The 344,652-nt window shown below is 47.3% G+C and carries 311 protein-coding genes, 2 tRNA genes, 4 pseudogenes and 1 riboswitch; of the genes and pseudogenes, 143 read left to right on the plus strand and 174 right to left on the minus strand.

Features of this window, described 5'->3' with window-relative positions; translation table 11 throughout:
• Window positions 1–804: IS110 family transposase (locus MHM93_RS00005; protein ID WP_239447479.1), on the minus strand; the 804-nt coding region annotated here is incomplete at its 3' end.
• A 336-nt stretch (window positions 805–1,140) separates the two neighbouring features.
• Here MHM93_RS00005 and MHM93_RS00010 point away from each other — a divergent pair.
• The 5 genes from MHM93_RS00010 (at window position 1,141) to MHM93_RS00030 (ending at window position 5,297) form a co-directional block, all read left to right on the plus strand.
• Window positions 1,141–1,440, plus strand: a complete 300-nt coding sequence (locus MHM93_RS00010; RefSeq protein ID WP_045980649.1) for a hypothetical protein — start codon at window positions 1,141–1,143, stop codon at window positions 1,438–1,440.
• A gap of 122 nt (window positions 1,441–1,562) precedes the next feature.
• Complete coding sequence (locus MHM93_RS00015; protein ID WP_239447480.1) at window positions 1,563–2,216, plus strand: hypothetical protein; 654 nt, start codon at window positions 1,563–1,565, stop codon at window positions 2,214–2,216.
• Between the two features lie 83 nt (window positions 2,217–2,299).
• Window positions 2,300–2,602, plus strand: coding sequence for a hypothetical protein (locus MHM93_RS00020; RefSeq protein WP_239447481.1), 303 nt, complete (start codon window positions 2,300–2,302; stop codon window positions 2,600–2,602).
• A gap of 643 nt (window positions 2,603–3,245) precedes the next feature.
• The gene (locus MHM93_RS00025) at window positions 3,246–3,803 is read left to right on the plus strand and encodes a GNAT family N-acetyltransferase (protein ID WP_239447482.1); all 558 of its coding nucleotides are present in this window, start codon (window positions 3,246–3,248) and stop codon (window positions 3,801–3,803) included.
• 1,104 nt (window positions 3,804–4,907) lie between these two features.
• Window positions 4,908–5,297, plus strand: coding sequence for a hypothetical protein (locus MHM93_RS00030; RefSeq protein ID WP_239447483.1), 390 nt, complete (start codon window positions 4,908–4,910; stop codon window positions 5,295–5,297).
• Between the two features lie 232 nt (window positions 5,298–5,529).
• Here MHM93_RS00030 and ald read toward each other — a convergent pair whose 3' ends face one another.
• Window positions 5,530–6,651: an alanine dehydrogenase gene (gene ald / locus MHM93_RS00035; protein ID WP_022944180.1), complete on the minus strand. Its 1,122-nt coding sequence runs from the start codon at window positions 6,649–6,651 to the stop codon at window positions 5,530–5,532.
• 141 nt (window positions 6,652–6,792) lie between these two features.
• On the opposite strand from ald, the gene lrp reads away from it, so the two are divergent.
• The 10 genes from lrp (at window position 6,793) to MHM93_RS00085 (ending at window position 16,301) form a co-directional block, all read left to right on the plus strand.
• Window positions 6,793–7,272 (plus strand): leucine-responsive transcriptional regulator Lrp, encoded by a 480-nt coding sequence (lrp, locus tag MHM93_RS00040; RefSeq protein WP_022944181.1) that lies wholly within the window; start codon window positions 6,793–6,795, stop codon window positions 7,270–7,272.
• A 124-nt stretch (window positions 7,273–7,396) separates the two neighbouring features.
• Window positions 7,397–10,024 (plus strand): DNA translocase FtsK, encoded by a 2,628-nt coding sequence (locus MHM93_RS00045; protein WP_239447484.1) that lies wholly within the window; start codon window positions 7,397–7,399, stop codon window positions 10,022–10,024.
• Between the two features lie 9 nt (window positions 10,025–10,033).
• The gene (gene lolA, locus MHM93_RS00050; protein ID WP_239447485.1) at window positions 10,034–10,678 is read left to right on the plus strand and encodes an outer membrane lipoprotein chaperone LolA; all 645 of its coding nucleotides are present in this window, start codon (window positions 10,034–10,036) and stop codon (window positions 10,676–10,678) included.
• A gap of 46 nt (window positions 10,679–10,724) precedes the next feature.
• A complete protein-coding gene (locus tag MHM93_RS00055; RefSeq protein ID WP_239447676.1) occupies window positions 10,725–12,008 on the plus strand; it encodes a replication-associated recombination protein A in 1,284 nt (427 codons plus the stop codon).
• The gene (gene crcB / locus MHM93_RS00060; protein ID WP_022944185.1) at window positions 11,995–12,378 is read left to right on the plus strand and encodes a fluoride efflux transporter CrcB; all 384 of its coding nucleotides are present in this window, start codon (window positions 11,995–11,997) and stop codon (window positions 12,376–12,378) included. Before MHM93_RS00055 ends, crcB begins: the two co-directional genes overlap by 14 nt.
• A gap of 8 nt (window positions 12,379–12,386) precedes the next feature.
• Window positions 12,387–13,682: a serine--tRNA ligase gene (serS, locus tag MHM93_RS00065; RefSeq protein WP_239447486.1), complete on the plus strand. Its 1,296-nt coding sequence runs from the start codon at window positions 12,387–12,389 to the stop codon at window positions 13,680–13,682.
• Window positions 13,683–13,784: 102 nt separating this feature from the next.
• Window positions 13,785–14,204, plus strand: coding sequence for an MAPEG family protein (locus MHM93_RS00070; RefSeq protein ID WP_239447487.1), 420 nt, complete (start codon window positions 13,785–13,787; stop codon window positions 14,202–14,204).
• A gap of 567 nt (window positions 14,205–14,771) precedes the next feature.
• The gene (locus tag MHM93_RS00075) at window positions 14,772–15,011 is read left to right on the plus strand and encodes a hypothetical protein (RefSeq protein WP_239447488.1); all 240 of its coding nucleotides are present in this window, start codon (window positions 14,772–14,774) and stop codon (window positions 15,009–15,011) included.
• Window positions 15,012–15,168: 157 nt separating this feature from the next.
• Window positions 15,169–15,552, plus strand: coding sequence for a hypothetical protein (locus MHM93_RS00080; protein ID WP_239447489.1), 384 nt, complete (start codon window positions 15,169–15,171; stop codon window positions 15,550–15,552).
• Window positions 15,553–15,833: 281 nt separating this feature from the next.
• Entirely contained in the window at window positions 15,834–16,301 is a 468-nt protein-coding gene (locus MHM93_RS00085) for a hypothetical protein (protein WP_239447490.1), read from the plus strand.
• 65 nt (window positions 16,302–16,366) lie between these two features.
• Here the strand turns inward: MHM93_RS00085 and MHM93_RS00090 are convergent, their stop codons facing one another.
• The 3 genes from MHM93_RS00090 to MHM93_RS00100 all read right to left on the minus strand — a co-directional run bounded on the left by MHM93_RS00090 (window position 16,367) and on the right by MHM93_RS00100 (window position 20,659).
• On the minus strand, window positions 16,367–18,211 hold the full coding sequence (locus MHM93_RS00090; protein ID WP_239447491.1) for an ABC transporter ATP-binding protein: 1,845 nt from the start codon (window positions 18,209–18,211) through the stop codon (window positions 16,367–16,369).
• Between the two features lie 115 nt (window positions 18,212–18,326).
• A complete protein-coding gene (locus MHM93_RS00095; RefSeq protein ID WP_239447492.1) occupies window positions 18,327–19,997 on the minus strand; it encodes an AMP-binding protein in 1,671 nt (556 codons plus the stop codon).
• Between the two features lie 221 nt (window positions 19,998–20,218).
• Window positions 20,219–20,659, minus strand: coding sequence for a PA2169 family four-helix-bundle protein (locus tag MHM93_RS00100; protein ID WP_022944192.1), 441 nt, complete (start codon window positions 20,657–20,659; stop codon window positions 20,219–20,221).
• 287 nt (window positions 20,660–20,946) lie between these two features.
• On the opposite strand from MHM93_RS00100, the gene MHM93_RS00105 reads away from it, so the two are divergent.
• On the plus strand, window positions 20,947–21,969 hold the full coding sequence (locus MHM93_RS00105; RefSeq protein WP_239447493.1) for a DNA topoisomerase IB: 1,023 nt from the start codon (window positions 20,947–20,949) through the stop codon (window positions 21,967–21,969).
• Between the two features lie 40 nt (window positions 21,970–22,009).
• Here the strand turns inward: MHM93_RS00105 and MHM93_RS00110 are convergent, their stop codons facing one another.
• Window positions 22,010–22,450, minus strand: coding sequence for a DUF3010 family protein (locus MHM93_RS00110; protein WP_022944194.1), 441 nt, complete (start codon window positions 22,448–22,450; stop codon window positions 22,010–22,012).
• Window positions 22,451–22,696: 246 nt separating this feature from the next.
• Between MHM93_RS00110 and thrS the strand changes: the two genes are divergently transcribed.
• The 4 genes from thrS to rplT all read left to right on the plus strand — a co-directional run bounded on the left by thrS (window position 22,697) and on the right by rplT (window position 26,012).
• Window positions 22,697–24,607 (plus strand): threonine--tRNA ligase, encoded by a 1,911-nt coding sequence (gene thrS / locus MHM93_RS00115; RefSeq protein ID WP_022944195.1) that lies wholly within the window; start codon window positions 22,697–22,699, stop codon window positions 24,605–24,607.
• A 60-nt stretch (window positions 24,608–24,667) separates the two neighbouring features.
• Window positions 24,668–25,228, plus strand: a complete 561-nt coding sequence (infC, locus tag MHM93_RS00120; protein ID WP_022944196.1) for a translation initiation factor IF-3 — start codon at window positions 24,668–24,670, stop codon at window positions 25,226–25,228.
• A 208-nt stretch (window positions 25,229–25,436) separates the two neighbouring features.
• Entirely contained in the window at window positions 25,437–25,637 is a 201-nt protein-coding gene (rpmI, locus tag MHM93_RS00125; RefSeq protein WP_022944197.1) for a 50S ribosomal protein L35, read from the plus strand.
• Window positions 25,638–25,652: 15 nt separating this feature from the next.
• On the plus strand, window positions 25,653–26,012 hold the full coding sequence (rplT, locus tag MHM93_RS00130; protein WP_022944198.1) for a 50S ribosomal protein L20: 360 nt from the start codon (window positions 25,653–25,655) through the stop codon (window positions 26,010–26,012).
• A gap of 72 nt (window positions 26,013–26,084) precedes the next feature.
• On the opposite strand, the gene MHM93_RS00135 is transcribed toward rplT, so the two are convergent.
• Window positions 26,085–26,912, minus strand: a complete 828-nt coding sequence (locus MHM93_RS00135; RefSeq protein WP_239447494.1) for an SDR family oxidoreductase — start codon at window positions 26,910–26,912, stop codon at window positions 26,085–26,087.
• Between the two features lie 119 nt (window positions 26,913–27,031).
• Here MHM93_RS00135 and MHM93_RS00140 point away from each other — a divergent pair, with 119 nt between their 5' ends.
• The 6 genes from MHM93_RS00140 (at window position 27,032) to MHM93_RS00165 (ending at window position 32,997) form a co-directional block, all read left to right on the plus strand.
• Window positions 27,032–28,801, plus strand: a complete 1,770-nt coding sequence (locus tag MHM93_RS00140) for a M14 family metallopeptidase (RefSeq protein ID WP_239447495.1) — start codon at window positions 27,032–27,034, stop codon at window positions 28,799–28,801.
• Between the two features lie 3 nt (window positions 28,802–28,804).
• Window positions 28,805–29,446, plus strand: coding sequence for an MBL fold metallo-hydrolase (locus MHM93_RS00145; protein ID WP_239447496.1), 642 nt, complete (start codon window positions 28,805–28,807; stop codon window positions 29,444–29,446).
• A gap of 68 nt (window positions 29,447–29,514) precedes the next feature.
• On the plus strand, window positions 29,515–29,973 hold the full coding sequence (locus tag MHM93_RS00150) for an Lrp/AsnC family transcriptional regulator (RefSeq protein ID WP_022944202.1): 459 nt from the start codon (window positions 29,515–29,517) through the stop codon (window positions 29,971–29,973).
• Window positions 29,974–30,083: 110 nt separating this feature from the next.
• The gene (locus MHM93_RS00155; protein WP_239447497.1) at window positions 30,084–31,640 is read left to right on the plus strand and encodes a SulP family inorganic anion transporter; all 1,557 of its coding nucleotides are present in this window, start codon (window positions 30,084–30,086) and stop codon (window positions 31,638–31,640) included.
• Window positions 31,641–31,739: 99 nt separating this feature from the next.
• Window positions 31,740–32,453, plus strand: a complete 714-nt coding sequence (locus MHM93_RS00160; RefSeq protein WP_239447498.1) for an SIMPL domain-containing protein — start codon at window positions 31,740–31,742, stop codon at window positions 32,451–32,453.
• A gap of 151 nt (window positions 32,454–32,604) precedes the next feature.
• Window positions 32,605–32,997 (plus strand): MAPEG family protein, encoded by a 393-nt coding sequence (locus MHM93_RS00165; RefSeq protein WP_239447499.1) that lies wholly within the window; start codon window positions 32,605–32,607, stop codon window positions 32,995–32,997.
• A gap of 39 nt (window positions 32,998–33,036) precedes the next feature.
• Here MHM93_RS00165 and MHM93_RS00170 read toward each other — a convergent pair whose 3' ends face one another.
• Window positions 33,037–33,270, minus strand: coding sequence for a hypothetical protein (locus tag MHM93_RS00170; protein WP_239447500.1), 234 nt, complete (start codon window positions 33,268–33,270; stop codon window positions 33,037–33,039).
• A gap of 248 nt (window positions 33,271–33,518) precedes the next feature.
• Between MHM93_RS00170 and MHM93_RS00175 the strand changes: the two are divergent.
• From MHM93_RS00175 to MHM93_RS00205, 7 genes and pseudogenes are all read left to right on the plus strand, one after another.
• Window positions 33,519–33,656, plus strand: a pseudogene (locus MHM93_RS00175) (excalibur calcium-binding domain-containing protein); the annotation flags it as partial.
• Window positions 33,657–34,068: 412 nt separating this feature from the next.
• On the plus strand, window positions 34,069–34,449 hold the full coding sequence (locus MHM93_RS00180) for a response regulator (protein WP_022944208.1): 381 nt from the start codon (window positions 34,069–34,071) through the stop codon (window positions 34,447–34,449).
• Window positions 34,450–34,460: 11 nt separating this feature from the next.
• Entirely contained in the window at window positions 34,461–35,369 is a 909-nt protein-coding gene (locus MHM93_RS00185) for a MoxR family ATPase (RefSeq protein ID WP_045978794.1), read from the plus strand.
• A gap of 1 nt (window position 35,370) precedes the next feature.
• Window positions 35,371–36,348, plus strand: coding sequence for a DUF58 domain-containing protein (locus MHM93_RS00190; protein WP_239447501.1), 978 nt, complete (start codon window positions 35,371–35,373; stop codon window positions 36,346–36,348).
• On the plus strand, window positions 36,348–38,294 hold the full coding sequence (locus tag MHM93_RS00195) for a DUF3488 and transglutaminase-like domain-containing protein (RefSeq protein ID WP_239447502.1): 1,947 nt from the start codon (window positions 36,348–36,350) through the stop codon (window positions 38,292–38,294). The genes MHM93_RS00190 and MHM93_RS00195 overlap by 1 nt, the downstream gene beginning before the upstream one ends.
• Before the next feature lie 3 nt (window positions 38,295–38,297).
• On the plus strand, window positions 38,298–39,617 hold the full coding sequence (locus MHM93_RS00200; protein ID WP_239447503.1) for a Na+/H+ antiporter family protein: 1,320 nt from the start codon (window positions 38,298–38,300) through the stop codon (window positions 39,615–39,617).
• A gap of 44 nt (window positions 39,618–39,661) precedes the next feature.
• Window positions 39,662–40,744 carry a hypothetical protein gene (locus MHM93_RS00205; protein ID WP_239447504.1) on the plus strand — a complete coding sequence of 361 codons (1,083 nt, stop codon included), beginning with the start codon at window positions 39,662–39,664 and terminating at the stop codon, window positions 40,742–40,744.
• Between the two features lie 90 nt (window positions 40,745–40,834).
• Here MHM93_RS00205 and MHM93_RS00210 read toward each other — a convergent pair whose 3' ends face one another.
• The 3 genes from MHM93_RS00210 to MHM93_RS00220 are packed head-to-tail and all read right to left on the minus strand — an operon-like array spanning window position 40,835 to window position 42,975.
• Window positions 40,835–41,269 (minus strand): acyl-CoA thioesterase, encoded by a 435-nt coding sequence (locus MHM93_RS00210; RefSeq protein ID WP_022944214.1) that lies wholly within the window; start codon window positions 41,267–41,269, stop codon window positions 40,835–40,837.
• On the minus strand, window positions 41,259–42,119 hold the full coding sequence (locus MHM93_RS00215) for a M23 family metallopeptidase (RefSeq protein WP_239447505.1): 861 nt from the start codon (window positions 42,117–42,119) through the stop codon (window positions 41,259–41,261). The genes MHM93_RS00210 and MHM93_RS00215 overlap by 11 nt, the downstream gene beginning before the upstream one ends.
• Window positions 42,112–42,975 carry a 6-carboxytetrahydropterin synthase gene (locus MHM93_RS00220; RefSeq protein ID WP_239447506.1) on the minus strand — a complete coding sequence of 288 codons (864 nt, stop codon included), beginning with the start codon at window positions 42,973–42,975 and terminating at the stop codon, window positions 42,112–42,114. Before MHM93_RS00220 ends, MHM93_RS00215 begins: the two co-directional genes overlap by 8 nt.
• A 238-nt stretch (window positions 42,976–43,213) precedes the next feature.
• Between MHM93_RS00220 and fabA the strand changes: the two genes are divergently transcribed.
• Window positions 43,214–43,729 (plus strand): bifunctional 3-hydroxydecanoyl-ACP dehydratase/trans-2-decenoyl-ACP isomerase, encoded by a 516-nt coding sequence (fabA, locus tag MHM93_RS00225; RefSeq protein WP_026111005.1) that lies wholly within the window; start codon window positions 43,214–43,216, stop codon window positions 43,727–43,729.
• 61 nt (window positions 43,730–43,790) lie between these two features.
• Here the strand turns inward: fabA and rmf are convergent, their stop codons facing one another.
• Window positions 43,791–43,961 carry a ribosome modulation factor gene (rmf, locus tag MHM93_RS00230; protein ID WP_026111006.1) on the minus strand — a complete coding sequence of 57 codons (171 nt, stop codon included), beginning with the start codon at window positions 43,959–43,961 and terminating at the stop codon, window positions 43,791–43,793.
• A 455-nt stretch (window positions 43,962–44,416) separates the two neighbouring features.
• Complete coding sequence (locus MHM93_RS00235; protein ID WP_239447507.1) at window positions 44,417–46,234, minus strand: protein kinase; 1,818 nt, start codon at window positions 46,232–46,234, stop codon at window positions 44,417–44,419.
• 160 nt (window positions 46,235–46,394) lie between these two features.
• On the opposite strand from MHM93_RS00235, the gene MHM93_RS00240 reads away from it, so the two are divergent.
• A complete protein-coding gene (locus MHM93_RS00240) occupies window positions 46,395–48,128 on the plus strand; it encodes a hypothetical protein (protein WP_239447508.1) in 1,734 nt (577 codons plus the stop codon).
• A 51-nt stretch (window positions 48,129–48,179) separates the two neighbouring features.
• Here the strand turns inward: MHM93_RS00240 and MHM93_RS00245 are convergent, their stop codons facing one another.
• Genes MHM93_RS00245 through MHM93_RS00275 form a run of 7 tightly spaced genes read right to left on the minus strand, consistent with a single transcriptional unit; the run spans window position 48,180 to window position 55,728 of the window.
• The gene (locus MHM93_RS00245) at window positions 48,180–48,953 is read right to left on the minus strand and encodes an SDR family oxidoreductase (protein ID WP_022944548.1); all 774 of its coding nucleotides are present in this window, start codon (window positions 48,951–48,953) and stop codon (window positions 48,180–48,182) included.
• A 2-nt stretch (window positions 48,954–48,955) separates the two neighbouring features.
• Window positions 48,956–49,843 (minus strand): 3-hydroxyisobutyrate dehydrogenase, encoded by an 888-nt coding sequence (mmsB, locus tag MHM93_RS00250; protein WP_239447509.1) that lies wholly within the window; start codon window positions 49,841–49,843, stop codon window positions 48,956–48,958.
• A gap of 8 nt (window positions 49,844–49,851) precedes the next feature.
• Window positions 49,852–50,985 carry an enoyl-CoA hydratase/isomerase family protein gene (locus MHM93_RS00255; protein ID WP_022944550.1) on the minus strand — a complete coding sequence of 378 codons (1,134 nt, stop codon included), beginning with the start codon at window positions 50,983–50,985 and terminating at the stop codon, window positions 49,852–49,854.
• A complete protein-coding gene (locus MHM93_RS00260) occupies window positions 50,985–51,764 on the minus strand; it encodes an enoyl-CoA hydratase (RefSeq protein ID WP_022944551.1) in 780 nt (259 codons plus the stop codon). Before MHM93_RS00260 ends, MHM93_RS00255 begins: the two co-directional genes overlap by 1 nt.
• 9 nt (window positions 51,765–51,773) lie before the next feature.
• Window positions 51,774–52,931, minus strand: coding sequence for an acyl-CoA dehydrogenase family protein (locus MHM93_RS00265; RefSeq protein WP_239447510.1), 1,158 nt, complete (start codon window positions 52,929–52,931; stop codon window positions 51,774–51,776).
• Window positions 52,932–52,984: 53 nt separating this feature from the next.
• Window positions 52,985–54,475 (minus strand): CoA-acylating methylmalonate-semialdehyde dehydrogenase, encoded by a 1,491-nt coding sequence (locus MHM93_RS00270; RefSeq protein WP_239447511.1) that lies wholly within the window; start codon window positions 54,473–54,475, stop codon window positions 52,985–52,987.
• Between the two features lie 59 nt (window positions 54,476–54,534).
• Complete coding sequence (locus tag MHM93_RS00275) at window positions 54,535–55,728, minus strand: acetyl-CoA C-acyltransferase (RefSeq protein WP_045978804.1); 1,194 nt, start codon at window positions 55,726–55,728, stop codon at window positions 54,535–54,537.
• Window positions 55,729–56,021: 293 nt separating this feature from the next.
• Here MHM93_RS00275 and MHM93_RS00280 point away from each other — a divergent pair, with 293 nt between their 5' ends.
• The 14 genes from MHM93_RS00280 (at window position 56,022) to MHM93_RS00345 (ending at window position 71,424) form a co-directional block, all read left to right on the plus strand.
• Entirely contained in the window at window positions 56,022–56,429 is a 408-nt protein-coding gene (locus MHM93_RS00280) for a MerR family DNA-binding transcriptional regulator (RefSeq protein WP_239447512.1), read from the plus strand.
• A gap of 5 nt (window positions 56,430–56,434) precedes the next feature.
• Window positions 56,435–57,610, plus strand: a complete 1,176-nt coding sequence (locus tag MHM93_RS00285) for an isovaleryl-CoA dehydrogenase (RefSeq protein ID WP_022944556.1) — start codon at window positions 56,435–56,437, stop codon at window positions 57,608–57,610.
• An 8-nt stretch (window positions 57,611–57,618) separates the two neighbouring features.
• Entirely contained in the window at window positions 57,619–59,226 is a 1,608-nt protein-coding gene (locus MHM93_RS00290) for a carboxyl transferase domain-containing protein (protein ID WP_239447513.1), read from the plus strand.
• A gap of 9 nt (window positions 59,227–59,235) precedes the next feature.
• The gene (locus tag MHM93_RS00295; protein ID WP_239447514.1) at window positions 59,236–60,012 is read left to right on the plus strand and encodes an enoyl-CoA hydratase-related protein; all 777 of its coding nucleotides are present in this window, start codon (window positions 59,236–59,238) and stop codon (window positions 60,010–60,012) included.
• 3 nt (window positions 60,013–60,015) lie between these two features.
• Entirely contained in the window at window positions 60,016–61,968 is a 1,953-nt protein-coding gene (locus MHM93_RS00300; RefSeq protein WP_239447515.1) for an acetyl-CoA carboxylase biotin carboxylase subunit, read from the plus strand.
• Entirely contained in the window at window positions 61,968–62,873 is a 906-nt protein-coding gene (locus MHM93_RS00305) for a hydroxymethylglutaryl-CoA lyase (protein WP_239447516.1), read from the plus strand. The genes MHM93_RS00300 and MHM93_RS00305 overlap by 1 nt, the downstream gene beginning before the upstream one ends.
• 23 nt (window positions 62,874–62,896) lie before the next feature.
• Window positions 62,897–63,598 (plus strand): CoA transferase subunit A, encoded by a 702-nt coding sequence (locus MHM93_RS00310; protein WP_053911611.1) that lies wholly within the window; start codon window positions 62,897–62,899, stop codon window positions 63,596–63,598.
• Window positions 63,599–63,610: 12 nt separating this feature from the next.
• Window positions 63,611–64,270, plus strand: coding sequence for a CoA transferase subunit B (locus MHM93_RS00315; RefSeq protein WP_045978812.1), 660 nt, complete (start codon window positions 63,611–63,613; stop codon window positions 64,268–64,270).
• 214 nt (window positions 64,271–64,484) lie between these two features.
• On the plus strand, window positions 64,485–67,274 hold the full coding sequence (locus tag MHM93_RS00320) for a pitrilysin family protein (RefSeq protein ID WP_239447517.1): 2,790 nt from the start codon (window positions 64,485–64,487) through the stop codon (window positions 67,272–67,274).
• Window positions 67,275–67,394: 120 nt separating this feature from the next.
• Window positions 67,395–67,730 carry a zinc ribbon domain-containing protein YjdM gene (locus tag MHM93_RS00325; RefSeq protein ID WP_239447518.1) on the plus strand — a complete coding sequence of 112 codons (336 nt, stop codon included), beginning with the start codon at window positions 67,395–67,397 and terminating at the stop codon, window positions 67,728–67,730.
• Window positions 67,731–67,858: 128 nt separating this feature from the next.
• Window positions 67,859–68,782 (plus strand): GyrI-like domain-containing protein, encoded by a 924-nt coding sequence (locus tag MHM93_RS00330; RefSeq protein ID WP_239447519.1) that lies wholly within the window; start codon window positions 67,859–67,861, stop codon window positions 68,780–68,782.
• Window positions 68,783–69,298: 516 nt separating this feature from the next.
• Entirely contained in the window at window positions 69,299–70,084 is a 786-nt protein-coding gene (locus MHM93_RS00335; RefSeq protein WP_239447520.1) for an NERD domain-containing protein, read from the plus strand.
• Window positions 70,085–70,361: 277 nt separating this feature from the next.
• Window positions 70,362–70,694 (plus strand): zinc ribbon domain-containing protein, encoded by a 333-nt coding sequence (locus MHM93_RS00340; RefSeq protein WP_239447521.1) that lies wholly within the window; start codon window positions 70,362–70,364, stop codon window positions 70,692–70,694.
• A gap of 235 nt (window positions 70,695–70,929) precedes the next feature.
• Complete coding sequence (locus tag MHM93_RS00345; protein ID WP_239447522.1) at window positions 70,930–71,424, plus strand: hypothetical protein; 495 nt, start codon at window positions 70,930–70,932, stop codon at window positions 71,422–71,424.
• Between the two features lie 384 nt (window positions 71,425–71,808).
• On the opposite strand, the gene MHM93_RS00350 is transcribed toward MHM93_RS00345, so the two are convergent.
• The 5 genes from MHM93_RS00350 to MHM93_RS00370 all read right to left on the minus strand — a co-directional run bounded on the left by MHM93_RS00350 (window position 71,809) and on the right by MHM93_RS00370 (window position 74,792).
• Entirely contained in the window at window positions 71,809–72,519 is a 711-nt protein-coding gene (locus tag MHM93_RS00350) for a polysaccharide deacetylase family protein (protein WP_239447523.1), read from the minus strand.
• Between the two features lie 113 nt (window positions 72,520–72,632).
• Window positions 72,633–73,091 (minus strand): hypothetical protein, encoded by a 459-nt coding sequence (locus MHM93_RS00355; RefSeq protein WP_239447524.1) that lies wholly within the window; start codon window positions 73,089–73,091, stop codon window positions 72,633–72,635.
• A 21-nt stretch (window positions 73,092–73,112) separates the two neighbouring features.
• Complete coding sequence (locus MHM93_RS00360; protein ID WP_239447525.1) at window positions 73,113–73,850, minus strand: hypothetical protein; 738 nt, start codon at window positions 73,848–73,850, stop codon at window positions 73,113–73,115.
• A 68-nt stretch (window positions 73,851–73,918) separates the two neighbouring features.
• The gene (locus MHM93_RS00365; RefSeq protein ID WP_239447526.1) at window positions 73,919–74,353 is read right to left on the minus strand and encodes a hypothetical protein; all 435 of its coding nucleotides are present in this window, start codon (window positions 74,351–74,353) and stop codon (window positions 73,919–73,921) included.
• Window positions 74,354–74,483: 130 nt separating this feature from the next.
• Window positions 74,484–74,792, minus strand: a complete 309-nt coding sequence (locus MHM93_RS00370) for a hypothetical protein (RefSeq protein WP_239447527.1) — start codon at window positions 74,790–74,792, stop codon at window positions 74,484–74,486.
• A 418-nt stretch (window positions 74,793–75,210) separates the two neighbouring features.
• Between MHM93_RS00370 and MHM93_RS00375 the strand changes: the two genes are divergently transcribed.
• A complete protein-coding gene (locus MHM93_RS00375; protein ID WP_343224132.1) occupies window positions 75,211–75,552 on the plus strand; it encodes a site-specific integrase in 342 nt (113 codons plus the stop codon).
• A gap of 118 nt (window positions 75,553–75,670) precedes the next feature.
• Here MHM93_RS00375 and MHM93_RS00380 read toward each other — a convergent pair whose 3' ends face one another.
• Window positions 75,671–77,725: a TonB-dependent receptor gene (locus tag MHM93_RS00380; protein WP_239447528.1), complete on the minus strand. Its 2,055-nt coding sequence runs from the start codon at window positions 77,723–77,725 to the stop codon at window positions 75,671–75,673.
• Between the two features lie 404 nt (window positions 77,726–78,129).
• Between MHM93_RS00380 and MHM93_RS00385 the strand changes: the two genes are divergently transcribed.
• The 8 genes from MHM93_RS00385 to MHM93_RS00420 all read left to right on the plus strand — a co-directional run bounded on the left by MHM93_RS00385 (window position 78,130) and on the right by MHM93_RS00420 (window position 84,962).
• A complete protein-coding gene (locus MHM93_RS00385; protein WP_022946105.1) occupies window positions 78,130–78,420 on the plus strand; it encodes a hypothetical protein in 291 nt (96 codons plus the stop codon).
• Window positions 78,417–79,988 (plus strand): PepSY-associated TM helix domain-containing protein, encoded by a 1,572-nt coding sequence (locus MHM93_RS00390; RefSeq protein WP_239447529.1) that lies wholly within the window; start codon window positions 78,417–78,419, stop codon window positions 79,986–79,988. The genes MHM93_RS00385 and MHM93_RS00390 overlap by 4 nt, the downstream gene beginning before the upstream one ends.
• 612 nt (window positions 79,989–80,600) lie before the next feature.
• Window positions 80,601–82,169, plus strand: coding sequence for an ATP-binding cassette domain-containing protein (locus tag MHM93_RS00395; protein ID WP_239447530.1), 1,569 nt, complete (start codon window positions 80,601–80,603; stop codon window positions 82,167–82,169).
• Window positions 82,170–82,486: 317 nt separating this feature from the next.
• Complete coding sequence (locus MHM93_RS00400) at window positions 82,487–83,008, plus strand: hypothetical protein (protein ID WP_239447531.1); 522 nt, start codon at window positions 82,487–82,489, stop codon at window positions 83,006–83,008.
• 124 nt (window positions 83,009–83,132) lie between these two features.
• A complete protein-coding gene (locus MHM93_RS00405) occupies window positions 83,133–83,558 on the plus strand; it encodes a hypothetical protein (protein ID WP_151172500.1) in 426 nt (141 codons plus the stop codon).
• A gap of 116 nt (window positions 83,559–83,674) precedes the next feature.
• Window positions 83,675–84,223 carry a hypothetical protein gene (locus MHM93_RS00410; protein ID WP_239447532.1) on the plus strand — a complete coding sequence of 183 codons (549 nt, stop codon included), beginning with the start codon at window positions 83,675–83,677 and terminating at the stop codon, window positions 84,221–84,223.
• Between the two features lie 101 nt (window positions 84,224–84,324).
• Window positions 84,325–84,696 carry a hypothetical protein gene (locus MHM93_RS00415; RefSeq protein ID WP_239447533.1) on the plus strand — a complete coding sequence of 124 codons (372 nt, stop codon included), beginning with the start codon at window positions 84,325–84,327 and terminating at the stop codon, window positions 84,694–84,696.
• A gap of 14 nt (window positions 84,697–84,710) precedes the next feature.
• Complete coding sequence (locus MHM93_RS00420; protein ID WP_239447534.1) at window positions 84,711–84,962, plus strand: SRPBCC domain-containing protein; 252 nt, start codon at window positions 84,711–84,713, stop codon at window positions 84,960–84,962.
• A 153-nt stretch (window positions 84,963–85,115) separates the two neighbouring features.
• Here MHM93_RS00420 and MHM93_RS00425 read toward each other — a convergent pair whose 3' ends face one another.
• The 9 genes from MHM93_RS00425 to sdhC all read right to left on the minus strand — a co-directional run bounded on the left by MHM93_RS00425 (window position 85,116) and on the right by sdhC (window position 96,805).
• Window positions 85,116–86,543: a DEAD/DEAH box helicase gene (locus tag MHM93_RS00425; RefSeq protein WP_239447678.1), complete on the minus strand. Its 1,428-nt coding sequence runs from the start codon at window positions 86,541–86,543 to the stop codon at window positions 85,116–85,118.
• Window positions 86,544–86,903: 360 nt separating this feature from the next.
• Window positions 86,904–87,776 carry a succinate--CoA ligase subunit alpha gene (gene sucD, locus MHM93_RS00430; RefSeq protein ID WP_045978833.1) on the minus strand — a complete coding sequence of 291 codons (873 nt, stop codon included), beginning with the start codon at window positions 87,774–87,776 and terminating at the stop codon, window positions 86,904–86,906.
• On the minus strand, window positions 87,776–88,942 hold the full coding sequence (sucC, locus tag MHM93_RS00435) for an ADP-forming succinate--CoA ligase subunit beta (RefSeq protein WP_022946096.1): 1,167 nt from the start codon (window positions 88,940–88,942) through the stop codon (window positions 87,776–87,778). The genes sucD and sucC overlap by 1 nt, the downstream gene beginning before the upstream one ends.
• 180 nt (window positions 88,943–89,122) lie before the next feature.
• Window positions 89,123–90,649 (minus strand): 2-oxoglutarate dehydrogenase complex dihydrolipoyllysine-residue succinyltransferase, encoded by a 1,527-nt coding sequence (odhB, locus tag MHM93_RS00440; RefSeq protein WP_130147848.1) that lies wholly within the window; start codon window positions 90,647–90,649, stop codon window positions 89,123–89,125.
• A gap of 10 nt (window positions 90,650–90,659) precedes the next feature.
• The gene (locus MHM93_RS00445) at window positions 90,660–93,473 is read right to left on the minus strand and encodes a 2-oxoglutarate dehydrogenase E1 component (RefSeq protein ID WP_239447535.1); all 2,814 of its coding nucleotides are present in this window, start codon (window positions 93,471–93,473) and stop codon (window positions 90,660–90,662) included.
• 115 nt (window positions 93,474–93,588) lie between these two features.
• Window positions 93,589–94,305 carry a succinate dehydrogenase iron-sulfur subunit gene (locus MHM93_RS00450; protein WP_022946093.1) on the minus strand — a complete coding sequence of 239 codons (717 nt, stop codon included), beginning with the start codon at window positions 94,303–94,305 and terminating at the stop codon, window positions 93,589–93,591.
• An 11-nt stretch (window positions 94,306–94,316) separates the two neighbouring features.
• Window positions 94,317–96,089: a succinate dehydrogenase flavoprotein subunit gene (sdhA, locus tag MHM93_RS00455; RefSeq protein ID WP_045978836.1), complete on the minus strand. Its 1,773-nt coding sequence runs from the start codon at window positions 96,087–96,089 to the stop codon at window positions 94,317–94,319.
• A complete protein-coding gene (gene sdhD, locus MHM93_RS00460) occupies window positions 96,090–96,437 on the minus strand; it encodes a succinate dehydrogenase, hydrophobic membrane anchor protein (RefSeq protein WP_022944506.1) in 348 nt (115 codons plus the stop codon).
• A complete protein-coding gene (gene sdhC / locus MHM93_RS00465; protein ID WP_051034453.1) occupies window positions 96,428–96,805 on the minus strand; it encodes a succinate dehydrogenase, cytochrome b556 subunit in 378 nt (125 codons plus the stop codon). The genes sdhD and sdhC overlap by 10 nt, the downstream gene beginning before the upstream one ends.
• A gap of 428 nt (window positions 96,806–97,233) precedes the next feature.
• On the opposite strand from sdhC, the gene MHM93_RS00470 reads away from it, so the two are divergent.
• The 3 genes from MHM93_RS00470 (at window position 97,234) to MHM93_RS00480 (ending at window position 100,256) form a co-directional block, all read left to right on the plus strand.
• Window positions 97,234–98,520 (plus strand): citrate synthase, encoded by a 1,287-nt coding sequence (locus tag MHM93_RS00470; RefSeq protein WP_045978838.1) that lies wholly within the window; start codon window positions 97,234–97,236, stop codon window positions 98,518–98,520.
• Window positions 98,521–98,595: 75 nt separating this feature from the next.
• On the plus strand, window positions 98,596–99,843 hold the full coding sequence (locus tag MHM93_RS00475; protein ID WP_239447536.1) for a cysteine desulfurase: 1,248 nt from the start codon (window positions 98,596–98,598) through the stop codon (window positions 99,841–99,843).
• Window positions 99,840–100,256, plus strand: a complete 417-nt coding sequence (locus MHM93_RS00480; RefSeq protein ID WP_053910499.1) for a SufE family protein — start codon at window positions 99,840–99,842, stop codon at window positions 100,254–100,256. The genes MHM93_RS00475 and MHM93_RS00480 overlap by 4 nt, the downstream gene beginning before the upstream one ends.
• Here the strand turns inward: MHM93_RS00480 and tcdA are convergent.
• The 7 genes from tcdA to MHM93_RS00515 are packed head-to-tail and all read right to left on the minus strand — an operon-like array spanning window position 100,253 to window position 107,594.
• Complete coding sequence (gene tcdA, locus MHM93_RS00485) at window positions 100,253–101,062, minus strand: tRNA cyclic N6-threonylcarbamoyladenosine(37) synthase TcdA (RefSeq protein WP_239447537.1); 810 nt, start codon at window positions 101,060–101,062, stop codon at window positions 100,253–100,255. The genes MHM93_RS00480 and tcdA overlap by 4 nt on opposite strands.
• Before the next feature lie 5 nt (window positions 101,063–101,067).
• The gene (locus tag MHM93_RS00490) at window positions 101,068–101,733 is read right to left on the minus strand and encodes a TIGR01621 family pseudouridine synthase (protein WP_239447538.1); all 666 of its coding nucleotides are present in this window, start codon (window positions 101,731–101,733) and stop codon (window positions 101,068–101,070) included.
• Window positions 101,730–102,479: a 3-deoxy-manno-octulosonate cytidylyltransferase gene (kdsB, locus tag MHM93_RS00495; RefSeq protein WP_022944512.1), complete on the minus strand. Its 750-nt coding sequence runs from the start codon at window positions 102,477–102,479 to the stop codon at window positions 101,730–101,732. The genes MHM93_RS00490 and kdsB overlap by 4 nt, the downstream gene beginning before the upstream one ends.
• Window positions 102,467–102,664, minus strand: coding sequence for a Trm112 family protein (locus MHM93_RS00500; protein ID WP_045978843.1), 198 nt, complete (start codon window positions 102,662–102,664; stop codon window positions 102,467–102,469). Before MHM93_RS00500 ends, kdsB begins: the two co-directional genes overlap by 13 nt.
• Window positions 102,665–103,663 (minus strand): tetraacyldisaccharide 4'-kinase, encoded by a 999-nt coding sequence (gene lpxK / locus MHM93_RS00505; protein ID WP_239447539.1) that lies wholly within the window; start codon window positions 103,661–103,663, stop codon window positions 102,665–102,667.
• Window positions 103,660–105,405 (minus strand): lipid A export permease/ATP-binding protein MsbA, encoded by a 1,746-nt coding sequence (gene msbA / locus MHM93_RS00510; RefSeq protein WP_239407952.1) that lies wholly within the window; start codon window positions 105,403–105,405, stop codon window positions 103,660–103,662. Before msbA ends, lpxK begins: the two co-directional genes overlap by 4 nt.
• Window positions 105,406–105,464: 59 nt before the next feature.
• Window positions 105,465–107,594, minus strand: coding sequence for a DNA internalization-related competence protein ComEC/Rec2 (locus MHM93_RS00515; RefSeq protein WP_239447540.1), 2,130 nt, complete (start codon window positions 107,592–107,594; stop codon window positions 105,465–105,467).
• A 108-nt stretch (window positions 107,595–107,702) separates the two neighbouring features.
• Here MHM93_RS00515 and MHM93_RS00520 point away from each other — a divergent pair, with 108 nt between their 5' ends.
• Entirely contained in the window at window positions 107,703–108,221 is a 519-nt protein-coding gene (locus tag MHM93_RS00520) for a DUF2062 domain-containing protein (protein WP_053910494.1), read from the plus strand.
• Between the two features lie 52 nt (window positions 108,222–108,273).
• On the opposite strand, the gene MHM93_RS00525 is transcribed toward MHM93_RS00520, so the two are convergent.
• From MHM93_RS00525 to MHM93_RS00555, 7 genes are all read right to left on the minus strand, one after another.
• Complete coding sequence (locus MHM93_RS00525) at window positions 108,274–108,891, minus strand: FKBP-type peptidyl-prolyl cis-trans isomerase (protein WP_239447541.1); 618 nt, start codon at window positions 108,889–108,891, stop codon at window positions 108,274–108,276.
• Between the two features lie 81 nt (window positions 108,892–108,972).
• Entirely contained in the window at window positions 108,973–109,347 is a 375-nt protein-coding gene (locus tag MHM93_RS00530; protein WP_022946608.1) for a hypothetical protein, read from the minus strand.
• 90 nt (window positions 109,348–109,437) lie between these two features.
• A tRNA-Ser gene (locus MHM93_RS00535) sits at window positions 109,438–109,528 on the minus strand.
• Between the two features lie 56 nt (window positions 109,529–109,584).
• The gene (locus MHM93_RS00540) at window positions 109,585–109,962 is read right to left on the minus strand and encodes a hypothetical protein (protein ID WP_022946607.1); all 378 of its coding nucleotides are present in this window, start codon (window positions 109,960–109,962) and stop codon (window positions 109,585–109,587) included.
• A gap of 229 nt (window positions 109,963–110,191) precedes the next feature.
• A complete protein-coding gene (locus tag MHM93_RS00545) occupies window positions 110,192–110,743 on the minus strand; it encodes an NAD(P)H nitroreductase (protein ID WP_239447542.1) in 552 nt (183 codons plus the stop codon).
• Between the two features lie 118 nt (window positions 110,744–110,861).
• Complete coding sequence (locus tag MHM93_RS00550) at window positions 110,862–111,545, minus strand: DoxX family protein (RefSeq protein WP_239447543.1); 684 nt, start codon at window positions 111,543–111,545, stop codon at window positions 110,862–110,864.
• Window positions 111,546–111,656: 111 nt separating this feature from the next.
• Window positions 111,657–113,624: an NADPH-dependent 2,4-dienoyl-CoA reductase gene (locus MHM93_RS00555; protein WP_239447544.1), complete on the minus strand. Its 1,968-nt coding sequence runs from the start codon at window positions 113,622–113,624 to the stop codon at window positions 111,657–111,659.
• Between the two features lie 198 nt (window positions 113,625–113,822).
• Here MHM93_RS00555 and sppA point away from each other — a divergent pair, with 198 nt between their 5' ends.
• Window positions 113,823–115,688, plus strand: coding sequence for a signal peptide peptidase SppA (gene sppA, locus MHM93_RS00560; protein ID WP_239447545.1), 1,866 nt, complete (start codon window positions 113,823–113,825; stop codon window positions 115,686–115,688).
• Window positions 115,689–115,742: 54 nt separating this feature from the next.
• The gene (gene ansA, locus MHM93_RS00565) at window positions 115,743–116,753 is read left to right on the plus strand and encodes an asparaginase (protein WP_022946602.1); all 1,011 of its coding nucleotides are present in this window, start codon (window positions 115,743–115,745) and stop codon (window positions 116,751–116,753) included.
• Window positions 116,754–116,876: 123 nt separating this feature from the next.
• Here the strand turns inward: ansA and MHM93_RS00570 are convergent, their stop codons facing one another.
• Together MHM93_RS00570 and gndA are read right to left on the minus strand one after the other, a co-directional pair.
• Window positions 116,877–118,610 carry an amidohydrolase gene (locus MHM93_RS00570; protein ID WP_239447546.1) on the minus strand — a complete coding sequence of 578 codons (1,734 nt, stop codon included), beginning with the start codon at window positions 118,608–118,610 and terminating at the stop codon, window positions 116,877–116,879.
• A gap of 99 nt (window positions 118,611–118,709) precedes the next feature.
• On the minus strand, window positions 118,710–120,083 hold the full coding sequence (gene gndA, locus MHM93_RS00575; protein ID WP_239447679.1) for an NADP-dependent phosphogluconate dehydrogenase: 1,374 nt from the start codon (window positions 120,081–120,083) through the stop codon (window positions 118,710–118,712).
• 276 nt (window positions 120,084–120,359) lie between these two features.
• Here gndA and pyk point away from each other — a divergent pair, with 276 nt between their 5' ends.
• Entirely contained in the window at window positions 120,360–121,796 is a 1,437-nt protein-coding gene (pyk, locus tag MHM93_RS00580; protein WP_239447547.1) for a pyruvate kinase, read from the plus strand.
• Window positions 121,797–121,833: 37 nt separating this feature from the next.
• Window positions 121,834–122,823, plus strand: a complete 990-nt coding sequence (locus MHM93_RS00585; RefSeq protein WP_239447548.1) for an ATP-dependent 6-phosphofructokinase — start codon at window positions 121,834–121,836, stop codon at window positions 122,821–122,823.
• Here MHM93_RS00585 and MHM93_RS00590 read toward each other — a convergent pair.
• The 4 genes from MHM93_RS00590 to ggt all read right to left on the minus strand — a co-directional run bounded on the left by MHM93_RS00590 (window position 122,820) and on the right by ggt (window position 128,547).
• Window positions 122,820–123,647 carry a LytTR family DNA-binding domain-containing protein gene (locus tag MHM93_RS00590; RefSeq protein ID WP_022946597.1) on the minus strand — a complete coding sequence of 276 codons (828 nt, stop codon included), beginning with the start codon at window positions 123,645–123,647 and terminating at the stop codon, window positions 122,820–122,822. The two genes, MHM93_RS00585 and MHM93_RS00590, sit on opposite strands and share 4 nt — an antisense overlap.
• Window positions 123,644–124,717, minus strand: coding sequence for a histidine kinase (locus MHM93_RS00595; protein WP_045978310.1), 1,074 nt, complete (start codon window positions 124,715–124,717; stop codon window positions 123,644–123,646). Before MHM93_RS00595 ends, MHM93_RS00590 begins: the two co-directional genes overlap by 4 nt.
• A gap of 169 nt (window positions 124,718–124,886) precedes the next feature.
• Entirely contained in the window at window positions 124,887–126,605 is a 1,719-nt protein-coding gene (locus MHM93_RS00600) for an NAD-dependent malic enzyme (RefSeq protein ID WP_239447549.1), read from the minus strand.
• A gap of 184 nt (window positions 126,606–126,789) precedes the next feature.
• A complete protein-coding gene (gene ggt / locus MHM93_RS00605) occupies window positions 126,790–128,547 on the minus strand; it encodes a gamma-glutamyltransferase (RefSeq protein ID WP_239447550.1) in 1,758 nt (585 codons plus the stop codon).
• 89 nt (window positions 128,548–128,636) lie between these two features.
• Between ggt and rrtA the strand changes: the two genes are divergently transcribed.
• Window positions 128,637–129,227, plus strand: a complete 591-nt coding sequence (rrtA, locus tag MHM93_RS00610) for a rhombosortase (RefSeq protein ID WP_239447551.1) — start codon at window positions 128,637–128,639, stop codon at window positions 129,225–129,227.
• Between the two features lie 21 nt (window positions 129,228–129,248).
• On the opposite strand, the gene MHM93_RS00615 is transcribed toward rrtA, so the two are convergent.
• The 5 genes from MHM93_RS00615 to MHM93_RS00635 form a co-directional block, all read right to left on the minus strand.
• Window positions 129,249–131,735 carry a prolyl oligopeptidase family serine peptidase gene (locus MHM93_RS00615; protein ID WP_239447552.1) on the minus strand — a complete coding sequence of 829 codons (2,487 nt, stop codon included), beginning with the start codon at window positions 131,733–131,735 and terminating at the stop codon, window positions 129,249–129,251.
• A gap of 198 nt (window positions 131,736–131,933) precedes the next feature.
• Entirely contained in the window at window positions 131,934–133,127 is a 1,194-nt protein-coding gene (locus MHM93_RS00620; RefSeq protein ID WP_239447553.1) for an endonuclease/exonuclease/phosphatase family protein, read from the minus strand.
• Window positions 133,128–133,286: 159 nt separating this feature from the next.
• Window positions 133,287–134,426 (minus strand): 5-(carboxyamino)imidazole ribonucleotide synthase, encoded by a 1,140-nt coding sequence (locus tag MHM93_RS00625; RefSeq protein ID WP_239447554.1) that lies wholly within the window; start codon window positions 134,424–134,426, stop codon window positions 133,287–133,289.
• 11 nt (window positions 134,427–134,437) lie between these two features.
• A complete protein-coding gene (gene purE / locus MHM93_RS00630; RefSeq protein ID WP_022946589.1) occupies window positions 134,438–134,920 on the minus strand; it encodes a 5-(carboxyamino)imidazole ribonucleotide mutase in 483 nt (160 codons plus the stop codon).
• A 173-nt stretch (window positions 134,921–135,093) separates the two neighbouring features.
• Window positions 135,094–135,282 carry a hypothetical protein gene (locus MHM93_RS00635; RefSeq protein WP_239447555.1) on the minus strand — a complete coding sequence of 63 codons (189 nt, stop codon included), beginning with the start codon at window positions 135,280–135,282 and terminating at the stop codon, window positions 135,094–135,096.
• An 82-nt stretch (window positions 135,283–135,364) separates the two neighbouring features.
• Between MHM93_RS00635 and MHM93_RS00640 the strand changes: the two genes are divergently transcribed.
• Window positions 135,365–135,901 carry a TetR/AcrR family transcriptional regulator gene (locus tag MHM93_RS00640; RefSeq protein ID WP_239447556.1) on the plus strand — a complete coding sequence of 179 codons (537 nt, stop codon included), beginning with the start codon at window positions 135,365–135,367 and terminating at the stop codon, window positions 135,899–135,901.
• A 6-nt stretch (window positions 135,902–135,907) separates the two neighbouring features.
• Here the strand turns inward: MHM93_RS00640 and MHM93_RS00645 are convergent, their stop codons facing one another.
• Complete coding sequence (locus MHM93_RS00645; RefSeq protein WP_275444075.1) at window positions 135,908–136,426, minus strand: GNAT family N-acetyltransferase; 519 nt, start codon at window positions 136,424–136,426, stop codon at window positions 135,908–135,910.
• An 85-nt stretch (window positions 136,427–136,511) separates the two neighbouring features.
• Here MHM93_RS00645 and MHM93_RS00650 point away from each other — a divergent pair, with 85 nt between their 5' ends.
• A complete protein-coding gene (locus tag MHM93_RS00650) occupies window positions 136,512–136,715 on the plus strand; it encodes a hypothetical protein (RefSeq protein WP_022946585.1) in 204 nt (67 codons plus the stop codon).
• 26 nt (window positions 136,716–136,741) lie between these two features.
• Here the strand turns inward: MHM93_RS00650 and htpX are convergent, their stop codons facing one another.
• From htpX to bioB, 5 genes are all read right to left on the minus strand, one after another.
• Window positions 136,742–137,611: a protease HtpX gene (gene htpX / locus MHM93_RS00655; protein WP_239447558.1), complete on the minus strand. Its 870-nt coding sequence runs from the start codon at window positions 137,609–137,611 to the stop codon at window positions 136,742–136,744.
• A gap of 157 nt (window positions 137,612–137,768) precedes the next feature.
• Window positions 137,769–138,449, minus strand: a complete 681-nt coding sequence (gene bioD, locus MHM93_RS00660; RefSeq protein WP_239447559.1) for a dethiobiotin synthase — start codon at window positions 138,447–138,449, stop codon at window positions 137,769–137,771.
• Entirely contained in the window at window positions 138,446–139,201 is a 756-nt protein-coding gene (locus MHM93_RS00665; protein ID WP_239447560.1) for a methyltransferase domain-containing protein, read from the minus strand. Before MHM93_RS00665 ends, bioD begins: the two co-directional genes overlap by 4 nt.
• Window positions 139,198–140,319, minus strand: coding sequence for an 8-amino-7-oxononanoate synthase (locus MHM93_RS00670; RefSeq protein WP_239447561.1), 1,122 nt, complete (start codon window positions 140,317–140,319; stop codon window positions 139,198–139,200). Before MHM93_RS00670 ends, MHM93_RS00665 begins: the two co-directional genes overlap by 4 nt.
• A complete protein-coding gene (gene bioB, locus MHM93_RS00675; protein ID WP_053910476.1) occupies window positions 140,319–141,362 on the minus strand; it encodes a biotin synthase BioB in 1,044 nt (347 codons plus the stop codon). Before bioB ends, MHM93_RS00670 begins: the two co-directional genes overlap by 1 nt.
• Window positions 141,363–141,459: 97 nt before the next feature.
• On the opposite strand from bioB, the gene bioA reads away from it, so the two are divergent.
• The gene (bioA, locus tag MHM93_RS00680; RefSeq protein ID WP_239447562.1) at window positions 141,460–142,752 is read left to right on the plus strand and encodes an adenosylmethionine--8-amino-7-oxononanoate transaminase; all 1,293 of its coding nucleotides are present in this window, start codon (window positions 141,460–141,462) and stop codon (window positions 142,750–142,752) included.
• Window positions 142,753–142,991: 239 nt separating this feature from the next.
• A complete protein-coding gene (locus tag MHM93_RS00685; RefSeq protein ID WP_022946578.1) occupies window positions 142,992–144,329 on the plus strand; it encodes a lysine 2,3-aminomutase in 1,338 nt (445 codons plus the stop codon).
• 43 nt (window positions 144,330–144,372) lie between these two features.
• Here MHM93_RS00685 and MHM93_RS00690 read toward each other — a convergent pair whose 3' ends face one another.
• The gene (locus MHM93_RS00690; protein ID WP_239447563.1) at window positions 144,373–144,879 is read right to left on the minus strand and encodes a phosphate-starvation-inducible PsiE family protein; all 507 of its coding nucleotides are present in this window, start codon (window positions 144,877–144,879) and stop codon (window positions 144,373–144,375) included.
• Window positions 144,880–144,901: 22 nt separating this feature from the next.
• Window positions 144,902–145,333 (minus strand): ATP-binding protein, encoded by a 432-nt coding sequence (locus tag MHM93_RS00695; protein ID WP_022946577.1) that lies wholly within the window; start codon window positions 145,331–145,333, stop codon window positions 144,902–144,904.
• Between the two features lie 549 nt (window positions 145,334–145,882).
• On the opposite strand from MHM93_RS00695, the gene asnS reads away from it, so the two are divergent.
• Window positions 145,883–147,280, plus strand: coding sequence for an asparagine--tRNA ligase (gene asnS, locus MHM93_RS00700; protein ID WP_053910472.1), 1,398 nt, complete (start codon window positions 145,883–145,885; stop codon window positions 147,278–147,280).
• A gap of 139 nt (window positions 147,281–147,419) precedes the next feature.
• Here asnS and MHM93_RS00705 read toward each other — a convergent pair whose 3' ends face one another.
• Complete coding sequence (locus tag MHM93_RS00705; RefSeq protein ID WP_239447564.1) at window positions 147,420–148,346, minus strand: FAD-binding protein; 927 nt, start codon at window positions 148,344–148,346, stop codon at window positions 147,420–147,422.
• Window positions 148,343–149,095 carry an electron transfer flavoprotein subunit beta/FixA family protein gene (locus tag MHM93_RS00710; RefSeq protein ID WP_239447565.1) on the minus strand — a complete coding sequence of 251 codons (753 nt, stop codon included), beginning with the start codon at window positions 149,093–149,095 and terminating at the stop codon, window positions 148,343–148,345. Before MHM93_RS00710 ends, MHM93_RS00705 begins: the two co-directional genes overlap by 4 nt.
• Before the next feature lie 231 nt (window positions 149,096–149,326).
• On the opposite strand from MHM93_RS00710, the gene MHM93_RS00715 reads away from it, so the two are divergent.
• The 5 genes from MHM93_RS00715 to MHM93_RS00735 all read left to right on the plus strand — a co-directional run bounded on the left by MHM93_RS00715 (window position 149,327) and on the right by MHM93_RS00735 (window position 155,007).
• A complete protein-coding gene (locus MHM93_RS00715; RefSeq protein WP_239447566.1) occupies window positions 149,327–150,973 on the plus strand; it encodes an electron transfer flavoprotein-ubiquinone oxidoreductase in 1,647 nt (548 codons plus the stop codon).
• 105 nt (window positions 150,974–151,078) lie between these two features.
• A complete protein-coding gene (locus tag MHM93_RS00720) occupies window positions 151,079–151,546 on the plus strand; it encodes an acyl-CoA thioesterase (RefSeq protein ID WP_022946572.1) in 468 nt (155 codons plus the stop codon).
• Window positions 151,547–151,795: 249 nt separating this feature from the next.
• A complete protein-coding gene (locus tag MHM93_RS00725; RefSeq protein ID WP_239447567.1) occupies window positions 151,796–152,392 on the plus strand; it encodes an outer membrane beta-barrel protein in 597 nt (198 codons plus the stop codon).
• Window positions 152,393–152,496: 104 nt separating this feature from the next.
• A complete protein-coding gene (tsaA, locus tag MHM93_RS00730; protein ID WP_053910469.1) occupies window positions 152,497–153,204 on the plus strand; it encodes a tRNA (N6-threonylcarbamoyladenosine(37)-N6)-methyltransferase TrmO in 708 nt (235 codons plus the stop codon).
• Window positions 153,205–153,279: 75 nt separating this feature from the next.
• On the plus strand, window positions 153,280–155,007 hold the full coding sequence (locus tag MHM93_RS00735; RefSeq protein ID WP_239447568.1) for a proline--tRNA ligase: 1,728 nt from the start codon (window positions 153,280–153,282) through the stop codon (window positions 155,005–155,007).
• A gap of 34 nt (window positions 155,008–155,041) precedes the next feature.
• On the opposite strand, the gene MHM93_RS00740 is transcribed toward MHM93_RS00735, so the two are convergent.
• Window positions 155,042–155,278: a DUF333 domain-containing protein gene (locus MHM93_RS00740; RefSeq protein ID WP_053910467.1), complete on the minus strand. Its 237-nt coding sequence runs from the start codon at window positions 155,276–155,278 to the stop codon at window positions 155,042–155,044.
• Between the two features lie 327 nt (window positions 155,279–155,605).
• Here MHM93_RS00740 and MHM93_RS00745 point away from each other — a divergent pair, with 327 nt between their 5' ends.
• The 3 genes from MHM93_RS00745 to MHM93_RS00755 all read left to right on the plus strand — a co-directional run bounded on the left by MHM93_RS00745 (window position 155,606) and on the right by MHM93_RS00755 (window position 159,627).
• Window positions 155,606–156,406 carry a UDP-2,3-diacylglucosamine diphosphatase gene (locus tag MHM93_RS00745; protein ID WP_022946567.1) on the plus strand — a complete coding sequence of 267 codons (801 nt, stop codon included), beginning with the start codon at window positions 155,606–155,608 and terminating at the stop codon, window positions 156,404–156,406.
• 177 nt (window positions 156,407–156,583) lie between these two features.
• Window positions 156,584–158,161, plus strand: a complete 1,578-nt coding sequence (locus MHM93_RS00750; RefSeq protein ID WP_239447569.1) for a peptide MFS transporter — start codon at window positions 156,584–156,586, stop codon at window positions 158,159–158,161.
• A 209-nt stretch (window positions 158,162–158,370) separates the two neighbouring features.
• Entirely contained in the window at window positions 158,371–159,627 is a 1,257-nt protein-coding gene (locus MHM93_RS00755; protein ID WP_239447570.1) for an aromatic amino acid transport family protein, read from the plus strand.
• 79 nt (window positions 159,628–159,706) lie between these two features.
• Here MHM93_RS00755 and MHM93_RS00760 read toward each other — a convergent pair whose 3' ends face one another.
• From MHM93_RS00760 to MHM93_RS00795, 8 genes are all read right to left on the minus strand, one after another.
• On the minus strand, window positions 159,707–159,892 hold the full coding sequence (locus tag MHM93_RS00760; protein ID WP_239447571.1) for a hypothetical protein: 186 nt from the start codon (window positions 159,890–159,892) through the stop codon (window positions 159,707–159,709).
• Window positions 159,893–159,972: 80 nt separating this feature from the next.
• On the minus strand, window positions 159,973–160,512 hold the full coding sequence (locus tag MHM93_RS00765; RefSeq protein ID WP_239447572.1) for a tetratricopeptide repeat protein: 540 nt from the start codon (window positions 160,510–160,512) through the stop codon (window positions 159,973–159,975).
• 12 nt (window positions 160,513–160,524) lie between these two features.
• Window positions 160,525–161,664: a hypothetical protein gene (locus tag MHM93_RS00770; RefSeq protein WP_239447573.1), complete on the minus strand. Its 1,140-nt coding sequence runs from the start codon at window positions 161,662–161,664 to the stop codon at window positions 160,525–160,527.
• Window positions 161,665–161,714: 50 nt separating this feature from the next.
• A complete protein-coding gene (locus tag MHM93_RS00775; RefSeq protein ID WP_239447574.1) occupies window positions 161,715–162,464 on the minus strand; it encodes a hypothetical protein in 750 nt (249 codons plus the stop codon).
• Window positions 162,465–162,571: 107 nt separating this feature from the next.
• Window positions 162,572–163,846: a hypothetical protein gene (locus MHM93_RS00780; RefSeq protein WP_239447575.1), complete on the minus strand. Its 1,275-nt coding sequence runs from the start codon at window positions 163,844–163,846 to the stop codon at window positions 162,572–162,574.
• Window positions 163,847–163,946: 100 nt separating this feature from the next.
• Window positions 163,947–165,155, minus strand: a complete 1,209-nt coding sequence (locus MHM93_RS00785; RefSeq protein WP_239447576.1) for an ABC transporter permease — start codon at window positions 165,153–165,155, stop codon at window positions 163,947–163,949.
• A complete protein-coding gene (locus tag MHM93_RS00790; RefSeq protein WP_045978335.1) occupies window positions 165,148–165,939 on the minus strand; it encodes an ATP-binding cassette domain-containing protein in 792 nt (263 codons plus the stop codon). Before MHM93_RS00790 ends, MHM93_RS00785 begins: the two co-directional genes overlap by 8 nt.
• Window positions 165,939–166,748 (minus strand): DUF3025 domain-containing protein, encoded by an 810-nt coding sequence (locus MHM93_RS00795; RefSeq protein WP_239447577.1) that lies wholly within the window; start codon window positions 166,746–166,748, stop codon window positions 165,939–165,941. The genes MHM93_RS00790 and MHM93_RS00795 overlap by 1 nt, the downstream gene beginning before the upstream one ends.
• A 108-nt stretch (window positions 166,749–166,856) precedes the next feature.
• Between MHM93_RS00795 and MHM93_RS00800 the strand changes: the two genes are divergently transcribed.
• Both MHM93_RS00800 and MHM93_RS00805 read left to right on the plus strand, forming a co-directional pair.
• Window positions 166,857–168,485 (plus strand): M28 family metallopeptidase, encoded by a 1,629-nt coding sequence (locus MHM93_RS00800; protein WP_045978337.1) that lies wholly within the window; start codon window positions 166,857–166,859, stop codon window positions 168,483–168,485.
• A gap of 61 nt (window positions 168,486–168,546) precedes the next feature.
• Window positions 168,547–169,722 (plus strand): putative manganese transporter, encoded by a 1,176-nt coding sequence (locus MHM93_RS00805; RefSeq protein ID WP_239447578.1) that lies wholly within the window; start codon window positions 168,547–168,549, stop codon window positions 169,720–169,722.
• Window positions 169,723–169,764: 42 nt separating this feature from the next.
• Here the strand turns inward: MHM93_RS00805 and MHM93_RS00810 are convergent, their stop codons facing one another.
• The 7 genes from MHM93_RS00810 to seqA all read right to left on the minus strand — a co-directional run bounded on the left by MHM93_RS00810 (window position 169,765) and on the right by seqA (window position 177,697).
• Window positions 169,765–170,130 carry a DUF805 domain-containing protein gene (locus tag MHM93_RS00810; protein WP_022946553.1) on the minus strand — a complete coding sequence of 122 codons (366 nt, stop codon included), beginning with the start codon at window positions 170,128–170,130 and terminating at the stop codon, window positions 169,765–169,767.
• A gap of 166 nt (window positions 170,131–170,296) precedes the next feature.
• Entirely contained in the window at window positions 170,297–171,874 is a 1,578-nt protein-coding gene (locus MHM93_RS00815; protein WP_239447579.1) for a dihydrolipoyllysine-residue acetyltransferase, read from the minus strand.
• Between the two features lie 10 nt (window positions 171,875–171,884).
• On the minus strand, window positions 171,885–172,862 hold the full coding sequence (locus tag MHM93_RS00820; protein ID WP_022946551.1) for a transketolase C-terminal domain-containing protein: 978 nt from the start codon (window positions 172,860–172,862) through the stop codon (window positions 171,885–171,887).
• The gene (locus MHM93_RS00825; RefSeq protein WP_239447580.1) at window positions 172,862–174,079 is read right to left on the minus strand and encodes a thiamine pyrophosphate-dependent dehydrogenase E1 component subunit alpha; all 1,218 of its coding nucleotides are present in this window, start codon (window positions 174,077–174,079) and stop codon (window positions 172,862–172,864) included. The genes MHM93_RS00820 and MHM93_RS00825 overlap by 1 nt, the downstream gene beginning before the upstream one ends.
• A 291-nt stretch (window positions 174,080–174,370) precedes the next feature.
• Window positions 174,371–175,405, minus strand: a complete 1,035-nt coding sequence (astE, locus tag MHM93_RS00830; RefSeq protein WP_239447581.1) for a succinylglutamate desuccinylase — start codon at window positions 175,403–175,405, stop codon at window positions 174,371–174,373.
• 95 nt (window positions 175,406–175,500) lie between these two features.
• Window positions 175,501–177,141 (minus strand): phosphoglucomutase (alpha-D-glucose-1,6-bisphosphate-dependent), encoded by a 1,641-nt coding sequence (gene pgm, locus MHM93_RS00835; protein ID WP_045978341.1) that lies wholly within the window; start codon window positions 177,139–177,141, stop codon window positions 175,501–175,503.
• Window positions 177,142–177,151: 10 nt separating this feature from the next.
• On the minus strand, window positions 177,152–177,697 hold the full coding sequence (seqA, locus tag MHM93_RS00840; protein ID WP_152440808.1) for a replication initiation negative regulator SeqA: 546 nt from the start codon (window positions 177,695–177,697) through the stop codon (window positions 177,152–177,154).
• 182 nt (window positions 177,698–177,879) lie between these two features.
• Between seqA and MHM93_RS00845 the strand changes: the two genes are divergently transcribed.
• From MHM93_RS00845 to fur, 5 genes are all read left to right on the plus strand, one after another.
• A complete protein-coding gene (locus MHM93_RS00845; protein ID WP_239447582.1) occupies window positions 177,880–178,656 on the plus strand; it encodes an alpha/beta fold hydrolase in 777 nt (258 codons plus the stop codon).
• 125 nt (window positions 178,657–178,781) lie between these two features.
• Window positions 178,782–179,003, plus strand: a complete 222-nt coding sequence (locus MHM93_RS00850; RefSeq protein WP_022946545.1) for a DUF2788 domain-containing protein — start codon at window positions 178,782–178,784, stop codon at window positions 179,001–179,003.
• Between the two features lie 2 nt (window positions 179,004–179,005).
• Window positions 179,006–179,284 (plus strand): LexA regulated protein, encoded by a 279-nt coding sequence (gene ybfE / locus MHM93_RS00855; RefSeq protein WP_022946544.1) that lies wholly within the window; start codon window positions 179,006–179,008, stop codon window positions 179,282–179,284.
• Between the two features lie 14 nt (window positions 179,285–179,298).
• Window positions 179,299–179,826 carry a flavodoxin FldA gene (fldA, locus tag MHM93_RS00860; protein WP_022946543.1) on the plus strand — a complete coding sequence of 176 codons (528 nt, stop codon included), beginning with the start codon at window positions 179,299–179,301 and terminating at the stop codon, window positions 179,824–179,826.
• Between the two features lie 137 nt (window positions 179,827–179,963).
• Entirely contained in the window at window positions 179,964–180,410 is a 447-nt protein-coding gene (fur, locus tag MHM93_RS00865; protein WP_022946542.1) for a ferric iron uptake transcriptional regulator, read from the plus strand.
• 53 nt (window positions 180,411–180,463) lie between these two features.
• Here the strand turns inward: fur and MHM93_RS00870 are convergent, their stop codons facing one another.
• On the minus strand, window positions 180,464–183,268 hold the full coding sequence (locus MHM93_RS00870) for a collagenase (RefSeq protein ID WP_239447583.1): 2,805 nt from the start codon (window positions 183,266–183,268) through the stop codon (window positions 180,464–180,466).
• A gap of 313 nt (window positions 183,269–183,581) precedes the next feature.
• On the opposite strand from MHM93_RS00870, the gene MHM93_RS00875 reads away from it, so the two are divergent.
• Window positions 183,582–184,616, plus strand: a complete 1,035-nt coding sequence (locus MHM93_RS00875; protein WP_138588071.1) for a GGDEF domain-containing protein — start codon at window positions 183,582–183,584, stop codon at window positions 184,614–184,616.
• A gap of 38 nt (window positions 184,617–184,654) precedes the next feature.
• Here MHM93_RS00875 and MHM93_RS00880 read toward each other — a convergent pair whose 3' ends face one another.
• From MHM93_RS00880 to MHM93_RS00935, 12 genes and pseudogenes are all read right to left on the minus strand, one after another.
• A complete protein-coding gene (locus tag MHM93_RS00880) occupies window positions 184,655–186,172 on the minus strand; it encodes a glycogen/starch synthase (protein ID WP_239447584.1) in 1,518 nt (505 codons plus the stop codon).
• Window positions 186,173–186,174: 2 nt separating this feature from the next.
• On the minus strand, window positions 186,175–187,467 hold the full coding sequence (glgC, locus tag MHM93_RS00885) for a glucose-1-phosphate adenylyltransferase (RefSeq protein ID WP_239447585.1): 1,293 nt from the start codon (window positions 187,465–187,467) through the stop codon (window positions 186,175–186,177).
• A gap of 2 nt (window positions 187,468–187,469) precedes the next feature.
• Complete coding sequence (locus tag MHM93_RS00890) at window positions 187,470–189,965, minus strand: glycogen/starch/alpha-glucan phosphorylase (RefSeq protein WP_239447586.1); 2,496 nt, start codon at window positions 189,963–189,965, stop codon at window positions 187,470–187,472.
• Complete coding sequence (gene glgX / locus MHM93_RS00895; protein ID WP_239447587.1) at window positions 189,962–192,037, minus strand: glycogen debranching protein GlgX; 2,076 nt, start codon at window positions 192,035–192,037, stop codon at window positions 189,962–189,964. Before glgX ends, MHM93_RS00890 begins: the two co-directional genes overlap by 4 nt.
• A complete protein-coding gene (gene glgB / locus MHM93_RS00900) occupies window positions 192,030–194,321 on the minus strand; it encodes a 1,4-alpha-glucan branching protein GlgB (RefSeq protein WP_239447588.1) in 2,292 nt (763 codons plus the stop codon). Before glgB ends, glgX begins: the two co-directional genes overlap by 8 nt.
• The gene (malQ, locus tag MHM93_RS00905) at window positions 194,302–196,305 is read right to left on the minus strand and encodes a 4-alpha-glucanotransferase (RefSeq protein ID WP_239447589.1); all 2,004 of its coding nucleotides are present in this window, start codon (window positions 196,303–196,305) and stop codon (window positions 194,302–194,304) included. Before malQ ends, glgB begins: the two co-directional genes overlap by 20 nt.
• A gap of 2 nt (window positions 196,306–196,307) precedes the next feature.
• Complete coding sequence (locus MHM93_RS00910) at window positions 196,308–196,610, minus strand: isoamylase early set domain-containing protein (protein WP_022946533.1); 303 nt, start codon at window positions 196,608–196,610, stop codon at window positions 196,308–196,310.
• Between the two features lie 670 nt (window positions 196,611–197,280).
• Complete coding sequence (locus MHM93_RS00915) at window positions 197,281–198,369, minus strand: hypothetical protein (RefSeq protein ID WP_239447590.1); 1,089 nt, start codon at window positions 198,367–198,369, stop codon at window positions 197,281–197,283.
• A 12-nt stretch (window positions 198,370–198,381) separates the two neighbouring features.
• On the minus strand, window positions 198,382–198,948 hold the full coding sequence (locus MHM93_RS00920) for an ATP-binding cassette domain-containing protein (RefSeq protein WP_239447591.1): 567 nt from the start codon (window positions 198,946–198,948) through the stop codon (window positions 198,382–198,384).
• Window positions 198,945–199,469 (minus strand): ABC transporter transmembrane domain-containing protein, encoded by a 525-nt coding sequence (locus MHM93_RS00925; RefSeq protein WP_275444076.1) that lies wholly within the window; start codon window positions 199,467–199,469, stop codon window positions 198,945–198,947. The genes MHM93_RS00920 and MHM93_RS00925 overlap by 4 nt, the downstream gene beginning before the upstream one ends.
• Window positions 199,470–199,493: 24 nt before the next feature.
• Window positions 199,494–199,679 (minus strand): annotated as a pseudogene (locus MHM93_RS00930) (IS30 family transposase); the annotation flags it as partial.
• A gap of 562 nt (window positions 199,680–200,241) precedes the next feature.
• On the minus strand, window positions 200,242–200,802 hold the full coding sequence (locus MHM93_RS00935) for a type 1 glutamine amidotransferase domain-containing protein (protein ID WP_022946524.1): 561 nt from the start codon (window positions 200,800–200,802) through the stop codon (window positions 200,242–200,244).
• Between the two features lie 439 nt (window positions 200,803–201,241).
• On the opposite strand from MHM93_RS00935, the gene MHM93_RS00940 reads away from it, so the two are divergent.
• The 4 genes from MHM93_RS00940 to MHM93_RS00955 all read left to right on the plus strand — a co-directional run bounded on the left by MHM93_RS00940 (window position 201,242) and on the right by MHM93_RS00955 (window position 204,262).
• On the plus strand, window positions 201,242–201,457 hold the full coding sequence (locus MHM93_RS00940; protein ID WP_022946522.1) for a hypothetical protein: 216 nt from the start codon (window positions 201,242–201,244) through the stop codon (window positions 201,455–201,457).
• Between the two features lie 45 nt (window positions 201,458–201,502).
• A complete protein-coding gene (gene astB / locus MHM93_RS00945; RefSeq protein ID WP_239447593.1) occupies window positions 201,503–202,855 on the plus strand; it encodes an N-succinylarginine dihydrolase in 1,353 nt (450 codons plus the stop codon).
• A 100-nt stretch (window positions 202,856–202,955) separates the two neighbouring features.
• Window positions 202,956–203,630, plus strand: coding sequence for a lytic transglycosylase domain-containing protein (locus MHM93_RS00950; RefSeq protein ID WP_239447594.1), 675 nt, complete (start codon window positions 202,956–202,958; stop codon window positions 203,628–203,630).
• A 92-nt stretch (window positions 203,631–203,722) separates the two neighbouring features.
• Window positions 203,723–204,262: a DUF2937 family protein gene (locus MHM93_RS00955; RefSeq protein WP_022946519.1), complete on the plus strand. Its 540-nt coding sequence runs from the start codon at window positions 203,723–203,725 to the stop codon at window positions 204,260–204,262.
• Here MHM93_RS00955 and MHM93_RS00960 read toward each other — a convergent pair.
• Window positions 204,234–205,115 carry a LysR family transcriptional regulator gene (locus MHM93_RS00960; RefSeq protein WP_239447595.1) on the minus strand — a complete coding sequence of 294 codons (882 nt, stop codon included), beginning with the start codon at window positions 205,113–205,115 and terminating at the stop codon, window positions 204,234–204,236. The two genes, MHM93_RS00955 and MHM93_RS00960, sit on opposite strands and share 29 nt — an antisense overlap.
• Window positions 205,116–205,257: 142 nt before the next feature.
• Here MHM93_RS00960 and MHM93_RS00965 point away from each other — a divergent pair, with 142 nt between their 5' ends.
• A complete protein-coding gene (locus tag MHM93_RS00965) occupies window positions 205,258–205,950 on the plus strand; it encodes a haloacid dehalogenase type II (RefSeq protein WP_239447680.1) in 693 nt (230 codons plus the stop codon).
• A 3-nt stretch (window positions 205,951–205,953) separates the two neighbouring features.
• Here MHM93_RS00965 and MHM93_RS00970 read toward each other — a convergent pair whose 3' ends face one another.
• A complete protein-coding gene (locus MHM93_RS00970) occupies window positions 205,954–206,523 on the minus strand; it encodes a DUF922 domain-containing protein (protein WP_022946516.1) in 570 nt (189 codons plus the stop codon).
• Between the two features lie 223 nt (window positions 206,524–206,746).
• On the opposite strand from MHM93_RS00970, the gene MHM93_RS00975 reads away from it, so the two are divergent.
• Window positions 206,747–207,490, plus strand: coding sequence for an EAL domain-containing protein (locus MHM93_RS00975; RefSeq protein ID WP_239447596.1), 744 nt, complete (start codon window positions 206,747–206,749; stop codon window positions 207,488–207,490).
• A 17-nt stretch (window positions 207,491–207,507) separates the two neighbouring features.
• Here the strand turns inward: MHM93_RS00975 and MHM93_RS00980 are convergent, their stop codons facing one another.
• Complete coding sequence (locus MHM93_RS00980; protein WP_239447597.1) at window positions 207,508–208,821, minus strand: PAS domain-containing methyl-accepting chemotaxis protein; 1,314 nt, start codon at window positions 208,819–208,821, stop codon at window positions 207,508–207,510.
• 616 nt (window positions 208,822–209,437) lie between these two features.
• On the opposite strand from MHM93_RS00980, the gene MHM93_RS00985 reads away from it, so the two are divergent.
• The 5 genes from MHM93_RS00985 to sbcB all read left to right on the plus strand — a co-directional run bounded on the left by MHM93_RS00985 (window position 209,438) and on the right by sbcB (window position 213,034).
• Window positions 209,438–209,944 (plus strand): PAS domain-containing protein, encoded by a 507-nt coding sequence (locus MHM93_RS00985; protein ID WP_239447598.1) that lies wholly within the window; start codon window positions 209,438–209,440, stop codon window positions 209,942–209,944.
• Between the two features lie 25 nt (window positions 209,945–209,969).
• The gene (locus tag MHM93_RS00990) at window positions 209,970–210,281 is read left to right on the plus strand and encodes an HD domain-containing phosphohydrolase (RefSeq protein WP_239447681.1); all 312 of its coding nucleotides are present in this window, start codon (window positions 209,970–209,972) and stop codon (window positions 210,279–210,281) included.
• 132 nt (window positions 210,282–210,413) lie between these two features.
• Window positions 210,414–210,695 carry a PepSY domain-containing protein gene (locus MHM93_RS00995; protein WP_022946512.1) on the plus strand — a complete coding sequence of 94 codons (282 nt, stop codon included), beginning with the start codon at window positions 210,414–210,416 and terminating at the stop codon, window positions 210,693–210,695.
• Entirely contained in the window at window positions 210,695–211,222 is a 528-nt protein-coding gene (locus tag MHM93_RS01000; RefSeq protein ID WP_239447599.1) for a cytochrome b/b6 domain-containing protein, read from the plus strand. The genes MHM93_RS00995 and MHM93_RS01000 overlap by 1 nt, the downstream gene beginning before the upstream one ends.
• A 360-nt stretch (window positions 211,223–211,582) precedes the next feature.
• A complete protein-coding gene (gene sbcB, locus MHM93_RS01005; protein WP_053910428.1) occupies window positions 211,583–213,034 on the plus strand; it encodes an exodeoxyribonuclease I in 1,452 nt (483 codons plus the stop codon).
• A gap of 17 nt (window positions 213,035–213,051) precedes the next feature.
• Here sbcB and MHM93_RS01010 read toward each other — a convergent pair whose 3' ends face one another.
• Window positions 213,052–213,936 (minus strand): NAD(P)-dependent oxidoreductase, encoded by an 885-nt coding sequence (locus MHM93_RS01010; RefSeq protein ID WP_239447600.1) that lies wholly within the window; start codon window positions 213,934–213,936, stop codon window positions 213,052–213,054.
• 97 nt (window positions 213,937–214,033) lie between these two features.
• Between MHM93_RS01010 and MHM93_RS01015 the strand changes: the two genes are divergently transcribed.
• Complete coding sequence (locus MHM93_RS01015; RefSeq protein ID WP_022945131.1) at window positions 214,034–214,546, plus strand: glutathione peroxidase; 513 nt, start codon at window positions 214,034–214,036, stop codon at window positions 214,544–214,546.
• Window positions 214,512–215,492, plus strand: a complete 981-nt coding sequence (locus MHM93_RS01020; protein ID WP_239447601.1) for a 2-hydroxyacid dehydrogenase — start codon at window positions 214,512–214,514, stop codon at window positions 215,490–215,492. Before MHM93_RS01015 ends, MHM93_RS01020 begins: the two co-directional genes overlap by 35 nt.
• An 18-nt stretch (window positions 215,493–215,510) precedes the next feature.
• Here the strand turns inward: MHM93_RS01020 and MHM93_RS01025 are convergent, their stop codons facing one another.
• Window positions 215,511–216,833, minus strand: coding sequence for a sodium-dependent transporter (locus MHM93_RS01025; RefSeq protein ID WP_239447602.1), 1,323 nt, complete (start codon window positions 216,831–216,833; stop codon window positions 215,511–215,513).
• Window positions 216,834–216,923: 90 nt separating this feature from the next.
• Here MHM93_RS01025 and MHM93_RS01030 point away from each other — a divergent pair, with 90 nt between their 5' ends.
• The gene (locus tag MHM93_RS01030) at window positions 216,924–217,637 is read left to right on the plus strand and encodes a 4'-phosphopantetheinyl transferase superfamily protein (protein ID WP_239447603.1); all 714 of its coding nucleotides are present in this window, start codon (window positions 216,924–216,926) and stop codon (window positions 217,635–217,637) included.
• On the opposite strand, the gene lysC is transcribed toward MHM93_RS01030, so the two are convergent.
• Window positions 217,609–218,958: a lysine-sensitive aspartokinase 3 gene (gene lysC / locus MHM93_RS01035; protein WP_239447604.1), complete on the minus strand. Its 1,350-nt coding sequence runs from the start codon at window positions 218,956–218,958 to the stop codon at window positions 217,609–217,611. The two genes, MHM93_RS01030 and lysC, sit on opposite strands and share 29 nt — an antisense overlap.
• A gap of 79 nt (window positions 218,959–219,037) precedes the next feature.
• Window positions 219,038–219,210: riboswitch (Lysine riboswitch) on the minus strand.
• Window positions 219,211–219,539: 329 nt separating this feature from the next.
• Between lysC and MHM93_RS01040 the strand changes: the two genes are divergently transcribed.
• Window positions 219,540–220,615 (plus strand): IS3 family transposase gene (locus MHM93_RS01040; protein ID WP_239447605.1). Its coding sequence is split into 2 segments (ribosomal slippage): window positions 219,540–219,789 and window positions 219,789–220,615, totalling 1,077 coding nucleotides; the frame shifts between segments, so codons are not numbered across the junction.
• Window positions 220,616–220,626: 11 nt separating this feature from the next.
• Here the strand turns inward: MHM93_RS01040 and MHM93_RS01045 are convergent.
• The 3 genes from MHM93_RS01045 to MHM93_RS01055 all read right to left on the minus strand — a co-directional run bounded on the left by MHM93_RS01045 (window position 220,627) and on the right by MHM93_RS01055 (window position 223,028).
• Window positions 220,627–220,863 (minus strand): hypothetical protein, encoded by a 237-nt coding sequence (locus MHM93_RS01045; protein WP_239447606.1) that lies wholly within the window; start codon window positions 220,861–220,863, stop codon window positions 220,627–220,629.
• Window positions 220,864–221,071: 208 nt separating this feature from the next.
• Window positions 221,072–221,482, minus strand: coding sequence for a hypothetical protein (locus MHM93_RS01050; RefSeq protein ID WP_239447607.1), 411 nt, complete (start codon window positions 221,480–221,482; stop codon window positions 221,072–221,074).
• Window positions 221,483–221,492: 10 nt separating this feature from the next.
• A complete protein-coding gene (locus MHM93_RS01055; RefSeq protein WP_239447608.1) occupies window positions 221,493–223,028 on the minus strand; it encodes an RHS repeat-associated core domain-containing protein in 1,536 nt (511 codons plus the stop codon).
• Between the two features lie 440 nt (window positions 223,029–223,468).
• On the opposite strand from MHM93_RS01055, the gene MHM93_RS01060 reads away from it, so the two are divergent.
• Window positions 223,469–224,179, plus strand: coding sequence for an IS5 family transposase (locus MHM93_RS01060; protein ID WP_239447609.1), 711 nt, complete (start codon window positions 223,469–223,471; stop codon window positions 224,177–224,179).
• 159 nt (window positions 224,180–224,338) lie between these two features.
• Here the strand turns inward: MHM93_RS01060 and MHM93_RS01065 are convergent.
• The 6 genes and pseudogenes from MHM93_RS01065 to nhaD form a co-directional block, all read right to left on the minus strand.
• Window positions 224,339–225,489 (minus strand): annotated as a pseudogene (locus MHM93_RS01065) (IS3 family transposase).
• Between the two features lie 198 nt (window positions 225,490–225,687).
• Window positions 225,688–226,035 (minus strand): hypothetical protein, encoded by a 348-nt coding sequence (locus MHM93_RS01070; protein WP_239447610.1) that lies wholly within the window; start codon window positions 226,033–226,035, stop codon window positions 225,688–225,690.
• Between the two features lie 31 nt (window positions 226,036–226,066).
• The gene (locus MHM93_RS01075) at window positions 226,067–226,411 is read right to left on the minus strand and encodes a hypothetical protein (RefSeq protein ID WP_239447611.1); all 345 of its coding nucleotides are present in this window, start codon (window positions 226,409–226,411) and stop codon (window positions 226,067–226,069) included.
• An 11-nt stretch (window positions 226,412–226,422) separates the two neighbouring features.
• Window positions 226,423–226,914, minus strand: a complete 492-nt coding sequence (locus MHM93_RS01080; protein WP_239447612.1) for a M23 family metallopeptidase — start codon at window positions 226,912–226,914, stop codon at window positions 226,423–226,425.
• Between the two features lie 37 nt (window positions 226,915–226,951).
• Window positions 226,952–227,371 (minus strand): GNAT family N-acetyltransferase, encoded by a 420-nt coding sequence (locus MHM93_RS01085; protein ID WP_138547428.1) that lies wholly within the window; start codon window positions 227,369–227,371, stop codon window positions 226,952–226,954.
• 247 nt (window positions 227,372–227,618) lie between these two features.
• Window positions 227,619–228,866 (minus strand): sodium:proton antiporter NhaD, encoded by a 1,248-nt coding sequence (nhaD, locus tag MHM93_RS01090; RefSeq protein WP_239447613.1) that lies wholly within the window; start codon window positions 228,864–228,866, stop codon window positions 227,619–227,621.
• A gap of 314 nt (window positions 228,867–229,180) precedes the next feature.
• On the opposite strand from nhaD, the gene MHM93_RS01095 reads away from it, so the two are divergent.
• The 5 genes from MHM93_RS01095 to MHM93_RS01115 all read left to right on the plus strand — a co-directional run bounded on the left by MHM93_RS01095 (window position 229,181) and on the right by MHM93_RS01115 (window position 234,984).
• Window positions 229,181–230,455: a hypothetical protein gene (locus MHM93_RS01095; RefSeq protein ID WP_239447614.1), complete on the plus strand. Its 1,275-nt coding sequence runs from the start codon at window positions 229,181–229,183 to the stop codon at window positions 230,453–230,455.
• A complete protein-coding gene (locus MHM93_RS01100) occupies window positions 230,452–231,000 on the plus strand; it encodes a hypothetical protein (RefSeq protein WP_239447615.1) in 549 nt (182 codons plus the stop codon). Before MHM93_RS01095 ends, MHM93_RS01100 begins: the two co-directional genes overlap by 4 nt.
• Window positions 231,001–233,787: an ATPase gene (locus MHM93_RS01105; RefSeq protein WP_239447616.1), complete on the plus strand. Its 2,787-nt coding sequence runs from the start codon at window positions 231,001–231,003 to the stop codon at window positions 233,785–233,787.
• A gap of 68 nt (window positions 233,788–233,855) precedes the next feature.
• Window positions 233,856–234,329: a hypothetical protein gene (locus MHM93_RS01110; RefSeq protein WP_239447617.1), complete on the plus strand. Its 474-nt coding sequence runs from the start codon at window positions 233,856–233,858 to the stop codon at window positions 234,327–234,329.
• A 58-nt stretch (window positions 234,330–234,387) separates the two neighbouring features.
• Entirely contained in the window at window positions 234,388–234,984 is a 597-nt protein-coding gene (locus MHM93_RS01115; protein ID WP_239447618.1) for a DUF998 domain-containing protein, read from the plus strand.
• 17 nt (window positions 234,985–235,001) lie between these two features.
• On the opposite strand, the gene MHM93_RS01120 is transcribed toward MHM93_RS01115, so the two are convergent.
• The 11 genes from MHM93_RS01120 to glk all read right to left on the minus strand — a co-directional run bounded on the left by MHM93_RS01120 (window position 235,002) and on the right by glk (window position 247,052).
• Complete coding sequence (locus MHM93_RS01120) at window positions 235,002–235,694, minus strand: aspartate/glutamate racemase family protein (protein WP_239447619.1); 693 nt, start codon at window positions 235,692–235,694, stop codon at window positions 235,002–235,004.
• A gap of 3 nt (window positions 235,695–235,697) precedes the next feature.
• On the minus strand, window positions 235,698–236,384 hold the full coding sequence (lepB, locus tag MHM93_RS01125; protein WP_239447620.1) for a signal peptidase I: 687 nt from the start codon (window positions 236,382–236,384) through the stop codon (window positions 235,698–235,700).
• A gap of 159 nt (window positions 236,385–236,543) precedes the next feature.
• Entirely contained in the window at window positions 236,544–237,737 is a 1,194-nt protein-coding gene (gene arsJ, locus MHM93_RS01130; protein WP_239447621.1) for an organoarsenical effux MFS transporter ArsJ, read from the minus strand.
• A 9-nt stretch (window positions 237,738–237,746) separates the two neighbouring features.
• Complete coding sequence (locus tag MHM93_RS01135; RefSeq protein WP_239447622.1) at window positions 237,747–238,751, minus strand: ArsJ-associated glyceraldehyde-3-phosphate dehydrogenase; 1,005 nt, start codon at window positions 238,749–238,751, stop codon at window positions 237,747–237,749.
• 11 nt (window positions 238,752–238,762) lie between these two features.
• Window positions 238,763–239,095, minus strand: coding sequence for a metalloregulator ArsR/SmtB family transcription factor (locus tag MHM93_RS01140; RefSeq protein ID WP_045978378.1), 333 nt, complete (start codon window positions 239,093–239,095; stop codon window positions 238,763–238,765).
• 91 nt (window positions 239,096–239,186) lie between these two features.
• Window positions 239,187–240,980, minus strand: coding sequence for a HAMP domain-containing sensor histidine kinase (locus MHM93_RS01145; RefSeq protein WP_239447623.1), 1,794 nt, complete (start codon window positions 240,978–240,980; stop codon window positions 239,187–239,189).
• A 113-nt stretch (window positions 240,981–241,093) separates the two neighbouring features.
• The gene (gene gap / locus MHM93_RS01150) at window positions 241,094–242,098 is read right to left on the minus strand and encodes a type I glyceraldehyde-3-phosphate dehydrogenase (protein ID WP_022945108.1); all 1,005 of its coding nucleotides are present in this window, start codon (window positions 242,096–242,098) and stop codon (window positions 241,094–241,096) included.
• A gap of 16 nt (window positions 242,099–242,114) precedes the next feature.
• Window positions 242,115–242,735 (minus strand): bifunctional 4-hydroxy-2-oxoglutarate aldolase/2-dehydro-3-deoxy-phosphogluconate aldolase, encoded by a 621-nt coding sequence (locus tag MHM93_RS01155; protein ID WP_022945107.1) that lies wholly within the window; start codon window positions 242,733–242,735, stop codon window positions 242,115–242,117.
• 24 nt (window positions 242,736–242,759) lie between these two features.
• A complete protein-coding gene (edd, locus tag MHM93_RS01160) occupies window positions 242,760–244,622 on the minus strand; it encodes a phosphogluconate dehydratase (RefSeq protein ID WP_239447624.1) in 1,863 nt (620 codons plus the stop codon).
• Window positions 244,623–244,982: 360 nt separating this feature from the next.
• On the minus strand, window positions 244,983–246,023 hold the full coding sequence (locus tag MHM93_RS01165; protein ID WP_022945105.1) for a LacI family DNA-binding transcriptional regulator: 1,041 nt from the start codon (window positions 246,021–246,023) through the stop codon (window positions 244,983–244,985).
• Window positions 246,024–246,035: 12 nt separating this feature from the next.
• Entirely contained in the window at window positions 246,036–247,052 is a 1,017-nt protein-coding gene (gene glk / locus MHM93_RS01170) for a glucokinase (RefSeq protein ID WP_022945104.1), read from the minus strand.
• Between the two features lie 347 nt (window positions 247,053–247,399).
• Between glk and MHM93_RS01175 the strand changes: the two genes are divergently transcribed.
• Window positions 247,400–248,425: a LacI family DNA-binding transcriptional regulator gene (locus MHM93_RS01175; protein WP_130147659.1), complete on the plus strand. Its 1,026-nt coding sequence runs from the start codon at window positions 247,400–247,402 to the stop codon at window positions 248,423–248,425.
• 87 nt (window positions 248,426–248,512) lie between these two features.
• On the opposite strand, the gene MHM93_RS01180 is transcribed toward MHM93_RS01175, so the two are convergent.
• The 6 genes from MHM93_RS01180 to MHM93_RS01205 all read right to left on the minus strand — a co-directional run bounded on the left by MHM93_RS01180 (window position 248,513) and on the right by MHM93_RS01205 (window position 260,513).
• Window positions 248,513–250,867, minus strand: a complete 2,355-nt coding sequence (locus MHM93_RS01180; protein WP_239447683.1) for a glucan 1,4-alpha-glucosidase — start codon at window positions 250,865–250,867, stop codon at window positions 248,513–248,515.
• A gap of 45 nt (window positions 250,868–250,912) precedes the next feature.
• A complete protein-coding gene (locus tag MHM93_RS01185) occupies window positions 250,913–252,400 on the minus strand; it encodes an MFS transporter (protein WP_239447625.1) in 1,488 nt (495 codons plus the stop codon).
• Window positions 252,400–254,232 carry an alpha-amylase family glycosyl hydrolase gene (locus tag MHM93_RS01190; protein ID WP_239447626.1) on the minus strand — a complete coding sequence of 611 codons (1,833 nt, stop codon included), beginning with the start codon at window positions 254,230–254,232 and terminating at the stop codon, window positions 252,400–252,402. Before MHM93_RS01190 ends, MHM93_RS01185 begins: the two co-directional genes overlap by 1 nt.
• Before the next feature lie 82 nt (window positions 254,233–254,314).
• A complete protein-coding gene (locus tag MHM93_RS01195; protein WP_239447627.1) occupies window positions 254,315–256,129 on the minus strand; it encodes a glycoside hydrolase family 13 protein in 1,815 nt (604 codons plus the stop codon).
• Entirely contained in the window at window positions 256,129–257,622 is a 1,494-nt protein-coding gene (locus tag MHM93_RS01200; RefSeq protein WP_239447628.1) for a tryptophan halogenase family protein, read from the minus strand. Before MHM93_RS01200 ends, MHM93_RS01195 begins: the two co-directional genes overlap by 1 nt.
• An 86-nt stretch (window positions 257,623–257,708) precedes the next feature.
• Complete coding sequence (locus MHM93_RS01205; RefSeq protein ID WP_239447629.1) at window positions 257,709–260,513, minus strand: TonB-dependent receptor; 2,805 nt, start codon at window positions 260,511–260,513, stop codon at window positions 257,709–257,711.
• Between the two features lie 653 nt (window positions 260,514–261,166).
• On the opposite strand from MHM93_RS01205, the gene MHM93_RS01210 reads away from it, so the two are divergent.
• Together MHM93_RS01210 and MHM93_RS01215 are read left to right on the plus strand one after the other, a co-directional pair.
• On the plus strand, window positions 261,167–262,786 hold the full coding sequence (locus MHM93_RS01210) for an alpha-glucosidase family protein (RefSeq protein ID WP_239447630.1): 1,620 nt from the start codon (window positions 261,167–261,169) through the stop codon (window positions 262,784–262,786).
• Window positions 262,787–262,973: 187 nt separating this feature from the next.
• Window positions 262,974–263,210 carry a hypothetical protein gene (locus MHM93_RS01215; protein ID WP_138547447.1) on the plus strand — a complete coding sequence of 79 codons (237 nt, stop codon included), beginning with the start codon at window positions 262,974–262,976 and terminating at the stop codon, window positions 263,208–263,210.
• A gap of 77 nt (window positions 263,211–263,287) precedes the next feature.
• On the opposite strand, the gene topA is transcribed toward MHM93_RS01215, so the two are convergent.
• From topA to MHM93_RS01230, 3 genes and pseudogenes are all read right to left on the minus strand, one after another.
• Window positions 263,288–265,933 (minus strand): type I DNA topoisomerase, encoded by a 2,646-nt coding sequence (topA, locus tag MHM93_RS01220; RefSeq protein ID WP_239447631.1) that lies wholly within the window; start codon window positions 265,931–265,933, stop codon window positions 263,288–263,290.
• Between the two features lie 293 nt (window positions 265,934–266,226).
• Window positions 266,227–266,645, minus strand: a pseudogene (gene tnpA / locus MHM93_RS01225) (IS200/IS605 family transposase).
• 167 nt (window positions 266,646–266,812) lie between these two features.
• The gene (locus MHM93_RS01230) at window positions 266,813–269,683 is read right to left on the minus strand and encodes an Ig-like domain-containing protein (protein WP_239447632.1); all 2,871 of its coding nucleotides are present in this window, start codon (window positions 269,681–269,683) and stop codon (window positions 266,813–266,815) included.
• 165 nt (window positions 269,684–269,848) lie between these two features.
• Between MHM93_RS01230 and MHM93_RS01235 the strand changes: the two genes are divergently transcribed.
• Entirely contained in the window at window positions 269,849–271,183 is a 1,335-nt protein-coding gene (locus MHM93_RS01235; RefSeq protein WP_045978389.1) for a dicarboxylate/amino acid:cation symporter, read from the plus strand.
• 59 nt (window positions 271,184–271,242) lie between these two features.
• On the opposite strand, the gene MHM93_RS01240 is transcribed toward MHM93_RS01235, so the two are convergent.
• The 3 genes from MHM93_RS01240 to MHM93_RS01250 form a co-directional block, all read right to left on the minus strand.
• On the minus strand, window positions 271,243–272,556 hold the full coding sequence (locus tag MHM93_RS01240) for an IS4 family transposase (RefSeq protein ID WP_239447633.1): 1,314 nt from the start codon (window positions 272,554–272,556) through the stop codon (window positions 271,243–271,245).
• 122 nt (window positions 272,557–272,678) lie between these two features.
• Window positions 272,679–273,695 carry a protease SohB gene (sohB, locus tag MHM93_RS01245; RefSeq protein WP_239447634.1) on the minus strand — a complete coding sequence of 339 codons (1,017 nt, stop codon included), beginning with the start codon at window positions 273,693–273,695 and terminating at the stop codon, window positions 272,679–272,681.
• Window positions 273,696–273,795: 100 nt separating this feature from the next.
• Window positions 273,796–276,201 (minus strand): VolA/Pla-1 family phospholipase, encoded by a 2,406-nt coding sequence (locus MHM93_RS01250; RefSeq protein WP_239447635.1) that lies wholly within the window; start codon window positions 276,199–276,201, stop codon window positions 273,796–273,798.
• Between the two features lie 198 nt (window positions 276,202–276,399).
• Between MHM93_RS01250 and MHM93_RS01255 the strand changes: the two genes are divergently transcribed.
• Complete coding sequence (locus MHM93_RS01255; protein ID WP_239447636.1) at window positions 276,400–277,149, plus strand: YciK family oxidoreductase; 750 nt, start codon at window positions 276,400–276,402, stop codon at window positions 277,147–277,149.
• A 58-nt stretch (window positions 277,150–277,207) separates the two neighbouring features.
• On the opposite strand, the gene rluB is transcribed toward MHM93_RS01255, so the two are convergent.
• Genes rluB through MHM93_RS01280 form a run of 5 tightly spaced genes read right to left on the minus strand, consistent with a single transcriptional unit; the run spans window position 277,208 to window position 281,014 of the window.
• Window positions 277,208–278,071: a 23S rRNA pseudouridine(2605) synthase RluB gene (gene rluB, locus MHM93_RS01260; protein WP_138507858.1), complete on the minus strand. Its 864-nt coding sequence runs from the start codon at window positions 278,069–278,071 to the stop codon at window positions 277,208–277,210.
• Complete coding sequence (scpB, locus tag MHM93_RS01265) at window positions 278,068–278,658, minus strand: SMC-Scp complex subunit ScpB (protein ID WP_138587630.1); 591 nt, start codon at window positions 278,656–278,658, stop codon at window positions 278,068–278,070. Before scpB ends, rluB begins: the two co-directional genes overlap by 4 nt.
• Before the next feature lie 58 nt (window positions 278,659–278,716).
• Complete coding sequence (locus MHM93_RS01270; RefSeq protein WP_130147633.1) at window positions 278,717–279,535, minus strand: ScpA family protein; 819 nt, start codon at window positions 279,533–279,535, stop codon at window positions 278,717–278,719.
• Complete coding sequence (locus MHM93_RS01275) at window positions 279,535–280,155, minus strand: L-threonylcarbamoyladenylate synthase (protein ID WP_022943563.1); 621 nt, start codon at window positions 280,153–280,155, stop codon at window positions 279,535–279,537. Before MHM93_RS01275 ends, MHM93_RS01270 begins: the two co-directional genes overlap by 1 nt.
• Window positions 280,156–280,180: 25 nt before the next feature.
• Window positions 280,181–281,014 carry a PHP domain-containing protein gene (locus MHM93_RS01280; RefSeq protein ID WP_239447637.1) on the minus strand — a complete coding sequence of 278 codons (834 nt, stop codon included), beginning with the start codon at window positions 281,012–281,014 and terminating at the stop codon, window positions 280,181–280,183.
• 482 nt (window positions 281,015–281,496) lie between these two features.
• Between MHM93_RS01280 and MHM93_RS01285 the strand changes: the two genes are divergently transcribed.
• Genes MHM93_RS01285 through trpA form a run of 6 tightly spaced genes read left to right on the plus strand, consistent with a single transcriptional unit; the run spans window position 281,497 to window position 288,024 of the window.
• Window positions 281,497–283,074 carry an anthranilate synthase component 1 gene (locus MHM93_RS01285; RefSeq protein WP_138547453.1) on the plus strand — a complete coding sequence of 526 codons (1,578 nt, stop codon included), beginning with the start codon at window positions 281,497–281,499 and terminating at the stop codon, window positions 283,072–283,074.
• Window positions 283,071–283,661, plus strand: a complete 591-nt coding sequence (locus tag MHM93_RS01290) for an aminodeoxychorismate/anthranilate synthase component II (RefSeq protein WP_151172604.1) — start codon at window positions 283,071–283,073, stop codon at window positions 283,659–283,661. The genes MHM93_RS01285 and MHM93_RS01290 overlap by 4 nt, the downstream gene beginning before the upstream one ends.
• 3 nt (window positions 283,662–283,664) lie before the next feature.
• On the plus strand, window positions 283,665–284,669 hold the full coding sequence (gene trpD, locus MHM93_RS01295; protein ID WP_239447638.1) for an anthranilate phosphoribosyltransferase: 1,005 nt from the start codon (window positions 283,665–283,667) through the stop codon (window positions 284,667–284,669).
• Window positions 284,662–286,026 carry a bifunctional indole-3-glycerol-phosphate synthase TrpC/phosphoribosylanthranilate isomerase TrpF gene (gene trpCF / locus MHM93_RS01300; protein ID WP_239447639.1) on the plus strand — a complete coding sequence of 455 codons (1,365 nt, stop codon included), beginning with the start codon at window positions 284,662–284,664 and terminating at the stop codon, window positions 286,024–286,026. The genes trpD and trpCF overlap by 8 nt, the downstream gene beginning before the upstream one ends.
• 7 nt (window positions 286,027–286,033) lie before the next feature.
• Entirely contained in the window at window positions 286,034–287,221 is a 1,188-nt protein-coding gene (gene trpB / locus MHM93_RS01305) for a tryptophan synthase subunit beta (protein ID WP_239447640.1), read from the plus strand.
• Window positions 287,218–288,024, plus strand: a complete 807-nt coding sequence (trpA, locus tag MHM93_RS01310; RefSeq protein ID WP_239447641.1) for a tryptophan synthase subunit alpha — start codon at window positions 287,218–287,220, stop codon at window positions 288,022–288,024. The genes trpB and trpA overlap by 4 nt, the downstream gene beginning before the upstream one ends.
• On the opposite strand, the gene MHM93_RS01315 is transcribed toward trpA, so the two are convergent.
• Window positions 288,021–288,299 carry an HU family DNA-binding protein gene (locus tag MHM93_RS01315; protein WP_239447642.1) on the minus strand — a complete coding sequence of 93 codons (279 nt, stop codon included), beginning with the start codon at window positions 288,297–288,299 and terminating at the stop codon, window positions 288,021–288,023. The genes trpA and MHM93_RS01315 overlap by 4 nt on opposite strands.
• 133 nt (window positions 288,300–288,432) lie before the next feature.
• Here MHM93_RS01315 and MHM93_RS01320 point away from each other — a divergent pair, with 133 nt between their 5' ends.
• Together MHM93_RS01320 and MHM93_RS01325 are read left to right on the plus strand one after the other, a co-directional pair.
• Entirely contained in the window at window positions 288,433–289,014 is a 582-nt protein-coding gene (locus MHM93_RS01320; protein WP_053910389.1) for an inner membrane-spanning protein YciB, read from the plus strand.
• A 59-nt stretch (window positions 289,015–289,073) separates the two neighbouring features.
• A complete protein-coding gene (locus MHM93_RS01325; RefSeq protein ID WP_022943799.1) occupies window positions 289,074–289,712 on the plus strand; it encodes a CPBP family intramembrane glutamic endopeptidase in 639 nt (212 codons plus the stop codon).
• 20 nt (window positions 289,713–289,732) lie between these two features.
• Here the strand turns inward: MHM93_RS01325 and MHM93_RS01330 are convergent, their stop codons facing one another.
• The gene (locus MHM93_RS01330; protein WP_239447643.1) at window positions 289,733–291,157 is read right to left on the minus strand and encodes a sodium-dependent transporter; all 1,425 of its coding nucleotides are present in this window, start codon (window positions 291,155–291,157) and stop codon (window positions 289,733–289,735) included.
• 171 nt (window positions 291,158–291,328) lie between these two features.
• Here MHM93_RS01330 and MHM93_RS01335 point away from each other — a divergent pair, with 171 nt between their 5' ends.
• The 5 genes from MHM93_RS01335 (at window position 291,329) to MHM93_RS01355 (ending at window position 294,409) form a co-directional block, all read left to right on the plus strand.
• Window positions 291,329–291,631, plus strand: coding sequence for a YciI family protein (locus tag MHM93_RS01335; RefSeq protein WP_239447644.1), 303 nt, complete (start codon window positions 291,329–291,331; stop codon window positions 291,629–291,631).
• 100 nt (window positions 291,632–291,731) lie between these two features.
• Window positions 291,732–291,986, plus strand: coding sequence for a PepSY domain-containing protein (locus MHM93_RS01340; RefSeq protein ID WP_130147617.1), 255 nt, complete (start codon window positions 291,732–291,734; stop codon window positions 291,984–291,986).
• Complete coding sequence (locus MHM93_RS01345; RefSeq protein ID WP_022943803.1) at window positions 291,986–292,660, plus strand: response regulator transcription factor; 675 nt, start codon at window positions 291,986–291,988, stop codon at window positions 292,658–292,660. The genes MHM93_RS01340 and MHM93_RS01345 overlap by 1 nt, the downstream gene beginning before the upstream one ends.
• The gene (locus MHM93_RS01350) at window positions 292,654–293,991 is read left to right on the plus strand and encodes an ATP-binding protein (protein ID WP_026110951.1); all 1,338 of its coding nucleotides are present in this window, start codon (window positions 292,654–292,656) and stop codon (window positions 293,989–293,991) included. The genes MHM93_RS01345 and MHM93_RS01350 overlap by 7 nt, the downstream gene beginning before the upstream one ends.
• A 7-nt stretch (window positions 293,992–293,998) precedes the next feature.
• Window positions 293,999–294,409, plus strand: coding sequence for a hypothetical protein (locus MHM93_RS01355; RefSeq protein ID WP_239447645.1), 411 nt, complete (start codon window positions 293,999–294,001; stop codon window positions 294,407–294,409).
• On the opposite strand, the gene MHM93_RS01360 is transcribed toward MHM93_RS01355, so the two are convergent.
• A complete protein-coding gene (locus tag MHM93_RS01360; protein ID WP_045978403.1) occupies window positions 294,406–295,452 on the minus strand; it encodes an AI-2E family transporter in 1,047 nt (348 codons plus the stop codon). The two genes, MHM93_RS01355 and MHM93_RS01360, sit on opposite strands and share 4 nt — an antisense overlap.
• A gap of 157 nt (window positions 295,453–295,609) precedes the next feature.
• On the opposite strand from MHM93_RS01360, the gene MHM93_RS01365 reads away from it, so the two are divergent.
• Entirely contained in the window at window positions 295,610–296,500 is an 891-nt protein-coding gene (locus tag MHM93_RS01365; protein WP_239447685.1) for a TIGR01777 family oxidoreductase, read from the plus strand.
• A 30-nt stretch (window positions 296,501–296,530) separates the two neighbouring features.
• On the opposite strand, the gene MHM93_RS01370 is transcribed toward MHM93_RS01365, so the two are convergent.
• Both MHM93_RS01370 and MHM93_RS01375 read right to left on the minus strand, forming a co-directional pair.
• Window positions 296,531–299,032: an FtsX-like permease family protein gene (locus MHM93_RS01370; protein ID WP_239447646.1), complete on the minus strand. Its 2,502-nt coding sequence runs from the start codon at window positions 299,030–299,032 to the stop codon at window positions 296,531–296,533.
• Window positions 299,022–299,738 (minus strand): ABC transporter ATP-binding protein, encoded by a 717-nt coding sequence (locus MHM93_RS01375; protein WP_239447647.1) that lies wholly within the window; start codon window positions 299,736–299,738, stop codon window positions 299,022–299,024. The genes MHM93_RS01370 and MHM93_RS01375 overlap by 11 nt, the downstream gene beginning before the upstream one ends.
• Here MHM93_RS01375 and MHM93_RS01380 point away from each other — a divergent pair, their 5' ends adjacent.
• The 5 genes from MHM93_RS01380 to MHM93_RS01400 all read left to right on the plus strand — a co-directional run bounded on the left by MHM93_RS01380 (window position 299,739) and on the right by MHM93_RS01400 (window position 305,614).
• Window positions 299,739–300,359 carry an arylesterase gene (locus MHM93_RS01380; RefSeq protein WP_239447648.1) on the plus strand — a complete coding sequence of 207 codons (621 nt, stop codon included), beginning with the start codon at window positions 299,739–299,741 and terminating at the stop codon, window positions 300,357–300,359.
• Between the two features lie 153 nt (window positions 300,360–300,512).
• Window positions 300,513–300,589: transfer RNA gene (locus tag MHM93_RS01385), tRNA-Pro, on the plus strand.
• Between the two features lie 688 nt (window positions 300,590–301,277).
• On the plus strand, window positions 301,278–301,877 hold the full coding sequence (locus MHM93_RS01390) for a hypothetical protein (protein WP_239447649.1): 600 nt from the start codon (window positions 301,278–301,280) through the stop codon (window positions 301,875–301,877).
• Between the two features lie 536 nt (window positions 301,878–302,413).
• Window positions 302,414–304,432 carry a KAP family NTPase gene (locus MHM93_RS01395; protein ID WP_239447650.1) on the plus strand — a complete coding sequence of 673 codons (2,019 nt, stop codon included), beginning with the start codon at window positions 302,414–302,416 and terminating at the stop codon, window positions 304,430–304,432.
• A gap of 696 nt (window positions 304,433–305,128) precedes the next feature.
• Complete coding sequence (locus MHM93_RS01400) at window positions 305,129–305,614, plus strand: acyltransferase (RefSeq protein WP_343224137.1); 486 nt, start codon at window positions 305,129–305,131, stop codon at window positions 305,612–305,614.
• 29 nt (window positions 305,615–305,643) lie between these two features.
• Here MHM93_RS01400 and MHM93_RS01405 read toward each other — a convergent pair whose 3' ends face one another.
• Window positions 305,644–305,916 carry a hypothetical protein gene (locus MHM93_RS01405; RefSeq protein WP_239447651.1) on the minus strand — a complete coding sequence of 91 codons (273 nt, stop codon included), beginning with the start codon at window positions 305,914–305,916 and terminating at the stop codon, window positions 305,644–305,646.
• A 38-nt stretch (window positions 305,917–305,954) separates the two neighbouring features.
• Window positions 305,955–307,259 (minus strand): AarF/ABC1/UbiB kinase family protein, encoded by a 1,305-nt coding sequence (locus MHM93_RS01410; RefSeq protein ID WP_239447652.1) that lies wholly within the window; start codon window positions 307,257–307,259, stop codon window positions 305,955–305,957.
• 249 nt (window positions 307,260–307,508) lie between these two features.
• Here MHM93_RS01410 and MHM93_RS01415 point away from each other — a divergent pair, with 249 nt between their 5' ends.
• From MHM93_RS01415 to MHM93_RS01430, 4 genes are all read left to right on the plus strand, one after another.
• Window positions 307,509–307,997, plus strand: coding sequence for a helix-turn-helix domain-containing protein (locus MHM93_RS01415; protein WP_239447653.1), 489 nt, complete (start codon window positions 307,509–307,511; stop codon window positions 307,995–307,997).
• Window positions 307,998–308,051: 54 nt separating this feature from the next.
• On the plus strand, window positions 308,052–308,468 hold the full coding sequence (locus tag MHM93_RS01420) for a hypothetical protein (RefSeq protein WP_239447654.1): 417 nt from the start codon (window positions 308,052–308,054) through the stop codon (window positions 308,466–308,468).
• Window positions 308,469–308,621: 153 nt separating this feature from the next.
• Window positions 308,622–309,656: a CNNM domain-containing protein gene (locus MHM93_RS01425; RefSeq protein WP_239447655.1), complete on the plus strand. Its 1,035-nt coding sequence runs from the start codon at window positions 308,622–308,624 to the stop codon at window positions 309,654–309,656.
• Window positions 309,657–309,749: 93 nt separating this feature from the next.
• The gene (locus tag MHM93_RS01430; RefSeq protein ID WP_239447656.1) at window positions 309,750–311,261 is read left to right on the plus strand and encodes a leucyl aminopeptidase; all 1,512 of its coding nucleotides are present in this window, start codon (window positions 309,750–309,752) and stop codon (window positions 311,259–311,261) included.
• Window positions 311,262–311,365: 104 nt separating this feature from the next.
• On the opposite strand, the gene MHM93_RS01435 is transcribed toward MHM93_RS01430, so the two are convergent.
• A complete protein-coding gene (locus tag MHM93_RS01435; RefSeq protein WP_239447657.1) occupies window positions 311,366–312,886 on the minus strand; it encodes an aldehyde dehydrogenase family protein in 1,521 nt (506 codons plus the stop codon).
• A 138-nt stretch (window positions 312,887–313,024) separates the two neighbouring features.
• Here MHM93_RS01435 and MHM93_RS01440 point away from each other — a divergent pair, with 138 nt between their 5' ends.
• Window positions 313,025–313,927 carry an AraC family transcriptional regulator gene (locus tag MHM93_RS01440; RefSeq protein ID WP_239447658.1) on the plus strand — a complete coding sequence of 301 codons (903 nt, stop codon included), beginning with the start codon at window positions 313,025–313,027 and terminating at the stop codon, window positions 313,925–313,927.
• Between the two features lie 49 nt (window positions 313,928–313,976).
• On the opposite strand, the gene azu is transcribed toward MHM93_RS01440, so the two are convergent.
• From azu to MHM93_RS01470, 6 genes are all read right to left on the minus strand, one after another.
• A complete protein-coding gene (gene azu, locus MHM93_RS01445; RefSeq protein WP_022943820.1) occupies window positions 313,977–314,417 on the minus strand; it encodes an azurin in 441 nt (146 codons plus the stop codon).
• A gap of 192 nt (window positions 314,418–314,609) precedes the next feature.
• Entirely contained in the window at window positions 314,610–315,779 is a 1,170-nt protein-coding gene (gene prpF, locus MHM93_RS01450) for a 2-methylaconitate cis-trans isomerase PrpF (protein WP_239447659.1), read from the minus strand.
• 43 nt (window positions 315,780–315,822) lie between these two features.
• Window positions 315,823–318,411: a Fe/S-dependent 2-methylisocitrate dehydratase AcnD gene (gene acnD, locus MHM93_RS01455; RefSeq protein WP_239447660.1), complete on the minus strand. Its 2,589-nt coding sequence runs from the start codon at window positions 318,409–318,411 to the stop codon at window positions 315,823–315,825.
• Window positions 318,412–318,468: 57 nt separating this feature from the next.
• The gene (gene prpC, locus MHM93_RS01460) at window positions 318,469–319,593 is read right to left on the minus strand and encodes a 2-methylcitrate synthase (RefSeq protein ID WP_239447661.1); all 1,125 of its coding nucleotides are present in this window, start codon (window positions 319,591–319,593) and stop codon (window positions 318,469–318,471) included.
• Window positions 319,594–319,635: 42 nt separating this feature from the next.
• Entirely contained in the window at window positions 319,636–320,514 is an 879-nt protein-coding gene (gene prpB / locus MHM93_RS01465) for a methylisocitrate lyase (protein WP_053910898.1), read from the minus strand.
• 24 nt (window positions 320,515–320,538) lie between these two features.
• Window positions 320,539–321,225, minus strand: coding sequence for a GntR family transcriptional regulator (locus MHM93_RS01470; RefSeq protein WP_239447662.1), 687 nt, complete (start codon window positions 321,223–321,225; stop codon window positions 320,539–320,541).
• 229 nt (window positions 321,226–321,454) lie between these two features.
• Here MHM93_RS01470 and rsmF point away from each other — a divergent pair, with 229 nt between their 5' ends.
• Together rsmF and MHM93_RS01480 are read left to right on the plus strand one after the other, a co-directional pair.
• Complete coding sequence (gene rsmF / locus MHM93_RS01475) at window positions 321,455–322,897, plus strand: 16S rRNA (cytosine(1407)-C(5))-methyltransferase RsmF (RefSeq protein ID WP_239447663.1); 1,443 nt, start codon at window positions 321,455–321,457, stop codon at window positions 322,895–322,897.
• A gap of 538 nt (window positions 322,898–323,435) precedes the next feature.
• Window positions 323,436–324,245: a polysaccharide deacetylase family protein gene (locus MHM93_RS01480; protein ID WP_239447664.1), complete on the plus strand. Its 810-nt coding sequence runs from the start codon at window positions 323,436–323,438 to the stop codon at window positions 324,243–324,245.
• Window positions 324,246–324,392: 147 nt separating this feature from the next.
• Here MHM93_RS01480 and MHM93_RS01485 read toward each other — a convergent pair whose 3' ends face one another.
• Window positions 324,393–324,725, minus strand: a complete 333-nt coding sequence (locus tag MHM93_RS01485) for a hypothetical protein (RefSeq protein ID WP_239447665.1) — start codon at window positions 324,723–324,725, stop codon at window positions 324,393–324,395.
• A gap of 200 nt (window positions 324,726–324,925) precedes the next feature.
• Window positions 324,926–325,825 (minus strand): redoxin, encoded by a 900-nt coding sequence (locus MHM93_RS01490; RefSeq protein ID WP_239447666.1) that lies wholly within the window; start codon window positions 325,823–325,825, stop codon window positions 324,926–324,928.
• Window positions 325,826–326,304: 479 nt separating this feature from the next.
• On the opposite strand from MHM93_RS01490, the gene MHM93_RS01495 reads away from it, so the two are divergent.
• Window positions 326,305–326,622, plus strand: a complete 318-nt coding sequence (locus tag MHM93_RS01495; RefSeq protein WP_239447667.1) for a hypothetical protein — start codon at window positions 326,305–326,307, stop codon at window positions 326,620–326,622.
• 3 nt (window positions 326,623–326,625) lie between these two features.
• Here MHM93_RS01495 and MHM93_RS01500 read toward each other — a convergent pair whose 3' ends face one another.
• The 14 genes from MHM93_RS01500 to yceD all read right to left on the minus strand — a co-directional run bounded on the left by MHM93_RS01500 (window position 326,626) and on the right by yceD (window position 338,350).
• Window positions 326,626–328,461, minus strand: a complete 1,836-nt coding sequence (locus MHM93_RS01500) for a metallophosphatase (RefSeq protein ID WP_239447668.1) — start codon at window positions 328,459–328,461, stop codon at window positions 326,626–326,628.
• Between the two features lie 19 nt (window positions 328,462–328,480).
• Window positions 328,481–329,260, minus strand: coding sequence for a YchF/TatD family DNA exonuclease (locus MHM93_RS01505; protein ID WP_045978422.1), 780 nt, complete (start codon window positions 329,258–329,260; stop codon window positions 328,481–328,483).
• A 34-nt stretch (window positions 329,261–329,294) separates the two neighbouring features.
• Entirely contained in the window at window positions 329,295–329,621 is a 327-nt protein-coding gene (locus MHM93_RS01510) for a PilZ domain-containing protein (RefSeq protein WP_022945950.1), read from the minus strand.
• A 13-nt stretch (window positions 329,622–329,634) separates the two neighbouring features.
• Complete coding sequence (holB, locus tag MHM93_RS01515) at window positions 329,635–330,534, minus strand: DNA polymerase III subunit delta' (RefSeq protein ID WP_239447669.1); 900 nt, start codon at window positions 330,532–330,534, stop codon at window positions 329,635–329,637.
• A complete protein-coding gene (tmk, locus tag MHM93_RS01520; protein ID WP_239447670.1) occupies window positions 330,534–331,157 on the minus strand; it encodes a dTMP kinase in 624 nt (207 codons plus the stop codon). The genes holB and tmk overlap by 1 nt, the downstream gene beginning before the upstream one ends.
• Entirely contained in the window at window positions 331,147–332,136 is a 990-nt protein-coding gene (mltG, locus tag MHM93_RS01525) for an endolytic transglycosylase MltG (RefSeq protein ID WP_239447671.1), read from the minus strand. Before mltG ends, tmk begins: the two co-directional genes overlap by 11 nt.
• Complete coding sequence (gene pabC, locus MHM93_RS01530) at window positions 332,136–332,948, minus strand: aminodeoxychorismate lyase (RefSeq protein ID WP_239447672.1); 813 nt, start codon at window positions 332,946–332,948, stop codon at window positions 332,136–332,138. The genes mltG and pabC overlap by 1 nt, the downstream gene beginning before the upstream one ends.
• Window positions 332,949–333,027: 79 nt before the next feature.
• Entirely contained in the window at window positions 333,028–334,266 is a 1,239-nt protein-coding gene (fabF, locus tag MHM93_RS01535) for a beta-ketoacyl-ACP synthase II (RefSeq protein ID WP_239447673.1), read from the minus strand.
• A gap of 85 nt (window positions 334,267–334,351) precedes the next feature.
• Window positions 334,352–334,588 carry an acyl carrier protein gene (gene acpP / locus MHM93_RS01540; protein ID WP_022945956.1) on the minus strand — a complete coding sequence of 79 codons (237 nt, stop codon included), beginning with the start codon at window positions 334,586–334,588 and terminating at the stop codon, window positions 334,352–334,354.
• A gap of 242 nt (window positions 334,589–334,830) precedes the next feature.
• On the minus strand, window positions 334,831–335,577 hold the full coding sequence (gene fabG / locus MHM93_RS01545) for a 3-oxoacyl-ACP reductase FabG (RefSeq protein ID WP_022945957.1): 747 nt from the start codon (window positions 335,575–335,577) through the stop codon (window positions 334,831–334,833).
• Window positions 335,578–335,589: 12 nt separating this feature from the next.
• Window positions 335,590–336,519, minus strand: a complete 930-nt coding sequence (gene fabD / locus MHM93_RS01550; protein WP_022945958.1) for an ACP S-malonyltransferase — start codon at window positions 336,517–336,519, stop codon at window positions 335,590–335,592.
• Between the two features lie 79 nt (window positions 336,520–336,598).
• Window positions 336,599–337,633, minus strand: a complete 1,035-nt coding sequence (plsX, locus tag MHM93_RS01555) for a phosphate acyltransferase PlsX (protein ID WP_022945959.1) — start codon at window positions 337,631–337,633, stop codon at window positions 336,599–336,601.
• An 11-nt stretch (window positions 337,634–337,644) separates the two neighbouring features.
• Window positions 337,645–337,815, minus strand: a complete 171-nt coding sequence (gene rpmF, locus MHM93_RS01560) for a 50S ribosomal protein L32 (protein ID WP_045978428.1) — start codon at window positions 337,813–337,815, stop codon at window positions 337,645–337,647.
• 10 nt (window positions 337,816–337,825) lie between these two features.
• The gene (gene yceD, locus MHM93_RS01565; RefSeq protein WP_239447674.1) at window positions 337,826–338,350 is read right to left on the minus strand and encodes a 23S rRNA accumulation protein YceD; all 525 of its coding nucleotides are present in this window, start codon (window positions 338,348–338,350) and stop codon (window positions 337,826–337,828) included.
• Between the two features lie 120 nt (window positions 338,351–338,470).
• Between yceD and MHM93_RS01570 the strand changes: the two genes are divergently transcribed.
• Window positions 338,471–339,058 carry a Maf family protein gene (locus MHM93_RS01570; RefSeq protein ID WP_045978429.1) on the plus strand — a complete coding sequence of 196 codons (588 nt, stop codon included), beginning with the start codon at window positions 338,471–338,473 and terminating at the stop codon, window positions 339,056–339,058.
• On the opposite strand, the gene MHM93_RS01575 is transcribed toward MHM93_RS01570, so the two are convergent.
• Window positions 339,047–339,697, minus strand: a complete 651-nt coding sequence (locus MHM93_RS01575; RefSeq protein WP_343224139.1) for an HAD-IA family hydrolase — start codon at window positions 339,695–339,697, stop codon at window positions 339,047–339,049. The two genes, MHM93_RS01570 and MHM93_RS01575, sit on opposite strands and share 12 nt — an antisense overlap.
• On the minus strand, window positions 339,690–340,646 hold the full coding sequence (gene rluC, locus MHM93_RS01580) for a 23S rRNA pseudouridine(955/2504/2580) synthase RluC (RefSeq protein ID WP_045978430.1): 957 nt from the start codon (window positions 340,644–340,646) through the stop codon (window positions 339,690–339,692). The genes MHM93_RS01575 and rluC overlap by 8 nt, the downstream gene beginning before the upstream one ends.
• A 637-nt stretch (window positions 340,647–341,283) precedes the next feature.
• On the opposite strand from rluC, the gene rne reads away from it, so the two are divergent.
• Window positions 341,284–344,541 carry a ribonuclease E gene (gene rne, locus MHM93_RS01585; protein ID WP_239447675.1) on the plus strand — a complete coding sequence of 1,086 codons (3,258 nt, stop codon included), beginning with the start codon at window positions 341,284–341,286 and terminating at the stop codon, window positions 344,539–344,541.
• Window positions 344,542–344,652 lie beyond the last annotated feature (111 nt).

A 344,652-nucleotide genomic window follows, 5' to 3' on the forward strand; every position in this document is an offset into this window, starting at 1 on the left:
ACACTGCATCGCAGACATCATTGCCATGTACAGCACAGTCCTCACCTGGGGTCTGCCGCCCTGGATGGTTCTGAGGCCCTTATAGCGACCGCTTTCCCGGTTCATGGGTGCAACACCGACCAGAGATGCGGCCTGTTTGTTGTTAATGTAACCGAGTTCAGGCAGGTTACTTATGATGGACGCAGCAGCGATTTTACCTATGCCGGGCATGCTCTGTAAAATGTCGCTTTTTGCCTGATAGTCAGGACAGCTTGTGATCAGCGCGGCAATTTTATTTTCTATTTTTTCAATCTGATTTTTAAACGCTGTCAGGATAGGTTTGATGGTCATCGCCAGATATTTAGGCATGATGCTCAGGCGGTTCTTTTCCATCGTTTGCATGGTCAGTAGTTGGTTTCGCCGTGTCACCAAGTCACTCATAGCCTGCATGGTCTCTGGCTTGAGTGCTGACAAATTGGGTTGAATGGTTTCGCCGTAATGGGCAATCAACTTGGCATCGAGCTTGTCGGTTTTAGCGCGTTGGCCGATGGCACCGGCAAAGCGTTTTACATGAATCGGGTTGGCGACAACGAAGGGTAAATCAGCCTTCGCGCAGGCAACTATGAAGTTGAACTCAAGTCGTCCTGTGGCCTCAATCACGATACGAACAGGGTTAAATTTCTTCAGTTTGATGATGGCCTCGCGGATCCCTTTACCGTCATTTGAAACGGTAAAATAGATATCCAGCGGGCGAATATAGATGTCGAGTTGGGATTTACCAGTATCGACACCGACGTTTATGTTTTGATCCGTTTTAGTATTCATAATAAGCTAACTCTTGCTTGCACAATGCGGGCTCGAGACCCAGTAGACTATTCGAGTGTGGTGCTTGGAGTCCTATGCGGCGTTCGTTCTTGTTATCGGTCTCTCAACTGAGGAGCCAGCGCTCAATCGAACTGCCGCATGTAAAGCTTAAGTTGCAGCTTAAGCCTGGGTCTCACATTACCCTAAACTGGTTTAAAAGAATAAAAATATGGAGTTATTATCCATACAAGCTGTTCAAGACGGGACTGCTAAAGTTTGGCTCAGTTTCGCTTCGCTACACATTTTAGCCAAACATTATCAGCCCCTTAACAGGGCGTTAGGTGTGAGGAGGTTTCAGTGAAAGTTAGCACCTGGTATGGCTCTGGAATATATGGGGTCAGAGTAGGGTCTAAAAATAGAGAAAACTATTTTGACCCTGCATGGGAAACAATAATCGTAGTTTTAGATGGTCAAGAATATACATTTAAACTAACTGATGGGTTTTGGAATGAGTGCCCAGAATTTAGGGAAAGTAAAGATGAGCCAGTGATTAAAAACTGGCTTTTGAAGTATAGAACATTGAATTGGCCAAATCGCCAGACACCTAAAATGGAGCTAATTCCTATAGAGCCCAAAAAGTTCAAATTAGTGCCGTAATTTCACCTAACAAACGTTTTAACCAAAGGACGCAAAACAGCAGGCTTGCGCTCCTTCGTCGCTAATTTTAGCCTGCTATTTTACGCCGGTTAAGCTAGGCGTTAGGCAGTCAAGGAGGAGTCATGCAAGTCCCGTATCAAGTCGTAGCATATTTCTCGGTTGAACTAGATTCATACAAGTTATTTATAGAAATGTCTGAGCGCAATTGGCTTGAAGAGTTAGAGCGATATACATCATCAATACTTGAAGATCACGAACCAACACTTCATCGGTTTAACTATCGTAATGACTTAAGCGCAAAGTTAAGCGATGATTTTCCTCAATACCAACGAAAATCGTATTTAATTATGTTGGTGTCTATATTTGAGGATTTTATGAATCAATTATGTAGAAGTGTTGAAGCAGATTTAAATATTAAGGCTTCTTTTACTGATTTTACTGGCACAGGTATTGAAAGAGCAAAGCAATACTTATCAAAATTAAGCTCGCTTTCTCTTCCTGTTAGTGGAACAGAATGGAAGCAAATAAAGGATGCTCAAGCCATACGTAATGTTATTGCTCATGCAGCGGGACATATTGATAAAAAGGCTCACTCAAAACAGTTAAATATAATTGATTGTAATGATAATCTAGAGGCAGAACATTATGCCCGTACACATTTAAATATCGACAAAAAATACGTGTTCAACCTTGTTGACGCTATGAAATTATTCACAGATAAGTTACTGGTAGAGTGTGAAAAACTGCCTAACAAGAAAATCAACAAGGACACGTAACAGTTGGCTACGTTTCGCTTCGCTACACATTTTAGCCAACCATTACTTAGCCTGTTATTTAGGCGTTAGTTACTAAGGAAAGTATGAAGTCACTATTAACTCTTATTTTAGGAATTGTAATTGGAGCAATATCTGTTTTTGCTTATTTGCTTTTCTCAAATGACTCTGCGGAAGTATGGGAGTCAAACAGGCACCTTAGCACTCAATCAGGCATAAACTTTCCGGCTGGCACCAAATTTTTTGTTTCAGGATATATGCCCGAAGGTTTCGTTGCACTGACTTTAACCGTAAACGTTGAGGGGCAAGAACTTAGCTCTTTTGAAAAAACAGTTGTGAGTAACTCAAAAAACTTACGTATTCCTGTTTGGGTTCAAAACAGCAACTAACAAGTGCCTAAACCAAGGACGCAAAACAGCAGGCTTGCGCTCCTTCGTCGCTAATTTTAGCCTGCTATTTCGCGCCGATTAGGCAAGCGTTAGCTGCACATGGAGTCCCGAGGTGTTTTTTAAGAAAAAGAGCAAAGAGCAAAGAGCAAAGAGCAAGCTAAAGATCTACAGCCTCTAGGCAAGAAAGCAATATTTTGGGGAGCTAGTGACAGAATGGTTTGTTGCGAGGGCATTGATTGTGAGGTGAACGAGTTTAATGTCACTTCTAACCCTAAACTAAGTGAAATAGGCTACGTTTGCACTCTGGAGATTAGTGCGCCTAATGAATCTCAAGGAGTTCTCATTCATTGCTTTTACAGTGGTCATTGGTCCTTCGCAGTTAGCCCTTCGGACGAAGATTCTGAGGAATTGCCTGCATGGCATATAGAACGTACTTGGGGTAAAACAAACTCTCATTCTGAAACACTTGAAATTTACTGCCCAAACAATTCAAGAGTTGAGGTCATTAGCAGAATAGAGTAAGCGCAGCTAACAAGGCCGTTAAACAAAGGACACAAAACAGCAGGCTGTGCTCCTTCGTCGCAAATTTTAGTCTGCTATTTTGTGCCGTTTACGGCAAGCGTTATATTTCACGGAGGATTTAGTGCAATTCCCAGAACTTGAAACATCGCGTTTAAAGTTATCAGCTTTAAACGATAGTGATGGCAAAGCAGTATTTGAGTTATTTTCTGACCCATTAGTTACTCATTATTATGATCTAGAACCGTTTAGTGAGTTATCACAAGCACTAAAGCTGATCGAGTTTTTTCAATCACGGTTTGAGGAAGGTTCAGGTATCCGCTGGGCAATCCGCTTAAGAGAAACCAACCAACTGATAGGGACTTGCGGCTTTAATTCGTGGAACCCTAGAATGAAAAATGCAGTGCTTGGTTATGACTTGATGCCTAACTTTTGGGGTAATGGTTATACAACTGAGGCTGTCCATAAAATTATCAATGCTGCATTTTCTGGAAAGCTTGCATGTGGTGAGCTTAACCGTATTCAAGGTGATACCGTCCCTGGAAATGATGCTTCAGAATCTGTTTTAAGAAAAATAGGCTTTAAAGAAGAAGGTCTACGACGTCAAAGTGGTTACTGGAAAAATCAGTTTCACGACCTTAAATGCTTTGGGCTTATAAGATCAGAGTTCAGTGAAATATAACAAACGCATCAAAATGGACGTCTAACAGTTGGCTGGCGCTCATTTTTCGCTAATTTTAGCCAACTGTTATCCGCACTTTATGCGGGCGTTATATACCTAGAGGACCGGGTGACTAAGTCAATTTTTGTGATTATTTTAAGCATCTTTTCCTGTTTAGTTTTTGGCGATGCTAGGTATGAAAGTGAATCAAAAAAATTAGCATCGGTTTGGGTAGAAGCAAAGGGTTATGAACCCTCAAGCTTTGTAATAAAATCGAATTGTGATCTAAAAAGTTGCGAAATTTTAGTTTACCCAAAGCAGTTGGATTCAGAAAAGTACAGGTCTTTTAGAGGTTGTCCTATACAGATATGCGTAACATTAACGTACGACATATCGAGCCAAACCATTATAGATATTGTTCACTGGAAGTAGCGGTATATAACAAGCGCATTAATGAATGGACGTCTTAAGCTTGGCTGGCGCTCGTTCCTCGCTAATTTTAGCCAAGCATTTATGCGCCCATTAGTAAGGCGTTATATCCTGGGAGGAAAAGATGCCACGGAAGATGTCTAGAGAAAAAGAATTAGAATTTGAGGAGCTATCTTCATTCTTAGAATTCTATTCAACAAATGTATCTGGCATTCAGAGGGAAGATCCCATCCATCCTTCAAATTGTTTGGTTGAAATCGTCGATAAATTTGGGAAATCAAAAGCTCTCCAAGGCCTCAAATAGGCCATCAACGATACGCTTGAAGAAACTGCTAGCTGGGACTCAAATACTGTAAGTAAATTAGATGAACAATTGCGAGACAACGGTACAATCACTTTATCAACGCTAAGAATCAGATATTGGTCAAAGTACAAATCTATCTTAAAGCGCGGCAAAATAAAAAATGAGACAGAATATTATCTAATCCGAGGGCTTGAATGTGAATTAGATAATGGTATTCCTCAAGAGCAACGGACTTTATTAGCTGATTTGGTAAGGGATTTTGAAGAACGGGTATAACAAACAACTGTAGTCGTTCGCTGGCGCTCACTGGGACAATAACACGTAGGCTCAGTCGCTTCGCTCCAATTTTAACCTGCGTGTTATTGCCCCTAAGTTGGGCGTTAGGTAAATAAATGAGATTCTCGCAACTGATTACACTCGTATTTGCATTAATTATTTCTGAGCAATTAAACGCAACAGAAAACAATACTTTATTCGGTAGCGTCGAGTGCTCTCAATATAATAAAAAGAAAAATGAACCCAATTGGCAATATGGCTATAAAAATTGGTGGGCTGGATACTTAACAGGAACGGGTGTTGTTTTTAAACAAGGTAAGTCACCTGACAAAATGCCAGAAGGTCAAAATTTTATTTTGAGCACCGGTTCATATTGTAACACTAACCCAAGCAGCAATTTAAAAAATGCTATAGATAAGTACATAGCAGACCAAGTTAAAGCTGGGCATGCAACCTTACCTAACAATCAAATGCAGCCGACGCCAAACAACGGCTCGGCCGAGTAGGGCGTTACCTAATAAATACTCTAATGTGTTTTTGTCCAAAATCGAGTGTGTCCGACCGTCTCATCTTTTTCTTCATTAACAGTCACTGAGTATAGAGCTTTATGATTAATGGCTTACAAGCTTCGCGTTATTCGGGGTAGGGTCGTAGATAATCGGGAACAGTTGTTAATCGGCAATAAAAAAGGGCAGATAGTGTATCTGCCCTTTATATTTAGTTACTTATAACTAGTCGTTATAGGCTCTCAACCGCAGTGCGTGGGTCAAGGTATTCCATATCAAATGCTTCAGCGACTTCTTTGTAAGTTACTTTACCTTTGATGACGTTAAGGCCTTCTAGGAAGTGCTCGTCTTCAAGAAGCGCTTGCTTGTAGCCTTTGTTTGCCAGCTTGATGATGTACGGCAATGTCGCGTTGTTAAGCGCGAAAGTTGATGTACGTGGTACTGCACCTGGCATATTCGCTACGCAGTAGTGAACTACGTCATCAACAATGTATGTTGGCTCGTCATGAGTGGTTGGCTTTGAAGTGGCAATACAACCACCTTGGTCGATAGCTACGTCAACAATCGCTGCACCAGGCTTCATTGCTTTGATGTGCTCAGCAGTCACAAGCTTAGGCGCAGCAGCACCTGGGATAAGTACACCACCAATCACTAAGTCAGCATCCAGTACGTGCTTCTCTAGCGCGTCGGCAGTTGAATACACTACTTTTGCAAGCGAGCCAAACTGTGCGTTAAGGCTACGTAGTACATCAACGTTACGGTCTAAAATGGTCACATCAGCGCCTAGGCCGACAGCCATTTGGGCTGCGTTACGGCCAACCATACCACCGCCGATAACCACAACTTTAGCAGGCTCAACACCCGGTACGCCACCAAGCAACATGCCAAGGCCTTGCTTAGACTTTTCAAGTGCCTGAGCACCAGCTTGGATAGACATACGACCCGCCACTTCTGACATTGGCGCAAGTAGCGGTAAACCGCCTTTAGCATCGGTTACGGTCTCGTATGCGATACAGATAGCGCCGCTTTTCACTAGGTCTTCAGTTTGTGGTAAATCGGGCGCTAGGTGAAGGTAAGTAAACAAGATTTGATCTTGGCGTAGCATCGCACGCTCAACAGCTTGCGGCTCTTTTACTTTGATGATCATCTCTGCTTGGGCGAACACATCTGCCGCGTTTGGTAAGATTTTTGCGCCTACTTCGATGTAATCTTCGTCAGTAAAACCAATGCCTAAACCAGCATTCGTTTCAACAATGACTTCGTGACCATGGTTGATAAGTTCACGCGCGCTGGCTGGGATCATACCAACACGGTACTCATGGTTTTTTATCTCTTTTGGTACACCAATAATCATAGTTACTATACCTTTTGTGAACAGGAAAATTTTTCACTATTGTACTTATGCCTAAATAGTGTGTCTCACTGTTTTACATTTTCAGGCCAGTTGAATACACTTAAATCAAAGTAAAATTAGATGAATCCACTTTCATTAACTATGTATACACAACTAGACCGCATCGACCGTAAAATTTTAGTCGAATTGCAACGGGATGGCCGTATTTCCAACGTTGAATTGGCAAAACGAATTGGCCTTAGTGCGACTCCTTGTTTGGAACGCGTGAAAAAACTTGAGCGTGAAGGGTATATTCGTGGTTATAAAGCGGTGGTCGACCCCGCCAAGCTCGGTCAGGCGCTGTTGGTGTATGTGGAGGTGACCATTACCAAAACATCTCCCGATGTGTTTGACGAATTTAACCAAGCGGTAAAAAAGCACGATGAGATTGTGGAATGCCACTTAGTATCAGGGAATTTCGACTTTTTGCTGAAAACACGAGTGACCGATATGTCTGAGTATCGTCAGGTGCTTGGCGACATTTTGCTGAAGCTACCCAATATCAGCGAAAGCCGTACTTATGTGGTGATGGAAGAAGTAAAAGGTGAAGAGGCATTAATTATCCGTCCACAAGTTCCTTAAGGGCCCGTTAATGCTCGTGCCGATTACAATTACTGATTATAAACCCAGTGCATATTCAGCTGAGAATTGATAAGGTAAGAGTAATGCGCTGTAGTATCGAAAGAAAGAATAAGGATAATGGAATATGCGCCTAAATGGTGTCCAAAGACTGCTTGAAACTGGCTTAATAGTCAGCACCGCGCTAGCCATTTTTATTTTGTGTGCGCTGGTGAGTTTTGACCCAGCCGATCCGTCCTGGTCGCAAACAGGTGAGTTTGTCGATGTTAAAAATATCACCGGCACAGCGGGTGCGTGGGTAGCGGATATTTTATTATTTAGTTTTGGTTGGTTGGCGTTTTTAGTTCCCGCAGCCATTCAACTGTTTGGGTATCTCGTTTTTAAACGCCCCCACAGAGTGCTTAGCTTAGATTATGTTACCTTGGCGCTGCGCCTCATCGGCTTAGTGCTGTTCACATTGAGCGCTTGCGCTATTAGCTCCATTAATTTTGACGATATTTTTTATTTTTCTTCCGGTGGGGTAGTGGGGGATGTTATTGCCGGTGCGATGATGCCAGCATTTAATTTCACGGGTACCTCTATCCTATTGTTATGCTTTTTCTTTGCCGGCATGACCTTACTTACAGGTGTTTCTTGGGTTCAATTTGTTGATACCTTGGGCGCGTATGTTATGAAAGCGGCCTTGTTTGTCTGGCAGTGGTTGCAAAGCAAACGTGGGCAATACCAAAGTGAGTTTGCTGAAGCAGAGCAGCGCAGCTTGGCCAATGAGCCAAACCCGCAAGTGGAAGCGACGCAGAGCGCTCACGAGCCAAAGCTAGAAATCCAAAGCGATAACGCCGACACAGAAGTTGAAGCCGATAAAGACAAATCATTGTTAGATAAAGCTGCGGCTATGTTTGCGCCCGAACCTAAAAAAGAGCCTTGGCAGGAACCAAGCAGTGACAGTGATACGCAACCCGCTACTAAAGAGGCGCCTAAACAACATCCGGCATTTGATGATATTGATGCCATGCTCGGCGATGAAATGAATTTTAGCGCCATTGATGATGAGGGCTTTGATACCGTCAGTGCGCTCAACGAGCTAGACCAAGCGCCCACCGAGGCAACCCCAAGTACACAGCCCCAAAATAAAGGGGCAAATACGGCTGATGCATCAGCGCACAAAGAGACCAACAATTCAGTGGCAACAACCACTGTGGCACACAAAAAAGCGCCAACAGCCAAAGAGAAATTCGAGCAGCTATTAGAAGAAAAGCCGCCCATGGAGCCGCTACCTTCGTTGGATTTACTTGATAGGCCGGATAAACAGAAAAACCCCATTTCTGAAGAAGAGCTCGAGGCAGTCTCTCGGTTAGTTGAGAGCAAACTGCAAGATTTTGGCGTGCAAGCGTCGGTTGTTGGGGTTTATCCTGGTCCGGTAGTTACACGCTTTGAACTCGATTTAGCACCGGGTGTAAAAGTTGCGAAAATCTCTGGTTTATCGAAAGACTTGGCGCGCTCGTTATCTGCGGTCAGTGTGCGTGTGGTTGAGGTGATCCCGGGGAAAACCTATGTCGGCCTTGAGCTGCCTAATAAACACCGCGAAATCGTGCGCTTATCAGAAGTGATCAATGCCCCTAAGTTTGAGCAAAATAAATCGCCACTAACCATGGTGTTAGGTAAAGACATTGCCGGGCAACCTGTGGTTGCAGACTTAGCTAAAATGCCGCACTTGTTGGTAGCAGGTACCACCGGCTCGGGTAAGTCAGTGGGCGTTAATGTGATGATTTTAAGCTTGCTATATAAATCGCCACCAGAAGATGTGCGCATGATCATGATCGACCCGAAAATGCTGGAGTTATCGGTGTACGAGGGGATCCCACACCTACTGTGTGAAGTGGTTACTGATATGAAAGAAGCGGCCAATGCACTGCGTTGGTGTGTCGGTGAAATGGAGCGCCGCTATAAACTGATGTCGGCTTTAGGGGTGCGTAACCTGAAGGGCTACAACCAAAAAGTGCTTGATGCTAAAGCCGCAGGGGAACCTATTTTAGATCCTTTGTTCAAAGATACAGATGGCATGGCTGATGGGCCGCAAGAGCTAGACAAGTTACCCAGCATTGTCGTGGTGATTGATGAATTCGCCGATATGATGATGATTGTTGGTAAAAAAGTGGAAGAGCTCATTGCCCGAATCGCACAAAAAGCGCGGGCTGCAGGCATTCATTTGGTATTGGCTACACAGCGTCCATCGGTGGATGTGATCACCGGCCTGATTAAAGCCAATATCCCTACACGTATGGCGTTTCAGGTGTCCTCGAAAATAGACTCGCGCACTATCCTTGACCAACAAGGGGCCGAGCATCTTTTAGGCATGGGTGACATGCTGTATTTGCCACCTGGGACCAGTGTGCCAATCCGTGTTCATGGTGCCTTTGTTGACGACCATGAGGTTCATGCGGTTGTGAGTGATTGGAAAGCCCGAGGTAAACCTGATTATGTGGATGAAATACTCAATGGTGACGCCGTCGAAGACGTGTTGTTGCCAGGGGAAACATCCGAAGATGGCGATGATGAATCAGACCCATTGTATGACGAAGCCTGCGCTTTTGTGATTGAAAGTGGTCGTGTGTCGGTATCAAGTGTACAGCGTAAACTACGTGTTGGTTATAACCGTGCTGCACGATTGGTTGAACAAATGGAGCACTCCGGTTTAGTCAGTTCGCCCGGCCATAATGGCGCCCGCGAAGTGCTAGTTAAGAATAACGCTGGCTAAGGAAGTAATATGAAACAATTTTTATATAGCGCAGTGGCAAGTGCCGCCCTGTTTTCATCAACGGTTTTTGCCGACGACGCACAGATGCTGCAACAACAGCTGCAGGGTTTGGACTCACTCAGCTCGGCTTTTTCACAGCAAGTATTTGACCCGCAGGGGCAGCTGGTGAGTGAAAGTAAAGGCAAGTTGCAACTAGAACAACCACGGAAAATTCGTTGGGAGCAACAACAACCAGACGAAACCTTGTTTGTGTCCAACGGGGTTGATAGCTATTACTTTGACCCTTTCGCCGAGCAAGTGACGGTACTGGATACCTCAAAGCTAATTGATAACACGCCGTTTATTCTGCTCACCACAGAAGATGACGAGCTGTGGCAGCAGTTTAGTATCAAGCAAATCGAAGCCGGCTTTGAGATTACCCCGAAAAATACTGAAGATGCGCAAGTAGAGAAGCTGACGTTGCATTTTGATGAGCAGCAACAAGTTGCGGCGCTTGAGGTGCTTGACCAATCAGGTCAGCGTTCACACTTTCATTTTGATGCGCCCAAGCGCAATGTTGATATTGATGACAGCGTGTTTGAATTTACCATTCCTGAGCACGTGTTTGTTGACGATCAGCGTGCGCCTCAAGCCGAGATAGACCGTGGCGAATAATTTCTCCCTAGATTTTGCCCCCGATGTGCGCCCGTTGGCGGCGCGCATGCGCCCACACACATTGGATCAGTACATCGGCCAAAGCCATATATTAGGCACAGAGCAACCCTTGTACCAAGCCATTAAAAGTGGCCACTGTCACAGCTTAATTTTGTGGGGGCCACCTGGAGTCGGTAAGACCACGCTGGCGCATATTATTGCGCACCACAGTGATGCCCAGTTTTTGGAGTTGTCAGCGGTCAGCGCAGGGGTGAAAGATATCCGTGAGGCCGTTGCCAGTGCCAGCGACTTGCTGCAACAACAAGGCAAACGCAGCTTATTGTTTGTGGATGAAGTACACCGCTTTAATAAGTCGCAGCAAGATGCACTATTGCCGCATGTTGAAAACGGCACCTTCATCTTTATTGGCGCCACCACAGAGAACCCCTCTTTTGCACTGAATAACGCCGTGCTGTCGCGCGCCAGAGTGTACACGCTAAAAAAGCTGTCAGCAGAAGATTTGCAGGCAGTAGTGAATCAGGCCCTGCAACAGGATGACATTCTTCGCCAGCAAGGTGTGATCATCGAGCCCGATAGCCTTGAGCAGTTGTGCCACAGCGCCAATGGCGATGCTCGCAGTGTGCTTAACCTATTGGAAGTGGCGGCAAATCTGGCGCAGCAACACCAAGGCTGTATTAATCAGGCGGTGCTCAAGCAGGTGGCACCGCATATGGTTGCTCAATACGATAAGGGGGGCGATCATTACTACGATTTGATTTCTGCTTTCCATAAATCAGTGCGCGGCTCCGCTCCGGACGCGGCATTGTATTGGTATTGCCGTATTCTTACCGCCGGAGGCGATCCCTTGTATGTGGCGCGGCGGCTACTAGCAATTGCCACCGAAGACATCGGCAATGCAGACCCCAAAGCCATGGAGGTGGCACTGAATGCCTGGGATATCTTTCACCGGGTTGGCCCCAGTGAAGGTGAACGAGCCATAGCTCAAGCCACCTTATACCTAGCCAGTGCGCCGAAAAGTAATGCCGTATATATGGCCTTTAATGAGGCCAAACGTCATGCTAAGGAGACCGCCCATCTCGATGTGCCTTATCACATCCGCAATGCGCCCACGCAATTAATGAAAGAGCAGGGCTTCGGCGAGGATTATCGCTATGCCCACAACGAGCCGGGAGCCTATGCAGCGGGCGAGAACTTCTTTCCCGAGGAGATTGCCGACAGCCGCTATTATCACCCGAGCGATCGCGGTTTAGAAAAACGCATTAGTGATAAGCTTGCTTATTTGCAAGAGCGTGATGCGCAAAGCGACAGGAAGCGCTATGAGCGCTCTTAGTACCTACTTTTTTATTGCCATTGGCGGGGCCTTGGGTGCCTGCGCCCGCTTTGGTATAAGTGAATTAGCACTAAAACTGCTGCCTAAGGGATTCCCTTTTGGCACGCTGGCGGTTAATATTCTCGGTTCATTGTTAATGGGCATATTATATGGCCTGTTGGATCGCGAAATGCTATCGCATCCGCACCGCGTCACACTCGGAGTCGGGTTCTTGGGCGCGCTGACAACATTTTCTACATTTTCCATGGATACGCTGTTGTTGCTTCAGCAAGGGCAGTGGTTGAAAGTGGCGTTAAACGTCCTCCTTAATGTGGGGATGTGTATATTTATGGCTTGGATAGGCCTCATGCTAACAACGCAAAAAGGTTAAAAACTCACATGTTAGACTCAAAGTATCTTCGTCAGGACGTAGAGCAAACAGCAGCCCGTTTAAAGGCACGTGGCTTTGAATTAGACGTAGCGAAACTGGCACAACTCGAAGAACAACGTAAAGCGCTACAGACTAAAACGCAAGAATTACAAAGCGAGCGTAACTCCCGTTCCAAAGCCATTGGTCAAGCGAAGGCGAAGGGTGAAGATATTCAACCTTTATTGGATGCCGTTGCCAACTTAGGTGATGAGCTCGAAAATGCCAAAAAAGAACAAGATGCCGTACTCAATGAATTAAAAGACATTGCCTTAGGCCTACCTAATTTGCCAGCAGAGGATGTTCCAGCAGGCAATGATGAAGACGATAACGTCGAGGTGAGCCGCTGGGGTGAGCCAAAAAGCTATGACTTTGAGGTTAAAGACCACGTTGATTTAGGCGAAGCGCTGGATAAAGGGTTGGATTTTGAAGCCGGGGTGAAGCTCTCGGGTGCCCGCTTTACAGTAATGCGTGGGCAAATCGCGCGCATGCATCGCGCGTTGGTGCAATTTATGCTCGATACGCACACCGATAAAAACGGCTATACCGAAATGTATGTGCCTTATTTAGTGAATAAAGACAGCTTGTTAGGCACAGGTCAGCTACCTAAATTTGCAGAAGACTTATTCCACACAGAGAAACTGGGTGAGCACGATGATGGCTTCAGCCTGATCCCTACCGCTGAAGTGCCACTGACGAACTGTGCGCGTGATGAAATCTTTGAAGAAAAAGAGCTGCCAGTACGAATGACTGCCCATACTCCGTGTTTTCGTAGTGAAGCGGGCAGCTATGGCCGCGATACGCGGGGCTTAATTCGTCAGCACCAGTTCGATAAAGTTGAGTTAGTGCAATTGGTTAAACCTGAAGACTCAATGCAGGCACTGGAAGATCTAACTTCTCATGCCGAGCAAATCTTGCAGGCGCTTGAGTTGCCGTATCGTAAAGTGGTGTTGTGTACCGGCGATATGGGCTTTGGTGCAATGAAAACCTATGACTTAGAAGTGTGGTTGCCAGCACAAGACACCTATCGCGAAATTTCGTCTTGTTCAAATATGGGCGACTTCCAAGCGCGCCGTATGCAAGCGCGTTTCCGCCGCGCCGGCGAGAAAAAACCAGAGCTGTTGCATACACTCAATGGTTCAGGGTTAGCCGTGGGCCGTACGTTAGTGGCTATTTTGGAGAATTACCAACAGGCCGATGGCAGTATTGAAGTGCCACAGGCGCTGCGCCCTTACATGGGTGGGTTAGAGCGTATCAGTGCTGCGTAATTATCAGTAGCTTATTGAAAAGGCCGCATTTTTAGCGGCCTTTTTTGATCGTACCATACGCCTTGACCGTAGCTAATACAAAGCAAGTTACAAGGAGAACGTATGGATTATTCTGCGGTTATTTTGGTGTCATTGGTGTTGTTTGCCTGGATGTTGGTAGCGCAGTGGTTTGTGGCATCAACTGCAAAGGCGAGGGCCGATAACGCCGTGCCTGGAAAAATTGATGATAACCTGTCTCACGACTCATTTATTTTTCGTGCCCACCGAACGTTTCAAAATACATTAGAAAACGCGCCACTTTATATTGTTTGTGCTTTGGTCGGTCTGCACTTGGGGGTGTCAGGGCCCATCTTCGCTATAGCCAGCGCGGTGTTTGTCGCCGCTAGAGTCATTCATATGCTGCTTTACTATGTGATTGCCACCGAATCCAACCCCAGCCCCCGGAGTTATTTCTTCATGATCGGCTGGCTCGCGAATATCGTGATGCTCGTGCTACTCACACTGGAAATCTTATTCTTTTAATCTTGCCAGTGTGGGGTGTATTTAATTGTAAATGCTGTGAGCAGTAGAATCTACGAGCTTGAAGCGGGTGAAATGTTTTAGAGGTAGAGGCATACTGAAAGCGGGTGGGGTGAACTCACTCGCTTTTTTATTAGAACGGTTTGGGGGCAGTGGCAAATTCGAACTAATATAAGCCACTTTTCCTTAGTTACCGGCTTTTAGTCTCTAACCTGTTTTGGGTAGTGCTTTCCTAACACCAGCAAGGGTGTTGTTCCAGCCAATGCGCTCCTTCCAAAGCTTGCCATCTATAAAGACTTTATAGCAATCAATTCGGTTAGTTTTAAACAACACCAGCTTATGTATTGCAGGCTTTCGACTATCGAAATTTATGACTTTCAATCATCTTCTAAGTGTCGTGATATCTGGGGGAAGAAAATAACCTTCTTGTTGTGGAGTGTTATTATTTCGATTAGTGTATGATTTACTGTAATTTTTAAAGCTTTAATAGTTGCTCCATTTATGGGCCACCTCCGACCTTACACGATAGCTTACCTCGTGAGGTCTCACTAATAATCTGTTAGGAGCCACATGAAAGTCAACGGAATTGAGTACAACCTTGTAATGACCAGTGCAAACGACTTTGAGCATTTGAGTTTGGAATGTACGAATGAACAAGGGTTACTGTTAGAAGCTGAATTGGTGAGTTATACCGATAGAAAAGCCAAGATTCATTTCCACAAAAGTCCTTTGCCTTACGAATTAATCGAAGCATTTATTCATAAAGTAAAACAAGAGCTTAAATATGGTAGTAACAAACGTGGCTCCTAACAAGCCAATTTGGTGTTCAGCCAGCAAGCTGGCTTGGGAAAATTACTCGCTGCCACTTCGTGGCAAAACATTCGAAACTTCGCCAAATTGGGGCGTTAGGTAAAGGACTTACCCAAAAAAAGTAGACACCTTCTATAGTTAGAAAAGAGGTGTTTCTATGGTTAGAAAGAAAAGAACCCAGGTCTATACCGAAGAGCTGGCTCTCAAGGCAAGAAATGGCAAGGCATTCCGTTACGGGCGCAGCAGCTATTCAAACTCGAATGTAGAAGGAAATGCGCTTACCCAGCAGTTCAACACCGAGCGTATAAACAGGAAATGGGTATCAGATATCAACTATATCCGTATTCGCGGTAAGTGGCTTTACCTAATCGCTGTGATGGACCTGTTCTCAAGGGCGTTGTCGGTTGGCCATATGGGTAAACTGATTTCCGACGCCTTCAACATGGCACTACTGGTCCGCAGGGAGGTTAAACCGGGTTTGATGCTCCACTCAGATAGATATGTGCAGTGCAGTACCATGCGGTGGCCTATCAGGATTTAGTGCCGCTCCTCGGGCGCGATAATCAACATGAGCCGAAAGAGCAATTGCTGGGATAATGCGGTGATGGAATCGTTTTTCAGCCGCTTCAAAGCTGAGCTGGTTTATGCTGAGAAATTCTACTCGATACAGCATGTTAAATCCTGTATGTTTGAATGCATCGCAATATTTTACCAATCGCAAACGTCGCCACTCAGCGTTGGGTTATCTCAGCCCGCTGGAGTATGAACAACGGTTTGGGAAATAACCTGGGGAAGACCACTCTTTAAAGTAAGGGCTCGCCGTTGAGGAAAGTTTTAGCTGTTTTAATAGTCGCTTATATTGCTTATGGATGGTTTGGCTCTTTTTGGGATAAATCAGAAGGGGCAAATAAGCTAGAAAAATTTAGTAATCTAACCGTTGAAGACATAGTCTCAATCGAAGCGATAAATTCTGATTATATCAATATGACAAATCTAGCATTGAATTCTGCTCAAGCAAAAGAACTATTAATTCATGCTATTGCTAGTGCAGAGCAATCATCAATTGCGAAACCACCTAAACACATCAAACTATATATCAAAATTAAAACAAAGGACGAGAGCATAGGTTTGAACCTTATGGTTCCACTTACGAAGAAAGATGATATGTATTTTTTTGTTGTAGATCGGGTTTATGATGGTGAAAGTTTCACTCAGGATAGTTATGGTCGATTTATAACTAAAGGGCTTTATGATTTTCTAGTTGAGGCAAAGTTAGTAAACGAGAGTTAATGTATGAATCTTATTCCTTAATGTATTCAAACCGAGAAAAAGGGGCCTTGTATGGCCCTTTTTTATTAGTCTGTTCCTATAAACCCACCGGTTTGATGGGCCCACAGTTGGGCGTAGATCCCCCCTTGGGCGATAAGCTCTTGGTGTGTGCCTTGCTCAACAATATGGCCTTTGTCCATCACCACCAAGCGGTCCATTTGCGCTATGGTTGATAAGCGGTGGGCAATGGCAATAACGGTTTTATTTTCCATTAAGGTATCGAGGCTCGCTTGAATCGCTGCTTCTACCTCAGAGTCTAAAGCTGATGTGGCTTCATCGAGCACTAAAATAGGCGCATCTTTTAACAGTACGCGAGCAATCGCGATACGCTGACGCTGCCCACCTGATAGCTTGACGCCGCGCTCACCCACTTGCGCATCCAGCCCTTTGTTGCCATGACTGTCTTCCAGTTCACTAACAAAGTCCCATGCCTCAGCCTTTTTCGCAGCGGCGATGATTTGCTCATCCGTGGCATCGGCTAAGCCATAACCGATATTTTCGCGTACGCTACGATGCAGCAGCGCGGTATCTTGCGACACCATAGCAATATGTTGGCGTAGGCTTTCCTGAGTCACTCGGTTTATCGGCGCATCATCAATACGAATGTGTCCTTGCTCGACATCATAAAAGCGCAGTAAGAGATTAACTAAGGTTGATTTACCGGCGCCAGAGCGACCAACAACCCCCACTTTTTCACCTGCGGCAATGTTTAGAGATAGCCCATCGAGCACCGGCGGGTGTGACGGGGTAATTGGCTTGGCATAATTAAAGGTGATGTTATTAAAGTCAATGCGCCCATGGGTCACCTTCAGCGTGTTGGCATCCTCAGCGTCGGTTATGGTTATGGGTTTCGTTAAGGTGTTCATGCCATCGGCAACGGTGCCGATATTTTCAAACAGGGCGCTGACTTCCCACATGATCCACTGCGCCATGCCGTTAAGGCGAAGTGCTAAACTAACGGCGATGGCAATGGCGCCGACGCTGATTAAACTAATAGACCAAAGGTAAATCGATAACGCCGCAATCACCGCCACCAAGCCGTAGTTAAGCAGCTGCACGCTCACTTGTAACTTAGTGACCAGACGCATTTGCCGATATACCGGGTCTAAAAACAGCTCCATCGATTCACGGGCATATTGCTCCTCCCGCGATGAATGAGAGAAGAGTTTGATAGTGGCGATATTGGTGTAGCTATCAACAATACGGCCTGTCATTTGCGAGCGGGCTTCGGCTTGTTGCTCGGCGACCGCTTTCAGGCGGGGTATAAAATAACGTTGCACTGCAATATAACCTACAAGCCAGCCTAAAATTGGCATCATTAAGCGCCAATCTGCCTGGCCAACAAAGAATAGCATGGCGGAAAAATACACCACAATATACACCGCGACATCAAGTAGCTTGATGACGGTTTCCCTTACCGCCAACGACGTTTGCATCACCTTAGTGGCAATGCGCCCAGCAAAGTCATCGGCATAAAAGCTCACACTTTGGCGCAGTAGGTAACGGTGCGCCAACCAGCGAATGGCCATGGGGTAATTACCGAGCAAGCTTTGATGGAGAACGGCTGAGTGAACAAACACTAAAATAGGCAACAGCACGATAGTGACCAAGCCCATAAACCAAAGCGTATCGGTTTCGGTGCTTAACAGCTGTTCCGGGGTTGTCTGTCCAAGCCAGTCAACGAGTTGACCCATAAAGCTAAATAGCGAAACTTCAACAATGGCTAATAAGGCAGCGCTGATTGACATCACCGCCAGCGGCCCGCCCATGCCTTGGGTGTAATAACGACAAAAAGCCCATAATCCCTTGGGTGGCGCGGTTGTTGTGCGCTCGGGAAAAGGGGCGGTTAACTTCTCGAAAAAGGAAAGCATAGCACCACACATAACTAACTGATTTAAGGCGTCAGTGTAGCGATTTTGCGGCGTAAAACCTAGCGCAACGAGTGTGCTAATTTTGCACCACTGTGGTGACTATGCCGACTCCTAACTACGCGCTTTGTGCTTGCTCATTGAGCTCTGCAAGCATCATTTCGCGCATTTTAAACTTTTGTAATTTCCCGGTGACCGTCATCGGATATTCCTCGACGATACGAATATACTTAGGCACTTTAAAATAGGCGAGTTGATCTTTTAGGTAGGCCCGAATTTGCGGCTCATCGATATCGCGGTTGTCCTTTGCTTTGAGCCACAAACATACTTGCTCGCCAAATTTATCATCGGGGATACCAAAGACCGCCGCATCACTGACAGCGTCGTGCAAATACAGCACTTCTTCTATTTCGCGCGGATAAATGTTCTCGCCACCGCGAATGATCATATCTTTAATTCGGCCAACGATGGTCACGTAACCTTGCTCATCCATGACCCCTAAATCGCCAGAGTGTAGCCAGCCCTCAGCGTCGATAGTGGCGTTAGTTTTCGCTTCATCGCCCCAATAGCCTTGCATCACACAGTAGCCGCGAGCACAAATTTCACCCGGGCTACCAATGGCAGCGATTTGACCGCGTTCATCAATAATTTTAATTTCTGTGTGCGCCATTGCTCGGCCCACGGTTTGCACTTGTTTGTCAATTGGTGCGTCGGTTTGGGTAATATGGTTGATGGGGCTGCACTCGGTTTGGCCGTAACCAATCACCACTTCGCGCATATGAAAATCACTGTGTACTTTGCGCATCAATTCTTGCGGGCAAGTGCTGCCAGCCATGACTCCGGTGCGCAAGGTACTGAGATCGTACTGCTGAAAGTCGGGGTGTTCTAATTGCGCAATAAACATCGTCGGTACGCCATGGAGCGCCGTACAGCGTTCTTGCTCAACGCAACTTAGGGTGCTGACTGCATCGAACGAGGGGGCTGGAAATATCGCGCAGGCGCCGCTGGCCAAACACACTAGATTGCCCAGCACCATGCCGAAGCAATGGTACAAGGGCACCGGAATACACAGTCTGTCTTTGTCGTTAAAGTGCATCGCTTTGGCAACCAGCAAACCATTATTCAAAATATTGCGGTGCGAGAGGGTGGCGCCTTTTGGGTTCCCGGTTGTGCCCGAGGTAAATTGAATATTAATGGCGTCATCGGGTCGAAGTTGCGCTTCAATAACCCGCATTTGCTGGTAGTGCGCATCCTCGCCCAGTTGTTGAACCGCCGCAAATGATGTCATGCCAGCAAAAGGTTGCTCTGAGAGAATAATTACCTGCTCTAGAGTGGGCAGCGCTTGCAGGGTGGTTTTGCTACCGTCTTTTAATTCCGGTGCAAGCTGGTAGATCATGTCAACGTAGTTTGAGGCTTTAAATTGCTCGGCCATCACCAAATACTTTACACCCACGTTGTTAATGGCAAAGGCCAACTCATGAGGGCGATAGGCGGGGTTAATGCACACCATAATGGCGCCAATTTTGGCGCTTGCGAATTGCACTAAGGACCATTCAATATTGTTGGGTGACCAAATGCCAACCCGATCCCCTGGCTGCACACCCAGAGCGAGTAAGCCCGCAGCGAGGCGCTCTATTTCCCGTAAATACTGGCGGTAAGTCCAACGGATCCCTTGATGGCGAACGACAATCGCCTCATTGTCTGGGTGTTTGTCGACAATATAATCAAGATGCTCGGCGATGGTTCGCTCGCTAAGCGGCGTTGAAGATGAGCCGTGGTACTGGCTCAACGTGAAGGGGAGTGATTGTCTTGTTGTTGCGGCATTGACTGCCTCCTTGCCCGGATAGATGTTGTCATTTTAGGTTCTTCAACACCTAATCAAGCATAGAGTGTCGACACTTTCCATTATTTTGAGGTGGTTTCTATTGGAATTAGACTAAAGGTTTAGTTTTTGTCGACATAAAAAAGCGGGCCATGGGCCCGCTAAATCGTCTTGGGGAGAGAAATAATTTAGCTCGTTGCTTCTTGCAGTGCCTTCATTTTATCGTGGCAAATTTGCATGCGTTCACGAAGCTGAGAAAGAACTTGTGCGCACTGAGGTGGCTGCGACTCTTCTAGTGCATCGTCGAACTCTTCAAGCACTTTATCTTCAACCTCTTCAAGGTGCTTGATGTACGTGTGCTCCTCGTTGCTCTTAATCGCGCTCATCACCTTAGTGTAGGTTTTACGTACATCAACCAGGGTGTCTGAGCCGGTTTCAATTTCGCCTTGCTCTTCAATGGCAAAGGGTTGCAAGTCGGTCACCGCTTTGTGCTTTTCATCGATCATGTTTTGGAACACGGTACGTACATCATTGCTATCAATGTTGTCTTTGGCATCGGAGTAAAAATCAATGCCACCCTTTAGTACTTTGATAATGTCTGTGATTTTCTCTGAACGTTGCATTGTCATAATTGTGCTCCTTCAATTTTGAATTCGATTTAATAGGAGCAATGCTTGTGCCAAATCGAGGGAATGCATAAAAAACATTATTAAACAATGTTTTATCTTTATCTTCGAACGCTTGAAATGTGTAAGCCAACGCCTTTTTCATGGGCAACTATGAAAGCTTTTCAATTGCAGGCGGTAAAAACGTCATAGTCGTACAACCAACAAAACGTATTATTTTTTACCTTTCACAATGCGCCAGGTGAAGATGTGCTGCGTAGTAGCTATTATCGGAAAAAGAAGGAAGAAGAATGGATTGTAACGTTGCCCCAAGCACAACCTACCACGAGTGTAATACCCTTACGACAACGCGTCGTAAACGGGGAAAAGGATTTGAATACTTCCATCTTGATAAGGAAAAGATAACCAGTCGTGCTTACTTAAAACGAATGCGAGAGTTGGTTGTGCCTCCTATGTGGCGTGATGTACGTATTAGCGCTTGCCAGTACAGTAAGGTGCAGGCCGTTGGCGTTGATGGCAAAGGAAAGCGACAATACATTTACCACGCCCATTGGCAATTGGCGCAACAGCAAAAAAAATTTGCCAAGTTAGGTGAATTCGCTGCTCAGCTTCCAGATGCGCGAGGGCAATGCTTATCTTTATTGGCAGAACCTGATTGGACGAAAGACAAAGTGTGCGCGCTTGGGTGCGCAATCTTAGACCTTACCGCGATTCGTGTAGGCAATAATAATTATTACAAAGCCAATGAAACTTGCGGGTTAACCACGCTTCGACGCAAGCATGTGGATATTAAAGACGACCATGTACAATTTAGCTTTAAAGGTAAACACGCAAAACACCGAGAGGTGCGCATTGACGATACTGAGCTTGCTGAATTAGTGGCTTCAAGTGCAGAGCAACAAGGGTATAGCTTGCTACGTTATTATCAACAAGGCCAATGGCATGACCTGCAAAGTGATGATATTAACGAATTTATCCACCGTGTTTTTGGCGGCCACTTTAGTGCCAAAGATTATCGTACCTGGGCGGGGACGCGAATGGCGGTACGCTTTGCCCACGTAGCCGCAGAGCAGGTACAGGCGCACCCAAGGCGCAAATTTAAGTCTCAGCTGGTTAAACTCGTTGCCAAACAATTAGGCAATACCGCGAACATTTGCGAACAGTACTATATTCATCCGAAGGTGTTAGAACACCTCAGCGAACACTATGAAAATGAACACCCGTTTGCGCATTTTGATGTGACACCGCGCTCTTTAGCCGGGGAGTTAGACATGGATGAGAGGCATGCGTTAGCGATCATTGCCGGGCGATGACGTAACAGGCCATTTCTGCGGCCTGTTACTGTCGGGGGGATTACTGCTTAGCGTAAGTGCGCAGCATAATATCGACATACGCCGTCATAAAGGCTTGCTCTTGAAACTTCTTGAGTCCCGTATCAGCGAACTCAATAGGTAATGGGTTGCGCTTAAGCTGTTCTTTCATCTCTGTGGCACTAATAATGTGCACATCTAAGTTAGTTATCAGCTGCAGTGCCGCTTCCATTTTAAAGCCAACCGCGCCGCCAGCGAACTTACCTTTATGAGGTCGCGCTTTGATGGCGATAGCATCCACTTGGTAATCTTCCATCAGCTTTTTAAAGTCGCGATGAAACTTTTGGATTTCTTCAGTATCGTTGGCATCGCTTAAAACAAAACGTGTTTGGCGCACATCACGGATGTCAAACACATCATTTTCTTTACTTAGAAGGCATAGTAAAACTTCACTGCCTTTTATTTCTACGCCGCAAGTATGCATAGTCAAATATCACCTTTTTTATCAATGGCATTAGTATATCAGAAGCGCATACAAAATTTGTTAAGAAAATTAGCCGACGAGCCTTGTATTTACCTCTATAGCGCGCCAAAATAGCGCCTTGCTCACGCTGTGTGGGCGGCAGTATCATCGCAATGCTTGTTGGTATAAGCGTTGATTAGACTTATTAAATAGACAAATAAATACACGTGGCGCGGCGTAGGTGTCACCACTGTACAAGGATTAAACATGCCAGTAATTACTCTTCCTGACGGCAGTCAGCGTTCATTTGAAAACCCTGTTTCCACGTTAGACGTAGCACAAGACATCGGCCCAGGCCTTGCCAAAGCGACCATCGCTGGGCGTGTTAACGGTGAGCGTGTTGACGCCTGTGATTTAATCAGCGAAGACGCACGGTTAGAGATCATCACCGCAAAAGATGAAGACGGTTTAGAAATTATCCGTCACTCCTGTGCGCACCTTATCGGCCACGCCATTAAGCAATTGTATCCTGATGCAAAAATGGCCATTGGTCCAACTATCGACAACGGCTTTTATTATGATGTCGATATGGAGCACTCGCTGACGCAAGAAGATTTAGAAGCGCTTGAAAAGCGTATGAAAGAACTTGCGAAAACCAAATACGACGTGGTTAAGAAGACCGTGAGCTGGCAACAGGCCCGCGACACGTTTGAACAACGTGGCGAACCTTATAAAGTTGAAATCTTGGACGAGAATATCGCTAAAGATGACCGTCCTGGTTTATACCACCACGAAGAGTACGTGGATATGTGTCGTGGCCCACACGTACCTAATATGAGCTTTTGTCAGCACTTTAAATTGATGAAAGTAGCAGGTGCATACTGGCGTGGCGACTCTGACAATAAAATGTTGCAGCGTATTTATGGCACCGCATGGGGTGATAAAAAGCAACTTAAAGGCTACTTGCAGCGCTTAGAAGAAGCGGAAAAACGCGATCACCGTAAAATTGGTAAAGCCCTAGATTTATGGCACTGGCAAGAAGAAGCGCCAGGTATGGTGTTTTGGCACAATGATGGTTGGAGCATTTACCGCGAGCTCGAAGAGTTTGTTCGCGAAAAACTGCGCGAATATGACTATGAAGAGGTAAAAGGGCCGCTAATGATGGACCGTGGACTGTGGGAAAAATCAGGCCACTGGGACAAATACGGCGATGCCATGTTCACCACGGAGTCAGAGAAACGTGAGTATGCTATTAAACCAATGAACTGTCCTGGTCACGTGCAGATTTTCAACCAAGGTTTGAAATCTTACCGTGATTTACCTTTGCGTATGGCCGAATTTGGTTGTTGTCACCGTAACGAGCCATCGGGTGCGTTGCACGGTTTGATGCGCGTACGTGGCTTTACTCAAGACGATGCTCATGTTTTCTGCACAGAAGAGCAAATCTTGCAAGAGGTGACGGCGTGTATCGATATGGTTTACGACACTTATTCGACCTTCGGTTTTGAAAAGATTGTTGTAAAGCTTTCTACACGCCCAGAAAAGCGCATCGGTGAAGATGAACTGTGGGATAAAGCCGAGAAAGCCTTGGCGCAAGCATTGAGCGATAAAGACATTGAATTCGAGTACCTACCAGGTGAAGGTGCCTTCTATGGTCCGAAAATTGAATTTACTTTGTATGATTGCTTAGAGCGAGCGTGGCAGTGTGGTACAGTACAGCTAGACTTTATGTTACCAGGACGTCTTGGCGCAACTTATGTGGCTGAGAACAACGAGCGTCGCACTCCGGTGATGATTCACCGCGCTATTCTGGGTTCAATCGAACGCTTTATCGGTATTTTGACCGAAGAATACGCAGGGCTGTTCCCAACCTGGCTTGCTCCTAAGCAGGTGGTGATTATGAATATCACTGACAAACAGTCTGATTATGTGCACGAAGTTGTACAAAAATTGAATAAACTGGGTATTCGCGCCGCAGCCGACTTGAGAAATGAGAAAATTGGCTTTAAAATTCGCGAACATACTTTAAAACGTATTCCTTACTTACTAGTTGTTGGTGACAAAGAAGTAGAGCAGCAAGAAGTGGCAGTAAGAACACGTACAGGTGAAGACCTAGGTAAATTTAAAGTCGATGACTTTATCACTAAAATCACAAATGAAATTAAAACAAGACAGTAATTTGTGATCGAAAGGGTGTATCAAAAAGTATCGAATACACCCTTTTAGTTTTTAATATTCTTGGAGGAACGTACCATTAGAGGCGGAAAAAAGGGCCAACAACAGGTCCAAAAAAATCGTATTAACGAAGATATTACGGCAAAAGAAGTTCGACTAATTGACTTTGAAGGTGAACAAGCAGGCATCGTGTCCCTGAGTGAAGCTCAGTCAATGGCGGATGAGGCGGGTGTCGATCTAGTAGAGATCAGCCCAAATGCTGAACCCCCCGTTTGTAAGGTAATGGACTACGGTAAGTTCCTTTTTGAAAAAAGCAAAGCGCAAAAAGAACAGAAGAAGAAGCAAAAGCAAATTCAGGTTAAGGAAGTTAAGTTCCGCCCTGGTACAGACATTGGTGACTACCAAGTTAAGCTTCGCAATCTAACCAAGTTCTTAGAAGCTGGCGATAAGGCAAAAGTAACGATCCGTTTCCGTGGTCGTGAAATGGCCCACCAAGAAATTGGTATCGAGCTTTTGAATCGCATTAAAGATGATCTGCAAGAGTTGGCACAGGTCGAGTCATTCCCGAAAAAAGTGGAAGGCCGCCAAATGATCATGATGCTAGCGCCGGTGGCTAAAAAATAGTATACTCCGCGCGTTTAACGAATTAGTGCAGGTTTACAAGCCACATGACTTATTTTCTAAGGCAGTGGCACCTGTATCTATCCGGTTGAAGTAGGGCGCTTTTTTAAGCGCTCTCACCGGTTTTGGGAGTAAGTTGGGCCAAAAAAGTGTTTGTGAACTCAAACCGCCTGCTTGCTAAATTTAAGCAATATCAATTGGAGTTATTGCAATGGCTTATAAGCTAAAAACACACCGTGGCGCCGCTAAGCGCTTCAAGAAAACTGCTTCTGGTGGTTTCAAGCGTAAACAAGCGCACCTTCGTCACATTCTGACCAAGAAAACCTCTAAGCGTAAGCTTCACCTACGTCCTAAGCTAATGGTTCACAAGAACGATCACGGCTTAGTTTCTCGTATGTTACCATTCGCTTAATAGGGGTATAGAATAATGGCAAGAGTAAAACGCGGTACTATCGCGCGCGCACGTCACAAGAAAGTTTTAAAGCAAGCTAAAGGTTACTACGGTGCACGTTCACGTGTTTACCGCGTAGCTTTCCAAGCGGTTACTAAAGCGGGTCAATACGCTTACCGTGACCGTCGTGCGAAGAAACGTACTTTCCGTCAACTATGGATTGCACGTATCAACGCAGCAGCTCGTCAAAATGGTTTGTCTTACAGCCGTTTCATCAACGGTCTTAAGAAGACTTCTGTAGAAATCGATCGTAAGATCCTTGCAGATATCGCTGTTTATGACCAAACTGCATTCGCAGCATTAGTAGCTAAAGCGAAAGAAGGTCTTTCAGCTTAATCTACCTGTGTTAGCAGAAGAAAGGAGCCTTTTGGCTCCTTTTTTAATGTCTGAAAATCACGTCTATAGCCATTAGCGCGACTTGGTAAGCACCCAGTCAAGCCAGCTGCTTGGTAAAATACGTTTAAGGAAACCGAATAGATAGGTGGGCGTTGTAACATAGTAACGAGCCTGCGGGCGCTGCGATTCTAACGCATGCACCAAGCGTTTATAAACCGCTTCAGGTCCCAGGGTAAAAGGCTGAGGGCCACTGGTGGATTCCAACCGCCGCTGCTGCGCTAAATAATTATCTCGGTGTGCACTTTTTTCGATATCAATGCCTGAGGTTAAAAATGCGTGCAGTGCGTTATCACGAAAACGCGAACTGATTGGCCCAGGCTCAATCAAAGAGATATATACGCCGGAGCCTTGTAGCTCTAAGCGCAAGGTATCTGTTAATCCCTCCAAAGCAAATTTACTGGCATTATAAGCGCCGCGATAGGGTAAGGTGACTAACCCCAACACCGATGAATTTTGGATGATACGGCCATGACCTTGTTGGCGCATCTTTTGACATACTAATTGAGTAAGGTGATGCCAGCCGAAAACATTGGTTTCAAATTGCCGGCGCAGTGCTGCCACGGGTAAATCTTCCACAGCGCCAGGTTGGCCATAAGCGCCATTATTGAACAAGGCGTCTAGTTTACCGCCGCTAAAAGCCAAGGCATCGGCTAGCCCTTGTTCAATGGAGTCAGTATCGGTGTAATCAAGCTGCACACAGGTGATGCCTTGCTCGTTGAGAGCACGTACGTCGTCTACATTGCGACAACTAGCGATCACTTGGTAACCGCGCTTTTGCAGTTGTTTAGCGCAGTAATAGCCTATACCGCTAGAGCAGCCAGTGATAAGAATGGTTTTCATAATTTGCACTCAGTGCCAACGTCATAGCGAAAAACTACCATTTCGTCGCAATCCTGGCCACCTTTAAAGCCCCCTTGTTATACTCAAATACAGCAAAACAACAACAAAAAGAGCGTATTATGTTTACCAGCTTGTTATTAGCCACGGCCCTAGCCGCTGATGCCCACTTGCCCAAACTGATCTCTTGGCAAGGCCAAAGCGAAGCGTTGATGCAGCAACAAGGCGTGTTAACCACGGCGTTTGAACACTCTGGGGGAATGATCTCTCCCGACTATCAAGCGACGATGGCCTATTTAAAGCGTTTACAACAGGCTAACCCGACGCAGTTCAGCCTAGTTAAAATAGGCCAAAGTGACGCTGGCCGTGATATCAATATGCTGGTTGCCAGCGAGCAAGGAAATAATAGCGCGGCGCACATTGCTAATAGCGACAAACCCACGTTATTGATTCAAGCAGGTATTCACAGTGGTGAAATTGACGGTAAAGACGCAGGCTTTATGTTGTTACGAGACATTGCCACCGGTAAGCGATTGGATATCTTAAAAAGCGTTAACCTACTGTTTATACCGATTTTAAACGTCGACGGTCACGAGCGTGCCAGTGCCTATAATCGCATCAACCAGCGCGGTCCTGCTGTTATGGGTTTTCGAACCAATGGTCAAAACCTCAACTTAAACCGTGATTTCACTAAGCTTGATACCCCAGGTGTGCGCGCATTAGCTGAGGTTGTTAATCAGTATCAACCCAGTTTGTACCTCGATATTCATGTTACCGATGGCGCCGATTACCAATACGATATTACCTATGGCTATGCGCCAACGTTCGCCAGCGCCACACCAAAAGTGACAGCCGCGATGGATCAATGGATTGCGCCTGTTATTGACCAGAAACTTGAAAAAATGGGCCATATTCCAGGGCCTTTAGTGTTCGTCATGGATAAAATGGATTTTGCTAAAGGTCTTGCTGGGTGGGTAGCTGGACCTCGCTATTCAAATGGTTGGGGCGAGTTACGCCATTTACCCACCATTTTGGTAGAAAACCATTCGCTTAAGCCCTATAAACAACGGGTATTGGGGACTTATGTGCTCATTGACGGCGCTATCACGGCCTTGACCCGCCATGGTGATGATATAAACGCGGCCGTGGCACAGTCTAAAGCGCAGCAGCAAGAACGCCTCGTAGTCGAACGCAGCTATGCCAAAGAGCCTGATACCATTGCCTTTAAGGGGATTGCCTATGATTACTATGAAAGCACTGCCACGGGTGCTAAAGAAGTACGTTATTTAGGCAAGCCTAAGCATTACGATGCGTTACCCATATTCTGGCAAAAGGAGGTAAAAACCGAGGTTGATGTGCCCAAGGCTTTCTATATTCCACGCCAATATGCTGATGTGATCGCGACCTTAAAAACGCAGGGGGTTGAAATAGAGGCTGTTACAGCAGACATCGAGTTGCCATTGGCACAAGCACGTATTGTTAATCATCAATTTGCTCAAGCACCATTTGAGGGGCGCTTTCGCGTTAGTGCAGAGTTTGATTACAGCACGGCGAAAACGATAATAAATCAGCAGTGGCTGAAGGTTAGCACGACACAACCCTTAGGGCTTTTGGCTACACATATGCTGCACCCAGAGGCGCCAGACTCATTGTTCCAGTGGGGCTTCTTCCACAGTGTTTTTCAGCGCACTGAATATGTTGAGAACTATGCACTCGCTCCATATGCGCAGCAAATGCTTGAGTCAAACCCGGATATCGCCGAGCGTTACAACGCCAAACTTGAAGATGAAGACTTTGCAAACGACAGTGATGCTCGCAGAGCTTGGCTTTATACGCAAACACCGTATTATGATCAACATTATTTGCACTACCCAATATTAATGCAGTTTTAACTTATGAAAATTACCACCATTCCTGTTACACCCTTTATGCAAAATTGCCGCATATTGCAATGCGCACAAAGTGCTCAGGCCGCTATTATCGACCCCGGTGGCGATAGTGATAAAATTATCCGTGCATTAACACAGCGCGGCATTGAGCCTAGTGTAATTTGGTTAACTCATGGCCATTTAGATCATGTTGGTGCAGCGGATACATTGCGCAAACATTACCAAATCGACATTGTTGGGCCGCAACGAGATGAGCAATTTTGGTTTGATGCCTTGGCGCAGCAGGCTCAGATGTTTGGCTTTGCGCCGCAAGTGCCTTTTTTGCCCGACACCTGGCTCGAGCATGGGCAAACAATAAGTTTAGGTGAGCAGCAATTTGAAGTACGCCATTGCCCAGGACATACGCCAGGGCACGTGATTTTTGTTTGTCATAGTCATAAGCTTGCCGTTGTTGGCGATGTGATTTTTAAAGGTTCAATAGGGCGGACGGACTTTCCTAAAGGCGATGGCCCAACATTAATCGCTTCTATCAAACGAGAAGTGCTTAGCCTAGATGACGACTATCGATTGCTTAGCGGTCATGGTGAAGAGACCTCGGTAGGGCAAGAGCGCCATAAAAACCCGTTTATTAGCGGAAAATTCGGTTAAAAAGTACAGACGAAAACCCTTGCGTTATGTATAATTTTACCTAATTCACAATTAAAAAAGAAAAATCAATGTCATTAAACCAAGTTGACCGTCAGATCTTGGCATTGCTGCAACAGGATGCCAGTTTATCGACCGCCGAAATAGCCGATCAAGTCGGCCTTTCCCAATCACCATGTTGGCGCCGTATTGCACGTCTTGAGCAGGAGGGCTATATCAAAGGCAAAGTGGCCTTGCTAGATGAAAAGCAGCTAGGCTTCGATATGCTGGTATACGCCCATGTACGTTTGTCTAACCACGGCCGAGACCAGCTCGCAGATTTTGAAAAGCTGATTATGAGCTATGATGAAGTCACAGAATGCTACACTATGGCGGGTACCATGGACTTTATGCTGCGTATTATCTCCAAAGGTATTGAAGGCTATGAACAGTTTGTTCGCGACCACTTATTAAGCCTTCCCTATGTGCAAGAAGTACATTCGAATGTGACTATGACCTGTGTTAAGCGCTCCACCGCACTGCCACTGTAAAAGTGGCAGTAAGCCTGCCTTCAGCTTTTTACTCAATTGTTAATTTCTCGGTATTTTGCTAGACTCTGCGGCCTTTTCGAAGAGCTCTGCCTAACGTACACGAGGAATGAATGTTTAACTTATTAAGCAAAGCCCCAAGCTCTGCTAAAAACGATATATTGTCTGGATTGACGGTGGCCCTAGCGCTGGTACCCGAAGCCGTTGCCTTTGCTTTTGTAGCCCAAGTAGACCCTCTGGTTGGTTTATACGCTGCCTTTATTGTTGGCTTAATAACTTCTTTATTAGGCGGTCGCCCGGGCATGATATCTGGCGCCACCGGTGCCCTTGCTGTTGTCATGACCTCCCTCGTCGTGACCCACGGGGTAGAGTACCTGTTTGCCACGGTGGTGTTGATGGGCATACTGCAAATTCTCGCTGGGGTCTTTAAACTTGGTAAGTTTATTCGTATGGTGCCGCACCCTGTGATGTTGGGGTTTGTAAACGGCTTGGCCATTGTTATCTTTCTCGCTCAACTTGGCCAATTTAAAGTACTTGGCGACGATGGCCAAATGCAGTGGATGCAAGGCGAGATGATGGCTACCATGCTGGGTCTGGTTGCTTTGACCATGGCTATCATTCACTTTTTACCAAAACTAACCACTGCTATTCCTTCAAGTTTGGCAGCGATTGTCGTGGTGACGGGTTTAGTTTTAGGGTTAGATTTAGAAGCCCGCACGGTTATCGACTTTGTTAAAGATATGACTGGTGATGCCAGCGCCACAATCGCCGGTGGTTTGCCTGAATTCCATATTCCTCAAGTGCCGCTCAACTGGGAAACATTCCAAATCATCCTGCCATACGCCGTGATTCTTTCCGCCATTGGTCTGATCGAGTCGTTACTGACGCTTACGCTAATTGACGAAATCACAGACACCCGTGGTCAAAGTAATAAAGAATGCATGGGCCAGGGCGCAGCTAACTTAACTTGTGGTTTCTTTGGCGCGATGGGTGGCTGTGCCATGATTGGCCAATCAATGATTAATATCAACTCAGGTGGCCGCAGTCGTTTATCTGGTGTGACAGCTGCTCTGATGCTTCTGGCCTTCATTTTGTTTGCCGCAAGCTATATTGAGATGGTGCCTCTGGCGGCACTGGTTGGCGTTATGTTTATGGTGGTTATAGGCACTTTTGAATGGTCAAGTTTCCGCATTATGCGCAAAGTACCTAAATCTGACGCCTTCGTTATCTTTTTGGTCAGTGCCGTAACTGTGGCCACAGACTTAGCCATTGCGGTCTGCGTGGGTATTATTGTCTCTGCGCTAGTGTTTGCTTGGCAGCATGCTAAACATATTTACACCGAAAGCTACATTGATGAAGAAGGGTCAAAAGTATATGAGTTACATGGACCTTTGTTCTTTGGCTCAGTGAAAAACTTTATTGAGTTATTTGATGTTAAGAATGACCCTAAAGATGTCATTGTAGAGTTCAAGCATAGCCGAGTTGCCGATCACAGTGCCATTGAAGCTATAGATAACCTCGCTGAGAAATACACCAAGCAAGGTAAAACCTTACACCTACGTCATGTTAGCCCTGACTGTAAGCAACTACTGCATAAAGCGCGCGATTTAGTCGAGATCAATGTTATTGAAGACCCCAAATACCGGGTTGCTTCCGATAAACTCGGATAACATTTAATAACAGGCCAGCGTCATGCTGGTCTTTTTATTCAGGCACAATTAACGTTTTCGCCCTAAACTGGATAGCATTATTTGCTAATGGGTAAAAACATGAAAAAGCTTATTTCTCTAATACTTACATCAGGCATCGCATTCGGCGCTCATGCCGCCAGTATCCCTGATGAACCTCACGTTCAAGTTACTGGTGTAGGGGAAGTGTGGGCCACTCCCGACAAGGTCACGTTAAATGTCAGTGTCAATGAACACAGTAAGGATGTTGTCGCGGCAAAGAAAGCGGCCGATGACAAACTTGCGGCCATGATTCTGGCGTTAAAAGAGCAGGGCGTTGCCAGCAAAGACATCCACGCTAGCCAACTGAATGTGCGCAGCAAAACGCGTTACAACCGCGATACTCAAACCAACGAGTTTGACGGTTATGAAGTCAGTCGTAACCTCAGCATTATTTTGCGCAATATTGATAGCTATGCGCAAACTCTGCAAGGCCTTATTCAGCAAGGAGCAAATCAAGTAGGGCAGTCGCAATTTGGTTTAACCAATCATGATGAGCTTTTTAGCCAAGCGCAGCAAAAAGCATTCAAAGATGCAAACGCCAAAGCTAGTACCTACGCAGAAGGTTTCAACGCCCGCATTGAAAAGGTTTATAGTATCAGCGCCCAACAAGATTACGCGCGCCCAATGCCGCAGGTCGAGGCCATGATGGTACGAGCTGATAGCGCCGGTAGCGCGAAAGTGGAAGATGCTTATGACATCGGTGAAATCAAAGTCACTGCGAAGGTCAACGCAGTGTTTTTGCTCGAGGACTAAGGGTATAGAAATTATCATGATGTAGTCATGATATCGAAACGACCTCTCCAACTGCCGGCGGCTAAACGCATTTTGTTTACCGTCGGCACTTTTCTTTTTACTCCAAGCCCTGTAAGTTCTTACTCAAATTTTGATTTGTTAAGGGGTTAGGGTGATAGTCTCAATTTACGCTGCAATTTTAGCGCTGGTTTACGTGCAGTTGAGTATGTATGTTGTTAAAGCACGGCGCAAAGCTCAACAATCCATAGGTACAGGCGAAGATGAAGGCTTAATACGCGCTATTCGCGCACACGGAAACTTCATTGAGTATGTGCCATTTGCACTGATTTTACTTTTCCTCAATGAGTATCAAGGCTTAGCGAGTCATTATTGTCACCTATTTGGTGCCGCCTTAGTATTAGGGCGGTTGCTGCACGCAAGCAATATCGCCCAAAGCAATGAGCAGCTGAAGATTCGCGTGGTGAGCATGGTGCTGACATTCTCTGTCATCGTTTTATTGGCGATTAGCTTACTGCTCGATGCGACGTTAGGGCTTTATTTATAAAGCCTTGATTATTTTGTTATTTTAACCTAACGAAAATGGCTATTTCTTTTTCTCAAAATCACCATGGGTAGGGATCGGGTTGCATTTTTTTTGCAGCTCGGTTTTACCCACATTCTCTGGCTTGTCTAAGCTATAAAAGGTCATACGATAACTTTGCTCAACCTCACCAGAGCAGTTTGCTTGCTCTAGCATAGCTTGTTCAAATGACTGCTGTTGTTCAGGGGATGCGCAGCCTGCCAGTGCTGCTGTTAAGATGATGATTGCGTACTTCATTGACTTCTCCTTAATGCCACACTGTTAAAATTTTGAGTATACGTACGGTAACTCAGGTAATTTTTATATTCAAAGCGTTCGTTTGCAACGCAAAAAGTGTAACGATTTAAAACAAGCGCCGACAAAGTCTGAGGAATTATAGCTAAACCTTTTCCTTAATGATTGTTAGGGGATTGATTCAACTCGGCAGTCCAAGGGCTATTCAACAAATCCCAGACACCGCAGTTAACACCACGCCACGACAAACATTCAAGTGTGATGGGCGCCAGTACTGTAGCCAAATGAGATCACGAGAAGAAGCTGTGTTTTTCATTCGAAACTGTCCGAATACAAAAATGGATGGTGATAACGATGGCAATCCTTGTGAGAGTGACTCAAGGTTTTAAAAGGTAAATGCCTAGCTATAAGCCTCTAACGACGAATCGTAATGAACGCTTTGCTCTGTACGAGAGTGAGATTGATGGGTTCAAAGCGAAAGAGGCTTGTTTGTGTCATACATTAACTAGACGATTGATGTTGGTTAAATAGGTTTAAACCTTATTTAACATAATCTAATTTATAGGTGGTTTCTATAATAACCAGATAACTATCATAGAAACCGATACTAAAAGTCCAATACTAGACGGTATCGGACATTTTAGAGTGATTACGGCTTTTAGTATGTTGTGATAAGTGTTGTTCATTTACCAATTTATACAATTTCCTAGTTAGTTACTGCGCTTTAGTCTATGGTTGTATTGAGCAATATGCGCTTATCGCATAGTATTAGTAACCAAACCACGAATAAAAAGACGTATTATGGAGTTTGTTCGCCCTTTGGAGCCGATTCTGATCATTGATGATGATCAGTCCATGCGAAGTTCTTTGACCACCATCCTCACCGAGCTGGGTTACGACCAAGTCGCGGTTGCTACAGATGTCGCAGAGGCCAAACCGCTGTTATCACAACTGGAGCCAGAGGTGATATTTGTGGATATAGCGCTCCCAGACACTGATGGTTGCGACGTCGTCAGTTACCTAAAAGATTTACACCCCCACAGTCGAATTATCCTTTGCGCTGATCATAACTCCCAGGAAAACGTAGAACATAGCTGGGAATTCGGTGCGCAAGAATACATTAGCAAACCATTCAACGCGAATAAGGTTGATATGGTTATGAAGCGTTTAGAACTAAATTAATAAGCCCCCTTATGCAAGAACAATTAAAACAGCTGACCCTAGGCCTAGCTGATGTTATTTATGGCAAAGAACAGCAAATAAAGTTAGCTCTGTGTGCAATGTTAGCGCGCGGCCATTTATTATTAGAAGATCTTCCAGGTATGGGTAAAACAACCCTGTCGCATGGTTTGGCACAAGCCCTGGGGATGAGTTATCAACGTATTCAATTTACCAGTGATTTGTTACCAGCAGATATTCTGGGTGCAAGCATTTTTAACACTCAAGAGCAGCGCTTCTCGTTTCATAAAGGTCCGGTATTTAGCCAAGTAGTACTCGCCGACGAAATAAACCGCGCGGGCCCTAAAACACAGAGTGCGTTGCTTGAGGCCATGGAAGAAGGCTGTGTCAGTATCGACTCTGAACGATATACGCTCCCTACTCCATTTTTTGTGGTTGCAACGCAAAACCCACAGCATCAATCCGGCACCTTTCCATTGCCAGAGTCACAGCTAGACCGGTTCTTTATGCGCTTAAGCTTAGGATTCCCCCCAGCCGATGCCGAAAAACAACTCATTCGTGGCCATATTCCTCAGCGTGATAAAGCAATTGATGCCATTATCAGTGCCGAGCAGTTACAAGCCATGCAGGCCAATGTTGATAAGGTCACTATAGCCAATACCGTGGTTGATTATATCTTGTCACTCGTGACTCACACCCGTCATGATAAAGATATCAGTCATCCTTTATCTCCTCGTGCCAGCATCGCGCTCGCCCAAGGTGCACGGGCTTGGGCATTTATGGAAGGCCGTGACTTTGTTATGCCAGAAGATGTGCAAGCTGTGTTCGCCAGTATTTGTGAGCATCGTATAAATCCGCATGACGTTTACAGTCAAGGCTCTGTATGCAGCGATATTCTCGCTCGCGTCAAGGTTCCGCTTTAGTATGCTCACAACAATGCAACAGGGGTGGTTGTCCATACGAACGCGAATAGAATCCCTACTGCTGCGTGATAAACACGAAAAAAAGCACCTGACACTGGGTCACAGTACGTTATATGTGCTGCCATCTAAGCTGGGCTTGGGATTTTTACTTATTGCCGTGTTGAACTTTATCTTGGCCGCCAATTATCAGAATAACCTAGTGCAAGTTGTCTCTTATTTGATGTTGGTGTTGGTATTGATGTCGTTAATTCAGGCCTATACCAACTTAAAGGGCCTCGAGGTCAAATTTAATAATATTAGTGATGTTTTTGCGAACCAAACACCTGTATTGAATATTACTGTGTGCAATAACTCGCGTACCAGCTATGGCGTTAAACTAACGTGGCAAGGTCAATGCAAGGAAGTTGAACGCGTTAGCCAAGATGCCCAGGTTGTGCTTGTAAGCGGCCGTAAATGTTCCCGTGGTAAGTATCCAGCAACACGACTCCAGATTTCAACGGGGTTCCCATTTGGCCTCGCTAAAGTATGGAGCTATCTAGAGCCACATGCCCATTACTTTGTTTATCCATCTGCACACGCGCACAATACTGCACTGACCTATGAGGCCAGTGAAAATCAAGGTGAAGTGAACGCGCTTAAGCCGCAGTCAGGAAATGAAGAGTTTTATGCCTTGAATGAATATAAACAGGGCGCTGACTACCGTCGCATTTCTTGGAAACACTTTGCAAAGCGTGAGCAGTTGTTAGTGAAAGAGTTTGTATCCTATCAAGATGCGCAATATATGCTCGACTACGCATCACTACAAGGCAGTGTTGAGCAACGCCTGAGTGCAATGGCCTATTCCATCGAGCAGGCGAAAAGCACCCAAACAAAGCTTGCGCTGCGTATTGGCAGTACTCAGTTTGATGCTGATAACAGCCCCTCCCATTATACTAATGCATTGCGTGCACTGGCTTTATTTAAAAATGGAGAGAAGTGATGCTGTCTTTTGTTAGCACGGTGCTCAGTGTCATCTACATCGGTATTTTCACGTTAATAGGCGCAGAACTCCCTTCCTTAATGCTGAGCCTGTTGTTGTTACTGTGTCTTTGGAATTTGTTACTGGCAAACAAGTCATTGACTCGCCCAGGTGCACTGGCTACTAACTTATTGGCAGCGGCTTGTTTAGGTGTGCTGTTTGTGTCGGTCAGCTATGATGAAAGTGTCCTACTGTTCGTGTCAATGCTGTTACAGGCAGCAATATTAAAGCTCTTACAAGCGAAAACGCCCAAGCAGCTATCGACTGTCATTGTGCTTACCTTCTTTTCATTATCGACTGTGTTCCTTTATCAACAGTCTTTATATAGCTCAATATTAGTGGCCATATTTTACGTTTGTTTGTTGGCATCTTTAGCCGCCTTACATGGTGCTCGCACGCCCAAACGAGCCTACTTTCAAGCCTTTGGCTCGTTCGCTATGGCAATCCCCATTGCTGCGTTGTTGTTGTTATTTATTCCTAAAGTGCCTGCATTTTGGAAACTTCCTGGCGCTGGCGGCGCTAAAACAGGCCTTAATGAACGTATAGACCCGTTCAATATTACCAATCTGGCGAAATCCGATGACTTGGTGTTTCGTGCTGAGTTTCCAGGGCAACTTCCTGCGCCCCCCTATTATTGGCGAGCGCTTAATCATGAAGAATTCGACGGCAAAGCATGGATAAAAGCGCAGCGCCCTCCTCGCCCTCCTCGCCCTCGTACAGATATAGACTGGCAGAGCTATAGCGCTCAGGCCACTCTGTACTTAGAAAGCTCCGCAAACCGCTGGCTATATGCATTGCAAGACAGTGTTAGCCCGAGTCAAAAAGTAGAGAATTTACGAGGCGGTTTACTTAAGCGCAAAGAGTCAGCAGCATCGAGCTTTCAATACCCATTGCTTTACCGACCGGTGCAAGCAAGGGTCCTGACTAATTACCAATCACGTCTTAACCGCCTACTGCCAACTGATGGGAATCCGCAGGCAAGAGCGTTAGCCCGGCAGTTGAGTCAAAGTACAAACACTGCAAACCAGTTTGCTAGCCGGCTGATGGGCTTTTATGAACAACAAGGCTTTAGCTACACGTTGACTCCAACGCCGATCACCGATGACAATTCACTTGATGTCTTTCTCACCCAAACTAAGCGAGGCTTTTGTGGCCATTATGCCAGTACAAGTGCATTTATAATGCGTGCTGCCGGGATCCCCGCACGTGTGGTATCAGGGTATTTGGGAGGAGAGCAAAGTGAACAGGGTAATTACCTGCGTGTATATCAGTATGATGCCCACGCCTGGGTTGAGTATTATGATGGCAATCAATGGCAGCGTTTTGATGCAACCAGTGTGGTCGCGCCAGAGCGATTAAATGGCTCGCTCTCTCAAGTTCAAGAGCTGCAACAAGAGTTTATGGATAACCTTGATGTCGGCTTATTGCAGTTCAGCCACATAGAGGCATTGAACTGGTTGCGATTGACATTGGAAGAGCTCGATTACAGCTGGACAAAGTGGGTGCTTGGTTTTGATCAACAAAAACAAAAAAGTGTGCTTAAAGATTTACTCGGTAATCAAATAGCACAGTACAGTATGGTGTTGGCCCTTTGCGTGGTTGCACTTGTTCTGCTTGGGTTATTGTTATTAGGTAGTCGCAAACAACAGCAGTCAATGAGCTTCAGCGCTAAATGGCTGAATAAGCTGTTTTTATATGCAGATAAACAGGCACTGCTTAGCACGCAAAATAGCACACCCAAGCAAAAGCTGGCACAATTAGCAACTCATTGCCCCAGTGCGGCAACGCCACTTGCACGTATAGAGCAGCTTTATACATTGGCCGCTTATAAGCAACGCCCGCTCACTAAAGCACAGAAAAAAGACCTTGTAAAACAGGTAAAAAAAGCAATAAAAATAATAGGCTAGAATATGAATTCGGTATTAATTGGCGTCATTTTGATGCTTGCACTCACCCTGTTACGAGTGAACGTAATCGTTGCGATGACTGTCGCAGCTGTGACCAGCGGATTAATCGCTGGACTACCTTTAAAAACAACGGTAGAAGCGTTCAATAATGGCCTCTCAGGCGGCGCTGAAATTGCCCTCAGTTATGCTATGCTCGGCGCCTTTGCAGTGGCTATCTCGAAATCTGGCCTCACCTCTTTACTCGCTCGTCGACTATTGAAAATGATGGGGCAAGAGCATATTTCTTCGCGGTTTTTATCTTTTGCGGTGCTTTCAGTGATTCTTTTTTGCTCTTTGGCATCACAAAACCTCATTCCTGTACATATCGCTTTTATTCCTATACTCATTCCACCGCTGTTAGGTATCACTAATGGCTTAAAGTTAGACCGCCGCGCCCTCGCCTGCACACTCACCTTCGGCTTAGCTACGGCTTATATGGTGTTACCTTATGGCTTTGGGGGCATTTATCTATACAACATTTTGCATTTAAATTTGGTTGAGAATGGCTTATCAATCGACAAAACCAGCGTTCCTTTAGCTATGGTGATCCCGGCACTGGGCATGGTTTTCGGCTTATGTGTTGCGCTTTTTATCAGTTATCGCAAAAACCGCAGCTATAACAATGTTTCGCTCGCTACAGAAGAGACTGGGAATGCAATAGCCCACCCATCAAAGGTCTTAGCCATAGGCTCTGTGGCAATCGTGCTGTCACTCGCAGCTCAATTTCTGAGTCAATCGATGATTCTCGGTGGTCTTGTTGGGGTGATTGTGTTTACTGTGTTTGGCATTGTTAAGTGGCATGAAAATCAAGACGTGTTCTCCAAAGGTGTGGCGATGATGGCGATGATCGGCTTCATCATGATTTCAGCGCAAGGATTTGCTGAAGTTATGAAAGCCACCGGTCATGTTGACTCACTCGTTGCCAGTGCCGCAGATATGATTCAGGGCAACAAACCATTAGCGGCGGCGCTTATTCTATTAGTAGGACTACTCATTACCATGGGGATCGGCAGCTCATTTTCTACAGTTCCAATTATTGCAGCACTTTTCGTCCCTTTGTGTTTGCAACTGGGGTTCTCCCCAATGGCCACGGCTGCATTAGTAGGCACAGCGGGTGCCCTGGGTGATGCAGGTTCACCGGCGTCAGATTCAACACTCGGGCCTACTTCAGGATTGAATGTCGACGGCCAACATGACCACATATGGGATACCGTGGTACCAACCTTCTTACATTTTAATATTCCACTAGTTTTGTTTGGGTGGCTAGCGGCCCTTGTGCTATAAAGGGGACAGATTTTAGCCAATTAGTACCCACACAAGGAGGTGAGATGTTCAAGCAACTAACATTACTCAGTGTTATTTGTGCCACGTTAACTGGCTGCGGCGGCAGCGATAATGCAACTTCAACACCGATAGAGCCAGCCCCTGAACCTGAGCCCACACCTTCAGGTATTACCTTTACAGATGCGGGGCTGTCGGGCGAGCGCATTAATCACTTGGTTCATTTCAACGATGCTATTTATGCCGGGACTGATACCGGCTTATTTAAATCCAGCAATGATACGTTTACTCAGTGGCAGAAAGTAGCCACGACCTCAGCCCCTATCAGTGCCATGTGTGCAAACAGCACCGAGCTTTTCTATGCCACTCGCCCAGCCCAACGCTCGACACTGACGAAAGTGTCGATGAACGAAGAGCTAAGTCATATTGAGCATCGTTTTGCCCCAAGTGAAAGTGAACACATCTACGCACTCTATTGCACTGAATCAGCCTTATATGGGACCGGGAACCTAGTGCTTTCGGCCTCCTATGATGATGGAGTAAGTTGGCAAGCGCTGGCAGGAGAATATGGGTATGCGGCTACCGGCATGACGGCCTCTATGCACAAAAGCGGCAATATGCTGTGGTACGGTGGCCAAGGTGCAATCGAAAACCCAATATTACGTCGCGTAGATTTAGAGAACCTTGCACAGCAGGAATACCACGACTTGTTTCCTGCCCCGAGCACAATTAAAGCGATTAAGACCACTTCTCAGGAGGAGATAATTATCAGTGGTGAAGGTGGCTTAATGAAAAGTGCCGACCAAGGCGAAACGTGGACACAAATCTACCGAGATGAACAGGTACCCTATCGTTTCTATTTTGATTTTATCTATACAGGAAATACTCACACGCTAATTAGTGCTGGATGGAACAAGAGTCAAAAACGTGCCCCCCAGCCTCTTTATGTCGACGTAAGTGATAATGGTGGTGAGCAATGGCAGCGCTTTCACTATGATAAAAGTGCTGACTATCATGGCGGCGTATTAAGCCTATTGCCACTGAGCAGCGATGAGCAGTCCGTTTCATTCCTATTGGGGTTAGACATGGGCGGCGTTGTGAAAGCCGAATATTACTACCCTTCACAGTGATGCTACGGTATGTCAAAATCAAATATTGTATGATGTGTTCACTTGCTGATGAAATAAAGGCCGCGATGCTGCGGCCTAACAAATAAGAATTTATTTAAAACCGTTGAGCATGCGTTCGCACACTACAGGCGTTGGCCTGTGATTGTCATCCACAGCAACAAAGGTAAAGCTGCCACGAATCGCTAAATGCTTGTCATCGCGGTGCATGGTTTCAAGAAATATCTCCACATCCACTTTTAAGCTGGTATTGCCCACATGGACTACGCGAGAAACCAATTCAGCAAATGTGCCCGCTGGTATTGCTTCTTTAAAATCAACACGGTCGGACGAAATTGTCACTAATGGTTTGCGACAAAAACGGGTTGCTGCAATAAATGCCGCTTCATCCATCCATGCCAGTGCATCGCCACCAAATAAGGTATTATGATGGTTGGTACGCCCAGGAAACACGGTTTTAGTCACCGATGTTTCCGAATCTTCTATGCGCTGTGCAACAACGGCTTCTTTATCTAACTTACTGCTCATTCGTATTAACTTCACTCGCTAATGTATCAATCATAAGTAATTGTGGATCCAATCGTTCATTAAACCAATTGAAACGCCAATCTAAATGGGGGCCAGTTACCCGGCCAGTAGCCCCTATTTGCCCTATCACATCGCCGGTTTTCACGGTATCCCCCACATCAACCAACACCTTGTGCATGTGAATATAAGTGGAAGTAATACCATAACCATGGTCTAAAATGACGGTGCCACCGGAATAATAAAGCTCAGGATGCGCCATCACAACTTCACCACTAATTGGTGCGTAGATAGGTGTACCAGTCTTGTTAGCGATGTCGAGACCAAAGTGTGGCCGTTTAGGGGTACCGTTAAAGTAACGCTGGCTGCCATACACACCGGAAATTCGACCCACTGCAGGACGATATACCGGTTCAAGGAACGCCGTGCGTTCACTGTTGTTAGCACGCGCTTGGCGAACCAGTTTTGCATCGTTACGGATGCGCGCTAAAACCTTTTCAGGCGGGGCGACATATTTACTTGCCACACCTTCTATTTTATCTATCTGATACTCGCGCTCAGCAATGCTGAAATCAAGTTGATGCCATTGCTCATCTTGGCTTTGCCACTTTAATTGCTGATCAGTTTGTGCATCACGGCCGAAGCCAAAAACAAAATAGCCATCTTTGCTAAGTTTAAGCTCGCGCTCAGCAAAAACGACCTTTTTAGCATCTTGTAGCTGTCCTATAACCATACCACCTTGGGTCAACTGACCTTTAATCAATGGGGTCGGCAGCTCTTGGGCTTCGCCATTAATGGGCGCACACAATGATGCCCCTAGGATCAAGGCGGTGATTGCCATACGTTTAAGCATAACCAATCGCTCCTTTGCCTACACCTTCATAGGCGCGAACCTCTACTTGCTTATCCGGGTGAGCTTGCTTAATTTGCTTGGCCATATAATCGGCGATACATTCTACTGTGGTATCACAAGGCAGTACCTCAGTACGCTTTGCACTGATTGCCAATTCAAACTCACCTTGATTAGCATGGTAACGGCTACAGATGTCTCCCGGTGCTGCGCTTATATCTTGTAAGTGTGCAGCCTCCACAACATCCTCTTCGCTGACCAAGTAAATATCAGCCCAACGCTGCGCCCACTGCTTTTGCACACTGGGCATGGCCATACCATCTAGCCAAACGCCTAACGTTGAGCGGTGGCCATGAACAATTCGCTGGCAGTTGCCGTCGTGTTTTTTTAGGCCATGAGAATAGTGATAATAAAAGCTCTGATGCTGCTCACCACGCAACGTCAAAGTAATACCTTTGACGTTCTCTGGCAGCTGAGGAGTGATTTCTGCGACTAAATACTCGGTCACTACTTGTTCATTAATACTCGGTGCGTCAATCAAGCAAACCGCTTGCTTTGGGCCGCTCATGGCGAAATGGTGTTCGTTGTTATCACCAAAGTTACTCTCCAGCGTCACTTTGTCATCGCCCTGAAGGATATCGATATTGGCTTTAGTGGGTACCGCTAGGGTGTGGTCAACACTGCTATCAATAATGCCCTTGATTTGTTTTTTCACTAAACCAAAATCAAGCAACATGGATTCATCGTTTAAATCGCCGTCTAAAGTCAAATCAACAATCCAACTCTCACCAACCGGGCCGCGCTGGGGGCAAAAAAAGGAGAAATCAATCACAGTTAAGTCGTTGACGAAGAGCGTCATACACTGTCCTTGCATGCAGTTGAGAAGATGTCGCAATTATACAAGGGATGAAGTAAAAATGCTGCCTGAATTTGAATCCTTGGTGATAAATCCAACATTGCTACATGGCAATAACCAAGTAGTCACACTACAGACACAAAAATGGCGTAAAAATAACATCCTAAAGCACTGTTCAGAGTTGTTTAGCGTACAAGTGTACGCTAAAGTAGCTGGCAAATTTTCGACAATAAAGTGTGTTATGGAACAAAAAAATAGCTACTCCAAAGAAGACTTGGTTTCATGTGGCCAAGGTGAAATGTTCGGCGAAGGTAACTGCCGCTTGCCTATCGATAACATGTTGATGATGGACCGTATCACCTCAATCACTGATGATGGTGGGCAATACGGTAAAGGCGAAATTGTCGCTGAACTCGATATTAACCCCGACCTATGGTTTTTTGATTGTCACTTTAAAGGCGATCCGGTGATGCCCGGCTGCCTTGGCCTCGATGCAATGTGGCAGATCGTTGGCTTTTTCCTTGGTTGGTCAGGCGGCCCTGGCTTAGGGCGCGCCCTAGGTGTAGGTGAAGTAAAATTCACCGGACAAATTTTGCCTACAGCTAAAAAAGTAACTTACCGTGTCCAGATGAAACGCGTGATTAAGCGTAAATTATTCATGGGTATGGCCGATGGCACAGTGGAAGTAGACGGCCGCGTTATTTATGAAGCTAAAGATCTAAAAGTGGGTTTATTCCAAGATACCAGCGCTTTCTAAATGTAGACGCTAGAGACGAAAAACGCCGCGTAATTGCGGCGTTCTTTTATTCCTTTGCTCTTTACACTTTATACATAGAGCGGTCTTCGACGGCTTCACGCCACCCTCCGAGCCATTGTGATCGTGGATCTATTTGTTGGTAGGGGCAATGTTCTTTTGAACGGCCTGCCATGCCTGCTTTATAACCTTGAGAATGTGCACGTTCTAGACGATCACGCTTTTGTCTCTTCATAGGTAAGTCCTCACCATTATAGTTTTGATACGTTGTAGTGAATCGGTCATCTACATTTAATGGATAGTTAATAAAACTGTCACTTGCAATCAACAAATTTAACCTTTGCCTATTGACAAACCCTAACTGGCTGAGCGCGGATTAAATTTAGTTTTGAAAAATTTCAGTGGTCGTACCTCGCGTTCGCCGACCTTTTTATTGGACTATTTTTACGTGGATTTTAGCGCGCGCTTAAATGATCAAACACGCGCTTAACGCTTGTAAATAAAGACAGTGGTTTCGCTAAAAAAGTTCCTGCCCTTAGTTCTAATCTGCCGTCTATTGACCTTAAATTCAACCCTTAATTTGACACAAATTTGCCATAATTTATGTCCATGAATAACATTAACTCTAAGTTCAACATCACGCTGGCTTTGTTATGTGCTTAGTCATGCACAGTGCACGTGATTACTGGATCAATTATGTTTTTTAGGATTTTTTGCCAGGAAGTCTTCGCTCTGCATGGCGCACAATTCGAACTCTCGCGTGTTTTTGTAAGGGAGTTTCATAAAACCCGCAACACCTATGCCGTCAATGGCCATCGCGTATTGCATAATCTCGTCAAGTAGTTGGCTAAACCGCACTTCTTGGCTGGCATCCAATAACCGATAATAATGGTGTATTTTCAAACGTTGGGGCAAAGATTCAAAAATGATGCATCCGGTGTGATGTATTTTATTAAGCTCAAATACGCATTGAATGATTTTCTTGGGAAGCTGTAGCTGCTCATCCGGGTCTTTACCATCTTCAAAATAAGAATGCGGCCTCAGCATCTCAGTACCGGGTATATTAATAACGTCATAATGCAATTGTGGCAGTTGCTCGAACTTAAAGGCACCAGTGGCATCACGCTCAAGTTGAATTGTCTGTCGGGCATCGAATAGACAACATTTAAACAACCCTTTTTGGGTGATCCCTTGCGCCAACTTCACGGTGTTATCTACCGCATCTTGGAATGAAGGCTCTAATGACTCGTCATACAAAATTAAGCTTGATTCAACAAACAGTGATGACTGCTTCCAGTGAAAGCTCAAACCGCCCACAACGGGGTACTTGGCCAAGCGGCTGATCGCTGCCAAAAACGCTTTTTCAGTATCACCGGTATCAAATAAAAATTCTCGGTAATAGCGCTCCAATTGCGCATCATTAACATCAACCAACCGCTGTTGACTGTCTGCCTGACGCAAAAACTGCTTACGCGAGCTATATACTACCGTATCGGGCAAAGTCGCTACCTGCGCCTTCCAAACTGGGATTAGTGCTTTATCTCGGATCACCGGATTATCAGGCACATAGGCGCGGGCCATCGTCGGCATATTACGCATAAAATAGTCGCCGCCGGCGTCGCGCGTTGCTTTGTCTTTACTGAGCATGGCATCAATCACCCGGGCAAATTCCTTGGGCAACCCCAGCGATGCAGCAGGTATCACTTGCGCACCAAAACGACACGACTGCGCTGACGCCAGCGCGTACAACGTTGACGCCACCCCCTGCTCGTCAAAACGCGGAGACGATTGCGCCCCAGACATTTGCTCATCACCAATAAAGTAGACATCCCCCATGCGCGCGTTGGTATTGGTTACATCCGCAGACATTAAGTCCATCACATTTGCGGCAATGGGCTGCCCATTGGCATCCAGCTGCGCATAAACAGAGCTCCCCCAATCAACCAATGACAAGGTTTTGCTGCGCTCATCCCAGACCAAATTGGAAGGCTTAATATCCCCATGAACAACCGGCATGGGAGTGATCCCCCCTCGGTAGTTTCGTAATACATGTAATAACTGATGGAGCTGCAGCGCTAAATCGAGAAGTTGCTTGGCAGTAAACTTGCCTTGGCGAATAGATAATTGCTCTAAGTCTTCACCCTCAGCTCGCGCCATCATCAATATGCCTTGCTTTTTTACCCGCTCAAAGGCATAAAATTGCGGGATCATCGGGTGATCAAAACGTGAAAGCATATAGGCTTCGTCTTCGAGCCTATCGCGCACTGATTGCGCTAAGGTAATACGAGAGAATTTAAACACCCAGTGTTGTTGACTATCATCAATACCTGCGAACACAAAACCAAATGCGCCGGAGCCAATTAACTCAACATTTTTATAGCCCAGCATGGTGAGCTGTTTAATGCATATATTCAGCCATTGCTTATGCTTTTTAGCATCGCGATGGGAGAGCAAATAAATAGATTGCTCTTCATTAATATAAAAATTGGTGATTGCCCGCTGCGCCAAGCTTGCCTCTGAGTGTTATCTGCTAACTAATTGCTAAGTTTACGCTTTTTGTTACATATTCGACAACATAAAGCACCACTTTGCGCGCCTAAAATGCTTGTCCTAAAAACGGCAATAACGTATTCTTTTACGCTTTGAACGACAACGAAAGGGAATTCCCATGAAAAAAGTACTAATCGGCGGTGCTGTTGCCGCTGCTGTGGCGGCAGGCCTTTATTATTCAAACCAAGGTGCTGGCGGCGGCGCGAGTATGGCTGAGCTAGATTATGTGCCTGCTGATACTGTCTTTTTTACTTCACAGTTAAAACCGTTTCCATATAAGCAATACGCACAGTTGTTGCCATCTGACATGATGTCCAGCGGCACCGACGAAGAGCTCACCCAAGCTATCGAACATGCAAAGGCTCAAGGAAACGTTAACGCCGTATTCTTCTTCGAACTACTAAACCAGTACGAGCGTAGCGTACGCGATGGCAGTTATACGCAAACGTGGGGCATTGGTAATGACCTACGCTACCTAGGGTACGCTATTGGTTTAATGCCAGTAATGCGCGCTGAGCTCGAACAACCGCAAAACTTTATCAATACGCTGAAAAAAGCAGCGGACAACGCGGGCGTGAGCTACGCTGATGAATCATTGAATTCGCAGTCTTACACCCGCTTTACCCTTGCACTTGATGACAGCAGCTCCGTGGCGATTATCGCTGCGATTAAAGATAATTGGCTAACAGTGACCCTAGATAGTGAATTCAACAATCAAGATGACCTTGCCCTAGCCCTTGCTACTGAAAAAGCACAAACAAGTTTAAACAGCTCCAACCGTGTTAATGACTACATCAATAAATATCAGTGGGACGGCAGCTCGATTAGCTATGTTAACTTTGAAGCATTAGCTTCAGCAGCAGTCGCTGACAAACCTTCACGTTTAAGCAGTATGCTTGATGCCATACTTACGAAAATGGGCCAAGCACAAGCAATGCAAGCCTTGCGTACCCCTGGTTGTAAAGCCGACATTCCAGCTATTGCAGCGAAATGGCCTGCTATCGTCTCTGGCACATCAAATGTCAAAGTCAGTGACAGCAGCGCCGACTTTGATGCGGATATTGTCATTGAAAGCACGGACAAAGATATTTTGGGCGCGTTACAAACTGTTCGCGGCTTTATTCCAAGTCACGTGACCAATAAAGACGATGGCTTATTTAGCGTCGGTTACGGTATCGATGTGGGTAAACTTGCACCACTTGCTAATACCGTTTGGAGCGCATTTACGCAGGCTGAGTTTACCTGTGAGCCGCTAATGATGGCACAACAGCAAGCGAAGCAATCAAACCCAATGGCTATGGCTATGGCCACCGGCATGGCTGCCGGAGTAAAAGGGATCAGCATTAGCGTACAAAATGTGGTGATGGATTTCAGTGGCTATACCCCACAAGTAAGTGATATTGATGCGTTAGTCACGCTTAGCGCCGATGATCCAACAACACTCATAAACACCGCAAAAGGGTTGGTGCCGCAGCTAGCACAAATTGAAATCCCTAGTGATGGCACGCCTATTTCGATGAATGAAATTATGCCTGTGCCTGCCAGCGGCAACGTCGATGCTCAATTGGCTATAAACGGTCAGCACATCACCGTATACAATGGTGAAAAATCAACAGCGCTCGCTGCTGACATGAGTTCACAAGCAGTAGATGCCAACGGTGTATTAGGCATGAGCCTGCAATTTGCACCGATGATGGATATTGTTCTTGAAGCAGCCGCCAGCACAGGTGAAGAATTGCCACCTGAAATCCACTCGTTGGCTAAACAAAACATGAAGCTATCATTGACAACAGATATCACCGACAACGGCATTGAGATGAAATCTGAAACCAATATCAGCAAAAGTAAATAACCACTAAAAAGGGCGCTAACAGCGCCCTTTGTTTTATTTAGCTTGCCAATACTACAAGCGAATACCGCCGTCTATCTCGACCACGCGACCGGTAAAGAAATCATTTTCGAAGATGTACTTCGCCGTATGCGCGATTTCTTCTGCTTCACCTAAACGGCCCACCGGCTTCATTTTAACAAGACGCTCTTTCGCTTCAGGCTTCATTGCATCGGTCATTTTGGTGCGGATCACGCCAGGTGCAATGGCGCCCACACGAATACCATAACGACCAAGCTCTTTAGCCCAGCTTGTGGTCATGGCCACTACACCCGCTTTAGCTGCTGAGTAGTTAGTTTGCCCCATGTTTCCGGAACGAGCCACGCTGGACATATTAATAATCACCCCGCCCTCGGCGTGCTCCACCATGTGCACGGCGGCTTCGCGCCCGCACAAGAACACCCCGGTCAGGTTGACATCAATGACCGATTGAAATTGGCTTAGTGACATTTTATCGACCACCTTGCCCTCTTTCGCCTTGATAAATAAGCCATCACGCAAGATGCCGGCATTGTTTATCAAGCCGTGGATAGCACCAAAGTCTTTCGCTATAGCAGCGAATGTCTGCTCAACTTCTTGTTCAACGCTGACATTGCAGATATAGCCTTGGATTTTGGCATCGGCGAGCGTGCTGTGAGTTTTTAGCTGTGCTATCGCCTCGTCTAATAAAGCGCTGTCCATATCAATCAGCGCCAAATGTGCACCGGCTTTCGCCGCCATAGCGGCCATCGATAATCCCAAACCTTGGGCTCCACCGGTGACGACGACTACTTTATTGTTTAATTCCATGATTACTTCTTCTCGAATAAATTGAATATAGCACTGAAGTCTTGCGCCCCTGCCCCTTGGTTTTGTAGCAGGGTGTACAAGTTTTTGCTGAGCGCCCCTAAAGGGGTAGCCGAGCCAGAATTCTGCGCGGCTTCCAGTGCTAAGCCCAAATCTTTGGCCATTAAATCGACCATAAAACCGGGCTGATAATTATTGCTTGATGGCGCGTTTTCCAGTACCCCAGGGCAAGGATTGTACAATTCTAACGTCCAGTTCCGCCCCGAGCTATTGACCATGATATCCGACAGCACTTTGGGGTCTAAGCCGTGATTAATGCCCATTTGCAGCGCTTCACTGGTCCCTGCCATTAAAATACTCAGCAGCATGTTATTGCAGATTTTTGCAACCTGACCGGCGCCAATATCGCCAGCATGGAAGATATTTTTCCCCATATCTTCTAGGACCGGTTGCACGGCATTAAAGTGAGTCTTAGCGCCACCAACAATAAAGGTCAAGGTACCGGCGCTGGCTCCAGCGACCCCGCCCGAGACGGGCGCATCGACAAAGGCAATGCCCTTATCGGCTAAGGCTTGTCCGACTTCAGTGGCACTGGCCGCATCAATGGTTGAACAGTCAATCACTACGGTGTCACTGGCTAAATGATGGATTAAACCATCGTCTGCCAAGTATAACGACTTAACATGCTTTGCAGCTGGCAACATGGAGATCACAAACTGTGCGCCGTGAGTGACCTCATCAGCGGTAGTACCTGCATGCGCGCCTTCATCGGCAAGGTCGTTGACCACCTGCTTGTTTAAATCAAAGACACTCACCGAGTGGCCGGCCTTAATTAGGTTACGCGCCATAGGCGCACCCATATTACCTAAACCAATAAATCCTATCTTTGCCATGCTGCCTCCTAGACTAGGGTTTCAAGTGGGTGTTCACGCCACTGGCGATTAAAAAAGCGCTCAATTACCGACTCAGGTACCTCTTGCAAACTGGGGTATTGCCACTGCGGACTCATGTCTTTGTCTATCAGCAATGCGCGCACCCCTTCTTGAAACTCACCCACTTCACAGCATGTCACCGACATACCCAGCTCCATTTTGAAGCAGGCTTTGAGTGATAGCCCTTGAGCACGCTTAAGTTGTTCAAATACCAGATGAGCACTTAGCGGACATCCATGCTTAAGCGTTTTTACGGCTTTAGCTAACCATTTATCATCACTTTCTATACCCGTAAGGTAGTTTACCTTACCTGCTAAATCGCTGTACTCGCTCATACGATTTATGGTGTTCAAATGAGTGCGCAGGCCACCTTTTTCCATGGTTTTTGACTCACCATCAAACTTCTTCAAAAGTTGAGTGAGCTTATCATGATTGAGTGCAGCTACTTTGCCCCAACTTTGCTCGCACAAGGTTGCCAGCAAAGCGGTAAACTTATTGCTATCGATACTGTGATCGGCAAGGGCAGCGAAGCGCGCATCATCGGCATTCATCAATGCCCCGGTCAGGCCTAAGAACAAGCCAATGTTGTCCGGTGCTTTTTGCAAAAAGTAGCTCGCGCCTACATCTGGGTATAAGCCAATGGTGATCTCTGGCATTGCAAGCTTTGAGCGCTCAGTAACCACCCGATGACTTGCGCCAGCCATTAGGCCCATACCGCCGCCCATGATAATGCCATCGCCCCACACAACAATCGGTTTGTTGTAACAGTGGATGGCATAATCAAGACGATATTCCTCACTGAAAAAGGTCTGCCCATAGTCTGCAGGCTCCCCTGTAGCCATAGCGCTGTGCAAGCTGACGACATCACCACCAGCACAAAACGCTTTATCGCCCATCCCCTTAAGAACTACAAAGGCTAACTCATCGTCATCGGCCCAATGCTTCAATTGCTTATCAAGCAAGCGAATCATATTCAAGTTCAGCGCGTTGAGAGCCTTAGGGACATTGAGTGTTGCCAATCCAATTTTAGAACCGTTGCTGCACTGAGCCAGTTCAAAGACAACTTCGGCGTCTTGATTATTTAACGGGATAAGTTCGTCCATTAGCCATTCACCCACTTCGCTTTACGCTTTTCTAGAAACGCGTTAACGCCTTCGGTTTGGTCTTGGGTGTCGAATAGCTTCACGAATAACTCGCGCTCAAGTGGCAAAGCGCTGCGAATATCGCCATGACGACCCTGTTGAATAAGGGTTTTACAATAGCTGACCGCGACTGGGCTTTGCTCACCTACCTGCTCAGCGAGGGCAAGAGCTTTATCTAAGCTTTCACCGCTGCCAACGACCTCTTCAATTAAGCCTATGCTATGCGCTTTGTCCGCTTTAATACGCTCACCACACAAAATCATGCGCTTAGCCCAACCTTCACCAACTAAGAGCGCCAAATTTTGAGTGCCACCAGCACACGGAAGCAGACCCACTTTTGCCTCAGGTAAGGCCATCTGCGCTTGCTCTTCGGCGATGCGAATATCACAGGCTAAGGCCACTTCCAAGCCTCCGCCCATAGCAAAACCATTGATGGCAGCAATAGACACACCACGAAAATCGCTTAAGGTTTCAAAGGCGGCGCCAAATACTTGTGACATTTGTGCAGCAACCCCTTTATCGCCACTGGCAAACACATTTAAATCGGCCCCAGCAGAGAAAAACTTCTCTCCTTCACCGGTAAGCACCAAGGCAAAAATGTCCTTGTCGGCGTTTAGGGCTTCAACCTGCTCTTTAAGTGCTGTCAGTGTCTCTTTCGTCCACGTATTAGCCGGTGGGTTGCTCATTGTTAAAATGGCGGTGTGGCCACGTTTTTCCAACTTTATTTGTGCTGAGGACATAATGACTCCTTATAGAATTTCGCTGACGTGATCGGCCAAAATACGGCGCGCAATGATCACTCGCATTATTTCGTTAGTGCCTTCTAAAATTTGATGTACACGCACATCACGAAGGTGGCGCTCCAATGGGTATTCTTTGATATAGCCATAACCGCCATGAATTTGCAGTGCGTCATCGCACACCTTTACGCCCACATCGGTGGCAAAGCGTTTAGCCATTGCGCAGTAAGTGGTTTTTTCACTGTCATTGTTATCGAGCTTAAACGCCGCTAAGCGGATCATTTGTCGGGCCGCCACCAGTTCGGTGTTCATATCTGCAAGCTTAAACTGCAGTGCCTGAAACGCCGCTAATGGCTTACCAAACTGTTCACGCTCTTTAAGATACTCTTTAGCCGTGTTCAATGCCTGCTGCGCCGTACCTAATGAACAGGTCGCAATATTAATGCGGCCACCATCAAGCCCTTGCATGGCAAACTTAAAGCCCTCGCCCTCTTGGCCTAACAAATGGTCTTGAGGAATGCGTACATTTTCAAACGTGACCAAACGAGTTGGCTGCGCGTTCCAGCCCATTTTCTCTTCTGCTTTACCATAGCTGATCCCTTCGGCATCGGCAGGCACAACAAAAGCGCTAATGCCCTTGGACCCTGCTTCGCCGGTGCGTGCCATCACTACTAACACTTGGGTACTGCCAGCGCCGGAAATAAACATTTTTGAGCCGCTGATCAGATAATCATCCCCGTCACGAACCGCTTTGGTCTTCAGCGACGCCGCATCTGAGCCACTGCCTGGCTCGGTTAGACAATACGAAGCCAGTTTTTCACCGGTGACCAGCTCAGGGCAATAACGCTCCTTGGCGCTATCGGTACCAAAGCTTGCGACCATCCAGGTCGCCATATTATGGATAGTAAGCATGGCGGTTGTGGCGGTACAGCCTTTCGCTAGCTGCTCGAAAATAATGCTTGAGTCAAGACGTGACAGCCCTAGACCACCGACGTCTTCCGGAGTATAGAGGCCACAAAAACCCAGCTCACCGGCTTTCTGTAGGGTCTCGATTGGAAAAATATGTTCTTGGTCCCATTTAGCTGCAAACGGGGCCAACTCTTGGGCTGCAAAACGCTCAGCCATATCGGCAAAGGCTTGTTGGTCTTCTGTAAGGTTAAAATCCATAATGCACTCTCTTTACTACTTACATAGCGGCCGGAATTAACCGGCCGAACCAGTTATTTTAGGTTGATGCTCATATTGGGACCGCTGACGGCGTCGTCTTCAAACCAACGTGCGGTGATGGTTTTGGTCTCAGTGTAAAAACGCACACCTTGTTTGCCATAGGTATGCTGGTCGCCATAAAACGAGCCCTTCCAGCCAGTAAAGGAGAAAAACGGTAACGGCACAGGAATTGGCACGTTAATACCCACTTGACCCACTTCAATATGGTGCTGAAACTTACGTGCCGCTGCGCCGCTTGCTGTGAATAACGACGTACCATTGCCATAAGGGTTGTCATTGATTAAGGCGATGGCCTCTTCCAAGGTATCCACAAACACACAGCACAGTACCGGGCCAAAAATCTCTTCGCGGTAGATAGCCATCTCTGGTCTCACATCGGCAAATAAAGTTGGCCCCACCCAGTTGCCCTTCTCATAGCCTTCTACAGTGCAATCTGAACCATCAAGCAAACACTCGGCACCTTCTTCTTTACCTTTGGCAATCAGTGATAAAATACGCTCTTTGGCGGCTGCGGTGGTTTGCGGGCCATACGCAGCATCTTGGTTATCCCAAGTGCCTGGGCGTACTTTGCTCAATGCGGTTTTCAAATCATCAACCCATTGCTTTGACTGACCCACGAACACCGCTACGGAAATACCCATACAGCGTTGTCCTGCGGCGCCAACAGAAGAGCCCACTAGGTTATTAATAACATTCTCTTTATGCGCATCTGGCATCACCACGAGGTGGTTTTTCGCACCCACACAGCACTGCACCCGTTTAAGATTAGCGGTGCCTTTATCGTAAATGTATTGACCTACTGCACAGGAGCCGACAAACGAGATAGCGCGCACATCATCGTGCTCTAGGATCTGATTCACCTGATCTTTTGCGCCATGCACTACCTGCAATACCCCTTTAGGTGCACCAGCCTCTTCAAATAACTCCACTAGGCGCATCGGTGTAAGCGGGTCTTGCTCAGAGGGCTTAAGGACAAAGGTATTGCCACAGACGATAGCCAGTGGGAACATCCACAGTGGGATCATCGCCGGGAAGTTAAACGGGGTGATCCCCGCACATACCCCTAAAGGTTGGATTAATGAATAGGTATCAATATTACGGGCGACGTTAGAAACCGTCTCCCCCATCATATTTGATGGGGCGTTCGCCGCTTGCTCAACAACCTCAATACCACGCCAAACGTCGCCTTTGGCATCTTCAAAAGTTTTACCTAACTCATGGCAGATAATTGTAGCTATTTCATCATGATGCTCTTTTAGTAACTGCGCATAACGCATCATAATGCGCGCTCGCTCAGTGACCGGCACATCTTTCCACGTTTTAAACGCTTCTTTAGCTGAGGCAATCGCCTCATTAACTTCGTCTTCGGTAGCCAGTGGCACTTGCGCCAAGACTTCTTGGTTTGCTGGGTTAAGAACATCCAGCCATTGTGATGATGTGGATTGGCGCATTTCGCCGCCGATATAAAGTGGTACCTGATGCATGATGCATACTCCCCAAAATAGCAGCGCCCAGTGTTGTAGTAATTATGGGCGCGAAAAAATTAAAGTGTTTCGATAGCCAAAGCAACGGCTTCACCGCCGCCGATACACAGTGACGCGACACCGCGCTGTTTGCCTTGGTTACGCAACGCATGAATTAGCGTGGTCAAAATTCGTGCACCACTGGCTCCAATTGGATGGCCAAGTGCACACGCGCCGCCGTGGACATTAACTTTGTCAGCATCAAGTTTCATTTCATTAATAGCCAGCATCGTAACCATGGCAAAGGCTTCATTGATTTCCCATAAATCAACGTCGTCTACTTGCCAATCAAGCTTTTTCAGTAGCTTTTCCATAGCGCCAACAGGGGCGATGGTAAATTCAGCCGGTAAACGTGAGTGGGTACTGTGTCCGCTGATCCGGGCAATGGGGGTCATGCCTTGTTTTTGCGCTTCGCCGTAGCTCATTACCACAAGTGCTGCAGCGCCATCGGAGATTGACGAAGAGTTTGCGGCGGTGATGGTGCCGTCTTTTTTAAACGCTGGGCGCAGTGACGGAATTTTATCTGGACGGGCGTTGCCTGGTTGCTCATCCACCTCCACTGTCACGTCTCCTTTACGACTGCTGATAGTGTGCGCGGTGATTTCCGCTTTAAAGGCCCCGCTTTCAATCGCTTTATTGGCCTTAGCGAGAGAATTAAGTGCAAATTCGTCCATTTGCTCACGAGTCATGTCGTATTGATCGGCAGTGCTTTGTGCAAAACACCCCATCGCGAGATTATCGTAAGCGTCCTCTAAGCCATCCATCATCATATGGTCTTTTACTTCGCCGTGGCCCATGCGCATACCCGAGCGCGCCTTAGGTAACATATAAGGAGCATTAGACATGCTTTCCATGCCACCAGCGATAACACTATTAACACTGCCTGCTTTGATTAGGTCATGAGCCAGCATTACCGCTTTAAGACCTGAGCCACACACCTTATTAATGGTTGTTGCACCAGTGTGCTTTTCCATTCCTGCTTTCAACATCGCTTGACGCGCAGGCGCTTGACCCAAAGCAGCGGGCAAAACACACCCCATAATCACTTCGTCAATTTCGCCGGCATCTAGATTAACGCTCGCTAAGGCGCCTTTGATTGCGCTAGCACCCAACTCAGTGGCGCTGGCACCGCTTAGTGCACCCATAAAACCACCCATGGCGGTACGCTGGGCACTAACAATAACAATATCGTTATCCTGCAATGGTGTACTCATACTGTGTTCTCCATATCAATTTCACTTGAGCATACATAAAATTTACGTTTACGCCAACGTCAATTAGATAAGTGAAATGATGAAATTTCAATCGCTGTAAACTTTAGCAGCCACCGCCTAGTTACGCCTATAAAAACAACGCCAGTTTAAGCAAGGCCTTATAAACAGTTACCTTCAGGGCTTATGGAAAAGAAAATAGAAGAATAAAAGCGAGCACCAAATGCAGCTTTACCTTTACGTAAACTTCACTTATATTGGTGTTAAAAATTTGTAGTAGATAAGACTAAAAGACAATGACAGAGCAAAGCCCAACGGCCAGCGAGCAAACGTTCTCTATCAGCGAGCTTGCCAAGGAGTTTGATATAACCACCCGCAGTATTCGTTTTTACGAAGACCAAGGGCTTATTACTCCGAGACGAAATGGCCAAACCAGAATCTATTCTAAACGCGATAAAGTGCGCTTGAAGCTGATCCTTCGCGGTAAACGCTTAGGTTTCACCCTAGCAGAAACGGGTCGATTGTTCGAACTTTATGACGCGGACAAATCCAGTTCCAAGCAGCTTGTCACTATGCTCGATCTTATCGAAGATAAAAAAGCACACCTCAATCAGCAAATGGACGACATTAAAGTCGTGCTAATGGAACTCGTTACGGCTGAGAAACGCTGCCGTGAAACCCTCTCACATTTACAACAGGATTAATCACCATGAGTACAATTTCGCTTTACAAAGAACTCAACTTCGGCCTCGGGGAAACAGCCGATATGATCCGCTCTCACGTAAACTCATTCGCCAGCGCCGAGATTGCGCCGCTTGCTGAACAAACTGATGAGAAAAACATGTTCCCCAATGAGCTGTGGCCTAAATTTGGTGAGATGGGGCTCCTAGGCATGACGGTAGATGAGCAATATGGTGGTGCCGGCTTAGGCTATCTAGAACATGTTATTGCCATGGAAGAAGTAAGCCGTGCCAGCGCCTCAATTGGCTTAAGCTATGGCGCACACTCTAACCTTTGCGTTAACCAAATCTTCCGTAACGGTAACGAGCAACAAAAAGAAAAATATCTGCCTAAGCTGGTCAGTGGTGAGCACATCGGTGCATTGGCGATGAGTGAACCTGGTGCCGGTTCAGACGTGGTGTCTATGCGCTTAAAAGCGGAGAAAAAAGGCGACCACTATATTCTAAACGGCAACAAGATGTGGATCACCAATGGTCCTGACGCTCACACCTTTGTAATTTATGCCAAAACCGATGCCAGCGCCGGCCCGAAAGGGATCACCGCGTTTATCGTCGAGCGTGACACTCCTGGGTTCAGCCAAGCGCAAAAACTAGATAAATTGGGGATGCGTGGCTCAAACACCTGTGAATTAGTGTTTGAAGATTGCGCCGTGCCCGAGGAGAACATTCTTGGCAACCTGAATGAGGGGGTCAAAGTACTTATGAGTGGCCTTGATTATGAGCGCGTAGTACTCGCCGGCGGACCACTGGGTATTATGCAAGCGTGTATGGACGTGGTCGTTCCTTATATTCATGAGCGTAAACAGTTCGACAGCCCTATTGGTAACTTCCAACTTATTCAGGGCAAAATTGCCGACATGTATACGCAAATGAATGCCGCACGCTCCTATGTGTACACCGTTGCCCAAGCGTGCGACAGAGGCGAAACCACCCGTAAAGATGCCGCTGGCGTTATCCTATACGCGGCTGAACTAGCAACAAAAATGGCCTTAGACGCGATTCAGATTCTAGGCGGCAATGGCTACATAAACGAATACCCAACTGGGCGCCTGCTGCGCGATGCCAAGCTGTATGAAATTGGTGCTGGCACATCAGAAATTCGCCGTATGCTGATTGGCCGCGAGCTATTCACAGAAAGCCGCTAAGGTGCGTTATGACGATTTTATCTTCTGCTATTAATCCTAAAGACCCGCAGTTCCTCAATAACGACGAGTCGATGCGCTCGTTGGTTCAAGACCTTCATGAGCGCGCCGCCACCATTCGTGGCGGCGGCGGTCCGAAATACGTGGAGCGCCACCAAAGTCGAGGCAAGTTATTTGTTCGTGACCGTATTGAACATTTGCTCGATGAGGGCTCGCCGTTTTTGGAAATCGGCCAGTTCGCCGCCCACGGCGTTTATGAGCAAGACATTCCCTGCGCAGGTGTGGTTGCCGGGATAGGTCGAGTGCAAGGCGTGGAATGCATGATTGTCGGTAACGACGCCACCGTTAAAGGCGGCACCTACTTCCCGCTGACGGTGAAAAAGCACCTGCGCGCTCAAGAAATTGCCGAGCGTTGTCACCTACCTTGTATTTATTTAGTCGACTCCGGCGGCGCTAACCTGCCAGAGCAAGACGAAGTGTTTCCCGATAAATTGCATTTTGGCCGTATCTTCTACAATCAGGCTCGCATGTCGGCAAAAGGGATCCCACAAATCGCCGTGGTTATGGGGCTGTGTACCGCTGGTGGCGCCTATGTTCCCGCGATGGCCGATGAAAGTATTATTGTCAAAGAGCAAGGCACTATTTTCCTTGCCGGCCCACCTTTGGTTAAAGCGGCTACCGGGGAAGAAGTGAGCGCCGAAGACTTAGGCGGTGCCGATGTGCATTGTAAAACCTCCGGTGTGGCTGACCATTATGCTGACAATGACGAGCACGCCCTGTCGATTGCGCGCCAATGTATTGCCCGCACCAATCATGTACGCCCAGTCGCGCCGGTATTAAAAGAGATTAAGGCACCACGCTACGATATCCACGAGCTCTACGGCATTGTCGGCACCGACTTGAAAAAGAGCTTTGATGTGCGCGAGGTGATTGCGCGCGTCGTCGATGACTCTTCTTTTGATGAATTTAAGCGCTACTTTGGCGAGACCTTAGTGACCGGCTTTGCCGAGATTTACGGCCACCCGGTAGGCATTGTTGCTAACAACGGCGTGTTGTTTAGCGAGTCGGCGCAAAAAGGCGCGCATTTTATTCAGCTGTGTGCCAAACGTAATATCCCATTGGTGTTTTTACAGAATATTACCGGCTTTATGGTCGGGCAGAAATACGAGGCCGAAGGCATCGCCAAGCACGGCGCGAAAATGGTGACCGCCGTAAGTTGTGCCGAGGTGCCTAAGTTTACCATTCTTATTGGTGGCTCTTATGGCGCCGGTAACTACGGCATGTGTGGCCGCGCCTATGAGCCGACCATGATGTGGATGTGGCCCAACGCCCGTATTTCGGTGATGGGCGGTGAGCAGGCCGCAGGGGTATTAGCACAAGTGAAGCAAGATGGCCTAGCGCGCAAAGGCGAGTCCATGAGCGATGAACAGCTAGATGAATTTAAAAAGCCCATCATTGAGCAGTATGAGCGCCAAGGACACCCCTACTACGCCAGTGCAAGGCTTTGGGACGACGGCATCATAGACCCTGCCGACACCCGCTCGGTACTCGGTTTGGCACTTGAGGCCACCACCAACGCGCCAGCGAAAGAATCCGAGTTTGGCATATTTAGGATGTAAGGAGGCGCTATGTCTGTCACATTAACAATAACTAAAAGTCGCATCGCCATCTTAACCTTGGCCCGTGTTGAAAAACACAACGCCTTTGACGATGTGCTTATCAACGAAATGATCCGCTGTATCGAGCATGCCAGCACCTTAGATGTACGCGCTTTGGTACTCAAAAGTGAAGGCAAGCACTTCTCCGCTGGGGCCGATTTAAACTGGATGAAATCCATGAAGGACAATAGCTTCGAGGATAACGTCGCTGACTCCATGGAGCTCGCACGCTTGATGCAGGTGTTGTATGAGTGTCCCCTGCCCACGGTGTGTTTAGTGCAAGGAGCCGCTTTTGGCGGCGCGCTGGGGCTCATTGCCTGTTGCGACATTGCCCTCGCCGATAAAAGTGCCAAGTTCTGCCTGTCAGAAGTCAAACTGGGGCTTATTCCTGCCGTGATCAGTCCTTATGTGATCAACGCAATGGGCGAGCGAAATGCGCGACGTTACTTCCTCACCGCAGAGGTATTTAACGCCGAGCAAGCACAAACGCTCGGGCTGATCCACGAGCTCAGTGACGATCTGGACGCCAGCGCCGAGCAACTGCTCAGTAAATTAGCCGATAATGGCCCGCAAGCAGTCAAAGCAGCGAAGCGCCTAATTGCCGAGGTGGCTCATCAGCCCATCGATGATTCTTTACGCCAACTGACCGCCGAGCGTATCGCCGCGATCCGCGTCAGCGACGAGGGCCAAATTGGGCTTACGGCGTTTTTTGAAAAACAAGCTCCAGCCTGGCAACAACAAGGATAAGCTATGTTAAAACGAATTTTAATCGCCAATCGCGGTGAAATCGCCTGCCGCATTATCCGCAGTGCTAAGGCCATGGGGCTGCACACCATCGCCGTTTATTCCGACGCCGATGCCAATGCACAGCACGTTAAATTGGCCGATAGTGCCTTTCATATTGGCCCGGCACCAAGCAAATCATCCTATTTAGATATTGAGACCTTGTTTCGCGTTGCCAAGCAGGCGGCGGCCGACTGCATTCACCCCGGTTACGGCTTCCTATCTGAAAACGAAGCCTTTGCCGAGCGCTGCGAGCGCGAAGGCCTGACGTTTATTGGCCCCAGTGCCAAAAGCATTGAGGCCATGGGCTCTAAAACCCGCGCCAAAGAAATTATGGCAGCGGCCAATGTGCCACTGGTTCCCGGCTATTATGGCGACCAACAAGACACCGAGTTTTTACGCCAAGAGGCGGATAAAATAGGCTACCCAGTGCTTATTAAGGCAGCCTATGGCGGCGGCGGTAAAGGCATGCGCGTAGTGCGTGACAAAGCCGACTTCGTCGATCACCTTGAGGGCGCAAAACGCGAGGCGGCCAGTAGTTTTGGCAATGATTTAGTGCTCATTGAGCGCTATGTGGACACCCCGCGTCACGTTGAAGTGCAAGTGTTTGCCGATAAGTCGGGAAATTGCATCTACCTTGGCGATCGCGACTGCTCTTTGCAGCGCCGTCACCAAAAAGTGATTGAAGAGGCGCCCGCCCCCGGACTCAGTGATGCCTTACGCACCGCTATGGGCGAAGCCGCTGTGCGCTGTGCGCAGGCCATTGATTACGTCGGCGCCGGGACGGTGGAGTTTTTACTCTGTGGTGAAGAGTTCTTCTTTATGGAGATGAACACCCGACTACAGGTTGAGCACCCGGTCACTGAGATGGTCACCGGTGTTGATTTAGTGAAATGGCAAATTGCCATTGCTTCAGGGCAGCCTTTGCCATTAGCGCAAGAGCAGGTACCCATTAGCGGGCATAGCTTTGAAGCACGCATTTACGCCGAAGACCCGGCGCAGCAATTTATGCCCAGTAGCGGCACTCTCACCCATGTGCAATTTCCACCAGCCAGCGCACAGGTACGTATCGATACCGGGGTGACCAGTGGCGATGAAATAAGCCCATTTTACGACCCCATGGTAGCCAAACTTATTGTTACCGGCGATAACCGTGAGCAGGCCTTAGCGCTTTTGGCTGATGCCCTAAAACAAACTCATATTGCCGGGGTAAAAGCTAATATTGGCTTTTTATTGGCACTGACACAAGCCAAGCCGTTGCAACAAGGCACCATGGATACCCATTTTATTGACAGTCACAGCGGTGCATTGACCGTTGAGCCCCAAGCCGATGCCCATACATTGGCGATGGCCGCTTGGGTGTATTTCTGCCAATTAAATACCCAGCAAGCCAGCGCCTCACCGTGGCAACGTTTAGCGGGCTTTAAGCTTAACTCAGTCAATGAAGTTGCCGTGCCGCTTATTGGTCACGATGTGGTTATGCATGTGGCCACCACCGGGATGTCGGCGGATATTGATGGTCAGCGCTATAACATTAATGGCGAACGCCATGGCAACCACTATGTGGTGGTAGTCGATGGCCAGCGCTTTAGCGCCGATGCCACCGTTGATAACGAGCATTTGTGTGTGATGCGTGACGCCCAACAATTCCAGTTTGAGCTAGCATCGAAGCACTATATTGGTGCTGAGCAAAGTGCCAACGACGCTCTTGCCGCGCCAATGAATGGCACAGTGGTCAAACACCTGCAAGCGCTTGGCGCTGAGGTCTCTCAAGGCGATGCCATTGTGGTCATGGAAGCCATGAAAATGGAATATACGCTTAATGCCCCTCATGATGGTGTGTTAAGCAGTTATTGCTATGGCGAGGGTGAGCTCGTTAGTCATGGCGCATTACTTGCCGTGGTCGAGGAGCACAGCTAATGGCTATGCCTAATCAAGTGCGCATCGTCGAAGTAGGAGCCCGTGATGGCCTACAAAACGAAACCAGTGTGCCCTTGGCTGCCAAGGTCGCGCTGATAAATGGTTTATGTGACGCTGGGCTTAAACATATTGAAGGCGGCGCTTTTGTTTCACCGAAGTGGGTGCCGCAAATGGCCGACTCCAGCGCGGTATTCGCCGCTATTAAGCGCCCCGATGAAGTGTTATTCAGCGCCCTGACCCCCAACCTAAAAGGGGCTGAGCTTGCGCTGCAAGCTGGGGTGGGCGAATTTGCTATTTTTACTGCGGCCAGTGAAGCCTTCACCAACAAAAACATTAATTGCAGCATTGATGAGAGCATTGAGCGCTTTCGCCCAGTGGTGGCGTTGGCTCAGGCTAACGGCATCAAGGTGCGCGGCTATGTAAGCTGTGTGCTGGGGTGCCCGTATCAAGGCGAAGTCAGCGCCCAAAAGGTGCTCGAGGTCAGCCAGCAGCTACTCGATTTAGGCTGTTACGAAGTCAGCCTTGGCGACACCATTGGTGTGGGCACAGCCAACCAAGTAGAAAGCCTGCTGAGCGTGCTATTGCAAGATATTAGCGCTGACAAGCTGGCGGTACACTTTCATGACACCTACGGCCAAGCCATCAGTAACATCTACACGGCGCTCAAAATGGGGATTGCCACCATTGACAGTGCCGTGGCGGGACTCGGTGGTTGCCCCTACGCCAAAGGCGCGTCAGGAAATGTTGCCACCGAAGATGTGGTTTATCTATTACAAAAGCTTGGCATCAACCCAGGTATTGATTTACAAAGATTGGCACAGACAGGCGCGGCAATATGCCGTGCCCTTGATAAACAACCACAAAGCAAGGTCGCAAACGCCGTTCTTGCCCACTGTGACCAATAACAACAACGAAGGAGTGCGTAGACATGTCCGGTTTTGACAAAGTAGTCACCAGTTACGCCGATGCAATGGCGGGAATTAAAGACGGTGACACCGTGATCGCAGGCGGTTTTGGCCTGTGCGGGATCCCAGAAGGCCTCATTAGTGAAATTAAGCGCCTAGGCGTGAAAGACCTCACCGTGGTTTCTAATAATTGTGGCGTGGATGACTTCGGCCTTGGTGTGCTGCTTGAAGATAAACAAATTAAAAAAATCATGGCGTCTTACGTCGGTGAAAACGCCCTGTTCGAAAAGCAAATGCTGGACGGCGAACTAGAAGTCGAGCTCACCCCACAAGGCACCCTGGCTGAGAAGATGCGCGCCGGCGGTGCCGGCATTCCGGCCTTTTACACCGCTACAGGCTACGGCACACCGGTCGCCGAAGGCAAAGAAGTAAAAGAGTTTAATGGCCGCCCCTATATTCTCGAAGAATCAGTTACCGGTGAGTTTGCCATTGTTAAAGCATGGAAAGCCGACCGCTATGGCAACTTGGTATTTCGCCATACGGCCATGAACTTCAACCCCATGGCCGCAACGGCGGGTAAAATTACCGTTGCTGAGGTGGAAGAGATTGTCGAGCCGGGCGAGTTGGAGCCCAGCCAAATCCATACCCCAGGGATTTACGTTAATCGCGTTATCAAAGGCGATTTTGAAAAACGTATTGAACGTGTTACCACACGCACTGCCTAAGGAGTACTGAGCATGTCATTAAACCGCGAACAAATCGCCCAACGTGTGGCGCAAGAGCTCGAAGACGGATATTACGTTAACCTAGGTATTGGTATTCCCACGCTGGTGGCCAACTATGTACCGCACGGCATTGAGGTCATGTTGCAATCGGAAAACGGATTATTGGGTATGGGTCCCTACCCCAGCGAAGATGAGCTCGACGCTGATATGATCAATGCGGGTAAAGAAACCGTTACAGCAGCCACAGGTGCAGCCATATTTAATAGCGCCGATAGCTTTGCCATGATCCGTGGTGGTCATGTAGACTTGACGGTACTCGGTGCATTTGAAGTGGATCAGCAAGGCAATATCGCCTCGTGGATGATCCCCAAGAAACTAATCAAAGGCATGGGCGGCGCCATGGATCTCGTGGCGGGGGCGAAAAACATTATCGTCACCATGACCCATGCAAGCAAGCACGGTGATTCGAAGTTGCTAGAGCAATGTACACTGCCGCTAACCGGCGTGAATTGCGTTAAAAAGATAGTGACTGACCTCGCAGTGCTAGAAGTCAAAGACGGCGCGTTCCATTTGCTAGAGCGTGCACCCGGTGTTAGTGTTGATGAAATAATCAGCAAAACCGCAGGGAAACTCATCGTAGAAGGCGATGTTCCCGAGATGCGCTTTGACTAACGGGACACCCCGTTAATGTACCATCCTCATTCCCAGTGCTAGTTGGCACTGTGTTACCCAAAACCCCTCATTTGAGGGGTTTTTTTTATGCTTTATATAACTAAACATATTTTCTTACATTTGTAACTCACCAGTGCTCGCATCGATGATGCCGCTGGTTACAAAATCATGCTAAGTTACTACTGGACTCATAAATAGAATAACAAGGACTACCATGAATAAGATGTCTTTAAGCGCGATTAGCGTCGCCGTGATGTTATCCCTCAGCGGCTGTGCAAGCACTGCGTCGCAAACGGATACCTCCGCAACACAACAGGCGGAAAAAACTGCAGCGCCAGCGCTGCCATTCGTTAATATCGATTATCAAACGTTTACCTTGGACAATGGCCTAACCGTGGTGGTGCACACCGACCGTAAAGCGCCAATTGTGGCGGTAAACGTGTGGTATGACGTAGGCGCTAAAAACGAACAGGTGGGTAAAACCGGTTTTGCGCACTTATTTGAGCATTTAATGTTTAATGGCACCGAAAACTACGACGACGAGTATTTCGGACCATTCGAGCGCGCGGGTGCCACCGAGCAAAATGGTACCACTAACTCAGATAGAACCAATTATTTCCAAAATGTCCCGACCCCTGCCCTCGATATGGCATTGTGGATGGAGTCTGACCGTATGGGCCACTTGCTTGGCGCTATCACTCAAGACAAGCTCGATGAGCAACGCGGCGTAGTACAAAATGAAAAACGCCAAGGTGAAGCTCAGCCTTATGGCACCATGTGGAATAATGTGTGGAAATACACTTTCCCACAAGGCCACCCCTATTCATGGTCAGTCATCGGCTCGATGGAAGACTTAAATGCGGCATCGTTAGACGATGTGCATCAGTGGTTTAAAGACTATTACGGCCCCAATAACGCAGTGTTAGTGCTAGCCGGTGATATTGATGTTGAGACTGCGAAGAAAAAGGCCAACAAATACTTTGGCGATATTAAACCGGGTAAACCGGTAGCCAAATTGGAAAAGTGGATAGCCAAGCGTGATGAGCAATCGCGCATGGTGATCAAAGACCGCGTACCTGCTTCGCGTATAGTGAAGGTGTGGAACACCGCAGAAAAAGGCACCACCGATGGCGAGTATTTAAACCTGCTAAGTGACGTGTTAGCCGGTGGTAAGAATTCGCGCTTGTATCAACGCTTGGTGTACGATGAGCAATTAGCATCTAACGTATTTAGCTTTAACTACCTGCGCACCTTAGCGGGTCAGCTGATCATTGGTGTTGATGCCCTTGATAAATCAAATATTGAAAAAATCGAAGCCATCATCGATGAAGAAATTGCTAACATCATTGCTCAAGGCCCCACCACTGATGAACTTAACCGTATTAAGTTTTCTAACGCCGCTGAGTGGGTAAAACAAGTAGAAGGCGTGGGCGGCTTTGGCGGTAAATCCGATGTACTTGCTTCCGGTGCCGTGTATCACAACGACCCAGGCTACTATAAACGCGCGTTTGAAATTACCAGCAACGCCACAACCAGCGATGTACAAGGCGCGGCCGAGCGCTGGCTAAGCAGTGGCGACTTTGTGTTGACCGTGCACCCATTTGCCGAGCTTAGCGCCAACGAACAAGGCGTTGATCGTTCCACTGGAGTACCGGGTGCAGGCGACGTCCCGAGTCTTGACTTGCCCGAGGTGAATACCTTTACCCTAAGTAATGGCCTTGAAGTGGTGTTATCTCAGCGCAGCGACACACCGGTGATTAATATGCGCTTAGATATATCTGCCGGTACCGCCAGTGACGATAATAACAAGCCAGGCGTGGCCAATTTTACCGCCAATATGCTTGATGAAGGCGCCGGTGAGTTATCGGCTTTGGCCCTTGCTGAAGAGCTCGAAAAACTTGGCGCATCTATCGACACCAGTGCAAGCCTTGATAAGACCTCGCTGTCAATGTCGGCCATGGCGATTAACTGGCAACAAAGCTTAGCGCTGTTTTCTGAGGTACTGCAAAACCCCAGCTTTAATGACAGCGACATTGAGCGCGTGCGCACACTCATCTTGCAGCAAATCAAGCAAGAAAAGGCACGGCCTATGAGCAATGCCCTACGTGTATTACCGCCCCTGCTCTACGGTGCCAGCCACCCTTACGGTAAACCGCTCACCGGTACTGGTAACGAAGAATCAGTAGCGGCAATTAGCCGTGATGATATGCTCGCCTACACCGAGAAATGGATGCGCCCTGATCTTGCGCGCTTAGTGGTTGTCGGCGATATTGACCAAGCGCAATTGAAGCAAAGCCTTGAACAAGCCTTAGCAAGCTGGCAGGCACCACAGCAAGCGGCACCTAGTTTAGATATTCCGACGGTGGACAACGCCGAGCAAGCGCGAGTGTTTGTACTTGATAAGCCAGACTCGCCGCAGTCATTGATTATTTCTGGATTGCTGGGGCCAGACGCCAGCGACACTGACGCCCAGCAAGAAGTGACCTTGGATATGATGAACACCATCATCGGCGGCAGTTTCACCTCACGTATGAATATGAATCTACGTGAAGATAAGGGGTGGTCTTACGGGGCTCGGACTATTTTAATGGATACCGACGCGCAAAGTACGTTCTTTGTGTTTGCCCCAGTGCAAACCGATAAGACCAAAGAGTCAATGCAGGAAATTCTTAAAGAGCTTAACGGCTATATTGGCGAGCAACCAGCTACCCAAGAAGAGCTGGACAAAGTGGTTGCCAATAAAATCGCGAAACTGCCAGGTCGCTATGAGAAGAAACGTTCTCTGCTTAATGCCTTGGCTGATGCCTACGACAATGGCCGCGACGTAAGCTATTTAGAAAAATACCCGCAGCTAGTGCAACAGCCAGATACGCAGGCTATCGCTAAGCAGGCACAGTCACTTATTAAGCCCAAGCAGCTTACATGGGTGATTGTTGGCGATGTTGCTAAAATCAAAGAGCAAATCGAAAGCTTGAACCTAGGTGAAGTCACTTACTTAGACTAAAGCTAAGGTAATATACTAAGCCCCAACTTGTTTGGGGCTTTTTTGTGTGCGAAGGCACTCGCAAAATCCCCTCCCAGCCTTTATCATTGGCGCTATTGTCAATCTCAGTAGTTAAATAGTATGTCTCTTCCTCCTTGCCCAAAATGTGATTCACAATACGTGTATCAAGACCAAAACCAATTGATTTGCCCTGGATGCGCCTATGAATGGGACCCCAATCAAATCGAAGAAGAAGAAGCGATCACAGCCAAAGACGCCAACGGCACGGAATTAAATGAAGGCGACAAGGTGACCCTTGCCAAAGACTTGAAAGTAAAAGGCAGCTCAATGGTCATGAAAATCGGCACCAAAGCCGTGATCCGCCGTATTCAAGACAGTAAAGACCATGAGCTCGAATGTAAGGTCGATGGCGCAGGTGAAATGATGGTCACCGCTAAGTTTGTGAAAAAAGCCTAACCGCGCTTTATACCCGCCTTGCTGCCTGCTGTGCTAAGCCACTAGCAGGTGGTAAGCTCACTGCCCCGCTTCACCTTTAATACTGTGGCAGGAAATATCGCAGTAGCCATATTTTAAATCAGGTTTCTATGGACAGAGAATATAAAAAGCGCATTGAGAGAGTAATCCAATACATTGAAACTCATTTAACGGAAAAAATTTCTCTTGCTGATGTAGCAAAGGTTAGCCATTTCTCGGCGTATCACTTTCATCGTATTTTTACCGGGGTTATCGGTGAAACCGTCAACGATTACATCGCTCGGCGAAGACTGGAGCGAGCTGCGAATTTATTAATCTTTAAAGACCAGCTAACAGTCACCGAAATAGCCTTAGCCTGTGGTTTTTCATCAAGTGCCAACTTCGCAAAAGCCGTTAAGCTTCACTTTGGCTTCACGCCATCACAAATACGAAACCCAGAGAAAGTTAAAAATAGCAAGATTGGAAAAATCTTTAGCAAATATGGAAAAGATTTCCACCCTCGCGATTTATATCCTGCACACATCACAAATGAAGTGATGATTAAAACTAAATCAAAGGATATAAATATGAATGTTGAGATCAAAGACCTTGATACCCAGCGCGTATGTACTTTAGCTTCACAACGAGGCTATGAGCCTGAGTCTATATATAACGCATGGGATAAAATAATTGAATGGGCAACGAATAATGGCATAAAAGCGGACGAACAACAGCGCTTTGCCTTCGCGTTTGATAACCCAACAGTCACTCCCGAGGATAAGTGCCGCTACAGCGCCTCGATAGTGGTTGGCGAAAACGTGAGCATAAAGCCGCCATTTTCGCCATCTGAAATTCCAAAAGGTAAGTATGCCGTCGCCTATTTTAAGGGCAGTCCAGAGGACACAATTCAGGCCCAGCTAGGTATTTATTCTGACTGGCTGCCAAATAGCGGGTTTGAACCCGACAACTTTCCAATGTTGGAGCGTTATCTGAATGATGCAAGAGTTGATGGCTACGTAGAAATGGAAATTTACGTTAAATTGAAAGACCTGTAGGAAAACAAAGTAGCTGCTGGCAGGAAATTGCAAAGCTCAACACGCTACGCAATGTCTCTGCTGGCAGCTTCGCGGATAAAAATGATGAAATACTATTTGAAGTCTAGCTCTCTCTGTTTGCTGTTAATTCTTAGCCTTTCAATGTGGGGTTATTACATATTACTGGGTAACTTAGGTGACCCTCGTGTTGCTGACTCAAGCCTAGATAGTGAGGAGATGTACGTATGGGAAGTGCTACTTCTTGCCTTATCACTGTTTTCTTTATTTTATCTTTGGGCCTGTTCTTTGGTTCATTGTTTTAAAAATAAACGTATATTCGTGGCAATTCTCATTATGCTAATCTGGCCCTTAACCTATATATACAGCCTCTATATTTTGAGCGGCCACTTCGCCAGAAACAAGGCTCGCTAATTTATACTTACATACGAGAGCCGTCACGCCAGAGGCTACTGTGCTCAGGAGTACTTTACCAATTTGCCGCATTGAATTGCGGTAAGATTTAAATAAGGATGTTATGTGGACATACTAGCACTGCTAGCCGGGGGGCTAGCGAGAGTTTGGTACTTCGTACCGCTAATTATGATTCTCTGTGTATTCAAGAGCCCTTGGTTCAAAGGCCTCGCTGGCGAGTTTGTTATAAATAGATTGTTATCACAGTTACCCTCGTCGGATTACACATTAGTGAAAGACGTAACTCTGCCAACTGAGAGCGGAACGACGCAAATAGACCACCTTGTTATTTCTGTATATGGGTTATTCGTTGTGGAAACCAAAAATATGAAAGGCTGGATATTTGGCTCTAAAACACAAAAGCAATGGACGCAAAAAATTTACCGTCATTCAACGCGTTTTCAGAACCCGCTTCATCAGAATTATAAACATACTAAAACTCTCGAGTCGCTATTGGCGATTGCACCAAATACGTTGCATTCAGTAGTCGTTTTTATCGGTGATAGTAAGTTTAAAACCGTGATGCCAGACAACGTTACTTATGCACGAGGATGCGTGACTTATATTAAGCAATTTACTCAGCCAGTGTTTTCAATCGCCGAGTGCCATGACATTATTGCATCCATTAACGAGTTAAAGCTTAAAAAAGGCGTGGTTACTAATTTTAACCATCGTCGTCATGTAAAAGACTTGCTAGCGAACAAAGCCAACGCAAAAACGTGTTCGCGCTGCGGCTCCGCGATGGTTATTCGTAAAACCAAACGCGGCGCCAATAAAGGTGCTCAGTTTTGGGGATGTTCAACGTTTCCGAAGTGCCGCTCAGTGGAAGCACTCAGCGAAAGCGACGCATAACACACTTTGCCTAAAAACGCCCAAGCCACTTGTTGCAACTTTAGAGAAATCAAATACTATAAATGGCCACGAAATTACCCAGTTTTCCAATGTCGGTGAGAATGTTGCCCACTCCACTTACACTGCCTGAGCTAGTTCTTAATTTACCTAATAAATTGCGACAGTTCTTTTGCGCCTTACTCAGAGGTTGGTATTTGATTGGGTATGTATTTAACAAAGTGGCGTGCCCTGACAATTATCGCTAAAACGTGTTCTACCCATTGTTGGAGAAAGATTGATGTTTGACAATGAACCAAATTACAGTTCATATTCCTTAGATGAACTATTTGACGCCTACTCTTCTATCGATAAGGACAGCTTCCCGGAAAGGTTTAATTTAATTAAAAAAATTATCGCTGAAAAACAAGGTGGTGATTACCAATGCCCCAAGTGTAAGTGCAAAGGTTATGAAGCTGGTCAACTCTATGCTGCGGCTGATCGCTTAGAAAGTATTCTGGATTATGAAACCGGTAAATATGTAACCATTAGCTGCCTGGATTGTGGTTTCACTGAGTTATATAAACGCAATAGTTCGGTAAGTGCTCCGCTTGTGGACTTTTTCATCACCTAGGCTTAAGGCTAGGTGAGTAAACAGCTATATGAATAACATATATGTACGTCACCCCTATCTCACATAGCAACAATGCTTTTTGTAATGTCCTTATCCAAATTTAGTAACCGATTAAATACAAGCCGCATAGTTCTTAGTGTGCAGGCGCTCACGTTTTCTGGCTTGATTTAGGTAAGGGAAACAGAGCGAGCATGGTTCATATGCATGTACAACCAAGATTAGATAGAGAGCAATAATGTTTGAGATTTATTATCAATCTAAAATTCCAACTATAGGCTGGGACTTCTATATCACGATCGTTATTACTTTCTCTTTAATCTTCTCTTTTTTCTTTCTTAGGAGGTTATATGAGGATAAGCTAAAGCTTTCTAATTTAATGGATTTTAGGTTGCTATTTTCGTTGGTTTTACTTTATTTGACCGTTAACATTCATGCTTATTATAAAAGAATGGAAAGAATTGAAAGAATTGAATCTGGAGAATTGGTTTCTGTTGAAGGTATAATAACAGATCTGAAAACTGAAAAGGCTAACAGTCAAACAGAGCGATTTAAAGTTGGAAAGGTTAGTTTTGATTATAATGATTATGTCACTAGCGGCATGTTTTTCGCCAACAGAGCGCATGATTCAAAAGTAATAAAAGAGGGTAATAGAGTTAAAATATCTTATTTGCCCGAAGAGGATGATAACTTAATTTTTGAGATTAAAGTTTTTAAGCCTAAAGTTAAATAATAAGAGTCATACTCACGGTTAAACAATGAGAAGAGAATGATTGCCTGTTAGTGAACTTTGTTAATCGCCTAGACCATGATTTGAAGCGAAGAGCAAAGAAACCAATTCCAAACCTTAATGCACCTACCAGGGGAAAAGCCAATTGCACCCAAAAGGCTCCCCAATGATTGGTCGTTAATTGAGGAATAACATAGGCTTATTGCTGGTAGAGCGAAAATCATTGGAAAGATTTGAATACCCTTCCCTTGATTTTTCTACTCGCTATTTATATCGCTTCCGAGTTTTCAGACATTAATTATTTCATCCTTCCTTAGATAGTTGGGTTAGTCCTGTGGCTAGCGCCCGCAACAGCCGGGAGAGCAGTGAGTCGGCTACTTGCATTTGCTATGCATTTTCCCCTAGCAACTGTGAGACCGTAACAAATTTGTAGCCCTTTGCTCTCAGCCCCTTAATTATTGGCCCTACAGCGTCTCGCGACTCTTTGTTTTTAGACCCCAAAACGTGTAAAAGAATAATTGAACCTGGAGTAGAAGAGTTAACAACATACTCTGCGATAGACGCAGAACTTCCTGCAACTTTAGGATAGGTTTCAGGCTCAACGTTCCATGTGATTGTTTTTATTCCTTCCGACTTCAAATAATAGGGCAAAACAAAAAGCTTTTTACCATACGGAGGCCTAAAGTAGATTTCACCCTCGAATCCAATCTGGCGAATTAAGGCTGTGGTGGAGTCGACTTCATCCCTCACCTCGTCAAACCCCATTAACGTCATATTTTTATGGTTGTACGAATGATTGCCTATCTGATGACCTGCGTTAACCAGATCTATCGCCGATTGCTTGTTTTGTTGAATTCCCGACCCATTGAGGAAGAACGTACCCTTCACATCATGCTCTTCGAGGATATTCAACACTTGGGTGGTATATTTCGCCCCCCAAGGACCATCATCAAAGGTTAATGCGATAACCTTTTCATTTGTTTCGGCCTTTGCGACTATCTCTCCAAAAACCTGAAAAGTTCTTGATTTACTTATATTCCAAGCTCCCAGGATCATTACTACAGAGATAATCAATATCGTCAGGTATACTCTTTTCAATGGGTTCCATCCTTATTTTCATAATGCTTGATAAAAAGCAAAAAATAACAGGCTAAAATAAGCGACCAAGGAGCGCACGCCTGTTATTTTACTTCCACAGTTTAACTAACTTGTTATACGACAAATACACCAATCATAACCAAAGCGACTAATAAAAAAGCCATAATAAAGTATTTACCAAGCCCCTGAACCAATTTCATTTCTTGTTGGTAAGCTACCCTTGCTTTTTTTACTTCACTTTCGCTCTTACCAAAACAATATGGGCAATCTTCAAAGTCCTCTGAAACAGGTAAACTACATTTAATACATTGTCTGGGTGCTCTAGTGCGAAGACTCGGCACTCCGAGCAGAAAGCTAACTTCGTTCGCTTCAGTCACCCCCGAATAGCCAACATCTTTACTTAGCCTTCGCCTAGATGTATTTAATTGAGCTTCCTTATATTCTTTATTCAGCTTAATTTTTTCGGCATCACTCAGCAATAGCTCTTGTGGTAACTCAAAACTACAAAATTCACAATGCGATAATCTTCGATTGAAAATAGTCTTATCGCAATTTGGGCATTTAAATTTCATATTTTATTCCAATGTAACGCCTCAATCAGCCGACGCGTTAGCGGTGGGTTGTATTGACTTGTTAGCTTCCAAAAATACGGCATCGAAACTGCCGTCATTAGAAATTTGTTCAAGCTTTTGGTATAGGCTGTCAGCTTGTATTAATGGTATCACCGCCATTCTGGCAGCTTTATAATGCTCCATGATATTACCTGAAAAGAAGTCCTTTCCTGTTACTAAATTACGGACGTCCTCAACTCGTTCGTTTGGCAAGTCGATGTTTTCTGGCAAAAAAGGCTCTCTATGATCTAACGTGAGTGCCACCCCTTCATCAAACCATACAGGAACTTCTTGGATAAAGCGCCAAAAGCCAACACGTTGCTGGATTTCTGCGTGCAACCATTCATGAGCTATGACGTCCACATTTTGGCCTTTAGGACCAACAATAATACATGATCGCCAAGGCGTTCGATGCATGGTGGCCGTTTCATTGGCTCCAAAAATATTTGCCGTGGCAGAGTCTGATGTAAACAATATTTTTGGTGTTGATTCAGGCCTCCCGTAGACTCCATCAATCCTCTTTAATGCGGAAGAGACAATCTGAGACAAATCTTCGATGCGCTCTGGTGGTATATCGCTTCCAATGTGGAACTGATTGTTTATTTCTCGAAAATCTAGCATATGAGAAAATTCACAAGCTATTGCATATCTTCGAAAAAATATTCCAACAACAATAACTAGCAATAGCGCACTTGAAATTCCGATAGCGACTTTATTCACCGAGCTCTCCATGAAACTTCACGCATAGAAAAAATGCCACGCGTTGCGAACCCCTCTTAAACAGTTTGTTAGGCAGATTTATTACGTAAGCTAACTAGCCTAAATAGAAAAACAAGTGCTCCCCACGTACTGTATAAAGCAATTAAACCACCAAGTTGAATTAATGTATATCCATGGGCGTCTCCTTTAACACCCGAGAAGTACTGTAGAGGAGCTTGAATTCCAAGCCAAGCTATCCAGCTACCCATTGCTGCTAAGCTAATTGTAAAAAGTAAGAAACCAATCAGTTGCAAAGGCGTTTGTTGTAGGTGACTATCCGTACCTTTATATGTTTTACTAAAAGGAGACCTATAATATTTCATACAATAAATTAGTAAACATGTGATAGGCAGCATCACAATATCAATTATTGTTATAGGTAGCCCAGTGTGTAGCCTAATTGCCTCAGAAATTAGGATGACTAAAACTATAATAATACCCGTTTTTAATTTTGCCCATCTCATAAGCTTGACCTGTAAGCTAAAAATAACCTTGTATGCCTAACGCCCGCATAATGGGCGGATTAAGCTTGGCTAAAATTAGTGAGGAACGAGCGCCAGCCAAGCTTTAGACGTCCATTCATTAATGCGTTTGTTAGAGTTGCGTGGGTAGTAATGTTATATACACTTTACCTTTAACTTCTGACTTTTTCTTAAAGTCTGTAGCTATGCTTAACCTATTAATCTCAATGCTGAAACCATTGAAGCCTGGTTTATTAACAATCAGATAATAACCACCAGCATAGAATCCAGCATGCTGTTCGCAGTTATTAGCCTTGGACTTGTCGAGTACTCCCGAGTATTGCCAATATGATGGCATCACTGGATTTAATGTGGTATTTCCACTTTTATCCGTTATTGATTCATATTTAGATAGTACAATAGCGGGTTCGTCATATCTCATATGCAATCGTACTATTCTTATTTAGCTCCTGGTATCCCAACCAAACTCGTATCATTAACCGATATATCAAACACTACGACTTCTTCGCTGTGCTCAATTAATGTTTCGTCACATTTTTCTTGGGCAATTGAGAAAAAAGGAAAAATAAGGATTGCTGAAATCAATAAGTGCTTCATGTCTCAAGTAGCTCTAACATGTTTATAGCGAGCGAATCGCGCGTTTTTCTACTACGCTACCGCTCACTTTTCTGAATGATACATTTTTAACAGACTAGCTAACTCATTGCCAGTATTATTAAAAGTAGCTATTGGTCGTTTTTATCTTGCGACAAAAGCACGCGATTGGGTCGTTTTCTTGACTATGTGAGCGATTGGGTGATTACTGTTTAAATTCACAGTGTTCGCATATTTTCAAAGGAATGAAAATAAAAACTCGCTCGCCTTATTTAAATTACATCTCAGACAACATGTTGACTCGGCAGTATTCATTGAGAACGGTTAACGCTTACCTTAGTTGGATATCTAATTTCATACATTTTCATAATAGAAGACATCTCACTACTATGGGTGATGACGGAGTGATTGAGTTTTTAGACCACTTAATTTTAAAAAGAAATATGTCGCCTAGAACGCAAATGCCCGCATTAAATGCATTAGCGTTTTTGTACAAACACATAGTAAAAGAAGAATTGTCGGTGGACTTAAATTTTGTCAAAAGCAATAGACAACCCAAATTGCCAGTCGTAATGACACCAGAATAAGTCAAAGAGATAATGTCGTTTATGAAAAAGCGTTATTACTTAATTGCGGGGTTAATGTACGGGAGCGGTTTAAATTAAGCTAGTCGCTGGTTCATCAGCGACTAGCTATTTTGTTGGATTAGAATCGGTAAGTAACTGATGCACCCACTGTTTGCGGGTTCACAACGGCTGCATAACCTTGTGGGTAACGGCCACTTGCCGGCTCTTGTGAAGTATACGCCTCTTCGTCTAGGGCGTTATTGATGAAGGCACTGATCAACCATTGCTCGGTGTCGTAGGTCACCGATAAACGAGTAATAGTGTAATCACCTGCAATGCGCTCTTCTGTGTTTGTTAAGTCACCATAATACTCACCCACATAGTTGGCGCTTAAATTTACTTTTAGGCTATCGGTAAACCAGTGTGAAAGACCTAAACTCGCCGTTAGTTCGGGTGCAGAGTTTAAATCACTGCCAACGGCATCTGGAAAGGCTGATGATTCATCAATGTTAGTTTTTAATAAACCAAAACCACCATGTAGCTGCCACTGCTCTCCAAGCATACTGTAAGCATCGACCTCTAAACCGTAGCTATGAGCATCTTCTACATTCGTGATTCTGCGCTCTGAACTTAATGCTTGATACCCGTTAAAATTGTTGTAAAACACATTAGCGCTAATATTGATGTCGCCATTATCTATTACGCTGCGCGAACCTATTTCATAGGTATTAACCGTTTCTTCGTCGTAGTAGTAGTAATCTTCAGCGGTAAAATCGAGCGCACCGCCCCCTGCGTTATAGCCACGGCGAGCACTGGCAAATAAAGTCGTTTCGTCGCTAACATCATATTGAATCGCGAGCTTTGGTAAACGCACTGTGTGTGAATTATCAAGCTGCTCAACGAGCTGATCGCCACGAAACGCCATATTGAAATTACGTAATTGTTCTTCACGCTCAATACGAAGGCCCGCAGTTAACGTTAATTCGCGGCTTAAATTAAAGCTTGTTTCGCCATAAACTGCGGTCGATTTACTGCTATCGTCACCGTAGTAGTTTGTTGCACCCACACTTTCAAATTCTTGGTCGCGCTCAAAGTAAGCAAGGCCGATAAACCCGGAATAAAAGTGGTTGTTTAGCCCAAAGTTGAGCTTGGTATCGACGGTGATATTACTCTCGTCCATTGATACGTCAGATTCAGCGCTTTCAATGGGCTCGTATGCGTCAAAGCTCCAGTGATAATCCATGTAAGCAACTACTACGTCTAACGAAAAATCATCATTAATACTGTAATCAATATTTACTTGCGTAGTATCAGAGTCTGTTTCCACAATACGTTGATATAGGGGCTTATAATCAAATGGTTCGTCCGCAACAAAGTATTTACGACCAGAGTTACCCTCTTCACTGTAAGTTGAGTAAGTCAGCTGCACGGCAAGGTCTTTGCTTGGCGTGTAAAGTAATTTAGCGCGCGTACTGCTGGTATTTAACTTGTTTAATTCACGATCAGTTGGGTTTGTTTCATATACCGGTGGGTTTGAAAATGTTTCGCCATCGACATACTGAGTTGATAAGCGAAATGCTAATACATCCTCAACTAATGCTCCCGATACCACTGCGGCAGTATCGAGGTAGCTATCTTGATTGCGATAACCTACGCGCACTGCCCCTTCAAAATCCTGAGTTGGCGCTTTCGTTGTCATGTACACCGCACCTGCGATGCTATTGCGACCATTGCTAGTTGATTGCGGCCCCCGGTAAACCTCAATTTGTTCTACATCCCAAAGGCCGGTATCACCTGTTAAGTCAGCAACAAAGGGTTGGCTTACACCATCAATTAACGTTGAAACACGGGCTTTTGAACCTCCGCTAAATGAGTTAAAACCGGTTGCCCCACCATTACCAGACACCCCTCGCATATCAGGCACCGAACCCGTTAACACCACCACGTTTGCCATTTCTGAGAGCGCTTCGGATATAGACGCAAGCTGGCCGTTTTCTAGTAGCGCCTTATCAACAACCGCCACCGACGACATGGTTTCTTTAAGTGACTTTTCCGTTTTTTCACCGGTAACAACAATAGTGTCCATTGATTCTCGACTGCTTTGCTCGTCGTCAGCCCAAGCCGAGCCTTGAGCAGCAAGTAACGATGCAAAAATAACCTTGGTTATTGTGTTGAGTTTTAATGCAGTAGCCAATGTCCTTTCCCCGTAAGAGATTATTAGAATTAAACAAATCGAGCTTGATAAAAAGCGCTAGGAAATTAACACAGGCTTAATGACATTGCAATTGAGTTTAGTTATCATTTACAATGCGATATAACATAAATTCCAACTCTCATTTTATGCTCATTTTCACCGTTACTTTACTCATCGTTTTCGCTGTCAGCACTTTTTACTGCACCAGAAAACAACAGCGATTTTTAAAAAAACCGATAAAAAAACATTGGCGATTACTATCGCTTGCATTAATAGCGTGTGCATTAACACTTGCCTTTGTGCAGCTATCAGCCACAGCAGCTGTTTTCTATATAATCTTTAGCGTGATGCTTATGCTAATGCTGATCCCTTTTATTAGCCTGCTGCAAACAAAGGGGTAATTCATGACAAACTCATCAAAGCGCCAACCAACGTGGTTAGGTAAAACCTTAGCCGGTGCCTTTTTAGGGTTGGCACTGTCATTTATATTCATTGCTTTTTTTGCTTGGTATGGCCCTGGAGGCATTGAAGCTCGAGATAAAGTGCAATTTAACATGTGGATGATTACCCCTATTTGGCTAACCATTTTTAGTTTTAGCTATTTGTTCAACTCTGCAAAGCAAGCTTGGCTTGTCCTTGGCAGCTTAACTGTGCTGCTTTATGGCGTATTTTTCATGCTCAGGAACGCACTATGAAAGTAAGATCGGATATTTTACGCACCTATCAAGGTGTACATACATGGACGGGCATTATTGCTGGCTTAGTGCTGTTTATAGGTTTTTATGCTGGCAGCCTGACCATGTTTAAACACGAAATACAACGGTGGGCTGCACCGGTTACAGCGCCTAAAGTAACCAGTTCTGATTATGACTACCAAAAACTGGTAGATACGGTAATAAGTGTGCGTGGTGAACAACTTGCTAAAGGCTTTAACCTAGACTTACATACCCAAGACGCGCCTCTTTCTTGGTATATCAAAGGCAGTGCCCGTGGCATGGAGCTTGATAAACAGCTCAACTATGCCCACCTCAATGCTGATGGCACATTAAACGTTAGCGCGCAAACTGAAAACGAACTTGGCGATTTAATTGATTACTTACATCGCACAGCAGGCTTTATTGGTGAAATTGGCCATGACCAATCAGGGGTTTATATTCTAGGTATTGCCAGTGTGTTGTATTTTTTAGCTTTGGTCTCTGGGGTCATTATTTTACTGCCAACACTCGTTAAAACCTTTTTTGCATTGCGTAAAGAAAAAGGGCCAAGCCGGTTTTGGCTCGACAGCCATAACCTTGTGGGGATTGCCAGCTTACCGTTTCATTTAGTCATAGCCTTCACTGTGGTGGTGTTTGCATTTCATGACTTTATTTATGGTGGCTTAGCGCAATTTTATGATGATAAACCGCTGTTTCAGCGCCCTACTCCCGCTGCGCAAAGTTTTCACATTGACAACTTACCTAGTATCGACGAGCAAGTGCTTGCAGCTAAAAGCTATGCGCCTGGCTATGAGCCTATCCACATTCGCTACAGTAATTTAAATTCCGCTTCGCCCTCTGCGGTGTTTATGATGAGTAACAATAATGCGGTTGTGCGCGGCCCAGATACTGACTATTTATTTATGAACCCGTACACCTTAGAGGTCGTTAACTCAAGCTATCCACAAGGCGAAGATGCAGTGTGGGGTAATATGGTGGCCAGTATTTTCTCACTCCATTTTGGCACCTATGGTGGAGAATGGGGGCGCTGGGGTTACTTTATAATGGGCTTACTTGGGGCATTTTTGTTCTATTCGGGCAATTTATTATGGATAGATAAGCGCTTCAAAAAAGATCCCAACAAACGCAGTACGTTGTTTATGGCAAAACTCACTATTGGTGTTTGTTTAGGGTCGATGATTGCCGTTGCTTTCACGTTAGTTGCAGCTAAATGGCTACCTACATTTGTTGCTAACGCAAACTACGCCAGTCTATACAGTTACTACGCCGCCTTTTTTGCTTTTGTGATATATAGCTTCTTAAAACCTGTGCAAAAGGCAACGACGGTTGGCCTTTATTTACTCGCGAGTTTGTGTGCATTAATGGTGTTATCTACGCTGGTGAAACTTGCACTAAGTGACGTAAATACGCTCTTCTACTCAAGCTATATGGTTGATATCGTCGCCGCTATGTTTGCTGTTATTTTCTTGAAAATGTCGAAACATCAGCAGCAAAAACAGGCCACACAAAGCATCATGCCAGCCTTTGAACAGGTTAGCCAAACTTAAGCACTCCTAGTATGGGTATCAGAGCGATTTGATACCCATACTTTTGCCTTATCCACGATTCGCTCCCGTTTAATGAAAGCATTTCTTGTCCCAAGTAACAGTGTCAGGTCTTGCATGGTGCAATGTGCTTGTTATCGACGTTCGCTTGTAGCACGTCAGCGAAGTTCAAAATAAACCTGTGGAGTAAATTGAAACCAACTAAAGTGGCATGTACCAAAAGCGCGAAGATAATTAACTATTCGCGGTAATGTACTCGCGTGTAATGCTTAAGTGGTGAGCCTTTTGAGCATTCTGGTAGTGCGCACTTCCCCAACCAGAGTGGGTGCGCATCATAGTTTTGCCAGTAGGAGGCATCTTGACCCAGCCGGAAAGGATGCTGTAACCTTGGTTTATCACTTCTAAGGAGATTGCGCCAACATGAACAACTAAACCTGTCATCCATTTCTTATTTTCTTTTTGGATTTACAGGGTTAGTAGGCGTAGCTCACATTCCGATATGTCTGTACAAGTGCATTGTATATTTTGCCTATTGGCAAAAGCGTATAGTGGTATTAATCACCTCTCTAAGATAGCTAGCTGCGACTGTTGCCCCTTTCATACAGGAGGCACTTTATGCCATTACTACAGGCTTACAATATAAGTTATCAATTGGATAACGGCGATTTTCTCTTTCAGCAACTGTCATGTTCACTGTCTAATAAGCGTGTTGGCTTAGTTGGGCGTAACGGTGTTGGTAAATCAATACTCGCGTCAATTTTAAGTGGTGAACAACCACCATCAAGTGGGGCTGTTGCTTTGTCTCAATCAGTAGCTGTGTATCATCAGCAGCTACCCCCGCTATTATCTTGCGAACTGACGATTGCTCAGTTCTTGGGTATAGATCAGGTGCTTGAAGCCATAAAGCGGGTTGAGTCGGGTGATTGTTCACAGCAATGGTTTGATATAATAAAGGAGCAATGGGACTTGCCCTTAAAACTCACTCAACAATTACAAGAGCATGGCTTACCAACAGATGTAGATTTTCCATGCGCTCAACTCAGTGGTGGGCAATTCGCCCGTTTAAAGCTTTGGCAATTGTTTGCTAGCAATGTTGAATTACTCATACTTGATGAGCCATCCAATCACCTTGATGTGCATGCTAAACACTGGTTAATTCAGTCTATGCGCGCCTTCAAAGGGGCAATTTTACTTGTCAGTCATGAGCGAAAGTTACTGCACGAAATGGACGAAATTTGGCAGCTTTCAGAGCTTGGGTTACAGGTGTTTGGTGGCAACTACACTCTGTACGCCGAACAAAAAAGGGCAGAGTTACAAGCGCTTGAACGAAAACTGGCAAGCGTTGATAAACAAAAAAAGCAGTTACAATTACAAACGCAGAAAAACCGTGAAAAGGCAGAGCAAAGAGCGGCTCAAGGTACGCAGTTACGAAAGAATGGCAGTCAGCCCAAAGTATTGCTTGATGCTAAAAAAGACAAAGCAACGGCACAGGCAGCTAATCGAACTAAAAATGAGCAGCTTCGTCGAACTCATTTAGCCAATACAGAGCGCTCACTCAAAGCTCACAAAGAGTCACAGAAAAGCCAAAAACTCTATTTAGCGCACCCCCCTATTCGCTCACGTAAAGTCATTTCGATTCATCAAGGCGTATTGCCGTTTGGTCGCACTGAGCCTGTCTCATTTCAAGCATATACCCATGATAAGGTTTATCTGGCAGGTAAAAACGGCAGTGGTAAATCAACGCTTCTGAAAACACTATTGGGCGAAATTTCTCTCCAGCAAGGCGAGCTGCAACTCAATACCCCGTTATATTACCTTGACCAACATTTTGGAGTGATTCGAGGGGATTTATCGCTACTCGATAACCTTGTAACACTTTGCGGTGGCCTTAAGGAGAGTGATGCCAGAACATTACTAGCAGGCGTTGGTTTTAGTCGCGATAATGTATTTCGTCTTGGCCACATGCTTAGTGGCGGTGAGAAGATGAAGTTAGCCATGCTTATTGTTAGTCACCAGGCGACGCACCCTTTTTTACTGCTCGATGAGCCTGATAACCACCTCGACCTTGAGTCAAAACTTATGCTGGCCCAAGCGCTTAATCAATACCCTGGAGGCTTTATTCTCGTTAGCCATGATGAGGACTTCGTTCGTGAATCAGGGGTTCAGATGCAAATCGATATTTAACTTGTATAACTGCCATCTAGAAACGAACTATATCGTCCATGGGATTAAACGAGCTATCTGCCATGGGCGGTATGCCCTCTTTCACCCTACGGAAATAACTATTTATACACCATATTCCTTGGGTTTCTCCTATAGTCAGGAAAACGACCCATTGGGTCGTTTTGTCGTATCCACGGTTAGAGCAATATCGCCTAACTTCAATGCTGGTAAGTACTTCTTAAATTTGCTATTACTGGTCTAAGGACAAAAACGAGAATGATTGCGGCAGAAAAACGACCCAATCGCTCGATATTAAATTGTTATGCAGGAAAAATTACATGTCGAACATTAGCTTAGAAGCATGGAAGAATGTTAAACAGACACAGCAGAAGTATGATTACTTTATTCTGAGTTTAAGTAGTGCTTTGTTTGCATATTTAGGCTCAAAATTTGAGCCTGAAAAATTATCATTTTCCCAAAACTCAATTGAATTATTAGCGCTAGCATCTTTCGCTGTATCAATACTTTTTGGGATTCTTCGCCTAGAAAGTGAGATTTCTGTGCAATCTAATGACTATAGAAAAGCACAGGCTCAGGAAAGACTCGACGTAGTTAATAAAATTATAAATTTACCTTATAGAAATATCGACCTAGACACCGGTAGTCAGGTTTCAATTTCAGAGGCCCAAGAAAAACAGCAAATACTGCAAAAGTTTATCGCTCAATCTAGTGATTACGCCGAAGAATTAGGTGACAGTTACGAACTAAAATTTAAAGTTAGAAATTACTCGTTGCTTATAGGCTTTGTGCTACTTGTTATTTCGAAATTTGTCGCGCTGTATCTGGCGTCGAATGCATAACAAGCCACTGTAGTCACTCGCTGGCGCTCGTTGGGACACAAACACGCAGGCTTCCTTCGCTTCGCTCCGTATTATAGCCTGCGTATTTGTGCCCCTAAGTGGGGCGTTATCTCTCACGGATGTTATGGACTCAGCAGAAATCACAAAAGCGACAATTGAGTTTGCAGTAAAACACGGACTGGGAAAAAGCCCCGAATTGAAGTATTTGTATAATGCCATCACCTCTTCTCCCAAACACGAACGTTATAAAGGCCTCATGGGTGTTTTCGCAGTTCAAATGAGAGAAGATCGGCTCAAAGTTCAAACGTTTACTGGTCGCCTTCTATTGAAAATAAACCCCAAGGCAACAGAGCGGTGCGAAGAAGCTATTTTTCGCCTTCTACCACACTGGGATGTAAGTGCAGAAGAAGTCGTGTTTTACCTCAGAGAGCAGTTCGGGAAAGAAAATATGCTGACTGCAATAAACAATCTGAGAGCTGGCCAACTTTCAGACTCAGACTTTGCACAATTAGATACTGTTGTACACTGGTTGGGCTGTTGTGAGAGATAACAAACCAATATAGTCGCTCACTGCGCTCGCTGGGACACAAACACGTAGGCTCCCATCGCTTCGCTCAGGATTTTAGCCTACGTATTTGTGCCCCTAATTGGGGTGTTAGAGAGCCTATGAAGAATTTGAGTTACCTTTTAGCTTTGTTGTTTTTATTTGGTTGTGGGAAGAAAGAGCCGAATCCTGTTTGGGATTGGGGGTATATACCGTCGTCAGAAATATCGAACTCTAAACGGGAACAATGTGCTCACGAGTATTACCAATCTTTTCCAATTTCCCCAGATAGTGGAGAAAGCCTTAGGATTGGGCAAAGCTCTATTTCCGGCCGTTCTCATAAACACTATATTGGTTCTGGCTGTATGGTTGCTACAGTAGGCACAAGAGTCTATTTGGATGCTGACAAACAAGCTAATAACTTTTACTCGGTTTCTGTTTCAATGCCAACTTTAGATGATAGATGCAGGAGTAACTCTGACATACCAGCATGTAAGGAAAGCTCAGTTAGCCACACAGTCTTATTTTCTAGAGATATTTCAGCTAGTGAGATTGGTGACTATTTTAAAAGTAAGACTATGAATCAAATCGTAAGTTATGACGAACATAGCCGTCTTGTCACTTTTCAACTTAGAAATAAAAGCCTTGAGTATAAAATCCAGGCTTTCTAACAAAGCAAATTAAAGGTGCGGAAAAACCAGTTGTTTTTGTTCGTACCTCACAAATTTTAGCCAACTAATTTTTGCCGTTAATTTGTAGCATTAGTTTTTTTATGATGATTCGTTTTATATTTTTAAGTTTGTTTATGATTGCCGGGACAACTATGGCTTCAAATGAAATAGGACCACCTGAAGGAGTTTTGGCTGAAGATTGGGAAGCCTATCTAAAGCAAAAAAAGGATTGGGGAGCCATGCTTAAGCAAAGGTTTGAAAGTGAACTCAAAGCGACTCCTCCTTTACCTCCTTGGGAAAAATTTCCTGAATATGAACCTAGCAATATATTTTGGCGAATAGGATCAGGTGAAGAGTATCTAACCGATTATTTTGGTGTTTACTTAAAGTATGCAAGTAAAGATGATATTCAGGCATATAAATTGAAATACCCCGCTCCTAAAGTTTGGGAAACTTGGTATAACGAAAACTAACAAGTTAATAAAAAGTGGAAGCAAAAGACGGCTCGAAGGGGTTCGATTTTGAAGGTACATTTACAAAAATTGAGTCAAACGAGTCGATTCATTTTAAGCTTGGTGATAACCGTGTTGTGATAGTTGAACTCATAGAAACAATCAATGGCGTTAAGGTCGTAGAAACCTTTGAGGCGGAAGATGAGAACTCTGCTGAGCAGCAAAAACAAGGTTGGCAAAGTATCCTCCACAACTTCAAAAAACACGTTGAAAACAAAAGCAACTAACAAGGTGCTGCTGACAAACAAATTTACCGCTGAGCGCGGCGGTAGCGACCGCATCAGCTAGCCACTGCGTGCCGAAAGTTCACTCTAGCCTTGGCAATACAACCAAAAAAGCGAGCCTCTCAGGGGCTCGCTTTTTATGATAAGTGCTAGAACTTAGCTGCTGCCGGTTTTGGCGCGCCGTGTTCTCCAGCGGTTATTTCTTCTTGCCGGGCCTTTCGCTTGGGGTGAGTCGCCATCGCGTCCTTTGGGTTTATTAGCACCGCCCTGCTCCTTACCTTGCTGCGGCGCTTTACCCTGCTGCGGCGCACTCGCCGCTTTTTTCGCGTGCGAAGGCTTCTTTTTCACTGCTTGCTTAGCGGTGTTGCCTGGCTGCTCAGCTTTGGCTGCTTTCGGCTTTTTGGGTTTTTTAGGCTTTTTCGGCGCCCGCAATGTGCTTGGTGCCACCTCATTCGTGGGCTCAAAGCCCGCGATAGTTTGCCGTGGCAACAATTCTTGAATAAGGTTTTCAATGCCGTTTAAATCTTTTGCCTCGTCCGCTGTGACAAATGAGATAGCCAACCCTGAGGCCCCCGCCCGACCGGTTCGTCCGATACGGTGAACATAGTCTTCGGCAACATTGGGCAAGTCAAAGTTGATCACACAAGGAAGCTGGTCAATATCAATGCCGCGCGCGGCGATATCGGTGGCCACCAGAACTTTAATACTGCCGTCTTTAAATCCGGCCAACGCTTTGGTTCTGGCGCCTTGGCTCTTATTGCCATGAATCGCGGCAGAGTGAATACCGCGCTTTTCCAAATTAGTGGCAATGCGATTCGCGCCATGCTTGGTGCGGCTAAACACCAACACCTGCTGCCAATCATTTTCTTTAATTAAATGACTTAGTAGCGCTGTTTTGCGCGATTTATCCACTGGGTAAACCCACTGCTCTATGGTTTTTGCCGTGGTATTGGCAGGCACCACAGAAATCTCTAGCGGCTGGTGGACTATGGTTTTCGCCAATTCACGGATCTCGTCCGAGAAGGTCGCCGAGTACAGCAGGTTTTGTCGTTTCGGCGGCAATAACTTAATAATGCGGCGAATATCGTGAATAAAGCCCATATCTAACATGCGGTCAGCTTCATCAAGCACCAGCATTTCTAGTTGCTCAAATTTAATGGCATTTTGCTGATACAAATCCATTAACCGTCCGGGCGTGGCCACGAGGATATCGGCCCCGCGACGCAGTTGCATCATTTGCGGGTTAATTTTAACGCCGCCAAAGGCCACGCAATAGCTCAGCGCTAACTCTTTACCATACGTGGCGACACTGGCACCTACCTGAGCGGCCAGCTCACGGGTAGGAGCAAGCACTAAAGCTCGCACGTTATTACCGCGAGCACGCTGCCCTTTACTTAATATTTCTAGCATCGGCAAGGTAAAACCCGCCGTTTTACCGGTGCCGGTTTGCGCAGCGGCCATCACGTCGTGGCCGGATAACACCGCAGGAATGCCTTGCGCCTGTATTGGTGAAGGATGCTGGTAGCCTTGGCGTTCAATCGCTTGAAGTAGTTTAGGTTGTAGTTTTAAGTCACTGAATTGGATGGTGTCTTCGGTTTTGATGGTGTTGTTTGCTGATGGTACTTGCTGTTCGGTCATATAAACTCGGTATACATGGCGAAACAAGCTTAAACCCGATTGCATCACCAAAAAATTAAAAAGGCGTAGCGACTTGCTACACAGGCGTAAAGAGCATCGGCGCAATGGCGCCTCAAGGTGTGCTCTTTACTGATCACGCTGCCATCATAACACACTCTGGGTTAATACAGTGCATGGCAAAAAAAGAAAGCGTAGATCCGGTGCTCAGCCCCATTGGCACTTGCCCTACTCGCTTGTAACTGAGCATCAGTGCAGCCATAAAAAAACCCGCTCAAGGCGGGTTTTTATGTCACTCACTAGCAGAGCTTACCAACCGGTTTTCTCTTTTAGTGCGTTGCCAATTTCAGCAAGTGAACGTACAGTTTGTACGCCCGCTGCTTCTAAGGCTGCAAATTTCTCGTCAGCAGTACCTTTACCGCCAGCGATAATCGCACCAGCGTGGCCCATACGTTTGCCTGGAGGTGCAGTTACACCGGCAATGTATGAAACAACAGGCTTAGTGACGTTGTCTTTGATGTACGCAGCCGCTTCTTCTTCAGCTGTACCGCCGATCTCACCGATCATTACGATAGCTTCAGTTTGCGGATCTTTTTCGAACATCTCTAGTACGTCGATGAAGTTAGTACCAGGAATTGGGTCACCACCGATACCAACACATGAAGATTGACCAAAGCCAGCGTCAGTTGTTTGCTTAACAGCTTCATAAGTCAAAGTACCAGAACGTGATACGATGCCTACTTTACCAGGCTTGTGGATGTGACCAGGCATGATACCAATCTTAGACTCACCCGGGGTAATAACACCTGGGCAGTTAGGACCAATCATACGCACGCCAGTTTCATCAAGCTTAACTTTAACGTCAACCATGTCTAGCGTTGGGATACCTTCAGTGATACAAACGATTAGCTCGATGCCCGCATCGATCGCTTCAAGGATTGCATCTTTACAGAAAGGCGCTGGTACGTAGATAACAGAAGCCGTAGCGCCTGTTTCTTCAACAGCGTCACGTACAGTGTTAAATACCGGCAGACCTAGGTGCGTTTGACCGCCTTTACCTGGTGATACACCACCAACCATCTGCGTACCGTATTCGATTGCTTGCTCAGAGTGGAACGTACCCTGACCACCAGTGAAACCTTGGCAGATTACCTTAGTGTCTTTATTAATTAGTACAGACATTATTTGCCCTCCGCAGCAGCAACAACTTTCTCAGCTGCGTCTGTTAGAGATTCTGCAGCAATGATGTCTAGACCTGAGTTAGCAAGAACGTCACGGCCTAGTTCAGCGTTAGTACCTTCAAGACGTACAACTACAGGTACGTTTACGCCAACTTCTTTAACCGCACCGATAATACCTTCTGCGATCATGTCACAACGTACGATACCGCCGAAGATGTTAACAAGTACTGCTTTAACATTGTCATCAGAAAGGATGATCTTAAATGCTTCAGCAACGCGCTCTTTAGTTGCACCGCCGCCCACATCTAGGAAGTTAGCTGGCTTGCCGCCGTGTAGGTTAACGATGTCCATAGTACCCATTGCTAGACCCGCACCATTTACCATGCAGCCTACTGTACCGTCTAGCGCTACGTAGTTTAGTTCCCACTGTGCTGCGTGTGCCTCACGCTCGTCTTCTTGCGAAGGATCGTGCATCGCGCGGATTTTAGGCTGACGATATAGTGCGTTGCCATCAACACCGATTTTACCGTCTAGGCAGTGTAGGTTGCCTTCGTCAGTGATAACCAGTGGGTTGATTTCAAGTAGCGCGAAATCGTGATCGATAAACATGTTGCCAAGACCCATGAAGATCTTAACGAACTGCTTAAGTTGAGTTGGGTTCAAGCCAAGTTTGAAAGCAAGCTCACGACCTTGGTAAGCCTGAGGACCTACAAGTGGGTCGATCTCAGCTTTGTGGATAAGCTCTGGCGTTTCTTCAGCAACAGTTTCGATTTCAACACCGCCTTCGGTAGACGCCATGAAAACAACTTTACGTGAAGCGCGGTCGACAACAGCACCAAGGTAGAGTTCGTTTGCAATGTCAGTGCAGCTTTCAACAAGGATCTTTGCAACAGGCTGACCATTTTCGTCAGTTTGGAAAGTTACTAGGTTTTTACCTAGCCAGTTCTGTGCAAACTCTTTGATTTCTTGTTTGCTGTCAGCAAGTTTTACACCGCCCGCTTTACCACGGCCACCGGCGTGAACCTGACATTTAACAACCCATTTATCACCGCCGATTTTATCAGCAGCTTCAGCAGCTTCTTGAGGTGTGTCACATGCGTAACCTTCAGAAACTGGTAAACCATATTCGGCAAAAAGTTGTTTTGCCTGATACTCATGCAAATTCATGATGCTTTATCCAATTTTTTGTACTAAAAGAGCTGAATAAATATGCAATTTACCCAACCATCCCAAATTGCGCACCTAGTATAGATCCCATGGCTATGCTTGAAAACCCTAGTGGGACTAAAGGCGGCAAAAAAAAGCTGCGGCGCGGGCCACAGCTTAATTTTTATTCATTCTCGATGTTTATACATCAAGTAGAAGACGTGTTGGATCTTCTAACATTTCTTTAATGGTCACTAAGAAGCCAACAGACTCTTTACCATCGATTTGGCGGTGGTCATAAGACAGGGCCAAATACATCATAGGTAGAATCTCAACTTTGCCATTCACCGCCATAGGACGCTCTTGGATTTTGTGCATACCCAAGATTGAAGACTGTGGCAAGTTGATGATTGGCGTTGATAATAGTGAGCCAAATACACCCCCGTTGGTGATAGTGAAGTTACCACCGGTCATGTCTTCAACCGTTAGCTTACCATCACGGCCTTTAAGCGCTAACTCGCGAATACCGGCTTCGATTTCTGCAACCGATAGCTTGTCACAATCGCGTAGTACTGGCGTTACCAAGCCACGCGGTGTTGATACCGCAATGCTGATATCGAAGTAGTTGTGATAAACGATGTCGTCGCCATCGATTGATGCGTTCACATCTGGGAAGCGTTTAAGCGCTTCTACTACTGCTTTTACGTAGAACGACATGAAGCCTAAACGGATGCCATGGCGCTCTTCAAAGGCGTCTTTGTATTGCTTACGAAGGTCCATGATTGGCTTCATGTTCACTTCGTTAAAGGTGGTCAACATCGCCGTTGAGTTTTTCGCTTCAAGTAGGCGGTTAGCGATGGTCTTACGCAAACGTGTCATCGGTACGCGTTTTTGCGTGCGGTTACCCACAGGCGCTGACTGAGCGTCATCGGCTTTGCTTTCTTGCTTAGCCGGCGCTTGTTTAAGGAACTTGTCTACGTCTTCTTTAGTAACACGACCGTTTTTGCCTGAACCTTTGATTTTTGACGCATCTAGGCCTTTTTCAGCAATGAGGCGGCGCACTGAAGGAGTCAATGCATCACTGGCACTGTCATCACCACTTTGCTCGGCAGCCGGAGCAGACTCTTCTTTGCTACCGCCAGCAGCTTTAGCGCCTACTTTCACTTTACCGATAACTTGCTCGGCTGTGACCGTATCGCCTTCACCGTGAACGTGCTCGCCCATGACACCGTCATCCGGGGCTACCACTTCAAGTACAACTTTGTCAGTTTCGATATCAACCAAGTTCTGGTCGCGGCTTACCGCTTCACCTGGTTGCACATGCCATGTTGCGATAGTGGCATCGGCAACAGATTCAGGAAGTACAGGTACTTTAATATCCACTTCTTTACCTTCTGAAGCACCGCTGTCTTTTGCTGGTGCTGAATCAGCTTTTTCTTCACTTTTAGCGTTATCGTCGCTGCTGTTCTCATCAGCAGCAGGCGCATCGTCGGCTTCGCCAACAATGGCTAGCACTTGCTCAGCAAGTACCGTTGCGCCTTCTTGCTCTTTAATCTCGCTGATCACACCGTCTGCCGGCGCCGCTACTTCAAGTACGACTTTATCGGTTTCGATGTCTACGAGGTTCTGGTCACGACTTACTTTGTCGCCAACACTGACATGCCAAGTTGCAACGGTGGCGTCTGCAACTGACTCAGGAAGAACAGGAACCTTGATTTCTGTGGTCATCTCTTATCCCTTATTTTTTAATGGTAAGCGCGTCAGCGACTAACGCTTGTTGTTCTTTAGTATGTACTGACATGTAACCACATGCCGGTGACGCGGACGCGTTACGTCCTGCATAAGTTAGGTTTGCACCTTGTGGAATTGCCTGCCAGAAGTGGTGCTGCGAGCAGTACCATGCACCCTGGTTTTGTGGCTCTTCCTGACACCATACGAAATCTTTCACATGGCTGTAGCGTTCGATAATGTCAGCCATTTCCTGATGCGGGAATGGGTAAAGCTGCTCAACACGCACGATGGCGATGTTATCCAGCTCTTGCTTACGACGCTCTTGCAGCAGCTCGTAGTACACTTTACCGCTACAGAACACCACGCGCTCAACGTTTTTAGCATCAATATCATCGATTTCGTCGATCATATTGTGGAATACGCCTTCAGATAACTCTTCTAGCGTAGAAACGGCTAACGGGTGACGCAACAATGATTTCGGGGTCATAACAATCAGTGGACGACGTAGTGGACGCACTGATTGACGACGCAACATAGCGTAAACCTGCGCTGGCGTTGACGGCACACACACTTGCATGTTGTGGTCTGCACATAGCTGCAAGAAACGCTCTAGGCGCGCTGAGCTGTGCTCTGGGCCTTGACCTTCGTAGCCATGAGGTAGCAAACAGGTTAAGCCACATAAACGGCCCCACTTTTGTTCGCCTGAGCTTAGGAATTGGTCGAATACCACCTGCGCACCATTGGCGAAATCACCAAACTGCGCTTCCCACATCACCAGTGATGTTGGCTCGGCTGTGGCGTAACCATATTCAAATGCGAGCACCGCTTCTTCTGAAAGCACCGAGTCGTACACTTCAAATTTACCCTGGTCTTCTTTGATGTGTTGCAGCGGTAAATAGGTGGATGCATCTTCTTGATTATGCACCACAGCATGACGGTGGAAGAAGGTACCACGGCCTGAGTCTTGGCCGGTTAGACGAATGTCTGTGCCCTGCTCAACCATAGTGGCATATGCAAGAGTCTCGGCCATACCCCAGTCTAGTTTTTTCTCGCCGGCGGCCATCGCTTTACGGTCGTCGTAAATCTTCTTAACCCGAGATTGTGCTTGGTGATCTTCTGGATAAGAAGCCACCTTTTCGCCAAGCTCTTTAAGCTTTTCAACTGGAATATGAGTTTCATACTCGGTATCCCAGTCATGGCCCACGAATTTAGACCAATCAGATGAGTGCTTAGTTTCTGGCTCAATTTCTTCAACCACGCAGTTGCCTTCGTCTAGGCCATTGCGATAGTCATCAGCAAGCTTTTTGATCTCTTTTTCACTCAAGACACCTTCGCTAACTAGCTGATCGGCATAGATTTGGCGCGGCACTGGGTGCTTTTTCACCTTTTTGTACATCAACGGCTGCGTGGCGCTTGGCTCATCCGCTTCGTTGTGTCCATGACGGCGGTAACACACTAAATCAATAACCACGTCGCGTTTGAACTGATTACGGAAATCAAGTGCAATTTGCGTCACTAAGGCAACCGCTTCAGGGTCGTCGGAGTTAACATGGAAAATCGGTGACTGCACCATTTTAGCGATGTCGGTACAGTAGTCAGTAGAGCGTGTATCGTCTTGCTTAGACGTGGTGAAGCCAACTTGGTTATTAACCACGATGCGCACACTGCCGCCTACTTTGAAGGCATTAGTTTGCGACATATTGAAGGTTTCTTGCACACAACCCTGGCCGGCGATGGCCGAGTCACCGTGGATGGTGATAGGCAATGCTTTTGAACCACTTTCACATTCTAAACGGTCAAGACGCGCGCGTACCGAGCCCATCACCACTGGATTAACAATCTCTAGGTGTGAGGGGTTAAATGCCAAGGCCATGTGTACGCTGCCGCCTTCGGTGGCGAAGTCTGATGAGTAACCCATATGGTATTTCACGTCACCAGAGCCCAGCGTGTCATCGTGTTTACCAGCAAACTCATCGAACAGCGCCGATGGGTTTTTACCTAGTACGTTCACTAACACATTTAGACGACCACGGTGGGCCATACCAATAACCGCTTCTTGTTGACCACTTTCACCGGCGCGGTGAATCAGCTCTTTAAGCATTGGCACTAAGGCGTCGCCACCTTCCAATGAGAAGCGTTTGGCGCCTGGGAATTTCGAGCCTAGGTACTTTTCAAGACCATCGGCCGCAATCAAGCCTTTGAGAATGCGCTGCTTGGTTTTGCTGTCGAATTGAGGGCGTGCTTGAACCGATTCTAAGCGTTGCTGTAGCCAACGTTTTTCTTCGGTAGATGTGATGTGCATGTACTCGGCACCGATGGAACCACAATAGGTTGCCTTCAATGCTTTGTATAAGTCACCCAGTTTCATCATTTCGCCGCCGGCGGCAAACGAACCTACATAAAACTCAGTGTCAAAATCGTCTTCAGAAAGACCGTGGAAGTCTAACTCCAAATCGCGAACACGTTCACGTTTCCAAATCCCGAGTGGGTCAAGATTCGCGTTTTGGTGACCACGGAATCGAAAAGCATTTATCAGTTGCAATACTTTGATCTGTTTGGGGTCACCCTGACCACCTTCTGCAACAACTACTTCGCGATGTTTATTTTTTGCCAGCTTGGCGAATTCAGCTCTTACTTGTGAATGCTTAGTTTCTACATCCACCCCTTCCACTTTGGGAAGTTGCTCGAACACTTCACGCCATTCTTCTGGCACTGAAGTCACATCATCAAGATATGCTTCATAAAGCTCCTCAACATAGGCAACGTTACCGCCGTACAGATGAGAAGACTCTAGCCATGCCTTCATCACACCATCGTGCATTTATAAGCCCTTTTATCTAGCGCAGAATTTACATTGTCTGACTTACTTAAAACTCAAGTAAGTGATCGAAGAATGGCCAGACAGACGTCCAGCCATTCTTAGTTCTATTATGCCCTTAAACGGAACGATTAAGAAGCATTGATTTGATTTGCCCAATCGCTTTGGTCGGATTCAAACCTTTCGGACATACATTGACACAGTTCATGATATTGTGACAACGGAATACGCTGAATGCATCGTCTAAATCTGCCAAGCGCTCATCGGTGGCGGTATCTCGGCTATCCGCTAAGAAGCGGTAAGCGTGTAATAGGCCGGCCGGGCCGATAAATTTGTCTGGGTTCCACCAGAAGCTTGGGCATGATGTTGAACAACATGCACAAAGAATACATTCGTATAGCCCATCTAGCTTTTCACGATCTTCAATCGACTGCAAACGCTCACCCGCTGGAGGCGTATCATTAATGAGATACGGCTTCACTTTCTCGTACTGAGTGTAGAATTGCGACATGTCGATTACAAGGTCACGAATAACCGGTAGACCCGGTAGTGGACGAATCACTACCTTGCCCTTGCCGTTTGTCTGCAATGCAGAGATTGGCGTAATACAGGCAAGGCCATTTTTACCATTCATGTTCACACCATCGGAGCCACATACCCCTTCACGGCAGGAACGACGAAATGCCAGGCTTGGATCTTGCTCTTTTAACATCAGCAGTGCGTCAAGCACCATCATGTCACGACCTTCTTCCACCTCAAGGGTGTAGTCTTTCATGAATGGCGCATCATCCACGTCTGGATTGTAACGATAAACAGATAATTCTAAAGTTGCCATCGTCATCTCTCCTAGTAAGTACGAGCTTTAGGTGGGAACGCTTCACGAAGCTTAGGTGCATAGTTTACATCACGCTTAGACATTTCTTCTGTCTCGGGGTTGTAAACACTGTGGCACAGCCAATTTTCGTCATCACGGTCTGGGTAGTCGAAGCGCGAGTGCGCACCACGGCTCTCAGTACGGAAATTCGCAGCAACCGCTGTTGAGTAAGCTGTTTCCATCAAGTTATCAAGCTCTAAACACTCGATACGTTGAGTGTTGAACTCGCTTGATTTGTCGTCCAAGCGGGCATGCTGTAGACGCTCGCGAATTTCTTTAAGCTCTTTAAGACCCGTCGCCATTGAATCACCTTCACGGAATACAGAGAAGTTAAGCTGCATACATTGCTGTAGGTCTTTTTTGATTTGCACTGGGTCTTCGCCCTGGCCTTCTTTTGATGTTTCCCAACGGTTGAAACGTGCCAATGCACCTTCAATGTTGTCGCTTGAAGCATCACGTTGCGCTTGGTAATCGTTCAAGTAAACACCTAGGTAGTTACCTGCTGCACGACCAAATACAACCAAATCAAGCAGTGAGTTACCACCTAGGCGGTTAGCACCGTGTACAGATACACAAGCGATTTCACCGACTGCGAATAGACCTTCAACAAGCGTGTCGTTACCTTGGGCATCAACGCTTAGTACTTGGCCGTTCACATTGGTTGGTACACCACCCATCATGTAGTGACAGGTTGGAATAACTGGAATTGGCTCTTTCGCTGGGTCAACATGAGCAAAAGTTTTAGCTAGGTCACATACGCCAGGTAGACGTAGATTTAGCGTTTCCTCGCCAAGGTGATCCAGTTTCAATTTAATGTGCGGGCCCCACGGACCTTCACAACCACGACCTTCACGGATTTCGGTCATCATTGAACGGGCAACTACGTCACGTGACGCCAAGTCTTTGGCATTAGGCGCATAACGCTCCATGAAGCGTTCGCCATCTTTGTTCAGAAGATAACCCCCTTCACCACGGCAACCTTCAGTTACCAGGGTTCCGGCACCGGCGATCCCGGTTGGGTGGAACTGCCACATTTCCATGTCTTGCATGGCTACGCCAGCACGCGTGGCCATACCCACGCCGTCACCGGTGTTGATGTGCGCGTTAGTGGTCGAGGCATAAATACGCCCTGCACCACCGGTGGCAAGCACAACCACTTTCGATTTGAAGTAAACCACTTCACCAGACTCGATGTCGATAGCTGTACAACCCACTACCGCGCCGTCGTCGTTTTTAACAAGGTCCAGTGCATACCACTCAGAATATACATTGGTTTTGTTCTTTACGTTTTGCTGATATAAGCAGTGCAGCAAGGCGTGACCAGTACGGTCCGCAGCAGCCGCTGTACGCGCTGCTTGCTCGCCGCCGAAGTTTTTCGACTGACCACCGAATGGGCGCTGGTATACGCGGCCGTTCTCAAAACGTGAGAATGGCAAGCCCATGTTTTCAAGCTCGGTGATTGCTTCTGGGCCAGTTTTACACATGTACTCGATGGCGTCTTGGTCCCCGATATAATCGGAGCCCTTAACGGTATCGTACATGTGCCATTCCCAGTTATCCTCGTGCGAGTTACCTAGTGCTACGGTAATACCACCCTGTGCCGACACGGTGTGTGAACGGGTTGGGAAAACCTTGGAAATAAGCGCACAAGACTTGCCTGATTCAGTGATTGCTAACGCTGCGCGCATACCTGCACCGCCAGCGCCAACCACTACTGCGTCAAATTCGCGAACTGAATATTTCACTTAAACACCCCATAGAACAAACAGGCCAACTACTACGTAAGATAGGGCCATAAGGTTTAATACGAAGCCAAGAAACGCGCGTAGTTTGGCGTTCTTTACATAGTCGGTCAGCACCTGCCATAGGCCGATGCGTGCGTGCACCATAATGCACGCAAGGGCGATTAGGGTGTATACCTTCATCGCGAAGTTACCGAATAACCCCGACCATGCTTCATAGGTTAATGCTGGAGTGCATAGCAGATAACCAATAATAAATAGTGCATAAGAGCTGATGATAAGTGCCGTTGCTCGTAGCGATACGAAATCCTGAACACCATCACGCTTTAAAGATGCTTGATTTAAGACCATAGCCAAACTCCCGCCAATACGGCAACAATCACCCACAATACAAAGCCGATTTTAGCGGTTGCATTGCCTGAATCTAATTCTTTCCACGGACCCAAGTCTTGGATTAAGTGGCGTACACCTGCGATGAAGTGATACGAGAGAACGGTGAGGGTACCCCAGGCGATAAATTTGGCAACAAACCCGGTTAACAGGCTTTTGACAAATTCAAATCCTTCCGGAGAAGACAGTGACACAGCCCATGCCCAGATAACAAAGGTCAAGGCAAAGAACATTGCGACACCGGTGACGCGGTGCAGAATTGATGCTTTGGCCGTTGCTGGCATAGAGATGGTCGTTAGATCGAGATTTACAGGTCTTTGCTTTTTCACAGTTACTTGCCCATCTTGCTCACATTGATAAATAGAGCCATCTACATTGTTGTTATAACCATTTATGCAATCACTGCATAAATGCGCTCACATAAATAAACCCACAGACGCGAAAAAAGATCACTTTATTTGTTCAATTTTAAAGCGAAATTTCACGTGTTTGTCATAAACGGTTTACTCAAAGACGTTACGGTATTGAACCCCTGACAGTATATAAGTCTGCAGCGGATATTACAATTCTTGTTTAGTCACGGAGGTTTGCGAATTAGCCATTGGTATAATATTTAATCTTTGCAGAATATTTATTATACACAAATGCATTAAAATTGACTTTCTACCCCTCTTGTACGTTAGAATGATCGGAATTTGCTTAACATTAGTATCACGCATAACAGCTTTAGCTTGTTATTCTTATAGGAGATAATTAGATGGCAGATAAGAAAGCCACTGTCCATATTGATGGACAAGACCCGATTGAACTTCCCATTTACGAAGGTACTGCGGGTCAAGACGTTATCGACGTCCGTACCTTAGGCGCACACGGCTACTTCACCTACGACCCAGGGTTCATGTCGACTGGCTCTTGTGACTCATCTATCACCTACATCGATGGTGGTAAAGGCGTATTGCTACACCGTGGTTACCCCATTGATCAGCTTGCTGAACAATCTAACTACGTCGAACTTTGCTACTTACTGCTTAACGGTGAATTACCGTCAGAAGCAGAGCTTGAAGAATTCTCTAAGTCAATCACTCTAAGCACCATGGTGCACGAGAAAGTGGCGGCCTTCTTCCAGGGTTTCCGCGTTGATGCTCACCCAATGGCGATGCTATGTGGTGTGGTTGGTGCCATGTCTTCTTTCTATCACCAAGACTTAGATATCTCAGACCCAGCACAGCGTAAGCGCAGTGCCACTCGCCTAGTTGCGAAGCTGCCGACTATCGCAGCAATGGCGTACAAGTACACCATTGGCCAACCGTTCGTTTACCCACGTAACGACCTGAGCTATGCAGAGAACTTCTTACACATGATGTTCTCAGTGCCTTCTGAAGATTACCAAGTAAATCCTGTGCTTGCTAAAGCCATGGACCGTATCTTCATGTTGCACGCTGACCACGAGCAAAACGCATCAACCTCAACGGTACGTATTGCTGGTTCATCTGGTGCTAACCCTTATGCATGTATCGCAGCGGGTATCGCATCACTTTGGGGCCCTGCGCACGGTGGTGCTAACGAAGCATGTTTGAACATGCTACAAGAGATTGGCTCAGTTGATCGCATTGACGAATACATCGCTAAAGCGAAAGATAAGAACGACCCGTTCCGCCTAATGGGCTTCGGTCACCGTGTTTACAAAAACTTCGACCCACGTGCCACGGTAATGCGTGACACCTGCCACGAAGTACTGAAAGAGCTAAACATCGAAGATCCACTTCTAGATGTTGCTATGCGCTTAGAGCAAATTGCTCTTGAAGACCCTTACTTCGTTGAGAAGAAATTATACCCGAACGTAGACTTCTACTCAGGTATCATTCTTAAGGCGATTGGTATCCCAACCAGCATGTTCACCGTTATTTTCGCTATGTCGCGTACCGTCGGTTGGATCTCGCACTGGGATGAAATGCTGTCTCAGCCTGGTCACAAGATCAGCCGTCCACGTCAGCTATATAAAGGCGCAACGAAGCGCGATTACGTCGCTCAAGACAAGCGCTAAGCAACGCGTTTTAGAGTTGAAAAAGGTCGCTCCCAAGCGGCCTTTTTTATTGCCATTTCAGCCTAGTTCTCTACAATGGCGGCATTTGTACAGCCAGCTTTACTAACCATGTTTGATATAGACGCAATACGCCAAGATTTCCCTGCCCTGACTCAACATGGTGACACCGAACGTGTTTATTTTGATTCGGCCGCAACGGCGCACAAACCACGCTGTGTGATTGACACCTTGACGCGCTTTTACAGCCAAGAAAACGCCAACGTGCATCGCGGCGCACACCAATTAAGTCAGCAAGCAACCAGCCGTTATGAGCACGCGCGCCAGCAAGTGGCCGAATTTATCGGCTGTCAGCATAACGAACTGGTATGGACCAAAGGGGCCACCGAGGCTATTAACTTGGTTGCCTATGGGCTGACGGCGCAGCTACAACCCAGAGACGTGATTTTAATAACCGAACTTGAGCACCACGCCAACATCGTCCCGTGGCAACAGCTAGCGAAGCGCACCGGTGCAACATTGATGGCCGTACCGGTCACCCCCGCAGGGCTACTCGATATTGCTCAAGCGGAGCAAATGATCGCCCAGTATCGACCCAAGGTATTTGCCCTGGCCCATGTTTCTAATGCCCTTGGCAATATTAACCCCGTTAAAGCGCTACTCAGTCAGGCCAAGCAACAAGGTGCTTGGACCTTGGTTGATGGTGCCCAGTCGCTGCTACATTTGCGCCCGCAAATGGCCGACTTAGGCTGCGACTTTTTCGTGTTTTCGGCGCATAAATGTCTCGGCCCTACCGGCCTTGGCGGATTGTTCGGGCGCTTTAGTTGTCTTCAGCAACTCGATGTTTTTCAAACCGGCGGCGAAATGGTGGCTAAAGTACGTATTGAGCATACCGAATTTAACCCGCCCCCGAGTAAGTTTGAAACCGGCACGCCGAATATCAGTGCGGTGCTTGGCTTTGCTGCCGCCATTGAGTATTTAAATAACCTTGATAGCGCCGCCCTAGCAGCGCACGAGCGTAGCTTAATGCAGTATTTAGTGGCGCAACTTAGCGACATTGAGTCGGTGTCCTTGCTTGGCGACATGCAGCATAATGTCGGTACCGTCAGCTTTTATGTACAATCAGAGCACCCCTATGACATTGCCACCTTGCTCGATATGGAAGGCATTGCCCTGCGCCATGGCCACCACTGCGCCCAGCCTTTAATGCACGCACTAGGGGTGAATGGTACCGTGAGAGTCAGCTTGGCGTTTTATAATACCTTTGCAGAAATCGACCACTTTATCAGTGCACTACGTAATACCTTGGAGATGATGGCACCATGAGTTATCGCAATTACCCTGAGCTAAAACAGGCTTTTCAAGCCCTTCACGGCTGGCAACAACGTTATCGTGAGTTGATGCTGTTGGGAAAAAGCTTGCCAGTCCTTGCCAATGAGCTCAAGGTCGATGAAGCGAAGGTTTCTGGTTGTGAAAGTAATGTCTGGTTGTATATCGACTTCACTCCCCAAGAAGATAAGCTGGTTGTGGTGGCCGATTCTGACACTCGCATTGTTAAAGGATTACTGGCGTTGATTCTCATGATGTACAACGGTAAAACTCCGCAACAAGCAGCGGCTCTTGACGCCGAGCAAGAGTTCGAGGAGTTAGGATTGATGCGCCACCTTAGCCCCTCGCGCGGTAATGGCATTCGCGCCATTGTCAGCGCGATTAACCAATTTGCCAAAAGCCACTGTTAACCCTGGCTTTGTTCACTCAAACGTTGGCGCTTATTTAAGTATTTGCGCACGGCTTTGGCCGCTGCGAAAAAGCCAAAGCTGCCGGTCACCATGGTTGCCGAGCCAAAGCCATTGGCACAGTCCATATTCATCGTTGAATCGGCCCCTTGCTTGGCTCGACATACGTGTCCATGACCATCGGGATAGACCAACTGCTCGGTGGAATACACACAATCAACATCAAATTTACGCTTCGGATTGTTGCTAAAATTATATTGTTTGCGCAATAGATAGCGAACCTTTGCTAATAGCGGATCGTGGGTGGTTTTGGCGACATCGCCAAATTTTATCTCACTTGGGTCGGTTTGCCCTCCCGCGCCACCGGTGGTGATAATAGGTAACTTATTGCGTTTGCAATGGGCAATCAAAGCCGCTTTTTCTTTTACCGCATCAATGGCATCGATGACATAGTCAAAGCCCTGAATGTGCTCGCGGATATTATCCAAGGTGATGAAATCATCTATCACATGCACGGTGATCTGTGGGTTGATTAGCTGGCAACGCGCTTTCATGGCTTCTACTTTGGCTTCGCCCACCGATTGCGAGTGCGCATGAATTTGCCGGTTACTGTTGGTAACGCATATATCATCGAGGTCGATAAGGGTGAGTTGCCCTACTCCGGTGCGCGCCAGCGCCTCGGCGACCCAACTGCCGACCCCGCCAATGCCGATGACACAGAAATGCGCCTGCTGCAGCCATTGGGTTTGCTGTTGTCCGTAAAGGCGGCTGATACCACCGAAGCGAAGTTGATAATCATCTTGTGTCATTGTCTCTACCAATTTAACTGCCAAGGTTGGTTGTCACAAAAGCTTAAAAGTGTATTTAACTGCGCTGCATGCTGTCCTTCTTGCATCGGCGCACAAAAGCAATAATGCTGGTCGCGATATTGAAAACGCAGCGCGTACGCATGTAAATAGGTGCGATCGCTGGCCTCGGCGCCATACAGGGTATCGCCCAGAATTGGTGCCGATAATGACTTCATAGCAACACGGAGCTGATGTGTTTTGCCACTGAAAGGCTTTAACACCATGCCCCTTAGTCCCGGTGCCAGCGAGTAGCTATAAAATCGGGTAATGGCCGGGTTTTCCTGGGTTTTAAGTAGCTTGAAAGCGCCGCGCCGGGCTTTGCCCATGTCACCTTTGATCCACCCCTGCTTCTTTTTCGGTTTTGCCGTACAGAGCGCCATATAGAATTTATCTACTTCATGGGCACTGAACATCGCCGTGAACGTCGTCGCCGCCGCGCTGCTTTTTGGTAGCAGCACTAAACCTGAGGTCACCTTATCAAGGCGATGCACGGGGTAGAACTTAGTGTCCAATTGCTGCTGGGCTATGGCCACCAGCCCCGGCTCGTTATCCTGCGAGTGAAAATCCATCCCCGCCGGTTTATATACAACGGTGAAATCGCTGTCATCATTGATGACTGTGAGGGTACTCATTGAAGTGCGCTTATCACTCGCGCTAGGTCTTCTTCGGTATCCACTCCCGCAGCGGGCACCTGTTTGGCTTCGGCCACGTTAATGGTGAAGCCATGATAAAGCACACGTAATTGCTCAAGCGACTCCAGTTGCTCTAAAGGCGATGGCGCCAAGCCGATATACTCATTAATAAAACCTGCGCGATAGGCATAGATACCGATATGGCGTTGCATGTGGCGAATGTCTAACTCGCAGCTTTTTGTTAGTAACGCATCGCGATGATAAGGGATCGGCGCGCGGGAAAAATAAAGCGCTTGCTGTGCGGTGTTACTCACCACCTTTACTGCATTGGGATTGAGCGCCTCTTCGCGGTCTATAATCGCCGTCGACAGGGTGGCCATCGGGGCGTCGTTACCACTGAGCAATTGCGCCACTTGGGCGACATTTTCTGGCGCTAGTAACGGCTCATCGCCTTGCACATTAACCACCAGCGTGTCGTCATCTAGCGCTAGCTTAGCTACGACCTCGGCTAAACGCTCTGTGCCAGATTGGTGATCTTCCCGGGTCATCACCACGGGGGCGCCGAAGCCCTCGCACACGGTCGCCACATCAACGTGATCGGTGGCCACGTAAACCGCCGTCGCGCCAGATAACACCGCACGCTCATAGACGTGCTGAATCATTGGCTTGCCGGCTATATCAGCCAGCGGTTTGCCTGGTAAGCGTGTAGAGGCGTAGCGTGCGGGAATAATAACTACGAATTCCACTGCTCAACCTCGTCACTGCTCAACTCTCGCGCTTCGTTTTCCAACAGTACCGGAATGTCATCACGAATTGGGTAAGCCAGTTTCGCAGCGGTACTAATGAGTTCTTGATTGTCTTTATCGTAGCGCAACTTTCCCTTACAAACTGGGCAGGCAATAATTTCTAAGAGCTTAGTATCGAACGCCATTTACAGCACCCCTTTACGTTTTAAAATAGTTGTTAATTGAGTTTCCAAAACCTGGTTGGCCTTGGCATCTACGCGTAAATAATAACACTGCCGATGGGCGAAAGTACGACATTTTACCGCATCTTTCTCTGTCATATAGACAGCCTGTTCGCCAAACTGGGTTAAATCCGATGCTTGATAATGGTGATGGTCACGATAATGCACGGCTTCACTAATAGCCACACCAATTGCTTGCAGGCTCTGCTCAAAGCGCTCCGGATTACCAATAGCACTGATGGCCACGCCTTTTGCAAAAGGGGGCGATAGCGGTTGCTCATCAGCAACCCCATAAAGCCCGGATGAGGCTAACTGATAACTGGCTTGTCCTGCTTGCTCACCATTGTAGATCACCAAATCGACAGATTTTAGCCGCCCTTGACCCTCGCGCAACGGCCCTGCGGGGAGCAGTAAGCCATTGCCAAAGCGCCGCGCGGCATCGACTATACATAATTCAATATCGCGCTCTAGCGCGTAATGCTGCAGGCCATCATCGCTGAGAATGACATCGACACTTTGTAGCGCCAGCAGTTTTTCTATGCTGGCCTTGCGATCGCCGCCAATCACCACCGTACATCCGCTGCGTTTGGCCAGTAGCACCGGCTCATCGCCGCCTTGATGGGGCTCGGTGTCCGCTGTGACCACAAAGGGCGTCTCTGGGGGGTGGCTGCCATAGCCACGGGAAATAATACCAACGCGCTTACCGCGTTGCTGCAACAGCTCGGCCAGATAGAGTGTCATGGGCGTTTTACCATTACCACCCACACTGATATTACCCACGACAATCACTGGTACTGGCGCCCGGTAGGCCGCGAATAGACCCAAACGATAGCCTAGGCGACGAGCATAACTAATCAGCCAGTATAAGGCCGTTAACGGCAATAACAGCAACGTAATCAGGCTCACTCGGCGAAACCAAGAGCGCTCTATCGCAGCGCCGATGCCGTTATCGGCGCGACTCATTGCCCCTCGCCTTGCTGCATTTTTGCCAGCGCCGCATAGGTACCGTTGGCATTTAACAGTTCGCCATGGGTGCCCTGTTCAATAATTTGTCCATGGTCGAGCACATATATGCAATCTACTTGCTCTATGGTCGACAAACGGTGGGCGATAATAATCGCGGTTTTATCTTTCATCAACGACTCAAGCGCTTGCTGGATTAACTTTTCCGACTCGGTATCGAGTGCTGAGGTAGCCTCATCAAGAATCAGTATGGGTGCATCTTTAACCAGAGCCCTAGCAATGGCAATACGCTGGCGCTGACCCCCAGAGAGCATGACACCGTCTTCACCAATCATGGTATTTAAGCCTTGCGGCAAGTCTTTAACAAACTCCCACACATGTGCTTTTTTAGCCACTTCGATTAGGGCTTGCTCGCTCAGAGGTTGTGCCAAGCCATACATAATATTATTGGCGATCGTATCGTTAAATAGCACCACCTGTTGCGAGACAATAGCAAACTGTTGACGCAGGCTCGCCAGAGTCAACTCATTGGTGGCAATACCATCGAGTTTAATCGCCGATGCCGGCTCGACGTCATAGTAACGCGGTAATAAATTCGACAGCGTCGACTTACCCGAGCCCGAACGCCCGACCAGGGCGATATTTTGCCCCGGGGTAATATCCAGTGACAATGATTTTAATACCGGCTCTGCAACATCGGGGTAATGGAAGGTCAAGTCGGTAATTTGAATATGCCCTTTGGCTTTTTCCAATACGTGCGTGCCGGTGTCTTTTTCCTGTTCGGTATCAAGCACGGTGAAGATACTTTGCGCAGCGGCGATACCTCGTTGCAGCTCGCTGTTAACATTGGATAGCTGTTTCAGTGGGCGTAGCATCAGCATCATCGACGAGATCAGGCTGACAAAGGTTCCTGAGGTAATTGAGTTAAGCATGCTGGGCATGGAGATAAGCACTAAGATCACCGCCATAGATGAGGCCGCAAGAATTTGAATGACCGATACGCTCAGCGCTTTGGTGGCATCCATTTTGACCCGTTGCAGGCGGTTGATATTGTTAACATGGGCAAAGCGCTCGGTTTCCTGTTGCTGGCCATTAAAACCATGGATCACTTTGTGCCCTGAGAGCATCTGCTCTGAGCAACGGGTAACATCACCCATGGCATTTTGAATATTTTTGGAAATACGGCGAAAACGCTTAGACACCACAGTCACGATGATGGCAACAATCGGCGTGATCACTAAAAACACCAGCGACAGCTTCCAACTGGCGGCAAACATCACCACCAATAAAAACGCCACATACGCCCCTTCGCGCACCAGCACCAACAAGGCTTTGGTAATAGCCTGTTGCACCTGCTCGGTATCAAAGGTGATCTTTGAGATAAGCTCACCATTGGAGTGCTTATCATGAAAACTCACCGGGAGATTAAGCATGTGTTGGAATAAGTCTTGGCGTAATGAGCGCACCACTTGCGAACCCACATAGGCTAAACAGTAACTGGACACAAAGTTAAATGCGCCGCGCCCTAATACCAACGCAATCACAACAAAAGGAGCCCAAGTCAAAACAGCGCTGTTACGCTCAGTTAAACCTTCATCGATAAATGGCTGCATTAGCCACACAAAGGTGGCATCCATTGCTGAATACCCTAGCATGCCAATAATGGCGACAATGGCGGCGGCTTTATAAGTCTTTACATAACCAAGTAGTCGCTTATAACTTTGGGAGGCGCTTTGCTGCATAATACTCTCGAATCAACGCAATAGCGGGTATTGTAGCTTTAGCAAAGCAAAAACAAAACTCAATCACTGATAAACCAATAGCTTTTGTCTGCTTTTGCTGTTTTTATCTGCATTTCGGTGTCATAAAACTGCACCCGAATACCACCTTGCAATTTAGTTTGGTATTGCCCAGCATTGTGCGCAGCAAAACGTGCGAACACCTCGGGGTGTGGCATCTGCCAATTGCGACGGGCGCCACTTGAGTGAATCACCACCTTAGGCTTGGCTTGTTTAATAAACGCAGCGCTAGAAGAGCTGTCACTGCCATGGTGGGCACTGACCAAGACATCCACTGGCCTTATTTTATCTTGCGTTAACAGCTGCTGCTCTTCTCGCTCGGTGATATCGCCGCTTAGTAGCACATTGTATTTGCCATCACTGATGTGCACCACACAAGAGTTAGCATTGTCATTTTGCTGATTGCTGTGCGGCCAAATAGAGCGAACAGTCAAGCCATGCCAGCTCAATTCGCTCATTCTACAGATACCTGGATTACCATTATGAAAGGATTTTAAGGTGTGTCCATACCCTGCTTGTAGCCAGTGCTCTAGCCCGCCAGCATGGTCATTATCGCTGTGTGAAATAATGGTATGCTCGACCTGCAAGCCTCGCGCGTTAATGATAGGTAGCAAGGTATTTTTAACTATCGAGTAGCGCGAGAAATAACTAGGTCCGAGATCATAAACCAAGGCTTTGCCCTGGCGGCTGATCACTATGCTCAGCCCATGCCCGACATCAAGCACATCAAGTTGCCATCTGGGTTGATAAACCCATTGCTGTGCACAATAGCCAACAAACAATCCCCCTGCATAACACACGGGCCATAAACTGGGTTTTATTAGCATAGCAATAACTGCAAGGTAGTAAATAATAACCACTGTGATATCAAGCTCACCGGTGGACAACCAAAGTGCAGGGCCAAGCTCTACCACCCTTTCTAACGTCGAGGATAGCGCCAAGTCCAATTGACGCAATAGCCATAGCATTGGTTCGCTGAACCCAGTTAATACCACGACAATCAGTAAAGGCAATAAAATAAAGCTGACAAAAGGCACGGCAACCAGATTAACCGGGGCACTGGCCCATGAAAACCCACCGAACGTCGCTGCACTCAATGGCGCTAAGGCAATAAACAACCATAGCTGAATGAACATATAACGACTAAGCCAGTGCCATCGTTGCGACTGCACCAAAGCAATAACGATGGCCGCCACAGCCAGAAAAGAAAACCACAGCCCGATATTAAGTAACGCGAACGGGTTCGCTAACAACACGCAGGCCAAGGCGATAAGCAAGCAGCGCGACAACGAATAGTGTTGTCGTGAAAAATACAGCCAAACAAAAACGGCTAACATCAGCCAAGCTCGTTGAGCACTGATAGGCAGCGCGCATAACAGCACAAATATACCAGATATTAAAAGCGCCACACCTGCCACTAATCGGTTTGTAAGGGCCTGTTGCCATTGTCCTGAGCGCACCCCATGGGCGACACACCAAAGCGCGCACTTAATACCCATAAAGCACAGCCCGTACAGCAAAGAGATATGCAACCCGGAAATGGCTAATAAATGGATAATACCGCTGTGTTTGAAGAACTGATTGTGCTTGGGCTCTATATCACTGCGTTCGGCGCTTAGTAGTGCTAAGTATACGCCTTTTAACTCAAGCGGTTGCAGCTGCGCTTTCAACCAACTCAGGTAACGCTGCCTTGTCGACGGCGGTGCGTTAGTAATCGTTATGTTTTTAGCTGAGCTTCCCGTGAAACTGAATCCATGTAGAAACCCATAAATTCGCCTATCGAGCACATCGTAGTTAACACGCCAGCGTTTCGATTTGACGCGCATATCAGCGCTCAGCTTAGCGCCAATTGCGACAGGCTGGTTGGCGTGCACCGCTACACTAAGTAAATGGTTTTGATAAAAAGGAACAGCGTAACCGGCCACATCATTAAGACGCAAGGTGACAAATTGAGTTGCCCCCAATACCCGTGTTTGTTGAACTGTGCCATGCACGTCAACGTATGCACCACTCAACGATGGTCCATGCCAGGTAAATATAAGTTGGTGGTAAACCAGGGTATAGCCAATGGCGAAGACCACACCGCGAATAAAGCCTAAAAATACACCACAATACACCCTGATTATTGCCATTATAGGTATTATGATAAAAAGTACTGGCAGTGACGGGGTGAAAAGTGACAAAATACACCCGAACGCGAATCCACTGCACACCGCAATAGATGTACAGGGCCCTATCCCATGGCGAAGAAAACCATTCAACGGTTTTTACCCGATCACAATAAGATTAAACAGCAAAAGTCGCTACGCATATTTGGGCGATTTTTACATGACGCTAATCTGTGGCATTTAAACAGACGATCGGCGCGAGGTGCCTTTTCCGTAGGCCTATTTTTCGCATTCATTCCGGTTCCCTTCCAGATGATTTTAGCGGCTGCTGTGGCAATACCTCTGCGGGTCAACCTGCCTTTGTCCATCGCCCTAGTGTGGATCACCAACCCTTTGACTATGCCGCCGATTTTCTATTTTTCTTATTTGGTTGGTACGTGGATCTTAGGGCATCAAGAGCAAGCCTTTTACTTTGAGGCAAGTTGGCAATGGCTGAGTGACAGCCTCACAACCATTGGGCCTGCGTTTTTAGTAGGTTCGCTGGTGTGTGGCACTGTCGCCGCGCTTATTAGCTTTATAGTAGTTGATTTTTTGTGGTGTCGCGGTGTTAAAAAAGCATGGCAAGCTCGAAACTCTGACCATGACAGCTAAATTTAAGCCATAAAAAAACCGCCAGTTGGCGGTTTTTTTATGCGTATAACACTTACAGGATGTCGATAAGCTCGATATCGAAAATAAGTGTTGAATAAGGAGCAATTGCTGCACCTGCACCACGCTCACCGTAAGCAAGGTCATGCGGCACATACAAGCGCCACTTTGAACCTGTAGGCATCATTTGTAACGCCTCGGTCCAACCTTTAATAACACCACCTACTGGGAACTCTGCAGGTTCGCCGCGCTCGTAAGAGCTATCAAATACAGTACCGTTGATAAGTGCACCATGGTAATGAGTGCGAACGGTCACATCAGCGCTAGGCTTGTCACCTTCGCCCTGTTCGATTACTTCGTACTGTAGACCCGATTCAGTCACTGTTACTTCTGCACGCTTCGCGTTGTCAGCTAGAAAAGCTTCGCCTTCTGCGGCCAATACTTTTGCTTCTTCTTCGCGGCGTTGCTGAATCTCAGCGTTAATTTTTTCAAACGCTGCCTGGATTTCAGGGATTTCTACTTGGAAGCTTTCACCGGTAAAGGCATCCTTCATTCCTTCAAACACGGAATTTACGTTCATTCCTTCGAAAGGGGTTGCTTTTAGTTGCTCACCCATTTGTAGGCCAATGCCGTAGCTTGCCTTTTCCGCGTCGGTATTAAATTTATCAGACATAAAGTTGTTCATCTTTTGTTTCTATAAATGCCTGCACAGGGTAACACACTGAAAAACGCACGTCAGTGCTGGCTAGAAAATCTAAGACGATGAGCGCTCATTTGCCGAACTATTGGCCACTTTTGCGCTGATCCAAGGCATTAACCAAACGAAAAGCAGCAAAGAGACAATGCTAAATACCCATAGCCAATAAGGGAGCCCTACAAATAATGGCTGGATCATGACCCCAAATACGATGATGCCCAAACAACTTATAATCAGTGCGCTTAAAATAGCCAAGGTGTTATCGTATTTTGTGATTAAATGGGCGGTAAGCAGGTTGAAACCAGCAATGGCAGTTAACGTCATAATCCAGTTTAGCTCGGCATCGCGAACGAGAGTTAACACCACATCCAAGCCCTGTGCATATAAAAATGCCACAATGCCCCAAGCAACAATACGCATTACATTATGCATGAGCGAGTAAATCCTAATAGGTTAATAGCCGCCATTATAACGGGAAGCAAAACGAAAAAAACCGCCAATGAGGCGGTTTTGGGAATGAGGTGGCGGAGAGATAGGGATTCGAACCCTAGATGGGCTATTAACCCATGCCGGTTTTCAAGACCGGTGCATTCAACCGCTCTGCCATCTCTCCGAATTGGCGCGCATATTAATGACTTTTGCTGGCGCTGTAAAGCGTTTTAAATCAATTTAGTAATATTGCCGAGGGCGCTTAGCGATCAGCGCACAAATAACACAGCCTATAAGCGCCAACAGTGCAAAAATCACACTTTGGGTAATAAGTTCTGGCCGTTGATTCTTACTGGCAGGAACAATGAGCAAACACAAAGCCGGTAATGCACTGAAACACAAAATATAAGCGGAGACCTTAAGTGCACGTAAAAAGCCAAAACGTTTAGTGTAAAGCATCCAAATGGCGATAAACACGACTACGGCCATGGCGCTCAAGGTGATGTAAAGAGGCGCTTTGGTTAGCATCGCCACATAGGTCGTTAATAACGCCCCAACGACACCCCAGAAAGTCCATAAGCCCCAGCGTTCTTTCTCTCTTAAAAATAGGTTACCCATAGCAATACATCTTCTTCTTATTATTTATTAGGGTCTGCTCAAAACTTAGCCTAACAAAAATAATCATGATAAAAAACCGAGCATTTAGATTATTTTCCCGTTAATTTGGCGAAATTCGACACACAATAACAAATAAAAGGTTAATGAAAGATGACTCATTCGTAGCTGCGGGCACAATATAATGCTCGTTGCCCGCACAGGGCGTTTGACACTAACTTATTAAAATAGTTCACAGCGAGTCGGTAAAAAAATCAGCGACTTGGTGGCGACGCTTCTTCGGACAATCCACAGTGGGCGTTCCCAAGTAAAGGAAGCCGACAATTTCGTCGTCATCAGTGAGCTTTAAAGCCTGTTTAACTGTGGCTGATTTCGCAAATGCACCCGTTCGCCAAATACCCGATAAACCTTGGGCAAATGCCGCTTGTTGCATAGCAAATGTCGCGCAGCTAGCACTGGCCACTTGCTCGACCCACGGCACTTTATCGTGTCCAATGTACTTCATGATACAGACGATCACCATTGGAGCTCGCGCAGGCAATGACGCTGCACGCTCAATCACTCGCTCGCCCATGTCTTCTTTTTGCGCCGCCTGTAAGAAAATATCACCTAGCTTTTCGCGCTGGCGTTCTTGTAAAACGACGAATTTCCACGGCGCAAGGTGGCCATGATCGGGTACTCTCAGTGCCGCTTGTTGAATAAGTTCAAGTTGTTGAGCATTAGGCCCGGGAAAAGAAAGCTGGCTATCAGATTGACGATTTAATAAAAGCTCTTTTGCATTCATGGCTATATATGAGAATGTGAATAATTAGCAAAAGAGTACCATATTCAAGCGATGATAAAAATGGCCCAAACGGGCCATAGAGTTGTAGCTACTGAGAATGAGTGGCTAGCACCTGGCGTTATTCACGAGGTGCTGGACGCAGGTAATAATCGAGGCTGACAAAACGACCACCACCATAGAAAAATAGCGCCAACAACATGGCAAAATAGATACTCGCAAACTCAATACCGTTATTAAGAATGACGATGTTGCCGGTTTCATATAAATACTCAGGGCGGCCGTTTTCGCCAATCAGCTGCTTCATAATATCGAGCCGCTGCTTAGCTTGTATGGAGTTCTCTAGACTCTGCTGCGCTCCTGGAACCCCTACCCAATCAAGCACTTTTGCGGCACTGGTATCTGGGTTAGTTGGTGTAATGGCAAACCAGCCATTATGCCAATGCACGGTTGTAGCGGCCACAACCATGGTAAACATTAAAGGGATGCTCACTAAGCGTGTAAACAAGCCAACAAGGATGAGCCATCCACCTAAAAACTCAGTCCAACCGGCTAAAAAAGCAAGTACCTCAGCAAATGGTAGGCCCAAGCCCCAGTCGCTATTGCCGAACCAAGCAATGACATTGGCATCGGCGAGTAGTCGTTGCGACCACGCAAGGTCGCTATTAGCAAGGTTGAGTTTATTAAAGCCCGCGATGATCATCACCGGGGCAAGGATTAAACGCATACACAACGAGGGTAGCCCATCGAGAAAGCTGAGTTGTGATAGCAGTGAACGGTAAACACCGGTAACGGTGGTGAGCATAGGGCACCTTGGGTCTGAGTTAACTAATATTGATATAGCACACAGACCGCCGGGTGCCGGAAGTTATTTCATATTATTAACAGCAGTTAGCTTTTGCTTTGCTAGGCACTATTAAATTTCTCTCGCTACTAATAAGGCTTCTTTAATAGCTCGCTTTGCGTCAATTTCTGCGGCCAGCTTAGCACCACCTATCACATGGACTTGAGCACTATGTTGCTGATCAACTTGCTTAAATTGGGCATCATTGGCAGTTTGCCCAATGCAACCTATCACAGTATCAACATTCAGCACTTTTGCTTCGCCATTCACACGAATGTGTAACCCCTCGTTATCAAAACGCTCGTACTGACATTCACCAATTTGCTCCACGTCGTGCATCTTTGCCACTTTACGGTGGATCCAACCAGTGGTTTTCCCTAACCCTTTACCGAAGCGCCCGGCACTGCGCTTAAGCATATAAATCTTTCTATCGCTTTTATGCAGTTCAATGGGTTGCTCAATGCCCCACTGGGCTTTGAAATGCTCAACGCTTTGGTGATGTTGCTCGGTTAAAAACGCAACCATATCAAAACCTATCCCACCTGCACCTAAAATAGCGATCCGGTCGGTGAGCGTCACGTCACCGCGAATAACCTCGTCATAACGATAGATGCGTTTACCATCGGCGCATTCAATATCCGCTTCACGAGGCGACACCCCACAGGCGAATACCACATCATCGTATTTGCTAAGCATGGCCGGCTCATATGCCGTATTGGTTTGCAAATCAACGCCTTGACGCACCACCTCTTCACTGAAGTATTTGAGTGCTAATTGAAAGTCTTCTTTACCCGGAATACGCATGGCGAGATTGAACTGACCGCCTAAATCATTGGATTTTTCGATTAAGGTGACGTTATGACCACGTTGGCGTAAATAAATACTTGCTGCGAGTCCCGCAGGCCCAGCACCAACAACCAATACCTTTTTCGCTTTTGCGGCTTTTGTGATGGCGTAGTCAAGCTCGAATGCGGCCAGTGGGTTCACCAAGCAAGTGGCTCGTTGCCCTTTAAACACGTGATCCAGACAGCCTTGGTTACACCCTATGCAAATATTGATTTGTTCGCTGCGTTGTTGCGCATACTTATTAAAGAGCTCTGGGTCAGCAAGCAGTGGCCGAGCCATGGATATCATGTCGGCTTGACCTTGGTTTAAAATGCTATTGGCTATGTCCGGCGTGTTGATACGGTTGACAGCAATAACGGGCTTATCTGTTGCTTGTTTAAGGCGTTGTGAAGCTTCTCTAAAGGCCCCTGGCGGCACCATAGAAGCAATCGTTGGCACGCGCGCCTCATGCCAGCCAATGCCGGTGTTGAAAATATCAACGCCCGCCGCATCCAGCGCTTTGGCCTGAGCAGTAACCTCTTCGGCTGTCGAACCATCAGGAATTAAATCCATCACCGACAGGCGAAATACAATCATAAAGTCATCACTGACAGCAGCGCGCACGGCCGAGACTATTTCCTTAGCTAAACGCATACGGTTTTCATTGCTACCGCCGTATTCGTCGGTGCGCTTATTGGTATGCGGTGCCATAAATTCGTTTATTAAATAGCCTTCCGAGCCCATGATTTCGACACCATCATAACCGGCTTTTTGCGCTAGCTTGGCGCTTTTGGCAAAGTCTTTAACGGTGCTTTTTATCATTCCTACCGACATAGCCTTCGGCGTGTAAGGCGAAATAGGCGCCTGAATAGCGCTCGGCGCGCAGCTAAATGGGTGGTAGGCATACCGTCCAGCGTGAAGCAGTTGCAAACAAATCTTGCCACCATGCTTGTGCACGGCTTGGGTGTATTTTTTATGCTTTACTACATCAAATACACTGTTAAAGGAGGACGAAATAGGCGTAAGCTTACCGCGAATATTTGGACTATAACCGCCGGTGACGATGAGGCCCACGCCTCCCTTCGCGCGTTCTTCGTAGAATGCAGCGAGGCGTTTGCGATTATGCCACCCCTCTTCTAAACCGGTGTGCATAGAGCCCATCACGAGCCGGTTTCTTAATTCTCCATGCATCAATTTTAGTGGTTGTTCTAGCATGGTGTTACCCCTTTACTATTATCTGGTCATACCTGTTTCAGGGTAGCGATCTTTGCCACATTGAGCAAGCACTAGCGATACAGTATTCGCCAATATAAACACTTCGTTACTTTTTTCTGTTTAAACTTTTCAACCCTTTAGGCTAATATGGGATTCTATCCCGTACGCCCCCAAAATGGATAAAGTAAGGATCTGATTTTGATTAAAAAAGCAGTAAAGGCCACTTGGCATGGAATTAACTTCTCGCGCCAACTTTTGGTCAACATTCTTTTTATAGTGCTTGTTATCGCTATTATAGCGTCTATTGCAAGCGATGAAGGCGAGATTATCGTCCCTGACGGTGCCGTGCTGACACTTAACCTAAATGGCTATTTAGTTGAGCAGAAACGCTATGTTGACCCTCTCGATGCAGTATTTGCTGGACCGTTTGGGGGCCAAGATGAGCCGGCAGAAATTTTAGTTGATGACGTTGTTGATGTGATCAATAACGCTGCTAAAGATGATCGCATCACCGCTATGCTGCTCGATTTACAGCAGATGGGTGGCGCGCACATTAATAAACTCAATGCCGTTGCCGATGCCATTGACGCTTTCAAAGCGCAGGGCAAACCGGTTATTGCTACCGGCTATTATTACACCCAAAGCCAATATTACTTGGCAGCGCATGCTGACGAAGTAAATTTACATCCTTATGGCGGCGTTTCAATCGATGGTTTTGGTGTCTACCCAGTGTATTTCAAAGAAGCACTCGATAAACTTAAAGTGACGCAACACGTTTTCCGCGTCGGTACCTTTAAGTCTGCGGTTGAACCTTTGATTCGTAACGACATGTCCCCCGCTGCAAAAGAAGCGAATAAAGAGTGGCTTGGTGAATTGTGGCAGCAGTATAAAGATGAAATCACTGCACTACGTGGCTTCGATGCCAGCAACTTTGATGAAACCCTTGACGACTATTTACGCAAGCTTTCGCAAGTAGACGGGAACAGCGGTGAGTATGCGCAGCGTTTTGGTTGGGTGGATGCACTTAAAAATAATCAACAAATTCGTCAACAGATGGTCGATCTAGTCGGTTACGACGACGAAGGCAAAAACTTTTTACAAATTGGCTTTAACGATTACCTCGCATCGTTTAAATCGCCCATGCCATTCGAAAACCCAATCACGGAAAAGGTGGCGGTTATCGTTGCTAAAGGAACCATTGTTGATGGTGAGCGACGCGCTGGCGAAATCGGGGGAGACAGCACAGCAGCCCTCCTTCGTGAAGCCCGTGAAGATGACTTGGTAAAAGCCGTGGTATTACGCATTGATTCTGGTGGCGGCAGCATGTTTGCCTCAGAAGTCATTCGTCGCGAAGTCATCGCTCTTAAAGAAGCAGGCAAACCTGTAGTAGCGTCCATGGGTTCAGTCGCAGCTTCCGGCGGTTATTGGATTGCTTCTGCAGCCAATGAAATATGGGCTGCTCCAAGCACCATCACCGGTTCAATCGGCGTATTTGGCACAATCATGACATTTGAAGACAGTGCTGCCGAGTTGGGAGTATATTCTGATGGTGTGGGGACGACGGAACTGAAAGGCTCATCCATTCTGTTGGGTCTAAAAGATAAGATGGCACAAGCGATTCAAATGAGTGTTGAGAATGCCTACGAGCGCTTTTTGAATGTGGTTGCACAATCTCGCAACATGAGCCCTGCTGAGGTGGATGATATCGCCCAAGGTCGAGTGTGGATTGCAACGCAAGCAAAAGAGCTCGGGTTAGTGGACAAGCTTGGTGATAAAGACGCAGCCATCAGCGCTGCCGCTGAAATGGCCAGCCTCAAGCAGTATGACGTTAAACTCATTGAGCAACAGCTGACGCCGCGTGAGCAACTGTTAAATAGCTTATTGAGCTCATCCATGGTTAGCACGCTAATCGATAAGCAGACCCCGGCAAGCGCAAAACTTGGTGCGACCATGCAGGTCAACAGCTTACTAAAACAGGTTGAGCAGCAGGTTCAGAGTTTACAAAACTACAATGACCCTGATGGCATCTACGCTAAGTGCTTGGTATGTCGTGTTTCTAACTAGCGCTTAAAGCCTGGAATGATATACTAGCCCGATGAATTTCATCGGGCTTTTTTTATGAAACGTAAACGCATTTATATCGCTTATACAGGCGGTACCATAGGTATGAAAAAATCGAGCCAAGGCTATGTGCCAGCGGCGGGATTTTTAACCGAAACGGTGAAAAACAGTGCTGAATTTAATCGCGACGAGATGCCGCTGTTTGACATTGAAGAATACTGCCCGCTGATCGATTCTTCTGATATGTCACCGGCGCATTGGCAGATGATAGCCGACGATATTAAAGCCAAGTACCACGACTACGATGGTTTTGTGGTACTTCATGGCACCGATACCATGGCCTACACCGCGTCTGCCTTATCGTTTATGTTTGAAAACCTGACCAAACCGGTCATTATTACCGGCTCGCAAATTCCATTGTCACAGCTGCGCTCAGATGGCCAAGTGAACCTCCTAAATGCGATGTATTTAGCAGCTAACTACCCCATTGCAGAAGTAAGCCTGTTTTTTAATAATCAGCTATTTAGAGGCAATCGCGCCACCAAAATCCACGCCGATGGGTTCAATGCGTTTGACTCTCCAAATTTGCCGCCGCTGGCAAAAGCAGGGATTAACATTCGGCTACTAGAAGGCCAGCTAAGCCCCTATATCGACAACGATTTACAAGTCTCGCGCATCACCCCTCAAGCTATTGCCGTGCTGCACTTATACCCCGGGATCAGCGCCGATGTGGTCAGCTCTATTATTAATGACGATATTAAAGCGCTCATCTTACTGAGTTTTGGTGTCGGTAATGCGCCTCAAAACCACGAGTTTCTGGAGCTGTTAGCAAATGCGAACGAACGTGGCATTATCGTCGTAAACCTTACCCAGTGTTTACAAGGGCAAGTTAATATGGGCGGCTACGCTACGGGCAATGCGCTGTTAAACGTCGGTGTGATCAGTGGCTATGATATGACCCTAGAGGCCTGCCTCAGTAAGTTACACTACTTGCTAAGCAAAAACGCGAGCCCGCAAAGTATTCGCCATTTAATGCAAGATAACTTGCGCGGAGAGTTGAGTCGCTAATTGATATTTTAGGCACAGCAGCGACTGTGCCTTTTATTGCATAGCGGTATTTATCTGCACGCGTAGTTCACTAGCGCAACAAATAAGCCGCTGCCTGTACCAACTCGCTTTGCAAAAGCCCCATCACAGGGCGTGATTCACATCATAAACCACTTGGTCTGCTTTTATGGTTTGCTGAACCTGTAATTGCTCAAGTTGCTCCGGCTCAACGCGCAGCGGGTCTTTATCAAGAATAACGAAATCAGCTAACTTCCCTACCTCTAACGTCCCTTTATTTGGCTCTTCAAAGTACTGCCAAGCCGCCCACTCTGTCATAGATTTCAAAGCGATATAAGGGCTCACTTGATGGTGCGCCCCCAACACTTTGCCAGAGCGTGTCTTACGATTAACAGTTGTTGATAACACGCGTAATGGGTTGGGCTTTACCACAGGTGCATCATGATGTTGGGTAAAGCGCATGGCGTGTTTTTGCGCCCACCCTGTGGGAGAAATATTCTCAGCACGCTCCAGTCCTAATACTTCATCTCGGTGCCAATCTCCCCAATAGAAGGTATGCATAGAGAAAAAAGACGGGATCACTGCTAGCTGTTTCATACGTTTAAGCTGATCTTCACGAACAGTTTGCGCGTGGATCATCACCGTCCTGCGACCTGCCTGCTCAAATCTTGTCGCTGCGCTTTCTATATCTCGCAATAAGGCGTCTGCTGCGGCGTCGCCATTGGTATGAACAATCAGTTGCCAGTTGTTGGCATAGGCCTGTGCCACGAGCTTAGAGCGAGCCTTATCATCAGCAATGGCTGGGTAGCCACGATACTCAGAGTTATACCCTGCTGGCGGATGAAGATAAGGTTTACTGAGCCAGGCTGTTTTCCCTTGAGGCGAGCCATCAAAACTCAATTTGACGCCGGCTATTCGTGCCCCGCCTTGGTAATCTTTGCTAGCGCCTTGTTCAAGCATAAAATCATATTCCTGCTCAAGATCAGGGTAGATAGCCACATCAATCGGCAAAGACTGCTTTTGCGCCCGTGCTAGCCAATACATACTGGTGCTTTTATCTGCACGACCTTCTTGAGCAGTGGTATAACCATTGGCCATGTAAAGGGCAAGACCTGCACTCGCTATTTCATCTTGTAATTGCTTATCAATGGCCGGAAAAACACTAAACAAGGGCTGAAAAATAGCCATTTCCTCAAGCACTCCATTCGCTTGATTAGAAAGTTCATCAATACGTATTACGCCGCCATCAATGTGTGGGGCCTGTGGTAAGTAACCCACCATTTCCAAGGCTTTGGTATTCATAACCCCCAAATGCCCGGACTGGTGCATAATCAAAATAGGTATTTCGCTGGAGACTGTGTCGAGCTCTGTGGCAGTTGGGTGCCGGCGCTGCGCCAGTTGTGAGTCGTCATACCCCATGCCAACGATCCAGCCGAGCTTTTTCGCTAACATAGGTTGACGCTGGTGCCATTGCGTTAAGGTGCTCAGCAACGCCTCAATAGAATTTACTTGGCCGTCAGGTCCTGGGAGTAAATCAGCACTCAACTGTGCCAAACCAGCATTGAAAAGGTGACTGTGGGCATCGATGAACCCAGGCAATAGCGCCTGCCCTTGTAAGTTCACTTGTTTAGTCTGCTCGCCAACATGATCATTTGCTTTATTAAGTTGACCGGTAAATAGGATCCGACCATCTTTGGTTGCAAGCGCCTCAACATACTGGGGGTCGTCACCGACCATCGTTAGAATCGGGCCGCCAAAGTATAGGGTATCGGCATTTGCGAGTTTATTTGCGGGTTGTTGAGGCTGAGTGCAGCCAATAATACCTACACTCAACAGTGCCAAACAGAGAATGCGTAACACTTTAAAGTCCTCAAAAAAGAAACTTGGAATGTGTTCTTAGCATATACAATAAAGCCCTGTATGGACAGGGCTCTTTTGATTGAAAAAGCGGCTAATTAATTAGCGTACTTTAGCGTCAATATCGACCAGATCAGTTAGGTGGCATAACTCACCAGTGTGGGTTTTAATACCATGCTCACCAAAGTAGTCACGCTGCGCTTGCACTAGATGACCATTACTTGGAGTGCTTAGCGTTGCTAAGTAGTTTTGTGTTGCACACAGTACCGGGAATGCCAAACCAGTGGTCACGGCCGCACCAGTCACACTACGAAGCGCCTTCGCCTGCTCATCTAAGGTATCAATAAACTCAACACCCTGAGCAATTTGGTCTAGGTAATCTGCACGAATAATGCACCCTGCACGCCAAGTTTGCAGTGTTTTGTTTAAATCAACTTTCCATTGATGGTTTCGTGACGCGCCCTTGATCAGTGCCAAGCCTTGGCGGTAGCAAAGCAGGCTCGCTAAATGAAACGCTTGCTGCAACTGGTCAATATCAATATCGATATTGTCCGTTTGCTTTGCTGCATAGGTCATTTCTTTAGCCGCGTGGGTATCACCGGTATTAGTTAAGTGACGTGCCTGCACCGCAGCAACAAGTGATGGCACGGCAATACCAAGCTCCAAGGCATTTTGTGCCGTCCATAAGCCGGTGCCCTTGGCGCCCACCTTGTTATCGATTAAATCGACCAGCGGTGTATTGTCCTTGGTTGCTAACTTGAGGATATGGCTAGAGATAGAGAGTAAATAGCTATTAAGCTCGCCCTCGGCCCAGGTATCAAAAATCTCGGCTATTTGCTGTGGTGTTTTGCCAGCGCCCAAGCGTAATAGCTGGTAAGTCTCAGCAATAAGCTGCATAAGGGCATACTCGATGCCATTGTGCACCATTTTCACAAAATGGCCACTGGCAGATTGGCCAACGCGGGCAAAACACGAGTCGCCGTTGTAACTGGCAGCTACTTTCTCAAACCAAGGTTCAATGCGCTCCCAGCCTCCTTCGGAGCCGCTCGCCATCATTGCCGGACCATGGCGTGCGCCTTCTGCACCACCGGAAATCCCCATCGTGGCAAACTCAAATTTGTTTTGGAATTTCAATTTGCGGGCAATGCCGTCTTTATAATTACTGTTACCGCAATCGATGATGATATCGTCTTTACTGACACCGGCATCGACCAGGTCGTGGCAGACTTTGTCAACCAACTCGCCTGCCGGTACCAGCAAAAGGATAGAGCGCGGCGTTTCTAAACGACGCACCATGTCGTGAAGGTCTGAAACAATGTGCAAGCGCTCGGCCATTCCTTGTGATTTGGCGCAGCTTAACAATTCTTCCCCGGCATCGGGGTTGGTATCATAGGCTACTAGGGTGAGCCCTTTTTCGATTAAGTTCAGGGCGAGATTTTTGCCCATCACCCCAAGACCTACTAATGCAACTTGCATCCAGTTTCCTCCTCGGTAAAACGTACGACTGGGTAATTCAACGTAAATACGGCGGGCATTATAGGGCATACGATGCCCCATTCAATCCCTGGCGCTGAATTATATCAAATTAACGCAAGGTACATGGATAAAGTTTGCGAGTAAGCTTAATTGACTGAATCTGACACCGGTGTCATAATGCTGAAATCTTGTTAACGAATAATAGGAATTAGAGCTGGCGGAGCGTCCTTCCCTGCTCTAACATGCTATAAGCAATAATGCCTACAGGAGAAATGCATGCCAAGACGTACGAAAATTGTGGCCACCCTTGGCCCTGCCACGGACAGAGATAATAACTTAGAAAAAATCATCCGCGCTGGCGCCAATGTCGTGCGCTTAAACTTCTCTCATGGGGTGGCCAGTGACCACCAAGCGCGCGCTGAAGCCGTGCGTGAGATCGCTCAGCGCCTAGGCACTCATGTTGCCATCCTCGCTGACTTACAAGGCCCGAAAATCCGCGTAAGCACCTTTAAAGAAGGGAAAGTGAACCTCGCCCATGGCGCCCCCTTTACCCTTGATGCAGCGCTTGCCCCAGGTGAAGGTGATATTAATGGCGTAGGGATCGACTATAAAGAATTACCTCAAGACGTTAAAGCCGGCGACCTATTGTTACTTAACGACGGTTTAATCCAGCTGACCGTAGAGCGTGTTGAAGGACAAAAAGTACACTGCAGCGTCAAAGTCGGCGGCGTATTGTCTAACAACAAAGGCATTAATCGCCTCGGTGGTGGCCTGACTGCCCCTGCATTTACTGATAAAGATAAAGAAGATCTTATCACCGCGACTAAAATTGGCGTCGATTATATCGCCGTGTCTTTCCCCCGTTCTGGCGATGATATGCGCTATGTGCGTTCATTGGCAGAAAAGGCCGGTTCAGATGCTCAATTGCTTGCGAAAATCGAACGTGCAGAAGCGGTAGAGACGGTTGAAGCCATAGACGACATTATCCTCGCATCCGACGCAGTGATGGTCGCGCGCGGAGATTTAGGCGTTGAAATCGGTGATGCGGAGTTAGTGGGTAAACAAAAAACCATTATCAGCCGAGCTCGTTCATTGAACCGTGTGGTGATCACCGCAACACAGATGATGGAATCAATGATTGATAACCCCATGCCCACGCGCGCTGAAGTCATGGACGTTGCTAACGCCGTGCTTGATGGCACCGATGCGGTCATGCTCTCTGCTGAAACAGCCGCAGGGGATTACCCTGAGCAAACAGTTGCCACCATGGCCCGTGTTTGCCTAGGTGCTGAGTCACAAAAAGAAACGCACATTTCTAAGCACCGCCTTGATAGCATGTTTGCCGATAATGCAGAAACCATCGCACTATCTGCTATGTATGCGGCTAACCACCTGGGTACAGTGAAAGCCATTGTCGCGCTCACTGAATCAGGCAACACCTCTAAGCTGATGTCACGCATCTCTTCGGGTCTGCCTATTTATTCACTTTCACGCCATGGCAAAACACTGGGTCAGACCGCGCTGTATCGCGGCGTATATCCAGTGCGTTTTGACTCTACTAACTTCACCAAAGAATGTATTGTTAGTGAAGCAATGAATACCTTAGTAGAGCTTGGCGAATTGCAAAAAGGCGATACCGTGATCCTCACCCACGGTGACTTAATGGAAACCATCGGTGCCACAAATACCTTGAAAATTGTCACTGTAGGGTAAATAGTAGACATAAGTTTTCTATCTGAAGCAGCAACTTATGTCTCATTCAAAACGAATTGCAGTACTCACTTCCGGCGGTGATGCCCCCGGTATGAATGCTGCAATTCGCGCTGTTACGCTCAGCGCGCTATCTCATCAACATCAGGTCTTCGGTTTTTTTAGTGGCTACAACGGCCTTATCAACGAACACTTCACTGAGCTCAACGCAGCCAGCGTGACCGATATCATCCACCGAGGTGGCACTATTTTAAAATCGGCCCGCTGCCCGCAAATGCACCACCCAGATGGTTTGTTACAAGCTGCCAATAGCCTGCGTAAGTGCCACATCGATGCCTTAGTCGTCATTGGCGGAGATGGCAGCTTTAAAGGTGCTCAGGCACTTGCAGAGCAATGGTCAGGACAAATTATTGGCATTCCCGGTACCATTGATAACGATATTAATGGCAGCGATGAAACCATCGGCTTTCACACCGCAATAGATACCGCATTGGGGTGTATCGATAAAATTCGCGATACCGCGCAAGCGTTTGAACGTACTTTTGTTGTCGAGGTAATGGGTCGAGATTGCGGTATCATTGCCATGGAAGCAGGCCTTGCCAGTGGCGCGGAGCAAATAATTTGTAAGGAACTGATTGATGACGAGCCACAGTTTTTACAAAAACTGTATGAGCAAGTGAAAGCGAATATTAATAATGATGCCGGTCATAGCTACGTGTTGGTCATGGCGGAGCACTCGCTATCTATTAGCGCCGAACAATTAGCGGCCCAGCTGACCGAGCACAGCGGCGTTGAAAGCCGCAGTGCCATTCTGGGCTATGTACAGCGTGGCGGCGCCCCTGTGGCAGGCGATCGCATATTAGCAACGCAGTTAGGCTGCAGCGCCATCGAGCACCTTAATGCTGGCGCTGATGGTGTCATGGTCGGTGTCGTTAATAATCAGCTGAAAACTTTGGCTTTTGAGCACACCAGCGACACACAACAGCGTAATCGTGATTTTGTCGCCCGCTTAAAACGCTTTCGCCGTTAATTGGCCAACGCCGCTTTGACTTTATCTCGATAGCTGCGACTGACTTTAAGCTCCTGTCCGTTGGTGAGCACCAGCAGGTATTCACCACTGACTTGCGTCACCAGCTTGTTGATTTGCTTTGAATTAACAATGGCGCTGCGGTGCACACGAACAAACAACCCAGGGTCGAGTTCTTGCTCAAGCTCTTTCATGGTTTTACGTAGAATATGGGTTTGCCCATCACCACAGTGCAGGCACATGTAGTCCCCTGCCGCATCAACCCATTGGATGGTATTGGTAGGCACACGGATGATCTCGCCCTGCTCTTTCACCGCCAGCGACTCTGGGTAGCGCTTAGTTTCTAATGAATCGCCCGAGGCTAGTTTCTTGAGAATTTCCTCGCAATTATTGCCTGTGATCCCGGCCACAAAACTCGCTAGCTTTTTCTTATGGGTGTTGTCTTGTTGTGTTTTTAGATGTGATTGCACTTTCTCCACCGCCTGTTTTAGTCTGTTGTCATCTACGGGTTTGAGTACATAGTCCAAAGCATGGACTTCAAAAGCTTGAACGGCGTAACGGTCGAAGGCAGTGACAAACACCACCAAAGGTTGTTGTGAGTCTGGCAGTTGCGCTAACGCATCCGCGACCTCAAAGCCATTCATACCTGGCATCTGAATATCCAAAAAAACCAAGTCGATAGGCTCGCTGCGACAAATATCGACGGCCTCTTGCCCTTGAGCGCATTGCTGTACCAGCTCAATGCATTCAATATCAGCTAATCGTATAGCCAACCCTTTACGGGCCAGCGATTCATCATCCACGATGAGGGTTTTTATGGTATTCATTCTGCTACAGCCTTTTCATAGGGGATACGTATGTTTACCGTCAGACCGGTGGGCGTATTCCCTGATAATACAAATGAATAATTGTTCTCGTAAAGTGTCTTTAGTCGATCTTTAGTATTGGCCACACCGACACCGGTGGCATTGACCAATTGGCCATCTTTAAGCTCAGCGCCAGGGCCATTGTCACTCACTTCCAGTAATAGCTCGTTGGCAAACACTTGGGCTTTAATACTGATCACCCCGCCTTGTGTCATCTGCGCAATGGCATACTTCAATGAGTTCTCAATTAACGGTTGCAAAATCAAGCTCGGGACCAAAGCATGGCTTGCTTCGTCACTGACTTGCATGTCCACCGCTAGGCGGTCATCAAAACGTACTCGCTCGATTTCCAAATACAGACTCAACGCATGGATCTCTTGCTCGAGTGGCACTTTTTTTATCGGATCGGTATTGAGCGTATAGCGTAAAAAATCGCTTAACCGTGACACCATCTTGTTGGCGTCTTTATTCTCTTCCACTAAAATCAGCGTCGATATCGCATTAAGGGTATTAAACAAAAAATGCGGATTAAGCTGATAGCGCAACATTTTTAATTGCGCCTCATGAGCCATGGTATTGGCTTTCAGCGCTTTTTGTCGCTCCCCTTGGAGCAACTGGTAATATTTAATGCCAAAGTACAAACCACTCCAACAAAGGATGATATAGACCGCATCAAGGCCCTGTTGAAAGTAATAAAACCACTCATCAGGGCGGTAACCATGGCGATAAATTTCCCACAAATTAAATTTTTGTACCACCGACCACAAGGTCCCTGTGGCGTAGGAAGCGGTGAACACCACCAACACGAGCAGCCACGGCTTGGCATTCCACACCCGGCGATACAGGTAACGCAGCGGCACCGTCATTAAGCAGCCCGCATAGGCATTAAGCAAGATCACAAAGACATAGATGTCGCGCATCTCAAATACTTTGGAGCCAATGTAATTCACCAGGGCATAACCTATCCAACCGGCTATCTGTAACACCCAAAAGAATCGTTGGCGATTATCAACTAGCTGCTGCCAATTCAAAATTCGTTTTACTCCTTTGCAACGCAGCCTTATCCACAGCGGTTGCATACTTATCTAACGCCATTATTAATAAAGACAACTAAAAAGGCACTGTGATTGGTCTTACTTAACCTTTCCTTCAACGCAAAACGCCGTGCAGTTGCACGGCGTTTGCTCATATTCGCGAAGGCTAGATGCTGACTCGCTTGTAGTTACGATACTCAGGGTGCCAGTAATTATTATCGATTGCTTTGATAATATCCTCATCGCTAAATTCCAACGCTTCACCTTGGGCGATGGCGACTTTAGCCACAGCAAAGGCGATACGTTTAGATAGCGATTCAATCTCAGTCAGTGGCGGCAGTAGGCTCCCTTTGCCATCATTGGCAAGGGGTGAGCTCGACGCTAAGGTTTCACTGGCCGCCATCAACATTTCATCGGTAATGCGCTTAGCCTTAATGGCAATTGCACCAAGGCCAATGCCAGGGAAGATATAACTGTTATTACACTGCGGAATAACATACTGCTGGCCATCATAGTCCACGGTGCCAAATGGACTACCTGTGGCGATAATGGCACGCCCTTGTGTCCAAGCCAGCACATCACTCGGATGCGCTTCAACCTGTTTGGACGGGTTTGAAAGCGGGAAGATAATCGGATTTTCGTGGCTTGATGCCATTGCGCGGATCACCTGCTCGGTGAATAGCCCCGGCTGCCCAGATACGCCAATAATAATGCCTGGCTCAGCACAATGCATAACATCAAGCAAAGAGGCATAATCACCGCTGTACTGCCACTGCGAGAGCGCTTCATTGGATTGTACCAACGCCTGTTGGAAATCACGCAGGCCTTGCATGCCCTCGCTCAATAGGCCAAAACGATCAACCATAAAGATTTGACTGCGCGCCTGCTCTTCACTGATCCCTTCAGAAACCATTTGGCTGATCACCTGCTCGGCAATGCCACACCCTGCGGAGCCAGCCCCAACAAACACTACCTTTTGGTCGCTTAAACGAGTGCCCTTCACTCGACACGCGGCCAGCAAGGTGCCCACAGTGACAGCGGCAGTGCCTTGAATATCATCATTAAAGCTACAAATTTCGTCGCGGTAGCGCTTCAGCAGTGGCATCGCGTTAGGCTGAGCAAAGTCTTCAAATTGCAGCATGACATTGGGCCAACGGCGCTTCACCGCTTTGATGAACAACTCTAGAAACTCGTCATACTCTTGCTGGCCAATACGTGGGTGACGTGCGCCCATGTACATTGGGTCGTTCAGTAGTTTCTCGTTATTAGTGCCAACATCCAACATCACCGGCAGCGTGTAGGCCGGGCTGATACCACCGCATGCGGTGTATAGCGATAACTTACCAATGGGGATACCCATGCCACCAATGCCCTGATCGCCTAGGCCAAGGATACGTTCACCATCGGTAACAACGATAACCTTCACCTTACCTTTAGTGGCATTACGCAAAATATCATCGATATTGTGGCGGTCTTCATAGGGGATAAACAAACCGCGCGAGCTACGATAAATATCTGAGAACTGCTCACACGCATCACCCACTGTTGGCGTGTAAATAATCGGCATCATCTCTTCAATGTGGTCTCGCACCAAACGATAGTAAAGCGTTTCGTTATTGTCTTGGATGGCGCGCAAGTAGATATGCTTATTAAGGTTATCTTGAAAGCTAGAGTACTGTTGGTAACAGCGCTCTACTTGCTCTTCAATGGTCTCAAAACGTGGCGGCAATAAGCCTGCCAAGTTGAAGCTCTCACGCTCACGCTGAGAAAATGCGCTGCCTTTATTTAGTAGTGGCGTTTCTAATAAGGTCGGACCAGCGTAAGGAATGTACAAGTAATTGGGATCGGTGTGTGTATTGGTTTTATCGTTGGATTTGTCTGTCATATTGCCTACTTAGCACAGAAGGAGATTGCCTGATATTATTGCCCTTAGCGCGCAAATTGCAAACCCATTTGGGCTTATCAGACCATTGATTTATCGCTGATTGGCGCATTATCATTTTTGATACACACCAATGAATCTTTGTTAACAAATAGCAGGCATTCAAATACCTGCTGTTTGTTTACCATTATTTTCCGAGAGCGATTCCCTCTCGGCGTGGATCAGCACTGCCATAGAGCTTACCGCCTTTCACCTCGACTGCATGAATGCCGGAGTTCAGGTCGCCAATACGCACTTTGTGGCCCCATTGCTCGAGCTGCGTTTGCAGCTCCACCAGCTCAGTGCCCTGCTCTAAGGTGGTGATATGGTTACGATTAGTAATACGAGGCAGATTGATTGCTTGCTGGGCGCTGAGTTGCCAATCCAACACCCCAACCAATGCATGGGCCACGTAATTAATGATACGGCTGCCGCCTGGCGAGCCAATTACTAAACGCAAAGAACCATCTTCATTAAATACCATCACGGGGGCCATAGAGCTGCGCGGGCGCTTACCGCCTTCAACCCGATTTAATACATATTTGCCATCACGCTTTGGCGATAGCGCAAAATCGGTGAGCTGGTTATTGAGCAGATAGCCGTTGACCATCACGGTGGAGCCAAATGCCATTTCAATGGAGGTGGTCATCGACACCGCGTTGCCTTGATTATCAACAATGGAAATGTGGCTGGTATTGGGCAGCTCAAAGGCATCGTCTCTACCATAGGCAATACCCACACCTGGGTGTCCGGCTTGCTTTTTAGCATCATGCTCAAGCATCAATAAGGCACGTTTTTGAAGGTAGCTATTATCGAGTAGCGCTTGCGTTGGCACGGGTTGGTAGTCGGGGTCGGCCATATAGACCTCGCGATCAGCGAAGGCTAAGCGCGACGCTTGGGTGAAATAATGCAGCGCTTTGGGGCTATTAACCGCATATTGGCTGAGGTTTTTATCCTCCAGCAGCTTTAACATTTGCAAAACCGCCATGCCACCGCTGCTAGGCGGTGCCATCGAGCACACTCGGTATTGATGATAGCCCACACACACCGGGGCACGCTCTTTGGCGACATAGTTATTAATGTCTTGCTCAGTGAGTAAACCTGGGGCGATGGGACTTGTTTGTACTGCTTTAGCAATGGCTTTGGCATTGTCACCATGATAAAAGGCATCCACTCCCTCGCTGGCCAAGCGTTTATAAAGCGATGCCAAGGCGGGGTTTTGCTTTATGGTGCCAATGGCCAAAGGCGCGCCACCGGGAAAGAAATACGCCCGCGCCGCAGGCATTTTCTCCACTCCTGGGTTAATGCGCCGCGCTAAAAGCTTATGTAATCGCGGTGACACCTTAAACCCTTGCTCGGCTAAAGTAATGGCCTCCTCAAATAAACGGGACCAAGGTAATTTGCCATCACGTTGATGGGCTTTGGCCAGCGCCTTCAAGACCCCAGGAGCCCCCACTGAGCGCCCGCCAACCACTGCATCAATCCAGCGAACAGCCTTGCCATTGCCGTCAACAAATAACTCCGGTGTCGCTTTGCTAGGAGCTTGCTCGCGGCCATCATAGGTGGTGAGTCGCCGTTGCTTTGCATCATAGTGCAAAATAAAGGCCCCACCGCCAATACCGGACGATTGCGGCTCGACTAATGTCAGTACCAATTGCACGGCAATGGCTGCGTCTATGGCACTGCCCCCTTCAGCTAAAATCGCTTCACCGGCGCGCACCGCATAGGGATTGGCAGCGGCAACCATGTAATGCTCACCGCTCACTTGTTGTTTTGTCACCACCGCAGTGGTGGCCTCAGGCTCTCTATCGGCGAGCACCTGTTTATTGGTAGTCGTGGTGGCTGTGCAGCCAGAGCTAATAAGCAACGAGAGAGCCGCTGCTATCTGGGTATAAGTTCGTAACATAGCGCTGAGTGTTATTGTCGTGGTTAATTAATTGGCATCTTAAAGGCAAAGGGGCACAATAGGCAAAAAATAACGACCACTGTTAAGTTATGACTGTGTTTAAAACCCTCTTTTCGCGCCGCGCAATGCTGTCTATCTGGCCACTGTTCGCACTGTGTACACTGCTTATGGTAATTGATGCCGCTGGGCCATTGTCTTTTCAGCGCCCCGCTATCGCTGAGGGCCAGTGGTATCGCTTGCTAACGGGGCACTTTTTACACAGCAATTGGCCACATTTAGGCATGAACATGGCAGGTGCTCTAGTGCTGTGGTCGCTCCATGGCCATTTTTTTAGTGTGCGTCAGTATTGGCTTTATTTGCTGCTCTTGTCTTTTGGGGTTGGCCTCTGTTTATACGGCTTTAGCCCGAACATCTCTTTATATGTCGGCTTAAGTGGTTCATTGCACGGCTTGATTGCGTATGGTGCGATGAAAGATATTCGCAGCGGTGAAAAAACCGGGTATTTAATTATCTTAGGCGTAATCGCCAAGGTTGCTTATGAGCAAATTGTCGGCGCAAGTAGTGACGTTGAGGCATTGATTGACTCCCGCGTGGCTATTGAGGCTCATCTATTCGGGCTATTGTGTGGCTTGGGCTTAGCGCTGTTAGAGTGGCGAGGCATAAAAAAACCCGAGGCTTAGCTCGGGTTTTTTTATTAGCAATTAAAGGTTCTCTTCAAACAACTTATAAATGCGGCGGTATTCATCTAACCAACTTGAAGGCTGCACAAATCCGTGCGGTTCAACTGGGAAGATAGCCGTTTCAAAGTCCTCTTTCTCCAGTTCAATCAAGCGCTGCACTAGGCGCACAACATCTTGGAAGAACACGTTGTCATCAACCATAGGCGCATTGATCAATAGCGGCTTCTCTAACCCTTCAGCGAAGTAGATAGGCGAGCTACGCTCGTAGGCAATAGGGTCAACATTTGGGTGATTAAGAATATTAGAGGTATACGGGGCATTATAATGTGCCCAATCGCTCACAGGGCGCAGCGCCGCACCGGCTTGGAACAGCTCAGGCTCGGTGAAAAGCGCCATAAAGGTCATAAAGCCACCGTATGAGCCGCCGTAAGTACCGACCCGCTCAACGTCAACATTGGCGTTAGCCTGCATCCATTTTACCCCATCAACCAAGTCCTGCGTCTCTGGCGTTCCCATTTGTCGATAAATGGCAGTACGCCAATCACGGCCATACCCTTTCGAGGCGCGGTAGTCCATATCCATAACCACGTAGCCTTCGCTGGCAAGCAACGAGTGGAACATAAACTCGCGGAAGTAACCGGACCAGCCAAAATGTGAGTTTTGCAAATAACCGGCGCCGTGGTTGAAAATAACCGCCTTGCGGGTATTACCGCTTTCATCGCTTTGATAATCGCTGGGGTAATACACTTTCGCATACACCGGTTGCTCACCATGGCTTGACGGTACGGCAACGACTTTCGGAGCCACCAGCTTAGTCGCTTTGAATTGCTCTGATACGGTGTGAGTTAGCTGCGTAACCTTAGCCCCCGGTGCCGCATCCATGACATAAAGCTCCGGCGGGTGCATGATTTTTGAGTGCTGTAACAGCAATTTTTGCTCATCAGGACTCAAACTATAATCAGTCATGCCATCAAGGCTGGTCAGTGCCTCGCTGTTGCCGCTATCCAGGTTTAAGCGATACACCTCGTAAATACCTGGGTGCTTTTTATTCGCTTTGTAGTAAAGATATTGGTCATTTTCGCTCAAGGTCAGGTTAGACACCTCAAATTGGCCGTCGGTACGCTGGGTTGCTTTACCTGTTAACGGCTTAGTGTAGATGTGGCTATAACCGGACTGCTCTGACAAGAAATACAAAGTGTCGCTGGTGTTTAACCAACCGAAATCATTAAAGGTGTAGTTAACCCAAGCATCGTCGTGTAAACGGTGTTGGTTCACTAACTTTTTGCCTTTAAAGTCAACGGTCGCTATCCAGCGGTCTTTGTTGTCCCAGGCTTCGAGCATAACAGCAACTTGCGAGCCACTGCGGTTCCATTGAATGGCACTTTGACCCCAGCCCCAATCCATCATCAAATTGATTTCACGGCGCTCAGTTTCGCTTTCATACTCTTTGCCTTGGCGCGCATAGTTTTCACGCTTCACCTCGGCAAGCACATCTTCATTCCAACCGGGCAAGGTATTATAGGTCAGCGTCGTTTTTGCTTTGCTCGGCAAGTCGATATACACCAACTCTGTACCCTGAGGCTTGGCATCAGCAACCCGGCGACGGGCTGGTACCGATTCTACCCCTGCATCTTGGGTAATGTAATTAGGCATGATGTCGGTGTCGGCGCGCCAACTTCTGTCATCGGTTAGCGCAACGATAAGCTTACTGCCATCGGGAGAGAGCTGGGCATCCACTAAACGCTTTTTATCGCCTAGGTAAATGGTGGCATCGACTACCGCGCTATTTTCATTCGCTAACTGCTGGTCGCGCTCGAGGGCATCTTTTTGGTTTTTTAGCTGCAGTGCAACATAGTCAATAAGCTTATGTTGTTCCTTAGCAATGTAGCTTTTCGGCTCATTAACCTTGATTGGCTTATCTTCGAGCTTAAGGTTGGCCAACTCACTATGCAGCCCGGTGCCTAAGTCTACATGCATAAACACGTTACCACGGCGATATACTAGGCTGTTATCATTTAAAAACTGCGGCGCAGATTCAAATGCCGACGTTTTGGTGATTTGCACTAAGGTGTTAGCAGAAGTATCACGAACAAACACATCCCCTTTAAATACATAGGCTTGTAAGCGGTTATCTTGACTGTATACGGCCTTGTCATCGCCCAACGTGTGTAGCTGCGCCAGCGTTACTTTGGTTGCACTGTCTGCGCCAACGGCCTGTGTGTAGGTGTCGCGTAGTTGATTACCTTGTTGTTTTTGCTGATAAACAACGGTGTTTGAGTCGCTGTGCCAGAACGCGCCTTCTGGCTGGTTACCTATCCAGTCCGGATCAGCCATGGCTTGTTCTAAGGTAATAGCCACTGAACCTGGTTTTGCCGGTGTCTCCACTTGGCTTGGGGCGGAAGTTTGATTCGTTTCTACTTGCGTGTTGCTTTGTTGTGCGGTGCTTTGACAGCCGCTGAGGATAAAACTGGAAGCAATGGTCGCCGCCAGTACTGATTTATGGAACATGATTGTCTTCAACTAAATACACGGTGCCCTGATTTAAGCAAAAACTCACAAGCAAAGACAGTGTTTTAAGACCAACGGCAGTTTACTTAGACAAAAAAAGGTCAGCAAGGGATGCTGACCAAAACTCTGCGCTAGCAATAACGAAACAAGTACGGGACCTGCTTCACATATATATAGAGTACTAAGCGGCTAAATGGTTCACTGTTTTTTTATTAATTTTAGGTCCATCCACACAAGACGATGATCTGACGAGGCTTTTCTATCACTAATTAATTTATATTGTGCCGGGTCTTGCTCCGTCGGCCAATATACACCTGCCGAGATTGGCTCAAAACCGAACTTTGATGGCAACACATAATCAGCTCTAGCACGCCAGCTTGCGGTGTAATAACGCGCATAAGCTTGCTCATCCACCCCTGCTCCTCCGGAGCTCTCGGGCACCATGCTGGCATCCACTTTATCATGCGCTAACACTTGATTAATGGCCTCAGGACGCGCTTTATCGCCTTGTGGTGCAGCGTTCAAATCTCCGAGGATAACAAATCGGCTGTTGTCATTGAGGCCTCCTTGGCGGCCTTGGTCATCCACCAAATAATCGCTTTGATTATCTAAATAATCGGCGATTAGTTTAATCTCAGCTTTATTGCGCAGACCGTTTCTATCTTCCGGACCATCGAACACCGGTGGTGTAGGATGAGATGCCAGTAGATGCACACGTTTACCATCAACACTAATAGGCACATCCCAGAATGACTTAGAGCTTAAGCGCGCAGCTTGCCATGTACGGTTATCATAAAAAGCATTGCCATCAAGCATGGGCATCTGCGCCTGCGGTTGTTGCGCCCATTTCAATTGTGCAAACGTGCGCACGCGCTCATAGTCAATGGGGTAGCGGCTTAAGATCACCATGCCGTATTGGCCAGGGTAGAAACCAAAGCCATAAGCATCTCCGCCATTGCCAGAGAGCTTACCATTACCGTCAAAGTCGTAGTCGCTGGGAACACCGGTATTAACTGGCGCACTATAGCTGTAGGGGTAATGAATGGCTTTTACACTACCATGATCTTTGCCTAGATAGTGGCGTTGAAAAGCATCAACTTGTTCGCGCCAATTCTCGTTATAATCGAATTCATTGAGCAATATCACATCAGGACGCACCCGTTGAATAATATGCGCGATATTGTGAATTTGCGGGTGTTGCCCTTGGGCTAGCAAGGCAGGTAAAGGCGACTCACTTAGCTCACTGGGATTAGTAACGTAGTTCGAGCCATCCATACTGACGTTAAAGGTCGCGATACGCAGCGTTGTTGGCACAGACGAATGAGGTTGCGCACAGGCCGCAACGAACAGACACAAGGAGCCAATAAGGCCAAAACGTTTGCACAAGGTCATTTAGGGTTTTCTCTTATATAAGCAAAATGAAAACGCCATACTAGCAGCTGTTAATGACATTGTGTCAGCGTTTGGGATGAAAAAAACCGAGCTTCAAGGCTCGGTTTATTCGCTTAAGTAGTCTTGTTGGTTGCTATCTGTACTGCGCAACCACACGCGCTAATTAAGAATTAACTGATGGGCTCGTGCTTCAATACCAGGATAATCCTGCTCGCTGAGGTGCTCATGCAATTCACCGAGACGTTCCCCAAGCTCATGCAAGGTATTAGCACTGACATTGATATGACCCATTTTTCGCCCTGGTTTTACCGCTTTACCATACCAGTGACTGCGAACGCCGGTGGTAGCCAATACCTCTGCCGGGATCGCTGGCTGACCCAAAACGTTAATCATCGCACTTGGCTGCAATAGATAAGTACAGCCCAAAGGCAAACCGGCAACAGCACGCACATGGTTCTCGAACTGGCAACAATAAGCGCCTTGCTGTGTCCAATGACCCGAGTTGTGCACACGCGGCGCAATTTCATTGACTAATAATTCGCCGTCAACATCGAAAAACTCGATAGCAAGTACGCCAACATAATCCAGCGCATTGGCTATTTTGCTGTAGGCATCTACCGCCTGAGATTGCATGTCTTGGCTGACGATGCCTGCGACCGACAGCGTTAACACCCCGTCAGTGTGTTCATTTTCGGTGACCGGGTATACTTTTACATTCCCTTGTGCATCGCGCGCACCTATCACTGAAACTTCACGGTCAAAAGCAATCATCTTTTCACAAATAATGCGATGCGACGCATCTTTATCTAAAAATGCCTGCATTTCTTGCCAGATTTCATCAGTCTGGTCGATGCTTTTTAAGCGCCATTGGCCTTTGCCGTCGTACCCAGCCTGACAAGTTTTGATCACCGAAGGTAAACCCAGTTCATTCACCGCTTGCTCAAGGTGGGCACGTTCACTCACTAAAATATACGGAGCACTCGGTACGCCAGCATTATCGAGCAGCGCCTTCTCTTTGGCGCGATCGCCGCCGCATTCAATGGCTTTCTTACCGGGGAAGAATTTGCCGCTTTGCTCACAGGCCGCAAGCACATCGCTGGGAATATGCTCAAACTCAGCAGTAATACGGTCGCTACTGGCGATTGCTTGCTCTAACGTTTGCGTATAGTGCTCACCGGTTACCGGGTGCACAACTTGTTTGCTAGCCACGTCATAAGCACGAATATGGATATCCAGCGGCGCTGCCACAAGCGCCATCATACGCGCTAGTTGGCCCGCGCCCAGAACTAACATTTGCATATACAACTCGCTTATTCAGCTGGGTTAGGGTTAGCTAAAACAGTCTCTGTCTGCTCGGCACGAAATTGGTCGATTTTCGCCAGTAGCTCAGGTTGCTGACAGCCCAAGATTTGCGCTGCCAATAGTCCCGCATTAGCGGCACCGGCATCACCAATAGCTAAAGTACCTACCGCCACACCTTTTGGCATTTGGCAGATTGATAATAACGAGTCAACACCATTGAGCGCTTTCGATTTGACTGGCACGCCCAATACCGGTAGCGAGGTAAAAGCGGCCGCCATACCCGGTAAATGCGCAGCCCCGCCAGCACCGGCAATGATCACTTTAATACCACGCTCAGCAGCTGAGCTGGCATAATCAGCTAAAAGTTGAGGAGTGCGATGCGCAGAAACCACTTTGGTTTCATACTCGACACCGAATTTATCCAGCATGTCCGCCGCATGTTGCATGGTGGGCCAGTCTGACTTTGAGCCCATAATAATTCCTACTTTCATTGCCACTCCTCAGTATGAACGATATAAATGTAAATTACGCCGTATGATGACCAAGCATCAAGGGGGGTTAGCGCCGCAGTGATTCTCTTTCACCGCAAAAATTGTCGCGCATTATACTAAAAAGCCCGATAAAAAGCATGGCTAAGTTTTGTTGCTAGAGGCAATGAACAAAGTTATCCATTCGCTGCTTTCCAAACTCGCCATGCCTTAGCAGGCCCCATTATCAATGCCAAAACCACCAACCCTCCGGGGATGAGCACCGCCTTTAGCACCGGCCCTAACACATAGCTGTAAAAGCATATAAAGGGCACAAACAACACATAACCGATTATCCGTGATACTATATTAACGACTGATTCCATTGTAGTTTTCCATTAACCTATAAAAATGAGCACGCTCATTATAATAATTGAGCGCGCTCAATATCAAGCAAAAGGGTTTGTTTTGAGTAACCAATTAACGCCTAAAAAACTGCAAACACGAACACGGATCTGCCAAACCGCGTGGGAGCTGTTTATTGCCAAAGGGTTTGAGAGCACGTCAACACGTGATATTGCCAAGGCTGCAGGGATAGCAAATGGCACCTTGTTTAGCCATTTTGCGAATAAAGATGAATTGCTCAAGGTGTTAATGATTGCGCAGATTGATAACGTCATCGCTGATGCCCAACGCAGTGACAACCATCAGCAGCCAAAACTGAAAATGCGCCACTACGCCGCGCACCTGTATGCGTTTTATTTGCAGCATGTGGAATTCAGTAAGACCCTACTACAGAGTTTGATTTGGCAAGGACAGTTTTTCGATGAGCAAATACAGCAATTTAAAGCCTTGCTGTTTGCATCGGCTCCCCAGTATGACGAGGTGCGCGCCGCAGCCATGATGGACTGTTACTTTATGACTTTAATAGAGGGGTTAAATCAGCCAGCCCCTAACGCTAATGCTATGGTGCGTCGCTTAAGTGCCAAGCTCGCCCTACTCTAATCAGGATTAACTTGCTTGATTGAGTTGCTCAGCAACGTCGAGTGTGCAGGCCGGTAACGCTAAACTATAGTGTTGTGCGCTACTTGGTTTGAAGCCTGCACGGGTAAGCGTATTGATACTGCGGTGATTTTCGACCATCACTCGTGCTTGGATACGCGTGAGCGGCTTGTCAATATAGCGGCCGTATTCGGCTAATAGCAAAGCTATTGCTGCTTGCATATAACCTTTACCCCAATGCTGAGGATGAAGTTCAAAGCCGAGCTCCGCGCAACCTTGGGCGATATTATATAGGCCGCAACTACCAATGACCTGGTGCTGGTGAATGATAGCTAAGCGCACGCCTTGCCCTTTTAGAAGTAGTTCAATGTCCGCTTGAATCATACTACGCACTTCAGTTTTAGTTTTCGGTGGTAAATAATCATTAAAGCGAAAAACCAAAGGCTGCGAGAGAATAGCAAACATTGCCGGCGCATCTTTGTGGCCTATGGGACGTAAACTAAGCCCGCGAGATGGGCAGCGATTCATAGAAGTAAGAGTATATCGGGCTTGAGTTAGCGAATTATTGCCTTAAACTATGCTCAAGAGCAAGCACTAGAAGTTAAAAACACTCATGGCTGATGATTTTATTATGGTTCCTCCTACTACCACGGTGTACTGCCCTAAACGCGGCGAAGGCTGGACGTTAACAGGGATCACTGGCATTGAGGAGTTCGTCTCGGTGATGTTTGATGGCGTCCGCTACACCCTAAGCGCCAAAGAGGTGGTTGAGGAGTTGATCCCCAACCAGCAGCAACGCCAGCAACAAAGCGCGTAATTGCTTAACTGAAAACAAAAAAGCCGTTAGCTTTGCGTTGACAGTGCATGAATTCGCGCATCCAATGGCGGGTGTGAAGCAAATAGCTCACCAATAGAGCGCCCTGGTGCGATACCAAAGGCCATCATTGAGCCTTCTAGCTGTGACTCATGGTTGCCTTTTAAGCGCTCTAGTGCGGCACGCATTTTATGTGCGCCCACTAACTCGGCTGCGCCTCTGTCTGCGGCAAATTCACGTTTGCGGCTGAAGTAAGCAACGACCACGGAAGCGAGTATGCCAAATAACACCTGAAACACCATGTCGAAGATAAAATAGGTCCAGCTTGGACCACTTTGCTCCTCATCGCCATTGAGGAAATTATCAACGATGCCAGCCAATACCTTAGCAAAGAAGATAACAAAGGTATTCACGACTCCTTGAATCAACGTCAATGTCACCATGTCGCCATTGGCCACATGAGAGACTTCATGAGCGACTACCGCTTCGGCTTCTTCTTGGCTCATGTTGTGAAGCAAGCCACTGCTTACCGCGACTAACGCGTTGTTTTTCGATGGTCCAGTAGCAAAAGCATTGATTTCTGGGCTGTCGTAAATAGCGACCTCTGGCATGTTGATACCACGTTGACGCGCTTGCTCGGCAACCGTGTTTACCAGCCACTGCTCGGTACCGGAGCGCGGCTGCTCAATAACATATGCGCCAGTGGAGCGTTTAGCTATCCACTTAGACATCAACAATGAGATAAAGGAGCCACCAAAACCAAACACAGCGGCGATGATGAGGATCCCCCCCATACTGCGACTTGATATCCCCAGCACTGAGAATACGATAGATAACACCACACCTAGCACTAACATAACGGCAAGGTTGGTCAATAAAAAGAGCACAACACGTTTCATACTACATTTCTCCAACGGGTAAGATTATTCATTAGGGATCATCGAGTGATCCATAATGGATAGCGTCACCCTATCGACGCGTTATGCTCAATATATATAGGCAGATGTTTACGGTATCAAGTTATTTCGGCAAACGGATTTGTAAGCAACTGTAACCTTAACCTAAGTCGAATAGCTCCATGAGTGCGCGGTGAATTTTTAGCTTTGGTGTGTGCTCGGTATAAGGGCTTTCTCCGAGAAATGGGGCTGGCAGCCTTGCTTTCAAAGTGGCTAAATTGGCATCGTATTCCTGCATCTGCGGATCCACTTGGTTGGCTATCCACCCAGCGACGTGTACACCTTGATGCGCCAGCACTTCCATCGTTAACAATGCATGGTTGAGGCAACCGAGTTTCATACCCACCACTAAAATGACTGACAGCTGCTCAGCAAGCACCCAATCACTTAACAGCTCTGTGTCATTAATGGGTAATAGCCAACCTCCGGCGCCTTCGGTAATGAGAATATCGGCACCGCAACTTTTAAACTCGTCGTACGCGCTGCGTAACTTGCTAACGCTAATGTGTTCACCTTGCTGCGCGGCGGCAATATGAGGTGCAATCGGTGGCGCAAAAATAAACGGATTTACTTGCTCATAGAGCACATTGGTGTTGCCGCTTTCGATGAGTGTCAGTGCATCAGTATTGACCAGTCGGCCAAACGCCTCCTCAGCACCAGCGGCGATGGGCTTAAACCCGGCCGCCTTCTTTTTATGCTGTACAGCGAGTTTCAGTAGCAAGCTGGTGACATGGGTTTTACCTGCATCGGTATCGGTTGCGGTAACAAAAAATTGTTTCATTTAATGAGCTCCAAAAATGCGACGTTGTAGCTTAACTCCACGCCCGGCTGCGATCCCTGTAAATGGTTGAGAACCTGCATATACTGATTTTTCGATAAGTGACGGTGGCCATGCTCACAGCTATTGGCACCAATAGCCGATAAGCTTTTTAACGCCTGTTTAGCACTGTCAAAGCGATCAAATAGCCTTGCTTGATGCTGCCATTGCACCTTAAACCCAGCCTGCTTTGCCGCTAGAGTCAAATCGCCAACACATATAAATTGGTTAATGGCTGGCACCCCTGCCGTGGCAAAAGCAGCTTTCACTTCCTCAAGGGAGCCCTCGCTCACCACAGCAATATATGCCCGCCCATTCGCCGTTAAAATACGGTGTAACTCGCAAAGTAAGGCAGCTAAATCAGCAGACCATTGCATCGCAAAGTTACTAAAGACAGTGTCTATAGCTGCACTGTGTATTGGTAGCGTGTCCATATCTGCGCACACTACATGATTGTCATCGCCACCTAAGGTTCGTGCACACTGTAGCATGGATTCTGATAAATCGAGGGACACTAACTGCTGTGCCCTGACACTGAGCGCATGGCTATTGACGCCGGGACCCGCGCCTAAGTCTAAACATACACCCAAATGTCTGGCGCCAATGTGGTCTAACAAAACAGTACTGCTCGCGGCTTGCACTCGCGCATGCTGCTGATAATTCGTTGCCGCTTTGGAGAATTGCCGCTGGGTAGTGAGTTTTAACGCCGCACTCATCGGCATTGCTCCAAGGCGCTGACTAAGGTATCGATATCTTGCTCGGTGTGGGCCGCCGTTAGGGTAATGCGCAAACGCGCAGTATTGTGGGCCACAGTGGGCGGTCGTATGGCACTAAGCCAAATGCCTTTTTCACGAAGTTGATTTTGCATCATCAACGCTGATTCACTATCGCCAACGATCAACGGCTGTATCGGTGTATTTGAGGGCATAAGCGCTAAATGAGCCGCCGCACATTGGCTTTTAAAGTAATCAATCAGTGCTGATAGATGTTGGCGCTCTGCGTCGGCCGCCAACAACTGCGTTAGTCGCTCGTCAATCACCTCACATTGCAAAGCGGACAGTGCCGTGGAGTAAGTGTAATCGCGATTACTTTGCAGCAGCAAATCAATGACCTTGTTGCTAGCTAGTACAATAGCACCATTAGCGGCTAGTGCTTTACCAAACGTGAGCACTAAAATATCGGGCTTAAGCACCGCAGCGCTGCCTTTGCCTCCACCGAGCACCCCAAACCCATGGGCATCATCAAGCATTAACCAGGCCCGGTGCTTCTCACATTGACTGCGCAGCTGTTCAAGGGGCGCGCAGTCGCCATCCATTGAGAACACGCCCTCGCTCACCACCAGCTTATGGTGGGCTTTGGATTTGCCCAAGCGCGCATCCAGATGCGCCATATTATTGTGATTAAAGCGCTGCATCTGTGCGTTAGCAGCAAGGCCGCCATCGACTAAACTGGCATGATTCAGTTTGTCTTGCACAATCAAGCCTTCACGGGCTTGAGCAAACAAGGCTTTTAGCACACTGGCATTCGCACTAAAACCGCTGGCAAACAGCAGCGCTGACTCAAAGCCATAAAGTGCGCAAAAACGTTGCTCTAGCTCTGCTTGCTGACGACTGTACCCAGTAACCAACGGCGAACTGTGCCCGCCACTGCGCCCTTTTAATGGCGGCAGCGGCCGATCGCCTAAGGCAAGATAGTCATTGGACGCAAAATTTAAATAGCGTCGACCATCTACGGCCAAGGTGCGCGCAGACATGTCATCGACGACCACGCGCTGACGCAGTAAGTGCTGCTCTTTGGCCCCCTCGAGCACATTATCAATGTATTCAAACGCCATTAGGGTGCTTCGTAAAACAGCTCTGATGTTTTCTTATCAGCGATAGCTGAACTTAATGACGCTTCATAGGCCTCGTCTGAGTAATCCTGAGCCTGCTCTGGGCGCATCCCCAGTTTGCGAATGAGGTTCATATCGGCATCGGCTTCAGGGTTATCGGTGGTCAGCAGTTTGTCACCATAGAAGATGGAATTTGCTCCGGCAAAGAAACACATGCTTTGCATCTGCTCATTCATTGCCGTGCGCCCTGCTGATAAACGCACGTAGCTTTTCGGCATCATGATACGCGCCACAGCAATAGTGCGAATGAATTCGAACTGGTCTAAATCATCGACGTTTTCTAAAGGCGTGCCCTTGACCTTAACCAGCATATTAATCGGCACACTTTCCGGTTGCTTAGGCAAATTAGCCAGCTGGATCAGTAGGCCGTAGCGATCAGAAGCCTGCTCTCCCATACCGATAATGCCACCGGAGCATACCTTCATGCCGGCATCACGCACATGATCCAGTGTGTCTAAACGGTCTTGGTAAGTGCGCGTCGTGATAATCTGCTCATAGTATTCAGGTGAAGTATCAAGGTTATGGTTATAGTAGTCTAACCCCGCCCCGCGCAGCTGCTTGGCTTTATCGTTATCGAGCTTGCCCAGTGTCATACAGGTTTCTAAACCCAGCTCTTTTACTTCTCGGACCATGCGCTCAATGTAAGGCATGTCGCGGTCTTTAGGGTCTGACCATGCTGCACCCATGCAAAAACGGGTCGCACCTTTTGACTTGGCGGCCCTGGCCTGCTCAACCACTTTTTCTACTTCCATCAAGCGTTCACGCTCGAGGTCGGTTTTATAGTGCCCTGACTGAGGGCAATATTTACAATCTTCTGGGCAGGCGCCGGTTTTAATCGATAATAAAGTCGAAATTTGCACTTCGTTGGGGTTAAAGTGTTGACGGTGAATGCTTGCCGCTTTGAACAGCAAATCATTAAATGGCATGTCAAAAAGGGCTTTAACTTGTTCGTGCGTCCAGTTATGACGGATTTCGGCCTGTTCCATAGAGTTCTCTTTATTATCGACGGTAGAATTTAATTTTGTATCAGTCTACGAGTTGCCTTAGTATTGTCAACGCTGCAATGACATTTGAAGTTTACCTATGAACAATAATTACACAGATATCGACACTGAGTTTGATCGTGAGCACATTTGGCACCCCTACACATCAATGCTCAACCCTCTTCCCAATTATCCCGTTACCCATGCTGAGGGAACCCGCATTTATCTACAAAGTGGCGAAGCCTTAATTGATGGTATGGCATCGTGGTGGAGTGCCCTGCATGGCTACAATCACCCCAAACTAAATGAAGCACTGCAAAGCCAAAGCAACAATATGAGCCATGTTATGTTTGGCGGTATCACTCACGCGCCAGCAGTTGAACTGTGTAAAAAATTAGTGGCGATGACTCCTAAAGCGCTCGACAAGGTGTTTCTTGCCGATGGCGGCTCAGTAAGTGTGGAAGTGGCAATAAAAATGGCAGTGCAATATTGGTATAGCCAAGGCCATAAACAAAAGCATAAGCTTATGACCCCGCAAAAGGGCTATCACGGCGATACCTTTGCCGCTATGAGTGTGTGCGACCCGGTCAACTCAATGCACAGTATGTATCGCGGATTTTTACCCGAACAAATCTTTGTGCCGCCACCCCGTAGCCGCTTCGATGAACGCTTCGACGCAGAAGAGGCGCACACCCTAGAGCAATACTTCGCCAAACATCATCATGAAGTGGCGGCTTTTATCATTGAGCCTATCGTCCAAAATGCCGGCGGTATGAACTTTTATCATCCCGACTATTTAAAAACCGTGCGCCAGTTGTGCGACCGCTATGAGATATTGCTTATTTGCGACGAAATTGCCACTGGCTTTGGCCGCACCGGTACCTTGTTCGCTGTTGAACATGCCGATATAACTCCAGACATTATGTGTGTGGGTAAAGCACTTACCGGTGGCTATATGACCCTAGCCGCAACACTGACCACGAGTCATGTAGCACGCGGTATTTGCGAAGGCGAAGCAGGCGTTTTGATGCACGGTCCCACCTTTATGGGTAACCCGCTGGCCTGCGCCGTGGCCAACAAAAGTCTCGAATTGTTGCTCGATAATAATTGGCATGGGCAGATAAACGATATTCATCATTGGCTTGGTGCCTTAGAGCGCTGCCGCGAATTAGCCGCCGTGGTTGATGTACGCCGCCTTGGCGCCATTGGTGTGGTTGAGCTCAATAGTGCTGTGGATGTCGCCAAGATACAGCAGTTCTTTGTCAGTCAAGGAGTGTGGATCCGCCCCTTTGGTAAATTGATTTATCTTATGCCGCCGTTTGTTAGCAGCGAAAGCGACATTCAGCGCTTAGCCACGGCAATATACGATGCTATTGCTCAGGGCCACTACTAATGAGGTGGTGACTGTTGCCCCTTTGAGCTGGCTATCGCCACAGTTTATAATCAGCTCAAAGAGTTAGCTTACTTTTCGCTGAACAATTAGTTTCACTGCGTAGCAATTTTACACACGCTTGAGCGCGCCAAAGGCCGCTCTTTGCGTGTTACAGCGCAATTATATTCGCACTTAGGACTAGGAATTGGCTTGACCTTTTTGTTAGAGTACCAACCTTTTCAACTAGCAAGTGAAAATATATGCAGCAAACCGTTCAAATACAGCCAGCGGAAACCTTTGTCCCGCCTAGGTTTACCGTGTATCAACACCGTCAAATTGATAAAATTGAAGCCCTACACCAACTACCAGAGCATATGCGCTTTGAGATGAAGGTCGTGGCCAGTGTATTCCCATTCCGCGTAAATAACTTTGTAATTGAAGAATTGATTGATTGGGATAAAGTTCCCAATGATCCGGTATTCCAACTTACGTTCCCTCAGCGTGGTATGTTAGATGACGAGTCGTACGAGCAAATGGCTGCGCTGCATAGAACGGACCCAACCGCTGAACAGGTAATGGAACTGGCACAACAGATCCGTAACAAGCTGAACCCGCATCCTGCCGGGCAAATGGAAAAGAATGTGCCCGAGCTCGATGGTGAGCGCGTTGAAGGCATTCAACACAAATACAAAGAAACCGTATTGTTCTTCCCAGCACAAGGACAATATTGCCATTCTTACTGTACTTTCTGCTTCCGCTGGGCGCAGTTTGTTGGTAAAGCGACACGATTCAATAACAACGATGCGGACTTACTGCATAACTATCTGCGTGAGCACAAAGAGGTTACCGATCTACTCGTAACCGGCGGCGACCCTATGGTGATGCGTACCGTTAAACTTCGTGGCTATCTTGAAAAGCTTAAAGATCCCGAATTTGACCATATTCGCACCATCCGTATTGGCACCAAGTCACTGACTTTCTGGCCGTTCCGTTATTTAACCGATCCTGATGCGCAAGACTTACTGGCCTTGATTAAAGAGCTTGTGGATGCAGGCAAGCACGTTTCCATTATGGCCCACATAAACCATAAGCAAGAGCTGCGCACCGCAGCTACACGCGAAGCGATTGCCCTATTGCGCAAAACCGGCGCGCAAATCCGTACCCAAGCACCACTCCTTAATAACATTAATACCGACCCGAATATGTGGGCGGAAATGTGGAAAGAGCAAACGCAGCTAGGGATGATCCCGTACTACATGTTTATTGAACGTGATACCGGGGCCAAGCGTTACTTTGAGCTACCACTTTATAAAACTTGGGAAACCTTCCGCGAAGCTTATAAACAGGTATCCGGTGTCAGTCGCACCGTGCGCGGCCCATCTATGAGTGCCGGTCCAGGTAAAGTGGAAGTATCTGGTGTCAGCGAGATTGCCGGTGAAAAGGTTTTCGTACTGCGCTTTATTCAAGCTCGCAACCCAGATTGGGTTCAGCGTCCTTTCTTTGCTAAGTATGACGAAAACGCCACATGGCTTAATGACTTAAAGCCGGCATTTGGCGAAGAAAAGTTCTTCTGGGAAGACGAATACAACGCCATGTAATAAAAAAACCGCCCTTGAGGCGGTTTTTTTAATCAATATCCATCTAATGGTCATAATCATCATTGGGGGCTTTGCCCAAAAGCCAGTAAGTTATCCCCAGCGCTAAAGTTGTAGCAGCGATACCTATCAGGTAAAGCGGGGTGAGGGTATCAAAATCAAGGATGATCACTTTACGAGCGATAGCCATCAAAGCAGTCGCGACGACAAGTTTGACAGGAAAAACATTGCTGCCTAGATACATCCTAATGTTGATAAATATTTCCACCGCTATCAACACAGCCATAAAGCCACCAAAGGTATAAAAGATGTCATTTACATCTAGTAAAAAGTAAGGTGGCTGCATTAATCGCTCGTAGATAATGTACATAACATCACCCACCCCCCAGAGTATAACTGCCACCATACACAGGGCTAAAACACAAATAGCAAAGCGAATCACTTTGTGTAGCATGCGAAAAAACGCATCGGGATGATCAACCGGAAGTTCTTGGTGGAGCTCATGCGCTAGTTTAGGTTTTTGGGCGTCATGCTCTACTTGCTTGTTACTCATAAATGCTCCTTGATATGGTCAATTACCACTCAAATTGATAGGCCATTTTCGCTATTGTCCGCAGTGCTACTTTGTGGGTATTGCGCTGAGCATAAAGGTGTTGCATTGCTTTATCTTTTACCTCGCCAACGATCACCTCTTTGACTTGATAACCGAGCGCATGCGCAGCTTCAATATAGGCAATAAATTCCCATTTTTTGATATTGGTGTTATCAACAATCACTAACGGAATGCCCTCAGCGAGCGCTTTAATATAACGGGCTAAATTAAGATTGTGATATTCAGGTAACTTGTGCTTATCAAATTGATAGTGACCATCTTGCACGAAGAAATCGTCGGTACTGCAAATAAAGTATTGGCTAGCATCGCCGGCAACGAGGTCGTCGGCAAGGCTCTGCGCATAGTGGGTTTTACCACTACCTGGCAAGCCGCGTAGGATAAAAGCTTGTTTCATTAACTACTCACTGCGTTTAACTTAAGATTGCAAGGGTAAAGCTGACACACAAGAACGCTAAAGCAATAAGCGAAAGTGCAGCCAGATGCATCATTTTATTTATATTTCTTGCCCTTATAATGCCACAAACGCAGCAAAGACCACACAGCATTAGCATGATTAAGGCGCTATTTTTCGGTTTTAAGAGCCAATGCTCGCGAATGGGCACGTCGAAATAACGTAATATGCCGTAATCTACATCAGGGCGAGCGTAGTGAATTAATACTAATACCACAACAAAAAGCACCCAGCCTACACCTGCACACCAAGCGACTAATCGAAAAGGGCCCGGTTTATCTCCCCTCAACATGCTAAAGCGTCTCGATAATAAGTTATATATGATTAGTTTAGGTGATATTTTCTACGCTTTTACGTATTTCTGCCCTGATTGAGGCAATTGGCAGTTTTTTTCTCCCTAAATCACGGTTAAGATAGGCCTCTTAACTTTCATCATAATACTGCTGCTGCCAAGGTGCAGCACAGTGGGCAATAGTAATCATTGGAGTGAAAATGAGCCATACAGCAATCGCCGAGCTATTAAAAGGCGCCGTTGCCGTGGACACCCAGGTCAACATTAAAGGTTGGGTGCGCACACGTCGCGATTCTAAAGCAGGTATTTCGTTTCTAGCCGTTCATGACGGTTCGAGTTTTGATCCTATCCAAGCTGTAGTGCCTAATTCGCTCAATAATTATGATGAAGTAACGCGTTTAACGGCAGGCTGCTCGGTAAGTGTAACCGGTAAGCTCGTAGCTTCAGCCGGTAAAGGTCAGGCCTTTGAAATTCAAGCGGACAGCGTTGAAGTAATTGGCTGGGTAGAAAATCCTGACACTTACCCTATGGCAGCAAAGCGCCATAGTATTGAGTACCTACGTGAGCACGCCCACCTGCGTCCACGCACCAACGTGATTGGCGCTGTTACCCGTGTTCGTAACTGTTTATCGCAGGCTATCCACCGCTTTTTCCATGAGCGTGGCTACATGTGGATCAGCACTCCCATCATTACCGCCAGTGACTGCGAAGGTGCTGGTGAAATGTTCCGAGTGTCGACATTGGATATGCAGAACCTACCACGCACTGATAAGGGCGATATCGACTACAGCGAAGACTTTTTCGGTAAAGAAGCATTTTTAACGGTATCAGGCCAGCTCAACGGTGAAACCTATGCCAGCGCAATGTCAAAGATCTACACCTTTGGCCCAACCTTCCGTGCTGAAAACTCTAACACCTCGCGCCACCTTGCAGAGTTCTGGATGGTCGAGCCGGAAGTGGCTTTTGCCGATTTGAACGACATCGCCAAACTTGCAGAAGACATGCTTAAATATGTCTTTGCTGCGGTATTGGAAGAGCGTCGTGATGACATGGAGTTCTTCGCACAACGTATCGAAAAAACGGCCATCAGTCGTCTTGAAGAATTCGTCAGCAAGGACTTTGCGCAGGTTGATTATACCGACGCTATCGACATTCTTAAGGCGTGCGGTAAGAAATTTGAATACGCTGTTGAGTGGGGTGTGGATTTACAGTCTGAACATGAGCGTTATCTGGCTGAAGAGCACTTCAAAGCACCTGTGGTTATCAAAAACTACCCGCGCGATATTAAAGCCTTCTACATGCGCCAGAATGAAGACGGCAAAACCGTTGCAGCGATGGATGTCGTTGCCCCAGGGATTGGCGAGATCATCGGTGGCTCACAGCGTGAAGAACGTTTAGATGTGCTTGATGCTCGTTTAGAGGAAATGGGCTTAAACAAAGAAGACTATAGCTGGTATCGCGACTTACGTCGCTACGGCACGGTACCTCATTCAGGCTTTGGTTTAGGTTTTGAACGTTTAGTCGCTTACGTGACCGGTATGGGCAATGTCCGTGATGTGATTGCCTTCCCTCGCACTAAAGGCAGCGCTACTTACTAATAACGGCGCACGCTATAGACATCAAAAACCCGCTAATTCAGCGGGTTTTTCTTTGCGCCTAAGCTGTTGAAACAACATTACCTACAAAAAAGCCCGCAACACAAAAACAGTCGCGGGCTTTTTGTAAACTAGTTGCGCTTTAAAGCTTGGCTTCTAACTCAGGCAGAACATCGAATAAATCAGCCACTAACCCATAGTCAGCCACTTGGAAAATCGGTGCTTCTGGGTCTTTGTTGATAGCTACAATGACCTTTGAGTCTTTCATACCTGCCAAATGCTGGATGGCACCACTGATACCCACGGCTATGTATAAATCAGGAGCGACAATTTTACCGGTTTGCCCTACTTGCATATCGTTCGGCACAAAGCCCGCGTCTACCGCTGCGCGTGAAGCGCCAATAGCCGCACCGAGCCTATCGGCAATACCTTCTAACAGTTTGAAGTTTTCACCATTTTGCATGCCTCGACCGCCGGAAATAACCACATCAGCAGCGGTCAATTCAGGACGTTCAGACTCAGTTTGCTCTTTAGAGACAAACTCACTGTTCGTTGAGGCCATGCTATTGTCAATCTTTTCGATGCTGGCACTGCCGTCGCCGCTCACCGCATCAAAGGCACTGGCACGCACAGTAATAACATGCACAGACTCAAGTGACTTCACCGTCGCAATGGCATTACCAGCATAAATCGGGCGTTTGAACGTATTAGCGTCGATAACATCAATAATGTCCGATACTTGCGCTTTGTCTAATAGCGCTGCAACCCGTGGCATAATGTTTTTACCGGTGGTCGTCGCACTGGCAAATAGATGGCTGTAATCACCCGCTAGGCTCACAATTAAATCAGCGGTGTTTTCAGCTAGTTGGTGTGCATAGTCACTGCTATCAGCGACCAACACACGACTTACACCGCTGAGCTTACTGGCCTGTTCAGCCGCATCATTAAGGTTTTCACCAACCAGCAACACATCAATATCAGCGCCTACTTTGTGCGCCGCGCTTAATGTCTTCGCGGTTTCAGGCTTTAGTTCACCGTACTCGTGCTCAGCTACCACTAATGCTTTCATGACACCACCTTTGCCTCATTTTTTAACTTATTCACTAAGGTTTCAACGTCTTCGACGATTTCACCACCTTGACGCTGAGCAGGCTCTTCCACGCTCACCAACTGCACTCGCGCAGCAAGGTCGACGCCCATATCCGCAGCGCTTTTCACATCTAAAGGTTTGCGTTTTGCTTTCATAATATTAGGTAATGATGCATAACGGGGTTCGTTCAAACGCAAATCAGTAGTGACAATCGCAGGAAGCGCGAGCGCTACAGTTTGTAAGCCACCATCAACCTCACGCGTCACGTTCACTTTGCCATCGTTAATATCCACTTTTGAGGCAAAAGTACCCTGCCCCCATCCGCGTAGTGCAGCCAGCATTTGCCCAGTCTGGTTATTGTCTGAGTCGATACTTTGCTTCCCTAAGATAACCAAATCGGGTTGCTGCTCATCAATTAACTTGTCGAGTAGTTTTGCCACATGCAGTGAGTCTAGCTTCTCATCACTTTCGATATGAATGGCGCTGTCGGCACCCAGAGCCAGTGCAGTGCGCAACTGCTCTTGCGATGACTTATCACCAATAGTCACAGCAACCACTTCCGTTGCCTTACCTGATTCTTTTAGGCGAATAGCTTCTTCTATGGCGATTTCGCAAAATGGGTTCATCGCCATTTTCACATTCGCCAAATCGACATCGCTGTTATCTGCCTTTACGCGCACTTTGACGTTGTAGTCGATGACACGTTTGATGGGCACTAATACTTTCATATTTGCTCCTGTTGACACGCGAGTGGACGTTTTAAAGCGGCTGTAACCTGCGCGGTTACTACTGACACGCCCACACCTGACGTTAACGTAAACTTATTTATTTGATGAAATCAGACTACTTCCTGTTGACGTAAACGTCAACCTAAAATAACCTTGGACAATAACCTTTTGTGTAACGAATAATTTGCATTTCGTAACACCTTATACCGTCATATAAAGCAGGGGATCATTATGGTAGAACGCGAAACCATGGAATTTGACGTGGTCATCGTCGGTGCAGGGCCCAGCGGCCTTGCTAGCGCCATTAAGCTCGCGCAATTAGCACAAGAACAACAACAAGAATTGATGATTTGCGTGGTTGAAAAAGGCTCTGAGGTAGGTGCTCATGTGCTCTCCGGTGCCGTTTTCGAAACTCGCGCACTCGATGAGCTACTCCCTAATTGGCAGGAGTTAGGCGCGCCACTGCATACCCAAGTCACCGAAGACGAAATTTTATGGTTCAGTGATGAGCAAAAGGCTAAATCCCTGCCCCACTTTATGGTTCCCAAAACATTTCATAACAGTGGTAACTATATCGTCTCTATGGGCAACGTTTGTCGTTTTTTAGCCGAGCAAGCAGAACAATTAGGGGTCGAAATTTTCCCTGGTTTTTCCGCGCACGAACTACTTATTGAAGACGACAGCGTTAAAGGTATCATTACCGGTGATATGGGTCGCGATAAAGAGGGCAATGAAAAGCCTGGGTTTATGCCGGGGATGGAGCTCAGAGCAAAATACACCATTTTCGCAGAGGGCTGCCGTGGCCACTTGGGTAAACAATTGATCAATCAATTTGCCCTAGATAAAGACCGCTCTGTGCAACACTACGGTCTTGGTTTTAAAGAAATCTGGCAAGTAGATGCACAGCAACATCAACAAGGAAAAGTGGTTCATGGCACTGGGTGGCCGCTTAGTGGAGATACCAATGGCGGCGCATTTATGTACCACTGCGAGGATAACCAAGTGGTGGTGGGCCTCATTGTCGACCTTAACTACACCAACCCGCACTTAAGTCCTTTTGATGAATTTCAGCGAATGAAACATCATCCTGTATTCGCTGATGTACTCAAAGGCGGTAAACGCTTAGCCTACGGCGCGCGTGCAATAGCCAAAGGCGGGTTACATTCGCTACCGAAAATGCACTTCCCGGGCGGCCTACTCGTAGGCTGTGACGCAGGTACGCTGAATTTTGCCAAAATCAAAGGCAATCACACTGCAATGAAATCCGGTATGTTGGCGGCCGAAAGTATCTTTGAGGCAATAAAAGCCGGTGATAAGCACACTGATTTGGCTGACTACGCGCAGCGTTTTGAATCCTCTTGGGTGTATGATGAGCTTTACCGCTCACGCAATTTTGGGCCGGCGATGCACAAATTGGGTAAGTTCTTCGGGGGCGCATATAACACGCTGGAACAAAACCTATTCGCAGGAAAGCTGCCTTTTACCTTTAAGGACAACACCCCTGATTACGCGACCCTACTGAGCAGCTCACAAGCACCGAAAATCGACTACCCAAAGCCAGATGGTGAGCTTAGTTTTGACAAACTCTCATCGGTCTTTTTGTCTAATACCAATCACGAAGAGTCTCAGCCGTGTCACTTACAATTAAAGGATGCTGCGATACCTATTACGGTTAATTTGCCACGCTTTGATGAACCCGCACAGCGCTACTGCCCAGCTGGGGTTTACGAAGTGGATGACAGTGAAGGTGAGGCAAAGTTTGTGATCAATGCACAAAACTGTGTGCACTGTAAAACCTGTGATATCAAAGATCCCAGCCAAAACATCACCTGGGTCACCCCAGAGGGAGCGGGTGGTCCTAACTACCCTAATATGTAGTTGTTATTAAGTACTTTATCCTAAGTTGCAACTGGGGCGTAAGCCCCTTTTTTATTTATATACACTACACTTGCTGTAACAGGTCGAGCATATTTGGGGAGCTCTATGAGTCAAGATACGGTTACTTTTCGATTTTTAGCCGAGCCTACCGATGTCAATTTCGGTGGTAAGGTCCACGGCGGAGTCGTCATGAAATGGATAGATCAAGCTGGCTATGCCTGTGCCGCAGGTTGGAGCGGTCATTACTGTGTCACGGTATCTGTGGCGGGAGTAAAATTTCGCCGGCCAGTGTTAGTGGGTCAATTAGTTGAAGTGAACGCCTCTATTGCGCATACCGGTAAAACCAGTATGCAAATATTTATACAAGTACGCTGTGGTGACCCCAAGACGCAACATATGGTCGAGACTAACCATTGCGTGATCAGTTTTGTCGCTATGGACCAAGCTGGCTACCCAGTAGAGGTGCCATGCTTTAAGGCAAAAACAGAAGAGCAGAAGCGCCTAGAGGCGTATGCGATTAAAATGAAAGAGATAGCCATCGAAACCGAAACACTTTTACAGAAGACCTGTTAATCGACTATTAATCAATTAGTTAGGTTCCATTCAGGGTGTAATTTTGACATTTACCGGAAAATTTTACACCTTTTTCAGGTCCATACAAAACAGCGGCGCGTTACACTCCTTAAGGCTTTGTAAACAACCTTGCGCTTTTCTGTAACTAACTGAATTATATATTAATAAAACACCTAATTTTAGTTGTTTTAAGACTCTTGGCATGGCCTCTGCTTTGTTAGGCATGAACTAACAAAATGGAGAATCAAGATGAAACACACTAATAAAACTGCTCGCTTTTCCCTTTGCGCTTTAGCGATGGCTTTGACGACAACTACAGCGATGGCGGCCCCTACAAGTTATGAACCAAGCAGTGAAGTGAACCCTCGTTTCTACACAGGTATCGGTTACGGCCAATACTCATTTGAGTTCGACAATGATGACCTAGATACTGAATTTGATGACGATGCCGGTATGCTTGAAGCTTACGTGGGTACACAGCTCAATGATTATTGGAGTTTCGAGCTCGGCTATCACAATTTTGATGAAGTGTCTGATATCGACCAACAAGCAGAACTAGATGGTGTTTCGCTATCAACTAAACTCGCTCTGCCTGTTAGTGAGCGTTTCAAAGTTTACGCTACCGCCGGTTGGCTAGAATGGGATGCAGATCTACGTGCGCAACTTGATGACCTAACTATTGCTACTACGGAAGCCGATGGCGGCGATGTGTTTTATGGCGCTGGCGTACAGTTCGCGATGACAGAGCAAGTACGCTTCAACCTTGAATACGAGCGTTATGAACTAGACGAACAAATTGACCCTGAAATGGACGTTGCGTCTGTTTCGGTTGAATACCTATTCTAATTAGCACTGCGCTTTCCCTACTTGTACAAGGGGCCCTGTGCCCCTTGTTTTTACCCGATGCCATGATTACACTGCGCTCACCTTAATTCGCTGTGTAAAACATTGTGTCTTCCCAGTATCAAATCACCGCCATTGGCCATATTCGCTCTCCGTATAAACAAAAGTTTGCTATTCCCCGGCAACCCCGGCTAGTTAGCGCGGCGCGCGCTGATCTTATCTTTACAGATGAATTTAATAGAGAAGAGTTTGTGCGTGGTATCGAGGAGTTTAGCCACCTATGGCTGTTGTTTCGTTTTCATGAAACGGCTGATAAAGGCTATTCACCGTTAGTTCGCCCTCCTCGCTTAGGAGGTAACGCTCGCAAAGGCGTGTTCGCTACCCGAGCGACATTCCGTCCCAACGCCATTGGCATGAGCGCTGTCGAACTACTAGGTGTGAATTACCAACACGGGCAGCTTAGTCTTCGTTTAGGGGGAATCGACTTACTCGATGGCACCCCGATTATTGATATCAAGCCCTATCTGCCTTATTCCGATGCCATGATGGATGCCAGTGCTGGCTTTGCCGATACCCGGCCACACACACAGATGAGTGTCAGTTTTTCTGAACAAGCACAAAGCGTTATCGACAACAGCGACCCCGCTTTAGTGCTTGAGCAATTTATCACTCAAGTGCTTCAGCAAGACCCACGGCCAGCGTATAAAAAGAGTCAGGCTGGGGTGCAGCACTACGGCATGACCTTGTATGATTTTAATATTCGCTGGCAAGTAGACGGTGAGCACAATCATGTTCTCGAAATTTGCCCGCTTTAGCGCTTTGCCCTGCGCCCGAGCGCTGCTAAACTAGCGCTCTTACCTATTAATCATTAAATAAAAAACGGAATATTCATGCGTACCAGTCAGTATTTACTTGCGACCCTGAAAGAGACGCCCTCAGATGCCGAGGTGGTGAGCCACCAGCTCATGCTTCGTGCGGGCATGATCCGCAAACTCGCCTCCGGCCTATACACTTGGCTGCCTTCCGGCGTTAAAGTGCTGAAAAAAGTTGAAAACATTGTTCGTGAGGAAATGAATAAGGCTGGCGCCATTGAGATGCTCATGCCCATCATTCAACCTGCTGAGTTGTGGCAGGAGTCGGGCCGTTGGGAACAATATGGTCCTGAGCTTTTGCGTATTGAAGACCGTCATAAACGCCCTTTTGCGTTAGGACCTACCCACGAAGAAGTGATCACTGATTGCGTGCGTAAAGAAATTAGTAGCTACAAACAGCTGCCAATCACCTTATACCAAGTACAGACCAAAGTGCGCGATGAAATTCGTCCTCGTTTTGGCATCATGCGCTCGCGCGAGTTTGTCATGAAAGACGCTTACTCGTTCCACCTAAGTGACGAGTGTTTAGCGCAAACGTATGAAAAGCTACACCAAGCATATTGCAATATTTTCGACCGTTTAGGCTTAGATTACCGCCCAGTTCTTGCAGACACCGGTTCCATTGGTGGTAATTTGTCTCATGAATTCCACGTATTGGCCGAATCCGGTGAAGACGCTATCGCCTTCAGTGATGGCAGTGATTATGCTGCAAATATCGAAAAGGCAGAGGCAAAAGCCCCGAGCGAAGCCCGTCCTGAGCCCAGCAAAGAATTGCAAAAGTTCGATACCCCGAAAGCAAAAACCATTGCTGAACTTAAAGAGCATTACGGCGTTAAGCCGCACCGTGGTGTGAAAACTTTATTTGTTTACGGCGAAGCAGACGAGCAAGAGCAACGCCCACTGGTTGCTTTAGTACTGCGTGGCGATCATGAGCTCAACGAACTCAAAGCAGAGAAGCTTGAAGGCGTGCAAGCACCACTGGAAATGGCGAGCGAAGCGGACATTGTTAAAACAGTAGGCGCTCGTCCTGGCTCTTTAGGCCCTGTTGGCTTAAATACAGCGATTATTGTTGACCGCTCAGCGGCGGTGATGGCAGATTTTGTCGCCGGTGCCAACGAAGATGATGTGCACTTCAGTGGCATCAACTGGGATCGCGACGTCAATGGCTACCAAGTTGCGGATATTCGTAACGTGGTTGATGGCGATCCGAGCCCTTGTGGTAACGGTACTTTGAGTATTAAACGAGGGATTGAAGTTGGTCATATCTTCCAGCTTGGCACCAAGTATTCCGAGGCTATGAAAGCCGGAGTATTGGCAGAAAGTGGTAAAAACCAGACCATGACCATGGGCTGTTACGGTATCGGTGTATCCCGTATCGTTGCCGCTGCCATCGAGCAAAACAATGATAAATACGGCATTATTTGGCCGAAAAATATCGCTCCATACGAACTGGCTATCGTGCCCATGAATATGCACAAGTCACATCGTATCCCTGATATTGCTGAGCGCTTTTACAGCGAATTGCAACAAGCTGGCATTGATGTACTCTTTGACGACCGCAAAGAGCGCCCTGGCGTCATGTTTAACGATATGGAACTACTGGGTGTGCCACTGACCTTAGTGATTGGTGAGCGCAACCTCGATAATGATCAAGTAGAGCTTAAAAACCGCCGTACAGGTGAAAAGCAGTTGCTGGATATTGATGGTGCGGTAGCCGCCATTGTTGCCGAGCTTGCTAAAGCATAAACGAAAAAAGCCAGTCGAGAGACTGGCTTTTTTGTTACTGGTATTTGCGGAAAAACTCCCACGCGTCAACTTTTGAGCCGTTATCCAATACACAAAAGCTGCTCTCGCCTTGGGGCTGTTGCTCAACAAGGTATTGCCCGCCCTGATCAACACAGAATTTTGCAGCGGGATTACTCATATCCACAGGCAGTTGTTGCGTTAATGGCTCGTCTTGGCAACCGCTAAGCGCAGCTGTTAACACGATACACAGCCCAGCTAAACGATACTTCATGTTGCTCTCCTATTACGCTTTACGCGTTTATCCTCGTTACACCCAAGTTTTATGGTCGACGAGGCACTGCTAAAACATCGCCAAAATGACCGGTTCTTGCAAAGCGTAAAGCCTGTTAAAGCGAACAAACCATTGCTTTGCTGTCATATTGGCTCATTGTCTCCCAGCACTTGCTTACCAAGGCTGGCTGAAGGTCGCAATAATAATCAGGCTTATACCGTTAGACAAGCAGATCCGATAGTTGTCACGGATTGTTCTTTTTTTAGTCTTTTTTTTGTCATCGCTACGCTCTAGCCTCACTATTATTACGCTGCGAGTCACACCATTATGAAACAACGTAAAACCACCCATTACCCGGCCGTATTTATCTCTGATATTCATTTAGGTTGCAAAGATTGTAAAGCCGACTATTTACTCGACTTCTTAGCCCATATTCAGTGCGATACACTTTATTTAGTGGGCGATATTATTGATTTATGGTCAATGAAAAGGCGGTTCTTTTGGCATTCCAGTCACTACCATGTACTGCAAGCACTGCAGGAGAAAGTAAAAGCAGGCACACGGGTCATTTACGTACCAGGTAATCACGATGAAACCTTTCGTAAGTATGATAAAGAGCTGCTCATGGGCGTGGAAGTACACCGGCAATTTGTGCATACCACAGGTAATGGTAAGCGCTTTGTTATCTTGCACGGTGATGACTTTGATTCTGCAACGCGTTACAGCAAACTGATCAGTATTATCGGCGACGCCGCCTATGACTTTTTGCTGTTTTTAAATCGCTGGCATAATCGCGTACGCCGCCTTTTTGGTGGCCGCTATTGGTCTTTAGCAGCGTGGTTAAAATCTCGTGTACACAAGGCCCAACAAGCGATTACAGCATTTGAAGATGCGGCCATTCACGAGGCCAAGCGCCGGGGCTATGACGGCATTGTCTGTGGTCATATTCACCAACCCAAGCTACGTGTCAGTGATGGTATTATTTACTGTAACGATGGCGACTGGATAGAGAACTGTAGCGCCTTGGTCGAGAATCATCAGGGCCGTATTGAGCTTTTACATTGGTCAGACACCCAGCATGTGATGGCTTCAAACCCGTTAAGCGAAGTGAATAGCAAGGCAGCATAAATTCATTACGTGACCGTAGGCATTATTCAACGACACGCCCGAGGTTGATTAATTTATTCACAGCTATTGCTATAAATCTAACCATCTAGCCTCTGTAAGGCGCGATTTGGTTGCATATTGAGCTTATTTCACGTACTAATAACTGCTCACTATAACGACAATAATGGAAGTGAATCTATGTCTGATGAGCAGATACCCACGCCACCGACTTCGGCGGCTGGGGATTCAAAATTGGATACCGCCTTTTTCGGTCATCCCAAAGGGTTACAAACCCTATTTTTCACAGAAATGTGGGAACGCATGAGTTACTACGGCATGCGTGCCATGCTAGTGCTGTTTATGACCGCATCGCTGCAAGAGGAAGGTTTGGCCTTCACGGTAGCGTCTGCTGCGGCAATTTACGGCCTCTATACCGGTGCAGTCTACTTCCTTGGCTTACCCGGTGGTTGGATCTCAGATCGCCTGTTAGGCGGTCAGCGAACTGTCTGGTATGGCGGTATCGTTATTATGATCGGCCATATTATCCTCGCAATTCCCCACCCTAGTTCGTTCTTTATCGGCTTAATATTTGTTGCTACCGGTACCGGTTTATTAAAACCAAACATCAGTGCCATGGTAGGTCAGCTGTATAAAACCGAAGATGAGCGTCGCGACAGTGGCTACGCAATTTATTACATGGGCATCAACCTCGGCTCTATGATTGGCTACGGTGTATGTGGCTACTTTATGGAAAATGTCGGTTGGCACTGGGCCTTTGGTGCAGCAGCCGTGGGCATGGCCATCGGTTTAGTGCAGTACCGCCTGACTCAAGGTAGTATTCGCGGCATCAATGATAAGCCAGCAAACCCATTGTCGACCAAGGGCGCATCGCTTGCTTGGACTGTTATTGGCGCATCAATTGCGATGGTCGCACTGACTGTTTACGCTGCACACAATGGCTGGTTGGTCATTGACCCGGTCGCTTTAGCGGGCTCGGTAGCCATCGTCTTTACCATTACCTTTTTCATTTACTTTGGCTACATCTACTTTTTAGGTGAGCTAACAGACGATGAAAAGCAACGCATGTGGGCACTATTCTTAGTCTGTGTAGCCTCAGCGTGTTTTTGGTCAGGGTTCGAACAGGCTGGTTCATCGTTGAACTTATTCGCTCGCGACTACACCGACCGTATGCTGGGCTCTTTTGAGATCCCAACAGCATGGTTCCAGTCAGCGAACTCATTTTTCATCATCATACTGTCACCATTTTTTGCAGCACTGTGGATTAACCTTGCCAAGCGCATGATCACGCCATCGTACAGCGTTAAATGTGCCGTGGGTCTTATCATTATGGCAACTGGCTTTTTGGTCATGTTCTTTGCCGCGCAATATGCTGCTGATGGTCTGAAAGTCGCACCTTACTGGCTTATTACCACTTACTTCCTACATACGGTAGGTGAGCTATGCCTCAGCCCAGTCGCACTCAGTGCGGTAAGCCGTTTGTCGCCTGCACGTTATGTGGGCCAAATGATGGGCGTATTTGTTCTTACCTACTCCATTGGTAATATTATCTCTGGCTTACTAGCTGGTAGCTTTGACCCAGAAAACGTTCAAGAAATCCCTGGCCTGTACATGCAAATAGCCTTGTTCAGTATTGGTGTAGGTATTATCTTGGTATTGTTTAACTTCAAAGCGAAGTATTGGGAGCGCGCGGGCCAAAATGCCCCAGAAGTTCCTGAACCAAACCCAAGCGAACAACCTGCAGAACAAAAGGTTTAATACTAAATCACGACTGCCAACGGCCCTATTTAGGGCCGTTTTTATTTCAACACCACACTCTTTGGCTAAAAAAAGAACATCATTTAGCTAGTTATTCTAATTAATACGACCAAAGTTGGATTGCTATAACAATTTTTGGCATAAGTATGAATTACCTTGCCAAATTCTGTATGATTGCCACGTTTTTATGCAGTTCAAAGGTAGTATCTATGAGTTCCTCTCAACATGTGCTCGGTGGTGAAGGCACCACCACAGCACCGGCGTGGTCTCGCCACGATACCCATTGGGTATTAAGTTTATTTGGCACCGCAGTGGGTGCAGGTATTTTATTCTTACCCATTAATGTCGGCCTCGGCGGCTTTTGGCCCCTCATCATTATGGCCTGTGCCGCATTCCCAATGACCTACCTCGCGCACCGAGGCTTAGCACGCTTTGTGTTATCGTCTAAACACGACGACAGTGACTTCACTGATGTGGTGCAAGAACACTTCGGTGCTGGCGCTGGCAGATTAATCTCACTGCTGTATTTTCTATCTATCTTCCCTATTTTACTTATTTACGGAGTCGGCCTAACCAACACCGTGAATGACTTTATCGTGCATCAACTGGGCTTTGCACAACCGCCTCGAGCGCTACTGTCCGGCGTGTTGGTGGCAGCCATGGTGGCCGTGATGCTCGGAGGCGAAAAGCTAATGCTGCGCGCCTTTGCCATCCTGGTTTACCCTTTAGTTGCGGTACTGTTTGGTTTATCTCTGTATTTAATGCCACACTGGCAGATCCCCAGTACAGATATCGCCCAAGCACCGCAGTTTATTGAGAACTTATGGCTGGCCGTGCCTGTTATCGTATTTTCTTTTAGTCATGCTGCGGCGATCTCCAGCTTTGCCAATGCACAGCGTCGTCATTATGGCCAAAGTGCACGTGTAAAGTCTGACAAAATCCTCAAGTACACTGCAATTATGCTGATAAGTTTTGTACTTCTTTTTGTATTTTCATGTGTTTTTGCGCTCAGTGCTGAACAACTTGAAGCCGCAAAGGAAGCCAATATTTCCGTGCTCTCTTATCTTGCTAATACCTATGACAACCCCCTTTTGGCCTATGTTGGCCCCTTGGTGGCCTTTATTGCCATCACCTCGTCGTTTTTTGGTCACTTCTTGGGAGCACGCGAGAGCTTCAATGGCTTAGCGGTTAAGCATTCGAAGTTAAGTTATCAGGCGGCGGATAAGCTAGGTGTTGCCTTGATGTTTGTAGCGATTTGGATTTGCGCCATCTATAACCCCAGTATTTTGGATATGATGGGGGCGATTTCAGGTCCAATCATCGCGATGATCTTATTTATTATGCCGATGATTGCAGTGTACAAAGTCCCTTCCCTTGCACGTTACAAAGGCAAGCTGAGTACGTACTTTGTGTTACTTGTAGGTGTACTAGCCGTCTCTGCGCTTCTGTATAACTTGATAGGTTAGTTGTTTGCAGCGGCAACCATGACGGCTGCCGCTGACTCCCTGTAAACCCTTTTATATCTGTATCTAGAAAGCGGAACGCTTAAAGGTTTAGGGATTTACGCGTAACGAGAAAGAGACTCGATAAACACAGTATAATGCCCACGGCCATCATTCCAATATTGATAAACCCAGGGGGTTCAACAAATAAAAATAGCTTCACCGCAGCAAATGACAGTAATGAGATCCCCACAGTCCCCACTAACAGCCCTAATCCTTGTCCTTTCATTTGTGTCTTTCCTTCTTTTATCCCTATGCACTTTATGCACATTGAAACTGAGCGAACAGCGCTAAATTGGCAGCCCCTGCTTAGTTTGATTGTTTTCTGGAACGTTTGAGGTTGTCTTTAAACTCTTTCCATCCAGAACAAAGCTCTCCACCGGCCTTGGCACACTCATTGAGCACTTCCTCGGCTTTTTGCTCATCCACGGCAACACCTTTGCCATCTCGATAGGCTTCATATACGTAGTACATAGCGGTTAAATTGCCATTGTCAGCGCCCTGCTGATAATAATCGAACGCCTTTTCAGGATTCTTGTCGCCAAAATTTCCCTCTTCATATAATTTTGCATAAAAATAGAACGCGGTTGTGTTTCCGTTTTCGATAGCTTTATTGAGCCAATAGTGCGACTTATCATAATTTGGCTTCAACCCCAGAGCAAAAAGCCAACCAGAGCGAGCCATAGCTTGTGCATCCCCCTGTTTAGCTTTCTCCAGTTGGATATCAAGATTACTATCGTCTTTGCCAAACAACGTGGCTTTCAGTGAGTTATCAGTTTTCACTTGTTGAGCATAAGATGCGGTGCTACTGATAATCCCCAGCAAGACTATTAACGTTAGTTTTTTCATAACAATCCTTATTTATAGAAAACGAATCATCGATGAGATGATAATGCCAACAACGCCCAATAAAACGGCAATACGTATATGAAACAGCATCGGCAGTGCCTGTTTTGTTGAGCGCTCAAGCGATACCGGATAGTTCATATGGGTAAGCGCTAATAACAGCGCTTGACCATTGATGGCCATATTGCTCACTGCAATAGTCGGGCCTTCGTCGGTTATAAAGGTTAATGACACCACGTGTGGGCGTTTAATTTTGCGTCGAGACCAGCCAATGGAATAGCTATCTACTACGTAATAATTCCATCTTGCCTCTATCGAGCGGACTTGCTCCTTTGCTACCTTACGCGCTTTTTTGTCTGCAAACAGCAGTGCTGGGAGTTGTAAATACTGCTCGTCAACCACAATATCGCTTTGAGGTGATTGGCCGATAAAGTAATACTGATTACATAAATGGGCTCGAACCAGCCAATAACTCAGGTAGGTCAGCGCTAAAAGAACACACCCAGCAATCCAGTTTTGGGAGGAGCTCACAACGCCTATAGTTATTAGCAAACCAAAAGCGACCGCAATATATACAGTCTTACGTTGACTGTTTGGCAGTGGCATCGCAAAGCGCGACACGCTATGGCTTGAGAGTATCTCGCCAGGAGAAGTATGGCGATAGAAAATATCAGCTACAGTGTCTTTGCTGGCTACAGCGGCTTTGTGCCCCTTTTTACTCGCTGTCCCCTTACTACGTAGGGTGTAATCAATGCCTGAGTCCGCGAGTAAACGCTTGATCAGTTCACCTTGGCCTCTAAAGTCGAAGCGCTCCACTTGGGTGCTATGCTCAGATGAAAAGGTAAGCATTAACTCGTTTTTAGCGCGCCCACACGTTAGCACAAGCTCATTGAGCGATGACAGCGCAATACGCTTTACGCTAAAGGTTATCACCCCGATGCCAAACAACTTTAGTTGGCTGCGAATTAGCAGAGCGTCGTTATCGAGTATAAAGCGCCGCTGATAAGCCGCAAGCAACAAGGTAAACAGCGTGTTTATTACAACTGACTCAATATCACCGCTAACGATAGCTAGGACGACTAACAGTGAAAAGAAGCCAGCTAAAATGGTCGCTATCCACTCCCGCAACGATTTTATCTGTAATCCTTGGCTCATTTTTATTCCTTTTTATGACCGAGCTTTGATTTGGTTTAGTTTGAGCTTTCCTACTCGTTTAAATTTTGCAGGTATTCCATGAGGTTGAGAGTTTGTTCAGTGATGTCTTTTTTAGGATACCCTGCGGGCAAAGAAAAGGCCGACGGCTCTAGCGCCCCCCATTTTTGCTTTTGTAGTGTCAATACATAGCCGCTATCAAGATCCTCTATGCGACTTGGAAGCGCATCGTGATCATAGGTAAATAAACGCAGTAACTCATCGACGTTGTCGGCCATTAACCCCAGTCCTGACTGGGGAATTTGCATCTGCTGCTCTAAACGAGTTTTGAGCCAATCAAGCTCGGAGGCACTAAGTCGCGATTGCTCAGTCTGCACACGATATACCACAACCTCATCACGTACCCCTTGGTATTGCTGTGTATTTATCTGAGAGAAAGTGGCCGCACTGGGGTCGTTGCTAGGGTCGAGCATCATCTTCCATAACTGCTGCTCACTCTTGCCCATTCTCTCGGCCATAGCTTTAAGTTGGCTACTGGCATTTTCATAAAAAGGCTGAAAGTCGCGAAACAAGATCTGCTTGTGGCTATGAATAAGCACATACTGGCCTTCGCCTTGCCGGGTGATTTGCGATAACTGCATATCGGGCAAGCGGTAATGGTTGGCAATGGCCGAATTGGATATATGTAACATCGCTTCACCGCGCTCACCGGTGTGGCGATTGTCTACTTGATAAACGAGGGTAAGTGACTGGGCTGAAGCAGAGCTGGCTACCATCGCCAGCCATACCAATAATAAGCGCATAAATATCGTCCACTGATAAAGCAATCCTTTGAATAATGGACGATATTAGCAAACTAGGCTGCCAAGTAAAGCGCCGCTAAGGGCGCATGGCTGAAAAAACCCTTTAACTATTTTCCTTCGCCGCTACCGTGAATATGGGTGAAGATATGACTAACTTGCGCATTATTTTGCGGTCCGCTATAGCCATGACATGCAAAACAATTAGCAGCGGGTTGCAGGCTACTTTTACCACTGTAACTCAACTCACCAAAGCCTTGCTGAGCATTGGTCTCCATGGTGGTATTGGCAAGTTGAATAGAGCCTCGTTGATTCTCAAGGCTACTGGGTTGACTGGGATCACTGACCCACAATGCCCCAACTAACATGTACTGGCTGAGTACCTGGAGCTCACTACTATTAGGCAAGGCGGCAAAGCTGCTTTGTAACTGCTTATTAATGGTAGTGATATTAGCGCGATTTTTTGTCGCTTGATTATCCCCTTCGCGTGTACCTTGTGCGTAGACCTGGCAAATTTCTGTTGGTGTGCCAGTCAAGGGTGTGCTGCCGGAGATATCCGCTGTTTTATTGAAGTCACAGCCCGCTTTCGGGTTAGGTAAGGAGCTTGCGCATTGGCTACTGGCAAAACTCCACCCTTGCGACGTTTTTGGCTTAGTTTGACAGTCGGGAGCGTTGCTACGATGCTCGAACGTAGCCCAAATAAATTCTGGGTGCAACGCCGTACTTTTTACTAAATGAAAACCCACCATACCGTAAATCTCGTCGCTCTCAAGCTTGCCGTTGGCGTTAGTATCAGATTGGATCCACACATAGTCACTTTTCTCTTGTTCGCTGATCTTGCGCCAAGACGACTTTATCTCCGTCGTGCCAGCAGGCAGCGTTGTCGAGGTTGATGCAACATTACACATGTCTTTATTAAAGCGAGCCTCGTAGAGAACGACGTTACCTTGTTGGTCATAAATAACTGCGTTGTTGAGCGCCTGGTTGGTGCCGCTAGGCAAAGTGAAATCACCGCTGCTAGTGTGGCTGTCTTTCTGCGTGCGAATAAAGAGCTTTGACGCAACGGTGTTCGTTGCACAGGAGTTTTGTTCAGTCCCCAAAAACAAGGGATATTGGCCGGAGTCAAGGAAGTTGCGTGTCGATTGCGGCGCTGCCATTAGATTGATAAACCACTGCCAAGAAAATTGATAAAATTGACATAGGTTCTCACCCTCCCCCGGAATTTCTGCCGGTGGGTTGCTGGGGTTGGTAACCCACTGCTGACTGGCCTTGCAAAACAGCGGATCACCGCTTTGGATTTCATCAGCCACTGGGGTCGCATTGTTACAGCCACTAAGCACCAGCGCGATGCTAGTCGCCAAGATGAGCGGTTGGGTAAGATTCATGACGGTTCCTTCTATACCATTTAGCGTAGTGCTGAGTATAGAAGGAACGCCTTATATAGATATTACATCTGGTAACAATTAGTTAACCAAATTACCTAATTTAGCGAAACAACACATCCTCTTTATTAAACCAGTAGGTACAAAATGCCAGTAACGCCCCGGCAAGCACCACGGTGGCTGCAAAGATAAGTCCCACTAAGCCCAAATCAACTGTGCCTTTAATGATCTCTTTGATAGCCAGACAAATATTAGTGATAGGGATCAGCGCTGTTTTAGCGGTCAATTCCATATTCGGCATGATGGCGACAATGATAGGGATGAACACTAAAAATGACAGCGGCGACATGTAGTTTTGTGCTTCTTTAAAGCTGCGCGCATAAATAGAAATGGTCAGCGCTAAAGAGCCGAAAATCGCCGCAACTGGAATTAATAGCAACAAAATTAATAATAAGTCGGTCACCATTACCGTACCAAAGGCTTCTTTAAGCATATCAAGCTCAATAAATTGCCCAGCCAGGGTGATCCATAAGCCAAAACTGAGCACCGTGACCATGGCGCTGGTAATGCCACTGCAAAATACCGTTAAGAATTTACCGAGCACCACTTGAGTGCGTGATAGAGGCGTCAATAATAGGGTCTCCAGAGTACCGCGCTCTTTTTCACCGGCCCCTAAGTCAATGGCCGGATACATAGCGCCGGTCAGCACTAAAGGTAGCAGCAGATAAGGGATATAGGCACCGATTTTCTCACCGAGATTCTCGCGCTGATCGGCGGTATTGACCTTCTCAAGCTCAATGGGCTGTAGCAACGCCGCCTGAGCATCTTCACTGACCCCAAGCTCAATAAGCTTGGCACTTTGTAGTTGCTGCGCGTATTTGTCCGCCACTTCTTTCAAGTTGGTAAATAAGAAGTTGATGGTTTGCGCATCATTAAATATAACTTGCCAGGTGCTTTGTTCACCGTTATCCAGCGCCCCTTGCGCATCGTGTGGAATATAAATACCGACATCAATGGTTCCTGCTTCCACCGCCGCTTTTAAGTCATCAATGCTCTGGTATGAATGCTTTTGTTCAAGCTCTTTAAAGCTTTTATGAAAAAAGACTTCCTTCGCGAAAGGCTCTGCATATTGGGCATTAACGATGACATATGTGTGCACTTCCTGCTTGGCCTCAAGCGCGGCCTGCGATGCTAAAAAGCCAATAAGCGCAAAAATTATCGGAAAAATAAGCAGCGGCAGCGCAACCACGAACATCAGCGTTTTTCTATCGCGTAACAGCTCTTTTATTTCCTTTAAAAATACTTCATACATGGCGATGATCCTCAAGAATGTTCATAAACGCGTCGTTCAGCGCTGTCGCGCGCCCTTGCTCGCTAAACTGCGCTAAGGTGCCGTCAAAGCAAGTGACCCCTAAGTCAATAACGCTGACGCGGTCACACAATAACGCAACTTCATCGAGATGATGGGTCGAGAAAATCACCGGTGTGCCCTGCTCTTTAAGGCCTTTAATAAAGTTAATCACCGTTTGCGTGGTCATAATATCTAAGCCTGTGGTGGGCTCATCCAATATCACCACATCGGGCTTATGTACCACGGCTCTGGCGATATTGGTTTTTTGCTTCATTCCGGTAGACAGGTTATCGGCTCGTTTATCCAAAAAGCTGTGCATATCCAACAAGGTAAACAGCTCTTCACAACGCTCTGCGAGCGCCGAACCTCTCAGACCATGGAGCTTGGCGAAGTACTCAACATTTTCTTTCGCTGTTAAGCGCCCATACAAGCCTGTAGACCCTGAGAGAAAACCAATAGCTTTGCGCCCCGCTAAGGGCTTTTTAACCGCGTCCACGCCATTGACTTCAATGCTTCCTGAGTCGGGTTTTAATGCGGTTGATAACATTCGTAGCGTGGTGGTTTTACCGGCGCCATTAGGCCCAAGTAACCCCAGCACTTCACCTTGATTGCAATGAAAACTGACATCGCGCACCGAATGGAAAAAGTCTTTGTCTTCACGGGGGTCTTGCTGCGACTCTTTGACATTTTTCTTATGGTCTTTGGTGAGTTTGAACTTTTTCTGTAGCCCATTCACTCTTATCATTATTTTGTGTTCCTTCGTTTTGGTCGAAAGTAGTCCGTATTGGCATAAAAATTCGGGTCGACATTATCGTCATACCATCCCGGCACCCCGAGCAAGGGAAGCGGGGATAGCTGCGAGTTATCAGCCAACACATTTTGCTCGGCTATCATCTCATATAGGCGCGCATCGAGGTAGCGGTATTGGGCACTTAAATCTTTACAAAATATATCAGCGTCAACGTCGATAAATAACGCTTTCCCCGTTAAGCCAATAAACGGCTGTGTCAGCATTTCATAATTAGCATGGCCAAAGGTATAGGCACGAATGCTATGTTGCCACTGCTCTTTGCGCTCTACAAATACCTCCTGCCACTGGTGTTGGCGAAAGGCGGTTATCCAACTGGGGTCACTCACCGCTAATACCACGGCACATTCATCAAATAAGGTCAGTGCATTACGGGTTTTACTGCGCTTAGAGCAGGTTTGCAGGGCCATTTCCTCAATATGTAAGCGATTGAGTAAGGCCTTGGTTTTAGGAAATAGCTGCCATATATAGGCACCAAACAGATCATGCCAGTTTTCGCTGCGCGTGGGGACTTTGCCAGTTTCATAAATGAACTGCTCATAATAGCGCCCATCCAGTTCAAACTCGCTATTGGCTATAAATTCTATGGCCAAACCTTGGGCGTTCACCAATTGATGTTGGTTTAACTCACTTAAACTCGGCCAGTCGCGATATTGCTCTAAAGCAAACAGGGCATTGAGGTGGGCGAATGCACCACCTTGTAAACAATCAGTGCGCCACTGTGGATAGGGAGTAAAACGTTTCATTACTACTTATTTTAACCGTAAATTTTGCCTAGTTTAGCGCAAAAACTGGTGTAATTTCATCGCTATCCTTATACTGGCTTTCGTCTTATAGCAATGAAATGAATAAATATGAAACGCTATTTCCCACTGACTTTACTTGCCGGCGGCATCCTTGCTGGCTGTGCAAGCACACAAATTACTGAACAAGACGTTATGGCGGGCTGGAACAGCATCAACGCTGAACAACTCGCGCAGCACGTTAAAACACTGGCTTCCGATGAGTTTGGCGGACGTGCTCCGTCAACCAAAGGCGAAGAGCTTACGCTGGCTTATCTCACCGAACAATTTACGGCCCTAGGCTTTAAGCCCGGCAATGGTGATAGCTTCTTACAAGAAGTGCCGCTGGTGTCGATTGAAGCGGACCCCAATATGACCCTTAATATTGGTGGTAAAGACTACCAATATAAAAAAGACATGGTCATGGGGACCAGCCGTATTAGTGCTAAAGAAGCCATCAATGATTCTGAGCTGGTATTTGTTGGCTATGGTGTGAATGCCCCAGAATATGGCTGGAACGACTATGAAGGCCTTGATGTAAAAGGCAAGACCGTGGTGATGCTAGTTAACGACCCAGGGTTTGCGACCAAAGATCCGGAGTTGTTCACCGGCGATGCCATGACCTACTATGGCCGCTGGACATATAAATACGAAGAAGCAAGCCGCCAAGGCGCTGCTGGTGCTATTATTGTGCACGAGACCGCACCTGCATCTTACCCGTGGTCGGTGGTCGAAAACTCGTGGAGCGGCCCCCAGTTTGGTTTCCAAAAAGACAACAACAATATGGACCGCGTGGCGGTGGAAGGCTGGGTGACTGTGGATGTAGCCAAAGAGCTATTCGCAAAAGCCGGTCTGGACTTTGACCAAGCTAAACAACGTGCAAGCGAAGGTGCTTACCATGTTGATATGGGCGATTTAACTGCCAGCGTTGAAGTAAACAGCGAAATCAAAAAATCGATTTCCTATAACTTTATCGCCACGCTACCGGGCAGCACGAAACCTGATGAGCACATTATCTACTCCGCGCACTGGGATCACTTAGGAACCGATAAGAATCGTAAGGGCGACCAGATTTATAATGGCGCACATGATAATGCCACCGGCACTGGCGGTATGATTGAAGTCGCTGAAGCCTTTGCCACATTGCCCAAAAACCCAGACCGTTCGATGACGTTTTTAGCCGTTACTGCTGAAGAGCAAGGTCTGTTAGGGGCAAAATACTACGCTGCTAACCCAGTTATCGATATCGATAAAACCGTTGCCAATATCAATATGGACAGCTTGAACCTACTCGGTAAGGTTAAAGATATCAGCGTTGTCGGCATGGGTAAGTCTGAACTTGATGATATGCTAAGCGAAGCCGCTAAAATGCAGCAGCGCAGTGTGTCTGGTGACCCTAAACCAAGCTCAGGTGGGTATTATCGCTCTGATCACTTTGCCTTTGCCAACATGGGTGTGCCAGCGATGTACGCCGGGGGTGGCAGTGAGCCTGCAGATGCGCAAACGGCTAAGTATCGTAAACGTATGGGCCTAGTGTTGCGCGGCTGTTATCACCAGCCTTGCGATCGCTACCGCGATGAATGGGATTTATCCGGTGCAGTACAGGATTTGCAGCTGTTCTATAAAGTGGGCTATGACATCTCACAGCAAAGCGAATGGCCGCAGTGGTATGCAGACGCGGAATTCCAAAGATCTAAATAGGTTTAATTATCATTTAGATTAAACTATAGTGTAACCTAGTTTATGATCTAGGTTACACATTATGCCCGTATCGACTCTCTCACCCTGTGTTCTTACCACCAATTGGATGAAAGTCATTAATAAACGGTTATTTTTCCCTCTTGGTTTGGCGCTACTGTTGGCCTTACCTAGCACCCGCGAACTGACGTTAACGGCGCTCAGTGATGCGTTTTTTCAGGTCAGTGTCTTTGTCGCTGCTACCCTATTACTCTACTACCTGCTAATAAAGCGTTATCCTTTACTGGAATTAGGGCAGTTCTCTCAGCGTTACCCTAAATTTGAAGTGTTATTTGCGGCGTTCTTAGGCGCGTTGCCTGGCTGTGGTGGTGCCATTATTGTCGTGACCCAATTTACCCGGGGGCAAGTCAGTTTCGGTGCCGTTGTGGCGGTGTTAAGCGCAACAATGGGAGATGCCGCATTTTTACTCTTGGCAGCCAGTCCTTTCGATGCCCTGTTAGTACTTGCTATTAGCCTGGTGGCGGGCACGTTGATGGGCACGCTGGTCAATAAAATACACGCCGATATCGAATTTCACCATAAAAAACCAGACCCCGATGTATTGCAAGGCAAGCCTGCAAGCCCATTATTAATGGCGACAAAGCAAATATGGATATGGACATTACCATTGTTATTACTTGTTGCCCTCGTTTTGGCGTTTAATATCGAGCCGGCAACCCTATTCCAAGGTGCCGATACCATGGTGCTGTATGGCAGTAGTGTTTTAGCGGTGGCGTCGATGCTGGTGTGGGCGCTCACCAAAAATGAGGGTAATTATCAATCTATTGCCTGTGAAGACTGCCCGCCCGAGCCAGAATCTGCAACTCTTAAGGCTATACAAGATACCCATTTTATTACTGTCTGGGTGGTGGCTGCGTTTATTACTTTTGAACTTGTCAGCACCCTCGCAGGGCTTGATTTAGCGGTGTGGTTTAATCAGTATGCACTATGGACGCCCTTAATCGCTGCGCTGATTGGTTTAATTCCCGGTTGTGGCCCGCAGATTGTTGTCACTGGCCTATACCTTCAAGGTGGGCTCCCCTTCAGTGCCTTGTTAGCCAATGCCATCTCAAATGATGGGGATGCCTTATTCCCTGCCATCGCCCTGTCACCCAAGGCCGCATTTATTGCTACAGTCTATACCTTGATACCGGCGCTCGTTTTAGGCTATGGCTGGTATTTTATAAAGCTGTGGACATAAAAAAAGCCGGTAATGAACCGGCTCTTTGTATATCGTTATCAATTAGGCAGTGGCGCCTTCGATATCACCTTCTTTAGGGTTTGCACCCCAATCGTTGTCACCTTCTTGGCTGTCTTGCGCAAGGAAGATAATAACTACGATAAAACCGATAATTGGAATAAGGTAAAGTAGTTGCCACCAACCAGAACGGCCAGTATCGTGTAAGCGACGAGCACCCGCAGCTAAACTTGGAACAAGTAGCACTAACGAGTAGATTGAACCGATAAAAGCCGTGCCTAAAACGCCATCAATCACCGCAGTAACGATGCTAAAGATGAAGTTGAATAAAAAGAACATCCAGTAAGCTTTACGACGGATACGGCCTTTAAAATCAGCAAAGCGTTGAAACGCTTCAATATAATAGTTCATCACTATTTTCCTATTAGTTATTTTGAAATTCCTTTGTCCTGAGCGATGTACGTCAGAGCAAGCCACCTTTGCAGCGCAAAAGTTAGGATAATAATAGAGGAAAATAGCTATAAAAAAAACTAGCCGGAGCTAGTTTTTTCAGTTTTTGTTCAGCTAATTGGACCAGTTAGCGCATCGCCATCAGCATTTTACTTGGCTGCTCTAAGAAATCTTTCCATAGATTATTAAAGCGGGCGATGGTGCCGCCATCAATTACACGGTGATCCCCAGACCAACTTACCTGCATTATTGCACGCGCTTCAACATCACCGGCTTCGTTAAAGCGCGGCAATTGCTGTACTTTACCAAGGGCAACAATGGCTACTTCAGGCTTATTAATAATCGGTGTGGCTGTCGTGCCGCCAATAGCACCGATGTTAGAAATAGAGATAGTCCCTGATTTCAAATCGGCTGGCGCCACACGCCCTTCTCGGGCACTGTCAGTAAGGCGAGTTACTTCGTTAGCGACATCAACAATCGATTTGTTCTGCACTTGTTTTACATTCGGTACCAGCAATCCAAGTTTAGAGTCAACGGCCATGCCAATGTTGTGGTCATCGAAATAAGTTAACTCGGTACACTCATCATTGACTTGCGCGTTTAACACCGGGAATTCTTGCATCGCCAGTGATAGCGCCTTGATGAAAAATGGCATCATAGTTAACTTCACGCCTTGCTGCTTATACTGCTCTTTGAGCGCGCCGCGCAATGCGATTAAGTCCGTAAGGTCAATTTCATCACTGTATGTAAAGTGCGGAATCGTGGAAACCGACGCCGACATCTGCTTCGCCATGGCCGCTTTCATACCTTTGATCGGCTCTACACGAGACCCGCCACTTTGTTGATTGGCGTTACTCGATGTCGTGTTGCTCAGCCCTTGCTGCGAAGCACTTTGCGCTGTGTCACCAGATGCCAAGAAGCGTTCAATGTCTTCTTTGTATACACGGCCATTTTTACCGCTGCCTGGAACTTTGCTGATGTCAATATCATGCTCACGCGCACGGCGACGCACAGCCGGTGATGCTAATGCTTTGCCTTGGGCAACAGAGGTGTCAGTATCGGTCTCTGAGGCTGCTTCATTGTGCTGTGATTGCGCTGCCGAGTCGGCGCTCTCGCTACTTTGCTCGGCGTTTGTCGAACCGGCAATTTCCATTTGGAATAGCGGGCTGTGTACCTTAGCAATATCACCCTTTTGATAATAGAGCTTCACCACTTGACCATCGTACTTAGCAGGGATTTGTACCAACGCCTTGTCGGTCATCACATCACACACCGCTTGGTCTTCTTTTATGGTATCGCCTTCACTCACCAACCATTCAACTATCTCACACTCGACAATGCCCTCGCCAATATCAGGCAAGATAAAGTCCTCGCGCTGAGTACCCGCGCTGTTAGGAGTTGCACTCGATTGTTTCACTTCGGGCTCTTGCTCGGTGCTTTGCGCCTTGGAGCTGTCTTCTTGCTCGCCGTTGACATCCATTGCAAATAAGGGTTGATGTACTTTAGCAATATCCCCTTTGGCATAATAAAGCTCAGTGATGACGCCATCATGTACCGCTGGGATTTGCACTAGAGCTTTGTCAGTCATGACATCGCAAATAGGCTGGTCTTCTTTGACTTGGTCACCAACTGCCACGAGCCACTCAACCACTTCACATTCAACAATGCCTTCACCAATATCTGGTAAAATAAAATCTTTTGCCATGATTATCCCCTTAAAACTCAACCGCGTTTTTAATGGCTTCGAATACCTTCAGCGCATCTGGAATATATTCTTTTTCTAGTGCTAATGGATACGGTGTATCCAAGCCACATACACGCGTGATGGGTGATTCTAAGTAAAGGAAGCATTGTTGCTGGATGGTCGCCACAATCTCGGCGCCAAAACCGTTAGTAATAGGCGCTTCATGACTCACCACGAGTCGACCGGTCTTTTTCACAGACTCAGCAACAGTATCGACGTCCCAAGGAAGGATGCTGCGCAAGTCTATCAGCTCGACACTGATCCCCTGCTCTTTAGCTTTCTCAGCCGCTGCTGCAATGATTTCCATCTGTGCACCCCAGGCCAATACAGTCACGTCTTTACCTTCTTGCACCACTTCGGCTTTGCCCAGCTCGATGGTGTAATCTTCCTCGGGCACTTCGCCAGTAGACGCCCGATAGAGACGCTTTGGTTCGAAGAACAGCACAGGGTTGTCATCTTTGATGGCAGCGCGCAGTAAGCCTTTGGCTTGATATGGGTTTCGCGGTACGACAATCTTTAACCCCGGGGTGTGCGCAAAATACGCTTCAGGTGATTGCGAGTGGTATAAACCACCGGCAATGCCGCCACCATAAGGTGTACGAATGGTAAGATTACCGACATTAAACTCGTTACCGCTGCGGTAACGGAACTTCGCTGACTCATTAACGATTTGGTCAAAGGCAGGGAAAATGTAATCCGCAAATTGAATTTCAGCAATCGCTGGCGCACCAAACGCCGCTAAACCATTGGCGAATCCCGCAATCCCTTGTTCGGTTAGCGGCGTGTTGAATACCCGGTGTTTCCCGTATTTCTCCTGTAATCCGGACGTGGCCCGAAATACACCGCCAAAGTAACCAACATCCTCACCGAAAATACAGGCATGGTCGTGCTCTGCCATGGTGATATCCAACGCCGAGTTGATAGCATGAAGCATGTTCATTGTTTTCATTATTTCAATCTCCCTGCTGTTGTTGGATAGGCATCGGGGTACTTCTTAATATGAGCCTTTAATTCATTGTATTGCTTTTCAAGACTCGGGATGGGCGTGTCATACACGTCGCTAATAAGGTCTTCCAACGGTGGCTTAGCCACTTTTTCTGCCGCCTTTAACGCTTCAAGAATTTGCTCACGCACTTTCTCTTTCACTTGCTCGTCTTCTTGTTCATCAAGCCAGCCTTTACTCAGCAACCAATTGCGAAAACGTGCGACTGGACAGTTTTCACGAAAGCCCGCTTCTTCATCTTTAGAGCGGTAGCCGCTCGGGTCATCCGAAGTTGAGTGCGCCCCTAAACGGTAAGCGAGTGATTCAATTAGCACAGGTTCACCTGTTTCGGTGGCAATTTCACGTGCCTTTTTGGTCGCCGCATAAACGGCTAAAGCATCGGCTCCATCTACACGGATAGCTTTAATACCATAACCCACACCACGCGATGCAATACCGTCGCCGGCAAACTGCTCATCGGCGGGGGTGGAAATCGCATAACCGTTGTTCCGAGCAAAAAACAGCACTGGCGCTTTATGTACAGCGGCCATATTTAACCCGGCATGAAAATCACCCTCTGATGCCGCCCCTTCGCCAAAATAGCAAATGGTGACGTTGTCAATGGTGCTATCGAGCTCGCCGGAATCTTTGTTGACGTGCTTAAGTTTCTGCCCATAAGCATACCCAGTCGCTTGTGGGATTTGCGTGCCCAGCGGTGACGAGATGGTCATGTAGTTGAGTTCACGTGAGCCGTAGTGAATTGGCATTTGGCGGCCTTTACCCAAGTCCTGCTCGTTAGAGAACATCTGATTCATGAACTGCTCTAGGGTAAAACCTCGGTAGCGTAGCGCTGCCTGCTCACGATACTGCGCCATGATCATATCATTATCATCAAGCGCCGCCGCACTGGCGGTTACCGCAGCTTCTTCACCTAAACACTGCATATAAAAGCTGACACGCCCTTGGCGTTGTGCTGCTTGCATACGCTCGTCTAAGGCACGAATGAAGCGCATAGTATCGTATATTTTAAGCGCTGTTTGCTTATCAATTTCTGGCTCTTTTGCGCCCTCAAGCACACTACCTTGTTCGCTAAGAACGCGATAAGTAGGCACATCGAGGCCGTGGCCATCAATAAATTCTAGTTCGTGATTAATATTCAACGAAACATTATTGGGGTTAGTCATAACCTTCCCTTCTGTTGTTGTCACCAAGCTAAGCGTTGAGATGTTGTTATTGTTGCTTTGCTGAAAGACTAACTTGCAATAGTTAGTCTTTCAGTTAGTGAATAGTGGTCTAAATCTTCCACTACACGCGCTTAGTTTAAATTATGCTGCCGCCACTTTACGTCAACGTAAAGGTATATTCAACTAATGATAGCCGAATATTCACATCATTGAGAATGGGGCCTTGGCAAGTTCCGTGTACGCTCCGTAACATATTGAAATAAATGGATATTACGGAGCAGAGTGGTCGGATCAGATGAATTCATCGGTGAGTTTTGTGGGGACAACTGTGAGCAAAGCTCGTTGCCCCAATGCGACTTTAGCGTTAGGGAAAATAATCGCCTCACCCTCTACCTCGGCACGAATTTCTTGCTCACCATCATGACCTAATAATTCACCTTTGGCGAAGCCAGTGAAATTAGGCACATCGTCGGCAAAGGTAAAGCTGAAATCTTCACGATGGCGATTAATGGTGCGATACACCGAAAATAACTCAACATCATCCGCATGAAGTTCAGGGTAAGTCACAGTTTCTTGCGTGATCAATGCCTCAAGGGTGGCTTTGGCTTTAGCGAAACGGCTCATGTCGTTGTCACCAAAAGGACGCACTTTCCCTAATTCAATAGTGAACGCATCTGCATCAAAATGACGGGAAGAAAAATAACTGAAGGTGGATGCGGGTTCAGACATTAGCAACACCGTTTGTACACCACAACTAAGCAAAAACTGTAGTTGTTCGCGTTTATGGGGTTTACCATGTAAAAACGGATACACCGCAAACTTCTCATTTTTGGAGTCGCGAATCGCGGTATGCAGGTCATAATGTGCACGATAGCGCCCTTGCCCCGCCATGGTAAAGAACTGCTCTACATAGTGCTCAAGCTTTTTCGCGCGCTGACGCTCAGGGTTATCTATCCCACCCTCGCTGTGCTTGCCGCAGAACAGACGGTTAAGGTTTTCATCGACAAAACGCTGGCCAATATTAATTGATTTCGGATTACCAAAAATGAACAGCACACGGTGAGTTAAAGTAATGTGTTCAGCGATAATGGCTTGAATCAGTTGATCACAAATTTCTATAGGCGCAGTTTCATTGCCATGCACGGCACTGGAGAAAACAAAATCCTTATCACCGTATTGCGCTGGAGTGAATTCAATGACTCCTGTGTCAAGGACCTTTACAATTGTGCCATTATCAAGCGTGAACTGCTCTGGCGGCAGATTGAATTCATTTTCACGGGTTATGCTAAGGAAGTCACCGGTCTCTTTCAGACGCTGTAAATACATAGTACACCTTTATTGTGAGAGCTTCGCCGCCTATTGGCAGCGTTATCAAGATAAACAGTAAAAAGCCAGTCGAGCGACTGGCTTATATGAGCGGGTTAAGCAATGGCGTTATCAACCAACGCCTTGGCTGCTTGTTCTAGTTGTTGTAAATGTTCTTCACCTTGGAAGGACTCAAGGTAAATCTTGTAAATGTCTTCGGTGCCCGACGGTCTGGCCGCAAACCAGCCATTTTCAGTCACTACTTTTAGACCACCAATCGGAGCATCATTGCCTGGCGCATGAGTCAGCTTGGCTGTGATCGCATCTCCGGCCAGTTCAGTGGCCGTAATGGCCTCAGCACTGAGTGCTTTCAGTTTCGCTTTTTGCTCACTATTGGCAGGGGCGTCAATGCGTTTGTAAACAGGTTCGCCAAATTTCGCCACTAGCTGTTGGTAATACTGCGAAGGCGTTTTACCGGTAACGGCTAGAATCTCAGCAGCAAGTAACCCCATAACAAATCCATCTTTATCGGTGTTCCATACCGAGCCGTCTAAGCGTAGATACGAAGCTCCGGCACTTTCTTCACCGCCGAAGCACAATTCGCTGCTGTGCAAACCGTCAACAAACCATTTAAAGCCCACAGGGACTTCAAACAAAGTTTTACCGTGGCTTTGTACCACTTTATCAATCATCGCACTGGAAACCAGGGTTTTACCGACTTTCACATCGCCCGGCCACGCGCTGCGATGAGTCAATAGGTAATCAATAGCGACGGCAAGAAAGTGGTTGGGATTCATCAACCCGTCTGGGGTAACAATACCGTGGCGGTCATAATCTGGGTCGTTACCAATGCCAATATCGAAGCGGTCTTTTAGTGCAACCAAATTGGTCATCGCATAAGGGGATGAGCAATCCATTCGGATTTTGCCATCTTTATCTTGTGGCATAAACGCAAAACGCGGGTCTATCGCGTCGTTAACAACCGTGAGGTTTAATCCGTATTGCTTGGCAATATGCGGCCAATAATGAATTCCCGAACCACCAAGGGGGTCGATCCCTATGGTGATCCCTGATTTGGCAATCGCGTGCATATCAACGACATTAGCTAAATCAGCAACAAATGGGGTTATTAAGTCCACGTATTTGATAAAACCAGAGCGCACAGCCTTAGCAAAGGGGAAAAGCTCCACTTCCACCAAGTCCTCAATGAGCAGCTGATTGGCTCTATCTTCAATCCATTTTGTGGCGTTGGTATCAGCAGGCCCACCATTGGGTGGGTTATATTTAAACCCACCATCTTGAGGTGGATTATGTGAGGGCGTCACCACAATGCCGTCGGCCAATTCATGTGGGTGGGCTTTATTGTGGCTCACTACCGCATGGCTTATCACCGGAGTGGGGGTAAAGTCATCGTCTTGCTGGGTAATGATTTGCACCTCGTTGGCGACCAATACCTCAATGGCAGAATTAAACGCCGACTCCGACAACGCATGCGTATCTTTGCCTAAAAACAGCGGCCCGAAAATATTCTCTTTTTTGCGGTAATCACAAATAGCCTGGGTAATAGCCAAAATGTGAGATTCATTAAACTGCGTATTAAAAGAACAACCACGATGACCGGAAGTACCAAATGCGACCCGGTGCTCTGGAAATTGCTCCACGTCAGGCTCATTGAGATAATAAGCGCTCATTAATTTAGGTACATTAACAAGATCGGCTTGCTTGGCGAGTTTTCCGGCATTGGGGTGAAGGGCCATACCTGATTCCTTATAAATAGTCGCGAATAGTTTCTGCTTGCTCTTTAGTGTAACCCAGCTCTAACGCCGCTTCATGCAACATCATCTTCTTACGGGTGGTATTAGAGTTGGTCATTACCCAAAAAGGACTGTCATCGATATTCTTTGGGTTTAGACTGCTACCACTGGCCTGCAATTCCTCTTTACTTTTACCAAAGTATCGACGGTCACGGCCTTTAATATTCAGTACGCGGTGGAATGTGGTTTTATGGGTGCGGTGCAGCGCTGCAAGAATAAACAAGAAGCGGCCAACAACGCCCTTTTGCATCGCCAATTCTTCTTTATTAAGAATGTCGAACACGCTGGCTTGGCTATCATCAGCTTCAGCCATGGGCTGCGCTTGCTGCTCCTCGGGCTCATCGCTTACATCGGTTTCTACAGTGGCTGGCGCAGCTACGGGCGCTGCGCTTTGCAAATTCAATAAACGACGCAAAATCTCAGAGGCACTTTCGCCAATGCTTTGGGTATTGCTGGCAATATATTGGTATAGCTCGTCGTCTATTTCTATTTTTTTCATGATATTCCTGTCATTACTGCCAAGTTTACAAATGCTTTGCAGAATTATACCCAAGTTACCTGAATAAGCTAGGGGGCGTGCCCTGTATAGGCCCTTAGCAACTGAGCAGTGTTTGACCAAGTGTTGCATTGCGCGCGCCCAGTGGGCACAATTTACCTACTTTCATCGATGATAACCTGTTTATGTTACTAAATTATCAAAGCAGCTCTGAGGCGCCAAAAAATGCGCCCACTGTGATTGTTATTCATGGTTTATTTGGCTCATTAGATAATCTAAAAGTCGTTGCCAGAGCCCTCAGTGAGCAGTTTCATGTAATTAACGTGGACGTGCGCAATCACGGTCAATCTTTTCACAGCGAGACCATGACCTACCCGGCTATGGCTGAGGACATTATTGCGCTGATGAATGAGCTGGAGATCGCCCAAGCGCACATTGTGGGTCATTCCATGGGCGGCAAGGTGGCTATGCAAGTAGCAATAGATGCACCCGAGCGCGTCAGCAAGCTCGTTGTACTTGACGTGGCTCCGGTAAGTTACCACTCCCGTCATGACGCCATTTTTCAAGCGCTTGAAAGCGTTGCCAGTGCATCGGTTAGCTCACGTTCGCAAGCGGATGAGCTAATGAGTGAATACATAGCCACACCGGGTGTACGCCAGTTTTTGGCTAAAAGTTTGAAAAAAACCGACAAAGGCTCCCTAGAATGGCAATTTAATTTGCCCGTGCTAAAACAGCAATATGCTAATATCCTATCGCAGCCAGTTGTAAATGATTCTTGTTTGTGTGATACACTGTTCGTTAAAGGTGGCGACTCAGATTATATTTTGCCTGAGCACAAAGAACAGATCATGACCCTGTTCCCGAATGCCAAAGCAAAAGTAATTCAAGGCACCGGACATTGGCTACACGCTGAAAAACCGGCAGCAGTAAATAAATCCATCGTTGATTTTTTAACACGTTAATCCATATCAATAGTATGGGCGTAATTTAGGGTTAGTATAACGGAGGCTAAAAGCCTCAATATCACCTAAATTATTGGATTTTTCTGTGCTACAATGCGCGCCGTTTTACAGATAGGTAGCAGTCAATGGTCGACCAATTAATCAATGAGATCGATACCCTCGGGTTATATTTTGGCCTTGCTGGCATCTTTTTTTTCATCGGCATGGCAATTCAAGACGTACTTAAAAAAGGCGATGTGCCTAAATTTGGTCGTTATATTGTCTGGCTTGTGTTGTTTTTAGGCTGTTCCGGCTTTATCGCCAAAGGGCTTATTCAAGTCTTCTGGCAAGGAGCAGGTGTGGGTTAACCATGGCCAAGTCAGAGCTAGATAGAACCACGCTCGATTTATTCGAGTATGAGCGACGCCCGGGTCGTCCAAAAACTAACCCGCTCCCTCGGGAGTTACAACTGAAAGTAAATAAGCGTAACCAGCTCAAGCGCGATAAAGCGCGGGGCTTGAAACGCGTCGAATTTAAAGTTTCATCAGAGCTGTATCAAGCATTAAATGATATGGCAGATGCGCAGAATATTAGCCGTAGTGCGTTGATTGAAACCATTTTGCAAGAACGATTGGCTATAGATACATAAAAGGTTATTTATTCATGGCAAGTGTAGGTATATTTTTTGGTAGTGATACGGGTAACACTGAGCACGTTGCAAAAATGATCCAAAAAGAGCTCGGCAAGAACATGGTAGCCGTGCACGACATCGCGAAAAGCAGCAAAGAAGAGATTGCAGAGTTTGACCTGCTGCTCTTTGGTATCCCCACATGGTACTACGGCGAAGCGCAGTGTGACTGGGATGACTTTTTCCCTGAACTAGAAGAAATCGACTTTGACGGCAAGCTATGTGCTATCTTTGGTTGTGGTGATCAAGAAGATTACGCCGAGTACTTCCTTGATGCCATGGGCATGGTCAACGACATTATCACCGAGCGTGGTGCTATTGTAGTCGGTAATTGGCCTACCGAAGGCTATGATTTTGAAGCATCAAAAGGGCTGGTTGATGACGAGCATTTCGTTGGCTTGGGCATTGATGAAGACCGTCAACCAGAGCTTACCGATGAGCGTGTGAAAACCTGGTGTAAGCAGATTTTTGATGAAATGTGCCTAGCAGAACTTGCCGACTAAGAACAAAAACGCTAAGGGTAACTTGGCTTTACACTTGATAGTAAAGCACGTTATTCTTAGCCATTATTATGCGTCGCACGCACCGCTTGCTGTCCCTTAGCGGTGCAATCAAGAATCTAAAATCGAGAACAAGTTGAATGACTGATCATAATCTAGAGCTTAAAAAAGCGGGCTTAAAGGTCACGCTACCGCGTATTAAAATCCTAGAAATCCTCCAGTCTCCGGATAACCAGCACATCAGTGCCGAGGACGTCTACAAAATCCTGCTTGATAACAGCGAAGAGATCGGTCTGGCTACTGTTTATCGCGTTTTAAACCAGTTCGATGATGCTGGCATTGTCACCCGCCACCACTTCGAAGGCGGCAAATCGGTATTTGAATTGGCCGGCTCTACGCACCACGACCATTTAGTGTGTTTAAAATGTGGTCGAGTGATCGAGTTTGAAGACGACATGATTGAACGTCGTCAAGTAGAAATCGCAGAAGAAAACGGCATTACGCTAACTAATCACTCACTCTATCTATATGGTGAGTGCAAAGATGTTGAAGCGTGTAAGAACTACGCCGAGATGAGCAATAACTAATTGCCCATATGAAAAAAAACCTGCGCTAACGCAGGTTTTTTTGTGTCTTTAGTTTACTGACAATGGCCCTCATCAATACTAAGTTTCAAGCTCGCTCCAGCGCTGTTGCCGGACACTTTTAAATACCCCCAGTAGTTGCTTTGACCACTCACCGATAAACACTCCACGTTTCCTGATGTGTCACTGCGCGCCTCAACATTGCTGCCGTTGGGCCAGCCTTGGTTGGCATATTCCAGCATTAAATCGCCACTGCCATGGGCCGTTTCGATACGCACACTTTGCGCTGCGGCGACATTTTCAATACTAAACCACATCGGTGCCTGCGCACCTAAGCAGATAGTCTCACCGGCCACTAAGCGCCCATCAGTACGAGGCCCTTGTTGCGCGCACATATCATCGATGTGAGAAGGCGCCTGATAGCTGGCTGTTAGGCTCACATCCGCAAACGCATTATACCCCCTGACCATGATATACACTTCACTGGTCGCGCTACCTAGATTGAGCTGGCATTGTTCCTCATTGCCACCAATATAAGGACGACAGTCAAACTCGCCTGTGGTGGGGACTTGCTGTTCACGAACATAAAGGTCAGCATCACCACTGCCTCCTGAAAGGGTCACATCAAGCGCTGAAGTGCCTTGCGGCAATGTGATACGGAACACTTGCTCGCTATCTTGTGCTCCACTGATAGACACGCTTTGCCCATTGCTCAGCTCAGTAATACCGCCGCTGCTATCGGCCTCAATGGTAATACTGTGACTAACACTGTGGCTCAGGCCCTGCTCATCACTCACACTCAAGGTCACGGTGTAACTGCCCGGCTGATTATAACTGTGCTGTGCAATAGCCCCTCGCCCTGATGTGCCATCGCCAAAGTCCCAGATATAGCTTGCGATAGCGCCTTCGTTGTCGCTGCTCGCACTGCCATCAAAGGCCACACTTTGATTCACAACCCCGGTATCGAGGGCGTTAATACGGGCCGTTGGCGCGGTATTGTTCTCGCCACCAGCGAGCGCTTGTGTCCAAGTCGTGAATTCATTGCCATAACTCGCCGCCCAGCTATTCATTTGGCTTTGATAGCCTTGCCAGTTGCCCTGGCGAGTATTCGCTAGCATGTTGGCCAACTCACTGCGGTGACGCTCAAACATAAAGCGCACCCCCAAGTATCCCCAGCGATAAATTCTATCTTGGTCAAAACCGGCATACGTGGTGGCAAACACCTCGCCTAATTGGTAAGTGCTGCCATCTTTTATGGTCTCAATTGCCGCGCTGTTGTCCTCAAGTAACGAGACATATTCAGCCACTCCCTCACTCCACCAAACTATATCGGCTGTCGGGGCGTTAAAGTCGCCATAAAGATTAAAGCGCCCGTCTAAGTAGTGAACATATTCATGCTCTAAATTCCAGACATAGTGATCAGCATTGGCATAGCTGGCCTCGTAAGCAACAAAGTTGGCCTGATTGTCCGGGTTGCTCGGATCTCCCTCTAAATACATACCACCATTGTTGGTATCGATGCCAAAAATAACCCCAGCATACTTTTTATAATCGTCGCTGCTATTGAACACATTCACCTGTAAGAAGGAGTTTAAATCATCGGCAACAGGTTGATTATTAGTGGCTAACTTATCGTGGAACACCCCTTCTTCGTAGGCCATTTTGTCACAGGCTGCTTGTTGTTGGCTGGCACTTAATTGTTGGGCACGAATGCGAATGGTGTCACTGCACTGGTGAATTTGACCCAATACCTGCTGCTCAACCTGTTCTTTAAAACCACATACCTCAAACTGCGCACAAGCACCATAGTAATCGACGATGTCGGCTGCGCCTAACCAGAGGGCATCACCGTAGCCAACCATGTTATAGCGGGCAAATAGTGCGCTAAGTTGCTTATTGGCCTCATCTTCAATTGGCTCGCCGCTGTGCATTTTTAACCGCGCTAGCTCCCTTGCCGCATTGGTGATCAGATATTCGCTGTCGCTACCTATCATCCAGGTTTGCGCTGTGAACTCACCTAACAGTCGTGCCAGCTCCGTGTCGGTTTTTGCCAGCGCCATGAATTCATCATTCCATTGGCCTCGGAACAAAATGGTAAAAATACCATTAACCGCCGAGCGCATATGCCAACTATTACCATAACTTTGGTTCCAACGACTTAGCCATTGTTTAACTTGCGGTAAGTAGCGATGTTGTAATTCAGCGCTATCCATAGTGATGATCACTTCACTAAGCGTCTTGCCATGGGCGTCGCTATTGGCATAAAAGTGGGTATTGGCAACAAAGGCATCCAGTGCTTGCTGGGTCGCCTCAGTTGCAGCTGGCGATAAACTTACCTGATCGTTATAGAACTCGACATAGAAACCAGCGCGCAGGAACAAAAATAGCGCTTCCAAATCAGCACTGCCTTGGCCGTTATAATTGCTGGCAAGCACAAGTGCCCTATCAGCGACTGCTAACATTTTACCATCAGTAACAATTTGTCCAGCGACTTCATTGCTGGCACTAAATAGCCCGTTGACGCAATCCACCCCCTGGCTGGTCACTTGCTCGGCGATGGTGGCGCTCGACGCGTCAGCCAGTTGCTGCAGGGCACACTGCGCACTCGCATCTGCCATCAAGCTAGCATGTGATAGCTCATTAACTAAATGGACTGAAGAAAGCTGCTTTTGCCTATCGGCCGTTGGCGGCGCGATATGTTGGCTCTGCTGGTCCGCCTCATGGGCAACGGCCAATGAATGCTGTGCACTTATAGGTTTAAACAATCGCTTGCCTTCATTGGTGCCCGGGTGCGCGCTAACGTGGCCAGCTACGCAGCCAAGCGCAACCATCAGTGCCGACGTAATTGCTGATTTTCTCATAATGTACCTTTTCTGGGTTGATTGAACTCGCGGCAAAGTTAACATTTAGTTAATAATGTATACAATATATTCTATATTCGTTGTGGTTATATCGTTAGATTCAAATTCCCTTTTTTGATTACAAGCAACGTGTTAGGCCATTGCTCGCTGCGAACCTAGCTGCAAGATGCTAAGCATATGGCTGGGAAAGAGAAGGAGGAGAAAATATGACAATGGCGGAAGTGGACGTCCCGGTTTTCATATATTGACTATACTCAGGGCTAGCGACCATGTAAGTCGCATTATGTGGTAAATTTATAGGGCCTACCGAATCATGCAAGAAGAATTATTAAACTCGGTTATCAAAATCACTAAAACCAGAGATGTAAACTCCCTCGAATACAGCCTAGTCACCACCCTACAAGAATTCATACAGTGCCAAGAAATCGCGGTTTATAAGGACTTACAAGACTTTGGCCGCAAAGTCATCGAGTGCAGCCTAGTGCTTCACCATGAGAATGCCGGTCAATATCAATGGCACGACGCACACATTGTAGAATCTCCTGAATCTGAACTTCTCTCGTGTTTACAATCCGCTTGTATCATTACCGTACAGAACAACAATGGCATTGAGCATCGCTGGCTGCCCATTTCGATTTTTGATAAACCTGTGGTCGCCATCAAGGTCGTCAGTAATCACTTGAGCTCATCTCAACAAGTGTTACTAAACGCCTTTTGCCGTATTTACGAAAATTACCTAACCATTTTACATGAGAATGAGCGCGACAAGCTGACCGGATTATTAAATCGACAAACCTTTGAGCGTAAATTTAAACGCCTGCTAGAAAAGCAAGTGATGAACCAAAAAGCCCATAACCGAGAACATAATAACCGCAAGCGCCAACCTGAGAGTTACTCCTGGTTGGCAATGGTGGATATCGACCACTTCAAGCAAGTTAATGATAACTATGGTCATGTCTGTGGTGATGAGGTATTGCTTATCTTGGCGCAGCAGATGCGTGGCTTCTTCCGCGCTTCAGATTTAATGTTTCGCTTCGGCGGCGAAGAGTTTGTACTTATTTTTGAGCCTTGCAAACAAGAAGATATCAATGAAAAAATGCAGTCGTTTATGGAGCATGTGCGCAACACCCACTTCCCCTTTGTAAAAACGCTGACGGTCAGTGTGGGGATGGCTCGTATCAGCCCTTATGATTTCCCCATCAGCGTATTAGAGAACGCCGACAAAGCACTTTATTATGCAAAAAATAATGGCCGTGATCAGCTGCATTTTTTTGATGACCTTGTGCACTCCGGTGCGATTTCACCGGACAATGCTAATAACGATGAAGGGGATATCGACCTGTTTTAGGCCGCCCCTAGGGTGTCGCTGAGCCGTTTGCGCCTCAGCTAATGAGTGTATAACTGCTCAAGGTAACTAACGGCGACTTGGTGCCAGTCAAAGCGCGTGTTTTTGGCTTGCGCGCACAATGTCTGCCACTGCGCTGGCTCGTTATGGTAAACATCAAGGGCACGCTGCAAGGCAGTGAGTAGCTGCTGGCTTTGCTGCTTTGGACTATTGCCCGTGAAGGTAAAACCATTGACGCCTTCGGCAATGGTGTCTTTAAGGCCGCCCACTTGATGAACTAAACAGGGCGTGCCCTCGCGCATCGCTAAAAGCTGACTGATGCCACATGGTTCAAATGAGCTGGGCATGCAAAATAATGACCCAAGCTGGTACATCGCATCACCCAACTCTAGGGCAAAACCGCGTAAAAACAAAAAGTTGTCATGCTCAGCCATCGCCTGTGTTAGCACTGCTTCAAGCGCCGGATCGCCAGAGCCCAGCATCATAAAGTGCCTGCCTTGCTCAGCCAAACATCGTAGCAGATCACCCAGCGTATTATCATGCAGCAATAGCGCGACTTTTTGCGGGCTGATCCGTCCTACCGAGCATAGCCAAGGTGTGATCTCGTTGGCACGCCATTGTTGCAGGCGAACATGAGCGATGTAATGACTCGCGCTTAACTGATTGGCCTTGCCCATCCATTGTAATACAGCCTGCTCAGCGAGCTGCCATAACCGTTTTTGAGTATAATTTACCGACTCGCTTTGGTAGTCACAGCCATTGAGGATGCCCAACAACCGATTTTGCTGCTGCGCGGCAACCAACTGATTTTCCAACCCTTCTCCACCGATAAAACCGTGTTCCATATTGCTTGGACGCTGAATCTCTTGCATATACTGGGGCGAGACCACATGCACTTTGTCACATAGTTCAATGGCGGCGCGCATCGGATTGTAGCAATGGGGATAGCGCGGATCGCAAATACGCTGGCCATCGTAACTTAACCATGGAAACCACGATTCAAGCGCCGACGGGTCGTGGGCAAACGGCCTCACTCCTTGCAATGCTAAGTTGTGAATGGTGTACACCGTGTGCATGGCTTTAAGTCTTTGAAAATCATTGCTATAAGCACGAAGCACCGCCAACGTGGCGCTGTGCCAATCATGTAAATGCAACACATCAGCCGCTAGCACACCTTGCTCTATCGCCTGTGCCACCGCCAAGCAAAATAAGGCAAACTTACTGGCATCAGCAGCAAAGGGCCGGCCGTCTTCATCGTGGTGATAAACATGCTCACTGCACAGCCACGGATGCGATAACACATAGTGACTGACCCCATCGCGTTTGCTTACCAACAAAAGCTGTATATTAAGCCTTTGGTGGGCAAAGTGAACCTGCACCTCGGCGCAAGGCTGCGCCTCAGTGAGCTCCATACATTGGAAATGCGGTAAGATCACATCGACTTGAATACCTTGCTCGGCCAACGCTTTTGACACATTGCCCACCACATCAGCTACCCCACCCACTTTCGCGCCGACAATGGCGCTGCTTTCAGCACAAACAAATAACACTGACTTCATTATTACGCTCGCTGCTGACTTTGGACATCGGTTTTTTGCGCAAGCGCCGCCAACATATCGCGCGTTACCAATACAATGCCATTTTTGGATACGCGAAAGCCGTGTTCAATATCTTCCTCATGATCTAAGCCAATGGTCAGTCCTTCAGGTATCTCACAGCCCCGGTCAATGATCGCTCGCTTAATATGACAACCGCGATGAACGACCACCCCGGGGAGCACCACCGCTTGCTCTATTTGACAAAAAGAGTGGACGTGCACATTAGAAAATAATAGCGACTTGCGCACTTGCGAGCCGGAAATAATACAGCCACCGGAAACCGTTGAATCCACCGCCATCCCCCGGCGTTCATCGTCATCAAAAATAAACTTCGCTGGCGGTAATTGCTCTTGGTAGGTCCAAATTGGCCAAGTGGGGTCGTACAAATCCAATTTCGGCTCCGGTTCAACCAACTCCATATTCGCTTCCCAAAACGAATCTAAGGTGCCAACATCACGCCAATAGGGCTGCCCAGACATGCTCGGATCGGTAAATGGAAAGGCGTATACCTGGTGATTGTCGATGATTGCCGGGATGATATCGTGACCAAAATCACGCCCCGAACAGCTGTTTTGCGCATCTTTTTGCAATTGTTCAAATAGAAATTCAGTGTTAAATACGTAGTTGCCCATCGACGCTAGGCACCGACCCGGCTTTGCTGGAATTTCATTCGGCACAGCGGGCTTTTCATCAAAGCGACGAATACGGTTTTGTTCGTCGACGGTCATAACGCCAAAGGTGTTGGCAGCCTCTTCGGTATCGACTTCAATACAGCACACCGTCATATCGGCGCCCGTTTCCACATGTTTTGCCAGTAACGCCCCGTAGTCCATACGGTAAACATGATCGCCTGATAAAATCATGACATAACGGGGTAGCTCATGACGAATGATGTCCATATTCTGAAATACCGCATCGGCGGTACCACAATACCACTCATCGCCGTAGCGCTGTGACGCAGGTAAAATCTCTACTGACTCACCGAGCTCTTTTTTAAAGTGTCCCCAGGCGCGATGTACATGACGAATTAACGAGTGCGACTTATATTGAGTCGCCACCCCGACCCTACGTATCCCCGAATTGATGCAGTTCGACAGCGGAAAATCGATGATGCGATGTTTACCCCCAAAATACACGGCCGGCTTGGCGCGCCAGTTGGTCAGCTCATGTAACCGCGATCCCCTGCCTCCGGCGAGGATCAAGGCGTAAGTATCACGGGTTAAAGTACTAATGTATCGATTTGCATAACTTGGCATCGTTATTCTCCTTGGCGCGTTGGCATGGCCTGTAACTGCCATATGTCTTCACTGTATTGGGCAATAGTGCGATCACTGGAAAACTGACCAGAGGCAGCGGTATTTAAAATACTCATTTGAGTCCAGTGTTTAGGGTCTTGATAAGCTTCGCTGACAGCTTGTTGAGCTTGGCAGTAACTGGCAAAGTCATAACAGGTAAGCCAAGGATCGCTATCGTCATAAAGGAGGTTAATAATGGGAGCGAAAATATTCGGCTCACACAAATTAAAATGACCGCTTTGTAGCAAGGCGATTACTTTTTGCAACTGCGGGTCGTTCTCAATAATAGCGCGTGCGCTATAGTGCCTGCGGATATCGTCGATTTGGTCAATCTTGGCGCCAAAAGTAAAAAAGTGCTCGCCACCGAGCGCTTCAAGCATTTCCACATTGGCGCCATCTAGGGTGCCTATGGTCAGTGCGCCATTCATCATAAACTTCATATTGCCGGTGCCTGACGCTTCCTTACCCGCCGTGGATATTTGCTCTGATAAATCCGCTCCAGGGCAAATTGTTTCCATCGCGGTGACATTGTAATTCGGTAAAAACGCCACCCTTAACCATGCCTTCGCACGGGGGTCATCGTTAATGGTATTGGCAACATTACATATCAACTTAATAATGCGCTTCGCCATATCGTAACCGGGGGCCGCTTTGCCCCCGATCAGCACACAACGGGGCACCATGCCTTGCGTATCGCCATCACAAATGCGCCGGTATAAATGAATCACATGCAAAATATTGAGCAACTGGCGTTTATATTCATGAATGCGCTTGACCTGCACATCAAATAGCATGGTCGAGTCAAATTGCACAGTGCAGCGCTGTTGCACCAACTCGCACAGCCGCGCTTTGTTGGCTTGTTTTACCTTTTGCCACGCGGCAATAAAGCTATCGTCGTCGTAGTAACGGCGAATACGGTTAATATGTGCGAAATCTTTTACCCAATCATCGCCTATTTTGGCGGTGATCAACGTTGCCAGCTCGGGGTTACAATGGGATAACCAACGCCTGGGGGTGACTCCATTGGTCTTGTTATTAAACTTCTGCGGCCACAGCGCATAAAAATCTGCAAACAACTGCTCTTTTAGTAAGCGGCTATGCAGCGCCGCCACCCCATTGACGGAATAACTGCCAACAATGGCTAAATAAGCCATTCGCACCTGAGGATTTGACCCCTCTTCAATAAGCGACAAAGCTCGCTGTTTTTGTGCACACCCGGGCCACTGTTTGGCGACTAAGATTAAGAACCGCGCATTAATTTCATAGATAATTTGCATCAAGCGTGGCAGTAGCCGTTGCATTAAAGCCACAGACCACTTTTCCAGCGCTTCAGGTAGCAAGGTGTGGTTGGTGTAAGCCATGGTACGAGTGGTTATCTGCCAAGCATCGTCCCAACTTAAGCAGTGCTCGTCGATAAGCAGGCGCATTAATTCAGCTACGGCAATACTGGGATGCGTATCGTTGAGTTGAAATACATGATAATCGGCAAAATCTGTAAACTGTTCGCCTTTAATTGCTATCCATTGATTAAGCCGGTCTTGCAGTGCGGCACTACAGAGAAAGTATTGTTGGCGCAGGCGCAGCTCTTTGCCATTTTCACTGCTGTCGTTCGGATACAGCACCATGGAAATTTGCTCGGCGAGGTTTTTTTGCGCCACGGCCTCGGCATAGCCACCAGCATTGAACTCATCAAGGTCAAACTCATCGGTGGCCTCACTTTTAAATAGCCGTAGGGTATTGACGATATCATTACCATAGCCTGGCACGGGTACATCGTAAGGCACAGCTAACACATCTTGGGTGTCCAGCCATTGGCGGTGCTCGCGGCCTTGATGGTCTCGATAAATATCGACATGACCAAAAAATTTCACCCGCACGGTTTTATCCGGTGCTGGTAATTCCCACGGATGGCCTTCACGCAGCCAATGATCGGGCTGCTCTATTTGCTGACCATTATCGATGCGTTGATTAAACATGCCGTATTCATAACGAATACCATAACCTGTGACCGGCAAGGCCATGGTCGCACAGCTATCTAAGAAGCACGCAGCCAAACGCCCTAAACCACCATTTCCTAAACCAGCGTCGTGCTCAGCGCTGGCTATATGTTCGAGCTCGGCGCAGTAATTGGCTAATGCGGCGCTCACCTCAGCAGCCATATCTAGGTTTAAAATAGCGTTATTTAAGCTACGTCCGATGAGAAACTCCAACGACAGGTAGGCCACTCTTCGTGTTGGCACTGAAGTGGTGACATTGCGGGTTTGTCGCATGCGCGCCACCATCCTATCACGTATGGTCAGCGCCAGTGCTTGATACAAATAATGCTGCGATTCGCCCACTTTGTCGCGCCCGAGGGTATAGTGAAAATGACGAGCCAAATCATCGGCTAACGTTTCGCTATCAAGTAGCGGCGCATCCTGCCAATCCACAGGGTGGCATACAGTGCCAGACGTAGTCATAGTGTTTGCCTTGTATTGTGTTTGTTTTCAACGTTACTAAACACCCAACCACTACAGGGAGTTAAGGTTATTTCTTGATCCACAGCGATGCCCTGCGTTGCAGGCTCACTGTGTTCATCCGTACTCAAGCGCAGGTGCCATTGCAGTGGCGTATTATCAGGGCTCACTAAGCGCAGCGCTTGCTCGCGCCCGCCGCGATGCAGTACCACACATAAATAGTGATGGGCCTGGGTATCGATACTGTAATACACCAGGGTATGCAGCGAAGGGTCATGCCAATCGTCATTGCTCATCGGCCGTCCGTCAGGGCGATACCAAGCAATCACAAAGCGCGAGTCGTTGTCATGGATGTACTCCGGGTGCGTAAAAATGGCGAATTCGCGGCGCAGCCTTTGCACATCGCTGATAAACAGTGCTAACGGATGGTGGCGAGAGACATCGTGCCAACTAAGCCAATTAATAGCGTTATCTTGGCAATAAGCATTATTGTTGCCCCCTTGCGAGTGCCCCATTTCCGAGCCGGCGCTGAGCATGGGCACACCTTTGGACAGTAATAAGGTGAGCAGTAAGTTTTTTTGTGCTCGCAAACGCAGTAACTTGATGTGGGCATCGTCGCTGTGCCCCTCCACACCATAATTACAACTGTAGTTGGCATTATGACCGTCTTGATTGTGCTCTCCGTTGGCGTGATTATGCTTTTGCTCGTAGCTGACAAGGTCGGCCAAGGTATAGCCATCATGACTGGTTATAAAGTTAATGCTGTAGCTTGGCACCATGCCAGTGGCGCTGAAAATGTCGGCAGAGCCATGCAAGCGCTTGGCTAACACGCCCAGTAAATCACTATCGCCGCGCCAAAACCGCCTGACAACATCGCGATATTGGTCATTCCACTGTCGCCATGGAGCAGGAAAAGCGCCAAGCTGGTAACCTCCGGGGCCAATATCCCAAGGCTCGGCAATCAGTTTCGCGTGTTGTAATACCGGGTCTTGTGCAAGGCATTGAAAAAAGGCATGCTCAGGGTTAAAACCATGGTGCTCTCGGCCTAAAATACTGGCCAAGTCAAAGCGAAAGCCATCAACCCCATATACCTGATACCAATGCCGTAAGCTGTCCATGACCAAGCGCAGAGCACCCTGTTGGGTTAAATCTAAGGTGTTACCACAGCCGGTGTCGTTAATATAATGACCTTGCTCATCAAGGCGGTAATAACTGCGATTATCGATTCCCCTTAGGTGGCAACAAGGGCCAAGGGCTTCGCCTTCACAGCTGTGGTTGTAAACCACATCAATCAGCACTTCGATATTGTGTTGATGTAACTCCGCGACCATGGCTTGAAATTCATGCACATCGCCGCTAACCAAATAATCACTATGCGGAGTAAAAAAGCTCAGGGTGTTATAGCCCCAATAATTACTCAGCCCGAGTGGCTGTAAAAACGCTTCACTAATGAACTGCTGCACGGGCATAAGCTCAATGCTGGTCACACCTAGCGCCTTGATATGCTCAATGAATTGCGGCGTTGCCAAGGCTGCAAAACACCCACGCTCGGCGTTCTCAATATCGGGGTGGCGATGCGACCATCCCTTAACATGACATTCGTAAATAACAGTGTCATGCCAGGCAATCTCCGGGCGTTTACCTTTATACTGGCTCAGCGCAGTTACCTGTGCTTTAGGCATTAAGTGAGCATTATCAAACGGACATAGCTTGCCCTGCTCATCGACAGCGCGGTGGCGAATACTGTGTTGAAAATCACCAAATAGCGAGTGTGCATAAGGGTCGAGCAGCAACTTATTAATATTAAACAACTGCCCTTGTTCAGGAGCAAAAGGACCATCAACACGATAGCCATATAGCTGCCCTTTTGCAGCCCCTGCAACATGAACATGCCAATACCCAGGTTCACCTTTATGTAGGGCTATGCGTGCAATTTCACTGTGCCCAGAAGCATCATACAGACACAAGTACACGGCACTGGCATGACGCGAGTACAAGCAAAAATTAACCCCTTGGTCATCAATATAAGCCCCCAAGGGGGCACCAACGCCCGGCTTGGTGATAAATTTACTCATGACCAGGTGCCTCCCACAACAGATAAACACAAGCCAATGGCGGCACACAGATGCTAATAGACTGACTTTGCCCATGCCAGGGTAGTGGCTCCGAAAGGAGTGGCTCTGAATAGAGTGGCTCCGATGGGAGTGGCTCTGAATAGAGTGGCTCTGAAGGGGGTGATTGCTCATTTGCAGGTCGCTCAGCGCACACCCTAACGCCACTGCCGAAGTATTGACTCTCATCGCTATTAGCGATAACTCGGTAACTACCAGCGTGAGGCACACCAATGCGAAAATCATGATGTACTTGAGGCGTCATATTCACAACCGCGAGCACGACTTGCGGGAGGCTACTGGCAATACGTACAAAGCTGTAAATGCTTTGCTGGCTATTATTCCCATCTAACCACCGAAACCCACGCTCATCACAGTCATTTTCATGCAGAGCCGGGTAAGAACGATAAAGCTGATTCAGGCATTTAACCCAACGCTGCATGCCTTGGTGCGCTGGGTCATCAAGCAAGTGCCAATCCAACGCTTGGTTATGATCCCACTCGCGCTGCTGAGCGAATTCGCCGCCCATAAATAGCAGCTTTTTGCCAGGGTGAGCCCACATAAAACCTAAATAGGCGCGCAGGTTCGCGTGTTGCTGCCAACTATCTCCTGGCATTTTGCTCAGCAGCGACCCTTTGCCATGAACCACTTCATCATGGCTTAAAGGCAAAATGTAATTTTCGCTGTAGGCATAGACCATGGAAAAGGTCATGTCGTGGTGATGGTATTGGCGGTAAATCGGGTCTAACTGCATGTAGCGTAATGAGTCATTCATCCACCCCATATTCCACTTAAAGCCGAACCCTAAGCCGCCACTGTCGGTGGTTTGTGTGACTCCTGGCCACGCGGTCGATTCTTCTGCGACCATCATAATGCCGCGATTTCGCCCATAGCACACACTGTTGATTTGCTGTAGGCAAGCAATAGCGCCGAGGTTTTCTCGCCCGCCCAAGTGGTTGGCCAACCACTGCCCGTGCTCACGACTGTAATCAAGGTATAACATGGAGGCCACGGCATCCACGCGCAACCCGTCTACCCCGTATTGCTCTAACCAAAAGCTGGCGCTAGAGGTGAGAAAGCTACGTACCTCTTGGCGCTCATAATTGTAAATATAGGTATGCCAATCTGGATGATACCCCTGGCGATGATCGGCATGCTCATACAAATGCGTGCCATCAAAACGCCCCAAGCCGTGAGCATCTGCTGGGAAATGCCCCGGCACCCAATCTATTAGCACACCAATATTGTGCGCACGGCATTGCGCGCAGAAATAGGCAAAATCATCGCCACTGCCGAAGCGCGAGGTGGGCGCGAAAAGGCCGGTGCTCTGATACCCCCAAGAGCCATCAAAGGGGAACTCGCTAACGGGCATTAATTGAATATGGGTAAACCCCATTTCTTCAACGTACGGAATTAATTGCGCGGCCAACTCACGGTAATTCAAGAATTGGTTATCGGCGGTGCGTCGCCAAGAGCCAATGTGCAGCTCATAAATACTAATGGCAGCATCGATGGCATTGCGGCGCTCGCGTTGCTCATAGCTTTGCTCATCCAGCGCTTTAGGCAACGTAACAGCACTGACGCGCGAGGCGGTATTTGGCGGCCGCTCTGTAGCAAACGCATAGGGGTCGGCTTTTAGTAGGGCCTCACCCGATAACGTGCGAATATGGTATTTGTAGCATTGGCCCGGCGCTACATCGGGTATAAAAATGGCCCAAACACCGCTGTCTTCAACCCGCGCCATAGGGTGCTGGCGACTATCCCAGTGGTTAAAATCCCCAGTCACACTCACCGCGAGGGCATTAGGAGCCCACACGCTAAAACGCACGCCACGGTGGCCTTGCAGGGTCATCATATGGGCGCCAAGGTGACGCTGTGCCTGTTGCTCTGTGCCTTGGCGGAAATAATATAAATCGGCGGCACTGAGCCCTAAGGGTAAGCAAAATGGGTCGGCCTGAACTACCACCGCCTCTGGGTAAGTAACACGGAGCTGATACGGAACAAATTCCGCCTGCGCTAGCGCGATAAACACCTCGGAGTCTGAATAGCGCTGGGCAATACAAGTGTGAGTGGCAAATTGCACCTCCACCGCCAAAGCACCGGGCTTGTAGAGAATCACATACCAGCTGCCGTCAATGCATTGATGGCCCAATAGCTGTCGCGGCTCACCCACTTGCGCCCCTTCAAGGGCGCAAACAGCATCAGCTAAATCAGGAAGTGGCGTATTATCAATCATCGCATGTTCCATGACGACTCCTGGTTAGTTCACAGATAAACTGCTGTTGCTGCTGTAAAATAGCGACAGCAGATTGGCTCAACTGTCGTCGCCAGTTCGGGTATTCACGGTGCGTACCGGGGATATTGACCGGCGCATGTTGGCCGTCTAAATCATCAAGTTGTAGGGTCAACAACTTACTGCTTCCTTGCGCAAGTGCCCGACACAAGGCGCGATACACATCGGCGCTGGTGCTGTGTAACGAAACCGACTCCCCCGGTTGAGTGAGTCGCTCAATCAGCGCGCTTTTATGGTTTTGACGTTGCTCATATAACGACTGTTTTTGCTCTGCACTGATAAGTGCCAGTTGCAGCGCTTGATTAAGATCATCGCCCTGCCACCACTGGGCAAAAGGCGGTAAATCGTGGTTGCTGATCATCAATAAAGTATGCTCATCAAGGTGTTGCGGCGCGCTAAAGGCTGAGTTCTGGTAACAAAAGTAATACACGGCGTTGGAGAATATCTGCGCTTGTGCCAAGGCCTGTCGTACTTGCTCTGGCACCACGCCTAAATCTTCACCAATCACCACACAACGGTGTTGATGACTGAGTATTTTTATTAGCGCTAACAGCTCATCAAAGGGGTAATAGACATAACAGCCCTGCTCATCCACACACCACCAAATGCGCATCAACGCCATCACATGATCAATGCGCAGCGCCCCCGCCTCTTGCATATTGGCGCTAAATAACGCTTTGGCATAGGCAAACCGGTGGCGCTTCATCGCTTGCGGCAACAATGCTGGCATGCCCCAATTTTGCCCCTGTGGCGCAAAATCATCCGGCGGCGCACCAATACAGGCATGGGGAGTAAACAGTGCTCGGTAACGATTAAACTCGCCACCATCGTCACTCACGCCAACGGCCAAATCATTGATAAGGCCCAACTTCATACCCGCCTCTTGCGCTATATTTTGGCATTCTTGGCGCTGCAGCCAGGCTTGCCATTGCCAATAGCAAGCCTGCTCATCACCTGAGTCGTCCAGGGTATCAAGAGCCACACGGTGCTGCTCTTTAAACTGTGCAAATTCGGCCTTGCGCTCAGTACTTGCCGTGGTGCAAAAGCGCTCAAATAACGCGCGTAATAATGGCAGCTTAAGCGCATAGACTTGCTCGTAATCGAGCCAAGGCGCACTTGCTACATTGCTATAGTGCCTTTTGGCCTCATTAAGCTGCGCTAAAATCGCCGCATCACATTCAGGCGAATCCTGAACGGCAATGTACAGCGGGTGGATAAGCATGCGGCTGCTAGGGCTGTACGGGCTATGCCTACTGGCATCATTACAATCGAGTAAGTGCAAGGGATTAAGTAGCACATAATCTATGGATAACGCAGCGGCTTCGCGTAGCAGCGCTTTGAGATCCGCAAAATCACCCATGCCCACCCCGTGCTCGCTCACCAAGGTGTACAAGCCGCACGATAACCCCACACTTTTAACAGCTCCTTGTTGTCCATAAGCGCCTTGATAAACGTGTTGCGGCGCCCACCATAGCTCTAGCTCAGTGCTATGCTCTGCGACGCTGACCCGCGCGGTGTAAAACCCAGGCGCCAACCAACCTTGACCCAGTTCATAGCTAAGTGCGAGGTAGCGACAGCCATCAATCACGTAGTCGCCGGTGAATTGCCCTTGGCTAATGCACCAGTTAGCGTGTTGTGCGTTCACCTCTAAGTGCAAGCTTGCACTCTGCTGCCGCTGAAACTGCACCTCGCTCAGGCGAATAACTAAACGTGGCGAAGGCTCCGAGATAACCATAATGTCATCGCAAAGTTGCTGCCAAGGGGCCGCGTCAAGCTGATAGTTAAGCGCGGCTAAGGCATCAAGGTTATCAACATCGACACCCATGGCCTCAAGCACTTTTACCCGCAACGCTTGATCAAATTGTTGCTGTTGCCCTTGGTAATCCACGTAGCTGTTGCCAACCCCCATCAGATAGAGGCTTTGTGCCAGCGTCTGCATTGTTAAGGCTGAACGTGGGTTGATACCACACTGTTGTCTGTGCCATAGGCATTGGCAACATAGGCATCGGCTTGGTGGTCGTTATCCCACTCTTGGTCATCGATTAAGTAACGAAAATGAAATTCGCTGTTTTTGGGAAGGCGCGTTTTAACGCGAAATGTGCTGCCTTTTTTCGAGCAGGTCATGGGCAAAGGTTGCCATTGATTAAACTCCGCCACGAGCGCAACACGCGCTGCGTGTGGATGCTCATACTCAAAGGTCACTTCTGCTTCGTTTTTTGTTTTGAAAAAACGCTTCTTTAACATAGCTGGGCTCCAAACAAGTGTATATTTGTTCGCCACATCAATGTGCTATGGATACTGCTCAGCAAATCGGTGTGTTTTGCAAAGTCTGATGGCGAGGTTAGCAAAGAAATATGGACGCATTATTACAGTGCATAAAATGCGCTTTCTCGGTGCAAACACGCCGAAAAGTGAGGGTGTCACCCGCCACTTATAGGCTGTTAGCAGGATAAGTGCCAAGGCATCTGCTGCGAACCTAAAATAGATACAAGGGATAATAGAAACAAACCAACAAAACGCATAATGAGATATTTTCACGCGTGCTTGCGAGCGGCTAAACGAAGGCTATTTGTGCAAGTGCGCTTTAAGTTGAAGGTCCGCTATTGCTGGCTGCAACCGACAACGCGGGGCAGTGGCCGCTTTGTTTTTGTCGTTCAAATGAGTTGAACCAGCCTTGTACCTCTCTTGGTTGATGTTGCTGCATGCTCATTCTCCTTAGCAAAGAGAACACCATATCGTAGCTAACTTATCAATTGAACGTGGCGATTACCGGATGGATACGTTACAGGGGGTTAACAAGAGTATACAGTTGAGTTAGGGGCAATTAATTTAGATTTAATTTGTACTTGACCCGGGAATCTCGCGAAAAAAATAATGATTATTAGCTACCGGCCCATATTTTATTCCCTCTAAGTTATAAAGAGCAAACTGCATCTTTGGTCAATGTAGTAACTTGCTGCATTGAGCCAGTATTTAACCCTTTCCCTTGTTCTATAAAAAGAAAAACAATTTCTCCTCTGCTATTTCTGTATGTGTATGGCTTTGCTACATTCCCAATACGCTCATCTGTGATCTGTTCTTCTTTACCCAAGTTTCCAAGCTCATCGACGCACCTTCTCCAAACTGATAATTGATTAGGCTCTCGACCATAGTCATTTACGTAGTAAAGGTCTACTCTACCGTCCAGTCGTTTAAATGGAAAAGCATCGTGTATTTCAAACGTTTTTTCTGAAACTAGATATTCTGGAGACCAGCTATTCTGTTGGGCTATTTTGAATCGAGATTTTTGCACATATTTTGTTTTACCCTTACTCGTTTTTTTGTCGGTGGGAAAGCTCCTTTGATAACTATAAATTAGGTTTCCACTTTCAAAAGAGCTTATGACAGGCATCGCTCCCGATTGCTGAAACGAATTATCTCTAACATAACTAACTCCATCGCTGCTTGTCATAAGTGCTAAACCGCAACATTTTGGTGCTCTAAGAGATATCGCACTCGTCGATTCAGTTAACCTGTGGTACCTAGGCCAGCTACCTCCGATTAGCTCTTGCTCTAAATTCAGAGCAACAGGATCAATCAACCTACCTTGCCTTGTCAATCGACCTTTCATGATTTGAGCTGATTCATCGTAACCATCTGCAAAGCTGAAATAAATCCAAAGTATAGGGCCTTCATATTCATGACCTACTAAGGTTAAATAATTTGGTTGCTTTGTAAATCCCTCTATTTCCAGAGGCTGTGAGTTAAGGTCATTATGTGCACTTAAGTTAAACAATTTAACATTTATTCGGTCAAAATTTATGTTTTCAACCTGTTCAAATAGTATGAATTTTTCGCTGCCCACTTCGACATAAATGCTATGAAAATTATAGGTGCTCCTAGTATCAAGTGTTCTTAGGTTATGTGTCGAAAGGATGTCTGGCAGGCTCATTGCGAAAAGGCCTTCACTCATCATACACATCATAGAAAGAAGACCAAAAATACTTCGACTAAAACTATTCATTACCTTTCCTATCTATAGATCCCAAAGAGCAATAGCCCTGTCTGATGTTGCTATCGTTTCTTTTCGGTGGGCGATAACTACCCTCGTTATATCAAGTTGACGTACTGAATCGTTTATTTTCCTCTCTAATTCAACGTCAAGGTGGCTAGTTGCCTCGTCCAAGAATAATATTTTGGGTTTCCTATATAAAGCTCTCGCAAGCAAGAGTCGTTGCTTTTGTCCACCAGAGAGTATTGATCCCATCTCACCAATAAGGGTGTTGTAACCCATAGGTAAGCTATGAATATAGACGTCGATGTGTGCTAATTTTGCGCACTCTTTAGCTAAGTCTATATCAGCATCAGGCTCAAAGAATGTAATGTTTTCCAATATAGTTCCTGACAGCAAGTGATCATCCTGCATTACTGAAGCGATTTGACTACGGTAGCAAGAAGGCGTGATGTCTTTGATGGAAATACCATCTATCAGTACTTCGCCTTCCGTTGGTTCTGACAACCCTTGAAGCAAATGGAATAAAGTTGACTTACCGCAGCCAGATTTTCCTGTTATAGCCAGGCTTTCACCCGGCTCAATCGTCAAACTGAAGTTTTTAAGATGAGTGGAGATGTGTCACTATAGCGAAAACTCACATTTTTTACTTCTATTTTCCCTTTAAAGACTAAACTTTCACCGTCGAGTTTTAGATTTTGCTCCTTAGGCGTGAAGACTATGTCTGATAGTCGCTCAAAGTGAAGACCCAGCATTTTAAACTCTATTGCTTTTTCTATTAGGTTCGAACACTTCATCAAAAATTGGTGCTTGTATGCTAAAAATGCAAACAACATCCCAAGACTAAAGCCCCCTCCCATAACCATATGAGAAGCGATGAATACTGTGACTATACTTTCAACACCAAAGAACAGTCGATGTAGCGCGTCAAAACACGCTTTAAACTTACCGAGCTTTATTGCTTGGTTTGTAATATTGACGTAGTTATTTTGCCACAATGACTCTCTTTTAGGTTCTGCGTTAAAGAGCTTGATTGTTTTTATGCTCTTAACTGTCTCAATAAAGTGGCTGTTTTCTTCAGCTTTTGCCATTAGCTCTTGTCGCGAATTCAAGTCCGAAGTGCACCACTCGCTAAATTAGGCCGCATTGCGTAATTCATTGAATACAACGACAGGCTGTTTATAACCGAGACACTTCCTAGGTCTGGCGTTCAATGCTTGCTCAATATCAGCGATCTTTTTGTCGCTGACCGTGCGTAAATCCGTGCCTTTGCGGATGTATTGACGTAGCAAGCCGTTGGAATTTTCGTTCAATCCTCGCTCCGACTGACCTTTCCCCCAAAATTAATACCATGACTTTGCAGAGATTTCCGATAAACAATATTTTTAAAGTCAATCTCATCTAGCTTCGTATCATCACCTACCTCAAATGTAAATTTTCCGGTTAGATAGTCTGGATGGGCATTTAGATGCTCTAAAGTTCAGAAGATTCTAGAAAATGTAGTTTTACCTGAATAGTTCCAACAGTAAATAACGTTTTTATCATTAAAATCATCAAGATAAGCTGAACCGATGAAGTTGGTGTTATTATTTACTTTTTTTGGCTGGTATTACATTGCATAACACGCGCTGTTGGATAGGTTTTCGAGCGCTTTACCTATGAGCGTATTCAACGCGGTAGCGCGTGAGAAAACCCATATAGCTATTAAGAAGAAATATTAATACCCAAAAAGTAGCGCTTAAGCACCGGCGGCGGCTGCCTTAATTAAAAAAATCTCGCTGCGTTTACTAGTGGGCTTAATAAAGTACAGTTTCATTTATTGCATCCAAAAAAAAGCCAGCAGTGAAGCTGCTGGCTCTTATATTGAGAAGTAAATGGGGATACTTATTCGCTGTGGCGACCTTCCCATACCTCTTCAACTAGCTTTTTGTTAAAGGCTTGCAAATCGCCGGGTTTACGGCTGGTGACCAAGCCATTATCCACCACAACTTGCTCGTCTACCCAATTGGCTCCAGCGTTTTCTAAGTCGGTGCGTATACTTGGATACGAGGTGACTTTGCGCCCTTTAAGTTTATCAATTTCCGCTAGCATCCACGGGCCGTGGCAAATAGCTGCAACGGGTTTGATGTAATCTTCTTGGAAGAAGCCATCCACGAAGCGTTTTGCTTCGGTGTCTTGGCGCAGTGCATCGGGGTTAAATAAGCCGCCGGGCAGTACCAAGGCGTTGTATTCAACCGCGCTGACTTCTTGCGCTAGCTTATCTACTTTAATTTCTTCGCCCCAGTGGTCGTCCTCCCAACCTCGAATAGTGCCTGGCTTAATAGAGATAATGTCTACCTCGGCACCTGCATCGAGTAACGCTTTACGAGGAGATACCAGTTCGCTTTGCTCGAACCCATCAGTGGCTAGGATGGCTACTTTCTTACCTGCTAAAGGTGTACTCATATTAATCTCCTTTAAATTAAACACATTTGAGTATGAGCAGTCATCGTGCCAAATTAATAACCTACTGAAATTAATAACTTTTATATTTTTTAGATGTGTTTTTAATGACAGCTTGCCTGCAAAGCTTTCAGGCTTTAATGAAACACTTACATGACTAAACGACTGCTGATTAATACTTGCACACACTGTGCTAAAGCATGGTGCAACCACAGTTAAAAATGACCCAAAACAGTGCTTAACGCCCCTTTTAAATACTTCCATCACGCTATAGGCCTCTGTATTTATTACTCTTTGTATTAGTGGCACAGATTATTCATTAGCTACAGCGTCACCCACCTTAGGAGCGCCGTTATGCAACAGCTACGTGAAACCCTTTACCTACTTTGGCATTTCGATATTAGTATTTGGCAAATTCATGACTATGCGCAGGGTAAAGACGATGAATAGCCTCGCGTCTGTGATGCCCCGCTTGTTGAATAAGCAAATTAGCGTCTCGCAAGCGGCCGCTCATACTAAGCTCTCTAAACGGGAAATATATAAGGCGCTGCGAATGCACGACCAAAGCTCATCGCGGGGCACTTTGCTCAAGCGGCGCCAGCAGCTATTAAAACAACTCAATGACGTTGACATTGCACTTGCACAACATCACCGCTAGGTTTAAAGCTGCCCTTTACTGTTACAGGCATTTTTAAGGAGTACTATGCACAGCTATGAAGTAAACTTTGACGGCTTAGTAGGCCCCACCCATAACTACGCCGGATTGTCTTTTGGTAATGTTGCCTCTAAGCGTTTTGCAGCGCAGCCATCCAACCCTAAACAAGCGGCCTTGCAGGGGCTTGAGAAAATGCGCACGATGCGCCAGCTGGGTTTACACCAAGGTGTACTCGCCCCTCACGCACGCCCTCATATGGCATTGTTAAAGCAGCTGGGGTTTACCGGCTCGGATGCACAAATACTCGAAAAAACGTACAAATATAACCCGGCTTTATTAAGTGCGTGCTTTTCTTCATCAGCAATGTGGAGTGCGAATGCTGCCACCGTATCTCCCTCAAGCGACAGTGCCGATAACCGCGTTCATTTTACGGCGGCCAATTTAAGCAATAAGCTGCATCGCTCCATTGAAGCGCCAACCACAGGCCGGATATTACAAGCAACGTTCGCTAATTCAAATTATTTTGCCCATCACGCCCCCTTACCTGGGCACGACCATTTCGCCGATGAAGGCGCTGCAAATCATACCCGCTTATGCCCAAAGCACGGCGATAAAGGCTTGCATTTATTTGTTTATGGGCGCGAGGCCTTTAGTGAAGGCGGCGTAAAACCACAAAAATTCCCTGCTCGCCATACCCTTGAGGCCAGCGCTGCCATTGCTCGCTTACATCAGCTCGATGATAGCCAACAGCTGTATATTCAGCAGAACCCAGAAGTTATTGACCAAGGCGTGTTTCATAACGATGTGATTGCCGTTGGTAATGAGCAGCTGCTTTTTTGCCACGAGCAAGCCTTTTATAAGCAACACCAAGCTCTGGATACAATAAGCTCTGCTTATAGTGCACTGTATAACGACGCCCATCGCCTTAGTATTGTTGAAGTACCCACTGAGGCGGTAAGTGTTGCCGATGCCGTGAGCAGTTATTTGTTTAATAGCCAGCTTATTACCTTGCCTAGCAATGCCACAGCGCTGATTGCGCCGCAGGAGTGTGCTGAGAACCCAGCGGTTAAGTCGTATTTAGATGATTTACTCACTCAGCCAGATACCTTGGATGAAGTTCATTACGTGGATATCAAACAAAGCATGCAAAATGGCGGTGGCCCTGCTTGTTTGCGCTTGCGAGTGGTGTTAACTGAGCAGGAATTGGCTGCCACAAACCCAGCCTGTTTGTTCTCTGATAAGTTGCATCACACCCTAAGTGATTGGGTGGAGCGTCATTATCGAGACCAGCTATGTCAGGACGATCTGCGCGATCCGCTGCTGATCCAAGAATCTTACGCCGCCTTAGATGAATTAACTAAGCTTATGAATTTAGGCAGTATTTATGATTTTCAGCGGTGATCGCTTAGCGCCTTAAAGCGATCGTGCAATGGCTATTTTATCAGCCAAAAGGCTGACCCTGTGCTAGGCTTAAAGAACGTTTATCACGGGGTTTGGCACTATGTTGTTAACGCGCATCATCTTCGCCTCCAGTATTTGGATGGCCTGCTCCATATCCGCCTTTGGCGCTAACTATCCGGTGATCTACCACTATTACAACAGCCAAGGCATTGCGGTATTCACCGACCAAAAACCTAAAATCAGTGGCTTTCGTGTTGTTGAAGTAAAATGCCAACGCTGCGAGCAATCGCGTTATCAAAGCTGGTATTCAACCCCTTTGCACCCCTACAAATTTCGTCAAACCTTGTACGAAGAAGCGCTCAAAAATGACTTAGATGTGGCATTGTTACAAGCCATTGTGCATGCCGAGTCGGGCTTTAACCCTAATGCGCAATCACATAAGGGCGCCAAAGGGCTGATGCAACTCATGCCTTTACTAGTCAAAGCCTACAACATCGATGACCCCTTCGACCCCGATAGCAATATTGCCGCTGGCAGCGCCTATTTTGCTAAGCTATTAAAGCGCTTTAAAGGAAATACGAAACTGGCCGCAGCGGCCTATAACGCTGGCCCTGGCAACGTTGCTCATTACAGTGGCGTGCCTCCTTTTCAGCAAACCCGCGACTTCGTTAAACGTGTCGATATTCTCCATAACCGTTACCGCCAACATCAACAGCTATTAACTTCAACAGTACCACGCCAATACCCGAACGGATTACTCAGTGCAGCGCGCTAGCGGCGCTAAGACATACCAATTGTGTGAGTGAAGTGATAACTTAATCACCATAACTGGAGTCAGTGCGGCAATGTGCCCGTAGATGGATGTGTATGCTTAAAGATATTATTCGTTGGTGTCGTCATTATGTGCGTTTATGCGTGTTTTTTATTGCCGCGTTGCTGGGTTTGCAAGTGCCGGGCTTTGTTGACGATTATGGCCATGCACTGCGTGCAAGCAACGACGAGGTAACTCAGGCCATTGCCCCGTTTAAAGACGACGCCAAGCAATTCTTTGATGGCTCCTTAGAAAAACTGTTGGCCCACTATCAACAAAGTGACGACCGCATTTATGCCAAAGGCGGTGACAATTTAGCCTTACTCTTGGAGCGCCAAGAGCAACTAGAGAACGCAGTATCGGATTATCAAAGTAACCCTTATTGGCATTTGCTGACTGCGCCGGTGATTGATGTTGGCCAGTCGGTGTGGCAATCCTACCGCCCGCAAATCCAACTGAATATGGCCTCTTTAGGTAGTGCCTTGGTGGTGGCGTTAATGATTACTTGGTGTGTTGAGGGGCTGTTTGTTTTATTAACCAGTGCCCTGCTCGCTGTGCTATCGCTGTTTATAAATGTGCGAAGCACGTCTTCATAAAATCATAAAACACTTCAACTCTGCGCGTGGCTAAAGAATGTTGCGCGCGCAAAAACCACACCGGCGCTTGTGGGTTTACAAGCGCTTGAGGCAAGACTTCGACTAATTCACCGCCGTCCAATGCCTGCTTAATGGCTATTTGTGATTTTATGGCAATACCATGGCCTGCCAGTGCTGCCGAGGTCATGTTATCTGAATTCGAAATGGTAAAACGAGTACGGGCATTATAAGTGCGCACCTGTTTGCCCACCTGCAGCTTAAATTGCCGTTGCCAAGGTAAGCACACAAAATAGTGCTGCTGTAGTTGTGCAACACTCTGTGGCATACCGTAACGGGCAATATAGCTAGGTGCGGCGCAAAGTAAACGGTGGTTATCCACCAGTTTACGCGCAAGCAAACCCGAGTCGGGCAACTGCCCAACACGAATAGCCACATCCTGGCGCGTTTCAACAATATTGACAAAATGGTCGATAATATTGAAATCCAAGGTTAATTGCGGGTATTGCTGTTCAAACTCACCCAGTCTCGGCATAACAAACTGAGAAAAGACCCAAGGCGGCATGGTTACTTTGAGTACGCCCGCCACCGTGGAGCTACGCGCGCCTATTTCAAATTCTGCGTCGTACAGCGCCTCTAAAATGCCCTCAATTCGCTGATAAAAAATCTCACCTTGCGGTGATAGCTTTAACGAGCGCGCATCACGAAAAATAAGCACACTGCCTAAGTGGCGCTCTATTTTAGCCAGCCGATGGCTGACCGTGGCAGGCGACAGCCGCAGCTGTTTAGCGGCATTCACAATGCCCTGATGCTTAATGATGGCAATAAAGGTTTCCAAGTCGGCCGTGCTATACATGATTTAATTATTTCGAATTTAAGTTTCGTTATTTAGCACTATATGTAAAAAAATTAAATCAATAAACTGATAAAAACACACTATGGAGACCACCATGCGTACGTATTTCGTCATTCTCACTCTGATTTTTGGAGTTTTAACTATGCCCGTAAGCTATGCCCAACAACGACCTAAAGTTATCTTTTTTGATGTTAACGAGACCCTGCTTGATCTTGAAGCAATGCGTACTTCAGTTGCAGGGGCACTGGATGGCCAGCAACAATTGTTACCGCTGTGGTTTTCAACCATGCTACACCATTCACTGGTGACAACGGTCAGCGGCGACTATCAGGATTTTGGTGATATTGGCGTTGCCGCATTGCAGATGGTGGCAAAAAATCAGGGGATTGAACTTTCAAAGCAGCAAGCAAAACAAGCGATCGTGCCTGCTTTATTAAGCTTGCCCGCGCATGCTGATGTAAAACCGGGGTTACAGCGCTTAAAAGATAACGGCTTTACCTTAGTGAGCTTAACCAATTCATCAAATTATGGCGTGAAAACCCAGCTTGAACATGCAGGACTGACACCGTATTTCTCGCAGCGCCTGAGCATTGAAGACCTGCAAATATACAAACCGGATCTTCGCGCTTATCAATGGGCACTGAAAAAGCTAAACGTGGCGCCCGAGCAGGCGCTGATGGTTGCAGCCCATGGCTGGGATGTGGCCGGAGCTAAGGCGGTGGGTATGCAAACCGCCTTTATTGCGCGCCCAGGCAAACAGCTTTACCCTTTAGCCCCAGCGCCTGATTATGTAGTTAACAGTGTTGAGGAGCTCGCAACCCTGTTAACCCCTTAACGGCTAATTAGGTGTGGCTTGGAGATGATCCACCAGCCATGCCTTTTCAGTGCGGCCATGATTGGTTTGCTCGTCGTATGCTTGCAGTTGCTGCGCTAGTTCTTGTTTCAGCGCATTGCCGATAAGCGCGGCCTGTTGTTCAATCACACGACAACTGCCCAACTCGGGAATGGCCTCTAGCTGCTCGTCTATGCGCTGTGCCATCGCCTTTATCATACGGCCATGTTCATGCTCATGCTCGGCCAAATACGAAAACCACTGCGACCACGCTTTTTTCACACTCTCAGTACTATCTGTTAATTGTGGCAGCGTGTATTCCAGCTCTAACGTGGTGGTTACCTTATTGATATCACATTGGCGAGACTTACTATCAAACCAAAACTGCCAGCGGATATCATAATAGGTGTAACCATGCACAACCTTGTTATCACGTTTTACTGGCGAAGCACTATCGAGTGCGTGTAAAAGACCATCGGGCGCATCGGCACTGACGGCATAGTTTTGTGTGGTTTCATCAATGACAAGTTGAGCATGAAGCGAAAATGAAAAAAGTAAAAAGATGAGATAGCGCACAAGAGTTCCTTTTTGGCGTTGGCTTGTTAACGCCGCTATTTTATCAAGTACGTGGGTTTGTACCACTAAAAGATAACAATTGTATGAAATATCATAAATTTGCTGCTAACTGTGGAGATTATGCTCAGGTCTTTATAAAAATCATCGACTTAGCTTGTACAGTCCACAAATACCAGCTAGTGTTAATGCTAGTGTTTGAAGTTAATAATAAGAGAATTCATTGATGGCATCTCAGTGTCGCCGCTGCATTAACACGCCCCCTCTCCCTTTTGATTTTACCATGGCGTTCCAACCCATTGTTGATTGCCAACAAGGCGAGGTATTTGGTTATGAAGCGCTTGTGCGTGGTGTTAACAATGAACCCGCCGGTGCGGTAATAAGCCAGCTTACCGATGAAAATAAATATATGTTTGATCAGCATTGCCGCATTAAAGCCATTGCTTTGGCTGCCAAACTGCAAATACCGTCGATGCTGAGCATTAACTTTTTACCGAATGCCATCTATGAACCTAAACGATGTATCAAAACAACACTGGAAGCCGCTGAGCGTTACCAGTTTCCTATCGAGCGAATTATGTTCGAGTTTACCGAAGCTGAAAAGGTAGGTGATGCGCACCATATCAAACGCATCGTTGAGTATTATCGTAAGCTGGGCTTTATGACCGCCACGGACGACTTTGGCGCCGGTTATTCAGGCCTTAACCTATTAGCTGACTTTCAAACCGACATTGTTAAATTAGACATGTTGATGATCCGCAATATCGACCAAGATAAAACCCGACAGATCATCATAAAAAACTGTGTGAATTTGCTGCGTGAGCTGGGTATTCAGGTGCTTGCCGAGGGCATTGAAACAGAGGGCGAATATCATTGGTTGCGAGCAGCCGGCATTAATCTAATGCAGGGTTACTTGTTGGCGAAGCCCCAGTTTGAAGGGCTCCCAGAGGTACATATACCGAGTCACTGAACGCTTGAGCGGCTGCCTTAAGACAGCCGGTTAGCAAATTGTGATACCGCATCCACGACTTTTTGAGACGCTTCGCGTATTTCCTCAATCACCGCACTGGCATCATTGACTTTCTCAGCAACCTCGGTGGCTGTGTCTTTATTTTCACCTATGGTTTGCACCGCTTCCAAGGTCAGTTGCGCGTTATCATTGACCACCCCAATGATTTCTTCGGTCGACTTTGAGGTTCGCGAGGCCAACTCTCTGACCTCATCAGCAACCACCGCAAAACCGCGCCCAAGCTCACCTGCCCGCGCAGCTTCAATGGCGGCATTAAGTGCCAATAAGTTGGTTTGCTCGGCGATGCCGCTGATGGCTTGAACAATTTTATTTATTTGCGCCGATTGCGCTTCAAGGGCATTGATCTTCTCAGACGCACTGTCCATTTTTGCCGCTAATTGACTCATAACCGCTGCCGTCTCTTCCATAATAGCGGCCCCATTACTGGCACTACTTTGAGTGTTAATTGAGGTGTCGTAAGCGATTTGAGCAGCATGATTTACCTGATTTTCACGCTCTACTTGCGCAGTGATGTCGGTGGCAAACTTAACTATCTCATAGAGCTGACCATGGCTGTCGAAAATGGGGCTATAAGAGGCTTCGAGATAAATTTCTCGCCCTTGTTTATCAATGCGCTTGAAGCGATCAGCAATGAAGTCACCGCGATTAAGTTTTTGCCAAAACTCGCGATACTCATGGCTGTTAGCGAGTGCGGGCTCACAAAACATGCTGTGGTGCTTGCCTTTGACTTCCTCAAGGCGATAACCCACAGTGTTTAGAAATAAGTCGTTAGCGTCGATTATATTTCCTTGAGGGTTAAAGCGGATCACGGCCATAGAACGCTCAATAGCGCTGATGACATTTTCATTATGCCTTGAGGTGTTAATGGTGCGGGTTAGATTCGATGCGAACAGATCAAAGTGTGTACAGTGCCCGCTGGCATCCACAATCGGCTGCAATACCACACGTAACCACAAGTGCTGGTCATTATTTTGCATTTCCAGAGCACCAGCCCAGTGCTTGCGCTGAGTTAACGCATTTTTAAGCGCCTTGTAGTGCTCCGTGCTGCGCGCCAAATTTGGCACGAAGTCGAGCAACGCTCTGGCTTGCCACGCGTGGCTGCTAATCTGGGTCTCAGTTTCAAAAAGTGTGTTGGCAGAGATAATCACCCCCTGCAAATCCAAAGTTAGATGGATCATCTCTTCACTTAAACTAGAGAATATTTGCTTGTAAGTAAGCACTTCATCTTGCAAGCTTTTCAGCTCAGCAAGGTGACTTTTTCGCAGAAACATGGTGGTACCATCAAAAGTAAAAATAAAGACGTAAGCGTTTAATAACGCTTAACCTGATTCGGTCGATCATAAAGCAGCTTATCGCAGCATTATTTGACATAACGCATTACATTCCCCTTAAGTTGAATGCTCACCCTTTGATTTATTATTGTAATATTATGCAGATATAGCGAACAGTAAAATGCGACGAGTGTAAAAAATGGGTTCAGCGGATACTTTTAAGAGCAATATATAAGAGGACTAAGTCGAAATCAAATAGTTGGCCTTTATGCTGTTATTAGCACTCTTTGGATAGTTTCCAGCGATTGGTTATTGGCATTAATATGGGTGAGACTTTGAGGACTCGTTGGCGCTTTCTATTGGCAAAGGAGTGAGTTTTGTCCTGCTAATGTCTGTGGCCTTGCATTTTTTACTGAAGAAGCTCAATAACGCCCAAACCTAGGTCTCTGCCGCCAAGAGCGATGAGCAGCTGCTACTATACAAATTACCCAACTACTTTAAACACATGCCTATTGTCACCTACGCCATTGAGGTGACTGCTCAGCGCAGCCAAACCGTGTGGGTGAGTGACAATGTCACCAAAGTGCTGGGATACTAAGCTGAGCAAGCAATGGCCATGGGTTGGTGGTCGAAAAGTCTACACCCAGACGATAAACTCCGTGCTCAAGAAGAAAGTCATCGTATTATCGGCGCCGGTGGCGGACACCACTATTACCGCATCAGACACAAAGATGGCCACTGTATTCATATTCATGACGAAATGCACTTGGTGAGCGGCTCTCACCCGCAGCGCTATATTGGTATTTTGTGCGATATTAGCGCCGAGGAAGGCGCGCTTAATCAGGTAAGACACTATTCTAGCCGGTTAGAAAATACCGTACTTGGCACGGTTGAAGCTATCGCGAGCATGATTGAACTGCGCGATCCCTACACGGCTGGCCATGAGTCCAGAGTGGGTGATTTAGCGGTGCAAATTGCTAAGCAAATGCAGCTCAACGCCGACACTCAATACGGTTTACGCATTGCAGGCTTAGTGCATGATATTGGCAAAATCAGCATCCCCTCTGAATATTTGACCAAGCCCACACGCTTAAGCCACAGCGAGCGAGTTTGCCATTATTAAAACGCACGCTGAGCATGGTTATCAGATTTTAAAGAGTATTCCTTTTCCTTGGCCTATCGCCCAAGTGGCTTATCAGCACCATGAACGCATGGATGGCAGCGGCTACCCGCAAGGCTTGAAAGGCGAGGATATTTTGCTCGAAGCGCGCATTATTGCCGTTGCCGATGTGATTGAATCCATGGCCACATCTCGGCCCTACCGTCATGCGCTGGGACTGGACGCTGCCCTTGCGGAAATAGAAACTAACGCTGGTAAATTATATGACCCCCAGGTTGTTAAAGCAGCATTGGGCTTATTTCGTGAGCAAGGTTACCAGCTTTCGCAGCCCACCAACTAAGCTTGGCAACGCTGATAGTGTTTGTGGTTTGTAGGCGGCATCAGATACTTTGCACATTTATTGAACAAGCGCATTGATCAACTGCCCCGGGTTTGTTTTAGTGATACAACAGCAAAAAAGGAGAAATGGGTTATGTATATTAAACGAACTCTATCGCTTGCAGCAGCGATGTTAATACTATCTGGCTGCGGTGTTGCCAATGATGTCACCGTTTGTACTGATGCGCCGCAAAGCCAATGGCTGGATCAAAGCGACTTTAAAACAACACTGCAAGCCAAGGGCTATAGCATCAATGAGTTTAAAGTGACCGATGGCAGCTGCTATGAGATTTATGGCACCGATAAAGATAACAACAAGGTTGAAATTTACTTTAACCCAGTAGACGGCTCGGTAGTTAAACAAGAAGCGCATTAGTGAGCAGCACAATCAAAATATGGGACCCGGTGGTACGTATCGTCCATTGGTCCCTTGTCGGCATCTTTATTACCAATTACTTCATTATTGAGGCAGGTGGCTCGTGGCATCAGTGGTTGGGTTACAGCGCTGCTGCCCTAGTGCTACTGCGGTTTATTTGGGGCCTCTTTCCCTCGGGCTTCGCCCGTATCCGCGCAGCCGCTATCAACTGCGCTGCGATAAGCGCGCACATCACTCACCTCAAAGAGCGCCATATCCCCACCGAATCGGGCCATAACCCTATTGGCTGGCTGATGGTGTTTGCAACTTGGCTGCTATTTATTGCACTTGCCGTTACTGGATTTATGCTTGAGGAAATCGATGCCCTATTCGGTAACTCGCTACTGCAAGACATCCATGTCTTTGCGGCCAATACCCTGTATTCCATCGCCATTATCCATATTATTGCGGTTATCGTGGTTAGCTGGTGGGGGCGCATCTCGCTAATACCGCCCATGATTACCGGGCAACGTAAAAAACGCGACTAGCCTTTGGCGAATAGGTTGAAAGCTTAAATAAACGAGCTGTTTACACGCGTTTTATAGTGAGAGCCTTTAGGTGCACATTGCCTTTATGGTCCTAAGCAGCCATCGCGCGAGTGAAACAGGCAAGCTCGGCAGTTACCTTTATTCTTAAATCAGCTCAATGTGTTAGTATGCTTAGTGCATATTCTTTGCCGAGCAATTTGCATCATCGTATGCCGCTAAGCAGCGTTAAAAATAGACACCTTTTTCGCGAAAAAGTATACACATATTTATACACACAGCGCGACGATTACGACGACACATAATAACAACAGGCAAAGTAGTAAAGCAGCAAGACACTGATTTATATGGAAAAGCAATAATATGGCAGAACTCAGAAACGACAATGACCAGAGTACAATCTACTGGCACGATTATGAAACTTGGGGGGCAAACCCGCAAAAAGATCGTCCCAGTCAGTTTGCTGGTATTCGCACCGATTTAGATCTGAATATCATCGGCGAGCCGCTTATTGAGTATTGCCGTCCGGCGCCGGATTATCTGCCCCACCCCGAGGCCTGTTTAGTCACAGGGATCACGCCGCAGCATGCGCTGCGTCATGGTCTTAATGAAGCAGAGTTTATCGCTAAAATTCATGACGAATTCGCCCGCCCGAATACCTGTGTGGCCGGTTACAACAGTATTCGTTTTGATGATGAGGTTAGCCGCTACACTTTATACCGTAATTTTTATGACCCTTACGCTCGTGAATGGCAAAATGGCAATAGCCGTTGGGATATTATTGATTTAGTACGTGCCTGTTATGCCCTACGCCCGCAAGGTATTAACTGGCCGCAAAAAGAAGATGGCAGCGTCAGCTTCCGCCTTGAAGACCTTACCAAAGCCAATGGCATTGAGCACGCCGATGCCCACGATGCCCTGAGCGATGTAAAAGCCACAATTGCGCTGGCAAAACTGATTAAAGACACGCAGCCCAAGCTGTATCACTTCTTTTTCTCGTTGCGCCATAAAAAAGCGCTGCTTGATTTGGTGGATGTTTATAACATGACGCCGCTGGTGCATACCTCGTCTCGTATTCCTGCAAGCCAAGGCTGCACGACTTGGATTGCGCCAATGAGCTTTCATCCCAGTAATAAAAACGCGGTGGTGTGCTTTAACTTAACGCAAGACCCGCAACCGCTATTGGATTTAAGTGTCGAGCAGTTACGCGAGTATCTCTACACTCGCCATGATGAACTGCCTCCTGGACAAGCGCCGATTGGCTTAAAACTGGTGCATGTCAATAAATGCCCTATTCTTGCCCCCGCGAAAACCTTGTTGCCAGAGAACGCCGAACGTTTGGGTATCGATCGCGAACAATGTTTAGCCCACTTAAAGGTACTAAAGGCCCACCCGGAGCTACGCGATAAGGTCGCCGAAGTGTTTAACGACACGCGCCAGTTTGCTGATACCGGCAACCCAGACTATCAACTTTATAGTGGTTTTATCAGCAACAGTGATAAGGCCAAGTTTGATATTATTCGCGCCACTGAGCCCATGCAGCTCGCCGGTTTAGACATAGACTTTGAAGATGATAAATTCACCACCTTGCTGTTTCGTTATCGCGCCCGTAATTGGCCGGAAACGCTGACCCCCAGCGAGCTTGACTCGTGGCGCAAGTACTGTCAAAACAAGCTGATGAATGGCGAGGACAGCCCTTCTATTGGCGCGCAAGATTTCATGCTCAGCCTAGAAAACCTAGTGCACGAGAATGAAGGCAATGAGCGCAATATGGCGGTGCTCAAAGCCCTATACCACTACGCCCAAAGCCTTTAGCTTGTGGGCGTATACCGCTACTTACTGGGGTTCAGCTTTTCCAACCGCGCCAGTAAGCTGGAGGTATCAAAACGGCCACCGCCCATAGCTTGTACGTCACTGTAGTATTGATCCACCAATGCCGTAAGACCTAGGCTAGCACCGTTATTGCGCGCCTCATCAAGAGCAATACCTAGGTCTTTGCGCATCCAATCGACGGCAAAACCAAACTCATACTCTCCTTGCCACATGGTTTGGTGGCGATTCTCCATTTGCCAAGACCCAGCTGCTCCCTTGGCGATAGTCTCTACCACCTTATCCCCATCGAGCCCGGCTTTTTTCGCAAAATGTAAACCTTCCGCCAGGCCCTGTACCACACCGGCAATACAAATCTGATTTACCATTTTACAGAGCTGGCCGCTGCCGATATCACCTTGTAATTGGCTAAAGCGACTGTAGGCTGCCATCACGGGCTGCACCTTGGCAAAAGCCGCATCGCTCCCGCCACACATCACGGTTAGTACACCATTTTCGGCCCCCGCCTGGCCACCAGAGACCGGCGCATCAATAAAGGCAATACCTTGGGCTTTCGCAGCGTCACCCAACTCCCTGGCAAGCTCGGCGGAGGTGGTGGTGTGATCGACAAGCAAGGCACCCTCGTGCATACCCGCCAGCGCCCCGTTTTCACCATAAATCACGCTGCGCACATCATCGTCATTACCAACACATACAAACACAAAGTCTGCGCCTTGGGCCGCTTGTTCTGGCGTTGCAGCACTGCGCCCGCCATATTGCTCTACCCACTGCTGCGACTTTGACGCTGTACGGTTGTATACGCACACATTAAACCCTGCTTGTTGCAGGTGCCCGGCCATGGGGTAGCCCATGACGCCTAAACCGATAAAGGTACACATTTTTGACATAATTTTGACCTATTTGCCTGATAGCCTCGAGAAAACGCAAAAAAGTATAACAAAGGCATCGTACAAAAACGCCTTGTTTTGAGTTATGGAGCTCACAATGGATAGTATTTACCATTTCAATGCCACCCTCATCGATGGCACGCCCTATTCATTTAAACAGTTACAAGGACGCGTTGCACTCATTGTAAACACCGCCAGTACCTGTAACTTTAGTAATCAATATAGTGCGTTGGAGCGTGTTTTTAGCGACTACCAGCAGCGGGGCTTAGTGGTATTGGGATTTCCTTGCAATCAATTTGGCCGCCATGAGCAAGGCTCAAATGAGGATATAAAAGCCTTTTGCACCAGCACATTTAATGTTAGCTTTCCATTGTTTAGTAAGGTAATGGTCAACGGTCCTGACGCCCACCCGCTGTTTAATTATTTAAAAGAACACACTCGGGGCATTGCACAAAACCGGGCAATAAAATGGAATTTCACTAAATTTCTAATAAACTCTCAGGGCCAACTGGTGAACCGCTACGCACCTCGGACCAAACCCGATACCCTTCGTGCGGTAATAGAGAGTCAACTTGATGAAATTAGCCCTATTCAGCTCGCAAAGGTATGAGCAACACGCATTCAGCGAACATTGTCCAGATAACGTCGAGGTCCATTTCTTTGATGCTCAACTGAGTGAGCTCACTGCCTCGCTGGCGCAAGGGTGCGACAGCGTGTGCGTATTTGTAAATGACGTGGTCAACAAACAGGTACTTGATAAGCTCAACGAGCTAGGTATTAAGCTGGTTTTACTGCGCTGTGCAGGTTTTAACAACGTTGATTTAGACCACGCCGCACGCTTAGGTATTGAGGTTGCGCGGGTGCCCGCCTACAGCCCAGAGGCTGTGGCAGAGCATTGTCTCGCCCTGATCTTGACCCTATCGCGTAAAACCCACAAAGCCTATAACCGTGTGCGTGAGGATAACTTCGACCTCAATGGCCTGCTGGGTTTTAACTTACACGGCAAAACCGTGGGCCTTATCGGCTGTGGTAAGATAGGGCTGGCGCTGTGCCGCATACTGAACGGTTTTGGCGCTAAGGTACTGGTGGTCGACCCAGCAAAGCCTGAAGGCGACTTTACCCTTGTTGATAAAGCCACATTATTAGCGCAAAGCGATATTATTAGCTTGCATTGCCCGTTAACCGAGCAAACCCACCATATTATAAACGGCGACGCACTGAGCCACATGAAACGCGGCGCTATGTTGATTAACACCGGGCGCGGCGCGCTGCTCGATACCAAAGCCTGTATCAATGCGCTAAAAAGCGGTCAGCTTGGGTATTTGGGGTTAGACGTGTACGAGCAAGAGTCGGAATTGTTTTTTAAAGACCGCTCAGAGGAGATTCTTCAAGATGATGTCTTCGCCCGCCTGCTCACCTTCCAAAATGTGTTGATCACCGGGCATCAAGGATTTTTCACTGAGGAAGCGTTGCAGCAAATCGTGCAAACCACCTTTGATAATTTACTGCAATACGCCAAGGGTGAAGCGCTAACCAATCGCGTTTGCGCCCCTTAAAACACTAAGTGGCGCCGGCTATTTCAGCGCCACATTAATGAACACAGCGGTCATCAGCACCGGACATACTAGGCGTATATACCAGCGCAGCGCCACAATACTCATCTTGTCAGATTGCGCTAATTGATTACCACGACGCCACACCCAGCCGAGGGTAAGAAAGTAGAACAACCCCATCAAAGGCAACTGGTACTGAGTAAATACTTGGATCACTAAGCCAAACAGCCAATCGAAGTTAAATACTATGGTGAGCGATGCCAACATCACCACGGCGCTAACCAGCCAAGTGGCTGCTTTACGGCCGATACCATGATTTTCCACCAAAAACGCCACCGGGATCTCGGTCGAAGAAATGGTCGAGGTCAGCGAAGCAATCGACATGAGAACGAAAAAGGCCAAAGCAATCACCAGCCCCATGCTGCCCATGGTATTAAACAATTGCGGGAGCACCGCGAAGATCAGTTGCCCTTCGCCAATGAGTTTGCCGTTTTGGAATACTTCCACGCCATTGTGGCTGGCGACAAAAATCGCGGGCACAATAAGTAGACCGGCCAAAAACGCCACCGATGTATCAAGGGCGGCCACACTCAGGGTCAGCTTGCCGATATTCGCTCCAGGCTTTAAATAAGAGCCGTAGATCATCATGCACCCTACCCCCAGCGACAATGAGAAAAACGCTTGTCCCATGGCAGCGATGATTAAATCTGGGTCCCACACTTTAGTAAAGTCAGGTTGCAGGTAATTACTAAAGCCTTCACCGGCGCCGGGTAACGAACCGATATAAAAAATCAAGCCAACTAACAGCACCAAAAGCAACGGCATTAATCGCCGCGACCAGGCTTCAATCCCCGATTTAACCCCTTTTAAAATAATGCTCGCGGTTAACACCAACATCAGCGGCGTGAAAATAAGGTTACGGGCAAGAGAGTCGCCACTTAAAAATGCGGCAGCGTCATTCATACCCAGCATCTCGCACAGCGGCGCTAAGGCATGGGCCAACATCCACCCAGCTACGATAGAATAAAAGCTCAGCATGACAATAGCCCCGACTAAACCAATATAACCAGCCCCTGCCCCTATTTTTGCCGCTTTTGGTTGCCAAGCACGTTTAAGTGCTTGTACTGGGTTGGCTTGAGCGGCGTAGCCCAAGTACAGCTCAGTGAACAGTGCCGGTAGTGCCAAGGCAAAGATGACAATGAAATACACCAGTAAAAAAGCACCGCCACCGTGACTCGCTGCTTGAGTTGGAAAACCCCAAATATTACCTAGGCCTACTGCTGCACCAGCTGCCGCTAGTACAAAACCTATACGGCTTTGGAAACCGTCACGCTTATTCGTCATTCGCAGGGATATCTGTTATTGTTTTGCCGCTATTAAATCATAATTACCCGTAACAAAGTAGTCATAGCCACGCTTATCGGAATGTCCTTGATGCTAAACCCTGCCTATCGCTTTTCACCTTTACCGACCGATACCGAGCAATATGCCAAGCACAGCGACGTGGTGTTGCTTTATTGTGCTAAAGCGCACGGTGAATTAGATGACGCACATTTGCACCGCACAGAGCGAGCGGTCTTAGCAAAGCGTAAAAAGGTGCAGGCACAGCAGGAATATCGCGCCACACGCTGGGCCATAAAACAGCTGGCGCGACAGCTGTACCCTCAGTATCGCGATTACCCTCTTGCTGCTTGGTGCAGTGAATTTGACGTTGAGCAGGCGCAGCTGATACTGAGCATTGATGGTCATCCTCTCGATGCGCGGGTGGTCATCAGCCACGCTCATGGCCACATTGCCGTAGCAATGACGCGGGGTTCAGTCTTATTAGGCGTAGATATTGAGAAAATCGATAACGCACGCGCCTTTGAAAAACTGGCGGCGCACTATTATCCCGAGGCCGAGGCAAGAGATATTGGCAGCGATGTTGAGACCTTTTTCCGGGTCTGGACGTTAAAAGAAGCCTACGCAAAAGCGACTAAGCAACCTATTGCCACCTTGTTGGGCCAGCCCATTTTGGAGCTTATCGCCGCCCTTGATGGCCAGGTATATTGTCAGGAACTATTTGCCGGGCACTTTGATATCAGTCTTATCACCGATACGCAGCGCCCGGTGCTCACTGTTAACCTTCCAGCAGCCGTTGATGAATAGTTTGCACCACCGCATCAGACTGGCTTTGCTCAACCAAGAAGCATAGGTTATGTTTCGATGCGCCGTGACAAATGAGGCGAATATCAAACTCACTGAGCACCTGCATTAAATTCAACTCGCTCTGACGCAGGACAATCTCCGAGCCAATTAACGCCACCAATGTGAGGTTATTCTCAACTGACACATGACAAAACTCGCTTAAACGCTCGAGGGCTTGCTGATCAAGCTCCGGACGACTGGCATTAGGGGCATTATCAAGCGTCAATGCGACACTTATCTCCGAAGTTGTGACCAAATCAACGGAAATGTTATGCTCACTCAAAATAGTGAACACCCGCGCTAAAAAGCCGCTCGCTAATAGCATTTCCGGGCTTTTCAGGGTCAAGAGAATTTGGTTTTTACGCTGAGTCACAGCGCGAACTCCAGCTAAAGTGTCTCCTTGGGGCGTTTTTTGTATCCACGTCCCGCCCCCTTGTGGTTCGCGACTGGAGCCGACAAACACACTAATACCACTGCGTGCAGCGGGTAGAATAGTCGCTGGGTGTAAGACTTTAGCGCCAAAGGTCGCCATTTCGGCGGCTTCGTCAAAGCTTAAGTAGGCAATGGATGCGGCTTTGGCACAGACTCTGGGATCGGTGCTGAAAATACCGACCACATCGGTCCAAATATATACGCTGTTCGCGCCAATCGCCTCGGCTAGTAGGGCCGCGCTGTAATCCGACCCCCCGCGTCCTAAGGTAGTGGTATCGCCATAGTCATCACTGCCCATAAAGCCCTGAGTGACAACCACTTGATCTTTAAGCAACGGCAGCAATTGGGCATGGGCTTGCTGCGCTGTTGTTTTAATATTGGGCTGGGCTTTGCCAAACTGACTATCTGTTTTGAGCACCGAACGCACATCAAAGCGCGTTGCCGCCACGCCATGTTCCCGTAATACCTGAGTAAACAAATAAGAAGAGAAACGCTCGCCAAAACTCAGTAGCTCATCGCTGTGAGCGCTCGATTGTGGTGCTTGCTCAGCACTGCTGCCAAAGGCGCTCAAGGTGACATCAAAGCCGTGGGCTAAATCGGCATCAAGGCTGACATATTCGAGAATATTAAGCTGGATAGCGATCACCCCATCGATGTGCGCTTGGCGCTGCTGTGGCGTTAATGCACTTTGGCATAACGCTACAAGGTGATTGGTGACCCCGGCACTGGCACTGACAACCACTACACGCACATTATTATTAGCAGCGATGATTTGTGCACACCGGCTCATAGCGCCATGATCGGCCACTGAAGTACCGCCAAACTTGGCGACAGAATATTCCTGATTCATTATCTCTCCGAGATGAAAAACGAGTTATTTTTCAAATACAATCAGGAGAACTTGGCAAGACTAAAAGGTAAGAATGTCCATTGCCAGAAGCCCTCCACCCCTACAGGTGACAGTTCCGAGGATTCAGCCTCAAGAACCGAAAGCCATTGCGACGCACAATGCACTTCCTCGGCGATAGTCTCCCTCGTAAACGATCAAAGGCTGTCGTCGGCCTCACGTTTACTACCTAGCTATCGCACCTCTTCTGCGACACATTCGATCTTGCGACCGAAGTGAATCAGCAATGTACCTAGCAGACGGCTAGAAGTCAATATCACACTTCACTGGAAGGTGTTCTGGCGGTTAATGATTGCTTGGATACACAAGTTGGCCGCAGCCAGCCTGTGTATTGCCGATTATGGAATCTAATTAAGGTTGTATGGGGCAATGCTCACCATCAACTGGCACCCAAACAGTTCGCGTTTCCATACGACAATTATATTCGACGGTTTGCTCTTCTTGTTGAGTGTGACCTTTCCCCAAAATTAACACCATGATTTTGATGAGATTTCTAATAAACTGGATACAATGGAGATCTCAAAATGAAAAAACGTTATACCGAAGAACATATTATCCGAGCAATCAAACAACATGAAGCTGGCGCTAAAGTCGATGATATTTGCCGAGAGATGGGAATATCGACAGGCACTTTTTATAACTGGCGCAGTAAATATGCAGGCCTAGAAGTTAATGAAACCAAGCGTTTAAAAGAGCTTGAATCAGAGAATAATAAGCTCAAGCGTTTGTTGGCTGAAAAGATGCTTGAAGTTGAAGGTATGAAGGATGTGCTCTCAAAAAAGTGCTGAAGCCTTCGGATAAGAAACGGATCGCTAGCCACCTCATCGAGCTATTTAACCTCAGTGAGCGAGCTGCATGCCAACTATCAGGGGTTAGCCGAACCGCATTTCGATATCGTCCAAGAACGAAGGCGGATAACACATTAAGAGAGCGATTAAAGTGCTTAGCTACTGAATCCCCTCGTTATGGCTATTTGATGCTTCACGGTCTGTTAAAAGCTGAGGGCTTAGTGAGGAATAAAAAGCAGACATATCGTATTTACACGGAAGAAGGGCTCCAAGTTCGCACCAAAAAGCGGAATAAAATACAGCGGCCCAGGCTTCCTTTGGAAGTACCGTCAAAGCCGAACCAGCGTTGGTCTATGGACTTTGTTTCAGATCAGCTAGCCAATGGCCGACGCTTCAGAACGCTGAATGTGGTTGATGATTATTCACGAGAAATGATCGGGCAGCTTGTCCGTGTTTCAATGAGTGGCAAACAGGTTGCTCGATTTTTATCTGAGATGATAGAAACACGAGGCGCACCTAATTCAATAGTGTGTGATAACGGCACAAAGTTTACGAGTAAAGCCATGTTCTTCTGGTCAAAAGAAACCAAAGTGAAACTCAGCTTTATCCAGCCCGGGAAGCCAACTCAAAACGCTTTTGTTGAAAGCTTAAATGGTAAATTCAGAAATGAGTGTTTAAACCAGCACTGGTTCAGGACGATGGAAGAAACAAGGTATGAAATTGATTTATGGCGAGAACATTATAATCATGTTCGACCACACAGTTCACTGAATTATTTATCGCCAGTTGAGTTTGCTAAACGGGCCACTTAATATGAATTATCTCATCGAATGAATGGTACTAATTCAGGGGAAAGGTCACCAATCATCACCATGGTCATATCCCGATGGCCGTGCCGACCAACCTTCTTGGCAGCTTTGGTGACTAGTTCAACTTCTTTGGGTGTTAAGTATTCCCGTTCTCGAAGATCCGAGTATTTGGGTGGTGTTGGTGTAACTTTCCGATTTTTGATGGTTGGGGTGGGTTTGCGATGGTCTTCTAAGTTGATGATTTCTCTCATAGTGGCTCCGGTTAACTTGCGCAATTATAACCGAAAGTGGCGGTGTTTTATACGGTGAGAGTGTTGGTGCCGGGATGGTTTGGATTGTTGAGGGCGTTTGGAAGGTTGGTGGGGATAGATGGAGATGGCCGGGGATTGCTAGTAATGCATTCAGATTGTGGTTATTGTCCCACCGATCGGAGATCGGTGGGTAACAATTGGGCAATAACTATTCTTTTAATGCATCACAACCCATTTGCAAATCATGAACCCCATTCGGAGGAAATGGACTACCATCATCAAGTTGTAACTTTATAGTTGCAACCAGCTTGCTGCTGTTACACTTCAATTCAATATGCCCGGACATGGAAATATGTTTCATCGTCGATGCTTGAAATACCCTGACATCTTCTCCTTTGATGGAATAACCTTTCCCCGTGAGTGTTAAATCATAGATTTCAACAGATTCTTGCTTTGGCTTGAATATATTGTGGCTTCGCTGGTACTCCCCTGTTGGGTGGTAAATCGTTATTGTCAATTGCTTATCATTGTTTAGTTTTGCAGATGTACTACCTGTCGCAGCACATCCTAATACACTTGTTGTAAGAGATAAAATAATAATTAGTCTTAGGATAAACATAGCTATTTCCCTATTGAGCTTCACATCCACACCCACCATAAGCCTCGATTAACGCTTTGGTGTGTTTGCGAATATTGTTGGCTCTGGATTTACTAATGATAATGTCATTAACACCATGAGCTATTAACGTTAAAGAGTCTCTAAACCTGAAGCCGTTCCACTGCTGGAAATCTTTGTGCCCTCTTGATAGCCCGTCCTGCTCGGCATGAATTAGTCGAGCAAGTGCTTTACTTCTTTGAGAGGCTGTTAACGAACCTGATAAGCTGTTATGGAGACTGTTAATATAGTTTGAATAAGCTTGCTCCGCACTTTCAGGAGATTGATTTGTGTCACCATCAGCCATATGGTGCCATGCAGAATTTTCTGGTAACTGCGACCCCGGTAGAGCATCAACACCTGCAACTAATTTTGCCAATTCATTGGCAAAACTTGTATTGCACCCTGCGGCATTGGCAGACTCTCTGGTCAACCTTTTGTGAAAAGAAGGTACTAATAGCCCAGTTGGGTCAATATTCATCACAGGGTTTTGATAGGCATACCCATACGTATTAATACCACCCGCTAAGCCAATTGGGTCAGATTGAATATATCTACCAAGCTCAGGGTCATAGTCACGGAAATAGTTATAGTGCAGCCCACTTTCTTCATCATAGTACTGTCCCGCGAATCGCAGATTATTCGTTACTGTTTCAATCGTGATATCTGTTTCACCAAATGGTGTGTAATTAGCTTTCCATACAATAGATGCAGTATTATCAGTTAGCGCTTGCGGTGTACCTAAGTGATCATTGTGATAGTAATAGGTATCTATTGCATCCATCACTAATGGCTGGCTTTCATAGTAAATATATTCTTTCGTCACTTTACCTTCATCGCTAGCTTCAGCTATGAGTAAGCCTTGTTCATCATAGAGGAAATAGATATCACCGAATACATTGCTCTTTTTCACTCGCTGGCCTAAACCGTTATACAAATAAGTGGTCTTAATGCCGTTTTCGTCATTAGTCACTTCCGTTAAGCGATTATGCTCACCATAAGTGAAGCTGCGTTTATCACCTCGTGTACGATTTCCGTTAGCATCATGGATAAATGGGCTGTCAAGTTGGTTGCTTGGTGTCAGGTAACCGAGTGAGCTTTCAGTGCCATTATCCGTTTTAGTGATACGATTACTGACACTATCGTAGCTGTAAACTATTGTGCCGTAACTACCCGTTGCACCTGTCAAATGGTCAAGTTCATCGTAATTGTATGTTTGGTTAGAGGTTGGATTAAGCGCACTGGTTAAAGTGGTGATAGTGCTATCACCGTTATAGCCAATCGCATTCTGGTAAACATCATTTACCATAATACTGGTTAATTGCCCGTTTAAGTTATGTACTCTAGTCGTAGTTTTTCCGTTACCTGAATCAAAGCTTTTCGCTTGTCCAAACGGGACATAACTCGCACTAGTTAACAAGATTTGTGTCTTACCTGCTTTGGTTTCAGTAATACCGGTAATTAAGCCATGCGTGTTTCGGGTTAAGTTAACCTCTCGACCACTTGGCAATGTAAGGTGAGTTCATTTGAACACAAAATTTAGCTGTTTTGTATATGAAAAAAAAAGCCCCGGCTAGCGAGGCTTTGGATTCAAATAAATAGAATTATTAGTATAAAGAACCCAATAGTTATAAGTGAAATTATGTTGGTGTCACGAATATACTTTTTCATTTCAGCGGTAATATTTTCAGACTTATAAAGCCCCATGAAAATAAATTTCCACGCAAACTTTAAGTTTTTAGCATCTCCATACTCTGCAAAGACACTAGGATTTTCTTTTTCTAATCTTGAGGAAATTTTATCAAACCTCCAGTTTATAACTGGAAATATTACGATCATAATAACTAATAGTATAACTTTCATTATTTACATGGCGTTGTTTCCTAAATGGTTGAACCTTCCTGCCAACCTGTGATCAGATCATCAATATCCCTAGTTCGTACCATAACAATGAACAGAATCACAAATTGGTCACAGTACAATCAAGCCCTCGTTAACCGAGGCAACATTCGCTTTTGGTTTGACGAAAAAGCAACGCGCCACTGGTATAACGAATGTGCTCACGGTGGGCGTGGTCGCTCTTATCATTACTCTGATCTCGCTATCGAAACTTGCCTGACGCTTAAAGCGGTGTTTGGTGAGGGGGAGTGGCACGCACAAAAGCATCATGTGAAAGCACGTAGGAAGTGGCGAAAACTACATCTTGCGGTGGATGCCAACACCCATGATATTGTGGGGGCACAAATGACGCTCAGTAATGTAACCGACGGTGAAACGCTGCAAGATTTAATAAGACCTTTGCGCCGACGTATTGATAGAGTGAGTGCTGATGGCGCTTATGATAGCCGCCGCTGTTATGCCGAAATCACTGCTAAGAGAGCGATACCCGTCATCCCGCCGCGAGAAAATGCCCGCTTATGGGGTGATGAGCATCCACGTAACGGGTCCGTGATGCTGTGCAATAAATTAGGCAGTGTACAGTGGAAAAAGCTCAGCGGTTATCACGTACGTTCATTAGCAGAAACAGCGATGTACCGTTTCAAGCAATTGATGGGGGCTAAGCTAAATGCCCGTGATTACAACCGCCAACTGGTTGAAGCGATGATCAAAGTGAAGGCGTTAAATAAGCTCAACACCCTTGGTCTGCCTAAATATCAGTAAGTTAAGCAAGCCTGTTAGAGAAAGCTATTTGATCAACAAGGCCTATTTACATCCACACTCGCTTTCGGTGACACTATCAACAAAAATATTCCCTAAGACAGCACTTACTCCTCCAGCATCAAGTCCTCCAACAATACCATTTGAATCGATCAGATTTTACTAGACAGATTTTTGTTTGAATTCTTCGAGCTTTTCATAAGCCAGTGGAGGCATGTTATTCGCTTCCCCATGCTTACGTCTAGAGTTATAAAACATTTCAATGTAATCGAATACGTCAGCTCTCGCATGCTCGCGAGTTAGGTAGATTTTTCTTTTTATCCGCTCTCGCTTTAACAGTTGGAAAAAGCTCTAGGCAACAGCGTTATCGTGGCAGTTTCCTCTCCGGCTCATACTTGCCTTGAGATTGTGTGCGGTCAAAAAGTCACTCCACTCATAGCCTGTAAATTGACTCCCCTGATCTGAGTGTATTAACACCTGCTCTTTCGGCTTTCGCCGCCATACTGCCGCTAGGAGCGCCTGAGTAACAAGCTCAGACTCCATTCTAGAACTCATCGACCAGCCAACAACAGCACGAGAGTAGAGACCTAATACGACAGCAAGGTAAAGCCAGCCTTCATGAGTTCGGATGTAAGTGGTGTCAGTGACCCAGGATTTATTTGGCGTAGTTACGGTAAATTTTCAGTCAAGAATATTACTAGCGACTACGGCAGGTTTACCGCTGTAATGGCCTTTATGTTTTCTATAGCCTACTTGCGCTCTTATCCCTTCTAGCCTCATCAGCTTGGCTACACGGTGCTTGCTGCAAGCCTCACCTAAATCGCGAAGATCGCTCGTGACTTTTCTATAGCCGTAAACACAACCACTTTCTAACCATGAGTGTTTAATCAACCCAGTCAGTCGCTCGTCTTCTAATTGACGCTGTGATTTGGGGTTATTCATCCATGCATAAAAGCCACTTCGCTGAATTGAGAGGGTTTTACACATTATTTTGGCTGGATAATTATTGAGCCTAGCTTTTATGAACGCGTATTTTTCTTTGACTCGCTCGCGAAAAATACGGTTGCTTCCTTTAGAATGTCGCGCTCCATTGTCACGCGTTTAAGTTCCTTTTCTAACTGCTTGATTCGGTCTGTTTGGTCTCGCGATTGCTTATGCTTCTCATTATCTGGACCGTGAGATTTTATCCAGTTATAGAGAGAGCTGCTGGTCACTCCAAGCCTTTCGGAAACACTAGCCACTGAATAACCGTGTTCCGTAACTTGTTTAACTGCTTGTATTTTAAATTCTTCAGTAAATCGCTGGGACATCATTTCTCCTTAGTACACATAATTATAAAGCAATTAGGTGTCTAGAGAAGGCTGGTCGATTCAACTTGTTCTGCGCGACTAAACCAAGACACTTTTCTTAAGGAACTTTGTTCATATCTACTGCCGATAGATCACTATTAGCTCTTCAACAGTTGCTTTTTTTCAAAAAATTCCTTGCTATTTTTGTTTAAAAAGCCCCTACTAGTGAAAAGTTCTATTGTGATAGCGAAAACGAACCACATGTTCATAACGCTGGTGCTGGCAGTAAATCACCTCTTTGACATCAGCGAGCTTTATCGGCGTATCAAGTAAGTTCAGTACCCCATGCTCAACAAATATGGCACTACTGCGTATGGGCTCGATGCTCCATTGATACTGGGCACTGAGCATAAAGCTAAATATCAACACCGATATCGCTTGCGCCCAAAAGCTCTGCTCCATCATAAAGTTAATAAAAAACAGTACATAGATAAACAATGCACCGGTGTATAAAGCGCGGGTGATCACCGCACGCGTGGCAAATTGCTTTTTGCGGGTAAGTTGGCTCACTGGGGTCTTCCTTGTTTGATGAAAACTGCATTTAATGGCTGTAGGCAGACGGTTGTTTTATTAGCCGTTCATTGTCAACGACCATAGTCCATTGACCGTCGTTGTTGTTCGGTGGCTCGTTGACGATGAAGGTGGTGCTGAAAAAACCAATGCCAACACTGAAGTTGTCACCCTCAAATGATTGCAACGGCCCTTCCACTGAGGTAGAGCCCCTGTTTTTATAGCGTTTATAGGCGACTGTGCCATCTTCAAGAATCAATAAACTCATGCTTGGACTTTGCCAGTGCCCGACATAATCGCGCTTTTGTGCAGGGACGGGTTCTGCGCAACTGCATAGCAGTAGAATAAACGCCAAAGCCAGTAATACTAATCGCATCCGTTGCTCCGTTAGTTATCGAAATAAGTTATTGGGTTGAGGTAGAAGGCTTTCTTGGCGCCTTGGGGGGCGCTATCAATGAGCCAAAAGTAAGGAATTAAAGTCACCAATGAGTAGTGTAAATGAGCAGCTTTACCTTGGGCATTACCGCTGGTGCCAACACTGCCTATTTGCTCACCGCCACTAAACCAACGACGGTCGCTATCACTAAAGCTGTCTAGATGAGCATAATAGTGTAATCGCCATTTTGGTCCGAGGGCAATCATCACATTGCCGCCCTTTGGCCACTGTCCACGATAAATCACCAAGTGATGTGAAGCGGCCACCACATCAGTGCCTTTATTGGCAAAAATATCGACCCCTTTATGCACCCCAGAGCTTCCCCAAGGTTCATACCAAAAAGTATCTTGATGCCAATCAGCGCTACTTGCCCCATGCACGGGAATAGTCACTGGCTCGGGCACTAGAAACGCGAATATAAAACCAAACAGTAATGCCGCCAAAACTAACCTCCTTGTTCTTTTTAAGTACCGTATCGGCTTACTCATGAAGCTGTTTGCTCATAAAATACTTTTTGCCGTTAAGCGGATATTGCTGTTGCACCCATTGTGTTTCATAGCCATGGCGCTCATAAAACGGTTGCGCCTGAAAATCCAAGGTATCGAGCAGCACATACGTGCACCCGCGCGCCTTAGCGGCTTGTTCTATGGCAGTGAGACATTGTGAGCCGATGCCTTGCCCACGTAATGTGTCACTCACCCAAAGATAATCCAATAGCAACCAATGACCAAAGGTACGGCCACTGGCTCCGGCTTTTACTTCGCCTTGTTCATCGCGCCAGCTAACCGCTAAAGGTTTGCGTTCTACATTTTGCCAATGGGCCCAATTATATTGGCTGATTTGCTGAGCAATAAAGTCGAGTAAGTCTTGTTCTGGATTCTGTATTACTTCTAACGTCATATGGCCTCTGAATACACAGGTGCAGCTAATTAAACACCGATATAAAAAGCGAAGCTTACAGAGAAAGGAAATGTTTTGCAGCGATCAACGACCAGTTCTAAGAACCAAGGTGCACATCACTGCTAATAACTAAAAAATTGGCGCCAATCCTTTTTACAGTGTAATCGCAATCCATGCCTACATGTGTGCATTATGAGGGCCAAAATAATGGCCCTCATGCTGTCAATGATATACCACTTTGTAGTACTTAAACAAACGCACCCATCATGTAGGCTCCGCTGTAACCTACTGAATAAGCAATTAATAAGTACAGGGTATTGCGCAGATAGCTCATAAAGGTAAGGTCACGCACCTTACTCATGGCAATGATCCCAGCGGCCGAGCCGATAACTAGCATCGACCCACCCACGCCGGTGGCATAGGTAAACGCGAGCCAGTCGCGGGTTTGCATGTGAATGTCCGCTTTTAATAACGCTGCGGTCAGTGGCACATTATCCACCGCTGCCGAGAGTATGCCCATCAAGTAGTTGGCTTGATTTGGTGCTAATACTTCATACAAGTGGGTAAATTGCGCCAGCACCCCAACCTCTTTTAGCGCGCCGACCAACAGCAACACACCGACAAAGAACAGTAAGGTGTCGTATTCAATTTCACGAATATAGTCGATGATTTTTTTATTCACGTCTTTTTTACGCATCAAGAACTGGGCGCTTAGGAACATCACCGAAAGCCCGAACAAAAAGGTCAGCAAAGGCGGAATGGAATACAGCACACTCATGGTTAGAGTACCGACAATGGTCGATATAAAAATCGCCGCAATGGTGATATCGGTCTTTTCTATCGCTTTAGGCTCGCCCAAGGCGAAGCTCACTCGGCCATTCATTTTCATCGATAACAACGCAGCGAGCACAATAACGCTCAGTGCTGCTGGGGCCACTAGCAGCAGAAGATTAGCTATGGTGACTTTATCAGCAAGGAAGATCATGAGCGTGGTGACATCACCGGTAATAAGCGACACCCCCCCTGAGTTAACCGCGAAGATGATTAACGTGGCGTACTTGACCAGTTTGCGCCCATCTAACTTCAACGACATCACCACCGCCAGCGACACTAAGGTTGCGGTGATATTGTCGGAAATCGACGAAAACAAAAAGGCAAAACCAGCAATCAGGAACATTAATTTACGCTCACTTATTTCGCTGGGCAATACACGTTGCACTAAGTTTTGAATGAACCCTTTGGAATTGAGATAGGCAACAAAGGTCATTGCCGCCATTAAAAATAGCCAAAGGGTGGCAATTTCTAAAATATTCTCATTGAGTTCATGCTTAATGTGGTCGAGGGAGTGACCGTTTAGTGGGGAGATAAAGAGGATGATCCAGCACAGGGTGCCGAAAAACAGCGTGGTTTTAGCCTTATTCACGTGGATGACATCTTCCACGACAATAAGCACAAAGGCCACGGCAATGAGCGTCAAGATGAGCGCACTGACCATTTTTGGTATTTTTCCTTGCTATAGGCGAATAGAACAATACTGCTAAGTTTACTGCCCGTATGCACACACCCGCGCTACAAAAAACAAACTTAGGAGTACCCTGGGTTAATTGTCAGACCAATAACAGGTTTTTGGTCTGCAAGCGGCGCGAATTCTAACACCGCTTATGTCCCGGGGCTATTACCAAATACGCTAATATGACAATTTTTTTACTCCCCCCGTGTAAAGCTTGCGCAACGGCGCAAAAGCTGTTTTACCCTTAGTTCGCTTTCGTTATAATCGCTCCCCATTGCCAAGCACAAAGAATACATAACATGATACTAGCCAAGCGCGTTCTCAATACGCTGACAGAGCTATGGCCGGTGCTGGAAACTCTGATTAAACGCTACAAGATGGGCGATTTCAGTATTAAAGAAGTGCAGAGTATAGTGAAGCAGCACTTTCCCCATTATTCCGGCGCGCAAATATACAAAGAAACCAACCGCCTACTCAATCAAGATATCTTGGTGCCCTTGGCCAAATCTTCGCAGTTGGAGATTAACCGCGCCATTAGTGATTTTGCCGCTTACTTGTTGCAAGATGAAAGTCTCGGTGTGGCCGCAGAGATTCATGTTTTGGTGGAAGACCTGCAACGCTTAAGCACTAAATTGGCACAAGCGGTAGATGATGCTGATTACATGGATATTAGTCGTTACAGCCGGATTATGGATGAACGGGTTCGCAAAATCGTTAAGCTCTATCGACATAACGAAAATGCCATTTACAACTTGGTTGAGCAAGCCAAGTCTGACGCCTCGCACTTGTCGCTGGCAAAACGCTACAAAGCCGTTATTGAAGCGTTCGATGAGTACATCGAGCCGATGTTAGCCATGCTCGATATCAACGGCCCATTTCAGCTGTGCTTTGATGCCATTGAGCAAGGCCTCAGCGCGCACTTGTACACACTAAAGCAAAGTGGTCGTGACAGCGCCAGTATTCGCATGCTTGAGCAGCTGCGCACCCGCATCCTCGATATGCATCAAGTGGGTCAGCAAAGCTTGCGTCACAGCGCCGATATTCTTATGCCACTGCGTGAGGAGTTACGACAAAACACATTGATCACCCGTCAGGCAGCAAAAGTGCTGGCACACATAAGAAAGCGCGGGTTAGACACGGTTATGAGTGCCCACCAGCCGTTTTTCGTCTCCGATCCGATGCGCCACCAGCTCGGCAGTCATGCTCAGCTAACAGCCTATATGGCAGGGTTGGCTGAATTTGAAGAGCACGACTTTGAGCTGCCCGATGGCGACCAAGCTGCGCCCTATACACCGCCAGCGATCCCCGCTTATGGCGATGTGCGCGCTCTGTTTAAAAGCAACAATAAAAAGCGCGCAGGCAAACAACAGGTTATCGATGTACTCAGTGGCTCCTACCCAGAACTAGAAGCCGATGAGTTACTTTATCTGTATCAAAAGCTTATTAACGACGCGAGCTTAGCACTCGAGCAAGATACCCACCCCGAACAAAAGACCTTCGCTGGCAAGCGCTTTACCTTGTATCCCTTCGTTGCCGCCAGCGAGCCCACTAATGAGAGTAATGACCCGGTATGAGTCAGATTGATTTATCGCAGCTAACGCAACTGCATTACATTAACAAAAAACTAGTCAGTGGCTACCACATCAGCGAGCAAGACAACTTAGCCTGGCAAGAGCTAGACCAACAGCTAGGCCAATACGAGCTGTTATTTACGGCCTTAGGCCACACCCTTGTGCATGATGCGCGAGGCTTTTATTACTTCGCTATGGATGAAGGCACCGCCAATATGGGCAAAATATCGCGGGCCATCGCGCTTTTTATCTACACCTTAATCGAACACTACGCCAATGCCGGTAAAGATCCAATGCGTGCGCTATTCGACAGTGAGGTGGATTTAGAGCTATGCCAAGAGTTGGTATTGCACAACAAGGTGCTGTTTGACCAACTGGAGATTTTCTCCGGCACCGACCTGCGCAAAGACGTGTTAATGCGCATGGTGCGCTTGGGGCTATGCAAAGAAAAAGACCATGCCTTTCGCCTGCTCGCGCCCATCCATCGCTATTTAGATGCCCTATTCGAAGTAAACAGTGATGCGCTAGAAAGCGCCGAGGAGCTATAAATGCAGCAGTTACATGGATTAAGCAAACTCGCGTTGTTAAATACTGCCGGCTATGCCAAGTGCGTTATCCCCTTGCATAAAAGTAGCTCCATATGTGCCCCTAACAACACCGGAAAAAGCTCGGTCATTAATGCCTTACAGTTTCCTTTGATTAACGATTTGCGGCTCACCGAGTGGGACGGCCATGACTTAGAGGAAACTCGTAAGTTCTATTTTGCCTCCGACCAATCCTACATTTTATTGGAGGCCGATCTTCCTCATGGCAAAGTGGTTATCGGCGTCGCTGGGTTGGGTAAAATAGCGGGCTTCGCTCATCAGTACTTTTGCTATAACGGCGCTTTAAATTTAGAGGATTTTACCGACAATAAACGCATCGTTAAGTACACCCGGTTATTTAAGCATTTACAAGACAAAGGCTACCAGCCGCTCGAGCTTAAGGCGCAAGAGCTCAATGCCCTGCTGATTGGCGGTGCTACACCCTTTGACGGCGATATCAACTTACGCATGATCCCGCTTAATAATGTCAGCGACGCACCTACTTACAAAGAAATTTTTCGCCGTATGCTTAATCTTCATAAGCTCGGGGCCGGCGATGTTAAACGCTTTATGCTGCGTGTATTTGAACGCCATATGTCCAACGCCCATGTAGACTTCTACGAAGTGTGGCAACGCGCCTTTGATAAGGTTAACCGAGCCCGCCGCGAGCTCAATGCCTTAGAGACCATGCAAGAGCCCATTGCCGCCTTGGAAAATATGCTGGAACATCAAAGCGCACTCAAGGGGAAGCTGGGTGCCTATGGGCCGAAAATAGATGTTGCCTTGGGCGAGTATGCTGAGTACTTCGAGGCGCAAAATGACGAGCTCAATGAGCAACTCTCGGCCATTGAGTCGCAAAAGCACGAGTTTGAGCAAAAACAGCGTTTATATGTGCAACAATCTCGGGATATTGAGCGCAAAATGACCGAACTCAACGCCTGGTTTAGTGATTTTGATGCTCTGCATCATGAGTTTGAACTAGCCAACAGTGATACCTTACACAGCGAGCTCAAAGCACTGAAGGGTGAATATGAAACCCTTAGTCACTCGTTGAAAAGTGCCGAAGGGCAAAGCTTACACACCTTAGATTTCCGTATTAAGGAAACGCAAAAGCAAATTAAAAGCCTGAAATTGCAACTCAAAAACCTTGAGTACAACCTGTTTACTCGTATGCGCGAAGATTTATCGCTTAAAGAGGTTGAAGAAATTTCGCGCATTTTGAATCCAGACTTGCTCTCTTTTGCCACCACCAGCGGCGGCGAAATTAGCATTGACGATGAGCACACCTTTGGCGACTTCTTAAGTCTGCTGAGCGAAGCGATACGCGGTGGCGAACTAGTGCTGCCCGGGGCCACCATCAAGCTTAAAAAGCTGCCTGTGGTGCAAATGCAAAGTGGCGCTGATAAAGCCCAGCTCACCGAGCAGTTGCAGTCATTGGAGCATTCATTAACCGATTTAAAGGCGCAGCGTGACGTAGCCGCCGATGTCGCCGGCAAACAAGCTGAGCGTGACGCCCTTTATGAGCAGTTGATGGCCCAAGAGGCGGCATTAAAGCGCTATGAGCAATACCAGGTGATGCAACGTTCGCAGCAAGCGCAGCAGACACTGATGGAGACCCTGAACGCAGAACAGGAAGAGGTGGATAGTTATCTCAGCGAGGTACAGCAAAGTGCAGCGGGGATTGCCGATAGCCGCGCAATAGTGAACTCCAAGATTGAAGCCCTGGCACGACAAAAGGCACGCTTAGAGCAGGTTAAAAGCGAGCGTATCGACCACACGCTAGATGTTGTAGGCGGTAAAGTAACGCCGTACTTAATCGACATTACCTTTGATTTTGATTCACTGGCTGACACCATTCATACCTTTAACAAAGATTGTCAGGAGCTGCGCAACTTCGATATTAATATTCGCAACACCTATTTGCACATCTACAATGCCGGGATTACCAAGTTCGACAACGAAAGCGATGAGCTGAATAAATATCAAAAACTCATCAGTGCCTATCACAACATTGATAACGAACGCGAAGCCGTCAACCGTCAGGCCCGTGTGGCCCTCACTGAGGTAGCGGCAACGATCAAAGGGTTACGCCAAGACTTGGATAGGTTAACGGCAGAGATGCGGTTATTTAACGATGGTATCAGTGAGCAGCAAATCTCTAACCTGCAAGGCTTTAAAATTGATGTGCTGCCTAGGCAGATGCTAGTGCAAAGCATTGATACCATTTTGGCGACCTCTGATCTGTATGAACAAGGTGACAGCCTTGATTTGCTCTCAGAACAGCATATCAACGAGTCGCAGGTGAATGAGGCGAAAGATCAGTTAATTAAGCTCGCCTCGGAAAAGGCTGGGCTGACATTGAGTGATTTATTCGATATTCGCTTTCAGGTGATTAATCGCGCTGGCGAAACCGAATACTTCGATAAAATAGACTCCGCTGGCTCCAATGGCACTCGTATCACCATTAAACTGCTGTGTGGCATGCTATTTATACGCCATTTGCTATCCGACAAAGAAAAAAGCCTGTATCGCGTGCCTCTATATATTGATGAAGCGGCTGATATTGACCCACAAAACCAACAGGCGATCATTGAAACCGCACTGAGCTTTGGCTTTGTGCCTATTTTTGCTTCGGTGAAGCCGCAAATAAGCTGCGACTATATCGTCCCGATTCGCACCCTCGGTGATGGTAAGCAGAACTGGGTTGACGAGCGTGACTGGATTAAAGTAGAGCAAGACCAAGCTAGCTAAAAACTGACTGCGATGGAAAGGACTTATTTCTGTCGCCTTTAAATTAGCTACCACGCTGGGAGCATAGAATGAGAAAAGGATTTTTGTCTTTGTTAGTCGCGGCGTTTTTGCCGCTTAATTGCAGTTATGCTGGGCACGCGCCAAGCCCGAGTATGCTTGACGCCCAGCAAGGTTTTTTACAAAGAAGTGTACAACAAACCCCCTTTAGCGCAGTGGTGCGCGTGCACAGCGTCAGCAGTGTTGCCGATGATAAGGCTCTGGTGTGGCATATCTACCGTGGCGAGATTATCACCCCGATACGAGGACAACAAAGTGGTGATATCAGCTACGCGATGTTGGTGGAAAAAGGCGAAGAAGCGGTACTCCCCGCAGCGCCGGTGTTACTGACACTGTGCTTAAATGAGAACGCTACCATCCCGAGTGATTTCTATTGGCCAGGCACGGGGGCCGAATTTGCAATAACCCCTGAGCTACTCCAAGTTGCTCAACGAGCTGGTGCTCGCAGTGACCAGGCTCAAAAAGCGTTTATCATGTGTGATTAAGTAAAAAGTGATACTTTGATAGCTACACATTAATAGCAATAAATCAGGGAAGAAAACGATGCAAAGCATGTTGCAATATTCGGGGATCGCTGCCTCTATCTGGCTCATCACTGGGGTCTATGTTGCGTCACTGTTCTATCCTCAATACAGCCATACCCGCCAGTTTTGTAGCGAGCTTGGCGCCACAGGCAGCCCGACACAGACCCTCTCACCGCTGATAAATAATTATCCATTAGAGCTGCTCTTTACTCTGTTTGGCGCTTATGTCATCAGCGTCAGCGACGGTTCACTCGCCTATCTGAGTATCGGCATCTTAGTCATTGTGCATGGGGTATCAACCTGGGGATGCGGGCTGTTTGCGATGGATAGCGACCCCTATACTGAGCACCCTACCCTGAGCTGCACCATTCACTCCTATTGTGGGGCGCTGATGTTGCTTTCATTACTCATTGCCCCGAGCATAGTCGCCTTATCATCGGAGTTCACATCGCTTATGCGGGGACTCTCGCTGCTTTGTGTCTGCGCCTGCTTATATTTTTGCTATCACCTTCATCTAGCTTTTAAAGCCCGCACTTACCCAGGCCTATATCAACGTTTGAGTTACGGCTGGCAAATCTTATGGTTGGTGGCGTTCTCATTTTATATAACTGACTAGACACACCGCTGTGTCATTTAGCGCAAGGCAAAATTGACCGCCGCTTGCGCATGCAGTGCCGTAGTGTCAAATAATGCCATGGCGGTGTCTTGTTGCTTTAGCAACAACCCGATTTCTGTACACCCTAAGATGACGCCTTGAGCTCCTTGGTGGCCGAGCTCAGTGACAATGTTTAGGTAATCAGACTTGGCCTGCTGACATATATGCCCTTTACACAATTGCTGGTAAATCACCTCGTGAACGCGCTGGCGCTGCTGAGCATTCGGCACTAGGACACTGATATTGAACTGCTCATACAAGCGCTGGCGGTAAAAAGGCTGCTCCATGGTAAACGCCGTGCCCAACAGACCTACGGTGGTAATTCCCTGTTGTTGCAGCGCTTCACCGACCGCATCAACGATATGCAAAAGTGGTATATCAATATGGGCGCTTACCTCATCGGCGACTTTATGCATGGTATTGGTGGCGATAAGCACACAGTCAGCACCTGCACGCTGTAACTGTGTTGCAGCATAGCCGAGGCGATCCGCCAGTTGCGACCACTGATTGTCGTACTGTAGCTGCGCTATAGTGGCAAAGTCGACACTATTGATAATTAATTGGGCACTGTGCAAACCGCCTAATCGCTGCGCTACGCCTTGATTTATAAGTTGATAGTAGCTTTGCGTACTTTGCCAGCTCATGCCGCCGATTATGCCTAGGGTGTTCATCGCTTACTCACTATAGCTGTATAAGGATTCACCAAAGCGCTCTCGCTTAGGCAGGTAATAATGGTCATAGTCCAAAGAAAAAGCCACATGATGAGCTTTCCCTTTTAACTCTCCCCGTGGCACTAAGCCATAGTAGCGAGAGTCGGCACTGTTACGGCGGTTATCGCCCATCATTAAATAGTGATCGTTGGGGATCAGTATCGGCGCAAAGTTACCAGCATGCATGGCACGGGTTTTATCAATACGAATGGCATGGGCGAGGTCACCGAGCAACTCGGTGGCAAACAACGCCTTAGCGTTCTCCTTTGTCACCTTATAACGCTGCGCCTGGCCATTGATAATTAACACCTCATCGTGCATTGAGATGGTATCGCCTGGCACTCCCACAACACGCTTAATGAGTCGGTTATCAGCTGCCAGGGAATCAAACACCACAATATCGCCACGCTCTGGCTCGCCCATTCGTAACAGTGAAACATCACTAAAAGGGACGCGCAAATCATAGGCCATCTTATTTACGGTAATACGGTCACCCACTTCTATTGTTGGCAGCATAGAGCCCGTCGGCACGGTATACCAATCAGCAAAAGCGCTGCGAAATACCGACATGCCGATAATAAAACAGATAAATCCACGGTTGTTTCTAATTAATTGCGCAGCCCAATGGCGGCGTTTAGCTGGTTGAGACATGGTTCACTCCTTTTTGCCTTAGGTGGGCGCGAGCACAAAAAGTTCGGCGAAAAATGTAAAAGAGTGTGTGCGGTTGCCCTTGATTGAAAAACAAGACGGCCGTGCTGACAGCAAAAAAAGAATATCAAAGCGGCCACAAGCGAATGCTTGGCCGCGTATTTAAGCTATCTTTCGGGTCACCCACCAGGTGGCTATTTGCATCAATAACGCGCTGACTAAACACGCCAGTAGGCCGCTTTGTTGGTATAACCAGCCCGATAACACGGTGCCAATAAGCCTTCCCATGGCGTTGGCCATGTAATAAAAGCCCACATCCAAAGACACTGCATCTCTGTCTGCGAGTTTGACGACTAGGTAACTATGCAGCGATGAGTTAACCGCAAACACCGCACCAAAACATAATAACCCGACCACCAAGACAATATTTTGCACACTCTGGGTGGTGGCAAACAGCAACCACACCGCTATTAACAGCGCCGTTGTTAGCGTCAACAATGCACTAAATCTGGTTGCTTGCTGAAACACCGATACACGGGCATGACGGCTCAAGCGCGGCGCGATACTTTGCACTACGCCATAGCCAATAATCCACAGCGCCATAAAACTGCCAACCTCGGTGTGTTGCCAACCTAGCTCACTAATAAAAAACACCGGTAAGGCCACCACAAACCAGACATCGCGAGAGGCAAAAAGCAACATACGCGCAGCTGCTAGGCGATTCAGTGCCGCGTTCTTAGAAAACAATTGTCGAAATTTAGGTTTAAACTTACTACGACCTAGATCCTCACCGAGCAACAGGGCACTGAGGATAAAGCCAGCACCCACCACGACCATTAACGCAATCACCGCACCGCTAAAACCGAGTAACGACAGCAGCGCACCACCGGCAAAGTAGCCCGCCCCTTTTAAGGCATTTTTAGACCCGGTGAGTAGCGCTATCCAGCGATATAAACGCCCTTGTTGTGTGTCACTGACCACGGTTTTAATGGCACTTTTCGCGCTCATTTTATTGAGATCTTTAGCTATGCCACTGAGTGCCTGCGCTGCCATTACCCAAGGAACACTGAGCCAGCTGTTATCCACTAACAACATGGCCAGAGCAATCAGTTGCAATGCCATACCTATTTGCATGGTGCGATTGAGACCGATACGGGCCCCAAGCCAACCTCCCACAAGGTTGGTTACCACGCCAAAAAACTCGTAAAATAAAAACAGCATGGCAATGGCCAAGGGCGCATAGCCGAGCTGGTAGAAGTACAGAACCACCAGCATGCGCAGCGCGCCATCACTGAGCGTAAAGGCCCAATAATTTGCGGTGATCACGCCATACTGCTGAATTGGCGATGTATTCATAGCGGGTCCCTACAGGCTATTGGCAACTTTACGCATCAGCTCGGCGGTACGATTGGCATAACCCCACTCGTTGTCATACCACAGGTACAGCTTCGCCTGGGTGCCATTGACCACCATGGTCGACAGTGCATCGACGATGCTTGAACGCGGATCGGTGCGATAGTCGATTGATACCAGAGGCTTTTCTTCATAACCTAGGATGCCCTTGAGCTCGCCCTGAGCAGCCTCTTTAAACCAGGTATTTAACTCTTGCTCTGTGGTTTCACGGTTAAGCTCAAACACGCAGTCGGTGATCGACGCATTCGCCAAAGGCACTCGCACTGCGTGACCATTGAGCTTGCCCTTGAGTTCAGGAAAGATATGAGTGATGGCTGTAGCCGAGCCAGTAGTGGTTGGGATCAGGCTCATACCGCAGGCGCGCGCTCGGCGTAAGTCCTTATGAGGGGCATCCAAAATCGTTTGCGTATTAGTGATATCGTGGATGGTTGTCATGGAGCCATGCTTAATACCAATTTTATCTTGCAACACTTTAACCACCGGCGCGAGGCAATTGGTGGTGCATGAAGCCGCTGTGACAATATCATGGCTATCTGGGCAATAAAGCGCATCATTAACGCCCATCACCACATTAAGGATGCCTTGCTCTTTAACCGGAGCGGTGACCACCACTTTGCGCACCCCTTGAGTAAGATACTGGCGCAGCAGTTCGGTTTTTTTCATCTTCCCGGACGCTTCAATAACAATATCGCACTGCGACCAGTCGGTATCAGCAATCGCCTTATTGGCGCTGCATTGGATTCGCTGCTCATTGATGCACAGAGCCTCATCATCAGCGCTAACTGGGTATTGCCAACGTCCGTGCACCGAATCAAATTCCAATAAGTGCGCGAGCGTAGCAGCATCACCGGCGGGGTCGTTGATATGAACAAATTCTATTTCCGGCCAGTCATACGCCGCGCGCAACACCAACCGGCCCATGCGGCCAAAGCCATTAATGCCTACTTTCAATGTCATGGTTTTCTCCATCAATCGCAGCACGAAGGGCGATTATCCATTGCCTGTAATCGCGCCAGTGCGTCTTCTATTAATTCTGCTTGGTTATTTAGCGTGGTGGCTATAATCTGCTGCCGCCACTGGGGTTGGGTGTCGTCGATACGATAGTACACCCATTGGCGGTCTCGCCGTGTCGCCAACACCCCCGCCTCTTTTAGCAGCGCCAAATGGCGAGATATTTTCGGTTGGCTCAGTGCCAAGGCGCAAACCAACTCACACACACACAGCTCTTTTTGCTCGGCAATAAGTAAACACGTCTGTAGACGGGTATCATCACTGAGCGCTTTAAAAAAATGTACAGCCATAGACTATATATACGAAATATCGAATATGCCTAGCTTACCCTTAAGGTTGGATATATGCAATAACGTATATATGAAAATTTATATATAGAAGTTATCCGCGCTGGATAGACTTTGGCGTGAAGGTCACATGCACGCTTAAACCTCGTTGTGGTAGGTTGTGCAAGGTGATTTGGCCATCTAAATTACTACGGACTAGGTTGTAGACAATCGCCAAACCCAACCCTGTACCACCTTCATGACGCTTGGTGGTAATGAAAGGCTCAAATGCTTTGTTCAATAACGGCTCCTCAATGCCGGGCCCATTGTCTTCTATAAACACGTGCAACGCGCCATTTTGCTCTTTCGCTCTGATACCGACTTCCAGCGTGCGCCCGCTTGTCTTACCATGCATCAAGCAATTGCGCACACAGCAGGTTATAATATGGGTCAGCGCTGCGGGTGAAGAAACTAACTCAAGCTGCTCATCAATATCAATGTGGTAGATAGCCACAGCCGAATCAAACTCAGACTGCAAACTAGTCATGATATGACTCACAGTTGTGCGCACGTTAAATAGGCCTTCTTTGTCATACTGGTTTTGTGCCGCCATCATTTTAAATGTATCAATCAAACTGGCGCTGCGATTGAGGTTATTTTCCAACAGTGCTAACGATTGCTCGGCGTTATCAATAAGTGCGCTGAGAGTGTGTTTTTTCAACTTTCCGGTGGAAAAATCTGTTTTCAGTAAGGAAAATTGGTCTTTCAACAATGACTGGCTAGTAATGGCTACGCCAATTGGCGTATTAAGTTCATGGGCAAAGCCACTGACCATACTGCCTAAACTGGCAAGCTTAGCCTCCTCGACCAGCTTATTTTGTGCGTTCGCCAAGCGTTCAAGAAGTTCTTCAATAAAGGCAAAGAGTTGATCGATATCCTGACCCAACCGCCCTATTTCATCGCGCCCATCCAGGCCTGTGCGTGAGGAGAAGTCCTCTTCATCCATGACTTGCCTGATTTGCCGGTGTAAGCGCGTGAGTGAATCATTGACGCGCATACTCAGAAGCTGCAAGAACGCTAACAGCACCACGGCAACAAGAACCACAACCACCAAGGTGGCCGTAATCGCAAGCAACGCATCATCGATTTGCGTTTGCGTATATTGAATATCGAGTCGCTGCAATAAGTCCTCGATGCGGCTTTCCTGCTGCCTCAACGTCTGCCTTATCCCCTCATCACCATGCACACCAATGCGGTTAAACAGCGCCACCACTTCTGCAAAGTTTTGCCCATAACTTTTAAGTATACGAGACACACTATTGCCTAGTTGCTGACGCTCTATCAGGGTGAGGGTAGCGTCATAATGCTGGCGATGCTGCGCTAGGTACTGGTCATCAAAGCGCATTAAGTAATCCTTTTCACGCCTTCTTAGCTCTAATACTTCATTGTTTAGAATGAGGTTGTTCTGCTCTTCGGCTAACTCTTGAAGTTTATGTGCTTGGGCACGAAAGTGCTGGCGTAGACCTTTATCCTCATTAAGTCCCATACGCGTTAACAAACTCACCAAGGTATTGAGGTGTGCTATGTATTCCTCTAGGGCCTGCTGAGTTTCAGTGATAAGTGCAGATTGGGCATGCGTTTGGGCATTAAAAGGATTACTTAATTGCGCGGCAATATGACTGTCTATTTGCCGATGCAGTGCCTGCACGCTGACTTCGTCGCGATTCAGTAACAGCTCGTTTTTTAATATCACTAATCGGTCTACAGAATACTGATATTGCTGCACCTGACGCTGCACGTCAGTTAAGGTGTGCAAACTGAAGTAGACGTAAGTTGTGGCGGCAATTAAGGAGCCAATAATGAGCACAGCTGAGCCCAAAAGCCAGGTTGCAAAACGTTGTAATTTCAATGTATTGATTTATAAAGTGGGCGTAGTTAAGAGCATAGTTGGCTTCAACTACAAGTCAAAATGCCAAGCATAAAAAAAGCCGCTCAAGGCGGCTTCACTTAACAACAATGGAACTATAAAAACTGTGCTAAGTTTTTCACTTGATCTAACATCCGATTTGAGAATCCCCATTCGTTGTCGTACCAAGCCATTACTTTAACCAATTTACCATCGACCTTGGTTTGCGTTGAATCAAACACTGATGATGCAGGGTTATGATTAAAATCGATGGAAACCAGCGGTAGCTCGTTATAATCAAGCACTTGGCTCATCGCACCTTGGGCTGCGGCTTTGACGATTTCATTGACTTCGCTCGCACTGGTATCGCGTTTGGCAACAAAGGTCAAATCGACCAAAGACACGTTGATGGTCGGTACTCGTACCGCCATGCCATCAAGTTTGCCTGCTAGCTCTGGAAGTACCAAACCAACGGCCTTAGCAGCGCCAGTTTTGGTAGGGATCATCGACTGCGTGGCGCTACGGGCACGGTAAAGGTCGGGGTGATATACATCAGATAAATTTTGGTCATTGGTGTAAGCATGAATCGTCGTCATGCTGCCTTGCTCTATACCGATGCTGTCATTGAGTGCTTTGGCCACGGGTGCTAGACAGTTGGTGGTGCAAGAGGCATTAGAAATAATCGTGCTGCTGGCATCGAGAACATCATCGTTAACACCATGAACGACGGTGGCGTCCATATCAGTACCTGGTGCTGAAACAATCACCTTCTTGGCACCCGCCTCAATGTGCTTAGCGGCGCCTTCACGTTTGGTGAATAAGCCTGTGCACTCAAGGACAATATCGACGCCCAGCTCTGCCCACGGCAGGTTCGCTGGGTCACGCTCTTGTACCAGCTTAATTTCATCACTGCCAATCACCATCACATCATCTTGCAAGGTTACTTTTTGCGAAAATTGGCCGTGCACGGAATCGAACTGTGTTAGGTGTGCATTGACGTTCGCCGGCGCCAAGTCATTAATGGCAACAATTTGAATATCAGTATTTAAACCAGACTCGTACAGTGCACGTAAAGTGTTGCGACCAATACGGCCATATCCGTTAATAGCAACTTTAATCATCTTACTCTCCCCTCGACTATTTCAGTTGGCTGGCTTGACGTGCGAGCTGCTCAATTGCGTGCCAGTCCTGTTTTTCAATAAGTGTTTTATCTAGCATCCAAGTTCCGCCCACACAGACTACGTTGTTAAGGGCCAAATACTGGGGTGCGGTATCTAAACTAATGCCACCTGTAGGGCAAAACTTCACTCCAGGTAATGGCCCACCAATAGACTTAAGCATCGCCGGGCCTCCTGCTGCCTGGGCAGGGAAAAACTTCAAAAAAGAGAAGCCACGCTCAGCGAGCCTCATTACTTCGCTTGGCGTGGCCGCTCCGGGCAAGAAAGGGGTATCGCACTGGCTAGCAAGCTCCAGCAGTTGGTCGTTAACACCGGGACTGACCATAAAGTCAGCTCCGGCTGCAATAGAGGCATCAAATGTGGCTTTATCAATCACCGTACCGGTGCCTACATACGCATCAGGAACGGCTTGTTTCATCACCTTCACTGCTTCTGCAGCAACGGGTGTACGCAAGGTGATTTCCAGTGCTTTAAGACCGCCGTTATATAAAGCTTTCGCTAGTGGCTCGGCATCTTCTAAGCGGTCGATAACAACCACTGGCACGACCGGTGCCGATGTTAAAATCTGTTCAATTGACATAGTTTGTCCTCATTCCCAGCGCAATTATTGTTGTTCGTAAGCTGGCGCAAAGGCGCTCGCGCCTAAATCTGCACTGCTGACAATATTTCTAAAACCAGCGAAAAGCTCACGACCGGTGCCAAAGGTTGGCCCTGTGTGCACCAGCTCCACTTCACGCTGGGCAAGCTCTTCATCGCTGACGTGTACTTTTAGCTCGCCGCTTGGCGCATCTAAGGTAATTAAATCGCCTTCGCGAATTTTTGCGATTAGGCCACCTTCAACTGCCTCGGGCGCCAAGTGAATCGCCGCAGGCACTTTGCCTGAAGCACCAGACATGCGCCCGTCAGTGACAATCGCCACTTTATAACCTTGGTCTTGCAGGCTGGCCATAACAGGTGTCAGCTTATGTAGCTCAGGCATACCTTTGGCTTTTGGACCTTGCTCTTTGATAACCGCGATAAAGTCTTGGTTTAATTCACCACGCCCAAAGGCGGCTTGAAGCTCGGCCTGATCTGAGAACACCTTGGCTGGCGCACTCACTACCTGGTGCTGCTCTTGTACCGCAGACACTTTAATGACTGCTTTACCTAAATTACCGCTTAGTAGCTGTAAACCCCCGCTACGATGAAAAGGATTGTCCGCTGGACGTAACACACCCTCATCATGAGAATTGTCAGGGCATGGCACCCATTTCACTTTACTTGGGCCACTGGCGTCAGAAACGATCAGGTTGCTGTCTTTATCTAAGCGAGGCTCTGTGGTGTAAGGGTCGAGCCCTTCTCCGAGAATGGTTTTTACATCGTTATGCAATAGGCCTTTGTCGCGTAGTTGCTTCATTAAAAAGCCCATGCCGCCTGCGGCTTGGAAATGGTTTACATCGGCATGGCCGTTGGGGTAAATGCGCGTCAACAGCGGCACGATTTCAGATAGGTCCGACATGTCTTTCCACGTCAGTTCCACCCCTGCCGCCTTGGCAATAGCCACAAGGTGAATGGCGTGGTTGGTTGAGCCACCCGTCGCCAGTAGACCAACTAGACCGTTAATGATGGTTTTCTCGCTCATCACCTCAGCCATGGGCACTGCGTCTTTACTCTCTACGAGTTGCTTAAGCATGATTTCTACCGCATTGGCAGTGAGACCATCGCGTAACTCTGTATAAGGATTAATGAAAGAGCTTCCAGGTAAATGTAAGCCCATGATTTCCATTAGCATTTGGTTGGAGTTTGCGGTGCCATAGAAGGTACATGTACCGGCACTATGATAAGACTCACTCTCGGCCTTAAGGAGCTCTTCACGGCTCACTAATCCTTGTGCGAATTTTTGACGAATACGGGCTTTTTCTTTATTTGGAATGCCTGAAGGCATCGGCCCTGCGGGTAAAAAGTAAACCGGTAAATGTCCGAATGATAAGGCACCAATCACTAGGCCTGGGACGATTTTGTCACACACCCCGAGGCAAAACACGCCATCAAATACATCATGAGACAATGCCACTGCCGTGGACATAGCGATAACATCACGGGAGAATAACGAAAGGTCCATGCCATCACGGCCTTGGGTGACACCATCACACATCGCAGGTACGCCACCAGCGACTTGCGCAGTGGCATCAAACTTTTTCGCTACTTGTTTAATAAGGTCAGGGTATTCTTTATAAGGTACATGCGCGGAAAGCATGTCATTGTAGGCGTTAATGACAGCGAGGTTTGGTTTTTCGTCGCCACTTAAGCGGGCTTTATCGTCGCTGCTACAGGCGGCCATCACGTGGGCCAAATTGCCACACCCGATACCGGCTCGAACGCGCTCTTGAGATTTGGCTTCGTTCATACGAGCTAGATACGCTTGGCGTGTCGCCTTGCTGCGCTCTATAACTCGTTCGGTGACTTCTTTAATACGCGGATGCAACATAATTCTGCTCTTCTTGCCGTTGGTGGATAAAAGGCTCAGTACTTCAATACCGACTCCAAGGCAATGAAGTACTGAGCAGCTTTGATTTACCCGTTCAAAGGTACGCTGCCAACTCGTCTCTCACAACCAAGCTGACACCGGTGTCAGGGTTATTAACTCACACCTTTGACACCGGTGTCAACCCTGTCTATAAATTTAGTTTAAAATTTCTATGTTGCGAGTTATTTACCAAATAAAAACGAAAAAATAACAGCGCTAGTCAGGGTGTAATGTGACTCAAAGTATAGTTGGTTAGATCACAAAAAGGCCCATATCAGCGAGCTGAATATGGGCCAGTTGCAATTGGGATTTGGTTGCTGTTTAGGCTTTCGGTGCCGCCGTGGACTCACGAGTAATCAATTCGGCTTCGAGGGTCAGCTGCAGAGGTTGACGCTGCTCGCCCTCTTGCTGCTCATCGGTGGCATGATTGATTTGCTCTATCAGGTGGTCAACCGCAAGACGCGTCATTTCCTCAACCGGTTGTGCGATGGTCGTCAAACCGGGCCAAATATGACGGGCTATCGGCGCGTTATCGAAACCCGCAATGGAAATATCATCCGGTACTTTCAAGTTCATTTGCGTTGCTAACTTGAGCGCCGCTGCGGCCATGTAATCGTTCGAGGCAAACACCGCCGTAGGTCGAGGGTTTAGATGTAAAATGGTGCGTGCACTGTCGGCACCAGAATGGTAGGAGAAGTTACCCTCTTCCACTAACCGTTCTTGATATTCAATACCGTGTTGCTTGAGCGCTCGTCGATAACCATTAAAGCGCTGCTCGGTAGCACTGTGATCGGGGTGACCTTTGATAAAGGCGATATCTTTGTGCCCCATATTAATCAATAGCTCGGTGATCTCAAAAGCGCCCTGCTCGTCATTACTGCGCACAGAAATAGAGTCGTCATCAAGTTTCACCGAGGCGACACGGGCAAATGGCACGCCTTTTTTACGCAAAAACGCCACCAACTCGGCATGATCTGAAAATGGCGGCGTCAATACTAAGCCATCTAGACGCGAGGTTTGCAGCAGCTGTTCTATATTTTCAAGTAACGCCTCTGCGCGCAACTCACAAGGATGGATCAACAAATTAAAGCCATGCTCATGGCACGCTGCCAGAGCACCGCTTTGCAAACGCGTGATATAACTTTTTGATGGATTATCGTAAAGACAACCAATAATAAAGCTGCGATTGCGCGCTAGACCCCGGGCAATAGGATTCGGCGTATAATCCAGCTCTTTAAAGGCTTTAAGCACCTTTTCTCGGGTCGCATCACTGACATTAGGCTCGTTATTTAATACCCGCGACACAGTTTTTTTGGATACGCCGGCGTAACTGGCAACACTATTAATTGTTATCTTTTTCATAATCCGCGCAACTTAGTCCTTACTCTGCCCTTGGTGGATACACGCCGCAGCGCCAATAAAAGGAATATTTTCTTGGCACACCAAGGTCACCGGAATTTGACTATTGTACTGTGACATCATGCCTTTGGCGATAAAACGCTCGTTAAAGCGACTATTAAGCAAGCGCTCGTGCATGCGCGGCAAAATACCACCGCCAATATACACACCGCCCAGAGCGCCAAAGCTCAAGGCGATATCACCAGCCACACTGCCTATCCAGTCACAGAAGTGATTCAGTGTTTTGGTAGCAATATGACACTCGCCACTTTGTGCAAGCGCAGCAATTTGCGCTGCATCGAGTTCATTGACCTGCGCCCCTTCAACCTTAGCCATGGCCTGGTACAGCCTTGCTATGCCGGGGCCGGCAAAGACATTTTCTACCGAAACATGCTGCAACTCATCGCGCAGCACGTTATGGAGTTGTCGGTCCAGCTCTGTCACTGGGGCAAGACTAATATGCCCTGCTTCACAGCTCATCACCGCTTGATTCCCTTGAGAGCGCACTAAACAAGCCGCACCGAAACCGGTGCCGGGACCAAACACAGCAATATTAGCCTGTGCCTGTGCTTGGCCTTGTTTAACAACAATGTTATCGCTGGCATTAAGATAAGGCGCGGCATAGGCAAACGCCGCGAAGTCATTGATAACTTGTAAATTGCTAAAGTCGAAGCGCGCCTTTAACTGGGTGACGTTGAAGTGCCAACCGAGATTAGTCAGCATCACTTCTTCACCCTTAACTGGCCCTGCAACGGCGAGGCATGCACGGCTTATAGTGATTTCTGATAATTGCGCTAGGTATTCACTAATCGCATCTTCAAAGGTGCTGAAATCGCTGCTAGGAAAGGTATGGCGATGGCTAATGACAAACTCGTTGTCGTTGGGGAGGTAGTCGGTGATCAGCGCAAAACGCGCGTTAGTGCCGCCAATATCAGCGACCAAAATGGGTGCGAATGGCACCTTGCTCTCTGCCTGTGTACTCGCTGGACTCATAATGTATTCTCTTGTTATTTATCCAGCGTCATGGTGTGGGTGTGTAGGCCGCGCTTTTCTTCACCATTGACTTAACTGGTATAAACTTATTAACTTTATGTTAGCTGTGCTTTTTTCGCGCTACTGAAAAAAGTGCTGCCCGGGCAGCGGGCAGCCAAACCGTTTTGTGACAACAAAATGATAAAACGCCGACATTATGACACCGGTGTCAGCTATGAATCAATAAAAATTTTCAGTTTGCGGCAAAAATGTAGCAAAATGCCCGTTTTTTGCAGACACTTGGCTTCTCTTTAATGGTACTTGGCTGTATTGTCGTGGACTATTGCGAGCGCTCTATGAGGAAATACATGAAAGGTAAAGCCACCTCTTTCGACATTGCCCATTATGCTGGGGTTTCTCAGTCCACGGTTTCCCGTGCCCTACGAGGGAGCCCATTGGTAAATGAGGAGACACGGCGTAAAGTGGTTGAAGTCGCGCGCAAGCTAAATTACAAGGTGGATAAGAACGCCAGTAATTTACGGGCGCAACAAAGCTCGACTTTGGCGGTACTCTTATTTGAAGACCCTACTTCAGACGAGTCGCAAATTAACCCTTTCTTTTTATCCATGCTGGGATCTATTACCCGCGCTTGCGCCAAAGAAGGCTATGACCTGTTGGTGTCCTTTCAATCCAGTAGTAATGACTGGCACGCCGATTACGCTGAAAGTCATCGTGCCGATGGCATCATTTTGCTTGGCTACGGGGATTACATTGACTACCAAGCCAAATTCGCCCGCTTATTAGATACCAATACTAAGTTCGTTTGCTGGGGCGCTAATGTGGATGGCCGTCCAGAGCTCACGGTAAGCTGTGATAACCAGTATGGAGGGCGCTTAGTGGCAGAGCACTTTATTGAATTGGGTCGCACTGATTGTGCGTTTATTGGAGATGCATCACACCACAGTCCAGAATTTAGCGCTCGCTTTAAGGGCTTCGAGCAGCGCTTACAGGATAACGGCAAACATGTAAGCGAGCGTAAAATGGCCACCGCTATTTCTACCGAAGAATCCGGTTATCAAGCGACCAAATCCTTACTGGCCAACAACATTACCTTTAACGCTCTATTCGGTGCTAGCGACTTAATCGCCATAGGCGCCATTCGTGCTTTGCAAGAGGCGGGACTTCGGGTCCCCCATGATGTCTCTGTCGTTGGTTTCGATGACTTAGCTGTTGCGCGCTTCTGTACGCCCCCGCTGTCTACCGTCCAACAAAATACCACTTTGGCCGGACAGATGTTGGTGGCTAACTTACTCAATCTGATCGGTGAGCAAGAAGTCGACTTGGCGAATAGCATTTTGCCACCGCAGCTTATCGTGCGCCAATCCAGCCGTTAGTCCCACTGCGCGCAGCCTGTTGCCGATAGGTTGATCATAAAAAAAGCCGCTGCGATAATGCCAGCGGCTTGTACTTCTCAAGGTCGTTTATTTCAACGCTTGCTCAACAATGGGGTAATGGTCCCATACTGCCTTATCAGTCAATGAGCGCAGTAGCTTCACGTATTCGGCGTGGGTCCACGCCAGTGGCGTGGCCGAGTTTGTGCCCTCGCCAAGCTCATAGCCAAACGGGTTGACACCGACACCATCCCACACTTGCTCTGGCAGCATCATGCCCTTATTAGCAAAGGCTTCCATACCGAACACATAGGTATGCTGGATACGCTGATACTCTTGCGCAGTGACACCGCCGCGTACGGCATTGGCTGCGGCAATTTCATAGTGACCCCGCTCACCGGTGAAGAAGGGCCATACCCGACCGCGCTGACCATCGGTATTGTTGCCGCCCTCGGCATAGTTGCTGCCCCGTTTTTCATCTTCGCCGTAACCATCGTTACCATAGCGGCGCCAACCGGGATAGGCGCGCCCCTGCTCATCGGTAAAGGTATATTTGACTCGCAGATTATCGACGAGGCTTTGGTCGTCGTACTCAGGCAGAGACGCCGTCACCGACTCGCTGTCTGCACCGCGCACGCCATAGCGCACCAGCTCTAAAAAGCCGCCATCTAAAATCTGCTTTTTGTCCATACCGGCACGACCATTGTTCGCGGCCAGACTGGTATCGCCATTGGTATTTTCATCCTGGGCGATACGCACAAAATAGCGGCCATCGCTGGCCTCACCCGTTAATGTGCCTTTGCTGGTAAACATCAAGGCTTCAATGTCTTGCTCATACTGCTTCGCCGTTGCCAAATAACGCTGGGCACTGTCGGTATCACCGCTTAGCTTGGCAATTTCCCCGGCACTGATCAATCCAGCTACTACGGCGGCGGTAGTAGAAGGCGAGTAACCTGCTTGCTCTTCCCAGCGCTCCTGCTGCGTATAAGGCGGGGTGATCTGGGTGTCATTCCACAGGATTTTTGCCAGTCCCCCTTCGACTAAGAAGTCTGCAGCCGGCTGCAGCATGGTACGATACCATTGAGTGAGTTCGTTTTTCGACAGCACCCCGCCTTTGTATAGTTTCCAGGCGAGCATGATAGGCATTGCGGTTTGATCCAGTTGCACCCCCACCCACTCTAATTCACCGTCAACATGGGTCTTTTGTAAAAACCAGCCGGTATCGCCTTGGTTGCCTGGGGTATCCTCTCGTACCTGGACCTTAGGTAAATAGTTAAACGCCGCTTTTGCCGTTTGCGTATCCCCCATGGCTAAAAACGCCATAGCAACTTGATAAAAGTCGCGTACCCATACCGCCTTATAGCCAGTATGTCCTTGCTCTGCGGCCACGGTATCACCCCATGGGTTTGATAAAGAGGCAATCAATGCCCCAGCATGGGTTTTGTCTTCCTGCGCTTTGAGCACTAAGGCACTGGTATTGAGTAATTTGCCGCCATCGGTGCTGGCATCATAGAGACGCTCGAGCTGCAAGCTCTGCAAATAATCCTGCCAGCCAATGGCATCGCCATCCCCATTATAGTGCGCAAGCACCTTGTCATAGCCGCGCTTCAGTGTCTTTTGACCCTGGGCAAGCGCCTCTTGCTCACTGCTGCCATAACTTAACACCAGATCAAACTGACTGTTTTCGCTTATCTCGCCGAGTGTGGCACTCATGGCGACATTCCCCGCTTGCTCGCCAGTGCTTTGATAACGCGTGAACTCGCCGCGCGCTTTAAGCTGCGAGTAGCGATCCGATTGACCAACAAAACCAACGGAGCCGTCATTAAGACCCTTGGCGCTTTGCAAGCTCAGGTAATGGGCACCGGAATAAGCAATAAGGGCATCGTCGGCAACTTTGGCCCGGTCGTCAACGCCATCATTATTCACATAAGGGTTCACCTGCACATGTGCTCGCAACCCTGGCTCATTGGCCTGAAAACGTACGCGCACCATCAGTGACTGCGCATCCGGGTCGGTAAAGATATCTTTAATAATGCGAAAACGCCCTTGGCTATCCTCACTGGTTACTCTGTATGCCAATGATGTTGGTCGCCCTTGGGGGTCGACATCAAGGTATTCCACGCGATTGCTAAGACCATCGCTTTCAGCTACAACGAAGTCCGCACCACTGACAATAAATTGCATGTCACGAATTTGCGCTTGGTGAATCAACCCAAACATGGTTTCGGTGATCATCCCTTTTGCCAAGGAAAACCACACTTTTGATACTGTGCCTGTGGCACTGTTGTCATCGTAACGGCCTTGTTGATAAGCCTCATAAGAGGTACCAATACCGGTTTTCCCCGAATACGCCCAAAACGGTTTATCGCCAGGAGCCCCTGGCGCGCTATCGCTGTTCGCTGTGGGGGCGGCACTGTTACATCCCGCCACCGTTGCCAGTACCATGGCACTGGCAATTGCGTTTAATACTTTCACTGTATCACCCTTAGATTAATGATTAAGTTTCACCCGCGTAAGTGCAAGCGCTGCCAACACAAAAGACACGCCACCAATGATGAGCGCGTAAATAGGTTGATTGGCAAAGCCATGCTTTAAAATAAGCCCGAGAATACTGGCTGCAAGCAACTGCGGAATAACGATAAAGAAATTGAAAATACCCATGTACACGCCCATTTTCGAGCTCGGTAGCGCGCTCGAGAGCATGGCATAAGGCAACGAAAGAATAGACGCCCAGGCAAAGCCAATTCCCACCATAGGCAGCATCAGCCAGGCTGGGTCACTAATAACCAAAAAGCTGGCCAGCGACAGTGCACCTAAGAGCAAGTTAAGGGCATGGGCGATGCGAATACCAACGCGCTTCACCATCACCGGGATCACCAGTGCGGCCAGCGCAGCAAAGCCGTTATAGGCGGCAAACAGCACGCCAACCCAGTCAGCACCATCATTGTAAGCTTTAGAAGTGACATCGACACTGCCATAGTGGTGACTGGTCACCGCAGCCGTGGTGTAAATCCACATCGCAAAGAGCGAAAACCAACTAAAAAACTGCACCCAAGCAAGTTGACGCATGGCCTTGGGCATAGTGAAAACATCGTGTACCACCGTGAAGAAGCCGTTACCTGTGTAGCCTTCGCGCTGTTGCCAAGCGGCGATGCCTTGTAAAATGGCAAAGGCCAGCAGTAAACCCCCGAGCAAGTACAATTCTTTCTCTAAGTCCATCACCCCAACGGCTGCGATAATCGCCGCCCCTGATAGGCCGCTGACCACTAAAGTGCGAGCAAAGTTAATGACCTGCGTGGTATTGATAGTGGCATTGGCCTGTGCGTCGTCATTAAACGCCGCGAGCTGCTCTGGGCTGTATTCCTTGGTGGTAAACACTGTCCACATAACACATCCCAATAAGAACGCACCGCCGGCGTAAAAGGCATACTGCACTGAAGGAGGAATCACCCCTGCGGCAGCGGTATTACTGACATCAAACCAATTGCTTAAGATCCACGGTAAACTGGAAGCGACCACCGCACCCACGCCTATGAAAAAGCTTTGTAGTGAGTAGCCGAGCGCACGTTGCTTGTTCGGCAAGTTATCACCGACTAATGCACGAAAGGGTTCCATGGTGACGTTAATTGACGCATCCATAATCCATAACATGCCCGCCGCAACCCACAGTGTTGGTGAGTTCGGCATCACCACTAAGGCCGCCGTGGTGACGATCGCTCCGTAAAAGAAATACGGACGGCGACGTCCTAAGCGCCCCCAGGTTTTATCACTCATATAGCCAATAATGGGTTGCACGATAAGCCCGGTAAGCGGCGCCGCCACCCATAAAATGGGGATGTCATCGATTTTTGCTCCGAGCGTTTGGAAAATGCGGCTGGCATTGGCATTTTGCAACGCAAAGCCGAACTGGATCCCCATGAATCCGAGGCACATATTCCATATTTGCCAAAAGCTTAAGCTGGGTCTTTCATTTTGCATTATTGTTTACTTCCTAATTGGACCACACTGACACCCTGATATGGCAATGTTAAGCTGATGCCTTGGCCATCGAACTGTGGCTCTGTGCCTAATAAGGTTTCCCCCTCGCCACTGGCGATATCAATAAGCACAGACTGTGGCTGCTGCGCGAAGTTAGCCACCACGAGAATGCGCTGCTGCGCGAGTTGGCGCACAAAGCTAACCACCTGCTTTGGTTGTGAGTTAGCCACGCTTTGCAGCTCACCGCCGACAATGGCAGGCAACGAATTAAGGGCCATAAGTTGGACATAAAACTGCCGTAATTGGCGCTGCTCTGGGCTCAGCAGTGCACCGTCAAAGGCACCGTTGTTCATCCACTGTTGATGAGCAGGCACCCCAATGTAGTCAAAAATACTGGTGCGCGTTGGGTCGCCAAACCCGGGCTCTTCGGAGCCATCCTCGCCCACCGTTTGGCCAAAATAGAGCATGCTTGGCGAGCGTCCGATTAAGGTCGATACCGTCATCGCGGGCTTGCCCCAGTTCATGTCGCCGGCGAAATCGCTGCTGGCGATACGCTGCTCGTCGTGGTTTTCTAAAAAGTGCAACATGTGCTGCTCAATATCCGCCACCTCTTGGTGCTTAGCAAGCAAAGTATCCGCACCTTGCTGGCCCTGAATAATGGCTTTTAAGGTGTCATAAAAACCCACCTTGTCGTACAGGTAATCCATTTTCCCTTGGTGAATATAAGGGCGATATAGGCTTGGGTTATACACTTCGGCAAGTAAGAAGGCATCGGGGTTGGTCATTTTAATAGCGGAGTTTAGGAAGCTCCAAAACTCTACTGGCACCATTTCGGCCATATCATAGCGAAAGCCATCAACGCCTTTGGCCAGCCAGTACTGAGTGATATCGCGGAATTTATACCAGCTATCCGGTAGGGATTTATCTTGCCAAAACTGGTAGTGAGCACGGTAATCTTTGTTCGCATAGTCCTTTGGCAAACGCGGGAAGTCATAGCCGCCATCGGGTTTGACACCATAATTGATCTTTACCGTCTCGTACCAATCGTTGATATCAGGCTGCGCCTTGCGCGCGCCATTGCCGGTCCATTTCGCTGGGGTTTCCGCAAAGTGGCCATCGGCCTTGGGGTGGCTCATCCCCCCGAGCACTTGATACTGCGGCGACTGCGGTACTTTAAATGACTCACCGACCACGTAATAAAAGTTGTTATCACGGCGATAGCTGACGCTGGTATCGTCATTGGCGCCGAAATCCGCTACTCCCTCGGGCTTAGATACCGAGTGATAATCACGGGCGACATGGTTAGGCACAATATCGATAAGCACTTTCATGCCCTGCTCATGAGTACGGGCAATCAAGGCCTCGAACTCTTGTAAGCGATCGCTTGGTTTCGCCGCTAGGTCGGGGTTAACGTTATAATAATCTTTAATGGCATAGGGTGAGCCCGCCCGCCCCTTAACCACATCAGGGTCATCACCTGGCAGACCGAAGTCACTGTAGTCGGTGACCGTGGCGTGGTGTAACACCCCGGTATACCAAATATGAGTTACTCCTAACTCTTTAATCCCCGCGAGGGCTTTGTCATCAAAATCAGCAAATTTGCCTACGCCATTTTCGCTGAGCGTGCCCCATGGTTTATTAGTTTGCTTGGTGTTACCAAATAAGCGCGTAAACACTTGGTAGACCACCGGCTTTTGTACTTGCTCGGCATCTTGTTGCAGCTCTTTTTCAGCGTCTTTGCTGTGCGAGGAGCTGGTGTTTTCAGAGCAGCCTAGCAGGGCTACAGCCAATGACCCAGCCAGTAGCGTGGTTGTTAACTTGTTGTCTTTCATGGGTACACTTTGTTATTTCTTTTATGACAAAAATACTACGTTCTCCACGGCCCCTTTGATATGCCGTGCATACGTATTCACTCTATTGCAGTGCTAAAATCATGGCTTGTTCAGCGCCGATTGCCAGCGTTTGATTTAACCGTAACATCTCACCACTTAGCAGGTTTTTGGCCTGCTTTGCGCCTTGTAAAATCTCGGCATAAGGCGCCAGTTCTAGGTGCTGTTTATTGCCTTTGTTCAATATCACCACAATGCGCTGCTCATTATCAATACGGGCATAAAGGTAGACATTGTCCTTGGGAGCAAAGTGCACCATCCGACCTTGACGCAGCGCACTAAATTGTTTGCGCAGCTGCAATAAGGTGCGCAGATAGTCTTGCATCTGTGTTTGCTCTGCGCTCAAGCCTTGCCCAGTGATGGCATCGGCTTGATGGCCACTGAAACCGCCGGGGAACTCAATGCGAATATCCCCATGGGCATCCGAAGGGGTGTTATCAAGTAACACCTCTGTACCATAATAGACTTGGGGAATGCCACGAATAGTAAGCATCAGTGTCATTGCCAACTTGGTTTTGTTAACGCTTTGCCCGAGCTGGGTGTATATGCGGCTCATGTCATGGTTATCGGCAAACACCAGCAAGTCATCGGCGTTGGCATACATAAAGTCATTACCGAGACTTTGATACACCCGCACCCAACCGGTGTGCCAACCGGGCTCTTCATTGAGGGCTTTGACCAGAGCCGCCTGCAACGGGAAGTCCATCATTGAATTGATGGCGGTACTAAAACCGTCTTGGTTATGTTTGCCTCGCTGCCAATAAGCAATAATTCCTGGGTTGGTGGTCCACTCTTCACCAACAATACTAAAGTTGGGATACTCGGCCATAATGGCCTGACTCCAACGGGCCATAAAGGCTTTATCGGAATAGGAATTGGTATCGACGCGAATACCGCTAAGCCCGGCCTGCTCAATCCACCATATACTGTGCTGAATCAAATAAGTGCTGAGCTCGTCTACACGCTGATTCAGGTCGGGCATTGCTGGTACAAACCACGCATCGTTAAAGCGAGTGCGATCGTATACGCTGCTGTGAGGGTCCATCACCGTTTGTCGGCGATGATTATTAGCCAAAAACTCACCGCCATTGTTAATCCAATCTCGGCTCGGTTTATCGGCTACCCATGGGTGATTGGCGCCAATGTGATTGGGCACCATATCCATGATCACCCCGATGCCCCGCTCAGCGGCTTGCGCCACCATATCAAAATAGGCCTCATTGCCGCCCATGCGCGGGTCGATGGCATACAGGTTGGTCATCGCATACCCATGGTATGACCCTGTGGCCATATTATTTTCTCGCGCTGGAGTGAGCCATAGTTGCGTAAAACCCATGCGCTGCAGGTAATCTAGACGCTCGGTTATCCCTTGTAAATCACCGCCACGGCGGCCGTCGCGCGCCTGACGGTCAACTTTTTCTATCATGCTGGGGTGGTTATCGTTATGCACGTTGCCGTTAGCAAAGCGATCGGGGTTAATAAGGTAGATCACATCATCACTGCTAAAACCCTGACGTTGCTTTGAATCGTGCGCCCGCGCCTTGAGTTGATAATCAAATTGCGTGCCATCGTCGGCGACAAACTGCAGTGTGCCTGGATACGCCTGGGCACCGATATGCACGCTGAGAAACTGATAGTTGTCGGAGTCAAGATGATGCTGACGCGTTAGTTTAACGCCGTCGTAGGGGCGTAACTGCCACTGCCGCTGGGCAGTATTTGGTGCATGCAGCAGCAATTGCACATCGGGGTTTTGCATTCCTACCCACCAATGTTTTGGCGCCACTTCGACGCCCTGACAGGGTAGTGCCAATAAGGCCCATAACACCATAAATACACGCATTAGCTTAGATTCCTTTGAATAAATTGTTGGTGGCTCGGCATATTTTGCACTGCTTGGTTAATCAGTGTGCGCAAACTTTGCAGTAATTCATCAAGTTGCTCATTTGATAATTGCTCAGCCAGCGGGTGGTGCTGTTGGGGCCAACAGTTTTGACCGATCAATACCTGCTGCCAGGCCACTTCGGCAAAGAGTTCATCTTGATAACGATGCACCTGCCCGCTTTGTTGAAACTGGGCGATACGCTCGCTAAGAGATGGCGGCAGTTCCATATCGGCGCAGTAACGCCAAAAACGACTATCTTGGCGCTGATTGAGGGCATAATGGAGAATAATAAAGTCGCGAATTTGCGCCATTTCGGTGCTAAATAAGCGGTTAAATGCACGCACCGAGGCGGGGGCAATGCCTTGGTGTGGAAAATGTTTCAATAAGCGGATCACCGCAGTTTGAATCAAATGGATACTGGTGGACTCAAGGGGCTCAAGGAAGCCACTGCTTAAACCGATGGCGACCACATTTTTGTGCCATTGCTGGCGCCTAGCACCAGTGCGAAATGGGAGCACCCGGGGCTCATGCAATGCCTCACCGGGAAGGTTTGCCAGTAACTGCGCCTTGGCTTGGTCGTCATCGAGGTAGCGAGAGCAGTAAACTAAGCCATTACCAACGCGATGCTGCAACGGGATTTGCCACTGCCAACCGCTATCACGAGCGATGGAGCGGGTATAAGGTAGCGGGTCTTTATCGTCGCCGTGATGCGATTGCACAGCGATAGCGCGGTCGCACGGTAACCAGTGTGACCAGTCCTCAAAACCGACCCCTAAGGTTTGCGCTATCAACAGCGCTCGTTGACCGCTGCAATCAATGAATAAGTCCCCTTCTACGCGCTCGCCTGATTGTAACACCAACGCCTGCACATCGCCGTTATCACTTTGCTCAACCTTATCAACCTTAGCGTCTATACGCTGAACGCCAAAGTGTTCGGCGCGCTCGCGCAACAGTTGCGCATACAAGCTGGCATCAAAATGATACGCATGCTCAGTACCGGCTAACTGGGTATTGGGTAAATGCCGCAGTGGTGCAAAGCGCCCTGCTTTTGCTGCTTGGAAATTAAGAGAGTAATCCCACAACGAATGGCCAAGACCTTGCTCTTTTGCATGGTGAAAAAGGTGATGAAAATCACAAAAGGGCAGCGCTTTACCTAAATGACCAAACGCATGCATGTAACTGTCGCCCTTGCGGCCCCAGTTTTCAAACTGGATCCCTAATTTGATCGTCGCCCCGGTGCGCTGTATCAGCGTTTTTTCCTCAATCCCCAAGGCGTTGTTAAAGGCGACAATCGGCGGTATGGTCGCTTCGCCGACACCGACAGTACCAATATCCGTGGACTCCACTAAGGTGATACTCAGCTGTTTACCCAGCATTTTTGCCAGCAACGCGGCACTTAACCACCCTGCTGTGCCGCCTCCTAAGATCACCACCCGATTAATATTTGCCATCTCTGCGTGCCCCGCTATTAGCTGTTAACTTCAAAAAAGCCCTTGAAAATTCAAGGGCTTTTTAAACAAGTTACGACAGTTAAGAGTTATAGCTCATACTTGAAACCGAGCAAGTAGGTACGACCATAATCTTGGTAGTCACGTACTTGCAGGGCATTGTCACCTTGTAGCGAGATAAACGGCTCTTCGGTGATGTTTTGCACTTGGAAAGTAATCTCTAGACTCTCTAGGCCTTGAATACCGGAATCAGCAAAGTCATATCCAAGCTGTGCATCCCAGATGGTTTCACCTAGGATATCGACTTGGTCAGTTGAGAAACCCACACCGTAGATATCGCCTTTAAAGTCACTACGCTTACGCATGCTCGTACGTGCGGTGAAGCCATAGCGCTCATAGTACAAGGTTAAGCTTTGAATGCTGTCAGACAAACCTGGCAATTCATAGTCGTTGCCATTGGGGTCTTCCATATCCTGCTCAACACCGGTATGGCTAGCTAGTAGGCCAAAACCTTCTAGTTCATCGGCGAATAAGTTAAACGGTAATGCCACAGAGAGCTCGTAACCCCACAGGTCACCGCCACCGCCATTGATTTTACCTGAGCCGGTGCCGGTGCTGTTTGGTGGAATTTCACCAGTAGCCGGGTCGGCCACGCCGCTCATATCAATCTCATAGTTACCGTCAAAAATCCATTGGTTCAGGTCTTTATAGAACACCGCTGCCGAGAAGTAACCTTCTTCACTAAAGTAGTTCTCATAGCTTAAGTCGAAGCCCGTCGCCTCTTTGGGTTCAAGCTCCGGGTTGCCGCCGGATACCGACCAATAATTGCCGTTTTCATCTGGCTGCTGGGCATTGTACGACGCGCTGATTGAGGCATTCATTTCATCTAGGCGCGCACGAGAGATGGTTTTCGCCGCACCAAAACGCAGCGTTTGCTGCTCATCTAGAGCAAAGTTAAGGTTTAGGCTCGGCAGCACATTGCTGTAGTCGTGGCTAATATCGGTGGGTTCGGCCACAACGAGGCCATCAACGACATTAAAGGCATTACCCTGTGACGACTGTTTGGTATACACATAACGCACACCGACATTACCCGTTACTGGGATATCACCTAGCTCTGCATTAATATTGGCTTGTACAAAAGCGGCGGTGACTTCTTCTTGCACTGTCCATGAACGTGTTAAGTGCTTAGAGTCGGTTAGGCTTTCACGCAGCAGATTATAGTAACCGTCATCCACGAGTGCACGGGTATCGTAAGCGACCATTGGGCCCATGCCAATAAAGCTTAAATCGGCACTACCTAAACGATACTGCTCAGGCACTTCGAGCATGCCGACGTTCTCTGGGTAAGAGAAATCAGCCAAAGTCATAAAGTAGCCTTCAGAGACCTTGGTTTTCTCACGGTCACGATAAGACACGCCAAATTCCACACCGCTGATGTAGGCGTTATCCATTGCCTTGCTAGCGGCCAATTTCAATGTAGTTAATTCGTCTTCCACTTCTGGGGCATTAATAAAGCCATCTTGCGCGGTATTCTCATATGGCGTGCCGGTTAAGCCATATTGATTATTTAATGCCGCACTAGAACCCCAAGATAAAGGCCCACCTAATTGAATAAGGTTGAAGTCGCTGTAATCAAGCTGGTGCGAGAACTGGGCGCCGGTGTTGCCATCATCAAAGGCATAACCGATATTATCGGAAATACCGTTATTGTCACCACGACCTGTACCTGAGTAGCTTTCGATACTCCATACCTGACGCTCTACTTCGGAGCGACTGGCGTCAAATTCCAGCTCCCAGTCGTTACTAAGGAGGTATTCTACATTAAAGCCAAACTGACTCAGATCCGCTTTACGCTCTTCAAAGTCGTTACGAACGACAACGCGTTGACCTTCTGTTAAGGCGCTGGTGATAAAGCCGCTGTCTGCATCAACCGTTGCGCTCTCAGGAGAGATTGAGCCTTGACCCCATGCAAACGGGACTTCAATACCACGAAGAATTTTTTCGTCAGTAAAATCAACATAAAGCGCGTCAAAGGTCATGCTCAAGTCGCTGCTAGGCGTGTATTCAAGCACTAACATCGCCGAGTCACGCTCAAGCGTTGATGAGCGCACAAAAGGTTTCGCCCCACCCAAGATTGAATAAGTATCCCCTGAGTCTGTGGTAAATTCAGGGTAGCCCCATGAGTTCCAACGCTTCTCTTGGTTGGGTGAACTCATTGTTGTATAGGCAAAAGCAACGCCAAAGGTATCGTCAGCGAACTGATCAATGTAAGAAACCGTACCACGGAAGCCTTTGTCATCGCCGTCTGGATTTAGTTTATCGAAACTAGTTTGCTCAAGCTGGCCGTTAAACTGAATGACCTGCTCGCCCTTGCTTAGCGGGCGGACTGTTTGCATATCGATAACACCGGCAATGCCTTCAGCATCAAGTGACGCACTCGGTGTTTTATAGACCGTTACACCGCTCATAATTTCTGACGGGTAAAGGTCAAATTCTACGCCACGGTTGTCGCTGATAGAGACTTGTTCACGACCATTAAAGGTGGTGGCGCTCTCGTTTTCGCTAAAACCACGTACGCTGACACGTGATGCGCGACCGTCTAAGCGCTGTGCAGTCAAACCAGGTAAGCGAGCAATAGATTCAGCAATAGACGAATCTGGTAATTTGCCAATGTCTTCAGCAGACACTGACTCTACCACTTCTGTTGCAAAACGCTTGGTATTGATTGACTCGACGACACTGCGGCGAAAGCCACGTACTTCAATCACTTCAACATCTTGCTGCTCATCGGCTTGCGCCTGCGCTTCGTTGCCTTGAGCATACGCGACTTGGCTACCTAAACCGGCACTCAACAGTGCAAGCGTTAGCATACTTGGTTTGAACATAGACATAGTGTTTAATCCCGATTAACCATTTTATTAGGACCAATTGGTGATAGTTAGCGCTGCACCAACTTGGCTCGTGTTGTTGTCGCAAAAAATACTAACGCTCGTCTTAAATTATTAACAAACTTATGCATACGTATTCAATGTAATTGCAGCTGCAATATTTTACATTTTAGTTACATCAAAATTAGCAACAATCCAGTAAATATGCGAGCTTGCTAGCCTTTACAGCACAGTTACAATTTAACACCCCCAACAATACGCTGCCCTAGCCTACGCCAGCCCCCCTGAACCCATAAATAAGCCCACATCCCTTACTAGTAGGGCTATTGAGAACATAATAGCAAAAACCCATATCGCGATGTGGTAATTGGTCTTACCATTCATTTTCGCACTACTTTAGTGCATTGGTGGGCTAAATCGCCTTAAATAAGTGCAAGACCCGATTACCGGAACCAGCCAACTCAATGGCACTGTTTCCATTGGTAAACAGCCTTTTGGTATCAATTTGGTGACTAAGCCAAGCAAACACTAAAGCCACCTAATGCGCTTTTGCATACGAATACATCATGCATACGTATGCAGATTTTTTACAAGCGTTCTGAGGTTGCCGTATTCTTTGCCAAGCAAAAAAATTAACCGATGTTCTGGAGCGACACATGGCGAACCCTCTTTGGTGGAAAGGTGCGGTAATTTATCAGATTTACCCCCGCAGCTTTCAAGATACAAACGGCGATGGAATTGGCGACCTCCGAGGTATTATTAACCGCCTTGATTACATAAAAAGCTTGGGTGTGGATGCGGTGTGGATCTCACCGTTCTTTAAATCGCCAATGAAGGATTTCGGTTATGACATCAGCGACTATCGTGATATTGACCCTATTTTTGGCGATCTTACAGACTTCGATGAACTGATCGCCGAAGCACATCAGCGCGATATTAAAATCATTATTGATCAGGTATTGAGCCACACCTCTGATCAGCATCCCTGGTTCTTGCAAAGCCGCGAATCAAACAATAATGACTATGCCGATTGGTACGTGTGGGCAAACGCTAAAGAAGATGGTACGCAGCCTAACAATTGGCTATCCATTTTCGGCGGCCCAGCATGGCAATGGGAGCCTCGTCGCGAACAGTATTATTTGCATAACTTTCTTACCGAGCAGCCAGACCTTAATTTCCATAACCCGCAAGTGCGTCAAGCGGTGCTGGATAACGTGGAGTTTTGGCTCAAAAAAGGGGTTGATGGCTTCCGCTTAGATGCCATTAACTTTTGTTATCACGACGCTCAATTACGTGATAACCCGGCAAAGCCAAAAGAAAAGCGCCAAGGCCGTGGTTTTAGCGAAGATAACCCGTACGCTTTTCAATACCATTACTACAACAACACGCAACCTGAAAACCTCGACTTTATGCGCGATATTCGTGCCTTACTCGACAAGTACCCGGGTACGGTAGCACTTGGGGAGATCTCATCTGAGGATTCACTGGCGACCATGGCCGAATACACCAGCGGCGGTGACAAGCTGCATATGGGATATAGTTTCGAGCTACTAACCGATGATTACAGCAGCGCCTATATTCGTAAAACAGTCGAGACCTTAGAGGCGAATATGCTCGAGGGCTGGCCTTGCTGGGCATTTAGTAATCATGATGTGGAGCGTGTTGCCAGCCGTTGGGCCAAAAATGGCGAAGTTGACCCTGACCAAGTAAAAATGTTGACCGCACTGCTTGGCTCCCTACGTGGCAGTGTATGCATGTATCAAGGTGAAGAACTGGCATTAGGCGAAGCGGATGTTGCATTCGAAGATTTGCAAGACCCCTATGGCATCACTTTTTGGCCCAACTTTAAAGGCCGTGATGGCTGTCGCACGCCGATGCCTTGGCAAGACGGTGAGCACGCCGGGTTTAGCACGGTAAAACCATGGCTGCCGGTAAGCCATGCTCACAGCCTACAACATGTTGCCAAACAACAACAGGATGCTCATTCAACGCTCAATGCCTACAGCGAATTTATGGCTTGGCGGCGTCAGCATCGTGCGTTAGTTGAAGGTGACATTCACTTTATTGATACTCATGAGCCCGTTCTTGCCTTTACCCGCAACCACGGTGATGAGTCCATATGTTGTTATTTTAACCTATCGGAGCAACCCGTGAGTGTCGAGGTAACGCACGCGCCCAGTCATCAATATCAAGATTCGTTGCGCCATCACACTGGGCGATTGCAAGGCCAAACACTGCATTTACCTGCATTTGGTTGTTGGTTTGCTCGTATTTAACCCCTTCCCTTGTGTCATAAAACGTGACATTTTTTAGCACCCTATGGGGTGCTTTTTTTGTGCTTGTTCAAAAGTCATATTGTTCACCCAAGGACAACGTCGGTTATCTTGACGATAAAAATAACTCACTTTCTAAAGACCGACGATTACGCTAAAAATAAAGCACTTTCCAAAGAGGAACTATGCAATGAAATACCTTGTTTTAAGTGCGCTGTTTGCTATTGGCTTACACAGTGCTTTTGCCAGCGATGACCTACCAGTCGCCCCCGAGGAGATAATCAAGGAGCACACGCAGATGTGCCTAGACTGGGCCACGGAAGATGACATTGATGCGCAAAGCCAGTATCAGTATGTGCTCGACTGTGTCAATGATGAGCTCAGTGACAATGGTTACCAGCACGTACAACAAGTGAATATCAAATAGCCACTTGCCTAATATGGGCCTAGGGGAGTAAAAAAGCCGCTCAATCATTGTGAGCGGCTTTTTCTTTTTTCTGCGGGTTACTTTTTCTTTTTCGCTTTCTTTTTCTCTTCTTCAACCCATTTGCCATTTTCGTAGATTGCCTTCCAGCCGGTCGCTTTACCATCGACTTCAGTCATTACATACTGCGACTTAGTCTTACGGCTAAAACGTACCACCGCTGGGTTACCATCAGAGTCAGTCTCTGGCGCATCGGCTAAATAGTAAAATTTAGGTGATATACGATCGCGAAAACGCTTTAATTCAGAAACCTTCGGTGCCCGAGTCTCCCGTGACTTAGGAAAAGTAGAGGCCGCCAAAAATATACCAGCAGCGCCATCACGCAGCACGAAATAGGCATCCGATTTCTCGCATTCAAGCTCTGGCAAGTGCACCGGGTCCTCTTTAGGTGGTGCTGGCTCGCCATTTTTAAGCAGTTTACGAGTGTTTTTACAGTCTTCGTTGGTACAGCCAAAATACTTACCGAAGCGACCGTTTTTCAGCTCCATATCTGCGCCACACTTATCGCACTCAATAATCGGACCATCATAGCCCTTGAGCTTAAACTGCCCTTGTTCAATGAGGTAGCCACTGCACGCGGGATTATTACCACAGACATGCAATTTGCGCGTTTCATCAATTAAATATGAATCCATGGCAGTTTCACATTTAGGGCAACGCTTCATTTGCATCAGTGTTGATGTTTCAACATCTTCAACTTCATCGGCATTGACCGCTTCCTCACCTGGCGTAAGGTTCATGGTGGTGGTACAGCGCTCTTTAGGTGGCAAGTTATACCCAGTACAACCTAAGAACACACCGGTTGATGCTGTGCGGATCCCCATTTTTCTGCCACAGCTAGGACAATCAATATCAGTCTCGACCATTTGGTTTTGACGCATTCCGCCTTGCGCCTCATCGCCACTGGCAATGGCTAACTTTTCCGAGAAGTCGGCATAAAAGTTATCCAGCACTTGAGTCCACTGGCGTTCGCCCTCGGCAATATCATCCAGGCGCTCTTCCATTTTGGCGGTAAAGTCGTAGTTCAACAGCTCGGTAAAGTTCTCAACAAGGCGATCGGTGACGATTTCACCCATTTTTTCAGCGAAGAAACGACGGTTTTCCACCCGCACATAGCCTCTGTCCTGAATAGTGCCGATGATCGAAGCATAGGTTGAGGGTCGACCGATACCGCGCTTCTCAAGCTCTTTAACCAAGCTTGCTTCACTGTATCGCGCTGGCGGCTTGGTAAAGTGCTGTTGTGGGTCCAGCTTATCTAAGCTTAATTCGTCACCGACACTCAATGGTGGCAGCGCTTGCTCTTCATCGCTTTTCTTGCGCACAGCAGGTTGCACTCGCGTCCAACCATCAAAACGTAATACACGGCCTTTGGCTTTAAGCTCAAACTCACCCGCTGTGACCGTCACTGTGGTTAAATCGTATTGCGCTGGCACCATCTGGCAGGCAACAAATTGACGCCAAATAAGCTCATACAGTTTCTTCGCGTCAGCATCAACACCCTCAACATGCCCTGAAAGAACGTTCACATCTGACGGCCGGATTGCTTCGTGCGCTTCTTGTGCGTTGCCTTTTGCGCTGTAAATATTAGCTTTTTCCGGCAGGTAATTGTCGCCAAAATTATCGGCCACATAGCCGCGACACATGGCGATAGCGTCTTGTGACAAGTTAGTCGAGTCAGTACGCATATAGGTAATATAACCGGCTTCGTAAAGACGCTGCGCTAGCATCATGGTCTTTTTAACGCCATACCCTAAGCGCGTACTGGCCGCTTGTTGCATGGTAGAGGTGATAAAAGGCGCACTTGGGCGGCTTTTACTCGGTTTTTCTTCAACGTCGGTAACTTGGTACTGAGCCGATTGCAGCTGCGCCACAGCAGAGTCTGCCTGATCTTTATTAACCGGTTTAAAGGCTTTACCTTGCTCTTTGGTCACCAGAAGACGTAACGCATCGGCTTTGGCTTGTACATCGGCATGAATATCCCAAAACTCTTGCGGGATAAAGGCCTTGATTTCGCGCTCGCGTTCCACAAGAAGACGAACGGCAACAGACTGCACGCGCCCAGCAGATAACCCGCGCGCCACTTTTTGCCACAACAAAGGCGAGACCATAAAGCCAACAACACGGTCTAGGAAGCGTCGCGCTTGCTGAGCCTGTACCATATCGGTATTCAGCTCGCCCGGTGTAGAAAAGGCCTGTTGAATAGCATTTTTGGTGATTTCGTTAAAAACCACCCGTTTGTACTTCGACTTATCACCGCCGATAATCTCTTCAAGGTGCCATGCAATGGCTTCCCCTTCTCTATCCAAATCCGTTGCGAGATAAATTTCATCTGCCGTTTCGGCGAGTTTTTTTAATTCTTGAACAACTTTTTCTTTGCCGGGTAACACCTCATAGTGAGGCTCCCAACCTTTTTCTGGGTCAATACCCATGCGTGCAACTAGGTTTTGATAGTCACGCTTCTTTTTATAGGCGGCTTTTTCCTCAGGGGCCATTTTGCGCACTTCGGCGGGGGATTTTGCCGCAGGCGCCTTCGCCTTACCTGACCCAGAGGTGGGAAGGTCGCGTACGTGACCTACGCTGGACTTAACAACATAGTCCTTGCCTAGGTATTTATTAATTGTTTTTGCTTTTGCAGGAGACTCTACAATGACTAGCGATTTGCCCATAATAGCCTAAGTTGACCTATCTCTTTTTATAATGATTGCCCTTGTTCGTGGGCACGAATAAATATAGGTATATCTACAAACACCTATTGTTACAAGCTTTGACGCTAAACTTTTATCTAATCAGCGATTTTTTGACCAGCTGTTGCTGTGATTTTGTTCGTTATGGTGATTAATCACCGGTGCACAGGCTAACGCCGGGCAATATATAGGAATAAAAGTAAAGAATCCACCTTCTGAAGAAGGTGGCTTTGTAAATGCCCTCTCAAAGGGGGCGTTGTTTACTGCAGTGTTAATTAGGCTTGCTCTTGCGTCTCTTCTTTCTCTTGATGCCTGACGTAACGCCTTATTACCTCTTCATTTATTCCAACCGTATCGACAAAGTATCCTCGTTGCCAAAAATAGTTGCCCCACATCTTATTTTTCTCAAGTAAGGATATTTACTAAATAGCTTTAGTGCTATTTTACCTTTGAGTGCTCCCATCAGGCTCAATATCGATAACTCTGGTGGGACCTTGATAACCAAATGAACATAGTCTAACTGCACATTGAGCTCTACCACTTTACAACCAAGTTGCTCACTGTAAACGTGAATACAGTGATAGACATCTTTACCCACCTTGTTCTTCAGAATTCTAAAACGGTATTTTGGGGTCCAAACTATATGATATTGACATCGCCAATACACATGCGATGCTTTGTTGTATCTACTCATGTTTCTTGTCCTTTGACTTCGCTAAAAATCAAAAGAGCAACTAACATGGGTAGCTTTTTCAGGCCAAGCCTAAATTGATGATAACCACCGAATGAACTAGGTGGTTTAGGGGCTGAAAACGAAAATGCCAACCGAGTGGTTGGCATTTTTTTTAATAAGACGAGCTATTATTGGTCATCAATGACGTTCATTGATGCTACGACAACTTTATTGTCAACATCATCCTGACCTGAAGGTATTGTAAATGTAATGTTCAAACTTCCAGAAAAAATCTGGTTGCCTTCTTGCTCACGAGAAATCAGCACTTTAGAGTGCATTGGCTTGTCTGTATTAGAGTTACCAACTACAGAAGTATGCTCTAAAACATCTAACACCCCGTTGGAAGCACTTAACTCTATTTCAGTGCCCACTGGTAGAGGATTCCCAAATTCATCACTGTAGTATATATCGATGGCTTGTGATGCAAGCCCACCGTTATCTCCTGTGCTTACGTTCACTAATACTATGTCACATTTACCACTTACGTTAGTCGATTCTAAGACACGCTGAGGATCGGTCGTACAGTTGCCAGAATCCACTGTAAAGCGGACATAAGGCTCATCACCCGACATCACCATTTCGATACTACTACGTACTTCGATTAGTTCACGGGTACACTCACCAGCCGCTTCAGCTTCTTGCGAACACAATAGGCCATTGTACTTGCCGTCCGCTTCATCAAAAATACCATCGTTATCGAGATCACGCCAAGTTTCGTTATGACCGCCTCGCGAGAGTAGCTCTGAACAAGGGTCTGTAGGCCCAGGCGCAGGGTCGCAGTTAGCTTTATCGAATGTACCGTTTTCGTTATGGTCAATAAAGGCCTCGGTTAGGTCATACTCTTGATAATATTCACCAATATCAAACAGGCCATTACGGCGGGTGACACCACCACTTGACTCTTCATCGACGAAGTTTTCTTGGCCTTTGGCTACAGCTGTTACTGTAACACGGCCACCCATAACAATACCGTTGGGATCGTTTTTAGCGCGTATCATACCGTTGATACAAGGCGCAGCTGCACCAAAATATGGGTCACAGTTTTGTTCGCCAGTTTTTGGGTTAATGCCCTCGGTAGTAGATGGATTGCCGTCGATATCACCAATACGGTTACCCCATTTATAATCCCAAAAAGGTCTATCGCCTTGGCTGCGCCATTGGATAGTACAGGCCGCATCGGTGGTTTGGCACTTAAAGGTGGGGTTAAACTGCGTGCCATCAATAACACCAGTAACACCGGCTTCGGTTAATACGGTTGCTTCAACACCATCGCCACTTAGCTGATTGAACTGGTCGCCAAAAAATACCGTTAGATTTGAAGTAACGCCGTTGTAATAAAGCGAGTTGGAATTTATAACATCAGTGCTTAAATCGAAGCTGTTTTGATCGGTCACGCCTGAGCTTAAAGTAAGCAAACTCGATACCGAGCTGATTTGCTCACTTAGCGGGATAAGGTTAAGTTCGCCTTCAGGGCAAGAGCTTGGCGCATCTACTGCTTGGCAGGCTTCATACTCATCCACCCAACAGGTCAAATCATCACCTTCAGGCAACGCTGCAACATCGGCTTTTGGCACATAACAAGCCTTCACGACCAAAGAACCGGGTACCACACCAGAAGTTACCGTGGTTTGTACCTCACCATTATTACTGGTATTTCCGGTAAGTTGAGTGAGCATAGCTTTCCCAGCTCCATCGCTTAAACGGAAATCAATACGATCTTGAGCCACTGGGTTGCCGTCTTCATCGAGAAGTTTAAAGCGCACCACAGATTGTGTAGGTACACCTCCCTCCCCCGGAGGAAGAGCAATAAATTGCTCACTTACATCCATAAACTGAATAGACTGTACAGGCGACGCTTCAACTGGAATAATTGTGGACGCAGTATAATTCTTGCCACCAGTTTCTATTGTCACTGTCACATTGTCGTTAATGTTACAGCCGTTCGCGCGATACGTTGCTGTAGCAATACCGGCGCGCGACTTTACTTTGTCATCCAGGGTTGATTGGCCACTGGCGGCACAGGTGGAACTAAACTCGACGTCTGTAGGGCTCTGGAAGAGGTTACCCTCATTATCACGAAGCTGCACTTCGATAACCGTACTGCCACCAGCTTTAAGTGGAATAACATTATTGTTGTTATCCATTGCCAAGCCGTTATCAACAGTCAATTGTAAATTTACAGCGCCAACGGCAAAGTTAGTAGTGTCAGTTACGCCCAATGCTTCGGCGGTAATCGTGCCTGCGCCCCCTTGGTTGCCTGGCTGTAAACGCAATAGTGCGCGACCAAAAGAATCGGTTAATGCAGTACCAGACGATGGTAATATCGTACCCACCGAGGTCTGAGCATTAACGATTGCTGAGCCAACGCCGTCACCACTTTGAATGCTGGTTACTTCAACGTAAATTTCGCCCACTTCATTAGAAGAAATGCTGTTTACGATATTACAACCGGTATTTGGGTCGCGTGGGTCAAGCATCACGTTATCACGGTCATCATCCCAGCCTGCGTTACAACCAGCAAGCAATAACACGTCAACATCGGCGGTTTCCTCGGTCACAACAACGTCATCACCTTGGGTGGTAAAACTGTCTGATGCTGATATGTTTCCGGGAGCATATGTAGCAATTATTAATCCTGCACCTTTCTGCTGACCAGCAAAGACGTCTGTCTCAGCGACTCCATCCTCATCGGTTTCAACTTTGACAACTTTAAGCTCACCTATTTCATCATCTAGCGAGAACTCTATACGCTGACCTGAAACAGAACCTGAAGTTGCGCTGAGTGTTGCCACTGCTTTGGCTGCATTATCTCTTGATAATGGATTCTCATCAGTGATTTCATTGCCTTCACTGTCCACCACGGTTACGGTAATGGAATAACTACCGGAAGAACTACCATCTCCCCCCGTGTCACCACCTTCTTCTAAACTGCCGCCGCCACCGCAGGCGACTAGAAGTAAACTCAGTAAAGAGGCACTGAGCAATCGCACAAAACGCATTGACTTCTCCCTAACGTTTTATTGTTTAAATTATTTACTTAATATTAACCCAGGATGAGTGAATTACGCATTCCTTTTTTGAAAAAAGTTGTCGTTTTTCGCTGCATTGAGTGATTTTCGCTGATAGGCTATAACGAATTACAATAACGAAGATGAATCATACCTATGTCTGAAAAAGGTTCAATGTCTCTCACCACGCGTATTATGATTGGTATGGCGCTAGGTGTTGTTGTCGGCTTTTTGTTCAAGTTGATTTTGGCCGGTGAAGACGAATTATTACTTGATTTAGGCTTGTTTGCCTTTCCTGTTAAAGGCTTTTTTGTTGACGGTTTATTCAATATTGGCGGGCAAATCTTCATTGCCAGCTTAAAAATGTTGGTGGTGCCACTGGTATTTGTGTCCCTCGTTTGTGGTACTTGTAGCCTCAGTGATCCGAAAACCTTAGGTCGTTTAGGTGGTAAGTCCATCGCCATGTATGTGGGCACCACTGCCATTGCCATCACCGTCGCCATTACCTTAGCGCTCTTAGTAAGCCCAGGCGATGGCGTCACCTTGCCAAATGATGCAACCTTTGATGCGAAAGAAGCGCCGACGCTGGCTCAGGTCATCATCAATATGTTCCCCACCAACCCTATTGATGCTATGGCCAGTGGTAACATGTTGCAGGTCATTGTTTTTGCGCTACTATTCGGTATTGCTATGGCCCTCAGTGGCGAAGCGGGTCAGCGCCTAAGCGCCGTTTTTGAGGACCTCAATAATGTCATTCTTAAATTGGTTACCTTGCTTATGAACATTGCCCCTTACGGGGTCTTTTGTTTGATGGCAAAACTGTTTACGACCATTGAGCTGGGGCTAATTTGGAGCCTGATGAAGTATTTCGGTGTGGTGGTCGCAGCACTGCTGATCCATGGGTTAATTAACTACTCTATCCTATTAAAAGTGCTGACTGGCTTAAATCCTGTCACCTTTTTATCGCAAATGAAGCACACTTGTTTGTTTGCGTTTAGCACCTCAAGCTCCAGTGCAACCATGCCTATTACACTTGAGACCGCGACCAAAAAGCTCGGTGCTAGTAACTCCGTTGCCTCATTCACTGTGCCACTGGGAGCCACCATTAATATGGATGGCACCGCCATTATGCAAGGCTGTGCAACCGTGTTTATCGCTCAAGTGTTTGGTGTCGATTTAAGTATTTCAGATTACCTAATGGTTATTCTTACCGCCACATTGGCATCCGTTGGAACCGCTGGAGTGCCAGGAGTAGGCTTGATTATGCTGGCGATGGTACTGAATCAGGTGGGGCTACCCGTCGAAGGTATCGCGATTATTATCGGCGTCGATAGATTGTTAGATATGACGCGTACAGCGGTTAATGTGACCGGTGATTGTATGGTTACCTGTGTTGTTGCCAAATCTGAAGGGCAGCTTGATGAGACTGTCTTTAACGATCTCGAGTCGGCTAAAGAACTGGAAGAATATAAGCCCAAAGCAAGAAGCTAATCTTACTTGTATAAAAAAACCTCGCCGTTGTGGCGTAATGCTTGTAAGTTAAGCATTAGCTAACGCTTTTTAGAAGGCCTTGTCGCATAGCGACAGGGCCTCTTTTTTACTGCTCTCGGATAGCCTCGTTCTCGCCTTTCCGGCAAGATAAAGCTTTCCGACATGGCCAAGATATAGCTCATAACCTCTGGAATTCGCCCCGGGGCTACTGCAGGTAACAATTGAAGCTGTCCGATTAGGAAAAGTGAAGCTTGCTTAAAGCCGATTTGATAAGGCATGACTGATTTTTGGTTGTAAGCCATCTGGCACATCAAGAACCTCAATAAATTATAAGCGACCAGCATTCCCCAGAGCTCTTGCGTCACCAGCTCCGGTGTCTTACTTCTTAATGTTAATTGATTTTGAAACATGTACTGCTTCATCTCACGATACCCTAGTTCTATCTCCCAGCGATGACTGTAAAGCTCTGCTATATCTGCTCCCGGGTATTTCATTGCATCTGTCATAGAAGTTAATAAACGCACTTCTTTTCCCATGATGCTCTTTGTGATTAACCTTGCTTGGATTGTTTTAGGCGCGTCTTCCCACTTCTTTTGTGCTTGCGGCGATAACTTGAGTTCAACGAGCTCTTGGCCTCGACCTAGCTTGGCTATCACCGTGTACTGAGTTCCCTTTCTTAAAGGGATGAGCCAGTGCTTTTCTTCACCGCTTGCCTGCCACTTATGGAGTAGCCCTAGCGCATAAAACCCTCGGTCAAAAATGGTCAAGCTATTCGATGGGCCGTTATCTATTAGGGGGACGGTAAGGTCTACTTCACTTTTAGATACAGAGTCGAAAGAGGCGCCATTGAGCAAATGACTGGTTAGCTCCATGTGGCAGACCATTCTCACTTGAGGGTAGTCTGATATTGTGGTTTTGTTACCGGTTCTACCAAAGTGTTCGTCATTATCTTTTGTGTCTGGTGTTCTCCACACCACACCGTCAACGGCGTGAAGAGTCAGACCATGCCAGTTCGGATGCGGTGTCTTACTCTGCCATAATTGTTGAGTTTGGTTGAAGACAGTTCTCATCACATCTGAGCCCAAACGCTTTCGCGCTTGTATTACGGCACTTGGTGCAACGAAAGGTTTCTTACCTGGCAGGAGGATATCGAGTTGTGAAACCACTTTATCCATAGATAGATGGCGGTAAAGAGACATGCCTAATACGCTCCAAACCATCATTTCCATCGGCAATCTTCTCTTGCGAATCGTTGCTATACCGGAGTCTTGGAGGCATTGTTCAATGAGTTCAGGCGACAGAAGATCCGATAAACCAGAAAGTTGGTCAGCTGAGAAGTTATGGACTTGGTTTAGAGCTTGTTTAAGAAACATAAAAAATCCGAGTGTTAAATTAACACTCGGATTTTGACATCCTTGGAGGATCGCTCAACCAGCTATTTTGTACTTAACTGATCGGCATTACGCCGTTGTGGCGAGGTTTTTTTATATCTAAATTAAGGTCTCAGGCGCTGACCCTTAGACCATATCTTTAAACCTGCTTTTTCTACCGCGAGACTTAAGCTATGCGCGACTTTATCCGCCAAGCCTTGTTTTTTCTTATAGCTCACTTTGTAAGCTTGTCGCTCTTTACTCAGTGCCAGTAGCTCATCATCGCTGGTCGTGATTCTATCCACCAACCCTTTTTCTTTGGCATCAATCGCAAACCAGTGCTCCCCGGTAGCGACGGCGCCTAAGTCTAATTCAGGGCGATGCTCGCTGACAAAGTGTTTGAACAATTGATGCGTTTGCTCAATTTCTTGGCGGAACTTTTCTCGCCCTTCATCAGTGTTTTCACCAAACAAAGTGAGGGTCCGCTTATACTGCCCTGCGGTAATGAGCTCTAGATCAATATCGTTCTTTTTCAGCACCTTGTTAAAGTTTGGTATTTGCGCAACCACACCAATAGAGCCAACAATAGCAAAAGGCGCAGCAATGATTTCATCGCCAACACATGCCATCATATATCCACCACTGGCGGCGACTTTATCAATGGCGATGGTCAGTGGTATGTGCGCCGCTTTCAAACGGGCTAGTTGCGACGCTGCTAAGCCATACCCATGGACAACGCCTCCGCCGCTTTCCAAGCGCACTAATACCTTATCTTTTTGCTTATCGGCCAATGTTAAAATCGCCGTGACTTCCTCACGTAGGCTCTCAACTTCATGAGCATCCATGGAGCCAACAAAATCAATCACGTATAGGCGCCCTTGCTCTGCGTCACCGCTGTCACTTTTAGCTGCCTTTTTCTGTTCTTTCTTGAGCGCTTTTAAAGCTTTTTTATCCAGGGTATTTGCTAAAAAGTCATCTTTCAACTGTTTTAACTTTGCTGAGAGATCGTCAACCTGAAGTGATCCTTCTTTACTTTTAGGTTTATTTGCCGCTCCTGCAATCATTGCGATGATAATGACGATTGCCACTAAAAAAGTCAGGGTTTTTGCAAAAAATAACCCGTATTCATAAATATACTCCACCTAGATTCCCTCTTTCATTTTTGATGCACGGCAATGTAGCACAGCCATTAGCCACAAAAAAGCCGCGCAATTGCGCGGCTGATAGTCGAAACCAGTGTGCTTACTGGGCTATCACATCTTCATTAGTGATAGGCAATATCGTACCTTTGGATTTCAGATAGGTCGCTACTTGCTGTTGCATTTCAGCATTCGCTGCAGCGCTATCTGCTGCACTTGCTCCTGCTTGCGGGTTCGCAGCTGGCGTCAAAAGGGTACCATGGTGGCCTTTACTAAAGCGTACAAGGTAGCTTTGTGGGCTATCTGCTAACTGCGTTTGTGCTGCATTGTCAGCGCCCATCATCATTGCAAGAGGAATAGTGCCGGCAATGGGGTTGCTCTCAACCATAGGCGGGATCACCGTATCCGGCTTGTTTTCCATGCCATCACCAACAACCACACTAGTGTAAACTGGGGCTTGCTGTGCGTTTACACGCATTGCGTAGTTGGTTGGGTCTCCGGCATCAAGCAATGTTTGTGCAGCGTAGGTAAACTGCGTTAACAACCCTTGAATATTAGCCAAGCTGGCAGTGTCACCTTGAGCTGTTAACTGCGCTAAAAATGCTTGATAACCACAGCCAACGTACGCCTCTTGGTTATCAATAAATTGTGCACAGCTAGAGACTGCGCCTTCTTGCAGGAATGCGCCAAACGCTGCTGACTCATCGGTTCCTGCGCCAGCTAAGACTGAACCTTGGATAAATGGCCCAAATGAATCTGAAGCAAGTAAGAAATTGGCGATACCGCCGCCGCCACTGCCAAGTGCCACAGTGTTCACTTTAAACAGTGGATCAACCTGAGGGTCAAGCTCCGCATTCGTCATAGATAAGAAAGCCGGGGCCACAACCGCACCTAAGGAGTGACCGACGAAGCCCACATCCATCGTGTTGAGCATAGGGTCGTTGGCAAAATTAAGGCCTAGGCGCAAACCCAGTAAATCCGCAGCTGATTGGCGTAAGTTATCACGCGCGACCAGCAATGAATTCAAATTCATATACGCAAGCACAGAGCCTGTGGTCGCATTAAAATCGTCAGTGCCATCATTGTCGACATCGATTCCACGCTCACCGTGAGCCGGGTGGTCAATAGCAACGGTGGCAAAACCTTGAATACTTAGCGCCGCAGTCAACGCCAGCATATCCTCTTTGCGACTGGTAATCCCATGTTGCATGATAACAACTGGCCAGCCAGCTGCAGGCATGCTCATGGCATCAAGCCCAAGCTGACTGCGGATAGCGTTTAAGGTCATTAAATCTGCCGGTTTTGTAACCTGTACAGGTATATTGCGATAGCTCTGCACTTTCGGAATGGTGTTGTATTTCGTTAGGTGACGTTTGTCATCCAAGCTTAAATCACGCAATTGACCGCCGCTGAGAGTGGCACATATCGCATCATTTTCACTCACTGGTTGCTCAGGGAATGCTTCGCCAGCCTGCTCTTTATAACCAAGCACGGTTACAGCGCTGTCGCAGTTTGCTTGCCAGTAGGTGTTGTTTAAATCACTGAGCTCTTTGCCTTGTGGGCTTTTTAAGTAGTAAGGAAGAACAATGCTGCCTTTTTCATAGCTCACTGCGTTAAATGCAGGATTAATGTCTTGCATGCCTTGAGCCGCAAAAACCTGCCCTACTGTGAGCGCAGGCTGTTGTGGGATCATCATCTCAGGCTTTGGTAGGCTATCTTGAGTGAGCGACGCAACAAGCAAGCTTTTAATCGTGCCGAGCACTTCACCTGCGCTTTGCATGGTCATCGCTGCTGAGTAAATAATGTCGTCTTTGCTTAGGTCACTGCCGCCGACAATAACGTCTTCGTAACTATTGATCACCGCTTGCAAACTCAGTTGCTGCTCAGTAACAAGTGGGTCTTCACTGCTAACGCTTGCATAGGTCGATGACGGGGCTATGGCGTTACCGGCTGAGTCGGTCAGGCCGTTGGTCAATACCGTAATGTACGAGCGCCCTTGCGTAAATGGCTTAAGTGGCACCACGGCCAAAGAGTTGCCACTGGCTTGGGTGATAAAGTCAACGCCAAAGTTAAGTTCTTTAACATATTCACAGGCAATGCCTGCCGGTACTTGAGCGCAGGTTTGTGAGCTTTGGTCGGCGCCCATCACAACTTCAAAAATACGCACATTACCCGGTGTTGCAGCCGATGTTGCATCAAGGCTTACACCAGGGGAAAAATCGAAATCAATGGCATACGGCATTTGCGTCGACCACCCATCTAACGCACCGAGCGCCAGTTGGGGGTTAGTGTAATCATCGCCTTCACCAGGAATATTCAAGGTGCCATCGGTGGTGCCGCTTAAAAGCAGATCATTGGGTACGGAGATTTCCCCGGCACCGGGGTCAAACACCACTGTGGATTGCGGAACAACCGTAGGTGTTTCATTTTTAACGTCTTCGAGCGTTTCTCCGCCACCACAGCCAGCGAGCGCAGACGCTACAGCGAGAGGAAGTAGCAATTTTTTCATGTTGTTGGCTCCAAACCTTTTTTATTGTTATCTGCTTATTATGTGTGTATTAAAGATAGCAAAATGTTAATGACACATTAGACCAGTTTAACTTAACGTAAACCTATGCCTTTCGCCACTTAATTTTGTAATTAAATCGATTACTTGTTATTTGAGTATGGTAAAATTCTTAAAAAGATCATGCTCTAGGTGCAGCTTATGCAAAACTACCAAGCAAGTGCAAATGCATTAGATGAAAAAGTCATATTAATTACTGGGGCTGGCGACGGCATCGGCCGGGTTGCCGCATTAACCTATGCTAAATACGGTGCTACAGTAATTTTATTAGGTAAAACAACTAAAAAGCTCGAAGCAGTTTATGATGAAATTGTCGCTGCAGGTGGCCCTCAACCAGCGATTGTTCCATTAGATTTAAAAGGCGCTACGCAGCAAAATTACCGTGACCTGGCCGCCACTGTTGATCAGCAGTTTGGTAAGCTTGATGGCTTATTAAACAATGCTGGTATCTTGGGTGCATTAGGCCCAATGGAACATTTCTGTACATCCACTTTCGAGAACATCATGAAGGTCAATGTCACTGCGCAAGCAATGCTGACCAAAGCGTTGTTTCCTGTGTTAAAGAAATCAAACAATGCATCGGTTGTGTTTACGTCGTCGGGCGTTGGCCGCGAAGGCCGCGAATTTTGGGGAGCTTATGCTATTTCTAAATTTGCCACCGAAGGCATGATGCAGACATGGTCGAAAGAAGTCGATAAAACCAATATTCGCATCAATTGTATTAACCCAGGCGCGACCCGCACGAGTATGCGTGCCAGTGCTTACCCGGGAGAAGACAAAGACAAGCTAGCAACGCCTGAAGACTTGATGCCCACGTACCTTTATTTAATGAGTGATGACTCTAGTGACGTTAATGGTCAGTCGTTGGATGCGCAAATTAAAAAGAAATAATTAGCACATCATAGATGTAAAAAACGCCGCGTTGATTGCGGCGTTTTTTGTATCTGAATTAACGGCGTTTCTTTTGTTGTTGCACGCGCTGATTGTGCTTTTTAACAGCCTTTCTAATGCGGTTCACTTTAGCGCGTTTGTCTTTTCGCTTGATAGGGTCAACCGATAACTTAGTTTGTGTTTCAGGCTTTAACTTAACGGTCTTACGCAGGTAATTCACTTTACTGAGTTCAAGTTCCTCCCAGCCACCTTGTGGTAAGCGCTTATTGAGCTCCAGCTCGCCATAACGTACGCGGATCAGGCGCGATACTTCCACCCCTTGAGATTGCCACATACGACGTACCTCACGGTTGCGTCCCTCGCTCAATGTAACGTTAAACCATTTATTGATCCCCTCACCGCCCATAGGCTTAACACTGTGAAAACGTGCCGGCCCATCATCGAGCTCCACGCCTTTGGTGAGGTTGCGAACTGCTTCTTTGCTTACATCACCAAATACGCGCACCGAGTATTCACGCTCAATTTCGTAGCTAGGGTGCATCACCCTATTGGCGAGCTCTCCATCGTTAGTAAATAACAGCAACCCTGAGGTGTTAATATCTAAACGACCAATGGCAATCCAGCGGTCGCCTTCAATTCGCGGTAGTCTGTCAAATACCGTACGACGCCCTTCAGGGTCTTTACGAGTGCACAGCTCACCTTCAGGTTTATGGTACATTAATACCCGACACACTCGCTCTTGTGGCTCTTCAACTTTGACAATGTGGCCATCAACACGAATGGTTTGGTTGGGCTCAACGCGATCGCCTAAGCGCGCCACTTTGCCATCAACACTCACGCGGTTGGCCTCGATGTACTTTTCCATCTCGCGACGGGAGCCAACACCGGCTCTGGCTAGGACTTTTTGTAACTTTTCACTCATTCAGATGGTTCTCTCACAGAAGGATCGTGTAATAACTTGTCTATCTGGCTTTGCTGCTGCTCAGGGAGCGGCGGTAATTGCTCTAAGCCAGATAGCGAAAAATAATCTAAAAATTCATTCGTCGTCGCATATAACGCGGGGCGACCAGGGACTTCCTTATGGCCAATCACCTTCACCCAACCGCGCTCCTGCAATGTTTTCATAATATTGCTAGCAACATTCACACCGCGCACTTGCTCTATTTCGCCTCGGGTTATAGGTTGACGATAGGCTATCAGTGACAGGGTTTCCATTAACGCCCTTGAATATTTCGGTGCGCGTTCTTGGAATAGCTTGCTGAGCCAAGGGCTTAAGCTGCTGCACGCTTGAAAGCGATAGCCTGAGCCAACGTGCACTAAGCGGATCCCTCGGGTTTGATAATGCGCGCTGATGGCCTCTAGAGCTTCATTAACGCGCTTAGAAGACACATTAATATCACTGAGTACAGTTTCTTTGAGTTGTTTTTTTGTCAGCGGTTTAGGGGCAACGAAAATTGCCGCCTCTAGCAACTCTATAAGCTGCTCGTCACTAATGCGTCGCGTGCTCATGCTCAGACCTCCATCGCGGGCGCTATTATGGCAGAGCTACACCATAAGGCAATGCAAATCACGCTGCAGCATGCTCTTTTAAACGCACATGTATGGCACTTTCGCTATTAGCTTGTTGGCAATGAATAAGCCCTTCTTTGGTGAGCTCTAATATGGCTATAAAGGTCACCACCACACCGGCGCGCCCTTCTTGTGGGGTAAATAGCAAGGCAAAATCAACATAACCGGAGTGGTTTTGTAATTGCGCTAAAATAGCGCTCATGCGTGCCCGGGTCGATAACTGCTCAGGAGTGATATGATGATGCTCAAAGGTTTTGGCTCGGGCCATAACATCACTGAGTGCCAACATTAATTCTTCCAGCGCTACCTCGGGAAATAAAGGTTCAGGCATAGCCGCTTCTTCAACTAACGCATGAGCGGTAAAAATATCGCGCTCCATACGTGGCAATTCATCGAGCTGCTCCGCCGCCTTTTTAAACTGCTCGTATTCTTGCAACCGTCTGACCAGCTCGGCACGAGGGTCTTCCTCTTCCTCACCGAGCTCTTCGTGCACAGGTAACAGTAAACGTGATTTTATCTGCGCCAACAGCGCCGCCATCACCAAATACTCACCGGCTAGCTCCAATTGAAACTCACGCATCATTTCCACATAGCGCATATATTGCTCGGTGATGCTAAAAATAGACAGCTCGAGGACATCGAGTTTGTGCTTTTTGATAAGATAAAGCAGCAAGTCCAAAGGCCCTTCAAAAGTCTCGAGTACGACTTCTAGGGCATCCGGTGGAATATATAAATCTTCTGGCTTTTCAACCACGGCCTCGCCGCGAATAAAGGCCAGCGGCAGCTTTTGCTGCTCTACCAAAGTATCTTGGGTCATTATTTAAAGGGACTGGGGTCACCACAACCGACACGCAAAATCTCCACTGCGTCATCGGACAAATCCACCACAGTCGTGGCCTGTTCACTCAAAAAACCACCATGGATGATCACATCGACGTGCTTCTCTAAACGATCACGAATTTCATCGGGGTCAGACTCGGTGAATTCAGCGCCAGGCAAAATCAATGAACACGACATTAAGGGTGCGCCAAGCTCTTCAAGCAACGCCTTACTAATAGGATGATCGGTGACCCGAATACCAATGGTTTTCTTTTTATCGTTTAATACTCGTCGTGGTACTTCCTTAGTGCCTTTGAAAATAAAGGTATAAGGGCCTGGCGTATTATTCTTGATCAACCGAAACATCTGGTTATCAACGCGCGCATAGGTCGCAAGCTCTGATAAATCGCGACACATCAAAGTAAAATTATGGTGCTTTTCGATACCCCGAATTCGGGTGATCCGCTCTTGCGCGGCCTTTTCCCCTAGTTGGCACCCTATGGCATACCCAGAATCAGTGGGATAGACCATTACGCCGCCTTTGCGCACAATATCCACCGCTTGTTGGATCAGCCGTGGCTGCGGGTTTTGCGGGTGAATGTGAAAAAATTGACTCATGTTTATCCTTGCTTTGTGATAACGACTACTGCCAACGCTGCCATACGCCTTCACAGTCTTTAGGTAAGTATAGGTTCTTTCCTAATTCTATGTAAGGTAAAGGAAAATGGAAATCAGAACCTTGCGAGCACAACAGCCTATGCTCACGCGCAAGCTGCCCTAAAAACTGCCTTTCACAGGGCGCTTGTTGGGTTTGGGCCACTTCCATTGCATCGCCACCAAGCGTGGCGAATTCGTTTACTAACTTGCGCAGCCACTTATTCGACATTTTGTATCGAGCCGGATGCGCGAGCACACTTTGCCCGCCCGCTGCGGCAATGGCCTTAATGGCGGTGTGCATGTCACACCACGTACTTGGTACATACCCGGTGTTGCCGCGACTGAGGTATTTTTTGAAGATGCCTTGAAAGGTCTTCGCTGCGCCTTGCGCCATTAACACCCGGGCAAAATGGGCACGCGTTACCTGCGCCTCAGCGGCCAGCTCACAGGCTTGTTCATAGGTGTTTTCAAACCCTGCCTTTTGCAGACGTTCACCTATTTTTATCGCTCGTTCACTGCGTTTTTGCTGCTGTTCAGCCAATAACGCTGTCAGTTCCGGAGCCTGAGTGTCAACCTGCAAGCCAACAATATGAATTTCAAAGCTGTGCCAGCGCGTGGATATTTCTACTCCGGCGACCAATTCTAGGTCGAGCGCCTGTGCAGCAATCGCGGCGCGCGCTGGAGCGATACCAGCAATGGTATCGTGATCGGTAAGCGCGAGCACATCAACCCCCTTGTCGGCGGCTCTTGATACCAACTCATCAACACTTAAGGTCCCGTCGGAAAAATTACTGTGGCAATGTAAATCGTACTTAAGCACACAGCCCTCTTAACAGCTATCAATAATGCCATTAGCTTATCATTTTTCACCCCGCAGCGCGGCAATAACTTTTTATTTATAAAATGGTTGACACTGATGCTCAGCTAGGTTTAACTAACAGCCATTAATTAATTAGGATTATCAAGCTCATGCAGTCACAGGCTAACAACACACATATGACATGGTGGTGGCACTCGTAATCGCGGGTGGAATTAGTCGTGCGCAGTGAGTACTGCCTGATTAACAAAACCCGCAGCAAGCGGGTTTTTTTGTATCTAAACAAAGGTAAGTAACATGATTTTAACGCAGTTCGTAACAGTAATTTGGTGGTGGCACTCGAGATAGCGGGTGGGCCTTGTTACGGCTGAGCATAATTGCAACCCGCAGCTTTTCGAAGTATGCGGGTTTTTTGTTTTTAGGCCATCATCATTGCTAGCAGCAATAAAACCGATGGCAATACATTTTGGGAATGAGGACTTTTTATGATTTTTAGCCACATCTCGACCGAGCCCGGTCAGGTGACCAGCATTAGCCAGCGGCGAGACTATATCCCCTCTGCGCTGAGCCTGTTCGCCAAGCTCGATACCGATAATAGCCTGTTACTGGAGTCCGCAGAAATAGACTCCAAAGCCAATTTAAAAAGTATCGTATTAGTTGATAGCGCATTGCGCATAGAGTGTAACGGCAGCGAGGTCAGTGTCGTTGCGCTATCAAATAACGGCGCGCAACTGCTGCCTTATTTGCAGCGCCACATTGATGCCGGCACCACCACGCTCGATAACACTACCTTGCAAATCAGCTACCCACCCGTGGCCGGAGATTTAGACGAGCATGCCAAGCTCAAAGCGGCCAACGCCTTTGATACCCTACGTCAGTGCATTAATCGCATCAGCAACAACTCTGACAATCCATTTGCCATTTTCTTGGGCGGCGTAATGGGCTACGACATGGTCGCGAATGTTGAGCAACTGCCCGCCGTCGAGGCAAAAGATAACAGCTGCCCAGACTATGTTTTCTACCTTGCTGAAACCCTAGTGGTGGTTGATCACCAAGCACAGAGCACTGAAATTATCGGGAACGTGTTTAATGGCCCGCAAGTGCACGCCAATTGCTTTGAGGTAGGACAAAAAGTCGAACGCTTAAACACCCTCTGTGATGATGTGGAGGTACTACCGGCGCCACAGGCAACGGCGCAGCCTGTAGAAGCCAGTGTCGATATCAGTGACGAAGACTTCAAGGCGCAGGTTAGCCAACTAAAGCAACATATTATCGACGGTGATATTTTTCAGGTGGTGCCATCACGAACCTTTACCTTGCCTTGCCAACAGCCATTAGCGGCCTATGCCCAGCTGAAAACACAAAACCCCAGCCCCTATATGTTCTATTTGCGCGACCAAGATTTTACGCTGTTCGGCGCCTCGCCTGAATCGGCCTTAAAATACTGCGCCCAGAGCAATCAAGTTGAGGTGTATCCGATAGCGGGCACGCGCCCGCGTGGTAAGCATGCCGATGGACGTTTAAATTTAGACCTCGATTCGCGCATCGAGCTCGATTTGCGCAATGATGGCAAAGAGCGCGCCGAGCACATCATGCTTGTCGATTTAGCGCGTAACGACGTCGCTCGTATCAGCCAGGCCGGCACGCGTCACGTTAAAGAGCTACTCAAAGTCGATAGATACTCCCATGTCATGCACCTTGTTTCGCGGGTGGTAGGACAGTTAAAAGAAGACCTTGATGCACTACACGCTTACTCGGCCTGTATGAATATGGGCACTTTAGTTGGCGCCCCCAAGGTCAGCGCTGCACGCTTAATTCGTGAAGTAGAAAAGAAACGCCGAGGCAGCTACGGCGGTGCCGTTGGCTACCTCACGGGTGATGGAGCCATGGACTCTTGCATTGTTATCCGCAGTGCTTTTGTCAAAGATGGCCTGGCCCACGTGCAAGCCGGCGCTGGGGTGGTGTACGACTCAGACCCGCAAAGTGAAGCCGATGAAACCCGCGCTAAAGCCGGGGCCGTACTGCGCGCTATCGCCACCAGTCAAGGAGCAACAAACGCATGAATTATAAGATTTACTTCTTAGATAACGAAGACTCTTTCAGTTATAACTTGGTGGATGAATTTGCGCAGTTGCGCCAGGAACTGGTGGTGTATCGCAATACCGTAGCGGCGGAGGTCATATTCGAGCGCATGTGTGCAGAAACACAGCCAGTGGTGCTCGTGCTTTCCCCCGGACCCGGTGCGCCCGACAGCGCGGGGTGTTTGATGGCGCTCATTGACCTGTGTCGGGGACGTTTCCCAATGCTCGGGATTTGTCTCGGGCAACAAGCATTAACGCAGGCGTATGGGGGTGAAATTGGCCATGCCCAGCAGACGGTGCATGGTAAATCATCCACCATTAGCTTAACGCCTCACCCCGCTTTTAATGGTTTTGGCGAACACCTTGTGGTGGCCCGTTACCATTCCTTAGTGGCAACCAAGGTAAGCGAGCAATTAGCGATTATCGCGCATTATCAGGGCATGCCGATGGCTGTGTGTCAGCATCAAGATAAGGTGCTTGGCTATCAGTTTCACCCAGAGTCGATTCTAACTCCTCATGGCGCGCAACTATTGCAGCAAAGCCTTGAATATTTAACAGCACAGGGGTAACTCATGGATGTAATGAATAAGCTGTATCAGCAGCAGGACTTGACCTTTGCAGAGTCACAGCAGCTGTTCGATAGCGTGATGCGCGGCGATATTGATGATATCACTCTGTCGGCCATGCTTACCGCGCTGAAAATTAAGGGTGAGTGCGCCGACGAGATTGCCGGGGCCGCCGCCGCCATGCGCGCCAATGCCCTGCCCTTTAACACCTCAGCGCAACACTTGGTCGATGCCTGTGGCACCGGTGGTGATGGTGCCAACACTATTAATATCAGCACCACGGCAGCGCTTGTAGCCGCCGCCTGTGGAATTAATATGGTCAAACATGGTAACCGCAGTGTATCGAGTAATTCAGGGTCGTCTGATTTGTTACAAAGCCTGGGGATCAATATCAATATGAGTCCAGAGCAAGCCGCCGCGATGCTTGAGCAAACCGGCTTTGCGTTTTTGTTCGCTCCGCTTTACCACCAAGGGGTCAAACACGCGATGGCGGTGCGTACCACCCTTAAAACACGAACCCTATTTAATATTCTCGGACCGCTTGCTAACCCGGCAGCACCGGATTATCAATTACTCGGGGTGTACGACCCTGCCTTATGCTTACCTATGGCAAAGACCCTGCAAACCTTAGGGTGCAAACGGGCGATGGTCGTCCATGGTGCCGGCACCGATGAAATCGCCTTACACGGTGAGACCCAAGTGGTTGAACTCAACCAAGGGCAACTGCATGAGTACACCTTAAACCCCAGTGACTTCGGACTTGCAAACTATTCACTTGCGCAACTCAGTGGTCAAGGGCCAGACTACAACGCCAATGCCACGCGGGCGATTTTAAGCGGCCAAGGAGAGCCGGCGCACACCAGTGCGGTGGTGATCAATGTCGCAGCGTTATTAGTATTGACCGATAAAGCGGCTAATTTCAAAGAGGCCAGCGCGCAGGTTCAAGACGTTTTACAATCCCAGCAAGCACAACGCACGCTTGATACCATCATTGAGGTAAGTCATGGCTAATGTATTAGAAAAAATTGTTGCCGATAAACGCCATGAGGTAGCGCAGCGTCAACGCACGCAACCGTTAGCGAGCTTTATTGACGACATCACTGCGAGCGACCGTGATTTTTATCGTGCCCTGAAACAGAGCCCAACGAGCTTTATTCTGGAATGCAAAAAGGCATCGCCCTCAAAAGGGCTTATTCGCGATGTCTTTAACCTGGATGAAATCACTGCCGTCTATAAAAAGTACGCCAGCTGTATTAGTGTGCTGACCGACGAAAAGTACTTTCAAGGCCATTTTGATTACTTAACCCAAGTACGGCAGAAAGTCAGCCAGCCACTGATTTGCAAAGACTTTTTTATCGATCCTTATCAAGTTTATTTAGCTCGCTTACACGGCGGTGATGCCATTTTACTAATGCTCTCTGTGCTTGATGACGACACTTATAGAGCGCTCAGCAAACTGGCTAAGTCACTGAATATGGATGTATTAACTGAGGTGAGCAATGAGCAGGAAGTAACTCGGGCGCTGGCGTTGAACGCCGAGATCATCGGTATCAATAACCGTGACTTACGGGACTTATCGACCGATTTGGCGACCACTGAACGACTTCGCCAATTGATCCCCAGTGATAAAGTGGTGATTTCTGAGTCAGGCATTTACAGCCATCAAGACGTGCAGCGCTTAAGCCCCTTGTGTGACGGGTTTCTGGTTGGCAGTTCTATTATGGCCCAGGCAGATATTGAAAGCGCTTGTCGCGCCTTAATTTTTGGCGAGCATAAAGTCTGTGGCCTAACGCGCTCACAGGATGCACAAGCGGTATACCAAGCTGGTGCCTATTATGGTGGCCTAATTTTCTACCCAGGCTCACCCCGCTATGTTGACATTGTTTGCGCTAAGGCCATTGTTGATAGTGCGCCGCTGCATTACGTAGGGGTTTTCGTTGACGCGCCGATTGCGCAAGTCAGCGACTATGCCACGCGATTAAAACTGGCCGCCGTGCAGCTGCATGGTGTGGAGGATGAGCATTATATTCAGTCATTACGCCAGGCGCTGCCGTTATCGTGCCAAATTTGGAAAGCACAAGCGGTGGCTACACAGCTGCCTAAAGCGCTCGCGGGCGTCGACCGTATTCTCTATGACACGTATAGCAAACAAGCGAAAGGTGGCACCGGGGAGCAATTTAACTGGCAACTGCTGGCGCAGGCTGAGTCCCCTTTCATGCTGGCAGGCGGCTTAACCCCTGGCAATATTGCTGACGCTTTAGCACACAACGCAACCGGGTTGGATATTAATTCCGGCGTAGAAAGCGCACCCGGTAAAAAATGTACACAGAAAATTAATGCTGCCTTTGCGGCAATTCGGAATTATTGAGGTGGTTATGAGTAATTCAGCCTATTTTGGCGATTTTGGCGGCATGTTTGTGCCGGAGCTTTTGGTGCCGGCGCTTAAACAGCTAGAGGCCGAGTTTAATAAATCACAACACGACCCGCTTTTTGAGAAGGAGTTTCGCTCTTTGCTCAATGAATATGCCGGCCGTCCGACACCCTTAACGTTAACGCGTAACTTGGTAAAAAATCCCAAGGTCAAACTGTACCTCAAGCGTGAGGATTTACTTCACGGTGGCGCACATAAAACCAACCAAGTGTTGGGCCAGGCCTTGCTTACCAAACGCATGGGCAAAGAGGAAGTCATCGCCGAGACCGGCGCTGGTCAGCACGGTGTGGCTACGGCTTTAGCCTGCGCGCTGTTGGGTTTAAAGTGCCGCATTTATATGGGCGCTAAAGACGTCGAGCGCCAGCAGCCTAATGTATTTCGTATGCGCTTGATGGGCGCTGAAGTGATACCCGTTACCGCCGGCTCTGGTACCTTGAAAGATGCCGTGAACGAAGCGCTGCGCGACTGGTCAGCGAATTATAAAACGGCACACTACCTGCTCGGCACCGCTGCCGGACCCCACCCTTTCCCAACGGTAGTACGCGAGTTCCAAAAAATGATTGGTGAGGAAGCGAAGCAACAAGTTCTCGAAACCGAAGGGCGTTTACCCGATGCGGTCATCGCTTGTGTCGGCGGCGGCTCTAACGCCATTGGCATGTTTACCGATTTCATTGATGAGCCGAGTGTCAAACTGATCGGCGTTGAACCAGCAGGTAAGGGCCTTGATAGCGGTGAACATGGCGCGACCTTATGTCGTGGTAGCAAAGGAATTTTACATGGCGCCTATACCTACATCATGCAAACCGAACAAGGCCAAATTGAAGAGTCTTACTCAGTATCGGCAGGCTTAGACTACCCCGCAGTGGGGCCTCAGCACGCGCATCTGCATGAAAGCGGCCGCGCCCAATATGTGGGTATCACCGATGATGAAGCGCTCGATGCATTTAAAGCGCTGGCACGCCATGAGGGCATTATACCAGCACTTGAGTCGAGCCATGCACTGGCCTATGCCCTGCAGTACGCAGAGCAACAAAGCGAAGAGTGTATTATTGTTGTAAACCTCAGCGGCCGAGGTGACAAAGACTTGGCCCATGTGCATCAAGTGCTTGCTGCTAAAGGAGATATATCATGAGTCGTTATGCCACCACCTTTGCCAATCTCGCCGAACACAACGAAGGCGCGTTTGTGCCGTTTGTGACCTTGGGCGATCCGGGTAAAGCGCAAAGTATTGCCATCATTAAAAGCCTGATTGATGGCGGTGCCGACGCATTAGAGTTGGGCATCCCCTACTCCGACCCAATTGCCGATGGCCCGGTGATCCAGGCTGCGAATATTCGCGCCTTAGAGGCGAACATTAGCACTGATGATTGCTTTGATATCATTCGCGAAATTCGCGCCTATAACGCAGATATTCCAATTGGTTTACTACTGTATTCTAACTTGGTTTTAGCCCGAGGACCGCAGCAGTTTTACCAACAAGCGAAAGACGCTGGGGTAGACTCAATCTTGGTTGCTGATGTGCCCTTACATGAGTCGAAAATGTTCCGTCAAGCGGCCACTGAAACCGCCATTGAGCCGATTTTTATCGCCACCCCCAATGCCGATGACGACACCCTTCGACAATGCGCCTCTTACGGGCGCGGTTACACCTACTTGCTCTCCCGAGCAGGCGTCACGGGCACTGAAACCAAAGCACAGATGCCGGCAGATTCGATGATTGCCAAGCTAAAAGAATATCATGCTGCACCCGCGTTGCTTGGCTTTGGTATCAGCACCCCGGATGATGTGAGCCAAGCCCTGAGCAGTGGTGCTGCGGGGGCTATCAGTGGCTCCGCCGTGGTAAAAATTATTGCCGCCAACTTGGACCATCCTGAGGCCATGTGCGAAGAGCTGAAAGTGTTTACTATCGCCATGAAAGAAGCGACCAAGAGTTAGCCTGGCTGTATGTGGTCTTTTAATGCCTTGGCGCATTTAAAGGCCACTTTATTTTGCCCTGCTATTTCTATTTCCTCTCCTGTTTGCGGGTTACGACCGCGTTTCGCCGGGTGATAGCTAAGCGAAAAGTTACCAAACTTAGGTATAAATACCGCATCTCCTTCGTGTAAAGACCGCGTTATCGCATCAATGAGCGATGATAACGCTGCCGCAGATTGTTGCTTAGTTAATCCACTGCGCCCATGCATGGCGTCAATTAGTTGCTTTTTGTTCACGGTGCTACCTACTGAAAACTCAAAGCCGCGCAGCCTAAAAGGCGACAATGAAAATGTCAATGTCGCACTGATGCTTGAGCTTGCTCTCAGATACTGGTAAAACGGCTGCTACCTAATGTAATGGACGTCGTGAATGAGTACTTTAATTGAATACATTCCGCTAATTTTATTTTTCGCTGTTTATAAACTCGTTGATATCTACTGGGCGACGGGCGTATTAATCGGCACCAGTGCCCTGCAGCTTGCTTATGGCTATTTCAAAGAGGGCCATATTGCTAAGCGTCATTGGGTGTTTTTCGCTATCGCCCTGGTGTTAGGAACCATGACCATTCTGTTTCGAGATGAGCATTTTATCCAATGGAAGGCCACTTTCATTTATGCGCTGTTAGCGGTGGTGTTATTAGCCGCACGGCTGTTTTTCAAAAAGAACCTAGTGCAAAAGGCACTCACTGGGTTGCTCAAGTCAGTAGAAGAGAAACAAGGCGGTGAGCAAGGTCAAGAGATTGCGGTACCAGAGCGGATTTGGGAGCAGTTAAACATTTTCTGGGTTATTTTATTTGCTGTTATTGCAGTGCTCAACATTTATGTTGCCTACAATTTCTCGCTCGACTTTTGGGTAAACTTCAAGGTGTTCGGCCTTATCGGCATCACCTTTGTGGCTATTATTGCCACGATTATGCGTCTTTACCCTTACTTTCCTGAAGAAGAGTCATAAAGCTGTCGTACAGCCCTGCTACACTGAGTACATATTGAGTGTAGCAATGGGCTGAAACATTGAATAACGCGCAGTATCGCTGGCTAGAACTGTTCTGTATTTTTATCCTATTGCCGGTTGCCGGCTTGCTGATGCGCGAGTATTTGCATAACTGGCTGATCCCGGCGTTGATCACCCTGACCGCCGTATGCTGTTTTATTCTGCTTACCGATCCCCACTTTAAACGCTTTCGCATCACATCCATGGGGCAGTTCTCAGCAGTGCGTAAGCGCATTGCCACGTTTTTTCTCACCGGAGCATTATTCTCGGGTGTGCTCTATGGCATTCTCAACCAGGAAAACTGGTTTAGCTACCCGCTGCAATCACCATTGAGCTGGTTAATGCTACTGGTGTTATATCCATTGCTGTCTGTGTTGCCACAAGAGCTGATTTTTCGCACCTATTTCTTTCACCGCTATAAGCCCATCATTCCTAGCAAAACTTGGCGTATTTGGTTAAGTGCTAGCGTATTTTCCTTGGCACACATGGTTTATGGGAATTGGGTTGCGATAGTATTATCATTTTGCGGTGGGCTATTGTTTTCTTATACCTATGCGCACTCACGCTCCACACTTGTGTGTGTACTGGAACATAGTTTGTGGGGGTTGTGGATGTTTACTCTGGGGCTTGGCAGTTATTTAGATTCGGGGGCTATTTAGGCTAGCCCCCGACCGGCAAATTAAAAGCCGAAGATACTCATGGCGAAAAACTTTGTTGCCACAGTATTGATGAAAATCAGCAGCAAAATCGCTGGGATAAAGGTTGATAGTGAGAAATTCACGTACTTTTGCATAAAGCTGCCTTCGTAACTAGCGCAGCCTTGCGAAAGTTCATCATTCAAACGCGCCTTCTTCCAACGATACATAACAAACAAACACACCATCAAGCCGTTGAGAGGTAGAATGGTGTCATAAAACACGTCATAAACCACATCAAAGAAGCTCTTATCATCACCACCGTAGTGGGTGAACTGAGTCAACCAATCGACCATGCCAAATGATACGGTACAGCCAATGGTGAGTAAGCCGATAGCGCCAGCTAAAACTAACAGTGCTTTTTTGCGGCTGTAGCCCTTTTCCTCAATAAGCGTTGCAGTGGGCACCTCGACAATCGACACCAACGACGTAATGGCAGCGAAAAACACCAACAAGAAAAATACAAACGCCACCATAGACGCGCCCATATAACCAATATCGGTTTGCAGTGCCAAAAGAATCTTCGGTAAATAAACAAATATCATCGACACCGACGACTCTGAGAGTTGGCTTGGATCAGTATCCGGATTAAAGCTAAAAATGGCTGGCAACACCATTAAGCCGGCGGTAAAAGCCACCAGTGAATCGGTGATGGCGACCATCTTTGCGCCACTAACAATATCATCCTTTTTCGAGATGTAGGACGCGTAGGTCATCAAAATCCCCATCCCTAACGACAGCGAGAAAAACGCTTGTGATAAGGCACCATTGAGTACGCTGGCGTTCATTTTTGAGAAATCCGGGACCACATAATAGCGCACACCCGCCATGGCATTATCCAAGGTCAATACATAGGCAACCAAACCTATGAGCAGCACAAAAAGGGCTGGCATTAAGAACTTCGCAGCCTTTTCAATGCCCTCTTTAACGCCACCGACGAGGATTAAGTTAACCACAATGGCGACCACCACCATGTAGCCAAAAATACTGTACTCATTAATGAAGCGGCCAAAGTTACCGGGGTCGGCAAGCGCATCAAGGTTGCCCATGGCTGTTTGTGCCAGATAACCGAAAATCCACACCGTAATAACCATGTAAAACACCGCAATCATAAACGGCGTCAGTACCGCAAGAATTCCTGCACCGCGCCAGCGCGGTGAATTATCCGACAGTGTTTTGTACGCACCATAAGGGTCTTTTTGCGCTTTTCGGCCCATGGCCATTTCCGCCATCATGACCGGCAAACAAATAAACGCAACAAACAGTGCATAAACTAAAAGAAAGGCACCACCGCCGTTTTTGGTGGCGGAAACAGGAAACCCAACGAGGTTGCCAATACCTACCGCAGAGCCTGCAGCAGCAAGAATAAAGCCCAAGCGAGAGCTAAAATGTTCACGTTTTTCGCTCATAGAAAAACCTTGTTATTGTTTTAACCCGACTCTACCAGTGTTAAACAAAGCTTTTCAAGCTTTAACGACTGCTGGTGGGCGCGGTCCCATTTAAACAACGATATTAATTTACAACGCCTATCATTGCTGGCTATCATAAATGTAATCGATACCAAGTACTTGGTTATTATTATGTTGTACATGATTTATTCCACCGATGTGGAAAATTCGCTCGAGCAGCGTCTTAAGGCGCGTCCAGCGCATCTTGCACGCTTGCAAGAGTTACAGCACCAAGGGCGATTACACATTGCAGGACCACTTCCTGCGACGGACAGTAACGACCCGGGTGGAGCAGGCTTTACGGGCTCATTAGTCGTGGCTGAATTTGCATCCTTGGAAGATGCACGGGAATGGGCCGCTGATGACCCCTATATCGCCGCTGGTGTATATGAAAACTCAGTAGTCAAGCCCTTCAAAAAGGTGCTTCCAGCGTAATTCAGTAAAGGTTAATTGGTTTTTTGTATGCTTGCGACATTGCCGCTGCAAGTGCAGTGTATGTTGCGCAACGAAAGATCAATTGGGAGTTCTTTGAACCATGCTTAAATATATAGCCGCTATATTTACTGCTTTTGTTTTAGCCACGTCAGTGGCCCAGGCAGGCTCAACGCCCCCCAAAGACATTGATAAAAAGCAGGCAGTGGCAATTGCCAAAGAAGCCGAAAACGGTAAAGTGTTAAAGATATCTGAACAAAGGGAAAAGTTTGTTGTTCGTATATTAAAGCCCAAGGGCCGTGTGGTTGACGTCAGCGTCTCAAAACGCACCGGGCAGGTAGAGAAGGAAAATAACTAATGCGCATACTAGTAATTGAAGACGACTTACATTTGGCAGATAACCTGCGTAGTGCCCTAGAAAAAGAGCGCTACAGCGTTGATTTGTGCAATGATGGAGAAGCGGGCCTTTTCCATATTTGTGAATACCCACTGGATATGGCGGTGGTTGATTTAGGCTTACCAAAAATTGATGGTATTGAGCTTATCAGACAAGCCCGTAAAAATGGCGTCGATATCCCTATCTTAATTTTGACTGCGCGCGATCGCTGGCAGGACAAGGTCGAAGGCCTCGATGCCGGTGCCGACGATTACCTTACCAAGCCCTTTCATGTGGAAGAGTTAATCGCTCGTTGTAACGCATTAATTCGTCGCAGTGCGGGTCAGGCGAACCCTGAAATTGAAAACGGCCCAATCCGTATTCATACGCGCTCGCAGCAGGTATGGGTAGAAGAGCGCGAGCTCAATCTGACCGCTTACGAATATAAAGTGCTGGAATATCTGATGGTGAATCCACAAAAAGTGATTTCTAAATCGGAATTGACCGAACACATTTACGACCAAGACTTTGATCTCGACTCTAACGTGATAGAAGTATTTGTTCTGCGTCTGCGCAAGAAACTGGACCCAGAAGGCACCCTGAACCCCGTTGAGACCCTACGTGGGCGAGGATACAGGCTGCGCACCCAGTGGTAGGAAATCAAGTTTCACTGAAAATAAGACAAGGATTTATCCTTGTCTTTTTGTTGATCGTAGCCATGCCTATTTTATTTGCTTCGATTGGCAACGCGTATCGTGCCTCATTAGTGGAGGCCACTGAAAAAACCCTGGAAGCGCATTTATACTCATTAATATCTGAAGTTGAATACAGTGAGCGCGGTGTAGAAATGCCACGCAGTATTCTTGCCCCCGAGCTGAACCGCGTCACATCAGACACCTATGCCATGATTTATAATGGCAACGAGCGAGTCTGGCAAAGTGAGTCCGCCTTAAATATTGATTACAAGCCGGATTTAGTGATCACCGAAACCGGTAAAGCGGATTTTCGCCTCGTGACCGTCAATGGTCGCAAATACTGGCAACTGTCACTCACTGGGATCCTCGCGAATCTCGACCAAACCATTGAAGCCCGCTTCATTGTGGTTAAAAGTAACGATGGTTTATTAAGGCTGATGGAAGGGTTTAAGGAGACATCAATAAACTGGATGTTAATTATGGGTGTGGTGATCACCGTGTTGATGATCATCGGCTTTATCTGGAACTCTCGTCCATTACATCGCTTAGATAAAGAGATAAAAGCCATTGAATCCGGCGAAGGCACGCGTATCAAAGGCAACTACCCTGTTGAGCTGCAAAATATAAAAGCCGATTTGAACCTACTGTTGGAATCGCAACAGCGGCAAAAAGAGCGTTATCGCGCGTCTTTAAGTGACCTTGCCCACGCCCTAAAAACCCCCTTGGCTGTACTTAAGTCAAGCCCTATGGCCAGCGATGACGATGCCCAAGAGCAGTTGGACCGCATCAATGTGATGATCGAACACCAATTAAAGCGCGCTGCCACGGGTGCGTCCGATACATGGAAAAAACAGACGCATATTAAGCCGGTAGCGGATTCTATCTTCAATGCCATGAGTAAAGTGTATCGTGATAAAGACATCGAATTCAGTGTCGATGTGAGCGACAAACACTTTTTCTTGGGCGATAAAACCGATTTAATGGAACTGCTTGGCAACCTCATTGATAACGCCTGTAAAGCCTGTGTCTCGCAGGTGAGTTTAAAGGTCGAGCAACGTAAGAAGCGTCTTAAACTGATGATTGAAGACGACGGTCCTGGCGTGCCTGAGGAGAAGCGTGAGTTGCTGTTGCAACGTGGTACCCGCCTTGATAGCTATGAAAGCGGGCACGGTGTGGGTATGGCCATTGTCGCTGATCTCGTAAACGGCTATCATGGTATTTTAAGCATTGACGACAGCCCCTTGGGCGGCGCTCGCTTTATGCTTGAGTTTGATTACCAAGAGATAACCTAACGTCATTATGAAACGTCACTTTTTTGTGTTAACCATTGGCCTCGGCGCCTGCTTGTTCAATACGGTTGATGCCAATGAAACTGCGCAATGCGCGCCGGTAGGCGAAACACCCGATAGTCGTCGTGACTATATCCAATGTCTTGACCGCCAGTTAGAGCTTTTGCGCCGAGATTTGACTGCGTGGCAGAATAAGCGCCAGCTGCAGCTCGAAAACTTCGCTAAGCAATCGGGGATCACTCAGCCATTGGATATTTATTTACGCTCGCAGCAGAGCTTTGACAGCTACCTTGAAGACAGCTGCCGGTGGCGTTATCTGCGTGTGATGCCCGACGCTGCGGCTGCGGCGATGGCGTATAAGCATTGTGAGTTGCGGCTTATTGAGCAGCGCATCGACAGTTATCGCGTACCACTGGATTAACCTTGGTCACTTTGCTTAGCGTCGTCTACGTCGGCGCCAAGTAAGGTGGCAAGCCAGCGCCCTTCTTCGCTCTCTTCTAGGGCTATTTTCACCACCATAGTCAAAGGCACAGACAGCAGCATCCCCACCGTGCCCAATAACCAGCCCCAAAAGATTAACGATAAAAACACGACTAGGGTCGACAAGCCTAATCCCCGACCCATGAATTTAGGCTCGACCACGTTGCCCATCACCGCATTGATGACTAAGTATCCCATGCCCACAAAAGCCGCAGTCAATGGGTTTTGCGTGATCAAAGCCAACAATACCGGCGGCACAGCGGCGATAATAGAGCCGATATTGGGAATGTAGTTAAACATAAAGGCAACCACGCCCCACAAAATAAAGTAGTCGACGTCCAGCGCCCACAATAACATGGTCGCTAAAAAGCCTGTCGCTAAGCTAACTAAGGTTTTAATCGCCAAATAGGAGTTAATGGACTCAAGAAAACGGTCTATTTGCGCCATTTTCATATCTGGATCATCTAACGCTAAATGAATTTTGCGACTAATACTGGGTCCTTCAAATAACATAAACACCACGGTAATGATGATTAAAAACAGGTTAGCCATCACCCCGCCTAGCCCAGTTAACATGTTGGTGGCTACATCAATCATTTTCCCAGGGTCAAACATTGAGATCAGTTGCTCTTTATTTAGGAAAATATTGTATTGCGCTAACGTGTTCACCGCCCACACAAACTCTTTCTTTAATTGCTCTTTATACTGCGGCAGGTTTTGCGAGAAATCATTCACCGACTGCCCTACCAAGCCGCCAATACTCAAAAGGACGGCGACCACCAGCAATATAACAATACTCACCGCCACGCCTTTGGGAATTCGGTAGCGACCTAAAGTATCAATCAAAGGGTTGCAGATGATGGCAATGAATACCGATAGAATAAAGGGCACCACCAAGGCGCTTGCGGTTTTAACCCCTGCCAAAACCACCACCAAGGCGGCCATAACTAGGAGGCTTTTACTCGCTCCAGTGAAGCTGGGCACAGTTCGTTTCCTTAAAGCAGACAAGTGATGCTAGTTTAGGTGAGATACGATTGAAAATAAACCATTGATTGGCCATAGGAAATGATCTTAAATTCGCCAGTTTCGTAGTATTTGAACTAAACTAGAAACAAAGTGAATTAGCAACACGATGGCACCCATGCATATCTTGATCACCGGAGCCACAGGGCTCATAGGTAGCGAACTATACAAGCATTTACTTAACCACCATAGGGTTACGGTACTCACTCGCTCTCCCTCACGGGCGTACATAAAGTTGGGTCATCGTATTGAAGCCATCCAGAATTTGGATGAGGTTGATTTTAATAATGTCGATATCGTGATCAATCTCGCCGGTGAGCCCATCGTTAATAAGCGTTGGAGCGATCAACAAAAAAAGCGTATCTACGACTCCCGACTCAATACCACCGACGCTATCGTGGCGAAGATAAATGCCGCAGGCAACAAACCGAAGGCGCTAATATCGGGCAGTGCCATTGGCTATTACGGCCGCCAAGGAGATGTGGAGATCACCGAAGACTTCAGCCACTGCTATGATGAATTTAGCCATCAGCTTTGTCGCGACTGGGAGGCAGCCGCAAGCAAAGCACAAACCCGTGTGTGCTTGCTGCGTACCGGTATTGTGCTAAGCGCCCATGGCGGTGCCTTAGGAAAAATGCTCCCCGCATTTCGCTTTGGCCTCGGTGGGCCCATAGGAGATGGCCAACAATACATGTCTTGGATCCACCTTGATGACATGGTGCAGCTAATTATGTACCTAATAAAATACGATCATATTAGCGGCGCCATCAACGCCACCGCGCCTAAGCCCGTCAATAATGAGGAATTCTCTAAAACGCTCGCTGAAGTACTGCGCCGCCCTGCCATCGTGCGCATGCCGGCCTTTGCATTGCGGCTGATGATGGGAGAAATGGCCGATTTATTGCTCTATGGGCAAAATGTTCAACCCCAGCGGCTGATAGACGAGGGCTTTCGCTTTCGCCACCCCGAACTCAAACCTGCCCTGGCTCAACTCCTTAACCGCAATTAAAAAGGCCGCTTGTTAAAGCGGCCTTTTTGTCTACATCAGTTTGCGTAGCAAACCACTGGTGTTCTTGTTGAGTGTTCGCGCTATCATAGTGTATCCCAACAGTGCCACAAACAAAGCACCCGCTACGGGCCCGATGAACCATATATCAGGGTGAAACTTTCCAGGTAGCTCAAATAACTGCCGCTGCACAACGAATAACGCCACATCGCTCACTAAGGCGGCAACTACGCCGGCTATCAACCCCAGTAGTAAGAATTCAAACAAGGTGGCTCCTCGGATCAACTTTCCGCGCGCTCCCAAGGTGCGTAAAATAACGACCTCTTGCATCCGCTCACCCAAGCTCGCCTGGACTTGCGAAATTAATACCAAGGCACCACAGGCCACCACGATTGCCAGCACAAACCCAATGGCTAACGACACCTGCTCGATGGTTGAGCGAATTTGTTCGACAAAGTTGTCGACATCGATAGCCGTAATGGTGGGATACTGCCGCAATAGCTGAGTAAAGGCTTTATTTTCACCGTCATCAATACGTGCTGCCGCAATATAGGTTGCCGGAAATTCAGCGAGCAAGTCTGGGCTTAGGATCATAAAGAAGTTTGGTTTTAGGGTGGACCAATTCACCTCGCGAAAGCTGGTAACCTCGGCATCAAAGCTTTGCGAACCGATTAAAAAGGTAATGGTATCGCCCAGTTGAATCTCCAACCGCTCAGCCATTGACTGCTCAATGGAGACTTCTCCTTGGCTTTGCTCTGTAAACCACTGCCCTTTGGTTAGGGTGTTATGGCTTGGCATATCGCGAACCCACGTCAAGTTCAGCTCACGGCCCACGCCAGAGCGTGCTTCTTCATCTTTTTTCTCGTTATCCTCTAATGACACTTCTCGCGCGACTTTTTCGCCATTGACGGCATTGACGCGCCCACGAATGGTCGGATAAAAGCGCGACACCTCAATGCTATTAGCCGCGAGATAATCGGCAACGGGCTGTTTTTCTTGCTCGCTAATATTAACAAGAAACGCATTAGGCGCATCCGCTGGTAATTGCGATTGCCAGTCATTGATCATGTCATTTTTAAGCACAATGAGAAACAGTAAAAGCTTAATCGCCAGCGCAAAGCTGATTAATTGCACGGCATTGGCATTAGCCCGCTTTTGAATTGAAGCCAGCGCTAAAGACCAACTGTTACCGGGGCTGAGGCCGAGCTTTCGCCCTGTGCCAAAAATCACTTTTGAGGCGACAAACAGCACCACCACCACAAGGGCCGATGAGGCGAATAAGATTAGGGTAATTTTGATCTTACCGCTGAATAACCACATTAACCCAAAAACCGTTAACGCCGAGAGCGCGAGGTGGATTTTGCTCACCACCAACCTGTCACCAAGGTTTCGACGCAATACCCGTAACGGCGGAATATCAAATAAATCCAGCAGTGGCTTAATGGAGAACATCACCGCACACACAACCCCGATGAATACCGCACTTAACCATGGGCGTAGCGACGCAGGCGGAAGGCTAATATCCATGCTTTTAGCCATGTAGTCGGCGGCCACGTGCTGCAGCGAATACCCTACAGCAAGGCCAATAAGCAGTGAAAAACCACACACCAGTGACAAGTGCAGCAAATAAATAGCGCGTATTTGTGCGCGAGCCCCGCCTAGGGTTTTCATCATTGCCACTGGGTCGTATTGGCGCTCGCAATAACGCTTTGCTGATACCGCAATGGCCACTGCCGCGAGAATAATTCCCAACAGGCCTGCTAACAGTAAAAAGCGTTCCGATCGCTCTAGCGAATTAGCTATGGGCGACTGCCTGTCTTTCACCCCATACCAGCGTTGGTTCTCGGCCAGTTGAGGTTTTAGCCATTGATAAAACGCTTCGACGTCGACACCATCGCCAGCATAGAGTTGACGGTAGAACACCCGACTCCCCGGTTGGATCACCTCAGTTTTGGCGATATCAGCTTCATTAAGCAGCACCCGGCGACTGCCAGAGAAAATATTGAACGGCGCATCCGGCTCTTCGCTCAAAATATGGCTAACGGTAAAGGTGGCAGCACCTAACTCAACCTCATCGCCCACTTGCAGGTCCAATGAATACATCACCGTTTCATTGAGCCAAACGTTGCCCTCTTTAGGGCCGCCCTCGGCCACTTGCTCTTGGGCATCAAAATCGCTTTTAATGAGTAGCTCCCCCTTGAGAGGATAGGCCGATGACGCTGCTTTTATTGCCGCCAGTTGCATGCGGTCATTGGCAAAGAGCATGGTATCGAAAAACGTGAGCTGCGCCGTTTTCAAGCCCATTTTCTGTGCTTGCTGGCGGTATTCATCTGGCAACGCATGGTTACTGGCCAGCGCTCTATCGGCGGCGATAAAAGCGTTGGATTTTTGCAAAATGGCTTGACCAATACGGTCAGTTACCGAGGACAAGGTCAACACCGTCATCACTGCCAACGCAATGGCTGCACATATCACCGTGAGCTCGCCTCGGCGCAGCTCTCTCAAAAACAGTCTAAATGCCAATTTAGCCCACATTGACCTGCTCCTTCGGCTCACTCAATTCGGTTAGACTGCCGCCTTCGATGTGCAAAATACGGTCGCATCGCTGTGCCAATGCTTCATCGTGTGTAACCAGCACCAGCGTGGTGCCTTGCTGTTGGTTAAGCTCAAACAACAGCTCTTCAATCATTTTACCGTTTTTACTGTCTAAGTTTGCCGAAGGCTCATCAGCAAACAGAATTTGCGGCGTGCCAATAAAGGCACGGGCGATAGCAACGCGCTGCTGCTCACCACCCGAGAGCTGCGAAGGGTAATGCTCAACGCGATGACTCAAACCGACCTTCTCCAACAGCGCCAGCGCCTGCTCTTTAGCATCATTTTGGTTAGCAAGCTCAGCTGGCAGCATCACATTCTCAAGTGCACTGAGGCTTTGCACCAGCATAAAGGATTGGAATACAAATCCGACTTTTTGAGCACGCAAGGCCGCGCGCCCTTCTTCGTCCAGTTGCTCCAAGACATCACCATCTAAGGTAATGCTTCCCGAGCTTGCTACATCAAGCCCTGCTAACAAGCTCAACAATGTGGACTTGCCCGAGCCCGAGGCGCCAACAATGGCCACCGACTCGCCCGGCTTGACATTAAAGGTAATGTCGCTGAGGATCGTTAAATCGCCGTCAAGCGTATTAACGGACTTAGTTAATTCTTTGACTTGAATAATATTTAATTGAGATAACGCTGACATATGAGTGCTTCAATCCTACGTGTTTTTATCGTCTTACTGTTTGTCACTAAACCATTATTCGCTTGGGCTGACAATCAGATACTTGTCCTAGGTGACAGCTTAAGCGCAGCCTACGGGTTAAAACAACACCAAGGCTGGGTGCAATTGTTACAAGATACGTACGAACAACAAAATACGCCCACTACCCTGATTAATGCCAGTATAAGCGGTGAAACCACAGGGGGAGCCCTGCGCCGCCTTGATGCGATTCTTAAAGAGCACACCCCAACCCATGTGCTCATTGAGCTTGGCGGCAACGACGGCTTACGTGGTTTTCCCGTCACTAAAATGAAAGCCAACCTGCATGCACTAATAGATAAAAGCCGAGAGGCCGGTGCTGAGGTGGCGTTAATGCAAATTCGTATTCCACCCAATTATGGCCGCCGTTATACCGAGTTGTTCGAGCAAAGCTTTGTTGATGTGGCCAAGGAAAAGCAAGTGACCTTGATGCCCTTCTTTGTAGAGCAAGTGGCGACCAACGGTGAATTAATGCAAAACGATAACATTCATCCTAATGCTGAAGCGCAGCCGATCCTACGGGATATTATGAAAACACAAATCAGTAACTGGCTGACCAAGTAGCCCCTGAGACACCAAAATAACTCAACAAAAGCGCTGAAAATTAGCGCTTTTTTCTTTTTTGTAATTAAATCGGCGAATATGAATATTTTATAAGCAAACGAAACAACCGACGCTTGCATTTACAAAATATTTCCGTACTATTGCAATCCAAGTCGGCATATAGCGCAGCCTGGTAGCGCACTGTCATGGGGTGTCAGGGGTCGCAGGTTCAAATCCTGCTATGCCGACCATTCTTCTCCCCCTAATCAATAGCTTATCCTATTTTGAACTTATATCGCTCAAAACTCGGTAATAATTCAGTAGTAAAATAATTTTTGGAGTTATGCTCCAATCCGAATTTGTTGTCACATTTTAAGTACTACCTGGCTCCCTGACTTTAACAAAACCACCAACCCACTATTCTAAATTTCTCTATTGTTACTAAGCTGTCTAATAGGTAAGGAAAACCCGGTCCAGGCACTTTTTGACCAATCCTTGTCCAACCCATTATTGAACTATAAATCCATACAGTGTTTAGATTTCAAGATGAGATAGCTTATGAGTGGACAGCTAAGTGTTATTTGTCCACTCTATATCTGAAGCTCGAAGACCATCAGCTGCAGACGTTAACTTTGATATTCTACCCGTCGATTCATTGAGTAAAATATTATCCCTTTTGGATGTTTTTAAAAGAGACATCTTCAGTTCCCTCTGCAGTTCTCGTAAAAGGTTTAAGATGAATATCGAGTTAAAATCTCAGCCTACACTTCAATACTGATAGGAAACAAGTATACTGCCCAGATGGCTACAGCCTCTAAGTCACTGATTTAGTGCTTATATAAATATAGTTGATGGTCGATAAAGTTTGCTCCGGGTTTGCTATTTTGAGATGCTTTGCTAATAACTACTTTAAAGAACTAGCTCAAATAAGGATATGCCGTGATCGACAAGGTGTTAAGCTATTTATCAACCGGTCAATACTGGCTGGCTTCTACAGTACTTGTTTTGTCCATAGTTGTTAACTTAGAGAAAGTCTCATCTATTCTTGAGAGACATAAAACAAAACGACTACTTTTTTTGAAAGAAGCAGTAGCTGATGATGCGCTCCCGGACAATCTAAAGCCACATTTACATGATGAAGTCTCAATAGAATATTTCTACCGCATTCACGGTGTGCGCATGGACAAATTTAAAAGAGACCTTGTTCTAGATGCCTACAATAATTCGCGCGGAGAGATCACTTTTGGGCAGTTTGTCAAAGCTAATGGACACTTAGAAGTCGAGGATGGGAAATTAAAGGTTTGCCTAACCATTTTTGATAAACTCTTCTTTTGGTATAACGCTATAGCTGGTAGCTTTCTAATGCTCTCAGGCGCTCTATTATTGGCTTTCTCTTGGGTTTCTGGTGTACCAAAAATTTTAGGGCTATTTACCAGCATGATTGCTGGAACTATATTCGTGGCGTCTGGGATTTTTGTAATCTCTCAAGTTTTTCCTATCTTATCCGCTAAAAAAATAGAAAAACATATAAGAAAATGATTATCCCAAAGCCTTCAATGCGCCAGCTAGTAAGTATTACTCTTTGCACTACAATACCACTGATACTTTTTATACTTCTTGGCTCGGTAGACAAGGCTACTGAGCTATATGGAGATTACCTACTCTACTTTAGCCAACTCCCATACCTCGCTCAGAATGCATTAGTAGTCCTCGCCGGAGCTATCATAGGGCAAATGCTCACGTCCACGGGCTCATATTACTTTGATGTTGACTTAACTAGTTTAAAAATAATAAGCCAAAAAGGTTGGTCTGTCGTTAGAGTTTCGGTTCTTCTGATAATTATCATATATATTATTAGGTACAGCGTGCATAGGACTGACTGGCATGAAACGGCCACTAACTCAGCGTTGGTGCTTGCCCTTCTCTATATGGGTATAAGTATAAGTAACTTGAATGACCGCGTCCTGTGGCTTTTCGGATATATAAAAGCTCTATTTCTATACCCATCGTATAAACACTATCAAAGCAAGCACTGCAGGAATATCGACTCAATAACTGAAGCACCAATATTAACGATGCTTGATGATAGATATGAACGAGTATCCATTGCAGAAAATATTGCCGATAAAATGACTAAACATAGTAGTTCTGGCAGAGGATTTGGGAGGATAGCACTAATCGGCGCCTTTGGGACAGGAAAAACAAGTACGCTTAATTTGCTGAAGGAAAAGCTTGAGAAAAGAAGCAACTCCAACTCTCTAAGTTGGGTTTGTGTTACTTTCGATGCTTGGGGAAAGGCTGACAGTACTCCCAACATTCAAGGTTTACTACTTCAAGAAACTATCTCTACGCTAAGTAAATACATTGAAACTTCAAGCATCCAAAATCTACCTGACAAATATCTTCATGCCTTTAGAGAAGTCCACCATTCCACAAAGTTTATAGCTCACTTTTTGAACAACTCAACCTCTCCTGAAGTCCAACTCAACAAGTTAGACAATTTATTAGAAGAATGTAGATATAAAATTTGCATATTCATAGAGGACATGGACCGAAACAACGATGTTGCCGCTGCTGTAAACTCATTGGCACCGCTCCTTGATAGCTTAAAGTCTTTGAAAAATATGAGCTTCATATTTACTATCGGCTATGGTGAAAAAGCTCATGAAATTATCTCTCGAGTTACAGATTTCAGACTAGAACTACCAAGTTTAAATTTCGAAGGTCAGCTAAGACGTTTGAGCTCGGAGCTTAGGAGTCCAAAAGTCACATACTTTTATGAAGCTAACAATACGTCATGGGCTCTTTCACATCAAGCCATATATATTGATGATCAACAGATTATAACTTTGCCTGATAACATTCTTAAATATATATCATCGTTTATTTCTTCCCCTAGAGAGTATGCTGATATAGAAAGAGCTATGAGGGCAAGGTGGCATGAATTAAAGGGTGAAATAAATTATGATGACTTGCTCATCCTAAGCATTCTGGGGGTCAGCACACCTACTGTGTATAGCTTTATAAAAGACAACATCGAAACATTTATAAACTTTAATGAAGAAACACATTCAAACCTTCATATCGCATGGAAGGAACTAGATTTAAAAGAATGTGGATTAGACAAAAATAAACTAGAAAAAGTAATAAGTTATATTTTTCCTACATGGGGTCAATCGGTGGCTGGGCTACCTTTAAGAATGCAATCTATATCCAATTGTGGCATCAAAGACTATTGGAGAATTTATCTGGATCCAGGTTATCTGCAAAGAGTTGACTTTAAAGACCAAGAACTATTCTCACAAATGCTAGATTTCCAAAATAGTCAATATGACCACCAAAAACATTCTTTTATAGATCGAATGGTGGGTAATTCTCAGTTCATAGACTTTACGAGGAAAGTTCAACTATCAAAGCGTAGTTTCTTTAATCAAACCTTTTGGCCCAAAGTTCTTTTAGCTGTTCAGAGTAAGTCAAATTCGTTAAGAAATATGACTCATGATACTTGGGAAAGCTACAGTGGGGAAAGCTTTAAGGCAGAAGCATTGCTTCTGATCTCGACCTATATCACTACAGTAAACCCTAGCTTAAAGAAACACGTAAGATGGGCTTTTAATATATCGGTCTTATACTTATACGCTCTTTTCAATCGCTTAAAGAAAAAGGACATACAGCTCCACATACAAAACGAGGTTAGAGCACTTTTCCTGATTGTTTCTAAGGATCGAGATAGGCTCATGTCATTTTTCGATAATGAGCGTACTGCTCTAGAGGTGATAGAGATCTTAATTCCTGACCGATTTTCTAGCGACAGGAATCTTGATGGACAGGACCGAGAGCTACATAAGGTATTAATCAAGTTGCTTTTTCATATTGAGAACCCACGGGTCTCGCTGGCCATATACAAAGCGATCTTACTCAAAAAACGCTTTAGGGTAGACAAAGACGGAAAGCCTCAGAGTTACAATGATATTGACTATCGGGCTTTTGAAATGCTTCATGATGAACAAAAGGTTGAACTGGATTACTTACTCGAAGCATATGACGAAAGCTCATCGTTTTATATTATTTATAAAAATTTCCTCAATCAATAAAAGGATTGAGATCTATTTATTTCAATAAGTGTGATTACGTCAAAGTCGCTTGGTGCTTATACCGTCAGTATCTCTTGGTAATCACACTACTACAGGTCATTTTGGCTGCATTTGGTATGGCAACCCTAAGCAAGATGATACTGTGCTGATATGCGGTGAACTAGCGATACATCGCAAAAAAGCACATAAAAGCGCAGCATCTCATGTGATCATCCCCATCAATGAAACTATTAAGAAAATAGTAGACGATAGCAGGGGCAATGTTATATCACCTTTCGTAGGGGTCGCAGGTTCAAATACTGCTATGCCAACCATTCTTCTGTTACAAATTCAGTAGTAAATAATTTTTGGTGTTTCCTCCAGTTCGAGCTTGTCTTCGTATTCTAAGGCTCTATTTCGCTCCCTATCGATACACCATCCACCAGCCAGTTATTCTAAATTCCTTATGGGATACTGGGCCCAGAAACAATATAAACCGCTTAATCCCAGTATCTGTTCACCAGTTTTTACTTAGTCTAAGGGCTAACAGACTCTTTGTTGGTATGTGTATTGAGCTGGAGATAGCGGTATATAGCCGAACTCGTAAAACTTTATAAAACAATAGTTAAAATTGGCACATAGCAGCAGTGATGGTAAGTTTGATCTAGTCAGTTGTGAGCTAACGTTAGTTCACACAAGCCCGCTTGGTACGTGGCTATGTTCATCATATCTATGATAAAGGCCTTTATGCTGTCACTTCGTCAATATGTAAAAAGAACAAATGGCGTGCCCATGGGAGCAACGCACTCATTTAGGAATATGCTTTATCGCGCCTTTGGAGCAGGCTCGTTCGCGACCTTTTGGCATTACTGGAACCCCATCTGGGGCTATTACTTGTCGCGTTATATTATGCGCCCTCTTAATATCTACTTACCTAAGGCGTTGGCTGTGTGGATTACGTTTTTGTTCAGTGGTGCGCTGCATGATTTAGCGGTCTCCCTGATCAAATGGCAGCTAGTTGTGTTTTTCACTCCATGGTTTGGCTTGATGGGTGCACTGGCATTAGTATCAACCCCCAAGAGGCTCTCCTATACAGCCGCCCCCTGGTTGGTTCGAGCAACGACCAATGCTCTTTTGCTAGGCTTATCGCTCATGGTTACTTTTGCTCTGGAAAACCTACTCGCTCATCATGGGGCAGTCTAACTTCGAATTACCTTGAACCTAGGGCCTCTCTAATCACCTTTCGCCGAGTGGCGCTTATCCTGCCAATACTGGTATAGGTTATAGGTAATACCCAAAAAGCAAATGGCGCTAATGAGCCCTGCAGGGCCAAACACCAGTAGTAAATTTGCTTGATAGCCAACGACCGCCAACACGGCGCAGATGCCGCCAATAATCAACTCAATGATAAGTGTTTCCCAATCGGTACTAAAGGTACGATTGATCGTTTTTGCTGCGTAATGGTTTACTTTAAAGCCCATGCTTTTTCCTTGCAATAATGTCATTCCCTTGACCCTATTACAGCAAAATTTGCAGCTAAAGCCTACCATGTCTTACCATTGAAGTTAGCCAAAATATCGCTAACATTGACCCTCGCCTGCAACTTAGCTGCAATTAAGAATAGCCCAGCGAGTTTGCGGTGAATAAACAGCGCATCCACCGGAGGGCTATGCCATTGCAGTTCGCGACTGCTCATCGCCAAGCCTTTTTGTTTGATTCTCGCAGGCAAAGCACTGCTGGCAAAGTCATACTCACCACCTGCCGTTAGCGGTTCACAGGCCAAAGCAAAAATATCGAGCACGGTATGCTCATAGGCTTTATCCACATTATCACTAAAATAACCGATATCACGGGCCGCTTGCGCCATGATACCGCGATCGCCTGTTATGGCGCCCTGAATAAGCTGCCAATATCCCCGACTAATGGGCTCACTAATGGCGCGGGTTGCACCAAAATCGAGCAGTACAATACGGCTGGTGTCGCGCTGATACAAGTAATTAGCAAAGTTGGGGTCGGTTTGCATTAAACGAAAATCAAAAAGCTCATGAATAAACAGGGTAAGTAAATGCATCACTAAACGATTGCGCTCTTCTTGCGTACAGGTAAGCGCCTGCTCAATGGCCTCGCCTTCAACGAATTCCATGGCTAAAATCTGCGCAGTGCACAGCTCGCTCTGCGCTTTTGGCACCACAAAGTGTGAACTTGGCCCCAGCTTTTCTTGGTACTGGTTCATGTAATGCGCCTCTAGGGTGTAGTCCGCTTCATTAAGCAGCTGAGCTTTCGCCTCGGCAATAAGCTCGTCAATGTCCAACCCTTTTGGCAGTAAACCAGTGAGCTTAAGCAGCCTCACGACATTATCCACATCGCTTTCAATGCTTTTGGCGACCCCAGGGTATTGCACTTTCACGGCTAACTTTGTGCCGCTATCAGTGTATGCACGGTGTACCTGGCCGATGGATGCCGCAGCGAAAGGACGCAGCTCAAAATTAGCCAAACCGTCTAGCCAATGAGCTCCCCATTGCTGCTTCAGGGTTCGGGTCAGCTGCTTATGTGGCATGGGTGTGGCTTTATTACGCAACCGCGACAACAGTGCACTGAGCTCTGGGCTTAATAGCTCGCCGGCATCCATCGACAATAACTGACCGAGTTTCATCGCCGCACCACGCAAATGCGCCAATTGCTCAATATTTTTACTGTTTAACACTAACTCTTTAGTGCTTTTATTTTGCCCTGTGACCATGGATTTTAAGCCGCCATAGGCAACATTGCTGGCTACTCTCCCAGCCAATGAACCAAACCGTAAGGCTCGGGAGAACTTGGAAGTGGGCACTGCTTTATCTTTACTCATTTGCGTGTTGATTGTGATCCTAAAACTGTGACTTAGTACGAAAAAAGCCGAAAAAACGATCGAGCAACCCGTATGTTTACCGCCAAGTTGCATTTGTTTAAATTGCATGCAAGGCTTGTTAAAGCCACTAATAACAGGCGCTGGCGCTTGAGTGTCGTAAAAGTGTCGGGTAGATAACACATCGCTAACGTACAGTAGGAGCGGGTCACTTGCTAATTTAAAGGCTCAGTTAGCAAGGAGACCACAACAATGAAAATGAACGTCAATACTACAGAAATTAAAAACCAACGAGATAAACGTTGCCTATCACAAGAGCAGCTTGCCGAGATAGCCGGATTGAGCTTACGCACGGTGCAAAGAATAGAAGCCAAAGGCGTGGCCTCAGGGGAGTCCATTAAAAGCATTGCTGCCGCTTTTGATTTAGATTGCCAGCAATTACTGGCTGCGCAATCGACAACGCGCAATACCGAAGCACCTGTGCCACCATCACAGCCTATACCTTCTCAACCTTTACCTGCACCGCAACACCTGCGAGTAAAATACTTGATTGGGCTACTGGCAGTGATTGCGGCAAATTGTTTTGGTTTTTGGGGGATATACTCCGCTTTTCAAAGTGGCAGCATTGACCAACAGACCATGACACTACTTAAAGATACCGTTGCTGTCTCTTTATTAGTATCTATCGCGGTTATTTGTTATCGCGGTTGGCGCAAACAGGTATTTAAATTCGACTTATAAGTTCATGCCCTGCACTCCTTGCTAACTGATTCAACTAACAAAAAGGAGAGCACCATGTTCAACGATAAATTAGTAATAAAATCTGTAATACTGGCTTTTTTAGCTTATCTGCTGATTACCGCAATCGCCAGTGCCGTAGCAATCCAAGTTTGGCTGCCCGAAGGAGCGGATATGGCTCAGGCGCAAAGATTAGCAAGCCAAGATATGAGCTTAACTGCATTGACCTTAGCCATTGGCGCTAGCGCATGCATATTGACGGGGATGTTGGTGACCTACATGACTAAAAGCCAAGGTTTACGCAATGCCCTGGCCTTGGCAATGCTCATCACATTGTATGGTTTGCTAAGCGTATTCACACACCTTGAGCAGCCGCTGATAGTTCATTTTGCCAAATTAGCGCTGCCCACACTTGCAGTAATAACCGGGGCATATTGGGTTATTCACAGCACCCAAGCCAAGCTGGCAGGCTAATCCCAAACGCGGGCTGAACATACGTTTTAGCCCGCGTTATTTTGATTGCTATATTGTCATAAGGTCGCGCTTGATCTATTGTTTTTGACCTCAATATACATGCTTTGCGTATAGCATTTTTCAACTAACTAAGAAGGATTGCCCAGAGCAACCATGATATTACTTATCGCTTTCGCGGTGCTATCTATCGCCGTGTCGTTTATTTGTTCTGTTCTTGAAGCAGCATTGCTATCCATTACCCCCAGCTTTATCGCCAAGCAAAAGCTTGAACACCCACAGCGCTACACGCAACTCAAGCGCTTAAAAGATCGCATCGACCAACCTTTAGCTGCCATTCTTACCTTAAACACGGTGGCCCACACCGTCGGCGCCGCAGGTGTCGGTGCGCAAGTCACCGTGGTGTTTGGGAATGGTTACTTAGGCATTGCCTCAGCGGTGATGACCATTCTTATTTTATTGCTCTCGGAGATCATCCCGAAAACCCTCGGTGCACGATTCTGGCCGCAAATTGCGGTGGCCATGCCTCCATTGCTCAACTTTCTAATATGTGTACTCAAACCATTTATTTGGATATCAGACAGAATCACTCGACTGCTTGGCGGCAGCGCCACTGAGGAAGATTTGCGCGTCGAGTTAAAAGCCTTGGCATCACTGGGAGCAGAGATAAACAGTATTGATGACAGTGAGCACCGCGCTATCGCCAACATTCTAGACCTTCATACCATCAAGGTGCGCGATATTATGACGCCGCGCATTGTATGTGAAACGCTCAAACCCGATGCCCATCTTAGCGAGGTGCGTGAGAAAGTGATCAAGAGCCAGTTTTCTCGCTTCCCACTGCTTGATGACGATGAAGTCCCACATGGGGTGTTGTTTAAAAGTGATTTAATTGCCACCGGCGACAAAGAATACGCTATCGAACTGGCGCGCAAGGCTAAAGTGGTTGCCAATAACATCAGTGTGGAACACCTGTTAAGCCAGTTAATTGAAGAGCAGCAACATATGTGCTTGGTGTATGATGAATACGGCTCATGGCAAGGTTTAATCACTTTAGAAGACATCATAGAAACCATTATTGGCCAAGCTATTTTGGATGAAACCGACCAAATTGCTAACATGCGCCGTTTCGCGCGCCGACGCTGGTTGCAGCGCAAGAAGCATGAGCGCCGCTCACAATCAGGGCGTTAGTCGGCAGAAACCCGCGATTGAACGACAAACTGTTATCAAATGCACTGAAATAAGGTAAAAAGGCAGCGATTTAACGTATTAAAGGGAAAGTCTATGTCGTACCTTAAACTCAGTGCATTGTCGTTAGCCATGGTTGCAGCCAGCAGCCATGGAGCCAATATTCAATTCCAAAACGAATTAGCAAGTAACGGCACGTTGGTGTTGCTACAAGAGCAAGACCAAGCGCTCAATACCTCAGTGTTATCACCACAAGCGCAACAACAATTACAAAAAGCACTTAACACCGCCCAGTTTAACGGCGAGTATAATAAGCATGTACAGCTTCTAGCCCCTGTAGACTCAAACTATGAACGCGTCGTTGTCGTCGGCCTTGGGACGCAAGACGAGCTTGATACAGCGCGTACAGCCAAACTCGGTGGCAACGTGCATGGTCTGCTTGAGGGCATGAAGGTGACGACGGCAAACATCGATTTTGCCACTATCAATGGGCAGTTATCTAATACCGAGTTAGCGGCTCAATTTGCCCATGGCGTTAACCTGCGCGACCACAGCTTCGACACTTATAAACAAAGCGATGCAGCAAAAACGACGCTAAGCTATCACTTTGATGTCGCTGATCAAGCGCGCGCCGAGCAGGCATATCAAGCCTTAAGTCATATCGAGCAAGGTGTATTTTTAGCCCGCGACCTCACCTCCGAGGTGCCGAGCGCCTTAACGCCTGTAGAGTTTGCACAAGCAGCGCAGCAACTACGCGAGGTCGGTGTTAAAGTCGAGGTATTGGGGCCTGAGCAGATTAAAGCCCTCGGCATGGGGGCGTTGGAAGGCGTAGGCCGAGGTAGCAAGGACGGTGCTCGACTGGTGGTTGCACATTATCAAGGCAGCGATGACGCACCCATTGCTCTGGTTGGTAAAGGCATTACCTTTGATTCGGGCGGCTATAGTATTAAAACCGGCGCTTCAATCGCGCGGATGAAATCCGACATGGCCGGTGCTGCGGCGGTGCTAGGTACCGTGAAAGCCATGGCGCTGAGCAAAGCCGATGTTAATGTCGTTGCCGTAATGGGCATGGCCGCCAACATGGTGTCTGAAACCGCCATAGCGCCGGGAGACATCCTGCGCACCGCTGAAGGCTTAAGTGTCGAGGTACTCAATACCGATGCCGAGGGCCGGTTAGTGCTCAGCGATGCCATGTGGTATGCGCGCAGCCAGTTTAAGCCGCAGATTATGGTGGATGTAGCCACACTCACTGGCTCAAAAGTACGCGCCGTAGGCAATCGCTATAGCGCAATTTTCTCTGATGACGAGCAATTAGTCAGCGAATTAACGGCAGCAGGCAAAGCGGTGAACGAGCAAGTATGGCGCTTACCTTTAGGCTATAAAGACAAGTTAAAGTCAGACATTGCTGATATTCAAAACATCGGCTCAGGAGGCCCGGGAGCAACCACGGCGGCTTCATTCTTACAACACTTTGCTGGAGACACCCGCTGGGTTCACCTCGATATTGCCGGTAATGCGTTAGCGAGCAAGGCTGACGGTGAAGTGAATGTAGGCGGCACCGGCTACGGGGTCAGGCTACTAAGCGAATGGTTGCTCAAAACCAAATAAGGTGCACTGATAGCGCACTATGAGTCAGTTATGGGCAGGGGTTACCTGCCCTTTTTTGTTGTCTTGCTATGGCGATATCACAATACGTTCTGTGTAGTGATGAGCTAGAAAAACCCTAAGGCATCATCACTGTAGCTAACCAGTAGGTTTTTGGTTTGCTGATAGTGCTCAAGCATCATCTTATGCGTTTCGCGGCCAACGCCCGATTTTTTATAACCGCCAAACGCGGCATGGGCAGGATAATGATGATAACAATTGGTCCACACCCGACCCGCCTCAATGGCTCGACCAACCCGATAGGCACGATTCATATCCCGCGTCCAAAGCCCTGCGCCCAACCCAAACTCGGTATCGTTGGCAATGGCAATCGCTTCTTGTTCGTCCTTAAAGGTAGTGACACTGACCACAGGACCAAAGATTTCCTCGCGGAACACCCGCATTTGATTATGCCCTTTGAGTAAAGTCGGCTGAATATAAAAACCATTATTAAGCTCATTGTCGAAGCGTTCGGCGTCACCGCCGATAAGCACTTCGGCACCTTCTTCCTTGCCGATGCTAAAGTAACTCATGATTTTATCGAATTGCTGCTGGGAGGCTTGAGCGCCAACCATAGTGTCGGTATCGAGCGGATTACCGCGTTTAATTTGCTTGGTGCGGGCAATTACCCGGCCGATAAATTCGTCGTACATACTCTCTTGTACTAATAACCGCGATGGACAAGTACACACTTCCCCTTGATTGAAAAAGGCCAGCACGGCGCCTTCAACGCACTTATCGATAAATTCATCACTTTGATTCAATACATCGGCAAAATAGACATTGGGAGATTTACCGCCTAATTCCACTGTGGAGGGAATGATATTCTCGGCGGCACACTTAAGAATATGCGCTCCCACCGGGGTCGAGCCAGTAAAGGCAATTTTTGCAATGCGCGTGCTGCTGGCCAATGCCTGACCCGCTTCCGCACCATAGCCATTGACCACATTAAGCACCCCCGCAGGCAAAATATCGCCAATGAGTTCGATAAATTTCAAAATGGATACTGGGGTTTGCTCCGCCGGTTTGAGCACCACACTGTTCCCTGCCGCCAGTGCCGGTGCAAGTTTCCACGCCGCCATCAGCAACGGAAAATTCCAGGGAATAATTTGCCCAACCACGCCTAAAGGCTCGTAAAAATGATAGGCCACGGTGTGCTCATCTAAATCACCAATGCTGCCCTCTTGAGCGCGAATACAGCCGGCGAAATACCGAAAGTGATCGGCCACCAGGGGAATATCGGCATTCAGCGTCTCGCGCACTGCTTTACCGTTATCCCAGGTTTCAGCAACGGCCAGCTGCTCGCTGTGCTCTTGCACCCGTTGAGCAATCGCCAGCAATAAGTTGCTGCGCTCTGTCACTGATGTTTTGCCCCATGTTTGTTGTGCTTGGTGCGCCGCATCCAGGGCCAGTTCAATGTCTTTTGCACACGATTGCGGGATTTTACAAATAACCTCCCCAGTAACCGGTGTAGTGTTATCAAAATACCGGCCTTGCACTGGGCTTACCCATTGACCACCAATGTAGTTCTCATATTGCGGCTTAAAATCAACTACCGCACCGGGAGTATTAGGATTTGCGTATATCATCGTTATTGTCCTTATCGTTGCATCACTACAAAATTACACAACTTTGCCCGTGAAGCGGTTGTCTTTACATCCAAAGCGCTTGACTAAATGTCCATTTTTTAGCCATGCTAGAGCAAGCACAAAGCAAAGGAATTAAACATGTTATATGGCAACCCCAGCGCTTTCGACAGCGTCCACACTCTTATTGACCATCGCAGTGTCGTGAATGCGCCTGGTATTCAATTGTGCATGTATGAAACCTTTGAGCGCTGTGAACAAGTCCCCTTTCGCACCGATGAGTTGATGTTTTGTGCCATGGTCGAGGGTAAAAAGGTAATGCATCACCAAAGCTTACAGCAGGCGCGGGATTTCACCCCAGGGCAAAGCTTTGTTATCGCCGCCGATGAGCAGGTGCATATCGACTTTCCATTAGCGACCCTAGAGCGTCCAACTCGTTGCCTGACCCTTGAAGTCGACGCCGAGCGCATCGCCAATGTAGCCGAGCAAATGTCATTAAGCGCCCAGGGCAGCTATCATGAGCAGCAACCTGCAACCTTGCAGCTCACCCATAGCACCACCACCGAGGCCATCTACCAGCGCTTGGCCGGGGCATTTATGGAGAATAAAAGCGATAGAGCCTTACTGATTGAGCTGGCAACCACTGAGCTGATTGTGCGGCTACTGCGCGAACAAGATCATCACGCATTATTGCGCTGCGCTTTACACGACCCGCAGGCAACTGCCCTTCATCAAGTATTGAGCCACATTGAGCAGCATATTGCCGCCCAACTCGATGTGGATACCCTTGCTCGCCTCGCCTGTATGAGCCGCAGCAAATTTTTTAGTGAGTTTCGCCGCCATTTGGGCATGACTCCCCATGCTTACATTCTTAAGCGCCGTTTAGAACATGCAGGTTTAATGCTAGAGCGCTCTAAAGCCGTCACCGAAACGTGCTTTGCCTGTGGGTTCAATAGTATTAGTCATTTCAGCCGCAGCTTTAAGCAGTACTACGGGCAAGCGCCGAGCGCTTATATTGCACAAAATAACAAGCGCGAAAGGTAAAGGCGGGGAGAACAGAGAAAAGCCGAGCAGACACTCGGCTTGTTTGGCGTTAGATAAGCTTGAAAGTGCCTTTCATTAACGCTGAGTGACCCGGGAACGAGCAGAAAAACATATACTCGCCGTCAGCACTCATATCTTTGGTAGAAAATTCCACCGTGGTTTGCTCGCCGCCGCCAATGATGTCGGTAGCAGCAATAATGCGCTCATCACCTGCAGGCAGGTAGTTGTTATCTAAGCCCGCGCCCATACCGGCACTGGCTACAGCCTGCATGTCACCTTTAGTGGTTAGCACCCAGTTATGACCCATTGATTTCTTAGGGATCTTACCTGTGTGCTTAAGCGTGACTTTAACTGTTTCACAGCTTTTAGGGACTTCCATTGATTTTTTATTGAATTGCATTGCGTCGTTACCTTCGATGGTAAATTCGCAATTGGCAAAGGTCATTGACGAAAAGAACAAAGCCGCAATGGCAGTGAGAGACTTAAACATACCTTTCTCCGTAATGTTAATAGCTATCATTCAGATTATTAAATACAACCCAAAAAAGCAACAGAATTAGCCATAATCGCTTGATAGCAAAGCTTTATTGACTGTTTTTTAGTACGGCAGTTACGGTAGCAGAGATCAGCTCTGGGTACAAAAAAACCGAGCTACCTTCAAGGTGCTCGGTTTCGTTGAGTGTCACGATTGCGGTTCAGGAACGTAAACCCAGCCTGCCATCAGTCGTCGCGCGCTGCGGCTCATGCTGACGCTGTGCACGTCACAATCTTGGGATTGCATCGCCACCTTCGCTCCCACCTGCAAAGTCCCTGAGGGGTGTCCGAAGGTCACGCCGTTGCGCGCTTGCCCACCGGCGGCAATATTCACTAAGGTGCCGGGAATCGCGGCGGCAGTAGCAATGGCCACGGCGGCGGTGCCCATCATCGCATGGTGTAATTTACCCATTGATAAAGCGCGTACTTGCACATCAATGTCATCGCCATTGATTGCTTTACCGCTGGAAGCGGTATAATCGCTCGGCGGTGCGACCATGGCAATTTTCGGTGTATGCTGACGCGCTTGCGCTTCGTCGATATTCTTGATGAGCCCCATTTTTAAGGCGCCATAGGCACGGATACGCTCAAAACGAGCCAGCGCCTCAGGGTCGCCATTAATATGCTCTTGCAATTCATTACCACGATACCCCAACGCCTCAGCATTAACGAAAATAGTGGGGATCCCAGCATTGATAAAGCTGGCTTTAAGCTCCCCTTCGCCCGGCACCGCTAGGCTATCCACTGCATTACCCGTTGGTAGCACTGCGCCTTCACCCACCGGCGAGATAAAATCAATTTTCACCTCTGCGGCAGGAAAAGTAACGCCATCGAGCTCAAAATCACCCAGCTCTTGCACTAACCCGTCTTGCATGGGTACATGGGCAATAATGGTTTTTTCAATATTGGCCTGCCAAATACGCACCTCGGCAATGCCGTTTTCAGGAATTCGGTGGTTATCGACTAAGCCATTATTGATGGCAAACGCGCCCACAGCTGCGGTTAAATTGCCGCAGTTACCGCTCCAATCGATGAATGCTTTATCTATGGCCACTTGACCAAACAAATAGTCAACATCGTGCTCGGCTTGCGTGCTTTTTGAGAGGATCACCGTTTTACTGGTGCTGGATGTCGCCCCGCCCATGCCATCGGTGTGTTTGCCATAGGGGTCGGGACTGCCGATAACACGCAGCAACAAGGCATCACGATAAGGTCCGGGTTGTTGCGCTGGCTCAGGTAAATCATCGAGAGCGAAAAACACCCCTTTGCTGGTGCCGCCGCGCATGTATGTGGCCGGTATTTTTATTTGTTGTAACATTTATCTACCTCAGTGAAGGTGGGCCGCAGCCCACCTATTTTTGCTAGGTGGTGGCCTCGAGGAAATCCTTGGCAAAGCGCTGCAAAACCCCGCCGGCGCTGTAAATCGACAGCTCTTCCTGGGTATCGAGACGGCATTTGCTAGTAATAGTGAGCTCGTCGCCATTGGCGCGGGTAATGCGCACTTTAAGACTGGCTCCCGGTGCGGGCTCACCCACTACACTGTAGGTTTCGCTGCCATTGAGGGCCAAGGTCTTGCGATTTTCACCAGCACTGAATTCCAGCGGCAACACGCCCATGCCAATCAGGTTGGTGCGGTGAATGCGCTCAAAGCCCTCGGCTAAGATCACTTCGACACCCGCTAAGCGTACACCCTTGGCGGCCCAGTCTCGTGATGAGCCCTGACCATAATCAGCACCAGCAACGATAATCAGTGGTTGCTTGCGCTGCATGTAGGTTTCTATTGCTTCCCACATACGCATGACTTCGCCTTGCGGCTCTAAACGCGTCAGTGAGCCCTCTTGCACTTCCCCGTCTACCACGGCCATTTCATTGCGCAGTCTTGGGTTAGCAAAGGTCGCCCGCTGAGCGGTTAGGTGGTCACCACGGTGCGTGGCATAAGAGTTAAAGTCTTCCTCGGGTACCCCCATCGACGCTAAATATTCCCCTGCTGCACTGCTGGCGAGGATGGCGTTTGATGGCGACAGGTGATCGGTGGTGATATTATCCCCTAATACCGCTAAAGGGCGCAGATCCGTTAGTGTACGCTCTGCTGCCAACGCGCCTTCCCAGTAGGGCGGACGACGAATGTAGGTGCTTTTTTCTCGCCACTGATAGAGCGGGTCGTTTTTCTCGCCATAGTCGACACTTAAATCGAACATCGGCTCATAGACCTGACGGAAATGCTCCGGCTTGACGCTCTTGGCAATCACCGCATCGATTTCTTCATCGCTTGGCCATAGGTCTTTTAAGGTAATGGCATTGCCATCGCTATCATGACCTAGGACATCCTTTTCAATATCAAAGCGAATGGTACCAGCAATGGCGTAGGCGACCACCAAAGGCGGTGATGCTAAAAACGCTTGCTTAGCGTAGGGGTGGATACGACCATCAAAGTTACGATTCCCTGAGAGCACCGCAGTGGCGTATAGATCTCGCTCCACCACTTCTTTTTGAATTTGCGGGTCGAGTGCGCCACTCATACCGTTACAGGATGTACAGGCAAAACCGACCACACCAAAACCTAACTGCTCCAACTCAGGTAGTAGATTGGCTTCTTCAAGATAGAGTTTTACCGCTTTTGAGCCCGGCGCCAGTGAGGTTTTCACCCAAGGCTTACGCATTAAACCGTGTTTATTGGCATTACGCGCCAACAACCCTGCGGCTATCACATTGCGTGGGTTTGAGGTATTGGTACAACTGGTGATGGCGGCAATGATCACCGCTCCATCGGGCATTAGCCCAGGCTGTTGCTCAATTTCTTTGGCAATGCCTCGTGCTTGCAAATCGGCGGTCGCAAGGCGAGCATGAGGGTTTGATGGCCCAGCTAAGTTGCGACCCACGGCACTTAAATCAAAACGCAATACCCGCTCATACTGAGCTTGGGTCATCGCATCTGCCCACAAGCCTGTATGTTTCGCGTACTGCTCAACTAACTGTACCTGCTCGTCATCGCGACCAGTGAGCTTGAGGTAATCAATGGTTTGCTCATCGATATAGAACATGGCCGCAGTGGCACCATATTCAGGTGTCATATTGGAAATGGTGGCGCGATCGCCTAAGGTAAGGTGGCTTGCACCCTCGCCGAAAAACTCTAAGTAGCTTGAAACAACACGCTGCTGACGTAAAAACTCGGTTAGCGCCAGAACAATGTCGGTTGCGGTAATGCCCGGTTGGGGCTTACCGGTTAGCTCCACACCAACAATATCAGGCAAGCGCATATAAGAAGCTCGCCCGAGCATCACGCTTTCGGCTTCTAGGCCGCCAACGCCCACGGCAATAACGCCTAGCGCGTCCACATGCGGGGTATGGCTATCGGTGCCCACTAGGGTATCTGGAAAGGCAACCCCATCACGGGCTTGGATCACCGGCGACATCTTTTCCAGATTAATCTGGTGCATAATGCCGTTGCCCGGTGGGATCACATCGACATTCTTGAACGCTGTTTTGGTCCAGTTAATAAAGTGGAAGCGATCTTCGTTGCGGCGGTCTTCAATGGCGCGGTTTTTCTCAAAGGCATCCTCTTCAAACCCTGCATGTTCCACCGCCAGTGAATGGTCAACGATCAGCTGGGTTGGCACCACAGGGTTGACCTTGGCCGGATCGCCGCCTTTCGCGGCGATAGCATCACGCAAACCGGCTAAATCCACCAGCGCGGTTTGCCCCAAAATATCGTGACACACTACCCGAGCTGGGTACCAAGGAAAATCCAAATCGCGTTTACGGTAAATAAGTTGCTCTAAGCTCGCTGTTAACTGCGCTGGTTCGCAGCGACGCACAAGGTTCTCAGCCAGAACTTTAGAGGTGTAAGGGAGCTTGGCATAAGCCCCCGGTTCAATGGTATCCACCGCCTCTTGGGTATCGTAGTAAATCAGATCCGAGTTGGGCAGCGGCTTACGGTATAAAGAATTCATAATTCGCTCTACATTGCAGAAAAAGGCAGCCCAAGGGCTGCCATAAAGAAACGGTGTTTAGCGCTCGCTCATCGCGGGCACGGGACGAGAATCCGGGCCAGTGTATTCGGCGCTTGGACGGATAATACGGTTATTGGCACGTTGCTCTTTAACATGAGCAGTCCAGCCAGTAACGCGACTCATCACGAAAATAGGCGTGAATAGCTTCGTGGGGATGCCCATAAAGTGATACGCCGAGGCATGGAAGAAATCGGCATTACAGAACAGCTTTTTCTCGCGCCACATTACTTCTTCACAGCGCACCGACACGGGGTAAAGCACATCATCGCCCACCTCTTTCGCCAAGCGCTCTGAGTATTTCTTAATGATCACATTGCGTGGGTCACTCTCACGATAAATGGCGTGGCCAAAGCCCATGATTTTGTCTTTTCGTGCCAGCATGCCCATTAACTCTTGCTCGGCATGTTCGGCGTCTTTAAAGCCTTCAATCATATCCATCGCCGCTTCATTGGCACCGCCATGCAGTGGGCCACGCAATGAGCCAATGGCGCCGGTTACGCATGAATGAATGTCTGACAAGGTTGAAGCACACACACGAGCGGTAAAGGTTGAGGCGTTAAATTCATGCTCAGCATACAGGATCAACGACACATTCATTACGTCGGCAAACAGTTGTGATGGCGCTTTGTCATGTAACAGATGTAAGAAGTGCGCCCCCACAGTGTCATCACCGGTTTCTACGTCAATACGCACACCGTCATGGGTAAAGCGATACCAATAACAGATAATGCTTGGAAAAATAGCCACCATGCGGTCAATAGCATCATCGGCATTGGCAAAATCAGTTTCGGTTTCTAGGTTACCAAGCATCGAACAGCCGGTACGCATCACGTCCATTGGGTGTGCATCTTTAGGGATGGTCTCTAACACGCTTTTCAGTGCTTGCGGTAGGCCCCGTAGCGATTTTAGTTTGGCTTTGTATTCAACCAGCTGGCCTTGGTTAGGTAACTCGCCGCGCGATAATAAATACGCTACCTCTTCAAATTGCACCTTGTCAGCCAGCTCACTGATATCGTAACCACGATAGGTCAGCCCTGAGCCACTTTTACCTACTGTACACAACGCCGTTTCGCCGGCCACTTGTCCGCGCAAGCCTGCGCCACCTAATGCTTTATCTACCATTTTCTTGCTCCTGAATTTTTTCCTGTTGAAACTGTCAATGCGTTACTTGTTTTTGCCTTCGGCAAACAAGGCGTCGAGCTTTTTCTCGTATTCGTGATAGCCCAAATAATCGTACAGATCCATGCGTGTTTGCATCTCATCTAGCACCGCTTTTTGGTCGCCATTTTCAAGAATTGATTTATACACATTCTCCGCCGCTTTATTCATGGCACGGAACGCCGACAGCGGGTAAAGCACCATATCCACGCCCCACTCGCCTAGCTCTTTACGATTCCAAAGCTCGGTTTTACCAAACTCGGTAATATTGGCGAGAATCGGCACATCAAGGGCCTCAGCAAAGGCGCGATAGTGCTCCTCGGTTTGCACCGCTTCTGCAAATATGCCATCGGCACCGGCGGCTACGTAGGCTTTTGCCCGTTCAATGGCGGCCTCTAGACCTTCTTGAGCAAACGAGTCGGTGCGCGCCATAATGAAAAAGTCAGGGTCGGTGCGCGCATCGACGGCGGCTTTAATGCGATCAACCATCTCATCAACTGAGACAATTTCTTTATTCGGGCGGTGACCACAACGCTTTTGCGCCACCTGATCTTCCATATGCACCGCTGCGGCCCCGGCTTTTTCCATATCACGAATGGTTTTAGCGATATTGAATGCGCCACCCCAACCGGTATCGATATCGACCAACAGAGGTAAGTCACAGGCCGAAGTAATACGTTGCACATCGGCAATTACGTCGTTCAATGAGGTCATGCCCAAATCGGGCAACCCATAAGAGGCGTTGGCTACGCCACCACCTGAGAGGTAAATTGCCTGATGACCCAGTTGTTTGGCCATAATGGCGCAGTAAGCATTAATGGTGCCCACTACTTGCAACGGCTTGTTTGCCGCCAATGCTTGTCTAAATTTCTTTCCTGCGGACATGGGGTTCTCCTGTTAGATGCGCGGTTACCCTGAGCGGGCCGCGTTAAACTTATTTTCAATATTATTCATGGAGTAGCTGATATGACGTTTCATCAGCAACTCAGCAAGCTCGCCATCGCGATTGTCAATGGCATTAATAATGGCAAGGTGTTCGTCGAAGGCTTTGGATACCCTCGGCCCTGTCATTCCCATTTGCACCCGATACATGCGAATCAACTGATATAGGTCGTTGTATAACAAGTTGAATAAATGCTCGTTTTTAGAGCCTTTAATAATGCGATAATGGAAATCCAAGTCACCCGCTTCTTGGTAATAGGATTCGCCTTCTTTAACACGCTGCTCATTAAGGTGCTTATTCAATAAGCCTTTCAGCGAGGCGATTTCTTCATCAGCCATATTCTCGGCAGCAAGTCGACAGGCTAGCCCCTCGAGTGCAGCGCGTACCTGATAGACTTCAATTAACCGCTCCGGCGTGAGCGCCACCACGCGACAACCGACGTTGGCTTTGCGCTCGACTAGATTACAGGCCTCTAGGCGATTAAGGGCATCGCGCAGCGTGGCACGTGACACCCCAAAGCGTTTGGCCAGCTCGGGCTCGGATATTTTTGAGCCCTGCTCAATATCGCCCTCGACAATAGCGCGGCGCAGATCAACAAACACTTGATCGGCAGCAGTGGTAATAGGTTGATGTGAATGCAGCTGTTCGCTCACGGCTTTTCTCGAAATTGTCGACAATCTAGGCCTGTACTATGGGATCGATGCCGGTAATTGTCAATAACCCTTACCTTTAATTGTCGACATAAACACAGTTTATAGCGTTGTGCACACTGTAAACTCGCTTTATTACATAAAAGTGTCGACAGCTTAAAAAGCAAAGCAATGCCAAAGCGGATGCGATAAACTATAGCTCACCGTCACAGCCGCTGTAGTTAAAATCGCGATGGATAAGCATACTTATATTCCCGATGCCTTTTTGGACGACGTTGCGTCCTACCTCCCCGAACACTTGCAATTACAAGACTTCGTTGCTGCCTGCCAACGCCCGCTGAAACGCGCGGTACGGGTGAATACATTAAAAATGTCGGTGGCGGCATTTCGCGATTATTGCGCCGACAAACAGTGGCACATTACTGCTATTCCATGGTGCCCTGAGGGATTTTGGCTCACTCGCCCGCAAGAGGAAGAACAGGCATTGCCCATTGGCCGCACCGACATTCACTTAAGTGGCTGTATTTATGTGCAAGAGGCCAGCTCCATGTTGCCGCCGATGGCCCTAGCCGATGCCCTTGAAGAGGCTGAAACGGTGCTCGATATGGCGGCGGCACCAGGCAGTAAAACCTCGCAACTAGTGGCGCTATTAGATAACCAAGGCTTGCTGGTGGCCAACGAACTGTCATCATCGCGGCTAAAAGCACTCAGTGCCACACTCAAACGAGTGGGCGCTCGCAATGTGGGCTTATCACACTTTGATGGTGCCGTTTTTGGTGATTATATGCAGGAAAGCTATGATGCCATTTTGCTCGATGCACCATGTTCCGGTGAAGGCACCGTGCGCAAAGACCCTGACGCATTAAAGAACTGGTCACTGCAATCCAATATTGATATTAGCGACGTACAAAAAACGCTGATCAGAAGCGCATTTCATGCTTTAAAACCCGGCGGTACATTAGTTTATTCTACCTGCACACTCACCCCGGTAGAAAATCATGCGGTATGCGAGTATTTGCTCGCTCAATTTCCAGGGCTTATCGAGATTGAACCCTTGCATGGGCTGTTCCCTGATGCCGACAAAGCCTGCACTGAGCAAGGCTATTTACATGTGTGGCCACAGCTTTTTGATAGTGAAGGTTTCTTTATCGCCCGCTTTAAAAAATTGGGCAGTCAAAGTAGCTGTACGCCGAAAACCAAAAAAGGTCGCTTCCCTTTTACGGCAATGGAGAAAAAGGCCCAACAGCAACTGCAGCAATATGTGCAGCAACAATTTGCCATGGATAAATTAGCTGGCCGACTTATGCAACGCGATAAGGAAGTATGGTTGTTCCCCGACATCGACGATGAGCAATTATTTACAGCCATCAAATACTCGCGCATTGGTATTCAGATAGGCACCACCCATAGAAATGGGGTGCGGCTAGAGCATGAGTTCGCAACCTGCTTAGGCCACTATGCAACGCGCAATACCATGGCCTTGAACTCGCAGCAAGCTCAGCAGTACTTTCACGGTCAGGATATCCGTTTAGATGAGCCGAGCAAGCACAAAGGTGAAGTGATCCTGACACTCAATGGCGCGCCCGTAGGCTTAGGTAAATGGCAAGAGCAGAAAATTAAGAATGCACTGGCTCGTGATTTAGTGATGGATGGGCAGTTAATAACTTGGGTATAACTTGGTAATAAACGGTTAAGAAACACTAGCCAGTTTTTTACAATTATTTACAGAGTTTAGTTAATAAGTTGTTTTTTATAGTAATTTAATACTAGGTTTTTATTTCCATTTTCGCCCGGCGTTAACTACAATTATAAGAACTTTCGCTTCTCCCGTATGAATGTGTAAAGTTTATTAGTTAGCGCACGGCTCATCATGAGCCATTCCCCTGGGCCCAGGACAATGCGGATTCGTCCTGGGCATTTTTTCGTCTCACACTTTTTTGAAAGCCGACTTTAATACTTTAAAACATTGAAAGTTAAACCAATTTCACTCAACCTTCGGTTGATGGGGTACGTCTAGCCGCTTTTGGCAATCTACTCCTTGCTTGAGCAATCACACGGTGCGCCTGTTCCCGTAATAAGACACTACGAACATGAAATTTTTTGCTTTTACCCTTTTCCTCTAGCCGCACCCACACTCCCTTAATATAGTGGCATAAGGTTCTGATGGGGAGTGAGTTATTATGGTTGTGCGAAAAGTTTTGTTGGTAACTGCTATGCTGAGTGCTGCGCTGGGAATGAGTGACGCAAAAGCAAAGGCCCAAGATCAACCAAACGGTCTTTATAGCGGATTTAGCTACCCCAATGGGAAGCTCAATGCCATCAGTCTAAGTTTTGATGATGGTCGCCACTCTCAAGTTGATGTGGGCATGGCCATTTTAGACAAATACCAAGTAAAAGCGACTTTCTATGCCCAACCTGAGTCCATTGCTGAGCGCTTAGCGCAGTGGCAAGCGGCGATTAACAATGGCCATGAATTAGGCAATCACACAAGCCACCATTTATGCTCTGGTAACTTTGAATGGCTGCGTAAAAAAGGCCTGTCTCTAGAGCAGACCACCCTAGCTTGGTTAGAAAACGACATTAAAGAGGCTAACCACTATTTTAAGAAACATTTAGGTGTGACCCCTCGCGCGTTTGCCTATCCCTGTGGTCATACTTTTGTTGGCCGGGGTAAAGACACACAAAGCTATGTGCCCTTGGTAGCGACCCTGTTTGATACCGGCCGCACTTGGAATGATGAAACTGCCAACAATCCCAATTTTACCGACTTTGCCCAACTCACTGGTATACGTATTGATGGTCTGCGTTTTGCGCAAATCAAAGAATTACTGGAGCGCTATCGCGACAATAACAGCTGGATTATCTTAGCAGGCCACAATATTGGCCAACGGGGCCCTTATACCGTCGATACACAAGCGTTGGAGCAACTGCTCGCGTATATTAACGACCCCGACAATGGCTTTTGGGTAGGCACTGTTAGCGAGGTCGCCGACTATGTACGCAGTAATCGTAAGGCCCCATAACTTATGGTTGGACTTCAGGTTAACAAGGCGTCCAATCTGAACTTAGACAGGTATGATCATATCCTCAGCTAGCTCAGATAATTATATTGCCTTATCGCTCGCGCTACTGCTGCGAGCCTGCGTACATTTTAGTCAAAGCGTTGCCAATCACTTAAAGTTAAACGTCACTTTATCTGCTTTTGCAATCAAACCATTCTTTGACGATATGTAAGTTACTTTATCTGCTGACGCCACAGCATTATTGAGCACCATTGTCACATCTCCCTCCATCACTGTGTCACCATTTTCAAAGCGCATCACTTGTGCCTTAGTCTCTGGTTGATCATCGTCAGCGAATGTAATGCGTACATCACCAATGTATGTTTGCACTTTGCTGTTTTTAGAGATTAATTTTTGCTGAGCGGACACTTCCATTTCATTGGCAGAAGCAACACCTGATGCCACAAGGCTTACCAGTGCGAGTGTTTTAAGTAATTTCATTTTTATTCCCTTTTCTAGTTTAAGTAAAATACCACTTGATTGAATAAAGTAGCTAACGCGAGGGGCCTAGTGCGTTGCCTTCTTAACTCGTATTTAAAAGCGGCCTCCATGGTCTGCGTGATTGTGGACCACTATAATATTTACGCTAGTTTGAAATCCGCTATACCCATCGCGTCCACTCATATAGCCGTGAAGTCTGCTTAAAGTGCTTGTGTTTCAAGCCACGCTTCAAGCGCAGAAGTTCCTATAAATATGTCGTGCACTTTTTGTGTTGAATCCAAAATTAAATAGGTTGGAAACCCCCGTTGCCCAGCGGCTCTTAAAAGTGCTGATTCAGTGCACTCGCCCTCATAAGCAATAAAAGGGTATTGCACATCATTGTCACTTAAGTGCTGTTTAAATTCATCAACACTGCTTACTCCCGCCATGCCTACTATACTGAAGCGTTTCGAATCATTTAATAGGTTGTTTGATTGAATCGCCTTTCTACAGAAAGCGCAGTAAGGGCTATAAAGTTGCACTATGGTAAATGCTGATGCAGCAACTATCTCTTTGACATTCTGACCAGTTAATGTAGAAGCTTTCACGCCCCAAAACTGACCTGCTTTAGGCTGTGGCACGTTCATTTTTTCTAATGTACTGTGCACACACTGTGTTTCCTGCACATTCTCACTTTTAAGCGCTCTTAGCTCTTTACGGTTCTCTGGTGAATTGTGTTTGTATAGCTGCACGAAGACCTTGCCGTTGTGGAACGAGCGAGATGTGAGAGAAGACATACTGATGCCGCTTTCGTTAACAAACCCCACTGACTCTAATTTAGGTTCCAGAAAGTGATTACTGCCTGCTGCATCAGTAACGACTATGAGAAACTTATCTATTATTCTGTTGGCATCACCACTGAGTGCATAGGGGGTGGCAATTGACCCTCTTAATACCCCATTGTCAGAATCAAGAATAACAGGCGGATAAATAGCTAATGAAGAGGAAAAAGGTAAATGTGTTTCTAGAGAATGCCAGAGTAACCAATCTTCTGACTTGATTTCCTCGCAAGCTGCGGCGCTAGATATGAGTGTAATAATAAAACAGACGATGGTTTTCATTACTTCCCTTGTAATAAAGTTGCAGCTTTAGCAAACTAGCAACTTGACCTCTAAAAATCAACGCTAGCGCTCATTTTTTGAGCCACACAGAATATTACACTCATCACTAACTCAACCATTTATGCCATATAGTCGCTGAAAAACTTGCTCAGCAAGGCTTCAAGTATTCAATCAGAATTACTGCAACCCAGTATGCTAACCCAGAGCACTACCACAGCGTTAAACACGGTCGGCACTTCATTCTTAAATTGCACTTTGCTGGCCTTTCACCAGTGAATCTAGCTTTTACTCGCCCTTTTATCCAGCTCCCCAACAGGAGCTTTACCACCATTATCTGCGCGATTAGAACACGTTGAGCTAAGTTGGCATTGTTTTTGATACTTAACCGTGTAAAGGCGCAAAATGTCGCTATTTAGCGACATTTATTGATAAAAATTTCAATATCCGCGAAAACTTTACAAACACAGAGGAAAACAGCGATGAAGGATAAAATAATAAACACAGTGTACGCATTTGGTCTATTTGGTCTTATCGGTGTGATCCCTCCAATTTTGGTTGAGCGCAGTATTGATGCACAGATGCATGCGCAAGTGGCGCCCAAATACAACAAAGACTCAGACAGTTACGCATTTTTACAGCAGCGCAGCTATTCTGCTGCAGCGCCCAAGCTCACACTTCTAGATACCTGTAATAGCAGCGACGAAAACTATAAACCGCTAGCAAACTCTCTCAGCACCTTACCGCAAACCAGCTTGGTTTTGGCGCAAAGCATTATTCAGTGCCTACAGCGTGGCTAAGGGCTAATCAAGCTCATATTCTGTGACACTGTCGTCACTGTGTAACAGTCGGTAACGACACAATTTGCCGTGCTCTAGCTCCACTAGGCTAATAGCTGCATGACTGACCAAATGCTTTTGTGGCCCAGAGGTGGTGTCGTGTTTATCAACTTTCATTTGCCAACGTTTAGTAAATAAATTTAGTGGGCTTCGTGGTGAGTACAAAATCGAATCAAGCTTGTCGAGCACGTTGATAAGCTTTCGTGGAAATTCGTTTTTAATGCCGCTGGCGGTTAGTTGCCAAATGCGGTTTTCTCGTTCGGAGAAACGCGCCCGCACCGAAAAACAAAACGAATAATGAACGTCGCCAGAGAGAATAATGGTTTCCTGGGGCGTATCCAAACGGCGGAAAATATTCAGCAGTTTTTTAGCTGATCCCTCATGTGCCATCCAGTTTTCACAATCCACCATCAGTGGCTGGTTACACAGAGTAAACACCGCTTGAATAGCCTCAATGGACTTAACCCCAAATACCGGCGCAGGCGATACCAGTAATACTTGCTCCGAGCCCTGAAGACTATTCTCCAACTCCAGTAGTCGCTGCCAATCTAATAGCCCTGAAGGCTCATTAAAATCTTGTTCGTTACGCCAGCGGTGGGTACGCGTGTCAAGTACCACAACCTTAGGGCTAGTTGGTAATTCATAGTGCCAATAGTCGTAGTTTAATAATGGCTTATACAGTGGCGCTAAATGCCAAAAGCCATCCCCTCGGGCTTTTTTCAATGCCTCAAAGAACGGCCATGGTGTGTCACTGGCGCAGTTTCCCCAACCTTGAAACAACGCATAGCTGAGCATGGCGTTGCCGATAATCGCACGGCTAGCCGGGTGGGTATACACCGCTTGCTCCCAATTTGCGGTAAGGTTCCAATCATCAGTCACATCATGGTCGTCAAAAATCATCAAACTCGACACATGAGCAATTAGCCGTGCTGCATAAGGCTGCGAGGCAGCAAAATCAAGCACGTGGGTGCGCTCTTGTTGGAAGCTTTGGTAATGGGGGTGACTGTCACTGAGTTGGAGTTGCTCGGTGTCGATTAGTTGCCAACACGGTGCTCCCAAACTCAATAGGTAAAGCGCTATGAATTCTTCAAAATGCACCAAGTGGTTGGCACTTTTCACACTACTAAAGTGCGGCTCGTCGCGGCGCAACCAATAGCCTAATTGCCACTTCGAGCGCTTTTGCCATGGCGTATGGGGCAATTTACAAGCACGGTTATACAAGTCATCTTGTACTTGTTGGCTGAGCGCTATCAGCTGCTCACCCTCGCGATAAATGCCGAGACGCTCAATCAGCTGGTGGATAGCCAGAAGCATCGGCCCAGCCACGTCGTCAGCATAAATTTGATCGCCGCTAAGGAGCAACAGCTGCGGTCTTTTCTCGGCATTACTATGACTTTGCTGCATTAGCTTATCGCCCTGCACGAGGGCATCTTCACTGTAGTGATGAGGGTTGCGGCAGGAGCCATGAAGCACAGAGCGCAGTTGCTCCGGGATCAATAGACTTGGCAGTGTTGCATCAGCGTAGCAATAGTCACCCAAGTCATGGGCTTCGGAGCCAAAATACAGCTCATAGGATATGGATATCTCGGTACTAAATGCGCCATTCACTGGCGTAAGGGTGCAGTTATGGAGGTATAAATGCTCTCCCAGGCGCAGTGTTTCGGTGTGTTGCTCACTGGGGTACTGATGAAGCTTAAACACTGGCTCTAACGCCTGAGAAGTCGCTAGCTGGATGCGGATTTGCTGTTTCTCAGCGCGGCGCACTACAGGGCCTAAAAGCAACACTGGTAACGATGTCATTGCGCCGGCCCTACCCTAATTAACGCCGAGGAATACGGTTGAACAAGCGATAAAAGTTGTCGGTAGTGGCCGTAGCTAGCTCTTTATAACTTATGCCTTTAAGCTCAGCAATAAAATAGGCGACATCCTGCACATAAGCTGGCTGATTGGTTTTCCCACGATGCGGCACCGGTGCCAAATAAGGCGAGTCGGTCTCAATCAGTAACCTGTCGAGCGGAATTTGCTTAACGACATCACGTAACTGCTCAGCGTTGCGAAATGTCACAATTCCGGAGATAGAGATATAAAAGCCCAGATCCATGGCCTTTTTTGCCATGTCATAATCTTCAGTGAAGCAATGCAACACGCCACCACAGCGTTCAGCATGGTGTTCGCGCATGAGGTTAATGGTGTCCTCGCGCGCATCTCGGGTGTGAATAATAAGCGGTTTATCCAACTCGTTGGCGACATCAATATGGCCGACAAAACTCTCTAGTTGTACTGGCTTGGTTTCAGCACTGTAATAATAATCAAGACCGGTTTCACCAACGGCAACAACCTTATCACTGGCAGCCAATTGTCGGAGCTGGTCAATATTGAGCGCGTCTTTTTGGTCCAATGGATGCACCCCACAAGATGCCGAGACATCGCTGTAAGGAGCGATCGTCTCAAGCATTTGTGGAAATTTATCCAAGGTCACGTTAACACACAAAAAGTGTTCAACATCACGCTCTCGCGCCTGTTGTAAAACACCGTCTAAGTCGGTGTCTAGCTTATCAAAGTCAAGTTTATCGAGGTGGCAATGCGAATCTACAATCATGAAATACTGCTTGGTTGATATAAGGCCTTAGGCCTTACATGGTGTACGTTGGATTGCCGGAGTTTAACATAGTGCCGAGCATTTTTTCGATCTTGTCGCGCACATGCGTCTTATCGTCGATAAAACCGATGCCGATACCCGGGGGGTTAGAGCTCTGCGCGCCAATCGGCGTCACCCATACGACTTTCCCGGTGACCACATCGTCTTCGAGCGAGTCTGGCAAGGTAACGCGTAGCGCCAGCGATTGGCCCATTTCGTAATTCATGTTGGTACGCACGAACAAGCCGCCACTTTTTATATAAGGCATATAACAACGATACAACTCATCCAAATCGTCTAATTCTACAAGTAGCTCTTGCACATTGGCTCCTTTATTATTGGAATTCTCGTCTTAGGGTGCGCAGCAACTGCGACACCGCCAAAGTAATATTCAGTCCTGAGGTCTGTGTTAACGTTTCACTAAAGCGTTGCAATTGCTGTTCACAACGTTGCAGCGACGCAAAACTGGCCCCTTTTTGAGACTGTTGCAATAAAAATTGGCTGACAAACAGCCTAAAGATAGCAATATATTGTGAGTTTTGCGTCAAAATATCAACTAACTTGTGCCCATCTGTGCCATTTTGTAGCTGGCTAACTGCCTGATACAAGGTTTGAATTTGCTCTAGCTCATCATTATCTTGCCAGTGCTTTAGTAACAAAGGTTGCGAGATAAAGTGCTTTGCAAAGGCGCTTGCCATTGCCATCGCCGCATGGTGAGTTAGCCACTGCTGCACTGCATGCTCATCATCCACATATACGTGTTGCTTAGCACAGCGGCTTAGAATCGTTGCCGGCAACGTGGCACTGTCTGAACTTAATAGCCACAGGTAACAGTGCGCGTTAGGCTCTTCCAAGGTTTTTAACAAAGCATTACTGGCCGCCACCGTCATGCGTTGAGCCTCAGGGACAATGATACATTTAGCTCCCCCTTGCTGCGCACTGTGATGGACAAAATCACTAATGGCGCGCACACTGTCGACCCCGATAGAGGCCCCCTCATCGCTCAACACTAAGCTATCTGGGTGTGTGCCTGCTTGGTTGAGCTGACAGCTTTTGCATTGTCCACAGGGGTGCATACCCTCATTATGGTGGCATAACAGCGCCTCACTTAAATACTCAGCAAGTGCCCTTTTACCAACGCCCTGTGGACCGTAGAGTAAATGTGCGTGGTGCAAACGCCCTTGCGCAAACTGGCGGGCATACTGTTGCCCAATAGTACTTAACCATGGGTACATTATCGTCTCGCTATAAACTCACAGAGCGTTTGCTCAATATCCTGATGCACTTTTTCAATTGCTTGAGAGGCATCAATAACAACAATACGTTCATCCTGTTCAGCAAGTTCAAGATAGCGAGCGCGTGTGCGCTCAAAAAAACTTAAGTCTTCACGCTCGATGCGATCTAACTCACCTCGGCCTCGAGCACGAGCCAGACCTAAAGCAGGTTCGATATCTAAATACACAGTAAGATCGGGGCGGGTACCGGCCAGTACATACTGGCTAAGGAAGTTCATCACTTCATAAGAAATTTGTCGACCGCCACCTTGATAAGCCTGTGATGATAAATCGTGACGATCGCCAAGCACCCATTGGCCACTGGCAAGCGCCGGGCGAATCACATTTTCCAATAGCTGCGAGCGTGCAGCGTACATCAATAGTAACTCGGTTTGCGTACTAATGGATTCTTTCTCTGCATGTTTAACAATAGTGCGCAGCTGCTCAGCCACGGGCGTGCCACCGGGCTCGCGGGTAGTAATATAGTCAATGTTGGCGCGCGACAAGGTGTCGGCGCAAATTTTCATTGCCGTCGACTTTCCCGACCCCTCAAGGCCTTCAATTACAATAAACTTAGCTGTCATTTCGACTCTTTAACTGATACTGACGTACGGCTCGGTTATGATCTTCAAGCCGTTTTGAAAACTGATGACTACCATCGCCCTTGGCGACAAAATAATAATAGTCTGATTGTTGCGGTTGCACCGCAGCCACTAAGGCCGCTTTTGACGGCATGGCAATGGGCGTAGGCGGCAAGCCATCAATACGATAGGTATTATATGGCGTTTTTTCACGTAGATGAGCGCGGGTAATATTGCCATCGAATTCAGGGCCAATACCATAGATAACCGTAGGATCAGTCTGCAAGCGCATACCTTTGTTAAGACGGTTAACAAACACCGATGCAATTAACGCTCGCTCCCCTGCGACACCGGTTTCTTTCTCTATAATTGAGGCTAAAATTAATGCCTCATCAGCACTATTGAGTGGCGAACTGCTACTACGTTGCTGCCATGCTTGGTCTAATTCAATTTCCATTTTACGATGGGCGCGAGTCAGCACCTGCACGGCATGGTCTCCGCCATGATAATGATATGTATCGGGAAAAAAGCGCCCTTCCAGCTGCTCATCCAGCGGCTTTCCAAGAAATTTGTCGCCCCAATGCAACGGCTTTTCTATATAGGGAGCGCGCTGAAGTCGACTCAGCACCTGGCGCAGGTTATCGCCTTCAATAATGGTGAAGCTAAACTGGTGCTCTTTGCCTTGGCTAATTTGTCTAAATGCGGCAAGTGCAGTGCCCGGATTGAGCTGATAAAGTCCGGCTTTAAGATCAGTTAACGTGGGGTCAAGCTTGGCTAATACTTGGAATCGCCAGCAGCTATCAAGCCATTGCTTTTGCTGCCACTGGCGGCACAGTTGATTGAACCCGGTGCCACTGTGTACCTCCACCAACTGAGATTCAGGTAAATGCAGTGGTGCCACCATAGCTTGTTTAATTTGATAGTAACCCGTTGCCGTCGCAACAATGGCTAACAACAACACCGATATGACCACCCGTAACATTAACCCAATCCCTTATTATTCAGTGCGTTGGTGAGCACGCTTTTACTAATATCTACATTGTAGTCGTGATGTGCCAAGCGCTTTATGGGGATCACTCCCATCAAACTGTTACAACAATACAAGGCATCCACACTGAAGAGTGTGGCCAAGTTTACACGTTGCTCGCGCACAGCTAAATGTTGACTTAAATGCGTTAAATACACCCCTTTTACTCCCGCTTGGTCAAGTTTTGGGGTAAACCACTGGCCTTGTTGATACAGCAACAAATTAGCGCTGGAAGTCTCAATAACATTATCGGTTGTATCAAGTACTAGCATATCATCACTGGGTGCTTTTGCGGCTTCTTGCTTCACCAATACTTGCTCCAAACGATTAAGCGTTTTCAACCCTGCTAACAGCGGTTGCTGTGCTAAACGGGTCTGCGCAATCGACAAGCTCAAGCCGGTCTCTGCCAATGTTTGATACTGAGTGGGGTACGGCATTAATCGCACAATACGCTGGATGTGGGCATCTGTTGGAGGAGCATAACCACGCCCGCCACTGCCACGTGTGTACACTATTTTAAGAACATAGTCATCGCTTGGGGCCATTGCTATTAAAGCATCTACGTCTACTTCGAGCGCAGCTATGTCTAATTCAGGGAAACCTAAGCGAGTTGCACACTGTTGCAATCGAGCAATATGCAAAGGCCACAGTTCAACCTCACGATGGCTGACTTTAGCGGTGGTAAAAAAACCATCACCATAATTCAACCCACGATCATTGATACTTAAAGAAGTGGCCACTTGGCCGTTTATTATTGTTTTATCCATATAAAAAAGCTCGGTCATAACCGAGCTTATAGTACCAGTATCGCCCTAGTGCGGTCTACGCCGTAACTAGGGATTCACTTTATACTTTTTTGAATAACAATGAACCGTTAGTACCACCAAAGCCAAACGAGTTACACAGTGCATAATCAAGTTTTGCATCTCGCGCAGTATGGGCAATGTAATCTAGATCACAGCCATCGTCCGGGTTATCCAAATTAATGGTCGGTGACACCTGCTGGTCGCGCAGCGATAGGATAGTGATGATTGATTCAACAGAACCCGCCGCACCTAGAAGGTGGCCCATCATCGATTTCGAAGAGCCGACCATGACTTTATTGACGGCATCACCAAAGACGTTTTTCACGGCTTGGGTCTCTGCCTTATCACCTGCAGGAGTCGACGTTCCGTGCGCATTGATATAACCCACTTGATCTGGGTTCACGGCTGCATCTTTTATAGCATTGGCCATTGATAAACCGGCGCCAGCACCATCCGCTGGCGGCGAAGTCATATGGAAAGCGTCGCCGCTCATACCAAAACCGACGAGCTCAGCATAAATATTAGCGCCTCGCGCTTTAGCATGCTCATACTCTTCGAGCACAATCACACCTGCACCATCAGAGAGTACAAAACCATCGCGGTCTTTATCCCACGGACGTGACGCCGCTTGCGGGTCGTCGTTGCGAGTGGAGAGCGCTCGTGCGGCGCTAAAGCCGCCCATACCCATTGGCGTAGATGCTTTTTCAGCACCACCGGCAAGCATGGCATCGGCATCGCCATAGGCAATCATACGAGCGGCATGACCAATATTGTGCAAACCGGTCGTACAGGCAGTAACAATGGAGATATTCGGTCCACGCAGACCTTTCATAATAGAAAGATGGCCAGAGATCATATTAATAATGGTCGATGGCACATAAAAAGGCGACAGTTTACGTGGGCCTACATTTAGAAGCTTTTCGTGGTTTTCTTCAATCAGAGACAAGCCACCAATACCAGAACCTACAGCTACACCAACGCGATCAGCATTTTGTTCGGTGATTTCTAAGCCAGAATCGTCCAACGCCTGAAGGCCTGCAGCGATACCATATTGGATAAATAAATCCATTTTCTTGGTATCTTTTTTTGCCATGTAATCAGTGGCATCAAAATCTTTAATTAAACCGGCGAACTTGGTGCCAAAATCTGTTGTATCAAAATGGGTGATAGGGCCTATGCCACTTTGTCCATTTAATAAACCTTGCCAGGTAGACGCTACATCGTTACCCAGCGGCGTTAGCATACCTAAGCCAGTCACTACGACTCGACGTTTAGCCACGGTGTCCTCCAAAAGGGAATATGTGATGGGAGTCTCAGATAGACTAAGGGCAGCTGAATGCTGCCCTTAAATAGAAATGCGTTGATTACTCAGCGTGAGCTGTAACGTAATCGATAGCTGCTTGAACTGTAGTGATCTTCTCAGCTTCTTCGTCTGGGATCTCAGTATCGAATTCTTCTTCTAGCGCCATTACTAGCTCAACAGTATCAAGAGAGTCCGCACCTAGATCGTCAACGAAAGACGCTTCAAGCTTTACTTCTTCTTCTTTAACACCTAGCTGCTCAACGATGATTTTCTTTACGCGTTCTTGGATGTCGCTCATTCTTCTTTCCTTTATTTAAACGCTATTGCGTTATTTTTCAGATTGCGGCGTAGTTTACGCAGCATATTTGTCTGATTCAAGGATTTGCCCAGAGTTTTTTGGCTGGTCAAACCTCTAAGATTCAAAAGTTGCCCTTTTATCGCCCATTTTCACAGCGATTTCAAGTATGTTTAAAGCAAGATCACAAAAACTTCAACGTTTTGAGCCGAGTTTTTGCGACCTTTTTACGGCTGTTTTAGCCTTTACACCATGTACATTGCGCCATTTACATGCAAAGTTTCACCAGAAACGTATGCGCCCGCATCAGAGGCTAAATAACAAACCGCAGCGGCAATCTCAGACGGGTGTCCCAAACGTCCTGCCGGTACATTGGCAAGCGTAGCCGCTTTTTGCTCATCAGTCAGCTCATCAGTCATATCTGTTTGAATAAAACCTGGAGCCACAACGTTTACAGTAATACCTCGCGAAGCCACTTCACGGGCTAAAGACTTTGAAAAACCGATAACACCCGCTTTGGCAGCGGCATAGTTTGCTTGCCCAGCATTACCCATGGTGCCAACAACCGAGCCGATGTTAATAATACGCCCTGACTTTTTCTTCATCATTGGCCGCAACACCGCTTTCGATAAACGATAAATAGCCGACAAGTTGGTATCGATAATGTCCTGCCACTCATCGTCTTTCATGCGCATTAAGAGGTTATCGCGGGTGATACCGGCATTATTAACAAGCACATCAAGATCGCCGAAATCAGCTTTAATGGCCGCTAACGTGTCAGCAATAGAGTCACTGTCCGTGACATTTAGCTTGTAGCCTTTACCGTTTTCACCTAAGTATGCAGAAATTTTCTCTGCACCGTTGTCGCTGGTCGCGGTGCCGGCAACCGTGGCGCCCTGCTCTACGAGTAATTCAGCGACCGCTTTACCGATACCTCGGCTGGCGCCCGTTACTAATACAACTTTGCCTTCTAAGGAAAATAAATTTGCCATCATTGTTCTCTTTTATTTCGCTGCATCAATACTGGCGATGTCATTCACTGCACTGCATGCAACTGATTTATCAATTCGTTTCACCAGCCCTGTAAGTACTTTACCTGGGCCAAATTCATACGCTTGTGTCACACCCTGCTTTGCAATAGCTTGCATGGTTTCAGTCCAACGTACAGGCGAATACAGTTGGCGGACCAAGGCATCTTTGATTGCTTCAATGTCTTGCTCGGCACTGACATCAACATTGTTAATGACACTGTATTTAGGTGCTTGCAACGCCAACGCATCTAAATCAGCCTTTAATTGCTCTGCCGCTGGCTTCATCAACTCACAGTGTGATGGCACACTCACAGCAAGTGGTAATGCACGTTTCGCTCCGGCCTCTTTACAGGCTTCACTGGCGCGCTCTACGGCTTCTTTGTTACCGGCAATCACCACTTGGCCTGGTGAATTATAATTCACCGGTGCAACCACTTGATCTTGCGCGCTCTGGGCACACGCTTTGGCGATTGCATCATCATCTAAACCAATAATCGCAGCCATTGAGCCGACGCCAGCAGGAACCGCCTGCTGCATATATTGGCCACGCTTTTCTACAAGTTTCACGCCATCGGCCAGGCTCAATACCCCAGCACATACCAGTGCTGAATACTCGCCTAGACTGTGCCCAGCAAGCACCAACTCGTGACCTTGATCTGTTTGCTGTTGCCAATGGCGGAAAATGGCCACTGATGCACACAGGAGTGCTGGTTGCGTACGATGGGTTTCATTTAGCTTGTCTTGTGGACCATTAAGTACCAAGTCAGCCAAATCATAGCCAAGGGCATCAGACGCTTCACGGAAGGTCTCTTGCACAGTGCTCGACTCAGCCAATAGCTCGGTTAACATACCAACGCTCTGGGAGCCTTGACCTGGAAATAAAATTGCGATTTTTTCAGACATATGCTGCTCTTTTCGTTTGTTTTAGCGATGTTCGCGAATATTGGCAGGCAGTTAATGAGGAGGGAGGTTGGCGCAGCGCTTAACTCGCGTCTTGCATGGGTTCATGCTCTGCAAAGGCCGTTTGTATCTTCTCTGGCAACTGTCGTTGCACTTCCCTTACAGCCTCATTAATTGCCGCAAGAAATGCACTCGCTGAGGCATTTCCGTGACTTTTAACCACTATACCGCGCAATCCTACCAAAGATGCACCGTTATACTGGTCGGGGTTCACCTTTTTATATATTTTTTTTATGACAGGCATAAGAATTAGCGCCAAACCGCGATAAAGCAAATGCTTTTTCAATGCACGCGTCATCTTGTGCATAATCAATTTAGCGATGCCTTCGCAGGTCTTGAGCGCCACGTTACCGACAAAGCCCTCACACACGATCACATCTGACTTGCCGCTAAAAATATCACTGCCCTCGCTGTAACCAGTGTAATTAAGCGCGGGGTTCTTTTGCATCATCTGCGCCGCTTCTTTAATGCCTTCATGACCTTTAATATCTTCCGAACCGATATTAAGCAAGCTCACACGGGGGTGTTCGATATCTTGTGACTCGCGAGCAACCACCGATCCCATAATGCCAAATTGATACAAAGTATGGGCGTCACAGTGAACGTTAGCGCCTAAATCAAGTAAATAAACCGGTTTTTTGGTCTCAGTGGGCACCGATGAGATCAGCGCTGGGCGTTTAATACCAGGCAGCATTTTCAGCACATAATGGGCCATAGCAAATAATGCGCCGGTATTCCCAGAACTAACACAAGCCTGCGCTTTACCTTGCTTGACTAAATCTAGGGCAATACGCATCGATGCGTCTTTTTTGTTACGCAGCGCAGAAGCTGGCTCGTCAGCATTGGTGACAATTTGCGTGCAGTGCTGAATTTTTAATCGTGGATGTTGCAGTGCATCGAGCTGAGAAAGTTGCTCTTGTAATAACTGCTCATTACCGCAGAGGATCAGGGTAAGTGTTGGATGTAGATGAACCGCTTCAACTGCGGCGGGGATAGATGAACGGGGGCCGTAATCGCCCCCCATCATATCTAACGCAATGGTTAGACTGCGTTGCATAAAGCAATCTCTTACTTAGAAACTACTTTAACGCCTTTGTAGTAGCCGTCTGCAGTGACGTGGTGACGACGGTGAGTTTCACCAGTCACTTTATCAACTGTTAGAGCTGGACCACTGATCGCATCGTGTGAACGACGCATACCACGTCTTGCACGAGACTTTTTGCTTTTTTGTACCGCCATTAGCCTTCTCCTAAGAATCTTTCTTAAGTTGTTTCAAAATTTCAAATGGATTTGGTTTTTCATCTTCTGCCTCGATCTCTCCAAAGCTTTTCGCTTCTTCAGAGTATCGACAAGATGCTTCGTCATGCATAGGCACGATAGGAATAGCCAATATCAACTCATCTTCCACTAATTTCCGAAGGTTGACTTCGCCGTTCTCATCTAGCTCCACGACATCATAGTAATCCGGAAGATCACCAGACTCTGCACCTATGCCAACTGGCGTATAAGCAAAGTGTTGATCCAAATCCAACCTAAACTCTTCATTGCAACGCTGACAGGTTAGTGTCACCGTGGTCTTAATCGACCCCGACAGCACCGTTAAACCTTGCTCGTCATGTTTGCAATGAACATGTACCGCTATCTCACCACTTGAGTCCAGCACAACTTGCTCGAATCGAGAAAGTTCTTCAAGCCGAACCACGCCGTCATATTCTAACTTGCGTGTTGCGGCCCTGCCCGGGTCAAGGGTGACGGGAATCTTCACCTTTTGCATAGGGGCTGCATCATATAGATAGTTGCTAGTAGAGTCAAAATAAAATTCGACTTTCCTTTTGTTTTTCGCCCGATTGCGCCGTATTCTAAGGCCGATGTTTAACAAATCGATGATCGGGCCATGAAATTAGCTTTTATCTTAGCCTCTAGTTCGCCATTTCGGCAGCAATTATTAAAAAAAATTATCCCTGAATTCACTCATTTTTCCCCAGATATTGACGAAACACCTGAACACAATGAAGCCCCAGAAGTATTAGTACGTCGCCTCGCCCTCGCCAAAGCTAATGCCGCGCACCAACACTATAACAAAGGCATCGTAATAGGCTCTGATCAGGTCGCTGTGCATCAAGGCGACATTTTAGGAAAACCGCATACGGTTGCTCGAGCTCAGCAACAACTGGCGCGCTTTAGTGGCGATGAAGTCACCTTTTTAACTTCGCTGGCATTGCTTGATTTAGAAACGGATAAGACCCAAGTAGTTGTCGAACCTTTTACGGTGCAGTTTCGCACCCTAAGCGAGCAGCAAATTGCCAATTATATTGCTAAAGAGCAACCGCTTAATTGTGCAGGCAGCTTTAAAAGCGAAGGCTTAGGGGTTTGTTTATTTGCTCGCATGCAGGGGAATGACGCTAATAGCCTGATAGGGCTGCCGCTGTTGCAACTCAACACCATGCTACTGAATTGGCAAATTGACCCGCTAGCGCTTTAATAACGTACGCAACTCGCTGAAATGATCGACGGTTGCAACGGGGGAAAACTGTTGCAACTGCGCGGCATTATGCACCCCGAAGGTGACTCCCACGGCATCGACCTTAGCATTGGCCGCCAGCTGCATATCAATTTGCGTATCCCCAATCATCAGTGCTTTATCAGCACTGACATCACACATTGTTAAAATTTGCTCGAGCATATCGGGGTGTGGTTTTGAATGAGCCTCACAACTGGTGCGCGTATACTCAAAATAATCAGTCAACTGAGACTCAGCGAGTAAGCGGTCTAAACCCTTGCGGCTTTTACCCGTCGCCACCGCCAGCCGATAACCCTGGCTCTTAAGCGCTGCAAGGGTCGTTTCAACCTCAGCAAAAAGTGGCGTTGGCGCATTATCTTCATACACATAGTGATGTTTGTAGCGCGCCACCAGGTCGGTGTGGAGTTGACTGTGCTCGGGAAATAACGTGGCAATCGCGGTTTCTAAGCTCAACCCGATAATATTCTTGGCCGCCTCATCGGTGGGTTCTGGCACGCTAAAATGACGCGCAGCGCCTTGCAGGGTGGCAACAATTTTGCCTACCGAGTCCATCACCGTGCCGTCCCAATCAAAAATAATAAGCTCTTTGCTATTAAGCACGACGTAACTTCTCCAAACAATGCGTTAATGCCTTGTCTAACGGTGCTTCAAGTGCCAAGGTGGTTTCCGTTTTAGGATGAATAAAACGCAGCTCGCGAGCGTGCAAGAACAAGCGGTTCAGGCCCGATTCGCGCATCGCGGTATCAAATACTTGCTCGCCATATTTATCATCACAGGCAATCGGGTGGCCTTTGCACTGGGTGTGCACGCGGATTTGGTGGGTCCGTCCGGTCACTGGCGATGCCTGAACTAAGGAGCACTGTTCAAAACGCTCGAGCACGCGAAAACGAGTATGGGACGCTTTACCCCGTTCATGGTCAACCCGCACCACTCGCTCACCGGATTGCAGAGTGTTTTTATTGAGCGGCTCAGTCACATTGCGCACCTTAGCATCCCATTGTCCGGCAACCAGCGCCCAATAGTTTTTCTCCATGGTCTTTTCTCGCAGTTGCTCATGCAAGCCTTTTAACACCGCGCGTTTTTTAGCAATCAATAAACACCCGGAGGTGTCACGGTCTAAGCGGTGCACTAATTCCAGGCTCTTCTCCTGCGGCCGCAGCGCTCGTAACGCCTCAATCAAGCCAAAACTTAAGCCGCTGCCACCATGCACCGCCATACCTGCGGGTTTATTGATGACAATAAGGTACTTATCTTCGAATAAAATAGCGTCTTCGAGCTTGCTCACTTTATCAAGATTAGTAGGTACCTGCTGCTCTGGACGCTCGGCAATTTTTATCGGCGGAATGCGCACAGTATCGCCGCTTTGCAGCTTATACACCGGCTTCACCCGCTTTTTGTTCACCCGCACTTCGCCTTTGCGCAAAATACGGTATACCGCGCTTTTGGGCACCCCTTTTAGTTTGGTAATCAAAAAGTTGTCGATGCGCTGTCCGCTGTAGTCTTCATCGACTGTTACAAAGCTTACCTGAGTGCCTATGGAGTCTTTCATTGCCTAATCACTGATTTGAGTCATAATTTAGTTGCTAACGCAGCGGTTTTAATGGGATAATCCAAGCACGTAAAACCACCGTTAAGCGGTAGTTGTTTACGTTGCCATTGGCTTAGGCCAAACTTGCGTGAAACACATTCTGGGAAAGCGATCATACAGATTCGAGCTCGTATTTCCACAGCTTTTATCACCCAGAACCCACGTGACGGCAGTAGCAAGCAATGCGCGTAATAGATTGCTTCGCTGGCTGCGACCGCAAGTGGCAAGCGCCCAAAAGGGCAAGCGGAAACGAACAATAAAACGATGGGTTTTTGCTTTGATTAAGCACATGCTTAGGGCAAATACCACTAATGTAGACAATGAACATAATGCTATCGACCACCGTGAAGGTGTATCGGTAAAAACGACACAGTCATCTTGTTGAAGATAAACTGCACTGCGTAAAGTCCACGCATTGAGCGTGGCAAATAAGGCCCTATTGGCCGCTATTTTTATCGCCAGTTGCAACACAAGGTGAAACTAGAACGTTAAGCTTTTGCGTTAAAAGCCCAGTCGTGAGACTGCACCGAAGACAAAAATAAGAGCGCCGAAAGACCTAAGTGGTCGGGCACTATGCACAGAATTTAAGAGTAACAATATGAAACGTATGCTAATCAATGCGACGCAGCAAGAAGAAATGCGCGTTGCACTGGTTGATGGCCAGCGCCTGTATGATTTAGATATCGAAAGCCCTGGACACGAACAAAAAAAAGCCAATATTTACAAGGGTAAAATTACCCGCATCGAACCTTCACTTGAAGCCGCTTTTGTTGATTATGGCGCCGAACGCCACGGTTTCTTACCTCTAAAAGAAATCGCTCGTACTTACTTCCCTAGCGGTTATACCTTCAACGGTCGCCCAAACATCAAAGACGTGATCAAAGAAGGTCAAGAAGTCATTGTTCAGGTTGATAAGGAAGAACGGGGTCAAAAAGGCGCGGCTCTGACTACCTTTATTAGTGTTGCTGGTAGCTACCTTGTACTGATGCCGAATAACCCTCGCGCCGGCGGTATTTCTCGTCGCATTGAAGGTGAAGAGCGTGCCGAATTAAAAGACGCACTTAGCCGCTTAGATTTGCCTAAAGGCATGGGGTTGATTGTCCGCACCGCTGGTGTTGGTAAATCATTCGAAGAGCTTGACTATGACCTTAAGGCCCTGCTGGTTCACTGGCAAGCAATCAAAGAAGCAGCCGATAGCGATAAAGCCCCTTTCTTGATTCACCAAGAAAGCAACGTGATTTTCCGCGCTATTCGTGATTACTTACGCCGTGATATTGGTGAAATCCTAATTGATAAGCCAAAAGTATTCGAAGAAGCCAAAGCGCATATTGAGCGCTTCCGCCCTGACTTCATGAGCCGAGTAAAGTTGTATCAAAACGATGTGCCTTTGTTCACTCATTACCAAATCGAAAGCCAAATTGAGTCAGCGTTCCAGCGTGAAGTACGCTTACCATCAGGTGGTTCAATCGTTATTGACCCAACTGAAGCCCTGACGTCTATTGATATCAACTCGTCAAAGGCAACCAAAGGCAGTGATATCGAAGAAACGGCCTTGAACACCAACTTAGAAGCGGCCGATGAAATCGCCCGTCAATTGCGCCTGCGTGATCTTGGTGGCCTGATCGTAATCGACTTTATCGATATGACTCCTCCACGTCACCAACGTGAAGTAGAAAACCGCTTAAAAGACGCTGCACGCCAAGACCGTGCCCGCGTGCAAATCGGTAAGATTTCTCGTTTTGGCCTGTTGGAAATGTCGCGTCAACGTTTGCGCCCTTCTCTTGGTGAAGCGAGCCAGGGCACCTGCCCACGCTGTAGCGGCCAAGGCACAATTCGCTCAAACGAATCCATTGCCCTTTCAATTTTGCGCTTGATTGAAGAAGAAGCGATCAAAGACAACACCTCGCAAGTGAATGCCCAGGTCCCTGTTGCCGTCGGTGCTTACCTGTTAAATGAAAAACGCCGCAGCGTACAACGAATCGAAAAACGTCATAACTGTGATGTAGTGATCATTCCAAACCAACACATGGAAACACCTCACTATGAAGTAGTGCGTTTGCGTAAAGATGAAACCTTAGAAGCGGCTAGCTACGAGCAGATTGCTGAGCCTGAGGCGGAAGCAGTCGAGTACTCACGCGCACCTGTCGCACCGAAGCGCGAAGAGCCTGTGCTTAAGGGTGTAGTTATGCCGAAGGACCCGGCGCCAGTGAGCGCCCCTAAAGCGCAACCCAAAGCCACAGAAGAGCCAGGTTTACTAAGCCGTATCGGGCAATGGTTGAAGAGCTTGTTTAGTGATGAGCAAGAGCAGCCAGAGCAAGATAAGCAACGTAAACAACAGAGCAATAACGAGCGTCGTGGCGGTGGTGATCGTCGTCGCAATAATCAGCGTCGTCGTAATAATCAATCGCGCAATAAGCCAAAAGGTCCGCGCACGCAAAACGCCGAGGTTGCTGAGCAAGATAAAGATAAGGCTGAAGAAAGCAATAATCGAAACGAGCGCGGTGGCGAACGCGGTGGTAATCGCAATAAGCGTCGTCGTGGCGGTCAAAACCGTCGTCGCGATAACCGCAACGACAACAACACCACCAACGAGCAAGAAAGCAAAGATATTGCGAACACTGCCAAAGACGCGCAAAGCGACGAGCAACAACAAGCGAAGCCAAAGCAGCGTCGCCAACGTCGCAACCTGCGTAAAAAAGTACGTGTAGAAAACACTCAGAACAACACTGCAAGCGAAGAAAAGCCAGCTGCTGTTGAAAACCCTGAGCAGCAAGCAGCTGTAGCTCAGCCAGAAAAGGCACTTGAGAAGGCGGATAAGCCAACCAAGCCAACACAAGGTAAAGAGCAAAAGCAGCAAAATACTGCGGACAAGCACAATGATGTGGCTGCAAAGAAAGCATCGCTTGACGAAGCACCGCAAACCATTGACGAACAAGCGCAGAGCAATGAGCAAGGTGAAGGTGAAAAAGAGGGTCGTACCCGTACTCGCCGCTCACCACGTCACTTACGCGCTGCGGGTCAACGCCGCCGTCGTGATAAGCAAGAAGGTGACAGTGATTCACCGGCATTTGTACCCGTCGCAGATCAAGCCATGGCTGAGCAGTCGCAACAACCAAGCGATGACACACCAGAGCAAGTGAACGACGATACAAAAACGACTGCAGCCACTGACAACGCAGCAGCAGAGACAGCGCCAACTAACGGTACGCAAGAGACCGCTGAGCAGGCCCCGGCTATAGAAGCTGAAGCAGCTCCGGTCGCGGCCGTGCAAGAAGAGACCGCTCCCGCCGCTGAGCAAATCATTGATACTGATGAGCCAGCAGCCGAGGGACAGCCTGAGCAAAGCGTTGCTGAGGTAGAATCTGGAGAACCTGCGCAGCAGCCTGAGGCTGAAGTCGCTGAAGCATCCGCGTCTAACGAAGCGAAACAGCCTCAGAGCGAACCTGAAGCACCATCAGAGCCAGAAGATAAGCCGTCAGCTGAACCCGCACCCGCAGCCGTAGTTGAGCAAGAAACGGCTGAGCCTTCAGCTGAGCCTTCAGCTGAGCCTTCAGCAAAGCCTGCACCTGAGCCGCAGCGAGCGGTAACACCCGCTGCAAGCAAAACTTTAGGTCATGCCAGTGCGCCTGCGACACAACCACAAGCGGTAGCATTGGTGGCTGCTTCTGAAGTGCCGAAAGCCATGCCAAGCGAAGCGCGTATGACGCTACAAAGCAGCACATTGAAGCCTGGTTCGGTTGCACCGGTAGGCCATGCTTATGCCGATGCAGCAACGCCGAAGACAGTGTCCACTGACACCAAGGTGGCACACGCTGCACACCAAGATGAGCATCAAGCACAGACAGTCAACGACTAAGGCGCTTGTACCTGACTAGTCCTGAAATAAGTTGACACTTATTTTGATTAAAACGCCTGATGTACTTCATCGGGCGTTTTGTATTTTAGAGCCAGGTGTGGGCGTCTCTTA

Source organism: Pseudoalteromonas sp. MM17-2, assembly GCF_022347945.1.
GTDB classification, from domain to species: Bacteria; Pseudomonadota; Gammaproteobacteria; order Enterobacterales; family Alteromonadaceae; genus Pseudoalteromonas; species Pseudoalteromonas ruthenica.

Bases quoted from the DNA above. Each gene is read 5' to 3' on its own strand.
- MHM93_RS00015 (WP_239447480.1), top strand. From the start codon at position 1,563: ATGCAAGTCCCGTATCAAGTCGTAGCATATTTCTCGGTTGAACTAGAT.
- MHM93_RS00020 (WP_239447481.1), top strand. From the start codon at position 2,300: ATGAAGTCACTATTAACTCTTATTTTAGGAATTGTAATTGGAGCAATA.
- MHM93_RS00030 (WP_239447483.1), top strand. From the start codon at position 4,908: ATGAGATTCTCGCAACTGATTACACTCGTATTTGCATTAATTATTTCT.
- ald (WP_022944180.1), bottom strand. From the start codon at position 6,651: ATGATTATTGGTGTACCAAAAGAGATAAAAAACCATGAGTACCGTGTT.
- lrp (WP_022944181.1), top strand. From the start codon at position 6,793: ATGTATACACAACTAGACCGCATCGACCGTAAAATTTTAGTCGAATTG.
- MHM93_RS00045 (WP_239447484.1), top strand. From the start codon at position 7,397: ATGCGCCTAAATGGTGTCCAAAGACTGCTTGAAACTGGCTTAATAGTC.
- lolA (WP_239447485.1), top strand. From the start codon at position 10,034: ATGAAACAATTTTTATATAGCGCAGTGGCAAGTGCCGCCCTGTTTTCA.
- MHM93_RS00055 (WP_239447676.1), top strand. From the start codon at position 10,725: ATGCGCCCACACACATTGGATCAGTACATCGGCCAAAGCCATATATTA.
- crcB (WP_022944185.1), top strand. From the start codon at position 11,995: ATGAGCGCTCTTAGTACCTACTTTTTTATTGCCATTGGCGGGGCCTTG.
- serS (WP_239447486.1), top strand. From the start codon at position 12,387: ATGTTAGACTCAAAGTATCTTCGTCAGGACGTAGAGCAAACAGCAGCC.
- MHM93_RS00070 (WP_239447487.1), top strand. From the start codon at position 13,785: ATGGATTATTCTGCGGTTATTTTGGTGTCATTGGTGTTGTTTGCCTGG.
- MHM93_RS00075 (WP_239447488.1), top strand. From the start codon at position 14,772: ATGAAAGTCAACGGAATTGAGTACAACCTTGTAATGACCAGTGCAAAC.
- MHM93_RS00080 (WP_239447489.1), top strand. From the start codon at position 15,169: ATGGTTAGAAAGAAAAGAACCCAGGTCTATACCGAAGAGCTGGCTCTC.
- MHM93_RS00090 (WP_239447491.1), bottom strand. From the start codon at position 18,211: ATGCTTTCCTTTTTCGAGAAGTTAACCGCCCCTTTTCCCGAGCGCACA.
- MHM93_RS00100 (WP_022944192.1), bottom strand. From the start codon at position 20,659: ATGACAATGCAACGTTCAGAGAAAATCACAGACATTATCAAAGTACTA.
- MHM93_RS00105 (WP_239447493.1), top strand. From the start codon at position 20,947: ATGGATTGTAACGTTGCCCCAAGCACAACCTACCACGAGTGTAATACC.
- MHM93_RS00110 (WP_022944194.1), bottom strand. From the start codon at position 22,450: ATGCATACTTGCGGCGTAGAAATAAAAGGCAGTGAAGTTTTACTATGC.
- thrS (WP_022944195.1), top strand. From the start codon at position 22,697: ATGCCAGTAATTACTCTTCCTGACGGCAGTCAGCGTTCATTTGAAAAC.
- rpmI (WP_022944197.1), top strand. From the start codon at position 25,437: ATGGCTTATAAGCTAAAAACACACCGTGGCGCCGCTAAGCGCTTCAAG.
- rplT (WP_022944198.1), top strand. From the start codon at position 25,653: ATGGCAAGAGTAAAACGCGGTACTATCGCGCGCGCACGTCACAAGAAA.
- MHM93_RS00135 (WP_239447494.1), bottom strand. From the start codon at position 26,912: ATGAAAACCATTCTTATCACTGGCTGCTCTAGCGGTATAGGCTATTAC.
- MHM93_RS00140 (WP_239447495.1), top strand. From the start codon at position 27,032: ATGTTTACCAGCTTGTTATTAGCCACGGCCCTAGCCGCTGATGCCCAC.
- MHM93_RS00145 (WP_239447496.1), top strand. From the start codon at position 28,805: ATGAAAATTACCACCATTCCTGTTACACCCTTTATGCAAAATTGCCGC.
- MHM93_RS00150 (WP_022944202.1), top strand. From the start codon at position 29,515: ATGTCATTAAACCAAGTTGACCGTCAGATCTTGGCATTGCTGCAACAG.
- MHM93_RS00155 (WP_239447497.1), top strand. From the start codon at position 30,084: ATGTTTAACTTATTAAGCAAAGCCCCAAGCTCTGCTAAAAACGATATA.
- MHM93_RS00160 (WP_239447498.1), top strand. From the start codon at position 31,740: ATGAAAAAGCTTATTTCTCTAATACTTACATCAGGCATCGCATTCGGC.
- MHM93_RS00170 (WP_239447500.1), bottom strand. From the start codon at position 33,270: ATGAAGTACGCAATCATCATCTTAACAGCAGCACTGGCAGGCTGCGCA.
- MHM93_RS00180 (WP_022944208.1), top strand. From the start codon at position 34,069: ATGGAGTTTGTTCGCCCTTTGGAGCCGATTCTGATCATTGATGATGAT.
- MHM93_RS00185 (WP_045978794.1), top strand. From the start codon at position 34,461: ATGCAAGAACAATTAAAACAGCTGACCCTAGGCCTAGCTGATGTTATT.
- MHM93_RS00190 (WP_239447501.1), top strand. From the start codon at position 35,371: ATGCTCACAACAATGCAACAGGGGTGGTTGTCCATACGAACGCGAATA.
- MHM93_RS00195 (WP_239447502.1), top strand. From the start codon at position 36,348: ATGCTGTCTTTTGTTAGCACGGTGCTCAGTGTCATCTACATCGGTATT.
- MHM93_RS00200 (WP_239447503.1), top strand. From the start codon at position 38,298: ATGAATTCGGTATTAATTGGCGTCATTTTGATGCTTGCACTCACCCTG.
- MHM93_RS00205 (WP_239447504.1), top strand. From the start codon at position 39,662: ATGTTCAAGCAACTAACATTACTCAGTGTTATTTGTGCCACGTTAACT.
- MHM93_RS00210 (WP_022944214.1), bottom strand. From the start codon at position 41,269: ATGAGCAGTAAGTTAGATAAAGAAGCCGTTGTTGCACAGCGCATAGAA.
- MHM93_RS00215 (WP_239447505.1), bottom strand. From the start codon at position 42,119: ATGCTTAAACGTATGGCAATCACCGCCTTGATCCTAGGGGCATCATTG.
- MHM93_RS00220 (WP_239447506.1), bottom strand. From the start codon at position 42,975: ATGACGCTCTTCGTCAACGACTTAACTGTGATTGATTTCTCCTTTTTT.
- fabA (WP_026111005.1), top strand. From the start codon at position 43,214: ATGGAACAAAAAAATAGCTACTCCAAAGAAGACTTGGTTTCATGTGGC.
- rmf (WP_026111006.1), bottom strand. From the start codon at position 43,961: ATGAAGAGACAAAAGCGTGATCGTCTAGAACGTGCACATTCTCAAGGT.
- MHM93_RS00240 (WP_239447508.1), top strand. From the start codon at position 46,395: ATGAAAAAAGTACTAATCGGCGGTGCTGTTGCCGCTGCTGTGGCGGCA.
- MHM93_RS00245 (WP_022944548.1), bottom strand. From the start codon at position 48,953: ATGGAATTAAACAATAAAGTAGTCGTCGTCACCGGTGGAGCCCAAGGT.
- mmsB (WP_239447509.1), bottom strand. From the start codon at position 49,843: ATGGCAAAGATAGGATTTATTGGTTTAGGTAATATGGGTGCGCCTATG.
- MHM93_RS00255 (WP_022944550.1), bottom strand. From the start codon at position 50,985: ATGGACGAACTTATCCCGTTAAATAATCAAGACGCCGAAGTTGTCTTT.
- MHM93_RS00260 (WP_022944551.1), bottom strand. From the start codon at position 51,764: ATGTCCTCAGCACAAATAAAGTTGGAAAAACGTGGCCACACCGCCATT.
- MHM93_RS00265 (WP_239447510.1), bottom strand. From the start codon at position 52,931: ATGGATTTTAACCTTACAGAAGACCAACAAGCCTTTGCCGATATGGCT.
- MHM93_RS00270 (WP_239447511.1), bottom strand. From the start codon at position 54,475: ATGCATCAGGTACCACTTTATATCGGCGGCGAAATGCGCCAATCCACA.
- MHM93_RS00275 (WP_045978804.1), bottom strand. From the start codon at position 55,728: ATGAGTACACCATTGCAGGATAACGATATTGTTATTGTTAGTGCCCAG.
- MHM93_RS00280 (WP_239447512.1), top strand. From the start codon at position 56,022: ATGACAGAGCAAAGCCCAACGGCCAGCGAGCAAACGTTCTCTATCAGC.
- MHM93_RS00285 (WP_022944556.1), top strand. From the start codon at position 56,435: ATGAGTACAATTTCGCTTTACAAAGAACTCAACTTCGGCCTCGGGGAA.
- MHM93_RS00290 (WP_239447513.1), top strand. From the start codon at position 57,619: ATGACGATTTTATCTTCTGCTATTAATCCTAAAGACCCGCAGTTCCTC.
- MHM93_RS00295 (WP_239447514.1), top strand. From the start codon at position 59,236: ATGTCTGTCACATTAACAATAACTAAAAGTCGCATCGCCATCTTAACC.
- MHM93_RS00300 (WP_239447515.1), top strand. From the start codon at position 60,016: ATGTTAAAACGAATTTTAATCGCCAATCGCGGTGAAATCGCCTGCCGC.
- MHM93_RS00305 (WP_239447516.1), top strand. From the start codon at position 61,968: ATGGCTATGCCTAATCAAGTGCGCATCGTCGAAGTAGGAGCCCGTGAT.
- MHM93_RS00310 (WP_053911611.1), top strand. From the start codon at position 62,897: ATGTCCGGTTTTGACAAAGTAGTCACCAGTTACGCCGATGCAATGGCG.
- MHM93_RS00315 (WP_045978812.1), top strand. From the start codon at position 63,611: ATGTCATTAAACCGCGAACAAATCGCCCAACGTGTGGCGCAAGAGCTC.
- MHM93_RS00320 (WP_239447517.1), top strand. From the start codon at position 64,485: ATGAATAAGATGTCTTTAAGCGCGATTAGCGTCGCCGTGATGTTATCC.
- MHM93_RS00325 (WP_239447518.1), top strand. From the start codon at position 67,395: ATGTCTCTTCCTCCTTGCCCAAAATGTGATTCACAATACGTGTATCAA.
- MHM93_RS00330 (WP_239447519.1), top strand. From the start codon at position 67,859: ATGGACAGAGAATATAAAAAGCGCATTGAGAGAGTAATCCAATACATT.
- MHM93_RS00340 (WP_239447521.1), top strand. From the start codon at position 70,362: ATGTTTGACAATGAACCAAATTACAGTTCATATTCCTTAGATGAACTA.
- MHM93_RS00345 (WP_239447522.1), top strand. From the start codon at position 70,930: ATGTTTGAGATTTATTATCAATCTAAAATTCCAACTATAGGCTGGGAC.
- MHM93_RS00355 (WP_239447524.1), bottom strand. From the start codon at position 73,091: ATGAAATTTAAATGCCCAAATTGCGATAAGACTATTTTCAATCGAAGA.
- MHM93_RS00365 (WP_239447526.1), bottom strand. From the start codon at position 74,353: ATGAGATGGGCAAAATTAAAAACGGGTATTATTATAGTTTTAGTCATC.
- MHM93_RS00370 (WP_239447527.1), bottom strand. From the start codon at position 74,792: ATGAGATATGACGAACCCGCTATTGTACTATCTAAATATGAATCAATA.
- MHM93_RS00375 (WP_343224132.1), top strand. From the start codon at position 75,211: ATGAAAATAAAAACTCGCTCGCCTTATTTAAATTACATCTCAGACAAC.
- MHM93_RS00385 (WP_022946105.1), top strand. From the start codon at position 78,130: ATGACAAACTCATCAAAGCGCCAACCAACGTGGTTAGGTAAAACCTTA.
- MHM93_RS00390 (WP_239447529.1), top strand. From the start codon at position 78,417: ATGAAAGTAAGATCGGATATTTTACGCACCTATCAAGGTGTACATACA.
- MHM93_RS00395 (WP_239447530.1), top strand. From the start codon at position 80,601: ATGCCATTACTACAGGCTTACAATATAAGTTATCAATTGGATAACGGC.
- MHM93_RS00400 (WP_239447531.1), top strand. From the start codon at position 82,487: ATGTCGAACATTAGCTTAGAAGCATGGAAGAATGTTAAACAGACACAG.
- MHM93_RS00405 (WP_151172500.1), top strand. From the start codon at position 83,133: ATGGACTCAGCAGAAATCACAAAAGCGACAATTGAGTTTGCAGTAAAA.
- MHM93_RS00410 (WP_239447532.1), top strand. From the start codon at position 83,675: ATGAAGAATTTGAGTTACCTTTTAGCTTTGTTGTTTTTATTTGGTTGT.
- MHM93_RS00415 (WP_239447533.1), top strand. From the start codon at position 84,325: ATGATGATTCGTTTTATATTTTTAAGTTTGTTTATGATTGCCGGGACA.
- sucD (WP_045978833.1), bottom strand. From the start codon at position 87,776: ATGTCTGTACTAATTAATAAAGACACTAAGGTAATCTGCCAAGGTTTC.
- sucC (WP_022946096.1), bottom strand. From the start codon at position 88,942: ATGAATTTGCATGAGTATCAGGCAAAACAACTTTTTGCCGAATATGGT.
- odhB (WP_130147848.1), bottom strand. From the start codon at position 90,649: ATGACCACAGAAATCAAGGTTCCTGTTCTTCCTGAGTCAGTTGCAGAC.
- MHM93_RS00445 (WP_239447535.1), bottom strand. From the start codon at position 93,473: ATGCACGATGGTGTGATGAAGGCATGGCTAGAGTCTTCTCATCTGTAC.
- MHM93_RS00450 (WP_022946093.1), bottom strand. From the start codon at position 94,305: ATGGCAACTTTAGAATTATCTGTTTATCGTTACAATCCAGACGTGGAT.
- sdhD (WP_022944506.1), bottom strand. From the start codon at position 96,437: ATGGTCTTAAATCAAGCATCTTTAAAGCGTGATGGTGTTCAGGATTTC.
- MHM93_RS00470 (WP_045978838.1), top strand. From the start codon at position 97,234: ATGGCAGATAAGAAAGCCACTGTCCATATTGATGGACAAGACCCGATT.
- MHM93_RS00475 (WP_239447536.1), top strand. From the start codon at position 98,596: ATGGCGGCATTTGTACAGCCAGCTTTACTAACCATGTTTGATATAGAC.
- MHM93_RS00480 (WP_053910499.1), top strand. From the start codon at position 99,840: ATGAGTTATCGCAATTACCCTGAGCTAAAACAGGCTTTTCAAGCCCTT.
- tcdA (WP_239447537.1), bottom strand. From the start codon at position 101,062: ATGACACAAGATGATTATCAACTTCGCTTCGGTGGTATCAGCCGCCTT.
- MHM93_RS00490 (WP_239447538.1), bottom strand. From the start codon at position 101,733: ATGAGTACCCTCACAGTCATCAATGATGACAGCGATTTCACCGTTGTA.
- MHM93_RS00500 (WP_045978843.1), bottom strand. From the start codon at position 102,664: ATGGCGTTCGATACTAAGCTCTTAGAAATTATTGCCTGCCCAGTTTGT.
- lpxK (WP_239447539.1), bottom strand. From the start codon at position 103,663: ATGAGTCGCGCCGATAACGGCATCGGCGCTGCGATAGAGCGCTCTTGG.
- msbA (WP_239407952.1), bottom strand. From the start codon at position 105,405: ATGCAGCAAAGCGCCTCCCAAAGTTATAAGCGACTACTTGGTTATGTA.
- MHM93_RS00515 (WP_239447540.1), bottom strand. From the start codon at position 107,594: ATGGCAATAATCAGGGTGTATTGTGGTGTATTTTTAGGCTTTATTCGC.
- MHM93_RS00520 (WP_053910494.1), top strand. From the start codon at position 107,703: ATGGCGAAGAAAACCATTCAACGGTTTTTACCCGATCACAATAAGATT.
- MHM93_RS00525 (WP_239447541.1), bottom strand. From the start codon at position 108,891: ATGTCTGATAAATTTAATACCGACGCGGAAAAGGCAAGCTACGGCATT.
- MHM93_RS00530 (WP_022946608.1), bottom strand. From the start codon at position 109,347: ATGCATAATGTAATGCGTATTGTTGCTTGGGGCATTGTGGCATTTTTA.
- MHM93_RS00540 (WP_022946607.1), bottom strand. From the start codon at position 109,962: ATGGGTAACCTATTTTTAAGAGAGAAAGAACGCTGGGGCTTATGGACT.
- MHM93_RS00545 (WP_239447542.1), bottom strand. From the start codon at position 110,743: ATGAATGCAAAAGAGCTTTTATTAAATCGTCAATCTGATAGCCAGCTT.
- MHM93_RS00550 (WP_239447543.1), bottom strand. From the start codon at position 111,545: ATGCTCACCACCGTTACCGGTGTTTACCGTTCACTGCTATCACAACTC.
- MHM93_RS00555 (WP_239447544.1), bottom strand. From the start codon at position 113,624: ATGCTAGAACAACCACTAAAATTGATGCATGGAGAATTAAGAAACCGG.
- ansA (WP_022946602.1), top strand. From the start codon at position 115,743: ATGAAACGTAAACGCATTTATATCGCTTATACAGGCGGTACCATAGGT.
- gndA (WP_239447679.1), bottom strand. From the start codon at position 120,083: ATGCAAGTTGCATTAGTAGGTCTTGGGGTGATGGGCAAAAATCTCGCC.
- pyk (WP_239447547.1), top strand. From the start codon at position 120,360: ATGCCAAGACGTACGAAAATTGTGGCCACCCTTGGCCCTGCCACGGAC.
- MHM93_RS00585 (WP_239447548.1), top strand. From the start codon at position 121,834: ATGTCTCATTCAAAACGAATTGCAGTACTCACTTCCGGCGGTGATGCC.
- MHM93_RS00590 (WP_022946597.1), bottom strand. From the start codon at position 123,647: ATGAATACCATAAAAACCCTCATCGTGGATGATGAATCGCTGGCCCGT.
- MHM93_RS00600 (WP_239447549.1), bottom strand. From the start codon at position 126,605: ATGACAGACAAATCCAACGATAAAACCAATACACACACCGATCCCAAT.
- ggt (WP_239447550.1), bottom strand. From the start codon at position 128,547: ATGTTACGAACTTATACCCAGATAGCAGCGGCTCTCTCGTTGCTTATT.
- rrtA (WP_239447551.1), top strand. From the start codon at position 128,637: ATGACTGTGTTTAAAACCCTCTTTTCGCGCCGCGCAATGCTGTCTATC.
- MHM93_RS00615 (WP_239447552.1), bottom strand. From the start codon at position 131,735: ATGTTCCATAAATCAGTACTGGCGGCGACCATTGCTTCCAGTTTTATC.
- MHM93_RS00620 (WP_239447553.1), bottom strand. From the start codon at position 133,127: ATGACCTTGTGCAAACGTTTTGGCCTTATTGGCTCCTTGTGTCTGTTC.
- MHM93_RS00625 (WP_239447554.1), bottom strand. From the start codon at position 134,426: ATGCAAATGTTAGTTCTGGGCGCGGGCCAACTAGCGCGTATGATGGCG.
- purE (WP_022946589.1), bottom strand. From the start codon at position 134,920: ATGAAAGTAGGAATTATTATGGGCTCAAAGTCAGACTGGCCCACCATG.
- MHM93_RS00635 (WP_239447555.1), bottom strand. From the start codon at position 135,282: ATGGAATCAGTCGTTAATATAGTATCACGGATAATCGGTTATGTGTTG.
- MHM93_RS00645 (WP_275444075.1), bottom strand. From the start codon at position 136,426: ATGAATCGCTGCCCATCTCGCGGGCTTAGTTTACGTCCCATAGGCCAC.
- MHM93_RS00650 (WP_022946585.1), top strand. From the start codon at position 136,512: ATGGCTGATGATTTTATTATGGTTCCTCCTACTACCACGGTGTACTGC.
- htpX (WP_239447558.1), bottom strand. From the start codon at position 137,611: ATGAAACGTGTTGTGCTCTTTTTATTGACCAACCTTGCCGTTATGTTA.
- bioD (WP_239447559.1), bottom strand. From the start codon at position 138,449: ATGAAACAATTTTTTGTTACCGCAACCGATACCGATGCAGGTAAAACC.
- MHM93_RS00665 (WP_239447560.1), bottom strand. From the start codon at position 139,201: ATGAGTGCGGCGTTAAAACTCACTACCCAGCGGCAATTCTCCAAAGCG.
- MHM93_RS00670 (WP_239447561.1), bottom strand. From the start codon at position 140,319: ATGGCGTTTGAATACATTGATAATGTGCTCGAGGGGGCCAAAGAGCAG.
- bioB (WP_053910476.1), bottom strand. From the start codon at position 141,362: ATGGAACAGGCCGAAATCCGTCATAACTGGACGCACGAACAAGTTAAA.
- bioA (WP_239447562.1), top strand. From the start codon at position 141,460: ATGAACAATAATTACACAGATATCGACACTGAGTTTGATCGTGAGCAC.
- MHM93_RS00685 (WP_022946578.1), top strand. From the start codon at position 142,992: ATGCAGCAAACCGTTCAAATACAGCCAGCGGAAACCTTTGTCCCGCCT.
- MHM93_RS00690 (WP_239447563.1), bottom strand. From the start codon at position 144,879: ATGAGTAACAAGCAAGTAGAGCATGACGCCCAAAAACCTAAACTAGCG.
- MHM93_RS00695 (WP_022946577.1), bottom strand. From the start codon at position 145,333: ATGAAACAAGCTTTTATCCTACGCGGCTTGCCAGGTAGTGGTAAAACC.
- asnS (WP_053910472.1), top strand. From the start codon at position 145,883: ATGAGCCATACAGCAATCGCCGAGCTATTAAAAGGCGCCGTTGCCGTG.
- MHM93_RS00705 (WP_239447564.1), bottom strand. From the start codon at position 148,346: ATGAAAGCATTAGTGGTAGCTGAGCACGAGTACGGTGAACTAAAGCCT.
- MHM93_RS00710 (WP_239447565.1), bottom strand. From the start codon at position 149,095: ATGAAAGTATTAGTGCCCATCAAACGTGTCATCGACTACAACGTCAAA.
- MHM93_RS00715 (WP_239447566.1), top strand. From the start codon at position 149,327: ATGGTAGAACGCGAAACCATGGAATTTGACGTGGTCATCGTCGGTGCA.
- MHM93_RS00720 (WP_022946572.1), top strand. From the start codon at position 151,079: ATGAGTCAAGATACGGTTACTTTTCGATTTTTAGCCGAGCCTACCGAT.
- MHM93_RS00725 (WP_239447567.1), top strand. From the start codon at position 151,796: ATGAAACACACTAATAAAACTGCTCGCTTTTCCCTTTGCGCTTTAGCG.
- MHM93_RS00735 (WP_239447568.1), top strand. From the start codon at position 153,280: ATGCGTACCAGTCAGTATTTACTTGCGACCCTGAAAGAGACGCCCTCA.
- MHM93_RS00740 (WP_053910467.1), bottom strand. From the start codon at position 155,278: ATGAAGTATCGTTTAGCTGGGCTGTGTATCGTGTTAACAGCTGCGCTT.
- MHM93_RS00745 (WP_022946567.1), top strand. From the start codon at position 155,606: ATGAAACAACGTAAAACCACCCATTACCCGGCCGTATTTATCTCTGAT.
- MHM93_RS00750 (WP_239447569.1), top strand. From the start codon at position 156,584: ATGTCTGATGAGCAGATACCCACGCCACCGACTTCGGCGGCTGGGGAT.
- MHM93_RS00755 (WP_239447570.1), top strand. From the start codon at position 158,371: ATGAGTTCCTCTCAACATGTGCTCGGTGGTGAAGGCACCACCACAGCA.
- MHM93_RS00760 (WP_239447571.1), bottom strand. From the start codon at position 159,892: ATGAAAGGACAAGGATTAGGGCTGTTAGTGGGGACTGTGGGGATCTCA.
- MHM93_RS00765 (WP_239447572.1), bottom strand. From the start codon at position 160,512: ATGAAAAAACTAACGTTAATAGTCTTGCTGGGGATTATCAGTAGCACC.
- MHM93_RS00770 (WP_239447573.1), bottom strand. From the start codon at position 161,664: ATGAGCCAAGGATTACAGATAAAATCGTTGCGGGAGTGGATAGCGACC.
- MHM93_RS00775 (WP_239447574.1), bottom strand. From the start codon at position 162,464: ATGCGCTTATTATTGGTATGGCTGGCGATGGTAGCCAGCTCTGCTTCA.
- MHM93_RS00780 (WP_239447575.1), bottom strand. From the start codon at position 163,846: ATGAATCTTACCCAACCGCTCATCTTGGCGACTAGCATCGCGCTGGTG.
- MHM93_RS00785 (WP_239447576.1), bottom strand. From the start codon at position 165,155: ATGTATGAAGTATTTTTAAAGGAAATAAAAGAGCTGTTACGCGATAGA.
- MHM93_RS00790 (WP_045978335.1), bottom strand. From the start codon at position 165,939: ATGATAAGAGTGAATGGGCTACAGAAAAAGTTCAAACTCACCAAAGAC.
- MHM93_RS00795 (WP_239447577.1), bottom strand. From the start codon at position 166,748: ATGAAACGTTTTACTCCCTATCCACAGTGGCGCACTGATTGTTTACAA.
- MHM93_RS00800 (WP_045978337.1), top strand. From the start codon at position 166,857: ATGAAACGCTATTTCCCACTGACTTTACTTGCCGGCGGCATCCTTGCT.
- MHM93_RS00805 (WP_239447578.1), top strand. From the start codon at position 168,547: ATGCCCGTATCGACTCTCTCACCCTGTGTTCTTACCACCAATTGGATG.
- MHM93_RS00810 (WP_022946553.1), bottom strand. From the start codon at position 170,130: ATGAACTATTATATTGAAGCGTTTCAACGCTTTGCTGATTTTAAAGGC.
- MHM93_RS00815 (WP_239447579.1), bottom strand. From the start codon at position 171,874: ATGGCAAAAGATTTTATTTTACCAGATATTGGTGAAGGCATTGTTGAA.
- MHM93_RS00820 (WP_022946551.1), bottom strand. From the start codon at position 172,862: ATGAAAACAATGAACATGCTTCATGCTATCAACTCGGCGTTGGATATC.
- MHM93_RS00825 (WP_239447580.1), bottom strand. From the start codon at position 174,079: ATGACTAACCCCAATAATGTTTCGTTGAATATTAATCACGAACTAGAA.
- astE (WP_239447581.1), bottom strand. From the start codon at position 175,405: ATGTATTTACAGCGTCTGAAAGAGACCGGTGACTTCCTTAGCATAACC.
- pgm (WP_045978341.1), bottom strand. From the start codon at position 177,141: ATGGCCCTTCACCCCAATGCCGGAAAACTCGCCAAGCAAGCCGATCTT.
- seqA (WP_152440808.1), bottom strand. From the start codon at position 177,697: ATGAAAAAAATAGAAATAGACGACGAGCTATACCAATATATTGCCAGC.
- MHM93_RS00845 (WP_239447582.1), top strand. From the start codon at position 177,880: ATGTTACTAAATTATCAAAGCAGCTCTGAGGCGCCAAAAAATGCGCCC.
- MHM93_RS00850 (WP_022946545.1), top strand. From the start codon at position 178,782: ATGGTCGACCAATTAATCAATGAGATCGATACCCTCGGGTTATATTTT.
- ybfE (WP_022946544.1), top strand. From the start codon at position 179,006: ATGGCCAAGTCAGAGCTAGATAGAACCACGCTCGATTTATTCGAGTAT.
- fldA (WP_022946543.1), top strand. From the start codon at position 179,299: ATGGCAAGTGTAGGTATATTTTTTGGTAGTGATACGGGTAACACTGAG.
- fur (WP_022946542.1), top strand. From the start codon at position 179,964: ATGACTGATCATAATCTAGAGCTTAAAAAAGCGGGCTTAAAGGTCACG.
- MHM93_RS00870 (WP_239447583.1), bottom strand. From the start codon at position 183,268: ATGAGAAAATCAGCAATTACGTCGGCACTGATGGTTGCGCTTGGCTGC.
- MHM93_RS00875 (WP_138588071.1), top strand. From the start codon at position 183,582: ATGCAAGAAGAATTATTAAACTCGGTTATCAAAATCACTAAAACCAGA.
- MHM93_RS00880 (WP_239447584.1), bottom strand. From the start codon at position 186,172: ATGAAGTCAGTGTTATTTGTTTGTGCTGAAAGCAGCGCCATTGTCGGC.
- glgC (WP_239447585.1), bottom strand. From the start codon at position 187,467: ATGCCAAGTTATGCAAATCGATACATTAGTACTTTAACCCGTGATACT.
- MHM93_RS00890 (WP_239447586.1), bottom strand. From the start codon at position 189,965: ATGACTACGTCTGGCACTGTATGCCACCCTGTGGATTGGCAGGATGCG.
- glgX (WP_239447587.1), bottom strand. From the start codon at position 192,037: ATGAGTAAATTTATCACCAAGCCGGGCGTTGGTGCCCCCTTGGGGGCT.
- glgB (WP_239447588.1), bottom strand. From the start codon at position 194,321: ATGGAACATGCGATGATTGATAATACGCCACTTCCTGATTTAGCTGAT.
- malQ (WP_239447589.1), bottom strand. From the start codon at position 196,305: ATGCAGACGCTGGCACAAAGCCTCTATCTGATGGGGGTTGGCAACAGC.
- MHM93_RS00910 (WP_022946533.1), bottom strand. From the start codon at position 196,610: ATGTTAAAGAAGCGTTTTTTCAAAACAAAAAACGAAGCAGAAGTGACC.
- MHM93_RS00915 (WP_239447590.1), bottom strand. From the start codon at position 198,369: ATGAATAGTTTTAGTCGAAGTATTTTTGGTCTTCTTTCTATGATGTGT.
- MHM93_RS00935 (WP_022946524.1), bottom strand. From the start codon at position 200,802: ATGAGTACACCTTTAGCAGGTAAGAAAGTAGCCATCCTAGCCACTGAT.
- MHM93_RS00940 (WP_022946522.1), top strand. From the start codon at position 201,242: ATGAATAGCCTCGCGTCTGTGATGCCCCGCTTGTTGAATAAGCAAATT.
- astB (WP_239447593.1), top strand. From the start codon at position 201,503: ATGCACAGCTATGAAGTAAACTTTGACGGCTTAGTAGGCCCCACCCAT.
- MHM93_RS00950 (WP_239447594.1), top strand. From the start codon at position 202,956: ATGTTGTTAACGCGCATCATCTTCGCCTCCAGTATTTGGATGGCCTGC.
- MHM93_RS00955 (WP_022946519.1), top strand. From the start codon at position 203,723: ATGCTTAAAGATATTATTCGTTGGTGTCGTCATTATGTGCGTTTATGC.
- MHM93_RS00960 (WP_239447595.1), bottom strand. From the start codon at position 205,115: ATGTATAGCACGGCCGACTTGGAAACCTTTATTGCCATCATTAAGCAT.
- MHM93_RS00965 (WP_239447680.1), top strand. From the start codon at position 205,258: ATGCCCGTAAGCTATGCCCAACAACGACCTAAAGTTATCTTTTTTGAT.
- MHM93_RS00975 (WP_239447596.1), top strand. From the start codon at position 206,747: ATGGCATCTCAGTGTCGCCGCTGCATTAACACGCCCCCTCTCCCTTTT.
- MHM93_RS00980 (WP_239447597.1), bottom strand. From the start codon at position 208,821: ATGTTTCTGCGAAAAAGTCACCTTGCTGAGCTGAAAAGCTTGCAAGAT.
- MHM93_RS00985 (WP_239447598.1), top strand. From the start codon at position 209,438: ATGGGTTGGTGGTCGAAAAGTCTACACCCAGACGATAAACTCCGTGCT.
- MHM93_RS00995 (WP_022946512.1), top strand. From the start codon at position 210,414: ATGTATATTAAACGAACTCTATCGCTTGCAGCAGCGATGTTAATACTA.
- sbcB (WP_053910428.1), top strand. From the start codon at position 211,583: ATGGCAGAACTCAGAAACGACAATGACCAGAGTACAATCTACTGGCAC.
- MHM93_RS01010 (WP_239447600.1), bottom strand. From the start codon at position 213,936: ATGTCAAAAATGTGTACCTTTATCGGTTTAGGCGTCATGGGCTACCCC.
- MHM93_RS01015 (WP_022945131.1), top strand. From the start codon at position 214,034: ATGGATAGTATTTACCATTTCAATGCCACCCTCATCGATGGCACGCCC.
- MHM93_RS01020 (WP_239447601.1), top strand. From the start codon at position 214,512: ATGAAATTAGCCCTATTCAGCTCGCAAAGGTATGAGCAACACGCATTC.
- MHM93_RS01025 (WP_239447602.1), bottom strand. From the start codon at position 216,833: ATGACGAATAAGCGTGACGGTTTCCAAAGCCGTATAGGTTTTGTACTA.
- MHM93_RS01030 (WP_239447603.1), top strand. From the start codon at position 216,924: ATGCTAAACCCTGCCTATCGCTTTTCACCTTTACCGACCGATACCGAG.
- lysC (WP_239447604.1), bottom strand. From the start codon at position 218,958: ATGAATCAGGAATATTCTGTCGCCAAGTTTGGCGGTACTTCAGTGGCC.
- MHM93_RS01045 (WP_239447606.1), bottom strand. From the start codon at position 220,863: ATGAGAGAAATCATCAACTTAGAAGACCATCGCAAACCCACCCCAACC.
- MHM93_RS01050 (WP_239447607.1), bottom strand. From the start codon at position 221,482: ATGTTTATCCTAAGACTAATTATTATTTTATCTCTTACAACAAGTGTA.
- MHM93_RS01060 (WP_239447609.1), top strand. From the start codon at position 223,469: ATGAACAGAATCACAAATTGGTCACAGTACAATCAAGCCCTCGTTAAC.
- MHM93_RS01075 (WP_239447611.1), bottom strand. From the start codon at position 226,411: ATGCGATTAGTATTACTGGCTTTGGCGTTTATTCTACTGCTATGCAGT.
- MHM93_RS01085 (WP_138547428.1), bottom strand. From the start codon at position 227,371: ATGACGTTAGAAGTAATACAGAATCCAGAACAAGACTTACTCGACTTT.
- nhaD (WP_239447613.1), bottom strand. From the start codon at position 228,866: ATGGTCAGTGCGCTCATCTTGACGCTCATTGCCGTGGCCTTTGTGCTT.
- MHM93_RS01095 (WP_239447614.1), top strand. From the start codon at position 229,181: ATGATACTAGCCAAGCGCGTTCTCAATACGCTGACAGAGCTATGGCCG.
- MHM93_RS01100 (WP_239447615.1), top strand. From the start codon at position 230,452: ATGAGTCAGATTGATTTATCGCAGCTAACGCAACTGCATTACATTAAC.
- MHM93_RS01105 (WP_239447616.1), top strand. From the start codon at position 231,001: ATGCAGCAGTTACATGGATTAAGCAAACTCGCGTTGTTAAATACTGCC.
- MHM93_RS01110 (WP_239447617.1), top strand. From the start codon at position 233,856: ATGAGAAAAGGATTTTTGTCTTTGTTAGTCGCGGCGTTTTTGCCGCTT.
- MHM93_RS01115 (WP_239447618.1), top strand. From the start codon at position 234,388: ATGCAAAGCATGTTGCAATATTCGGGGATCGCTGCCTCTATCTGGCTC.
- MHM93_RS01120 (WP_239447619.1), bottom strand. From the start codon at position 235,694: ATGAACACCCTAGGCATAATCGGCGGCATGAGCTGGCAAAGTACGCAA.
- lepB (WP_239447620.1), bottom strand. From the start codon at position 236,384: ATGTCTCAACCAGCTAAACGCCGCCATTGGGCTGCGCAATTAATTAGA.
- arsJ (WP_239447621.1), bottom strand. From the start codon at position 237,737: ATGAATACATCGCCAATTCAGCAGTATGGCGTGATCACCGCAAATTAT.
- MHM93_RS01135 (WP_239447622.1), bottom strand. From the start codon at position 238,751: ATGACATTGAAAGTAGGCATTAATGGCTTTGGCCGCATGGGCCGGTTG.
- MHM93_RS01140 (WP_045978378.1), bottom strand. From the start codon at position 239,095: ATGGCTGTACATTTTTTTAAAGCGCTCAGTGATGATACCCGTCTACAG.
- gap (WP_022945108.1), bottom strand. From the start codon at position 242,098: ATGATTAAAGTTGCTATTAACGGATATGGCCGTATTGGTCGCAACACT.
- MHM93_RS01155 (WP_022945107.1), bottom strand. From the start codon at position 242,735: ATGTCAATTGAACAGATTTTAACATCGGCACCGGTCGTGCCAGTGGTT.
- edd (WP_239447624.1), bottom strand. From the start codon at position 244,622: ATGTTGCATCCGCGTATTAAAGAAGTCACCGAACGAGTTATAGAGCGC.
- MHM93_RS01165 (WP_022945105.1), bottom strand. From the start codon at position 246,023: ATGAAAAAGATAACAATTAATAGTGTTGCCAGTTACGCCGGCGTATCC.
- glk (WP_022945104.1), bottom strand. From the start codon at position 247,052: ATGAGTCCAGCGAGTACACAGGCAGAGAGCAAGGTGCCATTCGCACCC.
- MHM93_RS01175 (WP_130147659.1), top strand. From the start codon at position 247,400: ATGAAAGGTAAAGCCACCTCTTTCGACATTGCCCATTATGCTGGGGTT.
- MHM93_RS01180 (WP_239447683.1), bottom strand. From the start codon at position 250,867: ATGGTACTGGCAACGGTGGCGGGATGTAACAGTGCCGCCCCCACAGCG.
- MHM93_RS01185 (WP_239447625.1), bottom strand. From the start codon at position 252,400: ATGCAAAATGAAAGACCCAGCTTAAGCTTTTGGCAAATATGGAATATG.
- MHM93_RS01190 (WP_239447626.1), bottom strand. From the start codon at position 254,232: ATGAAAGACAACAAGTTAACAACCACGCTACTGGCTGGGTCATTGGCT.
- MHM93_RS01195 (WP_239447627.1), bottom strand. From the start codon at position 256,129: ATGCGTGTATTTATGGTGTTATGGGCCTTATTGGCACTACCCTGTCAG.
- MHM93_RS01200 (WP_239447628.1), bottom strand. From the start codon at position 257,622: ATGGCAAATATTAATCGGGTGGTGATCTTAGGAGGCGGCACAGCAGGG.
- MHM93_RS01205 (WP_239447629.1), bottom strand. From the start codon at position 260,513: ATGTCTATGTTCAAACCAAGTATGCTAACGCTTGCACTGTTGAGTGCC.
- MHM93_RS01210 (WP_239447630.1), top strand. From the start codon at position 261,167: ATGGCGAACCCTCTTTGGTGGAAAGGTGCGGTAATTTATCAGATTTAC.
- MHM93_RS01215 (WP_138547447.1), top strand. From the start codon at position 262,974: ATGAAATACCTTGTTTTAAGTGCGCTGTTTGCTATTGGCTTACACAGT.
- topA (WP_239447631.1), bottom strand. From the start codon at position 265,933: ATGGGCAAATCGCTAGTCATTGTAGAGTCTCCTGCAAAAGCAAAAACA.
- MHM93_RS01230 (WP_239447632.1), bottom strand. From the start codon at position 269,683: ATGCGTTTTGTGCGATTGCTCAGTGCCTCTTTACTGAGTTTACTTCTA.
- MHM93_RS01235 (WP_045978389.1), top strand. From the start codon at position 269,849: ATGTCTGAAAAAGGTTCAATGTCTCTCACCACGCGTATTATGATTGGT.
- MHM93_RS01240 (WP_239447633.1), bottom strand. From the start codon at position 272,556: ATGTTTCTTAAACAAGCTCTAAACCAAGTCCATAACTTCTCAGCTGAC.
- MHM93_RS01250 (WP_239447635.1), bottom strand. From the start codon at position 276,201: ATGAAAAAATTGCTACTTCCTCTCGCTGTAGCGTCTGCGCTCGCTGGC.
- MHM93_RS01255 (WP_239447636.1), top strand. From the start codon at position 276,400: ATGCAAAACTACCAAGCAAGTGCAAATGCATTAGATGAAAAAGTCATA.
- rluB (WP_138507858.1), bottom strand. From the start codon at position 278,071: ATGAGTGAAAAGTTACAAAAAGTCCTAGCCAGAGCCGGTGTTGGCTCC.
- scpB (WP_138587630.1), bottom strand. From the start codon at position 278,658: ATGAGCACGCGACGCATTAGTGACGAGCAGCTTATAGAGTTGCTAGAG.
- MHM93_RS01270 (WP_130147633.1), bottom strand. From the start codon at position 279,535: ATGACCCAAGATACTTTGGTAGAGCAGCAAAAGCTGCCGCTGGCCTTT.
- MHM93_RS01275 (WP_022943563.1), bottom strand. From the start codon at position 280,155: ATGAGTCAATTTTTTCACATTCACCCGCAAAACCCGCAGCCACGGCTG.
- MHM93_RS01285 (WP_138547453.1), top strand. From the start codon at position 281,497: ATGATTTTTAGCCACATCTCGACCGAGCCCGGTCAGGTGACCAGCATT.
- MHM93_RS01290 (WP_151172604.1), top strand. From the start codon at position 283,071: ATGAATTATAAGATTTACTTCTTAGATAACGAAGACTCTTTCAGTTAT.
- trpD (WP_239447638.1), top strand. From the start codon at position 283,665: ATGGATGTAATGAATAAGCTGTATCAGCAGCAGGACTTGACCTTTGCA.
- trpCF (WP_239447639.1), top strand. From the start codon at position 284,662: ATGGCTAATGTATTAGAAAAAATTGTTGCCGATAAACGCCATGAGGTA.
- trpB (WP_239447640.1), top strand. From the start codon at position 286,034: ATGAGTAATTCAGCCTATTTTGGCGATTTTGGCGGCATGTTTGTGCCG.
- trpA (WP_239447641.1), top strand. From the start codon at position 287,218: ATGAGTCGTTATGCCACCACCTTTGCCAATCTCGCCGAACACAACGAA.
- MHM93_RS01320 (WP_053910389.1), top strand. From the start codon at position 288,433: ATGAGTACTTTAATTGAATACATTCCGCTAATTTTATTTTTCGCTGTT.
- MHM93_RS01330 (WP_239447643.1), bottom strand. From the start codon at position 291,157: ATGAGCGAAAAACGTGAACATTTTAGCTCTCGCTTGGGCTTTATTCTT.
- MHM93_RS01335 (WP_239447644.1), top strand. From the start codon at position 291,329: ATGTTGTACATGATTTATTCCACCGATGTGGAAAATTCGCTCGAGCAG.
- MHM93_RS01340 (WP_130147617.1), top strand. From the start codon at position 291,732: ATGCTTAAATATATAGCCGCTATATTTACTGCTTTTGTTTTAGCCACG.
- MHM93_RS01345 (WP_022943803.1), top strand. From the start codon at position 291,986: ATGCGCATACTAGTAATTGAAGACGACTTACATTTGGCAGATAACCTG.
- MHM93_RS01355 (WP_239447645.1), top strand. From the start codon at position 293,999: ATGAAACGTCACTTTTTTGTGTTAACCATTGGCCTCGGCGCCTGCTTG.
- MHM93_RS01365 (WP_239447685.1), top strand. From the start codon at position 295,610: ATGCATATCTTGATCACCGGAGCCACAGGGCTCATAGGTAGCGAACTA.
- MHM93_RS01370 (WP_239447646.1), bottom strand. From the start codon at position 299,032: ATGTGGGCTAAATTGGCATTTAGACTGTTTTTGAGAGAGCTGCGCCGA.
- MHM93_RS01375 (WP_239447647.1), bottom strand. From the start codon at position 299,738: ATGTCAGCGTTATCTCAATTAAATATTATTCAAGTCAAAGAATTAACT.
- MHM93_RS01380 (WP_239447648.1), top strand. From the start codon at position 299,739: ATGAGTGCTTCAATCCTACGTGTTTTTATCGTCTTACTGTTTGTCACT.
- MHM93_RS01395 (WP_239447650.1), top strand. From the start codon at position 302,414: ATGCTTGATGATAGATATGAACGAGTATCCATTGCAGAAAATATTGCC.
- MHM93_RS01400 (WP_343224137.1), top strand. From the start codon at position 305,129: ATGTTCATCATATCTATGATAAAGGCCTTTATGCTGTCACTTCGTCAA.
- MHM93_RS01405 (WP_239447651.1), bottom strand. From the start codon at position 305,916: ATGACATTATTGCAAGGAAAAAGCATGGGCTTTAAAGTAAACCATTAC.
- MHM93_RS01410 (WP_239447652.1), bottom strand. From the start codon at position 307,259: ATGAGTAAAGATAAAGCAGTGCCCACTTCCAAGTTCTCCCGAGCCTTA.
- MHM93_RS01415 (WP_239447653.1), top strand. From the start codon at position 307,509: ATGAAAATGAACGTCAATACTACAGAAATTAAAAACCAACGAGATAAA.
- MHM93_RS01420 (WP_239447654.1), top strand. From the start codon at position 308,052: ATGTTCAACGATAAATTAGTAATAAAATCTGTAATACTGGCTTTTTTA.
- MHM93_RS01425 (WP_239447655.1), top strand. From the start codon at position 308,622: ATGATATTACTTATCGCTTTCGCGGTGCTATCTATCGCCGTGTCGTTT.
- MHM93_RS01430 (WP_239447656.1), top strand. From the start codon at position 309,750: ATGTCGTACCTTAAACTCAGTGCATTGTCGTTAGCCATGGTTGCAGCC.
- MHM93_RS01435 (WP_239447657.1), bottom strand. From the start codon at position 312,886: ATGATATACGCAAATCCTAATACTCCCGGTGCGGTAGTTGATTTTAAG.
- MHM93_RS01440 (WP_239447658.1), top strand. From the start codon at position 313,025: ATGTTATATGGCAACCCCAGCGCTTTCGACAGCGTCCACACTCTTATT.
- azu (WP_022943820.1), bottom strand. From the start codon at position 314,417: ATGTTTAAGTCTCTCACTGCCATTGCGGCTTTGTTCTTTTCGTCAATG.
- prpF (WP_239447659.1), bottom strand. From the start codon at position 315,779: ATGTTACAACAAATAAAAATACCGGCCACATACATGCGCGGCGGCACC.
- acnD (WP_239447660.1), bottom strand. From the start codon at position 318,411: ATGAATTCTTTATACCGTAAGCCGCTGCCCAACTCGGATCTGATTTAC.
- prpC (WP_239447661.1), bottom strand. From the start codon at position 319,593: ATGGTAGATAAAGCATTAGGTGGCGCAGGCTTGCGCGGACAAGTGGCC.
- prpB (WP_053910898.1), bottom strand. From the start codon at position 320,514: ATGTCCGCAGGAAAGAAATTTAGACAAGCATTGGCGGCAAACAAGCCG.
- rsmF (WP_239447663.1), top strand. From the start codon at position 321,455: ATGGATAAGCATACTTATATTCCCGATGCCTTTTTGGACGACGTTGCG.
- MHM93_RS01480 (WP_239447664.1), top strand. From the start codon at position 323,436: ATGCTGAGTGCTGCGCTGGGAATGAGTGACGCAAAAGCAAAGGCCCAA.
- MHM93_RS01485 (WP_239447665.1), bottom strand. From the start codon at position 324,725: ATGAAATTACTTAAAACACTCGCACTGGTAAGCCTTGTGGCATCAGGT.
- MHM93_RS01490 (WP_239447666.1), bottom strand. From the start codon at position 325,825: ATGAAAACCATCGTCTGTTTTATTATTACACTCATATCTAGCGCCGCA.
- MHM93_RS01495 (WP_239447667.1), top strand. From the start codon at position 326,305: ATGAAGGATAAAATAATAAACACAGTGTACGCATTTGGTCTATTTGGT.
- MHM93_RS01500 (WP_239447668.1), bottom strand. From the start codon at position 328,461: ATGACATCGTTACCAGTGTTGCTTTTAGGCCCTGTAGTGCGCCGCGCT.
- MHM93_RS01505 (WP_045978422.1), bottom strand. From the start codon at position 329,260: ATGATTGTAGATTCGCATTGCCACCTCGATAAACTTGACTTTGATAAG.
- holB (WP_239447669.1), bottom strand. From the start codon at position 330,534: ATGTACCCATGGTTAAGTACTATTGGGCAACAGTATGCCCGCCAGTTT.
- tmk (WP_239447670.1), bottom strand. From the start codon at position 331,157: ATGACAGCTAAGTTTATTGTAATTGAAGGCCTTGAGGGGTCGGGAAAG.
- mltG (WP_239447671.1), bottom strand. From the start codon at position 332,136: ATGTTACGGGTGGTCATATCGGTGTTGTTGTTAGCCATTGTTGCGACG.
- pabC (WP_239447672.1), bottom strand. From the start codon at position 332,948: ATGGATAAAACAATAATAAACGGCCAAGTGGCCACTTCTTTAAGTATC.
- acpP (WP_022945956.1), bottom strand. From the start codon at position 334,588: ATGAGCGACATCCAAGAACGCGTAAAGAAAATCATCGTTGAGCAGCTA.
- fabG (WP_022945957.1), bottom strand. From the start codon at position 335,577: ATGGCAAATTTATTTTCCTTAGAAGGCAAAGTTGTATTAGTAACGGGC.
- fabD (WP_022945958.1), bottom strand. From the start codon at position 336,519: ATGTCTGAAAAAATCGCAATTTTATTTCCAGGTCAAGGCTCCCAGAGC.
- plsX (WP_022945959.1), bottom strand. From the start codon at position 337,633: ATGCAACGCAGTCTAACCATTGCGTTAGATATGATGGGGGGCGATTAC.
- rpmF (WP_045978428.1), bottom strand. From the start codon at position 337,815: ATGGCGGTACAAAAAAGCAAAAAGTCTCGTGCAAGACGTGGTATGCGT.
- yceD (WP_239447674.1), bottom strand. From the start codon at position 338,350: ATGCAAAAGGTGAAGATTCCCGTCACCCTTGACCCGGGCAGGGCCGCA.
- MHM93_RS01570 (WP_045978429.1), top strand. From the start codon at position 338,471: ATGAAATTAGCTTTTATCTTAGCCTCTAGTTCGCCATTTCGGCAGCAA.
- rluC (WP_045978430.1), bottom strand. From the start codon at position 340,646: ATGAAAGACTCCATAGGCACTCAGGTAAGCTTTGTAACAGTCGATGAA.
- rne (WP_239447675.1), top strand. From the start codon at position 341,284: ATGAAACGTATGCTAATCAATGCGACGCAGCAAGAAGAAATGCGCGTT.